The 461373-nt window shown below is 72.2% G+C and carries 387 protein-coding genes, 6 tRNA genes, 1 other RNA gene, 13 pseudogenes, 1 CRISPR repeat array and 1 riboswitch (2 of these 409 only partly in view); of the genes and pseudogenes, 230 read left to right on the plus strand and 177 right to left on the minus strand.

The features are described 5' to 3' along the window. Window positions 1–31, plus strand: the end of a protein-coding gene (locus AB852_RS01275; RefSeq protein ID WP_073782714.1) for a hypothetical protein. 998 nt of this gene lie to the left of the window's left edge; the window shows 31 of its 1029 coding nt (coding positions 999–1029); the start codon falls outside the window, past its left edge; it ends in the stop codon at window positions 29–31. Between the two features lie 207 nt (window positions 32–238). Here the strand turns inward: AB852_RS01275 and AB852_RS01280 are convergent, their stop codons facing one another. Further along, a complete protein-coding gene (locus tag AB852_RS01280; protein WP_073782716.1) occupies window positions 239–898 on the minus strand; it encodes an FMN-dependent NADH-azoreductase in 660 nt (219 codons plus the stop codon). 344 nt (window positions 899–1242) lie between these two features. Here AB852_RS01280 and AB852_RS01285 point away from each other — a divergent pair, with 344 nt between their 5' ends. The 4 genes and pseudogenes from AB852_RS01285 (at window position 1243) to AB852_RS01300 (ending at window position 5469) form a co-directional block, all read left to right on the plus strand. Next, on the plus strand, window positions 1243–1608 hold the full coding sequence (locus tag AB852_RS01285) for a winged helix-turn-helix transcriptional regulator (RefSeq protein WP_073782718.1): 366 nt from the start codon (window positions 1243–1245) through the stop codon (window positions 1606–1608). Between the two features lie 363 nt (window positions 1609–1971). Next, window positions 1972–3486, plus strand: a complete 1515-nt coding sequence (locus AB852_RS01290) for a DUF2252 domain-containing protein (protein WP_079184217.1) — start codon at window positions 1972–1974, stop codon at window positions 3484–3486. A gap of 572 nt (window positions 3487–4058) precedes the next feature. Beyond that, a pseudogene (locus tag AB852_RS01295) lies at window positions 4059–4928 on the plus strand (J domain-containing protein); the annotation flags it as partial. Window positions 4929–5139: 211 nt separating this feature from the next. Then, window positions 5140–5469, plus strand: a complete 330-nt coding sequence (locus AB852_RS01300; RefSeq protein WP_073782720.1) for a rhodanese-like domain-containing protein — start codon at window positions 5140–5142, stop codon at window positions 5467–5469. 152 nt (window positions 5470–5621) lie between these two features. Here AB852_RS01300 and AB852_RS01305 read toward each other — a convergent pair whose 3' ends face one another. The 5 genes from AB852_RS01305 to paaA are packed head-to-tail and all read right to left on the minus strand — an operon-like array spanning window position 5622 to window position 9469. Next, entirely contained in the window at window positions 5622–6680 is a 1059-nt protein-coding gene (locus tag AB852_RS01305) for a 2Fe-2S iron-sulfur cluster-binding protein (RefSeq protein ID WP_073782722.1), read from the minus strand. Next, the gene (paaD, locus tag AB852_RS01310) at window positions 6680–7297 is read right to left on the minus strand and encodes a 1,2-phenylacetyl-CoA epoxidase subunit PaaD (RefSeq protein WP_079184218.1); all 618 of its coding nucleotides are present in this window, start codon (window positions 7295–7297) and stop codon (window positions 6680–6682) included. Before paaD ends, AB852_RS01305 begins: the two co-directional genes overlap by 1 nt. Next, window positions 7291–8049, minus strand: coding sequence for a 1,2-phenylacetyl-CoA epoxidase subunit PaaC (gene paaC / locus AB852_RS01315; RefSeq protein WP_073782725.1), 759 nt, complete (start codon window positions 8047–8049; stop codon window positions 7291–7293). Before paaC ends, paaD begins: the two co-directional genes overlap by 7 nt. After that, entirely contained in the window at window positions 8046–8336 is a 291-nt protein-coding gene (gene paaB, locus AB852_RS01320; protein WP_073782727.1) for a 1,2-phenylacetyl-CoA epoxidase subunit PaaB, read from the minus strand. Before paaB ends, paaC begins: the two co-directional genes overlap by 4 nt. Then, a complete protein-coding gene (gene paaA / locus AB852_RS01325) occupies window positions 8333–9469 on the minus strand; it encodes a 1,2-phenylacetyl-CoA epoxidase subunit PaaA (protein ID WP_079184219.1) in 1137 nt (378 codons plus the stop codon). The genes paaB and paaA overlap by 4 nt, the downstream gene beginning before the upstream one ends. 521 nt (window positions 9470–9990) lie before the next feature. On the opposite strand from paaA, the gene AB852_RS01330 reads away from it, so the two are divergent. The 3 genes from AB852_RS01330 (at window position 9991) to AB852_RS01340 (ending at window position 13403) form a co-directional block, all read left to right on the plus strand. After that, window positions 9991–11259 carry a DUF5819 family protein gene (locus tag AB852_RS01330; RefSeq protein WP_178390920.1) on the plus strand — a complete coding sequence of 423 codons (1269 nt, stop codon included), beginning with the start codon at window positions 9991–9993 and terminating at the stop codon, window positions 11257–11259. Further along, window positions 11256–12515, plus strand: a complete 1260-nt coding sequence (locus AB852_RS01335) for an HTTM domain-containing protein (protein WP_073782729.1) — start codon at window positions 11256–11258, stop codon at window positions 12513–12515. The genes AB852_RS01330 and AB852_RS01335 overlap by 4 nt, the downstream gene beginning before the upstream one ends. 90 nt (window positions 12516–12605) lie before the next feature. Then, a complete protein-coding gene (locus AB852_RS01340; RefSeq protein WP_073782731.1) occupies window positions 12606–13403 on the plus strand; it encodes a TrmH family RNA methyltransferase in 798 nt (265 codons plus the stop codon). Window positions 13404–13415: 12 nt separating this feature from the next. Here the strand turns inward: AB852_RS01340 and paaN are convergent, their stop codons facing one another. Further along, window positions 13416–15107, minus strand: coding sequence for a phenylacetic acid degradation protein PaaN (paaN, locus tag AB852_RS01345; RefSeq protein WP_073782733.1), 1692 nt, complete (start codon window positions 15105–15107; stop codon window positions 13416–13418). A gap of 149 nt (window positions 15108–15256) precedes the next feature. Between paaN and AB852_RS01350 the strand changes: the two genes are divergently transcribed. Together AB852_RS01350 and AB852_RS01355 are read left to right on the plus strand one after the other, a co-directional pair. Next, window positions 15257–16771: a 3-hydroxyacyl-CoA dehydrogenase gene (locus tag AB852_RS01350; protein WP_073782735.1), complete on the plus strand. Its 1515-nt coding sequence runs from the start codon at window positions 15257–15259 to the stop codon at window positions 16769–16771. Continuing rightward, window positions 16768–17358, plus strand: coding sequence for a TetR/AcrR family transcriptional regulator (locus AB852_RS01355; protein ID WP_073782738.1), 591 nt, complete (start codon window positions 16768–16770; stop codon window positions 17356–17358). The genes AB852_RS01350 and AB852_RS01355 overlap by 4 nt, the downstream gene beginning before the upstream one ends. Before the next feature lie 151 nt (window positions 17359–17509). On the opposite strand, the gene AB852_RS01360 is transcribed toward AB852_RS01355, so the two are convergent. Further along, complete coding sequence (locus AB852_RS01360; protein ID WP_079184375.1) at window positions 17510–17992, minus strand: Lrp/AsnC family transcriptional regulator; 483 nt, start codon at window positions 17990–17992, stop codon at window positions 17510–17512. A gap of 324 nt (window positions 17993–18316) precedes the next feature. Between AB852_RS01360 and pdhA (AB852_RS01365) the strand changes: the two genes are divergently transcribed. The 10 genes and pseudogenes from pdhA (AB852_RS01365) to AB852_RS01410 all read left to right on the plus strand — a co-directional run bounded on the left by pdhA (AB852_RS01365) (window position 18317) and on the right by AB852_RS01410 (window position 29652). Then, window positions 18317–19456, plus strand: coding sequence for a pyruvate dehydrogenase (acetyl-transferring) E1 component subunit alpha (gene pdhA, locus AB852_RS01365; protein ID WP_073782742.1), 1140 nt, complete (start codon window positions 18317–18319; stop codon window positions 19454–19456). Beyond that, the gene (locus tag AB852_RS01370) at window positions 19453–20460 is read left to right on the plus strand and encodes an alpha-ketoacid dehydrogenase subunit beta (protein WP_073782744.1); all 1008 of its coding nucleotides are present in this window, start codon (window positions 19453–19455) and stop codon (window positions 20458–20460) included. Before pdhA (AB852_RS01365) ends, AB852_RS01370 begins: the two co-directional genes overlap by 4 nt. Then, a complete protein-coding gene (locus tag AB852_RS01375) occupies window positions 20460–21998 on the plus strand; it encodes a dihydrolipoamide acetyltransferase family protein (protein WP_073782746.1) in 1539 nt (512 codons plus the stop codon). The genes AB852_RS01370 and AB852_RS01375 overlap by 1 nt, the downstream gene beginning before the upstream one ends. Window positions 21999–22092: 94 nt before the next feature. Beyond that, a pseudogene (locus AB852_RS01380) lies at window positions 22093–22974 on the plus strand (NTP transferase domain-containing protein); the annotation flags it as partial. 713 nt (window positions 22975–23687) lie between these two features. Beyond that, window positions 23688–24968, plus strand: a pseudogene (locus AB852_RS38300) (molybdopterin molybdotransferase MoeA); the annotation flags it as partial. Further along, entirely contained in the window at window positions 24956–26062 is a 1107-nt protein-coding gene (locus AB852_RS01390; RefSeq protein ID WP_073782748.1) for a potassium channel family protein, read from the plus strand. The pseudogene AB852_RS38300 and the gene AB852_RS01390, both read left to right, overlap by 13 nt. Window positions 26063–26121: 59 nt before the next feature. After that, window positions 26122–27099 (plus strand): NAD(P)H-quinone oxidoreductase, encoded by a 978-nt coding sequence (locus tag AB852_RS01395; RefSeq protein WP_073782750.1) that lies wholly within the window; start codon window positions 26122–26124, stop codon window positions 27097–27099. Between the two features lie 528 nt (window positions 27100–27627). Next, complete coding sequence (locus AB852_RS01400) at window positions 27628–28434, plus strand: hypothetical protein (protein ID WP_143201161.1); 807 nt, start codon at window positions 27628–27630, stop codon at window positions 28432–28434. A 64-nt stretch (window positions 28435–28498) separates the two neighbouring features. Beyond that, entirely contained in the window at window positions 28499–29068 is a 570-nt protein-coding gene (locus tag AB852_RS01405) for a PadR family transcriptional regulator (RefSeq protein WP_073782754.1), read from the plus strand. A gap of 47 nt (window positions 29069–29115) precedes the next feature. Then, window positions 29116–29652 carry a bacterial proteasome activator family protein gene (locus tag AB852_RS01410; protein WP_073782756.1) on the plus strand — a complete coding sequence of 179 codons (537 nt, stop codon included), beginning with the start codon at window positions 29116–29118 and terminating at the stop codon, window positions 29650–29652. A 413-nt stretch (window positions 29653–30065) separates the two neighbouring features. On the opposite strand, the gene AB852_RS01415 is transcribed toward AB852_RS01410, so the two are convergent. Further along, the gene (locus AB852_RS01415) at window positions 30066–31727 is read right to left on the minus strand and encodes a Stk1 family PASTA domain-containing Ser/Thr kinase (protein WP_073782758.1); all 1662 of its coding nucleotides are present in this window, start codon (window positions 31725–31727) and stop codon (window positions 30066–30068) included. Window positions 31728–32054: 327 nt separating this feature from the next. On the opposite strand from AB852_RS01415, the gene AB852_RS01420 reads away from it, so the two are divergent. Then, complete coding sequence (locus AB852_RS01420; RefSeq protein ID WP_073782760.1) at window positions 32055–33779, plus strand: protein kinase domain-containing protein; 1725 nt, start codon at window positions 32055–32057, stop codon at window positions 33777–33779. A gap of 141 nt (window positions 33780–33920) precedes the next feature. On the opposite strand, the gene AB852_RS01425 is transcribed toward AB852_RS01420, so the two are convergent. Next, window positions 33921–34367: a pyridoxamine 5'-phosphate oxidase family protein gene (locus tag AB852_RS01425; RefSeq protein WP_073785225.1), complete on the minus strand. Its 447-nt coding sequence runs from the start codon at window positions 34365–34367 to the stop codon at window positions 33921–33923. Between the two features lie 114 nt (window positions 34368–34481). Further along, window positions 34482–35141, minus strand: a complete 660-nt coding sequence (locus AB852_RS01430) for a response regulator (RefSeq protein ID WP_073782762.1) — start codon at window positions 35139–35141, stop codon at window positions 34482–34484. Between the two features lie 335 nt (window positions 35142–35476). Between AB852_RS01430 and pdhA (AB852_RS01435) the strand changes: the two genes are divergently transcribed. The 3 genes from pdhA (AB852_RS01435) to AB852_RS01445 are packed head-to-tail and all read left to right on the plus strand — an operon-like array spanning window position 35477 to window position 39149. Further along, window positions 35477–36637 carry a pyruvate dehydrogenase (acetyl-transferring) E1 component subunit alpha gene (pdhA, locus tag AB852_RS01435; protein ID WP_073782764.1) on the plus strand — a complete coding sequence of 387 codons (1161 nt, stop codon included), beginning with the start codon at window positions 35477–35479 and terminating at the stop codon, window positions 36635–36637. A 2-nt stretch (window positions 36638–36639) separates the two neighbouring features. Further along, window positions 36640–37620, plus strand: a complete 981-nt coding sequence (locus AB852_RS01440; RefSeq protein WP_073782766.1) for an alpha-ketoacid dehydrogenase subunit beta — start codon at window positions 36640–36642, stop codon at window positions 37618–37620. Between the two features lie 20 nt (window positions 37621–37640). Continuing rightward, window positions 37641–39149, plus strand: a complete 1509-nt coding sequence (locus AB852_RS01445) for a dihydrolipoamide acetyltransferase family protein (protein ID WP_073785227.1) — start codon at window positions 37641–37643, stop codon at window positions 39147–39149. Window positions 39150–39233: 84 nt separating this feature from the next. Here AB852_RS01445 and AB852_RS01450 read toward each other — a convergent pair whose 3' ends face one another. After that, window positions 39234–40085 carry a D-alanyl-D-alanine carboxypeptidase family protein gene (locus tag AB852_RS01450; RefSeq protein WP_073782768.1) on the minus strand — a complete coding sequence of 284 codons (852 nt, stop codon included), beginning with the start codon at window positions 40083–40085 and terminating at the stop codon, window positions 39234–39236. 370 nt (window positions 40086–40455) lie between these two features. Here AB852_RS01450 and AB852_RS01455 point away from each other — a divergent pair, with 370 nt between their 5' ends. After that, window positions 40456–41175 carry a GntR family transcriptional regulator gene (locus AB852_RS01455; RefSeq protein ID WP_079184377.1) on the plus strand — a complete coding sequence of 240 codons (720 nt, stop codon included), beginning with the start codon at window positions 40456–40458 and terminating at the stop codon, window positions 41173–41175. Then, entirely contained in the window at window positions 41172–42482 is a 1311-nt protein-coding gene (locus tag AB852_RS01460) for an MFS transporter (RefSeq protein ID WP_073782770.1), read from the plus strand. The genes AB852_RS01455 and AB852_RS01460 overlap by 4 nt, the downstream gene beginning before the upstream one ends. 163 nt (window positions 42483–42645) lie before the next feature. Here the strand turns inward: AB852_RS01460 and AB852_RS01465 are convergent, their stop codons facing one another. Next, a complete protein-coding gene (locus AB852_RS01465) occupies window positions 42646–43470 on the minus strand; it encodes a maleylpyruvate isomerase family mycothiol-dependent enzyme (protein WP_073782772.1) in 825 nt (274 codons plus the stop codon). Between the two features lie 213 nt (window positions 43471–43683). On the opposite strand from AB852_RS01465, the gene AB852_RS01470 reads away from it, so the two are divergent. Together AB852_RS01470 and AB852_RS01475 are read left to right on the plus strand one after the other, a co-directional pair. Beyond that, complete coding sequence (locus AB852_RS01470; RefSeq protein WP_073782774.1) at window positions 43684–44472, plus strand: carbon-nitrogen family hydrolase; 789 nt, start codon at window positions 43684–43686, stop codon at window positions 44470–44472. 535 nt (window positions 44473–45007) lie between these two features. After that, window positions 45008–46828, plus strand: a complete 1821-nt coding sequence (locus tag AB852_RS01475) for an NHL domain-containing thioredoxin family protein (protein ID WP_073782776.1) — start codon at window positions 45008–45010, stop codon at window positions 46826–46828. A 500-nt stretch (window positions 46829–47328) separates the two neighbouring features. Here the strand turns inward: AB852_RS01475 and AB852_RS01480 are convergent, their stop codons facing one another. The 3 genes from AB852_RS01480 to AB852_RS01490 all read right to left on the minus strand — a co-directional run bounded on the left by AB852_RS01480 (window position 47329) and on the right by AB852_RS01490 (window position 51387). Further along, window positions 47329–47544 (minus strand): DUF6458 family protein, encoded by a 216-nt coding sequence (locus tag AB852_RS01480; RefSeq protein ID WP_073782778.1) that lies wholly within the window; start codon window positions 47542–47544, stop codon window positions 47329–47331. Window positions 47545–47679: 135 nt separating this feature from the next. Further along, complete coding sequence (locus tag AB852_RS01485; RefSeq protein WP_073782780.1) at window positions 47680–48972, minus strand: M18 family aminopeptidase; 1293 nt, start codon at window positions 48970–48972, stop codon at window positions 47680–47682. A 588-nt stretch (window positions 48973–49560) separates the two neighbouring features. Then, on the minus strand, window positions 49561–51387 hold the full coding sequence (locus tag AB852_RS01490) for an acyl-CoA dehydrogenase (protein ID WP_073782782.1): 1827 nt from the start codon (window positions 51385–51387) through the stop codon (window positions 49561–49563). A gap of 269 nt (window positions 51388–51656) precedes the next feature. Here AB852_RS01490 and AB852_RS01495 point away from each other — a divergent pair, with 269 nt between their 5' ends. Both AB852_RS01495 and AB852_RS01500 read left to right on the plus strand, forming a co-directional pair. Then, entirely contained in the window at window positions 51657–52145 is a 489-nt protein-coding gene (locus AB852_RS01495) for an SseB family protein (RefSeq protein ID WP_073782784.1), read from the plus strand. Between the two features lie 89 nt (window positions 52146–52234). Then, on the plus strand, window positions 52235–52483 hold the full coding sequence (locus AB852_RS01500; RefSeq protein WP_073782786.1) for a hypothetical protein: 249 nt from the start codon (window positions 52235–52237) through the stop codon (window positions 52481–52483). A gap of 558 nt (window positions 52484–53041) precedes the next feature. On the opposite strand, the gene AB852_RS01505 is transcribed toward AB852_RS01500, so the two are convergent. The 3 genes from AB852_RS01505 to AB852_RS01515 form a co-directional block, all read right to left on the minus strand. Further along, window positions 53042–54547: an MFS transporter gene (locus AB852_RS01505; RefSeq protein ID WP_073782788.1), complete on the minus strand. Its 1506-nt coding sequence runs from the start codon at window positions 54545–54547 to the stop codon at window positions 53042–53044. Window positions 54548–54845: 298 nt separating this feature from the next. After that, window positions 54846–55469, minus strand: coding sequence for a TetR/AcrR family transcriptional regulator (locus AB852_RS01510; protein WP_073782791.1), 624 nt, complete (start codon window positions 55467–55469; stop codon window positions 54846–54848). Between the two features lie 39 nt (window positions 55470–55508). Beyond that, window positions 55509–55964, minus strand: a complete 456-nt coding sequence (locus AB852_RS01515; RefSeq protein WP_073782793.1) for a MarR family winged helix-turn-helix transcriptional regulator — start codon at window positions 55962–55964, stop codon at window positions 55509–55511. Window positions 55965–56053: 89 nt separating this feature from the next. On the opposite strand from AB852_RS01515, the gene AB852_RS01520 reads away from it, so the two are divergent. From AB852_RS01520 to AB852_RS01530, 3 genes are all read left to right on the plus strand, one after another. Continuing rightward, entirely contained in the window at window positions 56054–56404 is a 351-nt protein-coding gene (locus tag AB852_RS01520; protein WP_073782794.1) for a DoxX family protein, read from the plus strand. 190 nt (window positions 56405–56594) lie between these two features. Further along, window positions 56595–57014, plus strand: a complete 420-nt coding sequence (locus AB852_RS01525) for a YciI family protein (RefSeq protein ID WP_073782796.1) — start codon at window positions 56595–56597, stop codon at window positions 57012–57014. Window positions 57015–57219: 205 nt separating this feature from the next. Continuing rightward, window positions 57220–58470 (plus strand): RNA polymerase sigma factor, encoded by a 1251-nt coding sequence (locus AB852_RS01530; protein WP_073785231.1) that lies wholly within the window; start codon window positions 57220–57222, stop codon window positions 58468–58470. A 109-nt stretch (window positions 58471–58579) separates the two neighbouring features. On the opposite strand, the gene AB852_RS01535 is transcribed toward AB852_RS01530, so the two are convergent. After that, entirely contained in the window at window positions 58580–59428 is an 849-nt protein-coding gene (locus AB852_RS01535; RefSeq protein ID WP_073782798.1) for an ABC transporter permease, read from the minus strand. Continuing rightward, window positions 59425–60504, minus strand: coding sequence for an ATP-binding cassette domain-containing protein (locus AB852_RS01540; RefSeq protein WP_073785233.1), 1080 nt, complete (start codon window positions 60502–60504; stop codon window positions 59425–59427). Before AB852_RS01540 ends, AB852_RS01535 begins: the two co-directional genes overlap by 4 nt. A 293-nt stretch (window positions 60505–60797) precedes the next feature. Between AB852_RS01540 and AB852_RS01545 the strand changes: the two genes are divergently transcribed. From AB852_RS01545 to AB852_RS01570, 6 genes are all read left to right on the plus strand, one after another. Next, window positions 60798–61223, plus strand: coding sequence for a hypothetical protein (locus AB852_RS01545; RefSeq protein ID WP_073782800.1), 426 nt, complete (start codon window positions 60798–60800; stop codon window positions 61221–61223). Between the two features lie 32 nt (window positions 61224–61255). Beyond that, on the plus strand, window positions 61256–62623 hold the full coding sequence (locus AB852_RS01550) for a PP2C family protein-serine/threonine phosphatase (RefSeq protein ID WP_073782802.1): 1368 nt from the start codon (window positions 61256–61258) through the stop codon (window positions 62621–62623). Window positions 62624–63224: 601 nt separating this feature from the next. Beyond that, entirely contained in the window at window positions 63225–64352 is a 1128-nt protein-coding gene (locus tag AB852_RS01555) for a hypothetical protein (RefSeq protein ID WP_073782804.1), read from the plus strand. Window positions 64353–64425: 73 nt separating this feature from the next. Further along, on the plus strand, window positions 64426–65451 hold the full coding sequence (locus AB852_RS01560; RefSeq protein ID WP_079184379.1) for an endonuclease/exonuclease/phosphatase family protein: 1026 nt from the start codon (window positions 64426–64428) through the stop codon (window positions 65449–65451). A gap of 160 nt (window positions 65452–65611) precedes the next feature. Next, on the plus strand, window positions 65612–66703 hold the full coding sequence (locus AB852_RS01565; RefSeq protein ID WP_342748442.1) for a Gfo/Idh/MocA family protein: 1092 nt from the start codon (window positions 65612–65614) through the stop codon (window positions 66701–66703). A 283-nt stretch (window positions 66704–66986) separates the two neighbouring features. Beyond that, complete coding sequence (locus AB852_RS01570) at window positions 66987–68426, plus strand: WGR domain-containing protein (protein WP_073782808.1); 1440 nt, start codon at window positions 66987–66989, stop codon at window positions 68424–68426. Between the two features lie 213 nt (window positions 68427–68639). On the opposite strand, the gene AB852_RS01575 is transcribed toward AB852_RS01570, so the two are convergent. From AB852_RS01575 to AB852_RS01595, 5 genes are all read right to left on the minus strand, one after another. After that, complete coding sequence (locus AB852_RS01575; protein WP_073782810.1) at window positions 68640–68897, minus strand: hypothetical protein; 258 nt, start codon at window positions 68895–68897, stop codon at window positions 68640–68642. Window positions 68898–69104: 207 nt separating this feature from the next. Continuing rightward, window positions 69105–69779, minus strand: a complete 675-nt coding sequence (locus tag AB852_RS01580; RefSeq protein WP_073782812.1) for an HAD family hydrolase — start codon at window positions 69777–69779, stop codon at window positions 69105–69107. A gap of 86 nt (window positions 69780–69865) precedes the next feature. Beyond that, complete coding sequence (locus AB852_RS01585; RefSeq protein ID WP_245876568.1) at window positions 69866–71035, minus strand: methyltransferase domain-containing protein; 1170 nt, start codon at window positions 71033–71035, stop codon at window positions 69866–69868. Beyond that, a complete protein-coding gene (locus tag AB852_RS01590) occupies window positions 71032–71214 on the minus strand; it encodes a hypothetical protein (protein WP_073782814.1) in 183 nt (60 codons plus the stop codon). The genes AB852_RS01585 and AB852_RS01590 overlap by 4 nt, the downstream gene beginning before the upstream one ends. A gap of 361 nt (window positions 71215–71575) precedes the next feature. Next, window positions 71576–72016 (minus strand): ATP-binding protein, encoded by a 441-nt coding sequence (locus tag AB852_RS01595; RefSeq protein ID WP_073782816.1) that lies wholly within the window; start codon window positions 72014–72016, stop codon window positions 71576–71578. Between the two features lie 201 nt (window positions 72017–72217). Between AB852_RS01595 and AB852_RS01600 the strand changes: the two genes are divergently transcribed. The 3 genes from AB852_RS01600 to AB852_RS01610 are packed head-to-tail and all read left to right on the plus strand — an operon-like array spanning window position 72218 to window position 74605. Further along, window positions 72218–73468: a helix-turn-helix domain-containing protein gene (locus AB852_RS01600; protein ID WP_483883352.1), complete on the plus strand. Its 1251-nt coding sequence runs from the start codon at window positions 72218–72220 to the stop codon at window positions 73466–73468. Next, the gene (locus AB852_RS01605) at window positions 73465–73974 is read left to right on the plus strand and encodes a GNAT family N-acetyltransferase (RefSeq protein ID WP_073782818.1); all 510 of its coding nucleotides are present in this window, start codon (window positions 73465–73467) and stop codon (window positions 73972–73974) included. Before AB852_RS01600 ends, AB852_RS01605 begins: the two co-directional genes overlap by 4 nt. Window positions 73975–74002: 28 nt before the next feature. Further along, complete coding sequence (locus tag AB852_RS01610) at window positions 74003–74605, plus strand: GNAT family N-acetyltransferase (protein ID WP_245876569.1); 603 nt, start codon at window positions 74003–74005, stop codon at window positions 74603–74605. A 53-nt stretch (window positions 74606–74658) separates the two neighbouring features. Here AB852_RS01610 and AB852_RS01615 read toward each other — a convergent pair whose 3' ends face one another. From AB852_RS01615 to AB852_RS01625, 3 genes are all read right to left on the minus strand, one after another. Beyond that, a complete protein-coding gene (locus AB852_RS01615; protein ID WP_073782820.1) occupies window positions 74659–75684 on the minus strand; it encodes an NAD-dependent epimerase/dehydratase family protein in 1026 nt (341 codons plus the stop codon). A 123-nt stretch (window positions 75685–75807) separates the two neighbouring features. Then, window positions 75808–76440 carry an HAD family hydrolase gene (locus AB852_RS01620; RefSeq protein ID WP_073782822.1) on the minus strand — a complete coding sequence of 211 codons (633 nt, stop codon included), beginning with the start codon at window positions 76438–76440 and terminating at the stop codon, window positions 75808–75810. Between the two features lie 60 nt (window positions 76441–76500). Beyond that, window positions 76501–76785 (minus strand): hypothetical protein, encoded by a 285-nt coding sequence (locus AB852_RS01625; RefSeq protein WP_073782824.1) that lies wholly within the window; start codon window positions 76783–76785, stop codon window positions 76501–76503. Window positions 76786–76984: 199 nt separating this feature from the next. Then, window positions 76985–78414: a CRISPR direct-repeat array (repeat unit 28 nt; unit sequence GGAACACCCCCGCACACGCGGGGCCGAC). Window positions 78415–78594: 180 nt separating this feature from the next. Between AB852_RS01625 and AB852_RS01630 the strand changes: the two genes are divergently transcribed. From AB852_RS01630 to AB852_RS01670, 9 genes are all read left to right on the plus strand, one after another. After that, window positions 78595–81552 (plus strand): CRISPR-associated helicase/endonuclease Cas3, encoded by a 2958-nt coding sequence (locus AB852_RS01630; RefSeq protein ID WP_073782826.1) that lies wholly within the window; start codon window positions 78595–78597, stop codon window positions 81550–81552. Window positions 81553–81948: 396 nt separating this feature from the next. After that, a complete protein-coding gene (gene casA / locus AB852_RS01635) occupies window positions 81949–83658 on the plus strand; it encodes a type I-E CRISPR-associated protein Cse1/CasA (RefSeq protein WP_342748466.1) in 1710 nt (569 codons plus the stop codon). Window positions 83659–83839: 181 nt separating this feature from the next. Beyond that, on the plus strand, window positions 83840–84472 hold the full coding sequence (gene casB / locus AB852_RS01640) for a type I-E CRISPR-associated protein Cse2/CasB (RefSeq protein ID WP_073782830.1): 633 nt from the start codon (window positions 83840–83842) through the stop codon (window positions 84470–84472). Between the two features lie 180 nt (window positions 84473–84652). Then, window positions 84653–85804: a type I-E CRISPR-associated protein Cas7/Cse4/CasC gene (cas7e, locus tag AB852_RS01645; RefSeq protein WP_073782832.1), complete on the plus strand. Its 1152-nt coding sequence runs from the start codon at window positions 84653–84655 to the stop codon at window positions 85802–85804. Beyond that, window positions 85801–86664 (plus strand): type I-E CRISPR-associated protein Cas5/CasD, encoded by an 864-nt coding sequence (cas5e, locus tag AB852_RS01650; RefSeq protein WP_178390922.1) that lies wholly within the window; start codon window positions 85801–85803, stop codon window positions 86662–86664. Before cas7e ends, cas5e begins: the two co-directional genes overlap by 4 nt. A gap of 5 nt (window positions 86665–86669) precedes the next feature. After that, the gene (gene cas6e, locus AB852_RS01655) at window positions 86670–87479 is read left to right on the plus strand and encodes a type I-E CRISPR-associated protein Cas6/Cse3/CasE (RefSeq protein WP_073782836.1); all 810 of its coding nucleotides are present in this window, start codon (window positions 86670–86672) and stop codon (window positions 87477–87479) included. Window positions 87480–87481: 2 nt separating this feature from the next. Continuing rightward, entirely contained in the window at window positions 87482–88570 is a 1089-nt protein-coding gene (cas1e, locus tag AB852_RS01660; RefSeq protein WP_073782838.1) for a type I-E CRISPR-associated endonuclease Cas1e, read from the plus strand. Next, window positions 88567–88848: a type I-E CRISPR-associated endoribonuclease Cas2e gene (gene cas2e, locus AB852_RS01665; protein WP_073782840.1), complete on the plus strand. Its 282-nt coding sequence runs from the start codon at window positions 88567–88569 to the stop codon at window positions 88846–88848. Before cas1e ends, cas2e begins: the two co-directional genes overlap by 4 nt. A gap of 911 nt (window positions 88849–89759) precedes the next feature. Beyond that, entirely contained in the window at window positions 89760–91697 is a 1938-nt protein-coding gene (locus AB852_RS01670; RefSeq protein ID WP_073782842.1) for an FUSC family protein, read from the plus strand. A gap of 164 nt (window positions 91698–91861) precedes the next feature. On the opposite strand, the gene snpA is transcribed toward AB852_RS01670, so the two are convergent. Further along, a complete protein-coding gene (snpA, locus tag AB852_RS01675; RefSeq protein WP_073782844.1) occupies window positions 91862–92557 on the minus strand; it encodes a snapalysin in 696 nt (231 codons plus the stop codon). Between the two features lie 391 nt (window positions 92558–92948). On the opposite strand from snpA, the gene AB852_RS01680 reads away from it, so the two are divergent. After that, a complete protein-coding gene (locus AB852_RS01680; RefSeq protein WP_073782846.1) occupies window positions 92949–93932 on the plus strand; it encodes a LysR family transcriptional regulator in 984 nt (327 codons plus the stop codon). A 25-nt stretch (window positions 93933–93957) separates the two neighbouring features. Here AB852_RS01680 and AB852_RS01685 read toward each other — a convergent pair whose 3' ends face one another. Beyond that, window positions 93958–96054: a PhoX family protein gene (locus AB852_RS01685; RefSeq protein WP_073782848.1), complete on the minus strand. Its 2097-nt coding sequence runs from the start codon at window positions 96052–96054 to the stop codon at window positions 93958–93960. 288 nt (window positions 96055–96342) lie between these two features. On the opposite strand from AB852_RS01685, the gene AB852_RS01690 reads away from it, so the two are divergent. The 5 genes from AB852_RS01690 to AB852_RS01710 all read left to right on the plus strand — a co-directional run bounded on the left by AB852_RS01690 (window position 96343) and on the right by AB852_RS01710 (window position 104005). Beyond that, on the plus strand, window positions 96343–98274 hold the full coding sequence (locus tag AB852_RS01690) for a VWA domain-containing protein (RefSeq protein WP_342748444.1): 1932 nt from the start codon (window positions 96343–96345) through the stop codon (window positions 98272–98274). Window positions 98275–98449: 175 nt separating this feature from the next. Next, the gene (metG, locus tag AB852_RS01695) at window positions 98450–100162 is read left to right on the plus strand and encodes a methionine--tRNA ligase (RefSeq protein ID WP_073782852.1); all 1713 of its coding nucleotides are present in this window, start codon (window positions 98450–98452) and stop codon (window positions 100160–100162) included. A gap of 625 nt (window positions 100163–100787) precedes the next feature. Next, on the plus strand, window positions 100788–101075 hold the full coding sequence (locus tag AB852_RS01700; protein WP_073782854.1) for a lactococcin 972 family bacteriocin: 288 nt from the start codon (window positions 100788–100790) through the stop codon (window positions 101073–101075). Window positions 101076–101195: 120 nt separating this feature from the next. After that, window positions 101196–103370: a hypothetical protein gene (locus tag AB852_RS01705; protein WP_143201162.1), complete on the plus strand. Its 2175-nt coding sequence runs from the start codon at window positions 101196–101198 to the stop codon at window positions 103368–103370. Beyond that, complete coding sequence (locus AB852_RS01710) at window positions 103367–104005, plus strand: ABC transporter ATP-binding protein (protein WP_073782858.1); 639 nt, start codon at window positions 103367–103369, stop codon at window positions 104003–104005. The genes AB852_RS01705 and AB852_RS01710 overlap by 4 nt, the downstream gene beginning before the upstream one ends. 38 nt (window positions 104006–104043) lie before the next feature. Here the strand turns inward: AB852_RS01710 and AB852_RS01715 are convergent, their stop codons facing one another. Together AB852_RS01715 and aspS are read right to left on the minus strand one after the other, a co-directional pair. Continuing rightward, window positions 104044–104631, minus strand: a complete 588-nt coding sequence (locus tag AB852_RS01715; RefSeq protein ID WP_073782860.1) for a Uma2 family endonuclease — start codon at window positions 104629–104631, stop codon at window positions 104044–104046. A 389-nt stretch (window positions 104632–105020) separates the two neighbouring features. After that, window positions 105021–106784 (minus strand): aspartate--tRNA ligase, encoded by a 1764-nt coding sequence (gene aspS, locus AB852_RS01720; RefSeq protein WP_073782862.1) that lies wholly within the window; start codon window positions 106782–106784, stop codon window positions 105021–105023. 167 nt (window positions 106785–106951) lie between these two features. Between aspS and AB852_RS01725 the strand changes: the two genes are divergently transcribed. Continuing rightward, the gene (locus AB852_RS01725) at window positions 106952–109189 is read left to right on the plus strand and encodes an ATP-binding SpoIIE family protein phosphatase (protein ID WP_073782864.1); all 2238 of its coding nucleotides are present in this window, start codon (window positions 106952–106954) and stop codon (window positions 109187–109189) included. Here the strand turns inward: AB852_RS01725 and AB852_RS01730 are convergent. The 7 genes from AB852_RS01730 to AB852_RS01760 all read right to left on the minus strand — a co-directional run bounded on the left by AB852_RS01730 (window position 109117) and on the right by AB852_RS01760 (window position 116067). After that, the gene (locus AB852_RS01730) at window positions 109117–110205 is read right to left on the minus strand and encodes an AI-2E family transporter (RefSeq protein WP_073782866.1); all 1089 of its coding nucleotides are present in this window, start codon (window positions 110203–110205) and stop codon (window positions 109117–109119) included. The two genes, AB852_RS01725 and AB852_RS01730, sit on opposite strands and share 73 nt — an antisense overlap. 86 nt (window positions 110206–110291) lie before the next feature. Next, window positions 110292–110639: an SCO4225 family membrane protein gene (locus AB852_RS01735; RefSeq protein ID WP_073782868.1), complete on the minus strand. Its 348-nt coding sequence runs from the start codon at window positions 110637–110639 to the stop codon at window positions 110292–110294. 139 nt (window positions 110640–110778) lie between these two features. After that, window positions 110779–111726: a hypothetical protein gene (locus tag AB852_RS01740; RefSeq protein WP_073782870.1), complete on the minus strand. Its 948-nt coding sequence runs from the start codon at window positions 111724–111726 to the stop codon at window positions 110779–110781. After that, window positions 111723–113393 (minus strand): protein phosphatase 2C domain-containing protein, encoded by a 1671-nt coding sequence (locus AB852_RS01745; protein WP_073782872.1) that lies wholly within the window; start codon window positions 113391–113393, stop codon window positions 111723–111725. The genes AB852_RS01740 and AB852_RS01745 overlap by 4 nt, the downstream gene beginning before the upstream one ends. Window positions 113394–113404: 11 nt before the next feature. Beyond that, complete coding sequence (locus AB852_RS01750; RefSeq protein WP_073782874.1) at window positions 113405–114070, minus strand: vWA domain-containing protein; 666 nt, start codon at window positions 114068–114070, stop codon at window positions 113405–113407. Between the two features lie 99 nt (window positions 114071–114169). Then, the gene (locus AB852_RS01755) at window positions 114170–114655 is read right to left on the minus strand and encodes a hypothetical protein (RefSeq protein ID WP_073782876.1); all 486 of its coding nucleotides are present in this window, start codon (window positions 114653–114655) and stop codon (window positions 114170–114172) included. Further along, window positions 114652–116067 carry a methyl-accepting chemotaxis protein gene (locus AB852_RS01760; RefSeq protein WP_073782878.1) on the minus strand — a complete coding sequence of 472 codons (1416 nt, stop codon included), beginning with the start codon at window positions 116065–116067 and terminating at the stop codon, window positions 114652–114654. The genes AB852_RS01755 and AB852_RS01760 overlap by 4 nt, the downstream gene beginning before the upstream one ends. 195 nt (window positions 116068–116262) lie before the next feature. Here AB852_RS01760 and AB852_RS40420 point away from each other — a divergent pair, with 195 nt between their 5' ends. Together AB852_RS40420 and AB852_RS01770 are read left to right on the plus strand one after the other, a co-directional pair. Next, window positions 116263–117189, plus strand: coding sequence for a tellurium resistance protein TerA (locus tag AB852_RS40420; protein ID WP_245876570.1), 927 nt, complete (start codon window positions 116263–116265; stop codon window positions 117187–117189). A 151-nt stretch (window positions 117190–117340) separates the two neighbouring features. Then, a complete protein-coding gene (locus AB852_RS01770) occupies window positions 117341–120175 on the plus strand; it encodes a P-loop NTPase fold protein (RefSeq protein ID WP_073782880.1) in 2835 nt (944 codons plus the stop codon). Window positions 120176–120278: 103 nt separating this feature from the next. Here the strand turns inward: AB852_RS01770 and AB852_RS01775 are convergent, their stop codons facing one another. Next, a complete protein-coding gene (locus AB852_RS01775; RefSeq protein WP_245876571.1) occupies window positions 120279–120779 on the minus strand; it encodes a hypothetical protein in 501 nt (166 codons plus the stop codon). A gap of 182 nt (window positions 120780–120961) precedes the next feature. Between AB852_RS01775 and AB852_RS01780 the strand changes: the two genes are divergently transcribed. Together AB852_RS01780 and AB852_RS01785 are read left to right on the plus strand one after the other, a co-directional pair. Further along, a complete protein-coding gene (locus AB852_RS01780) occupies window positions 120962–121555 on the plus strand; it encodes a TetR/AcrR family transcriptional regulator (RefSeq protein WP_073782882.1) in 594 nt (197 codons plus the stop codon). Window positions 121556–121915: 360 nt separating this feature from the next. Further along, window positions 121916–124274: pseudogene (locus AB852_RS01785) on the plus strand (Tn3 family transposase). Between the two features lie 800 nt (window positions 124275–125074). Here the strand turns inward: AB852_RS01785 and AB852_RS41260 are convergent. Continuing rightward, window positions 125075–125968: a calcium-binding protein gene (locus AB852_RS41260; protein ID WP_073782884.1), complete on the minus strand. Its 894-nt coding sequence runs from the start codon at window positions 125966–125968 to the stop codon at window positions 125075–125077. Window positions 125969–127065: 1097 nt separating this feature from the next. On the opposite strand from AB852_RS41260, the gene AB852_RS01795 reads away from it, so the two are divergent. Continuing rightward, window positions 127066–127587: a SigE family RNA polymerase sigma factor gene (locus tag AB852_RS01795; RefSeq protein ID WP_073785247.1), complete on the plus strand. Its 522-nt coding sequence runs from the start codon at window positions 127066–127068 to the stop codon at window positions 127585–127587. Further along, window positions 127584–128162, plus strand: a complete 579-nt coding sequence (locus AB852_RS01800; RefSeq protein ID WP_073782886.1) for a PASTA domain-containing protein — start codon at window positions 127584–127586, stop codon at window positions 128160–128162. Before AB852_RS01795 ends, AB852_RS01800 begins: the two co-directional genes overlap by 4 nt. 415 nt (window positions 128163–128577) lie before the next feature. On the opposite strand, the gene AB852_RS01805 is transcribed toward AB852_RS01800, so the two are convergent. Then, window positions 128578–129549 carry a tyrosine-type recombinase/integrase gene (locus AB852_RS01805; protein WP_073782888.1) on the minus strand — a complete coding sequence of 324 codons (972 nt, stop codon included), beginning with the start codon at window positions 129547–129549 and terminating at the stop codon, window positions 128578–128580. Between the two features lie 326 nt (window positions 129550–129875). On the opposite strand from AB852_RS01805, the gene AB852_RS01810 reads away from it, so the two are divergent. Together AB852_RS01810 and AB852_RS01815 are read left to right on the plus strand one after the other, a co-directional pair. Beyond that, on the plus strand, window positions 129876–130367 hold the full coding sequence (locus AB852_RS01810; protein WP_073782890.1) for a MarR family winged helix-turn-helix transcriptional regulator: 492 nt from the start codon (window positions 129876–129878) through the stop codon (window positions 130365–130367). 45 nt (window positions 130368–130412) lie between these two features. Continuing rightward, window positions 130413–130877 (plus strand): GNAT family N-acetyltransferase, encoded by a 465-nt coding sequence (locus tag AB852_RS01815; RefSeq protein ID WP_073782892.1) that lies wholly within the window; start codon window positions 130413–130415, stop codon window positions 130875–130877. A 752-nt stretch (window positions 130878–131629) separates the two neighbouring features. Here the strand turns inward: AB852_RS01815 and AB852_RS01820 are convergent. The 3 genes from AB852_RS01820 to AB852_RS01830 form a co-directional block, all read right to left on the minus strand. Continuing rightward, a complete protein-coding gene (locus tag AB852_RS01820; protein ID WP_073782894.1) occupies window positions 131630–131950 on the minus strand; it encodes a hypothetical protein in 321 nt (106 codons plus the stop codon). A 116-nt stretch (window positions 131951–132066) separates the two neighbouring features. Then, a complete protein-coding gene (locus tag AB852_RS01825) occupies window positions 132067–132861 on the minus strand; it encodes a phosphotransferase (protein WP_073782896.1) in 795 nt (264 codons plus the stop codon). A 50-nt stretch (window positions 132862–132911) separates the two neighbouring features. Further along, window positions 132912–133118, minus strand: coding sequence for a hypothetical protein (locus tag AB852_RS01830; protein WP_073782898.1), 207 nt, complete (start codon window positions 133116–133118; stop codon window positions 132912–132914). A gap of 153 nt (window positions 133119–133271) precedes the next feature. Here AB852_RS01830 and AB852_RS01835 point away from each other — a divergent pair. Both AB852_RS01835 and AB852_RS41465 read left to right on the plus strand, forming a co-directional pair. Next, window positions 133272–134048: pseudogene (locus tag AB852_RS01835) on the plus strand (helix-turn-helix domain-containing protein); the annotation flags it as partial. 31 nt (window positions 134049–134079) lie between these two features. Further along, window positions 134080–134289 carry a DUF397 domain-containing protein gene (locus AB852_RS41465; RefSeq protein WP_245876572.1) on the plus strand — a complete coding sequence of 70 codons (210 nt, stop codon included), beginning with the start codon at window positions 134080–134082 and terminating at the stop codon, window positions 134287–134289. A 36-nt stretch (window positions 134290–134325) separates the two neighbouring features. Here the strand turns inward: AB852_RS41465 and AB852_RS01845 are convergent, their stop codons facing one another. After that, a complete protein-coding gene (locus AB852_RS01845; RefSeq protein WP_073782902.1) occupies window positions 134326–135165 on the minus strand; it encodes a helix-turn-helix domain-containing protein in 840 nt (279 codons plus the stop codon). A gap of 361 nt (window positions 135166–135526) precedes the next feature. Here AB852_RS01845 and AB852_RS01850 point away from each other — a divergent pair, with 361 nt between their 5' ends. Further along, complete coding sequence (locus tag AB852_RS01850) at window positions 135527–135736, plus strand: DUF397 domain-containing protein (RefSeq protein WP_073782903.1); 210 nt, start codon at window positions 135527–135529, stop codon at window positions 135734–135736. A 58-nt stretch (window positions 135737–135794) separates the two neighbouring features. Here the strand turns inward: AB852_RS01850 and AB852_RS01855 are convergent, their stop codons facing one another. From AB852_RS01855 to AB852_RS01865, 3 genes are read right to left on the minus strand one after another with little or no spacing between them, the layout of a single operon-like run. Further along, window positions 135795–136214, minus strand: a complete 420-nt coding sequence (locus tag AB852_RS01855; protein WP_073782904.1) for an arsenate reductase ArsC — start codon at window positions 136212–136214, stop codon at window positions 135795–135797. Next, window positions 136207–137322: an ACR3 family arsenite efflux transporter gene (gene arsB / locus AB852_RS01860; RefSeq protein ID WP_073782905.1), complete on the minus strand. Its 1116-nt coding sequence runs from the start codon at window positions 137320–137322 to the stop codon at window positions 136207–136209. Before arsB ends, AB852_RS01855 begins: the two co-directional genes overlap by 8 nt. Then, complete coding sequence (locus AB852_RS01865) at window positions 137319–137717, minus strand: ArsR/SmtB family transcription factor (RefSeq protein ID WP_073782906.1); 399 nt, start codon at window positions 137715–137717, stop codon at window positions 137319–137321. Before AB852_RS01865 ends, arsB begins: the two co-directional genes overlap by 4 nt. Before the next feature lie 91 nt (window positions 137718–137808). On the opposite strand from AB852_RS01865, the gene AB852_RS01870 reads away from it, so the two are divergent. After that, window positions 137809–138276 carry an ArsI/CadI family heavy metal resistance metalloenzyme gene (locus tag AB852_RS01870; RefSeq protein ID WP_073782908.1) on the plus strand — a complete coding sequence of 156 codons (468 nt, stop codon included), beginning with the start codon at window positions 137809–137811 and terminating at the stop codon, window positions 138274–138276. Between the two features lie 119 nt (window positions 138277–138395). Here AB852_RS01870 and AB852_RS01875 read toward each other — a convergent pair whose 3' ends face one another. Next, complete coding sequence (locus AB852_RS01875) at window positions 138396–139415, minus strand: alpha/beta hydrolase (RefSeq protein ID WP_073782910.1); 1020 nt, start codon at window positions 139413–139415, stop codon at window positions 138396–138398. A gap of 289 nt (window positions 139416–139704) precedes the next feature. Here AB852_RS01875 and AB852_RS01880 point away from each other — a divergent pair, with 289 nt between their 5' ends. From AB852_RS01880 to AB852_RS01910, 7 genes are all read left to right on the plus strand, one after another. Beyond that, entirely contained in the window at window positions 139705–140070 is a 366-nt protein-coding gene (locus AB852_RS01880; RefSeq protein WP_073782912.1) for a hypothetical protein, read from the plus strand. Beyond that, a complete protein-coding gene (locus AB852_RS41270) occupies window positions 140067–140195 on the plus strand; it encodes a hypothetical protein (RefSeq protein WP_266509755.1) in 129 nt (42 codons plus the stop codon). Before AB852_RS01880 ends, AB852_RS41270 begins: the two co-directional genes overlap by 4 nt. A 624-nt stretch (window positions 140196–140819) precedes the next feature. Next, window positions 140820–141476, plus strand: coding sequence for a hypothetical protein (locus tag AB852_RS01890; protein WP_073782914.1), 657 nt, complete (start codon window positions 140820–140822; stop codon window positions 141474–141476). A 377-nt stretch (window positions 141477–141853) separates the two neighbouring features. Further along, window positions 141854–142702, plus strand: coding sequence for a helix-turn-helix domain-containing protein (locus tag AB852_RS01895; protein WP_073782916.1), 849 nt, complete (start codon window positions 141854–141856; stop codon window positions 142700–142702). A 151-nt stretch (window positions 142703–142853) separates the two neighbouring features. Beyond that, the gene (locus AB852_RS38320) at window positions 142854–143381 is read left to right on the plus strand and encodes a ferredoxin (protein ID WP_073782918.1); all 528 of its coding nucleotides are present in this window, start codon (window positions 142854–142856) and stop codon (window positions 143379–143381) included. A gap of 287 nt (window positions 143382–143668) precedes the next feature. Beyond that, window positions 143669–144433 (plus strand): SAM-dependent methyltransferase, encoded by a 765-nt coding sequence (locus tag AB852_RS01905; RefSeq protein ID WP_245876573.1) that lies wholly within the window; start codon window positions 143669–143671, stop codon window positions 144431–144433. 346 nt (window positions 144434–144779) lie between these two features. Continuing rightward, the gene (locus AB852_RS01910) at window positions 144780–146030 is read left to right on the plus strand and encodes an acyl-CoA thioesterase/bile acid-CoA:amino acid N-acyltransferase family protein (RefSeq protein ID WP_073782922.1); all 1251 of its coding nucleotides are present in this window, start codon (window positions 144780–144782) and stop codon (window positions 146028–146030) included. Between the two features lie 71 nt (window positions 146031–146101). Here the strand turns inward: AB852_RS01910 and AB852_RS01915 are convergent, their stop codons facing one another. The 3 genes from AB852_RS01915 to AB852_RS01925 all read right to left on the minus strand — a co-directional run bounded on the left by AB852_RS01915 (window position 146102) and on the right by AB852_RS01925 (window position 150361). Continuing rightward, complete coding sequence (locus AB852_RS01915; protein ID WP_107499155.1) at window positions 146102–147190, minus strand: methyltransferase; 1089 nt, start codon at window positions 147188–147190, stop codon at window positions 146102–146104. 259 nt (window positions 147191–147449) lie between these two features. Beyond that, a complete protein-coding gene (locus AB852_RS01920; RefSeq protein WP_073782924.1) occupies window positions 147450–148277 on the minus strand; it encodes a helix-turn-helix domain-containing protein in 828 nt (275 codons plus the stop codon). A 386-nt stretch (window positions 148278–148663) separates the two neighbouring features. Continuing rightward, window positions 148664–150361: a CocE/NonD family hydrolase gene (locus AB852_RS01925; RefSeq protein WP_073782926.1), complete on the minus strand. Its 1698-nt coding sequence runs from the start codon at window positions 150359–150361 to the stop codon at window positions 148664–148666. Between the two features lie 185 nt (window positions 150362–150546). Here AB852_RS01925 and AB852_RS01930 point away from each other — a divergent pair, with 185 nt between their 5' ends. Further along, a complete protein-coding gene (locus AB852_RS01930) occupies window positions 150547–151263 on the plus strand; it encodes a TetR/AcrR family transcriptional regulator (protein WP_073782929.1) in 717 nt (238 codons plus the stop codon). 237 nt (window positions 151264–151500) lie between these two features. Here the strand turns inward: AB852_RS01930 and AB852_RS01935 are convergent, their stop codons facing one another. After that, on the minus strand, window positions 151501–151710 hold the full coding sequence (locus AB852_RS01935; RefSeq protein WP_073782931.1) for a cold-shock protein: 210 nt from the start codon (window positions 151708–151710) through the stop codon (window positions 151501–151503). A 420-nt stretch (window positions 151711–152130) separates the two neighbouring features. Between AB852_RS01935 and AB852_RS01940 the strand changes: the two genes are divergently transcribed. Next, complete coding sequence (locus tag AB852_RS01940; RefSeq protein WP_073785253.1) at window positions 152131–152844, plus strand: Crp/Fnr family transcriptional regulator; 714 nt, start codon at window positions 152131–152133, stop codon at window positions 152842–152844. 216 nt (window positions 152845–153060) lie between these two features. Here the strand turns inward: AB852_RS01940 and AB852_RS01945 are convergent, their stop codons facing one another. Next, the gene (locus AB852_RS01945) at window positions 153061–153840 is read right to left on the minus strand and encodes a Pycsar system effector family protein (protein ID WP_073782933.1); all 780 of its coding nucleotides are present in this window, start codon (window positions 153838–153840) and stop codon (window positions 153061–153063) included. Window positions 153841–154150: 310 nt separating this feature from the next. On the opposite strand from AB852_RS01945, the gene AB852_RS01950 reads away from it, so the two are divergent. From AB852_RS01950 to AB852_RS01965, 4 genes are all read left to right on the plus strand, one after another. Continuing rightward, complete coding sequence (locus AB852_RS01950; protein WP_073782935.1) at window positions 154151–155002, plus strand: hypothetical protein; 852 nt, start codon at window positions 154151–154153, stop codon at window positions 155000–155002. 19 nt (window positions 155003–155021) lie between these two features. Next, a complete protein-coding gene (locus tag AB852_RS01955) occupies window positions 155022–157748 on the plus strand; it encodes a hypothetical protein (RefSeq protein WP_178390923.1) in 2727 nt (908 codons plus the stop codon). A 147-nt stretch (window positions 157749–157895) separates the two neighbouring features. Then, window positions 157896–159506 (plus strand): hypothetical protein, encoded by a 1611-nt coding sequence (locus AB852_RS39480; RefSeq protein ID WP_073782937.1) that lies wholly within the window; start codon window positions 157896–157898, stop codon window positions 159504–159506. Further along, on the plus strand, window positions 159496–160857 hold the full coding sequence (locus AB852_RS01965) for a DUF4407 domain-containing protein (protein ID WP_079184228.1): 1362 nt from the start codon (window positions 159496–159498) through the stop codon (window positions 160855–160857). The genes AB852_RS39480 and AB852_RS01965 overlap by 11 nt, the downstream gene beginning before the upstream one ends. A gap of 140 nt (window positions 160858–160997) precedes the next feature. Here AB852_RS01965 and AB852_RS01970 read toward each other — a convergent pair whose 3' ends face one another. The 3 genes from AB852_RS01970 to AB852_RS40440 all read right to left on the minus strand — a co-directional run bounded on the left by AB852_RS01970 (window position 160998) and on the right by AB852_RS40440 (window position 162105). Further along, window positions 160998–161282 (minus strand): hypothetical protein, encoded by a 285-nt coding sequence (locus tag AB852_RS01970; RefSeq protein WP_107499104.1) that lies wholly within the window; start codon window positions 161280–161282, stop codon window positions 160998–161000. An 11-nt stretch (window positions 161283–161293) separates the two neighbouring features. After that, on the minus strand, window positions 161294–161536 hold the full coding sequence (locus AB852_RS01975) for a hypothetical protein (protein ID WP_073782941.1): 243 nt from the start codon (window positions 161534–161536) through the stop codon (window positions 161294–161296). A gap of 179 nt (window positions 161537–161715) precedes the next feature. After that, window positions 161716–162105, minus strand: a complete 390-nt coding sequence (locus tag AB852_RS40440; protein ID WP_425444146.1) for a site-specific integrase — start codon at window positions 162103–162105, stop codon at window positions 161716–161718. On the opposite strand from AB852_RS40440, the pseudogene AB852_RS01985 reads away from it, so the two are divergent. From AB852_RS01985 to AB852_RS02005, 5 genes and pseudogenes are all read left to right on the plus strand, one after another. Continuing rightward, window positions 161998–162681 (plus strand): annotated as a pseudogene (locus AB852_RS01985) (alpha/beta fold hydrolase); the annotation flags it as partial. The gene AB852_RS40440 and the pseudogene AB852_RS01985 sit on opposite strands and share 108 nt — an antisense overlap. Before the next feature lie 28 nt (window positions 162682–162709). Then, complete coding sequence (locus tag AB852_RS01990) at window positions 162710–163603, plus strand: Vgb family protein (protein ID WP_073782945.1); 894 nt, start codon at window positions 162710–162712, stop codon at window positions 163601–163603. A gap of 559 nt (window positions 163604–164162) precedes the next feature. Then, window positions 164163–164594 (plus strand): hypothetical protein, encoded by a 432-nt coding sequence (locus AB852_RS40445; protein ID WP_245876575.1) that lies wholly within the window; start codon window positions 164163–164165, stop codon window positions 164592–164594. Then, complete coding sequence (locus AB852_RS02000) at window positions 164591–166435, plus strand: GMC family oxidoreductase (protein ID WP_073782947.1); 1845 nt, start codon at window positions 164591–164593, stop codon at window positions 166433–166435. Before AB852_RS40445 ends, AB852_RS02000 begins: the two co-directional genes overlap by 4 nt. Further along, on the plus strand, window positions 166432–167268 hold the full coding sequence (locus AB852_RS02005) for a hypothetical protein (protein WP_073782949.1): 837 nt from the start codon (window positions 166432–166434) through the stop codon (window positions 167266–167268). Before AB852_RS02000 ends, AB852_RS02005 begins: the two co-directional genes overlap by 4 nt. Before the next feature lie 94 nt (window positions 167269–167362). On the opposite strand, the gene AB852_RS02010 is transcribed toward AB852_RS02005, so the two are convergent. The 3 genes from AB852_RS02010 to AB852_RS02020 all read right to left on the minus strand — a co-directional run bounded on the left by AB852_RS02010 (window position 167363) and on the right by AB852_RS02020 (window position 169835). Then, the gene (locus tag AB852_RS02010; protein WP_073782952.1) at window positions 167363–167662 is read right to left on the minus strand and encodes an SCO5918 family protein; all 300 of its coding nucleotides are present in this window, start codon (window positions 167660–167662) and stop codon (window positions 167363–167365) included. Between the two features lie 78 nt (window positions 167663–167740). Beyond that, on the minus strand, window positions 167741–169282 hold the full coding sequence (locus AB852_RS02015; RefSeq protein WP_073782954.1) for a DEAD/DEAH box helicase: 1542 nt from the start codon (window positions 169280–169282) through the stop codon (window positions 167741–167743). 349 nt (window positions 169283–169631) lie between these two features. After that, a complete protein-coding gene (locus tag AB852_RS02020) occupies window positions 169632–169835 on the minus strand; it encodes a cold-shock protein (protein ID WP_073782956.1) in 204 nt (67 codons plus the stop codon). 742 nt (window positions 169836–170577) lie between these two features. On the opposite strand from AB852_RS02020, the gene cbiE reads away from it, so the two are divergent. Together cbiE and cobM are read left to right on the plus strand one after the other, a co-directional pair. Then, the gene (gene cbiE, locus AB852_RS02025) at window positions 170578–171939 is read left to right on the plus strand and encodes a precorrin-6y C5,15-methyltransferase (decarboxylating) subunit CbiE (protein WP_079184230.1); all 1362 of its coding nucleotides are present in this window, start codon (window positions 170578–170580) and stop codon (window positions 171937–171939) included. After that, window positions 171936–172700, plus strand: coding sequence for a precorrin-4 C(11)-methyltransferase (gene cobM / locus AB852_RS02030; protein WP_073782958.1), 765 nt, complete (start codon window positions 171936–171938; stop codon window positions 172698–172700). Before cbiE ends, cobM begins: the two co-directional genes overlap by 4 nt. A 483-nt stretch (window positions 172701–173183) precedes the next feature. On the opposite strand, the gene AB852_RS02035 is transcribed toward cobM, so the two are convergent. Next, complete coding sequence (locus AB852_RS02035) at window positions 173184–173915, minus strand: DUF6236 family protein (RefSeq protein ID WP_143201163.1); 732 nt, start codon at window positions 173913–173915, stop codon at window positions 173184–173186. Between the two features lie 282 nt (window positions 173916–174197). Here AB852_RS02035 and AB852_RS39495 point away from each other — a divergent pair, with 282 nt between their 5' ends. Continuing rightward, window positions 174198–174341, plus strand: coding sequence for a hypothetical protein (locus tag AB852_RS39495; RefSeq protein ID WP_178390924.1), 144 nt, complete (start codon window positions 174198–174200; stop codon window positions 174339–174341). Between the two features lie 167 nt (window positions 174342–174508). Here AB852_RS39495 and AB852_RS02040 read toward each other — a convergent pair whose 3' ends face one another. Continuing rightward, complete coding sequence (locus AB852_RS02040; RefSeq protein WP_073782962.1) at window positions 174509–176170, minus strand: alpha/beta hydrolase; 1662 nt, start codon at window positions 176168–176170, stop codon at window positions 174509–174511. A 355-nt stretch (window positions 176171–176525) separates the two neighbouring features. Between AB852_RS02040 and AB852_RS02045 the strand changes: the two genes are divergently transcribed. Next, window positions 176526–177749 carry a helix-turn-helix domain-containing protein gene (locus tag AB852_RS02045; protein ID WP_073782965.1) on the plus strand — a complete coding sequence of 408 codons (1224 nt, stop codon included), beginning with the start codon at window positions 176526–176528 and terminating at the stop codon, window positions 177747–177749. 1051 nt (window positions 177750–178800) lie between these two features. Here the strand turns inward: AB852_RS02045 and AB852_RS02055 are convergent. Both AB852_RS02055 and AB852_RS02060 read right to left on the minus strand, forming a co-directional pair. Next, entirely contained in the window at window positions 178801–179757 is a 957-nt protein-coding gene (locus tag AB852_RS02055) for a pirin family protein (protein WP_073782967.1), read from the minus strand. A 165-nt stretch (window positions 179758–179922) separates the two neighbouring features. Next, window positions 179923–181149: a glycosyltransferase family 4 protein gene (locus tag AB852_RS02060; protein ID WP_079184231.1), complete on the minus strand. Its 1227-nt coding sequence runs from the start codon at window positions 181147–181149 to the stop codon at window positions 179923–179925. Between the two features lie 853 nt (window positions 181150–182002). Here AB852_RS02060 and AB852_RS40455 point away from each other — a divergent pair. Further along, window positions 182003–183232: a histidine kinase gene (locus AB852_RS40455; protein WP_073785263.1), complete on the plus strand. Its 1230-nt coding sequence runs from the start codon at window positions 182003–182005 to the stop codon at window positions 183230–183232. Next, a complete protein-coding gene (locus tag AB852_RS02070) occupies window positions 183229–183942 on the plus strand; it encodes a response regulator (protein ID WP_107499159.1) in 714 nt (237 codons plus the stop codon). The genes AB852_RS40455 and AB852_RS02070 overlap by 4 nt, the downstream gene beginning before the upstream one ends. Window positions 183943–184102: 160 nt before the next feature. Here AB852_RS02070 and AB852_RS02075 read toward each other — a convergent pair whose 3' ends face one another. From AB852_RS02075 to AB852_RS02090, 3 genes are all read right to left on the minus strand, one after another. Continuing rightward, window positions 184103–184468 (minus strand): PH domain-containing protein, encoded by a 366-nt coding sequence (locus AB852_RS02075; RefSeq protein WP_073782969.1) that lies wholly within the window; start codon window positions 184466–184468, stop codon window positions 184103–184105. 262 nt (window positions 184469–184730) lie between these two features. Continuing rightward, window positions 184731–186404, minus strand: coding sequence for a DUF11 domain-containing protein (locus AB852_RS40460; protein WP_245876576.1), 1674 nt, complete (start codon window positions 186402–186404; stop codon window positions 184731–184733). Between the two features lie 279 nt (window positions 186405–186683). Next, window positions 186684–188384: a sigma-70 family RNA polymerase sigma factor gene (locus tag AB852_RS02090; RefSeq protein ID WP_073782971.1), complete on the minus strand. Its 1701-nt coding sequence runs from the start codon at window positions 188382–188384 to the stop codon at window positions 186684–186686. A 194-nt stretch (window positions 188385–188578) separates the two neighbouring features. On the opposite strand from AB852_RS02090, the gene AB852_RS41275 reads away from it, so the two are divergent. From AB852_RS41275 to AB852_RS02105, 3 genes are all read left to right on the plus strand, one after another. After that, the gene (locus AB852_RS41275) at window positions 188579–189607 is read left to right on the plus strand and encodes a CAP domain-containing protein (protein ID WP_073782973.1); all 1029 of its coding nucleotides are present in this window, start codon (window positions 188579–188581) and stop codon (window positions 189605–189607) included. Window positions 189608–190090: 483 nt separating this feature from the next. Further along, window positions 190091–192442, plus strand: coding sequence for an MMPL family transporter (locus tag AB852_RS02100; protein WP_079184232.1), 2352 nt, complete (start codon window positions 190091–190093; stop codon window positions 192440–192442). A 47-nt stretch (window positions 192443–192489) separates the two neighbouring features. After that, window positions 192490–192873 (plus strand): hypothetical protein, encoded by a 384-nt coding sequence (locus AB852_RS02105; protein WP_143201164.1) that lies wholly within the window; start codon window positions 192490–192492, stop codon window positions 192871–192873. Between the two features lie 67 nt (window positions 192874–192940). On the opposite strand, the gene AB852_RS02110 is transcribed toward AB852_RS02105, so the two are convergent. Then, a complete protein-coding gene (locus tag AB852_RS02110; protein WP_178390925.1) occupies window positions 192941–193471 on the minus strand; it encodes a DinB family protein in 531 nt (176 codons plus the stop codon). 89 nt (window positions 193472–193560) lie between these two features. Here AB852_RS02110 and AB852_RS02115 point away from each other — a divergent pair, with 89 nt between their 5' ends. The 4 genes from AB852_RS02115 to AB852_RS02130 all read left to right on the plus strand — a co-directional run bounded on the left by AB852_RS02115 (window position 193561) and on the right by AB852_RS02130 (window position 197521). Next, a complete protein-coding gene (locus tag AB852_RS02115; RefSeq protein WP_245876577.1) occupies window positions 193561–193977 on the plus strand; it encodes a hypothetical protein in 417 nt (138 codons plus the stop codon). Between the two features lie 149 nt (window positions 193978–194126). Beyond that, on the plus strand, window positions 194127–195083 hold the full coding sequence (locus AB852_RS02120) for an RNA polymerase subunit sigma-70 (protein ID WP_073782975.1): 957 nt from the start codon (window positions 194127–194129) through the stop codon (window positions 195081–195083). Between the two features lie 117 nt (window positions 195084–195200). Further along, complete coding sequence (locus AB852_RS02125) at window positions 195201–195605, plus strand: hypothetical protein (protein ID WP_073782977.1); 405 nt, start codon at window positions 195201–195203, stop codon at window positions 195603–195605. A 176-nt stretch (window positions 195606–195781) separates the two neighbouring features. Next, window positions 195782–197521, plus strand: a complete 1740-nt coding sequence (locus AB852_RS02130) for an erythromycin esterase family protein (protein WP_073782979.1) — start codon at window positions 195782–195784, stop codon at window positions 197519–197521. 171 nt (window positions 197522–197692) lie between these two features. On the opposite strand, the gene cobN is transcribed toward AB852_RS02130, so the two are convergent. The 3 genes from cobN to AB852_RS02145 form a co-directional block, all read right to left on the minus strand. Beyond that, window positions 197693–201565 (minus strand): cobaltochelatase subunit CobN, encoded by a 3873-nt coding sequence (cobN, locus tag AB852_RS02135; RefSeq protein WP_245876578.1) that lies wholly within the window; start codon window positions 201563–201565, stop codon window positions 197693–197695. A 54-nt stretch (window positions 201566–201619) separates the two neighbouring features. Continuing rightward, window positions 201620–201694, minus strand: a riboswitch (cobalamin riboswitch). A 437-nt stretch (window positions 201695–202131) separates the two neighbouring features. Next, entirely contained in the window at window positions 202132–202353 is a 222-nt protein-coding gene (locus tag AB852_RS40470; RefSeq protein ID WP_073782981.1) for a DUF397 domain-containing protein, read from the minus strand. A 7-nt stretch (window positions 202354–202360) separates the two neighbouring features. Beyond that, window positions 202361–203251, minus strand: coding sequence for a DUF5753 domain-containing protein (locus AB852_RS02145; protein WP_073782983.1), 891 nt, complete (start codon window positions 203249–203251; stop codon window positions 202361–202363). Window positions 203252–203503: 252 nt separating this feature from the next. Between AB852_RS02145 and AB852_RS02150 the strand changes: the two genes are divergently transcribed. The 5 genes from AB852_RS02150 (at window position 203504) to AB852_RS02170 (ending at window position 209367) form a co-directional block, all read left to right on the plus strand. Beyond that, a complete protein-coding gene (locus tag AB852_RS02150) occupies window positions 203504–203956 on the plus strand; it encodes an ATP-binding protein (protein ID WP_245876580.1) in 453 nt (150 codons plus the stop codon). Window positions 203957–204149: 193 nt separating this feature from the next. Then, on the plus strand, window positions 204150–205229 hold the full coding sequence (locus AB852_RS39505; RefSeq protein WP_178390926.1) for a hypothetical protein: 1080 nt from the start codon (window positions 204150–204152) through the stop codon (window positions 205227–205229). Between the two features lie 442 nt (window positions 205230–205671). Continuing rightward, window positions 205672–207123 carry a cobalamin biosynthesis protein CobG gene (locus AB852_RS02160; RefSeq protein WP_245876581.1) on the plus strand — a complete coding sequence of 484 codons (1452 nt, stop codon included), beginning with the start codon at window positions 205672–205674 and terminating at the stop codon, window positions 207121–207123. A gap of 4 nt (window positions 207124–207127) precedes the next feature. Further along, complete coding sequence (locus AB852_RS02165; RefSeq protein WP_073782987.1) at window positions 207128–207769, plus strand: precorrin-8X methylmutase; 642 nt, start codon at window positions 207128–207130, stop codon at window positions 207767–207769. Window positions 207770–207831: 62 nt separating this feature from the next. Next, window positions 207832–209367 (plus strand): precorrin-2 C(20)-methyltransferase, encoded by a 1536-nt coding sequence (locus tag AB852_RS02170; protein ID WP_073785277.1) that lies wholly within the window; start codon window positions 207832–207834, stop codon window positions 209365–209367. A 504-nt stretch (window positions 209368–209871) separates the two neighbouring features. On the opposite strand, the gene AB852_RS02175 is transcribed toward AB852_RS02170, so the two are convergent. Both AB852_RS02175 and AB852_RS02180 read right to left on the minus strand, forming a co-directional pair. After that, entirely contained in the window at window positions 209872–210630 is a 759-nt protein-coding gene (locus tag AB852_RS02175; protein ID WP_073782989.1) for a cobalt-precorrin-6A reductase, read from the minus strand. A 202-nt stretch (window positions 210631–210832) separates the two neighbouring features. Beyond that, window positions 210833–211330 carry a MarR family winged helix-turn-helix transcriptional regulator gene (locus AB852_RS02180; protein ID WP_073782991.1) on the minus strand — a complete coding sequence of 166 codons (498 nt, stop codon included), beginning with the start codon at window positions 211328–211330 and terminating at the stop codon, window positions 210833–210835. 110 nt (window positions 211331–211440) lie between these two features. On the opposite strand from AB852_RS02180, the gene AB852_RS02185 reads away from it, so the two are divergent. After that, window positions 211441–211905, plus strand: a complete 465-nt coding sequence (locus AB852_RS02185; RefSeq protein ID WP_073782993.1) for an ester cyclase — start codon at window positions 211441–211443, stop codon at window positions 211903–211905. Between the two features lie 20 nt (window positions 211906–211925). Here AB852_RS02185 and AB852_RS41470 read toward each other — a convergent pair. Then, a pseudogene (locus tag AB852_RS41470) lies at window positions 211926–212338 on the minus strand (amino acid--tRNA ligase-related protein); the annotation flags it as partial. Window positions 212339–212780: 442 nt separating this feature from the next. On the opposite strand from AB852_RS41470, the gene serS reads away from it, so the two are divergent. From serS to AB852_RS02220, 4 genes and pseudogenes are all read left to right on the plus strand, one after another. Further along, window positions 212781–214073 (plus strand): serine--tRNA ligase, encoded by a 1293-nt coding sequence (gene serS, locus AB852_RS02195; RefSeq protein WP_073782997.1) that lies wholly within the window; start codon window positions 212781–212783, stop codon window positions 214071–214073. A gap of 796 nt (window positions 214074–214869) precedes the next feature. Beyond that, window positions 214870–216459: an endonuclease NucS domain-containing protein gene (locus tag AB852_RS02200; protein WP_073782999.1), complete on the plus strand. Its 1590-nt coding sequence runs from the start codon at window positions 214870–214872 to the stop codon at window positions 216457–216459. A gap of 373 nt (window positions 216460–216832) precedes the next feature. Next, on the plus strand, window positions 216833–217939 hold the full coding sequence (locus AB852_RS02205) for an endonuclease NucS domain-containing protein (RefSeq protein ID WP_073783001.1): 1107 nt from the start codon (window positions 216833–216835) through the stop codon (window positions 217937–217939). Between the two features lie 814 nt (window positions 217940–218753). Next, a pseudogene (locus AB852_RS02220) lies at window positions 218754–219151 on the plus strand (transposase); the annotation flags it as partial. Between the two features lie 261 nt (window positions 219152–219412). Here the strand turns inward: AB852_RS02220 and AB852_RS02230 are convergent. From AB852_RS02230 to AB852_RS02245, 4 genes are all read right to left on the minus strand, one after another. Next, complete coding sequence (locus AB852_RS02230) at window positions 219413–222490, minus strand: type I restriction endonuclease subunit R (RefSeq protein WP_073783009.1); 3078 nt, start codon at window positions 222488–222490, stop codon at window positions 219413–219415. Between the two features lie 3 nt (window positions 222491–222493). After that, the gene (locus AB852_RS38330) at window positions 222494–223777 is read right to left on the minus strand and encodes a restriction endonuclease subunit S (protein ID WP_107499108.1); all 1284 of its coding nucleotides are present in this window, start codon (window positions 223775–223777) and stop codon (window positions 222494–222496) included. Beyond that, window positions 223770–225323, minus strand: coding sequence for a type I restriction-modification system subunit M (locus AB852_RS02240; protein WP_073783013.1), 1554 nt, complete (start codon window positions 225321–225323; stop codon window positions 223770–223772). The genes AB852_RS38330 and AB852_RS02240 overlap by 8 nt, the downstream gene beginning before the upstream one ends. A gap of 427 nt (window positions 225324–225750) precedes the next feature. After that, window positions 225751–225838, minus strand: a tRNA-Ser gene (locus AB852_RS02245). A 71-nt stretch (window positions 225839–225909) separates the two neighbouring features. Here AB852_RS02245 and ffs point away from each other — a divergent pair. Both ffs and AB852_RS02255 read left to right on the plus strand, forming a co-directional pair. Further along, an RNA gene (gene ffs, locus AB852_RS02250) (signal recognition particle sRNA small type) lies at window positions 225910–226008 on the plus strand. An 89-nt stretch (window positions 226009–226097) separates the two neighbouring features. Continuing rightward, complete coding sequence (locus AB852_RS02255; protein ID WP_073783015.1) at window positions 226098–228410, plus strand: DNA polymerase III subunit gamma and tau; 2313 nt, start codon at window positions 226098–226100, stop codon at window positions 228408–228410. Window positions 228411–228598: 188 nt separating this feature from the next. On the opposite strand, the gene AB852_RS02260 is transcribed toward AB852_RS02255, so the two are convergent. Further along, on the minus strand, window positions 228599–229834 hold the full coding sequence (locus tag AB852_RS02260) for an NAD(P)/FAD-dependent oxidoreductase (RefSeq protein ID WP_073783017.1): 1236 nt from the start codon (window positions 229832–229834) through the stop codon (window positions 228599–228601). 221 nt (window positions 229835–230055) lie between these two features. Here AB852_RS02260 and purD point away from each other — a divergent pair, with 221 nt between their 5' ends. From purD to AB852_RS02280, 4 genes are all read left to right on the plus strand, one after another. Further along, window positions 230056–231321, plus strand: coding sequence for a phosphoribosylamine--glycine ligase (gene purD, locus AB852_RS02265; protein WP_073783019.1), 1266 nt, complete (start codon window positions 230056–230058; stop codon window positions 231319–231321). A gap of 1250 nt (window positions 231322–232571) precedes the next feature. Further along, entirely contained in the window at window positions 232572–234338 is a 1767-nt protein-coding gene (locus tag AB852_RS02270) for a M48 family metalloprotease (RefSeq protein WP_073783021.1), read from the plus strand. Between the two features lie 558 nt (window positions 234339–234896). After that, complete coding sequence (locus tag AB852_RS02275) at window positions 234897–236432, plus strand: N,N-dimethylformamidase beta subunit family domain-containing protein (RefSeq protein WP_073783023.1); 1536 nt, start codon at window positions 234897–234899, stop codon at window positions 236430–236432. A 94-nt stretch (window positions 236433–236526) separates the two neighbouring features. After that, on the plus strand, window positions 236527–237423 hold the full coding sequence (locus tag AB852_RS02280; RefSeq protein ID WP_073783025.1) for a phosphoribosylaminoimidazolesuccinocarboxamide synthase: 897 nt from the start codon (window positions 236527–236529) through the stop codon (window positions 237421–237423). Between the two features lie 99 nt (window positions 237424–237522). Here the strand turns inward: AB852_RS02280 and AB852_RS02285 are convergent. From AB852_RS02285 to AB852_RS02320, 8 genes are all read right to left on the minus strand, one after another. Further along, window positions 237523–237595: transfer RNA gene (locus tag AB852_RS02285), tRNA-Gly, on the minus strand. Between the two features lie 24 nt (window positions 237596–237619). Next, on the minus strand, window positions 237620–238249 hold the full coding sequence (locus tag AB852_RS02290; protein ID WP_073783027.1) for a response regulator transcription factor: 630 nt from the start codon (window positions 238247–238249) through the stop codon (window positions 237620–237622). Beyond that, window positions 238246–239889, minus strand: coding sequence for a histidine kinase (locus AB852_RS02295; RefSeq protein ID WP_073783029.1), 1644 nt, complete (start codon window positions 239887–239889; stop codon window positions 238246–238248). Before AB852_RS02295 ends, AB852_RS02290 begins: the two co-directional genes overlap by 4 nt. 208 nt (window positions 239890–240097) lie before the next feature. Further along, the gene (locus AB852_RS02300; protein WP_073785279.1) at window positions 240098–240913 is read right to left on the minus strand and encodes an ABC transporter permease; all 816 of its coding nucleotides are present in this window, start codon (window positions 240911–240913) and stop codon (window positions 240098–240100) included. Between the two features lie 8 nt (window positions 240914–240921). After that, a complete protein-coding gene (locus AB852_RS02305) occupies window positions 240922–241941 on the minus strand; it encodes an ABC transporter ATP-binding protein (protein ID WP_073783031.1) in 1020 nt (339 codons plus the stop codon). A 159-nt stretch (window positions 241942–242100) separates the two neighbouring features. Beyond that, window positions 242101–242176: transfer RNA gene (locus AB852_RS02310), tRNA-Gly, on the minus strand. A gap of 77 nt (window positions 242177–242253) precedes the next feature. Further along, window positions 242254–242328: transfer RNA gene (locus AB852_RS02315), tRNA-Gly, on the minus strand. Between the two features lie 911 nt (window positions 242329–243239). Next, window positions 243240–243566 (minus strand): histone-like nucleoid-structuring protein Lsr2, encoded by a 327-nt coding sequence (locus AB852_RS02320; protein ID WP_073783033.1) that lies wholly within the window; start codon window positions 243564–243566, stop codon window positions 243240–243242. A 325-nt stretch (window positions 243567–243891) separates the two neighbouring features. Here AB852_RS02320 and purS point away from each other — a divergent pair, with 325 nt between their 5' ends. From purS to purM, 9 genes are all read left to right on the plus strand, one after another. After that, complete coding sequence (gene purS, locus AB852_RS02325) at window positions 243892–244167, plus strand: phosphoribosylformylglycinamidine synthase subunit PurS (protein WP_073783035.1); 276 nt, start codon at window positions 243892–243894, stop codon at window positions 244165–244167. Next, on the plus strand, window positions 244164–244856 hold the full coding sequence (gene purQ / locus AB852_RS02330) for a phosphoribosylformylglycinamidine synthase subunit PurQ (protein WP_073783037.1): 693 nt from the start codon (window positions 244164–244166) through the stop codon (window positions 244854–244856). Before purS ends, purQ begins: the two co-directional genes overlap by 4 nt. Beyond that, window positions 244853–247102: a phosphoribosylformylglycinamidine synthase subunit PurL gene (gene purL / locus AB852_RS02335; RefSeq protein WP_073783039.1), complete on the plus strand. Its 2250-nt coding sequence runs from the start codon at window positions 244853–244855 to the stop codon at window positions 247100–247102. The genes purQ and purL overlap by 4 nt, the downstream gene beginning before the upstream one ends. Window positions 247103–247270: 168 nt before the next feature. Next, complete coding sequence (locus AB852_RS02340) at window positions 247271–247819, plus strand: ArsR/SmtB family transcription factor (protein WP_073783041.1); 549 nt, start codon at window positions 247271–247273, stop codon at window positions 247817–247819. 134 nt (window positions 247820–247953) lie between these two features. After that, window positions 247954–248808, plus strand: coding sequence for a M23 family metallopeptidase (locus AB852_RS02345; RefSeq protein WP_107499160.1), 855 nt, complete (start codon window positions 247954–247956; stop codon window positions 248806–248808). Between the two features lie 9 nt (window positions 248809–248817). Continuing rightward, complete coding sequence (locus AB852_RS02350; protein ID WP_073783043.1) at window positions 248818–249609, plus strand: maleylpyruvate isomerase family mycothiol-dependent enzyme; 792 nt, start codon at window positions 248818–248820, stop codon at window positions 249607–249609. A 711-nt stretch (window positions 249610–250320) separates the two neighbouring features. Next, a complete protein-coding gene (locus tag AB852_RS02355; RefSeq protein WP_079184239.1) occupies window positions 250321–251214 on the plus strand; it encodes an META domain-containing protein in 894 nt (297 codons plus the stop codon). 94 nt (window positions 251215–251308) lie between these two features. Further along, window positions 251309–252835 (plus strand): amidophosphoribosyltransferase, encoded by a 1527-nt coding sequence (gene purF, locus AB852_RS02360; protein ID WP_073783045.1) that lies wholly within the window; start codon window positions 251309–251311, stop codon window positions 252833–252835. Between the two features lie 38 nt (window positions 252836–252873). Then, entirely contained in the window at window positions 252874–253968 is a 1095-nt protein-coding gene (purM, locus tag AB852_RS02365) for a phosphoribosylformylglycinamidine cyclo-ligase (RefSeq protein WP_073783071.1), read from the plus strand. Window positions 253969–254288: 320 nt separating this feature from the next. Here purM and AB852_RS02370 read toward each other — a convergent pair whose 3' ends face one another. Beyond that, window positions 254289–254549 carry a DUF3073 domain-containing protein gene (locus AB852_RS02370; protein ID WP_073783073.1) on the minus strand — a complete coding sequence of 87 codons (261 nt, stop codon included), beginning with the start codon at window positions 254547–254549 and terminating at the stop codon, window positions 254289–254291. A gap of 330 nt (window positions 254550–254879) precedes the next feature. Then, complete coding sequence (locus AB852_RS02375; protein ID WP_073783075.1) at window positions 254880–255968, minus strand: Leu/Phe/Val dehydrogenase; 1089 nt, start codon at window positions 255966–255968, stop codon at window positions 254880–254882. A 200-nt stretch (window positions 255969–256168) separates the two neighbouring features. Here AB852_RS02375 and AB852_RS02380 point away from each other — a divergent pair, with 200 nt between their 5' ends. Together AB852_RS02380 and bldC are read left to right on the plus strand one after the other, a co-directional pair. Next, window positions 256169–257074, plus strand: a complete 906-nt coding sequence (locus AB852_RS02380; protein ID WP_073783077.1) for a DUF8083 family protein — start codon at window positions 256169–256171, stop codon at window positions 257072–257074. Between the two features lie 697 nt (window positions 257075–257771). Beyond that, window positions 257772–257978 carry a developmental transcriptional regulator BldC gene (bldC, locus tag AB852_RS02385; RefSeq protein ID WP_003949541.1) on the plus strand — a complete coding sequence of 69 codons (207 nt, stop codon included), beginning with the start codon at window positions 257772–257774 and terminating at the stop codon, window positions 257976–257978. Between the two features lie 878 nt (window positions 257979–258856). Here the strand turns inward: bldC and AB852_RS02390 are convergent. From AB852_RS02390 to hrpA, 3 genes are all read right to left on the minus strand, one after another. Then, entirely contained in the window at window positions 258857–259045 is a 189-nt protein-coding gene (locus tag AB852_RS02390) for a DUF6274 family protein (RefSeq protein ID WP_073783079.1), read from the minus strand. 252 nt (window positions 259046–259297) lie between these two features. Continuing rightward, window positions 259298–259372 (minus strand) — tRNA-Asp (locus AB852_RS02395). Between the two features lie 119 nt (window positions 259373–259491). Further along, on the minus strand, window positions 259492–263469 hold the full coding sequence (hrpA, locus tag AB852_RS02400; protein WP_073783081.1) for an ATP-dependent RNA helicase HrpA: 3978 nt from the start codon (window positions 263467–263469) through the stop codon (window positions 259492–259494). An 811-nt stretch (window positions 263470–264280) separates the two neighbouring features. On the opposite strand from hrpA, the gene dnaK reads away from it, so the two are divergent. The 5 genes from dnaK (at window position 264281) to AB852_RS02425 (ending at window position 270102) form a co-directional block, all read left to right on the plus strand. Continuing rightward, the gene (dnaK, locus tag AB852_RS02405) at window positions 264281–266131 is read left to right on the plus strand and encodes a molecular chaperone DnaK (RefSeq protein ID WP_073783083.1); all 1851 of its coding nucleotides are present in this window, start codon (window positions 264281–264283) and stop codon (window positions 266129–266131) included. Further along, on the plus strand, window positions 266128–266874 hold the full coding sequence (gene grpE / locus AB852_RS02410) for a nucleotide exchange factor GrpE (protein ID WP_073783085.1): 747 nt from the start codon (window positions 266128–266130) through the stop codon (window positions 266872–266874). The genes dnaK and grpE overlap by 4 nt, the downstream gene beginning before the upstream one ends. 33 nt (window positions 266875–266907) lie before the next feature. Next, window positions 266908–268092 carry a molecular chaperone DnaJ gene (gene dnaJ, locus AB852_RS02415; RefSeq protein ID WP_073783087.1) on the plus strand — a complete coding sequence of 395 codons (1185 nt, stop codon included), beginning with the start codon at window positions 266908–266910 and terminating at the stop codon, window positions 268090–268092. A gap of 14 nt (window positions 268093–268106) precedes the next feature. Beyond that, window positions 268107–268559, plus strand: a complete 453-nt coding sequence (locus AB852_RS02420; protein WP_073785283.1) for a heat shock protein transcriptional repressor HspR — start codon at window positions 268107–268109, stop codon at window positions 268557–268559. A 514-nt stretch (window positions 268560–269073) separates the two neighbouring features. Then, window positions 269074–270102 (plus strand): helix-turn-helix transcriptional regulator, encoded by a 1029-nt coding sequence (locus AB852_RS02425; protein WP_073783089.1) that lies wholly within the window; start codon window positions 269074–269076, stop codon window positions 270100–270102. Here AB852_RS02425 and AB852_RS02430 read toward each other — a convergent pair. Both AB852_RS02430 and AB852_RS02435 read right to left on the minus strand, forming a co-directional pair. Continuing rightward, a complete protein-coding gene (locus AB852_RS02430; protein ID WP_073783091.1) occupies window positions 270099–271124 on the minus strand; it encodes a helix-turn-helix transcriptional regulator in 1026 nt (341 codons plus the stop codon). The two genes, AB852_RS02425 and AB852_RS02430, sit on opposite strands and share 4 nt — an antisense overlap. 60 nt (window positions 271125–271184) lie before the next feature. Continuing rightward, window positions 271185–272141, minus strand: coding sequence for a helix-turn-helix transcriptional regulator (locus tag AB852_RS02435; protein WP_245876584.1), 957 nt, complete (start codon window positions 272139–272141; stop codon window positions 271185–271187). Between the two features lie 415 nt (window positions 272142–272556). On the opposite strand from AB852_RS02435, the gene AB852_RS02445 reads away from it, so the two are divergent. Further along, entirely contained in the window at window positions 272557–272907 is a 351-nt protein-coding gene (locus tag AB852_RS02445) for a Rieske (2Fe-2S) protein (RefSeq protein WP_073783098.1), read from the plus strand. Window positions 272908–273524: 617 nt separating this feature from the next. Here AB852_RS02445 and AB852_RS02450 read toward each other — a convergent pair. After that, complete coding sequence (locus tag AB852_RS02450; RefSeq protein WP_073783100.1) at window positions 273525–273971, minus strand: pyridoxamine 5'-phosphate oxidase family protein; 447 nt, start codon at window positions 273969–273971, stop codon at window positions 273525–273527. A gap of 117 nt (window positions 273972–274088) precedes the next feature. Here AB852_RS02450 and clpB point away from each other — a divergent pair. Then, window positions 274089–276674: pseudogene (gene clpB / locus AB852_RS02455) on the plus strand (ATP-dependent chaperone ClpB); the annotation flags it as partial. 215 nt (window positions 276675–276889) lie between these two features. After that, window positions 276890–277414 (plus strand): type III secretion system chaperone family protein, encoded by a 525-nt coding sequence (locus tag AB852_RS02460; protein ID WP_073783102.1) that lies wholly within the window; start codon window positions 276890–276892, stop codon window positions 277412–277414. A 119-nt stretch (window positions 277415–277533) separates the two neighbouring features. Here the strand turns inward: AB852_RS02460 and AB852_RS02465 are convergent, their stop codons facing one another. Beyond that, the gene (locus AB852_RS02465) at window positions 277534–278748 is read right to left on the minus strand and encodes a mannosyltransferase family protein (RefSeq protein ID WP_107499110.1); all 1215 of its coding nucleotides are present in this window, start codon (window positions 278746–278748) and stop codon (window positions 277534–277536) included. Window positions 278749–279525: 777 nt separating this feature from the next. Then, a complete protein-coding gene (locus AB852_RS02470) occupies window positions 279526–280740 on the minus strand; it encodes a pyridoxal phosphate-dependent aminotransferase (protein ID WP_073783104.1) in 1215 nt (404 codons plus the stop codon). Between the two features lie 173 nt (window positions 280741–280913). Between AB852_RS02470 and AB852_RS02475 the strand changes: the two genes are divergently transcribed. The 13 genes from AB852_RS02475 (at window position 280914) to AB852_RS02535 (ending at window position 294254) form a co-directional block, all read left to right on the plus strand. Further along, window positions 280914–281198: a hypothetical protein gene (locus AB852_RS02475; RefSeq protein WP_178390927.1), complete on the plus strand. Its 285-nt coding sequence runs from the start codon at window positions 280914–280916 to the stop codon at window positions 281196–281198. Between the two features lie 499 nt (window positions 281199–281697). Continuing rightward, the gene (locus tag AB852_RS02480) at window positions 281698–282216 is read left to right on the plus strand and encodes a DUF2617 family protein (RefSeq protein WP_073783106.1); all 519 of its coding nucleotides are present in this window, start codon (window positions 281698–281700) and stop codon (window positions 282214–282216) included. A gap of 159 nt (window positions 282217–282375) precedes the next feature. Continuing rightward, window positions 282376–283677 carry a hypothetical protein gene (locus AB852_RS02485; RefSeq protein WP_073783108.1) on the plus strand — a complete coding sequence of 434 codons (1302 nt, stop codon included), beginning with the start codon at window positions 282376–282378 and terminating at the stop codon, window positions 283675–283677. A gap of 22 nt (window positions 283678–283699) precedes the next feature. After that, window positions 283700–284509: an aldose epimerase family protein gene (locus tag AB852_RS02490; protein WP_073783110.1), complete on the plus strand. Its 810-nt coding sequence runs from the start codon at window positions 283700–283702 to the stop codon at window positions 284507–284509. 78 nt (window positions 284510–284587) lie between these two features. Continuing rightward, window positions 284588–285136, plus strand: a complete 549-nt coding sequence (pyrE, locus tag AB852_RS02495; RefSeq protein ID WP_073783113.1) for an orotate phosphoribosyltransferase — start codon at window positions 284588–284590, stop codon at window positions 285134–285136. A gap of 267 nt (window positions 285137–285403) precedes the next feature. Next, window positions 285404–286426 carry a class II fructose-bisphosphate aldolase gene (fbaA, locus tag AB852_RS02500; protein ID WP_073783115.1) on the plus strand — a complete coding sequence of 341 codons (1023 nt, stop codon included), beginning with the start codon at window positions 285404–285406 and terminating at the stop codon, window positions 286424–286426. 259 nt (window positions 286427–286685) lie between these two features. Further along, entirely contained in the window at window positions 286686–287846 is a 1161-nt protein-coding gene (locus AB852_RS02505) for a MalY/PatB family protein (protein WP_073783117.1), read from the plus strand. Window positions 287847–287930: 84 nt separating this feature from the next. Continuing rightward, window positions 287931–288344, plus strand: coding sequence for a DUF3151 domain-containing protein (locus AB852_RS02510; RefSeq protein ID WP_073783119.1), 414 nt, complete (start codon window positions 287931–287933; stop codon window positions 288342–288344). A 199-nt stretch (window positions 288345–288543) separates the two neighbouring features. Continuing rightward, the gene (locus AB852_RS02515) at window positions 288544–289425 is read left to right on the plus strand and encodes a tryptophan 2,3-dioxygenase family protein (RefSeq protein ID WP_073783121.1); all 882 of its coding nucleotides are present in this window, start codon (window positions 288544–288546) and stop codon (window positions 289423–289425) included. After that, window positions 289418–290836, plus strand: a complete 1419-nt coding sequence (locus tag AB852_RS02520) for a kynureninase (protein WP_079184241.1) — start codon at window positions 289418–289420, stop codon at window positions 290834–290836. Before AB852_RS02515 ends, AB852_RS02520 begins: the two co-directional genes overlap by 8 nt. Window positions 290837–291099: 263 nt before the next feature. After that, entirely contained in the window at window positions 291100–291999 is a 900-nt protein-coding gene (locus AB852_RS02525; RefSeq protein ID WP_073783123.1) for an alpha/beta hydrolase family protein, read from the plus strand. A 255-nt stretch (window positions 292000–292254) separates the two neighbouring features. Continuing rightward, window positions 292255–293571, plus strand: coding sequence for a sensor histidine kinase (locus tag AB852_RS02530; RefSeq protein WP_073783125.1), 1317 nt, complete (start codon window positions 292255–292257; stop codon window positions 293569–293571). Continuing rightward, a complete protein-coding gene (locus AB852_RS02535; RefSeq protein WP_266509572.1) occupies window positions 293568–294254 on the plus strand; it encodes a response regulator in 687 nt (228 codons plus the stop codon). The genes AB852_RS02530 and AB852_RS02535 overlap by 4 nt, the downstream gene beginning before the upstream one ends. A 575-nt stretch (window positions 294255–294829) precedes the next feature. Here the strand turns inward: AB852_RS02535 and AB852_RS02540 are convergent. Continuing rightward, a complete protein-coding gene (locus AB852_RS02540) occupies window positions 294830–295717 on the minus strand; it encodes an aminoglycoside phosphotransferase family protein (RefSeq protein WP_073783127.1) in 888 nt (295 codons plus the stop codon). 126 nt (window positions 295718–295843) lie between these two features. Beyond that, window positions 295844–297127, minus strand: a complete 1284-nt coding sequence (locus AB852_RS02545) for an adenylosuccinate synthase (protein WP_073783129.1) — start codon at window positions 297125–297127, stop codon at window positions 295844–295846. Between the two features lie 206 nt (window positions 297128–297333). Here AB852_RS02545 and AB852_RS02550 point away from each other — a divergent pair, with 206 nt between their 5' ends. Continuing rightward, complete coding sequence (locus AB852_RS02550) at window positions 297334–298149, plus strand: diacylglycerol kinase family protein (RefSeq protein WP_073783131.1); 816 nt, start codon at window positions 297334–297336, stop codon at window positions 298147–298149. A gap of 647 nt (window positions 298150–298796) precedes the next feature. Here the strand turns inward: AB852_RS02550 and AB852_RS02555 are convergent. Then, window positions 298797–299297: a GbsR/MarR family transcriptional regulator gene (locus AB852_RS02555; protein ID WP_073783133.1), complete on the minus strand. Its 501-nt coding sequence runs from the start codon at window positions 299295–299297 to the stop codon at window positions 298797–298799. 94 nt (window positions 299298–299391) lie between these two features. Here AB852_RS02555 and AB852_RS02560 point away from each other — a divergent pair, with 94 nt between their 5' ends. Both AB852_RS02560 and AB852_RS02565 read left to right on the plus strand, forming a co-directional pair. Beyond that, window positions 299392–300312: an ABC transporter ATP-binding protein gene (locus AB852_RS02560; RefSeq protein WP_073783136.1), complete on the plus strand. Its 921-nt coding sequence runs from the start codon at window positions 299392–299394 to the stop codon at window positions 300310–300312. After that, entirely contained in the window at window positions 300309–301916 is a 1608-nt protein-coding gene (locus AB852_RS02565; protein ID WP_073783138.1) for an ABC transporter permease, read from the plus strand. Before AB852_RS02560 ends, AB852_RS02565 begins: the two co-directional genes overlap by 4 nt. An 893-nt stretch (window positions 301917–302809) precedes the next feature. On the opposite strand, the gene AB852_RS02570 is transcribed toward AB852_RS02565, so the two are convergent. Next, window positions 302810–303289 (minus strand): MarR family winged helix-turn-helix transcriptional regulator, encoded by a 480-nt coding sequence (locus AB852_RS02570; protein WP_073785293.1) that lies wholly within the window; start codon window positions 303287–303289, stop codon window positions 302810–302812. Window positions 303290–303440: 151 nt separating this feature from the next. After that, window positions 303441–304052 (minus strand): annotated as a pseudogene (locus tag AB852_RS02575) (DJ-1/PfpI family protein); the annotation flags it as partial. 209 nt (window positions 304053–304261) lie between these two features. Here AB852_RS02575 and AB852_RS02580 point away from each other — a divergent pair. From AB852_RS02580 to AB852_RS02595, 4 genes are all read left to right on the plus strand, one after another. Then, complete coding sequence (locus tag AB852_RS02580; RefSeq protein WP_073783140.1) at window positions 304262–305653, plus strand: aspartate aminotransferase family protein; 1392 nt, start codon at window positions 304262–304264, stop codon at window positions 305651–305653. Between the two features lie 195 nt (window positions 305654–305848). Further along, entirely contained in the window at window positions 305849–306580 is a 732-nt protein-coding gene (locus tag AB852_RS02585; protein WP_073783142.1) for a GntR family transcriptional regulator, read from the plus strand. Beyond that, window positions 306577–309030: a dolichyl-phosphate beta-glucosyltransferase gene (locus AB852_RS02590; RefSeq protein ID WP_073783144.1), complete on the plus strand. Its 2454-nt coding sequence runs from the start codon at window positions 306577–306579 to the stop codon at window positions 309028–309030. The genes AB852_RS02585 and AB852_RS02590 overlap by 4 nt, the downstream gene beginning before the upstream one ends. A 117-nt stretch (window positions 309031–309147) precedes the next feature. Next, entirely contained in the window at window positions 309148–309798 is a 651-nt protein-coding gene (locus AB852_RS02595; protein ID WP_073783146.1) for a hypothetical protein, read from the plus strand. 768 nt (window positions 309799–310566) lie between these two features. Here AB852_RS02595 and AB852_RS02600 read toward each other — a convergent pair. Beyond that, window positions 310567–311349, minus strand: coding sequence for an SLATT domain-containing protein (locus AB852_RS02600; protein ID WP_073783148.1), 783 nt, complete (start codon window positions 311347–311349; stop codon window positions 310567–310569). A 360-nt stretch (window positions 311350–311709) separates the two neighbouring features. Between AB852_RS02600 and AB852_RS02605 the strand changes: the two genes are divergently transcribed. The 7 genes from AB852_RS02605 to AB852_RS39510 all read left to right on the plus strand — a co-directional run bounded on the left by AB852_RS02605 (window position 311710) and on the right by AB852_RS39510 (window position 319937). Then, the gene (locus AB852_RS02605) at window positions 311710–312051 is read left to right on the plus strand and encodes a YbaB/EbfC family nucleoid-associated protein (protein WP_073783150.1); all 342 of its coding nucleotides are present in this window, start codon (window positions 311710–311712) and stop codon (window positions 312049–312051) included. A 114-nt stretch (window positions 312052–312165) separates the two neighbouring features. Next, window positions 312166–312765 carry a recombination mediator RecR gene (gene recR, locus AB852_RS02610; protein ID WP_073783152.1) on the plus strand — a complete coding sequence of 200 codons (600 nt, stop codon included), beginning with the start codon at window positions 312166–312168 and terminating at the stop codon, window positions 312763–312765. After that, window positions 312758–313414, plus strand: coding sequence for a DUF5063 domain-containing protein (locus AB852_RS02615; RefSeq protein ID WP_073783154.1), 657 nt, complete (start codon window positions 312758–312760; stop codon window positions 313412–313414). Before recR ends, AB852_RS02615 begins: the two co-directional genes overlap by 8 nt. Window positions 313415–314184: 770 nt before the next feature. Further along, window positions 314185–315465, plus strand: coding sequence for an aspartate kinase (locus AB852_RS02620; protein ID WP_073783156.1), 1281 nt, complete (start codon window positions 314185–314187; stop codon window positions 315463–315465). A gap of 37 nt (window positions 315466–315502) precedes the next feature. After that, complete coding sequence (locus AB852_RS02625; RefSeq protein WP_073783158.1) at window positions 315503–316561, plus strand: aspartate-semialdehyde dehydrogenase; 1059 nt, start codon at window positions 315503–315505, stop codon at window positions 316559–316561. Window positions 316562–317850: 1289 nt separating this feature from the next. Then, entirely contained in the window at window positions 317851–318519 is a 669-nt protein-coding gene (locus AB852_RS02630) for a SigE family RNA polymerase sigma factor (protein ID WP_073783161.1), read from the plus strand. 101 nt (window positions 318520–318620) lie between these two features. Beyond that, window positions 318621–319937 carry a hypothetical protein gene (locus AB852_RS39510; RefSeq protein ID WP_079184244.1) on the plus strand — a complete coding sequence of 439 codons (1317 nt, stop codon included), beginning with the start codon at window positions 318621–318623 and terminating at the stop codon, window positions 319935–319937. On the opposite strand, the gene AB852_RS02640 is transcribed toward AB852_RS39510, so the two are convergent. From AB852_RS02640 to AB852_RS02660, 5 genes are all read right to left on the minus strand, one after another. Further along, complete coding sequence (locus AB852_RS02640) at window positions 319910–320797, minus strand: SURF1 family protein (RefSeq protein WP_073785295.1); 888 nt, start codon at window positions 320795–320797, stop codon at window positions 319910–319912. The genes AB852_RS39510 and AB852_RS02640 overlap by 28 nt on opposite strands. An 85-nt stretch (window positions 320798–320882) precedes the next feature. Then, window positions 320883–322712: a S9 family peptidase gene (locus AB852_RS02645; RefSeq protein ID WP_073783165.1), complete on the minus strand. Its 1830-nt coding sequence runs from the start codon at window positions 322710–322712 to the stop codon at window positions 320883–320885. Between the two features lie 118 nt (window positions 322713–322830). Next, entirely contained in the window at window positions 322831–323160 is a 330-nt protein-coding gene (locus tag AB852_RS02650; RefSeq protein WP_073783167.1) for a DUF6191 domain-containing protein, read from the minus strand. Window positions 323161–323204: 44 nt separating this feature from the next. Continuing rightward, window positions 323205–324296, minus strand: a complete 1092-nt coding sequence (locus tag AB852_RS02655) for a PucR family transcriptional regulator (protein WP_073785297.1) — start codon at window positions 324294–324296, stop codon at window positions 323205–323207. Window positions 324297–324468: 172 nt separating this feature from the next. Beyond that, window positions 324469–324873, minus strand: coding sequence for a rodlin (locus AB852_RS02660; RefSeq protein ID WP_073783169.1), 405 nt, complete (start codon window positions 324871–324873; stop codon window positions 324469–324471). 398 nt (window positions 324874–325271) lie between these two features. Between AB852_RS02660 and AB852_RS39515 the strand changes: the two genes are divergently transcribed. Continuing rightward, window positions 325272–325409, plus strand: a complete 138-nt coding sequence (locus AB852_RS39515) for a hypothetical protein (protein WP_178390928.1) — start codon at window positions 325272–325274, stop codon at window positions 325407–325409. Window positions 325410–325850: 441 nt separating this feature from the next. On the opposite strand, the gene AB852_RS02665 is transcribed toward AB852_RS39515, so the two are convergent. Next, a complete protein-coding gene (locus AB852_RS02665) occupies window positions 325851–326261 on the minus strand; it encodes a rodlin (RefSeq protein ID WP_073783171.1) in 411 nt (136 codons plus the stop codon). Window positions 326262–326396: 135 nt separating this feature from the next. Beyond that, window positions 326397–326939, minus strand: coding sequence for a hypothetical protein (locus tag AB852_RS02670; protein ID WP_245876585.1), 543 nt, complete (start codon window positions 326937–326939; stop codon window positions 326397–326399). A 325-nt stretch (window positions 326940–327264) separates the two neighbouring features. Here AB852_RS02670 and AB852_RS02675 point away from each other — a divergent pair, with 325 nt between their 5' ends. From AB852_RS02675 to AB852_RS40480, 3 genes are all read left to right on the plus strand, one after another. Further along, entirely contained in the window at window positions 327265–327675 is a 411-nt protein-coding gene (locus AB852_RS02675) for a rodlin (protein ID WP_073783173.1), read from the plus strand. Between the two features lie 473 nt (window positions 327676–328148). Next, entirely contained in the window at window positions 328149–328334 is a 186-nt protein-coding gene (locus AB852_RS02680; protein ID WP_107499162.1) for a chaplin, read from the plus strand. A gap of 162 nt (window positions 328335–328496) precedes the next feature. Then, window positions 328497–329609, plus strand: coding sequence for a chaplin (locus tag AB852_RS40480; protein WP_073783177.1), 1113 nt, complete (start codon window positions 328497–328499; stop codon window positions 329607–329609). 119 nt (window positions 329610–329728) lie between these two features. On the opposite strand, the gene AB852_RS02690 is transcribed toward AB852_RS40480, so the two are convergent. Both AB852_RS02690 and AB852_RS37585 read right to left on the minus strand, forming a co-directional pair. Next, window positions 329729–330997 (minus strand): NAD(P)-binding domain-containing protein, encoded by a 1269-nt coding sequence (locus tag AB852_RS02690; RefSeq protein WP_073783179.1) that lies wholly within the window; start codon window positions 330995–330997, stop codon window positions 329729–329731. After that, window positions 330997–332289 carry a carboxylate--amine ligase gene (locus AB852_RS37585; RefSeq protein ID WP_079184246.1) on the minus strand — a complete coding sequence of 431 codons (1293 nt, stop codon included), beginning with the start codon at window positions 332287–332289 and terminating at the stop codon, window positions 330997–330999. Before AB852_RS37585 ends, AB852_RS02690 begins: the two co-directional genes overlap by 1 nt. Window positions 332290–332441: 152 nt before the next feature. Between AB852_RS37585 and AB852_RS02700 the strand changes: the two genes are divergently transcribed. Next, a complete protein-coding gene (locus AB852_RS02700; RefSeq protein ID WP_107499113.1) occupies window positions 332442–333971 on the plus strand; it encodes a glycoside hydrolase family 26 protein in 1530 nt (509 codons plus the stop codon). 253 nt (window positions 333972–334224) lie between these two features. Here AB852_RS02700 and AB852_RS02705 read toward each other — a convergent pair. From AB852_RS02705 to AB852_RS02745, 9 genes and pseudogenes are all read right to left on the minus strand, one after another. Then, a pseudogene (locus AB852_RS02705) lies at window positions 334225–335346 on the minus strand (GNAT family N-acetyltransferase); the annotation flags it as partial. 56 nt (window positions 335347–335402) lie between these two features. After that, on the minus strand, window positions 335403–336050 hold the full coding sequence (locus AB852_RS02710; RefSeq protein ID WP_073783185.1) for a YveK family protein: 648 nt from the start codon (window positions 336048–336050) through the stop codon (window positions 335403–335405). 94 nt (window positions 336051–336144) lie between these two features. After that, complete coding sequence (locus AB852_RS02715; protein WP_073783187.1) at window positions 336145–337302, minus strand: glycosyltransferase; 1158 nt, start codon at window positions 337300–337302, stop codon at window positions 336145–336147. A 317-nt stretch (window positions 337303–337619) separates the two neighbouring features. Further along, window positions 337620–338288, minus strand: a pseudogene (locus tag AB852_RS02720) (polysaccharide deacetylase family protein); the annotation flags it as partial. Window positions 338289–338529: 241 nt separating this feature from the next. Beyond that, entirely contained in the window at window positions 338530–340470 is a 1941-nt protein-coding gene (murJ, locus tag AB852_RS02725) for a murein biosynthesis integral membrane protein MurJ (RefSeq protein WP_107499165.1), read from the minus strand. A 77-nt stretch (window positions 340471–340547) separates the two neighbouring features. Beyond that, complete coding sequence (locus AB852_RS02730) at window positions 340548–341906, minus strand: O-antigen ligase family protein (RefSeq protein ID WP_073785299.1); 1359 nt, start codon at window positions 341904–341906, stop codon at window positions 340548–340550. Window positions 341907–342006: 100 nt separating this feature from the next. Further along, window positions 342007–343473, minus strand: coding sequence for an exopolysaccharide biosynthesis polyprenyl glycosylphosphotransferase (locus AB852_RS02735; RefSeq protein WP_079184390.1), 1467 nt, complete (start codon window positions 343471–343473; stop codon window positions 342007–342009). 230 nt (window positions 343474–343703) lie between these two features. Next, window positions 343704–344978 carry a glycosyltransferase gene (locus AB852_RS02740; RefSeq protein ID WP_079184247.1) on the minus strand — a complete coding sequence of 425 codons (1275 nt, stop codon included), beginning with the start codon at window positions 344976–344978 and terminating at the stop codon, window positions 343704–343706. Next, window positions 344968–346200 carry a DUF3344 domain-containing protein gene (locus AB852_RS02745; RefSeq protein ID WP_178390929.1) on the minus strand — a complete coding sequence of 411 codons (1233 nt, stop codon included), beginning with the start codon at window positions 346198–346200 and terminating at the stop codon, window positions 344968–344970. Before AB852_RS02745 ends, AB852_RS02740 begins: the two co-directional genes overlap by 11 nt. 343 nt (window positions 346201–346543) lie before the next feature. On the opposite strand from AB852_RS02745, the gene AB852_RS02750 reads away from it, so the two are divergent. The 5 genes from AB852_RS02750 (at window position 346544) to AB852_RS02770 (ending at window position 350197) form a co-directional block, all read left to right on the plus strand. Further along, entirely contained in the window at window positions 346544–346783 is a 240-nt protein-coding gene (locus AB852_RS02750; protein ID WP_073783191.1) for a chaplin, read from the plus strand. 405 nt (window positions 346784–347188) lie between these two features. Beyond that, window positions 347189–347470, plus strand: coding sequence for a hypothetical protein (locus AB852_RS02755; RefSeq protein ID WP_073783193.1), 282 nt, complete (start codon window positions 347189–347191; stop codon window positions 347468–347470). 168 nt (window positions 347471–347638) lie between these two features. Further along, the gene (locus AB852_RS02760; RefSeq protein WP_073783195.1) at window positions 347639–348142 is read left to right on the plus strand and encodes a DUF5949 family protein; all 504 of its coding nucleotides are present in this window, start codon (window positions 347639–347641) and stop codon (window positions 348140–348142) included. A 733-nt stretch (window positions 348143–348875) separates the two neighbouring features. Further along, window positions 348876–349313, plus strand: a complete 438-nt coding sequence (locus tag AB852_RS02765; protein ID WP_245876586.1) for a tyrosinase cofactor — start codon at window positions 348876–348878, stop codon at window positions 349311–349313. A 17-nt stretch (window positions 349314–349330) separates the two neighbouring features. Next, window positions 349331–350197: a tyrosinase family protein gene (locus tag AB852_RS02770; RefSeq protein WP_073783199.1), complete on the plus strand. Its 867-nt coding sequence runs from the start codon at window positions 349331–349333 to the stop codon at window positions 350195–350197. A gap of 81 nt (window positions 350198–350278) precedes the next feature. On the opposite strand, the gene AB852_RS02775 is transcribed toward AB852_RS02770, so the two are convergent. The 4 genes from AB852_RS02775 to AB852_RS02790 all read right to left on the minus strand — a co-directional run bounded on the left by AB852_RS02775 (window position 350279) and on the right by AB852_RS02790 (window position 353973). Then, complete coding sequence (locus AB852_RS02775; protein WP_073785303.1) at window positions 350279–350551, minus strand: chaplin; 273 nt, start codon at window positions 350549–350551, stop codon at window positions 350279–350281. A 148-nt stretch (window positions 350552–350699) separates the two neighbouring features. Then, window positions 350700–352688 (minus strand): ABC transporter permease, encoded by a 1989-nt coding sequence (locus tag AB852_RS02780; protein WP_073783201.1) that lies wholly within the window; start codon window positions 352686–352688, stop codon window positions 350700–350702. A gap of 58 nt (window positions 352689–352746) precedes the next feature. After that, a complete protein-coding gene (gene modA, locus AB852_RS02785; RefSeq protein ID WP_073783203.1) occupies window positions 352747–353529 on the minus strand; it encodes a molybdate ABC transporter substrate-binding protein in 783 nt (260 codons plus the stop codon). Between the two features lie 51 nt (window positions 353530–353580). Continuing rightward, window positions 353581–353973: a TOBE domain-containing protein gene (locus tag AB852_RS02790; protein ID WP_073783205.1), complete on the minus strand. Its 393-nt coding sequence runs from the start codon at window positions 353971–353973 to the stop codon at window positions 353581–353583. 127 nt (window positions 353974–354100) lie between these two features. Here AB852_RS02790 and AB852_RS02795 point away from each other — a divergent pair, with 127 nt between their 5' ends. After that, on the plus strand, window positions 354101–354433 hold the full coding sequence (locus tag AB852_RS02795; RefSeq protein ID WP_143201165.1) for a hypothetical protein: 333 nt from the start codon (window positions 354101–354103) through the stop codon (window positions 354431–354433). 616 nt (window positions 354434–355049) lie between these two features. On the opposite strand, the gene AB852_RS02800 is transcribed toward AB852_RS02795, so the two are convergent. From AB852_RS02800 to AB852_RS02810, 3 genes are read right to left on the minus strand one after another with little or no spacing between them, the layout of a single operon-like run. Beyond that, the gene (locus AB852_RS02800) at window positions 355050–356489 is read right to left on the minus strand and encodes a sensor histidine kinase (protein WP_073783209.1); all 1440 of its coding nucleotides are present in this window, start codon (window positions 356487–356489) and stop codon (window positions 355050–355052) included. Beyond that, window positions 356486–357223, minus strand: a complete 738-nt coding sequence (locus AB852_RS02805; RefSeq protein ID WP_073783211.1) for a response regulator transcription factor — start codon at window positions 357221–357223, stop codon at window positions 356486–356488. Before AB852_RS02805 ends, AB852_RS02800 begins: the two co-directional genes overlap by 4 nt. A gap of 55 nt (window positions 357224–357278) precedes the next feature. Further along, window positions 357279–358514 (minus strand): S1C family serine protease, encoded by a 1236-nt coding sequence (locus tag AB852_RS02810; RefSeq protein WP_073785305.1) that lies wholly within the window; start codon window positions 358512–358514, stop codon window positions 357279–357281. A 226-nt stretch (window positions 358515–358740) separates the two neighbouring features. Between AB852_RS02810 and AB852_RS02815 the strand changes: the two genes are divergently transcribed. The 8 genes from AB852_RS02815 to AB852_RS02855 all read left to right on the plus strand — a co-directional run bounded on the left by AB852_RS02815 (window position 358741) and on the right by AB852_RS02855 (window position 368360). Then, complete coding sequence (locus tag AB852_RS02815; RefSeq protein ID WP_079184248.1) at window positions 358741–359193, plus strand: GntR family transcriptional regulator; 453 nt, start codon at window positions 358741–358743, stop codon at window positions 359191–359193. Then, window positions 359190–360137, plus strand: a complete 948-nt coding sequence (locus tag AB852_RS02820) for an ATP-binding cassette domain-containing protein (RefSeq protein ID WP_073783213.1) — start codon at window positions 359190–359192, stop codon at window positions 360135–360137. Before AB852_RS02815 ends, AB852_RS02820 begins: the two co-directional genes overlap by 4 nt. Next, window positions 360134–361180: a hypothetical protein gene (locus AB852_RS02825; RefSeq protein ID WP_079184249.1), complete on the plus strand. Its 1047-nt coding sequence runs from the start codon at window positions 360134–360136 to the stop codon at window positions 361178–361180. The genes AB852_RS02820 and AB852_RS02825 overlap by 4 nt, the downstream gene beginning before the upstream one ends. Before the next feature lie 547 nt (window positions 361181–361727). Continuing rightward, window positions 361728–363956, plus strand: coding sequence for an RNA degradosome polyphosphate kinase (locus AB852_RS02830; RefSeq protein WP_073783214.1), 2229 nt, complete (start codon window positions 361728–361730; stop codon window positions 363954–363956). Next, window positions 363937–365151, plus strand: coding sequence for a CHAD domain-containing protein (locus AB852_RS02835; protein WP_073785309.1), 1215 nt, complete (start codon window positions 363937–363939; stop codon window positions 365149–365151). Before AB852_RS02830 ends, AB852_RS02835 begins: the two co-directional genes overlap by 20 nt. Beyond that, window positions 365148–365564, plus strand: coding sequence for an NUDIX hydrolase (locus tag AB852_RS02840; protein ID WP_073783216.1), 417 nt, complete (start codon window positions 365148–365150; stop codon window positions 365562–365564). The genes AB852_RS02835 and AB852_RS02840 overlap by 4 nt, the downstream gene beginning before the upstream one ends. Window positions 365565–367059: 1495 nt before the next feature. Next, complete coding sequence (locus AB852_RS02850; RefSeq protein WP_245876588.1) at window positions 367060–367638, plus strand: XRE family transcriptional regulator; 579 nt, start codon at window positions 367060–367062, stop codon at window positions 367636–367638. A 173-nt stretch (window positions 367639–367811) separates the two neighbouring features. Further along, window positions 367812–368360 carry a GNAT family N-acetyltransferase gene (locus AB852_RS02855; protein ID WP_245876663.1) on the plus strand — a complete coding sequence of 183 codons (549 nt, stop codon included), beginning with the start codon at window positions 367812–367814 and terminating at the stop codon, window positions 368358–368360. Between the two features lie 362 nt (window positions 368361–368722). On the opposite strand, the gene AB852_RS02860 is transcribed toward AB852_RS02855, so the two are convergent. After that, on the minus strand, window positions 368723–369067 hold the full coding sequence (locus tag AB852_RS02860; RefSeq protein ID WP_073783222.1) for a hypothetical protein: 345 nt from the start codon (window positions 369065–369067) through the stop codon (window positions 368723–368725). An 813-nt stretch (window positions 369068–369880) separates the two neighbouring features. Between AB852_RS02860 and AB852_RS02865 the strand changes: the two genes are divergently transcribed. From AB852_RS02865 to AB852_RS02875, 3 genes are read left to right on the plus strand one after another with little or no spacing between them, the layout of a single operon-like run. After that, entirely contained in the window at window positions 369881–370981 is a 1101-nt protein-coding gene (locus AB852_RS02865; protein ID WP_073783224.1) for a helix-turn-helix domain-containing protein, read from the plus strand. Between the two features lie 14 nt (window positions 370982–370995). Continuing rightward, window positions 370996–371667 (plus strand): YdcF family protein, encoded by a 672-nt coding sequence (locus tag AB852_RS02870; protein WP_073783226.1) that lies wholly within the window; start codon window positions 370996–370998, stop codon window positions 371665–371667. Between the two features lie 58 nt (window positions 371668–371725). After that, window positions 371726–372994 (plus strand): GNAT family N-acetyltransferase, encoded by a 1269-nt coding sequence (locus AB852_RS02875; RefSeq protein ID WP_073783228.1) that lies wholly within the window; start codon window positions 371726–371728, stop codon window positions 372992–372994. 401 nt (window positions 372995–373395) lie between these two features. Here AB852_RS02875 and AB852_RS02880 read toward each other — a convergent pair whose 3' ends face one another. After that, window positions 373396–373584, minus strand: a complete 189-nt coding sequence (locus AB852_RS02880; RefSeq protein WP_073783230.1) for a hypothetical protein — start codon at window positions 373582–373584, stop codon at window positions 373396–373398. 352 nt (window positions 373585–373936) lie between these two features. Here AB852_RS02880 and AB852_RS02885 point away from each other — a divergent pair, with 352 nt between their 5' ends. The 5 genes from AB852_RS02885 to AB852_RS02905 all read left to right on the plus strand — a co-directional run bounded on the left by AB852_RS02885 (window position 373937) and on the right by AB852_RS02905 (window position 380094). Further along, window positions 373937–374773, plus strand: coding sequence for a GntR family transcriptional regulator (locus AB852_RS02885; protein ID WP_073785315.1), 837 nt, complete (start codon window positions 373937–373939; stop codon window positions 374771–374773). Beyond that, complete coding sequence (locus AB852_RS02890) at window positions 374773–375528, plus strand: HAD family hydrolase (protein WP_245876589.1); 756 nt, start codon at window positions 374773–374775, stop codon at window positions 375526–375528. Before AB852_RS02885 ends, AB852_RS02890 begins: the two co-directional genes overlap by 1 nt. A gap of 253 nt (window positions 375529–375781) precedes the next feature. Then, window positions 375782–376972: a phosphotransferase gene (locus AB852_RS02895; protein WP_073783232.1), complete on the plus strand. Its 1191-nt coding sequence runs from the start codon at window positions 375782–375784 to the stop codon at window positions 376970–376972. Window positions 376973–377076: 104 nt separating this feature from the next. Beyond that, window positions 377077–377715, plus strand: a complete 639-nt coding sequence (locus AB852_RS02900; RefSeq protein ID WP_073783234.1) for a TetR/AcrR family transcriptional regulator — start codon at window positions 377077–377079, stop codon at window positions 377713–377715. A 66-nt stretch (window positions 377716–377781) separates the two neighbouring features. Next, complete coding sequence (locus AB852_RS02905) at window positions 377782–380094, plus strand: HelD family protein (protein WP_073783236.1); 2313 nt, start codon at window positions 377782–377784, stop codon at window positions 380092–380094. Window positions 380095–380270: 176 nt separating this feature from the next. Here AB852_RS02905 and lpdA read toward each other — a convergent pair whose 3' ends face one another. From lpdA to AB852_RS02930, 5 genes are all read right to left on the minus strand, one after another. Beyond that, on the minus strand, window positions 380271–381683 hold the full coding sequence (gene lpdA, locus AB852_RS02910; RefSeq protein ID WP_073783238.1) for a dihydrolipoyl dehydrogenase: 1413 nt from the start codon (window positions 381681–381683) through the stop codon (window positions 380271–380273). Between the two features lie 118 nt (window positions 381684–381801). Then, a complete protein-coding gene (locus tag AB852_RS02915) occupies window positions 381802–382359 on the minus strand; it encodes a pyridoxamine 5'-phosphate oxidase family protein (protein ID WP_079184252.1) in 558 nt (185 codons plus the stop codon). A 222-nt stretch (window positions 382360–382581) separates the two neighbouring features. Further along, entirely contained in the window at window positions 382582–383223 is a 642-nt protein-coding gene (locus AB852_RS02920; protein ID WP_073783240.1) for a histidine phosphatase family protein, read from the minus strand. Window positions 383224–383882: 659 nt separating this feature from the next. Beyond that, a complete protein-coding gene (locus tag AB852_RS02925) occupies window positions 383883–384371 on the minus strand; it encodes a MarR family winged helix-turn-helix transcriptional regulator (protein WP_073783242.1) in 489 nt (162 codons plus the stop codon). A 155-nt stretch (window positions 384372–384526) separates the two neighbouring features. Further along, a complete protein-coding gene (locus AB852_RS02930) occupies window positions 384527–385855 on the minus strand; it encodes an NsdA family TPR-like regulatory protein (RefSeq protein ID WP_073783244.1) in 1329 nt (442 codons plus the stop codon). 513 nt (window positions 385856–386368) lie between these two features. Here AB852_RS02930 and AB852_RS02940 point away from each other — a divergent pair. Both AB852_RS02940 and AB852_RS02945 read left to right on the plus strand, forming a co-directional pair. Further along, complete coding sequence (locus tag AB852_RS02940; protein WP_143201166.1) at window positions 386369–386731, plus strand: hypothetical protein; 363 nt, start codon at window positions 386369–386371, stop codon at window positions 386729–386731. Between the two features lie 81 nt (window positions 386732–386812). Continuing rightward, window positions 386813–387022, plus strand: a complete 210-nt coding sequence (locus tag AB852_RS02945) for a DUF397 domain-containing protein (protein WP_073783250.1) — start codon at window positions 386813–386815, stop codon at window positions 387020–387022. Between the two features lie 244 nt (window positions 387023–387266). On the opposite strand, the gene AB852_RS02955 is transcribed toward AB852_RS02945, so the two are convergent. Further along, complete coding sequence (locus AB852_RS02955; RefSeq protein ID WP_073783254.1) at window positions 387267–387512, minus strand: GntR family transcriptional regulator; 246 nt, start codon at window positions 387510–387512, stop codon at window positions 387267–387269. Window positions 387513–387681: 169 nt separating this feature from the next. Between AB852_RS02955 and AB852_RS02960 the strand changes: the two genes are divergently transcribed. Next, window positions 387682–388032, plus strand: a complete 351-nt coding sequence (locus AB852_RS02960; RefSeq protein WP_073783256.1) for a hypothetical protein — start codon at window positions 387682–387684, stop codon at window positions 388030–388032. Next, window positions 388029–388232: a hypothetical protein gene (locus tag AB852_RS02965; RefSeq protein ID WP_073783259.1), complete on the plus strand. Its 204-nt coding sequence runs from the start codon at window positions 388029–388031 to the stop codon at window positions 388230–388232. The genes AB852_RS02960 and AB852_RS02965 overlap by 4 nt, the downstream gene beginning before the upstream one ends. A 33-nt stretch (window positions 388233–388265) precedes the next feature. Here the strand turns inward: AB852_RS02965 and AB852_RS02970 are convergent, their stop codons facing one another. Both AB852_RS02970 and AB852_RS02975 read right to left on the minus strand, forming a co-directional pair. Continuing rightward, window positions 388266–389546: a serine hydrolase domain-containing protein gene (locus AB852_RS02970; RefSeq protein WP_073783261.1), complete on the minus strand. Its 1281-nt coding sequence runs from the start codon at window positions 389544–389546 to the stop codon at window positions 388266–388268. Between the two features lie 202 nt (window positions 389547–389748). Next, on the minus strand, window positions 389749–390318 hold the full coding sequence (locus tag AB852_RS02975; protein WP_178390930.1) for a VOC family protein: 570 nt from the start codon (window positions 390316–390318) through the stop codon (window positions 389749–389751). Window positions 390319–391185: 867 nt separating this feature from the next. Between AB852_RS02975 and AB852_RS02985 the strand changes: the two genes are divergently transcribed. The 4 genes from AB852_RS02985 to AB852_RS03005 all read left to right on the plus strand — a co-directional run bounded on the left by AB852_RS02985 (window position 391186) and on the right by AB852_RS03005 (window position 395443). Further along, window positions 391186–391767: an HAD domain-containing protein gene (locus tag AB852_RS02985; protein WP_073783265.1), complete on the plus strand. Its 582-nt coding sequence runs from the start codon at window positions 391186–391188 to the stop codon at window positions 391765–391767. A gap of 311 nt (window positions 391768–392078) precedes the next feature. Further along, window positions 392079–392258 carry a hypothetical protein gene (locus AB852_RS02990; RefSeq protein ID WP_073783267.1) on the plus strand — a complete coding sequence of 60 codons (180 nt, stop codon included), beginning with the start codon at window positions 392079–392081 and terminating at the stop codon, window positions 392256–392258. Window positions 392259–392549: 291 nt separating this feature from the next. Beyond that, complete coding sequence (gene helR, locus AB852_RS03000; RefSeq protein ID WP_245876590.1) at window positions 392550–394859, plus strand: RNA polymerase recycling motor ATPase HelR; 2310 nt, start codon at window positions 392550–392552, stop codon at window positions 394857–394859. Between the two features lie 176 nt (window positions 394860–395035). Next, window positions 395036–395443: a VOC family protein gene (locus AB852_RS03005; RefSeq protein WP_073783271.1), complete on the plus strand. Its 408-nt coding sequence runs from the start codon at window positions 395036–395038 to the stop codon at window positions 395441–395443. A 148-nt stretch (window positions 395444–395591) separates the two neighbouring features. On the opposite strand, the gene AB852_RS03010 is transcribed toward AB852_RS03005, so the two are convergent. Both AB852_RS03010 and AB852_RS03015 read right to left on the minus strand, forming a co-directional pair. Beyond that, window positions 395592–396500: an aminoglycoside phosphotransferase family protein gene (locus AB852_RS03010; RefSeq protein WP_073783273.1), complete on the minus strand. Its 909-nt coding sequence runs from the start codon at window positions 396498–396500 to the stop codon at window positions 395592–395594. A 192-nt stretch (window positions 396501–396692) separates the two neighbouring features. After that, window positions 396693–397280, minus strand: coding sequence for a TetR/AcrR family transcriptional regulator (locus AB852_RS03015; protein ID WP_073783275.1), 588 nt, complete (start codon window positions 397278–397280; stop codon window positions 396693–396695). Window positions 397281–397425: 145 nt separating this feature from the next. On the opposite strand from AB852_RS03015, the gene AB852_RS03020 reads away from it, so the two are divergent. Together AB852_RS03020 and AB852_RS03025 are read left to right on the plus strand one after the other, a co-directional pair. After that, a complete protein-coding gene (locus AB852_RS03020; protein ID WP_073783277.1) occupies window positions 397426–397857 on the plus strand; it encodes a RidA family protein in 432 nt (143 codons plus the stop codon). Further along, entirely contained in the window at window positions 397854–399050 is a 1197-nt protein-coding gene (locus tag AB852_RS03025) for an alkene reductase (RefSeq protein WP_342748452.1), read from the plus strand. Before AB852_RS03020 ends, AB852_RS03025 begins: the two co-directional genes overlap by 4 nt. Window positions 399051–399077: 27 nt before the next feature. On the opposite strand, the gene AB852_RS03030 is transcribed toward AB852_RS03025, so the two are convergent. Then, on the minus strand, window positions 399078–400025 hold the full coding sequence (locus tag AB852_RS03030) for a helix-turn-helix transcriptional regulator (RefSeq protein WP_073783281.1): 948 nt from the start codon (window positions 400023–400025) through the stop codon (window positions 399078–399080). Window positions 400026–400270: 245 nt separating this feature from the next. On the opposite strand from AB852_RS03030, the gene AB852_RS03035 reads away from it, so the two are divergent. Next, complete coding sequence (locus AB852_RS03035; protein WP_073783283.1) at window positions 400271–401236, plus strand: alpha/beta fold hydrolase; 966 nt, start codon at window positions 400271–400273, stop codon at window positions 401234–401236. A gap of 162 nt (window positions 401237–401398) precedes the next feature. On the opposite strand, the gene AB852_RS03040 is transcribed toward AB852_RS03035, so the two are convergent. Further along, a complete protein-coding gene (locus tag AB852_RS03040) occupies window positions 401399–401803 on the minus strand; it encodes a type II toxin-antitoxin system PemK/MazF family toxin (RefSeq protein WP_073783285.1) in 405 nt (134 codons plus the stop codon). 258 nt (window positions 401804–402061) lie between these two features. Between AB852_RS03040 and AB852_RS03045 the strand changes: the two genes are divergently transcribed. Next, window positions 402062–403024, plus strand: coding sequence for a phosphotransferase family protein (locus AB852_RS03045; protein ID WP_073783287.1), 963 nt, complete (start codon window positions 402062–402064; stop codon window positions 403022–403024). 124 nt (window positions 403025–403148) lie between these two features. On the opposite strand, the gene AB852_RS03050 is transcribed toward AB852_RS03045, so the two are convergent. Beyond that, a complete protein-coding gene (locus AB852_RS03050; RefSeq protein WP_073783290.1) occupies window positions 403149–403997 on the minus strand; it encodes an NAD(P)H-binding protein in 849 nt (282 codons plus the stop codon). 254 nt (window positions 403998–404251) lie between these two features. Between AB852_RS03050 and AB852_RS03055 the strand changes: the two genes are divergently transcribed. From AB852_RS03055 to AB852_RS03065, 3 genes are all read left to right on the plus strand, one after another. After that, window positions 404252–404803, plus strand: coding sequence for a helix-turn-helix domain-containing protein (locus AB852_RS03055; RefSeq protein ID WP_073783292.1), 552 nt, complete (start codon window positions 404252–404254; stop codon window positions 404801–404803). A 2-nt stretch (window positions 404804–404805) separates the two neighbouring features. Then, window positions 404806–405600, plus strand: a complete 795-nt coding sequence (locus AB852_RS03060; protein ID WP_073783294.1) for a hypothetical protein — start codon at window positions 404806–404808, stop codon at window positions 405598–405600. Between the two features lie 221 nt (window positions 405601–405821). After that, window positions 405822–406163, plus strand: a complete 342-nt coding sequence (locus AB852_RS03065) for a DUF2516 family protein (protein WP_073783296.1) — start codon at window positions 405822–405824, stop codon at window positions 406161–406163. Window positions 406164–406287: 124 nt separating this feature from the next. Here the strand turns inward: AB852_RS03065 and AB852_RS03070 are convergent, their stop codons facing one another. From AB852_RS03070 to AB852_RS03080, 3 genes are all read right to left on the minus strand, one after another. Then, the gene (locus AB852_RS03070; RefSeq protein ID WP_073783298.1) at window positions 406288–407817 is read right to left on the minus strand and encodes a PP2C family protein-serine/threonine phosphatase; all 1530 of its coding nucleotides are present in this window, start codon (window positions 407815–407817) and stop codon (window positions 406288–406290) included. Window positions 407818–408305: 488 nt separating this feature from the next. Beyond that, window positions 408306–409352 (minus strand): C40 family peptidase, encoded by a 1047-nt coding sequence (locus AB852_RS03075; protein ID WP_073783300.1) that lies wholly within the window; start codon window positions 409350–409352, stop codon window positions 408306–408308. Between the two features lie 393 nt (window positions 409353–409745). Then, on the minus strand, window positions 409746–410531 hold the full coding sequence (locus AB852_RS03080; RefSeq protein ID WP_107499115.1) for a class I SAM-dependent methyltransferase: 786 nt from the start codon (window positions 410529–410531) through the stop codon (window positions 409746–409748). Between the two features lie 265 nt (window positions 410532–410796). On the opposite strand from AB852_RS03080, the gene mshA reads away from it, so the two are divergent. Both mshA and AB852_RS03090 read left to right on the plus strand, forming a co-directional pair. Further along, window positions 410797–412143 carry a D-inositol-3-phosphate glycosyltransferase gene (mshA, locus tag AB852_RS03085; RefSeq protein WP_073785323.1) on the plus strand — a complete coding sequence of 449 codons (1347 nt, stop codon included), beginning with the start codon at window positions 410797–410799 and terminating at the stop codon, window positions 412141–412143. Window positions 412144–412228: 85 nt separating this feature from the next. Continuing rightward, window positions 412229–412702: pseudogene (locus tag AB852_RS03090) on the plus strand (type III secretion system chaperone family protein); the annotation flags it as partial. Window positions 412703–412964: 262 nt separating this feature from the next. Here AB852_RS03090 and AB852_RS03095 read toward each other — a convergent pair. The 7 genes from AB852_RS03095 to pstS all read right to left on the minus strand — a co-directional run bounded on the left by AB852_RS03095 (window position 412965) and on the right by pstS (window position 421285). Next, the gene (locus AB852_RS03095; protein ID WP_073783302.1) at window positions 412965–413354 is read right to left on the minus strand and encodes a RidA family protein; all 390 of its coding nucleotides are present in this window, start codon (window positions 413352–413354) and stop codon (window positions 412965–412967) included. 825 nt (window positions 413355–414179) lie between these two features. Beyond that, entirely contained in the window at window positions 414180–415097 is a 918-nt protein-coding gene (locus tag AB852_RS03100; protein ID WP_073783304.1) for a hypothetical protein, read from the minus strand. A gap of 22 nt (window positions 415098–415119) precedes the next feature. Beyond that, on the minus strand, window positions 415120–415653 hold the full coding sequence (locus AB852_RS03105; RefSeq protein ID WP_107499116.1) for a hypothetical protein: 534 nt from the start codon (window positions 415651–415653) through the stop codon (window positions 415120–415122). A gap of 1471 nt (window positions 415654–417124) precedes the next feature. Then, window positions 417125–417901 (minus strand): phosphate ABC transporter ATP-binding protein PstB, encoded by a 777-nt coding sequence (gene pstB / locus AB852_RS03110; RefSeq protein ID WP_073783307.1) that lies wholly within the window; start codon window positions 417899–417901, stop codon window positions 417125–417127. 29 nt (window positions 417902–417930) lie between these two features. Further along, on the minus strand, window positions 417931–419007 hold the full coding sequence (pstA, locus tag AB852_RS03115; RefSeq protein WP_073783309.1) for a phosphate ABC transporter permease PstA: 1077 nt from the start codon (window positions 419005–419007) through the stop codon (window positions 417931–417933). Beyond that, a complete protein-coding gene (gene pstC, locus AB852_RS03120) occupies window positions 419004–420014 on the minus strand; it encodes a phosphate ABC transporter permease subunit PstC (protein WP_073783312.1) in 1011 nt (336 codons plus the stop codon). The genes pstA and pstC overlap by 4 nt, the downstream gene beginning before the upstream one ends. A 134-nt stretch (window positions 420015–420148) precedes the next feature. Beyond that, entirely contained in the window at window positions 420149–421285 is a 1137-nt protein-coding gene (gene pstS, locus AB852_RS03125; protein WP_073783314.1) for a phosphate ABC transporter substrate-binding protein PstS, read from the minus strand. 782 nt (window positions 421286–422067) lie between these two features. Here pstS and AB852_RS03130 point away from each other — a divergent pair. From AB852_RS03130 to AB852_RS03150, 5 genes are all read left to right on the plus strand, one after another. Next, a complete protein-coding gene (locus AB852_RS03130) occupies window positions 422068–422277 on the plus strand; it encodes a hypothetical protein (RefSeq protein WP_245876591.1) in 210 nt (69 codons plus the stop codon). Then, window positions 422274–423023 carry a hypothetical protein gene (locus tag AB852_RS03135; protein ID WP_073783318.1) on the plus strand — a complete coding sequence of 250 codons (750 nt, stop codon included), beginning with the start codon at window positions 422274–422276 and terminating at the stop codon, window positions 423021–423023. The genes AB852_RS03130 and AB852_RS03135 overlap by 4 nt, the downstream gene beginning before the upstream one ends. Next, the gene (locus AB852_RS03140; protein WP_073783320.1) at window positions 423020–423961 is read left to right on the plus strand and encodes a DUF6895 family protein; all 942 of its coding nucleotides are present in this window, start codon (window positions 423020–423022) and stop codon (window positions 423959–423961) included. The genes AB852_RS03135 and AB852_RS03140 overlap by 4 nt, the downstream gene beginning before the upstream one ends. A gap of 539 nt (window positions 423962–424500) precedes the next feature. Further along, entirely contained in the window at window positions 424501–425565 is a 1065-nt protein-coding gene (locus AB852_RS03145) for a serine hydrolase domain-containing protein (protein WP_245876592.1), read from the plus strand. Between the two features lie 73 nt (window positions 425566–425638). Then, window positions 425639–426085 (plus strand): DUF5959 family protein, encoded by a 447-nt coding sequence (locus AB852_RS03150; RefSeq protein ID WP_107499166.1) that lies wholly within the window; start codon window positions 425639–425641, stop codon window positions 426083–426085. Between the two features lie 38 nt (window positions 426086–426123). Here the strand turns inward: AB852_RS03150 and AB852_RS03155 are convergent, their stop codons facing one another. From AB852_RS03155 to AB852_RS03180, 6 genes are all read right to left on the minus strand, one after another. Beyond that, window positions 426124–426651 carry a peptidylprolyl isomerase gene (locus AB852_RS03155; protein WP_073783324.1) on the minus strand — a complete coding sequence of 176 codons (528 nt, stop codon included), beginning with the start codon at window positions 426649–426651 and terminating at the stop codon, window positions 426124–426126. A 774-nt stretch (window positions 426652–427425) separates the two neighbouring features. Next, on the minus strand, window positions 427426–427857 hold the full coding sequence (locus AB852_RS03160) for a hypothetical protein (RefSeq protein ID WP_073783326.1): 432 nt from the start codon (window positions 427855–427857) through the stop codon (window positions 427426–427428). Then, the gene (locus AB852_RS03165) at window positions 427854–428267 is read right to left on the minus strand and encodes a hypothetical protein (protein WP_073783328.1); all 414 of its coding nucleotides are present in this window, start codon (window positions 428265–428267) and stop codon (window positions 427854–427856) included. Before AB852_RS03165 ends, AB852_RS03160 begins: the two co-directional genes overlap by 4 nt. Next, a complete protein-coding gene (locus tag AB852_RS03170) occupies window positions 428264–428488 on the minus strand; it encodes a hypothetical protein (RefSeq protein ID WP_245876593.1) in 225 nt (74 codons plus the stop codon). The genes AB852_RS03165 and AB852_RS03170 overlap by 4 nt, the downstream gene beginning before the upstream one ends. Window positions 428489–428601: 113 nt before the next feature. Next, a complete protein-coding gene (locus AB852_RS03175) occupies window positions 428602–429030 on the minus strand; it encodes an ATP-binding protein (protein ID WP_073783332.1) in 429 nt (142 codons plus the stop codon). Window positions 429031–429076: 46 nt separating this feature from the next. Beyond that, complete coding sequence (locus AB852_RS03180) at window positions 429077–429484, minus strand: NUDIX hydrolase (RefSeq protein ID WP_073783334.1); 408 nt, start codon at window positions 429482–429484, stop codon at window positions 429077–429079. Window positions 429485–429591: 107 nt separating this feature from the next. Between AB852_RS03180 and AB852_RS03185 the strand changes: the two genes are divergently transcribed. Then, on the plus strand, window positions 429592–430380 hold the full coding sequence (locus tag AB852_RS03185; RefSeq protein ID WP_073783336.1) for a GntR family transcriptional regulator: 789 nt from the start codon (window positions 429592–429594) through the stop codon (window positions 430378–430380). Window positions 430381–430672: 292 nt separating this feature from the next. Here the strand turns inward: AB852_RS03185 and AB852_RS03190 are convergent, their stop codons facing one another. Then, window positions 430673–431434: a phosphoglyceromutase gene (locus tag AB852_RS03190; protein ID WP_073783338.1), complete on the minus strand. Its 762-nt coding sequence runs from the start codon at window positions 431432–431434 to the stop codon at window positions 430673–430675. A 240-nt stretch (window positions 431435–431674) separates the two neighbouring features. Between AB852_RS03190 and AB852_RS03195 the strand changes: the two genes are divergently transcribed. Continuing rightward, entirely contained in the window at window positions 431675–433054 is a 1380-nt protein-coding gene (locus tag AB852_RS03195) for an MDR family MFS transporter (RefSeq protein WP_079184255.1), read from the plus strand. Between the two features lie 499 nt (window positions 433055–433553). On the opposite strand, the gene AB852_RS03200 is transcribed toward AB852_RS03195, so the two are convergent. Genes AB852_RS03200 through AB852_RS03210 form a run of 3 tightly spaced genes read right to left on the minus strand, consistent with a single transcriptional unit; the run spans window position 433554 to window position 434892 of the window. Beyond that, window positions 433554–434168, minus strand: a complete 615-nt coding sequence (locus tag AB852_RS03200; protein ID WP_073783340.1) for a DUF4291 domain-containing protein — start codon at window positions 434166–434168, stop codon at window positions 433554–433556. 5 nt (window positions 434169–434173) lie between these two features. Next, complete coding sequence (locus AB852_RS03205; protein ID WP_073783342.1) at window positions 434174–434437, minus strand: hypothetical protein; 264 nt, start codon at window positions 434435–434437, stop codon at window positions 434174–434176. Continuing rightward, complete coding sequence (locus tag AB852_RS03210) at window positions 434434–434892, minus strand: ATP-binding protein (RefSeq protein WP_073783344.1); 459 nt, start codon at window positions 434890–434892, stop codon at window positions 434434–434436. Before AB852_RS03210 ends, AB852_RS03205 begins: the two co-directional genes overlap by 4 nt. Before the next feature lie 185 nt (window positions 434893–435077). On the opposite strand from AB852_RS03210, the gene AB852_RS03215 reads away from it, so the two are divergent. Next, the gene (locus tag AB852_RS03215; RefSeq protein ID WP_073783346.1) at window positions 435078–435932 is read left to right on the plus strand and encodes a helix-turn-helix domain-containing protein; all 855 of its coding nucleotides are present in this window, start codon (window positions 435078–435080) and stop codon (window positions 435930–435932) included. An 11-nt stretch (window positions 435933–435943) separates the two neighbouring features. After that, complete coding sequence (locus AB852_RS03220; protein ID WP_073783348.1) at window positions 435944–436147, plus strand: DUF397 domain-containing protein; 204 nt, start codon at window positions 435944–435946, stop codon at window positions 436145–436147. A gap of 82 nt (window positions 436148–436229) precedes the next feature. Here the strand turns inward: AB852_RS03220 and AB852_RS03225 are convergent, their stop codons facing one another. The 5 genes from AB852_RS03225 to AB852_RS03245 all read right to left on the minus strand — a co-directional run bounded on the left by AB852_RS03225 (window position 436230) and on the right by AB852_RS03245 (window position 439975). Then, window positions 436230–436865, minus strand: coding sequence for an NADPH-dependent F420 reductase (locus AB852_RS03225; protein ID WP_073783350.1), 636 nt, complete (start codon window positions 436863–436865; stop codon window positions 436230–436232). 239 nt (window positions 436866–437104) lie between these two features. Then, the gene (locus AB852_RS03230; protein WP_079184256.1) at window positions 437105–437434 is read right to left on the minus strand and encodes a helix-turn-helix domain-containing protein; all 330 of its coding nucleotides are present in this window, start codon (window positions 437432–437434) and stop codon (window positions 437105–437107) included. Between the two features lie 29 nt (window positions 437435–437463). Continuing rightward, a complete protein-coding gene (locus AB852_RS03235; RefSeq protein ID WP_245876594.1) occupies window positions 437464–437841 on the minus strand; it encodes a type II toxin-antitoxin system RelE/ParE family toxin in 378 nt (125 codons plus the stop codon). Window positions 437842–437873: 32 nt separating this feature from the next. Then, on the minus strand, window positions 437874–438074 hold the full coding sequence (locus tag AB852_RS03240) for a hypothetical protein (protein WP_073783354.1): 201 nt from the start codon (window positions 438072–438074) through the stop codon (window positions 437874–437876). Window positions 438075–438160: 86 nt separating this feature from the next. Then, on the minus strand, window positions 438161–439975 hold the full coding sequence (locus AB852_RS03245; RefSeq protein WP_073783356.1) for a trypsin-like serine protease: 1815 nt from the start codon (window positions 439973–439975) through the stop codon (window positions 438161–438163). Window positions 439976–440960: 985 nt separating this feature from the next. On the opposite strand from AB852_RS03245, the gene AB852_RS39520 reads away from it, so the two are divergent. Then, on the plus strand, window positions 440961–441131 hold the full coding sequence (locus AB852_RS39520) for a hypothetical protein (protein ID WP_178390911.1): 171 nt from the start codon (window positions 440961–440963) through the stop codon (window positions 441129–441131). A gap of 184 nt (window positions 441132–441315) precedes the next feature. Here the strand turns inward: AB852_RS39520 and phoU are convergent, their stop codons facing one another. Further along, window positions 441316–441996, minus strand: coding sequence for a phosphate signaling complex protein PhoU (gene phoU, locus AB852_RS03250; RefSeq protein ID WP_073783358.1), 681 nt, complete (start codon window positions 441994–441996; stop codon window positions 441316–441318). A gap of 201 nt (window positions 441997–442197) precedes the next feature. Here phoU and phoR point away from each other — a divergent pair, with 201 nt between their 5' ends. Further along, the gene (gene phoR, locus AB852_RS03255; protein WP_073783360.1) at window positions 442198–443493 is read left to right on the plus strand and encodes a two-component system sensor histidine kinase PhoR; all 1296 of its coding nucleotides are present in this window, start codon (window positions 442198–442200) and stop codon (window positions 443491–443493) included. After that, entirely contained in the window at window positions 443490–444170 is a 681-nt protein-coding gene (gene phoP / locus AB852_RS03260) for a two-component system response regulator PhoP (RefSeq protein WP_073783362.1), read from the plus strand. The genes phoR and phoP overlap by 4 nt, the downstream gene beginning before the upstream one ends. A gap of 85 nt (window positions 444171–444255) precedes the next feature. Here the strand turns inward: phoP and AB852_RS03265 are convergent, their stop codons facing one another. Beyond that, on the minus strand, window positions 444256–444966 hold the full coding sequence (locus tag AB852_RS03265; RefSeq protein ID WP_073783364.1) for a copper chaperone PCu(A)C domain-containing protein: 711 nt from the start codon (window positions 444964–444966) through the stop codon (window positions 444256–444258). Window positions 444967–445778: 812 nt separating this feature from the next. On the opposite strand from AB852_RS03265, the gene AB852_RS03275 reads away from it, so the two are divergent. From AB852_RS03275 to AB852_RS03305, 7 genes are all read left to right on the plus strand, one after another. Continuing rightward, on the plus strand, window positions 445779–446261 hold the full coding sequence (locus AB852_RS03275) for a CarD family transcriptional regulator (RefSeq protein WP_050374646.1): 483 nt from the start codon (window positions 445779–445781) through the stop codon (window positions 446259–446261). Window positions 446262–446750: 489 nt separating this feature from the next. Continuing rightward, the gene (gene ispD, locus AB852_RS03280; protein ID WP_073783366.1) at window positions 446751–447518 is read left to right on the plus strand and encodes a 2-C-methyl-D-erythritol 4-phosphate cytidylyltransferase; all 768 of its coding nucleotides are present in this window, start codon (window positions 446751–446753) and stop codon (window positions 447516–447518) included. Further along, entirely contained in the window at window positions 447508–448008 is a 501-nt protein-coding gene (gene ispF / locus AB852_RS03285; protein ID WP_073783368.1) for a 2-C-methyl-D-erythritol 2,4-cyclodiphosphate synthase, read from the plus strand. Before ispD ends, ispF begins: the two co-directional genes overlap by 11 nt. Before the next feature lie 156 nt (window positions 448009–448164). Next, window positions 448165–448569 carry a PPOX class F420-dependent oxidoreductase gene (locus AB852_RS03290; RefSeq protein ID WP_073783370.1) on the plus strand — a complete coding sequence of 135 codons (405 nt, stop codon included), beginning with the start codon at window positions 448165–448167 and terminating at the stop codon, window positions 448567–448569. Window positions 448570–448672: 103 nt separating this feature from the next. Next, window positions 448673–450073 carry a cysteine--tRNA ligase gene (gene cysS / locus AB852_RS03295; RefSeq protein ID WP_073783372.1) on the plus strand — a complete coding sequence of 467 codons (1401 nt, stop codon included), beginning with the start codon at window positions 448673–448675 and terminating at the stop codon, window positions 450071–450073. Window positions 450074–450238: 165 nt separating this feature from the next. After that, window positions 450239–451183, plus strand: a complete 945-nt coding sequence (gene rlmB / locus AB852_RS03300; RefSeq protein WP_073783374.1) for a 23S rRNA (guanosine(2251)-2'-O)-methyltransferase RlmB — start codon at window positions 450239–450241, stop codon at window positions 451181–451183. 281 nt (window positions 451184–451464) lie between these two features. Beyond that, window positions 451465–453222: a DoxX family protein gene (locus tag AB852_RS03305; protein WP_245876595.1), complete on the plus strand. Its 1758-nt coding sequence runs from the start codon at window positions 451465–451467 to the stop codon at window positions 453220–453222. Window positions 453223–453759: 537 nt separating this feature from the next. Here the strand turns inward: AB852_RS03305 and AB852_RS03310 are convergent. From AB852_RS03310 to AB852_RS03320, 3 genes are all read right to left on the minus strand, one after another. Beyond that, window positions 453760–454497: a nucleotidyltransferase family protein gene (locus AB852_RS03310; RefSeq protein WP_073783378.1), complete on the minus strand. Its 738-nt coding sequence runs from the start codon at window positions 454495–454497 to the stop codon at window positions 453760–453762. A gap of 135 nt (window positions 454498–454632) precedes the next feature. Beyond that, window positions 454633–455076 carry a hypothetical protein gene (locus AB852_RS03315; protein WP_073783380.1) on the minus strand — a complete coding sequence of 148 codons (444 nt, stop codon included), beginning with the start codon at window positions 455074–455076 and terminating at the stop codon, window positions 454633–454635. A 226-nt stretch (window positions 455077–455302) separates the two neighbouring features. Next, complete coding sequence (locus tag AB852_RS03320; protein WP_073783382.1) at window positions 455303–456439, minus strand: ABC transporter ATP-binding protein; 1137 nt, start codon at window positions 456437–456439, stop codon at window positions 455303–455305. 233 nt (window positions 456440–456672) lie between these two features. On the opposite strand from AB852_RS03320, the gene AB852_RS03325 reads away from it, so the two are divergent. Beyond that, window positions 456673–456746: transfer RNA gene (locus tag AB852_RS03325), tRNA-Thr, on the plus strand. 185 nt (window positions 456747–456931) lie between these two features. Here AB852_RS03325 and AB852_RS03330 read toward each other — a convergent pair. After that, on the minus strand, window positions 456932–457282 hold the full coding sequence (locus tag AB852_RS03330; protein ID WP_143201167.1) for a hypothetical protein: 351 nt from the start codon (window positions 457280–457282) through the stop codon (window positions 456932–456934). Between the two features lie 239 nt (window positions 457283–457521). Here AB852_RS03330 and AB852_RS03335 point away from each other — a divergent pair, with 239 nt between their 5' ends. After that, complete coding sequence (locus AB852_RS03335) at window positions 457522–458496, plus strand: alpha/beta hydrolase (protein ID WP_073783386.1); 975 nt, start codon at window positions 457522–457524, stop codon at window positions 458494–458496. A 553-nt stretch (window positions 458497–459049) separates the two neighbouring features. Here the strand turns inward: AB852_RS03335 and AB852_RS03340 are convergent. After that, window positions 459050–460423 (minus strand): NsdA family TPR-like regulatory protein, encoded by a 1374-nt coding sequence (locus AB852_RS03340; RefSeq protein WP_073783388.1) that lies wholly within the window; start codon window positions 460421–460423, stop codon window positions 459050–459052. A 203-nt stretch (window positions 460424–460626) separates the two neighbouring features. On the opposite strand from AB852_RS03340, the gene AB852_RS03345 reads away from it, so the two are divergent. Next, a complete protein-coding gene (locus tag AB852_RS03345; protein ID WP_245876596.1) occupies window positions 460627–461184 on the plus strand; it encodes an ATP-binding protein in 558 nt (185 codons plus the stop codon). Between the two features lie 106 nt (window positions 461185–461290). Next, on the plus strand, window positions 461291–461373 hold the 5' end (the start) of the coding sequence (locus tag AB852_RS03350; RefSeq protein WP_073783393.1) for a restriction endonuclease. 2251 nt of this gene lie beyond the right edge of the window; 83 of the gene's 2334 nt are visible here — the first part of the coding sequence; the start codon lies at window positions 461291–461293; its stop codon lies beyond the right edge, outside the window.

Below are 461373 nucleotides of genomic sequence, written 5' to 3' on the forward strand. Positions count from 1 at the left end.
CGGGGAGAGCGGTGACGGGCACGAGCACTGAGGCCGCCAGGGCCAGGGCTGGGGCCGTCGGTGCCGCTCGGGGCCGAGGCCGTCGGTACTGAGTCGCGTGTGCGGCGGTGCCCGCTCGTGCCCCGGATCGACGTCCACGCGCGCGGGGTGGTCGGTCGGCCGGTGGCGGTGGGGTGCGTACGGGTACGCCGGTGCGGGTACGGAGGGTGTCCTCCGTACCCGCACCGGCGTGCGTCGTCTACGCGGCGGACGAGACGAGACGGTCGGCCAGCGACTTCGCCTTGGTGTTCGCGTCCTCCAGGGCCTTCTCGCGGGAGGCGTCGGCGAGCGGTATCAGCTCCGCCATCGCCGGGTTGGTCCGTGCCAGCGTCAGCTCCGGGACGATGAAGTCGACGTCCAGGGAGAGCATCTCGCTCAGCAGGTCGCCCAGGTAGTTCTGCACGTACTCGAAGGACTCGCGGGGCGTCCCGGGGGCGTACGAACCGCCCCGGCTGGCGACGACCGTGACGGGCTTGCCCTTGAGCGTGGACGCGGGTCCGGCGGTGCGGCCGGGCAGGATCACCTGGTCGAGCCACGCCTTCAGGGTGGACGGGATCGAGAAGTTGTACATGGGCGCGCCGATCAGCACCGCGTCCGCGCGCTCCAGTTCCTCCACCAGCGCCAGCCGGGCGGCGAAGGCGGTGGCCTGTTCGGCGGTGTGCGTCGCCGGATCGGCGAACCCGGCGGACGCGGCGACGGAGTCGAGGTGCGGGACCGGGTCGGCGGCCAGGTCGCGGTAGACCACCGAGCTGTGCGGGTGCCGCGCCTCCCAGACCTCACGGAAGGCGCCGGTCACGGTGCGCGAGGTGGAGCCGACGGTCGGGAAGAGGGACGAGTCCAGGTGGAGGAGGGTGGCCATCAAGTCTCCTGGTATCGGTGCGGACAGACATTTTCCGGACATCTCATGGCGGCGCACGGCGCTGGGCGTCGACCATGGGGGACGGGCGTGCCGTCCTTTCCGTTCGTAGCTATTAGTAGCACAGCTACTTACTTTTTCTCAGCCCGCCTCGGAGGGGCAGTACGCTGGTGGGCATGGCGGCCCCGGAGAGCAACGCGAACGCGACGGACGCGATGGAGCCGACCGCTGCGGCGGTTCGGGGTGCGGCGGGTCGCGGCGGTACGGAGGCCCGTCCCGGGCCAGGTCGCGGGCCGGGTCCCGCGGACGCGCACGGTGCCGGTCCGTGCGCGACGGTGGACGCCGGGATGACCCGGGTGTTCGGCCTGCTCGGCAAGCGCTGGACCGGCCTGATCATCGCCGTCCTGCTCGACGGGCCCGTGCACTTCTCCGATCTGCGCAGGGCGATCCCCGGGATCAGCGAGCGCATGCTGTCGGACCGTCTCAGCGAGTTGTCCGCCGAGGGGCTTGTCCTGCGCGAGGTCGTCGAGGGCCCCCCGCTGCGGGTCGCGTACCGGCTGACGGAGACGGGCGCCGCGCTGAAGCCCGCGCTTGCCGCGCTGGGGCTGTGGGCCGAGACCTATCTGCCGGAGAAGGCGCAGGCGTGCCGGGAGCAGATCGCGCCCAGGGCGACGGGCGGTCCGCGGGGCGCGGGTCCGGCCACCGGGGCTTAGTCGCAGAGGGTTGGCCGCCGAGACGGGCTGCTGGGTCGACGGGGCGGTGGACCAGCGGGTCGACGGGTCTGCGGGTCGACGGGGCGGTGGGTCGTGGGGTGCGGGTTCGGCCGGATCGGGGTGTGGGGGCGGGCTCGGCGGGATGGCCGCGTCGGGGTCTCACTCGGACGGGTGGCCGGGTTTTCCACAGGTGGGGGCGGGTCGGACGGTCCGGTGGGCCGGGTGGGCGTGGTTGTCCACAGGGCTGACGCGGACTCCGGTTGTGGGGGTACGGTTCTGGCCGATCGGTGTTCATCGCTCATCAGTGCGATCCGATGCGGGCCGGCGGCGGGCGGGTGCCGTACGAGGGAGGGGGCGGTCGTGATGGCCAAGGATCTGGTGGGTGCGGAGCCGGAAGCGGATCCGACCGGAGGTTCGGCGGTGTACGCCGGTTCCGGCGGCGGTGGCGAGGAGGACGGCGAAGCGGTGGCGCTGGGTGCGGCCCGTTCCGTGCGGCTCTCGCGGGTGCGGGGGTTCGCCAACGGCTCCCCGGTGCCGGGTGAGTCCGCGAAGGACGCGGGCAAGGCGTTGCGGGAGCGGGTCCCCCGCGGTGCGCACGCCCGGTTCGAGCCGGACGCCGGGCGTCCCGACGCGGTCACGGCCGTGGTGGAGTCCAACCAGGGCCGGCTGCCGGAGCTGACCCCGATACGGGTCGGCCGGATGGCCGCGAGCCCGTTCGCCTTCCTGCGCGGCTCCGCCGGGCTCATGGCGTACGACCTCGCGCGCACCCCGGTCACCGGCGTCGGCGCACAGCTCTGCGGCGACGCCCACGCGGCGAACTTCGGCCTGTACGGGGACGCGCGCGGCGAGCTGGTGATGGACCTCAACGACTTCGACGAGACCGTGCACGGCCCCTGGGAGTGGGACGTCAAGCGGCTCGCGACCTCGCTCGTCCTCGCCGGACGGGAGACGGGCGCGGGCGACGGGATATGCGAGCGGGCCGCCTTCGACGCGGTCGGCGCGTACCGGCGCACCATGCGGCTGCTGGCGAAGCTGCCCGCGCTGGACGCGTGGAACGCCATCGCGGACGAGGAGCTCGTCTCCCACGCGGACGCCCAGGATCTGGCCGGCACCTTGCGCAAGGTCGGCGAGAAGGCCCGGAACAACACCAGTGGCCGGTTCGCCGAGAGGTCGACGGAGCCCGTCGAGGGCGGTGGCCGGCGCTTTCTGGCCGCGCCGCCCGTGCTGAGCCGGATCTCCGACGAGGAGGCGCTGTCGGTGGCGTCGTCCCTCGCGGAGTACGTGGACACCGTCGCGGACGACCGGGTGCCGCTGCTCGCCCGGTACACCGTCCAGGACGTGGCGTTCCGGGTCGTCGGCACCGGCAGTGTCGGCACCCGCTCGTATGTCGTGCTGCTGCTCGATCACCGGGGCGAGCCGCTGATACTCCAGGTCAAGGAGGCCCGTCCCTCCGTGCTCGTGCCCCATCTGGCGACGGCCGGGTTCGCGGCGCCCGAGCCGGATCACGAGGGGCGGCGGGTCGTCCGGGGGCAGAAGCGGATGCAGGTCGTCAGCGACATGCTTCTCGGCTGGACGACGGTCGAGGGCCGTCCGTTCCAGGTGCGCCAGTTCCGCAACCGCAAGGGCAGTGTCGATCCGGCCGCCCTCGCCGCCGACCAGCTCGACGACTACGGGCGGATGACCGGGGCGCTGCTGGCTCGCGCCCACGCGCACAGCGCGGACCCGCGGGTGCTCGCGGGCTACTGCGGCAAGAACGACGAGTTCGACGCGGGGGTGGCGGCGTTCGCGGTGGCGTACGCGGACCGTACGGAGGCGGATCACGCGGCGTTGCTGGCGGCGGTGCGGGGTGGCCGCGTGGCCGCGGAGCTGGGGGTCTAGGGGGTCCTTCGTCCCCCTCGCCCCCGGGGTTCCCCGTGCGGGTCGCCTTCGCTTGCGCCTCCTAGGTCCGTCCGGGTGGACGCACTTCGTTCCTGTGCCGTCGCTCGGTGGTTGTGCGCAGTTCCCCGCGCCCCTTTGGGGCGCCATCTGTCGGTTCTTCGGGTCGGTGCCGGTCGGGATTCTCCGTCCTCGCTCCGACACGCTCGGTACGACGTCCAGTGACCCGACTGAAGAGCATCGGAGTCTGCGAGCAGAGATTCCCGCCCACCCCCTTACGTGAGTCCTGCGACTGCGCGAGGAAGGGGGGGTCCGCAGACAACGGACAACAGCAAGGGGCGCCCCTTCAGGGGCGCGGGGAACTGCGCAAAGACGAGGGCGACCCGCACCCGACGGACAACGGATCGGGGCAGCATCCAGGGGCGCGGGGAACTGCGCACCCACCGAGCGACGGCACCGGAACGAAGTGCGTCCACCCGGACGGACCTCACAAGCGCAAGCGAAGGCGACCCGCACGGGGACAAGTACGCCCAGTACAGGAACCTACGGGCGGCCGCAGGCCCTACGCTGGACGGGTGACGAGTCCCGAATCTGAGTCCGCCGAAGCCGCCGAGTCCGGGAGGACCGCGCAGCCCACCGAAGCGGCCGCGTGGGAGCCCGGCACGGAGACCACCGCCGCGCGCCCCGAGGAACGGCTGGAACGAGCCGTCCGCGTCGCCGAGCAGGCATTGATCGAGTACGAGATCGCCGTCGAGACGTTCCGTATCGAGGTCGACAACTTCTCCCGGCTGCACCACCAGAAGCTGGGCCCGATGTACACCCGTCTCGACGAGCTGGACGCGCAGATCGCGGACGCGCGGGCGAAGCTCAGCGGCGACCCCGAGGACAAGCGTGCCGCGGCCGAGGCGTGGGCGCGGGTCATGCCGATGCCCGCCGTCGAGGAGTTGTTCCACGGCTGGCTGAGTTCCGACGGGCTGTCCCCCGAGGCCGCCGCGATGCTCACCGACCAGCCGGTGCGGCCGCCCGAGCGGGTCCGGCCCAGCGAGGAGGCCCGCAAGCTGTACCGGGAGCTGGCCCGCAAGGCGCACCCCGACCTCGCGCAGGACGAAGCGGAACGCGAACGCCGTGACGAGTTCATCACCCGGGTGAACGCCGCGTACGCCCGGGGCGACGAGGCCCTGCTGCGGGAGCTGGCCGAGGAGTGGGCCGCGGGCCCCGTACCGGCCGAGTGGCGGCCCAGCCGCAGCGAGGAGCTGTATGCCCGGCTGGAGTGGCTGTCGCAGCGCAAGGAGCTGCTGACCGTCGTGGCGCGGGAACTGGAGGAGAGCGCGATCGGCGCGATGCTGCGGATGGCGCCCGAGGACCCGGACCACCTGCTGGACGAGATCGCCGAGCAGCTGCTGACCCAGGTCGGTGAACGCGAGAGCGAGCTGGACGGGCTCGTGAGGCAGCTCGGGGCGCGCGCGCCCGAGGCCCCCGCCCCGTCGACGTTCCCCTTCCCGGCCACGGACCCGGCCGATCTGCCCACCCCCAAGCAGCCGGAGCCCGGCCCGTCCGCTCCGGGACCCGCGGCCGGTGGCTCCCCGCGCCCGGACGGCGAGGCGGACCCGGTCGGGTAGGTCGGGTAGCGTCGGGGGCATGCATCTCGGATCTGGTGTGCCCACGGTCGGCGTCTCCGACCTCTCGGACGGTGACTTCCTGCTCGATGTCCGCGAGGACGACGAATGGGAGGCGGGCCACGCGGCAGGCGCCCTGCACATCCCGATGAGCGAGTTCGTCGCCCGCTACGGGGAGCTGACCGAGGCCGCTCCGCAGGACGGCCGCGTCCATGTCATCTGCCGCTCGGGCGGTCGCTCCGCCCAGGTGACGATGTACCTCGCGCAGCAGGGTATCGACGCGGCGAACGTCGCCGGGGGCATGGAGGCGTGGCAGGCCGAGGGCCGTCCCGTGACCGACCCCAAGGGAAACCCGGGCTTCGTCGTCTGACCTGACCCCCTCCCGCTCGGCCGGGCGCACCCCGGGCCTACGGGAACGGACCCCCCGTCGCCTGGACGGGACCTCGCGTACCGGGACGCACCTCGGGGCGTACCGGGACGGACCCCGCGTCGGCCCGGACGTACCCGGGCCGCGGCGGACGGTCAGCGGTCGAAGTCCAGCTCCACTTCCTCCGTCACCGGACGGGACTGGCACGCCAGGACGAATCCCGCGCCGGTCTCCTCCGGCTCCAGCGCGAAGTTGCGGTCCATGCGCACCTCTCCGGAGACCAGGAACGCCCGGCATGTACCGCATACGCCGCCCTTGCACGCGTACGGGGCGTCCGGCCGGTTGCGCAGGACCGCTTCGAGCAGCGTCTCGCCGTCCTGGACCGCCCAGGTCCCCGCGCGTCCGTCGAGCCGCGCCGTGACCGAGCTGTGCGCGGGAGCGGGCACGCGGTCCGCCGGGGCGGGCGCGGCGTCCACATGGAAGATCTCCTCGTGGATACGGGACCGCGACACCCCGAGGCCGAGCAGCGCCCGCTCGGCGCCCTCCACCAGCCCCAGCGGCCCGCACAGGAACCAGCCCGCCACCCGCTCCACCGGAAGCAGTGCCGGGAGCAGGGCCGTCAGCCGCTCACGGTCCAGCCGACCGGAGGCGAGGCCCGCCTGCTGCTCCTCGCGGGACAGCGCCGTCACCAGCTGGAAGCGGTCGGGGAAGCGGTCCTTGAGGTCGGCCACCTCCTCCAGGAACATGGTCGACGCCGTCGTCCGGTCACCGCGCAGCAGACAGAACCGGGCCTCGGGCTCGCGCTCCAGCAGGGTCCCCGCGATCGACAGGACGGGGGTGATCCCGCTGCCGCCGACCACCGCCGCGTACCGTCCGGGCGCGGGGTCGAGGGTGAACCGGCCGGCCGGGAGCATCACATCGACCTCGTCGCCGACGGTGAGGTCCTTCAGCGCGTAGGTCGAGAAGGCGCCGCCGTCGACCAGCCGCACCCCCACGCGCAGTGTCCGGGGCCCCTCGGGACCCGGCGCGGGTGAGCAGATGGAGTACGTGCGGCGCACCTCCGTGCCGTCCAGGACGCGGCGCAGGGCCAGATGCTGGCCGGGCGCGTGCCGGTAGGAGGCGCGCAGCTCCGGCGGTACGTCGAAGGTGAGGGCGACGGAGTCGTCGGTGAGCCTGTCGACCGCGGCCACCCGGAGCGCGTGGAAGCGGGCCATCACAGCTCCTTGAAGTGGTCGAAGGGCTCCCGGCAGGCAAGACAGCGGCGCAGGGCCTTGCACGCCGTCGAGGAGAATCTGCTGAGCAGTTCGGTGTCGGCCGATCCGCAGACCGGGCAGGTCACCGGCTCCAGGGCGGCCGGGGCGGGTGCCGCGGCGGACGGGTCCGCCGCCCGGGTCGGCCCGAGCCGGATCCCGACCGGGCCCGTGGGGCGCTGGGTGCGGGGCGGGGCGATGCCGAACTCGCGGAGCTTGCGGCGGCCTTCGTCGGTGATGTCGTCGGTGGTCCAGGCGGGGGCGAGCACCGAACGGACCGTCACATCGGGTATGCCGTGCGCGTGCAGCACGCGCTCGATGTCCAGGGACATGGCCTCGACGGCGGGGCAGCCGGTGTACGTGGGGGTGAGGTCGACCTCCACCCGGCCGGGGCCGCGCAGCCGCACCGCGCGCAGCACGCCGAGCTCCGCGAGGGTGATCACCGGCAGTTCGGGGTCGAGCACCGATCCGGCGAGCCGCCGCAGCCGCGCTTCGAGGGCGGTGTCCGTGCCGGGCTCCTGGCCGCGGTCGTCCGTCGCGGCGGGGTTTGCCGCCCCGGGGACGCTGTGGGTGGTCACCATGACGCCCCCGGGTGGCTGCGGTGCAGATGCTGCATCTCGGCGAGCATCCGGCCGAACGACTCGGTGTGCAGACCGTCCCGGCCCGCGCCCGCGCGCCACGCACCGGACTGCGGGCCCTCGGGCAGGGCGAGGGTGGCCGCCTCCAGGACGCCGCTCACGGAGCGCGTCCACGCGTCCCGTATCCCGGCCCAGTCCAGGTCGAGGCCGTCGAGCGGCTGGAACATCTCACCGGTGTACCGCCACAGGGCCTCGGTCGCCCGGCTCATCCGCGCCCGGCTCTCCCGCGTGCCGTCGCCGAGGCGCAGGGTCCACTGCTCGGCGTGGTCCTGGTGGTACGCCACTTCCTTGACGGCCTTCGCCGCGAGTGGTGCGAAGGGCGTGTCACCGGCGGCCAGCGCCTCGTGCAGCAGCCGCTGGTACGTGGAGAAGTAGAGCTGACGGGCGATGGTGTGGGCGAAGTCGCCGTTCGGCTGCTCGACCAACTGGAGGTTGCGGAAGGCGCGTTCCTCGCGGAGGTACGCCAGTTCGTCCTCGTCACCGGCCATCGACAGCAGTATCCGGGCCTGGCCGAGCAGGTCCAGGGCGATGTTCGCCAGGGCGACCTCCTCCTCCAGCACCGGGGCGTTGCCCGCCCACTCGCCCAGCCGGTGCGAGAGCACGAGGGCGTCGTCACCGAGGGGCAGCGCGGCGGGGTGCGCGGTGGGACGCGTGGTGGGGAGGGCGGTCGGCGTGGGCGGGACGGTGCGCGTCACAGGTGCTTCACCCCTTCCGGGATCTCGTAGAACGTCGGGTGCCGGTACGCCTTGTCGGCCGCCGGTTCGAAGAACGGGTCCTTCTCGTCGGGCGACGAGGCGGTGATCGCGGTGGAGGGGACGACCCACAGCGAGACGCCTTCGCCGCGCCGGGTGTACAGGTCCCGGGCGTTGCGCAGGGCCATCGCGGCGTCCGGGGCGTGCAGGCTTCCCGCGTGGGTGTGCGACAGGCCGCGCCGGGAGCGTACGAAGACCTCCCACAGCGGCCAGTCCGTCGTGTCGCTCATGCCGTCGCCTTCCCGCTCCCGGCCGGTGCCGGGGCCGGAGCGCCCGACGGTGCCGTGCCGTCCGCTGATTCCGCTGATGTCGTGGGGTCCGTGGGGTCCGTGGGGTGCGTGGCGTCCGTGGCGGGCGGGTGGCCGCCTGCGGCGGCGCCGGGGGTGTGTTTGCGCGCGTGGGCTGCCGCCGCTTCCCGGACCCAGGCGCCCTCCTCATGGGCGCGGCGGCGCCGGGAGATCCGCTCGTCGTTGCAGGGGCCGTTCCCCTTCAGCACCTCCCAGAACTCCGTCCAGTCGATGGCGCCGAAGTCGTGGTGCCCCCGCTCCTCGTTCCACCGCAGGTCAGGGTCCGGGAGAGCGAGGCCCAGGGACTCGGCCTGGGGGACGCAGATGTCCACGAAGCGCTGTCGCAGCTCGTCGTTCGAGTGCCGCTTGATCTTCCACGCCGTCGACTGCGCCGAATGCGGTGACTCACCGTCCGGCGGGCCGAACATCATCAGGGACGGCCACCACCAGCGGTCGATCGCGTCCTGGGCCATCGCATGCTGTGCGTCGGTGCCCCGGCTGAGGGCGAGCAGCAGCTCGTACCCCTGGCGCTGATGGAACGACTCCTCCTTGCAGACGCGGACCATCGCGCGGGCGTACGGGCCGTAGGAGCAGCGGCAGAGCGGGACCTGGTTGGTGATCGCGGCGCCGTCCACCAGCCAGCCGATCGCGCCGACATCGGCCCAGGTCAGGGTGGGGTAGTTGAAGATCGAGGAGTACTTCTGGCGGCCGGTGTGCAGCTTGTCCAGGAGGTCGTCCCGGCTGGCTCCGAGGGTTTCCGCGGCGCCGTAGAGATACAGACCGTGCCCGGCCTCGTCCTGCACCTTGGCCATCAGGATGGCCTTGCGCCGCAGCGAGGGGGCGCGGGTGATCCAGTTGGCCTCGGGCTGCATACCGATGATCTCGGAATGGGCGTGCTGGGCGATCTGCCGGACCAGCGTCGCCCGGTAGGCGTCCGGCATCCAGTCACGTGGCTCGATCCGCTCGTCGGCCGCCACCGCCGCGTCGAACACCGCCTCCAAAGCGGCTGTGTGCACCGCCTCGGCGGCGCCCTCCGGTGCCGTACCGGCCGCCTGTCGCGCCGCTGCTGTCGCCATGCCCGTCCCCTTCGATCCCGATCCGGCCCTGATCCGGCTCTGCTCGATCTTGATTCGGCCTGACTTGGTCCCGCTTCGCCCCGATGCGCCCGTGGTCCACGGCGCGATCGGCTTCGGTCCGCCCCCGATCGGCTTCCGGCCCGCCCCGGTCCGGTGCGGGCCGCTCCCGATCAGTGTACCGACCGATCGTTCGGTTCGTCGGATTCAATGGTGAGACCCCGCCCCGTAGGGTGTCAACCCTGTGGATAACCCCATGACGCTGTGCCGGGCGGGCGGCCCTGAGTAGCGTGCCGAAGCGAGAGCGGCGGGGCGGCGCGGCATCGGACCGGAAGCGGAAGCGGGGCGGTATGAACTCGTACGACGGTGAGGCGCGGGGCGCACGGGGTGCGCGTGAGGAGGACGGGGCCCACGAACCCCGGTCCGCGCCCCCTCCCGGCCCGCTCGACGCCCCGGCCGACGGGTCGGTCCCTGAGCCGGTCCGCGAGCCGGTTGACGGGTCGGCCGACGGATCGGCCGGCCCGGTGTCGAAGACACCCGCCGGTGACCTGGCGGACGCCCTGGCGCAAGCCCCGGCCGCGTCCGAAGCCCCCGCGGCCCGCGCGGACACCCCGGACCCCGATCCGGTTCCTGGCTCCGGCCCCGGCCCCGGTTCCGGCCCTGATGCCGACGCCGGCCCTGGCGCTGGCACCGACACCGACGTCGATGCCGACGCAGACGCCGACCCCGGTCCTCCCCGCCCCCGCCCCGTCCCCGGTCAGCGCCGCAGCCCGGCCCCCGGTCCGGTGCTGGGCCCGGTCCCCACCCCCATCCCGGGCCTGGTGGGCCCCGTACCGGGCCCCGTACCGGGCTCCGACGGCCCCACGGCCAACGACCCCGGCGCCCCGCTCCCCGGTGCCGCCTGGCCTCCACCTGGTGGCACCCCACCCGCCGGTGCCGCCTGGCCTCCGGGTGCCGCCTGGCCCCCCGCGGGCACCCCGGCCCCCGACAACCGCACCTGGCCCACCGCCGCACCGGGCACCCACACCGCATCGGGCACCCCCGGCGGGCCGGGCACCCCCGGCGGGCCCGCCGCCCCCGCCGCCCCGCCCCGCGCGGGCATAGCGGGGCTGCCGTTCGGGCAGCAGATCGTCGCGGCCCTCGCGCTCGCGCTGATCGCCGTCGCCGCCGGTACCCATCTCGCGATCGTCTTCCTGCATGTCGCGCCGTCCAACACGCTGACCAAGCAGCACAGCGAGGCCATAGACGACTGGGTGTACCCGGAGTTCGAGCAGAACTGGAAGCTGTTCGCGCCGAACCCGTTGCAACAGAACGTCGCCGTCCAGGTCCGCGCCCAGTTGCGGGACAAGGGCGGGGACACGTTCGTCACCGGGTGGTACGACCTGTCCGCGCTGGACGGGGAGGCCATCGACGGCAATCTGCTGCCGAGCCACACCCAGCAGAACGAACTGCGCCGCGCGTGGGACTTCTTCAGCAACTCGCACGACAACGAGAACCGCGCCACCGGGCTGCGCGGCGCGCTCTCCGAGCGCTATGTCCGCCGGATCGCCGTGATGCGGCTGGAACGTCTGCGCGCGGAGCGGCCCGACGAGCGGGACGGGACGATCGAGCGGATCCAGATGCGCTCCGTCACCACCAATGTGGCGCCGCCGCCCTGGAGCGGTGAGAGCGCCGACCGCAAACCCACGTTCCGGCAGCTCCCCTGGTGGCTGGTGGACGAGGACGACAAGCCCCTCGACGCGGCGGGCGACCCGCGCGCGGGTGACGGCCGGACGGAGGCGGGGTCCCGGTGAGGCGATTCGCCAGTACCTTCGCGCGTGGCGTCGACCGGGTCACGGGCAGTGCCCTGGGCCCCTACCAGAGCGCGATCATCCGTATCGGCTTCGCCGCGACCTGGCTGTTCTTCCTGCTGCGCGAACTGCCGCACCGCCATGAGCTCTACGGTCCGGACGGTCCGTGGAACTGGGACATGGCCCGTCAGCTCATCGCCGACAACGGCGCCTTCACGGTGCTGATGTGGTCCGACAGCGTGCTCTGGTTCGAGATCGTCTACGGGATCGCCCTGCTGTCCAGCGCCCTGCTGATGCTCGGCTGGCGCACCCGGACCATGTCCGTGCTGTTCATGATCGGCGTGCTGTCCCTCCAGAACCGCAGTGTCTTCATGGGCGACGGCGGCGACAACGTCATCCATCTGATGGCGATGTACCTGGTCCTCACCCGCTGCGGTCAGGTGTGGTCGCTGGACGCCCGCAGGGAACGCCGCCGGGCCGCTGCCCACGCGCGCGGGGTGCGGGTCTCGGAGGACGTGGTCGGGCCCGTCCTGTGGTGGACCCTGGGCGTCGTCCTGTCGGCCGTCACGTTCAGCGGCAAGGGCACCTGGGGCTGGCTGCTGGTCTTCTGGAGCCTGTGGGTCGTCCAGGCCCTGTGGTGGGCCGCGAACCGCAGCCGTGGCGGCTCCGGCAACGCGAACCGGCGGCTGCTCGACGTCGTCGCCAACATCGCCCATAACGCCGGGCTGCTGATCATCATGGCGGAGGCGTGTCTGATCTACGCCACGGCCGGCTGGTACAAGGTCCAGGGCAGTCGCTGGCAGGACGGTACGGCGGTCTACTACCCGCTGCATCTGGACTACTTCTCGCCGTGGCCCGCGCTGTCCGACCTGATGACGCAGTACGGCACCTTCATCATGATCGTCACCTACGGGACCGTCATCGTGCAGGTCGCGTTCCCCTTCACACTGTTCAACCGGCGCGTCAAGAACGTCCTTCTCGCGATCATGATCGTCGAGCACAGCGTCATCGCGGTCACCCTGGGGCTGCCGTTCTTCTCGCTGGCGATGATCGCGGCAGACGCCGTCTTCCTGCCGACGTCGTTCCTGCGGCGGGTCGGCCGTCGGGCGGAGCGCGCGCGGGTGCGGGTCACCAAGGCGTTCGCCGGCCGGGTGCCCAAGGCCGTGAGACTGCCGGGGCAGCGTGCCGGGGAGCCGTCCTCCGACGCTCCGGGACCGCGGGAGGCCGAGCCGAGCGTGGGCGGCGCCGCCAAGGGCTGAGGCGGGCCGGGCCGGGGTCCCGGCCGGGCCCCGACCGTACGTCTCCGAAGCACGACTGTCCGGTCCCGGACCGCACGTAGGCTGACCGGCATGAACGCGAGCGGAACCCCTCCCCACCCCGGCGACGGCCGTGACCCCGACGGCGCCGTCCGGGCGTGGCGGGGTCTCGCCTCGGACGCCGTGCTGCTCGACGGGTTCCACGCGGTGAAGCACGCCCTGCGGTTCGGCGCGGCGGTCCCCGTCGCCCTGACCAGCGACCGGGCCGCCGTCCTCGCCCTCGCGGACGACCTCGCGCCCGATGTACGGGCCGCGCTGGACGCCCTGCTCGTGGAGGTCCCGGCCGACACCCTGCGCGCGCTGGTGCCTCGGCTGCATCCCACCGCTGTCGCCGCGCTCGGCTCGCGTCCGTCCCGTGCGGAGGGGCTCGCCGCGCTGTCCCGTGTCCCGCGGACCCGCCCCGTCGTCGTTCTCGACCAGCCGCGCAACCTGGGCAACGCCGGGGCCGTGATCCGGCTCGCGGCGGGCTTCGGGATCACCGGGGTGATCACCACCGGGACGCTCGACCCCTGGCACCCCACGGTCGTACGCGGGGGCGCCGGGCTGCACTTCGCGACGGTGGTGGAGCGCGTCGAGGACGCCGGACAGCTTCCCCCGGGGCCGCTGTACGCCCTCGACGCGGAGGGCGAGGACATCCGCGGCCTCACCCTCCCCGACGACGCGATCCTCGCCTTCGGCTCCGAACGCACCGGACTGTCCGCTCCGGTGCGCGAGCGCGCCGACCAGCTGGTGTCGCTGCCGATGAACCCCCGGGTCTCCAGCTACAACCTGGCGACGAGTGTCGCGATGACCCTCTTCCACTGGTCCACCGGCCACGGCCCGGCGGTGTAGGCGCGCTTCCCGTCACACCGTGCCGCGGACCTCCACCACACGGAAGCGGCCCGCGACGAAGGCCCCGTCGCACAGGGTGGCGTTCGCCGCCGGGTTGCCGCCCGAGCCGTGGAAGTCGGAGAAGGCCGCGGTCTGGTTGAGATAGACCCCGCCGGTGAGGTTGAGCGACAGCTGGGCGGGCTCGTCCAGACAGACCTCCTCGACGGCCCGTGCCACCTCCTCGGACGTCGTGTACGCCCCGACGGTCATCGCGCCCTTCTCCCGGATCGTCCGGCGCAGCAGCTCCACGGAGTCGGCGGTGGAGTCCATGGAGACGGCGAAGGAGACCGGGCCGAAGCACTCGCCGAGGTACGCGGCCCCGTCGTCCGCCTTGGTGCCGTCCAGCTTGACGACGGCGGGGGTGCGGACCACGGCCTCCGGGTACTCCGGGTTGCTGACCGCGCGGGAGGCGAGGGCGACCTCGCCGAGGTCCGGGGCGGCGTCGAGCCGGGCCTTCACCCCGGGGTTGACCAGGGCGCCCAGCAGGCCGTTCGCACGGGCGTCGTCGCCGAGGAGACCGCTCACCGCCGCCGCCAGGTCGGCCACGAACTCGTCGTACGTGCGCGGGCCCGCGTCGGTGGTGATGCCGTCGCGGGGGATGAGCAGGTTCTGCGGGGTGGTGCACATCTGGCCGCTGTACAGGGAGAGCGAGAAGGCCAGGTTGGCGAGCATGCCCTTGTAGTCGTCGGTGGAGTCGACGACGACGGTGTTGACGCCCGCCTTCTCGGTGTACACCTGCGCCTGGCGGGCGTTGTCCTCCAGCCAGTCACCGAACTCCGTGGAGCCGGTGTAGTCGATGATCCGGACCTCGGGGCGCAGCGCGAGGGTCTTCGCGAGGCCCTCGCCGGGGCGTTCGGCGGCCAGGGCCACGAGGTCGGGGTCGAAGCCGGCGTCACCGAGGACCGCGCGGGCCACCTGGACGGTGAGGGCCAGCGGGAGCACCGCGCGCGGATGGGGCTTGACGAGGACGGCGTTGCCGGTGGCGAGCGAGGCGAACAGGCCCGGGTAGCCGTTCCACGTGGGGAAGGTGTTGCAGCCGACGACCAGGGCGACGCCGCGGCCCACGGGGGTGAACCGCTTGGTCAGCTCCAGCGGGTCGCGCTTGCCCTGGGGCTTGGTCCACCCGGCGGACGCGGGGGTGCGGACCTGCTCGGCGTACGCGTAGGCGACGGCCTCCAGACCGCGGTCCTGGGCGTGGGGGCCGCCCGCCTGGAACGCCATCATGAACGCCTGGCCGCTGGTGTGCATGACGGCGTGCGCGAACTCATGGGTCCGGGCGTTGATCCGGGCCAGGACCTCCAGGCAGACCGCGGCGCGCAGCTCCGGCCCGGCCGCGCGCCAGGCGGGCAGGCCCGCGCGCATGGCCGGGAGCAGGACGTCCGGGTCGGGGTGCGGGTACTCGACGCCCAGCTCGGGGCCGTACGGCGAGCGCTCGCCGCCGACCCAGTCGTCGGTGCCGGGCTGGCCGAGGTCGAGCCGGGTCCCGGCGACGGCGTCGAACGCGGCCTTGCCCTCGGCGGGGCCGAGGCTGCCGTTCTCCCCGTACGCCTTGGGGTGCTCGGGGTGCGGGGACCAGTACGCGCGGGTACCGATCGCCTCAAGGGCCTGGTCGAGCAGCTGGCGGTGCTTCGCTACCAGCGGGTGCGCGGTGGGTTCGGCGGCCATGGGGGACCAACTCCTCCTCGGGACGGCTGCTGACTGAGCCGACGAGCTGGGCAGGAACAGGCGGACAGAGCTAGAGTAACCGAACGATCGGTCGGGACAAGGGGGTCCGCCGAACCTGTGGAAAACCCCGTGCGGGAGGATCTGCGAGCATGACAGCAATCGACCTCAGCAGCCCGGTGGCCGTGGTGGGTGCCGGCACCATGGGCCAGGGCATCGCCCAGGTCGCGTTGACCGCCGGTCACCCCGTACGGCTCCTCGACGCCGAACCCGGGCGCGCCGCGTCGGCCGCCGACGCGATCGGCGCCCGGCTCGACCGGCTGGTCGACAAGGGCCGCCTCGACGCCGCCGAGCGGGACGCGGCCCGCGCCCGGCTGGAGCCCGTCACCACGCTCTCGGCGCTCGCCGGGTCCGGCCTGGTGATCGAGGCCGTCCTGGAGCGGCTGGAGGTCAAGCAGCGGCTGCTGCGCGACCTGGAGGACATCGTCGACGACGACTGTCTGCTCGCCACCAACACCTCGTCCCTGTCCGTGACCGCCATCGCCGGGGCGCTGCGGCACCCGGGCCGCTGTGTGGGGCTGCACTTCTTCAACCCGGCGCCGCTGCTGCCGCTGGTCGAGGTGGTCTCCGGTTTCGCCACGGACTTCTCGTCGGCCACGCGCGCGTACGAGACGGCCATGGCCTGGGGCAAGACCCCGGTCGCCTGCGCGGACACCCCCGGGTTCATCGTCAACCGCATCGCGCGCCCCTTCTACGCCGAGGCGTTCGCGGTGCACGAGTACCAGGGCGCCGACCCGGCCACCATCGACGCCGTGCTGCGCGAGTGCGGCGGGTTCCGGATGGGCGCGTTCGAACTCACCGACCTCATCGGCCAGGACGTCAACGAGGCGGTCACCCGCTCGGTGTGGGAGGCGTTCTTCCACGATGTGCGGTTCACCCCGTCGCTGGCCCAGCGGCGGCTCGTCGAGTCCGGGATGCTCGGCCGCAAGGCCGGCCGCGGCTGGTACGCGTACGGGGACGACGCCGAACAGCCCGAACCGCACACCGCCGACCCCGCGCCCGTGCCCGCCCATGTCGTCGCCGAGGGCGATCTCGGCCCGGCCGGGGCGCTGCTGGACCTGATCCGCGAGGCGGGCATCCCCGTGCGCGAGGAGGAGGAGGACCACGGCACCCGGCTGCTGCTGCCCGGCGGCGGTCAGCTCGCGCTGGCCGACGGCCAGACGTCGGTGGAGTTCCGGGACGTCGTGTACTTCGATCTCGCCCTCGACTACCGGGCCGCCACCCGGATCGCCCTGTCCGCCTCCCAGGACACCTCCGCACGCACCCTGAAGGAGGCCACCGGGCTGTTCCAGGCGCTCGGCAAGGACGTGAGCCTCATCGGGGACGTCCCGGGGATGATCGTCGCGCGGACCGTGGCCCGGCTGATCGACCTGGCCATGGACGCCGTCGCCAAGGGCGTCGCCACCGAGGAGGACATCGACACCGCGATGCGGCTCGGCGTCAACTACCCGCTGGGCCCGTTCGCGTGGAGCCGCAGGCTCGGCCGGAGCTGGGCGCACTCCCTGCTGGACGATCTGCATCTGCGTGACCCCTCGGGCCGCTACGCCCCCTCGCTGGCGCTCTACCGCCACGCCTACGCCTCCGAGAAGCGGGAGCCCGCCTCATGACCGCCCCGAAGCGCGACACGTACACCCCTGAGTCCCTGCTCGCCGTGGCGGTCACCGTCTTCAACGAACGCGGCTACGACGGCACCTCCATGGAGCATCTGTCCAAGGCCGCGGGCATCTCCAAGTCGTCCATCTACCACCATGTGACCAGCAAGGAGGAACTGCTGAGACGGGCCGTCAGCCGGGCCCTGGACGGCCTCTTCGGCATCCTCGACGAGGAACCCGCGCGCGTGGGACGCGCCGTGGAGCGACTGGAGTACGTCACCCGGCGCATGGTCGAGGTGCTGATAGGCGAACTGCCCTATGTGACGCTGCTGCTGCGGGTGCGCGGCAACACCGACACCGAGCGCTGGGCGCTGGAGCGCCGCCGGGACTTCGACCACCGGGTCTCCGATCTGCTGAAGGCCGCGGCGGCCGACGGCGAGGTGCGCGGGGACATCGAGGTCCGGCTGGCCACCCGGCTGGTCTTCGGGATGATCAACTCGATCGTGGAGTGGTACCGCCCCGACAGCCGGGGCAGCGGTGACCGGGAGGTCGTGGACGCCGTGGTCCGCCTCGTCTTCGAGGGCCTGCGCCGCCAACCCTGACCCCCGGCGGGGCCGACCCACGACCGTCGTACGTCACCCCGCCGCCCTCACCCGACGCCATCCCGCCCAACGTCGCCCCGCGCGCGTGCACGCTGCCCGCGTCACTCCGTGCCGAAGTGCACCCGCGCGCGTGGACCCCGCCCCGGGGCCGTCACGGCTCGGGGTACAGATGGTCCTCCTCGAAGACCAGCAGGGTGCGGGTGCTCAGCACCTCAGGGATCGCCTGGAGCCGGGTCAGGACCAGTTCGCGCAGGGCCCGGTTGTCCGGGGAGTGCACCAGCAGCAGTACGTCGAAGTCCCCGCTGACCAGGGCGATGTGCGCGGCGCCCGGCAGTGCCCGCAACTGCTCGCGGACCGTGCGCCACGAGTTCTGGACGATCTTCAGGGTGATGTAGGCCGAAGCGCCCTGCCCGGCCCGCTCATGGTCGATACGGGCGCCGAACCCCCGGATGACACCGTCCTCGACCAGACGGTTGATCCGCGCGTACGCGTTCGCCCGCGACACATGGACCCGTTCGGCGACCGAGCGTATCGACGCACGGCCGTCGGTCTGGAGGATCTGGAGGATGTCCCGGTCGATGGCGTCCAGCGGCCGGGGCGGCAGCGCGGAGGGTCCGGCCGGGCCCCGGGCCATGAGTCCCAGGGACTCGTCCCGGGCCGGATCGCCAGGCTCCGGGCGGCCGTCGTCCTCCGGCCCGCCCCGGCCCTGTGCCCCGGCCCCGTCGGCCATTCGTTCAGATGCCATGTCCCCCGGCCTCCCTACCATGGACGTACTGCGCCTATCCCAGGATGTGGAGAACCGTTTGTCCACAGCCTGGCGGTGCCTGTAGCCAGATTGTGCCGACGACCGAACAATCGGTAGGTGAGGCGTGGCACCCCCGTCGCCGCCTCCACCGCTCCCACGAGGAGACCGTTTCGACGAGGAGGTGCACGCGTGAAGAGGCACAGCACACCGGTGATGGAGCAGCGCGGGGCATACACGCCCACCCCGCCCCCCGCCTGGACCCCGCGTACCGATCCCGCCCCGCTGCTGCCCGACGCGGAGCCGTACCGCGTCCTCGGCACCCCCGCGGCCCGTGAGGCGGACCCGGAGCTGCTGCGGCGCCTGCACACCGCGCTGGTCCGCGGCCGCCGCTACAACACCCAGGCCACCGCGCTCACCAAGCAGGGCCGGCTCGCCGTGTACCCGTCGAGCACCGGGCAGGAGGCGTGCGAGATCGGCGCCGCGTTCGCCCTGGAGGAGCGCGACTGGCTGTTCCCCAGCTACCGCGACACCCTCGCCGTGATCGCCCGGGGCGTCGACCCCGTCGAGACGCTGACCCTGCTGCGCGGCGACTGGCACACCGGCTACGACCCCTACGAGCACCGTGTCGCCCCGCTCAGCACCCCCCTCGCCACCCAGCTCCCGCACGCCGTCGGCCTCGCCCACGCGGCCCGGCTCAAGGGCGACGACGTGGTCGCGCTGGCCATGGTCGGCGACGGCGGCACCAGTGAGGGCGACTTCCACGAGGCGCTGAACTTCGCCGCCGTCTGGCGCAGCCCCGTCGTCTTCCTCGTCCAGAACAACGGCTTCGCGATCTCCGTCCCGCTCGACAAGCAGACCGCCGCCCCCTCCCTCGCCCACAAGGCCGTCGGCTACGGCATGCGCGGCCGGCTGGTCGACGGCAACGACGCCCTCGCCGTCCACGAGGTGCTCACCGAAGCCGTCCGCCACGCACGCGCGGGCGGCGGACCCACCCTCGTCGAAGCCCTCACCTACCGCGTCGAGGCCCACACCAACGCCGACGACGCGGGCCGCTACCGCGCCCCCACCGACGGCGACGCCTGGCGCGCCCACGACCCCGTCGCCCTCGTCGAGGCCGAGCTGACCGCCCGCGGTCTCCTCGACGCGGACACCCTGGAAGCCGTCCGGGCGGACGCCGAGACCATGGCCGCCGACCTGCGCGCCCGGATGAACCAGGACGCCCCGCTCGACCCCATGGACCTCTTCGCCCACGTCTACGCCGAGCCGACCCCCCAGCTGCGCGAACAGGAAGCACAGCTGCGCGCCGAGATCGCCGCGGCAGCCGAGGACCGGCCGGAAGGAACGCCCCGATGAGCACCACCGTCGCCGCCAAACCCGCGACCATGGCCCAGGCCCTCGGCCGCGCCCTGCGGGACGCCATGGCCGACGACCCGGCCGTGCATGTCATGGGCGAGGACGTCGGCACCCTCGGCGGGGTCTTCCGGATCACCGACGGGCTCGCCGCGGAGTTCGGCGACGAGCGCTGCGCGGACACCCCGCTCGCGGAGGCCGGCATCCTCGGCGCGGCCGTCGGCATGGCCATGTACGGGCTGCGGCCCGTCGTGGAGATGCAGTTCGACGCGTTCGCCTACCCCGCCTTCGAGCAGCTCGTCTCCCATGTGGCCCGGATGCGCAACCGCACCAGGGGCGCCATGCCCCTGCCGATCACCGTGCGCGTGCCCTACGGCGGCGGCATCGGCGGGGTCGAGCACCACAGCGACTCCTCCGAGGCCTACTACCTGGCCACACCCGGTCTGCATGTCGTCACCCCGGCGACCGTCGCCGACGCCTACGGGCTGCTGCGCGCGGCCATCGCCTCCGACGACCCCGTGGTCTTCCTCGAACCGAAGCGGCTGTACTGGTCGAAGGCCGACTGGAACCCGGACCACCCGCTGTCCGTTGAACCCATCGGACGCGCGGTGGTGCGGCGGACAGGCCGCAGCGCCACGCTTCTGACGTACGGGCCGTCCGTCCCCGTCTGCCTGGAGGCGGCCGAGGCGGCGACGGCCGAAGGGTGGGACCTGGAGGTGGTGGATCTGCGCTCGCTGGTGCCTTTCGACGACGAGACCGTCTGCGCCTCGGTGCGCAGGACCGGCCGCGCCGTCGTCGTCCACGAGGCGGGCGGTTTCGGCGGACCGGGTGGCGAGATCGCCGCCCGGGTCACCGAGCGCTGTTTCCATTACCTTGAGGCTCCAGTACTGCGCGTGGCCGGGTTCGACATCCCGTATCCGCCGCCGATGCTCGAAAGGCACCACCTTCCGGGCGTCGACCGGATCCTGGACGCCGTGGCCCGGCTTCAGTGGGAGGCGGATAGCTGATGGCACAGGTGCTGGAATTCAAGCTGCCCGATCTCGGGGAGGGACTCACCGAGGCGGAGATCGTCCACTGGCTGGTGGAGGTCGGCGACGTCGTCGCCGTCGACCAGCCGGTGGTCGAGGTGGAGACGGCGAAGGCGATGGTCGAGGTGCCCTGCCCGTACGGCGGGGTGGTCACCGCCCGCTTCGGCGAGGAGGGCACGGAACTGCCCGTGGGCGCGCCGCTGATCACCGTGGCGGTCGGCGCGCTGAGCCCCGACGAGGTGCCGGACGCCTTGGAGACGGCCACCCCGGCCCCGTCCGGCACGGCGGACCCCGCCGCCGCGAACGACGCCGCCCCGAGCGGACCTGCCGCGAACGGCTCCGCCACGAACGGGGCCGCCCGGGAGGCCGACGGCGCCTCGGGCAACGTACTCGTCGGATACGGCACCGCCGCGGCGCCCGCCCGGCGCCGCCGGGTCGGCCCCGCCAGGCCGACCGCCACCGTGCCGCGCACCGCCCCGGCCACCGGGGCCCCCGGGACTCCTGGGCCCGCCCCCGTCGGCATCCCCGTGTCCGTGTCCGCCGGACGGGACACCCCGGCCGCGCCCGGCACGGCACCCGCGCGGGGGGACGGCCCCGTCCCCGTGATCTCGCCGCTCGTGCGCAGGCTCGCCCGGGAGCACGGCATCGACCTCGCGGAGCTGGCCGGATCGGGCCCCGACGGCCTGATACTGCGCGCCGACGTGGAGTACGCGGCCCACGCCGCGCGCACACGCCCGCGTGCCGTGCCCGGCCAGGACCACGCCACGACCCCGGCCCCCCGCCCGTCGGCGGAGAGCTCCCCGGCCGACCGGTCCGTCCCCGCGGGCGGCGTCGTCCGTACCCCGCTGAAGGGTGTACGGGGCGCCGTCGCCGACAAGCTGGCCCGCAGCCGCCGGGAGATACCCGAGGCGACCGTCTGGGTCGACGCCGACGCCACCGAGCTGATGCGCGCGCGGACCGCGATGAACGCCGGGACCGGCCCGCGGATCTCGCTCCTCGCGCTCCTCGCCCGGATCTGCGCCGCGGGCCTCAAGCGGTACCCCGAGCTGAACTCCACGGTCGACACGGCGGCCCGGGAGATCGTCCGGTTCGACGCCCTGCACGTCGGATTCGCGGCCCAGACCCCGCGCGGTCTGGTGGTGCCCGTCGTCAAGGACGCCCATACCCGCGACGCCGAGTCGCTGTCCGCCGAGTTCGCCCGGCTCACCGACGCGGCCCGCGAAGGCCGCCTCACCCCCGCGGAACTCACCGGCGGCACCTTCACGCTCAACAACTACGGCGTCTTCGGTGTCGACGGCTCCACCCCGATCATCAACCACCCCGAGGCCGCCATGCTCGGCGTCGGCCGGATCATCCCGAGGCCCTGGGTCCACGAAGGAGAGCTCGCGGTCCGCCAGGTCGTCGAGCTGACCCTGACCTTCGACCACCGGGTGTGCGACGGCGGGGTCGCGGGCGGCTTCCTGCGGTACGTCGCGGACTGCGTGGAACAACCGGCGGTGCTGCTGCGCACCCTCTGACCCGCACCCCTGGGCCGCCTCCCCCTGAGCGCCGGCCGACCACCACGACGGCCCCCGGGGCGGCGCTGATCCACTCAGCGCCCATACTCGGGGGATGACCGCGAATGACGGCGCGTACGACGCCGTGGTCCTCGCCGGAGGTGCCGCCCGGCGCCTCGACGGGGCGGACAAGCCGGGGATACGGGTGGGTGGCCGCACGCTGCTCGACCGTGTCCTCACGGCCTGCGCCGACGCCGCGTCGACCGTCGTCGTCGCCGCGCCACGGCCCACCGTCCGACCTGTGCGGTGGGCCCGGGAGGACCCGCCCGGCGGCGGCCCCCTCGCCGCCCTCGACGCCGGACTGCGGCACGTCACCGCCCCCGTGACCGTCGTCCTCTCGGCCGACCTGCCGTTCCTCGACCGCCGGTCGGTACGCGGTCTGCCCGCCGCGCTGAACGCCGTCCCCGACGCCGACGCCGTCCTGCTCACCGACGCGCACGGCCGTGACCAGCCACTGGTCGCCGCCTACCGCACCCGCCCGCTGCGCGACGCGCTCGCCGCGCGGATCAGGGAGCACGGCGGCCCGGCCGGTCTGCCGCTGCGCCCCCTGATCGCGGCCCTCCGCGTGGTCCGGCTCCCCGACCCCCTCGCCTCCTTCGACTGCGACACCTGGCAGGACATCGCGACGGCCCGCGCCCGGATCAGGGAGCATGGGCATGTGCTGGACGAATGGATGACCGCGGTCAAGGACGAGCTGGGCATCGACCTCGACGTCGACACCGCGCTGCTGCTGGACCTCGCCCGGGACGCCGCGCACGGGGTCGCCCGCCCCGCCGCGCCCCTGACGACGTTCCTCGTGGGCTACGCGGCGGCCCGCGCGGGCGGTGACCCCGAGGCGGTGGCCTCGGCGGCCCGCCGCGCGACGGACCTGGCCACCCGCTGGGCCACGGAACAACCGGACCCGGCCCAACCCCCGGGACCCCGGGCACCCACGGACCCGGCCGAACCCCCGGGGCCCGAGGCACCGACGGACCCGACCGCAACCCCGGGGCCCGGAGCGCCGACGGACCCGACGGCACGGACGCGGCCGACGGACCCCGCCCCGGGCCCGGACCCCGCCTCGGACCCCGCTCCCGCTCCCGGTACCGACTCCGCCGCGCCCCGGCCCGATGCCCCATGACCGGCCCGCATCCTGACGACCATCTGGCCCTCTACGAAGCCGTCACCGAAACCCCCCGGCGAACGGCGGGCACGACGGGCACGACGGACGGGAGACCGGCCCCGGCGCACCACACGGGACAGGGCCCCGGCGCCCCGGAAACCCCGCCCGACCCGCCTCCCGCATCGCCCGGCCCCGGCGGCGGCACGGAGGAATCCAGCGCGACGGGTCCGGCCACGGCCGACGCAGGGCGGGTCGACCCGGACACCGACACGGCCCCGGACACCGACACGGCCTTCGCCGACACCGGACCGGTCAGCGCCGACACGGGCCAGGTCAGCGCTGACAAGGCCCCGACCGGCACCGACACCGGACCGGTCAGCACCGAGGCCCCCGCCCCACCGCACTCCGGCCCGCGGCGACCCGCCCGACACCCCGCGCAGGCACCCGCCCAACACACCGGCCGCCGGCACCCGGATCAGCCGCACCCGAATCAGCAGCTCCCCGATCAGCAGCACCCCGACCAGCGACATCTCGATCAGCAGCGCCCGGACCAGGGGCAGCTCGACCAGCGGCACCCCGACCAGCAGCACCCCGATCAACACCCCGGCCACGTCCCCTGGACCGTCGCTCGGGACCGTGCCGCCGCGGCCGGTGCGGCGGAGCGGCGTACGAGACCCGCGGTGCGCGCCCCGCTGCACGCCGCCACGGGAGTGGCCCTCGCGCACCCGCTCACCGCGCTGACGGACCTTCCGTCGTTCGACACCTCGGCCATGGACGGCTGGGCGGTCTCGGGTCCCGCCCCCTGGACCGTCCGCGAGACGGGCGCGGGGGTCCTCGCCGGGACCGCCGGGACCACGCCCTCGCCGCTCACCGACGGCGAGGCGGTACGGATCGCGACCGGTGCCCGGGTCCCCAAGGACGCCACCGCCGTGGTCAGGACGGAACACGCCCACGCCGACCGCCACGGTCAGCTGTATCCGTCGCGCGAGGTCCAGCCCGGCCAGGACATCCGTGCGCGGGGCCAGGAGTGCCGCGAGGGCGATCTGCTGATGCCCGCCGCGACCCTGGTGACCCCCGCCGTGGTGGGCCTCGCCGCCGCCGCGGGCTACGACACGCTGACCGTCGTCCCGCGACCCACCGCGGACATCCTCGTCCTCGGTGACGAACTGCTCGACGAGGGCCTGCCGCACGACGGGCTCATCCGCGACGCGCTCGGCCCGCTGCTGCCCCCCTGGCTGCACGCGCTCGGCGTCGAGGTGACGGCCGTCCGCCATCTCCGCGACGACGCCGCCACGCTCCACGACGCGCTGACCGCGTCCACGGCCGACCTGATCATCAGCACCGGAGGCACCGCCGCGGGCCCCGCCGACCATGTGCGGCCCACCCTCGACCGGCTCGGTGCCGAACTCCTGGTGGACGGGGTGCGGGTGCGCCCCGGTCACCCCATGCTGCTGGCCCGGCTCACCGGCGGACGGCACCCCAGGTACCTCGTCGGGCTGCCCGGCAATCCGCTCGCCGCGGTCTCCGGTCTGCTGACGCTCGCCGAACCGCTGATCCGCGCCCTGGCCGGACGTCCCGCACCGGAGACGTGCACGGCACCCGTACGGGACGCGGTCACCGGGCACCCGTCCGACACCCGGCTCGTCCCCGTGTCCCTGCGCGCCGACGAGGCCGTACCGCTGCGCTACAGCGGACCGGCGATGCTGCGGGGGATCGCCGCCGCCGACGCGATCGCGGTGGTGCCGCCCGGTGGGGTCCGGGCCGGGCACGAACTGGAGATTCTCGACCTACCCTGGTCACTTTCCGCCGTTGGGGTGTGTTCCACGTGAAACTTCCGGGCCATGACGCGATCGCCCGTCAGGCCGACGAACATCTGGTCACCGGGCGGGTCAAGCTGCCCAAACGCGTCGTCGAGCGTCCGCTGTGGCAGGTCGCCAAGCGGCTGCTGATGGCGCTGCTCGTCCTCGTCGGAACGGCGTTCATCGTGTACTTCGACCGTGAGGGCTACGGAGACAACTCCGACGACTCCGTCGACCTGCTCGACGCGTTCTACTACGCCACAGTCACGCTCTCCACCACGGGCTACGGTGACATCACGCCCGTGAGCGATGGCGCACGGCTCATCAACATCCTTGTCGTCACCCCACTGCGTGTGGTGTTCCTGATCATCCTGGTCGGTACGACCCTGGAAGTGCTCACCGAGCGCACCAGGGAGGAATGGCGCCTGAACCGCTGGAGGTCCAACTTGCGTGATCACACCGTCGTCGTGGGCTTCGGCACCAAGGGGCGTTCCGCGATCCAGACGGTCTGCGCGACCGGGCTGAAGAAGGACCAGGTCGTGATCGTCGACCCCAGCGGCAAGGTCATCGAGGCGGCGACCGCCGAGGGGTTCGTCGGGGTGATCGGGGACGCCACCCGCAGCGATGTGCTGCTGAGGGCCGAGGTCCAGAAGGCACGGCAGATCATCATCGCCACCCAGCGCGACGACACGGCCGTCCTGGTGGCTCTCACCGCGCGCCAGCTCAACCGGGCGGCGAAGATCGTCGCCGCGGTTCGTGAGGAGGAGAACGCGCCGCTGCTGCGGCAGTCCGGCGCCGACTCCGTGATCACCAGTGCCAGCGCGGCCGGACGGCTGCTCGGGCTCTCCGTGCTGAGCCCCAGCGCGGGCATGGTGATGGAGGATCTGATCCAGCAGGGCACGGGCCTCGACATCGTGGAACGACCGGTCATAAAGGCCGAGGTGGGCTTGGGCGCCCGGGAGACCGGGGATCTGGTGGTGAGCGTGGTGCGGGGGCACCGGGTGCTCGGCTACGACGATCCCGCGATCGGGAAACTCCAGTCGACGGACCGTCTGATCACCATCGTGCGCGCCTCGCCGCGCAGCGCTTCGGCCCCTGACACGCGACAACTCCCCCGGGAATGACCGGGTTCCGCCGGGCGCCACGTACCGGCCCGGCGCGGTCGGCGGAGTAGCCTCGCCGCATGCGTGCGATCACCATTGCCGAGGCGGGCGGACCCGAGGTACTGAACTGGGACGAGGTGCCCGATCCCGTACCGGGGGAGGGCGAGGTCCTGGTCGAGGTGGTCGCCTCCGCCGTCAACCGCGCCGATCTGCTCCAGCGTCAGGGCCGCTACGATCCGCCGCCCGGCGCGTCCCCCTATCCCGGCCTTGAGTGTTCGGGCCGGATCGCCGCGCTCGGCCCCGGGGTCGTGGGCTGGTCCGTCGGTGACGAGGTGTGCGCGCTGCTCTCGGGCGGCGGCTACGCGGAGCAGGTCGCGGTGCCCGTCGGGCAGTTGCTGCCCCGGCCCGAGGGGGTCTCCCTGGTGGAGGCCGCCGCGCTGCCCGAGGTGGCGTGCACGGTGTGGTCCAACCTGTTCATGTGCGCGGGGCTGCGGCCCGCGGAGACCGTGCTGATCCATGGCGGGGCCAGCGGGATCGGCACGATGGCGATCCAGCTGGCCAAGGCGGTGGGTGCGACGGTCGCTGTCACCGCGGGCAGCCGGGAACGGCTGGAGCGCTGTGCCGAGCTGGGCGCGGACATCCTGGTCGACCACCGTGAACAGGACTTCGTGGAGGAGGTCCGCAGGGCGACGGGCGGCGCGGGCGCGGACGTGATCCTCGACATCATCGGGGCGTCGTACCTCGACCGGAACGTACGGGCGCTGGCCATGAACGGGCGGCTGGTCGTCATCGGATTGCAGGGCGGGGCCAAGGCGGAGCTGAACATCGGGGCGCTGCTGGTGAAGCGGGGCACGGTGTCGGCGACCTCCCTGCGGGGGCGGCCCGCGGACGAGAAGGCGGCGATCGTGGCGGCCGTGCGGGAGCATGTGTGGCCGTTGGTCGCGGCGGGGCGGGTGCGGGTGGTCGTCGACCGCGCGGTGCCGATGTGGGACGCGGGGGTGGGGCATTCGGTGCTGGAGGAGGGCGGACATGTGGGGAAGGTGCTGTTGACGGTGTGACCGTCCGGCGGGTGTGACGGTTCGTCCGGTCCGACTGTTCGGCGGGTCTGTCCGTCCGGCGGTCCGACCGTCCGGCGATCGCGGTTCTCGGCTCGTGGGGCGCCTTCGCTCGCGCCGCTGGGGTTTTGCCACCTGGGCCCGCTTGTTCCTGTGCGGGGCGCCTTCGCTCGCGCCGCTGGGGTTTTGCCACCTGGGCCCGCCTGTTCCTGTGCGGGGCGTCCGGGGGTGCGCGGTTCCCCGCGCCCCTTCGGGGCCCTCTGCCCGGTTGCGGCGGGCACGCGGGTGCGGGTCGTCCGTGGTTTTGCGCAGTTCCCCGCGCCCCTTTGGGGGCGCCCTGCCTGGCTGGGGTCGTCACGCGGGTGCGAGTTGCCTCACCGGGAGCCGGGAGCCGGGAGCCGGGAGCCGGAGGACTCGGGCGGCGAGAGGGCTCGGGGCCGGGGCCGGGGGGCGTGGGTGGGGTTCTTTTGGGGGTGTTCGGGGTGCTTGGGTTCGGGGGGTGTGTGAGGCTTGTCACGATGGTCTGGGGGCATGGCCTGGAGGGCGGTCACCGTGGGTTCTTGGGTGTGCGGCACCGGAGCCGCGCGGCTGCTCCTCGGTCTGGCACTGACGGGCCAGGTGGTCCTGCTGCCGGTGGCGGCGGCGGCCCTGCCGGGCAGGCCGTCCACGGCGCCCGGCGCGCACTCCCCCGCACCGCCCCGGCCCGCCCAGCCGTTCCAGCCGGTCAGCGCCGGGCACCCGTCCGGCACCCCGGGGCCACCACGCGGTACCGCCCCGGTCCACCCGGCACCGACCGCCACGGGCCGCCCGCCGTCCGGCACCTCGCCGCCCGGACATCCGCCGACCGGCCCCGCGCCGGTCACCCCGGTCCCGGTCACCCCCGTACCCGTCGCCCCTGTCCCGGCCGTACCGGCGCCCGCGCCGCCCGGCATCCGGATCGAGGTGCCGTGGCCCGGTGAGTCACGGGCCGGGAGCAAACCGGGTGAGGGACGGCCCCGGCCCGGACGCCCCGAGCGCCGCACCGGCCCCCGCGAGAGCGCCGAACCCCGTACGTCGCCGTCGCCCCGGACCTCGCGTCCCCCGCACGTGCCCCGGGAGCCGCTGCCCGACCGCCCCGGCCGGCCGCTGCCGATGTGGACGCCGGACACCGCGCCGGAACCGGACACGCAGGACGACGAGGCCGCCGTCCCCGGGACCGTCGACCACGCGGCGGACGACGCGCCCCCGGCGCCGTCCCGCTCCTACGGCACCCCCCTCGGCATCCTTCCGCTGGGCACCGGACTGGTCCTGGTCGGCCTCGGCCTCGGGTACATGGGCTGGCGGCTGCGCGCCCTGTGACGGGCGCCACGGCGGCGGGGAAGCCTCTGGCGCCCCGCCCCCGGGGCCGGTATCTCTTCCGACTATGTCGATACGCCACGGCCTGCTCGCCCTCCTCGACCGGGGACCGCGCTACGGCTCGCGTCTGCGTTCGGAGTTCGAGGCGCGGACGGGCACGACCTGGCCGCTGAACGTAGGGCAGGTGTACACGACCCTCGGCAGGCTGGAACGGGACGGGCTGGTCGTCCAGAGCGGTACGGACGACGCGGGCCGCACCCTGTACGCGCTGACCGACGAGGGCCGCGCGGAGCTGGCGGACTGGTTCGGACGGCCGGTGGACCGGGTGAGCCCGGCCCGGGACGAGCTGGCCATCAAACTGGCGATGGCCATGGAGACCTCCGTGGTCGACGTGGGGGCGGTGATCGACGCCCAGCGGCGTCATGTGGCGCGGGCGCTGCGCGATCACAACGAGCGGTGGTTCGCGGTCCTCGCGTCGCGGCCCACCCGTCCCGACGAGGTGGCACGGCTGCTGCTCCTGGAGCAGCAGGTGTTCCGCGCGGAGGCGGAGGCCCGCTGGCTGGACCACTGCGAGTCCCGGCTGCGGGGGACGGCCGGCCGGGGCGGACCCGCCGGCCGGGGGGTGGATCATGAATGATCGGGGGCACCACTCCGCCGGGCGCCCGGGTGCGAGACAATGGGCCCATGGAGATGCCGAGGAACGAACGGTCGCCCGACAGCCCCCAGGTCCTGGTCGTGGGCCAGGACGGAATGGCACTGGGCGGCGGAGGAGACGAGGACTTCCGCGAGGTGCCGGTGACGGAGATGGTGGAACAGCCCGCCAAGGTCATGCGCATCGGCAGCATGATCAAGCAGCTTCTGGAGGAGGTGCGGGCGGCACCTCTCGACGAGGCGAGCCGTCAGCGCCTCAAGGAGATCCACTCCAGCTCGGTCAAGGAGCTGGAGGACGGTCTCGCGCCGGAGCTGGTGGACGAGCTGGAGCGGCTGTCGCTGCCGTTCACGGACGAGGCGACACCGAGCGACGCGGAGCTGCGGATCGCGCAGGCGCAGCTCGTGGGGTGGCTGGAGGGGCTGTTCCACGGCATCCAGACCACGTTGTTCGCGCAGCAGATGGCGGCGCGGGCGCAGCTGGAGCAGATGCGGCGGGCGCTTCCGCCGGGTGTCGGGGGCGACGATGAGCAGGTTCACCCGGGTGGCCGTACGGGTGGCCCGTACCTCTGATCCGCCGGGCCCTCCCCGAAGCGTCTGAGCCCCCGGGAGGGCCCTATGCTCTGGGCCTCCCGCGCCCCGGGGTTCCCCCCGGTCCCCGTAGTTCCCCCCCGGTCCCCGTGGTTGTCGCTACGCGGTGCTTGTCGCTGCGCGGGTACGGGCGTGGGTTTCGCGCGGTTCCGCGCGCCCCTGGGGTTCCACCTGTCCCCTACTTGTCCCTGTGCGGGTACGGACGTGGGTGCGCAGTTCCCCGCGCCCCTGGGTTGTCGTTCCTGGGCGTACTTTTTCCTGTGCGGGTCGCTCGTGGGTTTGCGCGGTTCCCCGCGCCCCTGGGTCTTCGTTCCTGGGCGTGCATTTGCCCGTGCGGGTCGCTCGTGGGGTGCGCGGTTCCCCGCGCCCCTTTCGGGGCCCGGGAACGGCGGTCTCTACTGGGGTTTGCCGGTGGAGACGTCCAGTTGGATGGTGGGCGGGTCCTCGGGGTCGAAGTCGGTGCCCGCCCGGGGGAACTGCTTCATCACCGCGCCGTCCCCGTAGGTGTTCTCGGCGACGTCCGTCGTGTCGAACTGCCAGCCCGCCGCCTGGAGGCACTCCTTCACCGAGCCGATGTGCTTCAGCGTGAAGTCGGGCATCTCGACCATGTTCTCGTCGCTGTACGAGGTCTCGGGCTCCGTGCACTCGGTACCTTCGATGACCTTCGTGGTGTCCGGACCCCGGTACTCGCCACCGGTGTCCGCACTGGCGGACACCGACGGCGAAGCGTTGCCCCCGGCCTCGTCGTCGCCGGGGTCGTTGTTGTTGTTCGTGAAGGTGTAGGCCGCGCCGCCGACGATGGCGATCGCGACGGCGATCGCGACGGCGACCCCCGCCCCGCGGCCCCGCGACCGGCGGCCACCGCCCGGCCCCTGCTGCTGGTGGGGTGCCATGGCGTACGCGGGCGGCGGGGTCGGCGCCTGCTGCGGGGCGCCGTACCCGACGGGCGGGGCCGGGGTCCCGTACCCCTGCTGCTGCGGATAGCCGTAACCGGGGGTGGGGGCGTGGTTCGGGCCGGGCGCGGGTGTCGAGGGGCCGTAGGGGCCCGGCTGGTACGGCGTGTGGACGGGACCCGGCGGCGGCGCCGCGGTCCGGTCGACGGGCGGGAAGACGGCCGAGCCGACACCCGACCCGCTCGCCGTCCGGGCGCCGGGCACGATGCTCGGCGCGACCTGCTGGAGCGACTGGGCGACCCGCAGGCACTCGTCCCGCATGGACTCCGCGCTGGGGAACCGCTCGTTGGGGTTCTTCCGCAGCGCCCGGGTGATCAGCGCGTCGACCGCCGGGGGCACCGCCCGGTTGATCGAGGACGCCGAGGCCGCCTCCTCCTGGACATGCGCGTAGGCGATGGCCAGTGCGGAGTCCGCCTCGAACGGCAGCCGTCCGGTGACGAGTTGGAACAGCATGATGCCGACGGAGTAGAGGTCCGAGCGGGCGTCGACGCCCCGGCCGAGGGCCTGTTCGGGGGAGAGGTACTGCGGGGTGCCGACCACCATGCCGGTCTGCGTCATCGACGTGACCCCGGACTGCATGGCGCGCGCGATGCCGAAGTCCATGACCTTGACGACACCGCGCCGGGTCATCATGACGTTGCCCGGCTTGATGTCCCGGTGGACCAGGCCCATCTCGTGGCTGATCTCCAGCGCCGCCAGCACATCCGCGGTGATCTTCAGCGCCTTGTCGGTGGGCATCGCGCCGAACTGCGCCATGTCCGATTCCAGTACCGAACCGAGCGGCCGGCCCTCGACGTACTCCATGACGATGTACGGCGTGGTGGAGCCGTTCAGCTCGTCCTCGCCGGTGTCGAAGACCGAGACGATATTGGTGTGCGTGAGCTTCGCCACGGACTGCGCCTCGCGGCGGAACCGCTCACGGAACGCGGGCTCCCGGCCCAGTTCGGTGTGCAGCGTCTTGACCGCGACCTGGCGGTCCAGGACGGAGTCGTACGCGAGGTGCACCGAGGCCATGCCGCCCTCGCCGAGCAGATCCCGTAGCTGGTAGCGTCCGCCACCGACCGAACGCCCTGCGTAGCGACCGTGCGCGCCGTCCTGGCTCATGACTTGCGTCCCCCATCGGCCCGGGTGGCTCAGTGCCCGCCCGGCTTCCGCGTTCGGTGATCGATTGCGCTATTACCGGCCAAGTCTGCCGGAGGGTACCGACACGTCAAGTTGGGGGACCCGTTCCGTGACCCTGAGCGGGTGAAGCGTCGCGGAAGCGTTACAGCGTCTCTGTACGACGTACACAGGATTTGCCCCGAAGCGCACGTTAAGGGTTCGATGGCCGGTCCATCTCGGAACGGAGGGGCCGGGGAAGGCTGTAGCGTGGGCCGACGGAGACCGTGACAACCACCGCGCGCACGCGGGCAGAAACGACGGCGAGGACTGATGGCACAGACGCAGCGCGCCCAGGGCCCGTCCGACCCCGAGGCCGGTGGTGGCGGTATGTCTGACGCGCCGGAGCTGTGGGGCAACGGCGGACTGGTCGGGGACGGCCGCTACCGGCTGACGCACCGGCTCGGCCGGGGCGGGATGGCCGAGGTGTTCGCCGCCGAGGACGTCCGGCTCGGCCGGACCGTCGCCGTGAAGCTGCTGCGCTCGGACCTCGCCGAGGACCCGGTGTCCAAGGCCCGCTTCACCCGTGAGGCACAGTCGGTCGCCGGGCTCAACCACCACGCCGTCGTGGCCGTGTACGACTCCGGCGAGGACCAGGTGGGCCGCCAGGTGGTCCCCTACATCGTCATGGAGATCGTCGAGGGCCGCACGATCCGCGATCTGCTGATCAACGCCGAGGCCCCCGGGCCGGAACAGGCGCTGATCATCGTCTCCGGGGTGCTGGAGGCGCTCGCCTACTCCCACGAGCACGGCATCGTGCACCGGGACATCAAGCCCGCGAACGTCATCATCACGCACAACGGCGCCGTGAAGGTCATGGACTTCGGCATCGCGCGTGCCCTGCACGGCGCGCAGTCGACCATGACCCAGACCGGCATGGTCATGGGCACCCCGCAGTACCTCTCCCCGGAGCAGGCGCTCGGCAAGGCCGTCGACCACCGCTCCGACCTGTACGCCACGGGCTGTCTGCTCTACGAACTCCTCGCCCTGCGTCCGCCCTTCACCGGCGAGACCCCGCTGTCGGTGGTCTACCAGCACGTCCAGGACATCCCGGTCCCGCCCTCCGAGGTCTCCGACGGGGTGCCGCCGGAGCTTGACGGCCTGGTCATGCGGGCGCTGGCGAAGGACCCCGACGACCGCTTCCAGACCGCCGAGGAGATGCGCGGCCTGATCCAGTACGGCATCCAGATGCTGTACGAGCAGGGCAGCCACACCGGCACCTGGAACACCGGGCCGGTCGACACCCACGAGGGCGGTCACACCCCCGCGATGGGGATGGGCATGGGGATGGGCGTCGCGGGGACCACCGCGCTGCCGCACCCCGACTCGGGCACCTCGCAGATCCCCCAGCAGATGCCGCAGGGCGCGGGCGGCGGCTACGGCGGGTACGACGACCACGGCTCCGGCGGTCCGGGCCGCGGCCGCAACAAGATGTGGCTGCTGGCCGCCCTCGCGGTCGTCGCCATCGCCGTGGGTATCGCGGTGGCCGTCAGCCAGCTGTCGGGCAAGACCAAGGAGCCGGACACCAACAAGCCGCCCTCGGTGACCAAGTCGGACAAGCCGAGCCCCTCCGCCAAGGAGTCCAAGGAGTCGACGCCCAGCCAGGACACCGGTCCGGGCACCGGCGGCGACGACGACGGCGGCGACGACAACACCTGGACCCCGCCGAAGCAGCAGCAGCCCGGCAGCGGCCGTTCGTCCTACTCCCAGCAGCCGGGCGGCGGTCAGCCGACGACCGGTACGTCGCCCACCCCGAGCGGGGACGACAGCACCGGGGAACCGACCGGCGCGCCCACCACCGGCGGCGAGACGGACGGCGGCGACACCGGGGAGTCCCCCGGCACCGGCGAGTCCCCCGGCACGGGGGAGTCCCCGGGTGGCAGCGAGGGCGGCTCGGCCGGAAGCGAGGGCGGCGCCGCGGGCAGTGAGGGCGGCGCGGCCGGCAGCGGCAACGGCGGTGCGGGCGACCCGGGCGGCGACGGCGGCACCACCCCCTGATCCCGGCACCAGCACCACCCTCCCGCCCGGGAACCACCCTCCGGTCCCGGCACACCGTCCGGCCCGGGAACCACCGTCCGGCCTCGGAAACACTCCGGTCCCGGCACCACCGCCTGATCCCGTCGCGGCCGGCGGGCCCGGTCAGTCCCCTGCGGGCGGCGCCGGGTCCGCGGTGTGCACGGTGATGAACTGGGGCTCGATCCGCAGATACACCGGGTCGTACGGCTCCCCGTCCATCCGCCCCGGGACCGGACCGAACAGCAGCAGCTCCCCGTCGCTCGGCCGCACGGCCTCGCACAGCCCGACGAGCTGCACGGACCACTCGCCCCCGGCCGCGTCCCGCCCGCCGAGGTTGTCCGCGCCGTACGCGACGACACTGCCGACGCACGCCTGGTGATAGCCGGTGCCCCGGTGCATCCGCAGCAGCAGCCGGCCGTCGGCCAGGATGTGGCGCGCGGTGGCGAGGAACGGGAGCGCGCGCATGCTCGTGGCCACCCGCCCGTGACCGGTCCCGGCCAGCAGGGCGTAGGCGCGGGCGGTGTCGCCCGCGGGGTCCGGCGACGCGGAGCTGGGCGTGGGCAGGGGCATACGGTCAATGTCGGCCATCCGCCGCCACCGCGACAGGGAACCCCGGCCCGCACCCTCCGGGCCGAAGGTCCCGAACCCCCGCGAAACCCCCGTGACGGAAGTACCGGGCGGGGGTCAGTCCCGGCGGGCCTGGATGCGTGCCACGTACGCCGCCGCCTGGCTGCGCCGCTCCATCCCGAGCTTGGACAGCAGGCTGGACACATAGTTCTTGATGGTCTTCTCGGCGAGGTGCAGCCGCTCACCGATCACCCGGTTGGTCAGCCCCTCCCCGATCAGATCGAGGATCTTGCGCTCCTGCTCGGTCAGCGACGCCAGCTTCGCGTCGCCCTTGTCCCGGCCGCCGTCCCGCAGCCGCTCCAGCACCCGCCCCGTGGCGACCGGGTCGAGCAGGGACTTCCCGGCGGCGACCTCACGCACCGCCGACAGCAGTTCGTTGCCGCGGATCGCCTTGAGGACATAGCCCGAGGCACCCGCCATGATCGCGTCGAAGAGGGCCTCGTCGTCCGCGAACGACGTCAGCATCAGGCACTTCACGGACTCGTCGGCCGACCGGATCTCCCGGCACACCTCGACACCGCTGCCGTCCGGCAGCCGGACGTCCAGCACGGCCACGTCCGGACGGACCGCCGGGATACGCGCCAGCGCCTCCGCCGCGGTGCCCGCCTCACCGACGACCTCGATGTCGTCCTCGCCGCTCAGCATCTCGTGGACACCGCGGCGGACGACCTCATGGTCGTCGAGAAGAAATACCGTAATTTTTCCCTCTTCGCGCACGCTGTCAGTCTCACACACGATCTCTTCCGCTGCCCGGGGTCCCCGGGATAACGTTCGCCTGTTCCGGCCCCCTGCGGGCACCTGCCCGACGCTGTGACCAGCGAGAGTTCCCGGCCCGCGCGATTTACTTGGAGTTCCAAGGAAAATTGCAGGTCAGGAGGTTTTCGCGGCAAGGCGCGACACTGGGTAACGTGCTTGGTGCAGGGCGCTCGCCGGGGCACCTGTCACGCCTGTTCCCGGCCGACGCACCCACCCCGTGCGCGGGTCTCGGGGTCAGGCGACCGCACTGGCCCGCCCGGCGAACCCGGGCGGCCGGACCGACGGAGGAGCAGCACGTGACCGTGGAGAGCACTGTCACGCGGGGGCCGCGCAAGCGGGCCGCCGCGAAGAAGACCCCGGGCGGCCAGCCCGACCTCGTCCAGCTTCTGACCCCCGAGGGCAAGCGGGTCAGGCCGACCAAGGCGCTCGCCGAGTACGCCGCGTTCGTCGAGGACATCACCCCCGAGGAGCTGCGCGGGCTCTACCGCGACATGGTCCTCACCCGCCGCTTCGACGCCGAGGCGACCTCCCTCCAGCGCCAGGGCGAGCTGGGCCTGTGGGCCTCGCTGCTCGGCCAGGAGGCCGCGCAGATCGGCTCGGGCCGCGCCACCCGCCCGGACGACTACGTGTTCCCCACGTACCGGGAGCACGGCGTCGCCTGGACCCGGGGCGTCGACCCCACACTGCTCCTCGGGATGTTCCGGGGGGTCAACAACGGCGGCTGGGACCCCACCACCAACAACTTCCACCTGTACACGATCGTCATCGGCTCGCAGACCCTGCACGCCACCGGCTACGCCATGGGCATCGCCAAGGACGGCGCGGACTCGGCGGTGATCGCGTACTTCGGTGACGGCGCCTCCAGCCAGGGCGACGTGGCGGAGTCGTTCACCTTCTCGGCGGTCTACAACGCGCCCGTGGTGTTCTTCTGCCAGAACAACCAGTGGGCGATCTCCGAGCCGACCGAGAAGCAGACCCGGGTGCCGCTGTACCAGCGCGCACGCGGCTACGGCTTCCCCGGTGTACGGGTCGACGGCAACGACGTCCTCGCGTGTCTCGCCGTCACCCGCTGGGCGCTGGAGCGCGCCCGCCGGGGCGAGGGGCCGACCCTGGTCGAGGCGTTCACGTACCGGATGGGCGCGCACACCACGTCCGACGACCCCACCCGCTACCGCCACGACGACGAGCGGGCGGCCTGGGAGGCCAAGGACCCGATCATCCGGCTGCGCGCGTACCTGGAGGCCCAGTCGCACGCGGACGAGGCGTTCTTCGCGGAGCTGGAGGCCGAGAGCGAGGCACTCGGCAAGCGGGTGCGTGAGGTGGTGCGGGCCATGCCGGACCCGGAGCATCTGGCCATCTTCGACAACGTGTACGCGGACGGGCACGCGCTCGTCGACGAGGAGCGCGCGCAGTTCGCCGCCTACCAGGCGTCGTTCGCGGACGGGGAGGACAAGTGACCATGGCCGTCAAGAAGCTGCCGATCGCCAAGGCGATCAACGAATCCCTGCGCCGCGCGCTCGACACCGACCCCAAGGTCCTGGTGATGGGCGAGGACGTGGGCAAGCTCGGCGGGGTGTTCCGGGTGACCGACGGACTCCAGAAGGACTTCGGGGAGGAGCGGGTCATCGACACCCCGCTCGCCGAGTCCGGCATCGTCGGCACGGCCATCGGTCTCGCGCTGCGCGGGTACCGCCCGGTGGTGGAGATCCAGTTCGACGGCTTCGTCTTCCCGGCGTACGACCAGATCGTCACGCAGCTCGCGAAGATGCACGCGCGGGCGCTGGGCAAGATCAAGCTGCCGGTCGTCATCCGTATCCCCTACGGCGGCGGCATCGGCGCGGTCGAGCACCACTCGGAGTCGCCGGAGGCCCTGTTCGCGCATGTGGCGGGCCTGAAGGTGGTCTCCCCGTCGAACTCCTCCGACGCGTACTGGATGCTCCAGCAGGCGATCCAGAGCGACGACCCGGTCATCTTCTTCGAGCCCAAGCGGCGCTACTGGGACAAGAGCGAGGTCGACCCCGAGTCGATCCCCGGCCCGCTGCACAAGGCGTCCGTGGTCCGTACGGGCACCGATCTCACGCTGGTCGCGTACGGCCCGATGGTGAAGGTCTGCCTGGAGGCCGCCGCGGCGGCCGAGGAGGAGGGCCGTTCGCTGGAGGTCGTCGATCTGCGGTCCATCTCCCCGATCGACTTCGACACGGTGCAGACGTCCGTGGAGAAGACCCGCCGGCTGGTCGTCGTCCATGAGGCGCCGGTCTTCCTCGGCTCGGGCGCGGAGCTGGCGGCGCGGATCACCGAGCGGTCCTTCTACCACCTGGAGGCCCCCGTCCTGCGGGTCGGCGGCTACCACGCGCCGTATCCCCCGGCGCGGCTGGAGGAGGAGTACCTGCCGGGTCTCGACCGGGTGCTCGACGCCGTCGACCGCTCGCTGGCGTACTGAGGAGGAGGGCTGTGACCACGATGACCCAGGCGTCCGTTTCCGTGCGCGAGTTCAAGATGCCCGATGTGGGCGAGGGCCTGACCGAGGCCGAGATCCTCACCTGGTACGTGAAGGTCGGCGACACCGTCTCCGACGGACAGGTCGTGTGCGAGGTCGAGACCGCCAAGGCGGCCGTCGAGCTGCCGATCCCGTTCGACGGGGTGGTGGCCGAACTGCGGTTCCCCGCGGGCACCACCGTGGACGTGGGGCAGGTGATCATCACCGTGGACGTGGGCGGTGGCGACACCTCCGCCCAGGCCGCCCCCGCTCCGGCCGCCCCCGAGGCCCCGGCGTCCACCCCGGCCGCCCCCGAGGCCCCCGCTGCCCCCGCTGCTCCCACCGGGGAGAAGCCCGCGCCCCAGGGCCGTACGCCGGTGCTGGTCGGGTACGGCGTGGCCGAGAGCTCGACCCGCCGCAGGCCGCGCAAGCAGGACCCGGCGGCGCAGGCCCCGGCACCGGCGCCCGCTCCCGTGGTGGCCGAGGCACCCGCCCCCGCACCCGTCCCGGCTCCCGCCGCGAACGGCGCCCGGCCGCTCGCCAAGCCGCCCGTCCGCAAGCTGGCCAAGGACCTCGGGGTCGATCTCGCGGTGGTGACACCGAGCGGTCCCGGCGGGATCGTCACCCGGGAGGACGTCCACGCGGCGGCCGGACCCGGGACCGCGAACGGTGCCGTGTCCGCCCCGGCCGCGGAGCCGTCGGACGGGGCCCGGCAGGCACCGGCGCCCCAGCCCGAGGCGGAGACCCAGGAGCACGTACAGCCGCAGGCGCCCGTGTCCGGGGCGCGGGAGACCCGGATCCCGGTCAAGGGGGTCCGCAAGGCGACCGCGCAGGCCATGGTCGGTTCGGCGTTCACCGCCCCGCATGTCACCGAGTTCGTCACCGTCGACGTGACGCGCACGATGAAGCTGGTGGAGGAGCTCAAGCGGGACGCCGACAGCTACGGTCTCGCGGGGCTGCGGGTGAATCCGCTGCTGCTGATCGCCCGTGCGCTGCTGGTCGCGATCAAGCGCAACCCGGAGGTCAACGCGGCGTGGGACGAGGCGAACCAGGAGATCGTGCGCAAGCACTACGTGAACCTGGGCATCGCCGCCGCCACCCCGCGCGGACTGCTCGTCCCGAACATCAAGGACGCGCACGAGAAGTCCCTGCCGCAGCTGGCGAAGGACCTGGCCGAACTGGTCGCCACGGCACGTGAGGGCAAGACCTCACCCGCCGCGATGCAGGGGGGCACGGTCACCATCACCAATGTCGGGGTCTTCGGCGTCGACACGGGCACCCCCATCCTGAACCCGGGGGAGTCCGCGATCCTCGCCGTCGGCGCGATCAAGCTCCAGCCCTGGGTGCACAAGGGCAAGGTGAAGCCCCGCCAGGTCACCACCCTCGCCCTCTCCTTCGACCACCGGCTGGTCGACGGCGAGCTGGGCTCCCGGGTGCTCGCCGATCTGGCGGCGGTTCTGGAACAGCCCAAGAGGTTCATCGCCTGGGCGTGATCCCCGGTGCGGTACGAGAAGGGGCCGTTCCCCGGCCGGTGGTGAAACCGGCCGGGGCACGGCCCCGTTCCGTCTGCGGTCGCGTCAGCGCTTGAACGCGTAGTCCATCAGCTTCTTGGCCTCCGCGTTGCGGTTGGCCTCGGAGGAGGACGCCAGGACGGTGCCGATCACCGTCTTGCCGCCGCGGGTCGCGGCGAAGACCAGGCAGTACTTGGCCTGGGGGCCCGAGCCGGTCTTGATGCCGATGGCGCCCGGGTAGGTCCCGAGCAGCTTGTTGGTGTTCTTCCAGTTCATGTAGCGGTAGCCACCGCTGCGCGTGGTGACCTTCTGCTTGGTGGTCTTCGACTTCACGATGGTCCGGAACGTGGAGTTCTTCATCGTGTTGCTCGCGAGCTTGGTCAGATCGTTCGGCGTCGAGTAATTGCTTCCGTTGCTGATGCCGTCGAACGAGTCGAACTTGGTGTTGCGCAGACCGAGGGTCCGCGCGGTGCTGTTCATCTGGCCGATGAACGACTTGACGCGGGCGTCGCGCGTCGAACCCTTGCCGAACTTGTCCGCCAGCGCGTAGGCCGCGTCACAGCCGGACGGCAGCATCAGCCCGTACAGCAGCTGACGGACCGTCACCTTGTCGTTGACGAACAGCCCTGCCGACGAGGCGCCCTTCGACACGATGTAGTCGCTGTACGCCTTCTGGATCGTCACCTTGGAGTCGAGGTTCAGATTCCGCTGCGACAGCACCACCTTGGCGGTCATGATCTTCGTGGTGGAGCCCGTGGACAGCTTGGTGCCCCCGGCCTTGCTGTAAAGAGTGCGCCCCGTCGCGTTGTTCATCACATAGCCGCCCTTGGCCGTGATGGCCGGCGGTGCCGGGGAAGCGGCCTGGGCCGAGGTGGCGGTCACGCCTCCGGCGAGCATCGCGCCCGCCGTGAGTGTCACGGTAACGGCCGAAGCGCGACGAATGCCCTTGATGCCAGTACTCAACTTGAATGCTCCAAACGCCCCTGGAAATACGTATATCCGTGCGGCGACAGGAAGATGCCGCACTTGCTGAAGACTCTTGGGGCGGGGTGATGGATGCATGGAAAAGGTAAAGGAATCCCCTGTGTTCGCGGAGAATCCTCCACCCGGTCTCTTTGTCGCCATATCCCCGCCCTATCCCCGGCCGATCCCATGATTTACCGATGACCGGACCGGCGGGGATATCGCGGAGTTATCACCGGCGGCGCACGGAATTCCCCCCTCCGTTCCCGGGTCCGCATCCTGGACCCTCCTCGTCATGCGTACGTCTTGTATCTAAGCTGTGCGCATGCCTGCCTCCGCCGCCCTGACCGCCGCTCCCGGGACCCGTGCGACAGGCGCCGCCGCCGCTCCTCCCACCGGACCCGCCGCCAAGCAGCCGCCCGCCGCCGACCGGGTCTACGGCCACGTCAAACAGGCCGTACTGGACCGCCGCTACGAAGGCGGGACCCTGCTGACCGAGGGCGAGCTGGCCGAGGCCGTCGGCGTCTCCCGGACCCCCGTACGCGAAGCGCTGCTGCGGCTGGAGGTCGAGGGGCTGATCAAGCTCTACCCGAAGAAGGGCGCCCTCGTCCTGCCCGTCTCCGCGCAGGAGATCGCGGACGTCGTCGAGACCCGGCTGCTCGTCGAGGAGCACGCCATCCGCAAGGCCGTCCCCGCGCCGCCCCGGCTGATCGCCCGCCTCGCCGAACTCCTCACCGAGCAGAAGGCGCACGCGGCGGCCGGCCGGTTCACCGAGGCCGCCGTCACCGACCGCTGCTTCCATGTCGAGATCGTCCGCAGCGGCGGCAACGAGATCCTCTCCCGGCTCTACGAGCAGCTCCGCGACCGGCAGCTGCGGATGGGCGTCGCCGTCATGCACTCCCACCCCGACCGGATCGCCAAGACCCTGACCGAGCACGAGGAGATCCTCGACGCGCTGCGCGCCGGGGACACCGACCGCGCCGTCGACGTCGTGCACCGCCACATCGGCTGGTTCTCCGGCCTCGCCCGGGGTGACGTCCGGTGAGCGCCGGGTCGGCGGGGCTGCCCGGCGACCCACCCGGCGGGCGCCGCGCGCTCGTCGTCTGGTCGATCGGGGTCTCCGTCTACTTCGTCGCGGTCATCTTCCGCACCTCGCTCGGCGTCGCCGGCCTGGACGCGGCCGACCGCTTCCACATCAGCGCGTCCGCCCTGTCCGCCTTCTCGATACTGCAACTGCTCGTGTACGCGGGCATGCAGATACCCGTCGGCCTGCTGGTCGACCGGCTCGGCACCAAGAAGGTGCTGGTCATCGGGACCGCGCTGTTCACCGCCGGACAGCTCGGCTTCGCGCTCGCCCCCTCGTACGGCACCGCCCTGGCCGCGCGGGCGCTGCTCGGCTGCGGCGACGCGATGACGTTCATCAGTGTGCTGCGGCTCGGCACCCGCTGGTTCCCGGCGCGGCGCGGTCCGATGATCGCGCAGCTCGCCGGACTCGCGGGCATGGCGGGGACCCTCGTCTCCACCCTGGTCGTCGCACGGCTGCTGCACGGCGTCGGCTGGACGGCCGCGTTCGCGGGCAGTTCGCTCGCCGGGGTGCTCGTCCTCGTCCCGCTGCTGCTGTTCCTCAAGGACCACCCCGGCGCGGCCGAACGGCCGGAGGGACCCCGGCCCCGGCAGGGCGCCGCGTTCGTCCGGCGCCAGCTGTCCTCGTCCTGGGCCGAGCCCGGTACCCGGATCGGACTGTGGGTCCACTTCACCTCGCAGTTCCCGGCGATGGTGTTCCTGCTGCTGTGGGGGCTGCCGTTCCTCGTCGAGGCGCAGGGCCTCACCCCGGACGCCGCGGGCGGACTGCTCACCCTGCTCGTGGTCTCCAACATGCTGGTGGGCCTGGTGTACGGACAGATCGTCGCCCGGCACCACGCGGCGCGGCTGCCCCTGGTCCTCGGCACGGTCGGGGCGACCGCGGCCGTCTGGGCGCTCACCCTGGCCTGGCCGGGCGGCCGGCCCCCGCTCGCCGTGCTCGTGACCCTGTGCGTGGTCCTCGGCGCCGGTGGGCCGGCCTCCATGATCGGCTTCGACTTCGCCCGCCCCGCGAACCCGCCCGAACGCCAGGGCACCGCCTCCGGGATCGTGAACATGGGCGGCTTCGTGGCGTCCATGACCACCCTGCTCGCGGTCGGACTGCTCCTCGACCTGACCGGCGGCGAGTACCGGGCCGCGTTCTCGGCGGTGTTCGTCCTCCAGGCGGTCGGCCTCGCCCAGATCGTCCGGCTGCGGGCGCGCGCCGCCACCCGGGAACGGGAACGGCTCGTCGCCAGCAGGGTCACCACCGTGCACGTACCGGCGGCCTGACGCGCCGACAGGCCCGTGGGGATCGGGGGTTCGGGCCTGGGGGGTCCGGCGGTGACGCCGGGTCGGAAGGCGTACGTGGGGGCAGGGGGCGTACCGGGCCGTCGGCGCGCGGTGCTGAGTACTCGCTGCTCGCGGACGGGTGGGGCGTACGGGGCGTACGGGGTCAGGGGGTGATGGCGAAGTTGCGCAGGATGGCCGCGGCGAACTCCTGGTCGCCCTCGGCCTTGACGCGGTCGCGCACCGACTCCAGGGACACCCGTCCGCACGCCAGCCGGAAGTACGTCTCCCAGTCCAGACCGAGGGTGACCAGCGGGCCCAGCGAGGGCGCGCCGTCGACCGAACCCCGGCCGTCCGCGTTCACCCGTACCGTCCGCAGGAACTCCACCGGCCCGTGCACATCCACCACCACGGCCGAGTTGGGCGGGGCGCCCGCGTCCTTCGCGACGACCTTCGGCAGCGCCTCCAGCATCGCGTCCCGCGCGATGTGCGCACCGGGCGAGTCGAGGTTGCCGGGCTGGGCGAGGGCGGTCCGCAGATCCTGCTCATGCACCCAGATGTCGAACGCGCGCCTGCGCATCGCGAACTCCAGGGTCTCCTCGCTGCCGAGCAGCCCCCGGATCTTCGTCTCCGGCTGCCGGGTCTCGTTGCGGATCTGCCGCGAGCGGCGGATGACCGTGTACTCCAGCTCCGACGTCATCTCGGGCCCGGTGTGATGCCGCCGGACGTCGACCTGCATCTCCATGTACCGCTGGTGCTCCGTCTGTACGTGGTACAGATCGCGGGGCAGGGTGTGGATCGGCCGCGGGTCACCGAGCATCTCGCAGTCCAGGCCGATGACATGCGACACGATGTCCCGGACCGACCAGCCCGGACAGGGTGTCGCGCGGTTCCACTCCCCTTCCACGAGCGGCTGCACCAGCTCCGCTATCGCTTCCACGGAGTGCGTCCAGGCGTCGGCGTAGTTCTGAAGGCTGGGATGGAGACTCACGAGACCCCTCGGGCGGTTGTTGCTTGCGGCGGGCTGCGTTGCGGGTCGGGCGGCGGGAGCGGGCGTGCTGCGTGCGGTGGGCCGGGCTCGGCGCGGGTGGGGGTCCGGGGGTTCCCCGGAAAGGACAGTACGCTGGTTGACGAGACCCCGGCAGTGCTTTCGTGTGACGATCGTAGGCCGTGTTGACGACTTGAATGCCAGGACGGTGGTAGTGTGCGCGCCTCTCTCCTCCAGATCGGCGCAGACGACGCCGAATCGGTCGCTTCCCGCCGTACCCGGGTCGCCTCGCTCGTCCGGGAGCAGTCGGACGCGGACCTGGTGGTGCTCCCCGAGCTGTGGACGACCGGCGCGTTCGCGTACGAGTCGTTCGCCGCGGAGTCCGAGCCCCTGAAGGGGCCCACGTACGAGGTGATGGCCCGGGCGGCGGCCGACACGGGCGTCTGGCTGCACGCGGGGTCCGTGCCCGAGCGTGACCCGGACGGCACCCTCTACAACACCTCCCTGGTCTTCGCCCCCGACGGGTCGCTCGCCGCGTCGTACCGCAAGATCCACCGGTTCGGTTTCGACCGGGGCGAGGCGGTGCTGATGGGCGCGGGCTCGGAGCTGGTCACCGTGCGGCTGCCCGGGACCACGGTCGGTCTCTCCACCTGCTACGACCTGCGGTTCCCCGAGCTGTTCCGGGGGCTGGTCGACGCGGGGGCGGAGGTGCTGGTCGTCTCCGCGGGGTGGCCCGAGCGGCGGCTCGGGCACTGGACGCTGCTGGCGCGTGCGCGGGCCGTCGAGAACCAGGCGTTCGTGCTCGCCTGCGGGACCTCCGGGGGGCACGCGGGGGTGGCCCAGGCGGGGCACAGCATGGTGATCGATCCCTGGGGCGAGGTCCTCGGGGAGGTCACGGGGGCGGGCGACGCGGTGCTTTCCGTCGAGTTCGACCCCGCGCGGGTGGGTGTGGTCCGGGAGGAGTTCCCGGCCCTCAAGGACCGCCGGCCCCACTTCCGCGCCTGATCGCCTTCGCTTGCGCTTCTGGGTCTGTCCGGCGGGACGTACTTCGTCCCTGTGCGGGTCGGACGGGGGTGCGCAGTTCCCCGCGCCCCTGGATGCTGCCTCCTGCTGTTGTTCTCCGGGTGCGGGCCGGTTCTCGTCTTCGCGCAGTTCCCCGCGCCCCTGGGTTTCCTGTGCTGGTCGCCTTCGCTTGCGCTTCCCAGGTCTCTCCGGGTGGACGCACTTGTTCCTGTGCCGTCGTTCGTGGGGTGCGCGGTTCCCCGCGCCCCTGGATGCTGCCTCCTGCTGTTGTTCTCCGGGTGCGGGCCGGTTCTCGTCTTCGCGCAGTTCCCCGCGCCCCTGGGTTTCCTGTGCCGGGCGCGATTGTTCCTGTGCCGTCGCTCGGAGGGTGCGCAGTTCCCCGCGCCCCTGGGTTTTCTGTGCTGGGCGTACTCGTTCCTGTGCCGTCGCTCGGTGGTTTCGCGCGGTTCCCCGCGCCCCTTTGGGCGGGCGGGCACCCGGTTGTCCGTTCGTTGTCGGGCGGGTGCATCCTGAACGTATGGACGATCAGGAGAAGGCTCCCCGGAGTGCCCGCGTTCGCGCGCCGGAGCTCACCGGTGAGGGCGGCTGGCTCAACACGGGCGGCCACCAGTACAGCCTCGCGGAGCTGCGCGGCCGGATCATCGTGCTGGACTTCTGGACGTTCTGCTGTGTGAACTGCCTGCACGTCCTGGACGAGCTCCGGGAGCTGGAGGAGCGTCACCGTGACACCGTCGTGGTGATCGGTGTGCACTCCCCCAAGTTCGTGCACGAGGCGGACCACCAGGCGGTCGTGGACGCCGTCGAGCGGTACGGGGTCGAGCACCCCGTACTCGACGACCCCCGGCTCACGACCTGGAAGCAGTACGCCGTACGCGCGTGGCCGACGCTCGTCGTGATCGACCCCGAGGGTTACGTCGTCGCCCAGCACGCCGGTGAGGGGCACGCGCACGCGATCGAGCGGCTCGTGGAGGAACTGGAGGCCGAGCACACGGCCAAGGGCACCCTGCGGCGCGGCGACGGACCGTACGTGGCACCCGAGCCCGTCGCCACGGGCCTGCGCTTCCCCGGCAAGGTCCTCCTGCTGCCCTCCGGCAACCTGCTCGTCTCGGACACCACCCGCCACCAGCTCGTGGAACTCGCGTCGGACGGCGAGAGCGTCGTCCGCCGGATCGGCTCCGGCACCCGGGGTCTGGCCGACGGGCCCGCCGACCGCGCTGAGTTCAACGAGCCGCAGGGGCTCGCCGCGCTCGACGACGGCTCCGTGGTGGTCGCGGACACCGTGAACCACGCGCTGCGCCGGCTCGACCTCGTGAGCGGCGAGGTCACCACCCTCGCGGGCACGGGACGCCAGTGGTGGCAGGGATCGCCCACCAGCGGTCCGGCGCGCGAGGTCGACCTCTCGTCGCCGTGGGACGTGGCCCTCTTCGGCGGCAAGGTGTGGATCGCCATGGCGGGCGTCCACCAGCTGTGGACGTACGACCCCGCCGACGGCACGGTCACGGTGGCCGCCGGGACGACCAACGAGGGGCTGGTCGACGGGCCGGGTACGGAGGCGTGGTTCGCGCAGCCGTCGGGGCTCGCCGCCGCCGGTGACCGGCTGTGGGTCGCGGACTCCGAGACGAGCGCGCTGCGCTGGATCGGGCCCGACGGCGCGGTCCGCACGGCCGTCGGTACGGGGCTGTTCGACTTCGGGCACCGGGACGGGGACGCGGAGCAGGCCCTCTTCCAGCATCCGCTGGGGGTCACCGTGCTGCCGGACGGTTCGGTCGCGGTCAGCGACACGTACAACCACGCGCTGCGGCGTTACGACCCCGCGACCGGGGAGGTCACCACGCTCGCCACGGACCTTCGGGAGCCGTCCGACGCGGTCGTCGTGGACGGGGACATCGTCGTCGTCGAGTCGGCGCGGCACCGGCTCACCCGGCTCCGGCTGCCCGAGGAGGCGGTTCGTGTCGACGGGGTCGCGCATCGCACCCGCCGGGAGGCCACGGAGGTCGCGCCCGGTCCGCTGAGCCTCGATGTCGTCTTCCAGGCACCGGCCGGTCAGAAGCTCGACGCGCGGTACGGTCCGTCGACCCGGCTGCTGGTCTCCTCGACGCCGCCGGAGCTGCTGCGCTCGGGTGAGGGCGCGGGGACGGATCTGACGCGGACCGTGGACCTCGATCCGGAGGTGGGGGAAGGGGTCCTCCATGTCTCCGCGATGGCGGCGTCCTGCGACGACGACCCGGCGAACGAGTACCCCGCGTGCCACGTCCACCAGCAGGACTGGGGCGTCCCGGTCCGACTGGTCCCCGCCGCCACGAACCGCCTCACACTGGTCCTGGCGGGTATGCCGTAACCCCGGCCGGGCGGGCCGCCTCCGCTCGCCCTCCCGAGGTTGCCTTTCGCCCCCTCCCCGCGCAGTCGCATGGCTACGGGAGGGGGTGGGCGGGAATCTCTGCCCGCAGACTCCGACGCCACCAGTGGGGCCACCTTCCCGTCCCTACCGAGCGCGTTGGAGCGAGGACGGAGAATCCCGACCGGCCCCGACCCGAAGAACCGCCCGGGAGCGCCCCAAAGGGGCGCGGGGAACTGCGCAAAACCACCGAGCGACGGCACATGAACGGAGTGCGTCCAGCCGGACAGACCTCGGAAGCGCAAGCGAAGGCGAACCGCGGGGAACCGCGAAACCACCGAGCGACGGCACAGGACCAAGCGCGTCCCGCCGGACAGACCTGGAAAGCGCAAGCGAAGGCGAACCGCGGGGAACCGCGAAACCACCGAGCGACGGCACAGGACCAAGCGCGTCCCGCCGGACAGACCTCGGAAGCGCAAGCGAAGGCGACCCGCGGGGTCGACCTACTTCGGGGGGTTCTCCACCACCGTCGTGGTGCCGCCCGGCACCATGACCCTGCGTCGCCGGGCGATGCTGCTGAAGGTCACGACCCCGATGAGGCCGACCGCCATCAGGATCAGCCCGACGACGTCGAGATTCACCCCCTGCATCTCCCAGTCCGTCGCGAATGTGAGGATCGCGCCCACCGCGATGAATACGATGCATCCGCCCAGCCCCATGAATCTCGCCTCCGTGTCAGACACGCCTGTCGGTACGGCAGTTGCTGTACTGAACCCGGGTACCCGGGAAGGCCGTGTCCATGCGGGGCGGTCCGGGGCGGGCCCCGGGCGGGCGGTCCGCGACCGGGCCCGCGGTCAGCCGCTGAGGAACGCGACGAGCGCGTTGGCCAGCAGATGCGGGTCGTCGGCCGCGCACAGCTCACGCGCACTGTGCATGGACAGGATCGCGACGCCGATGTCGACGGTCTTGATGCCGTGCCGCGCCGCGGTGATCGGCCCGATGGTCGTCCCGCAGGGCATCGCGTTGTTGGAGACGAATGTCTGGAAAGGTACGCCCGCCTTCTCGCACGCGGCGGCGAACACGGCACGCCCCGAGCCGTCGGTGGCGTAGCGGTTGTTGACGTTGACCTTGAGGATGGGGCCGCCGCCCGCGCGCGGGTGGTGCGTTGGATCGTGGCGTTCCGCGTAGTTGGGGTGCACGGCGTGGCCGGTGTCCGAGGACAGGCAGACCGTACCGGCGAGGGCGCGGGCGCGGTCCTCCAGCGAGCCGCCGCGCGCGTACACGGAGCGTTCCAGACAGGAGCCGAGCAGCGGGCCGTCCGCGCCGGTGTCGGACTGGGAGCCGTTCTCCTCGTGGTCGAAGGCGGCGAGGACGGGGATGTACGGCAGGTCCTCGGCCGCGGCGACGGCGGTGAGCGCGGCGGTGGCCGCGTGGACGGACAGCAGATTGTCCATCCGGGGCCCCGCGACGAGTTCCTTGTCGCGGCCCAGGTAGGAGGGGGCCTCGACGGGGTGGAGCATCAGGTCCCAGCCGGTGACCGAGTCCTCGTCGAGCCCGTACTCGTCCTCCAGGAACCGGATCAGGTCGCCGTCGAGCGAGTCGCCGAAACCCCAGATCGGCTGCATATGGCGCTGCGGGTCCAGCTTCAGGCCCTCGGGCGTCACCTTGCGGTCCAGATGGATGGCGAGCTGCGGCACGCGGGCGACCGCGCGGTCGACGTCGACCAGCCGGTGGGTGCCGTCACGCAGGGAGAGCCGGCCCGCGAGTCCGAGGTCACGGTCGAGCCAGGAGTTGAGCAGGGGGCCGCCGTAGATCTCGACCGCGATCTGCCGCCAGCCGTGCGCGGAGAGGTCCGGCTGCGGCTTCACCCGCAGGTTCGGCGAGTCGGTGTGCGCTCCGACGATGCGGTACGGGGTGTGGGGCGAGGCGCCCTCGGGGACGTACCACGCGATGATCGCACCGCCGCGCAGTACGTATTTCCCGCCCGCAGTCCCGTCCCAGGCGTCGGTCTCGGCAACTTGCCGGAAACCCGCCTTCTCCAGCCGTTCGGCGGCGTTCGCCACGGCGTGGTAGGGGGAGGGGCTGGCCGCGAGAAAGGTCATCAGGTCGTCGGTGTGACCGCGGTCGAAGCGGGGGGGTTGGCTCATGGGTTCACCTTAACGACGCGGGAAGGCGCGCTCCTGCGGGTGGGAGCGGGCCTTGAGTGAAATGTACATGCCCCGGGCAGTTGCCCCCCGGGTAAGGGTGTCGGCTCCCGGGCGGGTGCCCGACCGCCGCCCACCAGGGACCGGGGGCGGGCCGGTGCGGGGTCGTCGCCGGTCCGCCGCCGACCCGTTCGGGCGGTCCGTCGGCGTGGTCGGGGAACCGGGGGCGCGGCCCGGTCCCCGCACCACCCGGCACGCCCGCGCACGCCCCGCGCACACCGTCCGTCCCACCGCCGTCCACCGTCCGACCCACCGCCGCACACCCTCCGACCCACCGCCGTAGGGCTTCAGGACCGGAGCCACGCGGGTTCAGGACCGGAGCGCGCGGGGGGCTTGGGCCGTCGCGCGGGGTGCTCCGGGCGGTACGGGGCCGGACCCCGCCAGGCCGGCGCGGTCCGGGCAGGGACCGTGCCGGCCGGACGGGGTCCGGTCGGGGTGGGGACGGGGTCCGGGAGGGCCCGGCGCCGGATGATCGGCGGGGTGGCGCGGGGACGGCTCAGGGGAGGGGCCAGGGGGTGGGTCAGGGGTGGGTCAGAACGCTGCCTCGTCCAGGTCCATCAGGTCGAGGCCGACGGACTCGGCGATCCGGCGCTCGGTGGTGACCGCGGGCAGGACGTTCGCCGCGAAGAACTTCGCCGCGGCCACCTTGCCCGCGTAGAACGCGCGGTCCTTCGGCGCCGCGGAGTCCAGCTTCTCGGCGGCGACCGCCGCGCCCCGCAGCAGCAGGTAGCCGACGACCACGTCGCCCGAGGCGAGCAGCAGCCGGGTGGTGTTGAGCCCGACCTTGTAGATCGACCGGACATCGCTCTCGGTGGCCGCGAGGTCCGTCAGCATGACGCCGACGATGGCCTCCAGCTCGACCGCCGCCTGGGCGAGCTGCTCGCGCGCGGCGGCCAGCTCGTCGCCGCCGGAGCCGATGGCGAGGAACTTCTTGATCTCCTCGGCGAGGGAGTTCAGCGCGGCGCCCTGGTTGCGGACGATCTTCCGGAAGAAGTAGTCCTGCCCCTGGATCGCGGTGGTGCCCTCGTACAGGGTGTCGATCTTGGCGTCGCGGATGTACTGCTCGACCGGGTACTCCTGGAGGTACCCGGAGCCGCCGAAGATCTGGAGCGACTGGGCGAGCTGCTCGTACGCCTTCTCGGAGCCGTAGCCCTTGACGATCGGCAGCAGCAGGTCGTTCATCGCGTGCTCGTGCGAGGCGTCCTCACCGGCCGCCTCCTTGGCGGTGATGGTGTCCTGGACGGACGCGGTGTGCAGCACGAGCGCGCGCATGCCCTCCGCGTACGCCTTCTGCGTCATCAGCGAGCGGCGGACGTCGGGGTGGTGGGTGATGGTGACCTTGGGCGCGGCCTTGTCCATGAACTTCGCCAGGTCGGGGCCCTGGACGCGCTCCTTGGCGTACTCCAGGGCGTTGAGGTAGCCCGTCGACAGGGTGGAGATGGCCTTCGTGCCGACCATCATCCGGGCGAACTCGATGATCCGGAACATCTGCCGGATGCCGTCGTGCTTGTCACCGATCAGCCAGCCCTTGGCGGGGTGCCGGTCACCGAAGGTGATCTCGCAGGTGTTGGACGCCTTGAGGCCCATCTTGTGCTCGACGTTGGTGGCGTAGGCGCCGTTGCGCTCGCCGAGCTCACCGGTCTCGAAGTCGAACAGGTACTTGGGGACGAGGAAGAGGGACAGGCCCTTGGTGCCGGGACCGGCGCCCTCGGGGCGGGCGAGGACGTAGTGGAGGATGTTCTCCTCCATGTCGTGCTCACCGGAGGTGATGAACCGCTTCACGCCCTCGATGTGCCAGGAGCCGTCCTCCTGGCGGACGGCCTTCGCGCGGCCCGCGCCCACGTCCGAACCGGCGTCGGGCTCGGTGAGCACCATCGTGGAGCCCCACATGCGCTCGACGGCGACCGACGCGAGCTTCTTCTGCTCCTCGGTGCCCTCCTCGAAGAGGATGCGGGCGAACGCGGGGCCGGAGGAGTACATCCACACCGCCGGGTTCGCGCCGAGCACCAGCTCCGCGTAGGACCAGATCAGGGAGGCGGGCGCGGTGGTGCCGCCGATCTCCTCCGGGATGCCGAGACGCCAGTACTCGGAGTCCATGAACGCCTTGTACGACTTCTTGAACGACTCGGGGAGCGGGGCGCTGCCCGTGGCGGGGTCGAACACCGGCGGGTTGCGGTCGGCGTCCGCGTACGACTCGGCCAGCTCGTTCTCCGCGAGCCGGGTCAGCTCGGACAGGACACTGCGCGCGGTGTCCACGTCCATCTCGGCGAACGGTCCGCTGCCGTACACCTTGTCGCGCCCGAGCACCTCGAAGAGGTTGAACTCGATGTCGCGGAGATTCGACTTGTAGTGCCCCATGACGACGGCTCCGTAGGTAGCTCGGGTGATGACGTGTGTGTACTGACGAGTAGCACGTTCCTCCGATGATGCTACCCGTCGGTAATAACGTGCAACCCCCGACCGGGGGGAGTCTGCGGGCCGGGCCTCGGTTCCGGACCGCCGCGCCATGCTCCGCGGGCGGAATCCGGCCACCTCACGGACCCGCCCCGGCCGGTGTCCCGCCAGGTGTCCCACGACCCGGCCGGGCCGGGTCCGCGGGCGGGGCCCCGCTCGGTACCCTTGCGCTCATGTACGGCTACGAGCAGCACGTGGGCGGCGCCGCCCCTGGGCAGAGTTACGCGCAGCCGCAGCCCCCGCCGCAGCAGCAGATGGCCGGGGGGTACGGGCAGCAGCAGGCGCCGCTGTACCCGGAGCCCTCACCGCCGTCGCTCGCGGACGCGGTGCGGGCGTTCACCACGGGGTCCATGGCCGCGGAGGACTTCCAGCAGATCTTCGCCACGTCCAAGGTGTACTGCCCCCGGGGCGACAACCCCGGCTTCCTGGCCCTGCACAACACCCAGCAGCCGGTGATCCCGATGTTCACCTCGCTCAAGGAGCTGCGCCGGTACGCCGGCAAGGAGTCCAAGTACTTCGTCATCACCGGGGCGGAGGTCATCGACCTGCTGCCCACCGGGTACGGCTTCGTCCTCGACATGGAGGGCGACCACCGGATGGTGTTCGACGCCAAGGCCGTGGAGCAGATGGTCGACTTCGCGATGCGGCGGATGTACGGCTGAACCGCGATTCCCCCTCGGGGCCGATTCCCTTTCGGGGCCGCCGGGGGACAATGGTGGCTCTGTTGGCCTTGGGGCGGGAAGGAGGTCCTGTGAGTCGGAACCGGGACTACGGGGATTGGCTGGGTCGGGCCGCCGACTGGGCGGGGCTGCTGGGGGCGGGGTTCCTGCTGATCCTGGCGTTCGTCGCGTATCTCCAGGGGCAGGGGGTGCTGTGGATGGCCGCGGCGGTGGTGATCGTGGCGACGAACCTCTTCACGTTCGGGCCTCGCAGCAGGAAGCGGCGCGAGGCGAAGGAGCGGGCGCGGGCCGCCCGCGAACGGGAGCCGGCGGACGGCTGATCCCCGCGGGTCGCCTTCGCTTGCGCTTCCCAGGTCTGTCCGGCGGGACGTACTTCGTTCCTGTGCCGTCGCTCGGTGGTTTCGCGCAGTTCCCCGCGCCCCTGGATGCTGCCTCTGTTCGTCGCTCTTCGGGTGCGGGGCGGTTCTCGTCTTTGCGCAGTTCCCCGCGCCCCTTTGGGGCGCGTTCTGTTGTTCTTCGGGTCGGTGCCGGTCAGGATTCTCCGTCCTCGCTCCAACGCGCTCGGTACGACGTTCCTGTGGTCCTACTGAAGAGCATCGGAGTCTGCGGGCAGAGATTCCCGCCCACCCCCTCCCGCAGCCATGCGACTGCGAGAGGAGAGGAGTGCCCCTTCAGGGGCGCGGGGAACTGCGCGAAACCCACGAGCGACGGCACGGGAACGGAGTACGTCCAGCCGGACAGACCTCGGGGCGCGAGCGAAGGCGACCTGCGGGGAACTGCGCACCCCCGTCCGACCCGCACAGGGACAAGTACGTCCAGTCGGACGGACCCCCGGGGGCGCGAGTGAAGGTGACCCGCGGGCCCCGGGGGGAAACCGGTCAGCCCAGGTGGGCGGCCGGGAGGGGGGCCGTTGCGTCGGGCTTGTCGCCGCGGACGGCGGTGACCGTGATGATCAGCCCCGCGACGAAGAGCCCCGCGGCCACGAGGTAAGCCGCCGCGTACCCCTCGGTGAGCGCCTGACCGGCACGGTCGAGGAGAGCGGCATCCCCCGTGGCCATCGCCCGGTAGAACGTGCCCGAGGCATCCGGCACGAGATCGTCCGCCGTGGTCATCGCCACGGTCGTGAGCCCGGCCAGCCCCAGCGCGCCACCGATCTGCTGCGCGGTGTTCAGCAGCGCCGACGCGATCCCGGAGTCCTCCGGCAGCACCCCCCGCACCGCGCCCAGCGTCATCGGCACGAAGCTCGCCCCGAGCCCCAGCGCCGTGACGAACATCGCCGGGGCGAGATGCGTCGCGTACGACGAGTCGTGCTCCAGCCTCGCGAACCACAGCATGCCCAGCGCACCGATCAGCAGGCCGGGGCCCGCGATCGCGCGCGGCGAGTAGCGGGAGATCAGCCGGGAGCCGAGCCCCGCCGAGACCATCATGCCGACGGTGAACGGCAGGTACGCGAGCCCTGTCTCCACCGGGCTGTAGCCGAGTATCTGCTGGAGGTAGAGGGTCAGGAAGTAGAAGGTCGCGAACATGCCCGCGCCCAGGAACAGCATCGTGACGTACGCGCCGGAGCGGCCCCGGTCCCGGAACAGCCGCAGCGGCATCATCGGGTGCGCCGACCTCGTCTGGAGCACCAGGAACACCGACAGCAGCACGGCCGCCACGGCGAACGACGCGAGCGTCAGCCCGTCCGACCAGCTGTGCTCGCCGCCCCGGGTGATTCCGTAGACGAGGGCGATCAGACCGCCCGTACCGGTGATCGCGCCCGGCACGTCCAGCCGTCCGTGCTCCGGCTTGCCCTCGGCCAGCAGCTTCGTACCGGCGAGGACCGCGATGCCGATCGGGATGTTCACGAAGAACACCCAGCGCCAGTCGAGGTAGTCCGTCAGCACACCGCCGAGCAGCAGTCCGACGGTCGAGCCGAGGCCCGCCATCGCCGCGTACACGCCCATGGCCTTGTTGCGGGGCGCGCCCTCGGGGAAGTTCGTGGTGATCAGCGACAGCGCGGTCGGGGCGGCGATGGCCGCGCCTATGCCCTGGAGGATGCGCGCGCCGATCAGCGTCACCTCGTTCGTCGCGAAGCCGCCCAGCAGGGACGCGACGGTGAAGACGACGATGCCGACGCGGAACATCCGGCGGCGCCCGAAGAGGTCGCCCGCCCGGCCGCCGAGCAGCAGCAGACCGCCGAAGGCGAGGGCGTACGAGTTGACGATCCACGCGAGCGTGGACGCCGACACATCCAGGTCGGACTGGATGCTCGGCAGCGCGATGTTGGTGATCGTGCCGTCCAGCACGACCATCAGCTGGGCCGCGGCGATCACCACCAGTGCCCAGCCGAGGTGTCTTTGGACGGCGGCCGGGGCCTCGCGGCCGGACGCGGTTGCAGTCATGACGTGGTGCTCCTAGGTGTTCTCACGGGGGTACCGGGGTTCGGCGGGGCCGTCCGGCCGGACCACCGTGAAAACTATACGTACGTTGATTTTTATTTCTCACCGTACGTTGAGAAACGCGTCACACCTCCCTTCACGGGTCGCACCGGCCCTTCACGGGGCGTACCGCCATGAGTGACACCCGCGTGTGTCCGGCCCGTCCGGGAACGCCGGGAGCCCGCCGCGTGGGCGGCGGGCTCCAGGATTCGGGACTCGGGATTCGGGGCCCCGGGTTCGGGGCCCGGGGCGGTGGGAGGCTTCAGGCGGGGGGTCGGTCGTCGGGCCTCACGAGGAGTTCGCGCAGGACGGGGACCGAGACGCGCAGCACGTCCGTCAGGTCGGCCGCCGCGAGGTCCGGCAGCCGCAGTACGTACCGGTGGGTGGCGATGCCCATCATCATCGCGCCGACGAGGGCGGCGCGCAGCCGGGCGTCGGGGTCGTCGCCGAGGCGTTCGGCGACGGGGTCCACGGCCTGTTCCGTGACCCGTTCCCGGAGCAGGGCCGCCGCTTCCTCGCTGGTCATGCTGGCGCGCAGCAACGCCGTCATCGGGGTGTCGGGGTCGTTGGACCACGAGGTCAGCATGTACCGGAGGTAGTTCTCGACGGACTGGCCGGGGTCGTCCGTCGTCAGTTCGGTGACGGGGATGTGCCAGTCCGCGGCTTCCCGGAAGAGTTCCTGCTTGGTGCCGAAGTAGTGGATGACGGACGCCTTGTCGACGCCCGCGTCGGCCGCGATCGCGCGGATCGTGGCGCGTTCGAACCCGGACTGGGCGAACTGCTTGCGGGCGGCTTCCAGGATGCGGCGGCGGGTGCGCTGGCCCTTGCGTTCCCGGCCGTCGGCGGTGCCGGCGGTGGGTGGGGGGTGCGCGTCATCGCTGGTCACGGGGGCCTCTCGGGGAGCGTGGGGGTGTCGCCGCCGACGTCAGTCCTCGGTGCAGGTGAACTGGTCGGGGGAGACGTTGATCCGGTTCAGGAGGTCGCGCAGCAGGAGCTGTTCCGCCGGGGAGAGATGGGTGAACAGCTCTCCTTCGGCCTCCGCGAGGATCTCGTCCGACCTGCGCAGCACAGCGGCTCCGGCGGGGGTGATCTCCACGATGTGCCGGCGCCGGTCGGCGGGGTCGCGGCGGCGCAGTGCGAGCTCGTCGCGCTCCAGGTCGTTGAGGACGGCCACCAGCACGCTCGGGTCGACCTCCAGCATGTCCACCAGGGCCTGCTGGCTCACCGGGCCCGTGTCCAGGTGCTTCAAGGTCATCATGTGCCGCGGTGTCAGCCCGCTGGAGACCAGTGCTCTGCGGAGCATCATCTGGGCGCCCGCACCATGCCTGGCCAGCAGGAACGCCAGGCCCTCGGTCATCTCTTCCGCCTCGCCCGCCACCATGTGAATACCCTAACAGCCGTCCATTACCCGGTTTCGTCAATCGTTGTTATGGTTCAACGATCTGTCTGCCTAGACCGTAAGAGGTCCCCGTGTACATCGCCTACGTGGTCGTCGCCGTTCTGTTCGCCCTGATGCTGGCCGGTTCCGGCCGGGGGAAGCTGGTGCGCGAGCAGCGGGTGACCGACACCATCACCGGGCTCGGCGTGCCCCTGAGCTGGTTCGTCCCGCTCGCCGTGCTGGAGTTCGCCGCCGCGCTCGGGCTGCTCGCGGGCATCTTCTACCGCCCGCTCGGCATCGCGGCGGGCATCGGCGCGGTGCTGTACTTCGTGGGCGCCCTGATCGCCCATCTGCGGGCCAAGGACACCAAGGGTCTGGCGGCCCCCGGTGTGATGCTGCTGTTCTCGGCCGCTCCGGTGGCGCTGGGCTTCCTGTCGCTCTGAGGGCGGCGGACCTCGCTCCGAGGGCGGCGGACCGCGAACGGCTCCGGGACGGGTCCGGTCACCGTGTCGGTGGCGGTTCCGGGAAAAGTCGCGAGGATCGTGGGAGGACTGTCCGGAAACCGTGTCCGGCTCCGACGTATCCATGGAACCGGAGGACCGGTGCCACTGGACCACTCTCAAGGGAGCCGTAATGAAGTACATGGTGATGATCCTCGGTACACAGGCGGACTACGCGGCCATGCGGGGCGACAGCTCCGACGGGAGTCCCGCGTACACCGAGCAGGACCTGGTCGCGATGGGCGCGTTCATGAGCGCGCTGAGCGACGATCTCGCGGAGAGCGGGGAACTGATCGACGGCCAGGGGCTGACGGAGCCCGCGCTGGCGCGGTTCGTGACCGGCGCCCCCGACGATCCGCAGCCGGTGGTCACGGACGGTCCCTACGGGGAGACGAAGGAGGTCCTCGCCGGATACTGGATCCTGGACTGCGCGAGCCTGGACCGGGTCACGGAGATCGCGGCCCGGGTCACCCGGTGTCCGCAGCCCGCGGGATCGGCGATCCGGCCGGTGGTGATCCGGCCCCTGATGGCCCAGGGCGAGATCACCGCCTGACGGTCCGGGAACCACGTACCGGGAGCGAGCGGTGAGGGACGGCGACGGACGCGGGGACGCTGACGGGGACGGCGACGCCCGCGTCCGTGGTGACGGCGACGCCCGCGTCCGTGGTGACGGCGACGGCCCCGGTGACGCAGACGGCGGCGGACACGTCAGCGGCAGCGGGGCCGGCGGCGGTGACCGCGCGGGCGGCGTCGAGGATCTGCTGCGGCTGCACGCGCCGCAGGTGCTGGGCGCGCTGGTGCGCCGGTACGGGCACTTCGGCCTGGCCGAGGACGCCGTCCAGGAGGCGCTGCTCGCGGCGGCCGGTCAGTGGCCGGCCGACGGGGTGCCCGCGAACCCCCGGGGGTGGCTGATCAAGGTGGCGTCCCGGCGGCTCACGGATCTGCTGCGGGCGGAGGAGTCCCGGCGCCGCCGGGAGGAGACGGCGGCGCGGCTCGTGCCCGCGCACGAGCGCACCGCGCCGTCGCCCGGCGAGTCCCGCGCGCCGAGCGGGGACGACACCCTGACCCTGCTGTTCCTGTGCTGCCGTCCCGAACTGAGCCCGGCGGCGCGGGTCGCGCTGACCCTGCGGGCGGTCGGCGGACTGACGACCGCCGAGATCGCCCGCGCCCATCTCGTACCGGAGGCGACGATCGCCCGCCGGGTGAGCCGCGCCAAGGAGAAGCTGCGGGGGACCCCGTTCCGGCGGCCGGACCCCGCCGAGCTGGCCGAACGGCTCGGGGCCGTCCTGAAGGTGCTGTACCTGATCTTCACCGAAGGGCACACGGCCACGTCCGGACAGCGGCTGCGCCGCGGGGACCTGGCGCGGGAGGCGATCCGGCTCACCCGCGTCCTGCGGGCGCTGCTGCCGGACGACGGCCGGGTCACGGGACTGCTCGCGCTGATGCTGCTGACCGACGCCCGCGCCGCGGCCCGTACCGGTCCGCACGGCGAACTCGTGCCGCTGGACGAGCAGGACCGCGCCCTGTGGGACCGTGCCGCCCTCGCCGAGGGCACCGCCCTGGTCGAGGAGTCGCTGCGCCGCCCGCCCGTCGGCGTCTACCAGGTGCAGGCGGCCGTGGCCGCGCTGCACGGTGAGGCCGCGTCGGCGCGGGACACGGACTGGCCGCAGATCCTGGCCCTGTACGACGTGCTGGTGGCCCTCGGCCCGGACCCGATGGCGGCGCTCGGGCGGGCGGTGGCGCTGTCGATGGTGCGGGGCGCGCGGGCGGGCCTCATCGAACTGGACCGGCTGGAGGAGGCGACACCTTCGCCGGGCCCCTTCGCGGGCAACCACCGGCTGTACGCCGTACGGGCCCATCTGCTGGAACGCGCCGGGGACCCGGTGGCCGCGCGGGCGGCGTACCAGGAGGCCGCCCGGCGCACCCTCAGCGAACCGGAGGCCCGCTATCTGTCGCGTCGCGCGGCCCGCCTGGCCCCCGACCGCCCGGCCCCCCGCCCCGCCGACTGACCGGAGTACCCGGCCCGGGTGACCTGGCCCGCGAGGACCGGCGCGGCCTGGCCCGCGAGGACCGGCGCGGACCCGCGGGATCCCACGAAGCCCCGGCGCGCCCCGGGCGCTACTTCCGGTTGTACATCCGCATCGTCAGCGTCCCGAAGACGACGACGAGAGCTGCGGACCAGCCCACCGCCCAGCCCAGTTCGGCGGCGGGGAAGTGTCCGGCCATCAGTTCCCGGACGGCCGTCGCGACATGGGTGATCGGGTTGTGGTTGACGAACGCCTGGAGCCAGCCGGGCATGGTCTCCGGCTTGACGAAGATGTCACTGAGGAACGTCAGCGGGAAGATCACCATCATGCTGACGCCCATGACGGACTTCTCGGTACGCAGCAGCAGCCCGAACATCGTCCACACCCACGACACCGCGAACGAGAAGACGACCAGCAGCGCGACTCCCGCGAGCACGCCGAGGAGCCCGCCGTCCGGGCGGAAGCCCATGATCAGGCCGACGCTGATCATCACGATGGAGGCGATCACATAGCGGACCATGTCGCCGAGGAGGTACCCGACCATCGCGGCGGGCCGCCACACGGGCAGGGTCCGGAAGCGGTCGAAGACCCCTTTGTCGATGTCCGTGTTGATCGCGACACCCGTGTACATGGTGATCATGACGATGGACATCACCAGCATGCCGGGCAGCAGGTACTGGATGTACTCCTGGGGCGACCCGGCGAGGGCCCCGCCGAAGAGGTACGTGTACATCAGGATCAGCATGACCGGGAACGCGGTCACGTCGAAGAGCTGTTCCGGCACATGCTTGATCTTCAGCATGGCCCGCCAGCCGAAGGTGAGGGACGCGGAGAGCGGTCCGGGCCGAGGCGGCCGGTCCTTCGCGATGAGCAGATCCGCGAGGGAGTCGGTCCGGACGGGGGCGAGTTCCTGGGCGTCCGTGGTGGTCACGGTACTCATGCCGCTGCCTCTTCCGTGTGCTCGTTCGTGGGCCGGTCGTTCGCGGGCCGGTCATGCGGGGGCCGCTCGTGCGCGGGGGTGACGGGGCGGTCGGTGAGGGCCAGGAAGACCTCGTCCAGGCTGGGCTGGCCGAGCGCGAAGTTGTCGACGGTGATCCCGGCGCGGGTCAGTTCGGCGAGCGCGCGGGACGCCTGGTCGGCGGCGTTGTGCCCGTCGGGCGCGGTGTCCTGCCCGATCCGGGCGCTGAGCGCGACGGGGTCGGGTTCGAGGACGACCCGCGCGTCGAGGACGCGGGCGAGCAGTTCCCGGGCCTCCTCGCGGCGGCCCGCGTCCCGCAGCCGGACATGCACGGAACCCGCGCCCACGGACGCCTTGAGATCGCCCTTGGTGCCCTCCGCGATCACCCGGCCGTGGTCGATGACGGCGATCCGGGACGCGAGCTGGTCGGCCTCGTCGAGGTACTGGGTGGTGAGCAGCACGGTGGTGCCCTGGGCGACGACCGCCCGGATGATGTCCCAGACCTGGTTGCGGCTGCGCGGGTCGAGCCCGGTGGTGGGCTCGTCGAGGAAGAGCAGGTCAGGGGTGTTGAGGATGGAGGCGGCGATGTCGATACGGCGCCGCATGCCGCCGGAGTAGTTCTTGACCTGGCGTTCGGCGGCCTCCTCAAGTCCGAACGCGGTGAGCAGCTGCTCCGCCCGCCCGTACGAGGCCTTACGGCCGTGGCCGGTCAGCCGGGCGAGCAGCACCAGGTTCTCGGTGCCGGTGAGGTCCTCGTCGACGGAGGCGTACTGGCCGGTGAGGCTGACCCGGGTGCGTACGGCGTCGGCCTCGCGGACGACGTCGTGGCCGAAGACCCGGGCCCGGCCGCCGTCGGGCCGCAGCAGGGTCGCCAGCATCCTGACGGTGGTGGTCTTGCCCGCGCCGTTGGGCCCGAGGAGGCCGTAGACGGTGCCGACGGGGACGACGAGGTCGACGCCGTCCACCGCCCGGGTGCCGCCGAACGTCTTCACCAGGCCCTCGGTCTCGATGGCGGGCCCGGCCGTGGTGGCCGCCCGTCCGCTCTGTGCGCTGCTCATGTCCGCCTCGCGCCTTTCGTCCGTTTCATCCATGGTCCACGATCCGCGCCGGACGGTGCCGGGCGAACGCGTGGGAGTGCGGTCCGTGGAGTGGGGACCGGTGGCGGGGCCGGAACTCATCGGTCCTTGCCGAATGTGTGTGCGAATTTCTTGGCGGCGGTCCGGGACCCGGCAAAAGTTGCCCGCACGGCCCCCCGGGTGTGCTCTGGAGAGGTACGGGCGACGGCCGGACCGCACGGCACACCCGGCACACCCGGCCCGCCCGGCAGCGCCCATGGAGAGGAAGTGGTCCCATGACGCACACGGCCCCCGCAACGGGGACCCCGGCCCCGCGTCCCCGTACCCCCGCCGCGTCGTCCGCCGTCGACCCCATGGCGCCGGGCACCTGGCTGCCCGTCCTGCTGGGCGTCGTGTACGGCTTCTGGATCTCCGGGATCAGCCGGGACGCGAGCGGCTACCAGGTCACCGGCTGGAACATCTTCCTCGGCTTCGCCGCCGGTATCGCCGTCGCCGCGGTCGCCTTCGCACTGCACCGGGTGGGACCGGCCCTGCGCTCCGGACCGCGCGCGATGTCCTGGGCCGTGTTCGCCGGGCTCGCCTTCGGCTTCTGCTACAGCCAGACCGGGCACTCCGTGCTGCGTTCCACGGGGATCTCCCTCGCGGTGGCCGCCGGTGTGTTCGCGGCGACCTACTACCACTACTACATCAACGAGGACTGAGCCCCCGTCCCGCTACGGACACCCGGCGCCCTATGCGTATCCGCAGCTCCCACCCCGCCCCGCCGGACTCCCGCGCCCGCCCGCCGCGACCCGGCGGCGGCCGGGTGCGCCGGCGCGACGGGGGCCCGCGTACCCGCGCCGGGGTGCCCCTCGGCTCCTTCCCCGTGCCGGGCGGTCAGGAGCCCGCCGCCACGTCCTCCCTGCGGATACGGGGGTACAGCGTGGCGTGGCTGCCGCCGCTGGTCCTGCTGGTCGCCCTCGTGCTGTTCGACTGGAACACCGGGGGCGAGTTCCGGGTGGCCTCCTGGATCGTGATGGTCCCGGGGATCGCGGCGGCGCTGTGCGGGGTGTGGGGGACGGCGGCCTTCGCGGTGATCTCGCTGGCGGCGTACACCCTGGTGGACAACGCCTGGCCGCACGAGTTCCAGACCGGGCTGCCCGACTTCATCCTCGTCGGCATCGGCGGTGCGCTCGCCACGGGTGCCAGCTGGGTACGGCTGCGCAACGAACGGCGGGCCCTGCACATGCGGGACGTGGCCGACACCACCCGGCTCACCGTGCTGCGCCCGCTGCCGCCCCGCTGGGGCGGACTCGACCATGCGGCCGTGTACCTCGCGGCGGACAGCGTCGCCAAGGTCGGCGGCGACTTCTACGACATCCAGCCCAGCCGGCACGGCACCCGGGTCCTGCTCGGGGACGTCCAGGGCAAGGGCCTCGGCGCGGTCGACGGGGCTGCGGTGCTGCTCGGCTCGTTCCGGGAGTCCGGGTACCACGAGCCACGGCTGTCGACCGTCGCGGAGCGGCTGGAGACCCGGATGCGGCGGCACCGCTACTACTGTCTGCGGGTCGGCCGCGACGACGGCGACCGGTTCGCCACCGCGGTCCTGCTCGGGTTCCCGCCGTCCGAGCGGCCCGGGTCCCGGCTGGAGATCGTCAACTTCGGCCATCAGCCGCCGCTGTTCGTCAGCCCCGCCGGGGTCCGCGAACTCGTCCCCGGCGACGGGCTGCCGCTCGGCCTCGGGGACCTCTCCGACAGCCCGGCACTCGTCCAGCGGGTGGCCGTCCGCCCCGACGAGACGGTGCTCCTGGTCACCGACGGGGTGACCGAGGCCCGCGACGCGCACGGCGTCTTCTTCCCGCTGTTCCAGGCGGTCACCGGGATGGTGGCGGCCGACCCGGAGAACGCCCGGCCGGAACGGCTGGTGACCCTCGTCCGGGACGCGACCCTCGCCCACTGCAACGGACACCTCGGCGACGACACGACGATCTTCGCGGTGCGGGGTACGGGGACGGAGGCGGGGGCGGGGTTCTGGGACGAGGAGGAACCGGGCGGCCCCCCGTGGGAGACCGCACAGCGGCCACCCCGCCGCCGCCGGGTACGCCGGAGAAAGGCCCCGTGACCCCGAAGGCACGCGGGGAAACGACCCGCACGGCCGTGAATACGTGCACCCGAGGCGACCCCGAAGGGGCGCGGGCAACCGCGCACCCCCGGACTACCCGCACAGCCGTGGGGACGTGCACCTGAGGCGACCCCGAAGGGGCGCGGGGAACTGCGCAAAAGACGAGGGCCGCCCCGCACCCGACGGACAACCGGCTGGGGCAGCATCCAGGGGCGCGGCCGACCCGCACGGCCGTGAATACGTGCACCTGAGGCGACCCCGAAGGGGCGCGGGGAACTGCGCAGAAGGCGAGGGCCGCCCCGCACCCGACGGACAACCGGCTGGGGCAGCATCCAGGGGCGCGGGGAACTGCGCACCCACGGACCACCCGCACAGCCGTGAATACGTGCACCCGGACAAACCCCAGTGCCGTGCCGCAAGGCACCACGCACCCGCACGGACAAGGGACGACGGACAACGGACGACGAAAACCGACACCCCCGCGGAAGCGATTAGCACGAGCCGCACGCCCCCGCGTGCCAGATGCGTCCATCGGGGCCCGGAACCCCCCGAACGACGCACCCCACTCGCGCCCACCCGTCCGGAGGACTTCCGTGGAACCGTGCCCCGAACAACAGCCCGCGGCGCCCTCGCCGCCACGCTGACCGCCACGGCCTGCGCCCTGCTGCCCCTCGGCGCGCTGGCGACCTGGGCACGCCTCGAAATAGGCGACCCCGACGCGTACACCGCGGCGATGGCCCCCCTGGCCACCGAACCGGGCGTCCGGGACGCCTTCGCGGACGCCGTCACCGCGGGCATCATGCGCGAGGTCGACCGGGGCCCCCTCCAGGAGCGGACGGTCCGGCTGTTCGTCCGGGACGCCGTCGGCTCGTTCACCGGCACCGACGCGTACCGCGCCGGCTGGGACGCCGCGAACCGCGCGGCGCACGACGTCGTGATGCGCGCGGTCCGCGAACAGCACGGCGAGAGCGTCACCATCGACCTCGCTCCCGTGACCGAACGGGTCAAGGAGCGACTCGTCCACGACGGGGTCCCGTTCGCCGGGCGCATCCCGGTCGAGCCCACGGTCGTCACCGTGCTCCGGGGCGAGGAACCGGAGCGCCTGCGGAAGGGGTTCCACATGCTCGAATTCGCGGGGGTCTGGCTGCCCGCCGTGTCCGTGCTGCTCGCCCTCGGCGGCATCCTGCTCGCGACGGTCCGCCGCCGCGCCGTCACCGCGACCGCCCTCGGCGCGGCGGCGAGCGCGGCGGTGCTCGCCGCCGGGATCGCCGTCTGCCGGGAGGTGACCCTCGCGGACCTGCCGCCGCATGTGTCCCGCGCGGCGGCGGGCGCCGTGTTCGACGCGCTCACCGGCTCACTGCGCACCGCCGCGTGGGTGATCCTCACGGCCGGGGTCGTCGTGGCGCTCACCGCCTGGGCCGCGGGCCGCTTCGAGGGCGTACGGGGCGCCCGGACCGCCACCGGGGGACAGGCCCCCGCCCAGGCCCCCACCCAGGCCCCCACCCAGGGCACCGCACCGGACCCCGCGCACCACCCCGTCAGCCATCCCGAAACCCACGCCGTCCCCCACCCCGACGCCATCGCCATCGGCACCCCGATGCCCTTGCCGTGGCCCGCTGACCTGCCGGAACCCGCCGTCGACTCCGACGGCCGCGCGCACCGGGAGCCCGCGGGGGCAACCGTCACCGACGTCCCGCCGTCCTTGAGGGAGGATTCAGGCGGTACGTAACCTGCCCGGGAGGCGCGCACGGGGCGCACAGGACCCGCGGCGCGCCGCACACGCGGGAAAGGCGAAGGTGGACATGGCCACGGCCACACGGAGCGACGGGAGCACCTTCCCCGGGCTCCCGCCGTACGAAGGGCGCCGTCGGGCAGGCGCCGGGGCCTGGTTCGCGGGGCTGCTGCTCCTCGGTGTCAGCGTCGTGATGGGCTGCCGGATCGCGGACGTGGACGGGGTCACCCCCGTACCGCAGCTCCTCGCGTTCCTGCCCTGGCTGCTCGCGCCGACCGCGCTCGCCCTACTGCTCGCGGCGCTCGCGCGCTGGCGCACCGGACTGGTGTGGGGCGTCCTCGCACTCGGCGCGGTCGCCTGGTACACCGAGCCGTACGGCAAGGTCTCCGACCCGGCGGGCCAGGCGCTCGCCCGGCTCAGGGTCATGACGTCCAACGTCGAGTACGGCGGCGCGACGGACGCCCTGATCAAGGCGGCCGGCCGGGAACGCCCCGACCTCCTCTTCGTCCAGGAGTGCGACCCGGGCTGCCTCGCGGCACTGCGCGGAAAGCTCGGCGGCGACTACCCGCACAGCTCGGCCGTCGAGGAGTACGGCGCCGCGGGCTCCGCGATCCTCAGCCGCACCCCGCTGCGCCGCACCGGCGGCATCCCCGGCAGCACCCTCGGCATGCCCGGCGCGGTGGCCGAGGTCAAGGGCCGTCCGGTCCGGCTCCAGCTCGCCCACCCCATGCCCCCGCTGCCCGGTGAACTCGGCACCTGGCGGCGCGAACTCGACGCGCTGCACGACTTCGCCGCCGCCGGGGACGGTCCCACGATCGTTGCGGGCGACTTCAACGCCACCCAGGACCACGCCGCGTTCCGCCGCCTCCTCGACACCGGGCTGCGCGACGGCGCCCGGATCGCGGACGCCTCCCGCACCGCGACCTGGCCCGCGTCGACCGCCCGGCTCATCGGCGCGCAGATCGACCACGTCCTGGTGTCGGAGGAGTTCGCCGCGAGCGGCGCCCGCTTCCTGGACCTGGGCGACACCGACCACCGCACGGTCGTCGTCGACCTCACCCTGCACGAGACCCCGGGGGCGGCGCGGGCGGAGTAGGGCCGACCGGCCGCGTGCCGGCCACCCGGGAACGGCCACCCGGGAACGGCCACCCGGGAACGGCCGTACGAGAGCAGTCGTACGAGAGCAGTCGTAGGCGAACAGCCGTACGGCGTAAAGGAGTTGCGGTCGCCCCCCGCACCCGTGTGACGCTGCCCGTATGGGTATGCGCACAGGGATCGTCGGGCTCGGGATGATGGGGCTCCACCTGGCGGACCGGTGCCGCCGGGTGGGCATGGACGTGGTCGCCGTCTGCGACCGGGACGAGGCACGGCAGGCCGCCGCCCGGGAAACGCTGCCGGACGCGCTGAGCACCGCCCGCTGGGAGGACCTGCTGGACCTCGGCCTGGACGCGGTGGTCCTGGCCAACGACTTCTACGCGCACGCGCCGCTCGCCGTCACCTTCCTGGAGCACGGCGTCCACGTCCTGTCGGAGTCTGCGGCGTGCGCGGACGAGGCGGAGGGGCGGCGGCTGATCGCGGCGGCGGAACGCTCCACGGCCACCTACTCGTTCGCCGAGAACTACGTCCTGCACCCGCATGTCCGGCTGATCCGCGCGGCCGTCGACGCCGGTGAGGTGGGCCGGATCTCGCTGATCGAGGCGGACTACCTGCACGGCATGGCGCCGGACGCGGTCGACGCGCTGATCGGCGACCCGGACCACTGGCGGGGCCGTCTCGCACCGACCGCGTACTGCACGCACACCCTCTCCCCCGTCCTCGCGCTCACCGGCGCGTGGCCCGTCGAGGTCTCCGCGTTCACCGTGGACGAGGCCGACCCCCGCGCGGCGGTCGTCATGACCGTACGGCTGTCCAGCGGCGCCCTCGCCGTCACCCGGCACGGCTTCCTCCAGGGCGAACCGGACAGCCACTGGAGCTGGGTGGGCGTCCGGGGCACCCGCGGGCTCGCGGAGTCGGTGCGCGCGCCGGGCGCACGCGCGTGGTCGGTACGGGTCCGGGGCGAGAGCTGGACCGCGCCCCCCGGCGCCGCCGCGACGGTACGCGACGAGGAACGCGTACCGCCGCCGCTGACCCTCGGCGGACGGACCGTGGAACGCGCGGCGGAGGGCACGGCGCTGCTGCTCACGGCGTTCCGGGCGACCGTGGAGGACGGCGCGCCCCCGCTGATCCCGGTGCGGCAGGCGGTGGCGGCGTCCCTGGTGGGCGTCGCGGGCGCGCGGTCCCTCGCCGGGGGGTCGGTCCCGGTGGCGGTACCGGATGTGGCGCCTGCGGGGCCGTCGGCCGGGGAGTAGGGCGGTACGTAGGGCGCGGGGCGGTCACGGGGTACGGGGGCGCTGGTCACGGGGGGCGGGGCGGTTACGGGGGCGGGGGCGCGGCCAGGCCGGACGCGCGGGCAGGTTGCCCACAGGCCGCCGGTCGGGCCGGGCCGCTGAGGAACGGTGGGAACCGTTGTGCGGAGTTATCCACAGGTGGCGGGAGGGGGCTGGGCGGCTGTCAGTGGTGACCCTTAGTGTTCTTGGCAGTGGGAACAGGCGTACAGGAATCGTCCGTTCCGTCCTGGGGGAGGGGTCTGTCATGTCGCTTTCGACGACGTATCTGGAGCTGTCGCAGGAGGGCGCGGGCGCCCACAAGTTCTACGAGGTGACCGTCGACGGGACGGTCGTCTCGGTGCGTTACGGCAGGATCGGCGCCGACGGACAGACCCAGGTGTCGTCGTTCCCCACGGTCGAGAAGGCGCATGCCGCGGCGGCCAAGAAGCTCGGCGAGAAGGTCCGCAAGGGGTACGCCCCGGCGGTGCGGGGCGGTCGCGCGGCCCGTGCGGTGACCCGCCGCCAGGTCACCTCGGCCCCGTCGACGGCGCGTTCGGTCGCCCCGGTGCTGTGGCGGTTCCGCACCGGGTCGGCGGCGTTCGGCATCCACATCGCGGAGGACCGCTGCTGGGTGGGCAACCAGTCGGGCGATGTCTACACGCTCAGTCACGGCGGCGAGGTCCTCGCCCGCTACTCCCTGCCCGACGGGGTCAAGTGCCTGGTCGCCGACGACTTCTGGATCTACGCGGGCTGCGACGACGGCACGGTGTACGACCTGTCCTCGAAGCTGCCGTACGGCGCGTACACCATCACCCCCGATGTGGACATCTTCTGGCTGGACATCCACGAGGGCGTTCTCGATGTCTCCGACGCCAAGGGCGGGCTGACCGTCATCGACCACGAGGACGAGCACCAGTGGTCCCGCAAGTCCTCCGGCGACTACGGATGGATGGTCCGCGCCGACAGCCGGGGCGTCTACCACGGTCACCAGAAGGGCGTCACGGCGTACGCGGCCAACGGCACCGGCGAGTTGTGGCACACCCCGACCCAGGGCGGGGTCCTCTTCGGCTGGCAGGAGGACGACGAGGTGTACGCGGGCACCTCACGCAACGTCGTGCAGCGGCTGTCCAAGGACTCCGGCAAGATCCTCGCCACCTACCGCTGCGACGCCTCGGTGTACTCCTGCGCCACGGCCCCCGGCGGCGCGTATGTCTTCGCGGGCGACTCGTCGTCGTCGGTGTACTGCTTCGACGCGGCGGGCAACCGGCTGTGGAAGCTGGGCACGGGCAGCGGTTCGGCCCTGTCGATGCAGTACCTGGACGAGCGGCTGTACATGGTCACCACCGACGGCTCGCTGGTGTGCGTGGACGCCACGGACGCGGCGATCGCCGCCGCCCAGCACGGCACGGTGCCCGTCGCCCGTGACATCAAGTCCGCCGCCGCCCTGCCCACCTACACGCCCGCCGCGTCGCCCACCGCCCTGGCCACGGTCAGCGTCGCCCCGGCGGGCGGCATCGTCGTGGAGTGCGTCCAGCAGGGCTCGCGGGTCCGCGTCCATGTCGTCTCGGACGGCTACGACTCCGACTGGAACGTCCAGTTCCCGCGCGGCATACGCGAGCCGGGCGCCCGCTACGTGGTCGACGCGCTCCACCCGTCCAGCGGCGGCTTCTACCGCGTCCGGGGAGAGATCCGCCGCCTGGTGTGACCGGCGCTCAAGGCCCGCCCCGGGGCGGGTGGGTCTCCTCGGGCCAGGTGGGCCGCCCGGGGCGGGTGGGTCTCCTCGGGCAGATGGGCGGACCTGCCCGGCGCGGTCCGAACCGGGGGCGTACCGGAGGCGTGTCGGGGCGGGCGCCGAGGCGGATGTCGGGGCGGGTACAGGGGACTGCGTCGGGGTGGGCGCCGGGGGTGGGCGCCGGGGTCACTCCCCCAGGGAGCACGACCGGGAGTGCTGCCAGTACCGGCGCACCTCCGCGCTCTCCTGGTCGTCGCCGGAGGGCGCCCCGCACACGCACTGTCCCGCGCGGGGGTCGATGAGGTCGGCGGCCTCCCGGTGCCCGGTGTCCCGCAGTTCGACGGCGAGCTGATGGGCGTAGTCCTCGACGAGCGCGGCGGCGGTCGCGGCGGTATGGGCGGAGCCGTCCCGCCGAAGCTCCTGGATGAGCTTGCTCCGCGCCATCACGCGACCGACCCCGCACCGTCGTAGGGGCCATCGCCACAGTGGTCCACCCGCATACGTCCCGCTCCTCACCGCTCGCCACACGCCCGCTCGCCACACGCCCGCTCGCCACACGCCCGCTCGCCACACGCCCGCCCGGGACGCGGCCGCGTCCCGCGAGGACGCACCCGTCGAACGTAACAGCCGAGACCACCCGGCCCGGACGTGTCACCCGGTACCGAGCACCAGCTCCACGAGGCCGTCGGTGTCGTCCAGGCCCATGAGCACCGTGTCGGCTCCGGAGCGCTGAAGAGACCGTGGGTCGGAGCGGCCGGTCGCCACACCGATCACCGGGACCCCGTTGGCGCGGGCCCCCGCCATATCGGCGGGAGTGTCTCCGATCACGACCGCGTCGACCGGGGAAGCCCCGGCGCGTGCCAAGGCGATACGCACCAGCGCGGGCCGCAGGTCGGCATCCTCCCCGTAGGCTCCGGAGGCCCAGTCGATGTGCCGATCCAGTCCGAAGACGGCGAGCTTGATCCCGGCGACGGCTCGTACGTTCCCTGTGACGACGGTCTGCCGAACCCCCGCCGCAGCGAGCGCGGCGAGGGCCTCCGCAGCGCCGGGGAGGGCGTGCCGCCGCTCGCGCAGGTCCGAGGCGCGCCGGACGTGCTCCTCGGCCAGGGCAGCCGCGAACCGCTCGAACATGGCCCGGTCGCTGTCCACGCCGTGCAACCGGGCGGTCTCCCGGAAGATGACAGCTTCGGTCAGGCCGTCGACCGTCGCCTGTTCCCGCATCGGGATGCCCAGCACCTGTTCGAACGCCGCAGCCGACAGCTCACGGCCCACACCGCCCGTCGCGATCAGCGTGTGATCGATGTCCCACAGCACCAGACGTGCCACAAGCGCCCCCTCGACAGTTCTGAAGTGCACCGTTCCCGGGCCCGGTCGGACTTCGGAGCGACCGGTACCTCGGGGTCCCTCGTGCGTCAGGTACCCAGGTCCCAGCGTGCCTGTGTGGACAGACAGCGGGCGTGCATCCGTCCGTCGGGCTTCCGGACGACGGCGAAGCGGTCGAGGTCGGGCCGCCCCTGCTCGTTCCACCAGCTCCAGGTGGCCTCGGCCTCCCGCCACAGCGCACCGTCACCGCCCTCGGTGACGTACGACTCCCCGCCGAGGGGCACCCGGGCCCAGGCCCCGTCGGAGGTCTGGAGCTGGACGGACCAGGTGCCGTCGTCGTCGGTGTGATGGACGAGCTCCGCGCGGGGCAGGGCGAAGGCCAGCAGCAGCCGGAACGGATAGGCGCCCCGGATGGCGTCGGCGGTGACGCGTGAGGGCCGCTTCCCCGAGTCCGGGGCGTAGGGAACCCGGGGGGCCGACCCGTACGAGAGGGCATCGGCGCGGGCCGGCATGAACTGTCCGGTGGTCACGGTGAAGCGACCGAGCACGGTTCCGTCCTCCTCGGGGGTGAAGCGCATCAGGCCGCCCGCGATGCCGAGATCGAGGTCGGCCAGGATCGACCCGCCGGGGAGGAGCTGCCCGATCCAGGCGTCCGGCAGCCGGGGGACCGAGCAGGTGGCGATGATCCGGTCGAAGCGGCCACCCCCGGGGAACCCGGCACGCCCGTCCCCATGGGCCAGCGCGGGACGGAAGCCGAGCGCCGCAAGTCGTCGGCCCGCCGTTTCCACCAGCTCAGGGGCGATGTCCAGGGAGTGGACGAGACAGTCACCCAGCCGGGCGGACAGCAGCGCGGCGTTGTACCCGGTGCCGGTACCGATCTCCAGGACCCGATGACCGTCACCGACCCGGAGGTCTTCGAGCATCCCGGCCATGAGGCCGGGCTGGGTGCTGGACGAGGTGGCCACCCCGGTCCAGGCCCGGTCACCGACCCGCTCGGCCGTGCCGGGTTCGAGACCGGTGACGAGCGTGGCATCGCTGTAGACCGTCCTCAGCCATGCCTCACGGTCGGTGTCGTCGCGCTCGTTCCATACGGTGATGCCCCGTGGGTCGGTGGCCGCCTCGTACCACCGGGGCACGAAGTGATGACGCGGCACGGAGGCGAAGACGCTCTCCCACTCCGGCGAACGGATGGAGCCGTCGCGTACGAGATCGGCGGCCAGCGCCCGCATCCGGGCCTCGGGTTCGGGATGGGTGGTCACGGGGTCGCTCCTACGAGTTCGTCGGCGGTGGCGGTGGCGGTGGCGGTGGCCGTGGCGTCGGTGAGGGGCATACCGGTCTCGGCCTCGATCCAGTTCCTGACCGGCATAGGGGGCAGCAAGGTGTTCAGGAGTGCCGCCGCCTTCCGCCCGTCCAGCGGCGGCCGGTCCGGCAGGAACATGGGCAGAGGCGGCTCCGGGGCAAGAACCTCGGCACCCGGGCCGCGTCGTAGCAGCGGTGCTCCCGCTCGGGCCTGCCGAAGATCCGTGCCCGCACGCACGCGGCACAGGAGATCGCCCAGTACTCGGCGCAGGACCGGTGCATATAGGAGCGGCTTCCGGGCCCGGAGGCGGAGAAGTTGATCCGGCGCACGCAGGGGTGGTGCCACCATCGGATGGTGGTTTGGCAGTCGTCGCAGAGCCTCGTGGTCGTCATCGTTCTTCCTGGAAGTTCGGTTGGAGCAGCCCGGCTGGGCCCGCCCCGTCGCCGGGACGTGTCGTGACACGGGATCGCGGTCATGGGTCCGGCCGGAGCGGGATCTGTCACCCGGGGGACGGTGGCAAGCACGCGCGGACCGTCTTCCCGCGACCGTCCGGGTCGGGGCGCCAGGACAGCTCGGAGAGCAGACGGACCAGCGGCAGCCCCCGGCCGCCCTCGTCGTCCGCGCGGGTGGCGTCCCCGTCGAAGCACGGGAAGTCGGGCAGCGGATCGGACACGTCCACGCGGAGGCCGCCGCACTCCTGGGCGCGGAGCCGAAGCGTCAGGGCACGGCCCGGGACCCGCGCGTAACGGAGGGCGTTCGTCACGAGCTCGGACACCACGAGCACCGCCACATCCGCGTCACCCTTCCAGCCGACCCGTTCCACGAACCGCTGGGTGTGACGCCGCGCCAGCGACACGACGCGCGGCACCATCGCGTAGGTCATCGACCACTCGTCGTTGTTCAGTGCCGCGGTTCCGGCGGGAGATCGGGTCAGGCCCATGGCTGCCCTTCCTGGCGTGAGCCGACCGGCGGCTCTGGGAGTGGGTGTGCCAATTCAACGAGCGGACAACGGAGTTCGACAGGCAATACGGCGGGACGCCGGGCGTCCGCTGACCGGCAATTGTTACCGGAACGGTCACCATCCGTGTGACGGTATGGCTACGGTGTGTGCATGTCGCGGAATCTCTTACTCGCCGCCCGTATGGAAGCGCGTGGCATGAGACAACAAGAGCTCGCAGATGCGCTGAACAAGCGCATCGAATCCTTCACCGGACGGTACGGGACCCTCCTCGACCGCCATATCCGGAACTGGTTGACTGGAAAAACACGGTGGCCGCAGGCGAGACAAAGGCGCGCACTCGAAGAAGAATTCGGATGTGACCTCGCCGAGCTGGGCTTCCACAAACCCCCACCCAGGTCGGCGGTACTCATCCGTCAAGCCTCCGTGGAGGAATCCGTGAAGCGACGCCGGTTCACCACCTCAGCCGCCGCCATCACCGCCACCGCCGCTCTGCCCGACACCGCGTCCGCGTCGACACCCCGAATCGGCATGGCCGACGTGGACCGGCTCCAGGCGGCGTTCACCCAGGTCCTCGCCTCCACCAACGTCCACGGTGGGAACTCCCAGCTGGAGGATCGCGCCCTCGCCTTCGCGCAACACGTCACCGAGCTCCAGACCACCGCTGTCGCCAGCCAGCGAGTACGGCAGGAGCTCTACTACCTCGCCGCAGCGTTCACCGGCAGCGCTTTCTGGGCCGCGAGCGAAGCTCAGGCACCGGGACGAGCACAGCAGTACCTCGACCGCGCGTTCCGGCTGGGCGGACTGTCCGGCAAGCCCGACATCCAGCTTCTGCTCTACGGGCACGCCGCCTTCCTCTCCTCGGACCTCGGACATACCCACGATGCGTTGGCTGCCAAGCAGGCGGCCAAGGCGTCTCCGCTCTGCCGCCGCGACCCTCTGTACCGCTCGCTCACAGCGGCCCGCATCGCGTGCTCCCAAGCCCAGCTCGGGGAACACACCCAGGCACGCCGAAGCCTCGAAGTGGCAGCCAAGGCATTTGATCAGGCCGACCCGGCGGTACCGCGCGCCGCGTGGGTCGGCTTCTACGACCGTTCCGAACTGGAAGGGCTGTCGGGTCTCGCCATGGCTCACCTCGGGATGCACGACCAGGCCGAAGCGCATTTCCACCGCACCCTCGCCCACCTGCGGCCGGAGTACCAGCGCAACAGGAAGTACTACAGCTCCCATCTGGCCATGGCCCAGCTCCGCCAAGGAGACGTGGACACGGCATACGCCACCGCTTCCTCCGTCCTTCCCGATGCCGGTGGCCCCCTGCCCACGGGGCGCCAGCGGAAGCTCCTGAGCAAGTTCCACCGCGAGTTGGCCCTGACCGACACCCGGGCCGCCACATCCTGGGCAGACCGTTGCCCCACAGGAAGGGACCACCGGTGATCGACCTCAAGCACTACTCGTTCGAAGTCCCGCCCGAGGTCCGGCAGACCATCCTCGACGTCCACGCCGCCCTCCCGGAGAGCGACCCCGGAGACCCCTTCACGGCACGGTTCCCCTGGTTCGTGGACCACTGGACGGGCAGCCCCGGCTTCACCTGCGTCATCGCGTACGACGGTGAGGCACCGGCGGGCTTCGTCTACGGCGCTCCGCTGGCCGACGGGCGTGAATGGTGGCGCGGCCACACCGAGCCGCCGACCGGGCAAACCGCCACCTACGGCGTGTCCGAACTCGCTGTCGGCGCGCGGTGGCGCGGGACCGGGCTGTCCGCGCGCCTCCATGACGCCTTGCTCGTGGGGCGGACGGAGTCGCTGGCCGTGCTGTCGGTGGATTCCGAACACCCCAAGGTCCAGGCGTTGTACGAGCGGTGGGGTTACCGGAAGGTCGGGGAGCGGCGACCGTTCGCCGACTCGCCGTTGTTCGCCGTCATGCTCCGCACCCTTCCGTAGCCGTAGCCGCAGCCAGCTCATGAAGCTCATGAAGCTCATGAAGCTCATGAAGCTCATGAAGCTCATGGAGAGGAACCCGATGATCGACCTCACGCACTACTCGGCCGAGACCCTGCCCGAGGTCCGGCAGACCATCCTCGACATCCACGCCGAGGTGCGGCACCGGGACTTCGGTCTCACGGGCCCCTTCCACACCGTGGACCGGTTCGACGAACGGCTGTCCGCTTACGCGTCCCGCCCGGGATGGTCCGCGGTCGTCGGCCATGAAGGGGATGTCCCGGTGGGATTCGCGTTCGGTATGCCGCTCGGGCCGGACACCCGTTGGTGGCGTTCCATGACGACGCCGGTGCCTCCGGGGTCGACGGACGAGACGGGTTCCCGTACGGCCGCCCTCAACGAGATCGTCGTACGGAAGCAGTGGCGTGGCCGTGGTGTCGCGCGGCAGATCCATCAGGCGTGGCTGGACCGGCGTACCGAGGAACGCGTGACCCTGCTGGTCGACCCCGCCGCCGGGAACGGTGCCGTCCAGGCCGTGTACGAGGCGTGGGGATACACGAAGTTCGGCGAGCAGCAGCCCTTCCCGGACTCCCCGGTGTTCGCCTCGATGATCAGGCCGCTGCGGGCGGCTTGAAAGCCCTCGCCGCACGTGGGGCGGGCACAGGTGCGGCTCGTGAGGGCACACCGTTACGACCGGGCCAGGATCTCCGCCTCTTTCACCGGGTCGATGCCGTGCTTGGCCCACCGGGGGTGCGCGACCGGTGTTCCGCCTTCGCTCAGCCATCGCCAGGTGTCGCGGACGGTCTCGGACAGCGGTCGGCACGCGAACCCGGCCTCCCTCGCTCGGGACGACTCGATGTTCCACACCCCGGCCTGCGTGCGCCACAGCGGGAGCTCCGTCCACTGCCGAACCGCCGCGGCCTTCAGCACGTCGTCGGGCGTCCACACGAGGTGCCCGTCACCGGCGGTGATTTCCAGGCACGCCCCGAGGAAGCCGCCCATCGTCTCGCGGCCGATCGGCGCCGTCACGTTGTAGGCGCCGCCGGTCGTCGCCGCAGCCTGGTCGAGCGCGAAGGCGGCCACGTCGCGGACATCGACGGGCTGGATGGTCCGGCCCGGCTCACCTGGTGCCAGGATCGCGCCGCCCCGCTCGGCACGGCGCAGCCACCAGGGAAGACGGCCCACGTACTCCCCGGGTCCGAGGATCACCCCGGGGCGCAGGACCGAGACGCGGTCGGGGCCGAACGCCGCCACGGACGCCCGCTCGGCCCCGGCCTTCTGACGGCCGTAGTGCAGGTCCGGCCCCTTCCAGCCGTCCGGAAGCCGTCCGAAGTCGGCGTCGGCATCGGCGGGGGCGTCCAGCAGGACGGATGACTCGGTGAGCGCTTCGGCGGGCCAGCCCTGGTAGGCGCTCACCGTGGAGACGTAGACGTACCGGTCCGCAACGGGTTGCAGGGCGTGTGCTCCGGCCAGTACATCGCGAGGCGCGAGCTCGGACGTCGACGTGTCGATCACCGCGTCCCACGGGCCGCGCCCTGCCAGCTTCGCCAAGTCGTGGACGTTCGTCCGATCCCCCTGAATCGCCCGTGTGCCGTCCGGGGTGCTTCCCGACCTGCCCCGGTTGAACACGGACACGTCCCAGCCGCGGTCTACCGCCGCCACGGCGACAGCCCTGCCCAGGAACCACGTTCCGCCCAGTACCAGAATCCTCATGACGTGATCCTTCCGCCGTGCGCACCGATCCGCCATGCCGCGTACGGGTGCTGCGCACACGACCACACCAACGGGAGCGGGCACCGTGCGGCGTGCGACGGAAGCGGGTCCGTACACGGGTTCCTACTCGTCGGTCAGCCCGAGCAATTCACGGAGGCGTCGGGCCGCAACCACCTCGTCCAGCGCCAGCAGCGGTGTGATGCCGAGCCGGTGAGCGGCGGCGAGGTTCTGTTCGCTGTCGTCGACGAACAGACACCGCTCGGCCGGCACACCGAGTTCGTCGAGCGCCAGGCGGAAGATGGCGGCGTCCGGCTTGCGCACTCCGTGCTCCTCGGAGAGCACCACCGCGTCGAAGGAGCGCTCCAGGTCGAAACCCGCGTAGGGGTCGTACGGCTCCCGTCCGAGACTGTTCGACACCACAGCCGTCCTGATCCCGGCGGCCCGTGCCTGCCGCGCCACCTTCAGCACGTGGTGGGCCGGGAAGGCGTCGTGAAGATACCTGGCCATCAGGTCGTCAGGCGCGACGCCGATCAGGGCGGCGAAGCCGGTGTTCCAGTCGGTCTGGGTGATCTCCCCGAGTTCCAGCCGCCGGAAGAGCTCCTGTCCTCGTGGATCGGCCCAGCCGCGAAGGAAGGTTCCCCTCGCGAGCCCCTCCCGGTCCTCGAAGTACGAGATCACTTCGACCATGTTGAAGGTCAGGACTCCGAAGAAGTCGAAGATCAGGCCCTGGTACTTGGGCTCTGCGGATGTCGCCATGGTGCAAAGGCTATGAGCTGGCAGGGAGTTGCAGGTCGTTCGTACAGGCGATCCGGAAGCTCACCCGGCGCTCCTGTACTCGTCGCCCTCGTCCGCGTAGACGAGGCCTGAGGTATCCCCGTCGAGGATGCGGGCGACTTGCTCTTCCTCACCCGGGTCATGGGCTTGAGGCGTACGCAGCGCCCATCGGGCCAGAACTCCGGGGACCTCGTCCGGCCCGGCGTCCTCCACGTCCTCGATGAAGGCGTCGACCAGCTCCGGAGCCAGCGCTTCACGGATGGTACGGATCGTGCCGGGCAGCTCGACCTTGCTGCCGCCGATGGTGGTGGTGAACGACTTCGCCAACTCCGGGCCTCCTCAGGCTCTCTTCGGGAGAGCCAGTGTCCTTGGGCTGACGGTCCCCGGCCCGGCGTTCGCTGAGCCCGGCCACACGTTCACTCGGGGGAGTGGGTTCCTGGGCGTGCTCGACGTGGGGCGTGCCGATGTACGCGTTACGCGGGTTACGCGGGCCGCTCGGAGGCGATGCCTCGTTCGAGTCCGTCGAGGACCACCCCCGCACACGCGGGGCCGACAGGTCCGCGAGCGACTGCTGCGCCTGCCGGGCCGGAGCACCCCCGCACACGCGGGGCCGACGAGGCGGCGTGGCGGGCGGCCGAAGCGGCGACGGGAACACCCCCGCACACGCGGGGCCGACGACCAGGGCGCGGTCCAAGGCGTGCAGCTCGGCGGAACACCCCCGCACACACGGGGCCGACACGAGCTCCGGGTGCGGGCGCTGCTGACCGGGCGGAGCACCCCCGCACACGCGGGGCCGACTGGGGCGGACCACGACGGACCCGCACCGTGCGTGGAACACCCCCGCACACGCGGGGCCGACGCAAGCTGAAGGGCCACATCGGGATACGTCGACGGAACACCCCCGCACACGCGGGGCCGACCGACACATAGCCGTCCGGGTTCCGCATCCGCCGGGAACACCCCCGCACACGCGGGGCCGACGGACTGCGCGGTCGTCTTCTTGAGCTGGAGCGAGGAACACCCCCGCACACGCGGGGCCGACCCGGCACCAGCGGACAGCCCACTGGAGGAGCTGGGAACACCCCCGCACACGCGGGGCCGACAACCCCGCAGAGTCCTTCAGCCCGGTCGCCCACGGAACACCCCCGCACACGCGGGGCCGACAAGAGCGCAAACCGCAACACATCGCGGGGCGAAGGAACACCCCCGCACACGCGGGGCCGACAGGCCGCGGCGCCTGGTCGTCGGTCTCGTCCGCGGAACACCCCCGCACACGCGGGGCCGACCGCACCGCACCCAACACCCGAGGTCAGGACACCGGAACACCCCCGCACACGCGGGGCCGACCCGTGTTCTGCGCCTCGACGTCTGCCATAGCGGGGAACACCCCCGCACACGCGGGGCCGACAGATCGTCCGCTACGCACGATCACTGATCGGGCGGAACACCCCCGCACACGCGGGGCCGACGCGCTCACCAGCGTCGGTGTCACCGTAGGCGTGGGAACACCCCCGCACACGCGGGGCCGACGCGTGGCCCGATCATCCTCGCCTACGCGTTCGCGGAACACCCCCGCACACGCGGGGCCGACGGAGGACCGGCTTGCGGAGGGCGTGGTCGACGGGAACACCCCCGCACACGCGGGGCCGACGCGATCTGCTGGTAGGCGTCCCGGTACGCCAGGGGAACACCCCCGCACACGCGGGGCCGACCGGCGAGAGGCGATGCGCGTGTCACTTCGATGAGGAACACCCCCGCACACGCGGGGCCGACGTGCGTCGATGATCCAGCCGTCTCCGACATAGAGGAACACCCCCGCACACGCGGGGCCGACCCGGTGACCGGGGCCGTGTACATGATGTTCTGCGGAACACCCCCGCACACGCGGGGCCGACGAGTACCAGGCCTCCAGCGACGTCCTCGGCCGGGGAACACCCCCGCACACGCGGGGCCGACCCTTCCTGACCTGCGGTCCTGTCACCGCAGAGGGCCGTTTTCCTTTAGTCGTGTCGTCGCCGCGGGGACGTGGCGCGGCCCCTCCCTCCGTGCTGCGGTACACATGAACTGCTCCTCAGTTGGCGGGCGTTGTCAGTGGGTGGGTCTACGTTGAAGGGCAGCATACAAAGGGGGCATGGCGTGACGGACAGTGTTCGTCGGCGTGGGGACGTCGATGCGCTCGGGGTGCTGTGGGGGAAGTCCGAGGAGCGGGCCGGGGGGACGATGAACCTTCTGGTGTCGCATCTGCTGGACACGGCCGCCGTGGCCGAGCGGATGTGGGACGGGTTCCTCGCGCCGTCGGGCCGCCGGATGCTGGACAGGCTCGCGGGCGGACCGGGAAAGGGCCGGGCGTTGTTCGCCTGGCTGTGCGGTGTGCACGACTGCGGGAAGGCGACCCCGTCCCATCAGCGACTGTGGCCGAAGGGCGCGGACGCCGTCCGCGCGGCGGGGCTCGGGTGGCACGAACCCACGTTGGCGCGGCACCGGTGGCGCCATGACCGGGCGGGGGCATTCGTCCTGCGGGAGGTGCTCGGCGCGGCCGGGTGGCGCAAGGAGCACATCGCGTGGGTGTGGCCGCTCGTCGCCGGGCACCACGGCTCGTACCCGTCGTTCAAGGCCACGGAGCAGCCGAAGAAGGCGATGAAGCAGGCCGCCGGAGGACCTGTGTGGGCCGAGGCGCAGGCGTCCGTGGTGGAGTGGCTGACGCACCGCCTCGGTTTCGACCGGGTCGCGGAGGTCGAGCCCACGCGCGTTCCCTCCCGGGCCGAGCAGATGCAGATCAGCGGGCTCATCGTGATGGCGGACTGGATCGCCAGCAACGAGGAGCACTTCAAGGGCATCGACGAGTTGGTGGAGGTGACCCCCGAGAAGGCCCGTGACCGCGCCGGAAAGGCATGGCAGGCGCTGCGGCTGCGTGGTGGGTGGGGGCGGCTGCCGGAGCCGGGACCAGAAGCCTTTCAGGACCGGTTCGGGCACGGGCCACGGCCGTCGCAGACCCTGGTCATGGACGCCGCCCGGCGTATGCCCGCCCCCGGGCTCCTCGTGGTCGAGGCGCCGATGGGCGAGGGCAAGACCAAGGCAGCCCTGATGGCCGCCGAGATCCTTGCCGCGCGGTTCGGCGCGGACGGGGTCTTCGTCGGGATGCCGACCCAGTCCACCAGCGATCCGATGTTCGAGCAGGTGCGGTCGTGGGTGGGCCGGGTGGACGAGGAGCTTCCGGCGCAGGTCGCCCTGTTGCACGGCAAGCGCATGTTCAACCGTGAGTGGCGGGCACTGGTCAAGGAGTCCGGTGACGATCCGGACGACAGGTTCGGCGGGGTGGACGAGTTCGGCGAGTGCCTGGACGAGTGCGGGGAGGACGAGTACGGGATGGGGGCTCCCGAACCGTCCGGCGCGGTCACGCGTTCGGGGTCACGCGGCCCCTCCGAGTGGTTCCTGGGGGCCAAACGCGGGCTGCTGTGCCCGTTCGTGGTGGGGACGATCGACCAACTGCTGTTCGCCGCGACCCGTAGCAAGCATGTGATGCTGCGGATGGCCGGTCTGATCGGGAAGGTCGTCGTCCTCGACGAGGTGCACGCCGCCGACGTCTACATGTCCCAGTTCCTGAAGGAGGCCCTGCGCTGGCTCGGCCAGGCCGGAGTGCCGGTGGTGCTGCTGTCCGCGACGCTCCCGCCCCACCAGCGCCGGGAACTGGTCGACGCGTATCTCTCGGGAGCCGCCTCCCGCGAGGAGTTCGAGACCGGGGACGGGCTCCCGGAGCCGCCCGGCTATCCCTCGGTCACCACGGCGTGCCTGGCGCTCGACGACGCCGGGCCGGTCCTGGAGTCGGTGGCGTGCGAGGGCTGGCGGGACGACCTCACGGTCGAGCTGGAGCTGCTGCCCGAGACGGTTCCGGCACCGAAGGCAGGGAAGGAGGTGGCCGCCGCCGCACAGCAGGCGGCCGACCGGGAGATCGCCGCACGCCTCGGCACCGCGCTCGCCGACGGTGGCTGCGCGCTCGTGATCCGCAATACCGTGGGCCGCGCCCAGTCCCTCCACACGGTGCTGTGCGAGGAGTTCGGCGCGGACGAGGTGACGCTTCTCCACGGCCGGATCGCGGTCGCCCCCAAGGCCGACCGCGTGGAACAGTGCCTGCGCGGACTCGGCCCGCCCGCGCCGACAGGCGACGCAGGGCAGCAGCGGCCACGCCTGATCGTCGTCGCGACACAGATCGCGGAGCAGTCGTTCGACGTCGACGCCGATGTGCTGGTCACCGACCTGGCACCCGTCGACCTCCTGCTGCAACGCATCGGACGGCTCCACCGGCACGACGGCGTCGTGCGTCCGGCCAGGCTGGCCCGGCCGCGTGTGCTGATCACCGGTCTCGCCGACCGGGCCGGCTCGCCGGACCCGGACATGTGGCAGCGGGACGACGCCGGAACTCCCCGATTCCTCGGCGCCTCCGAGTTCATCTACCGGCGGCACCAGCTTCTGCGCACCGCCGCGCTGGTGCGGGCGGCACTCGTCGGCGGTACGGGGGCGTGGACCATTCCCTCCCAGGTACCCGGCCTCGTCGCGAGCGGCTACGGCTCGGACGACACGGTGATGCCCCCGCAATGGCGCGCGGACGCGGAGGAGGCCCGTCGCGCCTGGACCGCTGGGGAGGGCGAGCGGGCCAGGAAGGCCGCCGCGTACCTGCTGACGCGCCTGGGGCAGAAGGAAGGGGCGACGCTGGCCGGGCTGCACTCAGGTTCCACGCCCGGCGGCCGGGCCGGGCTGGACGCACTGGTCCGGGACGGCGACGCCACCACGGAGGTCGTCCTGGTCCGGTACAACCGGGGCACGTACCGGACGCTCTCCGGCAGAGCCCTCACCGCGAACGGCGATGTCATGGACGACCTGCTGGACGACGTCCTGGGCGGGACGGTACGACTGCCCGCCTCCCTGACGGAGGACGCCCGTGGAGGACTCCGTCCGCTCCCCGGCTGGTCGGCCCATCCGAGGCTCCGGTACAGCCCCGCCCTGATCCTCGACGAGCGGGGCTCCGCGACCCTGGGGGACCGGGCGCTGCGCTACGACCGGGTACTCGGGCTGGTGGTGGGGGACGGGCCGCCCTGATGGTCTGTCCGGAGCTAGTCCGCCAAGCGTCTTCCGCACACGCTGGCGAAGCGCGCAGCGTGTGCGGCGGGAGTCCGCGATGCCTGTTCGGCGGCGAAGGGACGAGGCGAGCGGGCCCGGGACGGCGGGGGCGAGTGCGTCCGAGGTACAGAGCGGTCGGAGCGAGACGCTGCTCCGTGCCGCTCTGCCCTCCACCCCGCGGAGCGGGGCCGATCCGCCGGTGAGACGGAAAAGCGGAACACCCCCGCGGGTGGGGTCACATGATCATGCGGGGTGGCGCCAGGCATCTTCTCATTTCATTCGTCCGATACCCCTTCGCGGGTCAGGCGAATATGCAAGGCTGATCCGGCCTCGCTAGACGAAAAAGCTTGAGGGAAGAACGAGTTGTTCAATCTGGTGGATGAACCATGGCTGCGTGCGAGTCGCGCCGCCGAGGTGGACAAGAGTGGTTCCGGGGCCGGGATCCCGTACGAGACCGGGTTGAGCGAACTTCTGCTCCACGCAAATAAGTTCCGCGATCTGGTCGTGGACCTGCCGACGCAGAAGCCGGCCGTCCTGCGGCAGTTGCTGCTTCCGATCGTCGTCTCCGCCCTCGGCTGGCCGAAGGACGCCGGGGCGTGGACCGGGATGTTCGAGGCGGGAGAGTTCACCGAGGAGGAGCGGGGCAGGCTCGCCACGTATCTGGACGAGCACCGCCATCGGTTCGATCTCTTCGACGCCGTCGATCCGTTCGCGCAGGTCGCCGGGTTACGTACCGCCAAGGACGAGACGAAGGGATCGGCCCTGCTGGTGGCCACGGCGGCGACGGGGAACAACGTCCCGCTGTTCTCGTCGCGCAGTGAGGGCGACCCGCTCGAACTGACCCCGGCGCAGGCCGCCCACTGGCTGCTGCACACCCAGTGCTGGGACACCGCCGCGATCAAGACGGGTGTCGTCGGCGATCCCAAGGTGAAAGCGGGCAAGACGACCGGCAATCCGACCGGACCGCTGGGCCAGCTCGGTGTCATCATGCCGATCGGCCGCTCGCTGTACGAGACGCTGCTGCTCAACATCCCCCATGGACGGGTGGCACTGAAGGAAGACCTGCCCCAGTGGCTGCGGCGGGCCACCGAAGGGGAGACCGACGAGCCTCCTTCGTGCGCCACGCCCGTCTGGCAGCAGCGCGCGCCCCGCGGCCTGCTCGACGCCTGGACATGGCAGTCCCGGCGGGTCCGGCTGATCCCCGAGGAGACCTCCCGGGGAACCCGGGTCACCCGCGTGGTGGTGGCCGCCGGCGACCGCCTCCTCGTCAATCCCGATCTGGAGCCGCACACGGCATGGGACAGCCGCCCGCCCGCCGGCCGTGGCAGTGCGAAGGGCGCCAAGGACGCGGAGGTGAGTTCCCTCCGCCCGCGCAGGCACCGGCCGGGGCGGGCGGCCTGGCGTGGTCTGGAGGCGCTGCTGGCCGTCGGCCGGGCGGGCGAGGAGCGCGAGGCGACCGCGACCCGGGCCGGGTTCCGGACCAGTGACCTGCTGAACTCGCTCGCCGAGGCGGGCGAGGAGATGGACTCTGCGTACCCGCTCCAGATCGAGCTCACGGGGGTCATGTACGGGAATCAGTCGGCCGTCATCGAGGACGTGTTCTTCGACGAGATCCCGTTGCCCGTCACCGCACTCGACCAGGACGGCATCGTCTACGGCGCCCTGCTGTCGGCGGTGGGCCAGGCCGAGCAGCTCGCCACGGCCGTCAACCATCTGTCCGGTGATCTGCGACGGGCCGCCGGGAGCGACCCCATCCCCTGGGACAAGGGTCAGCGGCCCGGTGACACCCTGCTGCACGCTCTCGATCCCGTGGTCCGGCGGCTCCTCGCGGGCCTCCAGGCGGCGGGCGACGACTTCGACCTCGTGCGGCGCGGCCTTGAGGCCTGGGAGCACAAGGCCGGGAGGGCGACCTGGCGGGTGGCGGAGCAGGTCTTCGCGACCGCCGCCCCCGGCACCTTCGCCGGGCGGAAGGTGGTGAAGGACGGCAAGGAGCAGATCTACCGGCTCAGCACGGCGGAGGCCGCCTTCCGCAGACGGCTGAACGAGATCCTGACCCTCGCCTCCGGGCCCCGCCGCACCGGATAGCCCCGCCGCTCCCGCTCCGGTCCGGCCGGTTCGCCCGCATTCCGGACGGCCGACCCGGTCCGTCGAGCACGCCCAGGCCGACCGCACCGGCCGGGTCCGCTCCGCTGTCCCCGCCGCCCACGAGTGAACGCCGCCGAACACCACCGAACTCCGCCCACCTCCCGTCCGAAGGGGGACCGCTGTGCCCACCGCCACACCGCCCGATCCCGCCGCGCCCGCCCGATCCGTCGCCCGCCGCTACTGGACGGGACGGGTGGACAGCCGGGGCAGGTGGCGCATCGAACCGGCGAGCCGGACCGAGATGAAGCCGCCGGGCGAGGAACTCGCCGCCCTGCGGGCCGGACTGGGCCGGGCCGCCGGGACGGTCCCCGCGATGTGGCCGTTCTACACGAGCCCCGTGGACGGCCGGGTGACTGCGGAGCTGGAGGCCGAGCACGCTGCCCTGGCTCTCTACGGGCTGCACCAGCAGAGCCAGTCCCGCCCCATGCACCAGCACGGCGTCAGCCTGGGCCGGGCACTGCGCACCCTGCACCGCAGTGAACGCTTCGGCCAGGAAGCCGTGGACCGCCGGGTGGCCGCAGCGGTCTCCGCCACGTCGGTCCCCGCGCTGGTGTACCGCCTGAGGGGGCTGACCGCCCAACTGCGGAACGTGGAGCAGCCGTTGGACTACGACCGGCTCCTCCTGGACCTCCAGCGCTGGAAGCACCCCGGCTCCCGCGGCGGCGTCCGCCGGGACTGGGGCCTCGGCTACCACGGCTGGCGGAGCCCGGACCAGACGTCGGACGAGGAGCGTCCGACACCTTCCGACGACTAGCGCAAGCGCCGTGAACCGTGGGGGAAGCGAGCCGCCCCCGCGGCCAGGGCCATGACACCGACGGCTGTGCGGCACGAGCGGTCCGGCAGGGACCGCCCGCGCGCCGATCACTCTCACCGACCGACCTTCACCGACCCACCCTCATCGCGTTCCCTGCCGACCGATTCCCCGGAGGACTCCATGGCGCTGCCCGCGTCCCGTACGTTCATCGATGTCCACATTCTCCAGACCGTGCCGCCCGCCAACCTCAACCGGGACGACCAGGGCAACCCGAAAGAGGCGTTCTTCGGTGGGGTACGCCGTTCCCGGGTGTCCTCCCAGGCGTGGAAGCGCGCCACCCGGACGCACTTCGCCGAGCGGATCGCCCCGCAGGACCTGGCCACCCGTACCCGGCGGGTCAACGCCGCGCTCGCCGAGCGGATCACCGACGGCACCGCCCTCGACACGGCGACCGGGGCGAGGCTGGCGGCGGCGCTGCTGGACCAGTTGAAGATCAGCGCGGGCAAGAAGGAGGGCGACACGGCGTATCTCTTCTTCTACGGGCGGCGCCAGCTCGACGCGGTGGCCGGCCTCGTACGGGAGCGGGCGGCCGAGCTGTCCGCCCTGGACGACGCGGGGCTCGCCGAGGAGATCAAGTCCCTGCCCGTGCGGGAGCAGTTCAGCAGCGGACACACCCTGGACGTCGCCCTGTTCGGGCGGATGGTGGCGGACATCCCGGCGCTGAACGTGGACGCCGCCACCCAGGTCGCCCACGCGCTGTCGACCCACGCGGTGGAGCTGGAGTTCGACTACTTCACGGCGGTGGACGACGAGCAGACCGAGGAGGAGACCGGCGCGGGCATGATCGGCACCATCGGTTTCAACTCCGCCACGCTGTACCGGTACGCCACCGTCGGACTCCACCAGCTTCGGCGCAACCTCGCGGACGACGAGGCGGCCGTCGGCGCCGTCGGGGAGTTCGTGACCTCCTTCGCCCGGTCCATCCCCGGCGGGTACCAGAACTCCTTCGCCCACCGCACCCTGCCCAGCCTGGTGGCCGTCGTGGTGCGAGCCGACCAGCCGGTGAACCTCGTCTCGGCATTCGAGGAGCCCGTCAGCGTCAGCTCGGGCATCGCGGCGGCCTCGGCCCGGAACCTGGCACGCGAGCACAGCAGGGCCGCCCGCGCGTGGGGCGACACCCCCGACTTCACCGCCCTGTGCCACACCTTCGACGGGTCCGGGGACACGGCCGACCTGCTGCGCGGCGCGTTCGGGAAGCCTGTCGGCTTCCCGGACCTGCTCACCGGACTGCGCGCCCACCTGACCGGCCGTCTCCAGCAGGCCACCCGATGACCTCAAGTCCGTCACCGGCACCGGTGTCCGGCAGCGACGCGGAAGCCGTACTGCTGCTGCGTCTCGCCGGGCCCCTCCAGTCATGGGGCTCCCGCGGTGCCTTCAACCGCCGCGAGACCAGCCCGGAGCCCACCAGGTCCGGAGTGATCGGGCTGCTCGCCGCCGCCGCCGGGTACGCCCGGGAGCGGCCGCTGGACGAACTGCTGCCGCTGCGCCTCGGCGTCCGGGTCGACCTTCCCGGGACCCTGCTGCGGGACTACCACACCGTCAGCGACTACCGGGGACGGCCGCTGCCCCAGGCAGGCGTGAACGCCAAGGGCATCCAGAAGCCGACCTCCCCGCCCAAGCCCACCCACGTGACCACCCGCTACTACCTCCAGGACGCCGTCTTCGTCGCCGGGGTCGCGGGCCCCCGTGCCCTGCTGGAGACCCTGCACCTGGCCGTGCGCGGCCCCGCGTTCCCGCTGGCCCTGGGCCGCCGCTCCTGCCCGCCCACCCAGCCGGTCTCCCTCGGACTGCGGGACAACGGACTGGAGGACGCGCTGCGGGAGGAGCCCTGGCAGGCGTCCCGGCGCGCCCGTGAGGCGTACGCGTCGCAGCTCGGCCGGGAGCGGGGAGCCGGCCGGGCGGTCCGTCCGGCCCGCGTCGACCGTTCGCTCACGATCGAGGACCCCGACGGCGACGACGTCCTGCACGACGCGCCGGTGTCCTTCGATCCGCATGCCCGCAGCTTCACCAGCCGCCGCGTACGGCACGGCTGGCTGAGCATCCCGAGCGGATTCCCGAACCCTGACCCGGACCCCGTGGACGGCTCGGGCGACGCCGCCGGACACGACCCCTTCGCCCTGTTGGGCTGGTGAACCACATGACCTATCTCTCCCGAATCCGTATCAATCCGCTCCGCGCGGAGAGCCGGAAGCTGCTGTCCAGCCCGCGGGCCATGCACGGCGCCGTGATGGGCGGTGTACCCGGTGGTCCCGGCGACGGCGGACGTGTGCTGTGGCGTCTGGACGCCGACGACGCGCACCGTCCGCATCTGTTCGTGCTCACCGCCTCCCGGCCCGACTGGACCCATGTGATCGAGCAGGCCGGGTGGCCCGGCGCCGACGGCGAGCACGCGGCGGTCCGTGACTACGCGCCGCTGCTGAAGCAGATCGCGCCGGGAAGGGACTTCTCCTTCCGGCTGACCGCCAGCCCCGTGCAGAACTCCGCGTCGCCGGTGGCCCCCACCCCGACACAGGCCGCACGGCTCGCCGCGGGCGCCGGTGACGGGCGGATGCGCGGGTTCCGCCTCGGGCACCGCACGGCCAGCGCCCAGTTGCGGTGGTTCCTGAAGCGGACCGAGGGCTGGGGCTTCGATGTGCCCCTGTCCCGTACCGACCCACCGGCCCCCGGGCTCGACGAGGGCCTTCCTCCGAACGGACCGGACGCCCCGCCCGTGGACACCGACGACCCCGGCCCGGCACGGGAGGTACGGATCACGGCGCGGCACCGCCATGCCTTCAAGAAGAATGGCAAAGGCGCAGCCGTCACGTTCCACAGCGTGACGTTCGAGGGACGGCTGAGGGTCACCGACTCCGAGGCGTTCACGTCCCGGCTGCTCGGCGGGATCGGCCCGTCCAAGGCGTACGGCTGCGGGCTGCTCACCCTCGCGCCCGTCACCGGGGGGCGCTGACCGTGGCCGACATCTGGTGGAAGGCCGAACCGCACGATCTGACCCGGGTCGTGGACCGGGTGTCCAGCGTCTATGTCGAGCGCAGTCACATCGACCGCGACGAGAACGCGGTCGTCATCAGCAACAAACGGCAGACCGTCCGCGTACCGTCCGCCCTGATCGCCGTCATGCTCGTCGGTCCGGGTACCCGTATCACCCATGGCGCGGTCCAGCTCCTCGGGAATTCGGGCACCGCGGTGTGCTGGGTGGGCGAGCAAGGCGTGCGGATGTACGCGGCGGGCCTCGGGCCGAGCCGCGGGGCGGGGCTGCTCCACCGGCAGGCATGGCTGGTGACCCGGCCCAAGGAACGCCTGGGTGTGGCGCGCGCCATGTACGGCATGCGGTTCCCCGGCGAGGACGTCTCCCAGGCGACCATGCAGCAGCTCCGGGGCTACGAGGGCGCGCGTATCCGCAAGCTGTACCGGGCGCACTCGACCCGCACCGGGGTGCCCTGGGACGGCCGGGTCTACAAGGCGGGTGACGCGTTCGCCGCGGGTGACGACCTCAACCGGCTGCTGTCCGCCGCCAACGCCGCCCTCTACGGAATCAGCCACGCGGTCGTCGTGGGCCTCGGCGCGAGCCCGGGACTCGGCTTCGTCCACACCGGTTCCGCGATCTCGTTCGTCCTCGACATCGCGGACCTGTACAAGGCCGAGTACACCATCCCGCTGGCCTTCGACCTCGCGGCCGAGGGCCTGACCGAGGAACGGGACGCCCGCACCGGGCTGCGCGACCGGATCGCGGAGACCAAACTCCTCACCCGGATCGTCACCGACATCAAGAACCTGCTGAACCCACCCGGGACCGACTTCGACACCCCCGAGACCAGCGAACTCTGGGACGAGCGGCTCGGAACCGTCGCGGCGGGCGTGAACTGGGCGGACGAAGCGCCCCTGACACTGCCCCGCACGGGCTCGGATGAGGAGCCTGGACCCACGACCGCTGTCACCCCGGCCGGGATGGGCGAGCACCATGTGGCGATCATCGGCCCGGATCCCGACGACCCCGACACCGGCCCGGAGCCGCAGCGCCCCCCGGAGGAGTCACGGTGACCGTCATCGTCCTGATCGCCGCCCCCGACGGACTGCGCGGACATCTCACCCGGTGGATGGTCGAGGTGAACGCGGGCGTCTTCGTCGGCAATCCGAGCCGCCGCGTCCGCGACCGCCTCTGGGAGACGCTCGCCGCCCGCATCGGCGACGGCCAGGTCGTCCTGGTCGAGCCCGCGACGAACGAACAGGGCTGGGCCGTACGCACAGCGGGCCGCGACCGCTGGCGCCCCGTCGACTTCGACGGCCTCATCCTCTCGGCGCGGAACCGGCGGGGGTGAACTCCGCGACCATATAAGGTGGTTGGACTCGGCCTTCTCTTCTGCTTGAGCTCCGTGCCGTAGGGGCGCGGCTGTCCGGCGTGTCCGGACGAGAACAGGACGGAGGGTCGAGCGGATGGCGCGACTGAAGTAGGGATGTCCAAAGAGACGTACACGTCCGGAGTGGGCGTGGAGCGTGGAGGCCATCGCCACAGTTGGCGCTGTCGCGGGCTGTGTCGCCCAGTTGCTGCGTAAGACGCGTAGCTGGACGGGTTGTGATTCCGGGCGGTCTGAAGCTGGTTCTCGCGCGAGCGAGTCCGGCCGCGAGATGGTCGGCCGGACTCGCTCAGCGCCTCCCGCCTCGAACGGCCCGGCTCCTCGCGAGAGCTGGGCCGTTCGTATTGTCCGTGCGGGAGTCCAGAAGGCTTGAGATCTGCTCTCGCAAGCGAAACGCAAAGAGGCTGCAGGCGCAATGCGTGCGCGGGTTGCTGAGGTGCTGATCTCCAGCGCAACGCACTGACCTAGGCGTTCAATCGTAACAACGCTTACCCACTAGGGACGGTCGTCTGGACAGGTATGGGGACGCTGGGCGTAGAAAGATTGCATCGCCCAGCTCCCAAGCTCTCCCTTCCCTATTCATTTGCGCCCCGCCTGCCTCTTCGCTGTTGGCCGGGGAGAACAAGACCTGCTGGCGTCTCAGAGATGACCACCCCCGCACATGCGGGGCCGACCCCAGGGAGCCGAACTCACAAGCGCTCCCTTCGCTGGAAACACCCCCGCTGCCGCAGGGCCTGCCGGGTAGCACCACCTGTACGAGGTTCGTACACCGGCACCGCGCACGCTACCCGTGCGCAGGCGGGCGGGCCACGCCCCGGCGGGACCTGCCCCGGCCGTACCGCCGCACGCGCCCCGCCATGGCGGAGAATGCCGTCATGGCCTCATCCAGCAGCCGTTTCGCGCCGCCCGCCTGGCTTGTCGGGGCCGTGCGGTCGGAGCCTGTCGCGGTGCCGTGGGCGGCGGTCGTGCGGGCCGCGGTCGCGCTGGTCGTGCCGCTTGTCGTCGGGCTGGCCGTGGGGCGGCCCGAGTACGGGGCGCTCGCGGCGATAGGCGCACTGTCGGGGGTCATCGGCGACACCGCCGACGCCTACCGGATGCGGGTGCTCAACATCGCCGTGCCGCAGCTGTTCGGTGCGGTCGGGGTGACCGTCGGGGCCGCGGTGTACGGGCACGGATGGGTCGCCGTCGGCGTGGTCACCGGGGTCGCGCTGGTGTCCGGGATGATGTCCAGCATCGGCGCGGTGGCCTCCGTATCGGGACTCCTGCTGCTGCTGAACGCCGTGGTGGGCGCCGGACTGCCCATGCCCGGGGCCTGGTGGGTGGCGCCCGCGCTGCTCGCGGGCGGCGGGCTGCTCGTCCTCGCCCTCGGGCTGCTCGCCTGGCCGCTGCGCGCCCAGGTGCCCGAACGCGCCGCGGTCGCCGCCGCGTACCGCGCCGCCGCCGATCTGCTCGAAGCCGCCGGTACGGAGCGCTATCCGGAGACCAGGGTCGCGCTGACGACCAGCCTCAACCGCGCGTACGACCTCGTCCTCGCCCATCGCGCCCGCTACCACGGCCGGGGACCGGACCTGGTGCGGCTGGTCGCCACCCTCAACGCCATCACCCCCATCGCCGAGTCCGCGCCCGCCGCCGACCAGTGGGCGACCCCGCTGCCGCCCGCGATCCCGGCCGCCGTGCGCACCCTCGCCGACGCCATCGCCTCGGGCCGCGCCGAGGCCGGACGGCCGGACCCCGTCGCGCACGACTCGCCCGCCGCGCGCGTCGCCGCACAGGCAGTCGCGCACGCCGCCGACGTCGTCGCCCGCCGCGACCTCGGGCCCGGCGACCTGGAGGACCGGCTCGGCCGGCCCGCCGCCCTCGGCGCGCGGGCCCGCGCCACCGCCCACGCGGCCCTGCTGTCCGGCGCCTCCTGGCGGTACGGGCTGCGGCTCGCGCTGTGCATCGGGCTGGCGCAGGCCCTGGTCTCGCTGGTGCCCGTACCGCGTTCGTACTGGGTGGCGCTCACCATCACCTTCGTCATGAAGCCCGACTTCGGCTCGGTGTTCTCGCGGGCCGTGCTGCGTGCGGGCGGCACCGTCGTCGGGCTCGTCGCCGCCGCGGCCGTCCTCGCGCAGGTGCCGCGCGGCTGGTGGGACGTGCCGGTGATGCTGGTGCTCGGCGCGCTCGTCCCGGTGTTCTCCGCCCGGGGCTACGGCTACCAGACCGCCGCCATCACCCCGGTGATCCTGCTGCTGTCCGACGTCCTCAACCGTGAGGGCGTCGGGCTGCTCGTCCCCCGGCTGCTCGACAGTCTGATGGGCTGCGCGATCGCCCTGGTCGCCGGATACCTGCTGTGGCCGGAGAGCTGGCACACCCGGGTCGGTGACCGGCTCGCCGACGCCGTCGACGACACCGCCGCGTACATCACCTGCGCGTTCGCCCCCGACTCGGACCATGTGGCACGGGCCCGGGAACGGCGGCGGCTGTACCGGGACCTGTCGGCCATCCGCACCGAGTTCCAGCGGGCGCTCACCGAACCGCCGCCCACCGGACGGCACGCGGCGGCCTGGTGGCCGCTGGTCGTCGCGGTCGAGCGGATCGCGGACGCGACCACCGGGGCGCGGGTACGGGTACGGCACGGGGCGGACCCGCCGCGTACGGAGGAGGTCGCGGAGGTGGTGGGTGAGCTGCTCGCGCTCTCCGGGAATCTGCGGACCAGCGCGGTGCTGCGGGAGTTCCGGCCCGAGTTCTCCGCCGTCGAGGACGACAGCGTGTTGTGTCCGCTGCGGCGGGAGGTCACCGCCGCGCGCGCCATCGCCTCACCGCGTACGTGAGCGGACGCGGGCCTACGTGATCCGGCTCCGGGTCCCCGCCGGTGGGCGTACCCGCCACCGGGACGGACAGGCGGTGCGGGCCGCCCCAGGAAGGGGCGGCCCGCACCTGTGGGGGGTGTCCGGAACGGTCGGCCAGGGCCGGTCCGGGGTCGGTCGGCCGGGGTTCAGCCGGCCTTCGGGAGGGTCGCGCCGGCCTTCTCCAGGGCCTTGGCGAAGCCGTTGACCCAGAGCTGGTTCACCCGGGCCCGCTCGTTGGCGTTCGGGTAGGCGTTGCGGCACGACGTGCCGGGGCCGCCGCCGGACATCAGCTCGCTGCACGGGCCCCGGTAGTTGTCCGGCAGTCCGAGGACATGGCCCGTCTCGTGGGTGGTGACCCGGGTCGAGTCGTACTGCTGGTTCTGCCGGTAGTCCAGGAAGATGTAGCCCCGGCCGTGACCGTTGGTCGACGCGTACGAACCACGGGCGTCGTTGCCCTCGTAGTACGAGAAGTCTGCGCTGGCCCCTTCCTGGAGGCGGACGTTGGACACCGAGCTGTTCCAGATCGACGTGCTGCTCGCGATCTGCTGGCGGAACGAGGGCGCGCGGGACGCGTTGTAGACGACGGTGACGGCCGCCGCACCCGGGTTGGCCGCGCGCTTCTCGGCCACCGACTTCAGTACGGCCTCGTAGAAGGCCCGGGTCGCCTTCTTGTCCTCGCCGGAGCCCTCGTAGCGGGCTATCGACTCCGTCGAGGACACGGCGACGGCCGCTTCGGGGGTGCTGATCTCCCCGGCCGCCGCGGGGGCGGCGGTCATACCGAGGGTGACCGCGGCCAGGGCGAGACCCAGCGCGGGGGACAGGAAGCTTGTGGGGGGCTTCATGTGGGGGGCTCCTCGTGTGCTTCGTTGCTTCGGAGGGTGGGGTCGAACTTCCAGTGAGTGTCGGGGAGTTCGACGCGGCCGGGATGATGGCAATCGGGGATAGCCCCGGGCTATCGCCGTCCGGACCCCCTCGTCCGCCTGTCCGCCCACCGGCGGCGTTCAGAGCGCCATCCGCCGTCCCCGCCGGCCCCCGCCCCCGCGCCACCCGCCGTCCCCACCGTCCCCGCCCCCGCGCCACCCGCCGTCCCCACCGTCCCCGCCCCCCGCGCCACCTGACGTCACCTCCGCCCCGGAAAGCCGCAGTTCAGCGGGGTACGAGGGGGTGCCGGGGCGGGGTGGCCGGGTGGGGACGTCTGGTGTGACGACCTGAGCGGTTCTACGCTCAACTGTCATGGACCTCGAAGTGAGGCACCTCCGCGCGCTGTGCGCCATCGCCGACACGGGCAGTCTGCACAAGGCCGCCCGTGCCCTGGGCGTGGCCCAGCCCACCCTCAGCACCCAGCTCCGCCGGATAGAACAGGCGGTCGGCGGAGCGCTCTTCACCCGGGAGCGGACGGGCTGCCGCCCCACCCCGCTCGGCCGCGCGCTGCTCGGCCGGGCCCGCCCGCTGGTCGCCGAGATGCGGGCCCTGGTCACCGACACCAGGGCCGCCGCCGGACGCACCGCCGACGGCACCCAGCTCCTCATCGGCTCCACCGCCAGCCGCGCCCTGCCCGGCTGGCTCCGCAGGCTCCGGATGCGCTACCCCCGCACCGAACCCACCCTCCAGATGGACGTGTCCCCGAACGCGCTGCTGCGGATGGTCGCGGAAGGACAGCTCGACGTGGCGTTCGTCCACGAGGTCGAGGGCAGCCCGCTGCGGTTCCCCGCCGAACTGCGCACCCGGGTCCTCGTCGAACGCGAACCGCAGTTCGTGGCGCTCGCCGCCGACCACCCGGCCGCCGCCCGGCGCACCGTGGCCCTCACCGAACTCGCCGACGACCGCTGGATGGTCGACTCGACCGTCGACGGGGAGTGGGACGCGCTGTCCCGGGTGCTGCGGGCCGCCGGGCTCAGCCCCCGGGTGCTGCACGGCGACTACCTCACCGCGTACACGCTCGTCGCCGACGGCGAGGTGGTCACCGTCTCCCAGCCGACGACCCGCCCGCGCCCCGACACCGCCGTGCGACCGCTGGTCGGGGACCCCATCGGCGTACGGCTGTTCCTCGCGGCGCGGACGGAGGCGGAGCTGGAGGCCGTGTACGACGATCTGTCCGACGCCTACTGGGAGGTGGCCCGGGAGGCCCCCGCGTACCGGGAGTGGCTCGCGGGCCGGGACCGTCCCGGTATCGGACGCCCCCGTAGCCCGCTCGCCTCGGCCGCCGACACGCCGTGAGCCCGTCCCGTCTGCTGGAGGTGGGCTACACCCCGATGTCCCCGCCGTCCGCGCGCCACACGGCGACCACCGACGGACGGACCAGCCTGCCCGGACCGTCCGGCCAGGTGCTCGCGGGCTTCTCCACGCTCGCCCCGTCCACCTCCCCGGGGTGCTGCACGGCCACCAGCACCCGGCGGTCCTGGATCACCGGGCCGCAGGTCTCCGCGCCCGTCGGCACGGTGAGGAACTGCTTCAGCTCGCCGCGGCGTTCGCCGCGGGTGGCGACCCCGAACAGCCCGTCGTGGGTGCCGAGCGCGTTGCCGTCCGTGGAGATCCACAGATTGCCGTGCGGGTCGAAGGCGACATTGTCCGGGCAGGAGATCGGGGACACCCGCTCCTTGGGGAACCCGGCGAAGTACGTCGACGGGTCGTCCGGGTCGCCCGCGACCAGGAACAGGCTCCACGCGAAGCGGGTGGAGTCCGGACGGTCCCAGAACTCGGTCAGCTCCAGCACCTGGCCGTGCTTGTTGAGGCTGCGCGGGTTCGCCTCGTCCGCGCCCGCCTTCCCCGGCTTGCCGCGGTCGGAGTTGTTGGTGAGGGCCACGTACACCTTGCCGCTGTGCGGCGACGGCTCCACGTCCTCCGGGCGGTCCATCTTCGTGGCGCCCACCAGGTCCGCGGCCTGCCGGGTGAAGACGTACACCTCCTGCGCGGTCATCCCCGGTACGTGCGACACCGCGCGGCCGTGCGACTTCGCCGTCGCCAGCGGGATCCAGGCACCGCCGCCGTCGAACTCGCCGTCGGCGGGCAGCGTGCCCGAACCGTCGATCTGCCGGACGGGCGAGTCACCCGTCAGCTTCGCGACGTACAGCGTGCCCTCGTCCAGCAGCGTCATGTTGTGCGCGTGCGCGATGCGGCTGTTACCGCGCATGTGCCGCTTCGACGAGACGAACTTGTAGAAGTAGTCGAACCGCTCGTCGTCCCCCATGTACACGACCGGACGGCCGTCCCGGGTGAGCCGGGGCGCCGCGGCCTCGTGCTTGAACCGGCCGAGAGCCGTCCGCTTGCGGGGCGTCGACTGCGGGTCGTACGGGTCCAGCTCCACGACCCAGCCGAAACGATTGGCCTCGTTCGGCTCCTTCACCAGGTCGAACCGGTCGTCGAACCGCTCCCACTTGCGTTCCGACGCACCGCCCGAGATCCCGTACCGCTTCAGCCGGGCCGCCGCGACCGGGTCCGTGACGCGGTCGGCGTGCGCGAAGTACTGGTTGAAGTTCTCCTCGCCGTGCAGCGTCGTCCCCCACGGGGTCTCGCCGCCCGCGCAGTTGTTGAGCGTGCCGAGGACGCTCACCCCGCGCGGGTCCGCCTTCGTCCGCACCAGCCGGTCACCCGCCACCGGCCCGGTCAGCCGGAACTCGCTGCTGAGGGTGAGCCGCCGGTTCAGCTGGTGCCGGGGCACCGCCGTGAGTTTGCCCGTCCGGCGCTGCTCCTCGACCACGACGACCGAAAGGCCGTGCGCCGCCCACGCGATCTCGACCTGTTCCCGGGTCGGGTTCGCCGGGTCGTAGCCACGGAACATCAGCATCTCGTCGGTGTACTCGTGGTTGGCCACGAGCACCTGACGGCCGCGTTCGCGGGGCAGCGGCAGCAGGCTCAGGAAGTCGTTGTTGTAACCGAACTGACCTGCCTGGGCCTGCGCCGACTGCCGGTCCGGGTCGAACGCGGGCGCGCCGCGCAGGATCGGGTCGCCCCAGCGGATCACCACGTTCTGCCCGTAGCCCTCGGGGACGGTGACCTGGTCGGCGCGGTTCGGCGCGACGGGCGTGAAGCGCAGCCCCCGTGCCGCCTTGCCGCGCGGCTTGTGGCGTCCGGCGGCGGCGCCTTGCGGGACGGTGGCCGCCCGCGCCTCGGACGCGCCCGTGCCGAGGACCGTCCCGCCCGCGGCGGCGGCGACCGTCACCACGGCCGCCGTGCGCATCACCGCGCGACGGCTCAGGGCTCCGGCGATCACATCGCCCGCGTACTCGTTGCCGCTGGTGTTCGGGACCTCGCCGAAGCAGGCGTCGCCGCAGCGGTATCTACAGGTCAGGGCGGAGCGACCGCCCGCGTGCGTGGCGATCATCGGCAGAAGTTCGCGCACTTCTCGCTCCCCTTGGTGTGCGTCCGGTGTATGTGCTTTCGCCGTGAAACTAGGCGGGCCCGATCGCGGGAAAAGGGACGAAACGTGAACGCGGGGTGAATCCGGCGCGCAGGGCAGGGGCTGCCGCCGGGCCCCGGGGGTGGGTCGGCCGGTGATCATCCGGGCGTTTGGCTAACCTTACGTGGCCGTCCTGGCCAGGGATCGGCGGAACAACTCATCTGAAGGGTTGCGCACATGGGCATTCTTAGTCGACTGCGGGATGTGTTCGGGCGGTCGCGGAAGGCCGAGGTGCCTGCGCAGGGTGCCGAGCCGGACGCCGCATCCGCGCCGGCACAGGCCGCTGAGCAGGAGTCCGCGCCCGTCCCCGCGCAGGCCACGGGGCCCGATCCGGTGCCCGCGGCGGCGTCCACCGGGACCTCCGGGTCCGGCGGGAGCGAGGGCGCCACGGAGGCGGCCGGATCCGAGCGGTCCGAGGGGGACGCGTCCGGCGGGACCGCCGAGGCCGGGGACACGGCTACCGCTCCGGCGGCCGGTACCGGCGACGCCCCGGCGGTGAAGGTCCCCGCGCAGTCGTCCGTCGCCGACGAGTTGGTCTCCGCCGCGTTCGACAACGTCACGGTGCCGCGTCCGGCGGAGCCGGTACGGGTGCCGCCGACGGGGGTGGACCTGCCGGCGCAGTCGACGGGTACGGATTCCCCGGCGTCGGCCACATCGCCGGGTACGGGCGCCGACACCCCGGCCGCCGTTCCCGATGCCCCGGCCCCGGCCCCGGCCCCGGCCGTGGACACCCCGGACACCCCGGACACCCCCGACTCCCCGGCCCCGGTTGCCGAGAAGTCCCCGGAGCCGGTGGCCGAGGTGACCCCCGAACCGGTGGCCGTGGCTGAGCCGGAGCCGGTGGCTGTGGCTGAGCCGGAGGTTGTCGCCGCTGCCGAGCCGGTGGCCGCCGAGCCGGAAGCCGTGACGGAGCCCGAGCCGGTCGTGGTCGCCGGGCCGGTCGCCGTCGAGGCCGGGGTGACGGAGCCGGAGCCCGAGCCGGTCGTGGTCATCGAGCCGGTCACCGTCGGGGATGAGCCGGTCGCCGTGGTCGCGGAGCCGCAGCCCGACCCCGGGACGGTCGCGGTGTCCCCTGAGACGGTCGCCGTGCCGGTACCGGAGCCGGAAGCCGTTACGGCGGACCCCGAGCCGGTGGCCGTCGTGGCCGAAGCGGAGGCCGTCACGGTTCCCGAGCCGGTCGCCGTACAGGTCGAAGCCGAGCCCGAGCCCGAGCCGGTCGCCGTTGAGCCGGAGCCGGTCGCCGTAGCGGTGGAGCCCGACCCCGAGCCCGTCGCCGTCGCGGCCGAACCCGCCGCCGAAGAGTCGGCGGCCGTACCCGCCGAGCCCGAGCCCGAGGCGATCCCGGCGGCCGTGGTCCCCGCCCCCGTCACCACGGACGCGCGCACCGAAGCGGACGCGGCAACGGACACCGAAGCCGAAGCGGACACAGGTTCCGAGACGGACACGGACGCGGACACGGACACGGACGCGAAGCCCGCGTACAGCCTCGCCCGGGTCCGGTCCCGCGCTCCCGGGCTGGTCGCCGGGTACAAGGCCGCGGGTGCCGCGCTCCGCAAGCACGGGCTGGCCGGTGCCAGGCTGCGGGTCTACCTCGTGCTGGACCGGTCCGGGTCGATGCGCGGGTACTACAAGGACGGCTCCGCGCAGAGCCTGGGCGAGCAGGTGCTCGCGCTCGCCGCGCATGTGGACGAGGAGGCGACCGTCCCCCTGGTGTTCTTCTCCACCGAGATCGACGCGACCGGTGAACTCGGCCTCGACTCGTACGAGGGAAAGGTCGACGAGCTGCACACGGCGGCCGGGCGGATGGGCCGCACCAGCTACCACGCGGCCGTCGAGGCGGTCGTCGCGCACCACGAGAAGTCGGGTGCCACGGAGCCCGCGCTGGTCGTGTTCCAGACCGACGGTCCGCCGGACGTCAAGGGCACGGCCACCCAGGCCCTCGCCGAGGCGGCGCGGCTGCCGCTGTTCTTCCAGTTCGTCGCGTTCGGTGAGCACGAGGCGAAGGGCTTCGACTACCTCCGCAAGCTGAAGGCGGGCAACGCCGCGTTCTTCCACGCGGGCCCGGTCCCGCGTGAGCTGACCGACAAGGATCTGTACGAAGGTCTCCTCGCCGCGTTCCCCGGGTGGGCGGCGGCGCGCGACGGAGCCGCCGACCAGAGCTGACCCAGGGCCGGCCATCGGCTGACCACCGCGTTCGCACAGGTCCCACGGGGGCGTCCCGCCGGAAATTGCCGGGCGGGGCGCCCCCGCCTGTCGGATACGATTTGTGGATTCCGCGCCCGGCAGCACCACACAGGCGCGATCCGCACCACCCGCAGCGACCTGGGAGCAGCCCGCGATGGCTCGACACCTCATCACCAGCGCCCTTCCGTACATCAACGGGATCAAGCACCTGGGCAACATGGTGGGGTCCATGCTCCCGGCTGATGTCTACGCGCGGTACCTGCGCCAGCGCGGCCATGACGTCCTGTACATCTGCGCGACCGACGAGCACGGCACCCCGGCCGAGCTGGCTGCCAAGGAGCGCGGGCTGCCGGTGGCCGAGTTCTGCGCGCAGGCGCACGACGCGCAGAAGGCGGTGTACGACGGCTTCGAGCTGGCCTTCGACTACTTCGGCCGCAGCTCCTCGGCGCAGAACGCCGAGATCACCCAGCACTTCGCCCGCAAGCTGAACGAGAACGGGTTCATCGAGGAGCGGGCGATCCGCCAGGTGTACTCGCCGGCCGACGGGCGTTTCCTGCCGGACCGGTACGTCGAGGGCACGTGTCCGCACTGCGGGTACGACAAGGCGCGCGGCGACCAGTGCGAGAACTGCACCCGGGTCCTGGACCCCACGGACCTGATCAACCCGCGTTCGGCGATCAGCGGCTCCACGGACCTGGAGGTCCGCGAGACCAAGCATCTGTTCCTGCTCCAGTCGAAGCTCCAGCCCGAGGTCGAGGCGTGGATCGACCAGGTCGGCGGCGAGTGGCCGCAGCTCGCGTCGTCCATCGCCCGCAAGTGGCTGACCGAGGGCCTGCACGACCGTGCGATCACCCGTGACCTGGACTGGGGCGTGCCCGTCCCGGCCGACACCTGGCCGGAGCTGGCGGCCGACGGCAAGGTCTTCTACGTCTGGTTCGACGCGCCGGTCGAGTACATCGCCGCGACGAAGGAGTGGGCCGACGCCGCGCCCGCCGGTGAGGTCCGCGACTGGAAGTCGTGGTGGTACGAGGCCGACGACACGGTCCGGTACACAGAGTTCATGGCCAAGGACAACGTCCCCTTCCACACCGTGATGTTCCCGGCGACGGAGCTGGGTGTGCGGGAGCCGTGGAAGAAGGTCGACTACGTCAAGGCGTTCAACTGGCTGACGTACTACGGCGGCAAGTTCTCCACGTCGCAGAAGCGGGGCGTCTTCACGGACGCGGCGCTCGATGTGCTGCCCGCCGACTACTGGCGCTACTTCCTGATCGCCAACGCCCCCGAGTCCGACGACTCGTCGTTCACCTGGGAGCACTTCGCCGCCACGGTCAACAAGGACCTCGCGGACACCCTCGGCAACTTCGTCAACCGGGTGCTGTCGTTCTCGAAGAAGCGGTTCGGGGACGAGGTCCCGGCGGGCGGCGAGCCCGGCGAGGCCGAGACGCGGCTCGGCGCGGAGACCGCGCGGCTCCTCGCGGAGTACGAGGAGCAGATGGAGGCCCTCCAGTTCCGCAAGGCCGCGGCGGCGCTGCGCGCGCTGTGGTCGGCGGGCAACTCCTACCTGGAGGAGAAGTCCCCCTGGCTGGAGATCAAGACGGACAAGGACGCGGCGGCGCTGACGCTGCGGACCGCGATGAACCTGATCCATCTGTACTCGGTGGTGTCCGAGCCGTTCATCCCCGCGACGGCGCGGGCGATGCGGGGCGCGTTCACGCTGGTGGACGACACGGCCGCGTGGGTCGCGCCGCAGGAGGCGGCAGCGCTGACCGCCGTGTCCGCCGGGGTGCCGTTCACGGTGCCGCCGGTGCTCTTCGCGAAGATCACGGACGAGGACCTGGAAGGGTTCCGTGTGCGGTTCGGATCGTAGCCACAGGAGCGTGGGAGGGGGCCCGGACCTGGCGGTCCGGGCCCCTTCCCGTGTGTCTGAGGGGACCGACCCGGCCCGCGCCCGGGGATTCCCGCACCTGGCCGTGTCCCTTCCCCGCGTGGTCACCCGGAGTCAGGGGCTGGGTGGCGTGATCCCGCCTTGCACGGGCGGGTGCGGGTGGCGTGCTTGTGGGGGGTGTGAGTCGGAGGGCGGGGGGTGTCCGACCCCCGCCAAGCAGGGGGTTCCGTTCGGGAGCCGGGATTCCCGGGCCGGTTCGAGCGGCTCTCGATCGCCCCCTCTTCGCATTCGTGAAGGGTCGAGCCAGTGGTGAACGCGCCAACTTGAGTGCGGGTATCCGGTGACGGCGTGTGGTGCGTACCGTGCGGTCTCGTCTCTCATGCGAACTTCCCGCTGCCGTGTTCAGAGGGCCGGACCGGCGCGGCGCGCGCCCCGATCCGTACCAGCCCCGCCGTCACTCCCCGCGTACGAACGGGTGCGGAGAGGGGGTGAAACCATCCGAAGGTGGGCGTCCCGGAGGCTGACCCGTTAGCGGGTGTCGGGCGGTCGTCGGCCGTTCCTATGGTGAGCGGGCTCCGAAGACATCGGGGTTCTGGGAGGGATCACCATGACCAAGAAGTTCGCCAGGCTCGGCGTGGTCGCGGTCGCCGCGATCATCGCCGGCGCGACACCCGCGCTCGCCGCCGTCACCTACCCGGGGGGCGGTGAGTGGCACCACGGGAAGACCGGCTCCCTCGTCTACTCGGACTACTACCACTCCACCGCGTGCCACGGCGCGACCTCCATCGGCGCCTGGACGGAGCGCAGCCCCGACACCTCGGCCGGGAACTGGGCGTGGACCGACGTCCCCAGGGCGTTCACCTCTGTCGACGAGGCGTACTGGCGCAAGTGCTGACCCGCTGGCCGGTGCGGGTCCGGCCGCGGCACTGAATCCTTCCGGCCGGTGGGGAGCGGCAGCCCTCCACCGGCCTCTGTGCCCCGATTCGCCACTTCGACGAGGGAACAGACGGGTCAGATGGTTCACCGAGGAATCAAGTTCGTGCATGCCGCCGTGCTGGCCGTCGCGACGGTGCTGGCCTTTCTCGTCGTCTCCGAACTCGACGAGCGGACGGTGCTGGGCCACCGGGCCATGCTGTCCGTCGACCGGGCGGACGGCTCCACGAGCGGGGCGGGCGTGGTCCGGGCGCTGACGGAGTTCGCGGACCGGCACGACACGGTGATCGCGCGGTCGCTGCCCGACCTGGAGGACTCGGAAGGGCGCCGCCATCTGTACCTCGCGGTGGGGGACCGGGACTCGGCCGCCGCGTCCTGGCAGCGGGACGGCTACCCGGACTTCGGGCAGCGGGTCGACACCGAGGTCCACCCGATGACCGCCCTCGGCAACCGTGATCCCCGGGGTGTCTACTACCTCATCGGACCCGGTTCCGAGGCGGCGGCAGTCGCGGAGTTCGGCGCCCTCGGACTGTCGGTGACCGTCGCCCACCCCCTGGCACCGTCCGAGCTGTGGTCCGTGTACACGGACGGCCCGCTCACCGATGTCTTCCTGACCACGGCCCTCGCCCTGGTCACGCTCACCGGCGCGGGCGTGCTGCTGAGCGCGCGGAGCTACGGAGTCCTCCGGCTCCACGGGCTGTCCCTGACCGGGGCGTTCCTCCGTGACCTGCGGCAACTGCGCCGATCCTGGCTGATCTCCGCGGGCCTGCTGACCGTACTGGTGGCGGTGGCGCTCGGGTTCCTCAACGGCTGGGCCCGGACGGGTCTCTACGCGGCGGTCGCCGTGGGCATCGCGGCGGTACTGGGCCTGACCGTGCTCGCGGCCCACGCCGCCGCGCTCGCGCTGGTCTTCCGGACCGCTCTGCCGGGGTCGCTCAAGGGGGAGGTGCCCGTCCGGGCCGTCACCCTGACCGCCTACGCGGTGCGTATTCCCGCGCTGCTGCTCGTCGTCGGGCTCGTCGGGTCGGTCGTCACCGCGGGAGGGGATCTCCTGGAGCGCCGCGAGGTGTGGAAGGCGTACGCGCGGACGGGGGACGCGACCGGTGTCCGGATCACCGGGAGCGTGTCCTTCGACGATCTGCCCGGGATGGAACGGGCGATGGGCCGCAGGCTTCACCAGGCCGACCGGGAGGGGAAGGTCGTCATGGCCGGACGGCTCCCGCTGGGGAATCTGGCCGGCGCGGATGTGCCGGGTGAACTGCTCGTCGTGAACGAGGCGTTCCTGGCCGAACAGCCCCTCCACGCCCCGGACGGCCACCGCCACCAGCCGGACACCCACAAGGACGCGACGGACGGGAAGTCCGGCGAGTCGGGCGGCGGCAAGGTCAGGCTGCTCGTCCCCGAGGCACTGGGCGGGTCGCTGCCCCGGCTGCTGGAGCGGACGCCCTCGATCCTGCGGCCCGCCGACCCCGGACGCGTCCCCCGGAGCGACATCGAGACCCGTCTCCTGCGCGACGGGCAGCGGGTCTTCACCTACACCCCCGGGGACCGGGCCCGGGACGGGAGCGGCGAGGACCGCTCCTTCGTACGCGATCCGGTCGTCCTCGTCGTCCCGGCCGCGTCCGGCCATCTCACCGAGGTCAACTACTACGCCTTCGCCACCCGCAACCAGCTGTTCTTTCCCGACCCGGCGGACATCCACGACATCTTGCGGGAGGACGAGTCGATGCGTACGTACATCGCGGCGCTCCTCCCGGTGAAGCAGAAGGCGGCCGTCGCGACGGCTGAGGCGGCCCGGACGTTCCGGCTCCAGCTGTTCGAACTGCTGGCGGGGACGGCCGTGCTGCTCATCACCGCCGTGGGGGTGTGCGCGGTGCACACCAGGTCCCACGCGCGGACGGTCCTCGTCCGGCACCTCGTCGGATGGCCGTTCCCGGCGACCCACCGGACCCTGCTGGCGGTGGAGGCGGCCGTCCTGCTGCTTCTCGCCGGGTGGCTCCCGGCGCGGATCGCCTGGGAGAACCAGGAGCTCAGCGGATACACGGCCAGGGGCATCCCGCCCCCGCGTCCGCTCGCGGAGATCACCGGGACGGACGTGGTGACGACGGCCGGCCTCGCCGTCACCTCGCTCGGTGTCCTGTTCTGCGCGCTCGTCCTCTTCCACCGGCGCATCGTCCGGGAGGGCATCGGGGCGTCCCGTGTCCCGGTCCTCCCCCGCCCCCTCCGCAAGCCGTCAGGAGCCAGGAGCCGCACGTGATCGGTATCGAGAAGCTGTCCAAGTCCTATGGCGCGCGCACCCTGTGGTCGGGCGTCGACCTCACCGTCCACGGCGGACGGATGCTCGCCCTCACCGGCCCGAGCGGCTCCGGCAAGTCGACATTGCTCAACTGTCTCGGACTGCTCGACACGGCCACGTCCGGGACGGTCCGGCACGAGGGCCAGGACATCACCCGCTTCGGGCCGCGCCGGGCCCGGCTCTTCCGCCGCGATGTCCTCGGCTATCTCTTCCAGGACTACGCCCTGATCGAGACCGCGACCGTCGCGGCCAATCTGGAGGTCGTCGCCGGGCCGGGCCGGCGGGCGCGGGCGGCGGCGCGGGCGGCCGTCCCCGAGGCACTGGAGCGGGTGGGGCTGGCCGGGCGCGCCGGGGAGCGGGTCGCCAGGCTCAGCGGGGGCGAGCAGCAGCGTGTGGCGCTGGCGCGGCTCATGGTCAAACGGCCGTCACTGGTACTCGCCGACGAACCCACCGGAGCCCTCGACCAGGAGAACACCACGACGGTCGTGAAGATCCTCCGCGAACTGGCCGACGAGGGCCGCGCGGTCGTCGTCGCCACCCACGACGACCACGTACGCGACGCGTGCGACACGGTGTTCCGCCTGGGCCCCCGCTGAACGGGACCCGGCTCCGGGGCCGGGTGGCGGACGTGCGGTCAGTGGACCCAGGACTTCAGCGGCTCGGTGTCCAGATCGAAGCCGACCGGGTCGGGGAGGGGGACCGTCTTGCCGAAGGGAACGGTGAGCATTGACTCGTAGCGCACGCCGTCCGGCAGGGAGTGGACCTTCACCTCGTGTGTCCCCAGGTCGATCAGCAGATAGACCGGGATACCGCTCTCGGCGTACGCGCGCGGCTTGTCGACGCGATCCCGACTCGTCGTGTCCGAGTCGGTGGAGGTGACCTCCACGACCATGAGGACGCCCTCCGGGCTCGCCCACTCGCCTTGTTCGACGAAGTGGTCGATGGGCGCGAGCAGCCCGTCGGGGCGCGCGTTGCCCTTCCGGTAGGTCTCGACGCGGATCCCCTGCTCCCCGAAGAGCCACATCCCAGGCAGAGCCTGCACACAGAACTGGGTCAGCCAGACGATGATCCGCCCGTGTACACCATCCGGCACTGCCTTCTCCCCGATCCTTCCGTTGATGAACTCCAAGCGCAGGGATTCGTCCACGCGGTTGCCCAGGTGCGCGAGTTCCTCGAACTGCTCCTGGCTCAGGACGCTCGGACGCTCCTCGGTGACACCCACGATGGTCTCCTCCTGGATCGGTGGTGATTCCCAGGGTAAGGGCCCGGGAGTCGCCCGGGCCGGATTCGTTGCGAGCTTCGCCATGGGCGGGAGCCTAGGGAAGCGGCACGGAGTGTGACGTACCGTCCAGGGAATCGTCACACCATGTGATGAAGTGCGGGTGGGGATCTTGTCGCGGGGGACGGGGTGTGAACCTCTGGGGGCCGGTGGGAGTGGGGAGGTCGGGGGACGCCGGAGGGCCCGTGACCGACCCCGGGGAACTCCGGGTGGATCACGGGCCCTCCGGTCGTCGGCGGTTCCTCGCCCCGCTGACTTCTACTTCTGGCGATGTCAAAAAAACCTGACATCGCCAGAAGTAGAAGTCAGCGCACGGGCCCGCCGGGGGCGGACTACTTCGGCTGGGGCTTGCGGATCGTGACGTGCAGCTCGCGCAGCCGCGTCTCGTCCAGCTCGGTCGGCGCGCCCATCATCAGGTCCTGGGCGTTGCCGTTCAGGGGGAAGGCGATGGTCTCGCGGATGTTGGGCTCGTCGGCGAGCAGCATGACGATCCGGTCGACGCCCGGGGCGATCCCGCCGTGCGGCGGGGCGCCGAAGCGGAACGCGCGGAGCATGCCCGCGAACTCCTGCTCCACGGTCTCGTTGTCGTAGCCCGCGATCTCGAACGCCTTCAGCATGACCTCGGGCTCGTGGTTGCGGATCGCGCCGGAGGACAGCTCCACGCCGTTGCACACGATGTCGTACTGCCAGGCCAGGATGTCGAGGGGGTCCTTCTCCTCCAGGTCCTTCATCCCGCCCTGCGGCATGGAGAACGGGTTGTGGGAGAAGTCGATCCGCCCGGTCTCCTCGTCCTTCTCGTACATCGGGAAGTCCACGATCCAGCAGAACCGGAACACGCCCTCCTCGAAGTGCCCGGCGCGCTTCGCGGCCTCGACGCGGACCGCGCCCATGATCTTCGAGACCTCGTCGTACTCGCCCGCGCCGAAGAACACGGCGTGCCCGGCGGCCAGCGACAGGCGCTTGGTCAGCTCGGCGACGTCGTCCTCGGTGAGGAACTTCGCGATCGGACCGGTCAGCGAACCGTCCTCGGCGACCCGGACCCAGGCCAGGCCCTTCGCGCCCTGCTCGACGGCGTACTCACCGAGCTGGTCGAAGAACTTGCGGGGCTGCCCCGACACGTCCGGCACCGGCAGCGCGCGTACATGCTTGCCCGCGAACGCCTTGAAGCCGCTGTCCGCGAAGACGTCCGTGAGGTCGACCAGTTCGAGCTTGGCCCGCAGGTCGGGCTTGTCGGAGCCGTACTTCGCCATCGACTCGCGGAACGGGATGCGCGGGAACGGCGAGGTGACGGGACGGCCGCCGCCGAACTCCTCGAACAGCTCCGTCATCAGCTTCTCGATCGGACGGAACACGTCCTCCTGCTCGACGAAGGACATCTCCACGTCGAGCTGGTAGAACTCGCCCGGCGAACGGTCCGCGCGGGCGTCCTCGTCCCGGAAGCACGGGGCGATCTGGAAGTAGCGGTCGAAGCCGGAGATCATCAGCAGCTGCTTGAACTGCTGCGGCGCCTGGGGCAGCGCGTAGAAGCGGCCCGGGTGCAGCCGGGACGGGACCACGAAGTCACGGGCGCCCTCGGGGGAGGTCGCGGTGAGGATCGGGGTCGCCATCTCGTTGAAGCCGAGGGCCACCATCTTGTGCCGGATCGCGGAGATCACGGCGGTGCGCAGCATGATGTTGCGGTGCATGCGCTCGCGGCGCAGGTCCAGGAAGCGGTACTCCAGCCGCCGCTCCTCGTTGACCCCGTCCTCGGCGTTGATCGTGAACGGGATCTGCTGGGCCGCGCCCAGCACCTCGACCGTTCCCGCCTCGATCTCGATCTCACCGGTCGGCAGCTCGGAGTTGACGTTGTCGGCGCCCCGGGAGACGACCTTGCCGTCGATCCGGACGACGGTCTCCTTGGTCAGCTTGTCCAGCGCCTCGGCCGCGGCGGTGCCGGGGCGGGCGACGAGCTGGGTGATGCCGTAGTGGTCGCGCAGATCGATGAAGAGGATGCCGCCCAGGTCTCGACGATTGTGCAGCCAGCCGCTCAGCCGGACGTCGGCGCCGACGTCAGAGGCGCGGAGCTCGCCGCAGGTGTGGGACCTGTACCGATGCATCGTGGTTCATCCAGTCTTAACGCTGTGGTGGTCGGGGCCCACCAAGGTTACCGCCCGCCCCAAGATCCCCGCCCCGAGAATCCTTGCGGGGGACGGCACCCGCTCGGGGAGACCGGCCGGGACGACCTGGGAACGCATGTCCGGTCCGATATTCCTACAGTGGGGCAATGCGCACAGAAGACCCCCGACCGCCGTCCCGGGCGGATGCCACGGGAACCCCCACCCCCCTGCCCCCGCCGGGGGACGTCCTCACCGCGCTCCGCACCGGGACCTGGCACTGGGACACCGCCGCCGGACTCGTCACCGTCGACGCCGAGGCCGCCCGCCTCCTCGGCCTCCCGGAGGAACCCGCCGCGCTCACGGAGGCCGGTGTCCGCGCCCGCTTCCACCCGGTCGACTGGAACGAGATCGACGGCATCGTGAGCCTCGCCGCCGCGGAGGACACCCTGGCCGAGGCCCGGCTGCGGATCATGGACGAGCGGGGCCGGGTGGTCCGTACGGTCCGCAGCCGCTCCAAGCCGACCTTCGACCGCGCCAGCGGCACGTACGAGATGCTCGGCACCCTTCAGGAGATCGGCGAGCAGCCCCCTGGCTCCGCCGCCCGTTCCCCCGTCACGGGTGACTGGCGCCGCTCCCGGGAGGCGTTCCTGCTCGACGCGGGGCGTGCCCTCGCGGAGGCCCGTTCCACCGCGGAGGTGCTGCGGGTCGCGGCGCGGCTGTCGATGCCGGGCTTCAGCCCGGACGGCCTCGCCGTCTTCGGCGTCGAGGGCGACCATCTCACCGTCATCGGCCACCACGGGCACTCCCCCGGCGCGGAGGGCCCCTTCACGGCGATGCCGCTGGACACCGGGTACCCGGCGGCGGAGGTGGTCCGCACGGGCCGCGCGGTGTATCTGTCGGCACCGGCCGACTACCGGCGGCACTACCCGGCGTCCTGGGCGCTCGCGGAGCCGTTCGGACGCCAGTCGTGGGCGTTCCTCCCGCTGATCGTCGCGGGCCGCACGATCGGCGCGTGGATGGCGGCGTTCACCTACCGGGTGACGTTCACCCCGGACGAGCGGTCCGTGCTGACGACCGTCGCCCGGATGCTGGCGCAGGCCCTGTCCCGCGCGGGCACCGCGGAGACCGAGCGGGCGCTGACCGACGGCCTCCAGCGGTCCATGCTGCCCACGCTCGGCCCGCGGATACCGGGACTGAGCGTGGCCGCCCGCTACGTCCCCACCGGCGGCGGGCTCCAGGTCGGCGGCGACTGGTACGACATGATCCCGCTGCCGTCCGGCCGGATCGCCCTGGTCATCGGTGACGTCCAGGGCCATGACGTACGGGCCGCCGGGCTGATGGGCCAGCTGCGGATCGCGCTGCGCGCCTACGCGGCGGAGGGCCACCGCCCGGACGCGGTGCTGTCCCGGGCGAGCCGTTTCCTGGCCGGGGTCACCGACTCCGTCCCGTACGGCGGAGGGGACCCGGGCGCGCCGGGGGAGGCGGGCGGACCGGGGGAGGCGGCCGAGACCCGCTTCGCGACCTGCCTCTATATGGAGGTCGACCCGGCCACCGGGGAGCTGGAGATCGCCCGGGCGGGCCATCCGGACCCGGCGATACGGATGGCGGACGGCACGGTCCTGGTGCGCGCGACGGCCGGCGGACTGCCGCTCGGGATCGACCCGGACACCGACTACCCGACCACCCGGGCCGTGCTCGAACCGGGCGAGACCCTGCTGATCTGCACCGACGGACTCATCGAGACCGGCGGCCACGACCTGGACACCGGCTGGGCCCGTATCCGCACCACCCTGGAGGAGCACACCGGCGACAGCCTGGAGGAGCTCGCGGACTCCCTGGTCCAGGCGGTGCACGGCCCGCCCTCCCACCACACCACCGGCCCGCTGGCCGACCGCCGCGAGGACGACATCGCGGTCCTGCTGCTGCGCCGCGGTGAGCGCCCCGAACCGGCGACCCCGGCCCGGCGCACCCTGCTCACGGTCGCCCAGGCCGAGCCGCAGCGGGTCGCGGTGGGCCGCCAGCAGATCCGGGAGCTGATGCACGACTGGGCCGACCGGGAGCAGGTCGACTCGGCGGTCCTGATGGTCTCCGAGACGGTCACCAACGTCCTCGTCCACACGGACGGCGACGCCCTGATGACGGCGGTCATGACGGGGGAGCCGACCCGGCGCGTGCTGCGGGTGGAGGTCACCGACTCCAGCGACGACCTGCCGCACAAGCGGCGGCCGGGCGAGATGGCGTCCTCGGGCCGCGGGCTGGTGCTGCTGGAGCTCCTCGCGGACGCGTGGGGCGTCGACCTCCGGGGCGAGGGCAAGAGCATCTGGTTCGAGCTCTACGAGGGTGACGGTGACCCTGGCGGTGACGGCCCCGGGGACGGTGACCCGGTCCCGTCCGGGGCGGTGTAGCGGGCGCGGATCTCCGACACCACGCCGAACGCGGCGGCCGTCAGCGGGACGGCGAGCAGCATGCCGAGGATTCCCGCGACGGACGCCCCCGCCGTGATCGCCAGCAGCACGATCGCCGGGTGCATCTGGACGGTGCGGCTCTGGATCACCGGCTGGAGGATCTGTCCTTCCAGCACCTGCACGGCGAGGACGATGCCCAGCGCCCACAGCGCGATCACGAAGCCCCGGTCCGCGAGGGCGACGAGCACGGCCACCGCGCCGGAGATGAACGCCCCGAGGTAGGGGATGTACGCGCCGACGAGCACCAGCGCGCCCAGTCCGATCGCGCCCGGCACCTGGAGGATCAGCAGTCCGACGGTGATGCACACGGCGTCGATGAACGCGATCACGGTCGTACCGCGCATGAAGCCCTCGACGGCCCGGAACGCGCGCCGGGCCATTGCCTCCAGGGTCTCCCCGGTGCCGCGCGGGGCGAGGGAGTGCAGGGCGTGCAGGGCGCGGCCGGAGTCTCGGAGGAAGAAGAAGATCAGCAGCAGGGCCAGTACGGCGGTCGCGAGCATCGTGCCGACGACGCTGATCCCGCTGATCACCCCGGACGCGGCGGTGCCGCCGAACTTGCCGAGGAGGTCCTTCGCGTTGGCCGCGAGATCCTCGACGGAGGTGCCCGCGGCGCCGAAGTGCTCGGCGAGGGACTCGCCCGCCTGCCGCAGGGACGCCAGGATCTGGTCACCGGTGTCGATGAGCGCGGCGACCACGATGTAGAGCGCGCCGCCGACGACCGCGAGGACGGCGACGCAGGTCAGACCCGCGGCGAGGGAGGTGTTCACCCGGGCCTTGACGAGCCGCCGGTACAGCGGGCGGAGCAGCGCGGTGCCCAGCAGGGCCAGGAGCACCGGGGTGACCACGGTCTTGAAGACGACGCACAGCCAGACGGCGACGGCGGCGACGCCCGCGGCCAGCAGGATCGCCGCGCACCAGGCCGCGGTGCGGCGGACCGGGTCCGGGAGGGTGTGCACGGGTCCAGCGGATCAGGTGGGCCGCCCGGCTGCGCGGTGGGCGGGCCGTTCGGGGGAGCGGTGCCTGTCGCCGGTGACGGCGCGGGTCACGCCGGGTTCGGGCTCCGGCGGGGGGAGATCTTGCGGGCGAACAGGCCGAGGAGGGTGGCGTTGGCGAGACCGGCGAGGGCCGTTCCCGCGGTGAACAGCGGGGTGCTCAGCCAGCCCAGGGACGAGTCCGCCTCCGGTGTGACCAGCAGGGCGACGATGCCGAGGGGGGCCGTGGTCATCATCGGCCAGATCCCGGCGAAGCCCGCGTCCGACGAGACGTACACGGCGTACAGGAAGACACCCAGCGAGGCGGCGACCGCCGCGAGGTACGCGCGGGAGGCCCAGTTGTCGAAGGCGGGGGCGAGGATGGCGCGCAGGCGGGTCGAGCGGGAGGTGTTCGGCATCGCGGTGCCCTTCGGGTCGGTCGTGGTCGGTCGGTGCTGACTCCACGATGTCCCGCGCGGCGCGTTCCGGGATGAGCACGGGTACTCATCCCCCTCTAGGGAGAAAGGGAATGGTCCGGTGAGGGGTACGGCGTCCCGGCTAGCGGAGTCTGATGGTGTGGCGCCGGCGCAGGTCGTCGAACTTCGCGCGGTCGACGGGCGGGCGGGGCGCGGGCGCCGCCGCGGTGAGCCGGATGACGTCGCGGCCCGCGAGGGCGACCCGCCACTGACCGAGGTCCGGCCGGGTGCCGTACGGGCCGCCCGCCCGTTCCAGCAGCGTGCGCACCGCGGCCTCCCGCCGTTCGTCGAGGCACCCCGGCACCGGGACGAACGGCGCGCCGGGCGCCGCGTACGCGTCGCACGCGAGGACCCGGCAGACCGCGAGCGCCGACTTGTACCGGTCGCTGTCGACACTGACCGACCCGCCGCGGGCCAGCGGATCGGCCCAGTCGATGGTGTCGGCCTGGGCGAGCACCGGCGGGCGCCCGACGAGCCGCGCCCCGTCGCAGTCCAGCAGGAACACCGCGGGCTCGGGCCGTACCGTCCACAGGATGTTGGCCGCCGACAGGTCGCCCACCACGAGGCCCATCGTGTGCAGCCGTTCCAGCGCGTCGACCAGCGCGACCGCCAGGGCGTACCGCTCGGCGGGCGAGGGCTGGACGACCGCCTGCCACGCGGGTTTCGGCGGTCGCAGCAGGAACGCCAGCTCGGTCAGCTTCGTCGCCCCGGCGTCCGTGCGCCAGCTCATCGGGCCGGGGGCCCGGCGCATCAGGAACCCGGTCACCCGGCCGTCCTGGCCGACGACCCGGCACAGCGGCCAGGCGGCCGTCCCGTCCAGTGCCGCGCGCGGCCCTTCGGGCAGCGCCCGCCGCACCGCGACCAGCGCGGCCAGCGCGTCCCCGTCGACCTGCCGGGGGTCGCGGTACTTCTTGTACAGCAGGTCGGGCCATGAGGTGAGGGCGAACACCTCGCCCTGTCCGCCGTCCCCGATCCGGTCCCCCGGGACCAGCGAGCCGAGGGGCACGTCCGTGCCGTCGTCCACGCTCATACGGTGTCCCTCCGGCCCGCGGGGTCCTCCCACAGGCACACGGCGGTGCGGTCGTCGTCGTACGACTTGACCCGGTACTGGAACTGCCACAGGAAGTCCACCGGGCCGGGCACCTCGCCCTGCCCCCAGGCGGCGGCGAGGAAGTCCCGCATGCCCGCGTCCCCGGCGAGCGGGGTGGACAGCCCGTCGGTGGACAGCACGAACACGTCCCCGGGGGCCGCCGGACCGTGGATGCCCGACCGGGCGAGCCGTGAGCCGGGCAGCGCGGCGGTCCCCGTGTCGATGACACCCGACCCGGCCTGTTCCTCGCCGAACACATCGGTGTCCCACACCCCGTCACGCAGCAGCGCGGCGCCGCCGTCCCCGACCGTGAACCACGCCCGCTCGCGCAGCTCCGGGTCCAGCGGGACCAGCAGCCCGCGCAGGGTGGTGGCGTGCTCCGCGGGGCGTCCGCCGCGCTGGGTCACCCGCTGGGTCAGCCCCTCGGCGGTGCTTCCGACCGCGGAGTTCACCAGCGCGCCCAGGGCCGGACGGTCACCGGCGCGCAGTGCCGCGATCACCTCGTCGGCGTACGGGTCGAGGAACAGCGCGATCCGGCGGCACACGTCCTGCGAGCCGACGTGCGACCGGGCGGCGGAACCCACCCCGTCGGCGACGGCGAGCAGCAGCAGCCCGTTCTCCTCACCGGGCCCCCCGAGGCGGGCCACGCACAACGAGTCCTGCCGGGGCCCGCTTTCATAGCGGTGCGAGTCCCCGCGCACCGACGCGGCCCGTACGGTCAGCCCCGGGTACGTGGCGCCGTCCACGACGATGTCCGGCAGCACCGCCGCGTCGAGGTCGTCCCGCACGGACGGCAGCCGCCCGGGGTGCGGCGCGTAGAGCGGCGGCTTCGGCCCGCTGTGCCGCGGCGCGCCCAGGGTGGGCACGGTGGTGGCCGTGCGGTCCGGTCCGGCACCGCCGTCGCGGTCGCCCGCCGGGCCGGGAACGGGTCCGGGAGCGGGCCCGGTCTCCGGCGCCGCCGTACCGGCCTGGGGCGCCTCGGGCCACTCGACACCGGCGGGCACCCCGGACCCGGACTCCGGCCCGGTCCGCCGCCCCGGGACGCCCGGGACGCCCGGGGGTTCGGGGTACGGCGCCCGCTCCGGGGACCGGCCCGGGTACGGGGCCTGTTCCGGGTACCCCTCCCCGTACCGCTCCTGGTACGGGCCCTGCCGCTCCGGGTACTCCGGCAGCCGGTACGGCTCGGGCCGCTGATACCCCTCGGGGAGCCGGTCCCGCTCCGGCCGCCGCTGGTCCCGCTCGGGCCGCTGCTGGTCCTGTTCAGGCCGCCGGTCCCGCTCCGGCCGCTGGTACCGCTCGTACGAGTCCCGCTCGTAAGGGTCGCGCTCATAGGGGACCTGGCCGCGTGGGACCTGAGGGTGCGGGTCCTGAGGGTGCGGGTCCTGGTGACGCGGGTCCTGGTCGCGTGCGTCCTGGCGGCGCGGGTCCTGTTGCTGCGGATACGTGTACGGGTACGGGTCCGGCTGCTCGGCGGGCGTCGGGCCGATCCCGGGCGGCAGGCTCGCCCAGGTCTCGTCGAGGGAGGACGGCGCCGGGTCGCCGCCGTCCGCGTCCGTGTTCCCCTGCGGGGGGACGGGCTGTTCGTACCTCTCGGACCGCTTCTTCATGTCCGTCCGCCTCAGAGCTTGTCGAGGGAGACGGTGGTGAACCCGGGCACGGTCTCGTCCACGGCCAGGTTGAACCCGCCGCTGCCGTCCGCCGGGATGCTGCTCGCCGAGCGCACGATGGAACGGGTGAGGCTGGCCGCGAACTCCCGCAGGGCCTGGGCCGCCGACACGGTCCGGTCCTGCTGCATGAACGCCCGGAAGTTGGCGACATGACCGATCGTCGCCCGGTCCGCCTCCCCGATGCCGAACGCGATGATGTTGGGCCGGTACCGGGCGTCGATCAGCTCCTTGTGGGCCTGCTGCCAGTCGTCGTCCGTGGGTCCGCCGTCGGACAGGAAGAACACGACCGGCCGGTAGACGTCGTGGCCCTCGGCCTTGAGCGCGGCCACATCGCTCTCGATGCAGCCGAGCAGCGTACGGAACGCCTCCCCGTACGCGGTGAGCCCGCCGGCGGCGAGGCCCGGCAGGGTGTCGATGTCGCTCAGGTCCACGAGCGGCTGGAGCACCTTCGCGTCGCTGGAGAAACCGATCAGACAGAAGCGGGTCTTGTCCGCGACGGTCGGGTTGGTGCTGATCTCGCGATGCAGCTCCGGCAGCGCGCTGTTGATGCTGTCGAGGGGGTCCCCGTTCATGGACCCCGACTCGTCGCACACCAGGTAGAAGGGAAGGATCTGCACGGTCTCGTACCTCCGAGCGGTGTTCGTCAGGGAGTGCGTCAGCGGATGAGGCGGTCGGCACGGGTGGGTCGGTACGGGTGGGTCGGTACGGCGGGGATGTCAGTAGGTGTAGAAGTAGATCTCCAGGTCGGCGGAGCCGCCGGAGGACCCGCCCTTCCAGAAGTCCCGGGTGGTCGCGCCCTTGAACATGGCCGGACGGGCCTTCGTCAGCAGTGAGTTGACCTCGCTCGCGTACGCTCCGCCGCGCCCCGGGTCCGAGTGGTGCCCGAAGGTGAGGACGAACGCGGCCTGCTTGTCCTTGTGCCGGGCGGTGACCGACCGCAGCTGGCGCACGATACGGTCCCGGGCGCCCGGAGCGGCCGCGATCGACACCTTCACCGGCTTGCGGTTCACCGCGCGGGGCCCGGTGGGCTTCGGCTTCGGCTCCTTGGTCCCGGTGGTGCCCGGACGGCCGCCCTCGGCCGCCTTCACCGGGTCGCCCTGGTCCCCCATCGCGACCAGCGCGAGCACGAGCAGCAGATCCGCGAAGAGCCACCCCGCGAGATGCAGGGGGCTGAAGCGCCGCGTTCGGGTACGGCGCGTCACTGGACGTCGGCCGCCCGGTCGGGGCTCCCGGGGCTCCCGGTGTCGCCGGGACTCCCCTTGTCGCCGGGGCTTGCGGGGCGTCCGGAGCCTCCGGTCCCTTCGGGGTGGTCCGACGCCCGCCGCCGCGACGGCACCCGGCCGTCCGGGTCCAGGGTCCACCAGTCCGGTGCCCGGTCCTCGGGCTCGTGCCCGCGATCGTGCCCGTTCCCGTACGCGGCCAGGGCCGCCGGCCGGTCCGCGCCGCCCGTACGGGCCCCGAAGGCCGCTCCGCTCCTGGCCAGCGCGTCGACCAGATCGGCGAACCGGTCCGCGCTCTCCCGCAGCGCGCGGGTCTGCTCGGACAGCCGCACGGCCGCCTCCTGGGAACCGGCGACGGCCTTCGCGGTCTGCTCGGTGACCTCGGTCAGCCGGTCCAGGATCCGCGCCGACACATCCGTGGCGACCTCCGTCGCCGTGGTGAACGACCGCTGCGCCGCGCCCAGGGTGTGCACCGAGTCCTCGACCCGCTCCCCGGCCCGGTCCAGCACGTCCCGCACCTCGCTGTTCACCGCCGTCACCCCGTCCAGCGCCTTGCCGACCTCGCCGCCGCCCCGGGTCACGGCCGTCTCGATGCGCCGCGCCGCGCTCTCCAGCGGCTGGACCGCCGCGTCCACCCCGGCGAGCCGCCGCTCGGCGGACTCCACGGAGCTCCCGACCGACGCGGCGGCGGCGGTGAGCCGCTCCTGGGTCTGTGACGCCTGCACCACCAGTTGCCCCAGCGAGACCGCGGCCTTGCTCAGCTCCCCGGTGAACCGCGCGGGGGACGTCAACCGCTTGTCGTTCAGCAGGAGTTGGGCCCGGGTGAGAACGGGGACGAGCCGGGCCAGCAGCTCGGCGGCGGACCGGTCCGCCCCGGCCTCCCGCCGGTCCTCATGGGCGCGCCGGAAGCCGTGGACGAGCGTCAGCGCGAACAGCAGGACGATCGCCCAGCTCGCGTACACCGCGACGTCCCCGAAGGTGGACCAGCCGGTGAGCCGTCCCTCGAACCCCGTCTGCCAGAGCTGGAGGAACGGCCGGGCGGCGGCCTTCGGCTCCTCGCCGATCAGCGCCTCGTACGCGCTGGTCGCCTCGCTCAGCGCGTACCACGTCAGCAGCAGCGGGAGGAAGACCAGCGCGCCGATCCCCGCTTCCAGCCACCCCCAGAACGCGCGGTCGGGCGGCGCGGTGCGCAGGGCGTGGACGCTCTCGGGGCGCGCGTACGCGTCGAGCAGGTCGAGTTCGGTCCATGGCTCCACGTCGCCGCCGCCGATGCCCTGGAGCGCGTCGGCGAGTGCGGTGAGTTCGTCCCGCCGGGACGCGAGCCCCGGTTCGGCGGAGAGATTCCTGAGCTGTCCCGCGACAGCGGCACGGTCGGCCAGTGCCCCAACGGGCATGCGTACCCCTAGGAGAGAACACAGGGCGCGGCGGACCGCCGTCCCGCCCTTCCGGCTCAGGAGCCCCCGTCCGGCCCTGCCGCGCCGGATGTCCCCTCACCCCCGTGCGCGGGCCGCCGATACTAGCGCACAAGGCGACGGACAGGGCATATGATCCCGGATTCCAGGGCGAGTTGGGGAAGCCGAGGGGGACTCATGGCTGAACACGACGGACAGGGGACGGGCGACCGCCCCCGTGGGGTGATCAGGCTGCGCCCCCCGGACCCGTCCGCCCCGTCCCCGGACCCGTCCGCCCCGTTCCCGGACCCGTCCGCCCCGTCCCCGACCCCGGGCCCGGCCAAGCCCCCGCCTCCGACCCCGACGGTGACCGCGACCCCGCCGCCCGCCCCGCCCCCGGTACGCACACCTCCCGCCCCGCCGTCGGTACGGACACCCGCCCCCGTCCGGTCCCGGCCCGACGTGACCCGCCCGGTGATCGCGACCCGGACCCGCCCCCGTACCCCCGGACCCGGTGCGCGAGGGGTGCCGGAAGCCGCGCCGCCGCCCCCGCCCGTCCTCTCCTCCGCCAGCCCGCAGGCCCGGATCACCGGCCGGGGAATCCTCCAGGCCAACCTCAACTGGGCGTCCGGCGTGGACGCCGACCTGGACCTCGGCTGCCTGGTCGCGTTCCCCGACGGCGGCGGACTCGCGGTGCAGGCCCTCGGCGAGGCGTACGGGTCGCTCGACGAGTGGCCGTACGTGGCCCTCGACCAGGACGACCGCACCGGCGCCTCGGCCGACGGCGAGACCCTGCGGGTCAATCTCGCGCACACCGCCCGCTTCGAGCGCCTGCTGTTCTACGTGTACGTCTACGAGGGCGCCGTCGACTTCCGCAGCCTCGGCGCCACGGTCACCGTGACCGCGCCCGGCGCGGCGGGCTGCCGCATCCCGCTGGACGACTCCCCGGCCGGGGCGGTCGCGTGCGCCGTCGCCCTGGTCCGTCCGGCGGTCGGCGGGCTCTCCGTACGCCGGGAGGCCCGCTGGTTCCGGCCGATGGACGAGCTGTGGATACAGCAGCAGATGGACCAGGCGTACGGCTTCGGGTTCGAGTGGACCTACGCCACGAAGCCGTCCCGGGGCTGACGGAACGGACCACCGGGGCCGGTCACCGGGGCCGGGCGGGCACGCCGGTCGGGCGGGTCGCCGGGGCCGGTCGGGCGGACCGGCCGCCGCACGGGAACCGCGCTCCGGCCCCGGGCGTCCGGACGGTCCGGGGCCACCACGAGGGGGACGGATGACGCAGGGCACGACGACGCCGGTCGCGGGGGCCGCGGGGACGGCGGACGTGTGGGCCGAGCCCGCCGACCGGACGCGGTACGAGCAGGCGGTACGTGACGGGCTGGCCGAACCCCGGATCGCCCGGCGGCTGGGCACCCGGCCGGCCGTGACCGCCGAGAACGTCGAGGAGGCCATGCTCGGCGAGGCGCACACCGCGCAGGTGCGGCGGCTGTGCGAGGAGTCGTACACGGAGTACCGCGCGGCACGGGACCGGCATGTGCGCAACGCCCGCGCGCTGCGGGACGAGCCGGTCGAGTGGGATGTGCGGTCGGTCGTCGCCCTCGGCTGCTTCACGCTGTGGGTGGCGCATGTCCTCGTGGTCGGCACGCTGGTCTACGACTTCTCGATCCTGCGGCGGTTGGCCGCGTTCGCCTCCTCCATGCTGGTCGCCGTGGTCGTGCTGACACCTCCCATGCTCTGGGTGCTCCGGCGGCCCCGGTCGGCGGCCAACCTGGAGCGCCAGTTCATCGCCCTGTGGCAGCTGACCTCCCGCCCCTGGCTCGCCTTCCGCTCCACCCGGCTGCGCCGCCGGTGGCTGGACGACCTGCGGCAGAACGCGGTGCGGCCCGTGCTGCCCCAGGTGATCGACGCGCTGCTCGGGGACGATCCGTACTCGGTGCTGATGCCCGACAACTACAAGGGGCTGCGGGCCGCCCAGGACCGCGCATACGTGGTGCCCGGCAACGCCGCAGCCGTCCTCGAACGCAAGCTCTCCATGCTGGACGGCGGCACGGTCGCGCTGTCCGGTCCGCGCGGCGTCGGCAAGACGACCCTGCTGGAGAACGCGCCGGGGCCCGACGACTTCGCGGTCGCCACCCACGTCCCCGCCGCCTACACCCCGCACGACTTCCTGCTGTTCGTCTTCACCCGGGTCTGCGAGCGCTACATCGAACGGGAGGGGCACCCCGTACCGGAGTTCACCCGGCTCTCGGGCTTCGTACGGACGGCCCGGCGGCTGCGGTCCCGGCTGCGCCGCGCCACCCGGTCCCTGTTCTTCGCGCTCCCGGCCGCCGCGCTCGTCGTCCTCGGGTCGTACGCCGCCGCCCGGTCGCTGTGGGGGCGGCACCGGGACAAGGCCGGTTCCTGGACGGAGACCGCCGCCGAATGGGCCGGTGACCTGGCGGTGGAGGTGTGGCGGGGGCAGAACCTCGGCATGGGGCTGCTGGTCACCGCCGTGGGGCTGGTGCTGTGGGGCTCACGCGGGTCGGCCGGCTGGCGGCGGTTCCTGCGGACGCTGCCGCGGTACGTCCTCGTCGGCGTCGCGGGCGTGCTGCTGTTCGGCGTCCCGGTGTCCCTCTTCTACGACGCGGACCTGCGGCATCACTTCGATGCGCTGATGGGGCGCGACAGCTTCGTGGTGACTCAACTCGTCCTGTTCTGCGGGGCGGTGGCGGTCTGGGCGGGCGGCTGGACGCTGGACGACCTCAAGGTGCTCGGCCGCAAGCTCCCGCCGCACTACCTCACCACCCCGCTGGCGCTCGTGGTCGGCGCCCTGTTCGGATGGCGCCTGGTCCGGGACGGGAACGGCTCCGCGCTGCTCACCGACGACGACAACCCGACCCGGCTGCTCTGTCTCGTCCTCGGCGCGCTGTTCCTGCGGCTGGGGGCGTGGCGGGTACGGCCCGCCGAACCGCCGCTCGTCACCGAGTGCCGTGACCAGCTGTACCGGCTGCGCACCGTGCAGACCACGACCGCCGCGGTCGCGCCCGGCGCGACGCAGGTCGCGAGCCTGCTCACCACCCACACCTCGTCGCTGTCGACCGTGCCGCCCAACTTCCCCGAACTCGTCTCGGACTTCCGTGAACTGCTGGCCGACATCGCGGCCCAGGTCCACCGCGCGGGGCACCGCACGGTGATCTCCATCGACGAGCTGGACCGGCTCGGCACCGACGCGCAGGCGCTCGCGTTCCTCGGGGAGGTCAAGGCGATCCTGGGCGTGCCGCATGTGTACTTCCTGCTGTCGGTCGCGGAGGACGTGGGCGCGGCGTTCGTCCGGCGCGGGCTGCCCTACCGGGACGCGACGGACAGTTCGCTGGACGACATCGTCCATGTGCAGCCCTGCACCCTCGCGGAGTCGCGCGCCATCATGGACCGCCGGGCCCCCGGGCTCACCCCGCCCGGCTCCGCCGAGGTGTCCCCGTACGTGCTTCTCGCGCACGCGCTGTCCGGGGGCGTGGTGCGGGACCTGATCCGCTACGGGCGCCGGATCATCGAGGTACGTCAGAGAGGCGGCAGCGTCGAACTCTCCGACATCTCCCGCAGGTTGATCCTGGAGGAACTGTCCGACACGCTCGCGGGGTTCCGTACGCTGCTCGGCAAGCACCCGTGGACCGCGCAGAGCGCGGCGGTCCTCGGCCGCTACCGTGCGCTGACCGGTCAGCTCCGCTACCGCTGCGGGTGCCGCGCGGACGCGGTGACGACCGCGCTCCAGGCGTTCGCCTCCCAGCCCGGCCTGCCCTACCACCCGGACGAACCGGCCGCCGAGAGCACGCAGGGGCTGCTGCACGAGGCGTCCACGTACGCGTACTACGGGCTCACGCTGCTCCAGGTCTTCAGCCCCGAGGACTTCGAGGACCGCCGCGGACGCGCCTTCGCGCGCAGCGCCACGTACGGTGATCCGCACTTCCTCGCGGAGATCCGGCTGGAGCTGGCGCTTTCGTCGTACAGCGTGCGTCCGCTGGTGGATCTCGCGCGGCACGCGTGGGCGCTGCCGGTGATGGAGGACTGGCCCCCGGCGGCGGCGATCCCCGCGCCACGGGGTGAGCCGTGCGCGCTGCATCCGCAGGACTGAGGGGGTGGCTCCGGGTTCACCGGGTGTTCCCGGTGCCCGGCGGAGGCCGATGGTGCGCCCCCGGTGGTTCCGAAGGCCGTCCCGTCCTGTTCGCGGTGCGGGGTTACGGGCTCGCGCCGCTCCAGGTCGGTTCGCCGGGACGCCCGGGTGCGCGGACGCGGGCTTCGGCGTCGCGGAGCACCCCGGGGGTCAATCGCCGGTGGACGGCGGACAGCGGCGGCCATATCGCGCGGCCCGGGAAACGGCGGTAGCGCAGGAAAGTACCGAGCGACACCTGGTCATGGGACGAGCGGACGACCAGTTCGCAGGCGAGGAACCAGGACGTGGCCTCCAACCGCACCCAGTCCGGCCCGCGTTCGGCCACACGCCAGCCGGCCACGGTGTCCGGTGACCGTCCCCGGCCGAGCCGCAGCCCCAGCAGGGCCCGCCAGATGAACCATCCGGCGGGGGTGACGACATCCCCGAACATGGCGCGGGCCCACCGCTCCGGTGTGGCGGCGGTGTCCGTTCTCAGAGTGAAGTGATCGGCGTAGTCGAGGGCCGGCAGCGCGCTGAGGTCCCGGAGGGGTCCGGGGACGCGGTGGACTCCCACCGCGCCCGTCACGCCGCCTGTCGGCGCATCGCCATCGTCATCGGAGGGCTCCGGGGCCGCGGTTCGCTGATTCCTGCCGAGGAGAGGCACGGCTGTCCCCCATCTATGTGTACGGTACCGTATAGAACTACGCTAGCCCAGATATACGCCTCCGTATAGTCCGCTGGGCCGGGGCGAGTGAGAGGGGGACACGGGTGCGCGCACCACGGACGCCGCGGGAGAGATGGATCGAGGAGGGCCTGCGGGCGCTGGCCGAGGCCGGTCCCGACGCCGTCCGCGTCGAGGCGCTCGCCAAGCGGATCGGCGTCACGAAGGGCGGCTTCTACGGATACTTCACCGACCGGGACGCGCTGCTGGTGGCCATGCTCGACACCTGGGAGCGGGAGAGCACCGACGAGGTCGTCGACCGTGTCGAGCGGGAGGGCGGTGACGCGAAGTCCAAGGCCCATCGCGCGGGCACGCTCACCTTCTCCGGTGACCGGCTGCTGCCCATCGATCTCGCGGTCCGGGCGTGGGCCCGGCGGGACGAAGCCGTCGCGGAGCGGTTGCGGCGGGTCGACAACCGCCGGATGGATCTGGTGCGTGAGGTGATCGGCTCCTTCTGCGCCGATCCGATGGAGGTGGAGGCGCGCAGTCTGCTCGCCTTCTGCGCGGCGATCGGGGGCCACTTCCTGGCGGCGGACCACGGGGCGTTCACCCGGGAGCAGGTGTTCCACCGTGCCGCGGATCTGCTTCTCGACCGGTCCCCCGGTGAGGGGGACGACCCGTCTCCGCCCGGGAGCGTCTGAGTCGCCTTCGCTTGCGCCTTTGAGGTCTGTCCGGCGGGACGCACTTCCCAGGTCTGTCCGGCTGGTCGTACTTCGCTCCTGTGCCGTCGCTCGGTGGTTGTGCGCAGTTCCCCGCGGGTCGCCTTCGCTTGCGCTTCCCAGGTCTGTCCGGCGGGGCGTACTTCGTTGCTGTGCGGGTCGCTCGTGGGGTGCGCAGTTCCCCGCGCCCCTGGGTACTCGGTGCTGGGCGCACTTCGTTGCTGTGCCGTCGCTCGTCGTTTTCGCGCAGTTCCCCGCGCCCCTTTGGGGCGCATCCGGTCGGTTCTTCGGGTCGGGGCCGGTCGGGATTCTCCGTCCTCGCTCCAACGCGCTCGGTCCGGGGTGCCGGTCGATTTTTTGACGGATGAGCAGGCCGCTGGTTATGCGGCGTTTCGTGGAGCGCCGTCCCGTACGGAGTTGGAGCGGTTCTTCTTCCTGGACGACGCGGACCGGGAGCTGATCGAGGGCAAGCGCCGGGCCCACAACCGGCTGGGCTTCGCGGTCCAGCTGACGACCGCGCGGTACCTCGGGGTGTTCCAGGACGATCCCGTCGACGTGCCGGCCGAGGTGGTCGACTACCTCGCCAAGCAGCTCGACATCGCGGACGCGTCGGTCCTGAAGACATACGGGGAGCGGGAGAACACCCGGCTGGACCATGTACGGGAGTTGCGGCGGGTCCTGGAGTACCAGGAATTCGACGGGGCGGAGGCCGAGCTGAGGGTGTGGGTGGACGCGCGGGCCTGGACGACCGGGGAGGGGCCGAAGGCGCTGTTCGACGCGGCGGTGGGGTGGCTGCGTGAGCGGCGGGTGCTGCTGCCGGGTGTGACGACGTTGACCCGGCTGGTCGCGTCGGTGCGGGAGGCGGCGAACCAGCGGTTGTGGGACACCTTGTACGGGCTGCTGAACACCGGTCAGCGGGCGGTGCTGGACTCGCTGCTCACCGTGCCGCCCAGGGCGCGGGATGCTGCCGGACCTGATGGGGCGCAAGAAGGTCGGCCCCGCCGAGATCGACACCGGCCTGCTGGCCGGGTCGTGGCGGCGGCTGGTGCTCTCCGCGCCGCACCTGGAGCCGGGCACGGTGGACTGGAAGGCGTACACCTTCTGCGTGCTGGAGCAGGTGCACCGGATGCTGCGGAGCAAGCAGGTGTTCGCGAAGAACTCCTCGAAGTGGGGCGACCCGCGGGCGAAGCTGCTGGCCGGTGAGTCGTGGGAGCAGGCCAGGCCCGCGGTGCTCGCGTCCCTCGGGCTCCCGGCGGAGGCGGGTGAGCATCTGGTTGCGCGGGCCGCGCTGCTGGACGGCACGTACCGGGAGGTCGCCGGCCGGGTGCCGGACAACGCGCAGATCGTGTTCGGCGACGACGGCCGGCTTCACTTCGCCGCCCTGGAGCCGGAGCCGGAACCGGCCTCGTTGCTCGACCTGCGGGCCGCGGTGAACGCGATGCTGCCGAGGGTGGATCTGCCGGAGGTGCTGCTGGAGGTGTTCGCCTGGACCGGCGCGGACCAGGCGTTCACCTCGGTCACCGGCGGCGAGGCGAGGCTGAAGGACCTGCACGTCACGATCGCCGGACTGCTGGTCGCGCACGGCTGCAATGTCGGCTACACCCCCGTCATCGGCGGCGTGGACGCGCTGAAGTACGGCAGGTTGTCCCACGTGGACCAGACGTATCTGCGGCTCGCCACGTACCGGGCCGCGAACGCAACCCTCATCGAGGCCCAGGCCGCGATCGGTCTCGCCGCGGCGTGGGGCGGTGGGCTGGTCGCGTCGGTGGACGGGATGCGGTTCGTGGTGCCGGTGCAGTCGGTGTACGCCCGGCCGAATCCGAAGTACTTCGGGCGCCGGGGCGGCGCGACGTGGCTGAACATGATCAACGACCAGGCGGCCGGGCTGGGCGGGAAGGTCGTGGCCGGCACCCCGCGCGACTCGCTCTATGTGCTGGACGTGCTCTACGACCGGGACGGCGGCGAGCGCCCGGAGATGATCGTGACCGACACGGCGAGCTACAGCGACATCGTGTTCGGGCTGCTGACCCTGGCCGGGTTCGCGTACGCGCCGCAGCTCGCCGACCTGCCGGATCAGAAGATGTGGCGCATCGACCGGACCGCCGACTACGGGGCGTTCCAGGACGCGGCTCGCGGCCGGGTCGACCTGGCCCGGATCGAGCGGCACTGGGAGGACATCCTGCGGATCATCGGGTCCATCCACACCGGAGCCGTCCGCGCCTACGACGTGATCCGGATGCTTTCCCGCGAGGGACGGCCCACCCCGCTCGGGGACGCGGTCGCCCACTACGGGCGGATCGCCAAGACCCTGCACATCCTGCGCCTGGCCGATGAACCCGGATACCGGCGTCAGATCAAGGTGCAGGCCAACCTCCAGGAGGGCCGCCACGCGCTCGCCCGGAAAATCTTCCACGGCCGGGCCGGGCAGCTCTACCAGCGCTACCAGGACGGCATGGAAGACCAGATCGGCGCCCTCGGGCTCGTCCTGAACGCTCTCGTCCTGTTCAACACGAAGTACATGGACGCGGCCGTCACCCGGCTGCGCGCCGACGGCTTCGACGTCCGCGACCAGGACGTGGCCCGCCTCTCTCCGTTCGTCCGCCACCACGTCAATATGCTCGGCCGGTACTCCTTCAAGCTCCCCGAGTTCCCCGGGGGCCTGCGCCCGTTGCGTGATAAGAACGCCCTTGACGACGAGTGACGGCCGTCATCCTGCCATCCGAGCCGGGGCGGTGATCGGCAAGGTGTTTTCGCTGCTCACGGGCCTGGAGCGGGTACCGGGAGCCGTCACAGGGGAAGGGGTGGTGACGTCTTCGTGTACCCGCTCGGCGAGGCGGGCCCGGTAGGCGGCCTGACGACACGCGGGGCGGCAGTACACCGTGTCACGGCGGTGACCGTGTCCCCGGGCGAACCGCCGGCCGCACGCCGGGCAGTACACGACGTGCTCGGTCTCGACGCCCAGGGTGAACCACAGCCCGATGGCGACGCTCTCGACGTAGTGGCGCCGCCATCGCCTTGCGGCGGCCTTGCACCTCGCCGAGCAGAACCGCTTGTCGCTGCGGGCCGCCACTGGCAACGGCTCGGAACAGCGGATGTACGCACAGCGGCGTGTCCTCCCGGCCATGCCTCCACGGCCCCGGTGTCCTAGCTCAGACACCAGCCGCAAAGCAGGTCGCGGGTAAGCTCACCGACGAGGACCGGCGCGGCCTGACCGCGCTGTTCTGGTCGAACGTCAACCCGTACGGAACTATCCGCCTGGACATGGACAAGCGGCTCGACCTGGTGTCCGCCGGAGTGCGGTGCCCCTGCCCCGCACTCCGGCGGACACCGCCGGCCGCTCCCCTGCGCAGACACCCTGAGCGAGACCCACGTCGTCCAGGACTTCCCCGTACCGGCCGGCGAGGGTTTCCTGCGGCGGCTACGGGCGAGCAAGGGCACAGACAGGGGGCGCCGGCCGGCTGCGCGGTCGACGCCCCTGCGGGCTGCTGCTGTCGGATGGGGTCAGCAGAGGGTGGCGGTGTCGCCGGTGTCGGTGGCGCAGGTGTCGGTGCCGAGGCCGCCGTTGGCGGTGTCGCCGCCTACGCCGTCCGCGACGTCGATGTTGTCGTTGCCGAGGCTGCCGCTCATGGTGTCGGTGCCGTCGTGGTCGTAGAGGGTGTCGTTGCCGTTCTGGCCGTCGAGGTCGTCGTTGCCGGGGCCGCCGTCGATGGTGTCGTTGCCGTTGTCGAACAGGTGCAGCAGGGAGCCGAGGAGGGTTTCGCCCTTGCTGGTGTCGTCACCGGCCTGGCCGTAGAGGGTGTCGTTGCCGTTGCCGCCGCCGAGAGCGTCGTTGCCGGGGCCGCCGTAGAGGGTGTCGGAGCCGTTGCCGCCGTTGATCGTGTCGTTGCCGCCGAGACCGCAGATGACGTCGTCACCGTTGGTGCCGGTCAGGGTGTCGTTGCCCGCGGTGCCGGTGATGGTGCAGGCGGGACCGGCGGATTCGATCGTGGTGCTGATGCTGTCGGTACCCCACTGGAGCCCCCCGAAGTCGGGGACGGTGGCGGTGGAGGTGACGTTGACGGTGCCCGCCGCGGTGGGCAGCACGGTCAGGGTGATCACGCCGTCCTGAGCGGTGAGGTTGCCGGGGATGACGGTGCATGCGGCATGCGTCCCGGTCAGGGTGCAGGTGTCGACGGCGTCGCTGGCTATGGACCAGCCGGTGAAGGTCGCCGCCGCCCCGCTCAGGTCGGCAACGATGTCGAACTGGCTGGCGAACGAGTCGCCGATATTGGGAAGGTTGACGGTGTACGTGTAGCTGGTGTCGGCGGGGACCGGGTCGGCCGACTCGGACAGTTGCAGGCCGGCGTCGGCGTGCGCCGGACCCGCCACGGCGAGCAGGCTTGCCGGGACGAGCACAAGGCCGCCTAACAGGGCGGCCAGGCGGGTCCGCCAAGAGCGGCGGCGGACTGGTGAAATGGAAGCCACGGAGAACTCCGTTCTGCCGGTCACTGCCGCACGGCGGGCCCGGGAAAGAACGTGACCCTGGTGCGGTGCGTATCGGCGGTGAACATGCGGATGGGACGGGTTCAGCAGTGCACGGTCAGGTTGGGGTCATGGCCTCGGCACACTCCCGCATCCCGGCACCCAACGGTTCTTCGGCCGCCTCCGGGAATCACTGAAAGAGGTGTGCATGTCACTGTCGCGCTGCCTTCACGCTCCGGCAATACCTCTCCCACATATGACAGAAACACGCGCATTCCCGGACAGGATCAGGCTCCTTGTGACTGTTCCGGCACCGCTTCTGCCGCAAGTTGACCCGAGTCCCGCACGGAAACGGCCCCTCTGACCCGCGGTACAAAGCCGCTACGTCGGCTTCCGCCCTGCCCAGACTGGGCGGGTCTCGGAGCGCGGAGATCCACAGGCAGGACATGCCCCCGCGTTCATCTATCGGCCGTCTACCGAACGCCCGACCCCCGCCCACGCTCGCGGGCGCGGCGGCCGACGCCCCGTCGCGGACGACGACAAGCGGCGCGTAATCCTCGCCCGCCGCGCCCAAGGCCAGTCAATCCGCGAGATCGCCGTCGCCGTCAAGGTGTCCGTCGGCGTCGTGCACAAGACCCTCAACCCAGCAGCGGCGCCCGTCGGCAGCTGACCCCCAGGACGGATCGCTACTTTGCGGCTGGTGTCTGAGCTAGGACACCGGGGCCTCCACCGTACGCCCGGCCGGGCGGGGCGTCAGCGGTCGCTGCCGGCCCGTACGGTGCGCACGAGGTCGGCGTCGTCGCGCATGACGGAGGGGACCCCGGCGTCGAGACGGCCCTGACCGTGGTCCTCGCCGCAGGGGCAGACGCTCCACCCGCCTCCTGGGACACCCTTCCGTCCCGGCTGTGATTCACGTCACTGCCGGCGGCTCGGTGCAGCACCCGGCCCCGTTCCGCCGTCATGGGGGCAGTGATCGGGACGGGACGAGGAGAGGAGGTCGGCGGGTGAGGTTTCGCAGGAGCGGTCCGGGCATCGGATTCACGGAGTTCGTCGCACAGCGGTCGGGAGCGTTGTTCCGCACCGCGTATGCGCTGACCGGTGACGTGCACGTGGCCGAGGATCTGGTGCAGGAGACGCTGGAGCGGGCGTGCCGACAGTGGCGGAAGGTCGCGGTGGCGGACTCGCCGGAGGCGTACGTGCGCAAAGTGCTGGTCAACCTGGCCAACGACCGCTGGCGGCGGCTGTCGCGCCGGGGCGAGCGCCCCGGGCTGTCGGGGGTGCCCGAGACGGCCGACCCCCGGGACCGGTTCGGGCAGGTGGATCTGCGCGCGGAACTGATCGAGGCACTGCTCGGGCTGCCGATGGGCATGCGCAGCGTGGTGGTCCTGTACTACCTGCACGATCTGGACGCCCGGCAGGTCGCCGACGTCCTGGACATCTCTTCGAGTGCGGTGAGGTCCCAGCTCGCCCGCGGCCTGGCCAAGCTGCGCGATTCCGTATCGGGCGCCCAGGCGCCGCACACGCCGTCGGCCGCTTTCGGAGGTACGAAGTGAGGAACACGTCGTCCGGACCGGCCCCGTTCGAGCCGGGCCTCGAAGCCGAGCTGCGTGCCGCGGTGGCCTCCTTCGCCGACGGGCCGGCGGCGCCGGTCGTCGACGCGGCCGCGATCGAGCGATCCGTCAGCCGCAGCCGCACCCGCCGGGCGCTCCTCGGCACCGCTGCGGCGTGCTGCGTGCTGGCGTGCGCCACGGTGGGGTTCTTCGCGCTGAAGCCCGTGCCGCCCGCGCCCGGCGCCTCCCCGTCCCTGTCCCCACCGGCGAACGGGGCGTGCACCCCGCTCGCCACCGGCACCCCCAAGAGCGGAAGCGCCGATGCGACTCCGACACAGGAGCAGGAGCGGACCGCGGGAGCGGGCATCGCGCTGCCGGACCTGGCCGGCATGCCGGTCGAACAGGCCGGAAGCCTGCTGCGCGGACTCGGACTGAGCTGCACGATCATGCGGCACACGGACTGGAACGCTCCCGCCGGGCAGGTGATCAGCAGTGCCCCCCGGGGCGGCGCAGAACCGGTGGCACCGGGCTCGTCCGTCCTCCTGCTGGTCTCGACGGGCAAACCCGGCAGAACCTGAGCGACCGGGCCCTTCGGCCCGCGCACCGGCCGAGTGACCCAGGGGCCGGTGCCGGGCAGTCCGTCGACCGCGGCGCACCGGCTGGACGCCCGCCCCTCCGGGCCGCTGCTGGACTTTTCCTGGACGCGCGGGCCTGGACGACCGGGGAGAGCCTGGTGGTCGAGGAACTCCTGCAGCACCGCATCGACACGGCGACGCACGTCCCGCAGGTCCAGGGGGTCAGGGGGCAACCGCACGACGTTCACGCTGCTCCGGCCAGCCCGTGGCCCGTCACCGGGTAGCCGGTGTCGGCGTGAAGGGCGGTGCACCGCAGGGCCTGGCCGTGAACCAGTTCACCAGCCCCGCCACCAGGACGAACAGCCCTGCCGGGGAGCGCGCTGGAGCGCACACCAGCGCGCACCGCTCCGCGCGCGGGTCAGCGGCGGGCGTCCCCGGGCGCGAGCAGAGCGGTGACGTCCGCGATGGCGGCCGCCGAGGGTTTGAAGTACCGGCGGACGTTCTCGACCTTCTTGTGCCGGGACTTGGCCATCAGCATCAGCGCCGACGCACCCTGCTCGCCGAGGTGGGTCAAGCCGGAGTGGCGGTACTCGTGCAGGTCCCAGCCGGTGCCCGGCCCGGCGTGCGCGGTGTGCTGGTCGAGCAGAGCGCGGGCCTGGCCGTAGGAGAGGCGGGCTAGGCCGGTGTCTGGGCAGACGTCCCGGGCTGAGAGCATCTTGCCGGGTCCGGGGCGGCGGTGGGTGACGAACACCGGCCCGCGGGTGCGGCCCTTGATCAGCCGGGGCAGGAGCCGCGCGGTGCCGGCGTCCCAGTAGACCGTCTCCAGCACGAAGTCCTCGCGGCCCCGGCCGCCCCGGCGGCGGACGGCGGAGCCCTTGGCCTTCACCGGGGCCCGGCGCCCGGCGAGATCCAGCTCCTCGATGTTGACGCCCAGAATCTCCTCGGCGCGGGCAGCGGTCTCGTAGAGCATCCGCCACAGCGTCTTCTCCCGCAGGTGCACCTCCCGGCGCGCGATCAGCCGGTCGACCACCATCTTCGACCGGGCCGGGGTCTGCGAGTCGGGCGGGGGCATCCGCTTCGCCCAGGCCGGGACCGCCGGGCCGTCGTACCCACGCTCGCCGCACCAGCCCAGCCAGGACAGGACCGATGCCCGGCGCGCGTTCCAGGTGTTCACCGCGGACCGGCCCCACAGCACCTCCAGGGCCTCGCCGATCTCGTCGTCCGCGACCGACGCCAGCGGCCGGCCCTCGCCGATCCGCTCGGCGGTCTTGCCCACCCCGGCCCCGTAGCTCCGGACCGTGTTCGGGTTGCCGAGCGAGTCCAGGAAGACGTCGGCCGCAGCGCGGACCGTGAGCGCCTTCCCGACGGGCAGTTGTACGACGGCGGGCACCGCTTCCCCCTTGCCACAGATAACAGGGCCGCTTCGCGCAGCGGCCCGGGGACGTCGCCGCAGGTGACACATCCCGGTGCCGCAGATAATAGGGCGTTATCTGGGGGAAGACTTCAGACCGGCCCCGCGACCGACGCCCCGTCAGCCGCCCACCAGGGCCGATCGAGGCTTAGCGCCGGTTTTCGTTCCGATGTTCCTCAACCCCCGGATTCCCGCCCACCCCCTTCCGTAGCCGGGCGAGTGCACGGGGAGGGGGGTTCAACGGCGCGGGGACGGGGTTGGGACCGTCGGACGGGTGGTCTGGTGGGGGATATAGCGTCGCGAGCATGAGACCGCTGACCGAGAACGCCACCGACCAGGCGCCGGCTGATCCGGCCGCCACCGACGACATGCTGGCCACGCAGCCCATCGGGTACTGGAGTGGCCTCGCCCATAAGGCCGTTACCCGGAAGCTGCGGGACGCCATGGCCAGGATCGACGTCACGCAGCCGCAGTACTGGGTGCTCAACCGGGTCAACGGTGGTCCCGTCGCGCCGAGCCGTGAGGAGGTCGTCACCCAGCTGACGCCCCTCGCGGACGGACCGCACGAGATCGCGCGTGTCATAGACCAGTTGATCCACCGCGGCTGGCTCAGGACCGATGCCGGGCAGCGCCTCCAGCTCACCGACGCGGGGGAGGCCGCGAGGGCGCGGTTGCGCGAGCTGGCGACCGAGCTGCGCGGCGTGGTCCACGAGGGCATCAGCGACGAGGAGTACGTGGCCGCGCTCAAGGTGCTGCGCAGGATGGTCGCCAACGTCGAGGGTGTGCAGTCCTCCTGATGCCGCACCAGGCGTCGTTGCGCTTGGTCATGCCAGACTGCCCGGATGATCGTCAGACTTGCGGGAGATGAGGACTTCCCGGGCTTCCTCGGCCTGGCGGCCCAGGTGGAGCACTGGTTCGGTCCGATGGTCGAGGAGGTGGGTTTCCATGACGCTGTGCGCGAGCACATACGTCGGTCCAGGGCGCTCGTCGCGGTTTCGTCGGGGCCGGAACTCCTCGGCGGGCTGCTGTTCGGTGCGGAGGCGTCGACCCACCACGTCCACTGGCTTGTCATCTCGGAGCAGGCACGGGGGAAGGGCGTCGGTCGGGCGCTGATGTCGGACGCGACGCGCAGGTGGGTGCGGGGGCCGGGCAGCATCGAGGTGGTCACCTTCGGGGCGGATCACCCCGGTGCTGTCGCCAGCGGCGCGCGTGTCTTCTACGAGCGCCTGGGCTTCGCCCCTGCCGAGCCCGCCGATCCGGGACCGGAAGGCGGCCCCCGCCAGATCTACCGCCGCACCGTCACCTGACGAGCCCCCCCGAAGTACCGCACAGAAACAGGTACGTCCAGGCGTGGACCCCCAGGGCCGCGAGGAACTGCGCACCCCCGAAGTACCGGACGGGAACAGGTACGCCCAGCACAGGTAACCCAGGGGCGCGGGGAACTGCGCACCCCCGTCCGACCCGAACGGGAACAAGTACGCCCAGCACAGGACCCCCAGGGGCGCGGGGAACTGCGCACCCACGAGTGACGGCACAGGAACAGGTACGTCCAGGTGTGGAACCCCAGGGGCGCGGGGAACTGCGCACCCCCGGAGTACCGCACAGGAACAGGTACGCCCAGGCGTGGAACCCCAGGGGCGCGGGGAACTGCGCACCCCCGAAGTACCGCACAGGAACAGGTAGGCCCAGCACAGGTAACCCAGGGGCGCGGGGAACTGCGCACCCCCGTCCGACCCGAACAGGAACAAGTACGCCCAACACAGGTAACCCAGGGGCGCGAGGAACTGCGCACCCCCGTCCGACCCGAACGGGAACAAGCACGCCCACCCGAACAGACCTCAGAAGCGCAAGCGAAGGCGACCCGCTGGGAACTCCTCCGGTACGGCAAGCGGCACCGCGTCAGTCGTGCACTCCGGGCACACGTACCGCAACCCGGCGCCACCCCGCGAGGGGCCCCCGCACCCGACGGCGACGGCCGCCATGGTCCTCCGCCCGCAGCCGGAACAATCCGCTTCGAGGACGTCCGGCGCGCTCTCCGGGAACCACAGGGTCCGCCCGCTCATCCGACGGCCGAGAAGTGGTCGCCGGGGTACGCGTACGGATAGTCGACCCCGAGCTCCGCGAAGGCGGCGGCCCACCGGCGTTCCCGCTGGTCAGGGGTGAGATCGAGCTCCGCGTCCGCGAGGAACACCGCACGGGCCTGATGGGAGCTGATCCCCGGCCAGGGCTTGGCCCACGCGCTGCAAGGGACCTCGTCCGGGACGGGGTGAACGGGGTCATGGTCGAGGTGCGCGGCGGAGTGCCGTCCCGGCTTCCTGCGCCGGGTCCACGGGAGAAGGTCCAGCGCCCGCAGAAGGGCATGGAGGATAGAGTCACGCATACGTCGGATCAGCTCCTCTGAAGCTGGTTCGGCCAGCCCCGGCGGAACGCTGCAACGGTCCGTCGGGGTGATCTGTCGTCGGGCACGGGCCGGGTCGGCCCGCACTCGTGGTGCGGCTAGATACCGCTGAGCAGCGCTTGGTAGCGCTCGTTGCTGGGCGTGGCGTCCCGTTCACCGATGCGGGCGGTCCACGCCCGGCAGGTCCCGTCCACGAACGCCTTGACGGCGAGAGGGTCGGCGTCCCGCCAGCTCGTGAAGCCGGACAGCCAGGCGAGCGCGTCCCCGGCGGGCTGCCCGCACTCCATGAGCCGGACGGCGACGTACGCGGGGTCCACCCAGGGCGGTCCGACGGCGGGCATGGCCCAGTCCAGGAACCAGGCGGCAGAGGTACGGCCGTCGATCAGGATGTTGTGCGGATTCAGGTCCGTGTGCAGAAGGCAACGGCCCTTCAACGAGGCGGACTCCGTGCGGTCGAGATGACCGGCGAACCGCTCCGCGAGGTCCGGTACGGGGAGTCCGGGCACGGGCACGGCGGGCAGCCCCCGAAGCGCTGCGGCCACCGCGCCGAGGTCCTTCGACCCGGTCCCCAGGTCGGCGTACCTCCCGTCCACGAAGCCGAACGCGAGGCAGTACCAGCCCTCCGCCCGGAACCGGTACAGCACGGGCGGGCTGACTCCGGTGACGTGCTCGTTCAGCGAGTCCTCGCAGGCGAGCGCGGCTACTTGTGCCAGGTCGTCGTCCCGTACCCCTTTGAGGAACAGCCGCCCGCCCCCGACGGTGTCGACCCGCGCGGCGAGCGAACAGTTCAGCCCGTCCGCGACGGAGTCGGCCCGGATCACCTGACCGGCGGCCATCTCGATCAACGTGCGCAGGCTGAGGGGCAGTTCGTTCCAGCCGACACGGTCGTTCATGTACGGGGTTCCTTCCGGTGGGGGTGGTGGGTGGAGGGGCGGTCGTCCCGTCACAGCAGCCGCCAGTACGTCCCGAGCCGACGCCGCCGGTCGTTCTCCAGCCGGATACGGGCTTCGAGCCGCGACCGGGCGGTACGGGCGGCCTCCTCCCGTTCGCGCTGGAGATCGGCCCCTTCCCGGTCCGGGCAGTCCGGCAAGGGGCACCGGCACGGCGGCCAGGCGAACACATACGGATCGGGAGGGATGTGGTCACGCAAGGCCGTACCTTCCGCTGTCGTTCGTATCTGTGCGTGACCAGATGAACACAACATGGCCTAGAGTGGCACTACTTGAGGTGGGTCGGCTCAAGCCGCCCACTCCTGCCTTTTGTTGTGCGGTCCGCAAAGTGCGAGGTCAGAGGTATGAGTGACATGCCTGAACGGTCACACTTGAGTCCGGTCGAGGCATTCGGGGTTGACGTGCGCCAGGTGCGCCGGGCCCGCGGAATGACCATGAAGGGCCTCGGAAGTGCAACCGGGTACTCCGAGAGCTACGTCAGCAAGGTGGAGGCCGCGAAGCAGATCCCCAGCTTGAAGTTCGCCATTGGCGCTGACCGGGCGTTGGGGACCACTCCGCTGTTCGAGCATCAATTGCAGCGCGTCCTTGAAGGCGATCATCCGCCGTGGTTCCGCCCGTACGTCGAACTGGAGCAGCGAGCGGTTCGCATTCAGAACCACTCGCTCGCCTTCATCACAGGTCTGCTTCAGACGGAGGACTACGCGCTGGCGGTCTACCGTGCCAGCATCCCGCGGCTTTCCGATGAGGTGATCAAATCCAGAGTCGCAGCACGACTGCGGCGACAGGAAATACTGCTGGGTGCCATGCCGCCGGAGCTCTGGGTGGTCCTGAGCGAGACGTGTCTTCGCACGGTGGTGGGCGGACCCGGGGTCATGGCCCGCCAACTGGAGCACTTGTCCCACGTGGCTCAGTCCCTGAGGGTCACGATCCAGGTGCTGCCCTTCTCCGAGGGGGCGCCCCCCTACTACCTTCCCTTTGCTCTGCTGGACTTCGCGAAGGACCCCTCGGTTCTGCACATCGACGGGCCTCGCGGAGGCCGTCGGTTCGACGACTGTGAGACTGTTGGCATCGCCGTGCAACAGTTCGATCGCCTGCGGGCCAACGCCCTCTCGCCCGCTGGCTCAGCTCGTTGGATTGCCGAAAAAGCTGAGGAGTTCAGACGTGAGTCAGGCCATACCGACGGACTCGTGGGTCAAGTCCAGTCACAGCGGGGGCGACGGGGGCGAGTGCTTCGAGTGGGCACCCGAATTCGTCCGATCAGGGGACGTGGTTCCCGTTCGGGACAGTAAGGTCCCGGCCGGACCTGTGCTGATGGTGTCGCCGGAGGCGTTCGCGGGGCTGGTGGCGTTGGCTCGGGACACCGCGTCGTAGGGCTCACGCGTGTGGGCACCGTAGCTCGCGGGCGGATCACCTCAGGGAGTGGATCGCTCCGCTGATCAGCGCGCGTGCGCGGGGGCCGTGGACCGCCATACCGGACAGGCGCGTGAACGCGCTTCGGTAGAGCTGGACCTCGGTCGGGGCCGTCACGGTGACCTTGGCGGTGAGGAGTTCGACGTGAACCCTCTTGTCGTCGAACATCGTGAACGTCTCGGGCCCCCACAGCTCCCGTCGCGCGGCCCGGGGGATGACACCGAGCGAGACGGCCGGGTACGACATGACCGTGAGCAGATGGGCGAGCTGCCCGGCCATGACGGTGTCGCTGCCGATGCGGTGGGTCAGTACGTCTTCCTCGATCAGCAGGACGACGCGGTGGTGTCCGTCGCGGATGAGGTGCGACCGCTCGACGCGGGCGATCGCGGCGGCACGGGCGTCGTCCGGGAGGTGGCGGAAGCCCGCGATCAGTGACAGCAGCGCGTGGGCGTAGTCCTCGGTCTGGAGCAGGCCGGGCACGACGCGGGAGGAGTAGACGCGGAAGAGTTCGGTGCGCTGGTAGAGCGGGAGGTTCGCGTGCTGGAGCCTGCGCAGTCCGGTGCGCTGCACGCGTCGCCATTCGACGTACATCGAATCGGCGGTGCGGGACGACGCGATGAGGTCCGCCGCCTGGTCGCCGCTGCCGCACGCGGCACACCAGGCACGGATGTCGGCGTCGCTGGGGGCTGTCCTCGCGGCCTCGATCCGTGAGGATTTCGCCTTGCTCCATCCGCACCGGTCGGCAAGCGCCTGCATCGTGAGACCGGCGTCGAGACGCAGTTCCTTGAGCCGCGCGGCGATCGACTCGCGGGCGGCCTGGGCGCTGGAGCAGGACATCGCTTCCTCACTCCCACGTCGGGATCGGGCCTCTATCGTCGTGGCTGTGACGGGGGCTGCCAAGCGTGGCCGGAGGGTGGTTCGGGGCACGACCCCGGCGCGTTGTGGGGCACGGTCGGGCGCCCTGGGAACAGGCGGAGCCGCCAGGGCAGCCCACGGTGCCGGTCGGAGCATGGGCCGCGAGGCACCTGACCGGGGGCCTCGCGTCGGCCACCGCAGGATGCGGGAACTCGTTCCGCGTCCTGCTTGCCGCCTGCGAACGTCCGGCGTACCGCGTCGGCACTGATGGGTAGAGGACAGCTACTGCGGCAGCTCTTGAGCGCCCAACCTTTCGTCGTGGTGTACAGCCAAGGAGGCAACGATGGCGCAGATCGTGTCGGACTCGTCTTGGATCAAGTCCAGCCACAGCGGAGGGGACGGCGGCCAGTGCGTCGAGTGGGCGCCCGGATTCGTCCAGCTGGCGGACGTGGTTCCCGTTCGGGACAGTAAGGTCCCGGCCGGACCTGTGCTGATGGTGTCTCCGGAGGCGTTCGCGGGTCTGGCGGCGTTGGCGCGGGGGACGGCACCGTAGGGACTCGGCGGCCGGGACCGTTGGTGAGGCCAGTCGCGTCGGCGGGGCCGGGTGGAGGTCAGGCGGGCTCGGGCAGGAGTTCGGCGAGCAAGCCCCTGACGCGCTGTTCGATCTCGTCGCGGATGGGACGTACCGCTTCGACGCCCTGTCCGGCCGGGTCGTCGAGCTTCCAGTCGAGGTAGGTCTTGCCGGGGAAGACAGGGCAGGTGTCGCCGCAGCCCATGGTGATCACCACATCGGACGCCCGGACGGCTTCGGTGGCCAGGGCCTTCGGTGTCCCGGCGGACATGTCGATCCCGACTTCCGCCATGGCGCGCACGGCGGCGGGGTTCACGGTGGCGGCGGGTGCGGACCCGGCGGAGCGGACCTCCACCCGGCCGTCGGCGAGGTGGGTGAGGAACGCGGCGGCCATCTGCGAGCGGCCCGCGTTGTGGACGCACACGAACAGCACCGAGGGTTTCGGCCGGGGCTCAGACACGGGCGGGGCCTTCCGGGACGGCGGCCGGTCCGGCCGCGGGGTCGGGGGTGGTGGGGAAGAAGCGGCGGGCCCTCAGGGCGACGTAGACGAGTCCGATGAGGACCGGGACTTCGATGAGGGGGCCGACGACTCCGGCGAGGGCTTGGCCGCTGGTGGCGCCGAAGGTGGCGATGGCGACCGCGATGGCGAGTTCGAAGTTGTTGCCCGCCGCGGTGAACGCCAGCGTCGTCGTCTTCGCGTAGCCGAGCCCCGCCGCCCGGCCGATCGCCATGGACCCGGCCCACATCACGGCGAAGTAGACCAGCAGCGGTACCGCGATCCGGGCCACGTCCACCGGCTTCGAGGTGATCGCCTCACCCTGGAGGGCGAAGAGCACGACGATCGTGAACAGCAGCCCGTACAGGGCGAACGGCCCGATCCGGGGGATCAGCTCCGTCTCGTACCAGTCGCGGCCCCGGGTCTTCTCGCCGATACGGCGGGTGAGGTACCCGGCGACGAGGGGGATGCCGAGGAAGACGAGGACGGAGCGGGCGATCTCCCAGGCGGAGATGTCCAGGCCGGTGGTCGCCAGGCCGAGCCAGCCGGGCAGCAGGTCGAGGTAGAACCAGCCCAGCAGGCCGAAGGCGATCACCTGGAAGACGGAGTTCACCGCGACCAGGACGGCGGCGGCCTCCCGGTGGCCGCGCGCGAGGTCGTTCCAGATGATGACCATCGCGATGCAGCGGGCGAGCCCGACGATGATCAGCCCGGTGCGGTACTCCGGCAGGTCGGGCAGGAGGATCCAGGCGAGCGCGAACATCAGCGCCGGACCGAGCACCCAGTTCAGCACCAGTGACCAGACGAGCAGGGGCCGGTCGCGGGTGACGGTGCCGAGCCGGTCGTAGCGGACCTTGGCCAGCACCGGGTACATCATCACCAGCAGGCCGAGCGCGATCGGCAGCGACACCCCCGTCACCGTCACCTTCGCCAGCGCGTCCCCGAGCCCCGGGACGAGTCGGCCGAGGCCGAGGCCGGCGGCCATCGCGACGAGAATCCACACGGCGAGGTAGCGGTCGAGGAACGACAGCCGGGACGCCACCGGCCCCGCCGCGACGGCCGGGGCGCTCACGCGGGGAGTCCGGCGGGCTCGGGCAGGGAATCGCCCGCGGGCCGGGTGAGGAGGCCGGCGAGCCGGTCGGTCGTCTCCGGCAGCAGCCGGTAGTACACCCACGTCCCCCGCCGTTCGGAGGCGATCAGCCCGGCCTCGCGCAGCAGTTTGAGGTGGTGGGAGATCGTCGGCTGGGACAGGTCGAACGCCGGGGTGAGATCGCAGACGCAGACCTCGCCCCCGGCGCGGGAGGCGATCATCGACAGCAGCCGCAGCCGCACCGGATCACCGAGCGCCTTGAACACCTTCGCCAGTACCACGGCCTGGTCCTCGTCCAGCGGGGCCGACAGCAGGCCGGGGCAGCAGCCCTCCACCGTGGCGTCCTGTCCGAGCACCGGAAGCTCTTGATTCGACATCCCTCTATGTTGACGAACTTCGATTCAAGAGGCAAGCTCGGCACTGTAAGACATCGACAAGTTTCGATACAGACTGTTCGAGGAGTACGTCATGTCCCGCGTCCAGCTCGCCCTCAACGTCGCCGACCTCGAAGCGTCGGTCGTGTTCTACACCCAGCTCTTCGGCGTCGAGCCCGCCAAGCGCCGCCCCGGCTACGCCAACTTCGCCATCACCGAACCCCCGCTCAAGCTCGTCCTGATCGAGGGGGAGGAAGGCCAGGACACCCGCCTCGACCATCTGGGCGTCGAAGTCGATTCCACGGAGACGGTCACCGCCGCCACGGCCCGCCTCAAGGACGCCGGGCTCGCCACCTTCGAGGAGAACGACACCTCCTGCTGCTACGCCCTCCAGGACAAGGTCTGGGTCCACGGCCCCGGCCAGGAGCCGTGGGAGGTCTACGTCGTCAAGGCCGACGCCGATCGGATGGGCAAGAGCCCTGTCCTGGACGGCGACGCCTGCTGCACCGGGCAGCGCGCGACGGACGGGGACAACCGGTCCGCCCCGGCGGTCGCGGGCTAGGGAACGGCCGGCCGCCCCCGGAACCGCCGCAGTCAGCGGCGGCCCGCGGTGCCGATCGGCGGCGTACGGAGTGCGAAGCCCCCGCGCACCGTAAGGGCGTGCCCGTACGTGCCCCCGGTTCAGCCGTGCAGGGCGGCGAGGAGCATCGGGAGGGAGCGGCGGAGTTCCCGGGACCAGTACGCCGGGTCGTGGGTGCCGGAGTGGTAGTGCGTGGTGACCCGGGCTCCGGACGCTCTGAGGAGGGGTTCCAGGGTCCGGTTCTCCGCCTCCATGATGGCCTCGGTGGGGGAGAGGACGTCGGCGGGGAAGGGGTCGTCGGGGTCCTCCATGCCGGGGATGTGCTCGTCCGGGAGGGTGTCCGGCGGGTCGAGCGGTCCGAGGCGGCCGTCGCCGCAGGACAGGTGGACGGGGATGCCCGCCAGCCGGTCGGTGAGGTAGGCGGGGTCGTGGGCCTCCCAGACATGGCGCTGGCGTTCGGGGTCGCCCCACAGGGCCAGCGGGTCGAGGCCCAGGTAGTCCATCGCCGCGCGTACCGCTCTGGGGTGCTGGTGCGGGTGGACGTAGCCGCTGAAGGAGGCGGCTGCCCGGAACAGCCCCCGGTGGCGCGCGGAGTAGGAGAGCGCGCCGAAGCCTCCTTGCGACTGTCCCGCGACCGCGCGTCGCGGTCCCGCGCCGTACTCGCGTTCCATGAGCGGCAGCACCTCCCGGAGGTGGAAGGACTCCACGGCCGGTGGGCCGCCCGCGCCGTGGTTCCACCAGTCGGAGTAGAAGCCGAACAGCGGCATCTCCGGCATCACCACGAGTGTGTGCCGCAGCCCGGGAAGGTGCTGGATTCCGTAGTCCTGGGTCCACGGCAGATGGTCACCGTCGCCGCCGGGCAGCAGGTACAGCGTCGGCCAGCGGCGGGCCGGGCGCCGGGCGTGCCACCCGTCCGGGGTCAGCAGCCGGACCTTGGCGGTGCGGCCGAGCGCGGTGGACGGCAGTGCCAGATCGACGATCCGGCCGGCGCCGTCCCCGGCCCGGGGGACGTGCCCGGTGGAATCGGCGGTCAGGGCACGGGCCGTGCCGCCGGTGGCGAGGGTCAGGGCGAGGGCCCCGAGAACGACGTTGCGTCGGGCGGGGCCCGAGGGGACAGCCATGCGCGGCACCTTTCGTACGTCGGCCGGACACCCGAGTCTCACGCGAACCGCCCCCGATCCACGTCCGGGACACCCCGGACCGCCCCCTGAACGGACCCCGGTTCCCCGCCGGGGTCCAGGGCCGGGGTCCGAGCCCGGTAACGACGTCGTCGGCCGAGCTCCGCACCCGGCAGCCCGGCCGCCACCCGTCCGGGTGAGCGCGACACCACTCACCCCATGTGCGGCCCTGCTCGGCCCTACCTTCTCGTGGCCGCACGGCCAAGCACCCCATGCCGAGGAGACCGACTGTATGAGCGAGCAGGACAACAGCCGTACGCACGTGACCCGTTCGCCCCACGTGGTCGAGTGGGACGAGGGCCCGCAGACGATCGCGGAGATGAGATCCGCCCTCGCCCCCTGGCCCGACGCGCTGCGGAGCTTTGTGGAGGAACTGGAGTCCACCCCGTTCGCCGCCGCGGGGGAGGAACCTCTGGCCGGCATTCGCCGGGTCCTGGTGGAACACCGGGTGGTCTGGTTCTCGCTGGTCCACCCCGCCGTGCGGGAGGCCGAACGGGCTTCGCGGGACGGCACGGCCAGGACGTACACCGTCGACGAGGTCAGGACCGACCACGACCCCGTCACCTTCGAACGCCGGGACGGAGGAGACCCGTCGTGACCTGCAAAGTGTTCCTGGAGGAGGACGCCAAGCGCGGCATGGCCCAGCTCACCCCGGCCCGCCGCCGCGCCGTTCATGAGGCGATGCCGGGCCCGCTCGCCTCACGCCCGCCGGCCGTGGGATGAGTCAGGAGTGGGCGCGGGCGCGATGCCCTGCGGGTGCGTGCCCTCGAATCCGCCGGAGTGCCGATCGGGTACCGCGTCTTCGAGGACAAGGTGGAGGTGACGGTCGTCTGGCTCATCGGCCACCCCTGACCCGGCTCACCGGGGGAAGTCCCCGTCCCCGAAGCGCATGTCAGGGGCGAAAGGGGTGTGAGGGTCGATGTATGGCGATGGTGGTGTCATCCGGGCGGACGGGCGTGCTCCGGTTCCATCAGGGGGGTGCGTGAAGCGTCACAACGGGCATTGATCAGAAAGCGGCATTCGGTCCCATTTATCACTCACAAAGTGGTCAACTTCCGTAATTCTGATGATGCATGATGTGGCGCAGGCAGACACGACACCTCCATGTGAACAGCGTCCGGAACCATCCGGGCCACCGCCCCAGGGCGGTTCCAGCGGGGGTGGACGGGTGACGAGGGGGAACCTTCCGGACCGTCGGTGACGACGTCACCGGCCGGACGCGTCGCCGTGCGGAACGGGTTGACCTCCGGAACGCGCGGGGTGATGTCCCGCCGGTGTCTGCCACCGCACCATCGGTCCGGAATTGACCGTTCCGGGCCGGGATTCTCAAGGGAACGATTCAGCACCATGCGCACATTCATCGTCGCCGTCACGGCGTCGTCCGCGATAGCCCTGGCCGCCTCCACCGCGTCCCCCCTGGACACCGTGGAGCCGCTCGCGACCACCGCCGCGACGGCCGTCCCGGGCACGGAGACCGCGGAGCCGACCGAGCCGGACCCGACCGACCCGGCCGTGCCGGACGAGGAGCCCGGCGAGGTCGAGGGCGGGGTCGAAGGGGGCCCGCTGGAGGGCGGACCCGGCGAGGAGCCCGACGACTCGGGCCCGTCGCCCCGCGCGGGGAAGAAGAAGCCCTCGGCCGGCGTGTTCTACTCCAACGGGGACTACGTCCACGAGTCCAGCACCCCTCCCGCCACCGCGTCGGGGCACGGCTGGTGGTACAAGAAGAGCGGGCCGGGCGAGAAGGCCAAGGTCACCGTCCAGCTCCAGGCGTACGACGCCAAGGCCAAGAAGTGGAAGACGGTCGCGACCGGCAACAAGACGGTCAAGCCGAGCAAGAAGCTGAGGAGCGCCCCCAGCACGCACCGGGCCAACGCCCGCAAGGTCTGCAAGGGGTCGACGACGGTGAAGTGGCGCAGCGTCATCGACGTCGACATCATCGACGTCAACGACACCCCGGACAAGGCCGTCACCACGGCACAATCCCTGACCTGCGGGGCCTTCTGAGCGACGCCCGGCCGGGACGGGTCCGTACGGGTCCGCCCGCTGAGCCGCTGACGCAGTCGGCCCGCTGAGGCGTCGTGCCGTCGCGGCGGGGACCGGCGGTGACGGCAGGGCCGGTGACCTCGGGGTCACCGGCCCTGCCGTCCGTCCGGCACCGCACCGCCCGGGAGTGGTCGCCGGACCTGGCGTCCTGGGTGACGGGGACGGTCGTCGAGGCGGGAGAGCGGCCCGCGGGATGGCTGGGCTCGTCAGGGACCGGCGAAGGCCGAACGGGCCTACCAGTGGGGCGAGTTGTGGGACCGTGGCGTCCGCACGGGATGTACGAGATCCGATCCCGCGCCTACATGGTCTGACGCCGTTCGATCCGGAAGAGCCGTCGTATGCCCGCCTCCCCCTCGTCCCACGCCCAGGCCGCCCGTGAAGTGATCGCGGGGCGGTTGCGTGAGCTGCGGGTGGAGGCGGAGATCACCGGGCACGAGCTGGCCGTGCGATGCGGCTGGAGCCCGGCCAAGTCCTCCCGGATCGAGCGGGCGAGGACGGCGCCGTCGGACGCGGACATCCGCGCGTGGTGCGCGGCCTGCGGGGCGCACGACCAGGTCAGGGATCTCGTCGCGGCCAACCGCCGGGCCGACCGGCTGTACGTCCACTGGAAGAAGCTCCACCGGCACGGGATGCGCGGGGCCCAGGACGAGGTCGTCCCCCTCTACGAGCGGACCCGGCTGTTCCGCGTGTACTGCTCGAACGTCGTCCCCGGAATGCTCCAGACCGAGGCGTACGCCACCGCCCTGCTGTCGGCCATCGCGGACTTCCAGGGCACCCCCGACGACGCGCCGGACGCCGCCGCCTCCCGGGTGGAACGCTCCGAGGTCCTGCACGACGGCCGCCACCGGTTCGTGCTGCTCATCGAGGAGGCCGTGCTGCGCCACCGGGTGGGCGACCCGGCGACCATGGCCGGTCAGCTCGGCTATCTGCTGGCGGTCATGGCGCTGCCCCAGGTGAGCCTCGGTATTGTCCCGGCCGGCGCGGAGCGGCGGGTGTGGCCGCTGGAGGCGTTCTACATGTTCGACGACCGCCAGGTGAGCGTCGAGCTGCTGACGGCCGGGGTGAACGTCACCGCGCCCGGTGAGATCGCGGTGTACGCGAAGGCGTTCTCCCGTCTCACGGGGATGGCCGTCCACGGCCAGGCGGCACGGGCGCTGATCAGCGAGGCGATCGAGTTCCATGGGTGACGCGGACGCGAGAGTGAGCCGTCGCACCCGCCGTCGTACATCCAGCGGCCGTCGCACGGGAGCGGCGGCGCCCGCTACGTCGTGTCCTGAGCCGGACCTCGGTCCGTGCGTATCCCGGCGGGGCGGGTGGGGTGATGTCTAGCTTTGGGGGATGACCCGCTACTTCGATCCCCTGCCCGCCATCGAAGAGCACCGAGATGTCTTCGGGTGCAAGTGGGAGGACCGGCTGTGGCTGAACGTGCCCGGTCCCTTCTACGGTGCCGATACCGACAACTGCTGGACAGGGCGGTTATCGGCACCCGATCACGTGCTCTACGGGGGCGCGCACCTGTCGGAGTACGTGTACCGCCAGCCCCGGTCGGCGGCGGCGACGGCCCGGTTGGCCGAAGCCGCCGACGCCGACCCGTTTCGCGGGTACGGCTACGACGGCGACGACCGTTGGACGACCGGCACGGTCCGGGAGTGGTGGCGGGACCGGGCCCGTGTCACCACGTACCTGGCGGACCGGCGGGAGGAGTGGGAGGAGTGGGACGTCCGGGAGGGCCAGGGCGTGGCCGCGGCGGTCCGGCGCTTCGCGGCGTATCTGGCCGAGGGGCTGGCCACCGATCTGCGGATCTATCTCTACTGGCTGGAGGAGCGACGGTCACCCACGGTCCTCGACAGGCTGCCCGAGTTGTAGCCGGCGAGCGGTTGGGGCGGCGTCACATGCGGGTCCGTCCGGGGTGAGGTGGCTGCGGGGCCGACGGCTCGTACGGGAGTGAAGTCGCCTGCGCGTGACAGCTTTTGGACGCCCCTTGGCCTGCCACGACCCCCGGCCGGAGAGGGGTGTCCCCTGACGCCGAGTCTGGATCGTCTGTCACTGGAGTGGGACGGCCATGACGCTCCTCCCCTTGATCCTCGGCCCATGGGCGGGGCGCAGGGAAAATGGATTGCGGCCGGGCGCATGTTCGGCTTGGGTCCGTGCTCGTGACCGCCTTGAACGATCTCGTCCGCCCGGACCGCTATCCGCTCTCCTCTCGCCATGACCCCGCGTGGCTGCTCGGCCTCGACATGGGGCCGAATCCTCTGTGGCTGCTGGAGGACCTTGCTCACCACCTTGACCTGCACCCAGGTATGCGGGTTCTCGACCTCGGCTCCGGCAAGGGCGCCACGTCGGTGTTCCTGGCACGTGAGTACGGAGTCGAGGTCGTCGCCGCCGACCTGTGGATCGACCCCGAACAGGCGGCGGCCGTCTTCGCGGAGGCGGGTGTCGGGGACCGGGTGGAGGCTGTGCGGGCAGAGGCGCACACCCTGCCGTTCGAGGAGCAGAGCTTCGACGCGATCGTCAGCGTGGACGCCTTCGAGTACTTCGGGACGGCGGACAGCTACCTGCCCTACCTGCTGCGGTTTCTCCGGCCTGGCGGCCAGCTGGGCATGGCGACCCCCGCCATGACACGGGAGATCCGTGAGCTCGGCGCGATCCCGCCCCACATCAAGAAACTGGTCGGCTGGGAAGCGATCGCCTGGCACACGGCGGAGTGGTGGCGCTTCCAATGGGAGATCACCGAACTGGTCACGGTCACATCCGCGCGTCTTCAGCCGTCCGCCTGGCAGGACTGGCTGCTCTGGGCCCGGGCAGGCGCTGAGTACCACCCCGACGGTCGGAGTACGAACCAGCCTGTCATCGACATGCTCACCGCGGACGGCGGCGAGTACCTCTCCTTCGCTCTGGTAACCGCACGCAAGAACTGAGCGAAGCCCGCGATCGGTGCGTGCCCTGACCGATCGTTCCCATCGCGACTGTTCACACCCGGGTTCCTCATCGGTCCAACTTCGGTGACAGACGATCCAGGTTCGGTGTCAGAGGACAAGGGGCCACGGCACGTGGTGGTCCCCGTAGCGACAACCGCAACACCGGAATCCGGGGCCGTACGGGGCATCCCGCGCTGCCCCGTTCCGCCCCGTCCCCGAGCCTGGCGGCATGCCGCCCCCTCGCCGCGCCGGGTCCGGCCCGGGCCCATGCCCTCGTAGGGTTTTCCGGAGCGGGTGACCACAGGACCAGGTGACCACAGGACGGCGTACGAGGCGGGGGCCGGGGATGCGGAACAAGGGATTGCGGACGGCTGTCGGCGCGAACGTGCTGGCGTTGCTGCTCGGCGTCGGGTGTGCCGGGGGTGCCACGGCCGATGACGAGGTGCGGATACGGGTCGACAAGCCGGTGGCCCTGGCCGACGAGCCGTTGCGCGTCCGGGTCACCGGTCTGGACGCGGGCCAGGAGGTGACGGTCACCTCGAAGGCCGCGGACCACCGGGGTCAGCCCTGGACCGGGCGGGCCACGTTCGCCGCGGACGCGTCGGGGTCGGTGGACCTGAAGCGTGCCCGGCCGCGATCGGGGACGTACCGACAGGCCGACGGCATGGGGCTGTTCTGGTCGATGAAGCCGGACCAGGGATCGGCCGACGAGTCGTGGTTCGCGCCGTTGTGGCCGGAGCTCGGCTCCGACTACGAGGTGCGCCTGGCGGTGGACGCGGGCGGCGAGCAGCTCGCGGCCCGCACACTGACCCGCACCTGGATGGACAAGGGCGTCACCCACCGGCCGCTGACCGTGGCCAAGGACGGGGTGGAGGGCGCCCTGTACCTGCCGCCCGCCGGGCCCGAGCGCCGCTCGCCGGTGCTCCTCTTCGGCGGATCGAGCGGCGGCCACGGCGACAAGCACGCCGCCGCGCTGCTCGCCTCCCGGGGGCACCCCGTGCTCGACCTGTGCTACTTCGGCTGTACCGGCCGCCCCGCCACCCTGGAACGCATCGAGCTGGAGTACTTCGTCACCGCGGCCCGGCTGCTGAAGCGCGAGTACGCCACCGGATCGCAGCGGCCCGCCGTCATCGGCTACTCACGCGGCAGCGAGGCAGCCCAACTCCTCGCCCACCACTACCCGGACCTGGTCCACGACGTCGTCGTCTACGCCCCGAGCCATCGCGTGGTACCCGGCTTCCCCGACGGCGGCCCCGCCTGGACGAAGGGCGGCAAGCCGGTGAAGGAGGGAAACATTCCGCTGCACCGGGTGCGCGGCACGGTGCTGGCCGTCGCGGGCGGCGACGACGGGATGTGGCCGTCGGCGCCCTCGGCCGAGCGGATCGGCGAGCAGCGCGGCGCCTCGGGCGACCCGCACCGGGCGCTGATCCACCCCCACGCGGGGCACGGCGTCGGCACGTTCCCGTACACCGCGGCCGGCACCAGGTTCACCCACCCGGTGACGGGCGAGTCCTACCGGATGGGCGGTACATCGGCCGCCAACGCGGGGGCACGTGCGTCGAGTTGGCCGGAGGTGCTGAAGCTGCTCCGGGGCTGACGCGGGGCGGTCAGGTTCTGGGCCGTGGCCGCGGGGCCGGGCGCGGCCCCGCGTGGTGTCCGGTCAGCCGGTCAGCCGGTCCCGGTGTCGGACGTGGGTACGGGGCCGGGGGCGGGTACGGGTCCGGCCACGGCCTCGATGAGGGAGAACGGTGCGGCGCCGGTGAGCGGGGTGATCGAGGTGAGGGTCAGGCCCGCGCGGCGGCACACGTCCTCGAAGTCCCGCCGCGTGCGCTCCCGTCCGCCCACGTTCACCAGCATGTTGAGGTCGGTCAGATAGGTGACCCCGCCCGCGCTGAGATTGACCTCGGGGTCGGCCTCGCCGCCGGTGGGGGTGCCGCTGCCGGTGCCGGTTCCGGTCGGGGTGCCGGGCGTTTCGGGGAGCACCGGGTCCACGATCAGGACGACACCGCCCGGCGGCAGCACCGCGCGGCAGTGGCTCAGGATGGTGACCACCTGGTCGTCCGCCCAGTCGTGCAGGACGCTCTTCATCAGATAGACGTCCGAGCCCGCGGGGACCGCGCGGAAGAAGTCCCCGGTGGTCAGCGCACAGCGTTCGGTGAGTCCCTGCCGCTCCAGCGTCCCCGGTGCCTCCGCCAGGCCCTCCGCCGTGTCGAGGACCACTCCGGTGAGGCCCGGATGCGCGGCGAGCACGGCGGCCAGCAGGGTGCCGTCGCCCCCGCCGACATCCGTGACCCGGGTGAACCGGCCGAAGTCGTACGCGTGCGGCAGCGCGGCGGCGGTGTCCCGGGAGGCCTGGCCCATCGCCGCGTTGAAGTCCGCGGAAACCTCGGGGTGCCGGGCGACATGGCTGAAGAAGTCGGTGCCGAAGACGGTGTCGAACGAGGTCCGGCCGGTGCGGACACTGTCGTCCAGGTGCTCCCAGGCGCGGGTCATCGTCGGTTCGGTGAACATCCGGACGAACGAGGAGAGCGAGTCGGGGCGGTTGGGGTCGAGGAGCGCGCCCGCGGGGGTCACCGAGTAGGAGCCGGAGGCGTGTTCCCTCAGCAGGCCGAGGCTTGCCAGGGCGCGGAGCAGCCGGGCCATGGGCTGGGGTTCGGCCCCGGCTTCGGCGGCCACGTCGGCGGCCGGACGCCGGCGGTCACCGATCAGCTCGACGACCCTCAACCGCTCCGCCGCGCGCATCGTCTGCGCGGCCATGCTCCCGAACGCGAGCCGGACGATCAGCTCACGGTCGTCGCCGTCCGCCGCCCGCACCTCGGCGTTCTCCGAGTCGTCGACCTTGTTCACGTTGTTCACGTTGTCCGCGTTCTCCACAGGGCTTTCCCTTCGTCGTGAGGTGGTGTGAGGTGTCGTGAGGTGGTGTGAGGTGGGTCGACGCGCGGCGCGTCACACGGCGTCGCGCGCTCGTGCGTGTGGCCGGAACCTTCCCCGCCGGCACGGTCGGCGGCGGGCACGGTCAGCCGGCGGAGGTGTCGCCTCCGGTCAGGGCGCCCGGTGTGCATCCGGCGAGGGCCAGTACGTCGCGGTGGAGATGCGGCTGGTCGGCGTATCCGCAGGCCAGGGCGACCTCGGCGGGGTTGTGGCCCGCGTGCAGGGCCCGGACGGCGCGGTCGAAGCGGACCGTCATGGCCGCGCGTTTGGGGGTGAGGCCGATCTGGGCGCTGAATCTGGACCACAGCCGCTTGCGGCTCCACCCGCAGGACGCGGCGAGATCGGTGACCCGTACCCGGCCCCGGCGGGCCACGATGGTGTCCCAGGCGGCGGCGACCTCCGGGGCCATCACCGGTGCCCGCGCGGCCCGCCCGGCGAGGAAGCCGTCCATCAGCGTCAGGCGTTCCTGCCAGGTCGGGGCGTCGGTGAGCCGTTCGCGCAGGGTCCGCGCGGGGCGCCCCCACAGGTCGTCGAGCCCGGTGACGGTCCCGTCCAGTTCGCGTGGTGACGTGCCCAGCAGCGCGTACGCGGCCCGGGGTGACAACCGCGCCTCCAGGCACTCGACGCGCGCGCCCCGGATGCGGACCGGGCCGGGCGACAGCGCGGCGACGAGGCTCCGCATGGGCCGGGGCCCGTCGGCGCCCTCCACCGTGACCGGTTCGTCCCCGAGCGCGAGGACGACGACCACGACCGGCTGCGGGAGCACCCGCATGTCCAGCCCGGCGGCGCTCCGGTCGCGGAACCCGGCCATCCGGACACCGTCCACGGACGTGCCGCCGAGGGGACGGGCGACCTCCCAGCCCTTCCCGATGTCGCTGTCGACGGGGCCGGACCCCGTCTCGTAGCTGCGCATGTCCCCACGGTCCCCGACTTCGGCGCCCCTGTCTTGGACGAAAGTTCCGCGCCGGACGCCACCGCCGCCAGCGGGACCGTACGGCTGGCGTAACACCGCGCAGGTCAGGGGGTGTTCGCGAGGCGGGGCGGACCGTCGCGGGCCACGGGAGCGGGATTCGGACGAAGTTCTCCCACGGGCGGCGCGGACAGCGCGGCGGTGCGGGGGGTGCGGGGGGTGCGGACAGCCCGGCCCGGGAGCACGGGCCGCCGGAACCGCCGGAACCGCCGGGAAGGGCAGGGCGACGGGCCTCGGGGCATCCCGGCACAGGGACCGCACCTCAGCGGGATCATCTGTCACCGGGGTCACCCGTCACCCGGGCGACGGACCACCGGGCCGGGTGCCGGTCACCGTTCGGGGGCCGGGGTGCCGCCGGGCAGGTTCAGGGACGTGCCCGTGTACAGGGTGATGTGCGCGGGGGTGACCGTGGCCGCCTCCGTGTCGGGGACGCCGGTGCCGGGGTTGCTCGCGTAGCGCGGGTGCGCGCCGCCGCTGATCTGGAGGCGGACGCGGTGGCCCGGGGCGAAGCGGTGGGCGATCGGGCTCATGACGACGGTGACCTCGGTGGGCGTCCCCGGGGCGGTCGCCACCCGGGTGATGCCGTCGCAGACGTTGGTGGACCGCCCCTGCCCGTCCACGTCGCACAGCCGGACGAAGGCGTCGGCGTGGCCCGTGTCCACGGCGAGCCGGACCCGAGCGGAGACCGGGCCGACGGCGTCCAGAGGTTCGGTCAGGGGCGGGCCGGTGAACGTGCGGACGTCGTCCCGGGCCTCCAGCGCGGTGTTGTCGCGGGGGCCCGCCGTCCGGGACAGCAGCAGACCGCCGACGGACGGGGTGGGGGCGTCCGGGTCGTGGCGGAAGGACGTGAGGGGCGCGGGTTGCGCCGGGGGCCGTGAGGTGAGCGAGTCGTCGGGGGCCGCGTACCAAGGGGCCGGGGCGGGGTCCGGGGACTGCGGCCAGTCGTCCAGGTCGCGCCAGGTGTCCGCGCCGCCGACGTGGACCCGTACCCCGGTGGGCCGCAGCCCGGAGGGGTCGTCGCACAGATGCGCGCGCAGCCAGGCGAGGCTCTCGGCGAAGACCTCGGGCCAGCCCTGCTGAAGGGCGGAGGTGTGGGTCCAGGGGCCGACGAGCAGGGAGGTCCGGGCACCGGCCGCCCGCAGCCGGGCGTACTGCTCGAAGGTCTGGTCGACGAGGGCGTCGTGCCATCCGCCGATCAGGGCGGTGGGTATCCCCGCCTGCTCGGCCGCCCCGGCCAGCGCCGCGCCGCGCCAGTACGGGTCGTCGGCGTCCGGGTGGGCCATCACGCCGTCCAGCCAGGGCAACTCACCGAGCGCGGACTCGTACGCCTTGCGCAGCGGGCGCGCGCTGACGATCCCGTCCAGCCCGCGGCGCAGCCGCAGGACGGCCTTCAGGAACGGCACGATCCCGCGGTGCTGGTTGGTCATGCCCGCGCCGACGGCCAGCGCGTTCTCCAGGTGGAACGCGCCGCCCCGGTGGTAGAAGGCGTGCGGGTCGTGCATCCCGACCTGCACGACCATCGCCTTCAGCTCCGGCGGCGGGTCGAGGGCGAGCGCCCACTGGGTGTAGCCCAGATAGCTGGGTCCGACCGTGCCGAGGGTGCCGGTGAACCAGGGGCGCCCGCGCAGCCAGGTGACCGCGGCGAGGCCGTCGGCGGTCTCGTTGCGCCACAGGTCGAAGCGGCCGTCCGAGCCGCCGGTGCCCCGGCAGCTCTGGAGCACCACATGGAAGCCCTGTTCGGCGAAGAGGATCCCGAACATCGGTGACCAGGGCAGCCCCCTGCCGTACGGCGAGCGGATGAGGAGCGTGGGGAAGTCGCCGTCGGCGCGGGGGAAGTAGTGGTCCGCGCGCAGGGTGCCGCCGTCCGCGCCGGGCACGGCGAGCCCGGCCTCCAGGCCCACGTCGTACCGCTTGGGCGGCAGCCCGCGCCAGGAGGCCCGCATGAGCCGGGCCGACAGGGACGGCCCGCGGACCGGGGGACGGGGACCGGACTGAGGGGTGACGTCGTGCGGGCGGGTGTCGGCCATGGGGTTCCTCCGTTATTCTCGTACGTTGTACGAGAATAACGGATGCTTGGATGGACCCCGAGGCGGACCCCGAGGCGGACCCAGAGGCCGACCCCGAGACGGTCCCCGAGACGGACCCCGATCGGTGTACGGCTGCGGCAGGAGCGGACCGGTCGGCGGTCGTGGCAGGAGAGGAACCGAGGAACGTGCCCCGTGGTGACGGTGACGGCGCCTCCGGCGTCGACCCCCAGCAGCTCTGGCTGAGCCCGGCGCGCCCCGGCCGGGGCCGCAGACCCGCCTTCAGCCGTGCGGCGATCACGGTCGCGGCCGTCGCCCTCGCGGACGCCGAGGGGCTGGACGCCGTCACCATCCGGCGGGTCGCCGCCGGGGTCGGGGCGGGCGCCATGTCGCTGTACAGCTACGCCCCCGACAAGGCGACCCTGCTGGACCTGATGGTCGACCACGTCAGCGGGGAACTCCCGACGACACGGCCCCTGACCGGGGACTGGCGCGCGGATCTGAAGACCGTGGGCCGTCTCCAGCGCGAGCTGATGCTGCGGCACCCCTGGCTGCCCACCGCGCTGGCGGCACGCCGCACCCCGGGGCCGCGCGCCCTGGACTTCGTGGAGTACGCGCTCGCCGCGCTGCGGCCCACCGGACTGGACGGCGCGGCGAAGCTGGAGGTCTTCAGTCTGCTGACCGGCTTCGTCGCCGGTCATGTGGGCCATGAGGTCGGCCGGGCGGCGGCGGCCCACACCCCCGACCGGGCCGCCGCCGAGGCCCGCTACCTCGCGGCCGTCGCCGCCGACGGCCGGCACCCGGAACTGGCGGAGGCGCTCGCCTCGGCGGGACGCCCCGTCACACCGGAAGCGACCTTCGCCCGTTTCCTCGACCGGCTGGTGGACGGCCTCGACACCGGGTGACGGCCGGGGGCCGATCGCGTCCCGGATGTCCGTTGCCCGGACGCGCGGTGGCGCCGTGACGTGGGGTGGCGCGGTGACGTGGGGTGGCGCGGTGACGTGAGGTGGTGCCGTGACGTGAGGTGGTGCCCTGGCACGGGGAGGCGCCCTGACGTACGGCGACGGTGCCCGGACGGGCGGTGGCGCCCCGCCCCGGCCGTCGGCTCAGGAGCGCGGCGCCACATGGACCGCGGCCGAGCCCTAACCGGGGATGGGCACGACCCGCTCAGCCTGCGGACCCTTCGGGCCCTGGGTGACGTCGTACTCCACCCGCTGGTTCTCGTCCAGCGACCGGTACCCGGCCGCGTCGATCGCGGAGAAGTGGACGAACACGTCCGCACCGCCGTCGTCCTGCTGGATGAAACCGAAGCCCTTGTCCGCGTTGAACCACTTCACCGTGCCTGTTGCCATCGTGCGCTTCCTTCTGCTTCTTGCCACGGCGCTGTTCCACCGCGCCCACCAGGACCTGTCGACGGCCCGGTATCCGAACCTTGGCACCCGGGGCCGCGATCCGTCCGCGAAACACGCCAAGGTACGGCGGCCCGGCATCACCCTCCGCACGGATGTGCCCGGCTGGGCGAACGGCGTGCCGCGCTGGCCACCGTCGGACCGGGCCGGGAGCGGCGTCGCCGAGGCCCCCGCGGACACGAGGCCCGTGCCCGCGACGCCCCGGCACACCATGGCGGGCCGGATCGGATCGCGCCGGTCCGAGTCCGTCGCAGTCCGTCGGATCGATGGACCCCGGACGGGACCCGGCGGCAGGATGGGTGGCGGGCGGCGCGGCGGGTGCCGCGCGGCACGGTCCGGGTGCGGACGGTTCAGGGGGCGGTCATGGGTACGGCGACGGGGCAGTGGCCCGCGCGGAGTCTGCTGGGGGTGCTGGCGCCGCCCGCGCGCGCCGAACTCCTCGCCCTGGGCTCCCGGGTGACCTTCCAGAAGGGCGCGCCACTGCTGCGCGAGGGCGGGCCGGACCGCCATCTCCTGCTGCTGCTCACCGGGTTCGCGAAGGTCACGGCCGCCGTGGAGAACGGCGAACGCTCGCTGCTCGCCGTGCGGGTCGGCGGTGACACGGTCGGGGAGATGGCCGCGCTGGACGGCTCCTCGCCCCGGTCGGCCACGGTCACCGCCTGCGGGGAGATGACCGCGCGTACGGTGCAGCCCGCCGCCCTGCACGAACTGCTCAAGCGGCGCCCCGAGATATCGCTCGCGCTCGCCGTGATCGTCGCGAACCGGCTGCGCTGGGCCAACCAGCGGCGCCTCGAATTCCGGGGCTACCCGGTCAAGGTCCGGCTCGCCCGCATCCTCGTGGAGCTGGCCACCGCGTACGGGCGCCGCAGCGAGGGCGGTGTCGTCATCGGCTGCCGTCTCACCCAGCCCGAACTCGCGGACCTGACCGGCGCGGCCGAGACCACGATCCACAAGGCGCTGCGCGATCTGCGCGCCGAGGGACTGCTGGAGTCCGGCTACGGCTCCACGACGATCAGCGACCCGGCGGGCCTGCGGCACGCGGCCGACCTGGGCCCGGACCCCTGGCCGGTCCTGTAGGACCCCCGTCGGGCGACCCCGGCCAGGTTCCGGCGCGCGACCGGTACGGCCCCGGACACCGGCACCGCCCCCTGGACCGGCCCCGACCCGGCCCCGGTCCCGGTCCCGGACACCGGTACGAGCACCGGACACCGGAGCCGCCCCCACCCCCGGACACCGCCCCCACCCCCGGCACCCGTACGAACACCGGGTGCCGGACGGCCCAAGCCCCGCCGGTCAGCCCAGCAGCGGGCGGAGCACGATGCCCAGCCCCGCCGCCGCGCCCATCACGGCCGTGCACACCACCGCGCCGCTCAGACAGCGGTACTTGACCACCGCGACCCGGGCCAGGAAGGCGAGGGTCTGCGCCAGCTCCCGCCGGTCGGCCGCCGGATCATGGTCCGGTACGGCGTCCGGGGCGGCGTCCCCGGTGCCGCCCCCGGCGGCGTCACCAGAGCCGTCCGGCGAACCGGCCGGGGCAGCCACGGAGCCGGATCCCGGGGCAGCCACGGCGTCGGCGGCGGAGCCCGGGGCACCCGAGGCGACGGAGGCCGTACACGCGTCGGAGGCCGTACGCGCCGCGCGGGCCATCCGCGCGGCCAGGCTCGTACGCGCTACCCGGGACGTACCGCCGCCCCCCGCACCCGTCCCCGCACCCGCCGCCAGATACGCGAAGCTGTACCGGTTGACGCCCCGGGGCCGCAGCAGCCGGGGCCGCAGCGCCGCGCCGAGAGCGCCCGCCCCGCCGAGCAGCCCGGCGGCGAACAGGAACAGCAGCAGCCCGGCCAGGGCCCCCGCCGCCCCGCCGTCCCGCCAGGCGCCGGCGGCCGTCCCGGTCCATAAGTCGCACGTGCCGACGAGGGCGACCTGGGCCGCCGCGAGGATGCCGGTCTTGGTGTCGGCCTGCTGATGGGTGCTCTGGAGCGCGGCGAGCATCGTGGGTCCCGGCCCCCCGGGGACCTCGACGACAGCGGTGTGCGGGGCGGGCAGGTCCGCCGGACGGGTGGTGAGCGTCATCCCGTGTTCCCCCTCGGTGACGGTGCATGTCCGTCCAGTAACCGGCATTCCCCCGGGGCCAACCAGTCACTTCTATGGATTCCGCTATGGATTCCGCATCCCGTATTTCCACAAGGTCCTGTTCCGGGCGGAGGTGTACGACTGAATGGCCGGCGCCCGTCAGCTCGGGGGAACGGGCGCCGGTCCGGCCCGGCGGATATCGATCCGTCACTACGTGCGGGTAACAACTCCGCCCAGCGGAACCGGAGTTGCCTGACGGAGCATCCTTCCCTCCCGCAACTACCCTCCACCGCGCACCACTAGGGGTGTCATGACAACGATCGCAGGCGGACCCGGCGGCCTGGACACATTCGGCCGCAGACTGCTGCTGGCCGTCGACGCGAAGGGGTACGGCCGGGCCGACGTGCTCACCCAGAGCTGCTTCCAGGAGGCGATCCCCCAGCTCGTCGGCGTGGCCGCCCGTGCGGCCGGTGAGGACATGGCCGCGTGGGCGGTCCAGCAGGCGGGTGACTCGGTCATGGCCGTCCTGCCGGAGGGCGCGTCCGAGCCCGCGATGGTGGACACGTTCATGCGCCGGCTGGACGCCGGGCTGCGGGCCTTCAACCACGGCCGGGTCCGGGACTCCTGGCTGGAGCTGCGGGCCGCCCTGCACTTCGGGACGGCGTCCCCGGGGGCCAACGGCTTCGTCGGCCGCGCCCCGGTCGAGATCGGCCGCCTCCTCGACAGCCGGGTGCTGCGGAGCGCGCTGGCGGCGGCCGAGGACGCCCCGCTCGCCGTCGCCGTCTCCGCCACCGTCTTCAACGACGTAGTGCGGGAGGCGTACACCACCGTCCGCGCCCGCGACTTCCTCCAGGTGCGGATCGAGGAGAAGGAGTACGCCGGGCGGGCCTGGATCTGGGTGCCCGGCCATGACGTGCACACCCTGGGGCTCGACGCCCCGGCCGCCCTGGACGCGGTGACAGGGACGCGGGACGCGGACGTACCCGCTGCTCCCGCGCGGTCCGACGACCTGCCCCGGTCCGCTCCGGGGCACCGGTCCGACGCTGCGGGCCCGTCCGGGTCCGAAGCGGACGACACATCAACGGCGGTGCGGGAAAGGGTGGTTCAGAATTTCCATGGAACCGTCCACGCTTCCGGCGCCGTCTTCGGGATCTCCAAGTGACATCGAGCGACGGCCTGGAATGACAGAGCACGATGACGAGCCGCGTGAGCGGCGACAGCTTCCGCTTCCCGCCCCACCACTCCACAACCGACGCGAGCCCCAGTCGTGGCCCGCTCCCCTCCCGGGAGCCGCGCCCGTCCCGCAGCCGCGTACCCCGCACCCACCCGCGACCTCACCACCCGCGTCCCCACCACTCGCGTCCCCACCACCCGCGACCCCGCACGCCGCCGGGGCCGACCGTCCGGGCGCCGTCCGCCGGGTCATCCGGCTCGGGGACCGCCCCGACCCCGCCCGCACACCCGACCCCGCCCGGACTCCCGACCCCGCCCGCACACCCGACGCCCCCGGCCCGCCGGACCCCGCCGACGGCGACCGCCGCACTCCGGGGAGCCCCGAGGACGACCGCCGCACACCGGGAGGTCCCGCCGGTGACCGGTCCACGCCGGGGAGCCCCGACGACGACCGCCCGCCCTCCGACCCGGCCCCCGACGGCCCCGGCCCCACCGACCCGCCCGGCCCAGGACCCGCCGGCACCGACCCACCACCCACCGACCCACCACCCGCCGACCCACCACCCACCGAGAATCCACCGCCACCCGGGGACCCGAGTACCGCGCCGTCCGGGGACCCGAGTACCGCCGCACCCACCGACCCCCGGTCCGCCACCGACCCCCGGTCCGCCACCGAGCCCCGGCCCGCCACCGACCCGCAGACCGCCGTCCACCAGAGCAACGTCAGCCAGTACTTCTACGGCTCCGTGGCGGCCCCGCACGCGCACTTCGGTATCGGCGGGAGTGCCCCGGGTGCCGCCGGGGGCCGCCGCCGGGCCACCGGGTGGCTCGACGCCCAGGAGGTGGACGGCCTCCTCGCCTCCTACGTACGTCCCGCCTGCTTCCCGGACACCGCGCGGATGCTGGAGAAGGACAGCGTGGTCGTCCTCGTCGCGCAGCCCGGCACCGGCAAGCGTTCCGGCGCGGTCGCCCTGCTCGACGCGGTCGCCGAGAGCGGCACGGGCGGCGTCGGCGGACCCGCCGAGTACGTCGTCCTGTCCCCGGACCTCGACCTGCGCCAGCTCGCCGACCGTACGTTCACCGCGGGCGTCGGCTACGTCCTCCTCGACCGGATGGACGAGGGCCGCGCGGGCACCGCCGACTTCGACTGGCGGCGGGTCCGCGACCAGGTCCGCGCCCAGGGCGCCCATCTCGTCGTCACCACCGTGCACGGCGCCGGGGAGACCGCCCCGGAGGCCGTCCATCACGCGCTGTGGCGGCCCCCCGACCTGGCGGACGCGCTGCGGCTGCGGCTGCGCAAGGCCGGATGCGGCGACGACACCGTCGACCGGGCGGTCCGGGGACTGCCCGCCGGATGCCGGATCGCGGAGGTCGCGGCGGCGGCGGGGCGGATCTGCGCCGGGTCCGACCCCGACGACGTATGGCGGGAGTACGGCGACAGCGCGTCCCGGCCGGTCCGCGACTGGTTCGCCGAGGACCGCACGCTCCAGGAGATCGCGGAGGTCACCACCCTCGCCTTCGTCACGGGGGCGGGCCGCCGGGCCTTCGAGTCGTACCAGGAGCTGCTGGAACCCCGGCTGGAGCAGGAGTTCCCCGGGCCACCGCCGCCGCCCCCCGCCAGGGACGGCGACGACGACACCACGGAGGCCCGGCCCCGTCCCGACCGGACCCGCCCCGACCGCCGCCGCCCCGACCGCCGCCGCTCCCTCGCCCGCAACGCGCTCGTCACCACGGAGGAGCTCTCGGGCGGTTCACCGGTGCGCACCGCGCTCGTCTTCCCCGGTCCGCAGTACCGGTCCTGGGTGCTGGAGGAACTGTGGGAGAACCACTCCACCGCGTACTGGGACGGGGTCCGCGACTGGCTCACCGCACTGGTCGGGCTCATACCCGAGGCCGCCCTGTGGATGTCCGTCTCCTCGGGCCTCGCGCTGCTGGCCCGGCCCGCCTTCGAGGAGGTCTCCGGCTGCTATCTGCACCCCTGGGCGAGCGGCGCGGAGGGCCCGGCGGCGCAGTCCGTGGCGGTCCTGGTGCTGTGGTGGATGAGCCAGGACGACGCGCTCGACGCCACCGCCCTGACCCTCGCCCGGGGCTGGGCCCAGTCCGCCGACCCGGGGCTGCGCAGATCGGCCGCGCTCGCCTTCAGCGGTCCGCTCGGGGTCCGCTTCCCCACCGACGCCGTCAAGCGGCTCTGGACTCTGACCGGGAAGGACGCGGAGACCTCGCTGCACGCCCGGCTCGCCCTCGCCAACCTCGTCGTGGCGCTGGTGGAGAGCGGGGAGGACGCCGGTGTCGTCCTCGATCTGCTGGTGTACCGACTGGGGCTCCAGCGCCGCAAGGACGCCACCGACCGCACCAAGGGAGTCACGTTCCGGGCCGCGCTGGAGGTGCTGACCGTCCGGGTGGCACGCACCCGCTGCCCGGTGGTCGCGGTACTGACCGCCGAGCAGCCGGGGTTCCGGCCCAAGCTGGCGGAGCTGTGGGCGGCCGTCCTGTGCAACCGCCCGCTGCGCGGGGACGCCCTGCGTTCCCTGCGGGCCGCGCTGCGCGCGCTGCCCCAGGTCGGGGAGAACCCGCTGGACGTGGCACGGGAGTTCGGCGCGAGCGTGGGAGCGGCGCTCCCCCCGAACGAACGCGAACTGCTCCACCGCGTCCTTGAGCCCCCCGCCTCCCTCGCCCCGGAACCGACCGCCCTCACCCACACCTTCCGCGCGGCGCTCCTCTCACCCGCCCGGTAGCACCCGCACCCGACGAACAGCCGCACGAGGCGCTCCCGAAAGGGCGCGGGAACCGCGCGAGAAGAGCGGACCCGCACCCGCGGAACGGCGCGCACCCACGACCACCAGTCCACCGCACAGCAATCCGCACCCATAAGGAACCCTCACATGACCGACACGTACCCCCTTGTGGAACAACGGGTGTACGGCCGCCCCGGCCGGCGCCGGGGCCTCCTCACCAGCCGGCCCACCCGCGCCGACGACGAACTGCCCCTGCTCGCCCCGCACCACGTCCGCGTGTTCCGCACCGGCGAGGACTACATCGCGGACCCCGGACGGCTGCACGCCGACGACCCCCTGGTCGTCACCGCGTCATCCGTGACGGTCGTCAACTGCCGCGTCGGGGTCCCCGTCGTCGTGGAACTGCCCGTGCCCTCCGCCGACCAGGGCTCCTTCACCGCGCGGATCACCTTCGACTGCACGGTCGTCGACGCCCCCTCCGTCGTCCGCGACGGGGTCACCGACGTCCATGAACTGCTGCTCGGCTACCTCCGCTCCGTACCGGGCCTCGTCGAGGACGGCGCCGACCAGCCCATCGGGGAGACCACCGGGACCCGCGACCGTATCGACGCCCGGCTCACCGGCTACCAGGAGATGACCTCCGACGTGGTGTCCGGGCTGCGGATCGTCGCGTCCGGCGTCGAGGTGCTGACCCCGGAGGAGTTCGCGGCCCATGTCGAGGAGGTCAAACGGGCCCGGCTCGCCGCCGACAAGGCCCGGGTGGAGGCCGAACTCGCCGCCCAGCAGGCCAGGGCCGAGCACGAGCAGCGGATGCGCGCCGAGAAGCAGCGCATCGAGGCGGCCCGCGAGGAGGAACGGCACCGCGCGGAGCTCGCCGCCCTGGAGGAGCGCCACCGGCAGGAGTTCGAGAACATGCGCACGGTCTACGAACAGGCCGCGGGCAGCCGCACCCAGGAACACGAACTGCTGCTCCAGGCCCGCGCCAACGGCTTCCAGCGCAACCAGGCCCATGAGGACATCACCTCCGTCGGCGACGACCCCGTCGCCACCGACTTCCTCGCCCTGCGCAGCGGCGGACTGACCGCCGCCGAGATCGCCGAACGCCGCCGCGCCGACGAGGAACGCCGCGACACCAGGGCCGAGGAGGTCGCGGCCCTGCAACGCGAGTACCTCGCCAAGCGCGAGGCCATGGACCGGGACGACGCCCGCGCGCAGCTCGAACGCGACGACCGCCGCCACGAACTGGACCGGGAGGACCAGCGGACGGATGCCACGGCCGACCGCGAGGAGCGTTCCCGCCGCTGGTTCCAGCGCCGGGAGGACCGCGAACGGCGCCGTCTGGAGAACCGGGAGGACGCCCGGACACAGCGCCAGGAGCACCAGGAGTGGCGCGACCGGGTCCTCAAGGTCCAGCACGACCTGACCGCCCGCGCGATCAGCCGGGGCCACGGCGACGACCGGCCGGTCGACGTCGGCGCGCTGATCTCCAACGTCGGCGAGACCCCGCAGCCCGGGGTGCAGGCGCTCACCCAGGGCCGGGACGACGAGGTCCAGCGGGTCACCGCGGAACGCCTGGACCGCGCCACCGACGACGGCCCCTACGCGGCGGCCGCCGCCGTCCCCGCGGACCCCGCCGAGCCGCGCGCCGCCGGAGCCCCGGCCCCCGACCCGGTGACCGCCCCCGACGACCCGGAATCCGACTCCGACGACGACTCCGACATCGGATTCGCGGGACTGGAGGAACGCCGTGGCGACTGACCTCACCACCCCGGCGACGGACCACGCGTCCGACGCCCCCGACCCCGCACCCCACCCCGCCCCACAGCCACCAGCACCCGCGCCGCCCGCCCGTGGCCCGGCGGCCCGGCTGCGCGGCCTGATCGGGGTGCGGGAGGACATCCTCGACCACGGCCCGGAGGAACGCGCCCGCTACACCTGGTACGGGGCGATCGTCGTCAACACGGCCCTGTTCGGCGGGGCTTCGATGGCCATAGCCCTCGTCACGTTCCGCCCGGACCTGCCGCTCGCCGTGGCGCTGGTGGTCGCGGCCGTGTGGTTCTGGGTGGTACTGGCCCTCGACAGCTGGCTGGTGTCCAGCACCCACGGCGTCCACACCAAGGGACGGCTGCGGGCGCTGCTGCCGCGGCTCGCGGTGTCGGTGCTGCTGGGACTGTTCATCGCCGAACCACTGCTGTTCCAGGTCTTCGACCCGGAGATCCGCCAGGAGATCAGCGTCGGCAACGACCGCAAGGCCGCCAAGCACCGCGGCGCCCTGATGTCCTGCAACCCGCCGAGCGGCGCCGACACCACCGCCCGCCCCGAGTGCGCCGCGCACCAGCTCAAGGTCCCGGGCTCACCCGCGGTGCTGCGCGCCCAGCTCGCGAAGAACACCACCCGCTCCGGTGAACTCCGCACCCAGGTCGACCGGATCAACAAGAACCTCAGCACCAAGATGGCCACCGAACAGCGGGAGTGCGGCCGGGCCAAGTGGATCTGGTGGAACGGTGTCGCGGACGTCAGCGAGACCTGCGAACGGGCCCGCGCCGACTCCACCTCGTACCGCACCTCCAGCAAGATCAAGGAGTACGAGGAGGAACTGTCCGCCCTCACCGCCAAGGGCCGCACCCTCGCCGTGAAGCGGGACTCCGCGGACGACACGTACCAGGTCGCCCTGCAACGCCGGATCGAGCGGGACACCGCGCGCTTCGCCGGTGACCTCGACGGCACCGGCATCCTCACCCGCGCCCACGCCCTCGGCAAGGTCGCCTGGAGCGACTCGTTCGCCGCCTTCATCACGGTGCTGCTGCATCTGCTGCTGCTCGCGGTGGACGCGATGCCGGTCCTCGCGAAGCTGATGAGCCGCCCCACGGCGTACGACGAGAACCTCACCGACCGGCTCCGGGCGGGCCGCCGCCTGCACGGCGACAAGCTCCGCATCCGGCATACCCTCGCGGAGATCGAGCACCAGGAACTGCGGCATCTCGCCGAGGAAGAGTCCGCCGACCGGATGCGGGCCGTCGAGACCCGCCACCAGCTCCACGCCGCCGAACGGGCCCGCCACTTCCGCGCGGAACTCGACGCCCGAGCGGCCCGGCTGCGCACCCGCTGACCCCTCGGCTGCTCAACGGCCCCGGTGTCATACACCGGGGCCGCCCTTCCGGGTCCTCGCACATGAGCGTGCTCCGACCCTGCTTCCAGGCTAGGCCCGGACCGGACGACCCGCAGCAGGGACGGAGGGAGGGCCGGGGGTCACAGCTCGTCGGAGTGCGCGCGCCGGTTCCGGGACGGCTCACTGCTCTCCAGCCAGCCCCGCGCCGGTTCGGCAGGCCGCGTGGTGTCCACCGTCAGGTGCAGCCGCGCCCCGCCCTCCTCGTCGGCGGGGTAGCTGCGCTGTTCCGTCCCCGCGAAGCAGCGGCGCAGCACCTCGGCGACCTTGCGGGCGGCGTCCGGCGACCCCGCGACGACCCGCACCTCGGCCCGCCCGCCGGGCGGAGCCTGCGAGGACGACGTGGCCGCCCCGTCGGTCCCGGTCACCCGGCCGGCTTTCATCGACTGCCCCGGTCGGACCCGTGGGACCTGTCGGACCCGTCGGTCGCGTCGCGCGGGGCCTGCTCCGGCCGCGCGACCGGACGGTGGTGCCCCCGCTGCCGACGGCCCACCCCGGGCATGGTCTCGCTGTAGTGGAAGGCCATGTTCCGGTCATGCTGCCGACGGTGGAGCTGATGGATGACCATCATCCCCAGAACCACGACAACCACGAACACGGCGACCACGGTGAAGGCGTCCATACGGTCACCTCACGCTGGTCAGGGCCCGACACGGTGCCGGTCCCACCCTCCACGGTACGCCTTCGCTCGCGCTCCCGAGGTTCCCCACCTGGACGTACCTGTCCCTGCGCGGGTACGGACGTGGGTGCGCAGTTCGGGCTGCCGGTAGGAACGCTGTCACCAGCCGCAATCGGTGGGTGTCACGTGCGGCGACGTGCGGCGGGGTCGCGTCCGGCGACGTGTCGGGCGACTGCGTCGACGCCAGGGCGGGCGTACCGCTCCAGGGAGCGGACGGAGACATGGCGGGAGCGGGCCGGCAGCATGGGGGTGGAGGTGCCGCCCTCCGCGTCGTGCGTCAGGGCGCTGTGGCGTAGCCGTGCGGCGTGAAGCCGGTCCCACCGAAGCGAGAAAAGCAGTTGCACCGGCTGTCTTCGCGCAGACAGGGTGCGGTGGTGACCGGAACAGAGATCGAACTCCCCGTCGTGGACGGGGTCCTGTCCGGTGTGGACTTCGGCGGTCACGGTGAGGGCGTGCTGCTTGTCCACGGCAGCGGACACAACGCCGCGGCCTGGACGGATGTGGCATCCCATCTGGTGGGCGAGTGCCATCCGATTGCCCTCGACCTGCGTGGCCATGGGCAGACCCGGCTCGACTCCACCGATCCCGAGCAGTACTGGCGAGACATCGGTGGCGTCGTCACCGCGCTGGCCTGGGACCGCCCCGTGCTGGTCGGCCATTCCACCGGCGGGTACGCGGTGACGGCCGCCACTGCCTGTGGACTTGTGGAACCGGCCGCCCTCTGCATCGTGGAAGGCATGGTGCTCGATGACCGTAACGCGTCGATCGCCGAGCATGCTGACATGCGGACCACCGAGGCGGCGGACCGCTTACGGTCGATGTTCCGCTATGGCTGGAATGCCGACCACGACCAGATGCACGCCTATGTCGAGCAGTGCGTACGGGAGTCCGGAGGGGACTGGCTCAACGCCGGAGCACGGCCCGGACTTGTCGAGGAGGTCACGAGGCGCTCCTTCATGCGCCGCGGCCACCGGTGGGTACGGCGGCCCGCCATCGAGGAGGTCGCCACTGTCACTGCTGTAGAGCCCGACGCAGAAGTCTTCCCAGCCGTCGATCTGTACGACCGCCTCACCTGTCCGATTGACCTTCACCCCACCACCCCTGCAGGGAGTTGCTGTGCACCCTTCCGATGCCCCGCCCATCAGGGAGATCTCCGTGGCGGACAAGGGCGCGGGGCCTTACGGCATCGCGGCCGGACCGGACGGTGCGCTGTGGCTCACCTTCGCGCACAATGGCCGCATCGCGCGTCTCACCCTCGACGGCGAACTCGACGAATACCCCCTGGACTCGTCTGAGTGCCGCCCTACGGTCATCACTCCCGGGCCCGACGGAGCACTGTGGTTCACCCGGTTCGAGGACCACCGGATCGGCCGCGTCACCACCGACGGCGAAAGGGAGTCCTTCCCCACCCCGACGCCCGACAGCGGACCCTTCGGTATCACTGCCGGTCCGGACGGCGCGGTGTGGTTCACGGAGATGAACACCGACCGTATCGGCCGCATCACCTGCGAAGGAGAGATCACCGAGTTCGTCCTTCCCCGTACGGGCGCCTATCCCTCGGCGATCACCGCAGGCCCTGATGGGGCCCTGTGGTTCACCCTCAACCAGGCGAACGCGATCGGCCGCATCACTGTCCACGGGGACATCGTCATACACCCACTCCCCACCCCCGGCGCCGCACCCGTGGGCATCACCAGTGACGGCACCGCCTTGTGGTTCGTCGAGATCGCAGCGGGCCAGATCGGCAGGATCTCGGTGGATGGCGCGATCAAGGAGTTCCCGCTCCCCGACCGCACGGCCAAACCCCACGCCATCGTCGCGGCGTCCACCGGGGACTGCTGGTTCACCGAATGGGGCGCCAACCGCATCGGCCACATCACCGACAGCGGCGAGATCGCCGAGTACAGCCTGCCGTCACCGTCGTCCGAGCCGCACGGCATCACCATAGGTTCCGACGGCGCTGTGTGGGTGGCCCTTGAGACGGGAGGGGTCGCGCGGTTGGAACCGTAGCTCGGGACGGAGAACCCCCCACACCGGACCTCGTACCGAGCACGTCGGAACGAGGACGGACCCGCACCCGAAGACCGACAGCAAGAGGCAGCATTCAGGGGCGCGGGGAACTGCGCGAAACCACCGAGCGACGGCACAGCAACGAAGTACGCCGACCCGGACGGACCTGGGAAGCGCAAGCGAAGGCGCCCCGCGGGGAACTGCGCGAAACCGAGGGCGGACCAGCACCCGAAGACCGACAGCGAGGGGCCAGCTTCCAGGGGCGCGGGGAACTGCGCACCCACCGAGCGACGGCACAGCAACGAAGTACGCCCAGCCGGGCGGACCTACGAAGCGCAAGCGAAGGCGCCCCGCGGAGAACTGCGCGAAACCCACCGAGCGACGGCACAGGAACGAAGTACGCCGACCCGGACAGACCTACGAAGCGCAAGCGAAGGCGACCCGCGGACGTACCACCCCCGAGCCCCCCGCCGCCGGGCTTCCGCAGGACACCACCCCTTCGGGGGGCCGCCCGCACCCGAAGGCATGACCCCACCCCACCTGGGCACTGATCGCCCCCGTGCCGTGGACATGGAGAAGACACAGGGACCAGGGCCCGGAGAACGACCGGGACGACCGGGACCGGGCCGGGGAACAGGACTTCGTCACCCTGTCCGCCGAACTGACGGGATTCACCGCCGAGGAGCTGTACGCGACCGGCCTGGTCACCGAGTACCGGGACCTCGTGGCCCGGGAGGCGGGCCCCGACAACTACGCCCGCCTCGTCGGCGGCGAACCGCACACCGTCCCGGAACTGGTCCGCGCCATGACCCGTCTCTGGTACACCGGCAGCTGGCCGGGCCTGCGCGGCGGCGCGGGACCGTACCTCGTCTCCGCGAGGGCGTACGCCGGGGCACTGGTCTGGCGGGCCGCCGGGACCCCGGCCCCCGGCACCACCGCCCCCGGCTTCGGCAGCTGGAGCGCCCCGCCCCCGGACGGGATCCCCCGGTGAGCGGACCGCGGTACGACGTGATCGTGGTCGGCGCCGGGATCGCCGGTTCCCTGGTGGCCCGGCACCTCGGGGACCGGGGCCGCCGGGTCCTCGTCCTGGAGGCGGGCGAACACACCGCCGACCCGGACCGCGGCCACCGCGACGCGCTGGAGCGCTATCTCGCCGCCCCCGCCAAGACCGCCGACTCCCCGTACCCGGCGAACCCGGCCGCCCCCTGGCCCACCGCCGTGGCCGGCGACGGTACCACCGGGCACCTCGTCCAGCGGGGCCCGCTCCCGTACGCCAGCGGCTATCTGCGTACCAACGGCGGCACCGGGAACATCTGGACCGGGCTGACCCCGCGCATGCTGCCCGAGGACTTCGACACCGAGGTCTTCGGCTACGGCCGCCGCTGGCCGCTCACCTACGCCGACCTCGAACCGCACTACCGCGCCGCCGAACGGGAGATCGGGGTCGCCGCCGATGTGACCGAACAGCGCGACGCCGTCGGCCTGTCCTTCCCCGGCGGCTATGTCTTCCCCATGCGGGCGATCCCGCCGAGCCACCTCGACCGCACCCTGGCCGCCCGGCTCGACGGCCGCCGGGTCACGGACCCGGTCACCCGCGACGGCGTCGAACTGCGGGTCACCGGCACCCCGCACGCCCGCAACAGCGCACCCCACCCCGGGTACGACGCGGGCGCGGGCTACGTCCCGGCGGGCGCGCACGGCCGCCCCGACCCGGACAGCCGCTGCGTCGGCAGCGCGACCTGCATCCCGCACTGCCCGTCCCACGCGAAGTACACCCCGCTCAAGACCCAGGCCCGGTGGTCGGGCTCGGTGACGCTGACCGCCCGCGCGGTGGTCAGCCGGGTCCTCACCGACGGAACGGGCCGCGCCACCGGCGTCGAGTACCGCGCCTACACGAACACCACCAGCCACACCACACCCACCACCCACACCGCCCACGTCACCCTCGCCGCGCACGCCGATGTCGTCGTCCTCGCCGCGCACGCCGTCGAGAACGCGCGGCTGCTCCTGCTGTCCGGTCTCGCGAACCGCAGCGACCAGGTCGGCCGCAACCTCATGGACCACCCGGTCCTGCTCACCTGGGGCCTGCTGCCGAAGCCCGTCGGCCCGTACCGGGGCCCCGGCTCCACCTCCGGCTTCGAAGGGTTCCGGTACGGGCCGGGCCGCCGGGTCCGCGCACCGTTCCGGATCGAGATCGGCAACTGGGGCTGGGTGTGGGCCAAGGGACCCGTCGACACCGATGTCGCCGAACTCGTCGGCCGGGGGATGTCCGGCGGAGCCCTGCGCGAGGCCCTCCACACCCGGCTGAGCCGCCAGTTCACCCTCCAGTTCGAGATGGAACAGGCCGCCGACCCCGCCAACCGGATCACCCTCGACCCGGTGCTCCGGGACACCCTCGGACTGCCGCGCCCGGTCGTCACCTACGACCTCGACACCCATGTGCGGGACGGGATGGCCGCCGCCCGCGGGGTCTCCGAGCAGATCTTCGACCTCCTCGGCGCCGAGGACCACACCTCCTACCGGCCGCCCGGCGACTGGCCGGGCCGCTTCGAGCACCGCCGCCGCACCTACGCCTACCGGGGCGCGGGCCACGCCGCGGGCACCCACATCATGGGCGAGAGCCCCGGCACATCCGTCGTCGACCCGTGGCAGCGCTGCTGGGACCACCCCGGGCTGTACGCGGTGGGCTGCGGCAGCATGCCGTCCGTCGCCACGTCCAACCCCACCCTCACCATGGCGGCCCTCGCCCTGCGCAGCGCCGACCGGATCGAGGCCGACCTGACCGAACGGGACCGCCCGCTCACCGTCCTCGACCCCGGAGCCGCCGTATGAGCCCACTGCCCTTGCCACCCGTCCCCGAGCCCTTCCGGCTGCCCTTCCACTACGGGGCGCTGCACCAGCTCGGCGCCGACTTCCCCGTCGACCCGGAACCGGTGCGCGCGGTGCTCGCCGAGCACCATCCGGCGCTGACCGCCGCGGAGTTCGAGGGACGGGCGCTGGTGTCGCTGAACTACCAGCTGTACTTCGCGCAGTACGCGGACGGGGGCGGGGTCACCCAGGAGATCGAGTACAGCGTCGTCGCGTACCCGGCGGGGGCGGAGGACCGGCTGCCCGCGCTCACCTACGCCCAGTACGCGCGGGGCTGGGACCAGACGAAGCTGCTCGGTATCGCGCGGCTGCACGTCCTGTGCGACAACCCGTTCGCCGTCGAGGCCGGCCGCGCGCTGTTCGCGGAGCCCAAGCACCCGGGCCGGTTCGAGGCGCGGATGCCGTCGCCCAACGGGCCCGCCGGGGACGACTGGCACATCAGCTGCCGGACCGCGCCGGGGACGGGGGAGGGCACGGAGGTGTTCTCGCTGGCGGCCGGGCTCACCGGGCTGACCCCGCTGCCCGTGAACACCGCCCCGATCACCGGCTACGGCACCGATACCCGGGGCCGCACGCTCGCCGGGCCGATGAACGTCCACCAGCCCTACCGCTGGTACGACCTGACGGACCCCGCCGCGGCCGGCCGGGTGTCCCTCACCGTCCATGACCCGGACCCGCCACTGGGCCGCGATCTGGCCCGTCTCGTCGCGGGCGCCGCGCCCGCCGGGGCCTGGACCTGCCAGTCGCCCCCGGTGGCGGCACACCACCGCCCCTACTACCTCCCCGCCCGCCCCTGAGCGGGAGCGGTGGCGGAAAGGCGGCAGGGGCGGAGGAGGCGGGAACGGACGGACGGCCGGACCCCGGGGTCCGGCCGTCCGTCAGAGGTATCGGCTAGCGCAGGCCCTCGTAGCCCTCGGCGGAGACGCTGCCGTCCACCGCACCCGCGGGCGCGGGCGCCGCGGCCTCCACACAGGTGAAGCCGAGCTTGGCCATCGCGCGGATGACCTCACCGGCGCTGAAGTCACGGCGGTCCTGCCCGGTGATGATCTGTCCCACCTGCTTGGCGGGGTACTGACGGCGTCCGATGATGACGGACTCACCGGTGATCGGCTCGGGCTTGATGCCCTTCATCGATTCCAGTACTCCGCCCTTGGTCAGGTCGAACGGGAAACGGGCGATGACACAGCGCATGATGCCTCACAGGTGGATGAGAGGGACGTTCCTGGCGGGATTGCTGAGAAGGGCGGCTTCCTGATCGATGCCCAGGGACTAGGCAGTCTTCCCGTACGACGAGCGCCGCGCGCCACCGGACGAGGACGAGGACGAGGACGAGCGACGGGCGCCCGGACCGGGACGCCGACGCCCGCGCGAGGTGGTGGCGCCGCGCTTGGGACGCTCCACCGCGGGCGCGGCGATGACGACCGGGACACCCGACGGGATTCGGGCACCGGTGATGCGGCTCAGCTCCTCCTCACCCGGGCGGACCTGCGCGGTGTTCGGACGGATACCCGCGTCGGCCATGAGACGTGTCATGTCACGGCGCTGGTCCGGGGTGACCAGGGTGACGACGCTGCCCGACTCACCCGCACGGGCCGTACGGCCACCGCGGTGGAGGTAATCCTTGTGGTCACTGGGCGGATCGACGTTGACGACGAGGTCCAGATCGTCGACGTGGATACCGCGCGCCGCGACGTTCGTCGCCACGAGCACGCTCACATGACCGTTCTTGAACTGGTCCAGGGTGCGGTTGCGCTGCGGCTGCGACTTGCCACCGTGCAGCGCGGACGCCCGCACCCCGACGCTCAGCAGGTGCTTCGTGAGCCGGTCCACCGCGTGCTTGGTGTCCAGGAACATGATCACCCGGCCCTCGCGCGCCGCGATCTCGGTCGTCGTCTGGTGCTTGTCCTCACCGCGGACGTGCAGGACGTGGTGCTCCATCGTGGTCACCGCGCCCGCCGACGGGTCGACGGAGTGGACGACCGGGTCGCTGAGGTAGCCGCGCACCAGCTTGTCGATGTTGCGGTCGAGCGTCGCGGAGAACAGCATCCGCTGGCCCCCGGGCATCACCTGGTCGAGCAGTGCCGTGACCTGCGGCATGAAGCCCATGTCGGCCATCTGGTCGGCCTCGTCCAGGACGGTGATCCCGACCATGTCCAGCCGGCAGTCGCCCCGGTCGATGAGGTCCTTCAGCCGGCCCGGGGTCGCCACGACGACCTCGGCACCGCCGCGCAGCGCGCTGGCCTGCTTGCCGATGGACATACCGCCCACGACCGTGGCCAGCCGCAGCCGCACCGAGCGGGCGTACGGGGTGAGCGCGTCGGTGACCTGCTGCGCCAGCTCACGCGTCGGCACCAGCACCAGGGCCAGCGGACGACGGGGCTCGGCACGCCGCCCGGCGGTCCGGGCGAGCAGCGCGAGACCGAACGCGAGGGTCTTGCCGGACCCGGTGCGTCCGCGGCCCAGCACATCGCGGCCCGCGAGGGTGTTCGGCAGGGTCGCGGCCTGGATCGGGAACGGGGTGGTCACACCTTCCGCGGCCAGCGCGGCCAGCAGCGGGGCGGGCATGTCCAGATCGGCGAACGCCTCGACGGACGGCAGCGCGGGCGTCACCGTCACCGGCAGCGCGAACTCCTTGCGCCCGGCGGGGCGGCGACCGCCGCCGCCACCACCCGAACGGCTCGGCGCGCCGGAGCGGCCACGGGACGCGCCGCCGGAGCCACCGAAGCCGCCGGAGCGGCCGGTGCCACGGCCCGCTGCCGCGGCACCTTTACGGGCACGGGAGGATCGGTCGTTGGTACGTGTGCGGTTCATGGGGAACCTTCCTCGATGTGGCACGTATCGAGGAATTCCCGCAGCGATGAACAGCGCAGAGAATTGCAAGAACGAGCCAGTGGAAAAGCGAATGCGAATCCGTCCGGCGGGAAATCCCAGCGGGCTCGGAATCGGAAGTGCGGTACGTGGTCCGGGCCGGGAATCCGGGGTACGGGCCACGGGAAGCGCTGGTCTGTCGAGTGGCGTCCGGTGCGGTGCGGCGGGCCGGGCATTCCAGGAGCGCCACGAGTGGGGCGGCCCCGGGCCGGCGGCTGGGCCGCGTTCCGGAACGCAACGAGCTGGGGCCCGCACCCCAAGGTACGGGCCCCAGCTGCTGTACGCGTGATGATCAGGCGGGAACGATGTTCTCCGCCGTCGGGCCCTTCTGGCCCTGCGCGATGTCGAAGGTCACCTTCTGGCCTTCCTGAAGCTCACGGAAGCCCTGGGTGGCGATGTTCGAGTAGTGGGCGAAGACGTCAGCGCCGCCGCCGTCCTGCTCGATGAAACCGAAACCCTTTTCGGCGTTGAACCACTTCACGGTGCCAGATGCCATGTCAAATCTCCTTCGGGGCAGTGCCCGGCGTCCGCACTGTGCGGACGCCGTGTCGCCGCGATGATTGCCCCGCCCGGAAAAAAGCACCGGAAATACAGAAGTGCTCCCACCGGCAGTCAACACCAGTGAGGGCACTTGAAGTTTTTGGGAACCACAACTGCAACTTCGTCGACAGTAGCACGCCAGGATGGCTTCCGCACTGTCGATATTTCCCCGTGCCCCGCCACCGGCATTCCCCGGACCATGCGCGGGCCCGTTTTTCCGCGCCTTCTCGTCGGAAACGGTTCGTTCCCGAGCCAATATGTGATCCCACCCACGTACCCACCCGGCCCGGACACCCCGGCGATGCGGGAAAGTGCGCGACCACGTGCGATCGACACGTGTTCGGAGCGGGTCCGGTGTGTGTTCGAGGTGTGTTCGGCGTGCGTTCGGCAACGGTTCGGTGCGGGTCCCGGGGGGCCGGGGGTGCCGAGTGGTCGGGGGTGCGGTCGGTCGGGGGTGCGGTGGGGGGGCCTGGGCCCGGGTCCGGTACGGGCTGGGGGCCGGGCACGCTCCGGTTCGCCGCCGGTGACCGGGGACGGTGGGGCGGGCAACAGTGAGGCGGACCCGGACCCCGGACCGGGGCATCGGTGCACGGACCCGGGCATCGGCGCACGGGCGTGGCGGGAGGCCCGTTCCGCCCGCGGGGATCCGCCCGCCGACCGCCGCCGGACCGCGGACCGCCGCCGGATAAAGTGCGGCGGTGACCCCCGAGCAGCCCCGTCCCCCCGCCGTCGTGACCCCCGCCGTCGTGACCCTCGTCGGCATCGGCCCGGACGGCTGGCAGGGTCTGGCCGAAGCCCCCCGCGCGGCCCTGCGCGCCGCCGGGACCGTCCTCGGCGCCCCGCGCCAGCTCGCGCTGCTCCCCGCCGAGTGCGCGGCGGAACGCGTTCCCTGGCCTTCCCCGCTGCGACCCGCCGTCCCCGGTCTCCTCGCGGCCCACGCCGGACGCCGGATCGTGGTCCTCGCCAGCGGCGACCCCATGTTCCACGGCATCGGCCGCGCCCTCGCGGAGATCGTCGGCCCGGCCGGCCTGCGGGTCCACCCGCACCCCTCGTCCGTCTCGTACGCCTGCGCCCGCTTGGGCTGGCCCGTCGAGGACACCGACGTGGTCTCGGCCGTCGGCCGCCCCGTGGAGCGGCTCGCCGCGCTGCTCCACCCCGGGCGCCGTGTCCTGGTCCTCAGCGCCGACGCGGACGGACCCGCGCGGGTGAGCGAACTGCTGCGGGAGCGCGGCTTCGGCCCCAGCCCGGTCCGGGTGCTCGAACAGCTCGGCGGCCCGGACGAGCACATCACCGCGCCCGCCACCGCCGACGACTGGTCCCGCCCCCCGGGCGACCCCCTCAACATCGTCGCCGTGGAGTGCGTCCGGGCGCCCGACGCCCTGCCCCTCGGGACGGTGCCCGGTCTGCCGGACACCGCGTACGAGCACGACGGCCAGCTCACCAAGCGCCATGTCCGCGCGGCGACGCTCGCCGTACTGGCGCCCGAGCCCGGACAGCTGCTCTGGGACATCGGCGGCGGCTCCGGTTCCATCGCCGTCGAGTGGCTGCGGGCCCATCCGTCGTGCCGGGCGCTCAGCGTGGAACGTGACCCCGAGCGGGCGGCGCGGATCGTCCGCAACGCGCGTGCGCTCGGTGTCCCGGGGCTGCGCGTCGTCACCGGGGCGGCACCCGCCGCGCTCGACGGGCTGCCCGCGCCCGACGCGGTGTTCATCGGCGGCGGACTGACCTCGGCGGGACTCCTCGACCGCTGCTGGGACGCGCTCGCTCCCGGTGGCCGGCTCGTCGCGAACACCGTCACGCTGGAGTCCGAGGCCCTGCTGGCGGACGCCCGCCACCGGTACGGCGGGGAACTCGTCCGGCTCGCGGTCGCCCACGCGGTGCCCGTCGGCCGCTTCACCGGCTGGCGCCAGGCCATGCCCGTCACCCAGTGGTCCGTACGGAAGGCTCCCCCGGGGGCGTCCGACGGAGCGCCCGGGGCGCGGCACGGCGAGGAGCCGCCCCACGCACAGCGAAAGACCCAGGAACAGCGGGAACAGCGGGAACAGGGGGACGGCTCATGACCGTGCACTTCATCGGCGCGGGGCCCGGGGCGGCGGATCTGATCACCGTGCGGGGCGCGCGGCTGCTCGCCTCCTGCGGGGTCTGTCTGTACGCGGGGAGCCTGGTGCCCCGTGAGCTGCTGGCGGAGTGCCCGCCGGACGCGCGGCTGATCGACACGGCCGATCTCACGCTCGACCGGATCACCGAGGAACTGGTGCGGGCGCACGGGGAGGGCCACGACGTGGCCCGGCTGCACTCGGGGGACCCGTCCGTGTTCAGCGCGGTCGCCGAGCAGATGCGGCGCCTCGACGCGGCGGGCGTGCCGTACGAGGTGGTGCCCGGGGTGCCCGCGTTCGCCGCGGCGGCGGCGGCGCTCAAGCGGGAGCTGACGGTGCCGACCGTGGGGCAGACCGTCGTACTGACCCGGGTCGCGCACCGGGCCACGCCGATGCCGCCGGGGGAGGACCTGGCGACGCTGGGGCGCAGCGGCGCGCTGATCGTGCTGCACCTCGCGGTGCGGTTCGTCGACCGGGTGGTCGAGGAGCTGCTCCCGCACTACGGGGCGGAGTGCCCCGTCGCGGTGGTCGCGTACGCGAGCCGTCCGGAGGAGGTCGTGCTGCGGGGCACGCTGGGTGACATCGCGGGGCGGGTGCGCGAGGCGGGTGTCCTGCGGACGGCGGTCATCATGGTGGGCCGCACGCTGGGCGCGGAGCAGTTCCCGGACAGCTATCTGTACAGCGCGGGACGGGACCGCGGAGGGCCGCCTTCGCTTGCGCCCTGAGGTCCGTCCGGCGGGACGCGCTTCGTTCCTGTGCGGTCGCTCGTCGTTTTCGCGCGGTTCCCCGCGGGTCGCCTTCGCTTGCGCTTCCCAGGTCCGTCCGGCGGGACGCGCTTGTCCCTGTGCGGGTCGCTCGTGGGGTGCGCGGTTCCTCGCGCCCCTGGGTACTCGGTGCGGGGCGTACTTCGTTGCTGTGCCGTCGTTCGGTGGTTTCGCGCAGTTCCCCGCGCCCCTTTGGGGCGCGTTCTGCTGTCTTTCGGGTCGGGGCCGGTCGGGATTCTCCGTCCTCGCTCCAACGCGCTCGGTCGGACGTCCCTCTTGCCGTACTGAAGAGCATCGGAGTCTGCGGGCAGAGATTCCCGCCCACCCCCTTGCGTAGCCGGGCGACTGCGCGAGGAGGGTGGTTCAGCCCCTGCCTCGGTTGCTGACAGCCCGCAACCTGACGGCCGCCTCAAGAGGCTCATCGACTCCCGACTGAGGTGTGTCTCAGACGGAGGTTCCCGTGGCCCGGCCGATGCCGCGCATCACCCGCTCGTGGAGCCGCTGGGGCTGGAGCCCGCGTTCGACGCGGAGGAGGTAGGCGACCGGTTCGGCGTTCATCCGGGCGTCCCGGGCCACCGCCGCGTTGCGGCGCAGCGAGGCGATCCCGAGGACGGCCGCCGCGGCCGTGGCCAACGGCTGCCCCGCCGGGACACTACCGGCGGCGAGGCTCGCCGCCGCGCCCAGTTCGACCTTGGCGCCGAGGGAGCTGAACGCTGTGTCGATCCTGAGTCCCCGCATGGCCTTGCGAAGGTCCTCCAGCGGTGCGGCGAAGGATTCGGTGACCTTGAGAGTGAGATACCTCTGCCGGGCTTCGGCGTCCTCGATCGCGCCAAGGGATTCCCGGAAGTCCGCTGCGGCCGAGCTGACCGCGTGTGCGTAGGCGTCGAACTCGGGGCCGTGCCGCTCTCGCAGCCGGATGATCTTCTCGACCGGGACGTCGTCAAGGTCTTCCGGGACGACGAGCCGCACCGACATCAGCCCGATGGCCTCCTCGGCGTCCTCGTTCGGGCGTCGGGCGGCGGGATACGGGTCCAGCAGTACGGCGGCGACACGGGCCGCGTCCCAGCCGTGCGTCCCGTGGGAGTCGGACTGGTCGGTGAGCGGGGGGGATGTACGGGTAGTACAGACCGATCCGCCGCATCGAATCCTGTTCCTCCTCGCTGGATACCTGCTCATCGGTCCCGGTGACCGGGCCGCTCGGCCCGCAGATCGTATCCAGCGGGACGCGAGGCCCCAGTCCGCTGGTTCCCCATGGCGGCCGGAGCGGTACAGGCAGTCGCCCGTACCGCCTCCGCTTCCACGTCGTTCCCAGCCCGGGGATCAGCCAGGCAATCGATGCGATCCGGACCCAAAGGCGCAGTAATCGGCCGGTTGCGGCGGTACGTGGGGCGATGTGCCGTGTGGGATCGGGACCATGGCTTCGCCAGGGCACACCTCCGACCGGATCAAGGGGGACGAATGGGTATTCAGGTCAAGTGCGGATCGACCGACACCAAGACGGGCAAGCGGTGCCGGAACAAGGCGATGATCGGCTACTCCCGCTGTCAGAAGCATCGGGGTCCGTGGACCCCGCCGCAGCAGAAGAAGACCAAGAAGCGCTGATCCCGGGCCGCCGCCGCACGTCCCGCCCGCTTCGGCGGCCGTACGGCGGCGGCTGGGCCGCGAACCGAGGCCCAACGCGTCAGCTCACGGATCTCATCCGGGCACGGGCGGGTACTCGCGGCCCGCGTCGATGTCCGTCACCCGTCGGCGTCGGGGCACGGGGCGGCTCAAGGTGCCGTCCGGTTCGGTGGGGCGCAGGTGATGTTCGTGGGTGGGAGGGTTCCGTCGCGGAAGTAGGTGTTCACCGTGCGGTCGGCGCAGGGGACGGGGCGGTGTCCGTCGGTGGCCCGGCCGTAGACGCCGTGGGTGCGGAGGTCCGTCGTGACCAGGCGGGAGCCGGTGAGCCGGCGGTGGAGGGCCAGGGCGCCCTCGTACGGGACGTTGTTGTCGCGGCGGGCGTGCAGCATCAGCAGGGGGACGTCGTTGGCGACGGCGGTGCCCGGTTCGCGGGGCTCGGTGCCCCAGAACGCGCACGGGGCGATCATGCCGTTGACGTACGGGCCGAACACGGGCTGGGTGGCGCGGCTGTGGACGCTGTTGCGCCAGTACGTGCCGGGATCCTCGGGCCAGCCGCCCGCGGGCCAGCCGCCGTCGCCGCACATGTAGATCGCCCCACCGGTCATGGCGCCGTCCAGTTCGGGCGAGGTCAGGAGTCGCAGTACGGATTCCAACTCTGGGCCTGGGGTGGCCAGTTCTCCGTTCGACGCGGCGACCAGGTCACGGACCAGGGCGGCGAGTACGGGGTCGTTCTCCTCGTGCTGGACGGGCTGCTTCAGCAGCATCCGCAGCAGCGGGGCGTCCAGCCGCTGTCCGGCCACCACGACCGGACGGCGTTCGGCGCGGTCCAGCAGACCTTGCACGGCTGCCCTGACCTGGCCGGGTGTACGGCCGAGCCGGTACGTGCCGTGGTGGCGGGCGGCCCACGCGGCCCACTCGTCGAGACCGGATTCGGCCGGCGCGCCCGACCGCTGGAACAGCTCGTACTGGGTGGCGGCCGGATCGGTGCCGGAGTCGATGACCATACGGCCGGTGCGGCGGGGGAACATCTGCGTGTAGACGGCTCCCAGGTCGGCGCCGTACGACACCCCGTAGAACGACAGCCGCCGCTCACCGAGGACGGCCCGGATCAGGTCCATGTCGCGGGCGACGTTACGGGTGGAGGCGTGCGGAAGCAGCTCCGCGTTGTCGCCGTGGACCTGGCAGCGGCGCGCGGTGTCCCGCGCGGACCGTACCGACCGCTCGTAGTCCTGGCGCGGGGACGTCACCTCGGGCGGTGGCGTCGGTGGTCCGGGCGGGGCGCAGCTGACGGGGGTGCTTCCGCCGAGGAACCGCGGATCGAAGCCGATGAGGTCGTAGCGGTCCGCCGCGTCCCCTAGGGCGGGCCGCAGGGCGAGGGCGTACGCGAGTCCGGTGCCGCCCGGACCGCCCGGGTTGGACAGCAGGATGCCGGACCGGCCCTCGGGGGACCTGGCCTTGATCCGGGACACCGCGATCCGGATCGTCCGGCCGCCGGGATCCGCGTAGTCCAGCGGAACGGTCACCTCCGCGCACCGCGCGCCCGCCTCGTTTAGCTCCCGCTGCTCCGCCGGGCACGCTGCCCATGCCAGTCGCTGCCGGGCGAAGTCGGCGACGGTGCGGGTCGGTTCGGCGGGCCCGGTGCGGGTGGGCCCCGTGCCTGCGGACGCCGTGGACCCCATAGTCGTGGACCCTGGCCCGAGGGCCACCGCCCCGGCGGGTGCCGCGCGGACGGATACACCGCCGCTGGATACGGCACCGGATAACAGGACGGCCAGGCCGAGACCGGCGGTGGCGGTCAGCGCGACACGCATGGGGAGGCTCCTCGGGTCGGTGCCCCGCGCGACTCGTACAAGGGCGCGCGGCGGTAGGGGAGTTACGGGAGCGACCCTAGGAAGCGGTGCGGTACCGGGGAATCCGGCTGGCAGGTGGGGTGCGGCTGGTGCTGGCTCCAGTACGGGCGCGGTGAGGGTCGGCGGTGACGGTCGGCACCACGGCCATGGATAACGCGTGTTGACGAGGCGGCAGCAGGTGAAGTCGCTGTGCTTCAGGCCGTCGGGCTGCCGAAGCCGGGAGCGGGTGACGGCCCCGGGGCGGGAATCCGTTCGCCGTGATCCCGGAGCCGACCGGGGGTACCGTTTCGGGTGTCGAGTCCAGAATGGAGCCAGTATGCCCGACAGCAATGACGCATACATCGGCGCACGCATCGCGGAGCAGCGCAGACTCGCGCACCTCACACAGCGCGGTCTCGCTGCGTCAGCTCATGTTTCTCACAGTTTGCTCAGCAAAGTGGAGAGCGGTCACAGGCCCGCTTCACCCGCCCTGGTCGCGGCCTGCGCCCGCGCATTGGGTATCGAAAGCAGCGTCCTGGCAGGGCAGCCATTCTCGGGCGAGCAGCGCGAAGACCGTTTCGACGCTCCTGTCGCCGCCATTCGCGCCAGTCTGGAGAACTGGGATATCCCGCTCGAAGACGTGACTCCCCCACGTCCGCTCCAAGACATCGCCGTGGACGTCGAACTCGTCGGTGATCACCGGCGCTCCGCGAACTACCTCAAGACGGCGCTCGACGCCCCCCGACTCATCGACGAGTTGGTCGAGTCGTCGCACCAGGGTGAGGGGCGGCACAAAGAGCGCGCGCATCGGCTGCTCGCATACACCTATCGCTGCGTGCACGATGTCGCCTACAACCTGGGGCACATCGATCTGGGCAGCAGCATCCTGTCCCGGATGGGCTTCAGCGCGGAACGGTCCGGCGATCCGTACATGGTCGTCCTCACGTCCTATTTGCGCGCCCAGTCGTGCTTCAACACCGGCCGTCATGAGGTGGGACTGCGGTTGATGAGCCGTGCGCTCGCCGACGTGGAGGAGGATGCGCGGCGCGGGAACCGGTCGGCTCTCTGCGTCCAGGGCAATCTCCGACTGCGATCGGCGATGCTGGCCGCGAGGAGCCGTCCGGCCGGGAAGTCGCAGGCGGACAACGCGCGGGCCCAGTGGAACGAGGCATGGGATACCGCGAAGCTGCTCAAGGGGGACGTGCAGAACTACGTGATGTCGTTCGGTCCCACCAACACGCGCATCCATCAAGTCGCCATAGAGGTCGAGCTCGGCAACTACGGGAGTGCCGTCAAGGCATCCGAGAACCTGCGGTTTCCCGACGAGTTCCGGGGCGCATATCCGGATCGGGTCGGCCATCACTACATCGACTTGAGCCGTGCCCAGTTGTGGACGGGAGACCGGTCCGCCGCGTTCGCGTCGCTTCGCGAAGCCCGCTCGGTCGCACCGCAGCAGACGCGGTATCACCCGCACGTACGGGAAACCGTTCATACGCTGCGCCGCGCGGACCGGGCCCAGAACGAATCCTTGTCGAACTACGCACGCTGGCTGGGTCTTTAGGACTTCGCTCACGGTGAGGGGGGTTTCACACTTTGTGCAACCCCCCTCACTTGTTCCTCGGCACGATGGCCGGTGAAAGACCCCCGCGACGGGGCGAACCGTCCGGGGGCGTGGCCATCAACCAGCTGGAGTTGACGACGCTGTGAAGCGTATCGGACTGATCTTCGAATACATGGACGCCCGGCGGTGACCGGTGAGGAAGGGGTGGTGCCCCCGGCGTTTGTGCGGTTGAGCGGTGCAGGGTCGGCGCGACTGCTGCCGTGGTCGTCCTCGGACGGGAACCCGTGCTACCTCGTGACGGACAACGGTGACGGGTACCTGTCGAGGGTCGCGGACAGCATCGAAGCCTCGCAGCTCGACATGGCGGCCCGACTCCTCTCGCACGCGGAGGCGCTGGTGCGGGAGCCGAAGGCGAGTGCCCGGGAGTTGCGGTACGTGGCGGCACGGCTCGTGGAGTCGTTGCACGAGACGTTGAGGGTTGCGCGCAGCCGAGGTGGGCGGCTGCCACGCCCCGTCGAACCCTTCCACTCGCCGGATGGCGGGCCGGTCCCCGGTAACGGGGACTGCGCGGGGCCTCCGGGCGCGCCGGGAGGGTGAGGGTGTCGGAGACGTCCCCACCGGTGCCGTGCGCCCCGTGCGTGGTCGCCCGGATCATGGGACACCCCTGGAGCGCGCACCGCTGTCATGGGGTCACCAGGATGCGGTTGTCGGGACTGCGCCTGCGGCTACGGCCCTTCGGCCGAGGGCGCGCGTGCCCATGTCCGTGTGCCCGGGGCGGTGCCCGTTGAACGCTCGGATGCGGGTGGCGTCAAGGAGGGGCCCGACCCCGTACCGGCGTACCGGCCGAGGGTGTTGGCCCGCACGGCGCGAGCCCTCTTCGGGGCCTTTGCCCGACGGGCCGGGGGCGGAGTTCTCCGGGAGCCGTGAAGCACTAGCCGTGAACCGCGAGCCGTGAACCGCGAGGCATGGGGCGCGCGGCATGGGTGGGCGCGGGGCATGAAGAAGGCCCCGGCCGGGTTTTGCCGGGCGGGGCCTCTTCGGGGGTGCTGGACTACATTCCGTGGACCGCCGGGATCGTGCCGAGGCGGCCCTTCTGGAAGTCGTCGAACGCCTGCTGGAGTTCTTCGCGGGTGTTCATGACGAACGGGCCGTAGTGGGCCATCGGCTCGCGCAGGGGGCGTCCGCCGAGGAGGACGACCTCCAGGTCGGGGGTGTGGGAGTCCTGGCTGCCGTCCGCGCGGACGGTGAGCGAGGAGCCGCTGCCGAAGACGGCGGTCTGGCCCAGTTCGACGGGGCGGTGGTCCGTGCCGACCGTGCCGCGGCCCGCGAGGACGTACGCCAGGCCGTTGAAGTCCTTGCGCCACGGCAGGGTGATCTCGGCGCCCGGGCGGATCGTCGCGTGGACCATCGTGATCGGGGTGTGGGTGATGCCGGGGCCGCTGTGGCCGTCCAGCTCACCGGCGATGACACGCAGCAGCGCGCCGCCGTCGGGTGTCGTGAGGAGCTGGACCTCGCCGCCGCGGATGTCCTGGTAGCGGGGGTCCTTCATCTTGTCGGCGGCGGGCAGGTTCACCCAGAGCTGGAGGCCGTGGAAGAGGCCGCCCGACTGCACCAGCGACTCCGGCGGCGCCTCGATGTGGAGGAGGCCCGAACCGGCCGTCATCCACTGGGTGTCACCGTTGGTGATGGTGCCGCCACCACCGTTGGAGTCCTGGTGGATGAAGGTGCCGTCGATCAGGTACGTGACGGTCTCGAAGCCCCGGTGCGGGTGCCACGGCGTGCCTTTCGGCTCGCCCGCGGCGTAATCGATCTCGCCCATCTGGTCCATCATGATGAACGGGTCGAGGTACTTGTAGTTGATTCCGGCGAACGCCCGGCGCACCGGGAAGCCCTCGCCCTCGAAGCCACTCGGAGCGGTGGTCACGGCGAGCACCGGACGCGCCTCGGCATCCTTCGGCGCGATCACGCGGGGCAGGGTCAGCGGGTTCTCAACGGTCACAGCGGGCATGGTCGGTACCTCCTTCTGAGCCTGAGTTTAGTTGAATGTCGAACTTTCTGCCACCCGTAACGTGCCGCGGGCGCGCGGCATTCCCCCGCCGTTCGGTCTGTTGTGCGAACCGGGCGTCGCTGGACCGTAGCATTCGGTGCCCATCTGGTCACCGTCAGGTATCGGTCAGGGCCGGGCGAGCAGTTCCCGCAGCACCTCGTACGAGCGGTCCCAGTTCCACTCCTCGCGCACCCAGGCGCGGCCCTTGCGGCCCATCTCCGTGGCCAGCTCGCGGTCCCGCAGCAGTCGGACCACGCGGTCGGCCACCGCGGCGACCGAGCCGCCGTCGACCACGTACCCCGTCTCCCCGTCCCGCACGGTGTCCGGCGCGCCGCCGGAATCCCCCGCCACCACCGGCAGGCCCGACGCCGCCGCCTCCAGATAGACGATCCCCAGCCCCTCCACCTCCAGCCCCCGCTTACGGGTCCGGCACGGCATCGCGAAGACGTCCGCCGCCGCGAAGTACGCGGGCAGCGCGCTGTGCGGATGACCGCCCGCGAAGACCACGGCCTGAGTCATGCCCTCCCGGGCGGCCAGCCGTCGCAGATCCGCCTCATGGGGACCGTCCCCGACCAGCAGCAGCATCGCGTCCGGCACCACCCGGCGGACCCAGGGCATCGCCCTGATCAGGGTGTCCTGGCCCTTGCGCGGGATCAGCCGGGACGCGCACAGGATCACCGGCCGGTGGGCCAGCCCGTGCCGCTCACGGACGCCGCCGCCGTGCTCCCCGGGCCGGAAGACGTCCGCGTCCACCCCCGGGACCAGCCGGACGACCTCGGTGTCCGCCGGCAGCGCGGCGGTGATCGGGCGGGCGGTGGCCTTGCCCAGGGTGGTCACGGTGTCCGCGCCCTTGCCGATCCGGCGCAGCAGGCCCCGGGCGCCGGGTGTCCTGGCCCACCAGACCTCGTGCCCGTGGGTGGTCGCGACGACACTGCGGACGCCCGCCTCCTGGCGCAGCCGCCGGGCCATCAGCCCGAGCGGCGCCGCCGCACCGAACCAGACGCTGTCGCAGTGGTACGCCCGCGCGACGGCCACGGCCCGGGCCGTGGCCTCCGGGGTCGGCAGCAGCGTCCGGGTGGTGGCCCGCACCACCGGATACGGAAGTGCGGCGTCGTACGCCGCCGCGTCGGGGTGCGACGAGGTCAGGACCACGACCTCCTCCGGAGGGAAGCGGTCGGCCAGCGCGCCGACGAAGGTCTCGATGCCGCCCTGCCGGGGCGGGAAGTCGTTCGTGACGATCAGGGTGCGGGGCCTGCGCGTCCGGTCGGGAGGGGTGCGGTGCGTGCCCGGCGACAGGTTCGGCGGGATGTGGCGTGTGTCCGGTGACGAGTTCGGTGACAAGTCCGGTGCCATGTGCGGCGACGCGTCCGATGGCTTGGCCGGCGACGCGTCCGACGACCGGTCCCGTGGCCGGTTCGGCGAGCTGGTCGGCGGTATGGGGGGCGTGGGGGGCATGGGTACTCCGGTCTCCGGTGCTGAGCGCTGCTGAGGGTGTCCCGGCGGCGGGTTCGCGATGTTTCACGTGGAACAGCGCTGGCGGTCCGGGTGGGGCGTGGCGTGGGTGGGGAGGAGGCAAGAGGGTTGCTGGGCGCGTGGGTTGGGCGGGGTGCGGGGGGTGGTCGCTCCGGTGGCCGGGAGGGCGCGGCGGGGGCGTCCGCTCGTCTCCGTCGAGGCTAGGAATCCTCGGTGCGCGGGGCGTCAGCCGACGGGTCGCCTCCGGACCTCAACCCGTGGTGTGACGTCCGGGCGGGAGGTCAACCCGTACGGTGACGCGTGCTCCGGCGGCGTCACGAAGAATGGGGGCGTACCGGTCAGCAGCTACCCCAGGAGGGGAGTCTTGGTTCCCGCACCACCGAGCCCGGAGCCCGGCCCGGCCCGCCGTACGGAAGGCCGGTCGGTCGCGACGGCGGGGCACCGGACCACGACCGTCGTGTCGGGAGGCCCGGTCCGCCGTACGGAACTCGTTCCGAAGGGCGCGGCGCCGCTGGTCCCGCCCGGTCGCGCCGTACGGTTCGCCGCCCGGCCGGAAGGTCCTCCACGGTCCGCCCGAGCGCGGGACGGTGTACGGGTCACCTCGTCGGCGGACGGCCTACGGGCCACCTCGACCGGGGGCGGCGTACCGGTCGCGCGGTCGGTGGGCGGTGTGCGGGGCGTCGTCCCGGGGGCGTGGTGGGGCGTCGGGCGGGGGAAGCGGCGGGTGGCGGGGCTGCCGGGGGTGGCGGGTGCGGGTCCGTCGGCCGGAGGTCCGCGTGGGCTCGTGGCGCGGCTGCGGGACTGGACGGCCGGGTCCACCTACCCGGTGGTCACCGGGCTGCTGCTCACCGCGCTCGCGTTCCTGGAGTTCGTGGCGTACCCGCCGGACTCCCTGACGATCGCCCTCGGGGTGCTCGTCTCGGCCGTCTGCCTGGTGTGGCGGCGGTCGTTCCCGCCGCTCGCGGTGCTCGCCGTGGCGGCGGGGATGACCGCGTTCGCCGCCGGGCAGAGCCTGTACCTCGTCACGATCGTCAGCGGGCTGGTCGGGCTGTACACCCTGGCCCGGCACCGGGTGCAGCGGCCATGGGTGCTGGTGCTCGCGGGGACGCTCGGCGCCGCCGCCGTGAACGTCGTCCACATCGCGTCCTGGCCCGAGGTCAGCGGACTGCCGGTGCCGGAGATCGGGGCACCCGGCTCGCTCGGGCTGTTCGCGGAGACCTTCGTACTGGCCGTGGTGATCGTCGGGGCCGTGTCGATGGGCGACGCGGTACGGACCCGGCGGGAGGCCCGGCGTGAGCGGGTCCTGTCCCAGGCCAAGGTGATCGCCATGGAGCGGCGGGAGGCGGCGGCCGAGGAGCGGACGGCCATCGCCCGCGAACTGCACGACATCGTCGCGCACTCGGTCTCGATGATCGCCGTCCAGGCGGAGAGCGCCACGTACACGACCCCCGGGCTGAGTCCCGAGGCGCGGGACGGGTTCCAGCAGATCGCCGGGACCGCCCGGGCGTCGATGACGGAACTGCGGCGGCTGCTCGGGGTGCTGCGCACCCCGGGCGGGGAGATGCCGCAGATCGCGCCGCAGCCCACCCTCGGCCATCTGCCCGAACTGCTCGACCAGCACCGCGCGGTGGGCGAGGACGCCGTGCTGCGGGTGACCGGCGAACGGGTCGTGCTGCCCGCGGGCTGGGAGCTGTCCGCGTACCGGATCGTGCAGGAGGCCCTGACCAACGTCCGCAAGCACGCGTCCGGGGCACGGACCCTCGTCGAGGTCGACTACGGCACCGACCGGCGGCTCCTGCTGCGGATCACGGACGACGGGCCGGGATACGCGGTGGACGGACCGGGCGCGGGAGGCCACGGGCTCACCGGGATGCGGGAGCGTGCCGCGCTCGTCGGGGGCTCCCTCACCGCGGGCGCCGGGCCGGACGGGGGCTTCGTGGTGGTCGCGGAACTGCCGTGGTGAGCGCCGGGACGGAGTACGGGGAGGCGGACGGCGCGCGCCGGACGGTGATCCGTACCGTCGTCGCCGACGACCAGGCGGTCGTGCGTACCGGGTTCGTGAACCTGCTGTCCACCCAGGACGACATCACGGTCGTCGGGGAGGCGGAGGACGGGGAGCAGGCGGTGCGGGTCGCCGCCGGGACCCGGCCCGACCTGGTGCTGCTCGACATCCGGATGCCGCGGATGAACGGGATCGAGGCGGCCCGCGAGATCCTCGCCGCCTCCGACGGCACCACCAAGGTGCTGATGCTGACGACGTTCGGGCTGGACGAGTACGTGTACGACGCGCTGGCCGCCGGGGCGGGCGGGTTCCTGCTGAAGGACGCGACCTTCGCGGAACTGCTGCACGCGGTACGGGTGGTGGCGCGCGGTGAGGCGCTGCTGTCACCGGAGATCACCAAGCGGCTGATCGGGGAGTTCGTCAGCAGCCGGGCGTCCCGGCCGCCCGCGCGGGGCACCGACGAGCTGACGGCCCGGGAGGAGGAGGTGCTGGTCCTGATCGCCAAGGGACTGTCCAACGCGGAGATCGCGGTCCGGCTGACGATCACCGATCACACCGTCAAGACCCATATCAACCGCCTCTTCGCGAAGCTGGGTCTGCGGGACCGGGCCCAAGCGGTCATCACCGCGTACGAGTTGGGCCTAGTGCGGCCGGGCGGCCCCGGTGCGTGAGGGTACGTGCGAATGCGTACGGCGACCGGTCCGGTACGTACGACGGCCGGTCCGGAACGTAGGACGGTGTGTCCGGGACGGCGCGTCCGGGGCGGGACGCACGACGGCCGGGCGGGTACGGGACCCGGCCGGCCGTTCGATCCCTGCGTGACGGGACCGACTAGCGCGTCACGAACTGGGTGAGTATGCCCTGGACCTCGTAGATGTCGACGCCCTTGGTGAAGGTCTTCTGGATCGGCACGGGGTTGCCCGAGACCCAGAGCTTCAGCTCGGCGTCGAGGTCGAAGGTGCCCGCGGTCTCGACCGCGAAGTGCGTGATGCTGCGGTACGGGATCGAGTGGTACTCGACCTTCTTGCCGGTGATGCCCTGCTTGTCGACGAGGATCAGCCGGCGGTCGGTGAAGAGGATCGCGTCACGCATGATCTGGTAGGCCGCGTGGACCTGCTCGCCGTGGCCCAGCAGCTTGCCGTAGTCCTGCGCGGCCTGGCCCGGGTCGATCGTGTGCGCGTTTCCGAACAATGCCATGGTGGCCCCCCACTGGGTCGTTTCATGCGATTTATGGACTGTACACCGATACCATGCGGTCAGTGGGGAAAAGAGTGGCTGCCCCCGTCGCCGCCACCGCACCGCATCGGACGTCCCTGCGGCACCTCTGGCCGATGCGCGCCTCGTCAGTGAAGCACGGCACCAAGCCTGTGAACACAGTTGTCCGCTGATTTCTGCGAAACATCTGTGAACTCGATTGGCCGGGCCGGTCGATGACCGGCCCGGCGGTCGGTTCCGGTGGTCAGTCCCGCGGGCCCTTGGCCGTGTGCGCGGCCGTGTCCTTGAGGGTGTCCCCGACGGGCTTCTCGGCCTTGTCCTTGTCCTTGGCCTTCACCTTGCCGTGGGTCGTGCAGCGCGCGTCACGGCTGCCCTCGGGGCAGTTGCTGCCGGGGATGTCCGAGACGACGGTGTTGTCGAGCTTGAGGTTCCCGAAGGTACGGGCGTTGACGGTGACACTGAAGGTGACCGTGGCGCTCGCGCCCGGTGCCAGCGCGCCGGACCAGAACAGCTCGGGGTTGTCGTACCGGACGGTGCCGCTGGTGGCCCGGGCGTCACCGTTGTAACGAGCGTCGTCCAGCAGACGGCTGAGGTCGTCGGTGATCGAGGCAGGGTCCCCGGCGGTGTACGCGAGGGGCCCGTCGTTGGTCACCGTGATCGTGTACGTGACCTTGGCGCCGGGGTCGACGGTGGCGGGACCCTCCTGCCTCTTGGTGATCGTCAGGTCCGCGACCCGGGTCGTGGCGGTGCTGGAGTCGTTGGCCGGGTTGGGGTCGGGGTCGTTGCCGCGCACATTCGCGGTGTTGACGAAGGTGGGGGTGCCCGGTCCGGCGGTGCCGGTGACGGTGACGTCGGTGTGCGCGCCCACGGCCAGGGCGCCCCCGGCGCAGGAGAGGTTCCCGCCGGTGACCGAGCAGCCGGGGGTCGTGGTCGCGGCGTCGGTCAGCCCGGCCGGGATCTGGTCCGTCAGGGTCCAGCCGGAGGAGGGTCCCGGGCCGTGGTTGGTCACCCGCAGCCGGTAGGTGACGGTCCCGCCGGGACGGACGGTCGCGGGGCCGGTCTTCACCACCCCGAGGTCGGTCGCCGCGACGAAGCACGAGGTGGCGTCCACATTGCCGGACACCGCGACCGTGGTCTGCGTGGAGAGCAGCCGGAACACCGGTGTGAGCGGGTCGGTGACGGAGACCCGGCGCAGCAGCCCGGCGTTGTCGAGGAACCCGAGGTCGCCGTTGCCGTAGGTGAAGGCGCCGCCGTAGCCGGTGACGGACGGGGGGACGACAGCCGCGTACACGGTGACGGCCCCGGTCGCCGGGTCGATCCGGGTGAGGGCGCCGGTGGCCGACACGCCCCACAGATATCCGCCGCGGTAGGTGAAGTCGTCCACCCCGCCGAGGTTCTGGCTCAGCGTGACGGTCGTGAACGTCCGGGTGTTGACGTCGATCCGCTGGAGGAGGTTGTCCGAGCCCCCGGCGACATAGAAGTTGCCCGCGGTGTCGAACGCGCCGGCGGTGTAGGCGCCGAGGCCGAGGATCGGGGTGGGGAGCCCCACGGTGCCGAGGTCGGTGACCGCGCCGGCGTCGTCGATCCGCAGCAGGTTCCAGCCCGGACCCTGGCTCCTGATCGCGTAGGTGTAGCGGTCGGCCGGGTTCAGCCCGATCGCGTCGTAGCGGGCGCTCGGCGGACCGATCGGGGTGAAGGAGAGCCCGCCGGTGACGGCGACGCCCCGGTGGAGCTGGGTCGTCTCCAGCCCGGCGGACAGCAGGATGTCACCGGCGCAGCTGAACGGGGCACGTGGTGCCGCGCCCGGCGCGGGGGCCGGGGCGGACGGGGTGGCGGACGCGGTGGCCGGAGCCGTCGCGCCGGTCACCACCGTGAGGACGGCCAGCGCGGAACACGCGCGTGCCAGGAGACTTCGCATGCGGGTACGCCTTTCCTGCCATGAGCGGGAGCGACGGCAGGCAGGGCGGACCTGTACCGCCGCCCGCCGCGCACGGGACGGATGCCCGGTCCCGGTTCTCCCTCATCTGTACGACCATCCGTACGACAAGACGACCGCGCGTGGGCGGCGCCGCACCGTGACTGTCCCTCCGCTGCCCGCCCCGCATTCACCCGCCCGGCCGTACCCCGGCTCTGTCCGACCGGGTTTCGGTCCGGCCCGGCAGTACCCGGTCCGGCCTGGTGGGGAGGGCGGCCCGGGTCAGCGGGGTGCGGCCAGTACCTGGGTCCACCAGCGTTCGCCGTGCGCCTCCACCAGGCCCACGCCCACCTCCGTGTAACGGCAGTTGAGGAGGTCGTCACGGACCCGGCCGCGCGCCCAGTCGTCCAGCGCGGCGGTGGCGCTGCGCGGTCCGTAGGTGCTCAGCTCCGCCACCGCCGACCACCGGTAGCCCGCCGCCGTCACCCGGTCCCCTATGCCACGGCCCTCGGCGTCGACGACGCTGATGTCCCGCCGCTCGGCCATCCGCGCCGCGTCCGCCCGTGCCACGGCGGTCAGCCGCGCGCTGACCCGCAGGGCCGGGCAGTCGGCGCGTCCGCGCAGCGCGTCGGCCCCGTTCACGAGCTGCCGCTCGGGGGTGAGGCCGACGGGCCGGGCGGTGGTCCGGGACGGTGCGGGTGCCGGCGCTGGGGCCGTCGTGCGCGGCGGGGTACGGGCGGGGGTGGGTGACGGGGTCGGGGACGGGCTCCGGTCCGGGGTGACCGTCACGGAGGCCGGGGGCGGGGCGGCCACCGGTCCGGAGGGCGGTGCCGGGGCCACCGGCGGGGCCGGCCGTGGCGCGGGCTCGGGCGCGGGCCACGGGAACACCAGCAGGGTGACGGTCACGGCTGCCGCGGCGGCGGCCGTGACCGTCAGCGCGGCGCCCTTCGACCAGCCCGTCGCGGGAGCGGCGGCCCCGAGGACGGCACCCGGGTCGAGGGGGACGGCGGTGGTGGCACCGGTGGCGGTGACGGGGTCGAGGGGGACGGCGGTGGTCGTACCGGGGTCGGCGGGGAGCAAGGTGTTCGGGCCGGGGTCACCGGGGAGGACGGTGTTCGCGGGGTCACCCGGGAGGGTGGCGTCGGTGGCGGGGTCCGTGGGGCCGGAGGGGAACCCCGGGTCCGGGAGTACGGGCAGGGCCGGGGACAGCGGCACCACCAGCCCCACCCCGCTCAGCAGCCCCTCCACCGGCAGGAGGTCGGCCGAGCGGTCGGCGCAGTCCGGGCAGTCACGGGTGTGCCGGGCGATCCGCTTGCGCCACAGCGGGCCCGGACGGCCGTCCCAGGTGGCCGTGAGGCCGGTCAGCCCGGGGCACGGACGGGCGGCGGCCAGGGCGCGGACGACCGCCCGGCCGATGTCGAGCTGCGCCTTGACCCGCTGCACCCGCACCGAGACATGCCGCCGGGGCAGCCCGAGGGCCGCGGACAGATCGCCGCGGGTGAGCTCCCCGGCCGCTTCGAGCCACCACAGCGACAGCACGTCCCGGTCGTCGGGGTCGAGCCAGCGGGTGGCCTCCGCGACCTCGCGGCGCTGACCCGAGAGCCGCAGCCGCAGGATCGTCAGCTCGGTGAAGTCGGCGACCGCGGAGACCGGGTGGCCGCGCTCGCCGAGTTCCTGGAGGGACGCCGTGCGGCGGCGGTCGGCGGCCGTCCAGCGGCGGCGCACCTGGTTCATCGCGATGGCCACCAGCCAGGACCGGAACCGCTCCGGCTCCCGCAGCCCGGACAGTCCTCCGAGGGCGCGGAGCATGGTCTCCTGCACCACGTCGTCGACATCGGCGTGCCCGTCGAGCGCGCGGCCGACGACGTTGTACACGAGGGGCAGATACGCGGCGGCGAGCCGGTCACGGGCCGCGCGGTCACCCCGCTGGGCCGCGACGACCCACCCGGCGCACTCACGGTCGTCCGTGTGCTGAGCCTGCATGATCGATTCCTCCGGCCGTCGGACGTACGTGCCCCCGCTCGGAGACCCCCCGGCGGCCCACAGGACAACACGAACGCGGGAAGCCTCCGCTATGAGGCACGTCACACTCCCGGTTTCTGTTATACGGATGGGGAGTTCGGGTCTCCGGAGCACGGGACCGGAACACCCGGGCCACTCACCACGAGGACCATCGAGTGAACGACGAGTCTGATACGCCGACCGCGCCGGACGGACAGCGGGGCACCGCGCACGGCGGTACGGGACACGACGCGGTGCGCGGCGCGCGCCGCCGGGGTACGGGGCACCGGCGCGGGCACGGCAGGCGCGGGCGGGTGCGCGGGCCCGCGCGGGCCCGGGTCTGGGGCGCGGTCGCGGCCGTCGCGGTGCTGGGCGCCGGGGGGCTGGGGACGTCGCTGCTGTTCGGCGGTCCGACCGAGGCGTCGGCGGGGCGGCCCGCGGCGAGCGTGGTGCCCGGGGCCACGACCGTGGAGCCCCTGAAGGCGCCGAAGGCCCCGTCCACCCCGTCCCGGCCCGGCACGAAGCCGTCCCCCGGCGAGCCGTCGGCCACCGCGCCGTCGCCCGAGCCGCCGCCCCCGGCCGCCACCGCCGGGAAGCCGACCGGCGGTACGGGGTCCGGCGGGGGCGGGAACGGGCACGGTACGGAGGGCGCGGGCGGCACGGGTACCGGTGGTGCCGGCGGTAGCGGCGCTGCCGGCGGCTCCGGCGGTACGGGGACGGGGGGCGGTACGGGGGGCGCGGACCCGGAGCCCGCGCCCCGGGACCCCGCGCCGGAGGCTTCGCCGCGGGAGTCCGCGCCGCGTGCCACTCCGTCGCGGACCGCCGGGGCGGTCACGGAGGTGGCGGCGCTGGTCAACACGGAGCGCAACGCGAACGGGTGCAAGGACATCACCACGGACGCCCGGCTGAACCGGGCGGCGGAGGGGCACTCGCGGGACATGGCGGAGCGGGACTACTTCGACCACACGTCGCCCGACGGGCGGGGCGTGGGGGACCGGGTCACGGCGGCGGGGTACGAGTGGTCGGCGGTCGGCGAGAACATAGCGATGGGGCAGCCGACGGCCGTGGCGGTGGTCGAGGCGTGGCTGGACTCCCCCGGGCACCGGGCGAACATCCTCAACTGCGAGTACACGCAGATGGGGTTGGGGGTGGACACGTCCGACGGGGGGCCGCGGTGGACCCAGGTCTTCGCGGCACCCCAGTAGGCCGCGTCCTCGTCGGAGCCGGGCGTACTTGTTCCCGCACAGGTCGCTCGTGGGGTGCGCAGTTCCCCGCGCCCCTGAAGGGGCACCCCTCTCCTCTCGCAGTCGCGCTGCTACGGGAGGGGGTGGGCGGGAATCTCTGCCCGCAGACTCCGATGCTCTTCAGCAGGACACGAGGGACGTCCGACCGAGCGCGTTGGAGCGAGGACGGAGAATCCCGACCGGCACCGACCCGAAGAACCCGCCGGATGCGCCCCAAAGGGGCGCGGGGAACTGCGCAAAACCCACGAACGACGGCACAGCAACGAAGTACGCCCCGCACCGAGTACCCAGGGGCGCGGGGAACTGCGCGAAATCGACGAGCGACGGCCCAGGAACAAGTGCGCCCACCCGGACAGACCTGGGAAGCGCGAGCGAAGGCGTCCCGGTCACCCGTTCACGGTGGGCCGGGGTGCCGTAGGGGGCGACCGCGGCTTGACTCGGGACATGGCAGCCCCCGGCACCCCACCCCGCACCCGCCCCGGCACCCTGCACCGGGCAGGCCGGTTCTGCGCACGCCACGCGATCCCCGTGATCGCGATCTGGCTCGTGGCCCTCGCCGCGCTCCAGGTCCTGCACCACACCTACGGCGGCACCTACTCGGACGACTTCTCCCTGCCCGACACCCGGTCCCAGCACGGCGTCGACGTGCTGAAGGCGCATGACCCCGCCGCCGGCGGCTACAGCTCGCAGATCGTCCTGCACGACCCCCAGCACCCCCTCACCTCCGTGAGCGGCGAGGTCGGCCAGACCGTGACCGCGCTCCAGAAGCTCCCGGACGTACTCGCCGCGCAGAACCCCCTCACCGCGCCCCCGACCCCGTCGGGCCGGCCGGACGTGGGCCCCCTGTCCACCGATCAGCGCACCGCGTACATCACGGTCCGTTTCGCCGTGCAGCCGTCCACCCTCGGGGAGGACTATCTGCACGGTGTCGACACGGCGGTGAAGCCGTTGCGTTCCGCGGGCGTGGACGTCGAGTACGGCGGGACCCTCGGTGAACTGGCGCGGCCCGAGGCCAACGACCGGCTCAGCGAGGTCATCGGCTTCGCCGTGGCGATCGTCGTGCTGCTCATCGGCTTCGGCAGCGTCGTCGCCGCCGTACTGCCCCTGGTGACCGCGCTGATCAGCGTGGTCTGCGGGCTCGCCCTGCTGGGACTGCTGGCCGCCGCGTCCACGTTCGCGACCGTGTCCCCCACCCTCGCGACGATGATCGGGCTCGGTGTCGGGATCGACTACGCGCTGTTCCTGGTGACCCGTCACCGGCAGGGCCTGATGGACGGCCGGGACCCGGTCGCCGCCGCCGGAAGCGCCGCCGCGACCAGCGGTCACGCGGTGCTGCTCTCCGGCTGCACGGTGATCATCGCCCTGTCGGGCCTGTGGGTGTCCGGCATCGCGTTCATCGGGAAGCTCGGGCTGGCCGCCGCGGTCACCGTCGTCACGGCGGTGCTGGGCGCGCTCACCCTCGTACCGGCGCTGCTCGGGCTGATCGGCCGCCAGGTCGACCGGCTGCGGGTGCGCGCGCCGGTCGCGGAGACGGACGCGGAGCCCGGCGAGGAGGTGACGGGGCCGTGGCACCGCTACGCGCTGCGGGTGCAGCGGCGGCCGTGGTGGTACGCGGCGGCGGGGGTCGTGGTCCTCGCGGTGCTGTCCGTCCCGCTGTTCTTCATCCAGCTCGGGCACATCGGGGACGGCGCCGATCCCAGGTCGTTCACCGACCGGCGGGCGTTCGACCTGATGTCGTCCGCGTTCGGGCCGGGGTCGAACGGTCCGCTGACCGTCGTCGTCGACCAGTCGTCCGTACCGCAGGCGGACCGCGCGGCGCTCGCCTCGCAGGCGCAGAAGGCGCTGACCGGGGTGCCCGACGCCGCGTACATCACCCCGCTGAAGCCCACGTCCGACGGGGACGTGCTGCTCGGCACCGCGTACCCGGTCGCCGCGCCGCAGGACGAGCGGACCACCGGACTGGTCAACCGCTTCCGGGACGACGTGCTGCCGCAGGCCGTCGCCGGGACCGACGCCCAGGGCTACGTCACCGGGACGACCGCCGCCCAGGTCGACTTCCTCGACATCGTCTCCCAGCGGCTGCCGTGGATCATCGCCGCCGTCGTGGGGCTCGCGTTCCTCGTGATCCTGGTGGTGTTCCGGGGTGTGCTCGTCGCGGTGAAGGCAGCCGTGCTGAACGTGCTGTCCATCGCCGCGTCGTACGGGGTCGTCGTCGCGGTGTTTCAGTGGGGGTGGGGCGGTCCGGCGCTCGGGGTCTCGGGGAAGGTCCCCGTCGAGAGCTATGTGCCGATGATGATGTTCGCCATCGTCTTCGGGCTGAGCATGGACTACGAGATCTTCCTGCTGTCCCGTATCCATGAGGCGTGGCTGCGGACCGGCGACCCGGGGAAGAGCGTCGCGCACGCGCTGGAGATCACCGCGCGGGTCATCACCTGCGCCGCGCTCATCATGGTGAGCGTCTTCGCGGCGTTCGTCATCAGCGACAACATCGTGGTGAAGATGCTGGGACTCGGCCTCGCGGTGAGCGTGCTCATCGACGCGACCGTGGTGCGGCTGCTGCTCGTTCCCGCGGTGATGACGCTGCTGGGGCGGGCGGCGTGGTGGACCCCGGCCTGGCTGGACCGCGCGCTGCCCCGCTTGCACGCGGAGGGGGCGGACTCGGGTATGGACCCGCCGTCCAGTGACCCGGGTAGCGGCTCCGGCGACGGTCCGGGTGGCGGTAGGAGTGGCGGCACGGGTAATGGTCCCGGCTCCGGCGGTCCGGGTCCCGGGGCGTCGTCCGGTTCCGGTGGGTGAGTACGCGGGCTCAGGTGCGGGGCGGGGCCGTGCGGTTCACTGGGGGCATGCCGACACACGGTTCCACCGGGGTCCGGGGCGGCCCCGGCCACCGCGCCGACGAGCCGGACCGCCGCGCTTGGGTCGCCCCGCTGATCGGGACCCTCGCGATGTTCCCGATGACGCTGTTCCTGCTCGCGCTCGTGACGATGTCGCCGACGGCGTGCGAGTCGTGCGACGCGCGGGAGGCCGTGCGGTTCGCGGACAGCCTTGAGGTCGCGGTGATCGTGGCGATGGCGGTCGGGGCGGTGGCGTGGGTGCTGGTGCTGACGGCGTGGGTGATGCCGCCCCTTCGGCGGCTGCGGGCCCGGCGGGTTCTTCTGGTGGTTGCCGCGCCGCTGGTCGCGGCGGGGGGATATCCGCTGTTCGACGCGGTGTTGGCGTGGCCCTAGCGGGGGCTCGGCGGCGCCCCGGCGGGTGTTCGGCCCGCCTGGGCGGGCCCGTCGGCGGCCCGGCCGGTCACGGGCCGGTGGCTCCGTCGATCCGTTCGCGCAGCAGGTCCGCGTGGCCGTTGTGGCGTGCGTACTCCTCGATGATGTGGAGGAGGATCCAGCGCAGCGACACCTGACGGGTGCCCCCCAGCAGCGGGGCCGCCGCCTCGGGCATCGTCCCGCAGTCGTCGAGTGACGCCCCCGCGATCGCCTCGCGGCCCCGGGCGATCTCGGCCCGCCACGCGTTCAGGGCCTCCTCGATGCCGCGTTCCGGGGTCAGCGCGAAACCGTCCGGGCCGGCGTCCTTGAACACCGGCGGCGCGTCCTGGCCGGGCCACACCCGCTGGAACCAGTTGCGTTCGACCTCCGCGAGATGCTGGACCAGACCGAGCAGCGTCATCGACGACGGCGGGGCCGAGGGCTCCCGCAGCTGCGCGTCGTCCAGCCCCGCGCACTTGATCGCGACGGTCTCACGGTGGAAGTCCAGCCACGCCTCCAGCAGTTCCCGTTCACCGGCCTGCGGAGGGGGTACGGTCCGTCCGTTCAAGGTGATCGCCATGGCCGTCACACTGGCACGGAGGCCGTACCCCGACAAGATGAGTACGACGGCTCAGGCGGCGGCGCCGTCCCCGGGGCTTGACTGGACCCATGCCGCCGAACACCGCCGCCGAACCCGTCGAACGGGACCCGCGCGCCCGGCTCGCGCCGCTCCCGGACGCAGCCCCCGCACCCACCGGGCCGGACCCGCGCGCCTGGGTCGCGCCACTGCTCTCCTCGCTGGTCACGGTCCCCTTGATACTGGTCTCGCTGTTCTTCGCCGGACTCTCCCAGATGGCCTGCGGCGCGTGCACGGAGGCCGAACTCGACCGTTTCGACCCGAGCTTCGGGACGGCGTTCGACGTCTTCCGGTACGGGCTTCTCGTACCGGCGGCGCTGCTGCTGGCGTCCTGGTTCCTGCCGTGGCGACGGCGTCATGCCGCCACCCGGATCGTCCTCGCGGTCCTCGCGCCGTTCACGGTGGCGGGCCCGGTCCTCGCGTTCGCCGGACTGGTCGACTGGCCCTGACCGGGGCGGGACGGGGACAGGCCACCCGCGCGGGCCGTTCCCGGGTTCCGGGGCCTGCCCGGCGGGTGCGTGGGGCACCGGGCGTGTGCCGTCCCGGAGTCCGGTGAGGGCCGGGCGGATGTCGGTGCGGCTGGGTACCCTCGACGGCGATGACGCCAGAGACCGACGTACCGCAGGCCGCCGCGGCCCCGCAGCCGGACCTCGCCGCGCGGGCGGAGCGCCACCGGGGCGAGCTGCGGGTGCACTGCTACCGGATGGTGGGCTCGTACAGCGACGCCGAGGACCTCGTGCAGGAGACGCTGATCCGCGCGTGGCGCAAACGGGAGCAGCTCACCGACCCGCAGCGGCTGCGCGCCTGGCTGTACCGGATCGCCACCCGGGTCTGTCTGGACTTCCTCGGCGGTCCCGCGCGGTCCCGGGAGGTCGTGACGGCCGACTCGGTGATCGCCGAGGTGCGGTGGCTGGAGCCGTACCCGGACAGCCTGCTCGACGGGGCGATCGCACGCGAGACGATCGAGCTGGCGTACCTCGCGGCGATCCAGCATCTGCCGCCGCGCCAGCGGGCCGTGCTGATCCTGCGGGACGTGCTCGGGTTCCCCGCCGAGGAGACGGCGACGGCCCTGGAGATGTCGGTCGCGGCGGTGAAGAGCGGTCTCCAGCGGGCCCGCGCGACCCTGCGGACCCGGCTGCCGGAACGCCGCGCCGACTGGGGACCGGCGACCGGACCGAGCGCGGCGGAACGCGAGACGCTCCGCGCCTACGTCCGTGCCTCGCAGCGCGCCGATCTGTCGGCGCTGACCGCGCTGCTGCGCGCGGACGCGCGGCAGACGATGCCGCCCGCGTCGCTGGTCTACGAGGGCCGTGCGGCGATCCTCGACCTGTGGGGGCCCGTTCTGGAGGGGTCCGCGCGCTGGGGCGAGTGGCGTTCCGTGGAGATCACGGTGAACCGCCAGCCCGGCGCCGTGAACTACGTACGGGCCCCGCGGGACGACGTGTTCCGCGCGGTGAACATCGATGTGCTGCGGATCGAGGACGGGCTCGTCGCGGAGATCACGACGTTCGGCCCGGAGATCCTGCCCGCGCTGGAACTGCCGCTGACCATGTGACCGGCGTCACGCCGTCCGGACCGATTCCTTCCGTGCGCCGGCCCCCGTCACAGGGGTGTCGGTACATCGGCGGGCCCTGGGAAGCGGGTGTCCCGCCCCTACGGAGGAGCGGCACCCATGAAGGACTACGAGCGTCTCATCGGCACCTGGAACGTCACTGGCGGCGCGGAGGGCACCGTCACCTACCGCTGGCTGGAGGGCCGCCACTTCCTCGCCCAGGACATCTCCCTGACCCAGTACGGGCAGCCGGTCACCGGCGTCGAGATGATCGGCCGGCTCAAGCCGTTCGGCGCCGAGGAGCCCGGCGAGGACGTCCACTCGCGGTACTACGACAGCCAGGGCAACACCTTCGATTACGTCTACGAGCTGGCGGGCGACACGCTCACCATCTGGGGCGGCGAGAAGGGCTCACCCGCCTACTTCCGGGGCACGTTCGACGCCGAGGGGAACGTCCTCGACGGCGCGTGGGTGTACCCCGGGGGTGGCGGCTACGCGTCCACGATGACGCGCGCGGACGGCTGAACGGCCCGCCTGAGCAGTGCTGTTCGCGGTCGTGCGCGGCGGCGGGGGTGTAGCGGGATACACCCCGGAGAGGGGAGCGAGCCGGGTGGGACGGGCGGCCCGGGGCCGGGAGAGTGGGGACCACGGCGACAGCACCGGACTTCCCGGCGCCCCGGCCGCAGTCCCAGGAGGCCCGAGTGATCCCCACGAGCAGCGCGGACCGGCCGAGCGCAGGCCGGTCGGGTGCCGGAAGGTCCGGTGCCGGTCGGCCCGACGGCGACCGGTCCGGTGAGGACGGGGCCGGTGCCGTTCGGTTCGGTGAGTACGGGTCCGGTGCTGGCCGGTCCGGTGAGTACGGGTCTGCCGGCGTCCGGCCCGGGGCTGTCGCGCCGGGTGCCGCCCCCGCGCGGCGGCCGGTCCGCAGCGGTCTGGTCCTGGCCCTGGCCGCGGCGGCGGTGCTGGGGACGGTGTCGGCCGCCCCGGCCGTGTCCGCCGAACGGGGAGCGGGCGCGGGGACGGTCACGGCCCAGGCCCGGCCGCCCCACACCGGCCACACCGGCCACACGTACGGCACGGGCACGGGTCACGCCGACGGCATAGGCGCAGCAGTGGGCACAGGCGCGACAGAGGGCACCGGCGGCACAAGCCACCCGTACGGCTCGGACCGCGCGGTGCTCGCCGGGCTGAACCGCCACGCCCACCCGCTGCGCGCCACCGCCCCCGGTGACCAGCGCCCGGCCGGGGACCTGGCCACGCTCGCCCGGATGACCCGGGACGCGGAGATCATCGGGTTCGGCGAGGTCACCCATGGCTCGAAGGAGGTGTTCGACGTCCGGGAGCGGCTGTTCCGGTACCTCGCCACCCGGCCCGGTGACGCGGCCGTCACGACCTTCGCGCTGGAGCAGCCCTGGTCGACGGGTGTCCGCCTGGACACCTGGGTGCGCACCGGTGAGGGCGATCTGCGGACGATCATGCGCGAGGAGTTCCAGAGCGATTACACGTCCTGGCGGACCGAGGAGTTCCATCGTCTGTTCAGCTGGATGCGGGAGTACAACCGCACCCATGACCGGCAGTTGCGGGTGATGGGCAACGACATCGGGGACATCGGCCGCGAGCAGTACGCGCGCGTTCTCGGCTGGGCCGAGCGTCATCGTCCCGCCCTGCTGCCCGTACTGCGCGAGCGGTACGCGCAGTTGCTCGACCTCCCGGCGGGCCGGGACGCCCGTATGAAGGCCCTCATCGGACTCCCGCCCGCGCAGCGCCGGTCCTTGGCGGCCGACGCCCAGGCCGCGCACCGGCTCCTCAGCGGCTCCGGCACCGGGACCGGGACCGGAACGGGGTCGGAGTCGGGGAGGGTGCCCGCCCGGGTGGTCCAGGAGGCCCTCGTCATCTCGCAGATGGCGACCATGTACTCCCTGGACGGCGCCGAACTGCACCGCTTCCGCGACGACTCGATGGCGCGGAACACCGTGTGGTGGCAGCGCGACACCGGGGAGCGCGTGCTGGCCGCCGCGCACAACGGCCATCTCGCCTACCAGTCGGCGTGGCCCCAGCAGTACCCGGTGACCCAGGGCGCGGCCCTGCGCGACCTTGTCGGTGACGACTACGTCGCCATCGGCACCTCCGTCCACAGCGCCGGATTCCTCGCCCGGCCCGAGACGGGCGGCGACCGGCGCGAGGTCTTCGACACGGGCGCGGCGCACCCCGGGAGCAATGAGCACACGCTCGACCGGGTCCGGCACCGTGACTTCGTCATCGACCTGCGCGGGACGACCGGCGACCGGGCGACCGCCGCCTGGCTCGCCGCCCCCCGGCCCACGTTCCTCGTCCCGGCGACCTACGTCCCGTCGGTCATGCGCGAGCCGCAGAGCCTGGCGGAGGGGTACGACGTGATCGTCCACCTGCACCGCGCGGAGGCGGCGACCCCGTTCGACTGACCGGACACCGGACACCGGACCGGGCCCTTGGACCGGAACCGGCCCCCGGAACCGGAACCGGCCCCCGGAACCGGAACCGGCCCCCGGAACCGGAACCGGCCCCCGGAACGGACAGCGGGCCCCCGGCTGCCGGACAGCCGGGGGCCCGCCGTTCACGGACGTACCGCGGGGTCAGCCACCGGTCGGTGCCGTCCCGCCACCCGCCCCGTCCGTACCGCCTTCGAGATCGCCCTCCGTCTCCAGGAAGACCTCGCGCAGGGCCTCCAGGGTCGCCGCGTCCGGCTTCGCCCACAGGCCCCGGGACTCGGCTTCGAGGAGGCGTTCCGTGATGCCGTGCAGGGCCCAGGGGTTGGCCTCCTGGAGGAACGCGCGGTTCACCGGGTCGAGGACGTACGTCTGGGTGAGCTTGTCGTACATCCAGTCGGCGATGACGCCGGTGGTGGCGTCGTAGCCGAAGAGGTAGTCCACCGTCGCGGCCAGCTCGAAGGCGCCCTTGTAGCCGTGGCGGCGCATCGCCTCGATCCACTTGGGGTTGACCACCCGGGCCCGGAAGACCCGGGAGGTCTCCTCGACCAGGGTGCGGGTGCGGACCGTCTCGGGGCGGGTGGAGTCCCCGATGTACGCCTCGGGGGCCGTGCCCCGCAGCGCGCGGACGGTGGCGACCATGCCTCCGTGGTACTGGAAGTAGTCGTCGGAGTCCGCGATGTCGTGCTCACGGGTGTCCGTGTTCTTCGCGGCGACGGCGATCCGCTTGTACGCGGTCTCCATCTCCTCCCGGGCCGGACGGCCGTCCAGCTCACGCCCGTACGCGTAGCCGCCCCACACCGTGTAGACCTCCGCGAGATCGGCGTCGGTGCGCCAGTCACGGGAGTCGATGAGCTGGAGCAGACCGGCGCCGTACGTGCCCGGGCGGGAGCCGAAGATACGGGTGGTGGCGCGGCGTTCGTCGCCGTGGACCGCGAGGTCGGCCTGGGCGTGCGCGCGGACGTGGTTGACCCCGGCGGGCTCGTCGAGTCCCGCGACCAGCCGGACCGCGTCGTCCAGCAGCCCGATGACATGCGGGAACGCGTCACGGAAGAAGCCGGAGATGCGCAGCGTCACATCGATACGGGGACGGCCCAGTTCGTCGGCGGGGACCGCCTCCAGACCGGTGACCCGGCGCGACGCGTCGTCCCACACCGGGCGCACCCCGAGCAGGGCCATCGCCTCGGCCACGTCGTCGCCCGCGGTGCGCATCGCGCTGGTGCCCCACAGGGACAGCCCGACGGACGTGGGCCAGTCGCCGTTGTCCTCGCGGTAGCGGGTGAGCAGGGAGTCCGCGAGGGCCTGGCCGGTCTCCCACGCGAGGCGGGACGGGACGGCCTTGGGGTCGACGGAGTAGAAGTTGCGGCCGGTCGGCAGGACGTTGACCAGTCCGCGCAGCGGCGAGCCCGACGGGCCCGCCGGGACGAAGCCGCCGTTCAGGGCGTGCACGGCGTGGTCGAGTTCGTTGACGGTGCCCGCGAGCCGGGGCACCACCTCGGCCGCCGCGAAGTCCAGCACCCGGGCCACGTCGTCGCTGTGCCCGGCCGCCACGCCCGCGACCGCCGCCGGGTCCCAGTCGGCCGCCTCCATCGCGGTGACCAGGGCGCGGGCCGTGGCCTCCGCCTCGTCGGCGGTGGTCCGGGTCGCCGCGGACTCGTCGAGGCCGAGGGCCTCCCGCAGTCCGGGCAGGGCCGTGGTGCCGCCCCAGATCTGCCGGGCGCGCAGGATCGCGAGGACCAGGTTCACCCGGTCGTCGCCCGCCGGGGGCACGCCGAGGACATGCAGTCCGTCGCGGATCTGCGCGTCCTTGACCTCGCAGAGCCAGCCGTCGACATGCAGCAGGAAGTCGTCGAAGCCGTCGTCGTCGGGCCGGTTCTCCAGCCCCAGGTCGTGGTCGAGGCGGGCCGCCTGGATCAGCGTCCAGATCTGCGCGCGGATCGCGGGCAGCTTCGCCGGGTCCATGGAGGAGATCTGCGCGTACTCGTCCAGCAGCTGTTCCAGCCGGGCGATGTCGCCGTACGAGTCGGCGCGGGCCATCGGCGGCACGAGGTGGTCGATCAGGGTGGCGTGCACCCGGCGCTTGGCCTGGGTGCCCTCGCCCGGGTCGTTCACCAGGAACGGGTACACCAGGGGCAGATCACCCAGCGCGGCGTCCGGGGCGCACGCGGCGGACAGTCCCGCGTTCTTGCCGGGCAGCCACTCCAGGTTGCCGTGCTTGCCGAGGTGGACCATCGCGTCGGCGCCGAAACCGCCGTCCGCGCGGGACGCGGAGATCCAGCGGTACGCGGCCAGATAGTGGTGCGAGGGCGGCAGATCGGGGTCGTGGTAGATCGCGATGGGGTTCTCGCCGAAGCCGCGCGGCGGCTGGATGAGGATCAGCAGGTTCTCGCGGCGCAGCGCCGCGAGGACGATGTCCCCGTCCGGGTTGTGGGTGCGGTCCACGAACATCTCGCCGGGCGGCGGCCCCCAGTGCCGCTCGACCGCCTCCCGCAGCTCCCCGGGCAGTGTCGCGAACCAGCGGCGGTAGTCGGCCGCCGGGATGCGCACCGGGTTCGCCGCGAGCTGCTGCTCGGTGAGCCAGTCCTGGTCGTGGCCGCCCGCGTCGATCAGCGCGCGGATCAGCTCGTCGCCGTCGCCGGAGACCAGGCCGGGGAGCTCGTCCAGGGGCCCGAAGTCGTAGCCCTCGGCGCGCAGCCTGCGCAGCAGCGCGACCGCGCTCGCGGGGGTGTCGAGGCCGACGGCGTTGCCGATCCGGGAGTGCTTGGTCGGGTACGCGGAGAGCACCAGCGCGAGGCGCTTGTCCGCGGCCGGGATGTACCGCAGCCGCGCGTGCCGTACGGCGGTCCCGGCGACCCGCGCCGCGCGCTCGGGGTCCGCGACGTACGCGGGGAGCCCGTCCTTGTCGATCTCCTTGAACGAGAACGGGACGGTGATGAGGCGCCCGTCGAACTCCGGTACGGCGATCTGGCTCGCCGCGTCCAGCGGGGAGACGCCCTCGTCGTTCGCGGCCCAGTCGGCGCGCGAGGAGGTCAGGCACAGGGCCTGGAGCACGGGGACGTCCAGGCCGGTCAGGGCGCCCGCGTCCCACGACTCGTCGTCGCCGCCCGCCGATGCCTCGGCCGGGCGGGTGCCACCGGCCGCGAGCACCGTCGTGACGATCACGTCGGCCGCGCGCAGCTCGTCGATCAGCTCCGGCTCGGGGGCGCGCAGCGACGCGACGTACAGCGGCAGGGGCCGCCCGCCCGCGTTCTCGACGGCGTCGCAGAGCGCGGCGACGAAGGACGTGTTGCCGCTCATGTGGTGGGCGCGGTAGTAGAGCACGGCGACGGTCGGGACGATGCCGTCCGCCGCCGGGGCCGTCCGGCCGGGGGTGCGCTCCAGGGGCCCCCAGGTGGGGGCGGGCGCGGGGGCGTCGAAGCCGTGGCCCGTCAGCAGGACGGTGTCGGACAGGAAGCGGGCGAGCTGCGCGAGGTTGGCGGGGCCGCCGTGCGCGAGATACGCGTGCGCCTCGGCGGCGAGCCCGACCGGGACGGTGGAGGCCGCCATCAGCTGGGCGTCGGGGGCCTGCTCACCGCTGAGCACGACCACGGGCAGCCCCGTGCCCGTCACCCGGTCCAGCCCCTCCTGCCAGGCACGGACCCCGCCGAGCAGCCGGACGACGACGAGCCCGGCCCCGTCGAGCAGCGCGGGCAGATCGTCCAGCGGAAGCCGCGAGGGATTCGCGAAGCGGTACGGGACGGGGGTGTCCGCGTGGTTCGCGGCGCGGGCACTGAGCAGGTCCGTGTCGGACGTGGACAGCAGGAGGATGTGCGGGGCACGGCCGACGGGGTTCCCGTCACCGACGGGCTCTCCGGGAACGGGCTCTCCGGTGACGGGCCCTCCGGGAACGGGCCTTCCGGTGACAGGCGCTCCGGCAACGGGCCTCCCGGTGAGGGGCTCTCCGGTGCCGGGGTTCTCGGCGGCGGAGTTGTCGGCGACGGGGTTCTCGTCGGCGGGGCGGTCTTCGGCGGGGTTCGGCATGCGGCGTCGGCCTTCCTCGGGGTGTCCGCGCCCCGGGCGGTGTTCGGACGGCGGGAGTTCCTGGCTCGGCCGGCCCTGGAGCCGGCGGTCACAGTGGCGGGACCGCGCCGGATTCGAACCGGCTTCCTCCCCTGATGCCGTCGGGTGACGGTCACGGACCGGGTGATCCGCGATTACCTCATGGTATGCGGGGTTTGTTTGGGCTTTTTGTGGGTCTTTATGGGTCCTTGGGTGCGGGTGGGTGGGTCTTGTGCGTGGCCGTATTTGTTCCCGCACATGTCGTTCGTGGGGTGCGCAGTTCTCCGCGGGTCGCCTTCGCTTGCGCTTCCGAGGTCTGTCCGGCGGGGCGTACTTCGTTGCTGTGCTGTCGCTCGTGGGTTTTGCGCAGTTCCCCGCGCCCCTGTCGGGGCGCCTTCTGCTTGTTCTTCGGGTCGGTGCCGGTCGGGATTCTCCGTCCTCGATCCGACACGCTCGGTACGACGTACCCGTACCGGACTGAAGAGCATCGGAGTCTGCGGGCAGAGATTCCCGCCCACCCCCTCCCGTGGTCCGGCGAGTGCCGGTGGTCAGGGGTTGGGGCGCGTGGTCGTGACGTACGAGAGGAAGTCGGCCCACGAGGTGGGTGCGACGGCCAGTACGGGGCCCGGTACGTTCTTCGAATCCCGGATCCCGATGTGGTGGGGGAGGGCGGCTATCTCCACACAGTTGTTGCCCGTGTCGCCGCTGTAGGAGGACCTGCGCCAGGTGATTTGTCGGGCCGGTTCGAGGGCCCGGGTGTGAGTAAGGATGGCTCCGCTACCTTCTCGCTAGTTCCTTCATGAATTCGATGGTTTCCTCGACTCCCAGAGCCAGGCCCACCATCGCGTTGAACCGTCTGGTGAACCGGTCCACTTCACGGGGCTTGTCGGAGGTGGATACGGCGCCCCACGCGTTGTCGGCCTGGACCCGGGAAGGCAGCTCCCCCAGGTCGAGGACGGCGAAGTCGTGCGTCGAGCGGTATCCACGGCGGAAGGGCATGACCTGGACCGACACGTGGTCCAGTTCCGCCAGCCGGACGATCTCCTCGTACTGCTCACGCATCACGTCGTCGCTGCCCACCTGGATGCGCAGCGCCGCTTCGCCGAGAATGACCCGCAGTCGTACAGGGTCCTCCCGAGCGAGTACCCGCCGCTTTCGCTCCATGCGCAACTCGACGTGGCGTTTGATGAACTCCGAGGTCGTGTCCTCGATCGGCCGTCCTGTTTCGAAGATGGCCTTCGCGTACGCAGGAGTCTGAAGGACGCCGTACACAACCGTCGGGTGGTAGGCCGTGATGGTCACCGCCTCCGCCTCCAAACCCACGAAGTGGGGCATCCCCGGCGGCATGAAGATGCGGTACTGGGTCAGCCAGTCCTCGTTGGGGGCCTCGCGGTTGAGGTCGAGAAGCTCCTCGACGAGCCGTTCATCCGTGACGCTGTACCGCTTGAGGAGTGCGCGTAGGTTGCCCACGTTGCGGCGGAAGTTGAGTTCACCGTGCTCGATCCTGGCGAGGGTCGCTTCGGACAGGTCCTTCAGTCCCCGTACCGCTTCCCTGCGGGTCATGCCCTTGGCCCCGGCCCGCTCGACACCTGGGCAGTTCTCCCGCAACTGCCTGAGTTGAATACCCAGTTCCAGACGACGTCCCGAAGCGCCGCGTTTGGCTCCCACCTGTGCACCCTCCAGTGCCCTTGTGCCGTCAAGTATCACCCTGTGCAGGTGTCCCGCACCCGTGCGCAGTCGGCCACGTACGTGCGCAGGTTGGCGCATAGTCCGTTTCGACCCCTCACTGATTAATCAGCGGTGATCCGGTTGCGAGTCAAAGCATGCTCGAAGCAGGGTAGTTGACGCAGAACGCGCAGCATGTCCCATCCGTACTTTCCGTACCCTCCCCCACCCCGCCGCATGGCTGGAGGCCCCGCAATGCCCGCAGAAGCGATCACGTCCGTACCGGCAGCGCATGTAGTGGGCCCGGTGCCCTTCGTGTGCGGGGCGGAGGCGGGATTCGACGTACTGGTTTCACGGGTGCCGTCCGTGGCCGAGCGGGTGTGGCCCGGACTGGTGCGGCGAGCGGGGGAGGCGGTCCTGACCGAGTGGGGCGCGGACGGGGCCCGGGACACGTACGCGCTGGCGCTGTCGGAGCTGGTGACCAACGCCTTCCAGCACGGTTACGGGGACACCGTCCGGGTCCGGCTCTGGCGGACTGCCGAACACCTCGGCATCGAGGTCACGGGCGGCACCCCGTACCTGCCTCGGTCCGGTCCCGCCGACCCGTCCGCCGAGCGGGGCCGTGGCCTGTACCTCGTCGGAGCCCTCGCCGACACATGGGGCATCACCCCGGACGGCACGACGACGTGGTGCACCCTCGCCATCTGACCGCCGGCACTCGCCGGACCACGGGAGGGGGTGGGCGGGAATCTCTGCCCGCAGACTCCGATGCCCCGTAACGGCCACCGTCCCGCCTGTGAGTGGTTTATCCGTCGCGGGTGACCCGTTTGCACTGATCGTCACTCGGAGCAATTGAATCCCTACCTAAGGTAGCCGCTTGTTCGCTCTGGGAAGGAGCCCCATGTTCGACCGCAAGCTGGCCCTCGCCGTCGCTGTTCTCCCCTTCGCCGCCTCGCTCGCTCTGGGACCAGGGGCCCAGGCCGCTCCGCAGGGCGGCACCGTCACTTTCGCCAAGCCGGGAGGCCCTCAGGAGTGGACGGTGCCCAACGGCGTCTTCACCGTCACCGTCGACATGTGGGGTGCGGGCGGCGGTGGTTCGGGCGGCACCGGCGGTGCGGGCGGCGGCGGAGGCGGGGGTGCCGGCGGGCAGGACGCCACCGGCCTGGGACACGGGGGAACCGGCGGTGGCGGAGGCGGTGGCGCCGGCGGCGGGGGAGGCGGCGCGGGGATCCACATCACCTGCACCCTTCCGGTCCTTCCCAACACGCCATTGCGCATCACGGTCGGCAAGGGCGGTGCCGGTACGGCGGGTACGTCCGGCGCTGCCGGGGGCAAGGGCGGCGAGTACGGCCTGCTCGCCGGAAGCGGCGGCACCAGTGGTGCCGAGGCCAGGACTCGTACCACCGACGGCGGCTCCGGCGGGGCCACCGTCGTCGATCTTGTCGCGGGCGGCCCCACCGCTTCGCCGGGCGCCGGCCCTGTCCTCTCCCCGAGGTCCATCGCGTCCGGCGGGTCCGCAGGTGAGGGTGCGGTAGGCGCCGCGGACGGGGGCGAGTGGGGCGGCGGTGGAAAAGCCCTCGGGATCGGCGGAGGTAACGGAGCAGGCGGAAGTGTGAGCGGTTCCGGCGGTCAGTCCGGGTACGCCGGGCTGGACTTGTCGTGCACCGGGACGCCTCCCGCTCCTGGAAAGGTGTTCGTCGCCCACGGCAAGAGCGGCAGCGCGGGTTCCGCAGGCAAGACCGGCAACGCCGAGGCCGGCGCCGGTGAGCTGGGCGGGAAGGGCGGAGCAGCCGGTGCGGGCGGCCAGACCCCCGGTGACCACGGCTACGGCCGGGGTGGGGCCGGCGGCGGCAGCGGCGACGGTGGCGACGGCGGCCGGGGAGCCGACGTCTCGGGCGCGGAAGGTGCGGACGGTGACGACGGCGGGAACGGCGCCGCCGGGAAGAAGGGCAGCGACGGAGCCGTAGTCATCACGTACTGACACCCTGCCCCCGGAACACCGCGCACCGATCACGTCGACGTGCGCGTACGAGCTGCTGGGCGTCCGATGCGACGGGACACCCAGCAGCCCCCGGACATCGCCCCGGGACATCCCACGGGCGCGACCCATGCGGGAACAAGTCCGCCCAGCGCCGAGTACCCAGGGGCGCGGGGAACCGCGCGAAACCACCGAGCGACGGCACAGGAACAAGTCCGCCCAGCCCCGAGTACCCAGGGGCGCGGGGAACCGCGCGGAACCACCGAGCGACCTGTGCGGGAACAAGTCCGCCCAGCGCCGAGTACCCAGGGGCGCGGGGAACTGCGCACCCACGAACGACCCGCACAGGGACAAGTCCGCCCACCCGGACAGACCCCAAAAGCGCAAGCGAAGGCGACCCGCACGGGAGATACGACAAAAACACCGCAGGTCTATGCTCGCGGGCGTGGCGAACAGCGTGGCGAACACGGACACCCCGGGCCGACGCACGGCGGGCGGAGAGCGCGCGGCGGACGTGCGTACCCCCGGCGACGGGGGCGACGCCTGCCCCGGCGCACTCCGTCTGCACCTCGCCGACGACGGCCCCCTCGCCAGGGTCCGTATCCCCGGCGGAGTCCTCACCACCGCCCAGACGGAAGCCCTGGCCCACGCCGCCCACCACCTCGGCGACGGCGAACTGCACCTCACCTCACGCGGCAACGTCCAGCTACGGGCCCTCCGCACGGAGACCTGCGGAGCCGACCTGGCCACCGCGCTGCACACCGCCGGCCTCCTGCCCTCCGCGACCCACGAACGCGTACGGAACATCGTCGCGTCCCCGCTGTCCGGCCTCGACGGACAGGGCCACCGCGACCTGGCCCCGTGGCTCCACGCCCTCGACACCCTGCTCTGCGCCAGCGCCCCCGCCGCGCACCTGTCGGGCCGGTTCCTGTTCGCCCTGGACGACGGCCGCGGGGACATGACCTCCCTGGAACCCGACATCACCCTCGTGGCCGGACCGCGCGCCACCGCGACCGTACGGATCGGCGGGACCACGCTCACCGTGCCGGCCGACGACGCCCCCCGCATCGCCGTGTACGCCGCGGAGGCGTTCGTCGCGGCGGCCCGGAACGCCGGGGCGGACCGCGTCTGGCGGCTGGCGGACCTCCCCGGCGGCCCCGAAGCGGTCCGCGCGCTGGCCCGCGAGGTGGCCCACCGCCCGGACGTCACCGCGACGCTCACCGACAGCGCCACGGTGACGCCCACGGACCCGGCCCACACCACCGCGACCGCCATCAAGGCCAAGGCGACCCCCACCCCCGGCGCGTTCCCCGGAGGCGTGTCCGTCGCCGTCCCCCTGGGCCGCTTCACCCCCGCCCAATGGACGGCCGTACGGCACATCGCGGCCCGCACAGGGCTCGGCGTCCGCCTGACCCCCTGGCGCGGCGCGGTCCTCCCCGGGGCGACCCCCGCCGACCTCATGGCGCTCGCCGCCAGCGGACTCGTGACGGAGCCCGGCTCCCCATGGACCGGGGTCACCGCGTGCATAGGCCGCCCCGGCTGCGCCAAGTCACTGGCGGACGTCAGGTCGGACGCGCGGACAGCCGTCCACCCGGCCCACGTACCGGCCGAGCCCCCGGCCCATGTACCGGTCCAGCACCCGGCCCACGTACCGGCCGAGCCCCCGGCCCACGTACCGGCCCAGCACCCGGCCGACGGACAAGCCGAGCCCCCCGTCCACTGGTCCGGCTGTGCGCGCCGCTGCGGGCGCCCCCGGGGCGACCGGGTCGATGTCGTCGCCGTCGTCGGCGGTTACGAGGTCACCGCCGTACGCGCGGGCAAGGCCGGCCGTACGACCTCGGTGACGGGAACCTCATCGCTCGCGGCTACCGTGGCGGCGGCACGCACCGGAACATGAGCAAGTGAGCGAGAACAGAGTGTTCGACTACGAGAAGGACGGGGCGGAGATCTACCGCCGGTCCTTTGCCACCATCCGCGCCGAGGCGGACCTCACGGGCCTGCCCGACGATGTCGGCAGGGTCGCGGTCCGGATGATCCACGCCTGCGGCATGGTCGACCTGGTCCGTGACCTCGCCCATTCCCCGGCCGTGGTGTCCCGCGCGCGCGAGGCGCTCCGGGCCGGCGCGCCGATCCTGTGCGACGCCACGATGGTGGCGAGCGGGGTCACCCGCAAGCGGCTGCCCGCCGCGAACGAGGTGATCTGCACCCTGTCCGACCCGGCCGTGCCGGACCTCGCCGCCCGCCTGGGCACCACCCGCAGCGCCGCCGCGCTGGAACTGTGGCGGGACCGCCTCGACGGCGCGGTCGTCGCCGTCGGCAACGCCCCCACCGCGCTGTTCCGGCTGCTGGAGATGATCGAGGAGGGCGCGCCCCGCCCGGCCGCGGTGATCGGTGTGCCGGTCGGGTTCATCGGCGCGGCGGAGTCCAAGGACGAGCTGGCCGCCCACCCGTCGGGCCTGGAGTACCTGGTGGTGCGGGGCCGCCGGGGCGGCAGCGCGATGGCCGCCGCCGCGCTCAACGCCATCGCCAGCGAGGAGGAGTGAGCGTGCACCAGAGCGGCACGGGGCAGCCGACGGAACCGTCGTCGGAACCGCCTTCGGAACGGCTGACGGAACCGCCGTCCGAAGAGCCTACGAGAACGTCCACGGGAACGCCCTCGGGATGGCTGTACGGGGTCGGGCTCGGCCCCGGGGACCCGTCGCTGATGACCGTACGGGCCGTCGAGGTGATCGCCGGGGCGGACGTCGTCGCGTACCACAGCGCGCGCCACGGGCGGTCGATCGCGCGGTCGATCGCGGCCCGCCATCTGCGGCCCGGCCAGATCGAGGAGCCGCTGGTCTACCCGCTCACCACGGAGACCACCGACCACCCAGGCGGCTACCGGGGCGCGATGGACGAGTTCTACGAGGAGGCCGCAGTCCGGCTCGCCGCGCATCTCGACGCGGGCCGCAGCGTGGCCGTCCTCGCGGAGGGCGACCCGCTCTTCTACAGCTCGTACATGCACATGCACAAGCGGCTCGCGCACCGCTATCCGACCGAGGTGATCCCCGGGGTGACGTCGGTCAGCGCGGCGGCGGCCCGCCTCGGCACCCCGCTGGTGGAGGCCGAGGAGGTGCTGACGGTCCTGCCGGGCACCCTGCCCGAGGAGGAGCTGACGGCCCGCCTCGCCGCGACCGACTCGGCCGTGGTCATGAAGCTGGGCCGCACCTTCGGCAAGGTCCGCCGCGCGCTGGACGCCTCCGGCCGGCTGGCCGAGGCCAAGTACGTGGAGCGCGCCACGATGGACGGGGAGCGCACCGGGGACCTCGCGGAGGTGGACGAGGACACCGTGCCGTACTTCTCGGTGGCCGTGCTGCCCAGCCGGGTCGACGCCGGGCGTCCGGAGCGGGAGCGGGGCGAGGTCGTCGTCGTCGGCACCGGACCGGCGGGCCCGCTGTGGCTGACCCCCGAGTCGCGGGGCGCCCTCGCCGGCGCGGACGACCTCGTCGGCTACACCACGTACCTGGACCGGGTGCCCGTACGCCCCGGGCAGACGCGGCACGGGTCGGACAACAAGGTGGAGTCGGAGCGCGCCGAGTTCGCGCTGCAACTGGCCGCGCGCGGCCGGAAGGTCGCTGTCGTCTCCGGCGGCGACCCGGGGATCTTCGCCATGGCGACGGCCGTCCTGGAGGTGGCCTCCGAGGACGCCTACCGGGACATCCCCGTCCAGGTGCTCCCGGGAGTGACGGCCGCGAACGCGGCGGCGGCCCGCGCGGGCGCCCCCCTCGGCCACGACTACGCGACCATCTCGCTGTCCGACCGGCTCAAGCCGTGGGAGGTCGTCGCGGAACGCCTGCACAAGGCGGCCTCGGCCGATCTGGTGCTCGCCCTGTACAACCCGGGCTCGCGCTCGCGCACCTGGCAGGTCGGCAAGGCCCGCGAGCTGCTGCTCGAACACCGCGCGCCGGACACCCCGGTGGTCGTCGCCCGCGATGTCGGCGGCCCCACGGAGCGGGTACGGATCGTGGCCCTCACGGACCTGGACCCCGCGGAGGTCGACATGCGCACGATCCTGCTGATCGGCTCCTCCCAGACCCGGACGGTCAGGCGCGGCGCCGACGAGACGATCGTCTGGACCCCCCGCCGCTACCCGGAGACATGACCGGTACGGAGCGCGCCTGAGCGGTACGGGGAGGACCCGGGGCCGTACGGGGTCCGAGGGCCGGACGGGGAGCCGGGACGACGTGATCCGGGGGCTGTACGGGAAGCCGGGGCCGTACAAGTTCCCGGGGCCGAACGGGAATCTGGGGCAGACGAGTTCCCGGGGCTGTACGGGGAACTGGGGCGCCGTACGGGGTCCGAGGGCCGTACGGGGAGCCGGGACGACATGATCCCGGGGCTGTACAGGAAGCCGGGGCCGTACAAGATCCCGGGGCTGTACGGGGAGCCGGGGCGGACGAGTTCCCAGGGCTGCACGGAAGCCGGGGCTGTACAAAGATCCCAAGGCCGAACGGGGAGCCGGGGCAGACGAGATCCCAGAGCCGTACGCGCCCCGGGGCCGTACAAGGACCCGGGGCCGTACAAGGACCCTGCGCCGGACAAGGCCCAGGGCCGGACGGGCGCGTCCCGGGAGACCGAGGGGCCGGGGGACGGGGGCCCGGGGGACTCAGGCGGCCATCCGTCCCGTGACCCAGTGGGCGGCCTCCTCGGGCCCCGCCACCACCGGCACCCCGTCCGGTACGGGCGGTCTGCGGACGACCACCACCGGTACGCCGGCCTCCCGCGCGGCGGTGAGCTTCGGGGCGGTGGCGCGGCCGCCGCTGTCCTTGGTGACGAGGACGTCGATCCGGTGCGCGGCGAGCAGCGCCCGTTCACCGTCCAGCGCGAACGGTCCGCGGTCCAGCAGGACGTCCATCCGCCGGGGTACGGGCGGCTCCGGCGGGTCGACGGACCGCACCAGGAACCACAGCGCGTCCAGTTCCGGGCGACCGGTGAACGCGGCGAGCCCCGTCCGTCCTGTGGTGAGGAACACCCGGGACCCGAGCGACGGCAGCAGCGCGGCGGCCTCGGCCAGCGAACCGGCGGACCGCCAGTCGTCCCCGTCGACGGCCTCCCACCCGGGCCGCCGCAGCGCGACCAGCGGCACCCCGGCCGTCCGCGCGGCCCCGGCCGCGTGGAAGCTCATGGTCCCCGCGAACGGATGAGTGGCGTCCACCAGCACATCGACGCGTTCCCGCACCAGCCAGCCGGCCAGCCCCTCGGCTCCCCCGAAGCCGCCGATCCGCACCTCACCGGGTGGCAGCCGGGGCGCGGCGACCCGTCCGGCGAGCGACGAGGTGACCGTGCGGCCGGGGACGGCGGGCGCGGTCAGCAGCTCCGCGAGCCGCCGGGCCTCGGCGGTCCCGCCCAGGATCAGTACGTGCACGGAGCCGGATTCCCTTCCTGGCCGGTGGGGTCACCGGCGGACGTATGGCCCGTGTGACCCCACGGGCGGACGTGACGCCCCACTCAAACACACCGGTCCGCGACCCGGCCCACAGCGCCTGGCGGCCCGCGCACCAGCAGGACCACGGCGGCCCGCGCGACGACGACGGCGTCGACCACATCGGAGACTCCCCCCTGGGTGATCACGCCCCTGACCGGGTTACCCGCTGTTCCTCCCCCTCCCTCAGCCGTTCGGCCTGCGCGTCGCCGACCTGGGTGGTGCGCCGGAGATAGCGCTCGACCACGGCGAGTTCGTCGTCGGTGAAGTCGTCGAGGGCCGCGGCGAAGGCCTTGGCGGGTGTGTCCCAGGCGGCATCGACCTCGGAGGCGCGCCGGGCGGTGAGCGAGACGAGCGTCTTGCGTCGGTCGTGGGGGTCGGGGCTCCGTCCGGCGAGCCCGGCTCGTTCCAGCCGGTCCACCAGACGGGTGGCCGATCCCGAGGTCAGGCCCGTCAGCTTCGCGATCTCGCCGGTGGTGCGGGGCCGGGGGTCCAGGCCGAGGAGGCTGACGCACTGGAGGTCTGTCGGGTGCAGTCCGAGCCGGTCGGCGAGGGCCTGACTGAACAGGGTGTACGCGGCGTGGTGCCGCCGCGCGGCGACGGTGACCGCCGCGAGCAGTTCCGCACGGTTCCGGTGTGACACGGATGGCCAGCCCTTCTCATTTAAACTGCGCCACGCAGAGAATGTATGGCACGGTAGCTGCGTCACGCAGTAGGCAGCTCGAAGACGTTCTATCACGAAACGGGAGAACCATGGCCACAGCTCTGCCCCTTGACGAGATGCGCGCCCTCCATGAGGGCTGGTGCGACCTCTGGCGCGGGGACTTCGCCCGGGCCGAGGAGATACTCGACCCGGGCTTCGTCGTGCACCAGGCGCGGCCGGACGGCAGCGACTCCCGGGCCGTGACGGGTCCGGCGCGGCTGCTGCCGGAGATCGAGCAGACGATGGCGGCCTTCGGCGGTATCGACATCACCGTCGATGTCGGCCCCGTCGTCGACGGCGACCTGATCGCGGCCCGGTGGACCATGCGGGCGACCTACACCGGCGGCATCCCCCACGCCACCGCCCCCGTCGGCACCGGGATCGCCTTCAGCGGTCACGACATCCTGCGCGTCCGCGACGGCAGGTTCCTCGAATACTGGACCTGCACCGACATCCTCGACGGCCTCACCCAACTCGGAGCCGTCGCGGGCCCCAACGGCCCCGCCCGCGGCTGAGGCCCACGGCCCGCGCCCGACTACGGGGTGAGCCGGTTCGGCCCACGGAAGAGGAAGCCGGCCTCGCGGATGGAGTCCAGGCCGAGCATCACCATCAGCACCCGCCCGAGCCCCATGCCCAGCCCGCCGTGCGGAGGGCACCCGTACCGGAACGCGTTCAGGTAGTCCCGCAGCGGTTCGGTGCTCATCCCCTTCTCTGCGGCCTGCCGCACCAACACGTCGTACCGGTGCTCACGCTGTGCGCCGGTGGTGATCTCCAGCCCCTTCCAGAGCAGGTCGAAGCTCAGGGTCCGGGTCCCAGCCGCCCTCGCGCAGGATCTCGTGAGCCTCGGTCATGGCTCACGTCCTCGACGCCGTCGATCCAGCCCAGTTCCACATCGACGCCCGTGAACTCGGTGGCGTGCCGGGAGGTGAACGACGGCGCAGTTCGCCAGCCTCGATGCGGTGATTGCGGCAGCCGATTCGGGAGCAGCCGCCCCGCCGCCACTCGCGGAGGTGGTCGATGGTGACCTCGCGGAGCAGGAACAGAAAGAAGTGCGGGAGGTGCTGGGGCTGATCCTATGGTCCTGATGGCTTTGTCACCCGCTCCGGTAGCGCCGCGCGACCATCCGTATGCCGGTGTACGGCATACGGATGGTCGCGCGGCACCACCGCTGTTCTTGCCCGAGATCCCGTACCTTCAGCCGGTCGCCCTTCCCGATGACGAGCTGTCCATTGTGAGCACGGGCCTCGTGGACGATCTTGATTCGGTCGCTCCACGTGCGGCTTTCGGCGCCGTTGACGCGTCGATATATCGCGGCTCGGTGGGGGACCGGCGGTTGCTACCGTCGATCCGGTATCCCCATCCCGTTCGCCGGACAAGAAGGAACTTCCTCATGCATGATGCCCGCGCCTTGATCGACATGGGTGCCGAAGCGGTTCGTCGGCTCGATCGGCGCGGCTACTCCCTGGACCTGTCCCGACTGGAAGACCTTCAGTCCCGGCGCAATCAGAACATCCGCGCGGCCGACGAACTGCGGGCCGAGTCCAAGCGGGTGGCGGGCGAGGTCCAGCGGACCGCGAAGCAGGGTGGGGACATCTCCGAGCTGAAGGACCGCGCTCGCGAGCTGAAGGACCAGATCCGTGAGATCGACGCGGGACAGGAGCAGGTCCAGGAGGAGCTTCGTGAGCTGCTTCTGACCATCCCGAACCTTCCCGACGAGACGGCGCCCGACGGCGACTCCGACGAGTTCGCGGTCGAGATCCGGCGCGTCGGCACCCCGCCGACGTTCTCGTTCGAGCCGAAGGACCACGTCGACCTGGGCGAGGCCACCGGCATCCTCGACTTCGCCCGCGCCACGAAGCTGTCCGGACCGCGCTTCGCCGTCTCACGAGGCGCCGGTGCCGCCCTGGAGCGTGCCCTGGCCACGCTCTTCCTCGACATCCACACCCGCCGCCACGGATACATCGAGCACGGCGTCCCGTACCTGGTCACCCGCAAGACGATGACCGGCACCGGCCAGCTGCCGAAGTTCGAGGAAGACCTGTTCAGGACCGGCACGGCGGACCGTGACCTGTTCCTCATCCCGACGGCCGAGGTCCCGCTGACCAACCTCTACGCCGACGAGATCATCCCGCCCGCCGACCTGCCCCTGGCCCTCACGGCACACACCCCGTGCTTCCGCTCCGAGGCCGGCTCGTACGGGCGCGACACCCGGGGCCTGATCCGACAGCACCAGTTCTCCAAGGTCGAGATGGTCAGGATCGTCGACCCGGAGACGGCGGACGCCGAGCTGGAGACGATGGTCGGCCACGCCGAGGCATGCCTGAAGGAGCTCGGCCTCGCCTACCGCGTGGTCAGGCTGGCGGCCGGTGACACGGGCTTCTCCGCCCAGCTCACGTACGACATCGAGGTCTGGATCCCGAGCCAGAACACGTACCGCGAGATCTCCTCGGTCTCCAACTTCGGCACCTTCCAGGCCCGCCGGGCGAACATCCGGACCCGGGGTGAGGGCGGCAAGCCCAGGCTCGTCGCCACCCTCAACGGCTCCGGCCTGCCCATCGGCCGCACCTTGGCCGCCCTCCTTGAACAGTGCCAGCAGCAGGACGGCTCCCTCGTCCTTCCCGAATCCCTCTCCCCGTACCTCGGCTTCCGCCGTATCTCGGCGGACGGAACAGCGGAGGCATGACGTGCGCGTCGCCGTCTGCGACGCCGTCACGTCCCAGCATCGGCCCGTCTTCAGCACGCCGACATCGACACCGCTTCGACGGCAAACGGTCACGGCTCCGCTGCTGATCGCCCGAGTTGGCGAGAGTACGGCTCGGCGAGCGCTGTCGGGACGTTGGTCAGACGTTCAGCGGCGCCTCCGCGCGCAGGTAGCCGCGATCGGACAGGTTTGTCCGACCAGCGCTGAACCTCCGATTCGGCGGCTCGCAAGCGCTGTGTCAGGCCGGAGAACGGCCAGGGCGCGCGCTCGGTGCGTGCATGCCACCGGGCTGATGCTGCGGAAGGTGGCGCAGAGGATTCGTGACGCGTTCCGGGGGCCGTCCAAGGAAAGTGGGACGGAGACACGTCGAAGGCCCCCATCTCGCGATGGGGGCCTTCGACGTTAGTGCCCGGTGAGGCACTGGCGGAGGATACGAGATTCGAACTCGTGAGGGGTTGCCCCCAACACGCTTTCCAAGTCTTCGCCCGGGGGTTCTGGGATGTGCGGGAGCGTTCTGAGCTGCTGCGGAGCGTCCGGCGTGCCTTGGTCTGCACGGTCCCGGACGGGGGCGAATGAGACCAGAACTGAGACCGCGCTGCTCCTGTTACCCGTGTCCATTGGGCTGACGCGACCCAGCGGGCGAGGCAGGCGTGGGCGGTCCGGACTCGCTGGGGAGAGGAGAGAACGGACAGGGAATGTCAGACCGATCATCTACTGTCAAACCCTGATCGGCCATCAACTAACGTCCCAAGGCAGGGACGTGTCCGCGAGGTGCGACATGGGTGTTCCGTACGAGGCGCGACTGCGCGACATGCTGGCTGACCGCTTGTCTCTCATAGAACCGAGCCTTCAGCTGATCGATACGGAATATCCGCTACCCAATGCTCACGGAACGCGCGGGCGGATAGACATCCTGGCCCGAGATGGGCACGGGTCTTGGGTGGTGATCGAACTGAAGCGATCCGACTCGACCTCGGCCCGAGCCCTTCATGAGGTCACGAAGTACGCCGAGCTGTTGCAGCGAGAGATGGGGCTCCGCAAGGACCGCATTTGCGCCATGATTGTCTCCACCACGTGGCGTGAACTTCGTGTACCGGTCAGCAACATGGCGCGCGACTGGACACACGATCTGCGTGGGTACCAACTGACATTGGATGACGACGGTACTCCTGTGCGTGCAGACCGGGTGGAGTTCCTTGAAGCGACGATCCCCCCACAAGTAACCCCGCATCACTTCATTTACCTATACAACTCCCCGGAGGATAGAGAGCGGGGCTGGCGCGAGGTTCTGGACAGAGCTGCAGAGGCAGGAGCTGATGATCTTCTGGCAGCGGACTTCCAGCGCATCTCGCAGAGAGACAGCGTGGTCGCACCGTACGGCCTGTACTTCGCGATCGGGCGTCTGGATCCGGACCTAGCACCAGCTTGGCTCGGCGACGGTGAGGCGGATTCGCCCGAGGAAACCGGGGGGTACCCCCTGGAGTATGCAGCTCTTTGCCATATCACCAGCAACGTCTTCGCAGCCGGCTATGACACAGCCCGCCCGGGGATGCTCCGGAAGCTGGCAGAGGACCCGCACTGGGAGATCGAGGGCTACCGGACGGCAGGTGAATTCGCCAAGCGCACTTCACTGAACGAGAGGGATCTTCTCCGGGACCTGAACGGAGACGAAGAGGGGATCGGCCAGGTCCTCTACACAGGTTCCGCGCGAACCACGGACCGTGGAAGATGGCCTGCTTTCCGGGAGGAGAGCAGGACGTGCACGGCGAGGAACCCTGATTGGGCGAGGCTCGTGGAACGGTGGCTGGACGACGTCTCGGCCGATGGCGTGGAGCGCGATGTCATGCTTCATATGTACAACCCGTGCGACCTGATCCAATCGCTGGTGCACGGTTGGCCCGACAAGCTATCAGACCTCGTTCCGATGACCTTTGGGACGGCATTGGCTACCCAGGACGGCGACCACCGCGTAATCCGTGGCTCCCTCTACTGGGACGGTGTTGCCTACCCTGACGTGGCCGACCGGGTGCGCCTGGTCTATCGCGATGCCATGCACTGGCAGGCTCACCGCCTTATGGATGAGACCTGGGTCACCGATCTTGATCTCCTGAGTCTGCTTGGACTTCGCTACGTGCTCATCGAGCAGATTGGAGGAAACCCGCTCCTTGTGTCAGAGGCGCGCGAACTTCGTCTCCACTTCGTGCAGGATGAGGTCCCCCATACTCTGCCGATTCCCTGCGAGGGATCGCAGCTCCGCGACGCTGGGTGGAACGGAGCCTACTCGCTCGATACGTTCCTGGAGACGTACGAGGATCAGATCGACGCGTTGGTCGAGATCTATCGGACCGGGTTTCATTTCGGGGCCTGAGGCTCCTCGGCGATCGGGTTTGCCTGACAGGTGGCGTGATCGCGGAGGTTCGCAGGCAAGGGCGAATCTCCTGCACGCTGCAGGCGGGGGAGTGAGAACGACCTGCTTGAGCTTTGAAGATTCTCAGTAGTTGGGGCGTTGAGCGACCTCTGCGACCTCTCGCGTTCGTCGGGCGCCGGGCTCAGCAGGCCTGGCTCAAACTGGCTCCCTCGGCTGTGAGCGGCGGGGCGGGTGCGATTCCAGTGATCTCGGCGCTGTGTGAACCAGCAACGACGCGTGCTTGGTCGGGGGCTCCGGGTCCGACTTGAAGACCTCGCTGTCCGCAAGGTCTGCTTGTCTCATTGAATGTGTTGGATCGGGTGGGGAGTACACGATGCCGTTGGAGTTTGGGCTGTGGCGGGTGGACGACAAGCCAGTGCGAGTTGCTACGCGGCCGATGCGGTTGGAGGCTCGACTGGAAGAGCTCATAGAGGCCGATCCGGAGATCTTGGGGAAGCCGCTGCTTCTCATCGGTCGACAGGTGCAGACCGACCACGGAAAGGTTATCGACCTGCTCGGCATCGACGCTGAGGGCGGACTGCATCTCCTGGAGCTCAAGCGGGACCGCACACCTCGCGAGGTCGTCGCCCAGCTACTCGATTACGGCTCCTGGGTGCAGGATCTTAGTAATGAGCAGGTTCGTGAGATCTACGGAGCCTACGCACGAAGCCGCGGGTTGTCGGAGGAACTGGACGAGGCGTTCGCGATGCGCTTCGGTGGCACCCCGCCGGAGGAGCTGAACAGCACGCACACGCTGACCGTGGTTGCGAGCGAGGTCGATGCGGCGACGGAGCGGATTGTCACCTACCTGGCGTCCGGCTATCAGGTTCCCCTCAACGTGCTGTTCTTCCGCTACTTCGAGGACGAGGGCCGGTCCTACCTGGCCCGTACCTGGCTGATCGACGATGTCGACGTGGCCGTGGCGCCCACGGGAACCAAGAGGCGGGCCAAGCAGGAGCTGTGGAACGGCACGGATTGGTATGTCTCCTTCGGAGACGAGCCAGGAGGGCGAAGCTGGGAAGATGCCCGTCAGTACGGCTTCGTTTCGGCTGGCGGCGGGGAGTGGTTCTCCCGGACGATCCGCTCCCTGCCTGTGGGAGCTCGGGTGTTCACTCATATCCCCAAGGTGGGATACGTGGGTGTGGGCACGGTGTCCGGTGAGCCGCTTCCCTTCGACGATGCCGTCCTTATTGTGGACGGTGAGAGTGGACAGATGTCTGACCTCCCGCTCCAAGGCAGTTACCAGCCTGACAGCAGGCCGGCGGCGGAGAGCGACACCGGGGACCGCCGAGAGTGGGTCGTCCCCGTCGACTGGGAGCAGTCCGTGCCGAGAGAGGGGGCGTTCTGGCGGACGGGCCTCTTCGCGAACCAGAACTCCGCCTGCAAGCTGCGGGCCCGTTTCACGATCGATGAGGTCTCCCGCCACTTCGGCATCGGTTGACCATGACTGGGCCACACATACGTAGCAGGGTCCCTAATGGTCGGCCGGATCTTCTGTGTCTTGGAGCTCCTTGGCGATCTGAGCGATTTGCTGCTCCCTCTCGTCCATGGCCTTACGTTGCTTGTCCCGCTTGGCCTCGGCTGCCCGGAGCTCCCCCGTCAAGCGCTCTCGCTGAGCCGCTGCGGCTGCGAGCTTCACCCTGGCGTCGGGATCGGGATCTTCTGTAGGGCCGATGTGAACTGCTGAGACCACGCCCCGACGCGTTCCGCACGTCGGACAATTCTCAACTGTTGCCGAGTAGCGCTGCTGATTGCGGCGATGCTGGGTGCGGGATCCGTGCACTGTCAAGTGAATGCTCTGGCAGTTGGCATGGAGTTTCCTGTACTGGGCCTCTTCAGCTTCGTACGCTGCTCGTTCATGAGGTGCCATTTCCGCCAGCGGAGGCAGGGGGCCGAGGTTGTCGATGAACGGCCTGCCGCAGCTGCGGCAGGGGTGTCCTGCTGCGAGCTCTTCGGGGCTCAGGTGCATGCCCTCTCGCCTCCAGCGAGCGCGCTTCTCTCCCAGGAGCCGGTCTTCCTCCTCCGCTCGGAACGCCGCGCTGCGAGACCGAGTCTGGGGTTGCTGCTGATGCTGCTTCTCTGCTGACGTACCCACGCTGACCTCCGCTCGTTGCTCGCGGTCTCAGTGTGGGAGGGATGGGTGTTGAGGTTCGGTGACAAGCCCAGATGTGGAGCCGTTGGAGCTTCTGGGACTGCTGCACGGACGAGTGACACCTGACCTGGCTTGCTGAGAAGCGGCCTGGAAGGATGTTGCAGTGCCCAAGCCATATCCGAAGGAGTTCCGCGAGGACGTCGTGCAAGTCGCGCGCAACCGCGAGCCCGGCGTCACGCTGGAACAGATCGCCGCCGACTTCGGCGTCCACCCGATCACGCTGTCAAAGTGGCTGCGCCGTGCGGACACCGACGAGGGCGCCAGGCCCGCGACAGCGTCGGGTGAGTCGGCCGAGCTGCGCGAGGCCCGCAAACGCATCCGGCTCCTGGAGCAGGAGAACGAGGTCCTGCGCAGGGCTGCGGCGTATCTGTCGCAGGCGAACCTGCCGGCAAAATGATGTACCCGCTCGTCCGCGAGCTGGCCGCCGCCGCTGCCCCTCACCGGGTGCCGGTGGCGGTGACGTGCCGGGTACTCAAGCTGGCCCGCCAGCCCTACTACCGGCGCCAGAGACGCCTGGCCCGATTGACCCCCATCGAGTACGAGACCATCATGACCCCACCCGCAGCTCTGGCTGCATAAACCCCGCTGTCACCCGATCATGCAGCAGTCCCATACGGCGACGCCGACGACTGGTAGTGCCCCGGATTGCCGCACACCACGGCGAATCAATGGAGCGCTGGCCAGGTGATGCCAGGGTGTACATCGAGCCACGCGCGACGAAGCCCGGCAACCGCCACAGGTTGCCGGGCCTCAGCGCGTACATCAGTCGACGAGATAGTGGGCTTCGATGTAGGCGACGGTGGAGCCATACGGCTCTCCCACCGGCTTCAACACGTACCGGCGGAATACCGCGGCGGTGGCACGGCGGACGCCGCGGTTGCGGGCCTCGGCGTTGTCCCACGACTGGGCGAGGGTGCGCCTGACCACCTGGTCAATCTCCTCGGCCAGGTTCCGCTCCGTGACGGTGAGGCCGGACGGTGCGTGATCGAGGATGATCCGAGACAGGACACCTACATGGTCATCATCCAGCACGACGGCTTCGTCGGGGTGCTTCTCGGCGTTCACGATGGCACGGGCGACCCGGAGTGCTTCGGCCAGGAACTCCAGGGCGTCCTGGGCGTTCTGGATGATCCGGTCCCGCAGCTGCCTGATCCGCTCTGCCAGGGCGGTGTACTTTGCGGACCCCGGTTCGACGCCCTTCTCGAGGGCGGCCTTGATCTGGTCCAGGATCTCCGCCGCAGACGGCGGCCTCTTGTCCTCGCCGTCGCCCTTGTCGGACTTGGGGCGGACGAGGGCCAGCAGCTCCTTGAGGATGGCGATGCCCTGGGCGTCGAGGACGAGAGGTTCCTCCTGGGAAGCGACCACAGAGAAGGAGTGGACGTGGGCATTGATTATCTCCAGGACCATCGGTCCCAGCTCGCCCAGGCGTTCCTTCCTCTCCTCGTCGGAGGACTTCTTGAACAGGGTCGTGTACGTGGACCCGAACAGCCCGAAACCGTCCCGATATTTGGCGATCCGCTTGTCGGTGTTGATGAGCGGGTACAGCCGGGCCAAGAGCCGGTAGTCCTTGGAGAACACCTCGGCGGCCACAGGGTCGGCGTCGAGGAAGACGTTAATGGCTCGTACCGACTCGTATCCGTGGACCGTGAGGTCCAGGCCGTCCACGTTCGCAAACAGGTCTTCGATACGGGCGAAAGTGGTACGGAACTCGGCGACCAAGTCGGTCACATCGGTGACGAACCCTCCACCCTTGCCAGCGGCCCCCTCCGCGGTGGGGTCGACGACGGCCCGCTGGACCTCCTCGGCCAGGCTGATGTAGTCCACGACCACACCGGAGGTTTTCACGAACCCGGTCGGCGACACCCAGGTGCGGTTCGGCCGGGTGATCGTCTGGAACAGGTTGTGGGCCTTCAGCGGCTTGTCCAGGTAGAGGACGCCCTCGTTGGGGGCGTCGAACCCCGTCATCAGCTTCGCGGTCACGACCAGGAAGCACAACGGATCGTCCGGCGTGAGGAAGCGCCGCTTCTGGTCCTCCTCGTCGACCTCCGAGAGCCTGTACGGTCGCATGGCGGGATCTTCGTCTTTGGAGTCTGAGACGGAGATGTTCACCTCGGTGGTGATCCGGTCGTGCTTGCCGACCTCGGCGAGCACCTGTGACGCCTCGTAGCCGGCCAGCAGCTCGTTGATCCTGTCCGTGTACGCCACCGCAAGCTCACGGTTGTAGGCGACAACCTGGGCCTTGAGGCCGTTGCGGTAGGCGCCGGCCAGGTAGTGGTCCACGATGTCCTGGCAGACCGTCTGTATGCGTTCGGGGTTGGCGAACACCGAGGTGAGGCGCCCGAACTTGCGGGACAGGGTTTCACGGTCGGGGTCGTCGAGGTCGAATTCGTCGGCGAACTGGTCGAACTCAGCCTGCAGCGCCTGGTCGTTCATCTCGAAGGTGACCGGGTGCGGGTCAAGCATGACCGGGACGGTGGCCTCGTCATGCAGGGACCGGGACACCGAGTATCGGTGCAGCACCCTGCCCGGGTCGGTCTCCTCGCCGAAGAGGGCGAAGGTGTCGGTGGCGAGGTTCCTGATCGGAGTGCCGGTCATGCCGAAGAACTTCGCATGCGGCAACGCTGCACGCATCTGCCCGGCGAGAGACTCCTCCTTGGACGACTGGGTGCGGTGTGCCTCGTCGACCAGCACGATGATGTTGCGGCGGGTCGACAGGTTCTTGCCTGCGTCGGCGAACTTGTGGATGGTCGTGGAGATAACGCCGCGTACGTCATCGGCCAGCAAGGAACGTAGCTCCTTGCTGGTGGCGGGCTGGTGGAAGTAGGCGTTCCCCATCGCAGAGGTGAATACCCCAGACGTCTGCCGGACGAGGTGAGTGCGGTCCGAGAGCAGGATGATCGTTGGCGAATCGGTGCGAGTGTCTGCCAACAGCAGGGAGGCGGCGAACACCATCAGCAGTGTCTTCCCACTGCCTTGGTGGTGCCAGATCAGGCCCTTCTGGCCGTCGGCCAGGACCCGCTTGTGGATCAGGTGGGCGGCTTCCATCTGCGGATAGCGGGGCAGGTACTTCTTGTCCGTCCCGCCCCCCGATGTGCCGAAGAGGGTGAAGTTGGCGAGCATGTCCAGGACCGTGGCCGGGGTGAGCAGCAGCTCGACAGAGCGTTGCACGTCGGCCTGCCCGGAAAGGGTCTCATCATCAGCAGTGGACCGGAACGGCTGCCACAAATGGAGGGGCGCACCGGCGGCGGCGAATCGCAGCTTCAGCCCATCGGAGGCGATGGCGAAGACGTTGGGGGTGAAGAACCACGGGTACTCGGCGGCGTACACCTCGTTGATCTCGCGGGCGGCACCGGACCACCCGGACTTCGCGGTCGGTGACTTCACCTCTACGACAACGAGGGGCAGGCCGTTGACCCAGTAGACGAGGTCGAACCTTCGGGGGGTCTTGCCGGGGATGGTTATGGTCACCTCGTCCGACACGACCAGCGTGTTGGCGATTGGATGCTCGAAGTCGACGAGCCTCAAGGCGTGCCACACGCCGTCGGCGTCCCGGAACTCCTTGTGTCCCCGAAGCAGGTGCAGCACCTGCTCGTTGGCTCGTACCAGCCCGCCCTCGACGGCGTTGACCGTGGCGACGATCTCCTCCACCACCGCGTCCGGGTCGTACCCGGCGATCACCTCAGGGTTAAGCCGGACGATGGCATCCCGCAGGTGCCTGACGAGCACCGTCTGTGTCGTCTCACGCGGCAGCGACCTGCCGGCTGTGAAATTCCAGCCCATCGGCAAGGACCATTGGATCATTAAGTTCTGGAACTCGCGCTCCCGAATGCCCTTCGCCACGCCTCAGACCCCCAGTTCGGCAGACTCAATCTCGATGGTGCGGTCCAGCAACCCCGACAGCAGCCCCGACCGGACTCGGCGGAGACGGGCCTCCTCTGCGCGGGTTGCCATGATCCCTCGGGCCACAGCGTGGCACCGCTGGACGTACTCACCTTGCTCTGGAAGCGACGGAATGGGCACCCGAACAGTACCGAAACCGCGCTTATTGATCTTGACCATCGACTTACTCGTTCCACCGGCAGTGCCGGAGATGCTGGTCCGCAGTTCGCGCGATGACAAGGCGTGCTCCAGGTAGTCCGCGCGAACGCGAGACTCGTCCACACGGAGGCGCCAGATGAGGTCAGGCATGAATGTCCCCTCGTGCACGTTCCTTGCGACGGCAACGAAGCCAACGCGTTCTGGCGTGTTGGCCCGCGTGATGAGCAGGTCCCCGTTCTTCACTACATGACTAGGCGAGAACGCAGCGACCTCCGTGACGGTCTTAGCCTCAGAGGTCTTGAACCAACCACGCTGCACCGCACTGAGCTTCAGGATTCGGTGCTCGTCATTGGCAGAGGCTTCCCCTCCAGCCTGGACGCTCTTACCGCTGTCGATCCCCAGCAGTACGTCGCTGATGGGCTGGTGATCCGTATCTGGCAAGTTAGAGCGCAGCGACTCCAGAAGCCCCTCCAGCGCCTCGGATTCAGCATCCAGCGCGGCGACCTGGTCATCAACTGCGTCGAGCATATCGACGATTTGTGCTTGTACCTTGCGGGGTGGGATCGGGAGTTGGATCTGCAAGAGCTGCTCTGGGTTGAGACGCTTGCGCCGTTGAACTGTCCCGCTCACTCGGTTTTTCATCTCTGCCCACAGTCGCGGTGAGCCGCAGACATGCCTCATCCAGCCGGGCATCAGTTCTGGGCCGAGCGTGAACGTCGGGAACTCGTTGCTGACGACGAATCCGTCGAACTCGGAAGGGACTACAGTGATGGGCCCTTCCCACGCAGTCAGTTTTCGCATTACGACTTGGTCGGCGCGCAGCACGTTCATCGCTGCGTACTCTGTATCTCCACCGTCGAGTTCGCCTTTAGCGATAACCCCCTTCCCTGCATTCAGGACCCCGGCTAGGCGATAGGCAGTTCCAGGCTTCATGGGTGTGCGCTGGATGTCGAGGCGCATCAATTCCCCGAGCGGACGCAGCGGATAACCGCTACTCTCCGAAGCCTTCGATCCCTGCGGCGGAACGGCTACCTTGCGGCGCGCGGGAGTCTCCAGGTCGCTGAGGCTGATTTGCTGCCAGTCACTCATCGAAGCCCTCGATCCCGGCGGCAGAGAGGACCTCGAGCATGCGCTGCTCGGTCTTCTGGCGCTCGGCGCGGGCGATGTTGTAGGCGTCGATGAGGGTGCCGAGGTCTTCCTGCTCAGCAGCGGTCTGCTTGATGTAGCGACCGATATTGAGGTCGTATCCGTTCGCCACGATCTCTGTGATGGGGACAAATCGAGCCGAGAGGCCAGCCTCTCCGTCGCCGTCGGAGCGCGAGTGGTAGGCGGTCACGACATCAGTGATGTCTACGTCAGTGAGGACGTTGCGGTTCTTGGCTTTGGTGAACCGGGCGGAGGCGTCGATAAACAGCACGCCGCCCTGCCGCTCCGGGATCTTGGTGCCGGGGGCGCGGAATACGAGGATGCAGGTCGGAATCATCGTGCTGTAGAAGAGGTTCGACGGCAGCCCGATTACGGATTCCAGGAGGTCGCCGTCCAGGACGCGCCGGCGGATAGCGGCCTCCTGGCCACCTCGGAAGAGGACGCCGTGCGGCAGGACGACGCCGGCACGGCCCTTCTTCGGATCCATGCTGGCGATCATGTGCTGCACGAATGCCCAGTCTGCCGACGACTGTGGGGCGACCCCTCCGATGGCGCGGGGGTCGTTGGTCCAGGGCTTCCACTTCAGGCTGTAGGGCGGATTAGCGACGATCACGTCGAATTGCTTCACGGACCCGTCCGGCTTCTTGAAGCGCGGGTCCCTCAGGGTGTCGCCGACCTCGACCTTGAACTCGGTCAGGTTGTGCATGAACAGGTTCATGCGGGCTACACCTGCGGTGTCCGTTACCGCCTCCTGCCCGTTCAGGCTGAGGGAGTACCCCCGTCCGCCACGGGCCTTCAGAAGGCTCGCGGCGGCAATGAGCATGCCGCCAGACCCGCAGGTCGGGTCGTACACCGACTCATGGTTCTTGGGGGCCAGTAGCTCGATGATCAGCTCGACGACCTCACGCGGGGTGAAGAACTGGCCGGCGCGTGTGCCGGAACCGTCGGAGAAGCGCTTCAGCAGGTACTCGTACGCTCCGCCGAGCACGTCGTGGGACATGTTGCCCTCGTGCATCTGGGGGGAGCGGTCCATCGCCCGCATGACCGATGCCAGGACCTCCCCCGGCAGTACCGCTTCCTGCGTCCAGGTCATGGACCCGAACAGACGGGAGAACTTGTCAGGGTTGGCCGACTCGATGGCCTGAAGGGATGCACGAACCCGCTGGCCGAGGCCGTGCTGGGCGACGGTGGCGAGGATGGACGACCAAGAGGCGCGACGTTCCTGGACCGTGCCGGCGTGGATGAACGGAATCTCGAACGACTGGTGGTCGCGGTACTCGATCTCGCGGGCTTCCTCGGGGGAGAGGTCGTCCAGGCCATCGTACTGGGCCAGGAACTCCTGGTGGTTGTGCTCCCAGGTGTCCGACAGGTACTTCCAGAACATCAGCGGGAAGACGACCGAGGAGTACTGCGCTTCGGGCATCGCCACGCGCAGCTCGTCAGCGGCGTTCCACAACCGGTTCTCGATCTCCTGCTGGGTCACTGCCATCAGATGAGGGTGTCCTTGCTCGTCAAGAAGGTGGCGCTCTGGAAGCCGTGGCGTTTCCGCTGGGCATCCTATTTTGTCCCTCCGACAGCGGGGCGTGGTCAGCCCTTCTACTGGCTGGTTCAGGTCGACGGAGGTCAGCGGTAAAGGTGGGCCAGTGGGTGGTGAGGAGCACACATGCGCAGCGGCGGGACTCGATGGAGCAACGTCCACGCTGAGCGTCGAGTGCGGGAAGCGCAGGACGAGGCGCAGAGGAGGTCCGAGCTCTCACGCGATGCCCCGATCATCGAGAAGGGCCGACTTTGGAGTCTGCCCGCAGAGGTTCAGGGCTGTCCGTCCCCCACAACTGAGACCAAAACTGAGACCACACACGTCGAAGGGCCCCACCGCGAACGGTGGGGCCCTTCGACGTTAGTGCCCGGTGAGGCACTGGCGGAGGATACGAGATTCGAACTCGTGAGGGGTTGCCCCCAACACGCTTTCCAAGCGTGCGCCCTAGGCCACTAGGCGAATCCTCCGGGGGAGACATTACATGACCCTGAGCGGTGGTCGCGAACTCGTTCGCGGGCCGGGGATCGGGTACTCTGTGCGCAGCCCCTCACGTGGCGCTATCTGACTGAACTCCCCCAGGGCCGGAAGGCAGCAAGGGTAGGTCGGCTCTGGCGGGTGCGTGGGGGGCGCTTGCGTTTGCGGGGCGCCCCTGGGGGCGGGGCGGGTCCGGCGGGGCGGGGGTGCTTCCGGTCCGGGTTGTCAGTGGGCGCCTATAACCTCGTAGGTGTGTCGTCTCTCGCGTTGTACCGCCGCTATCGCCCGGAGTCGTTCGCCGAGGTCATTGGGCAGGAGCATGTCACCGCGCCCCTGCAGCAGGCCCTGCGGAACAACCGGGTCAATCACGCGTACCTGTTCAGCGGGCCGCGCGGCTGCGGGAAGACGACCAGCGCGCGCATCCTCGCCCGCTGTCTGAACTGCGAGCAGGGCCCGACCCCCACCCCCTGCGGGGAGTGCCAGTCGTGCCGTGACCTCGCGCGCGGCGGCCCCGGCTCGATCGACGTCATCGAGATCGACGCCGCCTCCCACGGCGGCGTGGACGACGCGCGTGACCTGCGGGAGAAGGCCTTCTTCGGCCCCGCGGGCAGCCGGTACAAGATCTACATCATCGACGAGGCCCATATGGTCACGTCGGCCGGATTCAACGCCCTGCTCAAGGTGGTCGAGGAACCGCCCGAGCACCTCAAGTTCATCTTCGCGACCACCGAGCCCGAGAAGGTCATCGGCACCATCCGGTCGCGTACGCATCACTACCCGTTCCGTCTCGTCCCGCCCGGCACACTGCGCGACTACCTCGCCGAGGTGTGCGGCCGCGAGGGCATCCCCGTCGCCGACGGGGTGCTCCCCCTGGTGGTCCGCGCGGGAGCCGGATCGGTCCGTGACTCCATGTCCGTCATGGACCAGCTCCTCGCCGGGGTCGCCGACGACGGTGTGACGTACCCCATGGCCACCTCCCTCCTCGGGTACACCGACAGCTCCCTGCTCGACTCCGTCGTCGACTCCTTCGCCGCGGGCGACGGCGCCGCCGCCTTCGAGATCGTCGACCGGGTCATCGAGGGCGGCAACGACCCCCGCCGCTTCGTCGCCGACCTGCTGGAGCGCCTGCGGGACCTCGTCATCCTCTCCGCCGTCCCCGACGCCGCGGAGAAGGGCCTGATCGACGCCCCCGTCGATGTCGTGGAGCGGATGGCCGCCCAGGCCGCCGTCTTCGGCGGCGCCGAGCTGAGCCGCGCCGCCGACCTGGTCAACACCGGCCTCACCGAGATGCGCGGAGCCACCTCGCCCCGGCTCCAGCTGGAGCTGATCTGCGCCCGCGTGCTGCTCCCGGCCGCCTACGACGACGAGCGCTCCGTCATGGCCCGGCTCGAACGGCTGGAGCGCGGCGGCGCGGGTGGTGGAGCCGGTGCGGGTGGCGGCTTCGGCGCGGGTGGTGGGTCCGGGGCCGCGATGCCCGGTGGGTACGGCGTCCCGGGCACCCCCGGGGCACCCGTCGCGCATCCGGGCGGACCCCCCGTGGCCTACACACCGCCCCCCGCCGGACCCGGGATCGTCTACGAGGCGCCCGCCGCCCACACCCCGGCCCCGCCTCCCGCCGTCCCGGACGCCCCCGCCGAGGCCGCGCCCCCGGCACCCTCCGTCGCCCCCGCTCCCGCCGCCCCCGCTCCCGCCGCCCCCGCTCCCGCCGCCACAGAACGCCGTCCCGGTGGCTGGCCCACCGCCGCGGCCGCCGGTAGCGGTCGGCCTGCCGGCCCCGTCGGCCAGCCCCCAGCCCCCGGCTCCCAGCCCGAGCAGGGGCATGGCCAGGGGCAGCCGCAGGCTTCGGCGTACCCGCAGTCCCACGCCTCCGCCCCGGCCCCCGAACCCGTACAGGCCGCACCGCCGCCCGCCGGTCGCGCGACCGGACACGGCGGCGGGCCGGACCCCCGCGCCCTCTGGCCGAACATCCTGGAAGCCGTCAAGAACCGGCGCCGGTTCACCTGGATCCTGCTCAGCCAGAACGCGCAGGTGGCCGGGTTCGACGGCACCACGCTCCAGATCGGCTTCGTCAACGCCGGAGCCCGGGACAACTTCGCGAGCAGCGGCAGCGAGGACGTCCTGCGGCAGGCGCTCAGCGAGCAGTTCGGCGTGCAGTGGAAGGTCGAGGCGATCGTCGACCCTTCGGGCGGCTCCGCGCCCCCGCCCGCCGCCGGGAACTTCGGCGGCGGTCCCGCCCAGGGCCGTCCCGCCTACCTGCAGTCCCCGCCCGCGCCCGCCGCCGCACCCCGCGCCCCGGCCCCGGGCGGCCAGGCGCCCGCGCCGCACAGCGCTCCGTCGTCCCCCGGTCCGGGCGGCCGGTCCGGCGCCCAGCAGCCTCCGAGACCCGCGTCCCAGGCCGCCCCGCCCGCCGAGCACCGGGCACCCGACCCGGTCCACTCGGTGGCCCCGGAGGACGACACCCCCGAGGACGACGACCCCGACCTCGTCGAGTCCGCCCTCTCCGGCCACGACCTGATCGTCCGCGAACTCGGCGCCACGGTCCTGGAGGAGTTCTCCAACGAGTAGCCCGGCGCCGGGCCCCGACAGCGGTGTCGATGGGCCCGATGGGCGTCCAACAGATCCCGTTCGGCACCGATGGCCGCCGGCCGCCGGCTGCCGGCTGCTGACCGCTGACCGCTGACAGCTGAGCCTGGTTCAGACCTCTGCCCGCGGGTCACGGCCCGTCGCCCCGCAGGCCGCGGCGGCCGCCTCCCTCACCCCGCCGAACCGCCCCCACCAGCGGCCGACCGCGCCGCTCCCCGGGCCACCACCCGCGCCACCACCCGCTCCCCGTCCGCGCCGAACGGCGAACGGCGGGCCGCGACGGCCAGCCGGGTGTCCAGCGCCACCAGGTCCGCGTTGATGGCAGCCCCGGCCCGCGCCCCTGACGCGGCCGAAGCCGACACCGTCTCGGTGACTCCGGTCACGTTCCCCGCGGCCCACACACCCGCCACCGGGGTACGTCCGTCGGCCTCCGCGGGTACCCGGGAGCCGACCTCCGTCCCGGCCACCAGAGCCGGTAGGGCTTCCAGCCCCAGCGCGTCGAGCATCCCGGACCGGGCCCGGAGGCCACTGGCGACCGTGAGTGCCCGGACGGCGATGACCGTCCCGTCGCCGAGACGCAGGCCGGACAGCCGCTCACCGTCCCGTACGACGCCGGCCACCTCGCCCCGCACCACGCGGACCCCGCGCGCGGCCAGCCGCTCCCACGCCTCCTCGTCGGGCTCGGGTCCGGTGTGCAGGAAGAGGGTGATGTCGGCGCTCCACTGCCGCCACAGAAGTGCCTGGTGCACGGCGAGCGGACCGGTCGACAGGACGCCGATCGGCAGGTCCCGCACCTCCCAGCCGTGGCAGTACGGGCAGTGCAGCACGTCACGGCCCCACAGTTCGGCCAGCCCGGGAACCGGCGGCAGCTCGTCGGCCAGCCCCGTCGTCACCAGCAGCCGCCGGGCCCGCACCAGTACTTCCCCGGTGCCGGACCCTGACCCGGTGCCGCTCCCCGACCCCGTACCCGTGTCCGTACCTGCCTCTCCCTTGGCACCCGTGCCCGCACCCGGCGACCCCGCCCCCGGCCGCCGCGCCGTGACCCGGAAACCGCCCTCGTCCGGCTCGGCCGACACCACCGTGCCGGAGGCGATCCGCACCCCGTACCCGCGGACCTCCGCCCGTCCGGTGGCCAGCAGCCGCGCGGGCGGTACCCCGTCATGGCCCAGGTAGCCGTGCATCGCCTCGGCCGGTGCGTTCCGGGGTTCACCGCTGTCGATGACCAGTACCGACCGCCGCGCCCGCCCGAGCATCAGCGCCCCGGCCAGCCCCGCCGCTCCGCCCCCGACCACCACCACGTCGTACCGCCCGTCGCCGAGCCCGAGGTCATCCCCGAAGTCATCCCCGAAGTCATCCCCGAGGTCATCCTTGATCCCGTTCACATCGCCACCGCCGCCGTGCTTCATGTCATCGCCTCCCGCGAGGGCCCCGGGCCCTTCGTCGTTGTCCGGCTCTCCGTCCCACCACCTTCCGGTCGGCCCGCCGGATTCGGCAATGAGATTTGCCGCAACAGCAACATCGATTACGGCGGTGACGTGGCTGACTAGGAGGAACCTCCCAAGGCCGGGGAGTCCGCGCGTCGGACGCCCGCACAAGGGGGTGGGCGGTGGCGGTTAGGGTGGCGGCTGTGAAGGTCCTCGTCATCGGCGGCGGCGCCCGCGAACACGCCCTGTGCCGCTCACTGTCCCTCGACCCCGACGTCACCTCGTTGCACTGCGCGCCAGGCAACGCGGGTATCGCCGACGTGGCCGAACTCCATGCCGTCGATCAGCTGGACGGGGCCGCCGTGGCCGCGCTCGCGTCGCGGCTCGAAGCCGACCTGGTGGTCGTCGGCCCCGAGGCCCCGCTGGTCGCGGGCGTCGCGGACGCCGTCCGGGCGGCGGGTGTCGACTGCTTCGGACCGTCGCGTCAGGCGGCGGAACTGGAGGGCTCGAAGGCGTTCGCCAAGGACGTCATGGCCGCCGCCGGGGTACCGACCGGGCGCAGCTACGTGTGCACGACGGCGGAGGAGGCCGACGAGGCGCTCGACGCCTTCGGGGCCCCGTACGTCGTCAAGGACGACGGGCTCGCCGCGGGCAAGGGCGTCGTGGTCACCGACGACCTGGCCGCCGCGCGGGAGCACGCGGTCGCGTGCGACCGTGTCGTCATCGAGGAGTTCCTGGACGGTCCCGAGGTCTCGCTCTTCGCGATCACCGACGGCGTCACGGTCGTCCCGCTCCAGCCCGCGCAGGACTTCAAGCGCGCGCTCGACGGTGACGAGGGTCCCAACACCGGTGGTATGGGCGCCTATTCGCCGTTGCCGTGGGCCGACCCCAAGCTGGTCGCGGAGGTCATGGAGACGGTGCTCCAGCCGACCGTCGACGAACTGCGCAGGCGCGGCACCCCGTTCTCGGGCCTGCTGTACGCGGGGCTCGCGATCACCTCGCGCGGGGTCCGGGTCATCGAGTTCAACGCCCGCTTCGGCGACCCGGAGACGCAGGTCGTCCTGGCCCGGCTGCGGACCCCGCTCGGCGGGGTGCTGCGGGCCGCCGCCCAGGGCACCCTCGCGGACCTCGAACCGCTCCGCTGGAGCGGTGACGCGGCGGTCACCGTGGTCGTGGCCTCGCACAACTACCCCGGCACCCCGCGCACCGGCGACCCCGTCGAGGGTCTGGACGCGGTCGCCTCGGAGGACGCCCCGTACGCGTACGTCCTGCACGCCGGGACCAAGCGCGACGGTGACCGGGTCGTCAGCGCGGGCGGGCGGGTGCTGTCGGTGACGGCGACCGGCTCGGACCTCGCGCAGGCCCGGCAGCGGGCGTACGCGGCGCTCGGCCGGGTCCGGCTGGACGGCGGTCAGCACCGTACGGACATCGCGGAGAAAGCGGCGGGTCGCCTTCGCTCGCGCCTCTGAGGTCTGTCCGGCGGGGCGCACTTGTCCCTGCCCGGGTCGCCCGGTGGTTCGCGGTTCCCCGCGGGTCGTCTTCGCTCGCGCCCTGGGGTTTCTTGTGCTGGGCGCACTTGTTCCTGTGCGGTCGCTCGGTGGGTGCGCAGTTCCCCGCGCCCCTGGGTGCTGCCCCCTTGCGGTCGCTCTTCGGGTGCGGGTCTGCCCTCGTTCTTGCGCAGTTCCCCGCGCCCCTTTGGGGCGCATCCGGCCGGTTCTTCGGGTCGGTGCCGGTCGGGATTCTCCGTCCTCGCTCCAACGCGCTCGGTCGGACGTGAAGTGGCTCTGCTGAAGAGCATCGGAGTCTGCGGGCAGAGATTCCCGCCCACCCCCTCCCGCAGCCGAGCGAGTGCGGGAGGAGGAGGGTTCAACCCCGCCCCCGCAGACTGAGGACAGCAGCAAGGGGGCGCCCCTTCAGGGGCGCGGGGAACTGCGCAGAACCACCGAGTACCCGCACGGGAACAAGTACGCCCAGCACAGGAGACCCAGGGGCGCGGGGAACTGCGCAACCCCGTCCGACCCGCACAGGGACAAGCGCGTCCAGCCGGACAGACCTCGGGAGCGCGAGCGAAGGCGACCCGCGGGGAACTGCGCAGAACCACCGAGTACCCGCACGGGAACAAGTGCGCCCAGCACAGGAGACCCAGGGGCGCGGGGAACTGCGCACCCCCGTCCGACCCGCACAGGGACAAGTGCGTCCATCCCGGACAGACCTCGGGAGCGCGAGCGAAGGCGACCCGCGGGGAACTGCGCAGAACCACCGAGTACCCGCACGGGAACAAGTGCGCCCAGCACAGGAGACCCAGGGGCGCGGGGAACTGCGCACCCCGCGAGCGACGGCACAGGGACGAGTACGTCCAGCTGGACAGACCTCGGGAGCGCGAGCGAAGGCGACCCGCGGGGGCGCGTCGTGGGCGGTGGGCGGGCGTACGGCGGTGGGGTGGGGCGTGCGGGGAGTCGTACGCGCTCGGCTATCAGTTCGTATCGTGACGCGCGATCGCGACAAACCTCTGCCCAAAGCCATTCCATCGAGTGACCAATGGTCTATACGGCTGACGGGACGCGAGGGCCCAACTAGGGTGCGGCGCATGCGTTCCGGCACATGGCCCACCGGCATTGCGTTGTCAGTGGCCGGTGCCACAGTGGGGGAGTGAACAACGCCATGGGAGCCCGTCGGCGCCGGAGCGTGCCGGGCGGGCAGTAGGGGGTGAGGTCCGGTCGTGTCGGAGACGGGTGTGGAGACGGACGCGCGTTCCGCGCGCTCCCGGGCCCTCGCCGTGCTGCGGGTCCGCAGCAGGGCGACCGCCGTGGCGCTGCTGCCCGCGGCGGGAGCCGTGGTGCTGTTCGCCGCCCAGGTCACGGGACATGTGGACGCGGGGGGCGGCGTGGAGCTGGCGCGTCTGATCCTCACCGGGACGGCCGTGGCGGTGCTCGTCGCGGCGGCGGTCATCGGCCTGGTCATCAGCCGTTCCCGGCCCGCGATGAGTCCCACGGTGCCGATCGCCGAGAGCGCCGCCCCTGACCTCTACCGCCTGGTGCGGGACCTCGCGAACCGCCTCGACGTCCCCATGCCGTCCGCCATAGCCCTGACCCCCGACTGCGACAGCTGGCTGGAGGACCGCGCGCACCGCGCGCGGGCCCCGAAGACGGCGGCCGGCGACACCCCCGCCGACGCCCCCGGCCGGACCGGCCCGGCCGGGCGGACCGGGGAGGACCCCGACCGCGGGGCGCCGATCGCCCCCGTACTGATCATCGGGTCGCCGTTCCTGTGGTGGATGCGGGTCGCCGAGCTGCGCGCGGTGCTCGCCCCGGTCGTCGCCGGTACGGGCCCCGCGGCGCACCCCGACATCGCCGCCGCCCGCCGCTTCGTCCGGGGGCTGGACGCCGCCGTGGCCGTGGCGTCCGAGCCCCACCGGGGCCCGCTCACACGGCTGGTGCTCGGCGCGGTCGGCCGGGTGGCGCGGCTGCTGCTGCGGGCCTGCCGGGAGCATGCCGCCGAGATGGAGCGCGGGGTGGCCGCCGCCGCCGCGGACCGGGCGCAGAGCGTGGACTACGGCCTGCGGATCGTCGCGCAGGAGCAGGTGGGCCTCGCGTACGCCGGGTGGGACCGGCTGCTGACCAGGGTCGCGCTGCCCGCGTGGCGGGTCGGCCGCTGGCCCTCACGGCTCGACGCGGGAGTGGTCGCCGCGCTGACCGAGCTGTCCCGCCGCGACCGCCTCGCGGAAGGGTTCACCGCGCGGCTGGGGGAGCGGCCCGCGTGCGATCTGCTGGAGGAGCCCGGCGCGGTGGACGAGGCCGCGTCCCTGCTGGCCGCCCGGCTGTTCCACGGCGCCCCCACCGAGCCCGGCCGCGAATGGGCGCCGGTCGACTGGCAGGCGTACCCCGAGGAGGTCGTCGACCGTACGTGGCGCACCGAGGCCGCCCGGCTGCACAAGGTCCTCGACGGCCTCGGTGAGCGCCGCGGCTCCCAGGGCGCCACGCTCGCCCGGGTCCTCGACCGGCTGACGGTGGCAGACAGCGCCCCGATATCCGGATCGGCGGCGGTCACGCCGGTGCCCCGGATCGCCCCGGACGACAGTCCGGACAACGCGCGCGCGGCAGCCGTCGCGTCGGCGCTCAGCGCGTGGGTGTCCCGGGAGGAGACCGAGGGGGACGCGGCCCAGGCACCCAGCCCCGGCCAGCACCCCGACGAACTCCTGTGGAACGAGGGGATGGTGCCGCTCTTCCCGCTGCAACCGCCGCGCAGCGAACGCGATCTGCTCGCCGACCATGTCCTGGCGATGGTGTGCTGCGCCGCGGTGGACACGGGCGGCGCGGTGCCCGGCCTCGACTGGCTGGATGGCCCCTCCCTCCTGGTGGGCGGGCGCCGCGCGGGGGATCTCTCTTCCCGGGTGTTCTCCCTGGTCGACGACGGGGACGCCGGTCCGCTGCGCAGCTGGCTCGCCACCCAGTCGATCCGTACGGACAAACCCCTGCGCCTCATCTGACTGCCCGGAGACCGTGGCACGCCCCCACGCCCCCACACCCACCGCCGTACGGACAGTGGCCCGCCTTGTACGGCGAGCGGCACGCCTCTACGTCGGGCGGCACCTGTACGGGCAGCGGCCCCCGTACGCCGAGACGGCGGCGCCCGAACAGCGGCGCCCCGACGGCACAACCCGGACGGCACCGGCCCCGCCGAACCCCGCCCACCGGCGCCGCACACGGGCATCGCCGCCCACCCCGGAAACCGCCGAACACCCCGCAGCGCACCCGCGAAGCAAAGGCCCCGCGAAACCAAGGCCCCAGGAACGAACGCACCACGGCCGAACGCACCACGGCCGAACGCACCACGGCCGAACGCCCCACGGCCGAACGCCCCACGAAGGAACGCCCCACGCAGAGCACCCGCGTACCCCCGCGTACTCCCACCCCGGGGTAAACGAATCGTTCCCCCGCGGTCAAATAACGACGAACGGTGACGGGCCGCATGCGCAATGTGATGTGCTGGGTGGGCCGCCGCGCGGCATCGCGCGGAGAGCCGGGGGACTCAGGGAGGGCGCCACATGGCACAGCCGGAACACACCAGGCGATGGGAATCCGGCGCCCTCGCCCACGCCGTCACCGACCCCTTCGGCCAGGGACCCCTGCCCTGGCTGCGCGGGCGCGACCACTACTTCGACGACACGGGCCATGTGGTCCCCTGGTACGTCGACACCCCCCCGGAGCAGACCTCCCCGGAGCGGGGCCGCCCGCGCGGCAGACCCGGCCGCCGGACCCGCCCCGCCGGCCCTCCCGACCCCCGCCCGTCCACGGGCCTGCGCACCGCGGACGACGTGCACCGCCAGATCAAGGGCTTCGCCTCGACCGCCGCGGTCGCCCCGGGCGAGGCCATCGACTTCCGGATCACCGTCGACCCCCCGCAGCAGTTCAGCGTGGACATCTACCGCATCGGCCACTACGCGGGCGACGGCGCCGCGCAGATCACCACCAGCCCCCGGCTCTCCGGCATCGTCCAGCCCGCGCCGCTCACCGCCGACCGCGCGGTCTCGTGCCACCACTGGTGGATGTCCTGGCGCCTCCAGGTCCCGTCGTACTGGAACCCGGGCGCGTACGTCGCCGTGCTGACCACCGCCGACGGCTACCGCTCGCACATCCCGTTCACCGTCCGCGACGACCGCCCGGCGGACCTGCTGCTGCTGCTCCCCGACATCACCTGGCAGGCGTACAACCTCTACCCCGAGGACGGCCGGACGGGCGCGAGCCTCTACCACGCGTGGGACGAGCAGGGCCGCCTCCTCGGGGAGCGGGACGCCGCGACCACCGTGTCGTTCGACCGCCCGTACGCGGGCGCCGGCCTGCCGCTGCACGTGGGCCACGCGTACGACTTCATCCGCTGGGCGGAGCGCTACGGCTACGACCTCGCGTACGCGGACGCCACCGATCTGCACGCGGGCCGGGTCGACCCCGCCCGCTACCGGGGCCTGGTGTTCCCGGGCCATGACGAGTACTGGTCAGCGGCGATGCGGCGGACCGTGGAGGGTGCCCGCGCACAGGGCACCTCGCTGGTGTTCCTGTCGGCCAACACCATGTACTGGCAGATCGAGTTGAGCGGTTCCCCGGCCGGTACCCCGGACCGGCTGCTGACCTGCCGAAAACGCAGGGGGCCCGGCAGATCCGCGCTGTGGCGGGAGATCGACCGTCCGGAGCAGCACCTCATCGGCATCCAGTACGCGGGCCGGGTGCCGGAGCCCCACCCGCTGATCGTCCGCAACGCCGGGCACTGGATGTGGGAGGCGACCGGCGCCCACGACGGCGACGAACTGCCCGGGATGGTCGCGGGCGAGGCCGACCGCTACTTCCCGCGCACCCCGCTGCCCGAGCACCAGGAGCGCGTCCTGCTCGCCCACTCCCCGTACCGGGACGGCGGTGGCGGCCGCCGCCACCAGGAGACGTCCCTGTACCGGGCGCCGTCGGGCGCGCTGGTCTTCGCGTCGGGGACGTTCGCGTGGTCCCCGGCCCTCGACCGCCCCGGCCATGTGGACGCCCGGGTGCAGCGGGCCACCGCGAACCTGCTCGACCGCATCTGCAAACGCGACTGACCCACCCGGCCCGGCACCCCCACCACCCCCATGACGACCCCGTACGGGACAATCGCGGCAGCACCGCACTTGTACATCTCCACGGGGAGGCACCGTGTCCGGATTCGTCGAAAAGCCCGAGCCGCCGCAGGTCCCGGGCCTGGTGCATCTGCACACGGGCAAGGTCCGCGACCTGTACCGCGACGGGGCGGGCGATCTGGTGATGGTCGCCAGTGACCGGATCTCCGCGTACGACTGGGTGCTGCCGACGGAGATCCCCGACAAGGGCCGGGTCCTCACCCGGCTCTCGCTGTGGTGGTTCGACCAGCTCGCGGACCTCGCCCCGAACCATGTGCTGAGCATGGAGCTGCCCGAGGGCGCCCCCGCCGACTGGGCCGGCCGCACCCTGGTCTGCAAGTCGCTGCGGATGGTTCCGGTGGAGTGCGTGGCGCGCGGCTATCTCGCCGGTTCGGGACTGACCGAGTACCGCCTGTCCCGTACGGTCTGCGGTCTCCCGCTGCCCGAGGGCCTCGACGACGGCTCCGAGCTGCCCGAGCCGATCTTCACCCCGGCGACGAAGGCGGCGGTCGGCGATCACGACGAGAACGTCAGCTACGAGGAGGTCGTCCGCCAGGTCGGCGCCCCGACCGCCGCTCAGCTGCGGCGGACCACCCTCGACGTCTACGGCCGCGCCCGGGACATCGCGCGGGAGCGGGGCATCGTCCTCGCGGACACCAAGTTCGAGTTCGGTTTCGACGGGGAGACCCTGACCCTCGCGGACGAGGTGCTCACCCCCGACTCGTCCCGGTTCTGGCCCGCCGGGACGTGGGAGCCGGGCCGTGCCCAGCCGAGCTACGACAAGCAGTTCGTCCGGGACTGGCTGACCTCCCCGGCCTCCGGCTGGGACCGCGCCGCCGAGCAGCCGCCGCCCCCGCTGCCCGAGGAGATCGTGGCCGCGACCCGCGCGAAGTACCTGGAGGCGTACGAGCGCCTGACGGGCGAGCGCTGGTAGCGGACCTGCGGACGGGGGGCCTGGACGGAGGGCCCGGCCCCCTGCGGTGCCGGGGTACGCGAAAAGCCCCGGCCTGTGGGCCGGGGCTTTTCGTTCCGGAGCGGACGACGAGGTTCGAACTCGCGACCTCAACCTTGGCAAGGTTGCGCTCTACCAACTGAGCTACGTCCGCCGGTGCCCTCTCGGGCGACGCCCACTATACCCAACCGCGGTCCCTGGCGAGCCGCACCGCCGTATGACGGTTCTCCGCCCCGAGCTTCGTCGCGGCCGACGAGAGATAGTTGCGGACCGTGCCGGGGGAGAGCGCCGCGCGCTCCGCGATCTCCGCGATGGGGGCGCCGTCGGCGGCGAGGTCCAGCACCTCGGCCTCCCGGGCGGTCAGCGGGGAGTCCCCGGCGGAGATCGCGTCGGCGGCCAACTCGGGGTCGACGTAGCGGTTCCCGGCGTGGACGGTGCGGATGATCTCGGCGAGCTGCCGCGCGCTGACCGTCTTGGGGACGAAGCCGCGCACCCCCGCCGCCAGCGCCCGCTTCAGATGCCCCGGGCGGCCGTGGCTGGTGACGATCATGACCCGGCAGCCGGGCAGTTCCGCCCGCAGGGATGTGGCCACGCTCACACCGTCGGCGCCGGGCATCTCCAGATCCAGGACGGCGACGTCCGGGACATGGGCGCGGGCCATCGCGAGCGCCTCGGGACCGGACGCGGCCTCGGCGACCACCAGCAGATCGTCCTCCAGCGCGAGCAGCGCGGCGAGCGCGCCCCGGATCAGATGCTCGTCGTCGGCGAGCAGGACCCGTACCCGGGGTGCGCTGGGTGCCGTGCTCATGATGTCTCTCCCTCTGCGGAACCGCTGCGGTCCGCCGACTCCGTGCGGCCGATGGACGACCCGGTGCGGTCCGCCGACTCCGTGCGGTCCGCGGCCGATTCCGTCCGGTTCACGGCCGGCCCGCCGCGGTTCTCGGACGACCTGGTGCGGTCCTCGGATGACCTGGTGCGGTCGCCGCCGCTGGTGGCCCCCCGGGCCCGTACGGCCGCCGCGCCGCCCGGGTTCCGTACGGAGGCGCTGCCCGGGGCAGGGCCGGACGTGCTGCCCGGGGCAGGGCCGGACGTGCTGCCCGGGGCAGGGCCGGATGTGCCGCCCGGGGTACGGGCGGACGTGCTGCCCGGCGTACGGCCTGCCACCCCGACGGGTACGCGTGCGACGACCCGGAACACCCGTCCGCCGACCCGGTCCGCGACCCCGGCGATCCCGGCCTCCAGCGTGCCGTCGACCCGGGCCAGCCGCTCCCGCAGCCCCGCGAGTCCGGTGCCGCCGACGGCCGGGCCGCCGCAGTCGTCGGGCCCGGTGCCGTCCGCGGGTCCCGTGCCGTCGGTGGCGGTCACCCCGTCGCTCTCCACGATCAGGGTCGCCGTCCCGTCCGTCTCCGTCAGGGTCACCGCGCAGTGCGCGGCGTCACCGTGCCGCAGGACGTTCGTGGTGGTCTCCCGGACCACCCAGCCGAGCACCGACTGGACCCCGGCCGGGAGCCGACCGGCCGAGCCGGTGACCCGGCAGTCGATCCCGGCGGCGGTGAGCACGCCCTGGGCCCCGGCCAGCTCCGCGGAGAGATCGGCCTCACGGTAGCCGCGGACCACCTCCCGCACCTCCCGCTGCGACTCCTGCGCGATCCGCTGCACCTCGATCATCTGCTCCACGGCCTCGGGCCGTTCGCGGCGCGCCAGCTGGACAGCCAGTTCGCTCTTCAGCGCGACGACGGCGAGATTGCGGCCGAGGACATCGTGCAGATCGCGGCCGAACCGCAGCCGTTCCTCGGCGACGGCGAGCGCCGCCCGGGTCTCCCTCGCCTCGTCGAGTTCGAGGACGGCACGCAGCAGCCACATGGAGAACACCGCGGTCAGGGCGAAGAACCCGGAGAAGACGACGACCAGCAGCCCGGTGACGACCGAGGCCCCCGGGGAGAACCCGACCGCGATGAACGCCGCGCCCGCCGCCACACCCGACAACGTCACACACGCGGCGATCCGCCGGGGACCGCGTACCGCGAGGGCGAAGATCCCCAGCCCGAAGGCCATCACCCCCAGGAAGAACGACCCGGTGGCGGACAGCCGTGCCATCTCCTCGGGGGTGCCGGGGCGGTCCAGATCCTGCCCCCAGGTGCCGACCACCAGCCCCACCACGGCCACGACGGCCGTGGTGACCGCGAGGGTGATCAGCAACCCGAGCGGACGGTCCCGGGTGCCGGTGGCCCAGTCCATGGCCCGGGACACGGTGAGCGAACCCACGACGACATGCACCAGCACCAGCACCAGCAGGGTGGCCCCCGGTACCACCGGCATCGCCGTTATCGGGACGACGCCGATGACGCCGAATTCGATCACGGCGAACGCGTGGAACGACCAGCGCGTGTACGTCTCCACCTTCGCGGTCGTGCTCTTCCGCTGCCACCAGGCACCCGGCTCGCGCATGCCACCGCTTCTCTCTCGCCCGTGTTCCGATACGCCTGTGTTCCGATACGGCCGTGCCCGGATCCGCCTGCGTTCCGGTACGTCCGTGTCCGCTACGGCTGTGTTCCGCTACGTGGGTGTCCGCTACGTCCGTGTCCGCCGCGTCCGTGTTCCTGTACGGGGGCGGGCGCACCCGTCGGCCGTGGCCTCCGGGTGCGCCGCCGCGCGCTCAGTGCCGGGGTTCCCAGCGGAACCACCGTCGTACAGCAAACACCGCGAGCAGCGTCCAGGCCACCGCCGTGGCCAGCGCGGCCAGGGTGTCGGCACCGGACATGGTGCCGGTCCAGCCGCCCCGTACCAGGGAGATCACCCCGGTCAGCGGCAGCATCTCGCATATCTGCGCGAGCCGGTCGGGCAACACCTCCAGCGGGACGGTGATCCCGGAGGCGAGCATCGACACCAGCACCACCGGCATGCTGGTGACCTGCGCGCTCTCCGCGCTGCGGCTGAATGCCGCGGTGACGGCGGCGAGCGAGGCGGACAGCGCCAGCCCCAGGACCACTCCGGCGACCGCGAGATGCGGGGCCTTCGGGGGACCCACGTCCAGGATGATCATGCAGCCGGTGACGAGCAGCACGATCTGCGCCACCGCGATGCACAGCGAGGGCAGCGCGGCTCCGGCGAGGATCTCCGTGTCCCGCAGCTCCCCGACCCGCAGCCGCTTCAGTACGAGTTCCTCGCGCCGGGTGACATAGATCGTGGTCAGCGCGATGTACACGGCGAACAGCAGCGAGAAGCCGACGGACGCGGGCAGCAGGATCGTGCCGAGCGACAGCCCCGTGCCTTCGAGGTCCATGCTGTCGGTGGCGGAGCGGATGCTGAACGGCAGGATCAGCGGGACGACCGCCGCCGCGAACAGCGTGCCCTTGCTGCGTACCAGCAGGGTCAGTTCGGCGCGGGCGAGCGAACGCATCCGGCCGGCCGCGGTGGTGGTGGCGGTCGCCCCGGCGCGCGGCGCGGTCCGGTGGGTCGGGGGCTTGGTCATCGCGGTGCTCACAGCGCCGGCTCCTTCTCATGGGTGTCCGCGCCGGCGGTGGCGCCTTCCTCCGCGTCCCGGGCGATCCGCAGGAACGCCTCCTCCAGGGACGCGGACCGTACGTCGAGCCCGCGCAGTTCCAGCCGTTCGCGCTCGGCCCACAGCAGGAGTCCGGTCGCGGCGCGCTGGAGTTCATGGGTACGCAGCTTGACGGTGCGGTCCCGGGTCTCGTGCCCGGTGACCCCGAGCTGGGCCAGCGGCGGGAGGTCCCCGACGAAGTACCCGTCGGGGAGCTGGAAGGAGATCAGCGAGGGCTGCGAGGCGACGACCTCCTCGACGGTGCCCCCGGCCGCGATACGCCCCTCGTGGAGGATCGCCAGCCGGTCCGCGAGATCCTCCGCCTCCTCCAGGTAGTGCGTGGTCAGCAGGACGGTGGTGCCGCTGTCACGCAGCTCCCGCACCAGGTCCCAGGTCCCGCGGCGGCCCTCCGCGTCCAGTCCGGTCGTCGGCTCGTCCAGGAACAGCACCTCGGGGCGGCCCAGCAGCGCGAGCGCCAGGTCCAGCCGGCGGCGTTCACCGCCGGAGAGCTGCTTGACGCGGACGCCGCCGCGGCGGGTGAGGCCCACGATGTCGAGCGCCTCGCCCACGGGGCGGGCGCCGCTGGTGCAGCCCGCCCACATCCGCAGGGTCTCGCGCACCGTCAGCTCGGACGGGAAGCCGCCCTCCTGGAGCATCACGCCGATCCGGGGCCGGATCGCGGCACGGTCCCGGTAGGGATCATGGCCGAGGACGCTGACCTGGCCGGACGCGGGGGGCGCGAGGCCCTCCAGCAGTTCGAGGGTCGAGGTCTTCCCGGCGCCGTTCGTGCCGAGCAGGGCGAAGAGTTCGCCGCGGCCCACGGAGAAGGTCACTCCCCGGACGGCCTCGAACAACTGGGTCTTCTGCCCGCTCTTGTCACGCCCGGAGGGACCGCCCCCGTAGACGCGACGCAGATCGGTCACGTCGATCACGCGCTCTTCGGTCACTTCGGTAGTCATGAGAAGAGTGTCGCCGCAGCGGGGAGCGGAGGGAGGTGCCGGGTGTCACCAGTGGCCATGACAAATGTCAGATCGGCGTAAGGTCCGGACCGCTGTCCGGCCCCGGACAGCAAAGAACCCCAGTCATCGACCGGGGTTTCCCTGAACTGCGAGTACTTCTGGAGCGGACGACGAGGTTCGAACTCGCGACCTCAACCTTGGCAAGGTTGCGCTCTACCAACTGAGCTACGTCCGCACAGCATCCGACCGGCTTTCACCGATCGGCGCGAGCACCACCTTACCTGATCCACCGGGGTGGACTGGCAAGGAGGGTGGAGCGGGTGACAGGGATCGCACACTGCGCCTTCCCCCTGGAAGGGGGATGTTCTACTACTGAACTACACCCGCGTGACCTGGTGGGCCGGGCTTTTCGGCCCCGCCCCTTCGGCGTGTTCCAAACTCTAGCTGATCACGGGGGGTGCTCCGCAAGTCGCCTTCGCTCGCGCTTCCGAGGTCCGTCCCGGTGGGCGTACTTGTCCCTGTGCGGGTCGTCCCAGGTCTGCCCGGCTGGGCGCACTTGTTCCTGCGCCGTCGCTCGGTGGGTGCGCAGTTCCTCGCGGGTCGCCTTCGCTTGCGCTTCCGAGGTCTGTCCGGCTGGGCGCGCTTGTTCCTGTGCCCTCGTTCGTGGGTTCGCGCAGTTCCCCGCGCCCCTTTGGGGCGCGTCCGGCCGGTTGTTCGGGTCGGTGCCGGTCGGGATTCTCCGTCCTCGCTCCAACGCGCTCGGTACGACGTCCCTCTTGCCGTACTGAAGAGCATCGGAGTCTGCGGGCAGAGATTCCCGCCCACCCCCTCCCGCAGCAGCGCGAGTCCGCGAGGAGGACGGTTCCGCAAGCCCCAGGTGGGCGCCCCCAAAGGGGCGCGGGGAACTGCGCAAGAACGAGGGCGGCCCGCGCCCGAAGAGCGACCGTAAGAGGGCAGCATCCAGGGGCGCGGGGAACTGCGCACCCACGGACGTACCCGCACGGGCACAAGTACGCACAGGTGTGGAACCCCAGGGGCGCGGGGAACTGCGCAAAACCACCGAGCGACCCGCACAGAAACACGTACGGCCAGCCGGACAGACCCAGGGGCGCGAGGAACTGCGCACCCGACGAGCGACCCGCACAGGGACAAGTGCGCCCAGCACAGGAAACCCGGGGGCGCGAGCGAAGGCGACCCGTACGGGAAATCCAGGGCCGAGAGGAACTACGCAAAACCCACGAACACCCCGTACAGGAACATGTACGGGCAAGCGATAACCGCAAACCGAGCCGGCAAGGCTATTGCGCCGCCTCGAACGCCTCGTACACCCGCTTGGGAATCCGCCCCCGCGGCGGCACGTCCATCCGATGGGACCGGGCCCACGCCCGCACCGCCGCCGGATCGGGCGTCAACGCGGTGTGCCGGTACACCTTCACCCCGCCGGAGGCGCTCCGCGCCTTGCGTCCCGCGTGCACGTACGGTGCCAGCACCTTCCGCAGTTTTCGCGCATTGGCCTGGCTGAGATCGATCTCGTACGACTTCCCGTCCAGCCCGAAGACGATCCTTTCCGCCGCTTCCCCGCCGTCGATGTCGTCATGGAGAGTGACTACGACACGCTGCGCCACGAATATCGTTCCCTTCGTGCGACCCCACCGCGTTGAGGTGCGGTGATGCCGACTGTCCGGCTTCTTGAGGCAAAATAAGCTATGGCCATTTACTTTGTACAGGCTCCGGCATTGAATGGGGAAGCCCTGTTATTACGGTCAGCGTGTCCGGTCCGTGTCGTGCGTATTGCCGGGCCGGGTTTTTTCCGGGATTTTCCGTGAAGGTCACCGCGACGATCAGCGCCGGGTGATGACGGTCACGTAGGTAGCTACGAATCTACGCGAGTAGAAATTTTGTGCGGGTAGTCTGAAGCGACCTGCTCAGCACCACACACCGGGAGTGCCAGTGGCACGCGTCGTAGTCGACGTCATGCTCAAGCCGGAGATCCTCGACCCCCAGGGACAGGCGGTGCAGCGTGCGCTGCCGCGCCTGGGCTTCGACGGCATCGCGGACGTCCGTCAGGGAAAGCGATTCGAACTTGAGGTCGACGGGCCGGTGGACGAAGCCGCCCTCGCCCGTATTCACGAGATGGCGGAGACCTTCCTCGCCAACACCGTGATCGAGGACTTCGTCGTCAGGGTCGACGAGGAGTCAGCCGCCGGAAAGGCCGGGGCGAAGTGACCGCCCGTATCGGAGTCGTCACTTTTCCGGGCACCCTGGACGATCGTGACACCCAGCGCGCGGTGCGCGTGGCCGGTGCCGAGGCGGTTCCGCTGTGGCACCGGGACAAGGATCTGAAGCAGGTCGACGCGGTCGTACTCCCGGGCGGATTCTCGTACGGCGACTATCTGCGGGCCGGTGCGATCTCGCGGTTCTCGCCCGTGATGGAGACGATCATCGCGCAGGCAAAGGCCGGAATGCCGGTTCTCGGAATCTGCAACGGATTCCAGGTGCTCACCGAGACGCATCTCCTCCCGGGCGCGATGCTGCGGAACAATCACCTCCACTTCATCTGCCGTGACCAGCGGCTCCGGGTCGAGACCACGGCCACCGCCTGGACCGCCGATTACACGGCCGGCCAGGAGATCTCCATTCCGCTGAAGAACATCGACGGCCGGTACGTCGCGGACGAGCGGGTCCTGGACGAGCTGGAGGCGGAGGGCCGGGTCGCCTTCCGCTACCTGGACGTGAACCCCAACGGCTCGCTCCGCGACATCGCCGGCATCAGCAACGCCGCCGGGAACGTCGTCGGGCTGATGCCGCACCCCGAGCACGCCGTCGAGTCCCTGACCGGCACCGGCCGCACCGACGGCCTCGGGTTCTTCACCTCGATCCTGACCAACCTCGTACAGAAGGGGGCCGCGGCATGACGCTGGACACGGTCAAGCACGCCGGCGGCACCCCGGAAGCCGAGCAGCCCTGGCAGGAACTCGGGCTCAAGCGGGACGAGTACGACCGTATCCGCGTGATCCTCGGCCGCCGCCCGACCGGCGCCGAGCTCGCCATGTACTCGGTCATGTGGTCGGAGCACTGCTCGTACAAGAGCAGCAAGGTCCATCTGCGGCAGTTCGGCGAGAAGGCCCCCGAGAACGACGCGATGCTCGTCGGTATCGGCGAGAACGCCGGTGTCGTGGACGTCGGGCAGGGCTACGCGGTCACCTTCAAGGTCGAGTCGCACAACCACCCCTCGTACATCGAGCCCTACCAGGGCGCGGCCACCGGCGTCGGCGGCATCGTCCGGGACATCCTCGCGATGGGCGCCCGTCCGGTCGCCGTGATGGACCCGCTGCGCTTCGGCGCCGCGGACCACCCCGACACCAAGCGCGTACTGCCCGGTGTCGTCGCGGGCGTCGGCGGCTACGGCAACTGCCTGGGCCTGCCGAACATCGGCGGCGAGGTCGTCTTCGACTCCTGCTACCAGGGCAACCCGCTGGTCAACGCCCTGTGCGTGGGTGTCATGAAGCACGAGGACATCCACCTCGCGAAGGCGTCCGGCCCGGGCAACAAGGTCATCCTCTACGGGGCCCGGACCGGTGGCGACGGCATCGGCGGTGTCTCGGTGCTGGCGTCGGAGACCTTCGAGTCGACGGGCCCGGCCAAGCGTCCGGCCGTCCAGGTCGGTGACCCGTTCCAGGAGAAGCTGCTCATCGAGTGCACCCTGGAGATCTTCGCGGAGAAGCTGGTCCACGGTATCCAGGACCTCGGCGGCGCGGGTCTGTCCTGCGCCACCAGCGAGCTGGCCAGCGCCGGTTCGGGCGGGATGCGCGTGGATCTGGAGACGGTCCCGCTGCGTGACGCGACCCTCTCGCCCGAGGAGATCCTCATGAGCGAGTCGCAGGAGCGCATGTGCGCGATCGTGGAGCCCGGCAAGGTCGAGCGCTTCCTGGAGATCTGCGAGAAGTGGGACGTCATCGCCACCGTCATCGGTGAGGTGACCGAGGGCGAGCGGCTGGAGATCTTCTGGCACGGCGAGCAGATCGTGGACGTGCCCCCGCGCACGGTCGCCCACGAAGGCCCTGTGTACGAGCGTCCGTACGCGCGTCCCGCCTGGCAGGACGCCCTCCAGGCCGACGACGCGAACAAGCTCCCCCGCCCGGCCACCTCCGAGGAGCTGCGGGACCAGGTCCTCAAGCTGGTCGCCTCGCCCAACCAGGCGTCCAAGGCGTGGATCACCGACCAGTACGACCGCTTCGTGCAGGGCAACACGATCCTCGCCCAGCCCGAGGACTCCGGCATGATCCGCGTCGACGAGGACACCAACCTCGGCGTCGCGATCGCCACCGACGGCAACGGCCGCTACGCCAAGCTGGACCCGTACGCGGGCGCGCAGCTCGCGCTGGTGGAGTCGTACCGCAATGTCGCGACGAGCGGCGCCCGGCCACTGGCCATCTCCAACTGCCTGAACTTCGGTTCCCCCGAGGACCCGGCGGTCATGTGGCAGTTCGCGGAGGCGACCCGCGGGCTGGCCGACGCCTGTCTGGTGCTCGGCACCCCGGTCACCGGCGGCAATGTCTCGCTGTACAACCAGACCGGTGACACCGCGATCCACCCGACCCCGGTCGTCGCGGTCCTCGGTGTCATCGACGACGTGTCGCGCCGCACCCCGGTCGGGTTCGCGGAGGAGGGCCAGCTGCTGTACCTCCTCGGCGACACCCGCGAGGAGTTCGGCGGCTCGGCCTGGTCGCAGGTCGTCCACGACCACCTGGGCGGACTGCCCCCGGTGGTGGACCTGGAGCGGGAGCGGCTGCTCGCCGACATCCTGATCTCGGCGTCCCGTGACGGCATGATCGACGCGGCGCACGACCTCTCGGACGGCGGTCTCGTCCAGGCCGTCACCGAGTCGTGCCTGCGGGGCGGCAAGGGCGCGCGACTGGTCGTCCCCGACGGGCTCGACGCGTTCACCTTCCTGTTCTCGGAGTCGGCGGGCCGCGCGGTCGTCGCCGTACCGAGGTCGGAGGAGCTCCGCTTCAACGACATGTGCGGGGCGCGGGGTCTGCCCGTCGCCCGTATCGGTGTCGTCGACGGCGACGCGATCGAGGTGCAGGGCGAGTTCACCCTGCCGCTGGCGGAGCTGCGGACGGCCCACGAGGGGACGATCCCCGCGCTGCTGGCCTGACGGTCCCGAATCCCCGAACCCCCTGTCCCGGCCGCCGCCGGGCAGGGGGTTCGGTCATGTGCGGACACTGCCCGGGCCCTGCCGGTCATGGCTGGTGGGGTCATGCCGTGCGGGGTTCACTCGAACTGATGATTGCGCGGGATTACGTAGTTACGTAATCTTGGGGTCATGGGACTGGAGGAACGGGTCACGGACCTGGAGCGCAGACTGGCGGAGCTGGAGCGCCCGGAAAGCGGGAGCGGGGAGGGGGCGTCATCGGAGCACGGGGGCGCGGGGCCGGAGCCGCCGGTCCGCGAGGGGTTCTGGGCGCTGGAGGGCTTCAAGGAGCAGCTCGCGCAGGCGGGTTCCGACGCGCGGGAGGGCGGTGTCCTGTTCACCGGAGCGGTCGGCCTGCCCACCGGTGAGCGCTACGAATGGCAGTACGGGGAGCTGACCGACCGCCTCATCCAGGCCGACTGGTCGGACCGCGCCGACGCCTTCGCCGCCCTCGGCCACCCCGTGCGGCTGCGACTGCTGCGCGAGATCCTCACCGGCCGCCGCACGGCCGCCGAGCTGACCGACCTGGACGGCCTCGGCACCACCGGCCAGACGTACCACCACCTCCGTCAGCTCACCGCCGCGGGCTGGCTGCACAGCACGGCCCGCGGCCGCTACGAGGTCCCCCCGTCCCGGGTGGTCCCGCTCCTGGTCGCCCTCACCCTGACGACCGCCCCATGACCACCGGGCCCCTCACCGAGACGACCACCGGACGACCCGAGACACCGGGGGAGACCATGCCGACCAGCCCCAGCACCCGAACCCGCACCCGCACGACCCACAAGGCGCTGACAGTCGTCTACCGCCTCGTCTGGATGACCCTGACCGTCCTCGTCGTCGGCAGCTTCGTGGTCGACCGGCTGGACGAGCCGCCCTTCCCGCTGATCTGGCTGGCCCTGGGCGCGAGCATGCTGGTCCTGCTGCTCCTCACCCATCTGACCCGCCCGTCCAGGGGGCCCGCCGCGACGACCGAGCCGATCGAGGTCGCCCCACCCGTCACGGGCCGCTGGCTCGCGGTCAACAGCCCGGCGGACAAGGTCCCCAGCCACGGCACCCACGGCTACGGCCAGACGTACGCGATCGACATCGTCGCCGAGCCGGAGCCCCGCCGGATAGCGGGCCGCCCCACCAACCCGCAGCGCCCCGGGTTCGCCTGGTTCTGGCCCCTGCTCCGCCGCCCGGAGGCGTATCCCGCGTTCGGCTCCCCGATCATGGCGGTCGCCGATGCCAGGGTCGTCCAGGCGTCCGACTCCCAGCGCGACCATCTGAGCCGTACTTCGCCGCTGCCGCTGTTCTACCTGATGCTCCTGGAGGGCATGGCCCGTGCGATGGCCGGCCCCCACCGGGTCACCGGGAACCACCTCGTCCTGGACCTGGGCGACGGCACCTACGCGATGTACGCCCACCTCAAGAAGGGTTCGCTCAAGGTCCGCGCGGGCGACCGGGTCACCGAGGGCACCGTCCTCGCCGAGTGCGGCAACTCCGGCAATTCCACCGAGCCGCACCTCCACTTCCAGCTGATGGACTCCCCGGACCTGGACACGGCCCGCGGCCTCCCGTTCCGCTGGCGGGGTGTGGGCCTCCCGGCGGGCGGCGAGACATTCACGGCGCCGGAGCGGACCCGCGATACCGGGAGAAGCGTCGCGAGCGGTGTCACCCGGCCCGGTTAGGCTCGGAGGATGCCGCCCGCCAGGAAGCGTGTCCGTACGTTCGACCCCGCCAGGACCAGGGCCGCCGTGCTCGCGCAGTACGCGCTGGTACGTGAGGGGATCGCGCGGCTCACCCCCGATCAGCTCCAAGCGCCGACCCGGCTCGGCGACTGGACGGTACGGGAGCTGACGGCACATCTGTCGGTCGCCGTCGGGAGCGTCGTACGGGGTCTGGAGCTTCCCGAGCCCGCGCGGCGGGAGTTGGCGCTGATGGACTACCCCGCCATGGCTTCCGCCAGGGCCGTCGAGCCGGACGAAGACGCACAGGCGACGGCGGCGGAGGGCACCACCGACGAGCTGTTCGCCCGAGCGGCGGACCGTCTCCCCGAGGTGCTCGCCACCGTGACGGACGAGCGGCTGATCCCGACGCGGCTCGGGGCGATGCGGCTCTCGGACTTCCTGGTGACCCGGGTCGTGGAGCTCGTCGTCCGTACCGACGACCTCAATGACGCGACGGACCTCGGGGTGCCGTTCGACCGTCAGGCCCAGGCGATCACCACGAGGTTCCTGGCGGACGCGTTGGCGGTCAAGGCGCCGGGGGGCGCGGTCGAGGTCCGGGTCCCGCCGTTCGCGGTGATCCAGTGCGGGGCGGGTCCGCGGCACACCCGGGGTACCCCGCCGAATGTCGTCGAGACCGACCCCCTCACCTGGACGCGGCTCGCGACGGGGCGCACCGACTGGGCCACGGAGGTCGCCGCGGGCAGGATCACGGCCAGCGGCGACCGAGCCAACCTCACCCCCACCCTCCCAGTCCTCCCCTGACCCCACCCGAGTCCCCTGTACAGGTCGCCTTCGCTCGCGCCGCCTAGTTCCCTGTGCTGGGCGTACTTGTTCCCGCACAGGTCGTCCGTGGGTGCGCAGTTCCCCGCAGGTCGCCTTCGCTCGCGCCCCGGGGTTTCCTGTGCTGGGCGCACTTGTTCCTGTGCTGTCGCTCGGTGGGTGCGCAGTTCCCCGCGCCCCTGAAGGGGCGCCTCAGCCCCGTGATGTTGCTTTTCGCCATCCTCCTCGCGCGGTCGCATGGCCACGGGAGGGGGTGGGCGGGAATCTCTGCTCGCAGACTCCGATGCTCTTCAGTAGATCCACTGGACGTCGTACCGAGCGTGTCGGATCGAGGACGGAGAATCCCGACCGGCACCGACCCGAAGAACAAGCCGGGAGCGCCCCAAAGGGGCGCGGGGAACTGCGCACCCCACGAGCGACGGCACAGGAACGGAGTACGCCCAGCCGGACGGACCTCGCAAGCGCAAGCGAAGGCGACCCGCGGGGAACTGCGCACCCCACGAGCGACGGCACAGGAACGAAGTGCGTCCACCCGGACAGACCTGGGAAGCGCAAGCGAAGGCGACCCGCGGGGAACTGCGCACCCCACGAACGACGGCACAGGAACAAGTGCGCCCAGCCGGACAGACCCCAGACGCGCAAGCGAAGGAACCCCCGGGGGAACCGTAACGAGCGCTCGCTCGTCAGATCGCCATGTACACGCAACGGCGCACCCCCGCCCCGAAATCCGCGGCCACCGCGACCGCGACCGCGGCGACCGCAACCGCAACCGCAACCGCGGTCGCCGCGGTACTCCTCGCGGCCTGCGGTACCAGCACACCCGCGGACGAGGGCAAGGGCACGGACAAGGACCCCGCCGCCGGAACGACCGCCGGTACCCTCACCGACACCCGCTGGACGATCCGCACCCTGACCGTCGCGGACACCCCGCACCCCGCGCCCAAGGGCACCCACCTCACGTTCGACGACAAGTCCCAGGTCAGCGGGAACTACGGATGCAACGACTTCCGGGCCCGCACGGATCTCAAGGGCGGCGTACTGACCCTGAAGGACGCCGTGTCGACGGAGACCGCGTGCACGAGCCTCGACTTCGAGGAACGTCTCGCCCGGACCCTCGCCGCCGGCGGTCTCACGGTCACGCGGGAGAAGGACACCCTGCGTCTCACCACCCCGAAGGGCGATCACGTGGAGCTGACCCGGGCCAAGGCCGAGGAACCCGCGCCGCTCACCGGCACCCGGTGGACGGTCACGACCCTCACCGACGGCACGACGTCCGCCTCGCTGCCCGCCGGGACGGAAGGCAAGGCGCATCTGACGATCGCGAAGGACGGCCGGGCCAGCGGCAACCTCGGCTGCAACCGCTTCTCGGCCACCGCGAAGATCGGGGACGACGGCACCCTGACCCTCGGTACCCCGGCGATGACCCGCATGATGTGCGCGGCCGCGGCGATGCGCACGGAGAAGGCCCTGCTGCGGCTCTTCGACGGCAAGAAGATCACCTACGAGCTGAGCGGCGACTCCCTCACCCTGACCGCCCCGGACGGCAAGGGCGCCACGGCCACCGTGACCCCGCGGGCGCGCCCGTAGCAGCTCCGGGGGCCGAACCGGCGGGTAAGTGATTCGCCTTACGTAACACGTCCCCAATTCGGACCGGTGGTCGATCTCGCCTACACTCGGAGCCGTGCCACGTGGTGACGGTCGACTCAATCACGATCTGCTTCCCGGCGAGAAGGGCCCCCAGGACGCTTGTGGCGTCTTCGGTGTCTGGGCTCCGGGCGAAGAGGTCGCAAAGCTCACGTACTTCGGGCTGTACGCCCTCCAGCATCGGGGCCAGGAATCCGCGGGAATCGCGGTCAGCAACGGCTCCCAGATTCTCGTCTTCAAGGACATGGGACTGGTCTCCCAGGTCTTCGACGAGACCTCCCTCGGCGCCCTCAGGGGCCACATCGCCGTAGGACACGCCCGCTACTCGACCACCGGCGCATCGGTGTGGGAGAACGCCCAGCCCACGTTCCGCGCCACTCCGCACGGCTCCCTCGCGCTCGGCCACAACGGCAACCTGGTGAACACCGCCAAGCTCGCCGAGATGGTCGCCGACCTGCCCCGGCGGGAAGGCCGCGCCACCCAGGTCGCCGCCACCAACGACACCGACCTCGTCACCGCGCTCCTCGCGGGCCAGACCGACGACGACGGCAAGCCCCTGACCATCGAGGAGTCCGCCGCCAAGGTGCTCCCCGAGGTGATGGGCGCCTTCTCGCTGGTCTTCATGGACGAGAACACCCTCTACGCGGCCCGTGACCCGCAGGGCATCCGCCCGCTGGTGCTCGGCCGGCTGGAGCGCGGCTGGGTCGTCGCCTCCGAGTCCGCCGCCCTCGACATCTGCGGCGCGACCTATGTCCGGGAGATCGAGCCGGGCGAGTTCATCGCCGTCGACGAGAACGGCATCCGCACCTCACGATTCGCAGAAGCGAAGCCCAAGGGCTGTGTCTTCGAGTACGTGTACCTCGCCCGCCCCGACACCGACATCGCCGGGCGGAACGTCTACCTCTCCCGGGTGGAGATGGGCCGGCGGCTCGCGAAGGAAGCACCGGTCGAGGCCGACCTGGTGATAGCGACCCCGGAATCCGGCACCCCCGCCGCGATCGGGTACGCGGAGGAGTCCGGCATCCCGTTCGGTGCCGGTCTGGTGAAGAACGCGTATGTGGGCCGGACCTTCATCCAGCCCTCGCAGACGATCCGCCAGCTCGGCATCCGGCTGAAGCTCAATCCGCTGAAGGAAGTCATCCGGGGCAAGCGACTGGTCGTCGTGGACGACTCGATCGTGCGCGGCAACACCCAGCGCGCCCTGGTCCGGATGCTCCGTGAGGCCGGTGCCGCCGAGATCCACATCCGGATCTCGTCGCCGCCCGTGAAGTGGCCCTGCTTCTTCGGCATCGACTTCGCGACCCGCGCCGAACTCATCGCCAACGGCATGTCCGTCGAGGAGATCGGCAGGTCGCTGGCGGCCGACTCCCTCTCGTACATCTCCCTCGACGCCATGATCGAGGCCACCACCATCGCCAAGCCCAACCTCTGCCGGGCCTGCTTCGACGGTGAGTACCCGATGGATCTGCCCGACCCGGAACTGCTCGGCAAGCAGCTCCTCCAGACCGAGCTGGCGGCCGGTCCGGCGGCCACCGCCGCGGTCGACGCGCTCCGTCGCCCGTAACCCCCCTCCCCGAGACACGACACGAAGGTTCCGCGAGCATGTCTGCTGAATCCCCTGTGAGCACGCCGGGCCCCGGCTCCGGCGCGAGCTACGCGAGCGCGGGCGTCGACATCGAGGCGGGCGACCGCGCCGTCGAGCTGATGAAGGAGTGGGTGCGCAAGACCCGGCGCCCCGAGGTCGTCGGCGGCCTCGGCGGGTTCGCCGGGCTCTTCGACGCGTCCGCGCTCAAGCGCTACGAGCGTCCGCTGCTCGCCTCCGCGACCGACGGCGTCGGCACCAAGGTCGACATCGCCCGCCGCCTCGGCGTCTACGACACGATCGGCCATGACCTGGTCGCGATGGTCATGGACGACATCGCGGTGTGCGGCGCCGAGCCGCTGTTCATGACCGACTACATCTGCGTCGGCAAGGTCCACCCGGAGCGGGTCGCGGCCATCGTCAAGGGCATCGCGGAGGGCTGCGTCCTCGCGGGCTGCGCCCTGGTCGGCGGCGAGACCGCCGAACACCCGGGCCTGCTCGGCCCGGACGACTTCGATGTCGCCGGCGCGGGTACGGGCGTCGTCGAGGCCGACCGGCTGCTCGGCCCGGATCGTATCCGCACGGGTGACGCGGTGATCGCGATGGCCTCCTCCGGCCTTCACTCGAACGGGTACTCGCTGGTCCGCCATGTCCTCTTCGACCAGGGCGGACTCTCCCTCGACCAGCGTGTGGACGAGCTCGGCCGCACCCTGGGCGAGGAGCTGCTGGAGCCCACCCGGATCTACTCGCTGGACTGTCTGGCGCTGGCCCGCACCGCCGAGGTGCACGCCTTCAGCCACATCACCGGCGGCGGGCTCGCCGCCAACCTGGCCCGGGTCGTCCCGGACGGGCTGCACGCCGTCGTGGACCGCTCCACCTGGGCCCCCGGGGCGATCTTCGACCTGGTGGGCAAGGTCGGGCGGGTCGAGCGGCTGGAGCTGGAGAAGACCCTGAACATGGGCGTCGGCATGATGGCCGTGGTGCCCGCCGAGTCGGCCGAGGTCGCCCTGACCCTGTTCGCGGACCGGGGCGTGGACGCCTGGATCGCGGGCGAGATCACCGAACGCGGCGACCACAGCACGGGCGCGGCCCTGGTCGGCGACCACCCGAAGTAGTCACGTCCCCACCGCGGGGGAGGGGATCCGCTGACCGCGGTGCCGTCCGCCCCCGGCCCGAAAAGGCCGGACGGACGGCGCCGGACCGGGGCACCCGGGAATCCCGCCGTACGGGGCGGTGGGCGGTGGGACACGCCAGGACCGCCTCGGGGAAGCACAAAACCCGGTCCGGCGTGATGTGCCCGGACCGGGAAGGTGCCGTCGGCCGACCGGCCGCCGACGGTGACGTCAGGGTGTGCCGACGCACCGGCGGAAGACCCCGCCGACCAGTATGGGGACGCTGCTACGGATGACGCGGGTTACGCGCAACGGCCGTGGCGTCAAGCGCCCCGACGCCGCGCCGACGGACCGGACTCACCGGCCGACTCGTCGTCGTCGTCCTCGTTGTACAGATCCGCGTACCGTGCGTACGGGTCGTTGTCGTCCTCGTCGTCGTCCTCGAACGGCTCGCTGTTCGGCGGCTGGTTCGAAGTCGACGCGCCCAGCTCGTTGGCCAGGCGTGAGAGGTCAGTCCCACCGCTGTTGTACTTCAGCTGGCGGGCGACCTTCGTCTGCTTGGCCTTGGCCCGGCCGCGCCCCATGGCTCGACCCCCTCGGTGACGGGGCTCGGTGGCCCCAGAGTCTTGACACGCGTTCATGGTCGGGAACGGACTCTCCGTGGAGAGACCGGTCCGTAGGGCTTCCACGGTACCTGCTCCCGCGGTCATACGGTACGTCGCCCGCAGGACGCGCGGGTGCGCAAGACCGGTGAGGCGCCCCGTCCTCGCTGGTCACCCGCGATTTTAACCTCTTCTCAGGGGCCGACCCGCCGACGGAGGATGAGTCTCATCTCTCAGCCCCCTCGGCAGGGTCACGACACCTTCACACAGGGGCGGCGCCGCGCGTGTCGGACCCCCGCCCCGGGGTGGGATTCAGCGGCTCGCGGAACGCGCCTCGGCGATCCGGTGCTCGGCGATCCGGTCGGCCGCGGCGGCCGGCGGAATCCCGTCCTTCTTTGCACGTGTGAATATGTCCAGGGTGGTGTCGAAGATCCGCGCGGCCTTCACCTTGGCCCGGTCGAAGTCGAAACCGTGCAGCTCGTCCGCGACCTGGATCACCCCGCCCGCGTTCACCACGTAGTCGGGGGCGTAGAGGATGCCGCGGTCGGCGAGATCCTTCTCCACCCCGGGGTGGGCGAGCTGGTTGTTGGCGGCGCCGCACACCACGGTCGCGGTCAGGGCGGGCACCGTGTCGTCGTCCAGGGCCCCGCCGAGCGCGCAGGGCGCGTACACGTCCAGTCCGCCGACCCGGATCAGCGCGTCGGTGTCGGCGGCGACGGTGACCCGCGGATGCAGATCGGTCAGCCGCCGGACGGCCTCCGCGCGGACATCGGTGACGACGACCTCGGCACCGTCGGCCAGCAGATGCTCGACCAGATGGTGACCCACCTTGCCGACCCCCGCGACCCCTACTTTCCGGCCACGCAGCGTCGGGTCGCCCCACAGATGCTGGGCGCTGGCCCGCATCCCCTGGAAGACGCCGTACGCGGTGAGCACCGACGAGTCGCCCGCGCCGCCGTTCCCGGGGGAGCGTCCGGTGGTCCAGCGGCACTCGCGGGCCACCACGTCCATGTCGGCGACATAGGTGCCGACATCGCAGGCGGTCACGTACCGGCCGCCGAGCGAGGCCACGAATCTGCCGTACGCCAGCAGCAGGGCCTCCGTCTTGATCCGCTCCGGGTCACCGATGATGACGGCCTTGCCGCCACCGTGGTCGAGCCCGGCCATGGCGTTCTTGTACGACATCCCGCGCGCGAGGTTCAGCGCGTCGGCGACGGCCGCCTCCTCGTTCGCGTACGGGTAGAAGCGGGTGCCGCCGAGCGCGGGGCCCAGCGCGGTGGAGTGGAGGGCGATCACGGCCTTGAGGCCGCTGGCACGGTCCTGGCAGAGCACGACCTGTTCATGGCCGCCCTGGTCCGAGTGGAACAGGGTGTGCAGGACGCCGTCGGTTACATCGGTCACGGTGGTGACTCCCGGATACGTAGCGGCGGTTGTGGGCCGGTTCCCGTACGGGTGGCGGGCCCGGTGGGACGAGACTAGAGCCTGCGCGCCACGGCGACGGGCACGCGCGGGGGATCACCCTCTCCCGGAGTACGGATATGGCACGATTCATCAGGGTTTGTCGCAGGTTTCCACGCCGGTCGGCGGGGGAGGGAGCAGAGGTGCCCAAGGTGTCCTCGGTGATCGTGCCGTACGCGTCCTACTTGCGCGTGTACGAGCCACTGGCCGCCTTCCCGGAACCGGAACGCGGCCACTGGGCGCGTTACGCCCGCCGCCCCGACCGCCCCTCGTACCAGGACGAACTCCGGCGCTCGCTGGCGGACTTGCTGCCCGTGCCGCCGGTCCCGGTGCCGGTCCACGAGAGCGACGACGCGTTCGTCACGGAGGTCGACGGCGTGGTGTGCGTCTGCCCGTGGCGGACCCGGCTGCGGGGCTGGCAGGCGCTCGGTGAGCTGGCGTCCGGGGGCCGGCTGCCCCCGGCGGTGCTCGACGCGGTGCTGCCGCCGGTGGTGCGCCGCCAGAGCGCCGACGACTACGAGCGCTGGCGGGCCCGCAACCCGGACGCGCGCCCCTGGATCCGTACCGCGACCTGGCAGGTGCCGCTGGCGTGGTTCGTCCTGGTCACCGACGACGAGCGGGAGTACCTGACGGACGCGGACGGGCCGGGTTCCGGCGCCGGTGACGGACCGGGCGACGGGGAGCCGGGGCCCGGGGCGGGAGCGCCCCCCGTGCTGCGTTACCGCACGCCGATGGTGCAGGCGCGGCGGCGGGTGGCGCGTGGCCTGAAAGCGCTGAAGGAATCACTGGGCGGCGGACCGCTCGTCGAGGGCCTGGTGGACGTGGGGCGCTGGCTGGAGGAGTTCCATCCGCGCTCGCTGGTGGAGCTCGACTACGGCGGTCTGGTGCACGCGCTGCCCGCCGAACATCTCGCGGCGGACCACTCGGCCGCGGATGTCGCCGCGGGCATCGCGGCGCTGCGGGCGGGCGACAGCGTGGCGGCCGGGGCGGTGTACGCGCGGCTGGTGGAGCGCTGGCGCGTGGTCCGGGACCGCCGCTCGGCGAACTGAGCCGGGCGGACAGGTCGGGGCGGGGTGGGCGCCGGGCGACGGATTCGGTCGCCGGAAGTCCCCATGTGGTCCGTACCTGTGGCAGTGTCCTGACAAGCTGTTCCCGGCGGGGTTCCGACCCGGCCGGCCGCGATCCGGCGGCCGTCCGGTCAGGGCGCGGGCCGGGTGGCGACGGATTCCGTCGTCGTGGACCGCGTACGGCCCTCGCGGGCGGTGCCGGTCGGGCGGATTCGGATGATGTGAGGGAGCGTCGGGACGTAGGTCCCGATCCGGTCTTTTGCGTCAAGCGTGATGGACCGCACTTACCGGGGCCTTGCGCCCATCACCCCTCCTCGTGCCAAAATAGGACAAGGAGTCCGGGGAGAGCTCCTTCCATCCGGCTCTGGTGCGGAATGCTCGGCAATGCGCGCTATGGGGGATCTGTGGACTCCTGCTCACTCTGTGACCGATTGTCACGGGGGTGTGACTGTCCGTTATGGCACGGTCCATCGGCATCCGTCGCTGATGAACACCTGGGAGGGCAATTCCATCGGTTTGGCCGACGCGGCTGGACGGATGGTGTAGTTGTAGTGCCGAGGACAAGCCGTTCGTCCTATAACCGACTCGACCCGCGTCCGCCATTTCGGGCAACGCGTGTCAAGGTGCAGAATTTAGAGGAAAGAACCGAGATGGTTCGGTTCTCCCGAGGAGGCCGCTCATGACCGCTCGCACCCCTGATGCCGAGCCGCTGCTGACCCCGGCTGAGGTCGCCACGATGTTCCGCGTCGACCCCAAGACGGTCACGCGCTGGGCCAAGGCTGGCAAGCTCACGTCGATCCGCACGCTCGGCGGGCACCGCCGCTACCGCGAAGCAGAGGTCCGCGCGTTGCTCGCGGGCATTCCGCAGCAGCGCAGCGAGGCCTGACCAACCGCACGACCTGCTCCACCGCTCCATCTGCTCGACCGCACCACCTGAACAACCGCACGACCGGGCCGAGTCACCGGGTCCCCCACCTGGTGTCTGCCCGTAACTCAGCTCCATACGACGTCGGTCCTGCCCCAACAGGGCCCACCCCGAGGCACGTGAGCAGTTCCGCCGAGGAAGCGTCATCGATCGCGCTGGACTCCGCCGGGTCCAGCGCGATTTTTTTTGTGCGGATTCCGTGGCGCACGGGGACGGATTCCGTGGCGCGCCGGCCGCGCCCGCGGCCCGTCCGCCATCCCCAACGCCCCACTGCGGCCGCCTTCATGGCCTTCTGCGGCTCCCTGTGCCCTTCTCCGCGCCTTTCCGCCCCCCGGCCGACTCCTCCGGCCGTCGGGCCCTTCCGGGCGCCTCAGGCGCCCTCGTGGCCGCCGCGCTCCGGGTCCTCGGTCTCGGGCCGCCGTGCGCTCCGGCGCCGAAGCTGTGCGGAGCGGGCTTCGGGGCCGCGTTCCCGGGGCCGTCCGGCGGGCGTTCGTGGATGCCGTCCGGGGGTCCGGACGGGGTCCCGGCGGGGGTCCGGGCGAAGGGGTCGCCCGGGGGGTCGCGGGCCGTCCTCGGGGGCGGCGTCGCACGGGCCGCCGGGGGGCGGTGTCGGATGTTCCGTGAACTGTCCCGGATGCCGGTGCAATTGCACATATTAAATTGACCCTTTGTAGGGCACGCGTAAGCCTGGGGGTTCCCAAAACTCTTACGGTGACACCCGTCACACCCGCGGGCGCTTGTTCGCCCCTTGTCCCCTGCGCTAGTGCGCCGGGCGCGTGCCCTCCGTGCCCACAAGCTTCAGCCTCCCACCCGGGGAGTGGGTGACCGACCCGCGGAAGTCACGCGTTCGAGGGACTTTCGTCCCCGATGTCTTCCGCCCGCTCCGGTCGCCGTGTAGACGACTCCACCGCCAGCCGGTGCAACGCGGCGCACACGGCGCAGTGCCGGACCCGATGGCGGTAGCGGACGGCCGCCGACAGATGGGCCCGCAGCAGTGCCCGTGTCTCACGCCGGGCGACAGCCCTCATGTGCCACATCCAAGCCCCCGCGCGCGCGGCGCGCACGCCACTTGTGGAGGAGGTACCCGCCCGGCGCGCGGCCGTCAAGACCTCGCGCACGGAACAGGGATCGCGTGCGCAGGGGCGTGAGTGACGTGAGCGCGCGGGAAGCGGGGGCGCGGGGCGGACCGCCGGGGTCGGCCGTACGGCGGGCCGCGCCGGCCGACCGTACGGCCCGGAACAGCAAGAAGGCCCACATCCGAGAGGATGTGGGCCACTATGCGGTCCTGACGGGATTTGAACCCGCGGCCTCCACCTTGACAGGGTGGCGAGCACTCCAAGCTGCTCCACAGGACCAGACTCAGCGGCGCCTTTTCGTGCGCCCCGCTGCGAAACAGGACTCTACAGCAGCGCAGGCCATGCGGTCGAACTCACCCAGCGTGCGGGGCCGATCACCGGGCCGGGGCGCCCCGCGGTCACGGCGCGGCGGCGTCGATGGCCTTCACGATCCGCTTGTCGGAGACGGGGTACGCCGTGCCCAGGGAGTGCGCGAAGTAGCTGACCCGCAGCTCCTCGATCATCCAGCGGATGTCCCGTACCTGGCGCGGCACCGGCCGTCCCCTGGGCAGCTGTTCGAGCAGCCAGGCGTACTCGTCCCGCATGTCGTGGACCTTCTCCATCCGGGCGGTGTCCCGGGGGACGCCGCCCGGCATCTGCTGGAGCCGCCGGTCCGCCGCGACCAGATAGCGCATCAGATGCGCCAGCCGCCCGATGCCCGCCTCGGTCACGAACCCGGGCTTCACCAGGGCGGAGAGCTGGGCCCTGACGTCCGCGGTGTTCGCCAGCAGCGCGGGGCTCGTCGTCGCCTTCAGCCGCCGCTCGGCGGCCTGCCAGGCAGCCAGCACCTGCTGGACCTGGCCCACCGTCCGCACGGTGAGGTCCACGATCTCCGCGCGGACCTTGTCGAACAGCTTCCGGAACGACTCCTCGTCCCACACCGGGCCCCCGAAGTCGGCGATCAGCCGGTCGGCCGCGGCGGTCGCGCAGTCCTCGAACAGGGCCTGCACCGAGCCGTGCGGATTGGCCGAAAGAGCCAGCTTCTGGGCGTTGCTGAGCTTGTCGAGGGCGAACTTCGCCGGATTCACCGGGATGTTGCGCACGATCAGCCTGCGGGTGCCCTTCCACATCGCCTCGGCCTGCTCCGCCTCCGAGTCGAAGAGCCGCACGGAGACGGTGTCCCCGTCGTCAACCAGCGCCGGGTACGCCTTCACCGGCTGACCCGCGCGGCGCGCCTCGAAGACCCGGGTCAGACTGCCGATCGTCCAGTCGGTGAGCCCGGAGCGCTCGATCGCGGTGCCGCCGGAGCGCTCCGTGGTGGCCGCGACGGCCCGGGAGACGGCCTGGCGGGCCTTGGGGGCCAGCCGCTGCCGCAGGGCCTCCAGATCCTTGTCCTCGGCGTCCGGGGACACCTTGCGGCGGCGCTCGTCGACCACCCGGAAGGTGATCCGCAGATGGTCGGGGACCTTCGCCCAGTCGAAGTCGTCAGGAGCGAGCTGCACCCGGACCATCGCGTGCAGCTCACGCGCCAGCGTCGTCGTCAGCGGCTCCTGGAGCGGGACCGCCCGCTTCAGGAAGCGCTGCGCCACGTCCGGCGCGGGGACGTAGTGCCGGCGGATCGGCTTGGGCAGCGAACGGATCAGCTCCGTGACGACCTGCCCGCGCAGCCCCGGGATCTGCCAGTCGAAGCCCTCGTCGGTGACCTGGTTGAGCACCGCGAGCGGGATGTGGACGGTGACCCCGTCGGCGTCCGCGCCCGGCTCGAACTGGTACGTCACCCGGAAGGTCAGCGGCCCCTGGCGCCAGGAGTCCGGGTAGTCGGCCTTGGTGACCGCCTCCGCGGACTCCCGGATGAGCATCTCCCGCTCGAAGTCGAGCAGGTCCGGCTCCTCCCGGTGCTTGCGCTTCCACCAGGAGTCGAAGTGGGCGCCGGACACGATGTGTTCGGGCACCCGCTCGTCGTAGAAGTCGAACAGGGTCTCGTCGTCCACGAGGATGTCGCGGCGGCGGGCCCGGTGCTCCAGCTCCTCGACCTCGGTCAGCAGCCGGCGGTTGTCCGCGAAGAACTTGTGGTGGGTGCGCCAGTCGCCCTCGACCAGGGCGTTGCGGATGAACAGGTCGCGGGAGGTCTCCGGGTCGATCCGGCCGTAGTTGACCTTGCGGTGCGCGACGATCGGGACGCCGTACAGGGTCACCCGCTCGTACGCCATCACCGCGGCCTGGTCCTTCTCCCAGTGCGGCTCGCTGTATGTGCGCTTGACCAGATGACCGGCGATCGGCTCGATCCACTCGGGCTCGATCCGCGCGTTCACCCGGGCCCACAGCCGGGAGGTCTCCACCAGCTCGGCCGACATCAGGACCTTGGGCTGCTTCTTGAACAGCGACGAGCCGGGGAAGATCGCGAACTTGGCGCCGCGCGCGCCCAGGTACTCGTTCTTCTCGGTGTCCTTGAGGCCCACATGGGACAGCAGCCCGGCCAGCAGCGAGGTGTGGACGGCCTGCTCGGAGGCGTCGGTCTCGTTGACCACGACCCCCATCGACTTCGCCACGGACCGCAGCTGGCTGTAGATGTCCTGCCACTCCCGGATGCGCAGGAAGTTCAGGTACTCCTGCTTGCACATCCGGCGGAACGACGACGAGCCGCGTTCCTTCTGCTGCTCGCGCACGTACCGCCAGAGGTTGAGCAGCGCGAGGAAGTCGCTGGTCTCGTCCTTGAAGCGGGCGTGCTGCTGGTCGGCCTGGGTCTGCTTGTCGGCGGGCCGCTCCCGGGGGTCCTGGATGGACAGCGCGGCGGCGATGACCATGACCTCACGGACGCAGCCGTTCTTGTCGGCCTCGACGACCATGCGCGCGAGACGCGGGTCGACGGGCAGCTGCGAGAGCTTGCGCCCGAGCGGGGTGAGCCGCTTGCGGTGGTCCTTCTCGGCCGGATCGAGCGCGCCGAGCTCCTGGAGGAGCTGGACACCGTCGCGGATGTTGCGGTGGTCCGGCGGGTCGATGAACGGGAACCGCTCGATGGCGCCGAGCCCGGCGGCCGTCATCTGGAGGATCACGGACGCGAGGTTGGTGCGCAGGATCTCGGCGTCCGTGAACTCGGGCCGGGACTCGAAGTCGTCCTCCGAGTAGAGCCGTACGCAGATGCCGTCCGAGGTACGGCCGCAGCGGCCCTTGCGCTGGTTGGCGCTGGCCTGGCTGACCGGCTCGATGGGCAGCCGCTGGACCTTGGTGCGATGGCTGTACCGGGAGATCCGCGCGGTGCCCGGGTCGATCACGTACTTGATGCCGGGGACGGTCAGCGAGGTCTCGGCGACGTTCGTCGCGAGGACGACCCGGCGGCCGGAGTGCGCCTGGAACACCCGGTGCTGCTCGGCGTGCGACAGCCGCGCGTACAGCGGCAGCACCTCGGTGTTCTGCCGCAGGACGCTGCCCGCGCGCGTGAACATCTTGTTCAGCGCGTCGGCGGTGTCCCGGATCTCCCGCTCGCCGGAGAGGAACACCAGGATGTCGCCGGGGCCCTCGCCCTGGAGCTCGGTCACCGCCTCGCAGATCGCGGTGATCTGGTCCCGGTCGCCGGCGTCCTCCTCGGCGCCGTCCTCCAGGAGCGGCCGGTAGCGCACCTCCACGGGGTACGTGCGGCCGCTGACCTCGACGATCGGGGCGTCCCCGAAGTGCCGGGAGAAGCGCTCCGGGTCGATCGTCGCCGAGGTGATGATCACCTTCAGGTCCGGGCGGCGGGGGAGCAGCTGGGCGAGGTAGCCCAGCAGGAAGTCGATGTTGAGCGACCGCTCGTGGGCCTCGTCGATGATGATCGTGTCGTAGGCGCGCAGCTCGCGGTCCGTCTGGATCTCCGCGAGCAGGATGCCGTCCGTCATCAGCTTGACGAAGGTGTCCTGGCCGACCTGGTCGGTGAAGCGGACCTTCCAGCCGACGGCCTCCCCGAGGGGGGTGTTCAGCTCGTCCGCGACGCGTTCGGCGACGGTACGGGCCGCGAGGCGGCGGGGCTGGGTGTGACCGATCATGCCGCGGACGCCGCGGCCCAGTTCCAGGCAGATCTTGGGGATCTGCGTGGTCTTTCCGGACCCCGTCTCACCTGCGACGATCACCACCTGGTGGTCGCGGATCGCCGCGAGGATGTCGTCCTTGCGCCGGCTGACCGGGAGCTCTTGCGGGTATGTCACCTCGGGGACGCGGGCGCGGCGGGCCGCGGTGCGGGCCGCCAGGCGGTCGATCTCCGCGGTGATCTCCGCGAGGGCCGCGGTGCGGGCCTGCGGTTCGCGGATGCGGTGGGCGCCGTCGAGCCTGCGGCTCAGGCGGTGGGCGTCCCTCGGGGGGAGCTCTATGAGGCGCTCACCGAGGTCGCCTCGGGCGCCGGACACGGAAGCGGGCTGCGTAGACATACGTCCCCCAGGATCTCACCTCGCCGTTCCGGCTGACGAACCCTTTTCCCCGGGGTCCGTCCCGGCGGGTCGCCTTCGCTTGCGCTTCCCAGGTCTGTCCGGCGGGGCGCACTTCGTTCCTGTGCCGTCGCTCGGTGGTTTCGCGCAGTTCCCCGTGCCCCTGGATGCTGCCCCGGTCCGTTGCCCCTCGGGTGCGGGTGCGCCCTCGTCTTTGCGCAGTTCCCCGCGCCCCTTTGGGGCGCGTTCTGTTTGTTCTTCGGGTCGGGGCCGGTCGGGATTCTCCGTCCTCGATCCGACACGCTCGGTCGGACGTCCCCCTTGCCCGACTGAAGAGCATCGGAGTCTGCGGGCAGAGATTCCCGCCCACCCCCTCCCGCAGCAGCGCGACTGCGCGAGGAGGAGGGTGAAAAACAACCCCAGGTGGGCGCCCCTTCGGGGGCGCGGGGAACTGCGCGAAAGACGAGGGCAGACCTGCACCCGACGGACAGCCCGAAGGGGCAGCATCCAGGGGCGCGGGGAACTGCGCACCCACGTCCGGCCCGCACCGGGACAAGTGCGCCAGGCCGGACAGACCTCGGAAGCGCGAGCGAAGGCGACTCGCGGGGAACCGCGCACCCACGGGCGGAGCTGAGCCGCAGGTCGGGGTGGGGGGTTGATGTAAGGGGAGGATAAAAGTTGAGTCGGACACGCTCAGGTCTGTTGACCCGGCCGGAGGCTTCGTGCATCCTTGAGTGTGTTCCGCTCAGGTTCGGTATCCGGACCCCCGGGCGGCGCGCAGCTGGTCCGAGCAAGCTTCTCTGGAGGAATCGAAATGGCACGTGCGGTCGGCATCGACCTGGGCACGACTAACTCCGTCGTCAGCGTTCTGGAGGGCGGCGAGCCCACCGTCATCACCAACGCAGAGGGCGCCAGGACCACGCCGTCCGTCGTCGCCTTCGCCAAGAACGGCGAGGTGCTCGTCGGCGAGGTCGCCAAGCGTCAGGCTGTCACCAACGTCGACCGGACCATCCGGTCCGTGAAGCGCCACATGGGCACCGACTGGCGCGTCGACATCGACGAGAAGGCGTTCAACCCGCAGCAGATCTCCGCGTTCATCCTTCAGAAGCTGAAGCGTGACGCCGAGGCCTACCTGGGGGAGAAGGTCGCGGACGCGGTCATCACCGTCCCGGCGTACTTCAACGACTCCGAGCGCCAGGCCACCAAGGAGGCCGGCGAGATCGCGGGCCTGAACGTCCTGCGCATCGTCAACGAGCCGACGGCCGCCGCCCTGGCGTACGGCCTCGACAAGGACGACCAGACGATCCTCGTCTTCGACCTCGGTGGCGGCACCTTCGACGTCTCGCTGCTGGACATCGGCGACGGCGTGGTCGAGGTGAAGGCCACCAACGGTGACAACCACCTCGGTGGTGACGACTGGGACCAGCGGGTCGTGGACTACCTGGTCAAGCAGTTCAACAACGGTCACGGCGTGGACCTCGGCAAGGACAAGATGGCCGTCCAGCGCCTGCGTGAGGCCGCCGAGAAGGCCAAGATCGAGCTGTCCTCGTCCACCGAGACCACGATCAACCTGCCCTACATCACGGCGTCCGCCGAGGGCCCGCTGCACCTGGACGAGAAGCTCACCCGCGCCCAGTTCCAGCAGCTGACCGCGGACCTCCTGGAGCGCTGCAAGACGCCGTTCCACAACGTCATCAAGGACGCGGGCATCGCCCTGTCCGAGATCGACCACGTGGTCCTGGTCGGCGGCTCGACCCGGATGCCCGCCGTCGCCGAGCTGGTGCGCGAGCTGACCGGCGGCAAGGACGCCAACAAGGGTGTCAACCCGGACGAGGTCGTCGCCATCGGCGCCGCGCTCCAGGCCGGTGTCCTCAAGGGTGAGGTCAAGGACGTCCTGCTCCTCGACGTGACCCCGCTGTCCCTCGGTATCGAGACCAAGGGCGGCATCATGACCAAGCTCATCGAGCGGAACACGACCATCCCGACCAAGCGGTCGGAGATCTTCACCACGGCCGAGGACAACCAGCCGTCCGTGCAGATCCAGGTCTACCAGGGCGAGCGCGAGATCGCCGCGTACAACAAGAAGCTCGGGATGTTCGAGCTGACCGGTCTGCCGCCCGCCCCGCGCGGTGTCCCGCAGATCGAGGTCGCCTTCGACATCGACGCCAACGGCATCATGCACGTGACCGCGAAGGACCTCGGCACGGGCAAGGAGCAGAAGATGACCGTCACCGGCGGCTCCTCGCTGCCGAAGGACGAGGTCAACCGCATGCGCGAGGAGGCCGAGAAGTACGCGGAGGAGGACCACGCCCGCCGCGAGGCCGCCGAGACGCGCAACCAGGGCGAGCAGCTCGTCTACCAGACGGAGAAGTTCCTCAAGGACAACGAGGAGAAGGTCCCCGGCGATGTGAAGACCGAGGTCGAGGCCTCGATCGCCGAGCTGAAGGAGAAGCTCAAGGGCGAGGACGCGGCCGAGATCCGGGTCGCCACCGAGAAGGTCGCCGCCGTCTCCCAGAAGCTGGGCCAGGCCATGTACGCCGACGCGCAGGGCGCCCAGGCCGGCGCGGCCGGTGCCGAGGGTGCCGAAGGCGCCGGTGCCAAGGCCGACGACGACGTCGTCGACGCGGAGATCGTCGACGAGGACCGCAAGGACGGTGCCGCGTGACGGAGGAGACCCCGGGCTTCGACGAGCACGACGAGCCCGCTGATGTCTCCGACGGCGCCGCATCCAAGAAGGCAGCCGACGCCGCCGACTCCGCCGAGCCCTCCACTTCGGAGGGCCCGGCGGGCCGGGCCGGGGACGCCAGCGCACAGAACGTGGGCCTGACGGCCGAACTGGACCAGGTACGGACCGCGCTCGCCGAGCGCACCGCCGATCTCCAGCGACTTCAGGCCGAATACCAGAACTACCGCCGCCGGGTGGAGCGGGACAGGATCGCGGTCAAGGAGGTCGCCGTCGCGAACCTCCTGTCCGAGTTGCTGCCCGTGCTCGACGACATCGGGCGCGCCAGGGAACACGGCGAGCTGCTCGGTGGTTTCAAGTCGGTGGCCGAATCGCTGGAGACGGTGGCCGCGAAGATGGGCCTCCAGCAGTTCGGCAAGGAGGGCGAGCCCTTCGACCCGACGATCCACGAAGCCCTGATGCACAGCTACGCACCGGACGTCACCGAGACGACGTGCGTCGCGATCCTGCAACCGGGGTATCGGATCGGCGAGCGCACCATCCGCCCCGCGCGGGTGGCGGTGGCCGAACCGCAGCCGGGCGCGCAGTCCGTGAAGGACGGCGCGGACGGTCCGGAGCAGCCCGAGGGGTCCGACGCCGGTGACGGCGCGGACACCGCGGACGGCACCGGTGAGGGCGGCAAGGACGCCAAGAGCAAGGACAGCGGTGGCCCGGACGAGGGCTGACCGAGTCACGCGGGGAGAGGAGGGACGTCGGGGATGAGTACCAAGGACTTCATCGAGAAGGACTACTACAAGGTCCTCGGCGTCCCCAAGGACGCCACCGAGGCCGAGATCAAGAAGGCGTACCGGAAGCTCGCGCGCGAGTTCCACCCGGACGCCAACAAGGGCAACGTCAAGGCCGAGGACCGTTTCAAGGAGATCTCCGAGGCGAACGACATCCTCGGTGACCCCAAGAAGCGCAAGGAGTACGACGAGGCCCGCGCACTGTTCGGCAACGGCGGCTACCGGCCGGGTCCGGGCGGCGCGGGCGGCAACAACTTCAACTTCGACCTGGGCGACCTCTTCGGAGGCAACGCGCAGGGCGGAGCGGGGGCCGGCGGCTTCGGCGGCGGGCTCGGCGACGTGTTCGGCGGGCTGTTCAACCGGGGCGGCGCGGGTACGGGTACCCGGGTGCAGCCCCGGCGTGGCCAGGACATCGAGTCCGAGGTCACGCTGAGCTTCACGGAGGCGGTCGACGGGGCGACGGTGCCGTTGCGGATGTCCTCGCAGGCCCCCTGCAAGGCGTGTTCGGGCACCGGCGACAAGAACGGCACCCCGCGCGTGTGCCCCACCTGTGTCGGTACGGGACAGGTGTCACGTGGCGGCGGTGGCGGATTCTCGCTCACCGATCCGTGCGTGGACTGCAAGGGCCGCGGTCTGATCGCGGAGACCCCCTGCGAGATCTGCAAGGGCTCGGGACGCGCCAAGTCGTCGCGGACCATGCAGGTGCGCATCCCGGCCGGTGTCTCGGACAAGCAGCGCATCAGGCTGCGCGGCAAGGGCGCCCCGGGCGAGCGCGGTGGTCCGGCGGGCGATCTGTACGTCGTCGTGCATGTGGGCGAGCACCCGGTGTTCGGCCGCAAGGGCGACAACCTGACGGTGACCGTGCCCGTGAGCTTCGCCGAGGCGGCCCTCGGCGGTGAGGTGAAGGTACCGACCCTCGGTGGTCCGCCGGTGACGCTGAAGCTGCCGCCGGGCACCCCGAACGGCCGGACCATGAGGGCGCGCGGCAAGGGCGCGGTCCGTAAGGACGGCACCCGCGGCGATCTGCTGGTGACGGTGGAGGTCGTGGTGCCGAAGGACGTGACCGGCAAGGCCCGGGACGCTCTGGAGGCGTACCGGGAGGCGACCGTGGACGTCGATCCGCGGGCGGAGCTGTTCGAGGCCGCGAAGGGAGCATGAACGCCATGGACGGGATGAGCACGGGCGGTCGGCGCAGGAACCCCTACCAGTTGACCGACGAGACGCCGGTGTACGTGATCTCGGTGGCGGCTCAGCTCAGCGGGCTGCATCCGCAGACCCTCAGGCAGTACGACCGGCTCGGGCTGGTCTCCCCGGACCGTACGGCGGGCCGGGGCCGGCGGTACTCCGCGCGGGACATCGAACTGCTCCGGCAGGTACAGGCGCTGTCCCAGACCGAGGGCATCAATCTGGCCGGTATCAAGCGGATCATCGAGCTGGAGAACCAGGTCGCCGCGCTCCAGGCGCGGGTGGCCGAGCTCCAGGCCGCCGCGGAGGGCGCCGCGGCGATGATGCGCCAGCGGGAGGCCGCGGTGCACGCCTCGTACCGCCGGGACCTCGTCCCGTACCAGGAGGTCCAGCAGACCAGCGCGCTGGTCGTGTGGCGGCCCAACAGGGGCCAGGAGTAGTCCGCCGCCGGGCCGTGGGGTCCGGGGCCCGTACACGGTCCAGGGGCCGGGAGGAACGCCTTCCGGCCCCTTCGGCGTTTCCGCGCGCGATCAACGCCGCCCGGCCAACCGGGGTGTGACTGTCAGTGAGGTGTGCGACGCTTGACCCGCTCGCCTGAACCCTGTGACCCAGGGTGGGGTCCGGTGCTCCGGCCCGGCAGGCGCCGACCGCGTGACCGGCGGTCCGGTGCCGCCGTCGGATCGTCCGGGTCCGGCCGCCGGCCGGAGTGAGCGGCCGCGCGGGGGTGCCGGAAGTCAAAGGGCCCCCCGGGTCGGCCAGGGGGATTGGCCGACTCGGGGGAAACCCGTGGGGCGACCAAGAATTCCCCTCCCCTCGCCCCGCGCTCCACTCTGCCGGTCACAGGAGGGCTACACCACCGTCATCTTGTTGCACTGTGCCAAGCGGAGGGGGGACGCAAGGGTAAAGAAGCGGGCGAATCGGCATGAACGGCACTCCGGAGGTGGGGACGGGGACATGGCTGAGGTACACGCACACGGGGTGGATCAGCTCTGCGGCGAAGGGGAGCGGGTGTACGCGGCGGCCCTGAAGGCGGGCCGCATCGACCGCGCGGCGGCGGCGGGAGCGCCCTGCCTGGTCGAACTGGCCCTGCTGTCCCCCGATCCGGAGGACACGGCGTGGCTGGTGCCCGAGCCGCCCGGCGAGGTCGTCGCCCGGCTGCTGCGCGGGCTGCGGGACGAACTGGGGCAGAGCCAGGCCCGCGCGGTGGCGCTGACGCGCCTCGCCGAGCGGTACACGGGCCTCGACATCGACACCGACGCCCCCAGCGCCGGGGCCGGCATCCGCGTCCTGGAGGGCAAGCCCCGGATCCGGGAGGCGATAGCGGAGGCGTCCGACGCCTGCATGATCGAGCACCTGGCGGTGCAGCCGGGCGGTGTGCGCCGCGAGTCCGTGCTCAACGACGCGCTGCCGCTGGCGCTGATCATGGCCGCGCGGGGCGTCAAGATGCAGACCCTGTACACCCACGCCGCCCGGCACGGCCAGGGACTGTACGAGTACCTGGAGCGGATGGGCGGCGCCGCGGAGGTGCGGACGCTGGACGAGGTGATCGAACGGCTCCTGATCTTCGACCGCAAGGTGGCGTTCGTCCCGGCCACGGAGGACCGGACCGTGGCGCTGGAACTGCGGCACCCCGGCCTCGTCCAGTTCCTCGCGATCGTCTTCGAGCGGCTGTGGCGGCTCGGACACCCCCTGGAGGCGCCGCTCGCCGCGGGCTCCGGGATCGAGGGCATCACCCGCCGCGAGCAGGCCATCGCGGCGCTGCTCGCCGAGGGCTACACCGACGGCGAGGTCGCCCAGCGGCTCGGCATCAACGTCCGCACCGCCCGCCACCACATCCGCAAGCTGAGCGAGGCGCTGGGCGCGGTGAGCCGCGCGCAGCTGGGCGTACGCATCGCCCAGAACGGCCTCGACAGCCCCCCGCGCCCCACCACGGAGGACGACCCGCCCGCCCCCGCGCACCAGGTACGCCCGGACACGCCCTAGGGGCGCGGGGAACTGCCCACCCCCGGTTCGAGCAGGCCCGAGCGCCCGATCAGATACCCCAGCTGCGCACGGCTGTCGCTGCCCAGCGTGCTCGCGAGCTTCGCGATGTGCACCCGCACCGTACGGACGTTCATCGCCAGCCGCAGCGCGATCTCCGCGTCGGTGTGCCCCTCCACCAGCAGCTCCGCGATCTCGTACTGCCGGGCGGGCACGCCGTGCGGGGTGGTCCGCCGGGCCGGGGTGGGCCACATCGGGGTGGCGAGCCGCCACAGCCGCTCGAAGGTGGTCACGAAGTACCCCACCAGCGCCGGATGGTGGACCCGCAGGGCCACCGTACGGTCCTTCGCCGCGGGGATGAACGCGACCGCCCGGTCGATGACGACGAGCCGCTCGGTGACCTCGCTGAGGGTGCGGACCTCGACGTCCCCGCGCAACTGCTCGTAGTGGGCGACGACCGGCGCCGAATGGCGCGCGGTGTGCTGGTACAGGGTCCGCATCCGCGCCCCCCGCCCCAGCATGGCCTGCTCCCGGGGCCGTGCGGCGGCCAGCGCGCCGGAGGGCCGCGCCCCGCCCGGCTGGACGGTCAGCAGCTCGCCGACCGCGTGGGCCATCGCCTCGCCGATCGCGTGGTTGATGGTCCGGAGGCCGTGCAGCACGGTGGTCCCGGAGCCGTCCGGCCCGTCCGCCGCCGCGGCGTCCGGGGTGCCCAGCTCCATGAACGGTTCGAAGAGCTCCGCGAGGGTCGCCTCCCGTCTGCGGTGGCGGGCGATGTCGTCCTCGATCGCCCGCATCAGCTGCGGCAGCACCACCGCCGGGGCCGCGGGGAGCAGCCGCCCGGGATCGCCGGGGTCGGGGCGCAGCAGTCCGAAGTCGAGCAGACAGGGCGCCGGTGCGGCGTCCTGCCTGGTGATCCTGCCCGCGCGCAGCGCGCGGGCGTAGGTCTGTGTACCGGCCGCGCAGAGATTCTCGATCTCATGGGGGTCATGGCTCCGGTGCCCCGCGGGCGGGGTGGGGTCCGTCACTGCTGCCGCTCCAGAAGGGCCGGGCGGTCGGATTCCGGGGCCGCCCCGGCTGGTCGTCGGTCACTGATTGTGCTCCAGCATGCCCGATTGTGCGATGAGATAGCCCAGCTGGGCCCGGCTGCCGCTGCCGAGGGAGGCGGCGAGCTTGGCGATATGGGCGCGGCAGGTACGGACGTTCATCCCCAGCCGGCGGGCGATGGCCTCGTCCACGTACCCCTCGACGAGGAGTTTGGCGATGGACAGCTGGACGCCGGTGATGCCGTCGGGGGTGGGCCGGTACGGGACCTCGTCGATGAGCGGGGTGGCGCGGCGCCACAACTGCTCGAAGACGCGCTTCAGATAGCGGACGAGTCCGGGGTGGCGCAGTTCCAGCGCCAGATCGTCCTTGCCGTCGGGCCCGCCCCCGGCAGGGATGAACGCCACGGTGTCGTCACAGACGATGAGCCGTTCGATCAGCTCCTCCAGGGTCCGGATCTCGATCCGGCCGTCGGCCATGCGGTCGACGTACGCCATCGTGCCCTGGCTGTGCCTGACGGTGTGCTGGTAGAGGGTTCTGATCCGGACACCCCGGTCGGTCAGGGGCCGGTCGCGTTCCAGCGCCTGGCTGAGGATGTGCTCACTGCGGCGTCCGCCGGGCTGGATGGTCAGGACCTCGGTGCGGCACTCGGCGGTAGCGACATTGAGTGCCGCGTTGATCCGGTCGATGCCTTCGAGGACGGTGATGGCGTGGGTCGGTGCGGGGCTCTGTGCGCTGATGGCCATGAACGGCTCGAATGATTCGGTCAGTTCGATGGACAGTCGTCGTCGGTCCAGGATCTCCCGTTCGATCGGGTGGAGGCGCTGTGCCAGTGCGACGGACGGGGGAACCGGCCGGAGCCAGTTCGCATCGTCCGGATCGGGGTGGAGAAGGGCGAATTCCAGGAGGCATGGCGCCGCTTCCGCCTCCGCTCGGGCGATCCTTCCGGCACTGAGTGCGCTCGCGTAGAGCTGTGCGCCCTCGGCACACAGTTCGGCCACGGAGTGGTGATGTGTCGGATGTGTGTTGGTTATGGGCAATTCTCCACCCCCCAGGGTCTTGAACGTGCAAGAACATGATGCATCGCTCCAGTGGTGTTGACGTGCCTGAATGAGCCATCGTCTTGTTGCACCGGGGGAGAGGACTTCATCAGGTGAGGACGAAGCCGACTATGTACAAGAGAATGCTTCGCTCAGTGCTGGCGACTTTCTCCGTGGTGGTGGCCGCCGGAGCACTCGGTGTCGTGGCCGGCTCCCAGACGGCCCACGCGGACACCGGTTGGGGCAGCAGGACCGTCCACTCGGTGCCCGACACCGGTTGGGGACCTGTCGCTCCGGCGAAGGCCAAGCCGGCCGGCACGGTCGTCAGGCCCGCGGACACCGGCTGGGGAAATTCAGCCCCGACCGCCGCGGACGCATGAGCACGCCCCCCGACGACCGGTCGTTCCGGCGCGAGATGGCAACCGCCTATCGCTCCGGATGGCACTTCATCGATCTGGTCACGGCCATCCCCCATCAGGGCGACTCGTTGATGGTGACCCTGTTCGGGGAGCCGGTCGTCGTCGTACGGGACGAGGAAGAGGACGTCCGCGCGTACCGATGTCTGCGCAGGCCCCGGGGCGCGCCCCGGCCGGTCCGGTGCGCCATCCGGTACGGAATGATCTTTGTGAATCTCGACCAGCGTGACCACGAACAACTGGTGGACCGTGACGCTCCGGCGGAACGCGACACCCCGAGGACCATCTCCGCCACCCCCCGCAGTGCCTGAGGCGATTCCCCCGTCGTTACAAGTCGCCCCAGGTACTTCCCCCCGCAGCGGCGCCACCGTGGACCTGAAACACGGTGGCGCCGCTGTCGTTCGTGGGCGGCCGTTGCGGGTCCCTGTGCTGGGCGCGCCTTTTGCTGTGCGGGTCGCCTTCGCTTGCGCCCCTGGGTCTGTCCGGCTGGACGTACTTGTTCCTGTGCCGTCGTTCGTGGGGTGCGCAGTTCCCCGCGCCCCTGGGTCTGTCCGGGTGGGCGTACTTGTTCCCGCACAGGTCGCTCGGTGGGTGCGCAGTTCCCCGCGCCCCTTTGGTCGCGCCCCTTGCGGTTCCCGAGCGGGTGCGGGCGCGCCCCTGAGGTGCTGCCCCATTGCGGTCGTTCTTCGGGTGCGGGCGGCCCGTGGTTGCTCGCGCGGTTCCTCGCGCCCCTGGGTCTGTCCGGGTGGGCGTACTTGTTCCCGTACAGGTCGCTCGGTGGGTGCGCAGTTCCCCGCGCCCCTGAGGTGCTGCCCCCTTGCGGTCGCTCTTCGGGTGCGGGGCGGCCCTCGTTTGCGCAGTTCCTCGCGCCCCTTTGGGGGCGCTCTCTTGCGGTGGGCGTCCGGGTGCGGGTCTGTTCGTGTGAGGGTCAGGCTCGGCCCAGGGATTTGGTTACTGTGATCTCGATCAGGACTCTTTGGGGGTTGGGGGCCGGGGTGCGGCCGTAGCGGGTCGCGTAACGGGTTACCGCGTCGGCGATCCGGTCCGGGTCCCGTACGACCTCCGCGTGGCCCTCCAGCGTGGCCCAGCGGCCCCCGTCCACCTGGCACACCGCCACCGGCACCCGTGCCGTGCCGCCGTCGGCATCGGACCCCGTACCCGCAGCCGCCAGGATGTTGGCCACCTTGCGGCTCGTACGGTTGGTGATCACCCGGGCGATGCCCTTTTCTCCCGCTCCGTGCTCGTACGTCACCCCCACCGGAACGACATGCGGCGTCCCGTCCGGGCGCAGGGTGGTCAGGGTGCACAGATGCCGCTCCTGCCAGAAGGCGAGGTACGCGGGGTCGGGGGCGGACGGCGCCGCGGGGGAGGTCATGGCGGCGAATCTACGGGGGAGCCGCACTGCCTTCCTGGGGTTGAGTGGATTAGACTCAACTTTGTGTAAGTTGAGGGAGTCAGAACAGGAAGAGTCAGGCAGGAGGGGACAGCGGACGTGGACGCCGAGCTGACCAACAGGAGCAGGGACGCGCTGAACGCGGCGAGCAGCCGTGCCGTGTCCGAGGGGCATCCCGATCTCACGCCGGCCCATCTGCTGCTCGCGCTGCTGAGCGGCCGGGACAACGAGAACGTCGTCGATCTGCTCGTCGCCGTCGGGGCCGACCAGGCCGCGGTACGGGCCGGCGGTGAGCGGCTGCTCGCCGCGCTGCCCAGTGTGACCGGGTCGACCGTCGCGCCCCCGCAGCCCGACCGCGAGACGCTGGCCGTCATCGCGGACGCCGCGCGGTACGCGAAGGACCTCGGCGACGACTATCTGTCCACCGAGCATCTGCTGCTCGGTCTCGCCGCCAAGGGCGGCCGGACCGGGGAGGTGCTGAGCGGCCAGGGCGCGACGGCGAAGAAGCTGCTGGCCGCGTTCGAGAAGAGCAGGGGAGGGCGCCGCGTGACCACACCGGACCCGGAGGGTTCGTACAAGGCGCTGGAGAAGTTCGGCACCGACTTCACGGCCGCGGCCCGCGAGGGCAAGCTGGACCCGGTGATCGGCCGGGACCAGGAGATCCGCCGGGTGGTGCAGGTGCTGTCGCGCCGGACCAAGAACAACCCCGTGCTGATCGGTGAGCCCGGCGTCGGCAAGACCGCCGTCGTGGAGGGGCTCGCCCAGCGCATCGTCAAGGGCGACGTACCGGAATCCCTGAAGAACAAGCGGCTGGTCTCCCTCGACCTCGGCGCGATGGTCGCCGGGGCGAAGTACCGGGGCGAGTTCGAGGAGCGGCTGAAGACCGTCCTCGCGGAGATCAAGGACAGCGACGGGCAGGTCGTCACCTTCATCGACGAACTGCACACCGTCGTCGGCGCGGGCGCGGGCGGCGACTCCGCGATGGACGCGGGCAACATGCTGAAGCCGATGCTCGCCCGCGGTGAGCTGCGGATGGTCGGCGCCACCACGCTGGACGAGTACCGCGAGCGGATCGAGAAGGACCCGGCGCTGGAGCGCCGCTTCCAGCAGGTGCTCGTCGCCGAACCGAGCGTCGAGGACAGCATCGCGATCCTGCGCGGGCTCAAGGGCCGCTACGAGGCGCACCACAAGGTGCAGATCGCCGACAGCGCGCTCGTCGCCGCCGCCACGCTCTCCGACCGGTACATCACCTCCCGGTTCCTGCCCGACAAGGCGATCGACCTGGTCGACGAGGCCGCGTCCCGGCTCCGGATGGAGATCGACTCCTCGCCCGTCGAGATCGACGAGCTCCAGCGGGCCGTCGACCGGCTGCGGATGGAGGAGCTGGCCCTCGCCAAGGAGACCGACCCCGCCAGCCGCCAGCGGCTGGAGAAGCTGCGCCGCGACCTCGCCGACAAGGAGGAGGAACTGCGCGGGCTGAACGTCCGCTGGGAGAAGGAGAAGCAGTCCCTCAACCGCGTCGGTGAGCTGAAGGAACGCCTGGACGAGCTGCGCGGCCAGGCCGAGCGGGCCCAGCGCGACGGCGACTTCGACACCGCGTCCAAGCTGCTGTACGGGGAGATCCCCGGCGTCGAGCGGGACCTGGAGGAGGCGTCCGCCGCCGAGGAGGAGGCCTCCCGGGACACCATGGTCAAGGAGGAGGTCGGCCCCGACGACATCGCGGACGTCGTCGGTTCGTGGACGGGGATCCCGGCCGGGAGGTTGCTCGAAGGGGAGACGCAGAAGCTGCTGCGGATGGAGGAGGAGCTGGGGCGGCGGCTGATCGGCCAGGGCGAGGCCGTGCGCGCGGTGTCCGACGCCGTGCGCCGCACCCGGGCCGGGATCGCGGACCCCGACCGGCCCACCGGTTCGTTCCTCTTCCTCGGCCCGACCGGGGTGGGCAAGACGGAGCTGGCGAAGGCCCTCGCGGACTTCCTCTTCGACGACGAGCGGGCGATGATCCGCGTCGACATGTCGGAGTACGGTGAGAAGCACAGCGTGGCCCGGCTCGTCGGGGCGCCTCCCGGCTACGTCGGCTACGAGGAGGGAGGCCAGCTCACCGAGGCCGTCCGCAGGCGCCCGTACAGCGTGGTCCTGCTGGACGAGGTGGAGAAGGCGCATCCGGAGGTCTTCGACGTCCTGCTCCAGGTCCTCGACGACGGCCGTCTCACCGACGGCCAGGGGCGGACCGTCGACTTCCGCAACACCATCCTCGTCCTCACCTCGAACCTCGGCAGCCAGTACCTGGTGGACCCGCTGACCGGTGAGGAGGAGAAGAAGCGGCAGGTTCTCGAAGTGGTCCGGGCGTCCTTCAAGCCCGAGTTCCTGAACCGGCTGGACGACCTCGTGGTGTTCTCCGCCCTGAACGGCGAGGAGCTGGCGAGGATCGCCAGGCTCCAGCTCGACCGGCTCGCCAAGCGGCTGGCCGAGCGGCGGCTCACCCTGGAGGTGAGCGACGCGGCGCTCGCGTGGCTCGCCCGCGAGGGCAACGACCCCGCGTACGGGGCCCGGCCGCTGCGCCGGCTGGTGCAGACCGCGATCGGGGACCGGCTGGCGAAGGAGATCCTCGGCGGCGGGATCCAGGACGGCGACACCGTCCGGGTCGACACCTTCGGGGACGGTCTGCTCGTGGGCCGCGCCTCCGGTCCCGCGCCGGAGGGGACGGGCGAAGGGGCTTCGGCGGGCTCGGGAGCGGAGTCCGGGGAGGCGTCCGGGGTGGCCGGAAAGACGCTCTGAGCGAACCCCATCGGGACCTCTCCGCCGAAACCAGCCACCGACGCGTAACCGCCGCCGGGCGGGGGTTGCCATCACCCGCCCGGCATGGGGGAGGATGACTCAATCCGTACGAAGGGAAATACACGGTGAGCATCGACCCGTCCTCGATTCCGAACTTCGGGGGCCAGCCAGAGCCGCAGCCCGGTGAACCGGCGGGCCCCGTCGTCCCGGATCAGGATCTTGTGAAGCAGCTCCTCGACCAGATGGAGCTGAAGTACGTCGTCGACGACGAGGGTGACCTCGCGGCGCCGTGGGAGGAGTTCCGCACGTACTTCATGTTCCGCGGCGAGGACGAGCAGCAGGTCTTCTCCGTGCGGACGTTCTACGACCGGCCCCACGGCATCGAGGACAAGGCAAGCCTGCTGGAGTCCATCGACGACTGGAACCGCCGCACCCTGTGGCCGAAGGTCTACAGCCACACCCACGACGACGGCACCGTCCGGCTGATCGGTGAGGCGCAGATGCTCATCGGCACCGGGGTGAGCCTGGAGCACTTCGTGTCGTCCACGGTGAGCTGGGTCCGCGCCGCCATCGAGTTCGACCGCTGGCTGGTCGAGCACCTCGGCCTGGAGAAGGACGTCGACTCCGCCGAGGGCACCGACGACGAGTAGGCGGCCCCCAGGCCCACAGGTCCCCGAGGCCGGCAGGCCGCGAGGTCCGCTGGGCCCGCAGGCGTGTTCCCCTCGTACCCGCGGCCCCCGGCGCCCCGTTCCCCCGGTTCCTTCCGGGGCTACAGCGGCGCGCGGCCGAAGGCGATGAGGAACACCCCGTAGGACAGGGAGAGCCCGGTCAGGAACGTGATCACGACGATCGCGTGCCCCGGCCGGGCTCTCGCCGTCCGGGCGAGGGCCAGGGCGGGGGGGATCAGCAGCGGGAACGCGGGCAGCAGGAACCGCGGCTTCGACTCGAAGAAGCCGGACCCGCCGAGCGCCACCACCAGCAGCACCCCCGTGTAGACGACCAGCGGCAGCGGGACCCGTTCGGCCAGCAGCAGGGCGAACAGCAGTACGGCCACCAGTACGGTCACCAGGGCGATGGGGAAGACGAAACGGCTGGTGCGGGTCAGGAGCACCCCGACGAACTGGAACGCGCCCACCCCGAAGTCGAAGCGGGAACCCCAGTCGCTCTGCACCTTGAAGTACCCGCCGGGCAGATCGTTCCTGCGCAGCCCCACCCAGGTCACGTACGCGCACCAGCCCGCCGGGGCGATCAGCGCGCCTGTCCACAGCCTGTGGACAACTTTCCGCCCCTCGCGCCGGGCCCGCCACAGTTCCTGCGCCGCCGCGGCGAGGACGGCCGCCGCGACGGCGAACCCGTTGGGCCGGGACAGCCCCGCGAGCGCGGCCAGGCTGCCCGCCCAGACCCAGCGGCCGGACAGCGCCGCGTACAGCGCCCAGACGGCGAACGCGGTGAGCAGCGGCTCGGTGTACGCCATCGACAGCACCACCGAGTGGGGCATCACCCCCCACAGCAGCACCAGCAGCAGCCCCACCGGGCGGCCGTACAGCCTGCTGCCCAGGACGAAGATCCCGCAGGCGGCGGCGGCCGCGGCGGTCCACGACACCAGCAGCGCGGCGGCGCCCCAGGACACCGGCAGGACGCTCTCCACGGCCCGTACGAGCCCCGGGTACAGCGGGAAGAACGCCAGGTCGCTGAAGATGACCCCGGGCCGGTAGTGCGTGGTGCGGTGGCCGTAGCCGTGCGCGGCGATCCCGAGGTACCACACGGAGTCCCAGGACCGCCCCAGCAGCCGGAACAGGGACCGGTCGGTGGCCGAGGCGGCGACGGCGACCGCGAGGACGCCGACGAGCCGTACGGCGGCGAACAGTCCGAGCGCGGTGACCACCGGTGGCAGCCGCCGGATCGCCGGTCGGTACCGCTGTGTTCCCGGCCCGGCGGCCGGGGGCTGGGGGGCCGGGGGCGCGATGGTACGGGGATGGCTCACACCGGAACCTTGCGGTGCGCGTCCCGCGAGGTGGCCGAGGCGCGGCCGAACGGGGCGTACACCCACCCGATCCGCCGCAGGCCGCCTTCGCTTGCGCTTCCGAGGTTTCCTGCGCTGGACGCACTACGTCCCGTGCGGGTCGCCTTCGCCCGGGCCCCGGGTCTCCTGTGCCTGGCGTACTTGTCCCCGCACAGGTCGTTCGTGGGTGCGCAGTTCCCCGCGCCCCTGGGGGGTGCCCCATTGCGGTCGCTCTTCGGGTGCGGGTCGCCTTCGCTTGCGCTTCCGAGGTTTGTCCGGGTGGACGAACTTGTTCCTGTGCGGGTAAGTCCGTGGGTGCGCAGTTCCCCGCGCCCCTGAAGGGGCGCCCACCTGGGGCTGTCGTCCGGCTGCGGGCTGTCATCAGCCCGGGGCGGGGTTTAGCCACCCTCCTCGCGCAGTCGCATGGCTGCGGGAGGGGGTGGGCGGGAATCTCTGCTCGCAGACTCCGATGCTCTTCAGTAGCTCCGCTGGACGTCGTACCGAGCGTGTCGGATCGAGGACGGAGAATCCCGACCGGCACCGACCCGAAGAACAAGCCGGATGCGCCCCAAAGGGGCGCGGGGAACTGCGCACAACCACCGAGCGACGGCACAGGAAAGAAGTGCGTCACGCCGGACGGACCTCGGAAGCGCAAGCGAAGGCGACCCGCGGGGAACTGCGCGAAACCACCGAGCGACGGCACAGGAACGAAGTGCGTCCCGCCGGACGGACCTGGGAAGCGCAAGCGAAGGCGGGCCGTCAGGGGGTGAGCTGCTTGAGGCGGGTCACCGCTTCTTCCAGGACCTCTGTGCGTTTGCAGAAGGCGAAGCGGACGAAGGGGGCGCCGGCCTCGCGGTCGTCGTAGAAGACGGCGTTCGGGATGGCGACCACGCCCGCCCGGGACGGGAGCGCGCGGCAGAACGCGAAGCCGTCCGTCTCGCCCAGGGGACGGATGTCCGTGGTGATGAAGTACGTGCCCGCGGGCACGTGGACGCCGAAGCCCGCGTCGGCCAGCCCCCCGGCGAGCAGATCCCGCTTGGCCCGCAGCTCCGCGCGCAGCCCGTCGTAGTAGGAGTCCGGGAGGGCGAGCGCCTCCGCGATCGCGTACTGGAAGGGCCCCGCCGAGACATACGTGAGGAACTGCTTCGCCGAGCGGACCGCCGTCACCAGCGCGGGCGGACCGGTGATCCAGCCGACCTTCCAGCCGGTGAACGAGTACGTCTTCCCGGCCGAGGAGATCGTGAGCGTTCGGTCCCGCATCCCGGGCAGACCCGCCAGCGGCACATGGCCGCCGGAGCCGTCCGGCTCCTCGAAGACCAGGTGCTCGTAGACCTCGTCCGTGACGACGATCAGATCCCGCTCGACGGCGAGCCGGGCGATCTCCGCCAGCTCGGCACGGGTCAGCACGGTGCCCGTCGGATTGTGCGGGGTGTTGATCAGCAGCAGCCGGGTGCGCGGGGTGACCGCGGCGCGCAGCTCGTCCAGGTCCAGCCGGAAACGGCCCCCGGACGGGCGCAGCGTGACCGGGACCCTGGTACCGCCCGCCAGCGCGATGCTTGCCGCGTACGAGTCGTAGTAGGGCTCCAGCGCCACGACCTCGTCGCCGGGCTCCACCAGGGCCAGCAGGGCCGCCGCGATGGCCTCCGTGGCACCCGCGGTGACCAGGACCTCGGTGTCCGGGTCGAGGGTCAGCCCGTAGCGGCGGGCCTGGTGCGCGGCGATGGCCTCCCGCAGCTCCGGGACGCCCGGACCCGGCGGGTACTGGTTGCCCCGGCCGTCGCGCAGCGCCCGGACGGCGGCCTCGCGGATCTCCTCGGGGCCGTCGGTGTCGGGGAAGCCCTGGCCCAGGTTGATCGCACCGGTCCGGGCCGCGAGCGCGGACATCTCGGCGAAGATCGTCGTCCCGAACTCGGCGAGACGGCGGTTGAGGAGGGGGCGGCCGGCGGGGCCGGGGGTCGAGGTCATGGACGTCATCCTGCGCTCAACCTCTGGACTTCCTCAACTCTGCTTTGGCGCGGACACGCGGAGGGCATCTCCGTCACACGCCAGCGCGCGGTCCGTGTCCGGGGGGTTCGGACCGCGCGCGACATGCGGAATGATGACCGGACAATGAGGGCAACCCAGGCGCCGCGGACAGTGCGGCGGATATGGGCGAGAACGGGGGGTTCATGATGGGGATCATCGTGAGTGTTGTCATCGTGGTGGCCGTGGTGACGGTCGTCCTGGTGATCAGTTCGCGGGCCATGCCGGGGCTCAGCAGCTCGCGGCGGCGGCGGTCGCGGAGCTGGTGGGCGGGGGATTCCGGGGGTTCGGGCGGTGGTGGCCACCACACCAGCGGTTCGTCCGGCGGGTCGTCCTGCGGTTCCTCCTCCGACGGCGGGAGCAGTTCCTCCTGCGGGGGCGGCGGAGGCGGCTGCGGCGGCGGGTCCTGACCCGCGTGGCGTAGGCCGGCCCGCGCTGCGGAGGCCGGCCGCGCAGCCGCACCCGCGCACCGTACGTACCCGCCTTCCATCGGCACCGTGCGGAACCCGTCGGCCGTCCCGGTCGGCGGGTGTCCGTCGTCGTGGCGGGCCGGGGGGCGCGCGTTCCGGGGCGGGGGGCGTGGAACCAGGGCGCACTCCTGGTACGGGAACCCTCTCCCGTAACCCCCGCCCCATGAGTGAAATCCCGTCACCGGCGGTACGGGGCACGGCGGTTGAACAGTTGAGCTGTGCAGCCCTCGGGGGGATGGAAACCCTCCGAAGTTGGGTAAAAACGCTGTGGTGGAGCCGTAGTTCATGATTCCCTCTTAAGCGTCAAGGCAGCCCTCGGACACCTCGTGGGCACGAGCCGGCAATCAGATCGCCCGGACCCGTTCCGGACCGTTCGCCCCGCGCCACCCCCGGGCGCCAGCCGGCCCCACCTCTCTTTGCGTGCTAGCGGAGCCGACCCATGCTCACGACCCTCACCACCTCCTACACCGACACCAGCGCCTCCGACCTCGCCTGGGCACTGGGCCGGGAGCCGCTGCCCGCCCTGGCCACCCTCGATCTCGAACTGTCGGGCACCAAACTCCAGTTGAGACTTCTCGGCGCCTCCCATCAGGTCCTGCTGGAGGAGGAGCGCGGCATCTGTTCGGAGACCGTCGCCTGTATCCCCGGCAGCAGTACGCCCCTTCCGCTCGGGGTCGCGGAACGCGTCGGGGACTGGGAGTACGAGTTCGCGGCCCGGGTCGAGACGCTGTCCAGCGGTCAGTTCACCGGCCGGGCGCAAGAACTCATCGCACTCGTTTCCGACCATCCGAACGGCCTCGCGGGCGTCTTCCCCGGCGACCCGCACGCGTTCACGGCGATGCTGGCCCAGCGGCACGAGGGGCACGTGCACTGGCGCACCTGGCACGCCTACCCCCAGGACGGCCAACTCGTCGCCACCCGCACCCGCGTGGGCGTACGGGTGGCCGCCACGCTCTAGGCGTACGGCCCCGGCCGGACGGCCGGGTTCCCTCCCCGCGCGGGTACCGGCGGGGGCGCGGGCCGGACCGGCCCCCGTGCGCCCGGCCGGGGCGGCGCGGGCGGGGCCGGAGTCCCCGGAGGTCTGCGGGGCGGGCCGGGGCGTCGGTACGCTCGTGGCATGAAGCACGAGGTGGTCGTTCCGGTCGGGGTTGAGCCTCTGCGTGAGGCCGTCGCCGACACCGTCGCGGTGACCCGGGCCGTCCCCGGGTTCCAGCAGGACGCGGGGGAGCCACCCGGCACGGGCAGGCTCAAGGTCCGGGCCGGGGGTACCTCCATCACGTACCGGGGCACGTTCCGGGTCACCCCGGACCCGGACGGCTTCCGGCTCGACGCCGAGGGCACCGAGGTCCGTGGCACCGGGACCGTCCGGGTCACCGTGACCGCCCGGCTGGTCCCCGAGGGCACCGGGACCAGCGTGCGGTACGACGCCACCGCCGAGGGTGACGGCCGGGCCGGCGAGCTGACCGCCGAGGCGGTGGAGGCCGCGGTCACCCGGCTGCTGACCCGCTTCACCGAGGCGCTCGCGGGCACCTCGGGCCACGACACCCCGCACGACGACACCCCGCACGACGATGGCGACGACCTCGGCGGCAGCGGACAGGACGGCCCGGATCACGCCGCCGACCTGGCCGGTACCGGACAGGGCGACCCGGCCGACGGCGACGACCCGGCCGACGAGAACGACCTGGCCGTGCCCGCCGGGGACGACTTCGCCGACGGGGACGTGTCCGACGGCGGCCGCCCCGGGGACCCCGGTCCGGAGTTCGCCGGGGTGGACGACAGCGCCGCCGGGATCGACGACCCCGACGCCCTCGACGCCCTCGATGACGAGGACGGCATCGACCCCGCCGAGGCGGAGGCCGCCGACGCGGCCGAGTCGCTCCGGACGGCCGAAACCGAGGAAGCCGCCGCCCAGGAGGACGAGGACGGCCACGAGGACGGCGACGAGGACCACGCGGGGCCTGGCGCCACGGATGGGCCGGACACGGACGCCGAGCAGGGCGCACCGGACGCACCGGACACGGACGCCGAGCAGGACGCACCGGACGGGCCTGGCGTACCGGACGGGCCGGTCGTACCCGACGGGCCGGACACCGGCGCACGGCCGGAGGAACCCGACGGGCGGGTCGAGGACATCGACGCCGCCCATGACCTCGCGGGTGTCGCGGACGACGTCGTGGAGGAGGTGGCCAGGCGGGAGGCGCCCGGACCGCCCGCCGAGGCCGCGCACGCGCGCCGGACGATGATCGGCCGCAGCGCCGAAGAGGTCGACCACGCGCCCCCGCGCGGCCGGTACGCCCCGGTCGCCGTACCGGAGGCGACCGGGCAGGCGGCGACCCTGCGCTGGGCCGCGCCCGCCGCCGCGCTGGTCGTCGCGACGGCGATCGTCGTCGGGCGGGCCCTGCGGCGGCGGCAGTGACCGCTGAACGTAGGGTCGGCACGTGAGCAGCGACGAGATCACACTGACCGCGGGCGACGCGGAGGTGACCGTACGGCCGGGCGACGGCGGCCGGATCGGGAGTCTGAAGGTCGGCGGCACCGAACTGCTGCGCCAGGGCGAGCACTTCGGGAGCTTCCCGATGGTGCCCTGGTGCGGACGGATCCGGGACGGCCGCTTCCGGGACGGCGCGGACGTCCATCAGATGCCGCTGAACGCCGCACCGCACGCCATCCACGGCACGGCCAGGGACGGGGCCTGGCGCACCGCGCGGCACAGCCGCACGGCGGACCGGGCCGTGATCACGCACGAGCTGACCGACCCGTGGCCGTACCCCGGCCTGGTCACCCAGGTGGTGGAGCTGGCACCCGGTTCCCTCACGCTCACGCTCGCCGTGGAGACGTACGGCTCGTCGTTCCCGGCCCAGGTGGGCTGGCACCCCTGGTTCAACCGGCAGCTGGCGCCGGACGCGGAGACGGTACGGATCGACTTCGAGGCGGCGTGGCAGGAGCGGCGGGGCGCCGACCATCTGCCGACGGGCGAGCGGATCGATCCGCTGCCCGGTCCGTGGGACGACTGCTTCGGCATGCCCGACGGGGTCGACGTGACCCTGACCTGGCCGGGACAGCTCGCCCTGAACATCACGTCCCGTGAGCCGTGGGTCGTCGTGTACGACGAGCAGGAGGCCGCCGTGTGCGTGGAGCCCCAGACGGGTCCCCCGGACGGCCTCAACACCGCGCCGCGGCTGGTCACCCCCGTATCGCCGCTGGAAGCCACCACCACCTGGACCTGGACCTCCCTCGACCCCGGCTGACCCCGGGCGGGGCGCGGCACGCGCCCGGCGCCCACCCGTGGGAACCCGGGGAACCACGGGCCCACCTAAACTCGCCCCATGAGCGACGCACGTACCGACCTGCTCGGGCAGGTCAAGGACAAGGCCGTGGTGCACGGCAAGGTGACCCTCTCCTCGGGTATCGAGGCCGACTACTACGTCGACCTCCGCCGGATCACCCTGGACGCCGTGGCCGCCCCCCTCGTCGGCCGGGTGATGCTGGACCTGACCGCCGACCTCGACTTCGACGCGGTCGGCGGGCTGACCCTCGGGGCCGACCCGGTCGCCACCGCGATGCTGCACGCCGCCGCGGCGGACGGCCGCACGCTCGACGCGTTCGTCGTCCGCAAGGCCGCGAAGGTGCACGGGATGCAGCGCCAGGTCGAGGGCCCCGACATCAAGGGCCGCCGGGTCCTCGTCGTCGAGGACACCTCCACCACCGGCAGCTCCCCGCTGACCGCCGTGGAAGCGGTCCGTGCGGCCGGTGCCGAGGTCGTCGCCGTCGCCACGATCGTGGACCGCGCGACGGGCGCCGCCGAGCGCATCAGCGGGACGGCGGGCGTCCCGTACCGCTTCGCGTTCTCGAAGGACGAGCTCGGGCTCGACTGAGGACAGGCGTGAAGGCGGACGCGCGGGCGGTCGTACGGATGCTCGTAGGGCCGGGTGCGGCCCGGCCGGACGGGTCCGGGCGGCCCGCCGCTCCCGGCACCCGGCACGGGAGCACCCGCTCACGTCTGGGAAGATGGCCGGGACGATGACGTCGCCACCCCGTTGCCACTCCCGGCGCACCCCGTGCCCCGGACAGTGACCGGGTCCGGATCAGCCAGGTCAGGGTCGGTCAGAACCACACCCCGCGTAATCACGAGGAGCGGACAGATGCCCATCGCAACCCCCGAGGTCTACAACGAGATGCTCGACCGGGCGAAGGCAGGCAAGTTCGCCTACCCGGCCATCAACGTGACCTCTTCGCAGACCCTGCACGCCGCCCTGCGTGGCTTCGCGGAGGCCGAGAGCGACGGCATCATCCAGATCTCCACCGGTGGCGCGGAGTTCCTGGGCGGCCAGCACAGCAAGGACATGGTGACGGGCGCCGTGGCCCTCGCCGAGTTCGCGCACATCGTCGCCGCCAAGTACGACGTCACCGTCGCGCTGCACACCGACCACTGCCCCAAGGACAAGCTGGACACCTACGTCCGGCCGCTCCTGGAGATCTCCGCCGAGCGGGTCTCCCGCGGTGTGAACCCGCTGTTCCAGTCCCACATGTGGGACGGCTCCGCCGAGACCCTCGCGGACAACCTGGCCATCGGCCAGGAGCTGCTCGCGAAGGCCGTCGCCGCCAAGATCATCCTTGAGGTCGAGATCACCCCGACCGGCGGCGAGGAGGACGGTGTCACGCACGAGATCAACGACGAGCTGTACACCACCGTCGACGACGCGATCCGCACCGCCGAGGCCCTGGGCCTGGGCGACAAGGGCCGCTACCTGCTCGCCGCGTCCTTCGGCAACGTCCACGGCGTCTACAAGCCGGGCAACGTCGTGCTCCGTCCCGAGCTGCTGAAGGACCTCCAGGAGGGCGTCGGCGCGAAGTACGGCAAGTCCGCCCCGTTCGACTTCGTCTTCCACGGCGGCTCCGGCTCGACCGCCGAGGAGATCGCCACCGCGCTGGAGAACGGCGTCGTGAAGATGAACCTCGACACCGACACCCAGTACGCGTTCACGCGTCCGGTCGCGGCCCACATGTTCACGAACTACGACGGCGTCCTGAAGGTCGACGGCGAGGTCGGCGCCAAGAAGCTGTACGACCCGCGCACCTGGGGCAAGGCCGCCGAGGCCGGCATGGCCGCCCGGGTCACCGAGGCGTGCGGCAACCTGCGCTCCACCGGCACCCGCATCAAGTAGTCCGCCGAGCGGTCCGCGCCGCACGAGCGGCACGCGGCACCCGGCACGTACCGAGGCCCGGCTTCCCCTTCCCGGGGCGGCCGGGCCTCGGCGCGTGCGGGCACGTACGGTCGTGAGGCGCCAGTAGCGGGGCGCACCCGACGCGAGGGCGCCCGTACCGGCGCCGACCGGCGCGCGGGCCCCCGTACCGGCGCCCACCGATGCGAGGGCGCCCGTACCGGCGCACGGGCCCGGGCGCCCCGTACCGAACGGAGCAGGGATGGCGTACCCGTACGACTTCGACACCGCCGTCGACCGGCGCGGCACCTGGTCCGTGCAGTGGGACGGGGTCGCGGACCGGTTCCCCGTGCCCGGTCTGCTGCCGTTCACCATCTCCGACATGGACTTCCCCGTCGCCCCGGCCGTCCGGGACGCGCTGCTGCGCCGGGTCGGCCACGGGGTGTTCGGCTACACGGACTGGCGCAACGACGACTTCCTCGGCGCGGTCACCGACTGGTTCGCCCGCAGACACGGGACCCGGATCGACCCGGGATCGCTGGTGTACGCGCCGTCCGTGCTCTCGCAGGTGTCCCAGCTGCTCCGGATGTGGACCGAGCCCGGGGACGGGGTGGTCGTGCACACCCCCGTCTACGACGGCTTCCGCAAGGCCGTCGAGGGGCTCGGACGGGAGCTGCGCGGGGTCGGCGTCCGCGACTGGGAGGCGCTGGAGCGCGAGCTGGCCCGCCCCGGCGCCCGTGTCCTGCTGCTCTGCTCCCCGCACAACCCCACCGGCACGGTGTGGACGGACGCCGAGCTGACCCGGACCGCCGCGCTCGCGGACCGGTACGGCATCCCCGTCATCAGCGACGAGATCCACGCGGACCTCACCCACGAGGGCCATGTCCACCGGCCGTGGACGCACTACGGGCGGGGCCGCTGGGCGCTGGTCACCTCCGGTTCCAAGGCGTTCAACTTCCCCGCGCTGACCGGCTCGTACGGGCTGATCGGCGACCCCGCCGACCGGACGGAGTTCCTGCGCCGGACGGAGAACGGCGAAGGGCTCGCCTCACCCGCAGTCCTGTCGCTCACCGCGCACATCGCCGCGTACCGGGAGTCCGCCGGCTGGCTCGACGCGGTCCGCGCGTACACGTACGGCAATCTGCGGCTCGTCGAGGAACGGCTGGGCGCGGAGCTGCCCGGACTGGGGTGGCGGGCGCCGGACGCGGGGTACCTCGCCTGGATCGATCTGCGGCCCCTCGGGCTGACCGGCGACGACGCGCTGCAACGGGAGCTGGTCGAACGGGAGCGGGTCGCGGTGATGCCCGGCGGGACGTACGGGGCGCCCGGGTTCCTGCGGCTGAACGTGGGCTGCCCCCGGAGCAAGGCGCTGACCGGGACCGACGCGGTCGTCCGGGCGGTGCGCAGGCTCACCGGACGGTGACGGACCGGGGCGCCTCGCCGCCTCCGGGGCCGGGATGACGGCACACCCCCGCATCACACCCGGGCACCTGGGAGACTGGAACCCATGTCGATTCACGAGAACCTGCTCGGGGGACCGCCCCCGACCCATCTGCCCGACGACCCGGAGCCCCGCGAACTCCTCGCCGCGGGCACCCCGCCCGCCGAGGTCGCCGGAAAGTACCCCACCTCCTCCCTCGCCTGGGCGCAGCTCGCCGACGAGGCGTACGAGCGGGGCAGCGTCGTGGAGTCGTACGCGTACGCCCGTACGGGCTACCACCGCGGCCTCGACGCGCTGCGCCGCAGCGGCTGGAAGGGGCACGGTCCGGTGCCCTGGGACCACGAGCCGAACCGCGGCTTCCTGCGGGCCCTGCACGCCCTCGCGCGCGCCGCCGGGTCGATCGGTGAGCAGGAGGAGCACGCGCGCTGCACGCAGTTCCTGAAGGACTCCTCCCCGGCGGCGGCCCAGACCCTGGGCTGAGCCGTGTCCGGGTGCCGTCCGGGTGCCGCCGCCACCCGCCCATAGTTCGTACATGTGTACGAACCGCCCGTCCGGTGTTCGCGCCGGGCGGGCCTTGCCGTCCTGCGGACGATCACCGAGGATGCCGGTGGGGACCGGGGCCCCCGTGTCGACAAGGCAGGGGCGGACCGCTACCCGGAGTACATATCGGGAGACAGCGATGTCCCACGAGACACAGGGAGCCGGCCAGGGCGCCGAGAGCGCCCCGCACCTCGACTTCCAGGGCACCACACCGTACGAGGACTATGTCCGGGCGGATGTGCTCACCCATCTCCAGCACCCCCTCTCGGACGATCCCGGCGAGATGGTCTTCCTGGTCACGACCCAGGTCATGGAGCTGTGGTTCACGGTGATCGTCCATGAGTGGGAGACCGCCGCGCGGGCGCTGCGCGAGGACGACATCCCCGTCGCGGTCGCCGCGCTGAAACGTTCCGTCGCGGAGCTGGAGGCCCTCAACGCGTCCTGGCGTCCGCTCGCCCGGCTCACCCCCGCCGAGTTCAACTCCTACCGGAGCGCCCTGGGCGACGGCTCCGGCTTCCAGTCGGCGATGTACCGGCGCATGGAGTTCCTGCTCGGCGAGAAGTCCGCGTCCATGCTCGTCCCGCACCGCGGCGCGCCCCGGGTCCACGCGGAGCTGGAGAAGGCCCTGCACGAACCGAGCCTGTACGACGAGGTGCTGCGGCTGCTCGCCCGCCGCGGCCTGCCCGTCCCGGCCGCCGTCCTGGACCGCGACCTCGCGGCCCGCTACGAGCCGTCCCCCGAGGTCGAGCGGGTGTGGAGCTCCCTCTACGCGGAGCAGCGGCTCCCCGGAACGTCCCCTTCGGGTGACAGCGCGGCACCCGCGGAACTCCTGCTGCTCGGGGAGACGTTGACGGATGTGGGAGAGCTGGTCTGGCGCTGGCGCAACGACCATCTGGTCGCCACCCGGCGCGCGATGGGCGCGAAGACGGGCACGGGCGGTTCGGCCGGGGTGGCCTGGCTGGAGAAGCGGGCCGCGAAGAGCGTGTTCCCCGAGCTGTGGACGGCGCGGAGCCATGTCTGAGGGGGGAGCGGGTCCGGTGACGGGTGAGGCGGCGGCGGTTGGCGGGGCGGCGGCCGGTGCGGCGGGTTCGGGTGACCCGGCCGTGGGTGACGCGGCGGTCGGTGGGGCGGGTGCGGGTGCCCTGGCCCTGGGTGACGTGGGCGTTGGTGACCCGGCCGTTGCGGGTGCGGGTGCCGTCGCGGAGGGGGGTGACGCGGGGCTCCGGGGGCGGGCCGCCGGGCTCGACGCCGCCGATCCGCTGGCGGACCGCCGCGCGCTGTTCGCCCTGGACGGCACGGTCTATCTCGACGGCAACTCCCTCGGCGCACTGCCCGAGGCCGTGCCCGGCCGGATCGCGGACGTGATCCGGCGGGAGTGGGGCGAGCTGCGCATCCGGTCGTGGGACGAGAGCGGCTGGTGGACCGCGCCCGAGCGGATCGGTGATCTGATCGCGCCCCTGGTGGGCGCCGCCCCCGGCCAGATCGTCGTCGGCGACTCGACCAGCGTGAACGTCTTCAAGGCGGTCGTCGGCGCGATCCGGCTGGCCCGCGCGGGGACGGACGGGAACCCCGCGGGCACCGCGCGGGACGAACTCCTGGTGGACGCCTCGACGTTCCCCACCGACGGGTACATCGCCGCGTCGGCCGCCCGGATGACGGGCTGCGAGATCCGCGCGGTGCTCCCGCGGGACGTGCCGCAGGCCCTCGGCCCGCGCACGGCCGCGGTGCTGCTCAACCATGTCGACTACCGGGGCGGGCGGCTGCACGACCTGCCGTCGCTGACCCGCGCCGTCCGCGCGGCGGGCGCGTACACCGTCTGGGACCTGTGCCACAGCGCGGGCGCCCTGCCGGTCGGGCTGGACGCCCACGGGGTGGACCTGGCCGTCGGCTGTACGTACAAGTACCTGAACGGCGGGCCCGGGTCCCCCGCGTACCTTTACGTACGGCGCGACCTCCAGCCCCTGTTCGACTCCCCGCTGCCCGGCTGGACCGGTCACGCGGAGCCGTTCGGGATGCACCGCGGCTACACCCCGGGCGAGGGCGCCCTGCGCGGCCGGGTCGGTACACCGGAGATCCTGTCGGCCCTGGCGCTGGAGGAGGCGCTGACCGTCTGGGACGGGGTCGCGATCGAGGAGGTCCGGGCCAAGTCCCTCGCCCTGACGGACTTCTTCCTGGAGTGCGTGGCCCGGTACGTACCCGAGGGCCGGGTCGAGGTGATGACCCCGGCGGCGCACCACGAGCGGGGCAGCCAGATCGCGTTGCGCTGCGCGGACGCCGAGCCGGTGATGGCCGGGCTGATCGCCCGGGGCGTGGTCGGGGACTTCCGCGCGCCGGACACCCTCCGGTTCGGCTTCACCCCGCTGTACCTCTCCTTCGCCGAGACGGAGCGCGCGGCCCGGGTCCTCGGGGAGGTCCTCGCGGCACGGCCCTGACCCCCGGGTGGTGCGGCCGGGCCCGGTCCGGGGTCGGCCGCACCGCCGCGAGCCGCGAAGCAGGGGCGGACGAAGGGACGCGGGTGGGGACCCATGCAGGCACTCAGGCGGGGACCGGGCCAGGGACTCAAGCGGCGACCGGGGCTGGGGGCTCGATCGCCGCACCCGGGCCGGGGCACAAGAGCCCCAAAGCCAGCCCAACCGCGCGTAGGGGCACTGATAGCGTCCCGGCCAACGCCAGCAGCCGTACGAGAGGTCGGAGCATGCCGGACGACGCCACAGCCCGCGCCGCAGCCGAGGAGGAGTCGGCCTTCTCGCATCCGGCGCTCCCCCCGGACGCGACGGCCGCGTACGGCAGCCACCCCGACCAGATCGTCGACCTGTACGCCCCGCACGGCACCGAGTCCGGCCCGGCAGCCTCGTCCCCGCTGGTCGTGGTGGTGCACGGCGGTGCCTGGCGGGCCCCGTACGACCGGTGGCACATCAGCCCGTTCGCCGGGTATCTGGCCCGCCGGGGCTTCGCGGTCGCCTCCGTCGAGTACCGCCGGGGCAGCGCGCTGCCCGCCCCGCGCGGCGCGGACCCCGCGCCCCGGGACCCGGTCGCGGGCCGCTGGCCCGACACCTTCGACGATCTGGCGGCGGCCATGGACGCGCTCCCCGGCCTGGTCCGGGCGGCCCTCCCCGTCGCCGACCCCCGCCGGACGGTCCTCACCGGCCACTCCGCGGGCGGGCATCTCGCGCTGTGGGCGGCGGCCCGCCATGTCCTCCCGCCGGACAGCCCCTGGTACCGCGCTCGCCCACTGCCGCTGCGGGGGGTCGTCGCACTCGCGCCGATCGCGGACCTCCGGACGGCGGGGAGGCTCGGGGTGTGCGGCGGCGCAGCCCAGCAGTTCCTCGGCGGCCCGGACGCGTTCGAGCGGCGGCTGCCGTACGCGGACCCGGCGGCCCTGCTGCCCACCGGTATCGCCACGACGCTCGTCCAGGGCCGCACCGACGACGTCGTGCCGCCGGCCGTCAGCGAGGCGTACGCGGACGCCGCCGCGCGGGCCGGTGAGGTGGTGGGCCTGACCCTGCTGGACGGGGTCGGTCACTTCCCGCTGATCGACCCGGCGGCGGACGCGTGCGCGGTGGTCGCGGAGGAGATCGCCCAGCTCGCCTGGTGAACCCGGGCGGCCGCCCGGTGAACCGTCCGGCCCGCCCGGTGAACCGGGTCGACCGGGTCCGCGCGGGGCCCGCCGCCGGAGATCGAATCCGTGCGGGGGACCGGCCCACCCGCCCCCGTCATACCTGAGAGCTATCTCACGGCGCCCCGCCATCCTCCGGCCGGGCACCGGGGTTCGGGTAGTACCTGAGGCGGACACCGGGGAACCCCTCTCGGAGGGGACGACCCGGGCACGTTCCCCGCATACCTTCGTAACGTGACCCAGACCCACCAGACCCCGGGCCCCCAGCGGGCCAAGTCCCGCAGTCCGGAGTACGACCTCGCGAGGGACGTGCTCGGCGGACTGCGACAGGACCTCTTCCACGACGCGTTCGTCTACCGCCCGCTCCGGCCGCTGGGCCCGGACAGCTCCGTCGCGGGCTGGTTCGACGGCCGGGGCAAATGGGCCCCGCACGCCCTGGTGGTGGCGATCGCCGCGTTCGTGTGGTTCGTCGGCACCGCCAGTACGTACAACGCCTCGGAGGTCACCATGCTCCTGGCCGGGCTGCTGCCCGCGCTGGCGGTCGTGGTGACACTGGTCCGGCCCGCGCTGGCGTTCTGGCTGGTGCTGGCGGTCGCACCGGTGACCCTGGCCCTCGGCTGGGGACAGACGCTGTGGCCCTGGTCCGAGGGCAGTTTCCTGGCCCATCTCGTCGTCGTCACGATCGTGGGCATACGGACCCGGCCGCGTACCGCCGCCTGGATGTGGGTGCTGACCCTCGCGTTCTGTCTGCTCGCCAACGGCGCCTACAACCGTGACTTCGGCTCGAACGCCGCGCCGATGCTGTTCGTGTCCGGGGTCCTCCTCCTGCTGGTCACGCTGTGGCACGTCCGGCGTGAGGCGAAGCAGGAGGTGGCGGCCGAGCGGACCGTCACGGCGGTGGAACGCGACCGGCGCACCCTGCTGGAGGAGCGCACCACGATCGCCCGCGAGCTGCACGACGTCGTGGCGCACCATATGTCCGTGGTCGCGATCCAGGCGGAGGCGGCACCGTACCGGGTGGAGAACCCGCCGCCGGAGCTGGAGCAGGCGTTCGTCACCATCCGGGAGAACGCGGTCGCGGCGCTCACCGAGCTGCGCCGGGTCCTCGGAGTGGTCCGCGCGGACGACTACCAGGCCCCGGACGCCCCGCAGCCCACGCTCGCCGACCTCGACTCGCTGCTGGCCAATGTGCGCGAGACGGGACTGGAGGTCGAGCGTATGACGACCGGCGCGGTCCGGGAACTGCCGCCGGGGGTGGAGCTGTCGGCGTACCGCATCGTGCAGGAGGCCCTGAGCAACACGCTGCGGCACGCGCCGGGCGCGTCCGCCCGGGTGGAGGTGAGCCATGTCCTCGGCGGGCTGGGCCTGCGGGTGGTGAACGGCCCCGCGCGCGGGCTGGTCAAACCGTCGCCGGGTGCCGGACACGGGATCACCGGGATGCGGGAACGGGTCGCGATGCTGAACGGCGGGATGACGGCCGGGGAGCTGCCCGAGGGCGGCTACGAGATCGCCGTGTTCCTGCCCGTGCCGCCGATGGAGGAGACCTCGTGAACGCGCGGACCGGCGGGGCGCCCGTCCGGGTGCTGATCGTCGACGACCAGATCATGGTCCGTGAGGGCTTCTCGGTGCTGCTGAACGCGATGCCCGACATCGAGGTGGTGGGCGAGGCGGTGAACGGCCGGGAGGCCGTGAGCCGGGTCCGGGAACTGTCGCCGGACGTCGTCCTGATGGACATCCGGATGCCCGAGCTGAACGGGATCGACGCGACCCGGGAGATCGTCGCGGCGGACGGCGGGGCGAAGGTCCTCGTCCTGACGACGTTCGACCTCGACGAGTACGTGTACCAGGCGCTGCGGGCCGGGGCGTCCGGGTTCCTGCTCAAGGACGCGTCGGCGCGGCAGCTCGCGGAGGGCGTGCGGATCGTGGCGTCCGGCGAGGCGCTGCTCGCGCCGAGCGTGACGCGGCGGCTCATCACGGAGTTCTCGAAGCTGGCCGCGGAGCCGCGGGTGCCGGCGGTCACGCAGGCGGCGTACGGGGAGCTGACGGAGCGGGAGACGGAGGTGCTGGTGCTGATCGCGCAGGGGCTGTCCAACGCGGAGATCGCGTCGCGGCTCGTGGTCGCGGAGTCCACGATCAAGACGCATGTCAGCAGGGTGCTGGTGAAGCTGGGGCTGCGGGACCGGACGCAGGCGGCGGTGTTCGCGTACGAGGCCCGATTGGTGACCCCGACGTAGCCCCACCCGGGAGTCCCCGAGCCCTCACGCCCGGCCGTCTCCTGGTCGCCCCCGGGTCTGTCCACCTGGGCGTACCTGTTCCTGTGCGGGTACGTCCGTGGGTGCGCAGTTCCCCGCAGGTCGCCTTTGCTCGCGTCCCTGGGGTTCCCCACCTGCGCGTACCTGTTCCTGTGCGGGTACGTCCGTGGGTGCGCAGTTCCCCGCGCCCCTGAGGTGCTGCCCCCTTGCGGTCGCTGTTCGGGTGCGGGTCCGCCCTCGTCTTTTGCGCAGTTCCCCGCGCCCCTTGGGGGCGCTTCAGCCTCCTGAGGTTGTGTTTCACCCTCTTCCTCGTGCGGTCGCGCTGCTGCGGGAGGGGGTGGGCGGGAATCTCTGCCCGCAGACTCCGATGCTCTTCAGTAGCTCCGATGGACGTCGTACCGAGCGTGTCGGATCGAGGACGGAGAATCCCGACCGGCACCGACCCGAAGAACCGGCCGGGTGCGCCCCAAAGGGGCGCGGGGAACTGCGCACCCCACGAACGACCTGTGCGGGAACGAACTGCGTCCAGCACAAGAAACCCGGGGGGCCGGGGGGCGTCAGAGGATGGGGGGCCAGTTCCAGGGGCGGGGGCCCACCCTGCCGCGGAGGCAGTCCACGCGATACTGCGCGCGCCCCCGCCAAGAGGGCCACCGCGCCGCGTACCCCACCGCCGCCCCGACCATACGGAGTTCCCGCACCGCGGCCAGCACCCCGTACCCGCCCCACTCCATGACATCCACCCCGTACGCCCCGCAGAACGCCTCGTACTCCGCCGCCGTCACCGTCCCCGTGGTGCCGATCTTCGCCGCCGTCCCGACCAGGTCCCACTCCGGCGGCCCCACCGACACCCGCTCGAAGTCGAGCAGTACGGCCCGCGGTGTCCGCGCGACGTTCCCGATCCACGCGTCACCGTGGATCACACAGTGGGGGAGCCCCGGCGGCAGCCCCGCCCACCGCTCGCGCAGCTCCGCGAGCCGCCCCCGTAACCAGTCCCGGTCGTCCGCCGACAGGCCACCCCCCGTGTCGATCCGCTCGGGAAGCCGTACGAAGGGATCGAGCGGCGCTAGCCCGATACCGTCCGGCACGGGCAGCGCGTGGAGCTGTTTGAGCAGCCCGACCACGTCCTCGGTGGTGCCCCGGGTGTGCGGGGGCAGCTGCTCCCAGAACGTCGCGGGGTGGCCGAGCGCGTCGACCGGCTGCGGCACCGCGAGCGGACGCACCGCGGGCACCCCGTGACCGGCGAGCCAGTGGGCGACCCGTATCTCCCGGGCGGCGGACACCTCCTGGCCGGGCCGGACGATCCGTACGACGACCCGCCCCGGCAGCCGCCAGACCTCGTTCTCGGCGAGCCGCACCGGCACCGCCCCCGCCGGGTCGAACCCCGCCGCCCGGCAGGCGGCCGCCAGCACGGACAGGGAACGCTCGGGCACGGGCTCCGTCGTCATGACGGCACGGTAGCGGCGGTCCGCGCGGCGCGACAGAACACCGCGGTGAACGCGTCGCGCCCCTTGGCCGATCAGTGATCGGCCAAGGGGCGCGACGGGACCAGCCGCCGGTCAGCTGCCGGATGACTACAGGAACGAGTTGATCTGGATCGTCTCGTCCCGGCCCGGACCCACACCGATCGCGGAGATCGGCGCGCCGGACATCTCCTCCAGCGCCTTCACATAGGCCTGCGCGTTCTTCGGCAGGTCGGAGAAGGACTTCGCGCCGGTGATGTCCTCGGACCAGCCGGGCAGGTTCTCGTAGACGGGCTTCGCGTGGTGGAAGTCCGTCTGCGAGTACGGCAGCTCCTCGACGCGCTTGCCGTCGATCTCGTACGCGACACAGACCGGGATCTGCTCCCAGCCGGTGAGCACGTCCAGCTTGGTCAGGAAGAAGTCCGTGAGGCCGTTGACCCGGGTCGCGTACCGCGCGATGACCGCGTCGAACCAGCCGCAGCGGCGGTCCCGGCCGGTGGTCACCCCGCGCTCGCCGCCGATGCGCCGCAGCGCCTCGCCGTCCGCGTCGAACAGCTCGGTCGGGAACGGCCCGGCGCCCACCCGCGTCGTGTACGCCTTGAGGATGCCGATCACCCGGCTGATCTTCGTGGGGCCGACCCCGGCCCCGGTGCACGCGCCGCCCGCCGTCGGGTTGGACGAGGTCACGAAGGGATACGTGCCGTGGTCGATGTCCAGGAGGGTGCCCTGGCCGCCCTCGAACAGGACGACCTTGTCCTCGTCGAGCGCGTTGTTGAGGATCAGCGTCGTATCGGCGACGAAGCCCTCGATCTGGTCCGCGTAACCCAGCAGCTCCTCGACGACCTGGGCGACGGAGATCGCCCGGCGGTTGTAGAGCTTGGCGAGGACCTGGTTCTTGAAGTCGAGGGCCGCCTCGACCTTCTGCGTGAGGATCGACTCGTCGTAGAGGTCCTGGACCCGGATGCCCACGCGGTTGATCTTGTCCGCGTAGGTCGGGCCGATACCGCGTCCCGTCGTACCGATCTTGCGCTTGCCGAGGAAGCGTTCCGTCACCTTGTCGACGGTGACGTTGAACGGGGTGATGATATGAGCGTTACCACTGATCAGCAGCTTGGACGTGTCGACGCCACGGTCGTTGAGACCGCTCAGCTCGGAGAGCAGGACCGACGGGTCCACGACCACGCCGTTGCCGATCACGGGCACACAGTCCGGGGACAGGATTCCGGAGGGGAGCAGATGGAGCGCGTACTTCTGGTCGCCTACGACGACCGTGTGACCGGCGTTGTTGCCGCCCTGGTAGCGCACCACATAATCGACCGAGCCACCGAGCAGGTCGGTGGCCTTCCCCTTGCCCTCGTCACCCCACTGAGCACCGAGCAGCACAAGTGCGGGCACAGGCGTACACCCCTTCCGGGCGGGGCATGTCCAGGGTCAGGGGCGTACGTGTCGCACACCCCGGCGACCCTTGTCGGCCGCAATACCCGTCGGACCGGTGCCCCGGAATAGACGAAGCCCCTGGCGCAATAGCGCAAGGGGCTCTTGCACAAAGATGCTACCCGAGGAAGCGAGGCAGGACCGAGGTGTCGGTTTCCGACCAGCTAATGGTCCTTGTCGATCCGGTCGCCCGGCGCCACGACGGGGAGTCGGTCCGGATCGCGAAAGACGTGCTCAGCGCGGGTGCGACGCTGAAGGTGTGCCTGCCGGACAGCCCGGAGGAGTTCGCCCGCGCGCTCGCCCGGCGGGGCAGCAGGCGGCCGGTCGTGGTGGGCGACGACCACGCCCTGCTGCGGGCGGTGACCCTGCTGCACCGGGACCGGGAACTGGCCACGACCGTGCTGGCCCTGGTGCCGGTGGGCGGTGAGGTCTCGCTGGCCAAGTCCCTCGGGGTGCCGACCGGGGCGGTCGCCGCGGCGCGGGCCGTGCTGGACGGGGCCGGGCGGCGGCTCGACCTGCTCGTGGACGACAGCGACGGGGTCGTGCTCGGCGGGCTGCGGATTCCCTGCGGGGCCCCTGCCGGGGTGGCCGGAGGGGGCGCGCCCGGGTGGGTGCGGTCGTGCCGGGCGCTGGTGCGGAAGGTCCGCGGGGCGGGGGCCGCGCCCTCGGTGGCCCACGGTGGTGTGTCCGGGCCGCTCCGGCTGCGGGTCGAGGTGGACGGGGTGACGCTGGTCGATCTCGACCGGGCGGTCGAGACGGTGAGTGTCGCGCCGGGGGAGGGGCTGGCGGAGGTGGAGGTGCGGCCGGTCTCGGTGGGGGCGGCTTCGCGGATGCTGAAGGCTCGCGCCCGTACGGTGAGTGTGTCCGGTACGGATTTCCGGTACCGGTCCGACGCGACCTCGGTAGGGCCGGTGCGGCGCCGTACCTGGGTCTCCCACCCCGGGGGCTGGTCCCTGACGCTTCCGCCTTCGCTCGCGCCCTGAGGTTTCCCGGTGGGCGCACGTGTCCCTGTACAGGTCGTCCCAGGTCTGTCCGGGTGGGCGTACTTCGTTTCTGTGCCGTCGTTCGGTGGTTTCGCGCAGTTCCCCGCGGGTCGCCTTCGCTTGTGCTTCCCAGGTCTGTCCGGCTGGACGCACTTCGTTCCTGTGCTGTCGCTCGGTGCGTTTGCGCAGTTCCCCGCGCCCCTTTGGGGCGCATCCGGTCGGTTCTTCGGGTCGGTGCCGGTCGGGATTCTCCGTCCTCGATCCGACACGCTCGGTAAGACGTGCAGCGACCCGACTGAAGAGCATCGGAGTCTGCGGGCAGAGATTCCCGCCCACCCCCTCCCGTAGCCGGGCGACTGCACGAGGAGGGCGGTTGAACCCCAGGTGGGCGCCCCCAAAGGGGCGCGGGGAACTGCGCAGAACCACCGAGTACCCGCACGGGAACAAGTACGCCCAGCACAGCAGACCCAGGGGCGCGGGGAACTGCGCACCCCCGTCCGACCCGCGCAGGGAACAGGTGCGCCCAGCCGGACAGACCTCGAAAGCGCGAGCGAAGGCGACCCGCGGGGAACTGCGCACCCACGGACGTACCCGCACAGGGACAGGTACGTCCAGGTGGGGAACCCCAGGGGCGCGAGCGAAGGCGATCAGTCGCTGAAGCCCAAAGCCCTGCGGCGAGCGTCCCAGCGTTCCATGAGGTCCGCCAGTTCCGCCTCCAGGAACTCGAAGAACATCTGCGTCTCGGCCATCCGCCGCCCCGCGGGGGTCTCGGGTCCCAGGCTGGCCACGCCCTCCCGCATGGCCTCCGCCCACCGCTTCAGCACCGCGTCGCGGTTGGTCAGCGCCTGGAACCACTGGGTGCCCTGCACCACGTACCGCTCGCGCCGCGAACCGGGTTCGCGGCGGCGGGTCACCATGTGCTGCTGCGACAGGTACCGCACCGCGCCCGACACCCCGGCGGGGCTCACCCGGAGCTGCTCGCCGAGCTGCGCGGAGGTCAGCTCCCCCGTGTCGGAGGACAGGATCGCTGCGAAGACCCGGGCGGGCATCGAGGGCATCCCCGCGATCACGAGCTGTGCGGCGAAGTTCTCGATGAAGCGGGAGACCTTGGCCTCGTCACGCACCGGCTGCTGGTCGTGCTCGGTCATGCCCCGATCATCTCCCCTGCTCAGACGTGCCGGGTAGGAGGTTATACGGTTTCCTGTCTTCACAGCTTTCTGAATGTAGCGTACGTTCCGAAGCATGACTCAGGCCATCACCGTGTCGGGGCTGCACAAGTCCTTCGGCCGTACCCACGCACTGGACGGGCTGGATCTCGACGTCGAGAAGGGCGAGGTCCACGGCTTCCTCGGCCCCAACGGCGCCGGGAAGTCGACCACCATCCGGGTGCTCCTCGGTCTGCTGCGGGCCGGCGGGGGCGCCGTCCAGGTCCTGGGCCGCGACCCCTGGCGGGACGCCGTCGAACTGCACCGCGCGATCGCCTACGTGCCCGGGGACGTGACCCTGTGGCGCAACCTCAGCGGCGGCGAGGTCATCGACCTGCTGGGACGGCTGCGCGGCGGCCTCGACCGGACCCGCCGCGCCGAACTCCTGGACCGCTTCGAGCTGGACCCCACCAAGAAGGGCCGCACCTACTCCAAGGGCAACCGCCAGAAGGTCGCCCTGGTCGCCGCCCTCGCCTCCGACGCCGATCTGCTGATCCTCGACGAGCCGACCTCCGGGCTCGACCCGCTGATGGAGGAGGTCTTCCAGCGCTGTGTCACCGAGGAACGCGACCGGGGCCGCACCGTCCTGCTCTCCTCGCACCTCCTCAGCGAGGTGGAGACCCTCTGCGACCGGGTCAGCATCATCCGGGCCGGACGCACCGTCGAGACGGGTTCTCTCGCCGACCTGCGGCATCTGACCCGCACCAGCGTCAGCGCCGACCTCGCGGGGCCGCCCGAGGGCGTCGGCGCGCTGCCCGGCGTCCACGACGTGGAGGTCCAGGGCCACCGCGTCCGGCTCCAGGTCGACACCGACAAGCTGAACGGCGTCCTCACGGCCCTCACCGCCGTGGGCGTCCGGTCGCTGACCTCGACCCCGCCCACCCTGGAGGAACTGTTCCTGCGCCACTACGAGGACACGCCCGCCGAGGACGCGCCCGCGCGGGCGGTGACCCGGTGAACGCCGCAACCGGCGTCACGGCCGGGCACGGCGCCGGGGAGTTCGCCGGTACGGGGACCCTCCTGCGGCTGGCGCTGCGCCGCGACCGGGTGCTGCTCCCCGTCTGGGTCCTGGCCGTCGCCGGCATGGTCCTCAGCATCCCCGGTCCCGTCCGCGACCTCTACGACACCGCCGCCGAACGCGCCGAGTTCGCCGCGTCCATCACCACGAACAGCTCGCTGCGCGCGATGTACGGGCCCGCCTTCAGCGACTCCGTCGGCGGGCTCACCGTCATGCGCGTCGGGGTCTTCGCGGCGCTCTTCGCCGCCGTCATGAGCCTGCTCGTGGTCATCCGGCACACCCGTGACGAGGAGGAGAGCGGGCGCCAGGAACTCCTCTCCGCCGCGTGCGTGGGGCGCCGCGCGCCGCTCACCGCCGCGCTGCTGGCCGCGGCCGTCGCCAATACGGCGATCGCCCTGCTGATCACCGCCGGGCTGTCCGGCGAGGGCGCGGCCGGGGCGCTGGCCCTCGGGCTGGGCGTCGGCGGCACCGGGATGTTCTTCGCCGCCACGGCCGCGATCGCCGCGCAGCTCACCGGGAGCGGACGGCTCGCGAAGGGGCTGACCGCCGGGGCGCTCGGCACGGCGTTCGTGCTGCGCGCGGCCGGGGACTCGGGCACCGCCGACGGTTCGTCCGTCCTGACCTGGCTCTCCCCGCTCGGCTGGACGGAGAACCTGCGGGCCTTCGCGGACGAGCGCTGGTGGGTGCCCGCGCTGTTCGCCGCGGCCGTCCTCGTCCAGGGGTACGTGGCGTACCGGCTGGCCGCGCGCCGGGACCTCGGTATGAGCTTCCTGCCCACCCGGCCCGGACCCGCGGTGGGCTCGCTGTCCACGGCCGGGGCCCTGGCCTGGCGGCTCCAGCGGGGGAGCCTGTACGGCTGGGGCGGGGCGTTTCTGGCCGCCGGGATCGTGTTCGGGGGGATCACGACCGGTGCGGCGGACCTCGTCGGGAACAACGAGAGCACCCAGGAGATCCTCCAGCGGATGGGCGGGGCCTCCGGGATCACCGACGCGTTCCTGGGGACCATGGCCACCGTCTTCGGGATGGTCGCGGCACTGTTCGTCGTCTCGTCGGCGCTGCGTCCGCACGGGGAGGAGACCTCCGGGCGCGCCGAGCCGGTTCTCGCGGGGGCGATCGGACGGGTGCGGTGGGCCGGGGGCCACCTCGTGATCGCGTTCGGGGGTGCGGTGGTGCTGATGCTGCTCAGCGGGGCGGGGCTCGCCCTCGGGTACGGGCGGGACCCCGCGGCGGTGCTGGGGGCGGCCCTGGTGCAGGTCCCGGCGGTGTGGGTGCTCGGCGGGATCGCGGTGCTGCTGACCGGGGTGTCGCCCCGGGCGGCCCCGCTCGCGTGGGGGGTCGCGGTGGCGGTGCTGCTGGTGGGGTGGCTCGGACCCGCGGTCGACCTGCCGTCGTGGGTGCTGGAGCTCTCGCCGTTCGGCTGGCTGCCCCGGTTGCCCGGGGAGGGGATGCGGTGGGGAGCCGTCCTCCTCCAGCTGGCGCTGGCGGCGGGGCTGGTCACGGGCGGCCTGGCCGGCCTCCGCCGCCGCGACCTCGGTACCGGCTAGGTCGCCTTCGCTCGCGCTTCTGGGGTTCCCCACCCGGACGTACCTGTTCCCGTGCGGGTATTCCGTGGGTGCGCAGTTCCCCGCGGGTCGCCTTCGCTCGCGCTTTCGAGGTCTGTCCGGCTGGGCGCACTTGTCCCTGTGCGGGTCGGACAGGGTTGCGCAGTTCCCCGCGCCCCTTCGGTCGCGCCCCTTGCGGTTCCCGTTCGGGTGCGGATGCTCCGTGGTTGCTCGCGCAGTTCCCCGCGCCCCTGAGGTGCTGCCCCATTGCGGTCGTTCCTCGGGTGCGGGCCTGCCCTCGTTTCGCGCAGTTCCCCGCGCCCCTTTGGGGGCGCCCCGTTCCCGTTGTCCTTCGGGTGCGGAAGCCCCCTCCTCTCGCAGTCGCGCTGCTGCGGGAGGGGGTGGGCGGGAATCTCTGCTCGCAGACTCCGATGCTCTTCAGTCGGGTACGGGTACGTCCTGCCGAGCGTGTCGGATCGAGGACGGAGAATCCCGACCGGCACCGACCCGAAGAACAGGCAGATGGCGCCCCAAAGGGGCGCGGGGAACTGCGCAAAACCACCGAGCGACGGCACAGGAACAATCGCGCCCAGCCGGACGGACCTGGGAAGCGCAAGCGAAGGCGACCCGCGGGGAACTGCGCGAAACCACCGAGCGACGGCACAGCAACGAAGTGCGCCCCGCCGGACGGACCTGGGAAGCGCAAGCGAAGGCGACCCGCGGGGAACCGCGAACCACCGAGCGACGGCACAGCAACGAAGTGCGCCCCGCCGGACGGACCTGGGAAGCGCAAGCGAAGGCGACCCGCGGGGAACCGCGAACCACCGGGCGACGGCACAGCAACGAAGTGCGCCCAGCACAGGGGAGACCTCACAAGCGCAAGCGAAGGCGACCCGTTACGGGGCCGGGTCCTCCCCCGAGATCCGTCCCAGCGCATCCGACAACCGCTCCAGGCACAGCACCACCGCGGCGAACCCCTCGTCCCCGAGCTCCGCGGCGAGCCGGTCCGCGAGCCGGGCGTGCCCCGGACCGATCAGCGCGACCGCCGCGCGCCCCGCGTCGGTGGGCCGCAGCAGCTTCGCGCGGCGGTGCGCCGGGTTCGGTACGTACTCGGCGAGGCCCTGACCCGCGAGGACGTCCGCGACCCGCTGCACGCTCTGCCGGGTGATGCCCATGACCCGGGCGATCCCCGCGACGGGCAGCGGCTCACGCAGCACCGCGCCGAGTACCTGCCAGCGGGCCGCCGACAGCCCGGCCGGCGCGGCCAGCTCGTCCGAGACGGCGAGGAACTGACCGTTCAGCCGGAACACCCCGAGCGCGGTCGCGCTGAGCAGATCCCGCCGCACCCGCTCCGAACCGGCCCCCGCGTCACTCACCGCCGAGCCCCCGCCCGGCAGCGCCCCCGGCACCCGTACCGTCCGCAGAACCGCCGGCGCCCGTACCGGAGGTACCGGCATCCGCCCCCGGGTCCGCACCGGACCCCGCCTCCGCACCGGACCCCGCCTCCGCCTCGGCGCCCGCGCCCGCGGCCGCCGTCAGCACCTCGTACGCCGCCGTGTCCGAGTCGTGGAACAGCCGGTACCACGCGTCGAGCACCTCGCCCTCGAAGACGCCGGTCAGGCCGAGGATCTCGCGGGCGAAGGCGACCGGTTCGGTGGGTCCGGCGGTGACGAGGCCGCGGTCGGTGACGGCGTCCTCGTCGACGTACCGCGCGCCGCCCGCGTAGCCCGTGGCGGCCAGGTAGAAGGAGACCGCGCTGGTGTGGTCGCGGTCGTCGAGCAGGCCCTCGCGGGCGAGCCCGGCGGTGGCGCCGCAGATCGCGGCGACCGGCACCCCCGCGTCGAGGAAGGCGCGCGCCGCCTTCGCGAAGGGCGCGAGGTCGTCGCCGGTGTCCCAGAGGTCGGCGCCGGTCAGGACGAGCAGCGCGCTGTCCCCGGGGCTCAGCTCGTCCAGCGCGAGGTCCGGTGCGACGCGGAGTCCGCCGAGGGTGGTGACCGTGTCCCGGGTGGGGCCGACGGTGCGGATCTCGTACCCGCCGCGGGCGAGGAACGCGGTGGTGTGGCCCGTCTCCCAGTCCGCGTAGGTGTCGTAGACCGCGAGATGGACGGGCTTGCGGGGCGTGCTCGGGACACCGCTCATGACGACCTCCTGGTGAGGGGCACCGACCGTACCCCGACTCATGTAAGTATGCTGTCATGTCGACAGGGTGCTGTCAATCAAGCGGCGGGTCGGGAGCACCGGGCACGGAACCGGGCGGCCAGCACTGGACAATCTGTCCGCCCGGCACCCGGAGGTCCGTACAGGCCGCCGATACCGCCCCCGCGCTCACCCCGCCTACGCTCCGGAACATGACCCCGCAGCCCCCGCAGAGCCCGCAGCCCTCGCGCACCCCCCGGCCGGACCCCGAGACGGGCGCCGCCGTGAAGGCGGCCGACCGCGCGCATGTGTTCCACTCCTGGTCCGCGCAGGAACTCATCGACCCGCTGCCCGTCGCGGGAGCCGGGGGCGCGTACTTCTGGGACTACGAGGGCAACCGCTACCTCGACTTCACCAGCGGACTCGTCTTCACCAACATCGGCTACCAGCACCCCCGGGTCGTCGCCGCGATCCAGGAACAGGCCGCGAGGCTCACCACCTTCGCGCCCGCGTTCGCCGTCGCGGCCCGCTCCGAGGCGGCCCGGCTGATCGCCGAACGCACCCCCGGCGACCTGGACAAGATCTTCTTCACCAACGGCGGCGCCGAGGCCGTCGAGAACGCCACCCGGATGGCCCGGCTGCACACCGGGCGCCCCAAGGTCCTCTCCGCGTACCGCTCGTACCACGGGGGCACCTCGACGGCGATCAACCTCACCGGCGACCCGCGCCGCTGGCCCTCCGACAACGGCTCCGCCGGTGTCGTCCACTTCTGGGCCCCGTTCCTCTACCGCTCCCCGTTCTACGCGGGCACCGAGGAGGAGGAGCGCGACCGCGCGCTCCAGCACCTCGCGGACACGATCGCGTTCGAGGGGCCCGGGACGATCGCCGCGATCGTCCTGGAGACCGTCCCCGGCACCGCCGGGATCATGACCCCGCCGCCCGGCTATCTCGCCGGGGTGCGCGAACTGTGCGACCTGCACGGCATCGTCCTGATCCTGGACGAGGTGATGGCGGGCTTCGGCCGCACCGGCAAGTGGTTCGCCGCCGAGCACTTCGACGTCGTCCCCGATCTGCTGACCTTCGCCAAGGGCGTCAACTCCGGGTACGTACCCCTCGGCGGTGTCGCGATCTCCGCGGAGATCGCCGCGACCTTCGCCCGCCGCCCCTACCCGGGCGGCCTCACCTACTCGGGCCACCCGCTGGCCTGCGCGGCGGCCGTCGCGACCATCGAGGTCATGGCGGACGAGAAGGTCGTGGAGAACGCGGACCGCCTCGGCACCGATGTCCTCGGCCCCGGTCTCGCCGCCCTCGCCGCCCGCCACCCCAGCGTCGGCGAGGTACGCGGTATGGGCGCCTTCTGGGCCCTGGAACTCGTCCGCGACCGGGAGACCCGCGAACCCCTCGTCCCGTACAACGCGACGGGTGAGGCCGCCGCCCCCATGGCCGCGTTCGGCGCCGCCGCGAAGAAGCACGGGCTGTGGCCGTTCATCAACATGAACCGCACCCATGTCGTCCCCCCGTGCAACCTCACCGACGAGGAGGCCGCGGAAGGACTCGCCGCCCTGGACGCCGCCCTGACCGTCGCCGACGAACACACGGTGTGACCGCCGCGGCGGCCCGCCCCCCGGCCGTGTCCCGCCCCCGGCACGGGCTGCCGCACACCATCCGCACCACCCGCACCACCGGTCCCACAACGGCACGCGACGCTCCGTGCCGCCGCCCGGCCCCGCCGACCGCGTAGGGTTACCCCCGCTCGTCAGAGCGATTTCGCGCCCGTAACGCGGGGGAGGGACGCCCATATGCCCGGCATCGGGACCGGCTTCGGCCACGCCGACGGCACCAAGGGTTCCGGGGGCACCGGGACCAACGCCGCCGTGACCAGGAGCACGCTGCGCCAGCAGATCGCGGACGCCCTGCGTGACGAGGTGCTCGCCGGACGGCTCCAGCCCGGCCAGGAGTTCACCGTCAAGGAGATCGCCGAACAGTACGGGGTGTCCGCCACCCCCGTCCGCGAGGCACTCGTCGACCTCTCCGCGCAAGGACTGCTCGACGCCGTCCAGCACCGGGGATTCCAGGTCCACGAGTACTCCCTGGCGGACTTCCGGGGCATGGTCGAGGCCCGCAGCCTCGTCACCGACGCCCTCTTCCAGGGCATCACCGCCGCCGCCTGGAGCCCCGGCGTCCAGACGGCGCTCGCCGCCGTACGCCGCCGCGGCGAGGAGGCCGAACGCGCCGCGCTCGCCGGGGACCTCAACGTCCTCATCGGCTACGACCTGCGGTTCTGGCGCGAACTCGGCGCCATCTTCGGCAATCCGTACCTCACCGACTTCCTGCACCGGCTGCGCGTGCAGTCCTGGAGCTGCGCCGTCCCGCTGCTGCGCGGCGAACGCGACCTCGCCGGACGGCTGTGGGCCGCGCACACCGAACTCGTCGACGCGCTGTCCGCCCGCGACCGGACCGGCTCGCAAGCCGTCGTCGCCGCCTACAACACCCACGCACTGGAACTGATAGAAGGGCTCGCCACCGGATGAGCACCGTCGACCTGACGGTGGTGGTCCCCGCGTACAACGAGGAACGACGGCTCGGCCCCACCCTGGAGACGATCAGCGCGTACCTCAGCGCCCCGGACAGCCACTGGACCGACTGGGAGCTGATCGTCGTCGACGACGGTTCCACGGACCGCACCCGGGAGATCGCCGACGCCGTCGCCGCCCGCGACCACCGGATACGTGTCCTGCGGCTCGGCCGCAACCGGGGCAAGGGCCACGCCCTGCGCGCCGGGGTGCTCGCCTCCTACGGCCGCCGGGTCCTCGTCACCGACGCCGACCTGGCCGCGCCGATCACCGAACTCGAACGCCTCTCCAAGGCCCTCACCGACGGCCACAGCGCCGCCATAGGGTCCCGGGCCACCGACGGCGCCACGATAGAACGCCACCAGCACCGCATACGCGAACTCCTCGGCCGCGGCGGAAACTTCCTGATACGCGGCGTCGCCGTCCCCGGCATCCGCGACACCCAGTGCGGATTCAAGCTCTTCGACGGCGAACGCGCCCGGACCGCGTTCGCCGCCTCCCGGCTCACCGGCTGGGGCATCGACGTCGAGATACTCCAGTACTTCCGCCGCCGGAGCTGGCCCGTCGCCGAGGTCCCCGTCCGCTGGGCCCACCAGCCCGGCTCCAAGGTCCGGCCCCTCGACTACGCCCGCGTCCTCGCCGAACTCTCCCGGCTCACCGCCCGCAAACCCTTCCACCGGCCCGCCGCCGCCCTGCGCGCGCTGCGCGGCGCCGACCTCGCCGTCGCCGCGCTGTTCCTGCTCGCCTCGACCCTGCTGTACGCGGGCCGCTGGGCCGACCCCGGCGGGCGCTACCTCGTCGACTCGATGCAGGACCAGAACCAGTGGGAATGGTTCTTCGCGGTCACCGCCGACAACGTCGCCCGCTTCGACAACCCCCTCTACACCACCCTCCAGGGCTATCCCGACGGCGTGAACCTCATGGCCAACACCGCCATGCTGGGACTGTCGATCCCCTTCGCGCCCGTCACCTGGATGTTCGGCCCGGCCGTCACCCTCAACCTCGTGATGACGCTCGGCCTCGCCGCCACCGCCGTCTGCTGGTACTGGCTGCTGGTCAGACGCTTCACCGGCCACCGGGGCGCCGCCGCGACCGGCGCCGCCCTCGCCACCTTCGCGCCCCCGATGATCAGCCACGCCAACGCGCACCCCAACTTCGTGGTGCTGTTCATGATGCCGCTGATCGTCGACCGCGCCCTGCGACTGTGCGAGGGCCGCCGCGTCGTACGCGACGGGATCGTCCTCGGGCTGATGGCCACGTACCAGATCTTCCTCGGCGAGGAACCCCTGCTGCTCGCCGCGATGGGCATGCTGCTGTTCGCCGCCGGATACGGGGTGGCGCGCCGTGACGTGGCCCGCGCGGTGTGGCGTCCGCTCGGCCGCGGACTGCTGATCGCGCTCGCCGTCTGTCTGCCGCTGGTCGCCTTCCCGCTGTCCTGGCAGTTCTTCGGCCCGCAGAGCTACACCCATGTCGTGCACGGCGACAACACCGGCAACAGCCCCCTCGCCCTGCTCTCCTTCGCGGAACGCTCCCTCGCGGGCGACGCCGCCAACGCCGCCGCCCTGTCCGCGAACCCCACCGAGCAGAACGCCTTCTACGGCTGGCCGCTGCTCACCCTGACCACCGCGATCGTGATCGTGCTGTGGCGGCGCACCGCCGTCAAAGCCCTCGCGTTCACCGCGTTCGCCGCCGCCGCGCTGTCCCTCGGCATCCGGGTCCCCGTCCCCTTCACCGACCTCGCGCTGCCCGGCCCCTGGAAGCTCCTCGCCTCGGCCCCGCTGTTCGAGTCCGTCATCGAGTCCCGGGTCGCGATGATCTGCGCCCCCGTCCTCGGCATCCTGCTCGCCCTCGCCCTCGACGCGGCCCGCACCGCCGAGGGCGCCGTGCGTCATGCCGTCCCGGCCGCCGCCGTCGCGGCCCTCCTGCCCCTCTTCCCCCTGCCGCTCAAGGCCGTGGACCGCGCCCCCGTGCCCGCCTTCATCGCGGACGGCAACTGGCGCGAGTACGTCGACACCGCGAACGGCGAGAGTCTCGTCCCCGTACCGCTGCCCGACCCGGCCGTCGCCGAACCGCTGCACTGGCAGACCACCGTCGGCCTCGGCTTCCGGCTGCCCGGCGGCTACTTCAACGGCCCCTACGGCCCCGACCGGATCGGCGTCTACGGCTCGGCGCCCCGCTGGACCTCCAACATGCTGCGCGACGTGCGCTACAGCGGCAAGGTCCCGGAGATCGGCGACGCCTGGCGGGAACAGGCCCGCCGCGACCTCGACTTCTGGCGGGCCGGAGCGGTCGTCGTCGTCCCGCAGCCCGGCGCGGGGGCGCTGCGCCAGGCCCTCGAACAGCTCCTCGGCCATCCCGGGAAGTGGCGCGACGGGGTGTGGCTGTGGGACCTCCCGCCGCGGAACTGAAACGGTCCCGCCGACGGGGCAGCCGAAGCAACCCCCGCGCATTACCCTTCCCGTGACCGACGTGTTCGCCGTATGCGGCGCGCTCCTGCCGCCGGACCGTACAAGGAGAGCCCACCCTTGGCCTGTGACCTCTGGCTGGTCCCCCTCGTCGACGTGCTCTGCCACAGCCCCGACAACCCCTTCGCCGAGGAACTCGCGCTCTACGACCGCACCCTGGGCGAGGCGGGGCTGCCCCCGGTCCCGGTGTACGCGTACATGCCGGGGCTGTCCGGGGACGTCGCGCCCGTCGCCGGGTTCGACTACGACGCCCTGCACTTCCTGCGGCGCGCGTACCTGCTCCAGCTGACCGGGCTCGCGGTGTCGCCCGTCGACGAGCTGGGCGGGGACTACGAGCAGCTGCTGGAGATGTTCGAGGGCTCGGCCAAGCAGTCGCACCTGGTGTGGCACTACGACCACGCCGGGGCGTACGTCCCGCTGGACTTCCCCGTCCCGCTGTCCAACGACGAGCTGCTCGCGGGGGGCGGGCCGCTGGGGTCCGCGCACGGGCTGCTCCGTGAGCTGGAGTTCGTGGCGCCGTCGATCGGCATCGACCCCGCGAATCCGCCGGGGGCGCCCTCGCCGCCGCCCGGCCCCACGTCCCTGGAGGAGCCGGCGGCGGCCGTCCCCCTCGACGACAGCCCCTTCGCCAGGGAACGGCACGTGTGGCTGGGCCTCCACGCCGCCGCGACTCGTAGCCTCGCCCAGGGCAGCATGATCATCTTCAGCTGACCCAGCCCGCCCCCGCCGCCGCCCCCGGGCTACCTGCGCTGGGCGTACGTGTCCCTGTGCGGGTCGCTCGTGGGGTGCGCAGTTCGTCCGCAGGCCGCCTTCGCTTGCGCTTCCCAGGTCTGTCCGGGTGGGCGTACTTGTTGCCTGTGCCGTCGCTCGGTGGTTTTGCGCAGTTCCTCGCGCCCCTGGGGTTCCCCGCCTGGGCGTACCTGTTCCTGTGCGGGTAGGTCCGGGGGTGCGCAGTTCCCCGCGCCCCTGAGGTCGCGCCCCTTGCGCTGCCCGTTCGGGTGCGGGTGGTCCCTGGTTGCTCGCGTAGTTCCCCGCGCCCCTTTGGGGGCGCCTCTCCAGGCTGTCGGTCAGGGTGCGGGTCCTTCGCTTGCGGACCCCCTCCTCGCGGACTCGCTCGGCTGCGGGAGGGGGTGGGCGGGAATCTCTGCTCGCAGACTCCGATGCTCTTCAGTAGCTCCGCTGGACGTCGTACCGAGCGTGTCGGATCGAGGACGGAGAATCCCGACCGGCACCGACCCGAAGAACAAGCAGATGGCGCCCCAAAGGGGCGCGGGGAACTGCGCAAACCCACCGAGCGACGGCACAGGAAACAAGTACGCCCAGCACAAGAAACCCAGGGGCGCGGGGAACCGCGCACCCACCGAGCGACGGCACAGGGAACAAGTGCGCTCCGCCGGACAGACCTCGGCGAAACGACGAGCGACGGCACGGGAACGGAGTACGCCCGGCACAGGAAACTCGGACCACCCCGGACGGGCCTCAGCGGGGCTCCGGCGGCCGCTGCCGAGGCATGTTCGGCCGAGCGCCCCCCGCCCCCCCGGCCCCCCCGACCTGCGGCACCGCACTCCGCCCGCCACCACCCCCCGTCTCCCCCCGCCCCAGCAGCACCCCGGCCACCCCCGCCTGGAGCCCCAGCGGCACGGGCCCCGCCCGGAACTCCGCCATCCAGTCCGTGGTCTCCACCCGCACCATCTCCAGCACATCGTCGGAGAACCTGCGCAGCACCGACAGACACCGGTCGACCGCCTCCGAGGCGGTCCCCTCCGCGGGCCCCAGCACCTCCCGCACACACTCCGACGCCCAGTCGAACTGAAGCACCTGGAGCCTGCGCTGCACGGCCTGCGCGGTGGCCACGTCCCGCATCCACCCGGACGTCAGTCCGAAGAAACGGTCGCACCCCACACACGCCACCGCGAGCAGCAGCGCCAGATACCCCCACCGCGCGACCCCGCCCCCCGCCCCGGCCGGATCGGCCACCGGAAGGGCCGCGCCGGCCACCCCCAGCACCGCCGCCCCGCCCCGCAGCGCCCGCGCGCACCTCCGCTTCCACACCCGGTCCGCGAGGTACCACCGCACGGTGTCCAGCGCACCGAGCTCCACCCACCGGTACAGCTCGTCGAGCCGGTCCGCGGGCTCGCCCCAGTCCCCGAGCGGGAGCCGCCGTCCCGAAAGATCGCCCGGCCGCGCCCCGCCGCCCTCGCCCCGGCCCTCCGGGGACGTCCCCTCGGGCTGCCCCTCGGGCTGCATCTCCGGCTGACTCACCCGGCACTCTCCCCTTTGTCCCGCCAGTCGTCCTGCTGCTGTCCCGCCGCCGTCCGGCGCTCACCGCGCGGCTGGACGGCCCTGTGTCACGGAAGGGCGACGGTACGTGACGCGAGCGCCCCGTCCGGTCCCCCCGGCGGCCCCTTTCCTACCGCCCAATGGGTGGCCATGGGCACCTGTTCGCGAGATATACGCCTGAACGTGGCGCTTGGTCGGATATAGGCGGTACCGCCGCGTCACTCGAAAGAGTGCTGGGGCGAGCCGACCCGGGAGCACGTAGGCTCGTGCCAGGCGGGGAAACCCGCCGCCCGTCGTACCGTCGTCCGCCGACGCGCCAGGTGTCGGCAACAGGAGCTGATCGTGATTCCCGGTGGTGGCCAGCCCAATATGCAGCAGCTGCTCCAGCAGGCCCAGAAGATGCAGCAGGACCTCGCACGGGCGCAGGAGGAGCTGGCGGCCACCGAGGTCGAGGGCCAGGCCGGCGGCGGCCTCGTCCGGGCGACGGTGAACGGCTCCGGGGAGCTGCGCGGGCTCGTCATCGACCCGAAGGCGGTGGACGCGGACGACACGGAGACCCTCGCGGACCTGGTGGTCGCGGCGGTCCAGGCCGCGAACGAGAACGCCCAGCGGCTCCAGCAGGACAAGCTCGGCCCGCTGGCCCAGGGCCTCGGCGGCGGCGGCATCCCGGGCCTCCCCTTCTGAGAGAAGGTCCGAGAGAAGCCGCCACACGGCTTCTAAGGCGGCCCACGGCCAACTACGGTTACGTACCGAAGGCATAACCGTGAACCGCACCCAGCCACCCCGAAAGGCAATCCGTTGTACGAAGGCGTGGTCCAGGACCTCATCGACGAACTGGGCAGGCTGCCCGGCGTCGGTCCCAAGAGCGCGCAGCGGATCGCCTTCCACATCCTCCAGGCCGAGCCGACGGACGTCCGCCGGCTCGCCCAGGCCCTGATGGAGGTCAAGGCCAAGGTCCGCTTCTGCGCGATCTGCGGGAACGTCGCGCAGGAGGAGCTGTGCGGCATCTGCCGTGACGCCCGCCGGGACCTCGCCGTCATCTGTGTGGTCGAGGAACCGAAGGACGTCGTCGCGGTCGAGCGGACCCGTGAGTTCCGGGGCCGCTACCACGTCCTCGGCGGCGCCATCAGCCCCATCGAGGGCGTCGGCCCCGACGATCTGCGCATCCGGGAGCTCCTCGCCCGCCTCGCGGACGGCACGGTCACCGAGCTGATCCTCGCGACGGACCCGAACCTGGAGGGCGAGGCCACGGCCACGTACCTCGCGCGGATGATCAAGCCCATGGGCCTGCGGGTCACCCGGCTGGCGAGTGGCCTGCCCGTGGGCGGAGACCTGGAATATGCGGACGAGGTGACCCTGGGCCGCGCCTTTGAGGGGAGAAGACTCCTAGATGTCTGACGCCACGCTGCACTCGACGACCCAGGACCCCGACGACTTCGCGGTCCAGATCTCCGACCAGATCGCGAGCTTCCTCGTCGCGGTCACGGAGGTCGCGAAGGGGGACGAGCCCGATTCCGCGGTGCCGTTCCTGCTGCTGGAGGTGTCCCAGCTGCTGCTGGCCGGCGGCCGGCTCGGCGCGCACGAGGACATCGTCCCCGATGAGCGGTACGAGCCCGATCTCGGGGCCGAGCCGGACGTCGACGACGTACGGGAGCGGCTCGCCGCGCTGCTCGAACCGGTCGACGTGTACTCGGAGGTCTTCGACCCGTACGAGCCCCGCAAGGCGCCCGTGCCGTGCCGGATCTCCGACGACCTCTCCGACGTCATGGCCGATCTGCGGCACGGGATGGCCCACTACCGTGCGGGGCGCACGACCGAGGCGTTGTGGTGGTGGCAGTTCTCGTACTTCTCCAACTGGGGCTCGACCGCGTCGGGCGCGCTGCGGGCCCTCCAGTCGGTGGTCGCCCATGTCCGGCTGAACCAGCCGCTCCAGGAGCTGGACGGGCTGGACACGGACGAGGAGCTCAGCGATGAGATCCTCGCGGAGGAGGCGGGCCGTGTCATGACCCAGGAGATCGCCCACCCCCTGGGCCTCCACACCCCCTGACCCCCAGGTCTGTCCAGCCGACCGTACTCGTTCCTGTGCCGTCGTTCGTGGGGTGCGCAGTTCCCCGCGCCCCTTTGGGGCGCATCCGGCCGGTTCTTCGGGTCGGTGCCGGTCGGGATTCTCCGTCCTCGATCCGACACGCTCGGTAAGACGTGCAGCGGAGCTACTGAAGAGCATCGGAGTCTGCGAGCAGAGATTCCCGCCCACCCCCTCCCGCAGCAGCGCGACTGCAGGAGGAGAGGGGTGCCCCTTCAGGGGCGCGGGGAACTGCGCAAAAGACGAGGGCGGACCCGCACCCGACGAACAGCCCGAAGGGGCAGCATCCAGGGGCGCGGGGAACTGCGCACCCACGGACGTACCCGCACAGGAACAGGTACGCCCAGGTGGGGAACCCCAGGGGCGCGAGGAACTGCGCACCCCCACGAGCGACGGGACAGGAACAGGTAGGCCCAGCACAGGGAACCCAGAGGCGCAAGCGAAGGCGACCCGCGGGGAACCGCGCACCCACGAACGGCCCGCACGGGAACAAGTACGCCCAGTGCAGGAAACCTCGGAAGCGCAAGCGAAGGCGAACTGTGACGCCCCCCACTTTCCGCTTGCCACCGCCCGCCCCCGGGCATACGCACAACCGACCACCCCGTGGTCCCGCATCTCACGATGCGATCCCCCCGGGGTGTTCCGGAGCCGCTAGTTAAACTGTCTTGACCCCCAACTGACCGATCCGACCGCCCACAGGCGGACAAACCGGACCGAGCGAGGAGCGAACGCAAGTGGGCCTTGTCGTGCAGAAGTACGGAGGCTCATCCGTAGCAGATGCCGAGGGCATCAAGCGCGTCGCCAAGCGAATCGTCGAGGCCAAGCAGAGCGGCAACCAGGTGGTTGTCGTGGTCTCCGCGATGGGCGACACGACGGACGAGCTGATCGATCTCGCGGAGCAGGTGTCACCGATGCCCGCCGGGCGCGAGTTCGACATGCTGCTGACCGCGGGAGAGCGTATCTCCATGGCCCTGCTGGCGATGGCGATCAAAAACCTGGGCCACGAGGCGCAGTCGTTCACCGGCAGCCAGGCCGGCGTCATCACGGACTCCGTCCACAACAAGGCGCGCATCATCGACGTCACGCCGGGCCGTATCCGCACCGCGCTCGACGAGGGCAACATCGCCATCGTCGCCGGTTTCCAGGGCGTCTCCGCGGACAAGAAGGACATCACGACCCTCGGTCGGGGCGGCTCCGACACCACGGCCGTGGCCCTCGCCGCGGCCCTGGACGCGGAGGTCTGCGAGATCTACACCGATGTGGACGGCGTCTTCACCGCCGACCCCCGCGTCGTGAAGAAAGCCCGCAAGATCGACTCGATCTCCTTCGAGGACATGCTGGAGCTGGCAAGCTCCGGTTCCAAGGTGCTGCTCCACCGCTGTGTGGAGTACGCCCGCCGCTACAACATCCCGATCCATGTGCGCTCGTCCTTCTCCGGACTCCAGGGCACCTGGGTCAGCAACGAACCACACCCTGGGAAGGGAGAGCACAAGGTGGAGCAGGCCATCATCTCGGGTGTCGCGCACGACACCTCCGAGGCGAAGATCACCGTCGTCGGTGTGCCCGACAAGCCGGGCGAGGCAGCCGCGCTCTTCCGGACCATCGCGGACTCCGAGATCAATATCGACATGATCGTGCAGAACGTGTCGGCCGCGTCCACGGGTCTCACCGACATCTCCTTCACCCTCCCGAAGGCGGAGGGTCGCAAGGCGATCGACGCCCTGGACTCCCTGAAGTCGCGCGTCGGCTTCGAGTCCCTGCGCTACGACGACCAGATCGCGAAGATCTCCCTGGTCGGCGCGGGGATGAAGACCAACCCTGGCGTGACCGCGGCGTTCTTCGAGGCGCTCAGCAACGCCAGCGTGAACATCGAGCTGATCTCGACCTCCGAGATCCGGATCTCGGTGGTCACCCGTGCCGACGATGTGACGGAAGCCGTCCGCGCCGTCCACACGGCCTTCGGCCTGGACTCCGACTCGGACGAGGCCGTGGTCTACGGAGGCACCGGACGATGACCGCTCACCCGGGCCGACGCCCCGTGGCCCGGCGCCGATGACCGCGCGCCCGACCCTCGCGGTCGTGGGGGCGACCGGGGTCGTCGGCTCGGTCATGCTCCAGATCCTGTCCCAGCACGCGGACATCTGGGGCGAGATCCGCCTGATCGCCTCCCCGCGCTCGGCCGGCCGCAAGCTGGCCGTGCGCGGGGAGGAGGTCGAGGTCGTGGCGCTCACCGAGGAGGCGTTCGACGGGGTCGACATCGCGATGTTCGACACCCCCGACGACATCGCCGCGCGGTGGGCGCCCATCGCCGCGTCCAAGGGCGTGGTCGTCGTGGACAACTCCGCGGCGTTCCGGATGGACCCGGACGTCCCGCTGGTGGTCCCCGAGGTCAACCCGCACGCGGCACGGGTACGCCCGCGGGGCATCGTCGCCAACCCGAACTGCACGACGCTGTCGATGATCGTCGCGATCGGGGCGCTGCACGCGGAGTTCGGACTGCGGGAACTGATCGTCTCCGCGTTCCAGGCGGCGAGCGGCGCGGGCCGCGCCGGGGTCGACACGCTGCGCGCGCAGATCGCGATGGTCGCCGGTACGGAGCTGGGCACGGCGCCCGGCGACATCCGGCGCGCGGTCGGTGACCGTACGGGGCCGTTCCCCGAGCCCGTCGCCCTGAATCTCGTGCCGTGGGCAGGTGAGGTACGGGAGGAGGGCTGGTCCTCGGAGGAGATGAAGGTCCGGGACGAGTCCCGCAAGATCCTCGGTCTGCCGGACCTCAAGGTCACGGCGACATGCATCCGGGTGCCGGTGGTCACGACGCATTCGGCGACGGTGCACGCGAGGTTCCAGGACGAGGTCACCGTGGACCGGGCCCGCGAGATCCTCGCGACGGCGCCGGGTGTGGTCCTCTTCGACGATCCCGGGTCCGGGGAGTTCCCCACGCCCGCGGACGTGGTCGGGACCGATCCCACCTGGGTGGGCCGGGTCCGGCGCAATCTCGACGATCCCGCCGCGCTCGAACTCTTCGTCTGCGGGGACAACCTCCGCAAGGGCGCTGCGCTGAACGCGACGCAGCTGGCCGAGCTGATCGCCGCGGACCGCCTACGCGGCTGAGCGTCGCCGTCCCCCGTGCCCCGGCTTCCCCCGCCCGGGTCGCCTCCGCCCGCGCCCCAGGTCCCTGTGCCGAACGCACTTGTCCCGTGCGGGTAGCTCGTGGGGTGCGCAGTTCCCCGCGCCCCTGGATGCTGCCCCCTTGCGGTAGCTCTTCGGCTGCGGGCCGGCCCTCGTCTTTTGCGCAGTTCCCCGCGCCCCTGAAGGGCCACCCCTCTCCTCGCGCAGTCGCTCGGCTGCCGAAGGGGGTGGGCGGGAATCTCTGCCCGCAGACTCCGACGCCACCAGTACATCCACTGAACGTCGTACCGAGCGCGTTGGAGCGAGGACGGAGAATCCCGACCGGCCCCGCCCCGAAGAACAAGCAGAACGCGCCCCAAAGGGGCGCGAGGAACCGCGCGAAGACGAGGGCGACCCGCACCCGACGAACAGACCCGAAGTGGCAGCACCCAGGGGCGCGGGGAACTGCGCAAACCACCGAACGACGGCACAGGAACAAGTGCGCCCAGCCCCGAGTACCCAGGGGCGCGGGGAACTGCGCACCCCACGAGCGACGGCACAGGAACGAAGTCCGCCCAGCCCCGAGTACCCAGGGGCGCGGGGAACCGCGCACCCACCGAGCGACGGCACAGGAACGAAGTACGCCCACCCCCGAGTACCCAGGGGCGCGGGGAACTGCGCACCCGACGAGCGACGGCACAGGAACGAAGTACGCCCAGCCCCGAGTACCCAGGGGCGCGAGGAACTGCGCAAACCCACCGAGCGACGGCACAGGAACGAAGTACGCCCAGCCCCGAGTACCCAGGGGCGCGAGGAACTGCGCAAACCCACCGAGCGACAGCACAGGAACGAAGTACGCCCACCCGGACAGACCTCGGAAGCGCAAGCGAAGGCGACCCGCAGGGGAACTGCGCAACCACCAAGCGCCCCGCACGGGGACACATGCGCTCACCCCGAAAGACCTCAGAAGCGCAAGCGAAGGCGATCCGTAACGAATCTCTGCTGGCCAAGGGCCGTTTCGTTTGTAGGATCTCCGTAAGTCCCACCAGCCTCGCCCGGCGTCCAAGACCCACCACCGCGGTGTGCAACCAAGCACACCGCGGCCCGCGTCTTCGCGTACGCCCTCGCGGGCATGCGGGACCGACCAGGGGGCGCGGGGGCGCGGACAAATCGGGGTAGAGGGAAGAGCTGGTACGCATGTGGGCAGATGACGCCATGTCAGACAGAACGCCCGGAAACACTGTGACACCCGTCGCGTACAACCCTCACGGGGGGATGTGTGTCCAACTGGCGTGGCAGAGGTACTCGATTTCTCAGCGGTCCAGGCACGGGGCACCGTCCTGCGTCCGCCCAGGCGTCCGCGCGCGGTCGCCGCGCCCGGCGGCATGCCGGTGATCGCCCCCGTGCCCGCGACGCGACCCACCCAGGTGACACCCCAGCGAAAAGGGGCGGAGGACGTCAAGGCCGAGGGCACCACGGTCGACCACCTCACCGAGACGTACCGCGCCCACTACCGATCCCTGCTCGGCCTGGCCGCGCTCCTCCTCGACGACACCGCCTCCTGCGAGGACGTCGTCCAGGAGGCGTTCATCCGCGTCCACTCCGCGCGCAAGCGCGTCCGTGAGCCGGAGAAGACGCTCGCGTACCTGCGGCAGACGGTGGTGAACCTCTCCAGGTCCGCCCTGCGCCGCCGGATACTCGGCCTCAAGCTGCTCTCGAAGCCGATGCCGGACATGGCGAGCGCGGAGGAGGGCGCGTACGACCTGCTGGAGCGCGACGCCCTGATCCAGGCGATGAAGGGGCTCCAGCGCCGCCAGCGCGAGGTGCTCGTCCTGCGGTACTTCGCGGACATGACCGAGGTCCAGGTCGCCGAGACGCTGGGGGTCTCCCTGGGCTCGGTGAAGGCGTACGGCTCCCGTGGCATAGCCGCGCTGCGCGTCACCATGGGGGCCAAGAAATGAGCGGCGACCGACCACACGAACAGGACGGCCCATCGGCCGACGAGGGCGACGGGGAGCCCCGGGACCGGACCGAAGAAGAGCGAAACGCTGGGAACGCAACTGTGAACGAGAGCCCCTCGGGGCCGCACGGCACCGAACCGATCGACGCCCTCAAGAAGCTTCTGAGCGGCGCGGACGGCGGTACCGGCGACCCGACCCCCACCCGGGGCGACCACGCCACCGACAAGGGCACCCCCCACGTCAACGGCGTCCCCCACTCCGACAAGCACTCCGCGGCGACCGGCTCACCCACCGGTTCCGCGTCCACCCCGCCCGGCCGCCCCAACACCCCGGCCGTACGGCTCGACACCGACGAGGACGACGAGGACGGACTGGAGCTGCGCGGACTGCTGCACCAGGCCGTCCAGGACCTGGAGCCCTCCGACGGCACCCTGGACCACCTCCGCCGGGCGGTCCCCGCGCGCCGGGCCCGCAAGCGGCAGGCGCTCGTGGGCGCGGCCGCCGCGGCCCTCCTCATCGGGACGGCCGTCCCGGCGCTCGTCCGCGTCGCGAACAACCCGGGCAGCACCGAGACCCAGGTGTCGCACGTCGGGCACGGCAAGCAGACCCGCGGCACCAGCAGCGAGGCCCCCAGCACCGAACAGCGCGAGGGCAGGCCGAGCAAGGGCCCGCGCAAGCCGTCCGGCAGCGCGAGCAGCCCCGGCAAGGGCGGCGGGCCGGGCGAGAAGGACAAGCCCGCGGAACGGACGACCGGCGGTACGGACACCGGTCCGGGCAGTGGTACGCCCGGCACGGCCCCCGGCACCGGTTCGGGTCCGGGCTCCGGCACCTCCAACGCCACCTCACCGAGTTGCGGCCCCACCGACCTGGGCAGCGCCGTCGCGAACGTCGGTGACCCCGGCCCCGACGGCAAGGTGTACGGCACGTTCACGGTCGCCAATGTCTCCTCCGGCGACTGCACGGTCGACGGCGGCGGCAGCGTCGACGCCGCCGGTCAGGGCGCGGCGGACTCCACCAGGCTCGCCGCCCTCACCCACACCGACGGTGACGCGGCGACGGGCCTGCCGTCCCCGGCCTCGGTGCCGTCGCAGATCATCCTCGAACCCGGCTCGTCGTACGAGGTGCGGTTCGCCTGGGTGCCGTCCGAGGAGTGCCCGACGGACGGCGGCGGCAACACGACCGGTCCGTCCCCCGACCCGACCCCGTCGGAAGGGGCGAGCTCCGGCACGGGCGGCACCGCGGAGACGAGCGGTGGCGGTGCCGAGTCGCCGCAGCTCGGCGGCCAGGAGGGCCTGCCGCAGGACGGCAGTGTCAGCGTCTCGCACACGGCGGAGCCCGGTTCCCCGTCCACCACCGCGACGATCCCCGACGCGTGCGCGGGGACGGTCTACTACACGGGCGCGCTGCCCGCGTCCTGATCCGCGGTCCGCGACGCGGGTTCCGGGTGGCGCGGGCCGCCCGGACCCGCCGCGACGGCGGCGGCCGGAGCGACGGCAGGAGCGGTCGCGGTCGCGGCGGAGTCCTCGGGGATGCCGAGGGCGGCGTCCCGCAGCGCCTCCGTCTCCCGGCGCAGCAGCCGGAACCACATGAAGACCACGAACCCGGCGAAGACGAACCACTCGCCGGTGTACCCGAGGTTCTGGAACGCCTTCAGGTCCAGCCCGGTGTTCTGCGGTGCCGCCGCCGGGACGGGCGTCATCCCGCCGTCCGCGCGGTCGAGGGTCACCCACGCGTTGTGGAGGTCGTGCGGTACGAGGTTCACCAGCGTCGCCGCGCTGATCATCCCGAGCTGACCGGCCGGCAGTCCGCCCGCGGTACGCGCGCCGTCGCTGCCGGGGCTCTCGGACGCCTGGAGCGCGCCCGTCACGGTGACCTCGCCGTCCGGCGCGGCGGGCACCTCGGTACGGCCCGGCTCGCCGGGCAGCCAGCCGCGGACCACGGGCAGGGCCGGGCCGTCGTCGGTGCGCAGCAGGTTCAGCACATAGAAGCCGCGCTCGCCGTCCAGCTTCCGTTCGGGGACGAGGAACTGCTCGGCGTACCGGCCCGTGGCCTCGGCCCGCTTGCCGGAGGTGTCCTTGGTGACGGGCAGCAGCTCGGCGAGCGGGCGGGCCTCGGAGGCCCGGGCGGCGGCGGACTGCCCGGGGGCCGCCCGGTGGTCCTCGACCCGGTCCTCGAAGCGGCCGAGCTGCCAGGACCCCATGAAGACGCAGAAGGGGATGGCCAGCACGACGAAGATGTTGATGCCCCACCAACGGGGCGTCAGCAGAAACCGGTACACGCCGACCACGGTACGGGTGCCCACCGGGCGGTCGCGCGGTGGGGTCGTCCCGTACGGGCGTGTCGGCCGGCGGGTGCCGGGCCGGTCACCCCGGGAGATGCCCCTGGGCGAAGGCGAGCTCCAGGGAGACCTGCTTGACCCGCTCGTCCACGACGAGGGAGCCGTGCCCCGCGTCGTAGCGGTACACCTCGTGGACGGCGTCCCGGGCGGCGAGCCGGTCCACATAGTTCTCCACCTGCCGGATCGGGCAGCGCGGGTCGTTGACCCCGGCGGAGACGTACACGGGCGCCTTGACCGCGTCGACGTAGGTGAGCGGCGACGACGCGGCGAACCGCTCCGGCACCTCCTCGGGGGTGCCGCCCAGCAGGGTGCGGTCCATCGCCTTGAGCGCCTCCATCTCGTCGTGGTAGGCGGTGACGTAGTCCGCGACGGGCACCGCCGCGATCCCGACGGCCCAGGCGTCCGGCTGGGTGCCGAGCCCGAGCAGGGTCAGATAGCCGCCCCAGGAGCCGCCGGTGAGGACCAGCCGGTCGGGGTCGGCGAGCCCGGACGTGACGGCCCACTCCCGTACCGCCGCGATGTCCTCCAGCTCGATCAGCCCGACCCGCCGCTTCAGCGCGTCGGTCCACTCCCGGCCGTATCCGGTGGACCCCCGGTAGTTCACCCGGACCACCGCGAACCCGTGGTCGACCCAGGCGGCGGGCCCGGCCGCGAACGCGTCGCTGTCGTGCCAGGTCGGCCCGCCGTGGATGTCGAAGACGGTCGGCAGCGGACCGGTGGCCCCGGCGGGCTTCTGCACCAGCGCGTGGATACGGCCGCCGGGGCCGTCCACCCACACGTCCTCGACGGGTACCGACGCGGGCGCGGCGAGGCCCGGCGGGTCGAGGACGACCCCACCGGACGTCGAGCGCACCACCGGCGGCTCGGCGGCCGACGACCACAGGTACTCGACGCTGCCGTCCGGCCGCGCGGTCGCCCCCGACACCGATCCGCGCGGGGTCTCGATCCGCTCCAGCGACCCGGACACGAAGTCGTAGCGCCACATGTCGCTGCGCGCCTCGAAGCTGTGCACGACGAGCAGCGCGGAACCGTCCGGATACCACTCGGCGGACACGTCACCCGGCAGGTCCAGCGCCAGGTCGCGCTCCTCGCCCGAGGACACGTCCCACACCATCGGCTCCCAGCGCCCGCGCCGCTGATGCCCGACGAGCAGCCGGGTGTCCCCGTCCACGGGCGCGAACCCGAGCACCTCCAGGCCCAGCTCCTCGGTGCCGCCCGAGGTGTCGTCCAACTCGGCGACGGTCGTCCCGTCGGGCCGGATCACCCGCAGCGCCGAGTGCATCGCGTCGCCGTGCTCGGTGTGCTCGACGGCGATCAGCGATCCGTCGTGGGAGAGGTCCCCGACGCCCGCGGACTCCCGGTGCCGGTACACCTCGACGGGCGCCGCGTCCCCGCGCACCACATGGATGGTCGAGCCCCCCTCGTCGGTCGACCGCCCCACGACCACGGGCCCGTCGCCCCGGCCGATCGCGAGCCCCGCCGGATAGGACGCGTCGAGCCCCGGCACGGCCGGCTCGTCCACCTCGGGCCGGGTGCCCGGGTACCCGGCGAACGGCTGCCGCCGCCAGATCCCGAACTCGTCCCCGTCCTTGTCGTCGAACCACCAGATCCACTCGCCGTCCGGCGACAGCGCCCCGTCGGTGGTGCCGTTCGCCCGCTCGGTCACCTTGCGCTGCGCGCCGGAGTCCCGGTCCCACGCGTACAGCTCGTACGTCCCGGTCGCGTTCGACACGAACAGCGCCCGCTGCGGAGCGTCGTCGGCCCACCCCGGCAACGACACCCGCGCCGCCCGGAACCGCTTCTCCCAGTCGGCCATCGAAACACCCGCACCCACGACCCCACCACTCTCACTCATCCCCCCATACTGCCCGCCCCCACCCCCCTCCCGCCCCCACCCCCGTCCCCCCTGTGGACAACCCACCCCCACCCACCACCCGAAGGCGCCCGGCGGTCCGGGGGCGAGGAGGAGCGGGCTACGCCTTCCGGGACACCCCGCCCGGCAGGCGGACCACCGCCGTGCCGTTGTCCAGGTCGACGCGGGTGTGGTTCGGCGGGGCGCCGTCCTCCTCGTCGTCGCGCATGACGAGGGCCGACTGGCGTTCCTTGAGTTCGTTCTGTTTGCCGGGGGAGAAGGCTCCGTGGAGCTGTTCGAAGCCGGTCGCGGAGACCTGGCCCGCGCGGCCTCCGTTGCGCCAGGGGAGCACCCCGGCGCGGCCCGCGTGCAGGAGGATCTGGTCGACGATCGCTATCAGGGTCAGCAGGATGACCAGACCCGGCAGGGTGGCGAAGAAGACGAATTCCATACAGTCAGTGTGCGGGAACTCCGTTCGGGGCGGGGCGGGTTCGCTCACGGGGTGGCGGGGCGGGCGGGCCAGTCCAGCAGCCGTGCGCCGATCACCGCCGTCTGGAGGGTGTAGCGCTGCACCGGGTCGGCCGGATCGGCGCCGGTCAGCCGGTGGACCCGGGCCAGCCGGTACGTCAGCGCGCGGACGCTCAGCGACAGCCGGCGGGCCGCCTCCGCGGTGACGCAGCCCGAGTCGAAGTACACGGTCAGGGTCCGCAGCAGGGGTTGTGCCCCGCCCCGCGCCTGCTCCAGCGGGCCCAGGGTGTGGTGCACCAGCTCCGCCATCGCCTGCCGGTCCCGGGTCAGCACCGGGAACACCAGCAGGTCCGCCGCGCGCAGCACCGGTCCCTCAAGGCCGAGCCGTTCCCCGAGGTCGAGGGCGTTCAACGCCTCCTCGTAGGAGTGGACGACCCCGCCGACGCCCGGCTGGGGACGCCCCACCGCGACCCGGGAGCCCCCGGTCGCGGCGTACGCCTGCTTCGCGAAGTAGGTGAGGACGTCGTGCTGGTCGCCGGGCGCGACGCACACCAGCAGTCCGTCCTTGGTGGTGAGCAGGGTGCCGCGGTCCCCGAAACGGGCGATCAGCGCCTGCTCGACCTGCCGGGGTACGGCGTCCCCCTCGGCGTACCCGGTGGGGCCCGCCGCGACGGCGACGGCGTGCGCGGAGGAGAACCGCAGGCCGAAACGTTCCGCCCGGGCCGCGAGCCGGCCCACGTCGCTGCGTCCGTACAGCAGGTCGTCGATGAACTCGCGCCGGGCGGCCTCCTCCTGCCGTACGGCGACCCGCTGCGCGCGCTCGAAGCCCTCGGCGACCGCGTCCACGGCCTGCTCGACGGCGGCGAGGACGCGGTCCAGGGAACCGGTCGGCGCCCCGGCGCGGGGCAGGGGCCACCGCTCGCGGGTGACGGCGAGATGCGCGGCGATCAGCGGCCGGAGGCGGAAGCCCGCCTCCGCGGCCTGTTCCCCGAGCGCGCGCCGTTCCTGGAGTTCGTCCCGGGTCAGCCGCCGGCCGGTCGTGGCCACGTCGTTCAGCGCGCGGATGTATCCGTCGAGGCCGAGCACCGCGGCGGGGATGTCCCCGCCCGGGGCGCCCATGGCCCCGGTGCCGCCCGTGGCGTGCGTCGTGTCCGTCATCGGCCTCCCCCGTTCCTGATGAACCGATACGCGATTCTCACGTACCGGTGCACCTGGCACGAAAGTGGCCGGGCAGCGCGAAGGGGCCGACCGGCACGACGGTCGGCCCCTTCGGGCGGCGATCAGACGGCGATCAGCTGTTGCCGGCGCCGTTGCCCGAGAGGATCGGGATGTCGTCGAGGATGTGCGACAGCGGCTCGTCGCCCTTGACCTGCGAGGAGTTCTCCGTGCACTGCTGGTTCTGCGGGGAGGACAGGACGTTGACGTCCTGGACCGTGATCGGGATGAGCCCGATCAGGGAGCCCGCGTTGACCTTGGCCGGCAGACCGACACACGGCTTGTTGAGCGAGCCCTGGATGAGCGCGAACTGCGGGCTCATGTCCCCGTGCGTCGCGGAGTTGCCGTACGCCTGAGCGGCGCCGTTGCCGTTCACGGTGGTGACGCCGGCGTCGTCGCCGATCGCCATGGCGGGGGCGGCGGCAGCCGAAACTCCGGCGACGGAGGCGGCGACAGCCGCGGCTGCCCACAGCTTCTTCATGGTTTCTTCCCTTTCGCAAGCGGACTCCTGGGGACGGAGCCAGCAGGATGATCAACTGCGTGTTCGACCCGGGGGTTGCGGGTGATGACCCGATTGGCGCAGCGCTCGGGCGCAGTGGGGGCGCAGCCCATGTCAGGGACGCCCATCCACGCGTTGCACCGGACATGGGCGACACATCAGGTGGCTGGAAAAGGCAGGGGATCATCCCGGTGAGCCGGCGGGCCCCCGAGCGCATCGGCCGGGGGGACACCCCTTCGGGGAACCTCCCGACGGGCCGTGGTCCCCAGGCGCACCCTCCGTCGGGCCGGGTGCCACCGGGGCGGCTGCCGGGCGGGCGGGCGGCACCCGGGGCGGCGCCGGTCCGGCCGGTCGGGCCGGTGGGCGGCCCGAGGTACGGGATGTCGCGGGCCCCTGGTGGTTCCGAACCGCTCTACACGGGCCTCGCGGAGGCCTGGCGCCGGGAGGGCCGTACGGTGCCGGGTTTTCCCGACCCGGAGTGGGAGTCGGTGGTGCGGCGGGAGATCTGGCCCCGGTGAGCGCGAACCGCGCACGGGCGCTGGTGGCGGCGGTGGTGGCGGTGGTGGCGGTGGCGGTGGTGGTGGTGGTGGCGCGGTACGGGGGACCGGTGGACGGGCCCCGGGCGCCTCCGGGGCATACGGCTGCCCCGCCCGGCGCAGGCGCGTTCCCTGGGGCGCGGCGCGGTCGGCGGGTACGCGCGGGGGGCGGACCGCGGTGGTGCGGACCGCGGTGGTGCGGATCGCGGTGGCGCGGTGCCGTGGCGGTGCGGGGGTCCACCGGCGGGTCTGCCGGTGGTGTCCGGAAGTGGTGTCCGGCAGTGGGTTCACCGGCAGTGCCCGGCAGTGGTGCCCGGCGGTCGTGGCGTCACGGGGCGCGGTGACACGGAACGGGCCGCCGTGAAGCCACGGCGGCCCGTTCGTGACGGCGCCCGGCCGGGGCGCCGAGGGGTCGTGCGGTGATCAGCTGTTGCCGGCGCCGTTGCCCGAGAGCACGGGGATGTTGTTGAGCAGGTGCGACAGCGGCTCGTCGCCCTTGACCTGCGAGGAGTTCTCCGTGCACTGCTGGTTCTGCGGGGAGGACAGGACGTTGATGTCCTGCACGGTGATCGGGATGAGGCCGATCAGGGAGCCCGCGTTGACCTTGGCCGGCAGGCCGACACAGGGCTTGTTCAGGGAGCCCTGGACGAGCGCGAACTGCGGGCTCATGTCCCCGTGGGTGGCGGAGTTGCCGTACGCCTGGGCGGCGCCGTTGCCGTTGACGGTGGTGACGCCACCGTCGTTGCCGATCGCCATCGCGGGGGCGGCGGCGGCAGCGGAGGCTCCGATGACGGAGGCGGAGATGGCAGCGGCGGCCATGACCTTCTTGATCACGAGGTGTCCCTTTCGTGCTTCACGTGGTTCTGCGGGGTGCTCTTCCATCGCCGGTCCTGTGGCGCTCTGCCCGTCCCGGAGCGTTCTGCCCAACTACCCCCGCAGGTCTTGGTTGCTGCCGTTCACTCCGATGGGCTAAGCAGAATCGATGACGGGGGCGCCCGTGGCGGTGGTCGCGCCCCTGTCGAGCCTCGCGGGCCGGTTGGGGCGCCGGTGCAGATGAAGAAACGCCAGCCGTGTCACCGTGTCCCGCCGGGGCCCCGCGGTCCCGGCCGTCCGCCCGCCCGCACCGGACTCGGGGTCCGACACCAGCTCCGCGTCGTCGGCGGCGATCCACCAGGACAGCCGCCCCACGGCGGTGTCGACATGGACGGTCCGGCGGCCCGCCGGATCGGGGGCGCTGACGCACCCGGCGTGCAGCCGTGACACGTACGCGATGAGCGCGGCCCGTTCCTTGTGCAGCTCGTCCAGTTCCCCGTGGACGGTCGCGAGCCGGTCCACGAGCCGCAGCTCGCGCTCGGACCACACGCGCTCGGTCCGCGCGGCGCGCGTGGCGCGCTGACGGCGCGCCGGTCGCTCGGTACGCGCGGTGGCCGCCGGGTCCTCCCCGTGGTCGCCGCGGACCCGGGGGGTCCGCCGTTCGCCGCTGCCGCCGGACTTGCCGTTCTTGGTGATCACGCGCTTCACAGAATCCTTTCAGCGCCGGTGCGGAACGGATTTCCCCCCGGGTGCACGGGCGGAATTCCGACGGTTCCGCCGGGCTTCGACAGGTACGGCGCCCCGAACAGAACCGGCCGAAAGGATAATCAGACGCCCATCGACCGGAGGAGATGACGCGCTGATCCCCGCATTCCGTCGTCAACCTGCCGCACCGGCCCCGGAAGCCCGATCCGTTGCGCCGCACGGGTTGGGCGAGCCGACCGGGTGAAGACCCGAAACCAAACCGGCTCAGGGGAGTTGTCCAGCAAGCATCAGTAACTTGTTCAGAAAAGGAACACCGGAAATGCTCAAGAAGGTCATGGCCGCCGCCGGCGTCGCCGCCTCCGTGGTGGGCGTCGCCGCTGCCGCCGCCGCTCCCGCGATGGCTATCGGCAACGACGGTGGCGTCACCACCGTCAACGGCAACGGTTCCACCCAGGCGTACGGCAACTCCAAGACGCACGGCGATCTGAGCCCGCAGTTCTCGCTCGTCCAGGGCACGCTGAACAAGCCGTGCCTCGGCGTCCCCCTGAAGGCGAACGTCGGCTCCCTGATCGGGCTCATCCCGATCACGGTGCAGGACGTCAACGTCCTGTCCTCCCCGCAGAACCAGCAGTGCACGGAGAACTCGTCGCAGGTCAAGGGCGACGAGCCGCTGTCGCACATCCTCGACGACATCCCGGTCCTCTCGGGCAACGGCGTCGGCAACAACTGACGTCACCCCGGCCCCAGGCCGGACCCGGGCCGTACGGCTCCGCTCCGTCCGTGCGACACGTCGCACGGACGCGGCAGCCGTACGGCCCGTCCGGGAGAGCCCCGGGCGTTCCCGGACGGATTCCGTCCGGCGCCCCGTTCTCCCCGCTCCTCCCGTTCCTCCTGCTCGGGCTGATCCCTTTCCGCCGGATGGTGTTCCGTTCGCCGCTTCCGGTGTTTCCCGTGCTGTCCGGATGCCTTCGGCGGACCGAGTGGTCCGTGTCTTTCAGGTTGTTCGGGTGAATACCGAAAAAGCCCACGGATCGCGGGTTTCCTCGTCCGCCCGTGGTCGTTTGTCAATCAGCCGGTCATGGTGCGGGTCATCGATATGGACCCGCTCGGTTCCGCCGACATCCCAGACCTGACCGCAGAGAGAGGGAAAATCTCGTGAAGCTCAAGAAGACGGCGGCCGCTGCCGCCGGAGTGATCCTGGCCATGGGTATCGCCGCCCCGGCGGTCGCCGACGCGGGCGCCACAGGTGCCGCCATCGGTTCGCCGGGCGTCCTGTCCGGCAATGTGGTCCAGGTCCCGATCCACATCCCGGTCAACGTCTGTGGCAACAGCATCAACATCATCGCGCTGCTGAACCCCAGCTTCGGCAACGTCTGCGTCAACAGCTGACGCTCCGACGCATCGGGCCGCCTCCACGGCCGCGTCACCGTCGGCTCCCGGAACCGTCCCCCGACGGTCCCGGGGCCGACGCCCCGCGCCTCCCGCGCACGCTTTCCCCCCCACCCCCGCACGGCGAACCCCCACCGTCCACAGCGAACAGGAGACCCCTCCATGCGACAGGCCCTCAGCAAGGGCATGCTCACGGCCGCGGCCGCGACGAGCATCCTGTCCCTGCCAGGAGGTCACGCGTTCGCCGCGGACGCGGACGCCGCGGCGGTCGGCTCGCCCGGTGTGCTCTCCGGGAACACCGTCTCCGCCCCCATCACGGTGCCGGTGAACGTGAGCGGCAACAGCGTGAACGGCGTCTCCGCGCTGAACCCCACCTTCGGGAACACCGCGGTCAACGAGACCGGCGGCACCTCCCGCGGCGGCCCCCACCCCGGCGCCGTGAGCCACCGGCCCGGTTCCCCCCACGACCCGTACGCGGCCCCGGCGCCCGCCAAGCACGCGGCCCCCGGCGGCTCCGCGCGCCCCGGCGCCCCCGCGAAGACGGACACGGCCAGGACAGGTACGACCGCGATGTCCAGCACCTCCGCGAAGAAGGACGCCCCCGCGCGGCCCGGCGGCCCGGCGAAGCACGCGGCGCCCGCCTCCTCCGGACACCAGGCCCCGGCCGCCAAGGCCGGCGGACCCGCGAAGCGGACGGCCTCCGGCCGGCACGCGGCGCCCGCACGGCCCCTTGAGCCGGTCACCCAGGGACGGGGGGCCACCGGGCGCTCCGGCAAGCACGCGAAGCCCGGCCAGGACACGCTCGGCGGCGGCAGCGCCGCCCGCGGCGCGGCGGTGGGCTCACCCGGGGTGCTCGCCGGGAACCTGGGCCAGGTGCCCCTCAGCGTCCCCGTCAACCTCTGCGGCAACACGGTGAACGTGATCGCGCTGCTGAACCCCGCGTTCGGCACGTTCTGCGGCAACTCGGCGAAGCCCGTACGGCCCGTGACGCCGGTGACCCCGGTGACGCCGCCCGTGGTGACGCCGCCCCGGGTCACCGTCCCGCCGCGTGAGCACACCCGGGTGGTGCCGCCGCGGCCCTCGCCCGAGCGGCCGGCCGTCCGGGTGCCCGGACAGGTCCCCCCGGCGCACGCGGTGCAGACGACGCCCGGCAGGGCCGTCCTCGCCGACACCGGCGCGGGCGCCGGGACCATGGGCGCGGCGGCGGCCTCCCTCGCGCTGCTCGTCGGCGGCGGGGTGCTGTACCGCCGCGCGACGCTCGCCGCCCGCCGCTGACACGGCACCACTCGCCCCGCACCGCTGTGCCCCAGGGCCCCGGCCGTTCCGGTCGGGGCCCTCGGCGTGCCCCGGTACGGCCGGGCCGCCGGGGGCGCGGTCGCCCGCGCCCCCGGGGATCAGGGGGTGCGGGCCCGGTCGGGGGCGGGGGACGCGGGGGACGGCAGCCGCGGGGGGCGGACGGGGGTGCGGGACTGGTGGCGGACATGGCGCCGGACACCCCGTACGAGACGGCCCGCGGTGTACGACGCGCCGTGCACGAACCGCATCGCGGGACCGAACCCCGAGGCCGTGACCAGCCCCGCCAGGAACAGCCCCGGCCAGGACGACTCGAAGTCCCGTCCCACGTCCGGCGAACCGTCCGCGAGCGGCATCAGGGACGCCCGCAGATCGGGGGAGAGCATCCGCAGCCGGTCCCGGCCGGCCCGGAACCCCGTCGCGGCGATCACATGGTCGGTGAGCAGCGGCACCGGCGCCCCGGCCGGTCCCCGCACCTCCAGCCGCACCCGTCCGTCCCGGACGCCCGCGCGCACCGCCTCGTGCCCGGGGAGGACCTCGACGGACGGCTCGAACCGGTCGCGCAGCCACCACGCCCCGGCGGGACCGAGCGCGGTCGCCGCGATCCGGGTCCGGCCGCTCTCGGGCAGACGGCGGAACGCGCCGGGCAGCTCCGCGTAGCACCAGTTGCGCCAGCCGCAGCCGAGCCCGCTGTGCGGGGCGCGGACGGAGTCCCACCAGGGGCGCCGCCAGGCGGGCGGCAGACCGTTCCAGTTGAGGGTGTGGGAGCGGGCCAGGACGCGGACCCGGGTGCCCTGCTCGGCGAGCAGCGCCGCCGTCTCCAGGGCGGCCTGGCCCGCGCCGATCACCGTGACATCCGCGTCCCGGAACCGGGTCAGGTCGCCGTGGTGGCTGCTGTGGGTGACGTACTCGGGGCCGAGGCCGCGCAGCGGGCCGGGGATGTCGACGAACGGCAGTACGCCGACGGCCAGGGCCACGGACCGGGAGTGGAACGGCTCGCCGTCCTCCGTGAGCGCGCGAAAGCCGCCCGTGCAGGTGTCGACGGTACGGATCATCCGCTCGTCCACCCGGGGCACCGCGCGCTCCGCGAACCACAGCCCGTACTCGGCGAACGTCCGTACCGGCAGCGGTACGGCGTGCTCGGTCGGTACGCCGCGTTCGGCGCCGTACGCGTCGAGACCGTAGCGGCGCCCGGGGTCGGAGAGGTGCGAGGCCCAGGGCTCGGACTTGAGGAACATCCCCTCGGGCATATGGTCGCGCCACGCGGCCATCGGGCGGCCGAAGACCCGGACGTCCAGCCCGGCCGCCGCCGCGTGTGCCGCGATCGACAGGCCGTAGGGGCCCGCTCCCACCACCAACAGGTCGTACATCAGCAGCTGCTCGCTTTCGTGTCATGAGGGTTGCCGCGCAGGTCGGCGGGGTGGGCGGCGCACGGGTCGGGGCCCCGGGCGGGGCGGTGCGCGGTGCGGCGGGGGGTCAGCCGGTCGCGTAGGCGTGCGGTGAGGCGGCGGACCGCGTGCCGGGTCCACAGCCGGGCCATGACCCGGCCCGGCACCGGGTCGTCGGCGGCGTACCACGCGAGTTCGGCGCCGTCTCCCCGGGTCAGGGCGGCCAGGGCGGTGAGCGGCGCGTAGTTCTCGACGACATAGCGGCGGCCCGGCAGCGGGGCCGGGCCGGGCAGTGGACGGTGGGTCAGGTCCAGATGCAGGGCGCGCACCACGTCGAGGCCCTGGCCGTCCGTGAAGAGCCGGAACTGGGCGCCGGGCCGGGGGTTGAAGTCGAGGAGGTGGTACGTGTCGGTGGCCGGGTCCAGCCGGAAGTCGAGGTCGAGGACCCCCCGGTAGCCGAGTACCCGGACCAGCGACTGGGCGGTGGCGTGCAGCCGGGGGTTGGGCACCCAGCGGCCGACGGCGGTGAGTCCCGCGCCCGGCGGCCACGCGCGCTGCTTCCAGCCGGAGCCGCCGCCGAGCACGGCCCCGGTGCGGTCGGCGTACCCGTGGAAGAACCAGTCGCGGCGCGGGCCGGGCGCGAGGTACGCCTGGAGGAGCAGCGGACTGCCCGCCTCGGCCGTGCGGCGGTACAGGGCCTCCGCCTCGGCGGCGGAGCGCACCAGGACGGTGGAGCGCAGTCCGGTGCCGGTGGGCACCAGCCAGGGGCGGCTCCATTTGGCGACCACCGGCGCCCCGAGCTGCCACACCGCGGCGGCGGCCTGCGCGGGGCTCTCGGGGACCAGCGTCACCGGATGGGGGATGTCGAGGGCGCGGCACACCTCCGCCAGTTCACCCTTGTCGGCGACCCGCTCGGGCAGCGCGCCGGGCTGGCTGGGCAGCAGGTACAGCTCGGTCAGGTCCCGGTAGAGACGGCTCACCGCGATGGCGCCCGCGTCGTCCATGGGGACCAGGACGGCCGGGCGGGCGACCCGGGCGGCGACCCGCCGCAGCACGGCGGCGACCGCGGACAGGTTCGCGCCGGGCGGGGGCGGAAGGTGCATCCGGCACAGATAGCGGGAGCGCGGCACCGGGCTCGCCGCGGATTCCGCGACGACGTGCACCTCCACCCCGCCGCGCCCGAGGGACCGTACCGCGCCGAGCGTGCCGTGGTGGAAGGGGTTGCGGTCGATCCGGAGGAGTACGGCGGGAACGCTCGGGTCCAGTATCGACACGGTGATTTCCTCCAGATTCACTCGCCCAAGTGGGCGGATGGGCGCCCGTGCCGGATTGAAATCCCGTTCGGCGCAATAGGAATACTTATGACTCGGTGTCAACAGACAGGGTCGGGAGTACGGAAACGGAATACGTCCCCAGGAGCAGCGGAATGGCTCATCAGCAACGCCGGATAGTCCACCGACGACTTCTCTCCCTCGCGGCGGGAGCCGTCGTCTCGGCCACCCTCGTGTCAGGTACGGCGTACGCGGCCGGGACCGGCGCGGTCCGGGCCCCGGAACCCTCCGCACCGGCGGCGGGATCCGCCGACCCGGGCCCGGCGGACCCGGGGACCACGGACCCCGGGGTGACCGATCCGACCGCCGCCGACCCGACGGCACCCGATCCCGCGCCGCCCGGCCCGGGGTCCGCCGACCCCGCCGCGCCGCCGTCGGCGCCCGCGTCCACCGCGTCCGGGCGGCCGCCCTTCGGGGCCTATCTGGACTACGGGCCGCGCGGGGTGGAGCGGATGGCGGAGCTCAGCGAGTGGCTGGGGGGCGCGGAGCTGAAGGTCGGTCACACCTATCTGCCCGGCGACTCCTGGGCCGGTATCGAGGGCCAGGTCGACTTCCTGGCCAACTGGGCGGGCTGGCGGAACGCCCAGCGCGACCGGATGTTCGTCCTCAACGTCCCGATGTCGGACCGCAACGAGCAGGGCATCCGGGACTCCCAGGTCCGCGCCGATCTGCGCAGGGGCGCGGCGGGCGCGTTCGACCGGCACTTCAGGGAGCTGGGGGAGCGGCTGGTCGGTCTGCGGCTCCAGGACACCGTGGTGGTCCTCGGCTGGGAGATGAACGGGACGACGTACGGGCATCGCTGTGCGCCGGACCCGGAGTCGTGGAAGCAGTACTGGAACAGGGTCGTCACCACCATGCGCTCGGTGCCGGGTCAGAAGTTCCGTTTCGATTTCACGCCGAGTCGCGGGAAGGACGCCATCGCCTGGACGGAGTGCTATCCGGGTGACGACACCGTCGACATCATCGGAATGGACTCGTACGACCAGCCGCGGGGCATCACCTTCGACGAACAGGTGAGTGAGCCGTACGGGCTTCAGCATCATGTGGACTTCGCGAAAGCCCACGGCAAGGATATTTCCTTTCCCGAGTGGGGGCTGTTCCGCAACGGCGACAACGCGGAATACATGCGGCGCATGATCGGGTGGATCGACCGTCAGCGGCCGGTTTACCACACGATCACCGACTACTGCCCGCACGGTGTGTGGCAGTGCGACGACAACCCGCGCTCGGCTGCCGTGTACCGCGAACTCCTGTCCGGTACGGCGTCCCCCACGGAGCCGACGGAACCGACGGAGCCGACCGAGCCGACGGAACCCACTGAGCCCACCGAGCCCACGGAACCGACCGAGCCGACGGAGCCGTCCGACTGCACGCCGCTGGACCTCGGTCCGTGGATCGGGCAGTGGCTCACCGAGGAGGTCTGCGTCCCGGGCGTCCCGGAGCCGCCGGCGTACCCGGGTGAGGAGCCCCAGTGGCCGGACTGGGCCGACCCCGGTGAGTGGACCGACTGGAGCGAGTGGACCGATTGGAGCGACTGGAGCGAGTGGGCCGACCGGGCCGGTTCCGGTCCGGACGCGCCGGGCGCGCTGTCCGGCGCCCCGGCCGGGCCCTCGCGCGGCGCGTAGCGCGGGCGCCCGGCGCACCCACCGGACGGCGGTGGCGGACCTCTCAAGGCCCGCCACCGCCGTCCGGCGTGCCACCCGCTTCCCGTACCCCGTCCTGACCCTGACCCTGACCCTGACCCTGACCCTGACCCTGACCCTGACCCTGACCCTTACCCTGACCCGCCCCGTCCTGGGCTGCCGCGGTGTACCCCGTCCCGGTGTGCCGGGTGCCGGTGTCGCGGGCCGGTCCGGAGCCGCCGTTCGTGCCGGGCGGTCCGCCCGCCGCCCGCTCCCGCAGGACGCGCCGCGCGCGGCGCAGCCGCTCCCGCGCCCAGGTGTCCGCGAGGGGTACGGCCAGCAGCGGCGCGGTCGGGCGGCGGGCCAGCAGCAGCCGCTGGTTGACGACGGTCTCGGGGCGCCAGTGGTGCTTGTACGGCTCGTCGCCGCGCAGCATGCTCAGCACCCCGCCCCGGCCCACGCCCCCGTCGGGCGCCGCCGCGCACTTCTCGGTGTCGGAGCGCAGCAGCATCGTCGCCACATCGGCCTTGCGGGAGCGCAGCCCCGGGTGCGCCCCGGCGAGGTAGCCGCCGGTGATCCCGGGTGCCAGCAGGGTCAGGTCGACGGCGACCACCGTGCCGTCCAGGGTGAACTCGGTGACCGCGGCGTGGCCCGAGCGGATCATCGGGACGACCGCCCGCGCCAGATGCTCCCGGAACCTCGGCCGCAGGTGCTCCGCCGTCACCTTGCGTCCCTGCCACTGGAGACGGTGCAGTTCGAGGAGGTTCCCGAGCGCGGCCCCCGCCTCGTCGGCGTCCACCACCCGCTGGCGCACCCCGAGGGCGTCGAGCTTGCGGAGCTTGGCGCGGGCCCGCTGGGCGCGGGGGCGGGGCAGCCGGTCGATCAGTTCCGTGAGCGGCGCGGCCGGGAGTTCCAGGCACACCGAGTCACGGATCAGCCGCTTGGGGCCCGGCCAGACCGCGTACACCCGCTCGGCGGCGGCGCCGGGACGGACCTCGCGCAGATCGACCAGGGCCCCCCGGGCGGCGTCCGCGAGGCCCGCCGCGAGCGCGTCGGCGGCGCCCGGGACGGCGTCGTCCAGCAGCACGTCCGTGTAGTCGGCGAGGGAACCGCCGAGCGGCACCAGGGCGGGCACCGGCCGCCGGACCAGGGCCAGCGGGGCCGCCGCCACCAGGTCCGCGCCCGAGCGCACCAGCACCACCCGCAGCCGCCCCCGCCGCCCGTACGAGCGCCACCAGGAGTCCAGCCACGCGTGGTGCTGGAACGGGGTCGCCGCCGAGCAGCGCGCGAACAGCCGCTGCCACGCGGGGGCCAGTGCGGCGAAGGCGTCCGGGTCCCGGCACACCTCCGCCGACAGCGCGGGCCGGGGCGCGGCCACGGGCACGGCGTCGGGCAGCGGCGCGGGGGCCGTGGCCCCGGCCGGTCGCGGGGCCGTCACCGCTTCAGGTCCGCCGCCGGGGCCGGACCGGGCACGGACACGGGCGCCCCGTCGGCGGCGGCCGGTACCCGGCGGCGCGGGCGGGCCAGCAGACCGAGCCCGCCGAGCAGACCGCCCGCGCTCGCCCCGACCAGCGTGGTCAGCCTCGGGGACGCGGAGCTGGGCGCGGCGGGAGTGGTCGCCCGGGAGAACTGGAGGAGCTGGACATGGGTGTTGTCCTGGGTCCGGTTGGCGTCGATGGTCAGCGCCCGGGACACGGCGTTGGCGATGGACGCGGCCCGCGCCGCGCGGTGCGAGGTCGCGGAGACCGCGACCATCGGGGCGTCCGGCGAGGTGGCCGCCCGTACGCTGCGGCGCAGCTCGGCGACCGGCACACCCGCCTGGACCTGGGCGTTCCCGAGGACCGCGAGCTGGGTCGCCACCCGCCCGTACGCCTGCGCGAAGCCGAGCGCGGTCGCGGGGTCGGCCTTCTCGGTCGGGACGGCGACGACGTAGCTGGTCGCCGTGTACTCGGGCGCCTTCAGCTTCCCGTACGCGCCGCCGGCCAGCGCTCCGGCCAGCGCGCACAGGGGCAGCGCGGTCCACAGGGGCAGCCACCGCGTACGGGCCTTCGGGCGGCCCAGGGAGCCGGGGTTGTCGGTCATGGGATGTCACTCCAGGTTCGGACTTCGGTGGGTACGGGACGCGGGGCGCGTCCGCCCCGGGACACGGCGTGGCGCGGCCGGGACGGCGCCGGTCTCACGGGCGGTCGAGGACGGACGCGTAGACCCGGGTGAGCTGTTCGGCGCTGCGGGCGATGCCGTAGTGGTGGACGGCGTCCGGGACGGTCCGCTCCCGGGGCCCCGCGTCCCGCAGCCGCCGTACGGCGTCGGCGAAGGCCGCCGGGCCGGGGGCGACCCGCTCGGCGTCACCGGCCGCGCCGGGCGGCAGGTCCTCCAGGGCCGGGCAGTCCACGTAGCGCACGGGCAGTCCGGCGGCCAGCGCCTCGACGGCCGCGAGCCCGAACGCCTCCTGCGGGGAGGGGGAGGCGAGGACGTCCATCGCGGACAGCAGCGCGGACAGGGCGGGGGGCCCGGGGGCGGCCGGGGCGACGGGCGGACCGCCGGGGCCGGCCGGGCGGGGGAGCACGGGGCGGGTCTCGCCGGTGAGGACCACCCGGTCCATGACCCCGGCGCGCCGGGCCCGCTCGCGCAGCGCGGGCAGTTCGGGACCGCCGCCCACGATCATCAGCCGTACCCCGGGCGGCAGTTCGGAGAGCGCGTCGACGAGCTGGTCGAAGCGTTTTCCGGGCACCAGCCGTCCGACCGCGCCGACGACATACGCGTCGGCGGGCACCCCGTACCGCTCCCGGACGGCCCGGCGGGCCCCGGGGTCGAAGCGCAGGGCCCCGGGGTCGATGCCGTTGGGGACGACATGGATACGGCGGCGGGGCACGCCCCAGCGGCCCAGCCGTTCGGCGACGGTCGGGGACACGGCGACGGTGGCGCGCCCGAGCCGTTCGCCCGCGAGGTACAGCCCGCGTACCCCGGCGGTGAGCGGACGGCCCTCCATCCGGGACTCGCCCAGGGAGTGTTCGGTGGCGACGACCGCGCGGACCCCGGCGAGCCGCGCGGCGAGCCGCCCGTACAGACAGGCCCGGTACAGGTGGGTGTGGACGAGGTCGTAGCCGCCGGAGCGGATCAGCGACACCAGCCGGGGCAGTGCCCGCAGATCCCGGTTGCCGGTCATCCCGAGGTGGACGACCCGGACCCCGTCGGCGGTGAGCGCCTCGGCGACGGGCCCCGGATTGGTGAGGGTCACCACGTCGCTGTGCACGGGGAGATGCCGGATCATCAGCCTGAGCTGCTGTTCGGCGCCGCCGATGCCGAGCCCGGTGATGATGTGCAGGGCCTTCACGGGGACTCCGGCCGGGCCGGACCGTCACCGGGGCGGTGCCCGTTCGTGGAGGGTGCCGGGTGCGTGGGGTGGGCCGGGTGCGCCGGGGGCTGCTGGGCCTGCGGGGCGGGCGGGGCCGCCGTGGGTCTCGTGGCCCGGTCGGCGGGGCTTCGTCCGGCGCTGCCGCGCTCGGTGGTGTCGCGCCCGGTGGCGCTCCGACCGGTGGTGCTCCGACCGTTGGCGCTCCGCCCGGTGGTGTCGCGGTCCGCCGGGTTCCCGTTCGCGGGGGCGGGGGGTGCCGCCAGGTCGTGGGGGGTCCGGCCGTAGGGGGGCATCGGGCGGCGCAGCGGGCTGAGTCTGCGTTTGAGCTCCAGCCGCATCCCGGTGTCCTCCTGGCCGATGTGCACCCGGGGCAGGGCGAGTTCGCCGGCCAGCGGGCCGGGGGCGATGGCGCAGGCGTAGCGGTACCCGGCGGCCCGGACCGCCGCGACGGCCCGGGGGTCGACGGTGCCGTACGGGTAGCAGAAGCCGGTCACGTCCGCGCCGGTCAGCTCCCGCAGCCGGGCCCGGCTGTCGGCGGTCTCGGCCCGCAGCATCTCGTCGCCCGCACGGGTCAGGTCGACATGGGTGAGGCCGTGGGAGCCGATCTCGATCCCGGCGGCGGCGGCCTCCCGTACCCCGTCGGCGGTGAGGAGGGGCTTGCGGGGGCCCAGCGGGTCCCACGCGTTGTCGCCGCCGAGCCGTCCCGCGAGGACGAACAGGGTCGCCCCGCAGCCCCGGCGGCGCAGCACCGGCAGCGCGTGGTCGACGAAGTCGGCGTACCCGTCGTCGAAGCTGAGCGCGACCAGTCCGGCCGCGTCGCCCCGGGCCCGCGCGGCCACCAGGTCCCGCACGCTGACGGCCCGCAGTCCCCGGCGCAGCAGCCGGACGAGCTGGTCGTCGAGCCGCTGCGGGGAGACGGTGATGCGGTACGGGTCGTCGGTGGGGTCGGCGACGGAGTGGTACATCGCGATCCACTCGGCCGATCCGGACCCGGACCCGCCGGCCCGTACCGGTGGCGCGGGGCGGGGTCCGGCGGCGCCGCGGGGCGCGGCGGGTGTGCGGTACGCGGCGCCCCGGGGCGCGGCGGAGGGCCGGGCGGCGGGCGGGGCGGCGCCGCAGACGGGGGTGGTGCGGGGGCGGGAGGAGGCCGGGGCCGGTGCGGGGTTCTCCCGGTCCGGCACGGAGGAAGGACGGATGCGTGGGGTGTCAGCGGGCATCGGTGCGCTTTCGTGTGACGGGACGGGGGGTGCGCGGGGGCCGGGCGGTGCGGCGCCCGCCCTCGCGGGCTCGGTCGGTCCAGGAACGCGGGGACGTCACATCGGGCGGGCCGGAGGCGCGGGCGGGCCGCCGGGGCAGCGCGTCGGCCCGCAGCGGCCACAGCGCCAGCGGGAACACCACGGCGACCACCAGCACGGCGGCGGCCACGGCCGCCGCCGCGCCCCGGACACCGGGCAGCGCGGCGTCCGCCCAGCGGGCGCACAGCAGCGCCGCGCCGGTCGCGCAGCCCGCCGCCACCAGGGTCTTGGTGAGTTCGGCGGCGACCCGGCGGCGGTGGATCGGCACGCTGCGCGGGCCGGTGCCGCACAGCAGCAGTACGGCGGCCAGGGTGATGCCGGTGGCGTTCGCGGCGGCGATCCCGCGCACCCCGAACGGGCCGACGGCCAGCGCGCCGAGGACCGCGGTCGCGGCGATCCCGGCGGACATCGCGGCCAGCGGGTACCAGGTGGGGCGCCCGGCGGAGAAGTACGTGCGGACCAGCGCGCCGACCAGGGTGTGCCCGAGCAGCCCCAGCGCGTACACCCGCATCACCCCGGCGGTGGCGGCGGTGTCGGCGGCGGTGAACGCCCCGCGCTGGAAGAGGACGTGGACGAGCTGCGGCGCGCACGCCACGATCGCGGCGGCACCGAGCAGCACGACCGCGGCGGCCAGCGTCAGATCCCGTTCGACGCGGCGTCTGGCCTTCTCGGTGTGCCCCTCGGCGAGTGCCCGCGCGACCACCGGGAACGTCACCGTGCACAGCATCAGCGACAGCACCATCGGCATCTGCGCCACCTTCTGGGCGTAGTTCAGATGCGAGATGGCCCCGGCGGGCAGCGAGGACCCGAGGAACCGTTCGATGAGCACCTGCGACTGTCGGCACACCCCGAACAGCAGCACGGAGGCGATCAGCGCCCCACCCGCGAGCCGTACCGCCCGGTCGTCCGCCCCGGTCCCGGTCCCGTCGCCCGCGAGCCGTACCGCCCGGTCGCCGCCGGTCCCGTCGTCCTCGGGGCGCCGCGGCCCGGTCGCCGGAGCCGGGCGTGCCGCCCCCCGCACCCGTACCCACAGGGCGGGGAGCTGCGCGAGGACCATCAGCAGTCCGCCGATGGCGACCCCGGCGGCGGCGGAGCGCACGCCCCAGCGCCCGCCGAGGACCAGCATCGTGGTGATGATGCCGACGTTGTACGCGACGTAGATGGTCGCGGGCGCGAGGAAGCTGCGATGGGCGCGCAGGGCCGCGCCGCAGTACCCGGCGAGCCCGAACGACAGCAGACAGGTCGCGGTCAACCGGGTGCAGTCGACGGCGAGTTCCGGGTCGGGCAGCCCCGGCGCGAGCGCGCCGACCAGCGCGGGCGCCATGACGACGAGCAGCAGCGCGATCCCGCTCAGCGCCAGTCCGAGCCTCGGCAGGGACGCCCGTACCAGCGCGCGTACGGGGTCGGGCCCGGATCTGCCCCGGGTCCGCCGCGCCAGCGCGACGCTGAACGCGGGGACGAGGACCAGCGCCATGCCGTCCTCGATGAGCAGCGTGGACGCGAACTCGGGCACGGTCCACGCCACGAGGAACGCGTCGGTGTCCCGGTCCGCGCCGAAGAGGTGCGCGAGCGTCTGGTCCCGCAGCAGCCCGAGCAGCGCGCCCGCGGCGGTGAGCACCCCGGTCAGCAGCGCCGCCCGCGCCAGGAAGCCCCCGCCCTCCCCCCGTTCCGCGTCGTCCGGGTCCGGGTCCGTGGGCCGGGGTGCGGACGCGGTGCCGGGCGCCTCGGTCCGGGGCGGGGTGTCGTCCGGACCGGTACGGGGTGCGGTGCCGGGGGGACCGGTTCGGGGTGCCTCGGTCCGGGGCAGGGTGGCGGGCGGGCCGGTACGGGGTGCGGGGGGTGTGACGGGCAGGGGGACGGTGACGGGTGCGGCGCCGGGGCGGGACGGGGGTGCCGTACCGGTGGTGCCGGGGGCGTCGGATGCCTGGTTCACCGGGCGTCGGCCCCCAGTGCCCACCACGCCACGACGCCCAGCGCGACCGCGGTCAGCACGGTGGACGGGCCGCCGATGTCCGCGTACGCGAAGTCCACCAGCTGCCACACCAGCAGCCCGCAGGCGAGCAGTCCGCAGTCCGCGCCCCGGGCCGAAGGCCCCCCGGGCGCCCGTACGGCGGCCCCGCGGACGAGCGTGAGACGCCGGACGCCGAGCACCAGCAGCGCGCCCCAGCCCCCGGCGAGGGCGAGCAGCCCGAGGAGCCCCTGTTCGCTGAGGACCAGCAGATACATGTTGTGCGGGGACAGCAGGGGCTGGCGGACGAACCCGGAACCCGCCCCGGCCGTGTCGCTGCCGGAGGACAGGGCCAGCGAGGCGTGACCGTCCCGGTGGGCGGGGAAGTTCTTCAGCCCGACCCCGGTGACGGGCCGCTCCCGCCACATACCGACGGCCGCCGCCCACATCGTGTAGCGGTCGAGCACCGACTGGTCGGGCGCGTCGGTGACCTTGGTGATGGAGTCCACCCGTTCCTGGAGCATCGCCGTGCCGACCCCGACCCCGCCGACCAGCACCACGAGCACGGCGGCGAGCACCGCGCCCACCGCCACCGCCCGCCGCACCCCGGCCAGCAGCAGTTGCGCCGCGCACGCCACGGCCGTCGCGATCCACGCGCCCCGGCTGAACGACAGCGCGAGCGGCACCAGCAGGAGCAGCGCGCAGACCAGCGCCACGACCCGCTGCCGCACCGCCGCACCCGCACCCGTACCCGTGGCCGAACCGGCGGGCGTACCCGTACCCGGTGCCGCGCCGAGCGCGAGGCCGACCGCGCAGATCACCCCGTACGAGACGACCGTCGCCATGCCCATCACATCGGTCGGGCCGAAGGTGCCGACGGCCCGGATGTCGGCGCCCATGTACGAGGCGCCGGTCCCGGTGGCGTACTGGTGCGCCCCGATCCCGCCCTGGACGAGCGCGAGGCCCACGAACGCCCAGGCCAGCACCCGCAGATCGGCGCGGTCCCGTACCAGCAGCAGCACCGCGGCCGGGACCAGGACGAACACCTGGAGGTAGCGGCCGAGGCCGGTGAGGCCGGTCGCGGCGTCGGCCGCGCCCGTCGCCGCGACCGCGAACCCGACGACCGGCAGCCCCAGCACCACGAGCGCGGTCCGGCTCAGCGCACGCTCCGCGCGCCGTACCGCCCCGGCGACGGCCAGCAGCACCAGCACCCCGGACATCACATCGGCGGGGGTGCCGCCCCCGGACCGGGCGGTGTCCCCGGACACGGGCAGCGCCAGCAGCGCCATCAGCGCGACCACGGGCAGCACCGGCGCGAACCGGCCCGCCGCGGCGAGCAGTCGGGCCGCCGGCGCGGTCCCGGTGGCGGCCGGTGCCCCGGGCGGGCCACCGGCCGTCCGCGGGGGACGGCCGGTGGCCGGGAGGGAGTCGGGCACCGGGTCAGCTTCCTGTGGGACGGACGAGGAGGGCGGCCGTCCGCAGCAGGATGCGGATGTCCTGCCACAGCGACCAGGTGTCGATGTACGCGTTGTCGAAGCGGGCCCGGTCCTCGATGGACGTGTCGCCGCGCAGCCCCTGGACCTGCGCGAGCCCGGTGATGCCGGTCTCCATCCGGTGCCGTGACCGGTATCCGTCGTACGTCCGGCTGAACTGCGCCACGAAGTACGGGCGTTCGGGGCGCGGTCCGACCAGCGACATGTCCCCGCGGAAGACGTTCCACAGCTGCGGCAGCTCGTCCAGCGAGGTCCGGCGCAGGAAGCGGCAGAAGGCGTTGACCCGGCTGTCGTCGGCGACACTCCAGAGGGTGGCCGCCTCCTGGGGGTCGGCGGGGCGCAGGGTACGGAACTTGAGCAGGGTGAACCGGCGTCCGCCCTTGCCGACGCGTTCCTGGCGGAACACCACCCCGGGTCCGTCGACGATCCGGATCACCGTCGCGCACAGCAGCAGCACCGGGGCGCCGAGCAGCAGCAAGGCACCCGACACGACCACGTCCAAGGCCCGTTTGCCGGGGTGGGTGCGGCGGGTGCGGGGCGCGAGGAGCGCCGTGTACGCGAAGCCCGCGAGCCGGGGTGCGCCCGCGCCCGGGAAGCCGTTCGCCGGGCGGAACCCGGCGGTGTCGGGGTCGATCCGCCACAGTCCGCAGCCCAGTTTGCCGAGGGTGCGCAGCAGCGGGGCCTGTACGCGGCAGGTGTCCGCGCCGACGACGAGCACCTCACGTACGCCGTTCTGCACAAGGGCGCGCCGTACCTCGTCGGTGGTGGTCAGCGTCGGCAGCACCGGGCCGGGCGGGACGGGGAGGTCCGCGGCCGGGGCCGGGTCGGCGGGGATGTCCGGGTCGGTGACGACGCCGACCGGGCGGACCCCGCAGCCGGGATGCCGCAGCAGGGCCGCCGCGACCAGCCGGGCCGGGCCCGCCGGTCCGACGACCAGGGTGGCGTGGGGCCGGCGCGTCAGGCGTCCGCGGCGGCGCGCGTACACGATCCCGCGCCCCGCGCACGAGGTGAGCACCTGCGCCGCGCACCCCAGGGCGAGCGCGCGCGGAGACAGCGCGAAGGCCGGGGAGAGCGCCCCCAGGACCGCGCCGAGCAGCGCCCACGCCACCATGACCCGCCCGCACAGCGCGGGCAGTTCGTCCAGCGCGTCGGGCGCGGTCACCGTACGGCGGCGCAGCGCGGCCCGCGCGTGCCAGCCGCCGACGCCGACGGTCAGCACCGCCAGGATCAGCGGATGCCGCTGCGGGGCGCCGAGCGCGAGCACGGCGAGCAGCCCCGCCGTGCCGTCCACCGCGAGCACCGGCAGGTCCCGGCGCGGACGCGGCGCGGCCGTCCGGCCCGCCGGGGGCGCGCCCGCGCCGGACAGCGGCCGGGGAGGCAGCGGGGAGAGGGCGCCGGACGGGCGCGCGGTCACCGGCGGGGCGAGCCGGGCGGTGCCGGCGGCCCGGACGGTGGGCGACGGCCGGAGGGTCCCGGCGCGCGCGGCGCCGCCGGGGCGCGTGGACGTGGCGGTGCGGACCCCGCCCGCGGTGCGCGCCGGTCCGGCCGGCCGGGGGGTGCCGGGCAGCCCGGACCCGGGAACGGTGGAGCCGCTGCGTCCCGCGCGCGGCTGTCCCACGGGCGGAGGAACGGTGCTTTCCGCGGTCACGAGGTGGTGGACTCCCTGCACTTGGGGCGCTCCGCGCCGAGGATGTCGCGGTACACGGCCGCGACGGCCCGCGCGGACTGCCGCACATCGTGGGTGGTGAGGACGTGCCGACGGCCCTGTGCGCCGAGTGCCGCCCGCCGGGGGGCGTCCAGCAGCAGCCCGGCCGCCGCGCGTGCCAGCGCGGCGGGATCCCCGGGAGGCACGAGACAGTACGCGCGATGGCCGGGCGCGAGGCTCTCGCGCGCCCCGGCGACATCGGTCAGCAGCACGGGCCGCCCGCACGCCATCGCCTCCAGCGGGGCCAGCGCCATCCCCTCCCACCGGGACGGGAGGACGACGAGGTCGGCGGCCCGGTACCAGGGGGCGGGGTCCTCGGCGGCCCCGGCGAAGATCACCCCTTCGGGTGAGCCGGCGCGCAGCCGTTCCCCGTCCGGCCCGTCACCCACGAGGGCCAGCCGCGCCCCGGGGACCCGTCGTACGACCTCGGGCCAGGCCCGCAGCAGCACGTCCTGCCCCTTCTGGCGGCAGAGCCGGGCGACGCATACGACGAGGGGGGCGCGCGGGTCGGTCCCGGCGAGCGCGGGCGGCGCGTCATGGGGGGCGCGGCGCGCGCGGGGCAGTACGTCGTGCGCGGGGGGCTCCGGCCGGAACCGGTCGGTGTCCACGCCGTTGGGGACGACCGTCCAGTGGCCGCGTACCCCGGCGGCCTCGCCCGTGGCGCGTTCCGCCTCGCTGACGCACACGATCCGCGAGGCCCAGCGTGCCGCGCCGACCTCCCAGCGGCGGGCGAGCCGGGCGGCGGTCCCCTCGACGGCCTCGAACGACCAGGCGTGCGGCTGGAACACGGTCGGTACCCGGCCCCGCAGCGCGAGCCGGGCGGCGAGTCCGGCCTTGGCGCTGTGCGCGTGGACGAGTCCGGGACGGGTGCGGGCGATCAGCCGGGCCAGTGCGCGGATCTCGGAGGGCAGCGCGGTGCCGGGGGAGCGGGTGGCGTCCCAGCGCAGCCAGTCGGCGCCCGCGGCGGTCACCCATCCGGCGAGCGGCCCCTGTTCGGGGCAGGCGACGAGGAGGCGCGGCGCGTCGGGGGCCGTGAGGTGCTGCTGGATCAGGTCCAGCACCACCCGGGGCACCCCGCCCGTCACGGGCTGCACGACGTGCAGCACCCGGGGCGGCGCGTCGGCCGGGGCGCGGCCGGGCCGTGGCGGCCGCGCGGCCCGCGCCGCTTCGGCGCGGGTGTCCGGCCGGCCCGTCGGGGACGGGTTACTCGGCATCGGTGTCGGTCTCGACCGCGAGGAACAGGACCCCCGCCCAGGCGGCGTCCCGTTCGGCGGTCAGCCGCAGATCGAGCCGCCCGCCGCCGTCGGCGACCGCCTCGCCGAGCTCCAGCACGTCGGAGTCGTACCCGAGGGTGCCGGTGTGGGCGGGGTCGCGGCGCGGCTGCGAGGTGCCGGGCTCGGTGACGGTGGAGTTGAAGAGGTCACCGGCCGGGTTGCCGGGGCCGGACAGGGTGGCCGCGGCGCGCCTGCCGACGGAGAGGGTCAGCGCGTCGCCGCTGGTGCCGGTGTCGCCGTTGTAGACGACGAACCCGGCCTGGCCGCGGGCCCCCGCCGGGGCGGCGGCGCCGTCGAGCCGCAGCGCCGCGTCGTTCGGGCTCTCGCCCAGGTACTGGAAGCCGTCCCACAGGCTGAGCTGCCGCAGCGGCTCGCTCGCCCGCTCGTACGCCACGACCAGCGTCCAGCCGCCCCACGCGCCCGCCTGCGAGTGCCCCATGGCCACATTGACCTGGGCGACCGTCCACAGTCCCGTGCCGCCGGAGCGCACCAGGCCGGTGACGTCCGCGGAGGCCTGGAAGGCGTCCGCGCCGCCCGCGATCCGGTGCCCGACGACACTGTCCGCGAGGACCTCCTTGTACGAGCCGCCCGGCTCGGCGACGAGCACCCGCCCGTTGTCCCGGGCCGGCTTCTGCTCACCCACCAGCAGATTGCCGCCCCAGTACAGCCGCGCGTACGAGACCTTCGCCCCGGCGGGCGCGCGCAGTTCGCCGCGGCTGGAGTTGTAGGTGTTCGGGTCGGAGTCGACGTCGGTGTAGAACATGTCGAAGTCGTCGTTGGCCGCGGCACGTCCGTCCCGCGCGTCGGCGCAGGACACGGCGGACGGGGTGGGCGCGGGTCCGCGGCAGGTGATCGACGTGTTGGCGGCCCGGGTGATGCCGCCGTGCTGCACGGCGTGGAACCGCTGGGCGAACGGCACGCTCGCCGCCTCCGAGGCGTACGGCGCGATGCGCGGGGGAGCGGCGGGCCGCGCGGCCGGTACCCCGGCGGGGAGCGCGGGGGCGACGACGCCGCCCGGCCTGCCGTCGTCGGGGTCCGCCCCGTGGACGGGCGGGGCCTGGGCGAACCCGCCCGCCGCCACCGCGCAGAGCGAAAGGACACACACCGTGGTACGCGGCGGCAGCAGCAGCCGTCTGAGGACCGGGGCGAGGGAATTGCGCATGACCGGCATTGCCCTTTCGGGGATGTAAAGATCCTGAACCCGTCGGAAGGCAGTATGACCATCACACATCGACGAAGCAGGACTCCCCACCGCCGATTCGGCCGTCCGTGGAGAGGGAAGCCACTCTAACCGCCGAGCTTATTTGCTGCTGATACCGCGGAAGTCTGTGTGTCGGATTAATGGGTATCCGCGATTTCGTTCGGCACTCTCGCGGGTGTTGTTGAGCGGGAGCGCCGAGAGATCACCCTTTCGGATGCGGAACCCGCCGGAGGGTCGGACGTTGGTCCATGGGCCGGGCATCCTCGCCTGGTGCGTCACCCAACGATCTAGGAGCATTACTTCCATGTCGCGTACCGCGAAGGCTCTCGTCCTGTCCACCGTCGCCGCCGCCGCTGTCGCGGGCGCCGCGGGCGTCGCCGCCGCCGACGCCGGGGCCCAGGGCGCGGCCGTGGGCTCCCCCGGTGTGCTCTCGGGCAACGTCGTCCAGGTCCCGGTCCACATCCCCGTGAACGTCTGCGGCAACACCATCGACGTCATCGGCATCCTCAACCCCGCGTTCGGCAACGTCTGCGTGAACGACTGAGGCCCGACCTTTCCGCGAGCCGCCCGCCCCCTTCCGGGGCCGGGCGGCTCGTTCGTTTGTACGGATGTTCCGCCGACGCAATTGCAGGGCTCCGGAGGTTGTCCGGCGGTGGCCGGTGCGGGCGATTTCCGGGCTCTTCGACGGGCTTCCTGGTGGAATTCCGTACGGGTGATCGGATTGCGCTCATGTATTCGTGAGAAAAGGTCCTTCTCTCGCTCTATTTTTCATATAAAACCATCGGAACGGGTCCTGCCCTGCCTCGGGTGAATGGTGGGGAAACACCTTCGGGTGGGGGTTGTGTGCAATTCGCTCTCCGGCGGTTTCCGGCACGGCCGGAGGTCGTTAGTCCACGCGGTAGGACGCATTCCCACTGGCGGCCCCCGGGCCGCCGAAGAAAGGAACACGATGAAGCCCCTCAAGGCCGCCGCTCTCGTTGCCGGGTCCTTCGCCCTGGCCGGTGCCGCCGCACCGGCGTTCGCCTCCGACCTCACGCCCACCAGCCTGAACGGCGCGCTGGACACCCTCACCACGCAGCAGACGCTCGACGCGCAGCCGCTGCACTCCAACGCGATCGACACGGAGCGGAAGGGCTCCCTCCTGTACGGCCTCAACGAGACCACCGACCAGCTGAACGCGGGCGGCGCCCAGACCGGTCCGCTGCTCGGCGGGCTCCCCGTCGGCAAGTAGCCACCGCGGTCCGCGCGCGGCGGTGCGTGAGGGGACCGGCGCGCGGACCCCACCCGCGCTCGTCGCACGCCACGCGCGCGACCCCCAACGTGTGATCCCCGTACGCGTGTCCCTCGGACGAGTGACACGAATATCCGGGTCATCCTCATATGTCGCTACGGTGCCGGGGTGACCTCAACCCCCACTGACAAGCGCCCCCTCCACCCCGCTGAGCTGGGCACCCTCGCCGTCATGGCCTGGAGCGGCGAGCACCCCGACGAACGGGGCGACCTCGCCTTCCTCCTCGCCTACTCCCTCGGTGACGGGCCCGGCGGCGCGGAGGGCACCTCGGCCGCGGTGCGCCGGCTGCTGGAGAACACCGGGCTGCCCCCCGGCGGGCCCGTCATCGACGCGCGGACCCGGCCCAGTTTTCCGCTGACCCTGCTGGTCGAGGCGGGGCAGGCCGTCGTCAACATGCCTCATCTGAACGCGCAGTGCGTGGTGCCGCGGGAGTGGCTCGCGGCGGTGGAGGAGCGGGGGCACGCGTACTTCCTCTTCGCGACGGTGCCTTGGCCCGAGGGGACTCCCGGGGTCGAGATGACGGAGCGGACGCTGTCCGCTTTCGCGGGGGACGAGGGGGTGTTGGCGACTGCCGCGCACTGTCTGCTGCCGGCGCGGAGCCTGCGGAGCTGAAGCTCCGTTCGGGTGCGCGGTTCTTCCCTGCGGGTCGCCTTCGCTTGCGCTTCCCAGGTCTGTCCGGGTCGGCGCACTCGTTCCTGTGCCGTCGCTCGGTGGGTGCGCAGTTCCCCGCGCCCCTGGATGCTGCCCCCTCGCTGTCGTTCGTCGGGTGCGGGGCCGCCCTCGTCTTTTGCGCAGTTCCCCGCGCCCCTATCGGGGCGCCATCTGCTTGTTCTTCGGGTCGGGGCCGGTCGGGATTCTCCGTCCTCGCTCCAACGCGCTCGGTCGGACATCCCCCTTGCCCTGCTGAAGAGCATCGGAGTCTGCGGGCAGAGATTCCCGCCCACCCCCTCCCGCAGTCATGCGACTGCACGAGGAGGATGGTCCAACCCCGTCCCCGCAGACAGAGAACAGCCTCAGGAGGGCGCCCCAAAGGGGCGCGGGGAACTGCGCGAAGACGAGGACCGGCCCGCACCCGACGAACAACGGACCGGGGCAGCATCCAGGGGCGCGGGGAACTGCGCAGCCACGGACGTACCCGTACGGGGACAAGTGCGTTCGGGTGGGGAACCTCGGGGGCGCGAGCGGAGGCGACCCGCACAGGGACAAGCGCCAGGTACAGGCAACCCGGGGGCGCGGGCGGAGGCGGGGTTTGGGCTGGATGGGGGAGTGGGTGGGGGAGGGTGACCTCTGGGGGGAACGGACGTTGAGGTAGGGAAAGTACGACCGTATGGAAGGGAGGTGCCCGGTGCCCGGGACGATCACCGCACACCGCACCCGCAGGACCCTGCTGCGCACCCTGTTCACCGCGGCCGTGGCGACCACCACCGCCACCGCCCTCGCCCCCCTCCTCGCCGCGACCCGCGAACCCCACCGCCCCCGCGCGCCCCGCGCCCCCGCCGAGCTCCTGTTCGAGGAGACCTACCGGGGCCGCCGGATCGAGGGGCGGGGCCCCGGGACACCGACCGCCGCCCGGACCCGCCCGGTGGGGCACCACGGGTCCGGCGGGCCGCGGGTCACCATCGACGGGCGGCCCCTGCCGCTGATGCGCCGGGCCGACGGCAGTTATCTGAGCGTGGTCGACCACTACGTCTCGTACCCGACCCCCCTCGCCGCGGCCCGCGCCGCCGTGGACGAGCTGGGCCCCGCCCGTCTCGCGCCCGGCACCGGCGCGCGGAACGTCTGAGCCGGGGGAGGGGACCCATGGCGCACACCCGCAAGAACGTCACCGCGCTCACCCGCGCGGAGCGCAAACGTTTCGTGGACGCCGTCCTCGCGATGAAACGCCGGGGCCGTTACGACGAGTTCGTCCGGCTGCACATCGAGCACTACGTCGCCGACGGCGAGGGCGACCGCCGGGTCGCGCACATGGCGCCGTCGTTCCTGCCGTGGCACCGCCGGTTCCTGCTGGAGTTCGAGCGCGCGCTCCAGCGGGAGGTGCCCGGGGTCACCGTCCCGTACTGGGACTGGACGAAGGACCGTTCGCCCCGCGCGCTCCCCTGGACCGACGACCTGCTCGGCGGGACCGGGCACGGGCCCGACCGGCGGGTGGAGAGCGGCCCGTTCGCGCGGGCCAACGGCTGGGTGGTGCGGGAGAACACCACGGACGACGACCATCTCGCCCGGGACCTGGGCCGCCCCTCGCGGCCGTTCCCGCTGCCGTCGAAGGAGGAGCTCGCGTACGCCATGGAGCAGTCGGCGTACGACGTGGCGCCGTGGAACTCCACCGTCACGTCCGGGTTCCGCAACACGCTGGAGGGCTGGACCTCGGCGCGTACCGGGGACGACCGCTGGCGCAACCACAACCGGGTGCACCGCTGGGTCGGCGGGACGATGCTCGGCGGGGCGTCGGTGAACGACCCGGTGTTCTGGCTGCACCACTCGTTCGTGGATCTGCTGTGGTCCCGGTGGCGGGCGTCCCGGCCGGACGGGGCGTACCAGCCCGCGGAGCCGCCGGGGATCGGGTCGGTCCAGCGGGGCCGGGTGGTCGCCCGGCATGAGCGGATGACGCCGTGGGAGGAGACACCCGCGGCCATGGAGGACCACAGCCGGATCTACCGGTACCGGTGAGCCGGTACGCGAAACCCCCGTCAGCAGGTGAAGGCCGCTGACGGGGGCGCTCGTACGACCGGGGTGCCGTACGCGGGGGAATCAGGCGCCGTAGCCGGACTGGGCCTGGGGGGCGCTGCCGTTGACGCAGGCGTTGCCGAACGCGGGGTTCAGGATGCCGACGACGTCGATGGTGTTGCCGCAGACGTTGACCGGGATGTGCACCGGGACCTGGACGATGTTGCCGGACAGGACGCCCGGCGAGCCGATGGCCGCGGCCTCCGCGCCCGAGCTGGCGGCGGCCATGCCGGCGCCGCCGAGCATGACGGCGCCCGTGCCGACGGCCAGGACGGCTGCCTTCGCGATGCGAGACATCACGTACTCCTTCAGTTGGTTGTGCTGTGGTTCGTGTGCGGCGCCGAGGGACGGCGTCCGCACTCCCCCTTCAACGTCGGGAGGCGGCCCGGGTCACGGTTTGTGGGCCCTTGGGCAGGGGAAGAGCGCCGAGCGGGTGGCGGGGCCGTCAGACGAGGACGAGGACGACCTCGGTGGCCTTGACGCTGGTGAAGACCTCCGAGCCCTCGCGCAGCCCGAGATCGGCGGCGGCCCCGGGGGTGATCTCCGCGACCAGGTCGGGGGCGGTGGCGGAGGTGACGAGGACCCGCAGTCTGCTTCCCACGGCGGTGAGTTCGCCGACCGTGCCGGACCAGACGTTGCGGGGGCTGCCGGTGGGGCGGTCCCGGTGCAGGGACACCGCCTCCGGGGCGATCACCGCGAGGGCCCCGGCGCCGGGGGGCAGGGGTTCGGCGGCGATGACGAGGGTGCCGTCCGGGGTGCGCAGCCCGTCGGCGGTGGCCGTGCCGGCCCAGGCGTTGTGCCCGAGCATCCGGGCCACCCACGGGGAGCGCGGATGGCGGCTCACCTCGGCGGGCGGGGCGTCCTGCACGGTACGGCCGTCCTCCAGGACGAGGACCCGGTCCGCGAGCGACACGGCCTCCACCGGGTCGTGGGTGACGATCAGACAGACGCCGTCGAAGTCGTCCAGATGGCGGCGCAGGGTGGTGCGGACCCGGGCGCGGGTCGTCTGGTCGAGGGCGGCGAGGGGTTCGTCGAGCAGCAGCAGCCGGGGGCGGGCGGCGAGCGCGCGGGCCAGCGCCACCCGCCCGGCCTGGCCGCCGGAGAGCTGGCCGGGGCGGCGTCCGGCGAGATGGCCCACCTCGAGCCGGTCGAGCCAGTGCTGGGCCGCGGCCCGCGCCTCGGCGCGCGGGACGCCCTGGGCGCGCGGCCCGTACGCGGTGTTGGCGAGGGCGGTGAGATGCGGGAACAGGGCCGGTGACTGGGGGACCCAGGCGGTGGAGCGCCGGTGCGGCGGCGCGTCGGTGAGGTCGGTGGCGCCGAGCCGGAGCGCGGCGTGGGAACGGGTGGGCAGCCCGAGCAGGGCGCGCAGCAGGGTCGTCTTCCCGGCGCCGTTGGGACCGACGACCGCGAGGGTGGTGCCGCCCTCGGCGGTGAGGGCGAGCTCGGTGAATCCGGTGAGCCGGGCGTCGAGGGCGGTGGCCCGGGGCGCGCGGTCGGCGGGTACGGAGTCGGGTACGGGTGCGGGGTCCTGCGCCGGGTCCGGTGCGGAGGGGCCGGGTTCGGGTGCCGTTCGTGGTTCGGGGGCCGGGTCACGGTCGGCGCGGGGTGCGGCGGTGGCCGGGGTCGTCGTCCAGCGGCCGCGGAGGGCGATCAGGACGGCCATGGCGATGGCGAGCAGCAGCAGGGAGACCGAGGTCGCCGCCTCCGGGTCGTCCTGGAGCAGCAGGTACACATGCAGGGGGAGGGTCTGGGTGGTGCCGGGGAGGTTGCCCGCGAAGGTGATCGTCGCGCCGAACTCACCCAGCGCGCGGGCCCAGGTCAGGGCGGCGCCCGCGGCGAGTCCGGGGGCGACCATCGGCAGCGTCACCGTACGGAACACCCGGAACGGGCTCGCGCCGAGGGACGCCGCGGCCTCCTCGTAGCGGGTGCTGAGCGCGGCGAGCGTGCCTTCCAGGCTGATGACCAGGAACGGCATCGAGACGAAGGCCGCCGCGACGACGGCGCCCGCGGTGTGGAAGGGGAGGGTGATCCCGAACCAGTCCTCCAGCCAGGGGCCGAGCAGTCCGCGCCGTCCGAAGCCGAGGAGCAGCGCGACCCCGCCGACGGTCGGCGGCAGGACCATCGGCAGCAGGACCAGGGTCCGCACGAACGCCTTGCCGCGGAACGGGACGCGGGCCAGCAGCCAGGCCAGCGGCACCCCGAGCAGCAGGGCGAGGGCGAGGGCCCAGCCGGAGACGACCAGCGACAGACGCAGCGCGGTGACCGCCCCGGGCGCGGTCAGATGCTCCGCGAGGTCGCCCCACGGGGTGCGGGCGAGGATGCCGAGCAGGGGCAGCATCAGGAACGCGACGGCGAGCGCCGCGGGCAGTGCGAGGGCCAGCGGGGGGCGGGCCGGCGGGGTGGTGCCGGGTGCGCGGGCCGGGCGGGTCTTCATGGCGTGATCCTCGGGGACGGCGCGGCGGGGGCGGCGGTGCCCCCGCCGGTGCGGCGGGTCACGGCTTCTGGAAGCCCGCGTCCTGGAGGATCTTCTGGGCGGCGGGCGTGGACAGCCACTCCACGAACGTCTGGGCCGCCGCCACGTTCTTCCCGCCCTTGATGACGGCCGCCGGGTACTGGGCGATGGCGTTCTGGTCGTCGGGGACGGTGATCGCGTCGACCTTGTCCGTCGCGGTTTCGGCGTCGGTCTTGTAGACGATTCCGGCGTCCGCCTCGCCGAGTTCGACCTTGCTGAGGACGGCGCGGACGTTGGGCTCCTCGGACACCGGCTCGACATCGATCTTCTGCGCGTCGAGCACCTGGCGGCTGTAGCGGCCGACGGGGACCTCGGGTGCGGCGAGCACGACCTTCAGCTTCGGGTCGGCGAGGTCCTTCAGCCCGTCGACCTTGTCGGGGTTGCCCTCGCGGGTGGCGATGACGAGCCGGTTCCTGGCGATGACCGACGGGGTGCCCGTGTCGGCCTTCAGCCCGTCCATGGTCCTGGTGTCGGCGGTGACGATCGCGTCGGCGGGGGCGCCCTGGCGGACCTGGGCGGCCAGTTCCTGGGAGCCCGCGAAGGAGAACGTGAGGGTGGTGCCCGGGTGGGCGTCCTCGTACGCGCTCTTCACCGTGCCGAAGACATCGGTGAGGGACGCGGCGGCGAGGACCGTGAGCTTCGCGGAGTCCTGGGCGCCGGAGTCCTTCTTCTCCTCGTCGTCGCCGCAGGCGGCGAGCAGCGGTATGAGGAGCGCGGTGGCGGCGAGGGCGGTGGCGGCTGTGCGGGCCGGGGAGCGGGACATCGGGGACTCCTTGGAGGACTTCGAGGGTGCGGGACGGACGGGGGAGCCCCGTCAGCTCCGGTCGATGTGCACATTGGTGGACTTGACCCGGGCGGTGGCCTGCACACCCACCTCCAGGCCGAGTTCCTCCACGGCCTCCCGGGTGAGCAGGGAGACCAGCCGGTGCGGTCCGGCCTGGATCTCCACCTGCGCGGCCACGTCGCCGAGCTTCACGGCGGTGACGATGCCGGGGAACGCGTTGCGGGCGGAGGTGTAGGAGACGTCGTTCTCGCCCTCGCCCTGGGCGAGTTCGACGGAGAACGCGGCGAGGTCCACTCCGTCGACGAGTCGGCGCCCGCCCTCGTCGCGGTGCGTGGCGATCCGCCCGGCGTCGGCCCAGCGGCGCGCGGTGTCCGCGCTGACGCCGAGGAGACGGGCGGCCTGTCCAATGGTGTACGACGGCATGTGCGCCACGATATGGATGAGGGGGCCGCATGTGCAAGCTAATGGAGGAATGTGCGTCGCATTTGCGGGCCTCTTCGCTCTGTGCCGCAGGTTCCGCGGGGCGGGGGCGCCGCTACGCTACGTCCTCATGACCCGACCCGTGCCGTACTCGCGCCCGACGCCCGATCGGCCCGCTCCGGTGTGGGTCATCAGCGCGGCATCGCTCGCGGTCTTCCTGGTCACGTGGACGCTGAGCTGGGTCAAGGCGTATCTGGTGAACGACGATCTGCCCAGCTTCTGCTCCGACGTCCGGCGGGGGAGTTTTCCGCCCGAGGTGTCGTGCGTGGCCGGGGACGGGTCGGTGTCGGGCGCCAACGCGTGGTGGGTGGACCCGTTGTTCTACGCCTCCGGCGGGGTGGGCCTGGCGTTCGGGGCGCTCGCCTTCGCGATTGCGGCGGGTCAGGGACCCGCGCGCCGCTGAGCCCTCCGGGGGGGGCCTGGGTTTCCTGTGCGGGTCGCCTTCGCTTGCGCTTCCGAGGTCTGTCCGGCGGGACGCACTTGTTTCCTGTGCGGGTCGAACGGGGGTGCGCAGTTCCCCGCGCCCCTGGGTTTCCTGTGCTGGACGCACCTGTTCCCGTGCGGGCCGTTCGTGGGTGCGCAGTTCCCCGCAGGGCGCCTTCGCTTGCGCTTCCTAGGTCTGTCCGGGTGAGCCCACTTGTTCCTGTGCCGTCGTTCGGTGGGTGCGCAGTTCCCCGCGCCCCTGGATGCTGCCCCATTGCGGTAGCTCTTCGGGTGCGGGTCGGCCCTCGTCTTTGCGCAGTTCCCCGCGCCCCTGAAGGGGCGCCCCTCTCCTCTCGCAGGCGCGCTGCTGCGGGAGGGGGTGGGCGGGAATCTCTGCTCGCAGACTCCGATGCTCTTCAGTCGGGTACGGGTACGTCGTACCGAGCGTGTCGGATCGAGGACGGAGAATCCCGACCGGCACCGACCCGAAGAACCGGCCGGATGCGCCCCAAAGGGGCGCGGGGAACTGCGCACCCACGGACGACCTGTACAGGGACAAGTGCGCTCAGCCGGACGGACCTCCCGGCACGGCCGTGTCAGGGGTCGGGGTCGGACGGGGGGGCCGGGGGTGGGGTCGGGGCGCCGGGGAGGCGTACCGTTACGGATGTACCGCCACCTGGGGCCGCGCGCAGCGCCACTGTACCGCCGGACTGCTGCACCGTACGGGCCACGATCGCCAGCCCCAGCCCCGACCCGGGCAGACTCCGCGCGGAGGGCGACCGCCAGAACCGGTCGAAGACATGCGGGAGTTCCTCGGACGGGATACCGGGCCCATGGTCCCGGACGGTCAGCTCACCGCCCCGCAGCGACACCTCGACCCGCTCACCGGGCGGGCTGAACTTCACCGCGTTGTCGAGGATGTTGACGAGCGCCCGTTCCAGCGCGGGCGCCTCCCCCCGTACGTACCAGGGGGTGAGGTCCGTGCGGAACGTCAGCTCGGGGCCCCGCAGCCGCGCCCGCCGCAGCGCCGCCTCGGTCAGCTCGTGCAGCGGCAGCACCAGGACCCGGCTGCCGCTGTCGGGACGGGACAGCTCCTGGAGGTCACCGATGAGCGCGGCGAGCTCCGTCATCTGCGCGGTGACGGAACTGAGCAGCGCCGCCCGGTCGTCGGCGGGCAGCGCCCGCCCGGTCTCCTCGCTGCGGACGAGCAGCTCGACATTGGTGCGCAGCGACGTCAGCGGGGTGCGCAGCTCGTGCCCCGCGTCGGCGATGAGCTGCTGCTGGAGGTCCCGGGAGGAGGCGAGGGCCGCCGTCATCGCATTGAACGAGCGGGAGAGCCGGGCGATCTCGTCGTCCCCGCCGACCGGGATACGCACCGACAGGTCCTCGGTGAGGGCCACGTGCTCCACCGCCCGGGTGAGCTGGTCGACGGGCCGCAGCCCGGTACGGGCGACCCACGCGCCCGCCGCCCCCGCGCCGACCGCGCCGAGGCCGGCCGCGAGGACCAGCAGCACGGTCAGATCCGTGAGCGTGTTGTTGACGTCGCTGAACGGGCGCGCCACCGAGACCGCCCAGGGCAGGTTGTCGACCCGGTAGGTCAGGACCCGGAACTCCTTGCCGTCCACGGACCGCGCGTCGTGGAACACGCTGTGCAGGGTGCCGTCGGCGACCGCCTTGTCGGTGCCGCTCAGCGCGATCGGGGCATTTCCGATGATCACGCAGCTCTGCCCGGTGGGTTCGATGAGCTGTACGGTCACGCCGAACCACACATTGTCCTTGGCGGGGATGCGCGGTGCGCACTCCCGGTTCTCGTTGAGGAGCGCCACGACCTGGTTGGAGGTGAGCCGGTTCGCGCTCAGCGACTCGTCCAGGGAGTCCACGAGCGCGCCCCGCACCACGAACCAGCTCGCCGTGGCGACCGCCGCGACCGCGACCGCCACCACCACGGCCACCAGCAGCGCGAGCCGGGAGCGCAGCGGCAGGGCCCGCAGCCGGCCCAGGGGCCCGCCGCGGGCCGCCGGGCCGGGAGCGGTCACGGGGTGCCGTCCGGTCCGCCGGGGCGCAGCACGTAGCCCACGCCCCGCACGGTGTGCACGAGGCGCGGTTCGCCGCCCGCCTCGGTCTTGCGGCGCAGGTACATCACGTACACGTCGAGGGAGTTGGAGGTGGGTTCGAAGTCGAAGCCCCACACCGCCTTGAGGATCTGTTCGCGGGTGAGGACCTGGCGGGGGTGCGCGAGGAACATCTCCAGCAGGGTGAATTCGGTGCGCGTCAGCTCCACGGGCCGGGCGCCCCGGTGCACCTCACGGGTGGCCAGGTCCATCCGGAGGTCCCCGAAGGCGAGGATGTCGCCCTCCTCGGCCTGTCCGGCGGTGGCGGCGTACGAGCTGCGCCGCAGCAGCGCCCGCAGCCGCGCGAACAGCTCGTCCAGTTCGAACGGCTTGACGAGGTAGTCGTCGGCGCCCGCGTCGAGGCCGGTGACACGGTCGCCGACGGTGTCCCGGGCGGTCAGCATCAGGATCGGCACCAGGCTGCCGGAGGCGCGGACCCGGCGGGCCGCCGTCAGCCCGTCCATCCGGGGCATCTGGATGTCCAGGATGATCAGGTCGGGGCGGGTGGCCGCGGCCTTCTCCAGGGCGTCCGCCCCGTCGACGGCGACCTCGGTGGCGTACCCCTCGAAGGCGAGTGAGCGACGGAGGGCCTCACGTACCGCGGGCTCGTCGTCGACGATCAGGATGCGCTGCTGGTCGCCGTCGGGGGCGGTGGTCATCGGCGGGTCTCCCGGGATGAGGACGGGTGGCTTCGGGGGTACCGTACGGGCCCGGTCAGCCGTCCGCCCCGGCGCGCAGCGCGGAAAGGTCCGCCTTCAGGGTGTTCACCGGGATGGCGAAGCCGAGGCCCACACTGCCCGCCTCGGCGGAACTCGCGCTGTACATGGCCGAGTTGATGCCGATGACGGCGCCGTTCATGTCGATGAGCGCGCCGCCGGAGTTGCCCGGGTTCAGTGAGGCGTCGGTCTGGATCGCCTGGTACGTGGTGGTGGACGGGCCGGTGTCGCCGTTGAACTCACGGCCCCCGAACTCGAAGGGCCAGTCACCGGGCTGCCCCTGCTGGCCCTGGCGGCCCTGCTGTCCCTGCTGGTCCTGTTCGGCGGCGACCGTGACGTCGCGGTCGAGCGCGGAGACGATCCCGCTGGTCACCGTGCCGGTCAGCCCGCCGGGTGAGCCGATCGCGACGACCTCCTGGCCGACCCGGACCCGCTCCGAGTCGCCGAGCGTCGCCGCCTTCAGCCCGGACGCGTCGCGCAGCTTGATCAGCGCGAGGTCCTTCTTGCTGTCGGTGCCGATCACATCGGCGGTGTACTTCTTGCGGTCGCTGGTCGTGACCTGGACCGTGTCCGCGCCGCCGAGCACATGGCTGTTGGTGACGACCTCGCCGTCGGACGTGAGGATCACCCCCGAGCCGGTGGAGGCGCCCGCGCCGGTCGCCGCCTTGATCTCGACGGTGCTGGGGGTGACCGCCTCGGCGACCCCGGCGACCGTGCCCCGGTTGCCCGCCGACACCGGGCTCACCGCGGCGGGCGCGCTCGCGGACGCCTCCGCCGTCAGTTCCTGGATGCCGTACGCGGTGCCGCCGCCCACGGCCGCGGCGACGATCGCCACCGCCGCCAGCAGCGCGACGGGGCGCCTGGTGCGCCTGCGGTGTGCCGTCGGAGGGATCACGGGGGGCGCGGGATGCGCGGGCGGCGCGTACGGGGGCGGCGGGTGGTGCGCGCCCGGCGTGTGCGCCGCCGGGGGCTGCCCGCCCGGGTCCGCGACCCCGCCTGCCGCGAACTCGGCCCTCGTGAACTCGCCCGCCGGGACCTCGCCCGCCGCGACCCCGTCTCCTGGGGTGCCGCTCACCGGGGTGCCGCCCGACGGGGTGTCTTCGGCCGGGGCGTGGCCCGCCGGTGCGGCGTACCGGGGAAAGTCGTCGCGGGAGAAGTCGTCGCGCGGGAGATCGTCCCGCTGGATGTCGTCGCGCTCGGGGTGACCGCCGTCGCGGCGGGGGTTCTCCGTCATGTCCATGAGCGTGTCCGGCCCGGATGAGAGCGGGCTGAGGAGGAGCTGAGAAGCCCGACAGAACCTCGTATGCCCGATATAAGGGCGCGGCGCAGGGGTGGGTCGGCAGGGCGGGGCGGTCGGTGTTCGCGCAGGTCAGGTGGGTGTTCCTGGATTCGGCTTGACGAACCGGTCCGCCTTGCACCACCCTTTCACTACTCAATTAGTGAAAGGGTGGTTGTCCGAAGTGGTCGAGTACCGGATCGACCGGCGCAGCGGCGTCGCCACCTACCTCCAGATCGTCCAGCAGACCAAACAGGCCCTGCGGCTCGGACTGCTCGAACCGGGCGACCGGCTGCCCACCGCCCGCGAGGTCGTCCAGGTCACGGCCGTCAACCCGAACACCGTGCTCAAGGCGTACCGGGAACTGGAGCGCGAGGGACTGGTCGAGGCCCGCCGTGGCCTCGGCACCTTCGTCCAGCGCACCCTCGGCGCCACGGCCGCCGACTCACCGCTGCGGGCCGAACTCTCCGCCTGGGCGGACCGCGCCCGCGCCGCCGGACTCGACCGCGAGGACGCCGCCGCGCTCCTCACCTCGGTCCTGGACGAGCACTGGAACCCCGCCGGCCCCGGGCCGACGGCATCACGACCGACCGATCCGTCCGACGAGGGACGGCTTCTCAAGGGGGACACCGCATGACCGACACCGCCATCGAGGCGGCCGGCCTGGGCAAGCGCTACGGCCGCACCCGCCTGCGTACCCGCTCCCGGGCGGTCGACGGCGGGGACGGCTGGGCGCTGCGCGGCTGCGGCTTCCGGCTGCCCGTGGGCCGGGTCTGCGCCATGGTCGGCCCGAACGGCGCGGGCAAGAGCACCCTGCTCGCGCTCGCCGCCGGGCTCGCCCACCCCACCGAGGGCTCCCTGTCCGTGCTGGGCGCCGAGCCGGGGTCGACCCGCCCGCGGATCGCGTACGTCGCCCAGGAGAAGCCGCTGTACCTGGGGCTGACCGTGGGGGAGACCCTGCGCATGGGCGCCGAGCTGAACCCCGGCCGCTGGAACGAGTCCCTCGCCCGGCGGATCGTCGGGGACGGCGCCCTGCCCACCGGGGCCCGTGTCGGCAGGCTCTCCGGCGGCCAGCGCACCCGGGTCGCCCTGGCCCTCGCCCTCGGCAAGCGGCCCGAGCTGCTGCTCCTGGACGAGCCGATGGCCGACCTCGACCCGCTCGCCCGCCACCAGCTCATGGGCACCCTCCTCGCGGAGGCCGAGGAGCACGGCACCACCGTCGTGATGTCCTCGCACATCCTCGGCGAGCTGGCCACCTCCTGCGACTTCCTGCTGCTCGTCAGCGACGGCAGTATCCGGCTCGGCGGCGGCATCGACGACCTGGTCGCCGCCCACACGCATGTCACCGGACGCGGCACCCTCGCGGACCTGGACGCGCACACCGTCGTGGAGTCCCGCGCCAGCGGCCGGGGCGTCACCGCGCTGATCCGCCCCGAAGGCCCGGTCGAACCCGGCTGGGAGCTCACCGAACCGAGTCTGGAGGATGTGTTGCTCGCCCATCTGCGCTCGCCGGGCGCCCCGGCGCTGCTCACCCCGAGCGCGTCCCCGTCCGGCCGCGACCGCACGGAGGTGGCCGCGTGAGCGCCCCCGTACTGAGCCCCGCCGGGCGCGCCGCCGGTGACGGGACGCCGAACGGCTCCGCAGGCGAGGTCCGCCCCGCCGCCGCGTACCGGACGGTCCTGCGGCTGCACCGGCGCGGTCTGCGGTTCCTCGCCGCGCTGGTGGCGCTCGCCGCCGCCTTTGTGATCGGTGTGTTCCTGTGGTGGCGGTTCGCCTCCGACCGGGACGAATGCCGTGACGCACGTGGCGACATCCGGATCGACATCGAGTGCTTTCGGAACTCCTACGGCTACATCGAGGCCGATTCCTGGTACAGGATGCTCGGCAACGAGCCCCGTATGTGGCTGCTCCTGCCCGTGCTGCTGGCCGTGCTCTTCGCGGCCGGACCGCTCGTCGCCCGGGAGCTGGAATCCGGTACGTACCGGATGGCCTGGACCCAGTCGCAGTCACCGTCGTCCTGGCTGACCGCACGGCTCGTCGTGGGCGGCGCGGTCGCCGCCGGGACGGCCGTCGCCGTCACCGCGCTCTACCGGCTGGTCTGGGAGACGCACGGGGACCTGATGATCATGTGGGACCAGGACGGCGTGTTCCGCGCGCTGGGCCCCGCGCTCACGGCGTACGCGCTGCTCGCCGTCGCGCTCGGCGCGCTCGCCGGGCTCCTCGTCCGCCGGGTGCTGATGGCGATGTCCCTCGGGCTGCTGGCCACGGGTGCGGTGCTCGGCGCCACGCAGCAGATGCGGTTCAGCCTCTGGCCGACCGTGTCCCAGGAGTGGCAGGGCAAGCAGGGGGCCACGCTCCCGAACCACTCCAGTGATGTGGACTCCGGGCTGCTCACCGCCTCCGGGGACCGCAAGCCGTCCGACTTCTGCATGCCGAGCGGCTACTACCAGGAGGCGGAATACCGGAAGTGCCTCGCCGACAACAACGTCACCGGGGGCTGGGTCGAGTACCACCCCCCGACCCACTTCTGGCCTCTCCAGCTGGTGGAGACCGGGTTGGTCCTGGCGCTCACGGCCGTCGTGGTGTTCGCCGCGTACCGCGTGCTGCGCCGGGTCGCCCCCTGACGCACCGGGCGGAATCCCGGCGCACCCGGACACCCCCGGCACCCCGGCTGAGAGCCACTGACCAGGCTCGCGGGGGCCACTGACCAGGCCCACGGGGCTGCGGGGGTGTGCGGGGGGTGCGCCGGGGAGGGTGAAGGCACCGCGGGGGGCGGGGCGGGACAGCGGTTGTCCCGCCCCGTACGTGTGTCCGGACCCGGACCGGTGCGCCGTACCCGTACCCGTACCCGTGTCCGTACCCGTACCCATGTCCGTACCGTCCGCGCCGGCGCGCGAGGCGTCGCGGGTAATCCGAACGGGCGTACGTATCGCGGAGGCCGGACCCTCTTGGCGGGTGCCCGCGGGCGCCCGGGACCCCCGGGGGCCGCCTCGCGCTGTCTCCTGAGCGTCATGTCCCCGTAACCGGTGATTCAGACGGCCTTGCGAGGCTCGCCCCATGCAGCCCCCCGCCCCCGGTCCGGTGGTGAACGGGACGCCCGGACCCGTACCCGCGCTCCCGCCCGCGCGCTCCGACGCGCCTGTTCGTCCGGTGAGGCGGAAGAATGGGGACATGAGTCAGCCAGACGCCCAGGCCAAGGTCCAGCACGCGCAGCCCTCCGTGGGGTCGATCGCCGCGCACCGCCCGCACACCGTCTCGGCGGTGGTCTCCGATCTGGAACCGGACATAGACGCCGACCTCGACGCCTACGAGGACGACACCGAGGGCGCCACACTCCCCCAGGGCCGCTTCCTGGACCGGGAGCGCAGCTGGCTCGCGTTCAACGAACGGGTGCTCGAACTCGCCGAGGACCCGGCCACGCCCCTGCTGGAGCGGGCCAACTTCCTCGCGATCTTCGCCAGCAACCTGGACGAGTTCTTCATGGTCCGGGTCGCCGGACTGAAGCGGCGCATCGCCACCGGGGTCGCCACCCGGTCCGCGTCCGGACTCCAGCCCCGCGAGGTGCTGGAGATGATATGGGCGCGCTCCAGGGAGCTCATGGCCCGGCACGCCGCCTGCTACCAGGAGGACGTGGCCCCGGCCCTCGCCGAACAGGACATCCACCTGGTCCGCTGGGACGAGCTGACCGACAAGGAGCAGGCCCGCCTGTTCACCCTGTTCCGGCACCAGATCTTCCCCGTGCTGACCCCGCTCGCCGTGGACCCCGCGCACCCCTTCCCGTACATCTCGGGTCTGTCGCTGAACCTCGCGGTCGTCGTCCGCAACCCGGTCAGCGGGCACCGGCACTTCGCGCGGGTCAAGGTCCCGCCGCTGCTGTCCCGGTTCCTGGAGGCGTCCCCGTCGCGGTACGTGCCCATCGAGGACGTCATCGCCGCGCATCTGGAGGAGCTGTTCCCGGGCATGGAGGTGCTGGAGCACCATATGTTCCGGCTCACCCGCAACGAGGACCTGGAGGTCGAGGAGGACGACGCGGAGAACCTTCTCCAGGCCCTGGAGAAGGAACTCATGCGCCGCCGCTTCGGTCCCCCGGTGCGGCTGGAGGTCGAGGAGTCCATCGACCGGTACGTCCTCGACCTGCTGGTGCGCGAGCTGAAGATCAGCGAGGCGGAGGTGTACCCGCTGCCCGGCCCGCTGGACCTGACCGGGCTGTTCGGGATCTCCTCGCTGGACCGCCCGGAGCTCAAGTACCAGAAGTTCATCGCGGGCACCCACCGCGAGCTGGCCGAGGTCGAGTCCGCGTCCGCGCCGGACATATTCGCCGCGCTGCGGGAACGCGACGTGCTGCTGCACCACCCCTACGACAGCTTCTCCACCTCCGTCCAGGCGTTCCTGGAACAGGCCGCGGCCGACCCGGGCGTCCTCGCCATCAAGCAGACCCTCTACCGCACCTCCGGTGACTCCCCGATCGTCGACGCCCTCATAGACGCGGCCGAGTCCGGCAAACAGGTCCTCGTCCTGGTCGAGATCAAGGCCCGCTTCGACGAGCAGGCCAACATCAAGTGGGCCCGCAAGCTGGAGGAGTCCGGCTGCCATGTGGTGTACGGGCTCGTCGGGCTGAAGACCCACTGCAAGCTGTCCCTGGTGGTCCGCCAGGAGGGCGACACCCTGCGCCGCTACTCGCACGTCGGCACCGGCAACTACCACCCCAAGACCGCCCGGCTGTACGAGGACCTGGGACTGCTGACCGCCGACTCCCAGGTCGGCGCGGACCTCTCCGACCTCTTCAACCGGCTGTCCGGCTACTCCCGCCGGGAGACGTACCGCAGGCTCCTCGTCGCCCCCAAGTCGCTGCGCGACGGCCTCATCTCCCGGATCAACAAGGAGGTCCAGCACCACAAGGCCGGCCGCCCCGCCTATGTCCGCATCAAGGTCAACTCCATGGTGGACGAGGCGCTCATCGACTCCCTCTACCGCGCGTCCCAGGCGGGCGTGCCGGTCGACGTGTGGGTGCGCGGCATATGCGCCGTGCGCCCCGGCGTACCGGGCCTGTCGGAGAACATCCGGGTACGGTCCGTACTCGGCCGCTTCCTTGAGCACTCCCGGGTCTTCACCTTCGGCAACGGCGGTGAGCCGGAGGTGTGGTTCGGCAGCGCCGACATGATGCACCGCAACCTCGACCGCCGGATCGAAGCGCTGGTCAGGGTGGTCGACCCGGCCCACCGGGCGTCCCTGAACCGGTTCCTGGAGACCGGGATGTCCGACGCCACCAGCTCGTGGCATCTGGGCCCGGACGGTGAATGGACCCGGCACGCCACCGACTCGGACGGCCAGCCCCTGCGCAACGTACAGGAGATGCTCATTGACGCCCGGAGGCGCCGGCGTGGCAAGAAGAAACCATGAACCCACGGGGCCCTGCTCGGCGGGGGACGTGCTCGCGGTCCATCTCCAGGACCGCGCGACCGACTTCCTCCGCTCGCTGCGGCTGCACCGCGAGGCCGGACCCGCCGGGGGCGGTGCCGCCTCGGCGGACGCGGCGGCCCGGCTGCGGCGGTCCGCCCGCCGGATCAGCGGGACGCTGCACACGTTCCGGCCGATGCTCGACCGGGAGTGGTCCGACGCGCTGCGCCCCGAACTGGCGTGGCTGTCGGGCACGCTGGCCCGCGAGCACGCGTACGGTGACCGGCTGGAACGGCTCCTGGCGGCGCTGACCCGGCTGTCGGGGACGCCGGTCCCGGTCCCGGTACGGGGCGGGGCTCCGGTACGGGGTGGGGTTCCGGCTCCGGTACGGGGTGGGGTCCAGGTGCCGGTAGGGGGCGGGGGCCGGGTCCCGGTTCCGCCCGCCCCGCAGGTTCCGGCGACTGTTCCGGCTGCGGCTGCGGCTGCGGTTCCTGGCCAGGGGCAGGGCCAAGGTCAGGGGTCCGGTGGGCGGGCCGGGTCGGTGGAGCCCGCCGGGGCGCTCGCGCTCGGCGCGGCGAAGGCCGGGGCGCTGCTCGAACGCCAGCTCAACCTCGCCCGGACGCGGGCGCACTCCGCCGCGCTCCAGGCCCTCGGTTCCGCCCGCTTCCACGCGGTCGCGGACAGCGTGGCGCTCCTCGCGAGCGAGGTGCCCCTGGCCGGGGCCGCCGCGGGACCGCCCAGCGGACTGGGTCCGCTCGCCGCCGAGGCCGGCGCCCGGCTCCTCGACGCGGTCGGGGCGCTGCCGCTGCTGCGGGCCGGGCACCCGTACAACGCGGAGGCCCTCGCGCACGGGCTCACCGCCGATCCCGCGCCGCAGCCGCAGGACGCGCCCTGGCACCAGGTGCGGTTGCTGCTGCGGCTGCACCGGTACGCGGACGAGGTCCTGCGGTCCGTGCCGGACGCGGTGCCCGACGGGGCGGGGGAGGGGGCCCGGCTGCTGTCGGCCGGTCATGCCCTCGACCGCCACCGGGACGCCTCCGAGGCCGCGGCGGCGGCGTCCGCGGCGGCGCGGACCCCGAGGATCACCCCGGCGACGGCGTACGCGCTCGGGGTGCTGCACGCGGACCAGCGGCACGAGGTGGAGGCCGCGCGGTACGCGTTCCAGCGCGTCTGGGTACGTGAGGAGGCACGGGTATGAGCGGGAGCGGGACGATCCGGGCGGCCGGGTGCGTGCTGTGGCGGCGGGCGCCGTCCGGCGGGGGGATCGAGGTGTGCGTCGTCCACCGGCCCAAGTACGACGACTTCTCGCACCCGAAGGGCAAGCTCAAACGGGGCGAGGACGCGCTCGCGGGGGCGGTCCGGGAGGTCGCGGAGGAGACGGGGTACGGGTGCGTGCCCGGGGCCGTGCTGCCCACGGTCCGGTACGAGGTGGAGGGGCGGCCCAAGGTCGTGTCCTACTGGGCCGCCGAGGCGGTGGAGGGCCGCTTCGCCGCGAACGACGAGGTGGACCGGTTGCTGTGGCTCACGCCGGGCGCGGCGAAACGGGTCCTTTCGCAGGGGCGGGACGCGGAACTGGTCGAGGCGTTGCTCGCCGCGGGGCCTTTCGGGTAGGGGGTCTCCCGGGTGGGCGCGCTTGCTCCTGTGCGGTCGTTCGGTGGGTGCGCGGTTCCTCGCGGGTCGCCTTCGCTTGCGCTTCCGAGGTCTGTCCGGCGGGACGAACTTGTCCCTGTGCGGTCGTTCGGTGGGTGCGCGGTTCCCCGCGGGTCGCCTTCGCTTGCGCTTCCGAGGTCCGTCCGGCGGGACGAACTTGTCCGGTAGGGGTCGCTCGTGGGGTGCGCGGTTCCTCGCGCCCCTGGGTACTCGGTGCGGGGAGTACTTTGTTGCTGTGCCGTCGTTCGGTGGTTTTGCGCAGTTCCCCGCGCCCCTTTGGGGCGCACCCTGTGGGTTCTTCGGGTCGGTGCCGGTCGGGATTCTCCGTCCTCGCTCCGACGCGCTCGGTCGGACATCCCTCTTGCCCTGCTGAAGAGCATCGGAGTCTGCGGGCAGAGATTCCCGCCCACCCCCTTCGGTGGCCGTGCGGCTGCGCGAGGAGAGGGGTTGAGCCCCAGCCCTGGGTTGATGACGGCCTGCGGCGTCCGGGCGCAGAGCCGCCTTACAGTTGCCCGGCCTTTGCCGGCCGCGCGCTATCGGTGCGGCAGGAGCAGGGGCACGGGAGCTCAACGAGTGACAACTGAGGCTGAAGTCCCGTGAATCGCAGCCTGGTGACACCGTGACACTCGTGACCGAAGGCGGAGTCACCTGTGATGCGGGCCCGTAGGCACCCGGCACAGGGAGCCGTTTGTGCTGAATCCATGGCGTGTTCAGCCAGCCGGTCGCGACATCTCGCAGTTGCCATCGGGTGGGTCTGGCGGATCGTCGGTGACCGTCAGACGCTGCCCTCGGCTTTGTGCCACACGCAAGGTGTCGGCCAACGCCTCCATGAGCCGTGTGGCAACGAACCGCAACTCTCGGGGGCTGGCCTTGGGCTCGTTCAGCAACTCGCAAGCATGGTCGAGAAGTGTGCGCGCCATGTCGATTTGCACGGCCTCCACGTGGTCGGCGAACCGCGACAGGTACCCGTGGTTGCTGTCTGTGGCGAGATAGCTGGGCTTCCCCTCCGGGGACAGCCAGGGCAGTAGCCGCAAGCTCACTGACGAAGTCGGCCGTGATCCCGGGTGCGTCATCCGCGCGCCCCGGCCTCGAAGGTGGAGGAATCCAGCTTCAACATAACTCTGTCCCTGTTCGGTTGGTGTTCCGGCTGCCGGGTGGGGGCCGGGATCTGTTGCCCGGTGATCCTCACGTTCCATGAGGGACGTTGTGTCGTGTCATCGGACGACATACGGATTGTTCAGGCGGTATCTTGAAGAACGCCCAAACGTCCGTGGGGGATATCTTGAATGTTGACTTGAGGTCTGCTATGCAGTCCGCGCGGTTGTCCCCGCGTCAGCTGGCATCCAGAGTGGGGGTGTCCAGCAAGACGGTGGAGCGCTGGGTCGCGGACCCGGACCTGATCCCTCATGCCAGGAACCGGGAAGATGCCTCGCAAGCGTTGGGAGTGGAAGTCACGATGCTGTGGCCCAGAGCAGCCAAGGACCGGGGAAGGTCCGGTGCGGACTCGGAGATGGTGCACAGCTATCCGTACCGGTCGGCGTGTCCCTCGACGGTGTGGGGGGACCTTGTCGGCGGTGCGGGGCGGGAGTTGTTCTTCGCGGGGTACACGAACTACTTCCTCTGGACGCAGCAGCCGGCGTTCGGGGTGACGCTCCGGGGCAGGCTGGAGGCCGGTTGTCGTGTGCGGTTCCTGTTGGGTGATCCTGACGGGGAGGTGACGCGGGAGCGGGAGCGTGTGGAGGGTGCCGCGCTGACCGTGTCCACGAGGATCAGGATCACGTTGGGTGAGCTGGCGAAGCTGGGGCCGGTGGACGGGCTGGAGGTGCGGTTCTCGGGTGCGGACGATGCCGTGAACCATGTGGGTCTGTCGGTGTTCCGTTTCGACGACGACGTGCTTGTCACGCCTCATCTGGCGCGGACGGTCGGGCACGACTCGCCCATGTTCCATCTGCGGCGCGCGGGTGACGGGGGTATGTTCGGCCGGTTCACCGAACACGCCGAGGAACTGTGGGGGCGGGGCGTTCCGAGGGTTTAGCCCACTCCGGCCGGACACTTCGGCGGGGGCGTCCGGCGCCCGGTCGCGGTGGGCAGGGAGACGTGAGTGACCACGCACCATCAGCGTTGCCGAACCCGCCTCGACCCTCGCCTACGCGCCCGCCCTCACCATCGGAGCCCCTCATCAGCGCCAGCCCTGACCCCATTCTGTGGATCACCACCGACACCTGTGCCCTCGGCCCCTATCGTGCTGATCTCGTCGAGACGTACTGGCGCTGGGAGCAGGACCCGGCCCTCCTCGTCGGATACGGCCGGCAGAGCCCCGAGTCCCTGGAAGCCCGTACCGAAGGCATGGCCCAGCAGCTCCAGGGCGGCAACCTGCGCTTCACCGTCTACGACCTCACCAGTGGTGACCCTGTACCGGCCGGGGTCACCACCCTGCTCCCCGACGACGCGGTACGCACCGCCGAGTACATCGTCATGCTCGCCCCCGAGGCACGCGGGCGCGGCCTGGGCACCGAGGCCACCCGTCTCACCCTCGACTACGCCTTCCACATCACCAACCTCCGGATGGTGTGGCTCAAGGTCCTCGCCCCCAACAGGGCGGGAATCCGCGCCTACGAGAAGGCCGGCTTCCGGACCGTCGGCGCCCTGCGCCAGGCCGGATACTGGCTCGGGAAGGTCTGCGACGAGATCGTCATGGACGCCGTCGCCGACGACTTCACGGGGCCCTCAGTGATCACACCACTGGTGCCCGGCTGACCCGTTCAGCTTCTCGCCAACCACCCCGGCGGACAAGTCTTCCTGCTGGCCGGACCGCACCGGAGCCACCCCGGCGAACACTCCGGACGGTGTCGGTACCCGTCGGGCGTCGCATCGCTGCGCGTTCACGATCTCGCCGATCCGGCGGCCGAGAGCGGAGCTCGCCGCGCTCACTGCGACGCGGATCTCCTCGCGTTGCCGGACGGCGGTCAACCGATCGCACCCAGGTGCTGCGGCTTCCGCACCGGGCAGATCGAGATCGCGCGGCGGATTCAGCCCGCCCGGATACCGATCTGGAGTGCGGCCGAACGCATCAGTCCTCGCATCCGCAGGGAAACGATGATCCGTCCCTGTCCGGCGGGTCAGAGGGGCGGGTCGAAGGGGCTGGTGATGGCCCAGGTGCAGGGGCCGGGGTGGGTGTGGAAGAGGAGGCAGGGTGCGTCGTCGTGTTCGTTGGGGCAGGCGGTCGTCTCTTCGACGTGGACGGGTCCGCCGGTGGGGTTCCATCGGGCCCAGACCTGTACGTGGGGGTCCTCTTCGTGGAGGAGGTACGCGGCGCAGGCGGTCTCGGGTGTGTGGGTGGCGAGTTCGCAGCTGACCACTTCTTCCTGGAGGGGGTAGCGGTAGCGGTCGTAGCGTTCGGCGCGGGAGCGGGTCTCGTCGGTGATGACGAGGGGTTCACGGCATCGGGGGTAGGTGACCCTCATCGGTCGGCCTCGTTCCGGCGGTCGCAGATCCCGCAGGGAAAGGGGCACTTCGGCGGAGTGGGTACGCCCGGGAGCCGGACCGCCCCGGTCACCGGGTCGACCGTGCCCCCGTACTCCGACCACCACCCCGCAGGGCCGATCCGGGGCGGAGCCCCCGCGAACCGGTCCGGTCGCTCCGGAGGCCCGGCGCTCACAGTTGGCCTCCGGGTTCACTCGGAGCGGGGACGTGTTCCGGATACTCACTGACTCGGTCCGGGCACTTCGGGTGGCCACAGGCGCACGACGGCCAGGTGAGTGCGTTTCGGGGAGCAGGGTCAGCGCCACCCGAACCGTTGTCCTGATTCATCGGCCAGTTCAGATCTGCCGATCCGGCTGTTCCCGACCTCATGCCCCAGCCTCCGCTGCCCGTGCGGGGCCACGCCCGCACGGCAAGGACTGAGAGCTGCGATCAGGGCGGCGATCGGCGGAGAGGCGGTACAGGAGCAGCTCGTGCGGGCGGCAGCACGCGGTGAGCGACACCTTCAGCGCTGTCTCGCGGGCGTGCGCTGTCTTGATCCGCCTCAGCAGGCCGTAGGGGACAGGACCGCTGACCGGATGGTGCTCGGTGAGGGGTTCCATAAGAGGTGATCCTCCAAGACGTCACCAGAGGAGATGAAGGCCCAAATCCCACGGGGAGTCGGGAGGTTCGACCTGTGCGATGAAGTTTCGTCCGTGATGGATCGAGATGAAATGACCTGGTGTGGCACTTCCGTTGCACTTCAGTCCCCCCGCGATCACCGCACGTGATTGCATGAACTCGGAAGGGAGTGACGTGTGGCGACCGTGCACCGCTGGACAGGTTCGGAAGCCCGGGCATTACGACTCGCCCTGCGGATGAGCGTCCGCTGCTTCGCGGACCACCTGGGTGTCGCGATCCGCACGGTCTCGAAATGGGAGAAGCTTCTGGCCTCGACCGAGCCGAGGCCTGACACCCAAGCGATCCTGGACACCGCGTTGGCCCGGAGTGGCGCAACTGTGCAGTCGCGGTTCGAGACATTCCTGTCAGCGGCAGAGCAGACGCCGGCAGCGAAGCGTTCCCGCGTAGGAGCCGCAGGCTCCCGGGCTTCGGAGTACGAGTCGTGGTCCGACGACCTGGAACGGAGCGCTGTCGCGTTGAGCCGACAGAATTTCGTCTTCGCCGAGCATCTGCTGGGCCGGTGGCTGAACCGGTTCACGAGGGAGGAGCTCGACGACGGGGGTCTGTATCTCTTCGCCCGGTCCACAGCCCTGCTCGGAGACCTACGACGTGATCGGGGGGCAGTGACAGGGCCGCTATCAGCCCAACACGCTTATACGAGAGCCCGATCAGCCTTCGACAAGCTCGACGTCCCCCGTCGTGTCGCCCAGCTCGACCTCTCCCTTGCCGTCGTCGCCGAAATGGCCGGTGACCTGGAGATCGCAGCTCGTCGCTATGAACGCCTCGCGGTCGATGCCCGTCTCAGCCGCCGCGACCGGGCCCGGGCGAAACTGTGGGTAGGGACCGCGCTGAGCAAGGACGGCGAACACGACTATGCGGCACGGGTGATGATGACGGCGACCCGCGATTTCGAAGAGCTGGCAGAGCCTGAGGATTGGACCGTCGCCCACCAGAAGCTCGCCCTCGCCCACCGAGGTGCTGGGAACCTTGTCCAGGCACTGCGCTTCATCGGCATCGCGCGCGACACCGGCATTGCTGAGTCCCCCCTGCAACGAGTGCGGCTGGACGCCGCCCATGGGCACATCCTGCTGTCCGACCCCGCGACCGTCGATGATGGGTTCCGGAGACTCGACCAGGCGGCCACGCTGGCCGCCGAATTCGGTCTGAGTCACCAGGTCCGCACTATCGGGACCATCCGGACCATGACCGCGGGGGCGTCCGGCGCCCGGTCGCGGTGAGCAGGGAGACGCGAGTGACCACGCACCATCCGTACGGCATCACCGGTACCCGCTACCGGCAGGCGAAGCTGATCTGGGACCACCACCGGATGCGCCACGAGGTGCGGCCCGTCGACGTGGCGATCGGACTGGGCAGCCATGACCTCGGTGTCGCGACCCATGCCGCCGGCCTGTACCGGGCCGGGCTGTTCCGGACCCTCGTGTTCACCGGCGGCAACAGCCCCACCACCCGCGCCCGCTTCCCGAGGGGCGAGGCCGTCCACTACCGCGAGCACGCCCTCGGGCTCGGGGTCCCCGACGAGGCGATCCTGGTCGAGCCGAACGCGGCCAACACCGGTGAGAACATCACCTTCTCCCGTGATCTCCTGGCCGCCCACGGCATCGCGCCGGCGTCGGTCCTGCTGGTGTCCAAGCCCTACATGGAACGCCGTTCGTACGCCACCGCCCGCAAGCTGTGGCCCGGGGCCGAAGTGCTCTGCGCCTCGGAACCACTGGAACTGGACGACTACCTCAAGTCCATCGGCGACGGGAAACTCGTCCTGGACATGCTCGTCGGAGACCTCCAGCGGGTGATCGAGTACCCCGCGCTCGGCTACGCCGTCGCCCAGGACGTCCCCGACGATGTCCGCACGGCCTACGAAGCCCTCATCGCGGACGGGTACACCAGCCGACTCATCAAGCCCTGAGGCCACCGGCCAGAAAAAGCGGGCGACACCACCGATCCCGGCGCCTAGCGTGGGACGTATGGGTCACGATGTGGTGGACGTGCGGGCTGTTGCCTATGGGGAGCTCGCCGACTGGTTGCGGGCGTTGAACACCGGGTTCCTGCGGGAGCCGACGCCCACGGCGCACGATGTGGACATCCGGCGCCGGCACACCGAGGCGGCCAGGACCACGGGGGCGTTCGACCGGGGGCGGTGCGTCGCCACGTACCGGTCCTTCGGGCAGGAACTGACCGTGCCTGGGGGCGCGGTGGTCACGGCGAACGCGGTCAGCAATGTCACCGTCAGCCCCACCCACCGGCGGCGCGGGCTGCTGACGCGGATGATCGACGCGGATCTGCGGGCCGCCCGGGAGCGGGGCGACCTGGTCGCGACGCTGATCGCCGCCGAGTACCCGATCTACGGACGCTACGGCTTCGGCCCGGCCACCTCCGTCACGGAGTGGTCGATCGACGTGTCGCGCAGCGGGCTCGACCCGCGCTGGTCACGGCCGGAGCGGGACGGGGCGCGGATCGAGCTCGTCAATGCCGAGGACGTACGGGCGTGGGGTCCGGGGTTCTACGACCGGGTGCGCCGCGCGCAGCCGGGGGCCACCTCGCGGGACGCGGTGTGGTGGCAGATGGAGACGGGGGAGCTCCGGCTGGACGCGAGCCCTTGGAAGGAGGACTTCCAGGTGGCGTACCGGGCGCCGGACGGGCAGGTCACTGGGCTGCTCGCGTACGGCGTGGACGACAAGTCGGGGGACGGCACGCAGCCGGAGAACACCGCCCGGGTGAAGCACCTGCTGGCGCTGGACCCGGACGCGGAGCGCGCGCTGTGGCACTACCTGTGCGCGGTCGACTGGATCACCACGGTCCGTACCGGGATGCGCGCCCCGGACGCCCTCGTGCCGCATCTGCTGCCCGATCCGCGCGCCGCGCGGGTGGTGAAGCACGCGGACTGGCTGTGGGTGCGGCTGCTGGACGTCGCCGGTGCGCTGGAGGCGCGGACGTACGGGGGCGCGGGTTCGCTGGTACTGGACGTGGTGGACGAGCCCGGGGGCGCGGGCGGTGTCTCGGGCGGCCGGTTCCGGCTGGAGGCGTCACCGCAGGGCGCGGTGTGCGCGCGGACGGACGCTCCGGCGGATCTCACGCTGTCGCTTGGCGACCTGGGGTCGCTGTGGCTCGGGGACGGCTCGGTGGCACGGCTCGTGGCGCTCGGCCGGGTGGTGGAGGAACGGGAGGGCGCCGCCGCCGTCGCCGACGCCCTGTTCCGTACGCCGAGGCGCCCTTGGTGTCCGGACGTCTTCTGAACCGGGGCCCCGCCTTTTCTGAGCCGGTACCTGTGCTGAGCCGGGGCCGCGACTTTTCTGAGCCGGTACCTGTGCTGAGCCGGTACCCGTGCTGAATCGGCGCCTCTTCTGAGCCGGTGCGTGTGCTGCACCTGTGCGTGTGCCGCACCGGTCGTGTTCCGGGCGGACGTCCCGGCGCCCGGCGTACGGCGTACGGCTTACGGTCTTCCGCCTCGCTTTCGGGTGTCGGTGGTGGTCGGGTGTCCGTAGGTGCGTCCGGAGGCCGGTTGTCTCCCGGTGCCGCCCGGTCGCGGGTGGTGCGGCGGTGCGGCTTCGTCGGCGCACCGCGTCCGACGGGCCCCGGCTCCCCTCCGGAGAAGGACCCGTCGGAAGTCGGTGGGGTCACCGTGCGCGCGGGCCGGTCAGCGCGCGGGGGTGGTCATCAGCAGGGCCAGGGTCACTGCCCCGGCGGAGCTGCACATCGGGCTCCTGGCCTTGATCCCGACGGTGAGGAGCAGCAGTCCGGCGAGCCCCGCCGGACCGTACTTCCACTCGACGAACTGTTCCAGGCCGATGACGAACGCGGCGGTGAGGAGAGCGGCGGTGGGCACGGTGATCCTCCTTGCGGTGGGGAGGAGTGATACGCCAACTTGGTGATGTTGGCAACCAACTACACTTAAGTTGTCCCCACTTGGCTGCCTCGTATAAACAACTGTCGAACAACTGCCCATAGTTGGGTGCGGGTTGTACCGTTTGGTCGTGACCCAGGAGAACGCCGCGGTGAACGGCCCCCCTTCCGACGGCCCCCCGTCCGACACCGAGCCCCTCGACGCCGAGCCCTCCGAAGCCGAGCCCCCCGGCGTCCAGCCCCTCGGCGTCCAGCCCTCCGAAGCCGACACCCCCGACACCCCCGCCCCCGTCCCGTCCGCCCCCGTCCCGCCCAACAGGCGCTCCGCGCAGGACATCGCCGACGTCCTGCGCGAACGCATCCGCACCGGCGCGCTCAGGGCCGGTGACCGGCTGCCGACCCAGGCCGGGCTCGCGGCGGAGTTCGGGGTGGAGCGCGGCACCGTACGGCAGGCGCTCAAGGCGCTCCAGGGCGCCGGGCTGCTCAGCGATGTGAGCAAGGGCAGCCCGCCCCGGGTCGCCCCGCCCCGCGACCCGCTCGCGCACGGATCGCCCGCCGACCGGCCGCAGCCCACCATGGTCGGTCTCGCCCCCCGGCTGGCCAGGGCGTTCGCCGCGCCGCACGTCACCGTGGACGCGGTGTGCCTCACCGCCGAGACCCTGATGCTCGCCGTCGGGGAACCGCTGCGGCAGATCCACGACGGCACCCTGAGGCCCGGTTCGGTCGAGGTGCGGGTACTGCTGCCCAGCCGCGAGATCCACCTCGCCTTCCCGGTCGCCGCCGACGAGGAGGACGACGACGGCCGGGTCCACGACCGCTGGCTGACCCAGCGCAACGCGCAGGGGCAGGTGCTGCGCCACAACCTGGGGGCGCTGCGCTCCTCCCACGGCATCGAGGTGAAGGTCACCTTCCGCGCGCTGCCGTTCACCCCGCCGGTGAAGCTGTACCTGCTCAACGGCGACGAGGCGCTGATCGCGTACTACACGGTGACGCGCCGCCAGGAGGAGGTGGGCAGCGGTTCGATGGAGCTGTTCGACACGCTCGGGGCGGCCTCGCTGCTGTTCTCCTTCGACAAGCTCGCCGGGGCCCGGGACACCGCGTTCGTGGAGGAGTCGCAGAAGTGGTTCAACGCCCTCTGGGAAACCATCGCCACGGACCTGACACTCTCCTAGTGACCCAAGACACAGCACACACGGGACGGGTGGCCGACGAGACGGTGACACAGGGGACCGAGCAGCTTCGCGGGACGATCGGCCGGGCGCGGTACGTCCTCTTCGACTTCGACGGCCCCATCTGCCGTCTGTTCGCCGGGCACAAGGCCGAACGGGTGGCCGCGGACCTGGTCGACTGGCTCGCCGGGCAGGGCCTGCGCGGGCTGCTCAGCGCGACCGAGCGGGCCTCCCTGGACCCGCATGTGGTCCTGCGGGCCGTGGACCGGGGGCACCCCGGCAGCGACCTCGTCGCGGAGCTGGAGGAACGCCTCACCCAGGAGGAGTCCCGGGCCGCCGCCTCGGCGCGGCCCACCGCCTGGGCCGACCCCCTGATCCGTACCTGGAGCGCGGTCGGCGTCCGGCTCGCCGTCACCACCAACAACTCCCCCCGGGTCGTCCGCGAGTACCTGGAGGGCCGGGGCCTCACCGACTGCTTCGCACCCCATGTGTACGGCCGTACGCGGGAACTGCGGCTGCTGAAGCCCGACCCCCACTGTCTGATCCGGGCGCTGAACGCGATGGGCGCGGCCCCGTCCGCCGCGCTGATGATCGGCGACACGCCGTCCGACCTGCTGGCCGCCCGGAAGGCGGGCGTCCCCTTCCTCGGCTACGCCCGCAACGACCACAAGCGCCAGGTGCTGTCCGAGGCGGGCGCCGACCTGGTGGTCGACTCGCTGGAAGGCGTACTGCGGCTGGTGGGGACGACGAACCGATGACGGACCCGTGACGCCCCGGTGAGGTTCCGGGGAGGTCCCGGACGGACCGGGGGCGGCGGGGGCGGCGGGGATGAGAACCTGCGGCCGCTCCCGGGCGTCCGCGCCGGGCGCACCTCGCGGTATGACGGTGCGCGCATGAGAGACGACCGGCGGGCGCCGCGCGGTGGTGGCGTACGGGCCCTGGGCCGCCCGTCGCGCCACTAGGGTGTGCCCATTCTTGTGACACGTGTGCGCGATCCTCCAGGAGTGGCCCGTGGGCGGACGCCCGGTGCCCCGGCCCGCGGACCTGGCGGGGAACCGCGCCGGTCCGCTCCCCGCGGGCGACGGTTCCCGGTACCCCGACTGGCGTCCGGACGGCAGGTTCGGTGAGCACCCCGGCTTCCCGCGTTCCGCCGTGCGCGCCGCGCTGGACGGGGAGCGCACGGCCCCCGCCGGACGGGTGTTCACCGGGACGTCCCATCTCAACACGGTGGTCGCCGTCCCGGTACCGCACGGCGACGGCCGGACCCTGGTCGTCGTACGGCGTGAACGCGGTACCGCCCACCGGCTGGAGCGCAGCTTCCTCAGCGAGCACGCCGTGCTGCGGGCCATCGAGGAGTCCGGCGCGGCCGTCCGCGCGCCCCGGGTGCTGGCGCTGGGCGTCAGCGGCCCCCGCGACCGGTTCGCCGTCCACGGTCACGAGGGCCCGCGCGACCGGTTCGCCGTCCACTCGTACGAGGGGCCCCGCGACGGCGTCCGGCCCCCGGAGCACCCGGTGGACGGGCTGCTGCCCCATGAGGCGGACGACCTGGTCGACCAGCTGGCCGCGCTCACCGGCGTCGGCCATGCGCGGCTGGACCCCACCGCGGGCGGCGTCGACTTCTTCGCCTGGCTGCGCGGTGAGCTGGTCCGGCTGGTGCGTGAGCTGCCCCTGCCCTCGCGGCGGCTCGCCCGGGAGGTCGGACTGCCCGGCGGCGACCGGCTGGCGGAACTGCTGGCCCGCCGCGAGGTGCGGGCGCGGCCCCCGGTGCTCCTGCACGGCGACCTCAACCCGTGGAACCTGGTGCGCGGTCAGGGCCCGGACCGGGGGCTCACCCTCATCGACTGGGAGATGGCCGTGGTCGGCGACCCGCTGTACGACCTGGTGCGGCATCTGCATCTGACGCCGACGCGCCCCGAGATCCGCCGCCGGATGCTCGCCCGCTGGTCCGCCCGGCTGCCCGCGCGGCACACCGCCGGCTGGGAACGGGACTGGAACGCGTACCGGACGATCGAGACCGTCCGTTCCGCGTACGTCGATCTGGACCGGCTCGTCACCGGCGCCGCCCTCGACGCCCCCAACGTCCGGCGGGCGATGGAGTCCTGTGCGATGACCTTGCGGGCGGCGACCGCCGGGCTGGGGCTCCCGCTCCGGCCCACCGCGGACCCGTGCCTCGCGCGCGCCTTCCCGCCCGACGGCCGGTGACCCGCCGGGGCATGGGGGCGGGGCGGTCGGTGCCGCGTGACGCGTGCGCCGGGTCACGTCCCGGCGGGGCGTGACGGCCGTCCGCGCTGCGTACGCTCATCGGCATGAGTGGTGAGATGGGGCTGAGGGAACGCAAGCGGCTGCGGATGTACCGGTCGGTGTCCGAGACCGCGATCGCGCTGTTCCTGGAGCGGGGCTTCGAGAAGGTGTCCGTCGCGGAGATCGCGGCGGCGGCCGACATCTCCAAGCCGACGCTGTTCCGGTACTTCCCCGCGAAGGAGGACCTGGTCCTGCACCGGTTCGCCGACCACGAGGACGAGGCCGCCCGGGTCGTCACGGCCGCCCGCGCCGACGGGACCGCCCCGCTGGCCGCGCTGCACCGGGACTTCCTGGACGGGCTCGCCCGCCACGACCCCGTGACCGGGCTGAACGACGATCCCGGGGTGCTCGCCTTCCACGACCTGCTGTACGGGACGCCGTCGCTGGTCGCGCGGCTGTACACGTACCTCGAACGCTCCGAGGAGCGGCTGGCGGGGGCGCTGGCCGCCCCCGGTCCGCCCGGCCTGCCGGACCGGACCGCCGCCGCGCAGATGGTCGCCGTCCGGCGGGTGCTCGCCCAGGAGAACCGGCGCCGGGTCGCCTCCGGCGAACGCGCCGACGCGGTGCACCCGGACGCCGTCACCCACGCCGACCGCGCCTTCGCCGAACTGCGGGACGGACTTCCCCGGTACGCGGGGGCCTGAGCCCCCGCCACATCGCGACCCGGTAAAGAATGTGACTCGGTAACGCTTTCTCGCTAGGGTCGGCGTATGGCGCGTCGCGATACCGGAACACGTCCAGCCCCGGACCCCGAGGGGCCACAGGCCCTCGCGGACGAACGGGCCCACCATGAACGCTGCCGCGCCGCCCTCGCGGCGATGGCGGCGGGAGCACGGGAACACGTCGTCACGGCGGCGGACGTCTCCGCGTCCGGCGCCGACGCCGAGGTGCTCGGCCGGGCGCTGCGCACCAAGGCCCGCGACCTCGGCGAACTCCCCCCGGGCCCGCTCTTCTTCGGCCGCCTCGACTTCGCCGCCGCACCTGGTGACGAGGGGTCCGGCGACGAGCGGTCCGGGGCGGGTCCGGTCGCGGGCCGGGACGCCGACGCCGCGCCGCACGCCGGGCAGAGCTATCACATCGGACGGACCCGGATCACCGAGGAACCCACCGCCCCGCCCCTGGTCGTCGACTGGCGGGCACCCGTCTCAAGGGCCTTCTACCAGGCGGGCCCGCACGACCCCCGGGGCGTGGCGGTACGCCGCCGCTTCGGCTGGGCACCGGACAGCACGGGCGCGCCGCAGGACCTGACGGGCCTGGAGGACGAGTACCTGGGCCGGTCGGGTACGGGGGCGGGGCCGGGCGGTACGGAATCGGGTACGGAGTTGGGCCCCGGAACGGCGTCAGGTACAGGTACAGGTACGGGGTCGGGTACGGGTACGGACGTGGGTGTCGCCGGGGGGTTCCTCGCCGCCGAGATCCGGCGGCCCCGTACCGGACCGATGCGGGACATCGCCGCGACCATCCAGCCCGAACAGGACGACCTCGTCCGCTCCCCGCTCGGCACCTCCCTGTGCGTACAGGGCGCGCCGGGCACCGGGAAGACGGCGGTCGGGCTGCACCGCGCCGCGTATCTGCTGTACACCCACCCCCGGCGGATCAGCCGCTCCGGGCTCCTCGTGCTCGGCCCCAACCGGACCTTCCTGCGGTACATCGCGGAGGTGCTGCCCGCGCTCGGGGAGGGCGGCGTCGGACAGCTCACCGTCGAGGACCTGGTGGCCCGGCACCCGGTGACCGGGCACGACCCGGAGGCGACGGCCCTCGTCAAGCACGACGCCCGGATGGCCCGGGTGCTGCGCCGCGCCCTGTACGCGCGGGTGCGGCCGGAGGCGGTGGACGGCGCGGGGCTCACCGTCGCGGACGGCTCGTACCGCTGGCGGGTGCCCGCCGGGGAGCTGACCGCGATCGTGGCGGACGTCCTCGCGGAGGAACTCCCGTACGACACCGGCCGGGAGCGGGTCCGGGCCCGGGTCGCGGCCCGGGTCAGGGAGCTGGCGGAGCGGCGTTCGGGACCTCGCGGGGACGGCTGGCTGCGGCGGACCGCGCGGGCCCGGCCGATGGCCGCGTTCCTCGACGCGGTGTGGCCGAGGACGAGCCCGGAGGAGGTCCTCGCCGGACTGCTGTCCGGGCCGCAGGAGCGGGAGCGGGCGGCGGACGGTGTCCTCGGTCCGGCCGAACGGGCCGCGCTGGGCCGGGCCCGGCCCTTCACGGCCCGGTCGGCCCGCTGGTCCGCCGCGGATCTGGTCCTGCTGGACGAACTGGCCGGGCTCCTCGAACTCCCCGCCGGGCACGGTCACATCGTGGTGGACGAGGCGCAGGACCTGTCCCCGATGCAGTGCCGCGCGATCGGGCGCCGCGCCCCGCACGGCTCGCTGACCGTCCTCGGCGACCTCGCGCAGGGCACCACCCCCTGGGCCGCCCGGTCCTGGCCCGAACAGCTCGCGCACCTGGGCCGTCCGGACGCCCGGACCGTGGCCCTGACCACCGGATTCCGGGTCCCGGCCCAGGTGACGGCCCTCGCCAACCGCCTCCTCGCCCGGCTGGACGTGCCCGTGCCGCCCGGCCGTTCACTGCGCGAGGACGGTTCGCTGACGGTCCGGCGGGTCCCGGACGTGGTGGCCGCGACGGTCGCGGCGGTACGCGCGGCGCGAAACGGTACGGAGCGGCTGGGCGCCCCCGCCGGTCCGGCCGGTCCGGACATCCCCGCCGGTCCGGACGCCCCCGCGGGTGCGCTCGGTTCGGTCGGGGTGATCGCCGCGGACGCGGACGTCCCCCGGCTGCGCGCGGCCCTGACCGCCGCCGGGCTCGCGCCCGCCGACCCGGCCGGTCCCGCCGCGCCGGGCGCCCCCGTCACCCTGCTGCCCGCGACCCTGGCCAAGGGGCTGGAGTACGACCATGTGATCGCGGTGGAACCCGCCGCGATCGAGGAGGCGGAACCCCGGGGCGCCCACCGGCTGTACGTGGTGCTGACCCGGGCGGTCACCCGCCTGGAGATCCTGCACACGAGACCGCTGCCGTTCGGGTGACCGGTGACCGGTGGCGGGTGGCGGATGACCGGTGGCGGGCGACCGTGTGGCGGGCGACCGTGTGGCGGTGCCCGGCACCCGCGCGGACGCGCATACGTCCGGACGGGCACCGGGCACCGGGCACCGGAAGGCGACGGAGTGACGACGGAATACGGAGTACGGAACGTGCGGCGGGCTCAGAAATTGATCATGTGACCCGCGAGGCCGTGCACCGCTTCCTTGACCGCCTCACCGAGCGTCGGGTGCGCGTGGACGTTCCGCGCGACCTCGTGCACCGTGAGGTCCCACTGCTGGGCCAGGGTCAGCTCGGGCAGCAGCTCCGTGACATCGGGTCCCACGAGGTGACCGCCCAGCAGCTCCCCGTACTTGGCGTCGCTGATGAGCTTCACGAAACCGACGGTGTCCCCGAGGCCGTGCGACTTCCCGTTCGCGGTGAACGGGAACTTCGCCACCTTCACGTCGTACCCCAGCTCCCGGGCCTGCGCCTCGGTGTAACCGAAGCTCGCGACCTGCGGCTGGCAGTACGTGGCACGCGGGATCATCACATAGTCGAGCTCCATCGTCTCGGCGTCCGCGATGGTCTCGGCGGCGATGACGCCCATCGACTCGGCGGCGTGCGCCAGCATCAGCTTCGCGGTCACGTCACCGATGGCGAAGATGTGCGGGACGGAGGTCCGGCAGCGCCCGTCCACATCGATCGCGCCGCGCTCGGTGACCCGTACCCCGGCGGCGTCGAGGCCGTACCCGGTGACGTTCGGCTGGAAGCCGATCGCCTGGAGCACCTTGTCGGCGGTGAGCACCTGCTGCGCGCCGTCCTTGCCGGTGACCGTGACCCGTACCTGCGGGCCCGACTCGTCGATGGAGTCGACCCGGGTCGAGGTCAGCACGTCGATACCCAGCTTGCGGTACTGACGGGCCAGTTCGGCGGAGACGTCCGCGTCCTCCAGCGGGGCGATCCGGTCCAGGAACTCGACGATCGTGACCTTCACGCCGTAGTTGTGCAGGACGTACGCGAACTCCACCCCGATCGCGCCGGCACCGGCGATCACGATGGACTGCGGTACGTCCTCCGCGAGGATCTGCTCCTCGTACGTGACGACGCGTTCGGTGCGACGGGTGCCGGGCAGCAGCTTCGGGGTGGCGCCCGTCGCGATGACACAGTTCTCGAAGGTGAGGGTGCGGGTGCCGCCGTCGGCGGTGGCGACCTGGAGGGTGTGCGGGTCGGTGAAGGTGCCGCGTCCGTCGATCTCGGTGATCGCGTTCTTCTTCATCAGATAGTGGACGCCCTTGACCCGGCCGTCCGCGACCCGCCGGCTGCGCCGGTACGCCTCCCCGTAGTCGAATGACACCGTGCCGTCGACCTTGATGCCGAAGGTCTTGGACTCATGGGTGAAGATGTGCGCGAGTTCGGCGTTGCGCAGCAGGGCCTTGGTGGGGATGCAGCCGACGTTCAGACAGACGCCGCCCCAGTACTTCTCCTCGACGACCGCGACCTTCTTGCCGAGCTGGGCGGCCCGGATGGCGGCGACGTACCCGCCCGGTCCCGCACCCAGGACGACGACATCGAAACGGTCTTCTTCCGTGGCCATGGAGTACTCCTGCCTGGTGATGGCTGTACTCCCCGATGGTCGCACCACAGCGGCGGTCCGCCGCCCGGGGCCACCCCTTCGGAGCCCCTCTTCCCGCCGACCGGGGAGGAAGGGCCGGTCAGCCGGTGATGTCGAGGGCCGTCCCGTACAGCCGGGAGACGCGGAGCCGGACCACCACCCGGCGGTCCGTCACCGCCTGGGCGAGGAAGGCGGCCTCGTCGGCGGGGTCGGGGAACCCGGGGGTCAACGCCAGCAGTTCCCGTCCGACGGTGTCCCCGGGTACGGCCGTCGGCTCCGACACCTCGGCAAGCCCCTCGGCCACCGCGAACGACCACACGTCCGGCCCCTGGACGTGCAGTGACGCGTGCGGATCACGCCGCAGCTGCCGTGCCTTGAGCCGTTCGGCGGTGGTGGAGACCCGGACGGTCCGCTCAGCGGGGTCCCAGTCGTACAGGACCGTCGACAGGTGCGGGTGTCCGGTGGACCGGACCGCGGCGAGGGTCCCGAACCGCCCGGCGGCCAGCAGCGCGGTCGCGTCGGCGTCGGTGAGCGGCCGGGGCGCGGGCCCGGCGGGGGAGGACCCGGCGGCGTCGCCGGGGCCATCGGCGGTTGCTCCGAGGTTCGTGGCTTCGATGGCGGCGGTGGGACCGGTGGCGGGGGTGGGCTCGGCGCTCATGGTCGCTGGTCTCCTCGGTGCGTTCGGGGGACTGGTGACGGGTGACCGGATCAGGTGGCTGTTCGGGGATGCCGTGGTGACGTCGGCGCGTCCGGGGTGGACGGCGCCGGATACGACGACGAGATCGACCGTAGCAGATAGTTCCGTTGCAGACTATCGACTGCGGGCGCAGTCCTCGTTCCGGCTCCGCCCACCCGCCCCGCAGCGGCAACTGGGCCGTCGTCACCCGGCCTTGCCGGAGTCGAGATGGCGGATGTCCCCGAGGCTGACGAGCTGGCGGTTGTGGAAGAAGTCGTCCTCGCGCAGTGTGGTGACGCTGCCGGAGGGCGCCCGGAAGTTCGCGTAACCGGCCGACTCGATCGGCATCTTGATCCATGCCGCCACGACGCACGTCAGGGAGCCGCCGTGCGTCACGACGATCTGGTGTTCGCAAGGGCTCCGCAGGATGTCGTCCATGGCCGCGTAGATACGCCGCGCCCACACCGCCTTGGTCTCCGCGCCCGGTACGCCCTCGTCGTGGTCCATCCGTTCCCCGACGGCCGGCGGAGGGACGAAGCGCTGGTCGAGCCACTCCTGCGGCCTTCCCTCCGCCTCGCCGTAGGACTTCTCCCGCAGCCTGCGATCCACGACCGGCCGCACACCGAACAACCCGGCCACCTCGTCCGCCGTCCGCAGGGTGCGCCGCAGATCCGAGGAGAACAGCTCCACGTCGGCGCCGTCCGGCACCTGGGCCCGCAGCGCCCGCGCGATGGAGACCGCCGCCCGGACCCCGCCGGCCGTCAGCTCCGAGTCATGCCACCCCCCGACGACCCGCTCGACATGGTGCGTCGCTTCCGGATGGGTGACGACGTAGAGAGTGCGCATGGGTGGGGTGTCCTCCTGTAGGGGCCGTCCTGCCTGGCCGGTCGCAGTCCGCAACTATGCGGACGAACTTTCAAATCCATCAAGCGAGTTCTTCGCCCCCCGCCCAGTACAGGAAGCCCAGCACAGCAACAAGTGCGCTGAGCACCGCGTACCCGGGGGGCGCGTGGAACTGCGCGAGCGACCAGGACAGACCCGCAGCCGGACGGGGACGGCGGGAGGCGCAACCTCAGGGGCGCGGGGAACTGCGCACCCCACGAGCGACGGCACAGGAACAAGTCCGCCGAGCACAGGCAACCCAGGGGCGCGGGGAACTGCGCAAACCCACGAGCGACCCGCACGGGAACAAGTGCGCCGAGCACAGCGAACCCAGGGCCTGCGGCCGGACGGGGACGGCGGGAGGCGCAACCTCAGGGGCGCGTGGAACTGCGCACCCCACGAGCGACGGCACAGGAACAAGTCCGCCGAGCACAGCGAACCCAGGGCCCGCAGCCGGACGGGGACGGCGGGAGGCGCAACCTCAGGGGCGCGGGGAACTGCGCAAACCCACGAGCGACCCGCACGGGAACAAGTGCGCCCAGCACAGCGAACCCAGGGCCCGCAGGCACAGGCGACCTGCACGGGGCCAGGCGACCCCGGCACTGAGAAGCCGCCCGCAAGGGCTACCGCTTACGCTGCCGGGCACGCCGCACAGGCGCCGGCCCCTCGACGGGCACCGCGAGCGGCCCGTCGACCAATCGCAGCAACGCCCGCGTAAGGACTTCGCGTTCCCCCTCGGGAAGCACACCCAGCACGTCACGGTGCACCCGGTCCGCGATCTCCTGACTGCGCCGGGCCATCGTCGCGCCCTCGTCGGTGACGGCGATGATCCGGGCCCGGCGGTCGGTCCGGGACGGCCGCCGTTCCGCGAGCCCGGCTTCCTCCAGGGCGTCGACCGTGACGACCATGGTCGTCTTGTCCATGTCGCCGATCTCGGCGAGCTGGATCTGGGTGCGCTCCTCCTCCAGGGCGTGGACGAGCACACAGTGCATCCGCGCGGTGAGTCCGATCTCCGAGAGGGCGGCGGCCATCCGGGTCCGCAGGACGTGACTGGTGTGGTCGAGGAGGAAGGAGAGGTCGGGTTCGACGCGGGTGGGCGCGGTAGCGGTCATCCGTCCAGGGTAGCGGTGTTCGTCCCGTGACGGATTATCCGCGAGGCATCGCATTTCGTGTCGCAGCCCCGGGCCCCGGCCGGGCGTTCACGGTCACCACCGCCCACCGTCAGCCCCGAGCCCCGACCCGTTGCCGCCCGGGGCGCGGGAGCCTTTCACACTTGGCCTCTGGTGGCCTGCAAGGCGCGCTCCCGCACTTCACGCGCTGTCGGGTTGGCGCGATACGGCGAAAGTAGCTGCGCGATTGCGGCGACGTGACGGTCAACCCTGCCCGAGTGGATTTTCGGATACTCGTCAAGAACATGCGCCCAGGTGTTGCAGGCCAGCTCCACGTGCCCAAGTTCAAGCTGCCGTTCGGCCAGAATGGAACTGAAACGTAAAGCGGACCTACGGGTGTCCGTCGGTGTCCGCAAGCGAAAATGCAGCTTCAGCGAGTCGACGCTTCCGGCAACATCGCCGAGCGCGTACCGAACCTGTGACACGTGATAGGCCAAAACAGCCGGGTCGTAGTTTCCGAGATTCTGCGAGGTGCTCTCGGCCTGATCCATGGCCCGCTCCGCTTCCCGCAGGCTCCGCAGTGCGGCACTCCGGTCTCCCGCGACAGCAAGGGAATGCGCCTGCTGCCCGCCCATGAATGCCCGCATGCGCGGTCCCGATTCCGGCGCGGTGGCAGCAGCGGCGTCCGCGAGACGTACCGCCATGGCGCCGTGGCCGAGGTCCACCGCCTGAACCGAGACCCCCCGGAGCACACGGCAGTACGTCAGCCGGTCGCCGCTTCCTCCTGCCAACTCCAACCCTTTGACGTAGTAGCGCTGAGCGATCCCATGCATTCCTTCGTCCACGGCCATCCAGCCGGTCAGGAAGCAGAGGGAAGCGGCAGCGGACATCATGGCTTCGCGTGTCTCCACTGCCCCATCGGTAAGGAGGAGAGGTGCGACGGTTTGGGCTATGAATGTCGCGGCCAAGGGTCTTGTGTGTCGGCCACCGAACTCGTCGTACGTATCGGAAAGCTGAGCTGTCATGCGCTTGACCAGCTCAACATCGGAGATCCCCACCCGGCGTGCCGACCCGGTTTGAACCGCTTCCATTCTTCCCATGACGTCGGGCCAACCGGGGATATTGAGCGCAACGGAGAAGATGCCTGCCCCGATAAGGTTGCGTCGCTCCATGTCCTGTCTCCCTAGGTCAATCAACTCTTCCACGATGGAACAACTGGTTGAAGCGTGGGCAGGGGAAGGGAAGCCCGCTTCGGCGGGTGTGATCGGACGGCCTAACTTGCGCGAGAGCGCCTCACAGATCCTTGGGCGCACGTCTTCCATGGGGGTTACGCCCTTCCGCCAGTAGTGGACGGTGGACTCCCCGAAGGTCGTCGGCGTTCCGCGCTCGGTTCCGATCAGGTTGACGGCGCGGGCGAACTGCCCCTGAGTCCAACCGGCTTCCTTGTGCAATCGATTCAGGTGGATGTTGGGCTTCCGTGTCCCCACAGGTCTCCTCGGGCGGGCTGAAGTCCCGTTCAAGCCTTTCAAGTTTTGCTGCCGTCTCCACGGTACCGCTGTACGTAGTCAAGGAGTTGCCTAGAGCGAGCGCAGAGCAGTGTGCGGACGCGAGCGAAGGGAAGAGACGGCAGCCATGCCCGATGACTCTGAACGCCAGGTCAACCTGGGTGACCTGGCGTACGACGCCCGCAAGGGCCGCCTTGGGGTGGTCATGGATCTGGACACGGGAACAGGCGCGGGGCGCTGCTGCCTCCGTCCGCCCCGGGGCGGTGTCGAGTGGAGCGCGTCGTATGCGGACGTGCGTCCGGCCACCGTGGCGGACCAGCTCCGCCCCGCTCTCACCGAAGTGAATGCGCGTAGTCGAGGGGGTCAGGCATGGGGTTGACCGGGTTGCTCCGCCAAGGCTCGCGGCCACTGATATGCGGAGCCGTTCAGCTGCTGCCCCCGGCCCTGGTTCTCGACGCATTGACCGCGGCTCTCGTTGACGACGATGAGATCGAAGTGACGACGGATCTCCACTGCGAGATTGAACAAGACCACGTGGGCCTGCACGCCGCAGCCGTCCGGCTGCTCAACAACTCCCCGCCCAGGACCGTATGGACCCAGTGGGTGGACTGGCGCGACCCGGAAGTCGTCGTCGTCCTGCCGGATTGCCCAGAAGTAAACGGCGGGCCACCCGGCAAGGACGACCGCTGCACCCTGTTCGCCAGCCACCCGGGAACATGCTCCTTCGACCTGGTCGACCCGGAGCACGAGGAGTTCCTGGCAGCCAATCCCGCGTACCGGCATTTGTTCGAACGGGAGCGGCCACAGGGAGCCGTCACGGACCTGCGCCCTCGCCCCGAGGACTCCCCGGCCGACTGATCCCGCATACGGACAGCCCGCCGGGGTGGCAACACCGCTGCGGGGAACGACTCCCCGCATCACATGGAAAGGATCAGCATTGTGACCGCAGTTCCCGAATTCGAGTTCCGCACCGCAACCGCGTGCACCCTCCAGAACAGCGACCCACGCTGTGTCGAGGTGGCGACCAACGTCCCGGGCCGTGTGATCGTACGCAACTCCGTCACCGGCGCCACGGTCGAGTTCACCGCCGGGGAATGGACCGCCTTCCTGGCGAGTGCGAAGCTGGGGGAGTTCGACCTCTCAGCCTAGGGAGTGCCCATGCAGGAGTGCCCGCGCTGTGGCGGTACGGCCGAGGCCGACCCTGAACACCCCAACGCACGCTGGTGCCTGTCCTGCTGGCACGCATGGACGTATCCCCAGGAACCGTCCTGCGGCGGATCGCTGCCACGGCTCGCGTCCGGACTCCGGGTACTGCGGGAGTCGCGACATCTGAACCGCTGACGGCACAGCGCAACGCCCCGCCCGTCCGCCGGGCTCTGGCGTACGGACGGGGCTACTCGCCGTCGCGCTGACCCTCGGCTGCCCGGACGAACGTCCCCATGTTCGGCACGGTCGTGATCAAGCCGGAGTCGCGGAGGGCCTTCGTCGCCTTGCGCATCGTGTCCCTGTTCACGCCGAACTCGGCGGCCAGCCGGACCTCCGAGAGCTGGAAGCGCTCCGGATAGTCCCCGCGCTCGATACGGCGGGTGATCTCGTCTGCGATCTGCTGCCACTTCGGGCGCGTGGGGTCGAACTCCACACCTCGACGCTACCGAGGGGACCACCGTGGCGCACATTCGCCCCACGCCACCCCTCGGGGTGGACAGGGGTCTACTGGTTACTACCGTCACCAACAAAAGCGCCCCGGCAGACCGCGCCAACGGTCCACCGGGGCTCGCCGCAACAGCTTCAGAGGAGCTGAACGACGTATGCGTGATGCTATCTCCCGTGCCCTCGTACGGGTGCTGGACGTCCTTCCGTGGACCCGTCGCACCAGCCCGGGGCGCCACACCGTCCAGTACCTGGCCGACCGGCCCGAGCCCGGTCCGCTGGTCATCTGCGCGGCCCGGACCCCCGTCCCCGTACACGTCCTCGCGCGGTCCGTGCCGTCGCCGTGGGGGCACCGGGTTCCGCCGTACCTCCGCGACTGGATCGGGGAGCAGGAGGAACGCGAGCGGCAGCACGAGCGGCGGGCGGCGGTCGCCGCGGCCACCCTCGGGCTGGACCTCCCGTTCACGTTCGACGGGTCCGATGTGGCGCGGGTCGGGGTGTCCGCATGACCCTCGACCACCTGTTCCCCCAGGTGCCCCCGGTGCACGGTGAGCACTGCTGCCTGTGCGGACGCTGGACCATCGCCCCGGTGACCGTCGGCTACGGCAGCATGAGCGGGGGCATCGGCGTCACCCACCACGTGTGCGCGGAACACGTCCACACCCGGGGCCCGTGCACCGCCGACCACAGTGAGTCCGGCCGGAGTTGACCGTTCGGGGAACCGCACCCACGAGGCATCGCGTCAGCGGGCACCGGCGTCCGTACCGGCGCACAGGGTGCGGTCCACGAGACCGCGTACCGCCCGCTCGCCCGCGAGCAACTGCTCGTGGCCGCCGCCCGTTCCGCTGGCGACGACGACGACCGAGCGGCGTCCGCTTTCGACGAAGCCGGTGCTCACGGCGCCCCCCTCATGACTCCCCGCGTGACCCCAGGTGTGGTCGTCGCAGGTCAGCGGCTGGCGCATCAGCCCCAGGCCGTACCGCATACCGGGAAAGCCCTCGTCGTGGCGCTCGCTGACGGGCACCGTCCCGCGCATCTCCGCGAGCTGGGCGGTAGGCAGCAGGCGTCCGTCGAGAAGGGCGGTGAAGAAGCGGTCCACGTCGCGTTCGGTGCCGACCAGGGCGGCGGACGCGTCCGCCGCGGAGATGTTCCTGGTCGTGGTGTCCGTCCGGGTGACCGAGCCGGGGAAGAGGTGGTAGGTGTGCGCGTGCGGCCGCTTCAGGTGGGGGTTGTCGCCGGGGGCGTAGGTGCCGGTCAGACCCAGCGGGCGGATGACGCGGTCGCGCACCTCCTCGGCCCAGGTCCGCCCGGTGACCTTCTTGATGATCATCCCGGCGAGGACGTAACCGGGGTTGGAGTAGTTCCAGGCGGGCCTGGGTCCTTCGGGCGGTACCGGAACGGGATCGGGGACGGGAAAGAAGTCCGGCGCCCGGCGCATCGCCCCGGCCACCAGCTGCTCGGGGTCCCAGTGGTCGAACCTGGTCCGTTCGAAATCGGCGGCGGTGCTCCCGGTGTCGTCCTCGGGGCTGTAGTTGTGGACGCCGCTGGTGTGCTGGAGCAGATGTCTGACGGTGATGCGGCTGCCGTCGTTGCCGTTGCCGCTCACCACACCTGGCAGCCAGCGCTCGACGGTGTCGTCCAGGGACAGCCGGCCCTCGGCGACGAGTTGCAGCACCACGGTCGCCACGAACGGCTTGGTGACGCTGGCCATCCTGAACTCCGCCCCGCGCGGCACGGGACGGCCGGTGCCCAGCTCGGCCTCGCCCGCCTGGGCGTGCAGGGTGCGGGCGCCGTCGCGCACCCGCACCGAGACGCCGACGAACCCGCCTTCCGCGAGGACGCGGGCCGTCTCGCGCTGGAGCTGCCGTGAGGTGGGACGGCCGTCCGCGGAGGTCACGGCGTCCATGGGTAACGCACGGGGAGCGGCCACCGCGGCGGGCACGAGGGCCGTGGCCGCGAAGGTGGAGGCGAGCGCGACGGCGGTGATGAGCCGGGCCCGGGAGGTCTTCACTGTTGCCTTCATGCCCCCACACCCTGCCGGGGCGGACCGGCCGCGCCCATGGCGACAGCCTCCGGAACGGAGGTGGGGATACCTCCAGGGTCCTGGTCCGGCTGGTCGGTAGGGGGATGTCAGGGATGTCAGGGGCGTCAGGTCCGCCAGAGGCGGCTCCGGTGCGGATTCCCGTGCGGGCCTCGGACGGGACATGGGTCACAAAGGCGCCCCCTCACCGCCCGGTCTCCGTGTTCGTGTCCGCGTCTGTCCCCGTCCCCGTCCCCTCCGTCGTCCACAGACAGAACGGGTGTCCGGCCGGGTCGAAGAGGACCCGGGTGTCGTCCGCCGCCTGGTGGGTGGCGAGTGCGGCGCCCGACGCGACGGCGTACGCGGTCGCCGCGGTCAAGTCGGCCACCTCGAAGTCGAGATGGGCCATCATCTGCTGGGCGCCGGGCACCCCGGGCCAGACGGGCGGTACGTAGGTGTCGTCCGACTGCAAGGCGATCCCCGTACCCCCGGAGCCGTCCCCCCGCCCGGGTGCCCGCAGCTTCACCCAGTCAGGTTCCTGCCGCTCGACCTCCCAGCCGAGCAGCCGCTGGTAGAACGCGGCCAGCTCATCGGCGTCGGAACACTCCAGGACGACCGTGGACAGGGCCACGCGCGGGCGCGTGGCCCCGGGCGCCGAGGAGGACACGGGGGCCGTCACCCCGTCGGGGCTCGCGGAACCCACCTGGTGGGCGGGGCCGACGGGGTTGCCGGGGTTGCTGGGATCCACAGAGTTCACGGGGTTCACGGGGCTCATGAGGGCATCCTCCTGTTCCGGGTACCGGGCGGACGTGCGGGCACGCCCGCTCTGCGCGTACCCGGGCCCACGGCCCTCCCATGCCACCCGTTCCGGCGTTCCGTTCCATCGCCGCCGGTGGACGACCGCTGTCCGGCGGTGATCTCTGCCGGTCACACTCCGCCGGTCGGCCGCCCTCACGGCTGACCGGCCCCGGTCCCGGCGTCCTTCAGGACGCCGATTCATCCGACTCGGAAGACTTACGGCCGCGGGCACGTCGCAGAAGGTGTCTCGCCAGCAACACCACCCAGGCCACCAGCATCAGCGTCGCGGCGACCCTCACCCAGGGCGCGGTGCCGCTACTGGCCGCCGTCCACCCGAAGACGAGGATGCTCAAGCACATCCAAGCCGGGCCATCAAGGAAGTCGCCCCTCGGGTCTCGTGACACCCCAACCCCGTCCTGCCCGATGTCGCGGCTTGTTCGCCACGGCAGAAGGATATGGCAGCGGATCGAGCAGTCCCCCGATCACGGCCGAGCAACCCTGTCGGCCACCACGCGCTCCGGCAGTGACGTCCATTTCTCGTGAACATCCACGAGCCTCAAGATCGCCAACTGCTGCTCGAAATGAGGGCAGCGTACTTTTGGCCGAAGAGCTGAGAGTCGCAGCCTGAGCTGCGGCTGGCACTGTCGGGTCTGGACGACCGAGCTCTGACCTCGAAGGTGCCGACCAGCAGGCACTGAACCGTCCGGCTGCCCTACCAGTGAACGTTCGCCGTCCCTTACAGGACGGTCCGCCCGTCCCGCCGTCGAACGGTCCGCCGTCCTGGCGCTGAGCCTCCGCCCGTCCCGGCACCGCCGCACCCCACGCCGTCCCGTACGGTGCCGGGGTGACCGCCCCCGGACCCCTCCCCCTGCTGTTCCTCGATGTCGACGGCCCGCTGATCCCGTTCGGCGGGTCACCGGAGCGGTTTCCGGACGGGTACCCGACGTATCGGACCGGTCATGGGGCCGGGGCGGCTGCCTCGAATCCGCTGCTGGCCAGGATCGACCCCTGGCACGGGCCACGGCTGCTGGCCCTGCCCTGCGAGCTGGTGTGGGCCACTACCTGGATGGACGAGGCGAACGAATGCGTCGCGCCGCTGATCGGGCTGCCGCAGCTGCCAGTGGTGGCCTGGCCGGAGCCGTCCGGCGCCGATGCCGAGTGGGACACCGCCGATGACCGGGCCGCGCGGGCCGGGGTGCACTGGAAGACCCGGGCTCTCGTGGAGTGGTCGGCGGGGCGTTCGTTCGTCTGGGTGGACGATGAGATCACCGACGCCGATCGGGCCTGGGCGTCCGCCCACCACTCAGGGCAAGCCTTGCTCCACCGCGTCGACCCCACGCGCGGACTCACCGACGCCGACTACGGCACTCTCGGTGAGTGGCTGCACGAGGTTTCCGGCACCCCGGTACCCCGGAGTGCGCCGTGAGCCGGGCCGGGGAAGCCGTACGCCTCGGTGTGCCGGGGGCCGGGCCGGGGAGGTCCTTCGGGGACGGCTGTGGCTCGTCCGGCCCGCTCTGTGTGCCCGGAACGCCATGCGCAGCGCGGCGCGGCTTCGCGGGGGAGGGGCCCGTCGACGGCGGACGGGAGCGGGGGAGGGAGAATGGGGAAAGCGGAGTACCCACGCCTTTCCATGCTCAACGTATAGCGCATGGGGGGCCTTGCGGCAAGGCCCCCGTCGTGACGCAGAATCACCGACCGAAGCCGGGAACAACGGACATCGGGGGTCACGGAATGCGAGTGCTGTTGTCGACGTTCGGGTCGTGCGGGGGCGTCGAACCACTGGTCGCCCTCGCGCTCGCGGTGCGGTCGCGGGAGGTGGGCGAGCAGGCGCGGATGGGCATGCCGCCGGACGAGACCGGCACGGTTCGGCCTGCCGTCGCCCCACCACCGGCCGACCCGAACCGGCCACGACCGTGACCGTGACCGGAGGCGATGACCGGGGGCGTAGCCGGGTCCACGACCAGGGGGCCGCGACCGAGGCCACGGCCATGGCCGCGACGGAGGCCATGAGCACGACCACGGACACGGTCACCGTCACGGGGTCACCCCCGGCCGGAACACCGACCGGCGTGACCACGACGAGCAGCGAACCGGTCACCCGGACCCACCGCAAGCCGCACCGGACCCACCGCGCACCGGACCCGTCACCGGTCCGGACCCCCTCCCCCGCACAACGGTCGTACGCGACCACAGAACGGAGCCGATGAAGTGAACCCCCGGACCACCAGCGCGTTCGACCTGCCCGACCGCCTCTCCCAGAAGGCCGACCCGGCGCTGATCGCGAGCGACGAGCGGCACTTCGCGGCCATCTCGGAGAGCCTCGCGGAGTCGATCGCGGAACTGTCCGGCCGTCTCGCGGTCGAGCGCAAGGCGCCCGGCGGCATCGGCCGGGAGGCGATGGACCGGGACGCGGAGATCCACCGGCTGACCGCCCGGCTGCGCACCCTGCGCCGCTTCGGCCTGGACCTGTGCCTCGGACACTTCGTCCCCGCCGGCACCCCCGACAGCCCCGACAACACCGGCACCCCCGACAGCCCCGGCACCCACGGCAACCCCGAAAGCGCCGACACCCCCGGCAGCCCAGGCAGCGCCGACAACCCCGGTACACCCCACGCCCCCGGCAGCCCCGACAACCCCGGCACCCCCGGCACCCCCGGCACCCCCGAGCCCGTGTACATCGGTCGCCTCGGCCTCACCGACAGCACGGGACGGCGGCTGCTGCTCGACTGGCGGTCCCCCGCGGCGGAGCCGTTCTTCGCGGCGACGCACGCCAATCCGATGGGGCTGGCGAGCCGCCGCCGGTACCGCTGGACCCGTGGCCGGATCAGCGACTACTGGGACGAGGTGTTCACCGCCGACGGGCTCGAAGGGCACGCCGCGCTCGACGACCAGTCCGCGTTCATCGCCAGCCTGGGCGGCAACCGCTCGGCCCGGATGCGTGACGTGCTCGCCACCATCCAGGCCGACCAGGACGCCATCATCCGGGCGGGGTCCCGCGGCACCCTCGTCGTGGACGGCGGCCCGGGAACCGGCAAGACCGTCGTCGCCCTGCACCGTGCCGCCCACCTCCTCTACTCCGATCCGCGCCTGGGCCACCGTCGCGGCGGTGTGCTGTTCGTCGGCCCCCACCAGCCGTATCTGGCCTACGTCGCCGATGTCCTGCCCAGCCTCGGCGAGGAGGGCGTGCAGACCTGCACCCTGCGCGACCTCGTGATCGAGGGAGCCGGGGCGGGGACCGAGCCCGACCCGGCGGTCGCCCTGCTGAAGTCGTCGGCGGCCCTGGTGAAGGCGATCGAACCCGCCGTCGGGATGTACGAGGAGCCGCCCACCCAGGCGCTGACCGTCACGACCCACTGGGCCGAGGTCCGGCTGAGCGTCGAGGACTGGGCGGCGGCGTTCGACGCGGTGGAACCGGGCACCCCGCACAACGAGGCACGCGACCAGGTCCGGGACGAGCTCTTCTCGATCCTGGCGGACAAGCACGACGACGACGTCCCGCCCGTACTGCTCCGGAGGTCGCTGCTCCAGAACCGGGAGCTGATGCGGACCCTCAACCGCGCGTGGCCGATGCTCGAAGCGTCCGACCTGGTCGGGGACCTGTGGACGGTCCCCGCCTATCTGCGCAGATGCGCGCCCTGGCTCGACATCGCCGACATCCGCAGGCTGCAACGCGCGGACCCCCAGGCCTGGACGGTGTCCGATCTGCCGTTCCTCGACGCGGCACGGCAGCGGCTCGGTGACGCGGGGGCGTCCGTACGCAAACGTCGGCACGAGGCCTCCGTCGCCGCCGAACGCGCCCGCAGGGCCGATGTCATCGACAGCCTGCTGAGGGCCGACGACGACGGTGAGGGCGCGCTGACGATGCTGCACGGCAAGGACCTCCAGGACAGCCTCATCGACCACAGCGTGATGCCCACCGCCGACCCGGAACCCCTGGCCGGACCGTTCGCGCACATCATCGTGGACGAGGCCCAGGAGCTGACCGACGCCGAGTGGCAGATGCTGCTGCTGCGCTGCCCGTCCCGGAGCTTCACCGTGGTCGGTGACCGCGCCCAGGCCAGGCACGGGTTCACGCAGTCGTGGCAGGAGAGGCTCGCCCGGGTCGGTCTCGACCGGATCGACGTGGCCTCCCTCAGCATCAACTACCGCACCCCGGAGGAGGTCATGGCGGAGGCCGAGCAGGTCATCCGCGCGGTGCTCCCGGACGCCAATGTGCCGACCTCCGTCCGCAGCAGCGGTATCCCCGTCGTCCACGGCTCGGTCACGGATCTGGACAAGATCCTCGGCTCCTGGCTCGCCGACAACGAGGACGGGATCGCCTGCGTCATCGGCGACCCCACGTTCCGGGCGACGCCCCGCGTGCGGTCACTGACACCGGAGCTGTCGAAGGGACTCGAATTCGACCTGGTCGTCGTCATCGACCCGGAGGCGTTCGGCACGGGCATCGAGGGCGCGGTCGACCGCTATGTCGCGATGACCCGCCCGACCCAGCAACTCGTCGTCCTGACGAGCGCCTGACGAGCGATTGACGAGCGGCTGACCTGCGAGGTTCGTGGCGGGGGCGGGAGCAGGGATGGGAGCGGGTGCCCGGGGCGGAGCGGTCGCGGGCGCCGGCCCACCCCACGCGGATCGGCCCGCGACCGGGCACGCCTAGGGTGGTGCGGCGTGAGTCCACCGAACGTCCCGGAGGTGCCATGTCCCCGAAGATGAGGTTGAGCGCGGTCACCCTCGACTGCCCCGACCCTCTGGCCCTGATGGCGTTCTACCAGGGGGCCACCGGCCTCGAACCGCACGCGGAGTCCGGTGCGGAGTTCGCCGGTCTGCGCGGTGAGCACGGACTCCTCATCGGCTTCCAGCGGGTCGACGGCCACCGGGCCCCGACCTGGCCCGACCCGCTCGTCCCCCAGCAGCTCCACCTCTGCTTCGACGTCGAGGACGTGGACGAGGCCGAGGCCCGGCTGCTGGAGCTGGGCGCGAGCAGGCCGGAGCACCAGCCGAACGAGAAGCGGTGGCGCGTCCTCATCGACCCGGCCGGGCACCCCTTCTGCGTGATCAAGGCCCGGCCGAGGACGGACCAGGAGCGGCCCGCGGACCGGCCGTGACGGACCACGACCGGCCGTGACTGACCACGACCGGCCGGGTGCGGACCGGGACCCGCCGGGTACCGCCGGGGTGCGGATCGGGACCCGCCGAGTGCGGACGGTACGGATCGGGACCCACCGAACACGGGCTGGGAAAGCCGTCCGGCGCTCAGCGCGTGGCGGCGTCGGTGAGGATCGACCGGAGCCGGGCCCGGCACTCGGCGACGAAGGCGGGGTAGGTGTGCCAGTAGTAGGCGATCCCGCTGACGCCGACCACGACCGCCCAGGCGCGGGCGCGGACCCAGGCCGACTCGTCGAGGCGCAGAGCGTTCCAGTAGGTCTCCCGGGCGAGGGAGGGCAGGTCCCAGACGGTGGAGTGCTCGGCGTCGGGCAGGCCGACCGAGAGGCACCCGAAGTCGATGACCGCGTGGAGCGCGCCGTTCCGGGCCAGCAGGTTGGTGGGTTTGAGGTCGCCGTGGAGCCACACCTCGGGACCGGAGGAGTCGGGCAGCGCGAGTGCCGCGTGCCACAACCGCTCCAGGGCATCGACGTCGAGTTCCGTGCCCACCACGGCCCGGCAGCCGTCGAAGTACTCGCGGGCCGTCCCGTCGTACGCCCGCAGACCGCCGCCGCGGTACCAGCTGAGGTCGCCCGTACGGGTCGCGCCCATGAGGCCGAGGCCGTGGAGCTCCCGTACGAACGCGGCCAGGTCGGTGCCGAAGGCGGCCCAGTCCCGGACGGTGTCCGGGCCGGCCACGTCCCCCTCGATCCACTGGTGGACCGACCAGACGAGCGGGAAGTCCTCGGTGGGCGTCCCGGCGTGGACGGGCGCGGGGACCGGGCGGCCGAGCAGGGGCGCCAGACGCGGCAGCCACCGCTGTTCCTTCCGGACGGCCCGCGCGTTGTCGGGGGTCCGGGGAAGCCGTACGAGCAGGTCGTCGCCCAGCCGGTACATGGTGTTGTCCGTACCGGCTCCGGCGGCCGACAACGGCAGGTCGGCCCACTGCGGACACTGGGCCGTGAGCAGCGACCGGACCACCGATCCGTCGGCCGGGACCTCGTTCTCGTGCAGCGTCATGGGTCGAGTCTCACCGCTGAACGGAACGGGGCGCCAACGGGTTTCTCCGTCCCCGCCGACCGGAACGGGGCGCCAACGGGTTTCTCCGTCCTCGCTGGCCGGAACGGGCCCCCGGCCGGCATGAGGTAGTGACCGCAGGCGGCGCGGCGGGGTGGAGACCGAAGAGTGTCCGGGCAGCGGGCGTCACCCCGCCTACGGCCGGGGCCGCAGGCCGAGCAGGACGTCCTGGACGAGATCGGCGCTGCCCCTGACCGCGTCGTCGCCGAAACCCAGGAAGTGCCGGTAGTGGATCGGCGCGTAGAAGAGGTCGACCATCACATCGGTGGGCAGGTCGGAGCGGAGCTGCCCGGCGGCGACGGCGGATTCCAGCCGGGCCCGGCACTGCGCGATGCTGGGTTCGAGGATCGTCCGGCGGAACGCCTTCATCAGCTCGGGGTCGTTCTGGGCCTCGCCCAGGACGCCCCTGAACGCCTCGCTCATCCGCCCGGTGATCAGCCGCCGGCTCACCGCGGTGATCTGGGTCGTGAGGTCGGCGGCGATGTCACCGGTGTCGGGGTAGGCGAAGTCGTCGCCTAGTTCCTCGTTCATCGCCTCCAGCACCACCGCGCCCTTGGAGCGCCACCAGCGGTAGATGGTGGGCTTGCCCACGCCTGCCTGGGCGGCGATGGCCTCGATGGTCAGCTTCGCGAAGCCCTTACGGCTCACCAGGTCGAACGCCGCGTCGAGGATCGCCCGGCGGGCGCGCTCGCTGCGCCGGTCACTGTTCGGATCGGGGGTCATGGGCCCACCCTACCGTTCGCGTGACGTTACGTTTCGTTTTGACAATCCGGCTCGGAGTGGCCTAACTTCAGGCCACGTTACGGAACGTTTCGTAACGCGACCGTGCGGGGGCCGGTTCCGGTCCCCGCCGAGACAGGGGAGAGTCATGTCCAGCAACGAGAGCGTGGCCACCATGGAGCGCGTGCGCGTCGAGAAGATCGCGACCACGCCGGACTGGTACGCGCCGTACCGGATATCGCAGGCCGTCCGGGCCGGGGGCCTGGTGTACGTGTCCGGGCAGGCGGGGTTCGAGGAGGACGGGACGACCGTCGAGGGCGGGTTCCTGGCGCAGGGGCGGCAGGCGTTCAGGAACGTCGGACGGGTGCTGGAGGCGGGCGGCCTGACCTTCGCGGACGTGATCAAGGTCGGCATCCTCGTCCGGGACATGGCGGCGAACTTCCCGCATGTGATGACGCTGCGCGGCGAGTTCCTGGCCGAGCCCTACCCCGCCGACACCCTCATCGAGGTCGTCGCGCTGGCCCGGCCCGACTGGCAGATCGAGGTCGAGGTCATCGCGCTGGACCGGAGCGCCGCATGAGCGCCGGGGTCGTGACGGGACAGGCACGGGACATGGAATCGCGGGAAGAGCGGGAAGAGGTTGTGGGGATGCGGGAGTTGCTGGAGCCGTACCGGGCGGGGCGGCTGGAACTGGCGAACCGGGTGGCGATGGCCCCGATGACCCGGGGCCGGGCCGACGACGCGACGGGCGTGCCGAGCCCGTACGCGGCGACGTACTACCGGCAGCGCGCCGGAGCCGGGCTGCTGATCACGGAGGGCGTGTACGTCAACGCGCTCGCCAAGGGCGGCCCCGGCATCCCGGGTCTGGTGACCGACGCGCAGACGCGAGGCTGGCGGGAGGTGACGGACGCGGTGCACGCCGGGGGCGGCACGATCTTCGCCCAGCTGTGGCACGTGGGCCGGATGACCCACCCGCTGACCCTCCCGGACGGTGAGCTGCCGGTGGCCCCGTCGGCCGTCGCCATCGAGGGGAGTCGCATCTTCACCCGGGACGGGCTGCTCGACCATGTCACTCCGCGTGAGCTGACGGCCCGTGAGATCGACGCGACCATAAGGGACTTCGCGTCCGCGGCCCGGCGCGCGATCGAGGCGGGCTTCGACGGCGTGGAGATCCACGGCGCGAACGGCTACCTCGTCCAGCAGTTCATCGCCGACAACACCAACCTGCGCACGGACGGGTACGGCGGTTCGGTCACTGGCCGGCTGCGGTTCGCGACGGAGATCGTCGAGGCGGTCGCCGCCGAGGTCGGCGCGGACCGCGTGGGCCTGCGCATCTCACCGGACAACGCCGAGAACCAGCTCGCCGAGACCGACGCGCGCACCACGTACCGGACACTGGTCGACGCGCTGGAGCCGCTGGGCCTGGCCTATCTGCATGTGCTGGAGAACGGCGCGTACGGAGCCATCGCGGATCTGCGGACCCGCTGGTCGGGCACGCTCGTCGCCAACACGAACGGTCCGGTGCCGAGCAGCCCCGCCGCGGGCGCGCGCCTGGTGCGGGACGGCCACGCGGACGTGATCGCCCTCGGCCGCCTGTTCATGACGAACCCGGACCTCCCCGCCCGCCTGGCCGCTGGCATCCCGCTCGCGGGTCCGCCGACGGAGAACCTGTACGGGGGAGGGGCGGAGGGCTACATCGACTACCCGCCCGCGACGGACGGCCCCGGGGTCGCGGCGACCCCGGCGGCCCAGGTAGTCCCGGCCGCCGCGTAGGCCGCGGCACGAATCACGGGACAGCCCTTAGCCGTACCGCTCGACGAGCGTGCCGCCGATCGCGGCCAGGCGGTCCCGCACTCCTGGCGGGCCGGTCACCTCGACCTGGTCGACCAGCCCGGCGAGCTCACCGGCGAGCATGTACTCGTCGTGGCCGCGGATCACGACCTCGACCCGGCCGTCGGGCGCGGAACCCCCCACCTGGAGCCGGCCGCCGAACGCCATCCGGAGCACGCTCACCCCGTGGGGCGCGCATACCGCCTGGACCTCCAGTGGCGTTCGTCTGCGGTCGATCTCGTCGGCGATCTCGCGCCATCTCTCGGCGAGGTCGAAGTCCTCGGGACGGTGCACGGGGTCGCCGGTCGGGTCGGCGGACGACACACGGTCGATCCGGAAGGTCCGCCGACCCGCCTCGGTGTGGGCGACGAGGTACCACGACGGACCCTTGGCGACGATGCCCAGCGGGTGGACGGTTCTCCCGGTCTCGGCGCCTTCGCGGTCGACGTAGCGGAGCCGTACCTGGACGCCGTGGATCACCGCGTCCTGGAGTGCGTCGAGGAAGCGGGGCGGCCGGTGCCCGACCGGACCCGATCCCCATGCCTGCGGGTCCTTGACCAGCGACGACGCCGTCGCCTCGGCCTGCGCCCGGAAGGGCTCCGGCAGGGCTTGGACGAGCTTGCGCAGAGCCGCCTTCACGGTCGGCGTCGCGGCCGAGGCCGGTCCGGCGACCAGGAACAGGGCGCGGACCTCGCCCGCGGTCAACCCGGACAGGTCGGTACGGGCGCCGCCCACGAGGCGCCAGCCGCCGCCCCGGCCCTGTGTGGAGTACACGGGCACCCCGGCCGTGGCCAGGGCGTCGAGGTCGCGGCGGGCGGTGCGCTCGGAGACCTCCAGCTCCCGGGCGACCTCTGCCGCTGTCACCCGCCCGCGCCGTTGCAGCAGGAGGAGGACGGCCACCAGCCGGTCGGTTCGCATACCGACAACACTCTCAATGAAACCGGCCATGGGGTGACCGGTTTGGTCGCCAGGATGGCGGCATGGCTTCGGCGACGAGTCCCGCCACCCACGGCCGTATCGACCCTGGGCCTTTCAGCCCTGTCGACCCTCGGCCTTTCACGGGTGCGTGGGCGCCGCCTTCGGGAACCTCCGTCGCCCGAGCCTGATCACCCAGAAAAATAGCCTGGGCCTGATCACCCCGAAAAGAATAAAGAGGAACCGTGATGTTCGATCCAGCAGATTTTCCCGAGCCCACCCTTGTTCCGGTCAACGGTGTGGAGCTCGAAGTCTTCGAAGCGGGCCGGGAGAATGCCGGAAAGCCCATCGTGCTCTGTCACGGCTGGCCGGAGCACGCCTTTTCCTGGCGCCATCAGATGCCCGTCCTCGCCGCGGCTGGCTACCATGTCATCGTTCCGAACCAGCGGGGTTACGGCAATTCCTCCCGTCCGGCCGAAGTGACGGACTACGACATCGCACACCTGTCGGGTGACCTCGTCGCACTTCTCGATCACTACGGGTACGAGGACGCCACCTTCGTCGGTCATGACTGGGGTGCGATGGTCGTCTGGGGGCTGACCCTGCTGCACCCGAACCGTGTGAACAAGGTGATCAACCTGAGCCTGCCGTACCAGGAACGCGGCGAGAAGCCCTGGATCGAGTTCATGGAAGAGGTGTTCGGCGGCGACTTCTATTTCGTCCACTTCAATCGGCGGCCGGGCGTCGCGGACGCCGTGTTCGACGAGAACACCTTCCAGTTCCTTCGCAACATGTACCGGAAGAACGAGCCTCCCAGGGAGCCCCGGCCGGGTATGGCGCTGATCGATCTCGCCAGGGCGGAAACACCACTCGGTGATCCCGTCATGAGCGACAGCGAACTGGCCGTTTTCGTCTCCGCCTTCGCATCGGCAGGGTTCACGGGCAGCGTGAACTGGTACAGGAATCTCGACCGCAACTGGCGCTTGCTGGCGGACGTGGACCCGGTCATACAGCAGCCCACGCTCATGATCTACGGCGACCGGGACGCGGTCCAGAGGTCCGAGAGGCTGACGGATTTCGTGCCGAACGCGGAAGTGGTCGGTCTGGACTGCGGTCATTGGATTCAGCAGGAGAAGCCGGAAGAGACGAACCGCGCGATCACGAATTGGCTGGAACGGCAGGACGCTGTCCGGTACTCCAGCCGTAGTTCGTGACCTCGATGGTGCGAGGTGCCGAGGAGACGGCCGACCTCGGTCGTCCGGACGAGATGGACCACGTCTCCGGGTGCGTCGGTGCGTCGGTGCGTCGGTGCGTCGGTCCGTCGGTCGTCCGGACGAGACGGACCACGCCTTCGGCGGCGTCGGTTCCTTCTCCGTCTACCCGAGGCCGCCGGGACGGAGGGCGTCCCTCAACTCGCTGAGCCTCGCGGTTGCCGCCGGGGTCCACTCCTGTGCCTGTCCGCCGAGACGGAGGGCGTCCTCGATCTCGCTGAGCTGCGCGGAGGACAGGACGCCCGCCCGCTCGATCAGGTCGTCCCGGGCCACGGTGGTCAGCCACGTACAAGGGGTGAGGCCAGGACGCGCGAACGCGAACCGCAGCACGCCTTCGAAGGGCAGCCCTTCCATGGCGCCGACCCGCACTTCGACGCCCAGACCGCTGATGTCGACACCCGCCGGAGCGACGACCTGCATCGCCCGGATCCCGGACGCGTCATCCACCGACAGCAGTACGAACGGCCGCCGCTGGTCGAACTCCACCCACCAGACCTCGCCACGCTGCACAAGTCCTCCTGACCCGGGACGGCAGGCGAACGCCGCGCGACCCTGACGCTCTGCGGAGACGGGTGCGACCACCGTTGATCATCGGTGCCGTGAAGGCGAACGTTCATGCGAGGGCCGCAGATCGCAGCATAGACCGCGCCCACCGGAAGGAGGCGTCCGAGGGCCTGACGCGCGATGTCCGTGGGGGCCGAGCCGCACGGCCGTCGGTACCTGAAAATGCCTTCGCCCGTGCCGCCGCCCGGATGATGAGGTGGCACGGTGACGAACCACGATGAGACCGCGACCGTCCGGCCGTTGACGCTGGCTTGGGTGGGTCGGCACCTGGAAGCCGGCGAACGGATCGTCGAAGCCGAGGCGCTGCACGGCGGCATCACCGCCGAGATGCGGAGGCTGATCATCGGCACCCGGGACGGAGGCACCCGTGACCTGGTGCTGCGGAGCTACGTCGACCCGTTTCACATGGAGAACGCCGAGGACGGGCTGATGAGGGAGGCCGGCGCGCTGACCCTGCTCGCGGGGACCGCCGTGCCGGCTCCTTCACTGGTCGCGGTTGATCCGACCGCCGCGCAGTGCGCGTATCCGTCGCTCCTGATGACCCATCTGGCGGGCCGGACGGTCCTTGCCGACAGGGGAGTGGAGGCGCGTGTGCGCCTGCTGGCCCGTCAACTTGTCGCGATCCACGCGGTGCACCCCGCTGAACGGCCCCGCGCATACACGACGTTGACGACCGCCGACACCGTCGTGGTTCCCAAGGGCGCCGACGCGGCCGTATGGGCCGCGGCCATCGAAGTGATCCGCGGATTCGCGCCACCCTATGAAGGGCGCTTCCTGCACCGGGACTTCCAACCTGGCAACGTGCTGTTCGACGTGTCGCCCTCGCACCCGGAAGGCGCCCGGATCACCGGCGTCGTCGACTGGGCAGGACCCTCCTGGGGCCCGGCCGATCTCGATGTGGCGCACTGCTCCGTCAATCTCGCGCTGCTGCACGGCCCTGCATGGGGGCTGCGGTTCGCCGAGGCGTACGAGGAGGCCGACGGTGTGCTGGCCGCGAGCGCGAGCGAGCGGCGTTACTGGCGGGTACGGGACGCGCTGGCCGCCTCGGAGGAGGTGCGGTCGGTGTCGCAGCCGTGGCGGGAGGCCGGGAGGACAGAGCTGACGACGCGAGCGGTGGAGGAGCGGCTGGATGCCTATGTCACCGCCCTGATGGACGCACCGGGCTGACACACGGGACGCGGGGGCGGTTGCCCGGGGGGCCGACGTACTCCAGCCGGAAGTCCTCAGCCTCCACCGGCCACCTCCACCCCGCGCCGATCGTCGTCGTTGCCCGCTCGGCGGTGTCCGACTCTCACCCGTGTGCCGACAGGACGTCGCGGAGAGCGAGAGGGGCGCGGCCGGTCAGCTGGGTGTAGTCGTTTCGGACTCGATCCCAGCGCTGCTCGCGCACCGAGGCGAACATGGACGAAAAGGCGTAGAGCCACCAGGGATTCAGGCCGGTCGCCGCCGTCTCGGCACAGTACGTGTCAGCCGGGATGTCCACGTAGACGACAGGCGTCTCCCATGCCTCCGCCGCGATCGAGGCGATGCCTGCCAGGTCCACCGACTCGGGTCCCGTGATGTCATGGTGACGGCCGGTCGGCTCACCCACCGCGAGTGCGGCGAGGGCGCGCGCCACGTCGTCGCGCGCCACCAGGGAGACCCGGCCATCCGCTGCCGGGAGCCTCAGCAGCCCGGTCGCGCGCGCCTCGGTGAGCCAGGTTTGGAAGAACTCGATGTAGAGCGAAGCCCTGGCGAACGAGCACGGGACGCCGGAGGCCAGAAGCAGATCCTCGGTGAGCCGGTTGACCACGGCGTAGCAGAACGGGGACGCCATGTCGGCGTCAACGCTGCTCAGCGCCGCGACATGGCCGACGCGCTCAGCCGCCACGGCGGCGACGACGTTGCGGTGGTGCAGCAGCACCCGTGCATCGGGCCCGTCACTGGAGACGAGGACCAGAGTGTCCACGCCCTTCAGCGCCGCACGCAGCGCCGGCGGATCGGCGTAGTCGGCGACGGCGACCTCCACCTGCGGCGGCAACGCCTCGGCAGGCAGCCTCCTCCTGGTCATCGCCACGACGTCCACGTCGGCCCGGTCCGCGAGCAACTGCACGACCCGCCCACCCAGGCTGCCCGCCGCCCCGGTCACCGCGATGCGCATCGTTGCCCCCGTCGCCTTGTCGCCAGTCGTACAACCGTAGGCGGCCAAGCGCGGCAGCGGCTCAGAAGGAGCGGGACAGAACAGCAGATGGCCAAGGTTGACCGAGGCACACAGCCAGATGGCTCGGATACACCGAGACCGGCCCGCCTTCAGCGAGACAGATCACTCAGGCTCAGCTGTGGCCCGGCGTGGCGCGGAACACTTTTGCAAGCGCCTGCTTGCAATTGTTAGCAAGGTGGGTGCACGGTAGAGGCATGGCATCGCTCAACGTCGGCAATCTCGGTGAGTACCTGCGCGACCAGCGCCGCAGCGCGCAGCTCTCGCTGCGGCAGCTCGCCGAGGCCGCCGGGGTGTCCAATCCGTATCTGAGTCAGATCGAGCGCGGGCTGCGCAAGCCCAGCGCGGAGGTGCTCCAGCAGGTCGCGAAGGCGCTGCGGATCTCCGCCGAGACCCTGTACGTCCGGGCCGGAATCCTGGACGAGCGGGAGCGGGACGAGCTGGAGACGCGTGCCGTCATCCTCGGCGACCCCTCCATCAACGAGCAGCAGAAGCAGGTGCTGCTCCAGATCTACGAGTCCTTCCGCAAGGAGAACGGGACCGACGGCACCGGCGCCGACGGCTCCCCGCGCGGCGCGAAGGGCGCGATACCGGATTCCGCGGCGGCGGCCCCCACGAGTGGGCAGTCCGCCGCGACGGGCGACGACGACCCGCCGCCGGGCGGGGAGCCGAGCCGTACCGAGCCCGACGCGCTTGATGGAACACCGCACGACGAACCCTCGAACCGAAGTGCTCCAGGAGGACGCTGATCATGGCCATCACCGACGACCTGCGCAAGACCCTCAGTGACCCGACCCCCCTCTACTTCGCCGCCGGTACGGCCGATCTGGCTCTCCAGCAGGCCAAGAAGGTGCCGGGGCTGGTGGACCAGCTCAGGACCGAGGCCCCGGCGCGGATCGACGCGGTCCGCAACGCCGACCCCAAGGCCGTCCAGGACAAGGCCGCCACCCGGGCCAAGGAGGTCCAGGAGACCGTCCAGGCCAGGGTGAACGAGTTCATCGGCACGCTCGACGGCGACTTCAAGAAGCTCGGTGAGTCCGCGCAGGACCTCGCGATGCGCAGTGTGGGCGTGGCCGCCGAGTACGCGGTCAGGGCCCGGGAGACGTACGAGAAGGTCGCCGAGCACGGCGAGCAGACGGTGCGCACCTGGCGCGGCGAGGCGGCCGACGAGATCGTCGACCTCGCGGAGGTCGTGGAGCCCGCGCCGCGCACGCAGCCGAAGGCGGCGCCGGGTGCCGCCCGGGCCAAGAGCCGGCCGCAGCCGCGTCCGCAGTCCTCGGCCGGGTCCGCCACCGGGTCGACGGGTTCCGCCACCGGGAAGCCCGCGGCGTCCAGGGCGGGCACCGCCAAGCCCGCCGGGGCCGGTCAGCCCGCGGCCAGGCAGTCCGCTGCCAAGCCCCGTCCGGCCGCCGGTTCCGTCCCCGCGCAGGACACCAAGGGCGGCTCCGCGCAGGAGTCGCCCGCGGGGAAGACAGTCGCCAACGGCAAGAAGGCGCCTGCCCGCAAGCCCGCGGCCAAGAAGACGACTCCGCCCTCCGCGCAGTAGTCCCCCCGGCCGTACGGCGGTCGCACCTGGACGACGGTTCCCCGCAGGCCCCCGGCCGGCGGGGAACCGCGTATCCACGGACGACCCGCACAGGTACAGGTGTGTCCGCTCCCGAGGGCCCCGGTAACCGTGAGGAACTTCGGGGGCACGAACGGCGTGGCCCGTGCGTTGTGCGGGTACGGTGGCCGCGTAGCGACGATTCGACACGGGTGGTGGGTAGTGTGCTGAGTTCCGGATTCAGCAGTCTGCTGTTGGTGATCTACATTGCCATGTTCGCCATGGCGGCGGTCGCCCTGGTGATGGCGGCCATCGCCCGGGACGACGCCTATCGCGCCGCCGACAAGCAGAACAAGATGTTCTGGATGATCATCCTGGGCATCACCGTCACGGTGAACCTCCTGGTGCCGGTCCTGTTCCTCCAGATCGCCGGACTGATCGCCACCATCGTGTTCTTCGTGGACGTCCGGCCCGCCCTGAAGCAGGTCTCCGGGGGCGGAGGCGGCCGACGCGGGGGCGGCAGCAGCAGCGACGGCCCGTACGGCCCGTACAACGGCGGCCGGTAGTCGCTGACCGGTACCGCGGCACTTACGCGACCGGTAGCGCCTTCGCGTACCGCACGACACCGCTCCGCCGCCACGCGCCGAAAGCGCGGCTCAGCCGTACAGCCCGCTCAGCCCTACAGCCCGCTCAGTGGCCCGGCTCACGTCCCAGCAGGACGACCGCCACATCGTCGGTGAGGTCCCCGCCGTTGAGGTCCCGGACCTCCGTGACCGTCCGTTCCAGCAGTTCCTCGCCGCGCATCCCGGCCGCGAGCTGGCGGCGCACGAGCTCCACCATGCCGTCCTGGCCGAGGCGCTGGTTGCCGACGCCGATACGGCCCTCGATCAGCCCGTCCGTGTAGAGCATCAGGCTCCACGTACCGCCCAGGTCCACCTGGCGCCGCGGCCAGCGGGCGCGCGGCAGCAGCCCGAGGGCGGGGCCCCCGCTCTCGTACGGCAGCAGCTCCGCGAGCCGTCCGGGGCGGACGACCAGCGGGGACGGGTGTCCGGCGAGGGACAGTCCGGCGCGGCGGCCGTCCGGGGCGATGTCGACCGTGCAGAGGGTCGCGAAGATCTCCTCGTCGGCGCGCTCGTGCTCCAGCACCTGCTGGAGCGTCGACAGCAGCTCGTCCCCGCACAGACCCGCCAGCGTCAGCGCCCGCCAGGCGATACGCAGCTCGACACCCAGCGCGGCCTCGTCGGGGCCGTGTCCGCAGACGTCCCCGATCATCGCGTGGACGGTGCCGTCGGGGGTGCGCACCGCGTCGTAGAAGTCGCCGCCGAGCAGCGCGCGGGACCGGCCGGGCCGGTAGCTCGCGGCGAAGCTCAGCCGGGAGCCGTCCAGCAGCGGCTTGGGGAGCAGACCGCGCTCCAGTCGGGCGTTCTCCTGGGCGCGCAGCCGGGACTCGGTCAGCTTGCGCTGGGCGGCGTCCGCGCGCTTGCGCTCGACGGCGTAGCGGATGGCGCGGCTCAGCAGCCGGGCGTCCAGCTCGTCGCGGAAGAGGTAGTCCTGGGCGCCGACCCGGACGGCCTCGGCGCCGCGCTCCGCGTCACCGGAGGTGGTGAGCGCGAGGACTGCGTGCCGCGGGGCCAGTCTCAGGACGTGCTTCAGGGTCGCCAGCTCGTCCGGTGCGCCCGGCTTCGGGGCCGTACCGCCGTTCGTCGCGGTGTCACCCGTCCCCGCCCCTGTACCCGTACCGGTGGGCGTACCCGGGCCGGTGGCCGTGCCCGTAGTCGGTCCGCCCGCGGTGGGGGCCGGGGCGGGGCCGCGGGGGCGTCCGGCGCCCGGGAGGGCCAGTGCCAGGTCCAGCAGGATGCAGTGGACGTCGTCGGTGAGCAGCCGCTCGGCCTCGGTGAGGTTGCGGGCGGTGCGGATACGGATGGGCTTGCCCGCGGCGTCCAGCAGCTCGGGGATACCGAGCGAGCCCGCCGGGTCGTCCTCGATCACCAGCAGGCTCAGACCGCCGCCGGACGCCGCCGGAGCGGGTACGCCAGGGGCCGCCGCGACGGCTGCGGAGGGCCGTCCGGTGGCGGGGTCCGGTGCGGTGACCGGGTCCTCACCGGTCACGGGGGCCCGCATGGGTGCGCGGTCGGTGGTCGTGGCGGCCGGGCCACTGTCCATGGCCGGACCGCTTTCCACGGCCGGAACGGCTCTGGGGCGCGGTACGGGTGCGGGCATCGTCTTGCTTCCTTCCCTCCCCCCGAGGGCGACGGGCGCCGAGCGACGCACCGCCAGACGGGGACCTTAGCGGTACGCGGCGGCGCAAGGGAACGACGTACGGGAAGGCTTTGGGCAATCGGCCTCCGTCATATGCCGCATCCCCTCCCGCAATTGGACAGCGGGCCGCCCCACGGATGCTCGTACGGGATGACGAACGTCACGCCACCGGGGTTGAGTCCCGCACGGGACGTGCCGTGCGTCACGCGGGGCCCCGGTCCGCACCTGGTGGACCGGCACCGGCGGGCACCGCCCAAGGGCGTGCCGAAGCATACGGCCGACCGCGCCGACTCCGTACCCCTTCACGCACCACCCGCAGGTCAGAGGCCACAAGAAGGCGCGAGGCGCCGCGCGGACAACTCCCCCCACCCGCACCCGAACACCGCACAAGCCGCACGGGCCCCGCACCCGCCCGGACGGGACTGTGCGGGGGATCACGGACGCCCGTCTCACATATCGGGCCGGACGACCCCCAGTATCGGCATCGAGCCCGCGCCCGCCACCGTGACCGAACGGCCGGGACGGGGCGCGTGGATCATCTCGCCGTCCCCTATGTACAGGGCGATATGACTCGCGTCGGTGTTGTAGACGATCAGGTCGCCCGGACGCATCCGCGACTCGTCGACCCGGGGGAGCGCGCGCCACTGCTCCTGCGAGGTACGGGGGATGTCGGTCCCGGCGGCGGCCCACGCCTGCTGGGTGAGCCCCGAGCAGTCGAACGACCCCGGGCCCTCGGCACCCCACTCGTAGGGCTTGCTGAGCTGCTTCCTGGCGTACGCGACGGCCTTCCCGCCCGCGCCGCTGCCCTCGGCCGCCACCTCGTCGAGGACACCGGAGCCCAGCCAGGCGGCCTGCGCCGCGCGCTCGCGCTCCAGCTCCATCTCCCGCAGCCGCTCGCGCTCCCTCGTGGCGAGGGACGTCCACAGCTCCTCCGCGTCGGCGAGCTTCTGCTTGACCTTCTTCTGCGCGGAGTCCTTCTTCTTCCGGGTCCGCTCCAGCTCGTCCCAGTTCGCCGCGGCGTCCTCGGCGTAGATCCGGAGATTCACCTGGGTGCGGGCCAGCGCGGCGATCAGGCCCTCGGTGGCCCGCTGGCCCTCCTTGAGCCGTCCGGCGCCGTCGAGGAAGTCCTCCGGGTCGTCGCTGAGGATCAGCCCGGCCCCGGGCGGGAGGCCGCCGCCCGTGCGGTAGTGGGCGCGGGCGGCGGCGCCCGCGCGGTTCTTCAGCCCGTCCAGCCGCTTCTGGCCGTCCGCGATCTTCTTCTTGAGGTCGCTGACCGTCCCGGACTGCTCGGTGACCTGCTCCTCCACCGCGTTGTACGCGTCGGTGGCCACCGCCGCCTCGTGATAGAGCCGGTCCAGCCGCTTGCGGACGTCCTCCAGCCGGACGGAGTCCCCGGGCGGGGCGGGCGCCGCGAAGGCGGCACCCGGCGCGGCCAGCAGGCCGATCGCGCATGCCACCACCACGGCCGCGGCCGTCGAACTCCGGTACACCCGCATGGCTGTGCCCCCCTCAGCTCCACTCGGCCTTCAGTGCCGTACGGACGGCCCCGGGACGACACCCGGCCGCCGCACAGGACACCGGACCCGGACGCACCCCGCCACGCCCCGCCGCCCTCGCCCGCACCCCGCCGCTCCGCCACCCCGCACCGCTCACTCCGATGGACGAGCGGCTCCCGGAGATCGTTCCCCGCCCGAAGCCCCCGTACGGACATTCATCCGTTCGAACGCATGTGGCCCGACCGCCGGAACCGACAGCCCGACGCCCGCATAGCGCCGCCCGCCGCCCCCACACCCCACCCAAGCCACCTCCACACCCAGCAGCCCCACGTACGGCGTCCCGCCCCGACCACCGCACCCATCCCGCGCACCCCACCCGTCCCCGAGCGCGTCTCACCCCACCGGGGCCAGCGCCCCCCAGGACACGGTCACTTCGCCCTGCCGCCAGCGCACCGGACCGTCCAGCACCGGCCAGCCGCCCGCGGCGAGATCCCGTACCGCCCGCATCCACCGCTGCCGGGCCCCGTACGACGCGTACGGCGACGCGGCGGCCCACGCGCGGTCGAAGTCCCGCAGGAACGCGTGCACCGGTTCGCCCGGCACATTGCGGTGGATCAGCGCCTTGGGCAGCCGTTCCGCGAGGTCCGAGGGGCGCTCCAGCGCGGCCAGCCGGGTCGCGAACGTCACCGTACGAGGGCCCTCGGGACCGAGCGCGACCCACACATGACGGCGCCCGATCTCGTCGCAGGTGCCCTCGACCAGCAGTCCCTCCGGGTCGAGCCGCCCGCACAGCCGCCGCCAGACCTCCGCCACCTCGGACTCGTCGTACTGGCGCAGCACGTTCGCCGCGCGGATCAGCAGCGGGCGGCCCGGCAAGGGCACCTCGAAGCCGCCGTGCCGGAACGTGAGGCCCTCGCGCGCGTACGGCTCGGCGGCGGCCACGCGCGCGGGGTCGATCTCTACACCCACCACGCGCGCGCGTGGCGCGACGGTCCGCAGCCGCCCCAGCAGTTCCACCGCGGTCCAGGGAGCGGCGCCGTATCCGAGGTCGACGGCGACGGGTTCGGCGGCGCGGCGCAGGGCGGGGGCATGGGCGGCGGCGATCCAGCGGTCCATCCGGCGCAGCCGGTTCGGGTTGGTGGTCCCACGGGTCACCGTCCCCACGGGGCGGGAGGGCATGTCCAGAGGGTATCCAGGCGGGGCGGCTCGCGGACCCTCCGGCCGGGCGGCCCGGGCCGGGCCTCCAGGGCTGTGAGCTGCGAGGTTGAGGAAGGCAACGTAATAGTTGGGCAAAATGGAAATGGAGCGATGACTTCCGGTGTTGGAGCGCTTCGGAGGGTGGGCCGCGCCCTCCGTCGGGCACCGCACGCGGTCGCGCACGAGCTCGGTGATCAGCACCACAGCACGGCAGACGACCGGAAGCAGCCGCGAGGAGGACCGCTTCGTGAGCCAGTACGTCAGCAGGCTCGGACGACGTTCCGCCGTCTCCCCGCCCCGACTGCGGTTGCCGGGCGCCCACCGCAGACCCCGCCGGGTGGCGATGCTGAGCGTGCACACGTCGCCGCTGCACCAGCCAGGCACGGGCGACGCGGGCGGGATGAACGTCTACATCGTCGAGCTCGCCCGGCGGCTGGCCGCGCAGGGCATCGAGGTGGAGATATTCACCCGGGCCACCACCGGCGGGCTGCCGCCGACCGTGGAGCTGGCCCCGGGCGTCCTCGTCCGGCATGTCGACGCCGGTCCCTACGAGGGCCTCGCCAAGGAGGACCTGCCCGCGCAGCTCTGCGCCTTCACCCACGGCACCATGCAGGCGTGGGCCCGCCACCGGCCCGGCCACTACGACCTGGTCCACTCGCACTACTGGCTGTCCGGGCACGTCGGCTGGCTCGCCGCCGAACGCTGGGGCGTCCCCCTGGTGCACGCGATGCACACCATGGCGAAGGTCAAGAACGCCGCGCTCGCCGACGGTGACACCCCCGAACCTGCCGCCCGGGTCATCGGCGAGACCCAGATCGTCCGCGCCGCCGACCGGCTCATCGCGAACACCTCCGAGGAGGCCGACGAACTGGTCCGGCACTACGACGCCGAACCCGGCAAGACCGCGGTGGTCCACCCCGGCGTCAATCTGGACCGCTTCCGGCCCGCCGACGGCCGCCTCGCCGCCCGCGCCCGCCTCGGACTCCCCCCGAACGCCCTGGTGCCCCTCTTCGCCGGCCGCATCCAGCCCCTGAAGGCGCCGGACATCCTGCTGCGGGCGGTCGCCGTCCTGCTGGCGGAACGTCCCGGACTGCGCCACCGCCTGGTCGTCCCCGTCGTCGGCGGCCCCAGCGGCAGCGGCCTGGCCCGCCCGGAAGGGCTCCAGAAGCTCGCGGCACGGCTGGGGATCGCCGATGTCGTACGGTTCCGGCCGCCGGTCGGCCAGGACGAGCTCGCCGACTGGTTCCGGGCCGCCTCGGTCCTCGTGATGCCCTCGTACAACGAGTCGTTCGGACTCTGCGCGATCGAGGCCCAGGCCACCGGTACCCCCGTCCTCGCGGCGGCGGTCGGCGGACTGCCCGTCGCGGTGCGCGACGGGCACACCGGCTTCCTGATCCCCGGTCATGACCCGATCGCCTACGCGCGCGTGCTGGGCGCGTTCGCCGACGACCCCGCGATGTCCTTCCGGATGGGCGCGGAGGCGGCCCGGCACGCCGAGTCCTTCGGCTGGGACCGCGCGGCCTCCACCACGTCGGACGTCTACGCGGACGCCATGCACGAGTTCCGCCGCAAGGCCCGCGCCCGGCACACCTGAGAACACGGGCACGCGCGCGTGCCCGTGTCGATCACCACAGACGCGTCACCCCGGCGGTGTCACAGGTCTCCCGTAGGCTCCCCGTATGGCTGACGCGGCGACGATCATCGAGCGGGTGCTGACCGAGGCCGGGATCGAGTGGGAGAACCCCGGCCCTGGCACCTACGTGGCGAAGCTCCCGGGCACCCGCAAACTCACCACGACGGTGTCCCTGATCGTCGGCAAGCACACGCTGTCCCTGAACGCGTTCGTGATCCGGCACCCCGACGAGAACGCGGAGGGCGTCCACCGCTGGCTGCTGGAACGCAACCTCAAGCTCTACGGCGTCGGCTACGCCGTCGACCCCCTCGGCGACATCTACCTGACCGGCAGGTTCCCGCTCCAGGCGGTCACCCCCGACGAGATCGACCGCGTCCTCGGCTCGGTCCTCGAAGCGGCCGACGGCGCGTTCAACACCCTGCTCGAACTGGGCTTCGCGACATCGATCCGCCGCGAGTACGCGTGGCGCGTCTCCCGTGGCGAGTCCACCCGCAACCTGGACGCCTTCGCCCACCTGACCTCCGCGAACACCCCGACCGCCGACACTCCGTCCGGCGACGCCCACCTCACGTCCGACGCCCGGCCCACGTCCGCCCCGTCCGGCGAGCAGCCCGCGGCCGACGGCCCCGCCCCCGGGGACTCCGACACCCAGCCCTGACGCACCGGACGGGTCCAGGGGGCTCACGCGTCACGGCCCCGGCAGCGCGGTAGCCGCCCCCACCCACGTACCGACACGTACGACGTACCGACGTACCGGACACGTACCGACGTACCGATCCCGGCTACGCGGTGACCCGTCGCGCGTCCACCTCGATCTCGATCCTCATCCGGGGGTCCGCCAGCCCGCACACCATCATCGTGGCGGCCGGCCGCACCTCACCGAAGCAGCGGCGCAGCACCGGCCAGCAGGGCTCGAAGTCCTCCCGCTCGGGGAGCAGATACCGCACCCGCACCACATCGGCGAACGTGCACCCCGCCTCGGTCAGCGCCGCCTCGATGTTGCGCAGACACTGCTCGGCCTGCTCCACGACACCGTCCGCGATGGTCATCGTCGTGTAGTCGAACCCGGTCGTCCCGGACACATGCACCCGGTCGCCGTCGACCACGGCACGGGCGTATCCGATCCGTTCCTCGAACACCGAACCGCCGGGAATCGCACGTCGTTCCACCATGCGCCGAACGGTAGGCCCCCGACGGGTACGCGTCCACCAGGGCGGCACTTCCGGGGTTCCACTCCTGTACGTACGTGTCCCCGCACAGGTGGTTCGTGGGGTGCGCATTCCCCGCAGGTCGCCTTCGCTTGCGCTTCCGAGGTCTCTCCGGCTGGGCGTACTTGTCCTTGCACAGGTCGTCCGTGGGTGCGCAGTTCCCCGCGCCGCTGAGGTGCTGCCCCTTGCGGTCGCTCTTCGGGTGCGGGCCGGTTCTCGTTTTTGCGCAGTTCCCCGCGCCCCTGAAGGGGCACTCCTCTCCTCGCGCAGTCGCCCTGCTGCGGGAGGGGGTGGGCGGGAATCTCTGCCCGCAGACTCCGACGCCACCAGCGCGGCCACTGGACGTCTTCCCGAGCGCGTTGGAGCGAGGACGGAGAATCCCGACCGGCCCCGACCCGAAGAACCGGCCGGATGCGCCCCAAAGGGGCGCGGGGAACTGCGCGAAACCACCGAACGACGGCACAGGAACGAAGTACGTCCCGCCGGACAGACCTCGGAGGCGCAAGCGAAGGCGACCCGCAGGGAACCGCGCGCCGACGAGAACCAGGCCGCCCGGCGGACAACAACAGGAGGCAGCGCCCAGAGGCGCGAGCGAAGGCGGTCCTCACCCGGGAGAGCGGTCACGATCGGCATGTGTGGCCATGGGGCAGTCCGGCGCGGCCCTCCGGCGGCGGGGGCGCGCGGGCGCGGTCCAGGCCGCCGGGCCACGGAACCGTCAGGGAGCCGGTGCCCGGCAGCACTCGAGCCGGAGGGACAGGGCATGGCAGGACGTTCTCTCGCGGCGGGGGGTCAGCCTCGCAGCAACCGCTCCGCGGTCCGGACGGCGGTCTCGTTCTGCTTGCTGCTCGCCTCCAGACCGGTTCGATGCTGCTTGATCTGCTCACGCTGGATACCGGAGTCGACCCGGTACCAGATCGACACGAGATCGGTCGACTTCTTGCAGTCGATGTCGGCGAGCGCGATGGCCACGGCCTTCTCGCTCCCGTTCCCTTTGCCAGTGGTGAGGTGGATGGCATCGAAGGGAATGGCCACCTCGTATCCCTTTTCCTTCATACAGCGGGACCACGATTTCAGCGCGGCACGCACCTTCGGCGTCCCTTGCGACCGCGTGAGGCTTTCGTAGTTCAGCCGGCTGACCAGTGAGAAATCGAGACCCGCGGCCCCTACCTTCCTCGGGGCCCATCCGGAGCAGCCGCCCTGAGGGATCTCCTTGCCCTTGTAGGAGATCGGCGCGGAAGACTTGGTGTCACCCTTGTCGACCGCTCCGGACAGCACCATGGTGGCGGCTTCGCCCAGCTTCGGGGACGAGGAACCGGCGGGCGGTTCTTCCTTGGCGAGCCCGTATCCATGCCGCTCGGCGACGACCCGGTCGGTGATGCCGTAACGTCGCTCCATATTCGCGTCGTTGGGGTTGGGCGGCGGCGTGGTACCGGCCGGCGGCGGACGGAATTCGAATCCGAATCCCGCCATGCACGCGGTCTGCTGGTCACGCACCGCCTGGTCGATGGCCACGCGCTGCTCATAGGACTGCATGTACCGCTCCAGCGGCAGTTTGAGTCCTTTGGCGAGCCCCCGTCGGGGCGTGGCATCGGGCCACTGCGAGCGGTCGACGTCATCAAAGGTCCGTGCGGCCTTCGACCCCGAGTGCTCGGCCGGCCGCTCCCCCGGGCCGCAGCCCGCCAGGACCGTGCCGACGAGCACGGTCATGGCGAGCAGGGCGACGCGTCGCTCAGGCGAAGTGCTGCGACGCATTGTTGTTCTTCAGGGTGGCGTTGAGGTTCATGTGCACGCCGCCCGCGCACAGCTGGCTTCCGTTGGTGTGGCCGAAGTACTGCGACGAACCCTGGTAGCCCGAGTTGAAGTAGACGCGGTAGGAGTCCCACGGCGAGCAGTTCTCGGCCGACGCGGCGTTGTTCTTGACCGCCTGCCCGGTGCCGGGCCCGTTCAGCCCCGACGAGTTCTTCCCGAAGACGAACTTGTAGTGGACAGGGTTGGCGCCGCCGTTGTGTCCGTAGGTCTCTCCGGCGTAGTTGGTCACATTGCCGTAGAAGCTGGCGGTGCCGGAGTAGTAGCCGTCGTTTTCCTTCGAGTTGTAGTGGAGGTGGAACTGGCCGGCGTGACCGACCGGGCAGCTTCTGTAGTCGCAGTTGCTGTCGGCGTTCTGCGTGGGTATGGCGGCACTGGCCGACTGCGCGGGGCCCAGCACGGCGACAATCGTTCCGGCGGCGGCAGCCAGGGCGAATTGGGCACGCTTGTTCAGCATTTTCATCCCACTCCTTGACGACGGGGCTTTCCGTGCGAATACATGACGGCACGCGCCATTGCTGCGCACCCCTCCACCGTCGTCCGCGAGTCGGCCATATCGCCGTACGCGTCCCGGCAGGGCTGCTGCCCGTCGTGGCGCCGCCTTCGTTCACGTTCTTTCACGGAATGGCTCTTGATGGAGCCGATCGAATGATGACGAGGCGTGAACTTACCCATCGCCCGCAGGCTTGTCCAGAGCATGCCGGAACCCCTCCAGGGATGATTTCAGGCCCAACGGTGCACCCGCTTGCGGCTGGTTGTGCTCCACCCCACCCATTACTCCGTGAATGCATCGGAGTTGCCGAGGTGAGACCGAGTCCTGGCCCCTGAACAGTCGGTCGACCCCGCACATCCCGATGGTTTATCCGGTTGGGTTCGCGATATGAACAGCCTCGGAACACATATGTTCTTCGAGTGCAATTCCGCCGGGTGGCGGGCCCGGGATCACGTACGGCCGTCCCACCGGGTGGCGGCCAGGGGCCACACCCGGATCAAGTCCCGGATCATCAAGGGGCATCCGAGCCCGTCGTCATGAGCCGGTCCCCACCGGACATCCGCGCGTGACGACTCCGCGGCATCCGTATGGCGGGGAAGGTCCCGACGCCCGGCTCATGGCCGCCCCGCCCCGACGGGCGGCGACGAGCGGACGGCCGTCCGCGATCCGCGCTGCCACGGGAGACCGGCGCGTGTTCCCCGCGTGACGACGCCGGACAGGGCGCGGACCCCCGTCACCGTCACACCCCGTGTGCGGCGGCCTTCCACACGCATGAACGGCCCAGCCAGGACCCGGCCGCGCCATGGCCGGATTGCCGCTGTTTGTGGCATGTTCACGACCTCCGCCGGCCCGGAGGTCCGGGTGAAAACCGCCCTCCCCGCGCAGTCGCAGGACTCACGTGAGGGGGTGGGCGGGAATCTCTGCCCGCAGACTCCGATGCTCTTCAGCAGGACAAGGGGGATGTCCGACCGAGCGCGTTGGAGCGAGGACGGAGAATCCCGACCGGCCCCGACCCGAAGAACCGGCAGAACGCGCCCCAAAGGGGCGCGGGGAACTGCGCGAACCCACCGACCGACGGCACAGCAACGAAGTACGCCCACCCGGACAGACCTAGGAAGCGCAAGCGAAGGCGACCCGTAACGAAGAAGGGACCCGCCCCAGGGAGTTCAGGGGCGGGTCCCACACCTCGCGGTGGCACCGCCATGCAGCACCGCGAGGAGACCGGAACACCGGACGGCCAAAGCCACACCGGACGACTAGGGGCCCACCGGACGGCCGAAGCCCGGACAGGGCCCGACGGCCAAGGGCCCACCGGACGGCCCAAGCCCCCGGACGCGCCGGACGACCAAGGCCCCACCGGACGGCCGAAGCCCGAACGCGCCGGACGGCCGAGGCCGAACCGGACGAGCAACGGCCCGGACCAGGGCCCGACCGGTCAGCCGAAGCGGCCGGAGATGTAGTCCTCCGTGGCCTGTACGGACGGGTTCGAGAAGATCCGCTCCGTCTCGTCGATCTCCACGAGCCGCCCGGGCTGCCCCACCGCCGCGAGGTTGAAGAACGCGGTCCGGTCGGACACCCGCGCCGCCTGCTGCATGTTGTGCGTGACGATGACGATCGTGAAGCGCTCCTTCAGCTCCCCGATCAGGTCCTCGATCGCCAGCGTGGAGATCGGGTCCAGCGCCGAGCACGGCTCGTCCATCAGCAGGACGTCCGGCTCCACGGCGATCGCCCGCGCGATGCACAGCCGCTGCTGCTGCCCGCCGGACAGCCCGGAACCGGGCTTGTTCAGCCGGTCCTTGACCTCGTTCCAGAGATTCGCGCCCTTCAGCGACTTCTCGACCACGTCGGCCAGCTCGGACTTCTTGTACGAGCCGTTGAGCTTCAGCCCGGCCGCGACATTGTCGAAGATCGACATCGTCGGGAACGGGTTCGGCCGCTGGAACACCATCCCGACCGTCCGCCGCACCGCGACGGGGTCGACCTGCGCCCCGTACAGGTCCTCGTTGTCGAGGAGCACCTTGCCCTCGACCCGTCCGCCGGGCGTGACCTCGTGCATCCGGTTCAGCGTCCGCAGGAACGTGGACTTGCCGCAGCCGGAGGGGCCGATGAACGCGGTGACGGACCGGGGCTCGACGGACATCGAGATGTCCTCGATCGCCTTGTGGGAGCCGTAGTACGCGGTGAGACCGCTGATGTCGATTCGCTTGGCCATGGGTTTCACTTCTTTCGGGAGGGCCGCGGTCAGCGACCGGTCTTCGGGGCCTTCCAGCGGGCGATACCGCGTGCCACCAGGTTCAGGATCATGACGAAGGCGATCAGGGTGAGCGCCGCGGCCCAGGCACGGTCGTACGCCGCGCCGGAACCCGCGCTGTTCGCGTACTGCTGGTAGATGTACAGCGGCAGCGACGCCTGGGCGCCGTCGAAGGGGTTGTTGTTGATGAAGTTGGTGCCCCAGACCAGCAGGAGCACGGGTGCCGTCTCACCGGTGATGCGCGCGACCGCGAGCATCACACCCGTGGTGATGCCGCCGATGGAGGTCGGCAGCACCACCTTGAGGATGGTCCGCCACTTGGGGATGCCCAGCGCGAGGGACGCCTCGCGCAGCTCGTTCGGGACGAGCTTGAGCATCTCCTCCGTGGAGCGGACCACGACCGGCATCATCAGGATGGCCAGGGCCAGCGAACCGGCGAAGCCGGACGGCCCGAGGTCCAGGATCAGGATCCAGAAGCTGAGGACGAACAGACCCGCGACGATCGACGGGATGCCCGTCATCACGTCGACGAAGAAGGTGACGGCCGCCGCGAGCTTCCCGCGGCCGTACTCGACGAGGTAGATCGCGGTGAGGACACCGATCGGCACCGACACCAGGGTCGCGATGCCGACCTGCTCCAGTGTGCCGATCAGCGCGTGGTAGATACCGCCGCCGGTCTCGGTGTCCGCGACGACGCCCATCGAGTGGCTGAGGAAGTAGCCGTCGAGGACGGTCACCCCGCGCTTGACGGTCTCCCAGATGAGGGACGCCAGCGGGATGACCGCGAGGACGAAGGCGACCCAGACGACACTCGTGGCGACCCGGTCCTTGGCCTGGCGGCGCCCCTCGACCCGCGCGGCGACGGCGTAGGTGAGCGCGACGAAGAGCAGCGCGGCGATCAGGCCCCACTGCACCCGGCTGTGCAGGTCGAAGAGGAGACCGGCGGTGACGGAGAGGGCGACGGACGCCCCGGCGACCGCCCACGGCGTCCAGCGGGGCAGGCTCGCGCCCCGGATACGGGACTCGGGCTGCTCGGGCCGCTGGGTGGTGGTGGCTGACTGGTTCATCCGTTGGCCCCCGAGTACTCCTTGCGACGGGCGATGATGGCCCGTGCCGCGCCGTTGACCAGCAGGGTGATGACGAACAGGACCAGGCCGGAGGCGATCAGCGCGTCCTGGCCGGTGGTGTTGGCCTCACCGAACTTGCTGGCGATGTTCTGGGCGAAGGTGCCGCCGCCCGGGTCGAGCAGACTGGCGTTGATGTCGAACGTCGGCGACAGGACCGTGGCGACGGCCATCGTCTCGCCGAGCGCGCGGCCGAGCCCGAGCATCGACGCGGAGATCACGCCGGAGCGTCCGAACGGCAGGACCGCCATCCGGATCACCTCCCAGCGGGTGGCGCCGAGCGCGAGCGCGGCCTCCTCGTGCATCTGCGGGACCTGCTTGAACACCTCGCGCGACACATTCGTCACGATCGGCAGGATCATGATCGCGAGCAGGATGCCGACGGTGAGCATCGAGCGCGGGGCGCCGCCCTGCCAGGCGAAGATCCCGGTCCAGCCGAAGTACTCGTCCAGCCAGCTGAACAGCCCGGTCATATGCGGGACGAGCACCAGCGCGCCCCACAGCCCGTACACGATGGACGGCACCGCGGCCAGCAGGTCGATGACGTACGAGATGGGGCCGCTGAGCTTGCGGGGCGCGTAGTGGGTGATGAACAGCGCGATGCCGACGGCGACCGGGACCGCGATGATCATCGCGATCAGCGCGGAGACGATCGTGCCGAAGGCCAGTACGGCGATGCCGAAGACCGGCGGGCTGCCGTTGGCCTCCCACTCGAACGTGGTGAAGAAGTTGCCCTCGTTCTTCGTGAGGACGAGCGCGGCGCGATAGGTCAGGAAGACCGCGATGGCGGCCATGAGGGCCAGCAGGAAGATGCCGGAGCCGCGCGACAGCCCGAGGAAGATCCGGTCGCCGGGGCGGGTGGCGCCGCGCGCCGCCTGCTTCTGCCGGGTCTCGGCGGGCGGCGGTGACAGCGGGGGAGGAGCGGTGTCCTGTGTGGTGGTGATGTCCATGGAGTTCTCCGGTCTGCGGAGCCGTGCGGGGAAGTGCGCGGCTCCAGGCGGCGGTGCACCGGACGGTGCGGGCGGACCGTGGTCCCTCTTCGGCGGGGGCCGGGGAAGGAGCGGGGTCCGCCCGCACGCTCAGGTCAGCTCAGCGAGGCGATCGTCTCGCGGACCTTGGTGGCGATCTCGGCGGGCAGCGGGGCGTAGCCGTTGCTCGACAGCAGGCTCTGGCCGTCCTCGCCCGCGATGTAGGTGAGGAAGGACTTGACGGCCGGCAGGGTCTCCGGGTCGTTGCCCTTCTCGCAGAGGATCTCGTACGTCACCAGGGTGATCGGGTACGCGCCCTCGGTGGTCGGCGTGTAGTCCAGCTCCAGGGCGAGGTCCTTGCCCTTGCCGACGATCTTGGCGGCGGCGATGGCCTTGGACGCGTTGTCCGAGGTGGCCTTGACCGGCTGGGTGGCGTCCGTCTTCACGTCGACGGTCTTGATGCCGTCCTTGGCGTACGACAGCTCGAAGTACGAGATGGCGCCCGGGGTCTCCTTGACCTGCTGGGCCACGCCCGAGGAGCCCTGCGCGGACTGGCCGCCCTTGGCCTGCCACGCCTTGCCGCCCTCGTACTTCCAGTCGCCTGGAGCGGCGTCCTTCAGGTACTTGGTGAAGTTGTCGGTGGTGCCGGACTCGTCGGAGCGGTGGAACGCCTGCACCTTGGTGTCCGGCAGGTCGGCGCCCGGGTTCAGCTTCGCGATGGCCTCGTCGTCCCAGGTCTTGATCTTGTCGTCGAAGATCTTGGCGAGGGTCGGGGCGTCCAGGACGAGGTTCTCCACGCCGGGGACGTTGTAGCCGAGGGCGATGGGGCCGCCGACCATCGGCAGGTCGATGGCCTGGCTGTTCTCGCAGACCTTGGCGGACTCGGTGATCTCCTCCGGCTTGAGCGCCGAGTCGGAGCCCGCGAACGCGGTCTGGCCCTGGAGGAAGTTGGTGATGCCGGCGCCGGACCCCTTGGGGTTGTAGTTGATCCGGACGTCCTCGCAGGCCGCCTGGTAGTTCTTCACCCAGGCGTCGATGGCGTTCTTCTGCGCGGAGGACCCGGCCGCGAGGACCTCGCCCTTGGCGTCGTCGCAGGCGATGGAGCCCGCGGCGGCGGTCTGCGCGCCGCCGCTGGCGTCGGTGGAACCGCCGCCGGTGTCGTCCGAGCCGCACGCCGTGAGGGCCAGGGCGCCGGAGACGGCGACCGCACCGAGGGAGAGGGCGCGCAGCCGGTTCTTGCGCTGAAGCTTCACTTTTCGGGTGTTCCTTCCAGGAGCCGCGCGTTGCGTCGGCGGCGTGCGTGTCGTCGGTCGGACCCCCTCGGCGCGGAAGAGGTGCGCCGCGGAGGTCCGGAGGGTGTCCGGTCGTGCGTTCACCGGTTACGGGGCCCTGGACCACGAAGGCCCCGGTTCGCACCCGGTACGACCGAAATTAGGCAGAACAGGTGACGCGGCCTACGGCCACAGGTGAACGGACGGTGAACCCATGCGGTCGGTGTGGTGAGGTCACGGAATGCTTACGACGCGGACGCGGTGAGGTTTCCCCCGGGTGGGCGGTGTGCGGGGGCCCCACGTCCGTGCTGGGGAGCACTCCCCTTGGCTGATGTTGCGGATAAGGGGTGCCCTCGTCGTCCGCTGTTCGGGTGAACCGGACGGTCGGACGAGGTGCGGGGGTGTGGGGGCTCACTCACGGAGGCGCCCGCGCCCCCTCGGGGTGCCACGGACCGGGGCCACGTACCCGTCCGCCGCCGCCCGCCACCCCTGACCGGCCGGGGGCAACTCCTCCCGGAACCCTATAAGTTCGCCCACCCCTCCAGCCGCCACCTCAAGCCGCCCCCGCGGGCGGCCCCCTCCCCCGTACGGAGTGCGGGTCGCGAAACCGCAGGTCGGAGACGGTGGCGCACTCCGGCGCGCATCCGCGCCGCCGTGACGGCGCCGGAGGCGCGCCCCCGTTCGGCTGAATATCCGGACCTCAAGGCTCCAATTCCCGTACCAGCGGCTAACCTCGGAAGCGGCATCACCATATAAGTGGTGATATGTCGCTCTCGAAGGAGGCACAGATGCTCACCCACAAGGACACCCGCATCGTCGCTACCGAAAGTGAGATGTCGGCCGTAGGAACGCTGATGCTGGAACCGGAGACCACCGTCAGCGGTGCGCCGGTCTACGCACCGGAGGCCGCCGGCCTGCTCCTCGCGCTCCTGCTCCTGTCCCCGAAGGAGCCGAAGGAGCCGACGGGCAAGTGAGTTCCCGCGCGGACTTCGCCTCAGCGGCGGACGAACTCGCGACCCGTGTCCTCAGCGCCCTTCGGGGCGCCGGGGGCACGGCGTTCGTCTCCCGGCACTTCGACACCGCCTCCGACTCGGTGGCCGCCCTCGCCGCGATCAGGGTGATCGGCGCGGACACCTTCACCCCGCACGTCCTGACCGGGGTCCCCTTCCACACCGACGACGCGGCGACCGTGGCCCGCTCCCTCGCCGCGTTCCCCGCCCCGGACCCCACCGCGCAGGCCCCCACCGCCCGTACCGAGCAGCGGACCCTCGCCTGGCGCGACTGGGCGACGGCCGAGTGCCTGGCCCGGTTCAGCGGCGGGAGCGCCCCGGGCACCACCGCACCGCCCCAGGGCGACGACGAGCTCGCCGACACCACCGACTGGCGGCGCTGGTCCGTACGCATGGCGCAGCTGGCCACGCTCGCGATCCCCGGCCTCGACGGCCCGGTGCACGAGGCGGCGCGCGCGGCGGCCCTGCCGCTGGCCCGCGGCGCCACCCGCTCGGTGCTGCGCCGGGACCACCGCACGGCCGTGTGCCTCGTCCGCTGGCTCGCCTGGCTGCACCACGAGGGCGTCGCCCTGCCCGTGGACCCGGCGCCGATGGCGGAGCACGTACGGCTGCTGGGCGGGGTGGGCCCCCGTACCGCGGTCGACCTGGCCATCGCCCGGCATCTGCTCGACGGACGGCTCCCGCAGGAATCAGAGGCGGTACGGACATGACGACAGCGGTTCCCGAGTCCGTGGCGCTGGTGGCCCGGCGCATGACCGACCGGTCCCTGTCCTGGCTGCACGCCAACCGCGCCTACGGGGCCCTTCCGCAGGGCAGCTCGGAGACGCTCGCCGACCCCGACAGCGTCTACAAGCCGCTGGGCGAGACGGCGCTGGCCGCGTCCATCGTGCTGCGGGAGGGCGTCGCGGGCGCCGGGCAGCTGGTCGCCGCGCAGGACCTGCTGGACTTCACCTGGGAGCAGTTCCGGGGCGGCGACATGCTCTACGAGCGCCAGCTCCAGCACATCCTGATGACCGACCCGCTGGAGACGTACGCGACGTTCGCCCGCTGCGGGTACCGCCACCCCGACCTGCACCGGCTGCTCGGCCACCTCGGCGGGCTGCGTTCCGTCCAGGGCGTCGAGCAGATGCCCAACCGCCGGCTGGCCGTCGCCAACGCCGCCCGGGTCGCGGGCCTCGACAGCCAGGAGGACTGGTCGGCGCTCGCCCGCGCCACCTGGCTCGGCGGCAGGCCCGAGCCATGGGCCATCAACTGGATCACCGCCTACGCGATGACCCACACCGTCTTCCACCTCACCGACTGGGGCGGCCGCCCGCAGGACCTCGCGCCCGAGCTGGCGGAGTACCTGCGGACCTGGCTGCCGGTGTGGACCGACATCTGGCTGGAGGTCGCCCAGTGGGACCTCGTGGGCGAACTGCTCATCGTCGGCGCCAGCCTGGACGAGCCGTACTGCGACCCCGCGGCGTGGGACGCGATCGCGTCCCTCCAGCACGAGGACGGTTTCATCCCCCGCGACGGCGACCCCGTGGACGACGACCCGCAGCAGCGCTTCACGGACCACCAGCACACGGTGGTCGTCACCGCCATGGCGGGCTCGATCGCGCTGGCCCGCGCGGCCGGTGCGACGGCCGGAGCGACGGCCGGGTGAGTGGCCCGGCCCGCGGGGGTGAACCAGTCGGCGGGGGCGGTGGTGGAGTGGCTGGTGAGGTGCCTGCGGGCGGGCCGAGCGGCGGTGGGGTGAGTGGTCCTGCTTTCGCGGGTGCCCCGGGCGACGGCGCGGTGCCGGCGGGCGGGCCGAGCGGCGGTGGGACGAGCGGTCCTGCCTCGGCCGGTCCGGTCGGCGGCGGTGCGGTGGGCCACGGTGGGGCGGGCGACGAGGCGCGTGCGAGGGACCTGGACGGCGGTGGGGCGGGCGGTTCTGCTCTCGCGGGTGGGGCGGTAGGCGGCGGTGGGACGAGCGGTCCTGCCTCGGCCGGTCCGGTCGGCGGCGGTGCGGTGGGCCACGGTGGGGCGGGCGACGAGGCGCGTGCGAGGGACCTGGACGGCGGTGGGGCGGGCGGTTCTGCTCTCGCGGGTGAGGCAGTCGGCGGTGGTGGAGCGGGCGCCCCGGTCGGTGGCCGGACGCCGGTGGGTGGTCCGGCCGGCGGCGGTGCGATGGGTCACGGTGGGGCGGGCGGTGAACCGCGCGTGGACGGCCCACCCCGCGACCAGGTGACCGACCCGTCCCCGTCCCCGTCCCTCGAAGCCCGGCTGCGGCCACTGCTGGACACCGCCAAGGGCGGGCCGGCCGTGGCTGTGTCGGCGATCCGGGGCGGCGAACGGACCGCGCTGGCGCGCGGCGGTGACACCGGCACCCGCTTCGAGACCGGTTCGGTCACCAAGACGTTCACCGCGCTGCTGCTCGCGGAGCTGGTCGCCCGGCGCGAGGTCCGGTACGACGACCCCGTCGCCCGCTATCTTCCGCGCGGTGCCGCCGCCCCGCCGATCACCCTGCTGCATCTGGCCACCCACACCTCCGGGCTGCCCCGGCTGCCCCCGGGCCTGCTGACCGGCTCGGCCCGTCGCGCGTGGTTCACCAACCCGTACGCGGGATACTCCTCCGCCGAGCTGCTGGCGGCGTTCTCCCGTGCCGAGCCACGCCACCGCCCCGGCACCCGGGTGCGGTACTCCAACTTCGGGGCCGGACTGCTCGGCCACGCGCTGGCCCGCGCGGCCGGAGGCAGCGACGAGGACCCGGACGCAGGGTACGGCGCCCTCCTCACCGAACGGGTCCTCACCCCCCTGGGCCTGACGGACACCGACTGCGACCCCGATCGCCCCCAGGCCCAGGGCCATTGGCGCGGGCACCCCCGTCCCGTCTGGCTGATCCCCGGCCTGCCCGCCGCAGGGGCCCTGCGCTCCAGCGCCCGGGACCTGCTCACCGTGCTGACGGCCCTGCTCGACCCGCCGTCGAGCCCCGCACCCCCGCCCCTGCGCGCGGCCCTGGCCGACGTCCAGCGCCCACGACTCGCGCTCCCCCGCTCCGCCAACCGCCTCTGCCTCGTCTGGAACCTCCGCCCCCGCGACGGCCGCCCCCTCCTCCACCACTCGGGCGGCACCCGCGGCTTCACCGCCTTCGTGGGCTTCCTCCCCCGCTCCGGCACGGCCCTCGCGGCCCTGACGAACACGGCCCCTACCTTGGGCGCCCCCTTCATCCAGGCGGCTTACGGGACGCTGTGCGAGCTGGACGCGGGGGCGGGCCCGGGGGGCTGAGGGGCCGGGGAGCACCGCGTTGTCGGTGCGGCAGGAGAGGATGCCCGGGTCAGCCGACCCGGGAGGGGAAATCATGGAACCGACGTACGACGGGGCCGACTTGATCCACTTGGCGGACCGGCCGGGGACGAGCGGCCACAGCGTCGTCATACGGATACGGGACTCCCTGTCGGGCGACGGCTATCTCGAATGCGAGATAGCCGTCACGGCGGAGTCCCTCAATGCCACGTTCCGGGCAGTGGTGACGCCGGAGGACCTGGAGGAGTGGGAGACGGTCCTGGAGACCTTGGCGTCCCGGAGGCACGCCGGATGGCTCGGCGGGGGGCGCGTCCCGTCCATGAGGTTCAGGCCCGACGGCCACGACCGGATGGCGGTGACCGTGCACGACGCACCCGCGTCGGGTGTCACGGTCACCGTGCCCCTGTTCGCCCTGCCGTCGGGATGGGTCGACGCGCAGCGGGCCCTGCTTGCCCGGGCCCGGGAGACGAACCCGCGTGGGACGGGCGGAACGGCGCCGTGAACGGAGGGGGGACCGGACCGCAGACGCGGTGAGCGAGGTCAGCGGGTCCCGACGACGACCTTCTCGATGACCACGTCCCGCACCGGGCGGTCGTTGCGGGGGTTGGTCTCCGTCGTGCCGATGGCGTCGACGACCCGCTTGCTCGCGTCGTCGGTGACTTCACCGAAGATGGTGTGCTTGCCGGTGAGCCAGGCGGTCGGCGACAGGGTGATGAAGAACTGGGACCCGTTGGTGCCCGGCCCGCTGTTCGCCATGGCCAGCAGATAGGGCTTGGTGAACGCCAGGTCCGGGTGGAACTCGTCGGCGAACGTGTAGCCGGGTCCGCCCGTCCCGTTGCCGAGGGGATCACCGCCCTGGACCATGAAGCCCTCGATGACCCGGTGGAACACCGTCCCGTCGTAGAGCGGTTCGGTGCTCGGCTGCCCGGTCGTCGGATCGATCCACTGCCGGTCGCCGTTGGCCAGCTCCACGAAGTTCTTGACCGTCTTGGGTGCGTGGTCCGGCAGCAGCCGAACCTCGATGTCACCTTGATTCGTCTTCAACGTCGCGAACAGCTCTTCCGCCATGACGATCGCTCCTCCGGTGCGTGATCCACGGACCCGCCCCAGTCTCCCGGCCGGCCTGGCGGACCTGGGGCGATGCCTCGGCTGTTCACTCGCAGGAGTGAACGACGCCGGCCCCGGGAACGCGGCGGGACCCGTCCGGCACCGGCCCGGACCACGGTCGCCGCCAGCGTCGTCGCGCCTGACGGCCCGGAGGCGGCCCCGGCACAGCGGCGGGCCCCCTGCCTGCGGAAGATCCGCAGGCAGGGGGCCCGTTCAACCAGCCCTGCCTCAAACGGTGTTACTTCTTCTTGCCCTGGGTCTTGCCTGGGATCTTGATGAGCTGGGTTTTCGCAGCTCAGGAGTGGTGGACTCGTGCGCCTGGTGGTCGTTGTTGGCCGACCTTGGCCGCTGTCCGGCAACCTCGGACGGCCCAGAGACGGCCCAGGGACGGCCGACCGGCTCATACCTCGCTCGTGCGGTACGGCTCAGGCAACGGCGACAACGGCACGTCGAGAACGCGCCCCAACAGAGCCTGCAACGACATCGCGCTCGCAATCCGGTTGGCACCTCCCACCCGGTGCCGGCCGATCCCCCGCCGGAGGCATCGTCTTTGACCGTGGGCCGAAGTCGTCGAGTGTTCGACTCATGGCCTCCGGACCTATTCACAGTGGGCGGGCGTCGGCGCAGCGGGGCGGAGCGGGCCGAAGGCAGGAGCGGCAGCCCCAGCGGAGCCGGGAAGCCCGCCCGGCGGAGCGGAGCGCAGCCGGGGCTTGAACCAGTAGAGAAAGTTGTAACTCACTCGGCGCTGTGGGGCTGTTCGGTCTCGGGAGACGCCTTATGTGCTTGTTCGGCTGAAGGTTGGGCGCCATGGTGTGCGGCGCGGAACTCGTCCAGCAGGTCGAAGAACAGCTCCATCGCGGGCACGTTGGCTGCTTCCGCGGCCCTCTCGATTTCGACTGCCCAGCCCAGGGCGCTGGGATACGCCATGCCCAACCGCTTCCACAACCATTCGGCGAAGGGACCGGTGTGCAGGAAGTCGAACTCTTCCTCAACCCCGTGGATCTCCAGGGCTACGCGGTACCCGGTAAGGATGGAGTCCAGATGTTGTAGCGAACTGCGACGGACCCACATGCCGGGGCGCAGCCGCACCTCCTCCAGGAGGTCATACACCTCGGCCAGCTCGCTCAGCGGCCTAGGCGGTCTCCTGGATCTTCCCGTCTCTGTCATGTCGCCACCCTAGTGATGACCCGCCGTAATAGGGGATTGCCGTCGTAACCCTTGAATTCCGCGACGCAGACGGGGAGTTCTTGTCCCTGTCGGTGTGCGAGGGCCAGGAAGAGCGCCGGTCGCGCTGTCCAAGTGATCCGCGTGCCGGCTTGCTCCACCGAGACTGTGCACGGATCCGACCGCAGGAAGGCTCTTCTCGTCTCGACCCGGCCCTCATATAGCCAGTCCCAAGCCTCTTCGAGAGCTCCCGAGGTCAGTGATGAGGTGATGGTGCGGAGTGCGATGGCGATCCAGCGGTCTGCCTCCGCGGCGGAGTGTGCGTCGAAGGAGCCGACCAGCGCTGGCTCCTCTGCCTTGGTCGTGTCCTCGGTCCAGCACTCGCACCAGTAGCCGGGGGTGAGTTCTTTCATGCGGCGGCTCCCGGGGGACAGGCCATGAGGACGTAGCGCGTGCTCTCGTCGTGCAGGGTGAGTTGGTAGGCCATGCCGCCGGTGAGGTAGGCGAGAGCTCGGTCGCGCTCGGTCTCGTCCCGAAGCCAGAAGCGGCCTGGTTGGGCATATGCGTTGTCGAGCTGGTCCGTGACGTTGGTGACGCGTTCGCGGAGCCAGCGCAGTGCGAGGCGGGGGCTCATTGCATCGTGCGACCCGAGGGGGATGGGACTTGCCTCCTGCTGGAAGTAGGCGGCTGCCCGGCAGCGGTACACGCCCCTCTGGCTGTCGGTGGCTAAGTCCGCGGCTGCGCTCGTCAGCACGGGTGGCCTCCCGTTCGAACGTCCGTGAACAGTTCCGCGGTGACTGTGTGGCCGTTCTGACTGTCGTGGACCACGACCCGGTGAGCGATTGCGCTGACCATGCCGAGGCCCCGGCCGTGTTCGGCGTCCGCCTCCAAGCGCTCGACCTTCGGGGCCGAGTGGATGGCGCCGTCGTCTGTCACCGAGAGGGCAACCACCTGGGGTGACACCGCGAGTGCCAGATGGAAGCTGCCTGATTCCTTGCCGCTGGCCGTGTGGAGGATCGCGTTCGCGCTCAGCTCGCTCACGATCAGTTCGGCGTCGTCTGCCAAGGGTGATCCGCGCAGGATGTCACGGGTCCAGCGGCGGGCTCGGCTGACCTCTTCGGGGAATCCGGGGCAGGACATGCCCCAGACCTTCGCCTTACTCATATACTCGTGCATATAAGTTCCTTCATGTTGGTAGGCCGTCATGCACAGCGGGTTCGGACTAGATGAGGTTCACGCCGTCGTGGGCGCGGACGGCCGGCGGGGATGCCGCGTCGAGCGCGTCCAGGACGCGGATCGCGTACGCCTCGTCGGCGAGTTCGGAGACTTCTTCCCGGGTGGCCCAGCGCAGAGCTCGGGTCTCGTCGCCGGTGGTGGGTGTGCCGTCGGCCGCCTCGCAGCGGAAGGTCAGCGAGACGATCAGCCCGGTCATGTTCTTGTAGACCCCGGTGAGGGTGGCGGGGAGTGCGATCTTGATGCCGGTCTCTTCGAGGACCTCGCGCTCGAGGGCTTCGGGGATGGTCTCCTCGCGTTCGAGGACGCCGCCCGGCGGTTCCCAATGACCGTTGTCGCGACGCTGGATCAGGAGGGCCCGTCCCCGGTCGTCGACGACGACCCCGGCCACGCTCACGGAGTGCGGGCGTTCTGTGCTCACGTTCCTCGGCCCTCTCGGATGACTAGGCTCTCCACCGTAGCAACCACACTCACCCACTCGTCTAGATACCTAAAGGAGTACATGTGAGCCCCCTGTCCTCGGGCCTGCTCGGTGACCTCGACCCCACGAGCGACCGTGCGGTCTTCCGGCAGATCGCCGACCAACTGCGCGAGGCCATCGACCGCGGGCGGTTCCGGGAGGGCGAGAAGCTGCCCTCGGAAGCCGAGTTGGTGGATCACTACGGGGTTTCCCGGATGACTGTCCGGAACTCCTTCTCCGTCCTCCAGGGCGAGGGTCTGGTGCATGCCGAGCACGGAAGGGGCGTCTTCGTGCGGCCGCGCCCGCCCGTACGGCGCCTTGCCTCCGACCGGTTCGCCCGGCGCCACCGTGAACAGGGGAAGTCCGCGTTCATCGTGGAGGCGGACGCGGCAGGCAGCCACCCCCAGGTCGACAGCCTGGAGGTGAAGGAGGAAAAGGCAGGCCAGGACATCTCCACCCGGCTGGGCTCCGTACGGCGGGTCCTCGCCCGGCGGCGCCGGTACCTCCTCGACGGACGGCCGGTGGAGTTCGCCACCTCGTACCTGCCGCTCGACATCGCGCGCGGTACGCCGATCGCGGAGCCGAACCCCGGTCCCGGCGGGATCTACGCCCGCCTCGAAGAGCTGGGCCACCGCCTAGAACACTTCGAGGAGGAGATCCGCGCCCGGATGCCCACGCCCGCCGAGGTCAAGACGCTTCACCTGGCGGCCGGCGTGCCTGTGATCCATCTGATCCGGACCGCCTTCGACACCGAGGGGCGGCCCGTGGAGGTCTGCGACACGATCATGGCGGCGGACGCCTACGTCCTGTCGTACCAGCTCCCGGCCACGTGAACGGGGGGTCGGCCGGGGTGCGCGGGGGAGATGGCATTCCGAACTCGTATACCCTGACACGCTTACTCGTATAGACGAGCGGCTGAGTTGTATGGCAGGGTGGTCCTCATGGCTCAGTGGGCTCGGGGATCGCGTATCTCTCCTTGTGTAGACGAGTAGATAGGAAAGCGTTCCGCCGCCCGAGTCGTCGCGCCTGACGGCCCGGAGGCGGCCCCGGCACAGCGGCGGGCCCCCTGCCTGCGGAAGATCCGCAGGCAGGGGGCCCGTTCAACCAGCTCTGCCTCAAACGGCGTTACTTCTTCTTGCCCTGGTTCTTGACCGCCTCGATGGCCGCCGCCGCGGCGGCCGGGTCGAGGTATGTGCCGCCCGGCTTCAGGGGGCGGAACTCCGCGTCGAGCTCGTAGGCGAGGGGGATGCCCGTGGGGATGTTGAGGCCCGCGATGTCCTCGTCCGAGACGCCGTCCAGGTGCTTGACCAGCGCGCGCAGGCTGTTGCCGTGGGCGGCGACGAGGACCGTGCGGCCCGCGAGCAGGTCCGGGACGATGCCGTCGTACCAGTACGGGAGCATCCGGACGACGACGTCCTTCAGGCACTCCGTACGGGGGCGCAGCTCCGGCGGGATCGTCGCGTAGCGCGCGTCCCCGCTCTGCGAGAACTCCGTGCCGTCCTCCAGCGCGGGCGGCGGCGTGTCGTACGAACGGCGCCAGAGCATGAACTGCTCCTCGCCGAACTCGGCGAGGGTCTGGGCCTTGTCCTTGCCCTGGAGGGCGCCGTAGTGGCGCTCGTTCAGGCGCCAGCTGCGGTGCACCGGCAGCCAGAGGCGGTCGGCCGACTCCAGCGCGAGCTGGGCGGTCCGGATCGCGCGCTTCTGGAGCGAGGTGTGCACGACGTCGGGCAGCAGGCCGGCGTCCTTCAGCAGCTCACCGCCGCGGATCGCCTCCTTCTCGCCCTTCTCGGTCAGGTTGACGTCCACCCAGCCGGTGAACAGGTTCTTCGCGTTCCACTCGCTCTCGCCGTGGCGGAGGAGGATCAGCTTGTACGGTGCGTCGGCCATGCCCCCGAGCGTAATCGAACCCCTGCGCCGCCCGCGCGCCCGGTCCGGCTTCTGGACGGGTGTCGCGGATGTCCGGCCCGGGGCTCCCCGTACCCCCTGTGACCTAGTCGTTTGACGTTCCTGGTCAATTGACTGGTGCCATCACGACAGGCCCTCGTAATGTGTGGTTACGCGTTTCAGCACTTACATCTCTGCATTGTGTGTACCGGGCACCCGTGTGTGCCGAGGGGGGAGTCCTGTATGAGCGTCAGAGGTCCCGGCGGCGCCGTCGGGCGCGCGCTGCGCGAAACCGTGTCCGGGCTGCCCCGGGAGTTCTGGTGGCTGTGGACCAGCACCCTGGTCAACCGGCTCGGCGGCTTCGTCGCGACCTTCATGGCGCTCTACCTGACCCTGGAGCGCGGCTACTCCGCCTCCTTCGCGGGACTCGTCGCCGCCCTCTACGGCCTCGGCGGTGTGATCTCGTCCCTCGGCGGCGGGGTCATGGCCGACCGGCTGGGCCGCCGCCCCACCCTGCTCGTCGCGCAGACCTCCACGGCCGTGTCCGTCGCGCTGCTGGGCTTCGTCCAGCACCCCGCCGCGATCGCGGCCGTCGCCTTCCTCGTCGGCGCGGCCAGCAACGCGTCCCGGCCGGCCGTCCAGGCGATGATGGCCGACATCGTCCGCCCCGAGGACCGGGTCCGCGCGTTCTCCCTCAACTACTGGGCGATCAACCTCGGCTTCGCGATCTCCTCCATCGCCGCCGGGTTCATCGCCGAGTACAGCTATCTCGCCGGGTTCCTCGGCGAGGCCGTGATGACCCTCGCCTGCGCGATCGTCGTCTTCGTGAAGCTGCCCGAGTCCCGTCCGGTGCGCACCGAGCAGGAGAAGGCCGCCGAGCCGGAGGTGGGCCTCGGGACCGTGCTGCGCGACGGCCGGTTCATGGGTGTGGTCGGGCTGTCGTTCCTGATCTCGCTGATCTTCATGCAGAGCTCGGTGGGACTGCCGATCGCGATGGGCGAGGCGGGATTCACTCCCGCCGACTTCGGGCTCGCCATGGCCGTGAACGGCGTCCTGATCGTCGCCCTCCAGATCCCCGTCACCCGCTTCATCCAGCACCGCGACCCGCGCATGCTGCTGATCGCGTCGTCGGTCGTGGTGGGCCTCGGCTTCGGCCTGACCGCGTTCGCGGACTCGGTCGCCGTGTTCAGCCTGACGGTCTGCGTCTGGACCCTGGCCGAGATCGTGAACGCCCCCACCCAGACGGGCCTGGTCGTCCGGCTCTCCCCGACCCACGGCCGGGGCCGCTACCAGGGCATGTACACCTTGTCCTGGGCCGTCGCGAGCCTGATCGCCCCGCTGATGTCCGGCCAGATGATCGACCGCTACGGCGCGGACTGGCTCTGGGCGAGCTGCGCGCTCCTCGGCATGATCGCGGCGCTCGGCTACTGGGCGCTGATGCGGGGGCTGCCGCCGCTGGAACGCTCCGAGTCGCCGGTGCAGATCCCCGTGCCGGCGGACGACGAGGCCAGGACCGAAGCGGTCCCCACGACCGCCCCCGCCCCCGCCGTGACGTTGACCGACGTTTCCGTGCCCCCGGCCGCCCCCAACGACCCGCTCACGAAGCGGGAACCGGTGGCCTGACGGGTACGGAGGCAGCCGCTTCCTTCTTCCCGAGGAATTCGTCCATCAACTCGAAGAACCGCTGGATGACGTGCCGTTCGGTTCGCCTTGTCAAGGAACGCGAGATGGCGGATCTGAACGTTCCCTCTGTGGCTGCACTCATGGTCCCTCCGGGCCGCCAGCCACCCGTGCCAGCCGTCGAGAGTTGTGTCACCGTGACGGTTCACGTGTGCGAGATTCCCCTCCAGACGCGGCTCCAGCGCGCCGAGCGCGACCCGGCCGAAGCTCATCCTGGCCGCTCCACTACGGCGGCTCAGTACTGGCGGTCCCTCATGCTCTTGACGTCCATCGACTCCCTTTCGCAAACGGGAGACGGCTGTGGCGCGGCTTGGGCGGCCGGACTGTTCGGCGCTCCCGGTCCAGGAGTCAGAGGCATACCAGTGACCTACTAGTGAGCTACTAATCTCTACTAATCTAGTAGATGTACCCTTCCTGAGCTGCGGGTTTCTCCGCATCGCCGCTACGCCTCCCGAATCCGTGCCGTCACCCCGGGGGTGCTCGGCTCGTACGGGGTCTCGTCGGGGAGCAGTCGTCGCGCTTCGTCGGGGCGGCCCGCCCGCACGTGTGCGTGGACCTCGTGGGCGAGGGCGGTCACGTCCGTGATCGAGACGATCCACTCGTCCGCGTACCGGTGGGCCGCCTCGCCCGTGAGGCCCAGCTGGAGGGCGCGGTGGGGGAGGGGCCGCAGATGGATGTCGCGCTCCGGGTCCCACTGCACCCGGGCCGGGGCCCGGCGCAGTTCCTCGCGCCAGGCGGCCTGGTCGGCGTGGAGCCCGGGCACGTAGTGCGACACGCACGCGTTGCCCAGTGCCCACTCGAAACCCTCGCGGGTGATCTCCACGGCCAGTACGGTCCGCTGGCCCTCGGCGGTGCCCCAGTCGGAGCGGTACATCATCCACAGGAACGACGGCTTGATCCACGTCATCCGGTCCCGCTTCCAGGCGGCGGGGAAGCGGCCGTCCCGCGCGGCCGGGACACCGATCTCCGGTGCGTACGCCTGGTGGACGACGAGGGTGTCCCCGGTCTGCGCGGCGCGGATCTCATGACGGGGACGTTCGTCCTGCGTTCGTTCCATAGGCCCTAGCGTGCGCGGCGGTGCCGGGCGCGGGCCACCGGTTTTCGCGGTGGACGGCCGTCCGGCTCCAGGATCTCCACGCGTAAAGGCCGCTCGTAACAGTGGCAGTGGTACGTGTGACCGGGGCGGTCGAGCGGCGGCGGTGTCATCGCGCGGCGCGGGTCCGGCATCGACGCGTGGATGGCGACGAGGGCGAGCAGCCCCAGGCCCACGGACAGCGCGCCGACGACGCAGAACAGCCAGTCGACGGCGTCGAACGCGCCGATCACCGGGCCGCTGCCCCACGCTCGGCCAGCGCGAACCAGACGGACTTGACGCCGACGCCCGTTCCTCCGCGTTCGCCGCACTCGCCGTATCTGGTCGCACCCCAGTCGTCCGCGTACGCCGCGACCAGCGCGAGGCCCCGCCCGCTCTCCGCCTGGTCGGCGCGGGGGAGTTCCGGTACGGGGAGGCTGCGGGGCTGGTCGTCGTGCACATGGACCAGCACCTGATCCGGCCCGACGGTCACCTCGATATGGATCAGCCGGGTACGGGTGTGCCGGTGGGCGTTGGTCACCACCTCCGACATGCACAGCCGCGCCGCGTCGACCAACGCGGGGTGATCGGTCGTCCGGAGCAGCGACCCGACCCAGTCCCGCGCGATTCTCGGGGCGCGGGGGGTGTTGGGGGCGATGAAGCGGTAGCTCTCCGAGGCGGGGAGCGTTAAAGGGTGAGGGTGCGGCACGTCGTTCTCCCAAGTGGTCCATGGGCGCGTGGAATCGAGGCGTTCGCGAACCGGGTTCGCGGCACTGGCAGGACCCTAGGGGTTCTATTTAATCCGGAGCAAGATTTGGCCAACGCTTCCGCAATCCAGGAGACTCGTGGCACGGTTACGCCGCATACTCAGACGCACACGAGGAGTGGGGGCCAATGCCGCCGAGGGAGCAACCGACCGCCCGGCAGGTCCGGTTGGGGATCGAACTGCGCAAGCTGCGCGAGGCATCGGGGAGGACCGCCCGTGAGGCTTCGGCGCTGCTGTCGGTCGCGCAGCCCAAGATGAGCCAGATCGAGTCGGGCCGTACCGGCGTGAGCGAGGAGAGAGTGCGGCGATTGGCCTCGTTCTACCAGTGCGACGACGGGCAACTGGTCGATGCCCTCTGCGGCATGACCCGCGAACACCGTGGGCAGTTCTGGTTCGACGAATACCGGGGCATCCTGCACCCGAGCTTCCTGGACGTCGCCGAGCTGGAGTGGCATGCCCGGGCCTTGCAGTCGTTGCACAGCCTGACGCTGCCGGGCCTGCTTCAGACGGGTCAGTACGCCCGCACCCTGTTCGAGAGCGTGTGGCCCAGACTCCTCAGCGACGAACTGGAGGCGCGCGTCGAACATCGCTTGCGCCGGGCGCTCATCCTCGACCGCGAGGACCCTCCCCCGTTCCTCGCGATCATTCACGAGGCGGCGCTGCGCATGAGGTTCGGGGGCCGCTTCGTCGTCCGAGATCAGCTCCTGCACCTTCTGAAGATGTCCGAGCACCCGGCTGTCAGCGTTCGCGTGGTTCCCTACTCCTGCGAGGACTTCATCGAAGTGACGCAGCCGGTGCTCTACGCGAGTGGCCCGGTGTCGCAGCTGGACACCGTCCAGGCTGACAGCCCGATCGGCACGCACCTTCTCGACGCCGAGTTCGAGCTGAAGAAGTGCCGAGCACTGATGCGCATCGCTGAACACGCGTCACTGGATGCCGATCAGTCCCGGCAACTCATCCGTGACATCGCACGAGAGCTGTAAGGAGATCAGGCGTGACGGATACCCCCCTCATATGGCGGAAGTCGTCCTTCTCGGGCGGCAACGGACCGAACTGCGTCGAGGTCGCCCCGCAAGGTGACCGCGTCCACATACGAGAGAGCGACGCCCCCGCCGTCATCGTCACGACGGACCGGGCCAAGCTCGCCGCGTTCGTCGCGGGCGTCAAGGCGGGGGAGTTCGACCACCTTCTCGGCTGAACGTCCCGGAAGGGCGCGGTGTGGTCACCGTGCGTGCCCCGGACGCCGGTCATCGTCGTGAGGGGGCCTACGGGGCGCGGGTTCACACCAGCTCGCGTCCCTCCTCCACCGACGGCACCCGCCCCAGCGTCGCCTCATGCAGATCGCCGAAGACCTCGATCCGGAGCGACTGGTTGATGCCGCCTACCGGCACCGGGTCGAAGCCCGCCGCGCGGATCAGCCGGGCCACCTCGTCGCCCGCCCCCAGGTCGTCCGTCGCGAAGAACCCGGCGCCCCGGTCCGGCTCACGGCGTGCCTCGGACTCCAGCGAGGGGGCGAGCAGCGTGCCGAACGCCTTCACCAGCCGGGCGCCCGGCGGCAGCAGCGCGGCGACGACGCTGCCCGACGACTGCTCCTCGGGCAGCGTCTTCGTGAAGCCGCCCTTCCCGTCCGGGACGATGGGGTTCGACGGATCCACCACGATCGTGCCGTTCAGCCGCTCGCCCCACTCGTCGACGAGTTCCTTGATGGTGTCGAACGGGACGGCGAGGACCAGCACATCGGCCATGTCGACGGCCTGGTCCACGGTCGTCGCCGTGGCCCGTTCCCCGAGGTGGTCGGCGAGTTCCCGGGTCTTCGCGAGATCGCGGCCCGCGACCAGCACGGACTCGCCGCCCTGGGTGAGGGAAGCGGCCAGCCGCGCCCCGATCGCCCCGGTACCGATGATCGCTGTCGTCACGCGCCCACTCCTTCACCACGAACCCGAACCCGAACCTGCACCCCGTACCCGGGCGCTGCCGCCCTCGGTCAGTAGACCAGCGCGGTCCGGGCCGGGCACCGCAGCAGCGCCGCGCGGGTGACCCGTCCGGATCAGGAACACGGAGGGTGGGCGTCCCGGCGGAGCGGCACCGACGGCCAGGCCCGTGTGCGGGTTCGCGGCGTACGGCCCGCGACGCGGCCGGGCGCTGACTCGGCGGGTCAGCTCACCCTGAGCTGACGGTCCCCGAAGTCGGCGACCAGATGCAGGGTGCCACCGAGGGCCTCGACGTAGGCGCTGATTGTCGCGAGCTCGGAACGCCCGAGTTCGCCGCGCTCGAAGCGGGAGACGTTGGACTGTGTCGTCCCCATGGCTTTGGCGACATCCGTCTGCGTCAGTGCCTGTGCCTCGCGGATCTCGGCGAGACGATAGGCCCTCACACGGGCTTCCATCCCCTCACGGATGCCGGCCTTCCGGTCCTCGCTGATCTGCGTGCCGTTCTCCTTGTGGATGGCTGCGGCTTCGGCCTTGACGTCCTTCCAGTTGTGCATGATCAGCCCTCTCCCAACTGTGCATACGTTCACGCTTCGTCGATCGCGGCACCCAGGCTATCCAGGTGCTTGTCGAACCGTTTGTCGGCGATCGGGATATTGGTGTCGTACCAGGCGTTCCAGCTGCCGTTCTTGTCCCCGGCGACGCGAAGCAGAGCCTGTCGTAAGGGGTCGAACGCGAAGAGAATCCGCACCTCGGACGTACCGGCCGATCCTGGTCTCAGCTCCTTCATGTTGTGGTGGCGCGAGCGGCTCACCCGGTCCGCCAGGGGCCGTCCGAGGGTTGGTCCTTGAGCGGCGAGGACATCGATCGCCTGTTCGACCAGATGAGCCGACGCCGGGTCTGTCCGGACCAGATCGACAAACCATTCGCTGACTTCTTCGCACAGGAGGATTTCCCAGCTCACCTCACCATTATGCACTGGAAGAGCTATATCCCTCATGTGCTATCGGTCTCGCCCGTGAACCTCGTACCCGTGACCCTCGTGCCCGGATGGGCCAGAGCGCAGAGGAAGGCCAGGGCCAGGGCCGCGGCCATGCCGTAGAACACCCACTGGTTCGCCTCGGCGAAGTCCGTGCGGATCGCCGGACGCGCGTCCCGCTTGTCGAGGACACGGCCGCCGAGCTGGGACGCCACCACGAAGCCGACGAAGAAGTGGTCCCGGCCCGGGCGGTACGCACGCGCAGCGCGTCCACCCGGGCCGGGGGTTCAGTGCCCGGACGGGCTCAGAACAGCAGGTTGTACTGGTTGAAGCCGGAACCCAGCGACACCCGGGTACCGAACAGCGACGACGACGCCTTGCCCGTACCGGGGTACAGCCACAGCTTGCCGTTCGACTCACGGGCCAGGACATCCGCGATGCCGTCGCCCGTCATGTCGCCGTTGCCGACCAGCGCGGTGAACTTCCAGTTCGACCGGGCCTTGATCCGTCCCGCGAACGGCGCCGACGCCTTGCCGGTCCCCCGGTACAGCCAGACGGTGCCGGCCTTGTCCCGCACCAGCAGGTCCGCCTTGCCGTCGTTCGTCAGATCGCCCCGCCCGAACAGCTTCGCGCCCTTCCAGGCAGCGGAGACGACCTTCTTCTTGGCGTGGAAGTGCCCGTTCCCCTTGCCCGGGTACAGATACGCGTTGCCCGACGCGTCGAGCGCCACCAGATCGGGCCATCCGTCACCGGAGAGGTCCCCCGGCACGGCGTACGACTTCCAGCCGCCCCCCACCGACGACACCTGCATGGTCGTGTACCGGCCCGCCCTGTCGCGGTAGTTGCGGTACAGCTTGCCGTCCCGCGAGTTGCGGTACAGCAGGTCCTGCTCGCCGTCCCGGTCCAGGTCCACCTGGAGGCCCCAGCTCACCGACTGCCAGCCGGCCGCCCCGGTGGAGCGGCCCGCCAGCGAACGGCCCCGGCTGTTCATCTGGTACAGCTTGTTCGCCGACGTCCGCCCCAGCAGATCCGCGCGCCCGTCGTACGACAGATCCGTGTCGTCGATCCGCGCCTGCGCCGCCGCCACGTACGAGCTGACCTTCGCGAACACCGGGTACGCGCCCTTGGCCGTGCAGCCCTCGACGCCCCACGAGACCACGCCCGCGATCTTCCCGCCGACCACCAGCGGTCCGCCGGAGTCACCGTTGCACGTACTGGTCGTCCCCCGGTCCGCGCCGGACGCGGGCTTGCCCGCGCACACCATCTGGCCCGCGACGAAGTAGTCCCGGCCCAGCACATTGCGCATCGCGCGGTCACAGGTGCCGTCCGCGACCATCGGCAGACTCACCTTGCGCAGCTTCGCCGCCATCTGACCGTCCGCACGGCCCGAGGTCAGACCCCAGCCGTACGCCGTCGCGGAGGTGCCGGGCTTGTACAGCGCGCTGTCCCCGGTGGCCGCGAGCCGCAGCCACTTCTGCTTCACCGGGCGGTCCAGGGTCACCACGGCGATGTCGTTCTGGGCGGTGGCCGCCCGGTACTTCGGGTGCTTCCACACCCGGTGCACGCCCGCGAGGGTGCCCGCGGCGGAGTCGTACAGACCGGTGGCGCCGGTGAGCGCGACACCGTGGACCCGCCAGTCGAGTCCGTCGACGCAGTGCGCCGCCGTCAGCACCTTGTCCGCGGCGACGAGGGAACCTCCGCAGAAGTACCCTTCGCCGGTCCCCTGGTTGAAGTAGGCCAGCTGGACCATCCAGGGCGCCGCGCCTACGGTCGTCTGCGAACCGCCGATGATGAACGGCCGCATACGGGCGTCCTCCCCGGCCGCCCGCGCACCACCGTCCCCGGTCGCCGTCCGCGCCTTCGCCTGCGCCTCGGCCTTGCGCGCGGCCTCGGCGCCCACGGCGTCGGTCGCCCCGGCCAGCCGGGTACGCAGCTCGGCCTGCGGGACCTTGGCCTGCGCGACGGGGCGGGTGGCGGCGGACGGGCGGTCCGCGCCGTCCGCCGGGGCCGCGTGCGCGGGCAGGGTGCCGCCGCCCGCGAGCAGGGCCGTCGAGAGCGCCGCCACGGCCGCGGTGCGCAGGACGCGCGGTCTGAGGCGGTCGAATCGGGCATGAGTCATACGTGGAACCCCCCACATGTCGCTCGGAACTGAGCAGGGAGGGGGCCGGGCACGCCGTATGTCCACGAGTGGTCGTCGCCACCCGCGGAGCCCCCCTCCGGCCCCCGGAGTCTAGAACGGGTCGCCTTCGCTTGCGCTTCCGAGGTCCGTCCAGCTGGACGTACTTGTCCCTGTGCGGGTACGTCCGGGGTGCGCAGTTCCTCGCGCCCCTGGGGTTCCCCACCTGGGCGTACTTGTTCCCGTGCGGGTACGTCCGGGGTGCGCAGTTCCCCGCGCCCCTTAGGTTGTGCCCCTTGCGGTTCCCGTTCGGGTGCGGGTGGTTCTTGGTTGCTCGCGCAGTTCCCCGCGCCCCTGGATGCTGCCCTATTGCGGTCGCTCTTCGGGTGCGGGTCTGCCCTCGTTCTTGCGCAGTTCCCCGCGCCCCTGAGGTGCTGCCCCCTTGCGGTTGTTCGTCGGGTGCGGGCCGGTTCTCGTCTTCGCGCAGTTCCCCGCGCCCCTTTGGGGGCGCCCCATCATGTTGTCCGTCGTCTGCGGAACCATCCTCCTCGCGGACTCGCCTGGCTACCGAAGGGGGTGGGCGGGAATCTCTGCCCGCAGACTCCGATGCTCTTCAGTCGGGTACGGGTACGTCGTACCGAGCGTGTCGGATCGAGGACGGAGAATCCCGACCGGCACCGACCCGAAGAACCGGCCGGACGCGCCCCGAAGGGGCGCGGGGAACTGCGCACCCCACGAACGACCTGTGCGGGAACGAAGTACGCCCAGCACAGGAAACCGAGGAAGCGCAAGCGAAGGCGACCCGCAGGGAACCGCGAAACCACCAAGCGACGGCACAGCAAACAAGTCCGCCCAGCACAGGAAACCGAGAAAGCGCAAGCGAAGGCGACCGTGCGCCGTTGACGCGCCCCACCACCCCCCACGTCAATGGAAGGAAGGCGTCAAGCCCCACGCCCCACCCAGGGGCGCATCCTCAGGGAGGGAACCCATGGCCGAGTCCCCGAAGCCCGACACCGTGAACGAGACACCACCGAGCGTCACCCCGCCCGCCCCCGGCCTGCCCGAGCTGGTCCTCCTCGGCGCGTGCGGCTGCGGACCGGGCTGCTCGTGCGGCTGCCAGTCCGGCGGCTCCTGCCAGTGCGGCGGCGGCTGCGGCTGACCACCGGCCCGCAGCAGCCCCGCACGGCCTCACCCGCCCAGGCGGCAGCCCGCAGAGCCCCGGCGGCAGCCCGCAGAGCCTCGGCAGCAGCCCCGCAAGGCCCCGCCGGGCGGGGGAAGGCCGATCACCCCGCCCGGAACCGGAAAGAGCCGCGCCCCGCCCGGTAAGGGCGCCCCGTAGGGGGCTACGCCCCCTCCACCGGGCTGGGCGTGTGCGTCAGCTCGTCCGCGTGCTCACCGGTGACGAGATAGACCACCCGCTTCGCCACCGACACCGCGTGATCGGCGAACCGCTCGTAGTAGCGGCCCAGCAGCGTCACATCGACCGCGGTCTCTATCCCGTGCTTCCAGCGCTCGTCGATCAGGTGCTGGAACAGCGTCCGGTGCAGCAGGTCCATCTCGTCGTCGTCCTGCTCCAGCTGCATCGCCAGATCGACGTCCTTGGTCACGATGACCTCCGCCGCCTTGGCCATCAGCCGCTGCGCGAGCTGCCCCATCTCCAGGATCGTCGCGTGCAGGTCCTGCGGCACCGCCCGGTCCGGGAACCGCAGCCGCGCCAGCTTGGCGACATGCTGCGCGAGGTCGCCGGACCGCTCCAGGTCCGCGCTCATCCGCAGGCTCGTGACCACGATCCGCAGATCCGTGGCCACCGGCTGCTGCCGCGCGAGCAGCGCGATCGCCCGCGCCTCCAGATCGTGCTGGAGGTCGTCGACCTTCTGATCGGCGGCGATGACGGTCTCCGCCAGCTTCAGATCGGAGTCGAGGATCGCCGTCGTGGCGCGCCCGATCGCCGACCCGACGAGCCTGGCCATCTCGACCAGGTCGTCCCCGATCGAGTCAAGTTCCTCGTGGTACGCGTCCCGCATGCCGGTTCGTCCCTTTCTCACGTCCGCCGGGGTCCTCCGTTGCCCGTGAACCCCACGCTCCCACGTTCCGGCCCGTACGCGTCCGTTTCCGGCACCGGACATGAATCACCCCTGTCCCCTCGGTGAACTCTGGGCGACGAGTGTTCGAGCTGACACCCGGACGGCTGTGGACCCCCGGCGGAGCGTGCCTAACCTGGAGACATGGACGTGAACGCGGCGGTCGCCGCAGCGGCAGCGATCGCCGGGGTGCTCACCGGCGTCATCGCCATGCTGGCGTTCCGCTGGAGCGAGCGCGACCTGAAACGCCCCAGCCGGACCTCCCTGCACACCGATCCCGTGCTCCCGCCCGGCGTGGACACGGTCCTGTCGGTGCTGCGCTCGTCGGCCGTCGTCCTGGACGAGGCCGACAGCGTGGTCAAGGCCAGCTCGGCGGCGTACGCCCTCGGACTGGTGCGCGGCGGGAAGCTCGCCATCGACCCGATGCTCCAGATGGCCCGCGACACCCGCCGGGACGGGGAGATACGCCAGGTGGAGCTGGATCTCCCCCGGCGCGGCACCGGCCGGGGCGGCGAGGCGCTCGCCGTGTCCGCCCGGGTGGCGCCGCTCGGCTCCCGGCTGGTGCTGCTGCTCGTGGAGGACCTCACCGAGGCCCGCCGTATCGAAGCGGTCCGCCGGGACTTCGTGGCGAACGTCAGCCATGAGCTGAAGACCCCGGTCGGGGCGCTGTCCCTGCTGTCGGAGGCCGTCATGGACGCCTCCGACGACCCGGAGGCCGTGGAGCGCTTCGCGGGCCGGATGCAGATCGAGGCGACCCGCCTCACCAGCCTCGTCCAGGAGCTGATCGACCTCTCGCGGGTGCAGAACGACGACCCGCTGGAGTACGCCGAACCGGTCCGGGTCGACGAACTCGTCGCCGAGGCCGTCGACCGCTGCCGCCACCAGGCCGGTACCAAACAGATCACGATCGCGGCGGGCGGCACCGCCGACCTCCAGATCTGGGGCAACCGCGGCCAGCTCGCGGCGGCCCTCGGCAATCTCGTGGAGAACGCCGTCAACTACAGCGCCGCCCGGACCCGGGTGGGCATCGCCGCGCGCCGGGTGACCGTACCGGGCGGCGACCTGATCGAGGTGGCCGTCACCGACCAGGGGATCGGCATCTCGGACAGGGACAAGGAACGCGTCTTCGAGCGCTTCTACCGGGTCGACCCGGCCCGTTCCCGTGCCACCGGAGGCACCGGGCTGGGTCTCGCCATCGTCAAGCACGTGGCCGCCTCGCACGGCGGGGAGGTCACCGTGTGGAGCACCGAGGGACAGGGCTCCACGTTCACCCTGCGGCTGCCGGAGGCGCGAGCCCCCCGCGACCGCATGCCCCTGGAGCCCGGCCCCCGATACGGAACCGGCGATCCCGGTACCGTCCGAGGGGACGACAACGGGCAGCCCGAGACATCCGTCTCATCCCCGTACGCACCACATCCCTCCCCGGAGGTCCTTCCGTGACCCGAGTACTCGTCGTCGAGGACGAGGAATCGTTCTCCGACGCCCTGTCGTACATGCTCCGCAAGGAGGGTTTCGAGGTCGCCATCGCGGCCACCGGGCCCGACGGCCTGGACGAGTTCGAACGCAACGGCGCCGATCTGGTCCTGCTGGACCTGATGCTGCCGGGGCTGCCCGGCACCGAGGTCTGCCGTCAGCTCCGCAGCCGCTCCAATGTCCCGGTGATCATGGTCACCGCCAAGGACAGCGAGATCGACAAGGTCGTCGGGCTGGAGATAGGAGCCGACGACTATGTCACCAAGCCCTTCTCCTCCCGGGAGCTGGTCGCCCGTATCCGGGCCGTCCTGCGCCGCCGCGGGGAGCCCGAGGAGGTCACCCCGGCCGCCCTGGAGGCGGGTCCCGTCCGGATGGACGTGGACCGGCACGTGGTCACCGTCTCCGGCGCCAAGGTGGACCTCCCGCTCAAGGAGTTCGACCTGCTGGAGATGCTGCTGCGCAACGCCGGACGGGTGCTGACCCGGATGCAGCTCATCGACCGGGTGTGGGGCGCCGACTACGTCGGTGACACCAAGACCCTCGACGTCCATGTGAAGCGGCTGCGCGCCAAGATCGAGCCCGACCCGGGCGCGCCCCGGTTCCTGGTCACCGTCCGGGGCCTCGGTTACAAGTTCGAGCCGTAGACCGAGGGGCGGCACGCAGTACGTACGCCGAAGGGCGGTACCCGGCCGGGTACCGCCCTTCGGCGTACGTACTGCGCTGTGCTGCTCAGCCGGTCGTGGCGGCCGACTCCGAGCCCGCGGGGTCGGCGGACGTGCCGTCGGCGGGCGACTCGGACCCGGTCCCCTCGGCGGGCGCGCCGGACTCCGTGCCCTCGGTGCCCTCAGGGGCCCCGGAGGCGTCGCCCGACGGCGAACCGGAGGCGTCGGGCTCGGCGGGCTTCCGCTCGGGACCCGGCTTCGGCATCTCGGACGGGCCCCACTCCTCGAAGTAACCGGTGGCGGGGACCACAAAGCTGTCGATCTTGATCTGACCGGTGCCGCTGAAGGTGTACGTGACGTTCTGCGCGTCGCCGTCCTTCACCGACTCCCGGCCGCCGGCCAGTACGGCGGACGCGTTGTCCTTGCCGCCGAGCACCAGGGACCCGCCGGCCGGGACGGTCAGCTTGTCCGCGCCCTTCGCGGGCTTCAGCTCCGCCTTGCCGCCCGCGCCCGACAGGGCGACCGCGTCCAGCGTCTGGTCCTTGGAACCGGTGTTGAACAGGGTCACGGAGAGCACCGCGGGTCCGGTGGCCTCCAGTTCCGGCTGGGTGATGATGTTGGAGTTCTCGATCTGGATGTCACCGACGGAGGTGGAGGCGTTGTCCGGCTCGACGCCCAGGGTCTGGGCATTGGTGCCGGCGCCGCACGCGGCGAGCGAGGCGATCGAGAACGCGATGGCGGTGGCGGCGAGGGCGCCGCGTCGAAGGCTGCTGCTCACGGCGGCGGCAACTCCTAGAACGTGGGCGGTACGGAACAGGGTCGGGCGGTCGTACGGGTGCTGCCCGCGCCGCTGGGGACGACGGTGGGGACCGGGGACCCGAAGGCCCCCGTACGGCGAGCAGGGCGGCCGTGGGGCCGCCCCGATGGTGTGTCAGCGGGCTTAGGTTATCGACCCGCCCCCGGGCCACCGCACCCGACCCGCCTTCCGGCACCCGCCGACGGCCGGACCACCCGGTCACCCGCCCGGTCACCCATCCGGTGGGGCGCCCCCGTCACCCACCCGCCCGGTGACGTGGCCGGTCGGGCACGCGGCGCCGTCGGACCCACCGCGCCGCGCCTTCACCCGTGTCGGCCACCGGGGCAGCGGAATTGCCGCCGGTCCGCACCGGGCCGTCTTTCACATAAGCGCGGGGAACCGCGCCGCGTGATTTTCCGGCAATCAATGAACACGCGGTGCGGGAATTGATCACCGCCCGCCGTGTGATCAATTCCAGAACGGGGCTCCGAGCACCGAACGGAGTAGCGGGAACGCGCGGAAGTGTGCGGAAGTCACCCCTTCCGAACCAGGCGAAACGGGACGTTCGCCCACTCGGCCTCCGCCGAACGGGTCGGTGACGTGCACGTTTCACCCCACCCGGACAACCTCTCCCACCTGCGAATACCCGTGACGCGGCGGCCCCGCCGGGCCGTCCGCAGCACGTTCGTGTTGTTGTTGTCAAGCCCCGAGATATGCCCTGACCTGCGAAAACGCCATTCAGAAGACGCCGTATCCGTGTTACCCTGGATAGCCACGGAAGGGGTACCTGTCACATGACGTTCAAGGTTGGCGACACCGTGGTCTATCCCCATCACGGGGCCGCGCTGATCGAGGCCATCGAAACTCGCCAGATCAAAGGCGTGGACAAGACCTACTTGGTGCTGAAGGTCGCCCAGGGTGACCTGACGGTACGTGTGCCAGCGGACAATGCGGAGTTCGTCGGCGTACGTGATGTGGTCGGCCAGGACGGGCTGGAGCGGGTCTTCGAGGTGCTGCGCGCGCCGTACGCCGAGGAGCCCACGAACTGGTCGCGTCGTTACAAGGCAAATCTGGAGAAGCTCGCGTCGGGTGACGTGATCAAGGTTGCCGAGGTCGTCCGCGACCTGTGGCGCCGTGAGCGCGAGCGCGGACTGTCCGCGGGTGAGAAGCGCATGCTCGCCAAGGCCCGCCAGATCCTGGTGAGCGAGCTCGCCCTCGCGGAGAACACCAACGAGGACAAGGCCGAAGCGCTGCTCGACGAAGTGCTCGCGTCCTGACGCTGTCCCTGTGAAGAGTCCCCGCGGAGCGGTCCCGGCACGCCCTCACCGACGTGCCCGAACCTGACGCGGGGGAATGCCGTGGTGCCCGATGACCTCATGCTGTCGCCGGGCGCTGCGGCATCTTCACGTCCAGGACACCCCGACGTCCAGGACACCGCGTCCCGTACCGCGCCCTCAGCGGCGCACGGCGCCCGTCCGGCGCTGGCATCCGGCGCCCACCCCCGGCGTGCCCACGGCACCCGCCGCGCGCACCTGGTGGAATCGCCCGGAGAACCGCCCCCGTGCCCCCGCGCTCGTGAACCCGCGTCACCGTGCTCGTGAACCACGCGTCACGACCTGGTGCGCCGGGCCCGCGCAGCGGCTCGACCAAATGTCACGGAAGGGTCTGGTCGAGGTGTCGCGCCCGGCACTGCCCCCTGACCAGCGGCCTGGGGTACTCCCAGGCCATACCCACGTCGGCCGAGCACACAAACCTGAACGGAACCGATGTCTGACGATTCCCGCCCCGCCCCGCCACCCGCCCGTACCGCGGCCGTGATCCCCGCGGCCGGACGGGGGGTCCGGCTGGGCCCCGGCGCCCCCAAGGCCCTCCGCCCGCTGGGCGGCACCCCCATGCTGATCCACGCGGTGCGCGCCATGGCCGCCTCCCGCGCGGTCGCGCTGGTCGTGGTGGTCGCCCCGCCCGCCGAGGTGGCGGAGGTCAGGGCCCTGCTCGACAGCCACGCCCTGCCCGAGCGCACCGAATTCCTCGTGGTCCCCGGCGGCGGCACCCGCCAGGAGTCCGTACGCCTCGGTCTCGACGCGCTGCCGCCCCGGATCGACACCGTCCTCGTCCATGACGCGGCCCGGCCCCTCGTCCCCGTCGACACCGTCGACGCGGTGATCGACGCCGTGCGCGCGGGCGCCCCGGCCGTGGTCCCCGCGCTGCCGCTGGCCGACACCGTCAAGGAGGTCGAGCCGCGCGCCGCGGACCGGCCGGGCGATCCCGAGCCGGTCGTCGCCACGCCCGAGCGGGCCCGGCTGCGTGCCGTGCAGACCCCGCAGGGCTTCCGGCGCGACACCCTCGTCCACGCGCACGACACCGTAGGGGTGGACGGCGAGGGAGCCACCGACTGCGCGGGCATGGTCGAGCGGACCGGCGCCCCGGTCGTGCTGGTGCCCGGCCACGAGGAGGCGTTCAAGGTGACCCGGCCGCTGGATCTGGTGCTGGCCGAGGCGGTACTCGCCCGCAGGAGGGCCAACGATGGCTACTGAGCTGGTGATCCCCCGGGTGGGGATCGGTACGGACGTCCACGCCTTCGAGCCGGGCCGCGCGCTGTGGTGCGCCGGGCTGCTGTGGGACGAGACGGCGAGCGGCGGCTTCGGGCTCGCCGGTCACTCCGACGGGGACGTCGCCGCGCACGCCGCGTGCGACGCGCTGTTCTCCGCGGCGGGGGTCGGGGACCTCGGGGCGCACTTCGGTACCGACCGGCCCGAGTGGGCCGGGGCGTCGGGGGTGACCCTCCTCGCCGAGGCGGCGCGGATCGTCCGGGCCGCCGGGTTCGGCATCGGGAACGTCTCCGTCCAGGTGATCGGGGTACGTCCCAAGATCGGGCGGCGCCGCGCCGAGGCGCAGCACGTGCTCTCGGAGGCCGTCGGCGCCCCGGTGGCCGTCTCCGGCACGACCACGGACGGCCTGGGACTGACCGGCCGCGGGGAGGGCCTCGCGGCCCTCGCCACGGCCCTGGTGCTGCCCCGCGGCTGAAGTGCGTCCCGCCCGGGGGCCGGACGCGGCTCCCGGCCCGGTTTCCTTCCCGTCCGTGAACGTTCCGCGTACGGGGGAATACGGAGGGTTGGGAAGGCGTTGGCGGCGGGTAGCCGTAGAGGTCGCAACGTCCGAGAGGGTAGAAGGGAAGGCGTTATGTCCACGCAGCTCTCCGAGGATCTCAAGGCTCTGCTCGACAGCCCGGTGTTCCTCACGGTCGCGACGATTCAGCCGGACGGCAGCCCCCAGGTGTCGCCGGTCTGGGTGAAACGTGACGGTGACGACGTCCTGTTCTCGACCACGCTCGACCGCCGCAAGGAGCGGAACCTCCGCCGGGACCCCCGGGTGACGGTCGTGGTCCAGCCCGCCGACGCGCCCTACACCTACGCCGAGATCCGCGGTACCGCCCAGCTCACCACCGAGGGCGGCCAGGAACTCATCGACGAGCTGGCGCTCAAGTACACCGGCAAGAAGTACGCGGAGTTCAATCCGTCCGCCGCCGACGACGCCCCCCGGGTGGTGGTCCGGATCACCCCCCGGAAGGTGGTCGGCCGGATCTGATCGGTCCCCGGGGCGGCGCCCCGGTGCGAGGTTGTCGCGAATCGAGTGCCCCGTGCGCCCAAGGGGTCGCGGGGCACTACCGCACGCCCACTACCCTGGGGGAGTGACTATTCGCCTGTACGACACCAGCGCCCGGCAGGTCCGTGACTTCGCCCCCCTCGTACCGGGCTGTGTCTCGATCTACCTGTGTGGCGCGACCGTGCAGGCCGCCCCGCACATCGGGCACATCCGCTCGGGCCTGAACTTCGACATCATGCGCCGCTGGTTCACCCACCGCGGCTACTCGGTGACCTTCGTCCGCAACGTCACCGACATCGACGACAAGATCATCCACAAGTCCGCCGAGCAGGGCCGCCCGTGGTGGGCCATCGGCTACGAGAACGAGCGCGCGTTCAACGACGGCTACGCGGCCCTCGGCTGCCTGCCGCCCACCTACGAGCCCCGCGCCACCGGCCACATCACCGAGATGGTCGAGATGATGCGCGGCCTCATCGAGCGGGGCCACGCGTACGAGGCCGAGGGCAACGTCTACTTCGACGTGAAGTCGTTCCCCGGCTATCTGGAGCTGTCCAACCAGGACCTCGACGAGCTGCGCCAGCCCTCCGGGGAGGGCGAGACCGGCAAGCGCGACCCGCGTGACTTCGCGATGTGGAAGTCCACCAAGCCGGGCGAGCCGAACTGGGAGACCCCCTGGGGCCGGGGCCGTCCCGGCTGGCACCTGGAGTGCTCGGCGATGGCCCACAAGTACCTGGGCACCGTCTTCGACATCCACGGCGGCGGGATCGACCTGATCTTCCCGCACCACGAGAACGAGATCGCGCAGGCCAAGGCCTTCGGCGACGAGTTCGCGCGGTACTGGGTCCACAACTCATGGGTCACCATGAGCGGCGAGAAGATGTCGAAGTCGCTCGGCAACTCGGTGCTCGTCAGCGAGATGGTCAAGCACTGGCGGCCCATCGTGCTGCGCTACTACCTGGGCACCCCGCACTACCGCTCCACGATCGAGTACAGCGCGGAGGCCCTGCGGGACGCCGAGTCGGCGTTCGCGCGGATCGAGGGCTTCGTCCAGCGCGTGGTGGAGAAGGCCGGCGGCCCGGTCGAGGCGGCGGCCGAGGTGCCGCCCGCGTTCGCCGAGGCCATGGACGACGACCTCGGGGTGCCGCAGGCCCTCGCCATCGTCCACACCACCGTCCGCCAGGGCAACAGCGCGCTCGCCGCCGACGACAAGGAGGCCGCGGTGGCCCGGCTCGCGGAGGTCCGGGCCATGCTCGGCGTCCTCGGGCTCGACCCCCTCGACCCCCACTGGTCCGGGGGACACGACCGCGGCGAGGATCTGCACGGCGTCGTGGACACCCTCGTCAGGCTCGTGCTCCAGCAGCGCGAGTCCGCCCGTACCCGCAAGGACTGGGCGACCGCGGACGCGATCCGTGACCAGCTCAACCAGTCCGGCCTCGTCATCGAGGACGGACCGCAGGGCCCCCGCTGGACGCTCGGGCCCCGCTGAACCGGTCCCTGCGGGGACCCCGCGATGTGCCGCCCGCCGAGCCGGGCGGCACACTCGTAAGCAGTACACGTCAGCACGACACGCACACGCAGCACACGTACGGACACGCAGTACGGACCTCCGTACGTCCCACGAAGACCACGAAGACACGAAGACAGGTAGGTCATGGCCGCAAAAAACCGCCGCATGTCCGGCAAGAAGGGCGCGCAGGTCGGCAGTGGCGGCCAGCGGCGCCGGGGCCTCGAAGGCAAGGGCCCCACGCCGCCCGCCGAGATGCGCAAGGGACACGCCAAGCAGCGCGCCGCCAACGCGAAGACCCGACGCGTACAGGGCCGCACCGCCACCGCCAAGGGGCGCGGCGGCAAGGGCACGTCCGAGATGGTCGTCGGGCGCAACCCGGTCGTGGAGGCGCTGCGCGGCGGCGTCCCCGCGTCCACGCTGTACGTCCAGCAGTTCATCGACAACGACGAGCGGGTCCGTGAGGCGCTCCAGCTCGCCGCCGAGCGCGGTGGCATCAACCTCATGGAGGCACCCCGCCCCGAGCTCGACCGGATGACGAACGGCCTCAACCACCAGGGCCTCGTCCTCCAGGTACCGCCCTACGAGTACGCGCACCCGGAGGACCTCGCCGCCGCCGCGTACGACGCCGGCACCGACCCGCTGATCGTCGCCCTCGACGGGGTGACCGACCCGCGCAACCTCGGGGCCGTCGTACGGTCCGTGACCGCCTTCGGGGGCCACGGTGTCGTGGTGCCCGAGCGCCGCGCCGCCGGGATGACCGCCGGCGCGTGGAAGACGTCCGCGGGCACCGCCGCGCGTACGCCCGTCGCCCGCGCGACGAACCTCACGCGCGCGCTGGAGGCGTACAAGAAGGCCGGGATCGTCGTCGTCGGTCTCGCGGCCGACGGTGAACTGGAGGTCGGCGACCTCGCGGCGCTCGGCGGTCCGGTCGTCATCGTCGTCGGCAGCGAGGGCAAGGGCCTGTCCCGGCTCGTCGGCGAGACCTGCGACCACCGGGTCCGGATCGCCATGCCCGGCGGCGCGGAGTCGCTGAACGCGGGTGTCGCGGCCGGCGTCGTCCTCTACGAGGCGGCACGCCGCCGCGCGTGACCCCGCACCGCCGCTGGCACGGCGGGGGCCCGTCACCTCCCGGGTGGCTCCCCCGCCGCGTACGGCACAGCCGGACCGGAGGGGCGCCGCGCCTGCACGGGCGTGGTGCCCGGACGGGGCCGGGCCGGGGCCGTGCACGCCCCCGCGCCGGGCACGGGTGTACGAGCGACGGGTCACGGACACCGGTCAAGCGGCCCTGACCAGCGGAAAGTTGCTGTTGACGGAGACCGGACATCTCGGCCCGGTCAAGGCAGTGTCCAAAGCTCCCGTCACTCGGTTAGATGAGTGTGGACACCAGAACACCCCGCACACCCACGGGGGACCGCTCGTCGGGCTTCGACGACGCTCCCGCGCTGAGCATGGTGAAGGTGCCGAGCGATCCGGCGCAGGTCATCGTCAATCATGCGAGCTTCCGCGTGCAGCTCAACACCGCGCAGCCGACGCGGTCCCCGCGCATCGCGCGGAACGCGAGCGCCGCCGTCGACACCGCGCGTATCCCCGCCCTCGGACCTACCGCCGCGCGCCGCCGCGCCCCCGTCGTCTGGAGCGGCCGCTCGGCCCCCGGCGACACCGGCGCCACCGGGCTGCTCCAGGCCGTGCGGGGGCCCGGCGTCCGGCACGTCGGTGCCGCCGGCGAGCCGGACCCCGGCGGAGCCACGCAGGTCATCCCGAGGGTCGGCCCCGGGACGGCGTTCGAGGACACCGTCGAGAGCCCCGGCATCCCCGGACACCGGTCGGGCGAGCCCGAGACCCGGCTGCTGCCCGCGCAGACCCGCAGCACGGGCAGCGCGTACGAGGAGCCCGCCGGACCGCTCGACGACCAGGACGGCTACGACGCGTACGGTCCCTACGACCGCGACGACCGTCACGACCGGTACGAGCACCACTACGACGACGCGTACGACCTCGACGCGAGCACCGACCGGGACGGCGAACGGCGCACCGGCGACTCCGTCCGGCACGCCTACTACCCCGGCCGCCGGATGAACCTCGGCGTGGTGCTGCTGCCGCTGCGGGTCTTCCTCGGCTTCATCTCCATCTACGCCGGGATGGGCAAGCTCTCCGACCCCGTCTACTTCGACGGCGGCGAGCGCGGCTCCATGGTCAAGTGGCTGACCTCGCTGCACCCCTGGGGACTCGCCGAACCGCTGCGGGACTTCGCGCTCCAGCACCCGGTGGGCGCCGGGCTGACCATCGCGTTCCTCCAGGTCATCGTCGGTGTGCTGACGGTCCTGGGCCTGTGGCAGCGGGTCGCCGCGGTCGTCGGGGTGCTGCTGTCCGCGGCGCTCATCGTGACGGTGAGCTGGCGGACGGTCCCCGCGTACGACGCGCCCGACATCATCTATCTGGCCGCCTGGTCGCCGCTGGTCATCGCGGGCGCGCCGGTCTACTCGGTGGACGGGCGGCTCGCCTCGGAGGCGTGGCGCAACCTCGGTCCGCGCGCCGAGCTGTGGGAGCTGCGGCGGCGGGTGCTGCGGCGCGGGATGGTCGTCGCGTCCGTCGCGGTCGGTCTCACGCTCCTCATCGGCTCCCTGCTCGGTGGCGCGGTGCGCGACTCCGACCGGATCACGGTGCCGGGGCCCGGTCAGGCGCCCCGCAACGAGCTGCCCGGCTCGCCGCTGCCGCAGGAGTCCGCGGAGCGGCGCGACAAGGCACGGGGCAGTGCGACGCCGACGCCGTCCGGTACGCCGACACCGTCGAGTGCCGGCGCCTCCGCCGCGCCCTCCCGGACGGCCGCGGCGACGCCCGGGGTGCCGGGTGCCACGCAGTCCGCGGGGGTGGCGGGGGCGGGGACCACGCCCAGCCAGACGCAGGGGGCCGCGCAGGAGGCTCCCGTGCGGCAGGCGGCGCCCACGCAGGCGCCGCCGGCGGCGACCAGTGCGGGGCCCTCGTCGGGCGGGGCCACGGGGGGGACCACCGGTGGCGGGGCCACCGGGGGGGCTCCTGGGGCCGCGTCGGCGGGGGCGAGCACCGGGGGGACCGGGGGGGCGCCTGAGCAGCGGCCGGGGCTTGTCGGGGGCATCCTCGACGCGAACTGACTCCGTCAGGGGGCCCGGCGCTCACCCGCGCCGGGTCCCCTTCGGTTGCGCTTCCGAGGTCTGTCCGGGTGGGCGTACTTCGGTCCTGTGCCGTCGCTCGTGGGTTTCGCGCAGTTCCCCGCGCCCCTTTGGGGCGCGTCCGGCCGGTTCTTCGGGTCGGGGCCGGTCGGGATTCTCCGTCCTCGATCCGACACGCTCGGTCGGACGTCCCTCTTGCCGGACTGAAGAGCATCGGAGTCTGCGGGCAGAGATTCCCGCCCACCCCCTCCCGCAGCCGAGCGAGTCCGCGAGGAGGGGGGTTTGAACCCCGACCCCGGTCGCTGAGAGTCCGCAGCCGGACGGCAGCCCCAGGCGGGCGCCCCCAAAGGGGCGCGGGGAACTGCGCACCCACGTCCGTACCCGCACGGGAACAGGTACGTCCAGGTGGACGGAGCTCGGGGGCGCGAGCGAAGGCGACCCGCGGGGAACTGCGCACCCACGTCCGTACCCGCACGGGAACAGGTACGTCCAGGTGGATGGAGCTCGGGGGCGGCGGGGCTACCCGGTTGTGCGGGTGGCCGCCAGTTCCTTGGAGGCTTCCGTGAGGTCCTTCGCCGTGTCGATGGCCCGCCAGTACGCGCCCTGCGGGATGGGGAACCCCGCGAGCCGCTGGGTCCGGGCCAGCCCGGGGAACGTGGTCCGCTCGTGGTCGCCCCGGTCCGGCAGCAGCGCGGTGAACTCCGAGGAGAACACGTACACACCGGCGTTGATGAGGAACGGCGAGGGCGGCGCCTCGATGAAGTCGGTGATGTGCCCGAAGCGGTCGGTCTCGACGGCCCCCCAGGGAATCCGGGGCCGGGCCAGCGCCAGCGTCGCCGTGGCGTCCCGCTCCGCGTGGAACGCGGCCATCTCCCGCAGTGAGAACCGCGTCCAGATGTCCCCGTTGGTGGCGTACCAGGGCCGGTCCGCGTGCGGCAGATGCCCGGCCGCGTACTTGAGGCCGCCGCCCCGCCCGAGGGGCTCCTTCTCCACGACGGTGGTGACCCGCAGCGGCAGGTCCGCCGACTCCAGCCACTCCTGGAGGACCTCGGCGAGATGCCCGCACGAGATGACGGCGTCGGTCACGCCCTCCTCGGCGAGCCAGGCCAGCTGGTGCCCGATGATCGGGACCCCGGTACCCGGGATCTCCACCATCGGCTTGGGCCGGTCGTCGGTGTAGGGGCGCAGCCGCGTCCCCTGGCCCCCGGCCAGGACGACGGCTTGTGTCGGACGCGCGTGGGCGTGCGGATCGGTCATGCCGGAACTCTACGTGCCGAAGCCGCGCACCTCACGGGGCACCACCTCACGGGCTGTCCGTGTCCATGGGAGGTGTCCCGCGCGGGGCGCGGCGCCGGTCGTGGCCGGGTCGGTTCCGGGGTCGTGCCTCGGGGGTCAGGCCTGTGTGGCGACACCCGAGGCGAAGGCGGTGTCGCACACCGGGCGGGCGTACGACTGGGCGCGGGTGGGGCCGTAGGCGCGGACCGCGGCGCGGCCGAGACTACGGGCGATGGAGACGCAGTGCTCGGCGAGCGACGGCCTGCGGTCGACCTCCCGCTGGAGGTGGGTGAGGGCGGTGCCGGGGTTCTTCTCCTGGAGTTCCAGGAGGAGACGGTCGCGGAGCACCTCGTGGGCGGCGGGGGCCTTCGCACGGGTGGACACGCTCTCCGAGGACGCGGTGAGCACCGAGTCCTGCGAACTGCCCGACCAGTTGACGGAGGTCACCGCCAGGGTGCCGGACAGCACCAGTACGACAGGCAGGACGAAAGCGAGGGAGCGGCCGATTCGGCGGGCGGGGCCACGCCTCCGGCGCTGCTTGTAGGAGTGGGAATGTGTCACGCTGGGCAGCGTAGCGGTCGGTAGTGATTTGGAGACATTTAGTCACCCTCTTGAGGGAAGGAAACGCGTCTCCGCCGTTCGACGTGTTGACGAACGGTGCTCGAAACGCCCGCTGTGCCGGGGTATTTGCCCTGTGGGGCCGGACGCGGCGGAGCCCCGCACCCAGGGGTGCGGGGCTCCGGAATCCTGTCCGTGGGCGGGGCGGCGCAAACCGCCCGTCCCGGGGTCAGCCGCTGAGGCGCTCGCCCGTGGAGGTCGCGAACACGTGGAGCTCGGTCGGCCGCGGCACGACGTGGACCTCGGCGCCCTTGTCGGGGACCTGGCGGCCGCCGACGCGGACGACGAGCTCCTTGGTCTCGCCGCTGACGTCGGCGGAGCCGTAGATGAAGCCGTCGGCGCCCGTCTCCTCGATCACGTTGACGCGGACCGCGAGACCGGCCGGGGCGTCCGCGGTGTCCTTGGCGAGGCTCTTCGCGGCGGCACCGTTGTGCTCGACCACGTCGAAGTGCTCGGGACGGATACCGACGGTGACCGTGCGGTCGCCGCGCTCGGCGGCGGCCGTCAGGGCGTCACGGCTGACCGGCACCACGGAGTTGCCGAACTTCACACCGCCGTCGGTGATCGGCACCTCGATCAGGTTCATGGCGGGGGAGCCGATGAACCCGGCGACGAAGAGGTTCGCGGGACGGTCGTACATGTCGCGCGGGGAGGCGACCTGCTGGAGCAGACCGTCCTTGAGCACGGCCACGCGGTCACCCATGGTGAGGGCCTCGACCTGGTCGTGGGTCACGTACACGGTGGTGATGCCGAGGCGGCGCTGGAGCGAGGCGATCTGCGTACGCGTCGAGACACGCAGCTTGGCGTCGAGGTTCGACAGCGGCTCGTCCATGAGGAAGACCTGGGGCTCACGCACGATGGCGCGGCCCATCGCCACACGCTGGCGCTGACCGCCGGAGAGGGCCTTCGGCTTGCGGTCCAGGTACTCGCTGAGGTCGAGGATCTTCGCGGCCTCTTCGACCTTGGCGCGGATCTCGGTCTTGTTGACGCCCGCGATCTTCAGGGCGAAGCCCATGTTGTCGGCGACCGTCATGTGCGGGTACAGCGCGTAGTTCTGGAACACCATGGCGATGTCCCGGTCCTTCGGCGGCAGGTGGGTGACGTCGCGGTCGCCGATACGGATGGCGCCGCCGTTCACGTCCTCCAGACCGGCGAGCATGCGCAGGGAGGTCGACTTGCCGCAACCGGAGGGACCGACGAGGACGAGGAACTCGCCGTCCGCGATGTCGATCTCCAGGCTGTCGACCGCGGGCTTGGTGGAGCCCGGGTAGAGACGGGTCGCCTTGTCGAACGTGACAGATGCCATGGCTGTGAAGCCCCCTTCACCGGCAGGAACGTGCCGGACGATCCGAGTAAAGAAGGTGATCCACCCCGGGATGCCCCGCGGCGGGTGAAGCATTGGTGTAGTCCACTTGAGTGAACTGATCCAGGACGCTACCCCCCGTTCACCCGATCTGTCATCAGCCCCAGGGCTGTGACCTTCGACGTAAATCCCGCCGGGGGCACACCGCGCACTGGGTACACTGCTGGGGCACGCACGCCCCCTTAGCTCAGTTGGCCAGAGCGCCGCTCTTGTAAAGCGAAGGTCGTCGGTTCGAATCCGACAGGGGGCTCTCCCCACTACCTGGGAAAACGGCCTCACGATCCATGATCGTGAGGCCGTTGACGGTAGTTCTTGACGGCAGTCCCCTTCTCACGGCGCCGCTTGAGCAGCCGGTCCATGTGGCCCATGGCGTCCCGCCGGTCACCGTCGCTCACGCGGGGCAGCCGCCGGGTGGGCGGGACCGGTTCCGGGCGGTCAGAGTGCCGGGGCGAGGACCGTGAGGCGCAGCAGCGCCGCGACGGCCAGCGTGGCAGGGGGGACGAGGGCCCAGACGCGCAGCCAGGGAGTGCGTACGTACAGCCATCCGGCGAGCGCCACCACGGCGCAGAGGGCCAGCGCGGTCCCCGCGGCGATCTGCGCGTTGGTGACTGCCTGGTGGTCCCACGGGCCGTCCGGTTCGACCAGGTACGCGGTGAGCATCGTGTAGCCGGTGATCAGATGACAGGCGCCGAGCAGCAGCGCGCCCACGACCGTACGCAGCCATCCGCTCCGGCCATGTCGGACGGTACGGTCCGGCACGGCGCCCACATCTTCGGTACGGCTCACCGCAGTGCCCCTCCTACGCTTCGTCGGCCGAACCCGTCCCGCCGGCTGTTCATGACCTCATGTGCCGGGAATTCCGGCGCCAGCCTGGCACAGCCCGCCGTCCGCGTGCCCGGATTCTGATACGGGTGCCGCCGGGTGGGGGTGTCGTCCGGGGCGTTTGCCGGGGGGTGGGTGGGCGGGGCTGATAGGGGTGCTGGGTCGGGGGGTCGTGTTCCGTGAGTTCGAGGAGTCGATGCGCCATGTCCACCGCGTACATTCCCGAGGCGCCCGTGCTGGAGGCCGCCGCGGCCGAGTTCTCGGCGGCCACCGCGAAGCCGCCGTTCCTGTACGAGCTGCCGCCCGCCGAGGGCCGCGCGGCCGTCGACCAGGTGCAGTCCGGCGCCGTCGACCCGAAGTACCTCCCCGATGTGGACGACGAATGGGTCACCGTCCCGGGCGGGCCGACCGGGGACGTACGGGCCCGGATCGTGCGGCCCGCCGGGGTCGGCGGCGCGCTGCCCGTGGTGCTGTACATCCACGGCGCCGGCTGGGTCTTCGGCAACGCGCGCACCCATGACCGGCTGGTACGGGAACTCGCCGTCGGCGCGGGCGCCGCCGTCGTGTTCCCCGAGTACGACCTGTCGCCCGAGGCCCGGTACCCGGTCGCCGTCGAGCAGAACTACGCCGTCGCCCGCTGGATCGTCGCCGAGGGCACGGGCAAGGGGCTCGACCCGGCGCGGATCGCGGTGGCCGGTGACTCCGTCGGCGGCAACATGGCGGCGGCGCTCACCCTGATGGCGAAGGAACGCGGGGACGTGCCGCTCGTCCACCAGGTGCTCTTCTACCCGGTGACCGACGCCGCGTTCGACACCCCCTCTTACCACCACTTCGCGGAGGGGTACTTCCTGCGGCGCGACGGGATGCGGTGGTTCTGGGACCAGTACACGATCGACCCCGCCGACCGGGCGCAGATCACCGTCTCCCCGCTGCGCGCCACCCGCGAGGAGCTGGCCGGACTGCCGCCCGCGCTCGTGATCACCGGGGAGGCGGACGTCCTGCGGGACGAGGGCGAGGCGTACGCGGGCAAGCTGCGCGCGGCGGGTGTCCCCGTCACCGCCGTCCGCTTCCAGGGGATCATCCACGACTTCGTCATGCTCAACGCCCTGCGCGGCACCCACGCCGCGGAGGCGGCGATCTCGCTCGCACAGCGAACCTTGCGGGCCGCGCTGCGCTGACTGCGGCGGGCCCCGGGTGCCCTCTCGGTACCCGGGTCCCGCCTTCGTGTGGACGTCAACGCGCGACCGTTCCCGTGGCGCGGCTGGTCGCCGCCCCGCTGGATGCTGCCCCCTTACGGTCGCTCCTAGGGTGCGGGTCCGCCCTCGTCTTTCGCGCAGTTCCCCGCGCCCCTGACGGGGCGCCCACCTGGGGTTGTTTTTCACCCTCCTCCTCGTGCAGTCGCGCTGCTGCGGGAGGGGGTGGGCGGGAATCTCTGCCCGCAGACTCCGATGCTCTTCAGTCGGGTACGGGTACGTCGTACCGAGCGTGTCGGATCGAGGACGGAGAATCCCGACCGGCCCCGACCCGAAGAACAAGCCGGGAGCGCCCCAAAGGGGCGCGGGGAACTGCGCGAAACCACCGGACGACGGCACAGGAACGAAGTACGCCCAGCCGGACAGACCTGGGAAGCGCAAGCGAAGGCGACCCGCGGGGAACCGCGAAACCACCGAGCGACGGCACAGGAACGCAGTGCGTCCCGCCGGACGGACCTGGGAAGCGCAAGCGAAGGCGTCACGCCGCCTTGAGTGCCCCGATCTCCCGGGCCCGCTCCGCCAGTTCCTCCACGGGGCGGGACTTCGCGTGCTGCCTGACCGCCGCGCGCAGCGTCCCGAAGTGGTCGTCCGCCCGCGCGCTGCTCACATGCTCGTACTCGTCGAGGAACCGGCCCCAGCTGTGGCAGGCCGCGTCCAGATGCCCGAGCGCGACCTGCCGCCGCGCGAGCACCGCGTACGCGTGGGCCCGGCCCTGCCGCTCCTGCGCGGGCTGGTGCCGGATGGACTGCTGGAGGACCCGGATGCTGCCCGCAAGGTCCCGTTCCTCGTTGAGCACGTGTGCGACGTGGAACAGCCAGGCCGTCCGGTCGTACCCGCCGATCGCCTCGCGTCGGCTGTCGGCGCGGGACAGTGCGTCCTCGGCCTCCCGCAGCCGGGCGTGCGCGCGGCGCCGGTCGCCGACCATCGCCGCCGCGTGCGCCTGCTGGCCGCGCAGGAACGCCAGCAGCCGGGGCCCGGCGGAGGGCGCCGCCTCGGCGGCCGAGTCGGCGAGCTCCAGCGCCTTGTGACCGTGGCCCAGGTTCGACGCCTGGAGGGACATCCCGCGCAGGGTGCGGCAGTAGGTGACCTGGTCCCCGGCCTCCTGGGCCAGCCCGAGCGCGCGGACGTAGTACTTCTGTCCGAGTCCGTGGGCCTTCTCGTACATCGCCATCCAGCCGGTGAGGTACGCCAGGTCGGACGCGGCGGCCAGCATGTCCTTGCGGACCTGGTCCCCGGCCTGCGCCTTGAGCCAGGGGCCGACCGTGTTCACGAGGAACGCGGAGGCCATGGGCATGGCGTGCGCCGCGCCGAGCTCGTCGAGGATGTCCGCGATCCGCTCGGTCATCGTCCGTACCGACCAGACCTGGGAGGCGCCGATCCGGGTGGTGCGCTGGCCCGGCCGCCACTCGGCCTCGGGGCGCGGCGCGGCGTGCGCGGTCGCGGTGAACGCCGGGAGGGTGAGCGCGGCGGAGAACACCGACGCGGCGAGGACCCCCCGCCGGGAGGGGTCCATGGTCGCGCGGCCGAGGTCGATCAGCTCCTCCACGGCGTCGCCCGTGGCGCCCCGGCCGTCGGCCGGGCCGGGCGGCACCGCGGGGCACAGTCCGGCCTCCGCATGGGTGACGGGCCGTCCGAGCCGTGCCGAGAACGCCTCGACGATCAGGGCCCTGACCTGCGGTCTCGGCGCTGTGCCGGCGATCCAGTGCGCGACCGCGGTGCGGTCGTAGGTCAGCTCCAGTCCGGCCTGCGGGCCGAGCCGGTTGACCTGCTGTGCCAACTGAGTACGCGTCCAGCCTGCCTGGTCGAGCAGCCGGGCGAGGTTCGGGTTGGGGGTGCGCTTCCTCGTGGCCATGACCTCAACTCCCCACGACGTCCTGGGTGTTCACGGTGTTCACGGTCCCACTGGTCCCCAACGGTACCCGTGAACAGGCCCCGCGCGGTTACCTCTTGCACGGACATTGAAGACGATCGAACGACATCGAACTACATCGAGCGATGCGGAACGGCAAACGATGCAGAACGGCATCCGGACGATCCCGGCCCCATGGAGACAGGGTGAGAGGTACCGAAACGGTCGGCCGCGGTGACGGCGGTACGACGGGGACAGTGGCGGAGGGGGGATTCGCCGTGAGCTATCTGAGGACCTCGCACCCCGGCGGTCCGCTGACCGAACGGGACCGCGCCCGCCCGCGGCAGATGCGCAGGATCGTTCGTGCGCAGCTGAGGCACTGGGGACTGGCGGACCTGGTGGAATCGGCGCAGCTCGTGGTCACCGAGCTGGTCACGAACGCGTTCCAGCACGGCTGGGGCGACGAGGTCCGCATACATCTGAGCCGCACCGCCGAGACCGTCAAGGTGGAGGTCCGCACCGGCCCGATGCCGGTGCCCCGGCCCCGCCGCGTCCCGGCCGGACGCCCGGTCGCGGCCGGGTGCCCCGGCCCCCGGGCCGCCTTCCCGCACCCGGCCCCCTTCGCCCCGGACGACCGGCTCGCCGAGCGGGGCCGGGGGCTGATCCTGGTCGAGGCGCTGGCCCAGGAATGGGGCGTTCACACGGACGGGGGAACCGTCTGGTGCGTGTTGACGGTGAGCCACAAACCGGACGGAACGCTCTGAGGTTCGCACATCGGTTCAGGTGAAGAGCTGTCGGATCACGCGGCCATTGGAGACACTGGGAGGCAGGGGCGGAACAGGACAGCGGCAGACGTAAGGGGCGGGCTCGGTGGGGCGGGGTTCGGGCGGGCTGATCGGGACGTGGGCCGAGGCCCAGCGGCAGCAGCAGCGGCAGTACGAGGAGGGGCTGCG

The sequence above is a fragment of the Streptomyces uncialis genome (genome assembly GCF_001905345.1).
GTDB classification, from domain to species: domain Bacteria; phylum Actinomycetota; class Actinomycetes; order Streptomycetales; family Streptomycetaceae; genus Streptomyces; species Streptomyces uncialis.

Excerpts from the sequence above, each read along its gene's own strand:
- AB852_RS01280 (WP_073782716.1), bottom strand. The coding sequence starts at position 898 with ATGGCCACCCTCCTCCACCTGGACTCGTCCCTCTTCCCGACCGTCGGC.
- AB852_RS01285 (WP_073782718.1), top strand. The coding sequence starts at position 1,243 with ATGACCCGGGTGTTCGGCCTGCTCGGCAAGCGCTGGACCGGCCTGATC.
- AB852_RS01290 (WP_079184217.1), top strand. The coding sequence starts at position 1,972 with ATGGCCAAGGATCTGGTGGGTGCGGAGCCGGAAGCGGATCCGACCGGA.
- AB852_RS01305 (WP_073782722.1), bottom strand. The coding sequence starts at position 6,680 with ATGGCCCGCTTCCACGCGCTCCGGGTGGCCGCGGTCGACAGGCTCACC.
- paaD (WP_079184218.1), bottom strand. The coding sequence starts at position 7,297 with ATGGTGACCACCCACAGCGTCCCCGGGGCGGCAAACCCCGCCGCGACG.
- paaB (WP_073782727.1), bottom strand. The coding sequence starts at position 8,336 with ATGAGCGACACGACGGACTGGCCGCTGTGGGAGGTCTTCGTACGCTCC.
- paaA (WP_079184219.1), bottom strand. The coding sequence starts at position 9,469 with ATGGCGACAGCAGCGGCGCGACAGGCGGCCGGTACGGCACCGGAGGGC.
- AB852_RS01340 (WP_073782731.1), top strand. The coding sequence starts at position 12,606 with ATGAACGCGAGCGGAACCCCTCCCCACCCCGGCGACGGCCGTGACCCC.
- paaN (WP_073782733.1), bottom strand. The coding sequence starts at position 15,107 with ATGGCCGCCGAACCCACCGCGCACCCGCTGGTAGCGAAGCACCGCCAG.
- AB852_RS01350 (WP_073782735.1), top strand. The coding sequence starts at position 15,257 with ATGACAGCAATCGACCTCAGCAGCCCGGTGGCCGTGGTGGGTGCCGGC.
- AB852_RS01355 (WP_073782738.1), top strand. The coding sequence starts at position 16,768 with ATGACCGCCCCGAAGCGCGACACGTACACCCCTGAGTCCCTGCTCGCC.
- AB852_RS01360 (WP_079184375.1), bottom strand. The coding sequence starts at position 17,992 with ATGGCCCGGGGCCCGGCCGGACCCTCCGCGCTGCCGCCCCGGCCGCTG.
- pdhA (WP_073782742.1), top strand. The coding sequence starts at position 18,317 with ATGGAGCAGCGCGGGGCATACACGCCCACCCCGCCCCCCGCCTGGACC.
- AB852_RS01370 (WP_073782744.1), top strand. The coding sequence starts at position 19,453 with ATGAGCACCACCGTCGCCGCCAAACCCGCGACCATGGCCCAGGCCCTC.
- AB852_RS01375 (WP_073782746.1), top strand. The coding sequence starts at position 20,460 with ATGGCACAGGTGCTGGAATTCAAGCTGCCCGATCTCGGGGAGGGACTC.
- AB852_RS01395 (WP_073782750.1), top strand. The coding sequence starts at position 26,122 with ATGCGTGCGATCACCATTGCCGAGGCGGGCGGACCCGAGGTACTGAAC.
- AB852_RS01400 (WP_143201161.1), top strand. The coding sequence starts at position 27,628 with ATGGCCTGGAGGGCGGTCACCGTGGGTTCTTGGGTGTGCGGCACCGGA.
- AB852_RS01405 (WP_073782754.1), top strand. The coding sequence starts at position 28,499 with ATGTCGATACGCCACGGCCTGCTCGCCCTCCTCGACCGGGGACCGCGC.
- AB852_RS01410 (WP_073782756.1), top strand. The coding sequence starts at position 29,116 with ATGGAGATGCCGAGGAACGAACGGTCGCCCGACAGCCCCCAGGTCCTG.
- AB852_RS01415 (WP_073782758.1), bottom strand. The coding sequence starts at position 31,727 with ATGAGCCAGGACGGCGCGCACGGTCGCTACGCAGGGCGTTCGGTCGGT.
- AB852_RS01420 (WP_073782760.1), top strand. The coding sequence starts at position 32,055 with ATGGCACAGACGCAGCGCGCCCAGGGCCCGTCCGACCCCGAGGCCGGT.
- AB852_RS01425 (WP_073785225.1), bottom strand. The coding sequence starts at position 34,367 with ATGCCCCTGCCCACGCCCAGCTCCGCGTCGCCGGACCCCGCGGGCGAC.
- AB852_RS01440 (WP_073782766.1), top strand. The coding sequence starts at position 36,640 with ATGGCCGTCAAGAAGCTGCCGATCGCCAAGGCGATCAACGAATCCCTG.
- AB852_RS01445 (WP_073785227.1), top strand. The coding sequence starts at position 37,641 with ATGACCCAGGCGTCCGTTTCCGTGCGCGAGTTCAAGATGCCCGATGTG.
- AB852_RS01455 (WP_079184377.1), top strand. The coding sequence starts at position 40,456 with ATGCCTGCCTCCGCCGCCCTGACCGCCGCTCCCGGGACCCGTGCGACA.
- AB852_RS01475 (WP_073782776.1), top strand. The coding sequence starts at position 45,008 with ATGGACGATCAGGAGAAGGCTCCCCGGAGTGCCCGCGTTCGCGCGCCG.
- AB852_RS01480 (WP_073782778.1), bottom strand. The coding sequence starts at position 47,544 with ATGGGGCTGGGCGGATGCATCGTATTCATCGCGGTGGGCGCGATCCTC.
- AB852_RS01485 (WP_073782780.1), bottom strand. The coding sequence starts at position 48,972 with ATGAGCCAACCCCCCCGCTTCGACCGCGGTCACACCGACGACCTGATG.
- AB852_RS01490 (WP_073782782.1), bottom strand. The coding sequence starts at position 51,387 with ATGGGGCACTACAAGTCGAATCTCCGCGACATCGAGTTCAACCTCTTC.
- AB852_RS01495 (WP_073782784.1), top strand. The coding sequence starts at position 51,657 with ATGTACGGCTACGAGCAGCACGTGGGCGGCGCCGCCCCTGGGCAGAGT.
- AB852_RS01505 (WP_073782788.1), bottom strand. The coding sequence starts at position 54,547 with ATGACTGCAACCGCGTCCGGCCGCGAGGCCCCGGCCGCCGTCCAAAGA.
- AB852_RS01515 (WP_073782793.1), bottom strand. The coding sequence starts at position 55,964 with ATGGTGGCGGGCGAGGCGGAAGAGATGACCGAGGGCCTGGCGTTCCTG.
- AB852_RS01525 (WP_073782796.1), top strand. The coding sequence starts at position 56,595 with ATGAAGTACATGGTGATGATCCTCGGTACACAGGCGGACTACGCGGCC.
- AB852_RS01535 (WP_073782798.1), bottom strand. The coding sequence starts at position 59,428 with ATGAGTACCGTGACCACCACGGACGCCCAGGAACTCGCCCCCGTCCGG.
- AB852_RS01540 (WP_073785233.1), bottom strand. The coding sequence starts at position 60,504 with ATGAGCAGCGCACAGAGCGGACGGGCGGCCACCACGGCCGGGCCCGCC.
- AB852_RS01545 (WP_073782800.1), top strand. The coding sequence starts at position 60,798 with ATGACGCACACGGCCCCCGCAACGGGGACCCCGGCCCCGCGTCCCCGT.
- AB852_RS01550 (WP_073782802.1), top strand. The coding sequence starts at position 61,256 with ATGCGTATCCGCAGCTCCCACCCCGCCCCGCCGGACTCCCGCGCCCGC.
- AB852_RS01560 (WP_079184379.1), top strand. The coding sequence starts at position 64,426 with ATGGCCACGGCCACACGGAGCGACGGGAGCACCTTCCCCGGGCTCCCG.
- AB852_RS01565 (WP_342748442.1), top strand. The coding sequence starts at position 65,612 with ATGGGTATGCGCACAGGGATCGTCGGGCTCGGGATGATGGGGCTCCAC.
- AB852_RS01570 (WP_073782808.1), top strand. The coding sequence starts at position 66,987 with ATGTCGCTTTCGACGACGTATCTGGAGCTGTCGCAGGAGGGCGCGGGC.
- AB852_RS01575 (WP_073782810.1), bottom strand. The coding sequence starts at position 68,897 with ATGGCGCGGAGCAAGCTCATCCAGGAGCTTCGGCGGGACGGCTCCGCC.
- AB852_RS01590 (WP_073782814.1), bottom strand. The coding sequence starts at position 71,214 with ATGTTCCTGCCGGACCGGCCGCCGCTGGACGGGCGGAAGGCGGCGGCA.
- AB852_RS01595 (WP_073782816.1), bottom strand. The coding sequence starts at position 72,016 with ATGGGCCTGACCCGATCTCCCGCCGGAACCGCGGCACTGAACAACGAC.
- AB852_RS01600 (WP_483883352.1), top strand. The coding sequence starts at position 72,218 with ATGGAAGCGCGTGGCATGAGACAACAAGAGCTCGCAGATGCGCTGAAC.
- AB852_RS01610 (WP_245876569.1), top strand. The coding sequence starts at position 74,003 with ATGAAGCTCATGAAGCTCATGAAGCTCATGAAGCTCATGGAGAGGAAC.
- AB852_RS01615 (WP_073782820.1), bottom strand. The coding sequence starts at position 75,684 with ATGAGGATTCTGGTACTGGGCGGAACGTGGTTCCTGGGCAGGGCTGTC.
- AB852_RS01620 (WP_073782822.1), bottom strand. The coding sequence starts at position 76,440 with ATGGCGACATCCGCAGAGCCCAAGTACCAGGGCCTGATCTTCGACTTC.
- cas7e (WP_073782832.1), top strand. The coding sequence starts at position 84,653 with ATGGCGCTGCCCGCGTCCCGTACGTTCATCGATGTCCACATTCTCCAG.
- cas5e (WP_178390922.1), top strand. The coding sequence starts at position 85,801 with ATGACCTCAAGTCCGTCACCGGCACCGGTGTCCGGCAGCGACGCGGAA.
- cas6e (WP_073782836.1), top strand. The coding sequence starts at position 86,670 with ATGACCTATCTCTCCCGAATCCGTATCAATCCGCTCCGCGCGGAGAGC.
- AB852_RS01670 (WP_073782842.1), top strand. The coding sequence starts at position 89,760 with ATGGCCTCATCCAGCAGCCGTTTCGCGCCGCCCGCCTGGCTTGTCGGG.
- snpA (WP_073782844.1), bottom strand. The coding sequence starts at position 92,557 with ATGAAGCCCCCCACAAGCTTCCTGTCCCCCGCGCTGGGTCTCGCCCTG.
- AB852_RS01680 (WP_073782846.1), top strand. The coding sequence starts at position 92,949 with ATGGACCTCGAAGTGAGGCACCTCCGCGCGCTGTGCGCCATCGCCGAC.
- metG (WP_073782852.1), top strand. The coding sequence starts at position 98,450 with ATGGCTCGACACCTCATCACCAGCGCCCTTCCGTACATCAACGGGATC.
- AB852_RS01700 (WP_073782854.1), top strand. The coding sequence starts at position 100,788 with ATGACCAAGAAGTTCGCCAGGCTCGGCGTGGTCGCGGTCGCCGCGATC.
- AB852_RS01705 (WP_143201162.1), top strand. The coding sequence starts at position 101,196 with ATGGTTCACCGAGGAATCAAGTTCGTGCATGCCGCCGTGCTGGCCGTC.
- aspS (WP_073782862.1), bottom strand. The coding sequence starts at position 106,784 with ATGCATCGGTACAGGTCCCACACCTGCGGCGAGCTCCGCGCCTCTGAC.
- AB852_RS01725 (WP_073782864.1), top strand. The coding sequence starts at position 106,952 with ATGCGCACAGAAGACCCCCGACCGCCGTCCCGGGCGGATGCCACGGGA.
- AB852_RS01735 (WP_073782868.1), bottom strand. The coding sequence starts at position 110,639 with ATGCCGAACACCTCCCGCTCGACCCGCCTGCGCGCCATCCTCGCCCCC.
- AB852_RS01740 (WP_073782870.1), bottom strand. The coding sequence starts at position 111,726 with ATGAGCGTGGACGACGGCACGGACGTGCCCCTCGGCTCGCTGGTCCCG.
- AB852_RS01745 (WP_073782872.1), bottom strand. The coding sequence starts at position 113,393 with ATGAAGAAGCGGTCCGAGAGGTACGAACAGCCCGTCCCCCCGCAGGGG.
- AB852_RS01760 (WP_073782878.1), bottom strand. The coding sequence starts at position 116,067 with ATGCCCGTTGGGGCACTGGCCGACCGTGCCGCTGTCGCGGGACAGCTC.
- AB852_RS40420 (WP_245876570.1), top strand. The coding sequence starts at position 116,263 with ATGGCTGAACACGACGGACAGGGGACGGGCGACCGCCCCCGTGGGGTG.
- AB852_RS01770 (WP_073782880.1), top strand. The coding sequence starts at position 117,341 with ATGACGCAGGGCACGACGACGCCGGTCGCGGGGGCCGCGGGGACGGCG.
- AB852_RS01810 (WP_073782890.1), top strand. The coding sequence starts at position 129,876 with ATGAGACCGCTGACCGAGAACGCCACCGACCAGGCGCCGGCTGATCCG.
- AB852_RS01815 (WP_073782892.1), top strand. The coding sequence starts at position 130,413 with ATGATCGTCAGACTTGCGGGAGATGAGGACTTCCCGGGCTTCCTCGGC.
- AB852_RS01820 (WP_073782894.1), bottom strand. The coding sequence starts at position 131,950 with ATGCGTGACTCTATCCTCCATGCCCTTCTGCGGGCGCTGGACCTTCTC.
- AB852_RS01825 (WP_073782896.1), bottom strand. The coding sequence starts at position 132,861 with ATGAACGACCGTGTCGGCTGGAACGAACTGCCCCTCAGCCTGCGCACG.
- AB852_RS01845 (WP_073782902.1), bottom strand. The coding sequence starts at position 135,165 with ATGTCCTGCTCCAGCGCCCAGGCCGCCCGCGAGTCGATCGCCGCGCGG.
- AB852_RS01850 (WP_073782903.1), top strand. The coding sequence starts at position 135,527 with ATGGCGCAGATCGTGTCGGACTCGTCTTGGATCAAGTCCAGCCACAGC.
- AB852_RS01865 (WP_073782906.1), bottom strand. The coding sequence starts at position 137,717 with ATGTCGAATCAAGAGCTTCCGGTGCTCGGACAGGACGCCACGGTGGAG.
- AB852_RS01870 (WP_073782908.1), top strand. The coding sequence starts at position 137,809 with ATGTCCCGCGTCCAGCTCGCCCTCAACGTCGCCGACCTCGAAGCGTCG.
- AB852_RS01875 (WP_073782910.1), bottom strand. The coding sequence starts at position 139,415 with ATGGCTGTCCCCTCGGGCCCCGCCCGACGCAACGTCGTTCTCGGGGCC.
- AB852_RS01880 (WP_073782912.1), top strand. The coding sequence starts at position 139,705 with ATGAGCGAGCAGGACAACAGCCGTACGCACGTGACCCGTTCGCCCCAC.
- AB852_RS01890 (WP_073782914.1), top strand. The coding sequence starts at position 140,820 with ATGCGCACATTCATCGTCGCCGTCACGGCGTCGTCCGCGATAGCCCTG.
- AB852_RS01895 (WP_073782916.1), top strand. The coding sequence starts at position 141,854 with ATGCCCGCCTCCCCCTCGTCCCACGCCCAGGCCGCCCGTGAAGTGATC.
- AB852_RS38320 (WP_073782918.1), top strand. The coding sequence starts at position 142,854 with ATGACCCGCTACTTCGATCCCCTGCCCGCCATCGAAGAGCACCGAGAT.
- AB852_RS01910 (WP_073782922.1), top strand. The coding sequence starts at position 144,780 with ATGCGGAACAAGGGATTGCGGACGGCTGTCGGCGCGAACGTGCTGGCG.
- AB852_RS01915 (WP_107499155.1), bottom strand. The coding sequence starts at position 147,190 with ATGGCCGCGCAGACGATGCGCGCGGCGGAGCGGTTGAGGGTCGTCGAG.
- AB852_RS01920 (WP_073782924.1), bottom strand. The coding sequence starts at position 148,277 with ATGCGCAGCTACGAGACGGGGTCCGGCCCCGTCGACAGCGACATCGGG.
- AB852_RS01925 (WP_073782926.1), bottom strand. The coding sequence starts at position 150,361 with ATGGCCGACACCCGCCCGCACGACGTCACCCCTCAGTCCGGTCCCCGT.
- AB852_RS01935 (WP_073782931.1), bottom strand. The coding sequence starts at position 151,710 with ATGGCAACAGGCACGGTGAAGTGGTTCAACGCGGACAAGGGCTTCGGT.
- AB852_RS01940 (WP_073785253.1), top strand. The coding sequence starts at position 152,131 with ATGGGTACGGCGACGGGGCAGTGGCCCGCGCGGAGTCTGCTGGGGGTG.
- AB852_RS01945 (WP_073782933.1), bottom strand. The coding sequence starts at position 153,840 with ATGACGCTCACCACCCGTCCGGCGGACCTGCCCGCCCCGCACACCGCT.
- AB852_RS01950 (WP_073782935.1), top strand. The coding sequence starts at position 154,151 with ATGACAACGATCGCAGGCGGACCCGGCGGCCTGGACACATTCGGCCGC.
- AB852_RS01955 (WP_178390923.1), top strand. The coding sequence starts at position 155,022 with ATGACAGAGCACGATGACGAGCCGCGTGAGCGGCGACAGCTTCCGCTT.
- AB852_RS39480 (WP_073782937.1), top strand. The coding sequence starts at position 157,896 with ATGACCGACACGTACCCCCTTGTGGAACAACGGGTGTACGGCCGCCCC.
- AB852_RS01975 (WP_073782941.1), bottom strand. The coding sequence starts at position 161,536 with ATGGACGCCTTCACCGTGGTCGCCGTGTTCGTGGTTGTCGTGGTTCTG.
- AB852_RS40440 (WP_425444146.1), bottom strand. The coding sequence starts at position 162,105 with ATGGGATGCCACATCCGTCCAGGCCGCGGCGTTGTGTCCGCTGCCGTG.
- AB852_RS02005 (WP_073782949.1), top strand. The coding sequence starts at position 166,432 with ATGAGCCCACTGCCCTTGCCACCCGTCCCCGAGCCCTTCCGGCTGCCC.
- AB852_RS02010 (WP_073782952.1), bottom strand. The coding sequence starts at position 167,662 with ATGCGCTGTGTCATCGCCCGTTTCCCGTTCGACCTGACCAAGGGCGGA.
- AB852_RS02015 (WP_073782954.1), bottom strand. The coding sequence starts at position 169,282 with ATGAACCGCACACGTACCAACGACCGATCCTCCCGTGCCCGTAAAGGT.
- AB852_RS02020 (WP_073782956.1), bottom strand. The coding sequence starts at position 169,835 with ATGGCATCTGGCACCGTGAAGTGGTTCAACGCCGAAAAGGGTTTCGGT.
- cobM (WP_073782958.1), top strand. The coding sequence starts at position 171,936 with ATGACCGTGCACTTCATCGGCGCGGGGCCCGGGGCGGCGGATCTGATC.
- AB852_RS02035 (WP_143201163.1), bottom strand. The coding sequence starts at position 173,915 with ATGAGCAGGTATCCAGCGAGGAGGAACAGGATTCGATGCGGCGGATCG.
- AB852_RS39495 (WP_178390924.1), top strand. The coding sequence starts at position 174,198 with ATGGGTATTCAGGTCAAGTGCGGATCGACCGACACCAAGACGGGCAAG.
- AB852_RS02040 (WP_073782962.1), bottom strand. The coding sequence starts at position 176,170 with ATGCGTGTCGCGCTGACCGCCACCGCCGGTCTCGGCCTGGCCGTCCTG.
- AB852_RS02045 (WP_073782965.1), top strand. The coding sequence starts at position 176,526 with ATGCCCGACAGCAATGACGCATACATCGGCGCACGCATCGCGGAGCAG.
- AB852_RS02055 (WP_073782967.1), bottom strand. The coding sequence starts at position 179,757 with ATGCCCGCTGTGACCGTTGAGAACCCGCTGACCCTGCCCCGCGTGATC.
- AB852_RS02060 (WP_079184231.1), bottom strand. The coding sequence starts at position 181,149 with ATGGCACCGGACTTGTCACCGAACTCGTCACCGGACACACGCCACATC.
- AB852_RS02075 (WP_073782969.1), bottom strand. The coding sequence starts at position 184,468 with ATGGCATTGTTCGGAAACGCGCACACGATCGACCCGGGCCAGGCCGCG.
- AB852_RS40460 (WP_245876576.1), bottom strand. The coding sequence starts at position 186,404 with ATGCGAAGTCTCCTGGCACGCGCGTGTTCCGCGCTGGCCGTCCTCACG.
- AB852_RS02090 (WP_073782971.1), bottom strand. The coding sequence starts at position 188,384 with ATGCAGGCTCAGCACACGGACGACCGTGAGTGCGCCGGGTGGGTCGTC.
- AB852_RS02100 (WP_079184232.1), top strand. The coding sequence starts at position 190,091 with ATGGCAGCCCCCGGCACCCCACCCCGCACCCGCCCCGGCACCCTGCAC.
- AB852_RS02105 (WP_143201164.1), top strand. The coding sequence starts at position 192,490 with ATGCCGACACACGGTTCCACCGGGGTCCGGGGCGGCCCCGGCCACCGC.
- AB852_RS02110 (WP_178390925.1), bottom strand. The coding sequence starts at position 193,471 with ATGGCGATCACCTTGAACGGACGGACCGTACCCCCTCCGCAGGCCGGT.
- AB852_RS02115 (WP_245876577.1), top strand. The coding sequence starts at position 193,561 with ATGCCGCCGAACACCGCCGCCGAACCCGTCGAACGGGACCCGCGCGCC.
- AB852_RS02120 (WP_073782975.1), top strand. The coding sequence starts at position 194,127 with ATGACGCCAGAGACCGACGTACCGCAGGCCGCCGCGGCCCCGCAGCCG.
- AB852_RS02125 (WP_073782977.1), top strand. The coding sequence starts at position 195,201 with ATGAAGGACTACGAGCGTCTCATCGGCACCTGGAACGTCACTGGCGGC.
- cobN (WP_245876578.1), bottom strand. The coding sequence starts at position 201,565 with ATGCCGAACCCCGCCGAAGACCGCCCCGCCGACGAGAACCCCGTCGCC.
- AB852_RS02150 (WP_245876580.1), top strand. The coding sequence starts at position 203,504 with ATGCCCGCAGAAGCGATCACGTCCGTACCGGCAGCGCATGTAGTGGGC.
- AB852_RS39505 (WP_178390926.1), top strand. The coding sequence starts at position 204,150 with ATGTTCGACCGCAAGCTGGCCCTCGCCGTCGCTGTTCTCCCCTTCGCC.
- AB852_RS02185 (WP_073782993.1), top strand. The coding sequence starts at position 211,441 with ATGGCCACAGCTCTGCCCCTTGACGAGATGCGCGCCCTCCATGAGGGC.
- serS (WP_073782997.1), top strand. The coding sequence starts at position 212,781 with ATGCATGATGCCCGCGCCTTGATCGACATGGGTGCCGAAGCGGTTCGT.
- AB852_RS02200 (WP_073782999.1), top strand. The coding sequence starts at position 214,870 with ATGGGTGTTCCGTACGAGGCGCGACTGCGCGACATGCTGGCTGACCGC.
- AB852_RS02205 (WP_073783001.1), top strand. The coding sequence starts at position 216,833 with ATGCCGTTGGAGTTTGGGCTGTGGCGGGTGGACGACAAGCCAGTGCGA.
- AB852_RS38330 (WP_107499108.1), bottom strand. The coding sequence starts at position 223,777 with ATGAGTGACTGGCAGCAAATCAGCCTCAGCGACCTGGAGACTCCCGCG.
- AB852_RS02240 (WP_073783013.1), bottom strand. The coding sequence starts at position 225,323 with ATGGCAGTGACCCAGCAGGAGATCGAGAACCGGTTGTGGAACGCCGCT.
- AB852_RS02260 (WP_073783017.1), bottom strand. The coding sequence starts at position 229,834 with ATGAAGCACGGCGGCGGTGGCGATGTGAACGGGATCAAGGATGACCTC.
- AB852_RS02275 (WP_073783023.1), top strand. The coding sequence starts at position 234,897 with ATGGCACAGCCGGAACACACCAGGCGATGGGAATCCGGCGCCCTCGCC.
- AB852_RS02290 (WP_073783027.1), bottom strand. The coding sequence starts at position 238,249 with ATGAGCACGGCACCCAGCGCACCCCGGGTACGGGTCCTGCTCGCCGAC.
- AB852_RS02295 (WP_073783029.1), bottom strand. The coding sequence starts at position 239,889 with ATGCGCGAGCCGGGTGCCTGGTGGCAGCGGAAGAGCACGACCGCGAAG.
- AB852_RS02300 (WP_073785279.1), bottom strand. The coding sequence starts at position 240,913 with ATGACCAAGCCCCCGACCCACCGGACCGCGCCGCGCGCCGGGGCGACC.
- AB852_RS02305 (WP_073783031.1), bottom strand. The coding sequence starts at position 241,941 with ATGACTACCGAAGTGACCGAAGAGCGCGTGATCGACGTGACCGATCTG.
- purL (WP_073783039.1), top strand. The coding sequence starts at position 244,853 with ATGACGCTGGACACGGTCAAGCACGCCGGCGGCACCCCGGAAGCCGAG.
- AB852_RS02340 (WP_073783041.1), top strand. The coding sequence starts at position 247,271 with ATGGGACTGGAGGAACGGGTCACGGACCTGGAGCGCAGACTGGCGGAG.
- AB852_RS02345 (WP_107499160.1), top strand. The coding sequence starts at position 247,954 with ATGACCCTGACCGTCCTCGTCGTCGGCAGCTTCGTGGTCGACCGGCTG.
- AB852_RS02350 (WP_073783043.1), top strand. The coding sequence starts at position 248,818 with ATGCCGCCCGCCAGGAAGCGTGTCCGTACGTTCGACCCCGCCAGGACC.
- AB852_RS02355 (WP_079184239.1), top strand. The coding sequence starts at position 250,321 with ATGTACACGCAACGGCGCACCCCCGCCCCGAAATCCGCGGCCACCGCG.
- purM (WP_073783071.1), top strand. The coding sequence starts at position 252,874 with ATGTCTGCTGAATCCCCTGTGAGCACGCCGGGCCCCGGCTCCGGCGCG.
- AB852_RS02370 (WP_073783073.1), bottom strand. The coding sequence starts at position 254,549 with ATGGGGCGCGGCCGGGCCAAGGCCAAGCAGACGAAGGTCGCCCGCCAG.
- bldC (WP_003949541.1), top strand. The coding sequence starts at position 257,772 with ATGACCGCTCGCACCCCTGATGCCGAGCCGCTGCTGACCCCGGCTGAG.
- AB852_RS02390 (WP_073783079.1), bottom strand. The coding sequence starts at position 259,045 with ATGAGGGCTGTCGCCCGGCGTGAGACACGGGCACTGCTGCGGGCCCAT.
- hrpA (WP_073783081.1), bottom strand. The coding sequence starts at position 263,469 with ATGTCTACGCAGCCCGCTTCCGTGTCCGGCGCCCGAGGCGACCTCGGT.
- dnaK (WP_073783083.1), top strand. The coding sequence starts at position 264,281 with ATGGCACGTGCGGTCGGCATCGACCTGGGCACGACTAACTCCGTCGTC.
- dnaJ (WP_073783087.1), top strand. The coding sequence starts at position 266,908 with ATGAGTACCAAGGACTTCATCGAGAAGGACTACTACAAGGTCCTCGGC.
- AB852_RS02420 (WP_073785283.1), top strand. The coding sequence starts at position 268,107 with ATGAGCACGGGCGGTCGGCGCAGGAACCCCTACCAGTTGACCGACGAG.
- AB852_RS02425 (WP_073783089.1), top strand. The coding sequence starts at position 269,074 with ATGGCTGAGGTACACGCACACGGGGTGGATCAGCTCTGCGGCGAAGGG.
- AB852_RS02445 (WP_073783098.1), top strand. The coding sequence starts at position 272,557 with ATGAGCACGCCCCCCGACGACCGGTCGTTCCGGCGCGAGATGGCAACC.
- AB852_RS02450 (WP_073783100.1), bottom strand. The coding sequence starts at position 273,971 with ATGACCTCCCCCGCGGCGCCGTCCGCCCCCGACCCCGCGTACCTCGCC.
- AB852_RS02470 (WP_073783104.1), bottom strand. The coding sequence starts at position 280,740 with ATGACGTCCATGACCTCGACCCCCGGCCCCGCCGGCCGCCCCCTCCTC.
- AB852_RS02475 (WP_178390927.1), top strand. The coding sequence starts at position 280,914 with ATGGGCGAGAACGGGGGGTTCATGATGGGGATCATCGTGAGTGTTGTC.
- AB852_RS02480 (WP_073783106.1), top strand. The coding sequence starts at position 281,698 with ATGCTCACGACCCTCACCACCTCCTACACCGACACCAGCGCCTCCGAC.
- AB852_RS02485 (WP_073783108.1), top strand. The coding sequence starts at position 282,376 with ATGAAGCACGAGGTGGTCGTTCCGGTCGGGGTTGAGCCTCTGCGTGAG.
- pyrE (WP_073783113.1), top strand. The coding sequence starts at position 284,588 with ATGAGCGACGCACGTACCGACCTGCTCGGGCAGGTCAAGGACAAGGCC.
- fbaA (WP_073783115.1), top strand. The coding sequence starts at position 285,404 with ATGCCCATCGCAACCCCCGAGGTCTACAACGAGATGCTCGACCGGGCG.
- AB852_RS02505 (WP_073783117.1), top strand. The coding sequence starts at position 286,686 with ATGGCGTACCCGTACGACTTCGACACCGCCGTCGACCGGCGCGGCACC.
- AB852_RS02510 (WP_073783119.1), top strand. The coding sequence starts at position 287,931 with ATGTCGATTCACGAGAACCTGCTCGGGGGACCGCCCCCGACCCATCTG.
- AB852_RS02515 (WP_073783121.1), top strand. The coding sequence starts at position 288,544 with ATGTCCCACGAGACACAGGGAGCCGGCCAGGGCGCCGAGAGCGCCCCG.
- AB852_RS02520 (WP_079184241.1), top strand. The coding sequence starts at position 289,418 with ATGTCTGAGGGGGGAGCGGGTCCGGTGACGGGTGAGGCGGCGGCGGTT.
- AB852_RS02525 (WP_073783123.1), top strand. The coding sequence starts at position 291,100 with ATGCCGGACGACGCCACAGCCCGCGCCGCAGCCGAGGAGGAGTCGGCC.
- AB852_RS02540 (WP_073783127.1), bottom strand. The coding sequence starts at position 295,717 with ATGACGACGGAGCCCGTGCCCGAGCGTTCCCTGTCCGTGCTGGCGGCC.
- AB852_RS02550 (WP_073783131.1), top strand. The coding sequence starts at position 297,334 with ATGGTCCTTGTCGATCCGGTCGCCCGGCGCCACGACGGGGAGTCGGTC.
- AB852_RS02555 (WP_073783133.1), bottom strand. The coding sequence starts at position 299,297 with ATGACCGAGCACGACCAGCAGCCGGTGCGTGACGAGGCCAAGGTCTCC.
- AB852_RS02560 (WP_073783136.1), top strand. The coding sequence starts at position 299,392 with ATGACTCAGGCCATCACCGTGTCGGGGCTGCACAAGTCCTTCGGCCGT.
- AB852_RS02580 (WP_073783140.1), top strand. The coding sequence starts at position 304,262 with ATGACCCCGCAGCCCCCGCAGAGCCCGCAGCCCTCGCGCACCCCCCGG.
- AB852_RS02585 (WP_073783142.1), top strand. The coding sequence starts at position 305,849 with ATGCCCGGCATCGGGACCGGCTTCGGCCACGCCGACGGCACCAAGGGT.
- AB852_RS02590 (WP_073783144.1), top strand. The coding sequence starts at position 306,577 with ATGAGCACCGTCGACCTGACGGTGGTGGTCCCCGCGTACAACGAGGAA.
- AB852_RS02615 (WP_073783154.1), top strand. The coding sequence starts at position 312,758 with ATGTCTGACGCCACGCTGCACTCGACGACCCAGGACCCCGACGACTTC.
- AB852_RS02625 (WP_073783158.1), top strand. The coding sequence starts at position 315,503 with ATGACCGCGCGCCCGACCCTCGCGGTCGTGGGGGCGACCGGGGTCGTC.
- AB852_RS02645 (WP_073783165.1), bottom strand. The coding sequence starts at position 322,712 with ATGAGTGAGAGTGGTGGGGTCGTGGGTGCGGGTGTTTCGATGGCCGAC.
- AB852_RS02650 (WP_073783167.1), bottom strand. The coding sequence starts at position 323,160 with ATGGAATTCGTCTTCTTCGCCACCCTGCCGGGTCTGGTCATCCTGCTG.
- AB852_RS02655 (WP_073785297.1), bottom strand. The coding sequence starts at position 324,296 with ATGGGCGCCCCGGGCGGGGACATCCCCGCCGCGGTGCTCGGCCTCGAC.
- AB852_RS02660 (WP_073783169.1), bottom strand. The coding sequence starts at position 324,873 with ATGAAGAAGCTGTGGGCAGCCGCGGCTGTCGCCGCCTCCGTCGCCGGA.
- AB852_RS39515 (WP_178390928.1), top strand. The coding sequence starts at position 325,272 with ATGTCGCGGGCCCCTGGTGGTTCCGAACCGCTCTACACGGGCCTCGCG.
- AB852_RS02675 (WP_073783173.1), top strand. The coding sequence starts at position 327,265 with ATGCTCAAGAAGGTCATGGCCGCCGCCGGCGTCGCCGCCTCCGTGGTG.
- AB852_RS02680 (WP_107499162.1), top strand. The coding sequence starts at position 328,149 with ATGGGTATCGCCGCCCCGGCGGTCGCCGACGCGGGCGCCACAGGTGCC.
- AB852_RS40480 (WP_073783177.1), top strand. The coding sequence starts at position 328,497 with ATGCGACAGGCCCTCAGCAAGGGCATGCTCACGGCCGCGGCCGCGACG.
- AB852_RS02690 (WP_073783179.1), bottom strand. The coding sequence starts at position 330,997 with ATGTACGACCTGTTGGTGGTGGGAGCGGGCCCCTACGGCCTGTCGATC.
- AB852_RS02700 (WP_107499113.1), top strand. The coding sequence starts at position 332,442 with ATGGCTCATCAGCAACGCCGGATAGTCCACCGACGACTTCTCTCCCTC.
- AB852_RS02710 (WP_073783185.1), bottom strand. The coding sequence starts at position 336,050 with ATGACCGACAACCCCGGCTCCCTGGGCCGCCCGAAGGCCCGTACGCGG.
- AB852_RS02740 (WP_079184247.1), bottom strand. The coding sequence starts at position 344,978 with ATGCCGAGTAACCCGTCCCCGACGGGCCGGCCGGACACCCGCGCCGAA.
- AB852_RS02745 (WP_178390929.1), bottom strand. The coding sequence starts at position 346,200 with ATGCGCAATTCCCTCGCCCCGGTCCTCAGACGGCTGCTGCTGCCGCCG.
- AB852_RS02750 (WP_073783191.1), top strand. The coding sequence starts at position 346,544 with ATGTCGCGTACCGCGAAGGCTCTCGTCCTGTCCACCGTCGCCGCCGCC.
- AB852_RS02755 (WP_073783193.1), top strand. The coding sequence starts at position 347,189 with ATGAAGCCCCTCAAGGCCGCCGCTCTCGTTGCCGGGTCCTTCGCCCTG.
- AB852_RS02770 (WP_073783199.1), top strand. The coding sequence starts at position 349,331 with ATGGCGCACACCCGCAAGAACGTCACCGCGCTCACCCGCGCGGAGCGC.
- AB852_RS02775 (WP_073785303.1), bottom strand. The coding sequence starts at position 350,551 with ATGTCTCGCATCGCGAAGGCAGCCGTCCTGGCCGTCGGCACGGGCGCC.
- AB852_RS02780 (WP_073783201.1), bottom strand. The coding sequence starts at position 352,688 with ATGAAGACCCGCCCGGCCCGCGCACCCGGCACCACCCCGCCGGCCCGC.
- modA (WP_073783203.1), bottom strand. The coding sequence starts at position 353,529 with ATGTCCCGCTCCCCGGCCCGCACAGCCGCCACCGCCCTCGCCGCCACC.
- AB852_RS02790 (WP_073783205.1), bottom strand. The coding sequence starts at position 353,973 with ATGCCGTCGTACACCATTGGACAGGCCGCCCGTCTCCTCGGCGTCAGC.
- AB852_RS02795 (WP_143201165.1), top strand. The coding sequence starts at position 354,101 with ATGACCCGACCCGTGCCGTACTCGCGCCCGACGCCCGATCGGCCCGCT.
- AB852_RS02805 (WP_073783211.1), bottom strand. The coding sequence starts at position 357,223 with ATGACCACCGCCCCCGACGGCGACCAGCAGCGCATCCTGATCGTCGAC.
- AB852_RS02810 (WP_073785305.1), bottom strand. The coding sequence starts at position 358,514 with ATGACGGAGAACCCCCGCCGCGACGGCGGTCACCCCGAGCGCGACGAC.
- AB852_RS02820 (WP_073783213.1), top strand. The coding sequence starts at position 359,190 with ATGACCGACACCGCCATCGAGGCGGCCGGCCTGGGCAAGCGCTACGGC.
- AB852_RS02830 (WP_073783214.1), top strand. The coding sequence starts at position 361,728 with ATGAGTCAGCCAGACGCCCAGGCCAAGGTCCAGCACGCGCAGCCCTCC.
- AB852_RS02840 (WP_073783216.1), top strand. The coding sequence starts at position 365,148 with ATGAGCGGGAGCGGGACGATCCGGGCGGCCGGGTGCGTGCTGTGGCGG.
- AB852_RS02850 (WP_245876588.1), top strand. The coding sequence starts at position 367,060 with ATGCTGTGGCCCAGAGCAGCCAAGGACCGGGGAAGGTCCGGTGCGGAC.
- AB852_RS02860 (WP_073783222.1), bottom strand. The coding sequence starts at position 369,067 with ATGAGGGTCACCTACCCCCGATGCCGTGAACCCCTCGTCATCACCGAC.
- AB852_RS02875 (WP_073783228.1), top strand. The coding sequence starts at position 371,726 with ATGGGTCACGATGTGGTGGACGTGCGGGCTGTTGCCTATGGGGAGCTC.
- AB852_RS02900 (WP_073783234.1), top strand. The coding sequence starts at position 377,077 with ATGAGTGGTGAGATGGGGCTGAGGGAACGCAAGCGGCTGCGGATGTAC.
- AB852_RS02905 (WP_073783236.1), top strand. The coding sequence starts at position 377,782 with ATGGCGCGTCGCGATACCGGAACACGTCCAGCCCCGGACCCCGAGGGG.
- lpdA (WP_073783238.1), bottom strand. The coding sequence starts at position 381,683 with ATGGCCACGGAAGAAGACCGTTTCGATGTCGTCGTCCTGGGTGCGGGA.
- AB852_RS02915 (WP_079184252.1), bottom strand. The coding sequence starts at position 382,359 with ATGAGCGCCGAGCCCACCCCCGCCACCGGTCCCACCGCCGCCATCGAA.
- AB852_RS02920 (WP_073783240.1), bottom strand. The coding sequence starts at position 383,223 with ATGCGCACTCTCTACGTCGTCACCCATCCGGAAGCGACGCACCATGTC.
- AB852_RS02925 (WP_073783242.1), bottom strand. The coding sequence starts at position 384,371 with ATGACCGCTACCGCGCCCACCCGCGTCGAACCCGACCTCTCCTTCCTC.
- AB852_RS02960 (WP_073783256.1), top strand. The coding sequence starts at position 387,682 with ATGCGTGATGCTATCTCCCGTGCCCTCGTACGGGTGCTGGACGTCCTT.
- AB852_RS02965 (WP_073783259.1), top strand. The coding sequence starts at position 388,029 with ATGACCCTCGACCACCTGTTCCCCCAGGTGCCCCCGGTGCACGGTGAG.
- AB852_RS02970 (WP_073783261.1), bottom strand. The coding sequence starts at position 389,546 with ATGAAGGCAACAGTGAAGACCTCCCGGGCCCGGCTCATCACCGCCGTC.
- AB852_RS02975 (WP_178390930.1), bottom strand. The coding sequence starts at position 390,318 with ATGAGCCCCGTGAACCCCGTGAACTCTGTGGATCCCAGCAACCCCGGC.
- AB852_RS03005 (WP_073783271.1), top strand. The coding sequence starts at position 395,036 with ATGTCCCCGAAGATGAGGTTGAGCGCGGTCACCCTCGACTGCCCCGAC.
- AB852_RS03010 (WP_073783273.1), bottom strand. The coding sequence starts at position 396,500 with ATGACGCTGCACGAGAACGAGGTCCCGGCCGACGGATCGGTGGTCCGG.
- AB852_RS03015 (WP_073783275.1), bottom strand. The coding sequence starts at position 397,280 with ATGACCCCCGATCCGAACAGTGACCGGCGCAGCGAGCGCGCCCGCCGG.
- AB852_RS03020 (WP_073783277.1), top strand. The coding sequence starts at position 397,426 with ATGTCCAGCAACGAGAGCGTGGCCACCATGGAGCGCGTGCGCGTCGAG.
- AB852_RS03025 (WP_342748452.1), top strand. The coding sequence starts at position 397,854 with ATGAGCGCCGGGGTCGTGACGGGACAGGCACGGGACATGGAATCGCGG.
- AB852_RS03030 (WP_073783281.1), bottom strand. The coding sequence starts at position 400,025 with ATGCGAACCGACCGGCTGGTGGCCGTCCTCCTCCTGCTGCAACGGCGC.
- AB852_RS03035 (WP_073783283.1), top strand. The coding sequence starts at position 400,271 with ATGTTCGATCCAGCAGATTTTCCCGAGCCCACCCTTGTTCCGGTCAAC.
- AB852_RS03050 (WP_073783290.1), bottom strand. The coding sequence starts at position 403,997 with ATGCGCATCGCGGTGACCGGGGCGGCGGGCAGCCTGGGTGGGCGGGTC.
- AB852_RS03055 (WP_073783292.1), top strand. The coding sequence starts at position 404,252 with ATGGCATCGCTCAACGTCGGCAATCTCGGTGAGTACCTGCGCGACCAG.
- AB852_RS03060 (WP_073783294.1), top strand. The coding sequence starts at position 404,806 with ATGGCCATCACCGACGACCTGCGCAAGACCCTCAGTGACCCGACCCCC.
- AB852_RS03070 (WP_073783298.1), bottom strand. The coding sequence starts at position 407,817 with ATGCCCGCACCCGTACCGCGCCCCAGAGCCGTTCCGGCCGTGGAAAGC.
- AB852_RS03075 (WP_073783300.1), bottom strand. The coding sequence starts at position 409,352 with ATGCGGGTGTACCGGAGTTCGACGGCCGCGGCCGTGGTGGTGGCATGC.
- AB852_RS03080 (WP_107499115.1), bottom strand. The coding sequence starts at position 410,531 with ATGCCCTCCCGCCCCGTGGGGACGGTGACCCGTGGGACCACCAACCCG.
- AB852_RS03095 (WP_073783302.1), bottom strand. The coding sequence starts at position 413,354 with ATGGTGGAACGACGTGCGATTCCCGGCGGTTCGGTGTTCGAGGAACGG.
- AB852_RS03100 (WP_073783304.1), bottom strand. The coding sequence starts at position 415,097 with ATGACCGTGCTCGTCGGCACGGTCCTGGCGGGCTGCGGCCCGGGGGAG.
- AB852_RS03105 (WP_107499116.1), bottom strand. The coding sequence starts at position 415,653 with ATGCTGAACAAGCGTGCCCAATTCGCCCTGGCTGCCGCCGCCGGAACG.
- pstB (WP_073783307.1), bottom strand. The coding sequence starts at position 417,901 with ATGGCCAAGCGAATCGACATCAGCGGTCTCACCGCGTACTACGGCTCC.
- pstA (WP_073783309.1), bottom strand. The coding sequence starts at position 419,007 with ATGAACCAGTCAGCCACCACCACCCAGCGGCCCGAGCAGCCCGAGTCC.
- pstC (WP_073783312.1), bottom strand. The coding sequence starts at position 420,014 with ATGGACATCACCACCACACAGGACACCGCTCCTCCCCCGCTGTCACCG.
- AB852_RS03130 (WP_245876591.1), top strand. The coding sequence starts at position 422,068 with ATGTCGCTCTCGAAGGAGGCACAGATGCTCACCCACAAGGACACCCGC.
- AB852_RS03140 (WP_073783320.1), top strand. The coding sequence starts at position 423,020 with ATGACGACAGCGGTTCCCGAGTCCGTGGCGCTGGTGGCCCGGCGCATG.
- AB852_RS03150 (WP_107499166.1), top strand. The coding sequence starts at position 425,639 with ATGGAACCGACGTACGACGGGGCCGACTTGATCCACTTGGCGGACCGG.
- AB852_RS03155 (WP_073783324.1), bottom strand. The coding sequence starts at position 426,651 with ATGGCGGAAGAGCTGTTCGCGACGTTGAAGACGAATCAAGGTGACATC.
- AB852_RS03160 (WP_073783326.1), bottom strand. The coding sequence starts at position 427,857 with ATGACAGAGACGGGAAGATCCAGGAGACCGCCTAGGCCGCTGAGCGAG.
- AB852_RS03165 (WP_073783328.1), bottom strand. The coding sequence starts at position 428,267 with ATGAAAGAACTCACCCCCGGCTACTGGTGCGAGTGCTGGACCGAGGAC.
- AB852_RS03170 (WP_245876593.1), bottom strand. The coding sequence starts at position 428,488 with ATGAGCCCCCGCCTCGCACTGCGCTGGCTCCGCGAACGCGTCACCAAC.
- AB852_RS03175 (WP_073783332.1), bottom strand. The coding sequence starts at position 429,030 with ATGCACGAGTATATGAGTAAGGCGAAGGTCTGGGGCATGTCCTGCCCC.
- AB852_RS03190 (WP_073783338.1), bottom strand. The coding sequence starts at position 431,434 with ATGGCCGACGCACCGTACAAGCTGATCCTCCTCCGCCACGGCGAGAGC.
- AB852_RS03195 (WP_079184255.1), top strand. The coding sequence starts at position 431,675 with ATGAGCGTCAGAGGTCCCGGCGGCGCCGTCGGGCGCGCGCTGCGCGAA.
- AB852_RS03200 (WP_073783340.1), bottom strand. The coding sequence starts at position 434,168 with ATGGAACGAACGCAGGACGAACGTCCCCGTCATGAGATCCGCGCCGCG.
- AB852_RS03215 (WP_073783346.1), top strand. The coding sequence starts at position 435,078 with ATGCCGCCGAGGGAGCAACCGACCGCCCGGCAGGTCCGGTTGGGGATC.
- AB852_RS03230 (WP_079184256.1), bottom strand. The coding sequence starts at position 437,434 with ATGCACAACTGGAAGGACGTCAAGGCCGAAGCCGCAGCCATCCACAAG.
- AB852_RS03245 (WP_073783356.1), bottom strand. The coding sequence starts at position 439,975 with ATGACTCATGCCCGATTCGACCGCCTCAGACCGCGCGTCCTGCGCACC.
- AB852_RS39520 (WP_178390911.1), top strand. The coding sequence starts at position 440,961 with ATGGCCGAGTCCCCGAAGCCCGACACCGTGAACGAGACACCACCGAGC.
- phoU (WP_073783358.1), bottom strand. The coding sequence starts at position 441,996 with ATGCGGGACGCGTACCACGAGGAACTTGACTCGATCGGGGACGACCTG.
- phoR (WP_073783360.1), top strand. The coding sequence starts at position 442,198 with ATGGACGTGAACGCGGCGGTCGCCGCAGCGGCAGCGATCGCCGGGGTG.
- AB852_RS03275 (WP_050374646.1), top strand. The coding sequence starts at position 445,779 with ATGACGTTCAAGGTTGGCGACACCGTGGTCTATCCCCATCACGGGGCC.
- ispD (WP_073783366.1), top strand. The coding sequence starts at position 446,751 with ATGTCTGACGATTCCCGCCCCGCCCCGCCACCCGCCCGTACCGCGGCC.
- ispF (WP_073783368.1), top strand. The coding sequence starts at position 447,508 with ATGGCTACTGAGCTGGTGATCCCCCGGGTGGGGATCGGTACGGACGTC.
- AB852_RS03290 (WP_073783370.1), top strand. The coding sequence starts at position 448,165 with ATGTCCACGCAGCTCTCCGAGGATCTCAAGGCTCTGCTCGACAGCCCG.
- rlmB (WP_073783374.1), top strand. The coding sequence starts at position 450,239 with ATGGCCGCAAAAAACCGCCGCATGTCCGGCAAGAAGGGCGCGCAGGTC.
- AB852_RS03305 (WP_245876595.1), top strand. The coding sequence starts at position 451,465 with ATGAGTGTGGACACCAGAACACCCCGCACACCCACGGGGGACCGCTCG.
- AB852_RS03310 (WP_073783378.1), bottom strand. The coding sequence starts at position 454,497 with ATGACCGATCCGCACGCCCACGCGCGTCCGACACAAGCCGTCGTCCTG.
- AB852_RS03320 (WP_073783382.1), bottom strand. The coding sequence starts at position 456,439 with ATGGCATCTGTCACGTTCGACAAGGCGACCCGTCTCTACCCGGGCTCC.
- AB852_RS03335 (WP_073783386.1), top strand. The coding sequence starts at position 457,522 with ATGTCCACCGCGTACATTCCCGAGGCGCCCGTGCTGGAGGCCGCCGCG.
- AB852_RS03340 (WP_073783388.1), bottom strand. The coding sequence starts at position 460,423 with ATGGCCACGAGGAAGCGCACCCCCAACCCGAACCTCGCCCGGCTGCTC.